Origin of the sequence: Poritiphilus flavus, assembly GCF_009901585.1 — a bacterium.
GTDB classification, from domain to species: Bacteria; Bacteroidota; Bacteroidia; order Flavobacteriales; family Flavobacteriaceae; genus Poritiphilus; species Poritiphilus flavus.
This window is the reverse complement of sequence record NZ_WXYO01000003.1, coordinates 1-461,373: the sequence shown is the minus strand read 5'-3', so window position 1 is coordinate 461,373 and position 461,373 is coordinate 1. Positions and strand designations below refer to the sequence as shown.

Annotated in this window: 413 protein-coding genes, 7 tRNA genes and 1 other RNA gene (1 of these 421 only partly in view); 197 read left to right on the top strand and 224 right to left on the bottom strand. The window is 44.4% G+C overall.

Features of this window, described 5'->3' with window-relative positions:
- The 4 genes from GTQ38_RS09060 to GTQ38_RS09045 all read right to left on the bottom strand — a co-directional run.
- Window positions 1-683 carry the start of a hypothetical protein gene (locus GTQ38_RS09060; RefSeq protein WP_161435174.1) on the bottom strand. 742 nt of this gene lie to the left of the window's left edge, so the window shows 683 of its 1,425 coding nt (coding positions 1-683); its start codon is at window positions 681-683; its stop codon lies beyond the left edge, outside the window.
- Window positions 684-687: 4 nt separating this feature from the next.
- Window positions 688-1,287, bottom strand: coding sequence for an outer membrane beta-barrel protein (locus GTQ38_RS09055; protein WP_161435173.1), 600 nt, complete (start codon window positions 1,285-1,287; stop codon window positions 688-690).
- A 635-nt stretch (window positions 1,288-1,922) separates the two neighbouring features.
- Window positions 1,923-2,402: a hypothetical protein gene (locus GTQ38_RS09050; protein WP_161435172.1), complete on the bottom strand. Its 480-nt coding sequence runs from the start codon at window positions 2,400-2,402 to the stop codon at window positions 1,923-1,925.
- A 1-nt stretch (window position 2,403) separates the two neighbouring features.
- Complete coding sequence (locus GTQ38_RS09045) at window positions 2,404-2,976, bottom strand: RNA polymerase sigma factor (protein WP_161435171.1); 573 nt, start codon at window positions 2,974-2,976, stop codon at window positions 2,404-2,406.
- 133 nt (window positions 2,977-3,109) lie between these two features.
- On the opposite strand from GTQ38_RS09045, the gene GTQ38_RS09040 reads away from it, so the two are divergent.
- Window positions 3,110-3,448, top strand: a complete 339-nt coding sequence (locus tag GTQ38_RS09040) for a DUF6249 domain-containing protein (protein ID WP_161435170.1) — start codon at window positions 3,110-3,112, stop codon at window positions 3,446-3,448.
- A 157-nt stretch (window positions 3,449-3,605) separates the two neighbouring features.
- Window positions 3,606-5,321, top strand: coding sequence for a serine hydrolase domain-containing protein (locus GTQ38_RS09035; RefSeq protein ID WP_161435169.1), 1,716 nt, complete (start codon window positions 3,606-3,608; stop codon window positions 5,319-5,321).
- Window positions 5,322-5,613: 292 nt separating this feature from the next.
- Here the strand turns inward: GTQ38_RS09035 and GTQ38_RS09030 are convergent, their stop codons facing one another.
- The 4 genes from GTQ38_RS09030 to GTQ38_RS09015 all read right to left on the bottom strand — a co-directional run bounded on the left by GTQ38_RS09030 (window position 5,614) and on the right by GTQ38_RS09015 (window position 9,366).
- Entirely contained in the window at window positions 5,614-6,336 is a 723-nt protein-coding gene (locus GTQ38_RS09030; RefSeq protein WP_161435168.1) for a DNA alkylation repair protein, read from the bottom strand.
- Window positions 6,333-7,259: an alpha/beta hydrolase gene (locus GTQ38_RS09025; RefSeq protein ID WP_161435167.1), complete on the bottom strand. Its 927-nt coding sequence runs from the start codon at window positions 7,257-7,259 to the stop codon at window positions 6,333-6,335. Before GTQ38_RS09025 ends, GTQ38_RS09030 begins: the two co-directional genes overlap by 4 nt.
- Window positions 7,260-7,714: 455 nt before the next feature.
- Window positions 7,715-8,266 (bottom strand): DinB family protein, encoded by a 552-nt coding sequence (locus GTQ38_RS09020; protein ID WP_161435166.1) that lies wholly within the window; start codon window positions 8,264-8,266, stop codon window positions 7,715-7,717.
- Between the two features lie 680 nt (window positions 8,267-8,946).
- On the bottom strand, window positions 8,947-9,366 hold the full coding sequence (locus GTQ38_RS09015) for a winged helix-turn-helix transcriptional regulator (protein ID WP_161435165.1): 420 nt from the start codon (window positions 9,364-9,366) through the stop codon (window positions 8,947-8,949).
- 90 nt (window positions 9,367-9,456) lie between these two features.
- Here GTQ38_RS09015 and GTQ38_RS09010 point away from each other — a divergent pair, with 90 nt between their 5' ends.
- Window positions 9,457-9,900, top strand: a complete 444-nt coding sequence (locus GTQ38_RS09010; RefSeq protein WP_161435164.1) for an SRPBCC family protein — start codon at window positions 9,457-9,459, stop codon at window positions 9,898-9,900.
- Window positions 9,901-10,146: 246 nt separating this feature from the next.
- Here the strand turns inward: GTQ38_RS09010 and GTQ38_RS09005 are convergent, their stop codons facing one another.
- Window positions 10,147-10,806 (bottom strand): hypothetical protein, encoded by a 660-nt coding sequence (locus GTQ38_RS09005; protein ID WP_161435163.1) that lies wholly within the window; start codon window positions 10,804-10,806, stop codon window positions 10,147-10,149.
- Window positions 10,807-11,526: 720 nt separating this feature from the next.
- On the opposite strand from GTQ38_RS09005, the gene GTQ38_RS09000 reads away from it, so the two are divergent.
- The gene (locus GTQ38_RS09000; RefSeq protein ID WP_161435162.1) at window positions 11,527-11,949 is read left to right on the top strand and encodes a nuclear transport factor 2 family protein; all 423 of its coding nucleotides are present in this window, start codon (window positions 11,527-11,529) and stop codon (window positions 11,947-11,949) included.
- Window positions 11,950-11,985: 36 nt separating this feature from the next.
- Here the strand turns inward: GTQ38_RS09000 and GTQ38_RS08995 are convergent, their stop codons facing one another.
- From GTQ38_RS08995 to GTQ38_RS08935, 13 genes are all read right to left on the bottom strand, one after another.
- A complete protein-coding gene (locus tag GTQ38_RS08995; protein ID WP_161435161.1) occupies window positions 11,986-13,566 on the bottom strand; it encodes a PQQ-dependent sugar dehydrogenase in 1,581 nt (526 codons plus the stop codon).
- Between the two features lie 104 nt (window positions 13,567-13,670).
- Window positions 13,671-14,711 (bottom strand): AraC family transcriptional regulator, encoded by a 1,041-nt coding sequence (locus GTQ38_RS08990; RefSeq protein WP_161435160.1) that lies wholly within the window; start codon window positions 14,709-14,711, stop codon window positions 13,671-13,673.
- Window positions 14,712-14,727: 16 nt separating this feature from the next.
- Window positions 14,728-15,801 carry an adenylate/guanylate cyclase domain-containing protein gene (locus tag GTQ38_RS08985; protein WP_161435159.1) on the bottom strand — a complete coding sequence of 358 codons (1,074 nt, stop codon included), beginning with the start codon at window positions 15,799-15,801 and terminating at the stop codon, window positions 14,728-14,730.
- A gap of 485 nt (window positions 15,802-16,286) precedes the next feature.
- Complete coding sequence (folE, locus tag GTQ38_RS08980; protein ID WP_161435158.1) at window positions 16,287-16,991, bottom strand: GTP cyclohydrolase I FolE; 705 nt, start codon at window positions 16,989-16,991, stop codon at window positions 16,287-16,289.
- Between the two features lie 147 nt (window positions 16,992-17,138).
- Window positions 17,139-17,567, bottom strand: coding sequence for a hypothetical protein (locus tag GTQ38_RS08975; RefSeq protein ID WP_161435157.1), 429 nt, complete (start codon window positions 17,565-17,567; stop codon window positions 17,139-17,141).
- A gap of 18 nt (window positions 17,568-17,585) precedes the next feature.
- On the bottom strand, window positions 17,586-19,070 hold the full coding sequence (locus tag GTQ38_RS08970; protein WP_161435156.1) for a cryptochrome/photolyase family protein: 1,485 nt from the start codon (window positions 19,068-19,070) through the stop codon (window positions 17,586-17,588).
- A complete protein-coding gene (locus GTQ38_RS08965; RefSeq protein WP_161435155.1) occupies window positions 19,067-19,207 on the bottom strand; it encodes a DUF2256 domain-containing protein in 141 nt (46 codons plus the stop codon). The genes GTQ38_RS08970 and GTQ38_RS08965 overlap by 4 nt, the downstream gene beginning before the upstream one ends.
- Window positions 19,204-20,328: an FAD-binding domain-containing protein gene (locus tag GTQ38_RS08960; RefSeq protein ID WP_161435154.1), complete on the bottom strand. Its 1,125-nt coding sequence runs from the start codon at window positions 20,326-20,328 to the stop codon at window positions 19,204-19,206. The genes GTQ38_RS08965 and GTQ38_RS08960 overlap by 4 nt, the downstream gene beginning before the upstream one ends.
- On the bottom strand, window positions 20,325-20,606 hold the full coding sequence (locus GTQ38_RS08955; RefSeq protein ID WP_161435153.1) for a TIGR03643 family protein: 282 nt from the start codon (window positions 20,604-20,606) through the stop codon (window positions 20,325-20,327). Before GTQ38_RS08955 ends, GTQ38_RS08960 begins: the two co-directional genes overlap by 4 nt.
- Complete coding sequence (locus GTQ38_RS08950) at window positions 20,603-21,226, bottom strand: DUF6434 domain-containing protein (protein WP_161435152.1); 624 nt, start codon at window positions 21,224-21,226, stop codon at window positions 20,603-20,605. The genes GTQ38_RS08955 and GTQ38_RS08950 overlap by 4 nt, the downstream gene beginning before the upstream one ends.
- 47 nt (window positions 21,227-21,273) lie before the next feature.
- Window positions 21,274-21,495, bottom strand: coding sequence for a hypothetical protein (locus tag GTQ38_RS08945; protein ID WP_161435151.1), 222 nt, complete (start codon window positions 21,493-21,495; stop codon window positions 21,274-21,276).
- 35 nt (window positions 21,496-21,530) lie between these two features.
- The gene (locus GTQ38_RS08940) at window positions 21,531-21,695 is read right to left on the bottom strand and encodes a Lacal_2735 family protein (RefSeq protein WP_161435150.1); all 165 of its coding nucleotides are present in this window, start codon (window positions 21,693-21,695) and stop codon (window positions 21,531-21,533) included.
- A 179-nt stretch (window positions 21,696-21,874) separates the two neighbouring features.
- Entirely contained in the window at window positions 21,875-23,923 is a 2,049-nt protein-coding gene (locus tag GTQ38_RS08935; RefSeq protein WP_161435149.1) for an HD family phosphohydrolase, read from the bottom strand.
- 114 nt (window positions 23,924-24,037) lie between these two features.
- Between GTQ38_RS08935 and GTQ38_RS08930 the strand changes: the two genes are divergently transcribed.
- On the top strand, window positions 24,038-25,222 hold the full coding sequence (locus GTQ38_RS08930; protein ID WP_161435148.1) for an acetyl-CoA C-acyltransferase: 1,185 nt from the start codon (window positions 24,038-24,040) through the stop codon (window positions 25,220-25,222).
- Window positions 25,223-25,231: 9 nt separating this feature from the next.
- Window positions 25,232-25,984 (top strand): C40 family peptidase, encoded by a 753-nt coding sequence (locus tag GTQ38_RS08925; RefSeq protein WP_161435147.1) that lies wholly within the window; start codon window positions 25,232-25,234, stop codon window positions 25,982-25,984.
- 59 nt (window positions 25,985-26,043) lie between these two features.
- On the opposite strand, the gene GTQ38_RS08920 is transcribed toward GTQ38_RS08925, so the two are convergent.
- A complete protein-coding gene (locus GTQ38_RS08920; protein ID WP_161435146.1) occupies window positions 26,044-27,306 on the bottom strand; it encodes a tetratricopeptide repeat protein in 1,263 nt (420 codons plus the stop codon).
- Window positions 27,307-27,345: 39 nt separating this feature from the next.
- The gene (gyrA, locus tag GTQ38_RS08915) at window positions 27,346-29,877 is read right to left on the bottom strand and encodes a DNA gyrase subunit A (protein ID WP_161435145.1); all 2,532 of its coding nucleotides are present in this window, start codon (window positions 29,875-29,877) and stop codon (window positions 27,346-27,348) included.
- Window positions 29,878-30,137: 260 nt separating this feature from the next.
- On the opposite strand from gyrA, the gene GTQ38_RS08910 reads away from it, so the two are divergent.
- Together GTQ38_RS08910 and GTQ38_RS08905 are read left to right on the top strand one after the other, a co-directional pair.
- On the top strand, window positions 30,138-32,687 hold the full coding sequence (locus tag GTQ38_RS08910; protein ID WP_161435144.1) for an ATP-dependent Clp protease ATP-binding subunit: 2,550 nt from the start codon (window positions 30,138-30,140) through the stop codon (window positions 32,685-32,687).
- 201 nt (window positions 32,688-32,888) lie between these two features.
- Complete coding sequence (locus GTQ38_RS08905) at window positions 32,889-33,284, top strand: STAS/SEC14 domain-containing protein (RefSeq protein WP_161435143.1); 396 nt, start codon at window positions 32,889-32,891, stop codon at window positions 33,282-33,284.
- A 55-nt stretch (window positions 33,285-33,339) separates the two neighbouring features.
- On the opposite strand, the gene GTQ38_RS08900 is transcribed toward GTQ38_RS08905, so the two are convergent.
- Complete coding sequence (locus GTQ38_RS08900) at window positions 33,340-34,887, bottom strand: NAD(P)H-hydrate dehydratase (RefSeq protein WP_161435142.1); 1,548 nt, start codon at window positions 34,885-34,887, stop codon at window positions 33,340-33,342.
- A 408-nt stretch (window positions 34,888-35,295) separates the two neighbouring features.
- Here GTQ38_RS08900 and thrA point away from each other — a divergent pair, with 408 nt between their 5' ends.
- The 3 genes from thrA (at window position 35,296) to thrC (ending at window position 40,037) form a co-directional block, all read left to right on the top strand.
- Entirely contained in the window at window positions 35,296-37,740 is a 2,445-nt protein-coding gene (gene thrA, locus GTQ38_RS08895) for a bifunctional aspartate kinase/homoserine dehydrogenase I (protein ID WP_161435141.1), read from the top strand.
- A gap of 4 nt (window positions 37,741-37,744) precedes the next feature.
- Entirely contained in the window at window positions 37,745-38,677 is a 933-nt protein-coding gene (locus GTQ38_RS08890; RefSeq protein ID WP_161435140.1) for a homoserine kinase, read from the top strand.
- A gap of 64 nt (window positions 38,678-38,741) precedes the next feature.
- Window positions 38,742-40,037, top strand: a complete 1,296-nt coding sequence (thrC, locus tag GTQ38_RS08885; RefSeq protein WP_161435139.1) for a threonine synthase — start codon at window positions 38,742-38,744, stop codon at window positions 40,035-40,037.
- A 20-nt stretch (window positions 40,038-40,057) separates the two neighbouring features.
- Here thrC and GTQ38_RS08880 read toward each other — a convergent pair whose 3' ends face one another.
- On the bottom strand, window positions 40,058-41,671 hold the full coding sequence (locus GTQ38_RS08880; protein WP_161435138.1) for an aminopeptidase P N-terminal domain-containing protein: 1,614 nt from the start codon (window positions 41,669-41,671) through the stop codon (window positions 40,058-40,060).
- A 151-nt stretch (window positions 41,672-41,822) separates the two neighbouring features.
- Here GTQ38_RS08880 and gcvT point away from each other — a divergent pair, with 151 nt between their 5' ends.
- The 5 genes from gcvT (at window position 41,823) to GTQ38_RS08855 (ending at window position 45,687) form a co-directional block, all read left to right on the top strand.
- Window positions 41,823-42,905, top strand: coding sequence for a glycine cleavage system aminomethyltransferase GcvT (gene gcvT, locus GTQ38_RS08875; RefSeq protein ID WP_161435137.1), 1,083 nt, complete (start codon window positions 41,823-41,825; stop codon window positions 42,903-42,905).
- A gap of 10 nt (window positions 42,906-42,915) precedes the next feature.
- Entirely contained in the window at window positions 42,916-43,764 is an 849-nt protein-coding gene (locus GTQ38_RS08870) for a sugar nucleotide-binding protein (protein ID WP_238857861.1), read from the top strand.
- A 68-nt stretch (window positions 43,765-43,832) separates the two neighbouring features.
- A complete protein-coding gene (locus GTQ38_RS08865; protein WP_161435136.1) occupies window positions 43,833-44,132 on the top strand; it encodes a 4a-hydroxytetrahydrobiopterin dehydratase in 300 nt (99 codons plus the stop codon).
- Between the two features lie 105 nt (window positions 44,133-44,237).
- Window positions 44,238-44,948 (top strand): YebC/PmpR family DNA-binding transcriptional regulator, encoded by a 711-nt coding sequence (locus GTQ38_RS08860; RefSeq protein WP_161435135.1) that lies wholly within the window; start codon window positions 44,238-44,240, stop codon window positions 44,946-44,948.
- A gap of 241 nt (window positions 44,949-45,189) precedes the next feature.
- Window positions 45,190-45,687 carry a hypothetical protein gene (locus tag GTQ38_RS08855; RefSeq protein ID WP_238857860.1) on the top strand — a complete coding sequence of 166 codons (498 nt, stop codon included), beginning with the start codon at window positions 45,190-45,192 and terminating at the stop codon, window positions 45,685-45,687.
- Between the two features lie 347 nt (window positions 45,688-46,034).
- On the opposite strand, the gene GTQ38_RS08850 is transcribed toward GTQ38_RS08855, so the two are convergent.
- The 6 genes from GTQ38_RS08850 to GTQ38_RS08825 are packed head-to-tail and all read right to left on the bottom strand — an operon-like array spanning window position 46,035 to window position 51,206.
- On the bottom strand, window positions 46,035-46,586 hold the full coding sequence (locus tag GTQ38_RS08850) for a 1-acyl-sn-glycerol-3-phosphate acyltransferase (protein ID WP_161435134.1): 552 nt from the start codon (window positions 46,584-46,586) through the stop codon (window positions 46,035-46,037).
- A 7-nt stretch (window positions 46,587-46,593) separates the two neighbouring features.
- A complete protein-coding gene (locus GTQ38_RS08845; protein ID WP_161435133.1) occupies window positions 46,594-47,721 on the bottom strand; it encodes an iron-containing alcohol dehydrogenase family protein in 1,128 nt (375 codons plus the stop codon).
- A gap of 4 nt (window positions 47,722-47,725) precedes the next feature.
- A complete protein-coding gene (locus GTQ38_RS08840) occupies window positions 47,726-48,427 on the bottom strand; it encodes an HAD family hydrolase (protein WP_161435132.1) in 702 nt (233 codons plus the stop codon).
- Window positions 48,418-49,146: a 3-deoxy-manno-octulosonate cytidylyltransferase gene (gene kdsB, locus GTQ38_RS08835; RefSeq protein ID WP_161435131.1), complete on the bottom strand. Its 729-nt coding sequence runs from the start codon at window positions 49,144-49,146 to the stop codon at window positions 48,418-48,420. Before kdsB ends, GTQ38_RS08840 begins: the two co-directional genes overlap by 10 nt.
- 23 nt (window positions 49,147-49,169) lie before the next feature.
- A complete protein-coding gene (locus GTQ38_RS08830) occupies window positions 49,170-49,739 on the bottom strand; it encodes a DUF4126 domain-containing protein (RefSeq protein ID WP_161435130.1) in 570 nt (189 codons plus the stop codon).
- Between the two features lie 27 nt (window positions 49,740-49,766).
- On the bottom strand, window positions 49,767-51,206 hold the full coding sequence (locus GTQ38_RS08825; protein ID WP_161435129.1) for an ATP-dependent DNA helicase: 1,440 nt from the start codon (window positions 51,204-51,206) through the stop codon (window positions 49,767-49,769).
- 263 nt (window positions 51,207-51,469) lie between these two features.
- On the opposite strand from GTQ38_RS08825, the gene GTQ38_RS08820 reads away from it, so the two are divergent.
- Genes GTQ38_RS08820 through rsmD form a run of 3 tightly spaced genes read left to right on the top strand, consistent with a single transcriptional unit; the run spans window position 51,470 to window position 53,465 of the window.
- Entirely contained in the window at window positions 51,470-52,120 is a 651-nt protein-coding gene (locus tag GTQ38_RS08820) for a hypothetical protein (RefSeq protein WP_161435128.1), read from the top strand.
- Window positions 52,098-52,928, top strand: coding sequence for a DUF3822 family protein (locus GTQ38_RS08815; protein WP_161435127.1), 831 nt, complete (start codon window positions 52,098-52,100; stop codon window positions 52,926-52,928). Before GTQ38_RS08820 ends, GTQ38_RS08815 begins: the two co-directional genes overlap by 23 nt.
- Window positions 52,929-53,465, top strand: a complete 537-nt coding sequence (gene rsmD / locus GTQ38_RS08810; protein ID WP_161435126.1) for a 16S rRNA (guanine(966)-N(2))-methyltransferase RsmD — start codon at window positions 52,929-52,931, stop codon at window positions 53,463-53,465.
- A gap of 9 nt (window positions 53,466-53,474) precedes the next feature.
- On the opposite strand, the gene rnpB is transcribed toward rsmD, so the two are convergent.
- Window positions 53,475-53,807, bottom strand: an RNA gene (gene rnpB, locus GTQ38_RS08805) — RNase P RNA component class A.
- A 145-nt stretch (window positions 53,808-53,952) separates the two neighbouring features.
- Here rnpB and GTQ38_RS08800 point away from each other — a divergent pair.
- Window positions 53,953-55,749: a DNA polymerase III subunit gamma/tau gene (locus GTQ38_RS08800; protein ID WP_161435125.1), complete on the top strand. Its 1,797-nt coding sequence runs from the start codon at window positions 53,953-53,955 to the stop codon at window positions 55,747-55,749.
- On the opposite strand, the gene GTQ38_RS08795 is transcribed toward GTQ38_RS08800, so the two are convergent.
- From GTQ38_RS08795 to GTQ38_RS08765, 7 genes are read right to left on the bottom strand one after another with little or no spacing between them, the layout of a single operon-like run.
- Window positions 55,744-56,097 carry a transmembrane 220 family protein gene (locus GTQ38_RS08795; RefSeq protein ID WP_161435124.1) on the bottom strand — a complete coding sequence of 118 codons (354 nt, stop codon included), beginning with the start codon at window positions 56,095-56,097 and terminating at the stop codon, window positions 55,744-55,746. The genes GTQ38_RS08800 and GTQ38_RS08795 overlap by 6 nt on opposite strands.
- A 10-nt stretch (window positions 56,098-56,107) precedes the next feature.
- Window positions 56,108-57,481: an alkaline phosphatase family protein gene (locus tag GTQ38_RS08790; RefSeq protein ID WP_161435123.1), complete on the bottom strand. Its 1,374-nt coding sequence runs from the start codon at window positions 57,479-57,481 to the stop codon at window positions 56,108-56,110.
- Between the two features lie 3 nt (window positions 57,482-57,484).
- The gene (gene eboE / locus GTQ38_RS08785; protein WP_161435122.1) at window positions 57,485-58,678 is read right to left on the bottom strand and encodes a metabolite traffic protein EboE; all 1,194 of its coding nucleotides are present in this window, start codon (window positions 58,676-58,678) and stop codon (window positions 57,485-57,487) included.
- 3 nt (window positions 58,679-58,681) lie between these two features.
- Window positions 58,682-59,848 (bottom strand): 3-dehydroquinate synthase, encoded by a 1,167-nt coding sequence (locus GTQ38_RS08780; RefSeq protein ID WP_161435121.1) that lies wholly within the window; start codon window positions 59,846-59,848, stop codon window positions 58,682-58,684.
- A 9-nt stretch (window positions 59,849-59,857) separates the two neighbouring features.
- Complete coding sequence (gene eboC, locus GTQ38_RS08775) at window positions 59,858-60,757, bottom strand: UbiA-like protein EboC (protein WP_161435120.1); 900 nt, start codon at window positions 60,755-60,757, stop codon at window positions 59,858-59,860.
- Window position 60,758: 1 nt separating this feature from the next.
- On the bottom strand, window positions 60,759-61,667 hold the full coding sequence (locus GTQ38_RS08770; RefSeq protein WP_161435119.1) for a TatD family hydrolase: 909 nt from the start codon (window positions 61,665-61,667) through the stop codon (window positions 60,759-60,761).
- Complete coding sequence (locus GTQ38_RS08765) at window positions 61,660-62,532, bottom strand: EboA domain-containing protein (protein ID WP_161435118.1); 873 nt, start codon at window positions 62,530-62,532, stop codon at window positions 61,660-61,662. Before GTQ38_RS08765 ends, GTQ38_RS08770 begins: the two co-directional genes overlap by 8 nt.
- Window positions 62,533-62,695: 163 nt before the next feature.
- Between GTQ38_RS08765 and miaE the strand changes: the two genes are divergently transcribed.
- The gene (gene miaE / locus GTQ38_RS08760) at window positions 62,696-63,277 is read left to right on the top strand and encodes a tRNA-(ms[2]io[6]A)-hydroxylase (RefSeq protein ID WP_161435117.1); all 582 of its coding nucleotides are present in this window, start codon (window positions 62,696-62,698) and stop codon (window positions 63,275-63,277) included.
- A gap of 639 nt (window positions 63,278-63,916) precedes the next feature.
- Here miaE and ppk1 read toward each other — a convergent pair.
- The 9 genes from ppk1 to rpsA all read right to left on the bottom strand — a co-directional run bounded on the left by ppk1 (window position 63,917) and on the right by rpsA (window position 72,504).
- Window positions 63,917-65,998, bottom strand: a complete 2,082-nt coding sequence (gene ppk1 / locus GTQ38_RS08755) for a polyphosphate kinase 1 (protein WP_161435116.1) — start codon at window positions 65,996-65,998, stop codon at window positions 63,917-63,919.
- On the bottom strand, window positions 65,995-66,483 hold the full coding sequence (locus GTQ38_RS08750; protein WP_161435115.1) for a SixA phosphatase family protein: 489 nt from the start codon (window positions 66,481-66,483) through the stop codon (window positions 65,995-65,997). Before GTQ38_RS08750 ends, ppk1 begins: the two co-directional genes overlap by 4 nt.
- A gap of 44 nt (window positions 66,484-66,527) precedes the next feature.
- The gene (gene pdxH / locus GTQ38_RS08745) at window positions 66,528-67,175 is read right to left on the bottom strand and encodes a pyridoxamine 5'-phosphate oxidase (RefSeq protein WP_161435114.1); all 648 of its coding nucleotides are present in this window, start codon (window positions 67,173-67,175) and stop codon (window positions 66,528-66,530) included.
- 88 nt (window positions 67,176-67,263) lie between these two features.
- Window positions 67,264-68,169, bottom strand: coding sequence for a ribonuclease Z (locus GTQ38_RS08740; protein ID WP_161435113.1), 906 nt, complete (start codon window positions 68,167-68,169; stop codon window positions 67,264-67,266).
- A 99-nt stretch (window positions 68,170-68,268) separates the two neighbouring features.
- Entirely contained in the window at window positions 68,269-68,742 is a 474-nt protein-coding gene (locus tag GTQ38_RS08735; RefSeq protein WP_161435112.1) for a DUF3291 domain-containing protein, read from the bottom strand.
- Complete coding sequence (locus GTQ38_RS08730; RefSeq protein WP_161435111.1) at window positions 68,739-69,077, bottom strand: ribonuclease Z; 339 nt, start codon at window positions 69,075-69,077, stop codon at window positions 68,739-68,741. Before GTQ38_RS08730 ends, GTQ38_RS08735 begins: the two co-directional genes overlap by 4 nt.
- Window positions 69,078-69,085: 8 nt before the next feature.
- Window positions 69,086-70,012, bottom strand: coding sequence for an aspartate carbamoyltransferase catalytic subunit (locus GTQ38_RS08725; protein ID WP_161435110.1), 927 nt, complete (start codon window positions 70,010-70,012; stop codon window positions 69,086-69,088).
- A gap of 3 nt (window positions 70,013-70,015) precedes the next feature.
- Window positions 70,016-70,555 (bottom strand): bifunctional pyr operon transcriptional regulator/uracil phosphoribosyltransferase PyrR, encoded by a 540-nt coding sequence (gene pyrR, locus GTQ38_RS08720; RefSeq protein WP_161435109.1) that lies wholly within the window; start codon window positions 70,553-70,555, stop codon window positions 70,016-70,018.
- Window positions 70,556-70,665: 110 nt separating this feature from the next.
- On the bottom strand, window positions 70,666-72,504 hold the full coding sequence (rpsA, locus tag GTQ38_RS08715; protein ID WP_161435108.1) for a 30S ribosomal protein S1: 1,839 nt from the start codon (window positions 72,502-72,504) through the stop codon (window positions 70,666-70,668).
- A 279-nt stretch (window positions 72,505-72,783) separates the two neighbouring features.
- On the opposite strand from rpsA, the gene GTQ38_RS08710 reads away from it, so the two are divergent.
- The gene (locus GTQ38_RS08710; protein WP_161435107.1) at window positions 72,784-73,164 is read left to right on the top strand and encodes a LysM peptidoglycan-binding domain-containing protein; all 381 of its coding nucleotides are present in this window, start codon (window positions 72,784-72,786) and stop codon (window positions 73,162-73,164) included.
- A 34-nt stretch (window positions 73,165-73,198) separates the two neighbouring features.
- On the opposite strand, the gene cmk is transcribed toward GTQ38_RS08710, so the two are convergent.
- The gene (gene cmk, locus GTQ38_RS08705) at window positions 73,199-73,906 is read right to left on the bottom strand and encodes a (d)CMP kinase (protein WP_161435106.1); all 708 of its coding nucleotides are present in this window, start codon (window positions 73,904-73,906) and stop codon (window positions 73,199-73,201) included.
- 91 nt (window positions 73,907-73,997) lie between these two features.
- A complete protein-coding gene (gene lon / locus GTQ38_RS08700; protein ID WP_161435105.1) occupies window positions 73,998-76,448 on the bottom strand; it encodes an endopeptidase La in 2,451 nt (816 codons plus the stop codon).
- A 220-nt stretch (window positions 76,449-76,668) separates the two neighbouring features.
- Between lon and GTQ38_RS08695 the strand changes: the two genes are divergently transcribed.
- The 5 genes from GTQ38_RS08695 to GTQ38_RS08675 are packed head-to-tail and all read left to right on the top strand — an operon-like array spanning window position 76,669 to window position 80,333.
- A complete protein-coding gene (locus GTQ38_RS08695; RefSeq protein WP_161435104.1) occupies window positions 76,669-77,220 on the top strand; it encodes an RNA polymerase sigma factor in 552 nt (183 codons plus the stop codon).
- A 3-nt stretch (window positions 77,221-77,223) separates the two neighbouring features.
- A complete protein-coding gene (locus GTQ38_RS08690) occupies window positions 77,224-77,784 on the top strand; it encodes a DUF3379 domain-containing protein (RefSeq protein ID WP_161435103.1) in 561 nt (186 codons plus the stop codon).
- Complete coding sequence (locus GTQ38_RS08685; protein WP_161435204.1) at window positions 77,765-78,853, top strand: DUF4097 family beta strand repeat-containing protein; 1,089 nt, start codon at window positions 77,765-77,767, stop codon at window positions 78,851-78,853. The genes GTQ38_RS08690 and GTQ38_RS08685 overlap by 20 nt, the downstream gene beginning before the upstream one ends.
- A 17-nt stretch (window positions 78,854-78,870) precedes the next feature.
- Window positions 78,871-79,575 (top strand): head GIN domain-containing protein, encoded by a 705-nt coding sequence (locus GTQ38_RS08680; protein ID WP_161435102.1) that lies wholly within the window; start codon window positions 78,871-78,873, stop codon window positions 79,573-79,575.
- Window positions 79,576-79,601: 26 nt separating this feature from the next.
- Window positions 79,602-80,333, top strand: coding sequence for a head GIN domain-containing protein (locus GTQ38_RS08675; RefSeq protein WP_161435101.1), 732 nt, complete (start codon window positions 79,602-79,604; stop codon window positions 80,331-80,333).
- Between the two features lie 30 nt (window positions 80,334-80,363).
- Here GTQ38_RS08675 and GTQ38_RS08670 read toward each other — a convergent pair whose 3' ends face one another.
- The 3 genes from GTQ38_RS08670 to GTQ38_RS08660 all read right to left on the bottom strand — a co-directional run bounded on the left by GTQ38_RS08670 (window position 80,364) and on the right by GTQ38_RS08660 (window position 85,030).
- Window positions 80,364-81,701, bottom strand: a complete 1,338-nt coding sequence (locus GTQ38_RS08670; RefSeq protein WP_161435100.1) for an MFS transporter — start codon at window positions 81,699-81,701, stop codon at window positions 80,364-80,366.
- A gap of 71 nt (window positions 81,702-81,772) precedes the next feature.
- Window positions 81,773-82,588 carry a M48 family metallopeptidase gene (locus tag GTQ38_RS08665; RefSeq protein WP_161435099.1) on the bottom strand — a complete coding sequence of 272 codons (816 nt, stop codon included), beginning with the start codon at window positions 82,586-82,588 and terminating at the stop codon, window positions 81,773-81,775.
- Window positions 82,589-82,630: 42 nt separating this feature from the next.
- The gene (locus GTQ38_RS08660; protein ID WP_161435098.1) at window positions 82,631-85,030 is read right to left on the bottom strand and encodes a glycoside hydrolase family 31 protein; all 2,400 of its coding nucleotides are present in this window, start codon (window positions 85,028-85,030) and stop codon (window positions 82,631-82,633) included.
- Between the two features lie 1,329 nt (window positions 85,031-86,359).
- Between GTQ38_RS08660 and GTQ38_RS08655 the strand changes: the two genes are divergently transcribed.
- Entirely contained in the window at window positions 86,360-86,827 is a 468-nt protein-coding gene (locus tag GTQ38_RS08655; RefSeq protein ID WP_161435097.1) for a (2Fe-2S)-binding protein, read from the top strand.
- A gap of 13 nt (window positions 86,828-86,840) precedes the next feature.
- The gene (locus GTQ38_RS08650; protein WP_161435096.1) at window positions 86,841-89,030 is read left to right on the top strand and encodes a xanthine dehydrogenase family protein molybdopterin-binding subunit; all 2,190 of its coding nucleotides are present in this window, start codon (window positions 86,841-86,843) and stop codon (window positions 89,028-89,030) included.
- A 316-nt stretch (window positions 89,031-89,346) separates the two neighbouring features.
- Here GTQ38_RS08650 and GTQ38_RS08645 read toward each other — a convergent pair whose 3' ends face one another.
- A complete protein-coding gene (locus tag GTQ38_RS08645; protein ID WP_161435095.1) occupies window positions 89,347-90,060 on the bottom strand; it encodes a peptidylprolyl isomerase in 714 nt (237 codons plus the stop codon).
- Here GTQ38_RS08645 and GTQ38_RS08640 point away from each other — a divergent pair.
- Window positions 90,059-90,700, top strand: a complete 642-nt coding sequence (locus GTQ38_RS08640) for an NUDIX hydrolase (RefSeq protein WP_161435094.1) — start codon at window positions 90,059-90,061, stop codon at window positions 90,698-90,700. The two genes, GTQ38_RS08645 and GTQ38_RS08640, sit on opposite strands and share 2 nt — an antisense overlap.
- Before the next feature lie 25 nt (window positions 90,701-90,725).
- A complete protein-coding gene (locus GTQ38_RS08635; protein ID WP_161435093.1) occupies window positions 90,726-91,529 on the top strand; it encodes a lysophospholipid acyltransferase family protein in 804 nt (267 codons plus the stop codon).
- On the opposite strand, the gene GTQ38_RS08630 is transcribed toward GTQ38_RS08635, so the two are convergent.
- From GTQ38_RS08630 to GTQ38_RS08615, 4 genes are all read right to left on the bottom strand, one after another.
- Entirely contained in the window at window positions 91,526-92,170 is a 645-nt protein-coding gene (locus tag GTQ38_RS08630) for a hypothetical protein (RefSeq protein ID WP_161435092.1), read from the bottom strand. The two genes, GTQ38_RS08635 and GTQ38_RS08630, sit on opposite strands and share 4 nt — an antisense overlap.
- Before the next feature lie 5 nt (window positions 92,171-92,175).
- Entirely contained in the window at window positions 92,176-92,670 is a 495-nt protein-coding gene (locus GTQ38_RS08625; protein WP_161435091.1) for an RNA polymerase sigma factor, read from the bottom strand.
- A 155-nt stretch (window positions 92,671-92,825) separates the two neighbouring features.
- Window positions 92,826-94,253, bottom strand: coding sequence for an amidohydrolase (locus tag GTQ38_RS08620; RefSeq protein ID WP_161435090.1), 1,428 nt, complete (start codon window positions 94,251-94,253; stop codon window positions 92,826-92,828).
- Window positions 94,254-94,311: 58 nt separating this feature from the next.
- On the bottom strand, window positions 94,312-96,012 hold the full coding sequence (locus GTQ38_RS08615) for a glycoside hydrolase family 13 protein (protein WP_161435089.1): 1,701 nt from the start codon (window positions 96,010-96,012) through the stop codon (window positions 94,312-94,314).
- A gap of 227 nt (window positions 96,013-96,239) precedes the next feature.
- On the opposite strand from GTQ38_RS08615, the gene GTQ38_RS08610 reads away from it, so the two are divergent.
- Entirely contained in the window at window positions 96,240-96,746 is a 507-nt protein-coding gene (locus GTQ38_RS08610) for a hypothetical protein (protein ID WP_161435088.1), read from the top strand.
- A gap of 25 nt (window positions 96,747-96,771) precedes the next feature.
- On the opposite strand, the gene xerD is transcribed toward GTQ38_RS08610, so the two are convergent.
- Complete coding sequence (gene xerD / locus GTQ38_RS08605) at window positions 96,772-97,668, bottom strand: site-specific tyrosine recombinase XerD (RefSeq protein WP_161435087.1); 897 nt, start codon at window positions 97,666-97,668, stop codon at window positions 96,772-96,774.
- A gap of 179 nt (window positions 97,669-97,847) precedes the next feature.
- On the opposite strand from xerD, the gene GTQ38_RS08600 reads away from it, so the two are divergent.
- The 5 genes from GTQ38_RS08600 (at window position 97,848) to aroQ (ending at window position 100,894) form a co-directional block, all read left to right on the top strand.
- On the top strand, window positions 97,848-98,390 hold the full coding sequence (locus GTQ38_RS08600) for an outer membrane beta-barrel protein (RefSeq protein WP_161435086.1): 543 nt from the start codon (window positions 97,848-97,850) through the stop codon (window positions 98,388-98,390).
- Window positions 98,391-98,531: 141 nt separating this feature from the next.
- Window positions 98,532-99,125 carry a porin family protein gene (locus GTQ38_RS08595; RefSeq protein WP_161435085.1) on the top strand — a complete coding sequence of 198 codons (594 nt, stop codon included), beginning with the start codon at window positions 98,532-98,534 and terminating at the stop codon, window positions 99,123-99,125.
- Window positions 99,126-99,221: 96 nt separating this feature from the next.
- Complete coding sequence (locus GTQ38_RS08590) at window positions 99,222-99,677, top strand: hypothetical protein (protein ID WP_161435084.1); 456 nt, start codon at window positions 99,222-99,224, stop codon at window positions 99,675-99,677.
- A 182-nt stretch (window positions 99,678-99,859) separates the two neighbouring features.
- Window positions 99,860-100,372 carry a hypothetical protein gene (locus GTQ38_RS08585; RefSeq protein WP_161435083.1) on the top strand — a complete coding sequence of 171 codons (513 nt, stop codon included), beginning with the start codon at window positions 99,860-99,862 and terminating at the stop codon, window positions 100,370-100,372.
- A 99-nt stretch (window positions 100,373-100,471) separates the two neighbouring features.
- Window positions 100,472-100,894: a type II 3-dehydroquinate dehydratase gene (aroQ, locus tag GTQ38_RS08580; protein ID WP_161435082.1), complete on the top strand. Its 423-nt coding sequence runs from the start codon at window positions 100,472-100,474 to the stop codon at window positions 100,892-100,894.
- Here aroQ and GTQ38_RS08575 read toward each other — a convergent pair.
- From GTQ38_RS08575 to GTQ38_RS08555, 5 genes are all read right to left on the bottom strand, one after another.
- Window positions 100,880-101,167, bottom strand: coding sequence for a DUF3817 domain-containing protein (locus tag GTQ38_RS08575; RefSeq protein WP_161435081.1), 288 nt, complete (start codon window positions 101,165-101,167; stop codon window positions 100,880-100,882). The genes aroQ and GTQ38_RS08575 overlap by 15 nt on opposite strands.
- Before the next feature lie 139 nt (window positions 101,168-101,306).
- On the bottom strand, window positions 101,307-102,698 hold the full coding sequence (gene lpdA / locus GTQ38_RS08570; protein WP_161435080.1) for a dihydrolipoyl dehydrogenase: 1,392 nt from the start codon (window positions 102,696-102,698) through the stop codon (window positions 101,307-101,309).
- 643 nt (window positions 102,699-103,341) lie between these two features.
- Window positions 103,342-103,872, bottom strand: coding sequence for a DUF1572 family protein (locus tag GTQ38_RS08565; protein ID WP_161435079.1), 531 nt, complete (start codon window positions 103,870-103,872; stop codon window positions 103,342-103,344).
- Window positions 103,873-104,215: 343 nt separating this feature from the next.
- The gene (gene msrB, locus GTQ38_RS08560; protein WP_161435078.1) at window positions 104,216-104,743 is read right to left on the bottom strand and encodes a peptide-methionine (R)-S-oxide reductase MsrB; all 528 of its coding nucleotides are present in this window, start codon (window positions 104,741-104,743) and stop codon (window positions 104,216-104,218) included.
- Between the two features lie 136 nt (window positions 104,744-104,879).
- A complete protein-coding gene (locus GTQ38_RS08555; protein WP_161435077.1) occupies window positions 104,880-105,446 on the bottom strand; it encodes a collagen-like protein in 567 nt (188 codons plus the stop codon).
- 200 nt (window positions 105,447-105,646) lie between these two features.
- Here GTQ38_RS08555 and GTQ38_RS08550 point away from each other — a divergent pair, with 200 nt between their 5' ends.
- From GTQ38_RS08550 to glgB, 3 genes are read left to right on the top strand one after another with little or no spacing between them, the layout of a single operon-like run.
- Window positions 105,647-107,584 (top strand): alpha-1,4-glucan--maltose-1-phosphate maltosyltransferase, encoded by a 1,938-nt coding sequence (locus GTQ38_RS08550; protein ID WP_161435076.1) that lies wholly within the window; start codon window positions 105,647-105,649, stop codon window positions 107,582-107,584.
- A 2-nt stretch (window positions 107,585-107,586) separates the two neighbouring features.
- Window positions 107,587-109,221: a maltokinase N-terminal cap-like domain-containing protein gene (locus GTQ38_RS08545; RefSeq protein WP_161435075.1), complete on the top strand. Its 1,635-nt coding sequence runs from the start codon at window positions 107,587-107,589 to the stop codon at window positions 109,219-109,221.
- 17 nt (window positions 109,222-109,238) lie between these two features.
- A complete protein-coding gene (gene glgB, locus GTQ38_RS08540) occupies window positions 109,239-111,134 on the top strand; it encodes a 1,4-alpha-glucan branching protein GlgB (RefSeq protein WP_161435074.1) in 1,896 nt (631 codons plus the stop codon).
- An 817-nt stretch (window positions 111,135-111,951) separates the two neighbouring features.
- Here glgB and GTQ38_RS08535 read toward each other — a convergent pair.
- A complete protein-coding gene (locus GTQ38_RS08535) occupies window positions 111,952-112,551 on the bottom strand; it encodes a nitroreductase family protein (RefSeq protein WP_161435073.1) in 600 nt (199 codons plus the stop codon).
- An 810-nt stretch (window positions 112,552-113,361) separates the two neighbouring features.
- On the opposite strand from GTQ38_RS08535, the gene GTQ38_RS08530 reads away from it, so the two are divergent.
- Complete coding sequence (locus GTQ38_RS08530; RefSeq protein WP_161435072.1) at window positions 113,362-114,039, top strand: hypothetical protein; 678 nt, start codon at window positions 113,362-113,364, stop codon at window positions 114,037-114,039.
- Window positions 114,040-114,134: 95 nt separating this feature from the next.
- Here GTQ38_RS08530 and GTQ38_RS08525 read toward each other — a convergent pair whose 3' ends face one another.
- Together GTQ38_RS08525 and GTQ38_RS08520 are read right to left on the bottom strand one after the other, a co-directional pair.
- Window positions 114,135-114,737 carry a trimeric intracellular cation channel family protein gene (locus GTQ38_RS08525; protein ID WP_161435071.1) on the bottom strand — a complete coding sequence of 201 codons (603 nt, stop codon included), beginning with the start codon at window positions 114,735-114,737 and terminating at the stop codon, window positions 114,135-114,137.
- Between the two features lie 3 nt (window positions 114,738-114,740).
- Complete coding sequence (locus GTQ38_RS08520) at window positions 114,741-115,457, bottom strand: RDD family protein (RefSeq protein ID WP_161435070.1); 717 nt, start codon at window positions 115,455-115,457, stop codon at window positions 114,741-114,743.
- Window positions 115,458-115,489: 32 nt separating this feature from the next.
- On the opposite strand from GTQ38_RS08520, the gene GTQ38_RS08515 reads away from it, so the two are divergent.
- The 16 genes from GTQ38_RS08515 (at window position 115,490) to GTQ38_RS08440 (ending at window position 134,018) form a co-directional block, all read left to right on the top strand.
- Complete coding sequence (locus GTQ38_RS08515) at window positions 115,490-116,449, top strand: stage II sporulation protein M (RefSeq protein ID WP_161435069.1); 960 nt, start codon at window positions 115,490-115,492, stop codon at window positions 116,447-116,449.
- Window positions 116,446-117,330: a hypothetical protein gene (locus tag GTQ38_RS08510; RefSeq protein ID WP_161435068.1), complete on the top strand. Its 885-nt coding sequence runs from the start codon at window positions 116,446-116,448 to the stop codon at window positions 117,328-117,330. The genes GTQ38_RS08515 and GTQ38_RS08510 overlap by 4 nt, the downstream gene beginning before the upstream one ends.
- A 2-nt stretch (window positions 117,331-117,332) precedes the next feature.
- Complete coding sequence (locus GTQ38_RS08505; RefSeq protein ID WP_161435067.1) at window positions 117,333-118,073, top strand: DUF4129 domain-containing protein; 741 nt, start codon at window positions 117,333-117,335, stop codon at window positions 118,071-118,073.
- Complete coding sequence (locus GTQ38_RS08500; protein ID WP_161435066.1) at window positions 118,066-119,283, top strand: DUF4350 domain-containing protein; 1,218 nt, start codon at window positions 118,066-118,068, stop codon at window positions 119,281-119,283. The genes GTQ38_RS08505 and GTQ38_RS08500 overlap by 8 nt, the downstream gene beginning before the upstream one ends.
- Complete coding sequence (locus tag GTQ38_RS08495) at window positions 119,273-120,274, top strand: AAA family ATPase (RefSeq protein WP_161435065.1); 1,002 nt, start codon at window positions 119,273-119,275, stop codon at window positions 120,272-120,274. Before GTQ38_RS08500 ends, GTQ38_RS08495 begins: the two co-directional genes overlap by 11 nt.
- A gap of 10 nt (window positions 120,275-120,284) precedes the next feature.
- Window positions 120,285-121,616: a DUF58 domain-containing protein gene (locus GTQ38_RS08490; RefSeq protein WP_161435064.1), complete on the top strand. Its 1,332-nt coding sequence runs from the start codon at window positions 120,285-120,287 to the stop codon at window positions 121,614-121,616.
- Between the two features lie 185 nt (window positions 121,617-121,801).
- Window positions 121,802-122,167: a TspO/MBR family protein gene (locus GTQ38_RS08485; RefSeq protein ID WP_161435063.1), complete on the top strand. Its 366-nt coding sequence runs from the start codon at window positions 121,802-121,804 to the stop codon at window positions 122,165-122,167.
- Window positions 122,168-122,238: 71 nt separating this feature from the next.
- Window positions 122,239-123,183: an NAD-dependent epimerase/dehydratase family protein gene (locus tag GTQ38_RS08480; protein WP_161435062.1), complete on the top strand. Its 945-nt coding sequence runs from the start codon at window positions 122,239-122,241 to the stop codon at window positions 123,181-123,183.
- A gap of 143 nt (window positions 123,184-123,326) precedes the next feature.
- Complete coding sequence (locus GTQ38_RS08475) at window positions 123,327-124,127, top strand: YybH family protein (protein WP_161435061.1); 801 nt, start codon at window positions 123,327-123,329, stop codon at window positions 124,125-124,127.
- Between the two features lie 198 nt (window positions 124,128-124,325).
- On the top strand, window positions 124,326-125,708 hold the full coding sequence (locus GTQ38_RS08470; RefSeq protein ID WP_161435060.1) for a glycoside hydrolase family 140 protein: 1,383 nt from the start codon (window positions 124,326-124,328) through the stop codon (window positions 125,706-125,708).
- 201 nt (window positions 125,709-125,909) lie between these two features.
- Window positions 125,910-126,128, top strand: a complete 219-nt coding sequence (locus GTQ38_RS08465) for a hypothetical protein (protein WP_161435059.1) — start codon at window positions 125,910-125,912, stop codon at window positions 126,126-126,128.
- Window positions 126,125-129,535, top strand: a complete 3,411-nt coding sequence (locus tag GTQ38_RS08460) for a HEAT repeat domain-containing protein (protein WP_161435058.1) — start codon at window positions 126,125-126,127, stop codon at window positions 129,533-129,535. Before GTQ38_RS08465 ends, GTQ38_RS08460 begins: the two co-directional genes overlap by 4 nt.
- 51 nt (window positions 129,536-129,586) lie before the next feature.
- Entirely contained in the window at window positions 129,587-130,600 is a 1,014-nt protein-coding gene (locus GTQ38_RS08455; protein WP_161435057.1) for a DUF3500 domain-containing protein, read from the top strand.
- 38 nt (window positions 130,601-130,638) lie between these two features.
- Window positions 130,639-131,394, top strand: a complete 756-nt coding sequence (locus tag GTQ38_RS08450) for an alpha/beta fold hydrolase (RefSeq protein ID WP_161435056.1) — start codon at window positions 130,639-130,641, stop codon at window positions 131,392-131,394.
- Window positions 131,395-131,595: 201 nt separating this feature from the next.
- Window positions 131,596-133,326: a tetratricopeptide repeat protein gene (locus GTQ38_RS08445; protein ID WP_161435055.1), complete on the top strand. Its 1,731-nt coding sequence runs from the start codon at window positions 131,596-131,598 to the stop codon at window positions 133,324-133,326.
- A gap of 11 nt (window positions 133,327-133,337) precedes the next feature.
- On the top strand, window positions 133,338-134,018 hold the full coding sequence (locus GTQ38_RS08440; protein ID WP_161435054.1) for an SCO family protein: 681 nt from the start codon (window positions 133,338-133,340) through the stop codon (window positions 134,016-134,018).
- Window positions 134,019-134,033: 15 nt separating this feature from the next.
- Here the strand turns inward: GTQ38_RS08440 and GTQ38_RS08435 are convergent, their stop codons facing one another.
- A complete protein-coding gene (locus tag GTQ38_RS08435) occupies window positions 134,034-134,987 on the bottom strand; it encodes an NAD(P)H-dependent flavin oxidoreductase (RefSeq protein ID WP_161435053.1) in 954 nt (317 codons plus the stop codon).
- A 254-nt stretch (window positions 134,988-135,241) separates the two neighbouring features.
- A complete protein-coding gene (mnmA, locus tag GTQ38_RS08430) occupies window positions 135,242-136,432 on the bottom strand; it encodes a tRNA 2-thiouridine(34) synthase MnmA (protein ID WP_161435052.1) in 1,191 nt (396 codons plus the stop codon).
- Between the two features lie 291 nt (window positions 136,433-136,723).
- Between mnmA and GTQ38_RS08425 the strand changes: the two genes are divergently transcribed.
- Entirely contained in the window at window positions 136,724-138,127 is a 1,404-nt protein-coding gene (locus GTQ38_RS08425; RefSeq protein ID WP_161435051.1) for a fasciclin domain-containing protein, read from the top strand.
- A 260-nt stretch (window positions 138,128-138,387) separates the two neighbouring features.
- Here GTQ38_RS08425 and GTQ38_RS08420 read toward each other — a convergent pair whose 3' ends face one another.
- The 4 genes from GTQ38_RS08420 to GTQ38_RS08405 all read right to left on the bottom strand — a co-directional run bounded on the left by GTQ38_RS08420 (window position 138,388) and on the right by GTQ38_RS08405 (window position 142,895).
- The gene (locus GTQ38_RS08420; protein ID WP_161435050.1) at window positions 138,388-138,948 is read right to left on the bottom strand and encodes a DUF6515 family protein; all 561 of its coding nucleotides are present in this window, start codon (window positions 138,946-138,948) and stop codon (window positions 138,388-138,390) included.
- Between the two features lie 81 nt (window positions 138,949-139,029).
- The gene (yidC, locus tag GTQ38_RS08415) at window positions 139,030-140,886 is read right to left on the bottom strand and encodes a membrane protein insertase YidC (RefSeq protein ID WP_161435049.1); all 1,857 of its coding nucleotides are present in this window, start codon (window positions 140,884-140,886) and stop codon (window positions 139,030-139,032) included.
- Window positions 140,887-140,971: 85 nt separating this feature from the next.
- Window positions 140,972-142,609 carry a CTP synthase gene (locus GTQ38_RS08410; RefSeq protein ID WP_161435048.1) on the bottom strand — a complete coding sequence of 546 codons (1,638 nt, stop codon included), beginning with the start codon at window positions 142,607-142,609 and terminating at the stop codon, window positions 140,972-140,974.
- 49 nt (window positions 142,610-142,658) lie between these two features.
- Entirely contained in the window at window positions 142,659-142,895 is a 237-nt protein-coding gene (locus tag GTQ38_RS08405; RefSeq protein WP_161435047.1) for a DUF3820 family protein, read from the bottom strand.
- Window positions 142,896-142,948: 53 nt separating this feature from the next.
- Between GTQ38_RS08405 and GTQ38_RS08400 the strand changes: the two genes are divergently transcribed.
- The gene (locus GTQ38_RS08400; protein ID WP_161435046.1) at window positions 142,949-143,815 is read left to right on the top strand and encodes a hydroxypyruvate isomerase family protein; all 867 of its coding nucleotides are present in this window, start codon (window positions 142,949-142,951) and stop codon (window positions 143,813-143,815) included.
- A gap of 31 nt (window positions 143,816-143,846) precedes the next feature.
- Here the strand turns inward: GTQ38_RS08400 and GTQ38_RS08395 are convergent, their stop codons facing one another.
- Genes GTQ38_RS08395 through guaA form a run of 4 tightly spaced genes read right to left on the bottom strand, consistent with a single transcriptional unit; the run spans window position 143,847 to window position 148,480 of the window.
- Window positions 143,847-144,383: a DUF922 domain-containing protein gene (locus tag GTQ38_RS08395; protein WP_317169057.1), complete on the bottom strand. Its 537-nt coding sequence runs from the start codon at window positions 144,381-144,383 to the stop codon at window positions 143,847-143,849.
- Window positions 144,371-144,775 carry an OsmC family protein gene (locus tag GTQ38_RS08390; RefSeq protein ID WP_161435045.1) on the bottom strand — a complete coding sequence of 135 codons (405 nt, stop codon included), beginning with the start codon at window positions 144,773-144,775 and terminating at the stop codon, window positions 144,371-144,373. The genes GTQ38_RS08395 and GTQ38_RS08390 overlap by 13 nt, the downstream gene beginning before the upstream one ends.
- Window positions 144,772-146,931 (bottom strand): LysM peptidoglycan-binding domain-containing protein, encoded by a 2,160-nt coding sequence (locus GTQ38_RS08385; RefSeq protein ID WP_161435044.1) that lies wholly within the window; start codon window positions 146,929-146,931, stop codon window positions 144,772-144,774. Before GTQ38_RS08385 ends, GTQ38_RS08390 begins: the two co-directional genes overlap by 4 nt.
- Before the next feature lie 16 nt (window positions 146,932-146,947).
- Window positions 146,948-148,480, bottom strand: coding sequence for a glutamine-hydrolyzing GMP synthase (guaA, locus tag GTQ38_RS08380; RefSeq protein WP_161435043.1), 1,533 nt, complete (start codon window positions 148,478-148,480; stop codon window positions 146,948-146,950).
- A gap of 78 nt (window positions 148,481-148,558) precedes the next feature.
- On the opposite strand from guaA, the gene GTQ38_RS08375 reads away from it, so the two are divergent.
- The 7 genes from GTQ38_RS08375 to GTQ38_RS08345 all read left to right on the top strand — a co-directional run bounded on the left by GTQ38_RS08375 (window position 148,559) and on the right by GTQ38_RS08345 (window position 161,216).
- Window positions 148,559-150,586 (top strand): glycosyl hydrolase family 95 catalytic domain-containing protein, encoded by a 2,028-nt coding sequence (locus GTQ38_RS08375; protein ID WP_161435042.1) that lies wholly within the window; start codon window positions 148,559-148,561, stop codon window positions 150,584-150,586.
- 200 nt (window positions 150,587-150,786) lie between these two features.
- A complete protein-coding gene (locus GTQ38_RS08370) occupies window positions 150,787-152,661 on the top strand; it encodes a tetratricopeptide repeat protein (RefSeq protein WP_161435041.1) in 1,875 nt (624 codons plus the stop codon).
- Window positions 152,662-152,897: 236 nt separating this feature from the next.
- Window positions 152,898-154,841 carry a thiol-activated cytolysin family protein gene (locus tag GTQ38_RS08365; protein ID WP_161435040.1) on the top strand — a complete coding sequence of 648 codons (1,944 nt, stop codon included), beginning with the start codon at window positions 152,898-152,900 and terminating at the stop codon, window positions 154,839-154,841.
- A gap of 106 nt (window positions 154,842-154,947) precedes the next feature.
- Window positions 154,948-156,825: a tetratricopeptide repeat protein gene (locus tag GTQ38_RS08360; protein WP_161435039.1), complete on the top strand. Its 1,878-nt coding sequence runs from the start codon at window positions 154,948-154,950 to the stop codon at window positions 156,823-156,825.
- A 236-nt stretch (window positions 156,826-157,061) separates the two neighbouring features.
- Window positions 157,062-158,060, top strand: coding sequence for a hypothetical protein (locus tag GTQ38_RS08355; RefSeq protein WP_161435038.1), 999 nt, complete (start codon window positions 157,062-157,064; stop codon window positions 158,058-158,060).
- A gap of 38 nt (window positions 158,061-158,098) precedes the next feature.
- On the top strand, window positions 158,099-160,405 hold the full coding sequence (locus GTQ38_RS08350; protein ID WP_161435037.1) for a hypothetical protein: 2,307 nt from the start codon (window positions 158,099-158,101) through the stop codon (window positions 160,403-160,405).
- A 265-nt stretch (window positions 160,406-160,670) separates the two neighbouring features.
- Complete coding sequence (locus tag GTQ38_RS08345; RefSeq protein ID WP_161435036.1) at window positions 160,671-161,216, top strand: pyridoxamine 5'-phosphate oxidase family protein; 546 nt, start codon at window positions 160,671-160,673, stop codon at window positions 161,214-161,216.
- Here GTQ38_RS08345 and GTQ38_RS08340 read toward each other — a convergent pair.
- Entirely contained in the window at window positions 161,213-162,583 is a 1,371-nt protein-coding gene (locus GTQ38_RS08340) for a pyridoxal phosphate-dependent decarboxylase family protein (RefSeq protein WP_161435035.1), read from the bottom strand. The genes GTQ38_RS08345 and GTQ38_RS08340 overlap by 4 nt on opposite strands.
- 59 nt (window positions 162,584-162,642) lie before the next feature.
- The gene (gene bshC / locus GTQ38_RS08335; protein WP_161435034.1) at window positions 162,643-164,244 is read right to left on the bottom strand and encodes a bacillithiol biosynthesis cysteine-adding enzyme BshC; all 1,602 of its coding nucleotides are present in this window, start codon (window positions 164,242-164,244) and stop codon (window positions 162,643-162,645) included.
- Window positions 164,245-164,409: 165 nt separating this feature from the next.
- On the opposite strand from bshC, the gene GTQ38_RS08330 reads away from it, so the two are divergent.
- From GTQ38_RS08330 to GTQ38_RS08265, 14 genes are all read left to right on the top strand, one after another.
- Window positions 164,410-166,863 carry a M14 family zinc carboxypeptidase gene (locus GTQ38_RS08330; RefSeq protein WP_161435033.1) on the top strand — a complete coding sequence of 818 codons (2,454 nt, stop codon included), beginning with the start codon at window positions 164,410-164,412 and terminating at the stop codon, window positions 166,861-166,863.
- 250 nt (window positions 166,864-167,113) lie between these two features.
- Window positions 167,114-167,815: a DUF4386 domain-containing protein gene (locus GTQ38_RS08325; RefSeq protein ID WP_161435032.1), complete on the top strand. Its 702-nt coding sequence runs from the start codon at window positions 167,114-167,116 to the stop codon at window positions 167,813-167,815.
- Window positions 167,816-167,882: 67 nt separating this feature from the next.
- Window positions 167,883-168,956, top strand: coding sequence for a DUF3500 domain-containing protein (locus GTQ38_RS08320; RefSeq protein WP_161435031.1), 1,074 nt, complete (start codon window positions 167,883-167,885; stop codon window positions 168,954-168,956).
- A gap of 205 nt (window positions 168,957-169,161) precedes the next feature.
- On the top strand, window positions 169,162-170,328 hold the full coding sequence (locus tag GTQ38_RS08315; protein WP_161435030.1) for an acyl-CoA dehydrogenase family protein: 1,167 nt from the start codon (window positions 169,162-169,164) through the stop codon (window positions 170,326-170,328).
- A 188-nt stretch (window positions 170,329-170,516) separates the two neighbouring features.
- On the top strand, window positions 170,517-171,461 hold the full coding sequence (locus GTQ38_RS08310) for a spondin domain-containing protein (RefSeq protein ID WP_161435029.1): 945 nt from the start codon (window positions 170,517-170,519) through the stop codon (window positions 171,459-171,461).
- Window positions 171,462-171,475: 14 nt separating this feature from the next.
- Window positions 171,476-172,069, top strand: coding sequence for a DinB family protein (locus GTQ38_RS08305; protein WP_161435028.1), 594 nt, complete (start codon window positions 171,476-171,478; stop codon window positions 172,067-172,069).
- A 135-nt stretch (window positions 172,070-172,204) separates the two neighbouring features.
- Complete coding sequence (locus GTQ38_RS08300) at window positions 172,205-172,810, top strand: DinB family protein (protein WP_161435027.1); 606 nt, start codon at window positions 172,205-172,207, stop codon at window positions 172,808-172,810.
- A 72-nt stretch (window positions 172,811-172,882) separates the two neighbouring features.
- Window positions 172,883-174,481 carry a solute:sodium symporter family transporter gene (locus tag GTQ38_RS08295; protein WP_161435026.1) on the top strand — a complete coding sequence of 533 codons (1,599 nt, stop codon included), beginning with the start codon at window positions 172,883-172,885 and terminating at the stop codon, window positions 174,479-174,481.
- Window position 174,482: 1 nt separating this feature from the next.
- The gene (locus GTQ38_RS08290; RefSeq protein ID WP_238857859.1) at window positions 174,483-175,292 is read left to right on the top strand and encodes an inositol oxygenase; all 810 of its coding nucleotides are present in this window, start codon (window positions 174,483-174,485) and stop codon (window positions 175,290-175,292) included.
- Between the two features lie 55 nt (window positions 175,293-175,347).
- Window positions 175,348-176,754: a sulfatase family protein gene (locus GTQ38_RS08285; RefSeq protein WP_161435024.1), complete on the top strand. Its 1,407-nt coding sequence runs from the start codon at window positions 175,348-175,350 to the stop codon at window positions 176,752-176,754.
- A gap of 122 nt (window positions 176,755-176,876) precedes the next feature.
- Window positions 176,877-178,211 (top strand): carboxypeptidase-like regulatory domain-containing protein, encoded by a 1,335-nt coding sequence (locus GTQ38_RS08280; protein WP_161435023.1) that lies wholly within the window; start codon window positions 176,877-176,879, stop codon window positions 178,209-178,211.
- 716 nt (window positions 178,212-178,927) lie between these two features.
- Window positions 178,928-181,147 carry an NADP-dependent isocitrate dehydrogenase gene (locus tag GTQ38_RS08275; RefSeq protein ID WP_161435022.1) on the top strand — a complete coding sequence of 740 codons (2,220 nt, stop codon included), beginning with the start codon at window positions 178,928-178,930 and terminating at the stop codon, window positions 181,145-181,147.
- Between the two features lie 113 nt (window positions 181,148-181,260).
- The gene (locus GTQ38_RS08270) at window positions 181,261-183,663 is read left to right on the top strand and encodes a TonB-dependent receptor (protein ID WP_161435021.1); all 2,403 of its coding nucleotides are present in this window, start codon (window positions 181,261-181,263) and stop codon (window positions 183,661-183,663) included.
- A 19-nt stretch (window positions 183,664-183,682) separates the two neighbouring features.
- Window positions 183,683-184,621 (top strand): DUF4249 family protein, encoded by a 939-nt coding sequence (locus GTQ38_RS08265; protein WP_161435020.1) that lies wholly within the window; start codon window positions 183,683-183,685, stop codon window positions 184,619-184,621.
- Between the two features lies 1 nt (window position 184,622).
- On the opposite strand, the gene GTQ38_RS08260 is transcribed toward GTQ38_RS08265, so the two are convergent.
- Genes GTQ38_RS08260 through GTQ38_RS08250 form a run of 3 tightly spaced genes read right to left on the bottom strand, consistent with a single transcriptional unit; the run spans window position 184,623 to window position 189,039 of the window.
- Window positions 184,623-185,747 (bottom strand): glycerate kinase, encoded by a 1,125-nt coding sequence (locus tag GTQ38_RS08260; protein ID WP_161435019.1) that lies wholly within the window; start codon window positions 185,745-185,747, stop codon window positions 184,623-184,625.
- A gap of 3 nt (window positions 185,748-185,750) precedes the next feature.
- Window positions 185,751-187,415 carry an alpha-amylase family glycosyl hydrolase gene (locus GTQ38_RS08255; protein ID WP_161435018.1) on the bottom strand — a complete coding sequence of 555 codons (1,665 nt, stop codon included), beginning with the start codon at window positions 187,413-187,415 and terminating at the stop codon, window positions 185,751-185,753.
- 19 nt (window positions 187,416-187,434) lie between these two features.
- A complete protein-coding gene (locus tag GTQ38_RS08250; RefSeq protein WP_161435017.1) occupies window positions 187,435-189,039 on the bottom strand; it encodes a sodium:solute symporter in 1,605 nt (534 codons plus the stop codon).
- 233 nt (window positions 189,040-189,272) lie between these two features.
- On the opposite strand from GTQ38_RS08250, the gene GTQ38_RS08245 reads away from it, so the two are divergent.
- The 5 genes from GTQ38_RS08245 to rplT all read left to right on the top strand — a co-directional run bounded on the left by GTQ38_RS08245 (window position 189,273) and on the right by rplT (window position 192,826).
- The gene (locus tag GTQ38_RS08245; RefSeq protein ID WP_238857858.1) at window positions 189,273-189,497 is read left to right on the top strand and encodes a DUF6095 family protein; all 225 of its coding nucleotides are present in this window, start codon (window positions 189,273-189,275) and stop codon (window positions 189,495-189,497) included.
- Window positions 189,498-189,635: 138 nt separating this feature from the next.
- Complete coding sequence (gene thrS, locus GTQ38_RS08240; RefSeq protein ID WP_161435016.1) at window positions 189,636-191,576, top strand: threonine--tRNA ligase; 1,941 nt, start codon at window positions 189,636-189,638, stop codon at window positions 191,574-191,576.
- A gap of 29 nt (window positions 191,577-191,605) precedes the next feature.
- Window positions 191,606-192,160 (top strand): translation initiation factor IF-3, encoded by a 555-nt coding sequence (infC, locus tag GTQ38_RS08235; protein WP_161435201.1) that lies wholly within the window; start codon window positions 191,606-191,608, stop codon window positions 192,158-192,160.
- Between the two features lie 31 nt (window positions 192,161-192,191).
- Window positions 192,192-192,389, top strand: a complete 198-nt coding sequence (rpmI, locus tag GTQ38_RS08230; RefSeq protein ID WP_108115928.1) for a 50S ribosomal protein L35 — start codon at window positions 192,192-192,194, stop codon at window positions 192,387-192,389.
- Window positions 192,390-192,481: 92 nt separating this feature from the next.
- Window positions 192,482-192,826: a 50S ribosomal protein L20 gene (gene rplT, locus GTQ38_RS08225; protein WP_161435015.1), complete on the top strand. Its 345-nt coding sequence runs from the start codon at window positions 192,482-192,484 to the stop codon at window positions 192,824-192,826.
- Between the two features lie 46 nt (window positions 192,827-192,872).
- Here rplT and GTQ38_RS08220 read toward each other — a convergent pair whose 3' ends face one another.
- Window positions 192,873-193,949: an adenylate/guanylate cyclase domain-containing protein gene (locus GTQ38_RS08220; RefSeq protein ID WP_161435014.1), complete on the bottom strand. Its 1,077-nt coding sequence runs from the start codon at window positions 193,947-193,949 to the stop codon at window positions 192,873-192,875.
- A 15-nt stretch (window positions 193,950-193,964) separates the two neighbouring features.
- Window positions 193,965-194,387, bottom strand: a complete 423-nt coding sequence (locus GTQ38_RS08215; protein ID WP_161435013.1) for a secondary thiamine-phosphate synthase enzyme YjbQ — start codon at window positions 194,385-194,387, stop codon at window positions 193,965-193,967.
- Between the two features lie 87 nt (window positions 194,388-194,474).
- On the opposite strand from GTQ38_RS08215, the gene GTQ38_RS08210 reads away from it, so the two are divergent.
- Complete coding sequence (locus GTQ38_RS08210; RefSeq protein ID WP_161435012.1) at window positions 194,475-195,278, top strand: HAD family hydrolase; 804 nt, start codon at window positions 194,475-194,477, stop codon at window positions 195,276-195,278.
- 10 nt (window positions 195,279-195,288) lie between these two features.
- On the opposite strand, the gene GTQ38_RS08205 is transcribed toward GTQ38_RS08210, so the two are convergent.
- The 5 genes from GTQ38_RS08205 to tgt form a co-directional block, all read right to left on the bottom strand.
- The gene (locus GTQ38_RS08205; RefSeq protein ID WP_394350964.1) at window positions 195,289-196,476 is read right to left on the bottom strand and encodes an asparagine synthetase B; all 1,188 of its coding nucleotides are present in this window, start codon (window positions 196,474-196,476) and stop codon (window positions 195,289-195,291) included.
- Window positions 196,477-196,579: 103 nt separating this feature from the next.
- On the bottom strand, window positions 196,580-198,133 hold the full coding sequence (dnaB, locus tag GTQ38_RS08200; protein ID WP_161435010.1) for a replicative DNA helicase: 1,554 nt from the start codon (window positions 198,131-198,133) through the stop codon (window positions 196,580-196,582).
- A gap of 167 nt (window positions 198,134-198,300) precedes the next feature.
- On the bottom strand, window positions 198,301-199,254 hold the full coding sequence (locus GTQ38_RS08195) for an acetyl-CoA carboxylase carboxyltransferase subunit alpha (RefSeq protein ID WP_161435009.1): 954 nt from the start codon (window positions 199,252-199,254) through the stop codon (window positions 198,301-198,303).
- A 148-nt stretch (window positions 199,255-199,402) separates the two neighbouring features.
- Window positions 199,403-200,482, bottom strand: a complete 1,080-nt coding sequence (locus tag GTQ38_RS08190) for an LptF/LptG family permease (RefSeq protein ID WP_161435008.1) — start codon at window positions 200,480-200,482, stop codon at window positions 199,403-199,405.
- On the bottom strand, window positions 200,483-201,613 hold the full coding sequence (tgt, locus tag GTQ38_RS08185) for a tRNA guanosine(34) transglycosylase Tgt (RefSeq protein WP_161435007.1): 1,131 nt from the start codon (window positions 201,611-201,613) through the stop codon (window positions 200,483-200,485).
- A 728-nt stretch (window positions 201,614-202,341) separates the two neighbouring features.
- Between tgt and GTQ38_RS08180 the strand changes: the two genes are divergently transcribed.
- The 3 genes from GTQ38_RS08180 to GTQ38_RS08170 are packed head-to-tail and all read left to right on the top strand — an operon-like array spanning window position 202,342 to window position 204,815.
- On the top strand, window positions 202,342-203,187 hold the full coding sequence (locus GTQ38_RS08180) for a transketolase (protein WP_161435006.1): 846 nt from the start codon (window positions 202,342-202,344) through the stop codon (window positions 203,185-203,187).
- An 18-nt stretch (window positions 203,188-203,205) separates the two neighbouring features.
- Window positions 203,206-204,162, top strand: a complete 957-nt coding sequence (locus GTQ38_RS08175; RefSeq protein ID WP_161435005.1) for a transketolase family protein — start codon at window positions 203,206-203,208, stop codon at window positions 204,160-204,162.
- Window positions 204,163-204,215: 53 nt separating this feature from the next.
- Window positions 204,216-204,815, top strand: coding sequence for a porin family protein (locus tag GTQ38_RS08170; protein ID WP_161435004.1), 600 nt, complete (start codon window positions 204,216-204,218; stop codon window positions 204,813-204,815).
- A gap of 52 nt (window positions 204,816-204,867) precedes the next feature.
- On the opposite strand, the gene GTQ38_RS08165 is transcribed toward GTQ38_RS08170, so the two are convergent.
- A complete protein-coding gene (locus GTQ38_RS08165) occupies window positions 204,868-205,836 on the bottom strand; it encodes an FKBP-type peptidyl-prolyl cis-trans isomerase (protein WP_161435003.1) in 969 nt (322 codons plus the stop codon).
- A 73-nt stretch (window positions 205,837-205,909) separates the two neighbouring features.
- Here GTQ38_RS08165 and GTQ38_RS08160 point away from each other — a divergent pair, with 73 nt between their 5' ends.
- The 3 genes from GTQ38_RS08160 to GTQ38_RS08150 all read left to right on the top strand — a co-directional run bounded on the left by GTQ38_RS08160 (window position 205,910) and on the right by GTQ38_RS08150 (window position 207,747).
- On the top strand, window positions 205,910-206,293 hold the full coding sequence (locus GTQ38_RS08160; RefSeq protein WP_161435002.1) for an RNA-binding S4 domain-containing protein: 384 nt from the start codon (window positions 205,910-205,912) through the stop codon (window positions 206,291-206,293).
- Window positions 206,294-206,655: 362 nt separating this feature from the next.
- Window positions 206,656-207,237 carry a methyltransferase domain-containing protein gene (locus GTQ38_RS08155; RefSeq protein ID WP_161435001.1) on the top strand — a complete coding sequence of 194 codons (582 nt, stop codon included), beginning with the start codon at window positions 206,656-206,658 and terminating at the stop codon, window positions 207,235-207,237.
- Between the two features lie 12 nt (window positions 207,238-207,249).
- Window positions 207,250-207,747: a phosphoribosyltransferase domain-containing protein gene (locus tag GTQ38_RS08150; RefSeq protein ID WP_161435000.1), complete on the top strand. Its 498-nt coding sequence runs from the start codon at window positions 207,250-207,252 to the stop codon at window positions 207,745-207,747.
- On the opposite strand, the gene GTQ38_RS08145 is transcribed toward GTQ38_RS08150, so the two are convergent.
- Window positions 207,739-208,254 (bottom strand): shikimate kinase, encoded by a 516-nt coding sequence (locus GTQ38_RS08145; RefSeq protein WP_161434999.1) that lies wholly within the window; start codon window positions 208,252-208,254, stop codon window positions 207,739-207,741. The two genes, GTQ38_RS08150 and GTQ38_RS08145, sit on opposite strands and share 9 nt — an antisense overlap.
- Window positions 208,255-208,413: 159 nt before the next feature.
- On the opposite strand from GTQ38_RS08145, the gene GTQ38_RS08140 reads away from it, so the two are divergent.
- Window positions 208,414-208,486, top strand: a tRNA-Lys gene (locus GTQ38_RS08140).
- 497 nt (window positions 208,487-208,983) lie between these two features.
- Here GTQ38_RS08140 and GTQ38_RS08135 read toward each other — a convergent pair.
- The 4 genes from GTQ38_RS08135 to GTQ38_RS08120 form a co-directional block, all read right to left on the bottom strand.
- A complete protein-coding gene (locus GTQ38_RS08135; RefSeq protein WP_161434998.1) occupies window positions 208,984-209,313 on the bottom strand; it encodes an alpha/beta fold hydrolase in 330 nt (109 codons plus the stop codon).
- A gap of 38 nt (window positions 209,314-209,351) precedes the next feature.
- On the bottom strand, window positions 209,352-210,389 hold the full coding sequence (locus GTQ38_RS08130; protein WP_161434997.1) for a methyltransferase: 1,038 nt from the start codon (window positions 210,387-210,389) through the stop codon (window positions 209,352-209,354).
- A 97-nt stretch (window positions 210,390-210,486) separates the two neighbouring features.
- Window positions 210,487-210,969 (bottom strand): acyl-CoA thioesterase, encoded by a 483-nt coding sequence (locus GTQ38_RS08125; protein WP_317169055.1) that lies wholly within the window; start codon window positions 210,967-210,969, stop codon window positions 210,487-210,489.
- A gap of 239 nt (window positions 210,970-211,208) precedes the next feature.
- On the bottom strand, window positions 211,209-211,709 hold the full coding sequence (locus tag GTQ38_RS08120; protein WP_238857857.1) for a nuclear transport factor 2 family protein: 501 nt from the start codon (window positions 211,707-211,709) through the stop codon (window positions 211,209-211,211).
- Between the two features lie 169 nt (window positions 211,710-211,878).
- Here GTQ38_RS08120 and GTQ38_RS08115 point away from each other — a divergent pair, with 169 nt between their 5' ends.
- Window positions 211,879-213,846 (top strand): tetratricopeptide repeat-containing sensor histidine kinase, encoded by a 1,968-nt coding sequence (locus tag GTQ38_RS08115; protein ID WP_238857856.1) that lies wholly within the window; start codon window positions 211,879-211,881, stop codon window positions 213,844-213,846.
- On the opposite strand, the gene GTQ38_RS08110 is transcribed toward GTQ38_RS08115, so the two are convergent.
- Window positions 213,843-214,580, bottom strand: coding sequence for a LytR/AlgR family response regulator transcription factor (locus tag GTQ38_RS08110; RefSeq protein ID WP_161434995.1), 738 nt, complete (start codon window positions 214,578-214,580; stop codon window positions 213,843-213,845). The genes GTQ38_RS08115 and GTQ38_RS08110 overlap by 4 nt on opposite strands.
- Window positions 214,581-215,607: 1,027 nt before the next feature.
- Here GTQ38_RS08110 and GTQ38_RS08105 point away from each other — a divergent pair.
- From GTQ38_RS08105 to GTQ38_RS08075, 7 genes are all read left to right on the top strand, one after another.
- The gene (locus tag GTQ38_RS08105; protein WP_161434994.1) at window positions 215,608-217,569 is read left to right on the top strand and encodes a DUF3857 domain-containing protein; all 1,962 of its coding nucleotides are present in this window, start codon (window positions 215,608-215,610) and stop codon (window positions 217,567-217,569) included.
- 338 nt (window positions 217,570-217,907) lie between these two features.
- Complete coding sequence (locus GTQ38_RS08100; protein WP_161434993.1) at window positions 217,908-218,315, top strand: DUF6326 family protein; 408 nt, start codon at window positions 217,908-217,910, stop codon at window positions 218,313-218,315.
- Between the two features lie 177 nt (window positions 218,316-218,492).
- Window positions 218,493-219,044, top strand: coding sequence for a hypothetical protein (locus tag GTQ38_RS08095; RefSeq protein ID WP_161434992.1), 552 nt, complete (start codon window positions 218,493-218,495; stop codon window positions 219,042-219,044).
- 165 nt (window positions 219,045-219,209) lie between these two features.
- A complete protein-coding gene (locus GTQ38_RS08090; protein WP_161434991.1) occupies window positions 219,210-219,830 on the top strand; it encodes a hypothetical protein in 621 nt (206 codons plus the stop codon).
- A gap of 191 nt (window positions 219,831-220,021) precedes the next feature.
- The gene (locus GTQ38_RS08085; RefSeq protein WP_161434990.1) at window positions 220,022-220,600 is read left to right on the top strand and encodes a hypothetical protein; all 579 of its coding nucleotides are present in this window, start codon (window positions 220,022-220,024) and stop codon (window positions 220,598-220,600) included.
- Entirely contained in the window at window positions 220,587-221,768 is a 1,182-nt protein-coding gene (locus GTQ38_RS08080) for a flavin monoamine oxidase family protein (protein ID WP_161434989.1), read from the top strand. Before GTQ38_RS08085 ends, GTQ38_RS08080 begins: the two co-directional genes overlap by 14 nt.
- Complete coding sequence (locus tag GTQ38_RS08075) at window positions 221,752-223,014, top strand: DUF1028 domain-containing protein (protein ID WP_161434988.1); 1,263 nt, start codon at window positions 221,752-221,754, stop codon at window positions 223,012-223,014. The genes GTQ38_RS08080 and GTQ38_RS08075 overlap by 17 nt, the downstream gene beginning before the upstream one ends.
- 79 nt (window positions 223,015-223,093) lie before the next feature.
- Here GTQ38_RS08075 and GTQ38_RS08070 read toward each other — a convergent pair whose 3' ends face one another.
- A complete protein-coding gene (locus GTQ38_RS08070; RefSeq protein ID WP_161434987.1) occupies window positions 223,094-224,347 on the bottom strand; it encodes a mechanosensitive ion channel family protein in 1,254 nt (417 codons plus the stop codon).
- Window positions 224,348-224,898: 551 nt separating this feature from the next.
- Between GTQ38_RS08070 and GTQ38_RS08065 the strand changes: the two genes are divergently transcribed.
- The 5 genes from GTQ38_RS08065 (at window position 224,899) to cydB (ending at window position 230,222) form a co-directional block, all read left to right on the top strand.
- The gene (locus GTQ38_RS08065) at window positions 224,899-225,756 is read left to right on the top strand and encodes a LytTR family DNA-binding domain-containing protein (RefSeq protein WP_161434986.1); all 858 of its coding nucleotides are present in this window, start codon (window positions 224,899-224,901) and stop codon (window positions 225,754-225,756) included.
- 12 nt (window positions 225,757-225,768) lie between these two features.
- Window positions 225,769-226,635: a LytTR family DNA-binding domain-containing protein gene (locus tag GTQ38_RS08060; protein ID WP_161434985.1), complete on the top strand. Its 867-nt coding sequence runs from the start codon at window positions 225,769-225,771 to the stop codon at window positions 226,633-226,635.
- 151 nt (window positions 226,636-226,786) lie between these two features.
- On the top strand, window positions 226,787-227,644 hold the full coding sequence (locus GTQ38_RS08055) for a DUF2911 domain-containing protein (protein ID WP_161434984.1): 858 nt from the start codon (window positions 226,787-226,789) through the stop codon (window positions 227,642-227,644).
- A 153-nt stretch (window positions 227,645-227,797) separates the two neighbouring features.
- A complete protein-coding gene (locus GTQ38_RS08050) occupies window positions 227,798-229,177 on the top strand; it encodes a cytochrome ubiquinol oxidase subunit I (protein WP_161434983.1) in 1,380 nt (459 codons plus the stop codon).
- 7 nt (window positions 229,178-229,184) lie between these two features.
- On the top strand, window positions 229,185-230,222 hold the full coding sequence (cydB, locus tag GTQ38_RS08045) for a cytochrome d ubiquinol oxidase subunit II (protein ID WP_161434982.1): 1,038 nt from the start codon (window positions 229,185-229,187) through the stop codon (window positions 230,220-230,222).
- Between the two features lie 40 nt (window positions 230,223-230,262).
- Here cydB and GTQ38_RS08040 read toward each other — a convergent pair whose 3' ends face one another.
- The 3 genes from GTQ38_RS08040 to GTQ38_RS08030 are packed head-to-tail and all read right to left on the bottom strand — an operon-like array spanning window position 230,263 to window position 233,223.
- On the bottom strand, window positions 230,263-230,625 hold the full coding sequence (locus GTQ38_RS08040; RefSeq protein ID WP_161434981.1) for a hypothetical protein: 363 nt from the start codon (window positions 230,623-230,625) through the stop codon (window positions 230,263-230,265).
- A gap of 14 nt (window positions 230,626-230,639) precedes the next feature.
- The gene (locus GTQ38_RS08035; RefSeq protein WP_161434980.1) at window positions 230,640-231,899 is read right to left on the bottom strand and encodes an OmpP1/FadL family transporter; all 1,260 of its coding nucleotides are present in this window, start codon (window positions 231,897-231,899) and stop codon (window positions 230,640-230,642) included.
- Window positions 231,889-233,223, bottom strand: coding sequence for a DUF4270 family protein (locus GTQ38_RS08030; protein ID WP_161434979.1), 1,335 nt, complete (start codon window positions 233,221-233,223; stop codon window positions 231,889-231,891). Before GTQ38_RS08030 ends, GTQ38_RS08035 begins: the two co-directional genes overlap by 11 nt.
- Before the next feature lie 219 nt (window positions 233,224-233,442).
- Here GTQ38_RS08030 and GTQ38_RS08025 point away from each other — a divergent pair, with 219 nt between their 5' ends.
- The 5 genes from GTQ38_RS08025 (at window position 233,443) to GTQ38_RS08005 (ending at window position 237,585) form a co-directional block, all read left to right on the top strand.
- Window positions 233,443-234,390: a DUF6268 family outer membrane beta-barrel protein gene (locus tag GTQ38_RS08025; protein ID WP_161434978.1), complete on the top strand. Its 948-nt coding sequence runs from the start codon at window positions 233,443-233,445 to the stop codon at window positions 234,388-234,390.
- On the top strand, window positions 234,335-235,351 hold the full coding sequence (locus GTQ38_RS08020; protein WP_161434977.1) for a Kelch repeat-containing protein: 1,017 nt from the start codon (window positions 234,335-234,337) through the stop codon (window positions 235,349-235,351). Before GTQ38_RS08025 ends, GTQ38_RS08020 begins: the two co-directional genes overlap by 56 nt.
- A gap of 95 nt (window positions 235,352-235,446) precedes the next feature.
- Complete coding sequence (locus GTQ38_RS08015; RefSeq protein ID WP_161434976.1) at window positions 235,447-235,797, top strand: DUF4907 domain-containing protein; 351 nt, start codon at window positions 235,447-235,449, stop codon at window positions 235,795-235,797.
- A gap of 31 nt (window positions 235,798-235,828) precedes the next feature.
- Window positions 235,829-236,857, top strand: a complete 1,029-nt coding sequence (locus tag GTQ38_RS08010) for a sensor histidine kinase (RefSeq protein WP_161434975.1) — start codon at window positions 235,829-235,831, stop codon at window positions 236,855-236,857.
- Window positions 236,857-237,585 (top strand): LytR/AlgR family response regulator transcription factor, encoded by a 729-nt coding sequence (locus GTQ38_RS08005; protein WP_161434974.1) that lies wholly within the window; start codon window positions 236,857-236,859, stop codon window positions 237,583-237,585. The genes GTQ38_RS08010 and GTQ38_RS08005 overlap by 1 nt, the downstream gene beginning before the upstream one ends.
- A gap of 33 nt (window positions 237,586-237,618) precedes the next feature.
- Here GTQ38_RS08005 and GTQ38_RS08000 read toward each other — a convergent pair whose 3' ends face one another.
- Window positions 237,619-238,371, bottom strand: a complete 753-nt coding sequence (locus tag GTQ38_RS08000) for a slipin family protein (protein ID WP_161434973.1) — start codon at window positions 238,369-238,371, stop codon at window positions 237,619-237,621.
- A gap of 101 nt (window positions 238,372-238,472) precedes the next feature.
- Window positions 238,473-238,640 carry a zinc ribbon domain-containing protein gene (locus tag GTQ38_RS07995; protein ID WP_161434972.1) on the bottom strand — a complete coding sequence of 56 codons (168 nt, stop codon included), beginning with the start codon at window positions 238,638-238,640 and terminating at the stop codon, window positions 238,473-238,475.
- Window positions 238,641-238,831: 191 nt separating this feature from the next.
- Between GTQ38_RS07995 and cls the strand changes: the two genes are divergently transcribed.
- Window positions 238,832-240,238 (top strand): cardiolipin synthase, encoded by a 1,407-nt coding sequence (gene cls, locus GTQ38_RS07990; RefSeq protein ID WP_161434971.1) that lies wholly within the window; start codon window positions 238,832-238,834, stop codon window positions 240,236-240,238.
- Here the strand turns inward: cls and GTQ38_RS07985 are convergent.
- The 8 genes from GTQ38_RS07985 to GTQ38_RS07950 all read right to left on the bottom strand — a co-directional run bounded on the left by GTQ38_RS07985 (window position 240,233) and on the right by GTQ38_RS07950 (window position 245,625).
- A complete protein-coding gene (locus GTQ38_RS07985; RefSeq protein ID WP_161434970.1) occupies window positions 240,233-241,240 on the bottom strand; it encodes a 2-hydroxyacid dehydrogenase in 1,008 nt (335 codons plus the stop codon). The two genes, cls and GTQ38_RS07985, sit on opposite strands and share 6 nt — an antisense overlap.
- On the bottom strand, window positions 241,221-241,880 hold the full coding sequence (locus GTQ38_RS07980) for a hypothetical protein (protein WP_161434969.1): 660 nt from the start codon (window positions 241,878-241,880) through the stop codon (window positions 241,221-241,223). Before GTQ38_RS07980 ends, GTQ38_RS07985 begins: the two co-directional genes overlap by 20 nt.
- 46 nt (window positions 241,881-241,926) lie before the next feature.
- On the bottom strand, window positions 241,927-242,367 hold the full coding sequence (locus tag GTQ38_RS07975; RefSeq protein ID WP_161434968.1) for a hypothetical protein: 441 nt from the start codon (window positions 242,365-242,367) through the stop codon (window positions 241,927-241,929).
- Between the two features lie 56 nt (window positions 242,368-242,423).
- Window positions 242,424-242,864: an Hsp20/alpha crystallin family protein gene (locus GTQ38_RS07970; RefSeq protein WP_161434967.1), complete on the bottom strand. Its 441-nt coding sequence runs from the start codon at window positions 242,862-242,864 to the stop codon at window positions 242,424-242,426.
- 97 nt (window positions 242,865-242,961) lie between these two features.
- Window positions 242,962-243,387, bottom strand: coding sequence for a DUF342 domain-containing protein (locus tag GTQ38_RS07965; RefSeq protein WP_161434966.1), 426 nt, complete (start codon window positions 243,385-243,387; stop codon window positions 242,962-242,964).
- A gap of 92 nt (window positions 243,388-243,479) precedes the next feature.
- The gene (locus GTQ38_RS07960) at window positions 243,480-243,881 is read right to left on the bottom strand and encodes a hypothetical protein (protein WP_161434965.1); all 402 of its coding nucleotides are present in this window, start codon (window positions 243,879-243,881) and stop codon (window positions 243,480-243,482) included.
- A gap of 2 nt (window positions 243,882-243,883) precedes the next feature.
- Entirely contained in the window at window positions 243,884-244,732 is an 849-nt protein-coding gene (locus GTQ38_RS07955) for a universal stress protein (protein ID WP_161434964.1), read from the bottom strand.
- A 44-nt stretch (window positions 244,733-244,776) separates the two neighbouring features.
- Window positions 244,777-245,625 (bottom strand): universal stress protein, encoded by an 849-nt coding sequence (locus GTQ38_RS07950; protein ID WP_161434963.1) that lies wholly within the window; start codon window positions 245,623-245,625, stop codon window positions 244,777-244,779.
- A 122-nt stretch (window positions 245,626-245,747) separates the two neighbouring features.
- On the opposite strand from GTQ38_RS07950, the gene trxA reads away from it, so the two are divergent.
- Window positions 245,748-246,047, top strand: a complete 300-nt coding sequence (gene trxA / locus GTQ38_RS07945) for a thioredoxin (protein WP_161434962.1) — start codon at window positions 245,748-245,750, stop codon at window positions 246,045-246,047.
- Window positions 246,048-246,178: 131 nt separating this feature from the next.
- On the top strand, window positions 246,179-246,415 hold the full coding sequence (locus GTQ38_RS07940) for a hypothetical protein (protein ID WP_161434961.1): 237 nt from the start codon (window positions 246,179-246,181) through the stop codon (window positions 246,413-246,415).
- Window positions 246,416-246,447: 32 nt separating this feature from the next.
- On the opposite strand, the gene GTQ38_RS07935 is transcribed toward GTQ38_RS07940, so the two are convergent.
- The 6 genes from GTQ38_RS07935 to GTQ38_RS07910 form a co-directional block, all read right to left on the bottom strand.
- The gene (locus GTQ38_RS07935) at window positions 246,448-247,302 is read right to left on the bottom strand and encodes a universal stress protein (RefSeq protein WP_161434960.1); all 855 of its coding nucleotides are present in this window, start codon (window positions 247,300-247,302) and stop codon (window positions 246,448-246,450) included.
- 23 nt (window positions 247,303-247,325) lie between these two features.
- Window positions 247,326-248,171, bottom strand: a complete 846-nt coding sequence (locus GTQ38_RS07930; protein WP_161434959.1) for a universal stress protein — start codon at window positions 248,169-248,171, stop codon at window positions 247,326-247,328.
- Between the two features lie 16 nt (window positions 248,172-248,187).
- Entirely contained in the window at window positions 248,188-249,036 is an 849-nt protein-coding gene (locus GTQ38_RS07925) for a universal stress protein (RefSeq protein ID WP_161434958.1), read from the bottom strand.
- Window positions 249,037-249,121: 85 nt separating this feature from the next.
- On the bottom strand, window positions 249,122-249,970 hold the full coding sequence (locus GTQ38_RS07920) for a universal stress protein (protein ID WP_161434957.1): 849 nt from the start codon (window positions 249,968-249,970) through the stop codon (window positions 249,122-249,124).
- Window positions 249,971-250,076: 106 nt separating this feature from the next.
- The gene (locus GTQ38_RS07915; protein ID WP_161434956.1) at window positions 250,077-251,129 is read right to left on the bottom strand and encodes a response regulator; all 1,053 of its coding nucleotides are present in this window, start codon (window positions 251,127-251,129) and stop codon (window positions 250,077-250,079) included.
- Between the two features lie 39 nt (window positions 251,130-251,168).
- Window positions 251,169-252,422: a PAS domain-containing sensor histidine kinase gene (locus GTQ38_RS07910; protein WP_161434955.1), complete on the bottom strand. Its 1,254-nt coding sequence runs from the start codon at window positions 252,420-252,422 to the stop codon at window positions 251,169-251,171.
- A 47-nt stretch (window positions 252,423-252,469) separates the two neighbouring features.
- Here GTQ38_RS07910 and GTQ38_RS07905 point away from each other — a divergent pair, with 47 nt between their 5' ends.
- A complete protein-coding gene (locus GTQ38_RS07905) occupies window positions 252,470-252,895 on the top strand; it encodes a hypothetical protein (RefSeq protein WP_161434954.1) in 426 nt (141 codons plus the stop codon).
- 6 nt (window positions 252,896-252,901) lie between these two features.
- Here GTQ38_RS07905 and GTQ38_RS07900 read toward each other — a convergent pair whose 3' ends face one another.
- Together GTQ38_RS07900 and hpf (GTQ38_RS07895) are read right to left on the bottom strand one after the other, a co-directional pair.
- The gene (locus GTQ38_RS07900) at window positions 252,902-253,747 is read right to left on the bottom strand and encodes a universal stress protein (RefSeq protein WP_161434953.1); all 846 of its coding nucleotides are present in this window, start codon (window positions 253,745-253,747) and stop codon (window positions 252,902-252,904) included.
- Window positions 253,734-254,036: a ribosome hibernation-promoting factor, HPF/YfiA family gene (gene hpf, locus GTQ38_RS07895; protein ID WP_161434952.1), complete on the bottom strand. Its 303-nt coding sequence runs from the start codon at window positions 254,034-254,036 to the stop codon at window positions 253,734-253,736. Before hpf (GTQ38_RS07895) ends, GTQ38_RS07900 begins: the two co-directional genes overlap by 14 nt.
- 120 nt (window positions 254,037-254,156) lie before the next feature.
- On the opposite strand from hpf (GTQ38_RS07895), the gene GTQ38_RS07890 reads away from it, so the two are divergent.
- On the top strand, window positions 254,157-254,606 hold the full coding sequence (locus GTQ38_RS07890; protein WP_161434951.1) for a DUF2267 domain-containing protein: 450 nt from the start codon (window positions 254,157-254,159) through the stop codon (window positions 254,604-254,606).
- A 25-nt stretch (window positions 254,607-254,631) separates the two neighbouring features.
- Complete coding sequence (locus GTQ38_RS07885; RefSeq protein ID WP_161434950.1) at window positions 254,632-255,264, top strand: WG repeat-containing protein; 633 nt, start codon at window positions 254,632-254,634, stop codon at window positions 255,262-255,264.
- A 50-nt stretch (window positions 255,265-255,314) separates the two neighbouring features.
- Here GTQ38_RS07885 and GTQ38_RS07880 read toward each other — a convergent pair whose 3' ends face one another.
- Window positions 255,315-255,746, bottom strand: a complete 432-nt coding sequence (locus GTQ38_RS07880) for a doxx family protein (RefSeq protein WP_161434949.1) — start codon at window positions 255,744-255,746, stop codon at window positions 255,315-255,317.
- A 197-nt stretch (window positions 255,747-255,943) separates the two neighbouring features.
- Between GTQ38_RS07880 and GTQ38_RS07875 the strand changes: the two genes are divergently transcribed.
- The 3 genes from GTQ38_RS07875 to GTQ38_RS07865 are packed head-to-tail and all read left to right on the top strand — an operon-like array spanning window position 255,944 to window position 259,062.
- Window positions 255,944-257,116: an efflux RND transporter periplasmic adaptor subunit gene (locus GTQ38_RS07875; protein ID WP_238857855.1), complete on the top strand. Its 1,173-nt coding sequence runs from the start codon at window positions 255,944-255,946 to the stop codon at window positions 257,114-257,116.
- The gene (locus GTQ38_RS07870; protein WP_161434948.1) at window positions 257,113-258,375 is read left to right on the top strand and encodes an ABC transporter permease; all 1,263 of its coding nucleotides are present in this window, start codon (window positions 257,113-257,115) and stop codon (window positions 258,373-258,375) included. Before GTQ38_RS07875 ends, GTQ38_RS07870 begins: the two co-directional genes overlap by 4 nt.
- Window positions 258,376-258,384: 9 nt before the next feature.
- Entirely contained in the window at window positions 258,385-259,062 is a 678-nt protein-coding gene (locus tag GTQ38_RS07865; protein WP_161434947.1) for an ABC transporter ATP-binding protein, read from the top strand.
- Window positions 259,063-259,066: 4 nt separating this feature from the next.
- Here GTQ38_RS07865 and GTQ38_RS07860 read toward each other — a convergent pair whose 3' ends face one another.
- Window positions 259,067-259,918 carry a universal stress protein gene (locus GTQ38_RS07860; protein ID WP_161434946.1) on the bottom strand — a complete coding sequence of 284 codons (852 nt, stop codon included), beginning with the start codon at window positions 259,916-259,918 and terminating at the stop codon, window positions 259,067-259,069.
- Window positions 259,919-260,074: 156 nt separating this feature from the next.
- On the opposite strand from GTQ38_RS07860, the gene GTQ38_RS07855 reads away from it, so the two are divergent.
- Window positions 260,075-260,500 (top strand): hypothetical protein, encoded by a 426-nt coding sequence (locus tag GTQ38_RS07855; RefSeq protein ID WP_161434945.1) that lies wholly within the window; start codon window positions 260,075-260,077, stop codon window positions 260,498-260,500.
- Between the two features lie 8 nt (window positions 260,501-260,508).
- Complete coding sequence (locus GTQ38_RS07850; RefSeq protein ID WP_161434944.1) at window positions 260,509-260,778, top strand: heavy-metal-associated domain-containing protein; 270 nt, start codon at window positions 260,509-260,511, stop codon at window positions 260,776-260,778.
- 3 nt (window positions 260,779-260,781) lie between these two features.
- Here the strand turns inward: GTQ38_RS07850 and GTQ38_RS07845 are convergent, their stop codons facing one another.
- The gene (locus tag GTQ38_RS07845; RefSeq protein WP_161434943.1) at window positions 260,782-261,582 is read right to left on the bottom strand and encodes a DUF6544 family protein; all 801 of its coding nucleotides are present in this window, start codon (window positions 261,580-261,582) and stop codon (window positions 260,782-260,784) included.
- Between the two features lie 13 nt (window positions 261,583-261,595).
- Entirely contained in the window at window positions 261,596-262,378 is a 783-nt protein-coding gene (locus GTQ38_RS07840) for a patatin-like phospholipase family protein (protein ID WP_161434942.1), read from the bottom strand.
- A gap of 383 nt (window positions 262,379-262,761) precedes the next feature.
- Between GTQ38_RS07840 and GTQ38_RS07835 the strand changes: the two genes are divergently transcribed.
- Both GTQ38_RS07835 and GTQ38_RS07830 read left to right on the top strand, forming a co-directional pair.
- Window positions 262,762-262,845 (top strand) — tRNA-Leu (locus GTQ38_RS07835).
- 251 nt (window positions 262,846-263,096) lie between these two features.
- On the top strand, window positions 263,097-264,347 hold the full coding sequence (locus GTQ38_RS07830) for an NAD(P)/FAD-dependent oxidoreductase (protein ID WP_161434941.1): 1,251 nt from the start codon (window positions 263,097-263,099) through the stop codon (window positions 264,345-264,347).
- A gap of 5 nt (window positions 264,348-264,352) precedes the next feature.
- Here GTQ38_RS07830 and GTQ38_RS07825 read toward each other — a convergent pair whose 3' ends face one another.
- A complete protein-coding gene (locus GTQ38_RS07825) occupies window positions 264,353-265,057 on the bottom strand; it encodes a 3-keto-disaccharide hydrolase (RefSeq protein ID WP_161434940.1) in 705 nt (234 codons plus the stop codon).
- Window positions 265,058-265,068: 11 nt separating this feature from the next.
- Window positions 265,069-265,347, bottom strand: coding sequence for a hypothetical protein (locus GTQ38_RS20970; RefSeq protein ID WP_238857854.1), 279 nt, complete (start codon window positions 265,345-265,347; stop codon window positions 265,069-265,071).
- A gap of 177 nt (window positions 265,348-265,524) precedes the next feature.
- Between GTQ38_RS20970 and GTQ38_RS07820 the strand changes: the two genes are divergently transcribed.
- Genes GTQ38_RS07820 through GTQ38_RS07805 form a run of 4 tightly spaced genes read left to right on the top strand, consistent with a single transcriptional unit; the run spans window position 265,525 to window position 269,241 of the window.
- A complete protein-coding gene (locus tag GTQ38_RS07820; RefSeq protein ID WP_161434939.1) occupies window positions 265,525-266,424 on the top strand; it encodes a MerR family transcriptional regulator in 900 nt (299 codons plus the stop codon).
- Between the two features lie 18 nt (window positions 266,425-266,442).
- Complete coding sequence (locus GTQ38_RS07815; RefSeq protein ID WP_161434938.1) at window positions 266,443-267,900, top strand: phytoene desaturase family protein; 1,458 nt, start codon at window positions 266,443-266,445, stop codon at window positions 267,898-267,900.
- Window positions 267,901-267,914: 14 nt separating this feature from the next.
- Entirely contained in the window at window positions 267,915-268,754 is an 840-nt protein-coding gene (locus GTQ38_RS07810; RefSeq protein WP_161434937.1) for a phytoene/squalene synthase family protein, read from the top strand.
- Between the two features lies 1 nt (window position 268,755).
- Window positions 268,756-269,241: a sterol desaturase family protein gene (locus GTQ38_RS07805; protein WP_161434936.1), complete on the top strand. Its 486-nt coding sequence runs from the start codon at window positions 268,756-268,758 to the stop codon at window positions 269,239-269,241.
- On the opposite strand, the gene GTQ38_RS07800 is transcribed toward GTQ38_RS07805, so the two are convergent.
- From GTQ38_RS07800 to GTQ38_RS07780, 5 genes are all read right to left on the bottom strand, one after another.
- Window positions 269,208-269,768, bottom strand: a complete 561-nt coding sequence (locus GTQ38_RS07800; protein WP_238857853.1) for a TlpA family protein disulfide reductase — start codon at window positions 269,766-269,768, stop codon at window positions 269,208-269,210. The genes GTQ38_RS07805 and GTQ38_RS07800 overlap by 34 nt on opposite strands.
- Before the next feature lie 75 nt (window positions 269,769-269,843).
- Window positions 269,844-272,120: an aconitate hydratase gene (locus tag GTQ38_RS07795; protein WP_161434935.1), complete on the bottom strand. Its 2,277-nt coding sequence runs from the start codon at window positions 272,118-272,120 to the stop codon at window positions 269,844-269,846.
- A 187-nt stretch (window positions 272,121-272,307) separates the two neighbouring features.
- Window positions 272,308-273,261 (bottom strand): AAA family ATPase, encoded by a 954-nt coding sequence (locus tag GTQ38_RS07790; RefSeq protein ID WP_161434934.1) that lies wholly within the window; start codon window positions 273,259-273,261, stop codon window positions 272,308-272,310.
- Between the two features lie 4 nt (window positions 273,262-273,265).
- Complete coding sequence (locus GTQ38_RS07785; RefSeq protein ID WP_161434933.1) at window positions 273,266-274,714, bottom strand: peptidylprolyl isomerase; 1,449 nt, start codon at window positions 274,712-274,714, stop codon at window positions 273,266-273,268.
- Window positions 274,701-275,552, bottom strand: a complete 852-nt coding sequence (locus tag GTQ38_RS07780) for a peptidyl-prolyl cis-trans isomerase (protein WP_238857852.1) — start codon at window positions 275,550-275,552, stop codon at window positions 274,701-274,703. Before GTQ38_RS07780 ends, GTQ38_RS07785 begins: the two co-directional genes overlap by 14 nt.
- A 318-nt stretch (window positions 275,553-275,870) precedes the next feature.
- On the opposite strand from GTQ38_RS07780, the gene GTQ38_RS07775 reads away from it, so the two are divergent.
- The 4 genes from GTQ38_RS07775 (at window position 275,871) to GTQ38_RS07760 (ending at window position 278,466) form a co-directional block, all read left to right on the top strand.
- Window positions 275,871-276,326: an SRPBCC family protein gene (locus tag GTQ38_RS07775; RefSeq protein ID WP_161434931.1), complete on the top strand. Its 456-nt coding sequence runs from the start codon at window positions 275,871-275,873 to the stop codon at window positions 276,324-276,326.
- Window positions 276,327-276,329: 3 nt separating this feature from the next.
- Window positions 276,330-276,587, top strand: coding sequence for a hypothetical protein (locus tag GTQ38_RS07770; protein ID WP_161434930.1), 258 nt, complete (start codon window positions 276,330-276,332; stop codon window positions 276,585-276,587).
- Between the two features lie 154 nt (window positions 276,588-276,741).
- A complete protein-coding gene (locus tag GTQ38_RS07765) occupies window positions 276,742-277,758 on the top strand; it encodes a serine hydrolase (protein ID WP_317169052.1) in 1,017 nt (338 codons plus the stop codon).
- Between the two features lie 192 nt (window positions 277,759-277,950).
- Window positions 277,951-278,466 carry an SRPBCC family protein gene (locus GTQ38_RS07760; protein ID WP_161434928.1) on the top strand — a complete coding sequence of 172 codons (516 nt, stop codon included), beginning with the start codon at window positions 277,951-277,953 and terminating at the stop codon, window positions 278,464-278,466.
- A 53-nt stretch (window positions 278,467-278,519) separates the two neighbouring features.
- On the opposite strand, the gene GTQ38_RS07755 is transcribed toward GTQ38_RS07760, so the two are convergent.
- Complete coding sequence (locus tag GTQ38_RS07755; protein WP_161434927.1) at window positions 278,520-279,041, bottom strand: fasciclin domain-containing protein; 522 nt, start codon at window positions 279,039-279,041, stop codon at window positions 278,520-278,522.
- Window positions 279,042-279,164: 123 nt separating this feature from the next.
- Between GTQ38_RS07755 and GTQ38_RS07750 the strand changes: the two genes are divergently transcribed.
- Window positions 279,165-279,734, top strand: a complete 570-nt coding sequence (locus GTQ38_RS07750) for an RNA polymerase sigma factor (protein ID WP_161434926.1) — start codon at window positions 279,165-279,167, stop codon at window positions 279,732-279,734.
- The gene (locus GTQ38_RS07745; protein ID WP_161434925.1) at window positions 279,727-280,518 is read left to right on the top strand and encodes an anti-sigma factor; all 792 of its coding nucleotides are present in this window, start codon (window positions 279,727-279,729) and stop codon (window positions 280,516-280,518) included. Before GTQ38_RS07750 ends, GTQ38_RS07745 begins: the two co-directional genes overlap by 8 nt.
- A gap of 14 nt (window positions 280,519-280,532) precedes the next feature.
- Here GTQ38_RS07745 and rimO read toward each other — a convergent pair whose 3' ends face one another.
- The 14 genes from rimO to recR all read right to left on the bottom strand — a co-directional run bounded on the left by rimO (window position 280,533) and on the right by recR (window position 292,824).
- On the bottom strand, window positions 280,533-281,897 hold the full coding sequence (gene rimO / locus GTQ38_RS07740; protein ID WP_161434924.1) for a 30S ribosomal protein S12 methylthiotransferase RimO: 1,365 nt from the start codon (window positions 281,895-281,897) through the stop codon (window positions 280,533-280,535).
- A gap of 601 nt (window positions 281,898-282,498) precedes the next feature.
- Complete coding sequence (locus GTQ38_RS07735) at window positions 282,499-284,181, bottom strand: amidase family protein (RefSeq protein ID WP_161434923.1); 1,683 nt, start codon at window positions 284,179-284,181, stop codon at window positions 282,499-282,501.
- Entirely contained in the window at window positions 284,174-285,040 is an 867-nt protein-coding gene (locus tag GTQ38_RS07730) for a DUF2911 domain-containing protein (RefSeq protein WP_161434922.1), read from the bottom strand. Before GTQ38_RS07730 ends, GTQ38_RS07735 begins: the two co-directional genes overlap by 8 nt.
- Entirely contained in the window at window positions 285,037-285,999 is a 963-nt protein-coding gene (ftsY, locus tag GTQ38_RS07725) for a signal recognition particle-docking protein FtsY (RefSeq protein ID WP_161434921.1), read from the bottom strand. The genes GTQ38_RS07730 and ftsY overlap by 4 nt, the downstream gene beginning before the upstream one ends.
- A gap of 160 nt (window positions 286,000-286,159) precedes the next feature.
- Window positions 286,160-286,312 carry a DUF4295 domain-containing protein gene (locus GTQ38_RS07720; protein ID WP_161434920.1) on the bottom strand — a complete coding sequence of 51 codons (153 nt, stop codon included), beginning with the start codon at window positions 286,310-286,312 and terminating at the stop codon, window positions 286,160-286,162.
- 6 nt (window positions 286,313-286,318) lie between these two features.
- Complete coding sequence (gene rpmG / locus GTQ38_RS07715) at window positions 286,319-286,501, bottom strand: 50S ribosomal protein L33 (protein ID WP_161434919.1); 183 nt, start codon at window positions 286,499-286,501, stop codon at window positions 286,319-286,321.
- A 20-nt stretch (window positions 286,502-286,521) separates the two neighbouring features.
- Window positions 286,522-286,758 (bottom strand): 50S ribosomal protein L28, encoded by a 237-nt coding sequence (gene rpmB / locus GTQ38_RS07710; RefSeq protein WP_161434918.1) that lies wholly within the window; start codon window positions 286,756-286,758, stop codon window positions 286,522-286,524.
- Window positions 286,759-286,831: 73 nt separating this feature from the next.
- The gene (locus GTQ38_RS07705; RefSeq protein WP_161434917.1) at window positions 286,832-288,079 is read right to left on the bottom strand and encodes a competence/damage-inducible protein A; all 1,248 of its coding nucleotides are present in this window, start codon (window positions 288,077-288,079) and stop codon (window positions 286,832-286,834) included.
- Window positions 288,079-288,417 carry an Hpt domain-containing protein gene (locus tag GTQ38_RS07700; RefSeq protein WP_161434916.1) on the bottom strand — a complete coding sequence of 113 codons (339 nt, stop codon included), beginning with the start codon at window positions 288,415-288,417 and terminating at the stop codon, window positions 288,079-288,081. Before GTQ38_RS07700 ends, GTQ38_RS07705 begins: the two co-directional genes overlap by 1 nt.
- The gene (locus tag GTQ38_RS07695) at window positions 288,418-289,029 is read right to left on the bottom strand and encodes a fumarylacetoacetate hydrolase family protein (RefSeq protein ID WP_161434915.1); all 612 of its coding nucleotides are present in this window, start codon (window positions 289,027-289,029) and stop codon (window positions 288,418-288,420) included. It abuts the gene before it with no gap.
- Window positions 289,030-289,047: 18 nt separating this feature from the next.
- Window positions 289,048-289,824 (bottom strand): 3'-5' exonuclease, encoded by a 777-nt coding sequence (locus GTQ38_RS07690; protein WP_161434914.1) that lies wholly within the window; start codon window positions 289,822-289,824, stop codon window positions 289,048-289,050.
- A 57-nt stretch (window positions 289,825-289,881) separates the two neighbouring features.
- Window positions 289,882-290,667, bottom strand: a complete 786-nt coding sequence (locus tag GTQ38_RS07685; RefSeq protein WP_238857851.1) for a carboxylesterase family protein — start codon at window positions 290,665-290,667, stop codon at window positions 289,882-289,884.
- An 81-nt stretch (window positions 290,668-290,748) separates the two neighbouring features.
- A complete protein-coding gene (locus GTQ38_RS07680) occupies window positions 290,749-292,113 on the bottom strand; it encodes a dihydrolipoamide acetyltransferase family protein (protein WP_161434913.1) in 1,365 nt (454 codons plus the stop codon).
- Between the two features lie 90 nt (window positions 292,114-292,203).
- Window positions 292,204-292,824 (bottom strand): recombination mediator RecR, encoded by a 621-nt coding sequence (recR, locus tag GTQ38_RS07675; protein WP_161434912.1) that lies wholly within the window; start codon window positions 292,822-292,824, stop codon window positions 292,204-292,206.
- A 58-nt stretch (window positions 292,825-292,882) separates the two neighbouring features.
- Here recR and GTQ38_RS07670 point away from each other — a divergent pair, with 58 nt between their 5' ends.
- On the top strand, window positions 292,883-294,337 hold the full coding sequence (locus GTQ38_RS07670; RefSeq protein WP_161434911.1) for a sodium:solute symporter: 1,455 nt from the start codon (window positions 292,883-292,885) through the stop codon (window positions 294,335-294,337).
- A 1-nt stretch (window position 294,338) separates the two neighbouring features.
- On the opposite strand, the gene GTQ38_RS07665 is transcribed toward GTQ38_RS07670, so the two are convergent.
- Window positions 294,339-294,698 carry a CoA-binding protein gene (locus tag GTQ38_RS07665; RefSeq protein ID WP_161434910.1) on the bottom strand — a complete coding sequence of 120 codons (360 nt, stop codon included), beginning with the start codon at window positions 294,696-294,698 and terminating at the stop codon, window positions 294,339-294,341.
- Window positions 294,699-295,067: 369 nt separating this feature from the next.
- Between GTQ38_RS07665 and GTQ38_RS07660 the strand changes: the two genes are divergently transcribed.
- The 7 genes from GTQ38_RS07660 to GTQ38_RS07630 all read left to right on the top strand — a co-directional run bounded on the left by GTQ38_RS07660 (window position 295,068) and on the right by GTQ38_RS07630 (window position 306,668).
- Window positions 295,068-297,518, top strand: coding sequence for an outer membrane beta-barrel family protein (locus GTQ38_RS07660; RefSeq protein WP_161434909.1), 2,451 nt, complete (start codon window positions 295,068-295,070; stop codon window positions 297,516-297,518).
- Between the two features lie 579 nt (window positions 297,519-298,097).
- Window positions 298,098-301,922, top strand: coding sequence for a hybrid sensor histidine kinase/response regulator transcription factor (locus tag GTQ38_RS07655; protein WP_161434908.1), 3,825 nt, complete (start codon window positions 298,098-298,100; stop codon window positions 301,920-301,922).
- Between the two features lie 104 nt (window positions 301,923-302,026).
- Window positions 302,027-302,647 carry a collagen-like triple helix repeat-containing protein gene (locus GTQ38_RS21115; protein WP_161434907.1) on the top strand — a complete coding sequence of 207 codons (621 nt, stop codon included), beginning with the start codon at window positions 302,027-302,029 and terminating at the stop codon, window positions 302,645-302,647.
- Window positions 302,648-302,887: 240 nt separating this feature from the next.
- Window positions 302,888-303,538, top strand: a complete 651-nt coding sequence (locus GTQ38_RS07645) for a hypothetical protein (protein WP_161434906.1) — start codon at window positions 302,888-302,890, stop codon at window positions 303,536-303,538.
- Window positions 303,539-303,559: 21 nt separating this feature from the next.
- On the top strand, window positions 303,560-304,201 hold the full coding sequence (locus GTQ38_RS07640) for a hypothetical protein (protein WP_161434905.1): 642 nt from the start codon (window positions 303,560-303,562) through the stop codon (window positions 304,199-304,201).
- A gap of 222 nt (window positions 304,202-304,423) precedes the next feature.
- A complete protein-coding gene (locus tag GTQ38_RS07635) occupies window positions 304,424-305,731 on the top strand; it encodes a lactonase family protein (protein WP_238857850.1) in 1,308 nt (435 codons plus the stop codon).
- Window positions 305,732-305,807: 76 nt separating this feature from the next.
- On the top strand, window positions 305,808-306,668 hold the full coding sequence (locus tag GTQ38_RS07630; RefSeq protein WP_161434904.1) for an AraC family transcriptional regulator: 861 nt from the start codon (window positions 305,808-305,810) through the stop codon (window positions 306,666-306,668).
- Window positions 306,669-306,767: 99 nt separating this feature from the next.
- On the opposite strand, the gene GTQ38_RS07625 is transcribed toward GTQ38_RS07630, so the two are convergent.
- The 12 genes from GTQ38_RS07625 to GTQ38_RS07570 all read right to left on the bottom strand — a co-directional run bounded on the left by GTQ38_RS07625 (window position 306,768) and on the right by GTQ38_RS07570 (window position 319,404).
- Window positions 306,768-307,295 carry an SRPBCC family protein gene (locus GTQ38_RS07625; protein WP_161434903.1) on the bottom strand — a complete coding sequence of 176 codons (528 nt, stop codon included), beginning with the start codon at window positions 307,293-307,295 and terminating at the stop codon, window positions 306,768-306,770.
- Window positions 307,296-307,348: 53 nt separating this feature from the next.
- A complete protein-coding gene (locus tag GTQ38_RS07620; protein ID WP_161434902.1) occupies window positions 307,349-307,789 on the bottom strand; it encodes an SRPBCC family protein in 441 nt (146 codons plus the stop codon).
- Window positions 307,790-307,801: 12 nt separating this feature from the next.
- On the bottom strand, window positions 307,802-308,131 hold the full coding sequence (locus GTQ38_RS07615; RefSeq protein ID WP_161434901.1) for an ArsR/SmtB family transcription factor: 330 nt from the start codon (window positions 308,129-308,131) through the stop codon (window positions 307,802-307,804).
- A 148-nt stretch (window positions 308,132-308,279) separates the two neighbouring features.
- On the bottom strand, window positions 308,280-309,965 hold the full coding sequence (locus tag GTQ38_RS07610) for an ABC transporter transmembrane domain-containing protein (protein WP_161434900.1): 1,686 nt from the start codon (window positions 309,963-309,965) through the stop codon (window positions 308,280-308,282).
- 53 nt (window positions 309,966-310,018) lie between these two features.
- Window positions 310,019-311,353, bottom strand: coding sequence for a DCC1-like thiol-disulfide oxidoreductase family protein (locus tag GTQ38_RS20960; protein WP_238857849.1), 1,335 nt, complete (start codon window positions 311,351-311,353; stop codon window positions 310,019-310,021).
- Window positions 311,328-311,810 (bottom strand): hypothetical protein, encoded by a 483-nt coding sequence (locus tag GTQ38_RS07600; protein WP_161434899.1) that lies wholly within the window; start codon window positions 311,808-311,810, stop codon window positions 311,328-311,330. The genes GTQ38_RS20960 and GTQ38_RS07600 overlap by 26 nt, the downstream gene beginning before the upstream one ends.
- Before the next feature lie 26 nt (window positions 311,811-311,836).
- Window positions 311,837-312,880 carry a P-loop NTPase family protein gene (locus tag GTQ38_RS07595; RefSeq protein WP_161434898.1) on the bottom strand — a complete coding sequence of 348 codons (1,044 nt, stop codon included), beginning with the start codon at window positions 312,878-312,880 and terminating at the stop codon, window positions 311,837-311,839.
- A gap of 39 nt (window positions 312,881-312,919) precedes the next feature.
- Window positions 312,920-313,687: a DUF2490 domain-containing protein gene (locus tag GTQ38_RS07590; protein WP_161434897.1), complete on the bottom strand. Its 768-nt coding sequence runs from the start codon at window positions 313,685-313,687 to the stop codon at window positions 312,920-312,922.
- 70 nt (window positions 313,688-313,757) lie between these two features.
- Window positions 313,758-316,676 carry a CHAT domain-containing protein gene (locus GTQ38_RS07585; protein WP_161434896.1) on the bottom strand — a complete coding sequence of 973 codons (2,919 nt, stop codon included), beginning with the start codon at window positions 316,674-316,676 and terminating at the stop codon, window positions 313,758-313,760.
- 130 nt (window positions 316,677-316,806) lie between these two features.
- Window positions 316,807-318,144, bottom strand: a complete 1,338-nt coding sequence (locus GTQ38_RS07580) for a S8 family serine peptidase (RefSeq protein WP_161434895.1) — start codon at window positions 318,142-318,144, stop codon at window positions 316,807-316,809.
- A gap of 32 nt (window positions 318,145-318,176) precedes the next feature.
- Window positions 318,177-318,854: a tetratricopeptide repeat protein gene (locus GTQ38_RS07575; protein WP_161434894.1), complete on the bottom strand. Its 678-nt coding sequence runs from the start codon at window positions 318,852-318,854 to the stop codon at window positions 318,177-318,179.
- A 1-nt stretch (window position 318,855) separates the two neighbouring features.
- Window positions 318,856-319,404: an RNA polymerase sigma factor gene (locus tag GTQ38_RS07570; RefSeq protein ID WP_161434893.1), complete on the bottom strand. Its 549-nt coding sequence runs from the start codon at window positions 319,402-319,404 to the stop codon at window positions 318,856-318,858.
- Window positions 319,405-320,058: 654 nt separating this feature from the next.
- On the opposite strand from GTQ38_RS07570, the gene GTQ38_RS07565 reads away from it, so the two are divergent.
- The 3 genes from GTQ38_RS07565 (at window position 320,059) to GTQ38_RS07555 (ending at window position 321,404) form a co-directional block, all read left to right on the top strand.
- Complete coding sequence (locus GTQ38_RS07565) at window positions 320,059-320,457, top strand: response regulator transcription factor (RefSeq protein ID WP_161434892.1); 399 nt, start codon at window positions 320,059-320,061, stop codon at window positions 320,455-320,457.
- A gap of 79 nt (window positions 320,458-320,536) precedes the next feature.
- The gene (locus tag GTQ38_RS07560) at window positions 320,537-321,076 is read left to right on the top strand and encodes a DUF4199 domain-containing protein (protein ID WP_161434891.1); all 540 of its coding nucleotides are present in this window, start codon (window positions 320,537-320,539) and stop codon (window positions 321,074-321,076) included.
- A complete protein-coding gene (locus GTQ38_RS07555) occupies window positions 321,066-321,404 on the top strand; it encodes a DUF1801 domain-containing protein (RefSeq protein ID WP_161434890.1) in 339 nt (112 codons plus the stop codon). The genes GTQ38_RS07560 and GTQ38_RS07555 overlap by 11 nt, the downstream gene beginning before the upstream one ends.
- A gap of 103 nt (window positions 321,405-321,507) precedes the next feature.
- Here the strand turns inward: GTQ38_RS07555 and GTQ38_RS07550 are convergent, their stop codons facing one another.
- The 4 genes from GTQ38_RS07550 to GTQ38_RS07535 all read right to left on the bottom strand — a co-directional run bounded on the left by GTQ38_RS07550 (window position 321,508) and on the right by GTQ38_RS07535 (window position 325,190).
- Window positions 321,508-322,053, bottom strand: a complete 546-nt coding sequence (locus GTQ38_RS07550) for a pyridoxamine 5'-phosphate oxidase family protein (RefSeq protein WP_161434889.1) — start codon at window positions 322,051-322,053, stop codon at window positions 321,508-321,510.
- Between the two features lie 20 nt (window positions 322,054-322,073).
- Window positions 322,074-323,081 (bottom strand): 3-oxoacyl-ACP synthase III family protein, encoded by a 1,008-nt coding sequence (locus GTQ38_RS07545; protein WP_161434888.1) that lies wholly within the window; start codon window positions 323,079-323,081, stop codon window positions 322,074-322,076.
- Between the two features lie 93 nt (window positions 323,082-323,174).
- On the bottom strand, window positions 323,175-324,512 hold the full coding sequence (locus GTQ38_RS07540) for an ABC1 kinase family protein (RefSeq protein WP_161434887.1): 1,338 nt from the start codon (window positions 324,510-324,512) through the stop codon (window positions 323,175-323,177).
- A gap of 18 nt (window positions 324,513-324,530) precedes the next feature.
- On the bottom strand, window positions 324,531-325,190 hold the full coding sequence (locus GTQ38_RS07535) for a TetR family transcriptional regulator C-terminal domain-containing protein (protein WP_161434886.1): 660 nt from the start codon (window positions 325,188-325,190) through the stop codon (window positions 324,531-324,533).
- Window positions 325,191-325,552: 362 nt separating this feature from the next.
- On the opposite strand from GTQ38_RS07535, the gene htpG reads away from it, so the two are divergent.
- Both htpG and GTQ38_RS07525 read left to right on the top strand, forming a co-directional pair.
- Window positions 325,553-327,439 (top strand): molecular chaperone HtpG, encoded by a 1,887-nt coding sequence (gene htpG, locus GTQ38_RS07530; RefSeq protein ID WP_161434885.1) that lies wholly within the window; start codon window positions 325,553-325,555, stop codon window positions 327,437-327,439.
- A 79-nt stretch (window positions 327,440-327,518) separates the two neighbouring features.
- Window positions 327,519-327,875 carry a DoxX family protein gene (locus GTQ38_RS07525; protein WP_161434884.1) on the top strand — a complete coding sequence of 119 codons (357 nt, stop codon included), beginning with the start codon at window positions 327,519-327,521 and terminating at the stop codon, window positions 327,873-327,875.
- Window positions 327,876-327,902: 27 nt separating this feature from the next.
- Here GTQ38_RS07525 and GTQ38_RS07520 read toward each other — a convergent pair whose 3' ends face one another.
- Together GTQ38_RS07520 and GTQ38_RS07515 are read right to left on the bottom strand one after the other, a co-directional pair.
- Window positions 327,903-328,316, bottom strand: a complete 414-nt coding sequence (locus tag GTQ38_RS07520; protein ID WP_161434883.1) for a hypothetical protein — start codon at window positions 328,314-328,316, stop codon at window positions 327,903-327,905.
- Window positions 328,303-328,887, bottom strand: coding sequence for an RNA polymerase sigma factor (locus tag GTQ38_RS07515; RefSeq protein WP_161434882.1), 585 nt, complete (start codon window positions 328,885-328,887; stop codon window positions 328,303-328,305). Before GTQ38_RS07515 ends, GTQ38_RS07520 begins: the two co-directional genes overlap by 14 nt.
- A gap of 130 nt (window positions 328,888-329,017) precedes the next feature.
- Here GTQ38_RS07515 and GTQ38_RS07510 point away from each other — a divergent pair, with 130 nt between their 5' ends.
- A complete protein-coding gene (locus tag GTQ38_RS07510; protein ID WP_161434881.1) occupies window positions 329,018-329,374 on the top strand; it encodes a DUF6249 domain-containing protein in 357 nt (118 codons plus the stop codon).
- A gap of 68 nt (window positions 329,375-329,442) precedes the next feature.
- Entirely contained in the window at window positions 329,443-330,090 is a 648-nt protein-coding gene (locus GTQ38_RS07505) for an MOSC domain-containing protein (protein ID WP_161434880.1), read from the top strand.
- A 34-nt stretch (window positions 330,091-330,124) separates the two neighbouring features.
- Here the strand turns inward: GTQ38_RS07505 and GTQ38_RS07500 are convergent, their stop codons facing one another.
- Window positions 330,125-330,712: a hypothetical protein gene (locus GTQ38_RS07500; RefSeq protein ID WP_161434879.1), complete on the bottom strand. Its 588-nt coding sequence runs from the start codon at window positions 330,710-330,712 to the stop codon at window positions 330,125-330,127.
- A 217-nt stretch (window positions 330,713-330,929) separates the two neighbouring features.
- Here GTQ38_RS07500 and GTQ38_RS07495 point away from each other — a divergent pair, with 217 nt between their 5' ends.
- Window positions 330,930-331,802: an AraC family transcriptional regulator gene (locus GTQ38_RS07495; protein ID WP_161434878.1), complete on the top strand. Its 873-nt coding sequence runs from the start codon at window positions 330,930-330,932 to the stop codon at window positions 331,800-331,802.
- Window positions 331,803-331,805: 3 nt separating this feature from the next.
- Window positions 331,806-332,399, top strand: coding sequence for an alpha-ketoglutarate-dependent dioxygenase AlkB family protein (locus GTQ38_RS07490; RefSeq protein ID WP_161434877.1), 594 nt, complete (start codon window positions 331,806-331,808; stop codon window positions 332,397-332,399).
- 199 nt (window positions 332,400-332,598) lie between these two features.
- On the opposite strand, the gene GTQ38_RS07485 is transcribed toward GTQ38_RS07490, so the two are convergent.
- Complete coding sequence (locus GTQ38_RS07485) at window positions 332,599-333,369, bottom strand: S1/P1 nuclease (RefSeq protein WP_161434876.1); 771 nt, start codon at window positions 333,367-333,369, stop codon at window positions 332,599-332,601.
- A gap of 103 nt (window positions 333,370-333,472) precedes the next feature.
- Between GTQ38_RS07485 and GTQ38_RS07480 the strand changes: the two genes are divergently transcribed.
- From GTQ38_RS07480 to GTQ38_RS07465, 4 genes are all read left to right on the top strand, one after another.
- Window positions 333,473-335,716 carry a transglycosylase domain-containing protein gene (locus GTQ38_RS07480; protein WP_161434875.1) on the top strand — a complete coding sequence of 748 codons (2,244 nt, stop codon included), beginning with the start codon at window positions 333,473-333,475 and terminating at the stop codon, window positions 335,714-335,716.
- Between the two features lie 98 nt (window positions 335,717-335,814).
- Window positions 335,815-338,013 carry a DUF5916 domain-containing protein gene (locus GTQ38_RS07475; RefSeq protein WP_161434874.1) on the top strand — a complete coding sequence of 733 codons (2,199 nt, stop codon included), beginning with the start codon at window positions 335,815-335,817 and terminating at the stop codon, window positions 338,011-338,013.
- 59 nt (window positions 338,014-338,072) lie between these two features.
- Entirely contained in the window at window positions 338,073-339,389 is a 1,317-nt protein-coding gene (locus GTQ38_RS07470) for a DUF819 family protein (RefSeq protein WP_161434873.1), read from the top strand.
- Between the two features lie 45 nt (window positions 339,390-339,434).
- Window positions 339,435-340,145: a DUF4369 domain-containing protein gene (locus GTQ38_RS07465; protein ID WP_161434872.1), complete on the top strand. Its 711-nt coding sequence runs from the start codon at window positions 339,435-339,437 to the stop codon at window positions 340,143-340,145.
- Window positions 340,146-340,158: 13 nt separating this feature from the next.
- Here the strand turns inward: GTQ38_RS07465 and GTQ38_RS07460 are convergent, their stop codons facing one another.
- From GTQ38_RS07460 to GTQ38_RS07400, 13 genes are all read right to left on the bottom strand, one after another.
- Window positions 340,159-340,428 (bottom strand): hypothetical protein, encoded by a 270-nt coding sequence (locus tag GTQ38_RS07460; protein ID WP_161434871.1) that lies wholly within the window; start codon window positions 340,426-340,428, stop codon window positions 340,159-340,161.
- 56 nt (window positions 340,429-340,484) lie between these two features.
- On the bottom strand, window positions 340,485-341,447 hold the full coding sequence (locus GTQ38_RS07455; RefSeq protein ID WP_161435193.1) for a type I phosphomannose isomerase catalytic subunit: 963 nt from the start codon (window positions 341,445-341,447) through the stop codon (window positions 340,485-340,487).
- 2 nt (window positions 341,448-341,449) lie between these two features.
- The gene (locus tag GTQ38_RS07450) at window positions 341,450-341,911 is read right to left on the bottom strand and encodes a peroxiredoxin (RefSeq protein WP_161434870.1); all 462 of its coding nucleotides are present in this window, start codon (window positions 341,909-341,911) and stop codon (window positions 341,450-341,452) included.
- 2 nt (window positions 341,912-341,913) lie between these two features.
- The gene (locus GTQ38_RS07445) at window positions 341,914-342,321 is read right to left on the bottom strand and encodes a 6-pyruvoyl trahydropterin synthase family protein (protein WP_161434869.1); all 408 of its coding nucleotides are present in this window, start codon (window positions 342,319-342,321) and stop codon (window positions 341,914-341,916) included.
- Window positions 342,318-342,851: an isopentenyl-diphosphate Delta-isomerase gene (gene idi / locus GTQ38_RS07440; RefSeq protein ID WP_161434868.1), complete on the bottom strand. Its 534-nt coding sequence runs from the start codon at window positions 342,849-342,851 to the stop codon at window positions 342,318-342,320. Before idi ends, GTQ38_RS07445 begins: the two co-directional genes overlap by 4 nt.
- A gap of 74 nt (window positions 342,852-342,925) precedes the next feature.
- Window positions 342,926-343,894 (bottom strand): PorP/SprF family type IX secretion system membrane protein, encoded by a 969-nt coding sequence (locus tag GTQ38_RS07435; protein ID WP_161434867.1) that lies wholly within the window; start codon window positions 343,892-343,894, stop codon window positions 342,926-342,928.
- A gap of 7 nt (window positions 343,895-343,901) precedes the next feature.
- Window positions 343,902-345,917 carry a T9SS type B sorting domain-containing protein gene (locus tag GTQ38_RS07430; RefSeq protein ID WP_238857847.1) on the bottom strand — a complete coding sequence of 672 codons (2,016 nt, stop codon included), beginning with the start codon at window positions 345,915-345,917 and terminating at the stop codon, window positions 343,902-343,904.
- A gap of 22 nt (window positions 345,918-345,939) precedes the next feature.
- Window positions 345,940-358,656 (bottom strand): beta strand repeat-containing protein, encoded by a 12,717-nt coding sequence (locus GTQ38_RS07425; protein WP_161434866.1) that lies wholly within the window; start codon window positions 358,654-358,656, stop codon window positions 345,940-345,942.
- A 517-nt stretch (window positions 358,657-359,173) separates the two neighbouring features.
- Complete coding sequence (locus GTQ38_RS07420; protein ID WP_161434865.1) at window positions 359,174-362,656, bottom strand: FG-GAP-like repeat-containing protein; 3,483 nt, start codon at window positions 362,654-362,656, stop codon at window positions 359,174-359,176.
- Window positions 362,657-362,867: 211 nt separating this feature from the next.
- A complete protein-coding gene (locus GTQ38_RS07415; RefSeq protein ID WP_161434864.1) occupies window positions 362,868-367,310 on the bottom strand; it encodes a beta strand repeat-containing protein in 4,443 nt (1,480 codons plus the stop codon).
- Between the two features lie 240 nt (window positions 367,311-367,550).
- Entirely contained in the window at window positions 367,551-369,485 is a 1,935-nt protein-coding gene (locus GTQ38_RS07410) for an OmpA family protein (RefSeq protein WP_161434863.1), read from the bottom strand.
- A gap of 12 nt (window positions 369,486-369,497) precedes the next feature.
- Window positions 369,498-370,430, bottom strand: a complete 933-nt coding sequence (locus GTQ38_RS07405; RefSeq protein WP_394350963.1) for a PorP/SprF family type IX secretion system membrane protein — start codon at window positions 370,428-370,430, stop codon at window positions 369,498-369,500.
- A 36-nt stretch (window positions 370,431-370,466) separates the two neighbouring features.
- Window positions 370,467-373,556, bottom strand: coding sequence for a gliding motility-associated C-terminal domain-containing protein (locus tag GTQ38_RS07400; RefSeq protein ID WP_238857846.1), 3,090 nt, complete (start codon window positions 373,554-373,556; stop codon window positions 370,467-370,469).
- A 423-nt stretch (window positions 373,557-373,979) separates the two neighbouring features.
- Here GTQ38_RS07400 and GTQ38_RS07395 point away from each other — a divergent pair, with 423 nt between their 5' ends.
- On the top strand, window positions 373,980-375,569 hold the full coding sequence (locus tag GTQ38_RS07395) for a peptide chain release factor 3 (protein ID WP_161434861.1): 1,590 nt from the start codon (window positions 373,980-373,982) through the stop codon (window positions 375,567-375,569).
- A 1,015-nt stretch (window positions 375,570-376,584) separates the two neighbouring features.
- Here the strand turns inward: GTQ38_RS07395 and GTQ38_RS07390 are convergent.
- The 27 genes from GTQ38_RS07390 to GTQ38_RS07260 form a co-directional block, all read right to left on the bottom strand.
- A complete protein-coding gene (locus GTQ38_RS07390) occupies window positions 376,585-376,896 on the bottom strand; it encodes a DUF3467 domain-containing protein (RefSeq protein ID WP_161434860.1) in 312 nt (103 codons plus the stop codon).
- 60 nt (window positions 376,897-376,956) lie between these two features.
- Window positions 376,957-381,255 carry a DNA-directed RNA polymerase subunit beta' gene (gene rpoC, locus GTQ38_RS07385; protein ID WP_161434859.1) on the bottom strand — a complete coding sequence of 1,433 codons (4,299 nt, stop codon included), beginning with the start codon at window positions 381,253-381,255 and terminating at the stop codon, window positions 376,957-376,959.
- Window positions 381,256-381,300: 45 nt separating this feature from the next.
- Window positions 381,301-385,110, bottom strand: a complete 3,810-nt coding sequence (rpoB, locus tag GTQ38_RS07380) for a DNA-directed RNA polymerase subunit beta (protein WP_161434858.1) — start codon at window positions 385,108-385,110, stop codon at window positions 381,301-381,303.
- 131 nt (window positions 385,111-385,241) lie between these two features.
- Entirely contained in the window at window positions 385,242-385,628 is a 387-nt protein-coding gene (rplL, locus tag GTQ38_RS07375; protein WP_161434857.1) for a 50S ribosomal protein L7/L12, read from the bottom strand.
- Between the two features lie 51 nt (window positions 385,629-385,679).
- On the bottom strand, window positions 385,680-386,195 hold the full coding sequence (rplJ, locus tag GTQ38_RS07370; protein ID WP_161434856.1) for a 50S ribosomal protein L10: 516 nt from the start codon (window positions 386,193-386,195) through the stop codon (window positions 385,680-385,682).
- Between the two features lie 19 nt (window positions 386,196-386,214).
- On the bottom strand, window positions 386,215-386,904 hold the full coding sequence (gene rplA, locus GTQ38_RS07365) for a 50S ribosomal protein L1 (RefSeq protein ID WP_161434855.1): 690 nt from the start codon (window positions 386,902-386,904) through the stop codon (window positions 386,215-386,217).
- Between the two features lie 20 nt (window positions 386,905-386,924).
- Window positions 386,925-387,362 (bottom strand): 50S ribosomal protein L11, encoded by a 438-nt coding sequence (gene rplK, locus GTQ38_RS07360; protein ID WP_161434854.1) that lies wholly within the window; start codon window positions 387,360-387,362, stop codon window positions 386,925-386,927.
- Between the two features lie 74 nt (window positions 387,363-387,436).
- A complete protein-coding gene (gene nusG / locus GTQ38_RS07355) occupies window positions 387,437-387,988 on the bottom strand; it encodes a transcription termination/antitermination protein NusG (RefSeq protein ID WP_161434853.1) in 552 nt (183 codons plus the stop codon).
- 10 nt (window positions 387,989-387,998) lie between these two features.
- Complete coding sequence (gene secE / locus GTQ38_RS07350) at window positions 387,999-388,187, bottom strand: preprotein translocase subunit SecE (protein WP_161434852.1); 189 nt, start codon at window positions 388,185-388,187, stop codon at window positions 387,999-388,001.
- A 144-nt stretch (window positions 388,188-388,331) separates the two neighbouring features.
- Window positions 388,332-388,404, bottom strand: a tRNA-Trp gene (locus GTQ38_RS07345).
- A 116-nt stretch (window positions 388,405-388,520) separates the two neighbouring features.
- Window positions 388,521-389,708 carry an elongation factor Tu gene (tuf, locus tag GTQ38_RS07340; protein WP_161434851.1) on the bottom strand — a complete coding sequence of 396 codons (1,188 nt, stop codon included), beginning with the start codon at window positions 389,706-389,708 and terminating at the stop codon, window positions 388,521-388,523.
- A gap of 136 nt (window positions 389,709-389,844) precedes the next feature.
- A tRNA-Thr gene (locus GTQ38_RS07335) sits at window positions 389,845-389,916 on the bottom strand.
- A 238-nt stretch (window positions 389,917-390,154) separates the two neighbouring features.
- Window positions 390,155-390,230 (bottom strand) — tRNA-Gly (locus GTQ38_RS07330).
- 570 nt (window positions 390,231-390,800) lie between these two features.
- Window positions 390,801-390,883: transfer RNA gene (locus tag GTQ38_RS07325), tRNA-Tyr, on the bottom strand.
- A gap of 22 nt (window positions 390,884-390,905) precedes the next feature.
- Window positions 390,906-390,979: transfer RNA gene (locus tag GTQ38_RS07320), tRNA-Thr, on the bottom strand.
- Between the two features lie 86 nt (window positions 390,980-391,065).
- Complete coding sequence (gene hpf, locus GTQ38_RS07315) at window positions 391,066-391,383, bottom strand: ribosome hibernation-promoting factor, HPF/YfiA family (RefSeq protein ID WP_161434850.1); 318 nt, start codon at window positions 391,381-391,383, stop codon at window positions 391,066-391,068.
- 64 nt (window positions 391,384-391,447) lie between these two features.
- Window positions 391,448-392,338, bottom strand: coding sequence for a tyrosine-type recombinase/integrase (locus GTQ38_RS07310; protein ID WP_161434849.1), 891 nt, complete (start codon window positions 392,336-392,338; stop codon window positions 391,448-391,450).
- A 100-nt stretch (window positions 392,339-392,438) separates the two neighbouring features.
- Window positions 392,439-392,633 (bottom strand): 30S ribosomal protein S21, encoded by a 195-nt coding sequence (rpsU, locus tag GTQ38_RS07305; RefSeq protein WP_161434848.1) that lies wholly within the window; start codon window positions 392,631-392,633, stop codon window positions 392,439-392,441.
- Between the two features lie 69 nt (window positions 392,634-392,702).
- Window positions 392,703-393,866, bottom strand: a complete 1,164-nt coding sequence (locus GTQ38_RS07300) for an acyl-CoA dehydrogenase family protein (protein WP_161434847.1) — start codon at window positions 393,864-393,866, stop codon at window positions 392,703-392,705.
- A gap of 10 nt (window positions 393,867-393,876) precedes the next feature.
- Entirely contained in the window at window positions 393,877-394,620 is a 744-nt protein-coding gene (locus tag GTQ38_RS07295; RefSeq protein WP_238857845.1) for a ComEA family DNA-binding protein, read from the bottom strand.
- 152 nt (window positions 394,621-394,772) lie between these two features.
- A complete protein-coding gene (locus GTQ38_RS07290; protein ID WP_161434846.1) occupies window positions 394,773-396,386 on the bottom strand; it encodes an alanine/glycine:cation symporter family protein in 1,614 nt (537 codons plus the stop codon).
- A 101-nt stretch (window positions 396,387-396,487) separates the two neighbouring features.
- Complete coding sequence (locus GTQ38_RS07285; RefSeq protein WP_161434845.1) at window positions 396,488-397,495, bottom strand: potassium channel family protein; 1,008 nt, start codon at window positions 397,493-397,495, stop codon at window positions 396,488-396,490.
- 2 nt (window positions 397,496-397,497) lie between these two features.
- A complete protein-coding gene (locus GTQ38_RS07280) occupies window positions 397,498-397,725 on the bottom strand; it encodes a PspC domain-containing protein (RefSeq protein ID WP_161434844.1) in 228 nt (75 codons plus the stop codon).
- 12 nt (window positions 397,726-397,737) lie between these two features.
- Window positions 397,738-399,015, bottom strand: a complete 1,278-nt coding sequence (locus GTQ38_RS07275) for a DUF2851 family protein (RefSeq protein WP_161434843.1) — start codon at window positions 399,013-399,015, stop codon at window positions 397,738-397,740.
- 106 nt (window positions 399,016-399,121) lie between these two features.
- Window positions 399,122-399,436, bottom strand: coding sequence for a rhodanese-like domain-containing protein (locus GTQ38_RS07270; protein WP_161434842.1), 315 nt, complete (start codon window positions 399,434-399,436; stop codon window positions 399,122-399,124).
- A gap of 68 nt (window positions 399,437-399,504) precedes the next feature.
- Window positions 399,505-400,122, bottom strand: a complete 618-nt coding sequence (locus GTQ38_RS07265; RefSeq protein WP_161434841.1) for a thioredoxin family protein — start codon at window positions 400,120-400,122, stop codon at window positions 399,505-399,507.
- 7 nt (window positions 400,123-400,129) lie between these two features.
- Window positions 400,130-400,672 carry a TlpA family protein disulfide reductase gene (locus tag GTQ38_RS07260; protein ID WP_161434840.1) on the bottom strand — a complete coding sequence of 181 codons (543 nt, stop codon included), beginning with the start codon at window positions 400,670-400,672 and terminating at the stop codon, window positions 400,130-400,132.
- 131 nt (window positions 400,673-400,803) lie between these two features.
- On the opposite strand from GTQ38_RS07260, the gene GTQ38_RS07255 reads away from it, so the two are divergent.
- The 11 genes from GTQ38_RS07255 to GTQ38_RS07205 all read left to right on the top strand — a co-directional run bounded on the left by GTQ38_RS07255 (window position 400,804) and on the right by GTQ38_RS07205 (window position 411,672).
- A complete protein-coding gene (locus tag GTQ38_RS07255) occupies window positions 400,804-401,250 on the top strand; it encodes a MarR family winged helix-turn-helix transcriptional regulator (protein WP_161434839.1) in 447 nt (148 codons plus the stop codon).
- A gap of 37 nt (window positions 401,251-401,287) precedes the next feature.
- Entirely contained in the window at window positions 401,288-401,866 is a 579-nt protein-coding gene (locus GTQ38_RS07250) for a YceI family protein (RefSeq protein ID WP_161434838.1), read from the top strand.
- Between the two features lie 243 nt (window positions 401,867-402,109).
- Window positions 402,110-403,510, top strand: a complete 1,401-nt coding sequence (locus GTQ38_RS07245) for an anthranilate synthase component I family protein (RefSeq protein WP_161434837.1) — start codon at window positions 402,110-402,112, stop codon at window positions 403,508-403,510.
- A 2-nt stretch (window positions 403,511-403,512) separates the two neighbouring features.
- Complete coding sequence (locus GTQ38_RS07240) at window positions 403,513-404,076, top strand: anthranilate synthase component II (RefSeq protein WP_161434836.1); 564 nt, start codon at window positions 403,513-403,515, stop codon at window positions 404,074-404,076.
- Window positions 404,077-404,097: 21 nt separating this feature from the next.
- The gene (gene trpD / locus GTQ38_RS07235) at window positions 404,098-405,093 is read left to right on the top strand and encodes an anthranilate phosphoribosyltransferase (protein ID WP_161434835.1); all 996 of its coding nucleotides are present in this window, start codon (window positions 404,098-404,100) and stop codon (window positions 405,091-405,093) included.
- Entirely contained in the window at window positions 405,090-405,878 is a 789-nt protein-coding gene (gene trpC, locus GTQ38_RS07230) for an indole-3-glycerol phosphate synthase TrpC (protein WP_161434834.1), read from the top strand. Before trpD ends, trpC begins: the two co-directional genes overlap by 4 nt.
- Complete coding sequence (locus tag GTQ38_RS07225; RefSeq protein ID WP_161434833.1) at window positions 405,875-406,516, top strand: phosphoribosylanthranilate isomerase; 642 nt, start codon at window positions 405,875-405,877, stop codon at window positions 406,514-406,516. Before trpC ends, GTQ38_RS07225 begins: the two co-directional genes overlap by 4 nt.
- 138 nt (window positions 406,517-406,654) lie before the next feature.
- Window positions 406,655-407,836 carry a tryptophan synthase subunit beta gene (trpB, locus tag GTQ38_RS07220; RefSeq protein WP_161434832.1) on the top strand — a complete coding sequence of 394 codons (1,182 nt, stop codon included), beginning with the start codon at window positions 406,655-406,657 and terminating at the stop codon, window positions 407,834-407,836.
- A gap of 1 nt (window position 407,837) precedes the next feature.
- The gene (gene trpA, locus GTQ38_RS07215) at window positions 407,838-408,599 is read left to right on the top strand and encodes a tryptophan synthase subunit alpha (RefSeq protein WP_161434831.1); all 762 of its coding nucleotides are present in this window, start codon (window positions 407,838-407,840) and stop codon (window positions 408,597-408,599) included.
- A 300-nt stretch (window positions 408,600-408,899) separates the two neighbouring features.
- The gene (locus GTQ38_RS07210) at window positions 408,900-410,399 is read left to right on the top strand and encodes a M20/M25/M40 family metallo-hydrolase (RefSeq protein ID WP_161434830.1); all 1,500 of its coding nucleotides are present in this window, start codon (window positions 408,900-408,902) and stop codon (window positions 410,397-410,399) included.
- Between the two features lie 73 nt (window positions 410,400-410,472).
- On the top strand, window positions 410,473-411,672 hold the full coding sequence (locus tag GTQ38_RS07205; RefSeq protein ID WP_317169050.1) for a glucuronyl esterase domain-containing protein: 1,200 nt from the start codon (window positions 410,473-410,475) through the stop codon (window positions 411,670-411,672).
- 7 nt (window positions 411,673-411,679) lie between these two features.
- Here the strand turns inward: GTQ38_RS07205 and GTQ38_RS07200 are convergent, their stop codons facing one another.
- Window positions 411,680-414,226, bottom strand: a complete 2,547-nt coding sequence (locus GTQ38_RS07200) for a phosphoenolpyruvate carboxylase (protein WP_161434829.1) — start codon at window positions 414,224-414,226, stop codon at window positions 411,680-411,682.
- Between the two features lie 219 nt (window positions 414,227-414,445).
- Entirely contained in the window at window positions 414,446-415,114 is a 669-nt protein-coding gene (locus GTQ38_RS07195; RefSeq protein ID WP_161434828.1) for a uracil-DNA glycosylase family protein, read from the bottom strand.
- A gap of 123 nt (window positions 415,115-415,237) precedes the next feature.
- Here GTQ38_RS07195 and GTQ38_RS07190 point away from each other — a divergent pair, with 123 nt between their 5' ends.
- Complete coding sequence (locus tag GTQ38_RS07190) at window positions 415,238-415,363, top strand: 30S ribosomal protein THX (protein ID WP_161434827.1); 126 nt, start codon at window positions 415,238-415,240, stop codon at window positions 415,361-415,363.
- Here the strand turns inward: GTQ38_RS07190 and GTQ38_RS07185 are convergent.
- The 4 genes from GTQ38_RS07185 to GTQ38_RS07170 all read right to left on the bottom strand — a co-directional run bounded on the left by GTQ38_RS07185 (window position 415,360) and on the right by GTQ38_RS07170 (window position 418,253).
- Window positions 415,360-415,725 carry a hypothetical protein gene (locus GTQ38_RS07185; RefSeq protein ID WP_161434826.1) on the bottom strand — a complete coding sequence of 122 codons (366 nt, stop codon included), beginning with the start codon at window positions 415,723-415,725 and terminating at the stop codon, window positions 415,360-415,362. The two genes, GTQ38_RS07190 and GTQ38_RS07185, sit on opposite strands and share 4 nt — an antisense overlap.
- Before the next feature lie 56 nt (window positions 415,726-415,781).
- The gene (yaaA, locus tag GTQ38_RS07180) at window positions 415,782-416,540 is read right to left on the bottom strand and encodes a peroxide stress protein YaaA (RefSeq protein WP_161434825.1); all 759 of its coding nucleotides are present in this window, start codon (window positions 416,538-416,540) and stop codon (window positions 415,782-415,784) included.
- A gap of 90 nt (window positions 416,541-416,630) precedes the next feature.
- Window positions 416,631-417,662 (bottom strand): RluA family pseudouridine synthase, encoded by a 1,032-nt coding sequence (locus GTQ38_RS07175; protein WP_161434824.1) that lies wholly within the window; start codon window positions 417,660-417,662, stop codon window positions 416,631-416,633.
- Window positions 417,663-417,665: 3 nt separating this feature from the next.
- On the bottom strand, window positions 417,666-418,253 hold the full coding sequence (locus tag GTQ38_RS07170; protein ID WP_161434823.1) for a PASTA domain-containing protein: 588 nt from the start codon (window positions 418,251-418,253) through the stop codon (window positions 417,666-417,668).
- A gap of 193 nt (window positions 418,254-418,446) precedes the next feature.
- Here GTQ38_RS07170 and GTQ38_RS07165 point away from each other — a divergent pair, with 193 nt between their 5' ends.
- From GTQ38_RS07165 to GTQ38_RS07145, 5 genes are all read left to right on the top strand, one after another.
- Window positions 418,447-419,421, top strand: coding sequence for a D-alanine--D-alanine ligase (locus GTQ38_RS07165; protein ID WP_161434822.1), 975 nt, complete (start codon window positions 418,447-418,449; stop codon window positions 419,419-419,421).
- Window positions 419,422-419,456: 35 nt separating this feature from the next.
- On the top strand, window positions 419,457-419,912 hold the full coding sequence (gene coaD / locus GTQ38_RS07160) for a pantetheine-phosphate adenylyltransferase (RefSeq protein WP_161434821.1): 456 nt from the start codon (window positions 419,457-419,459) through the stop codon (window positions 419,910-419,912).
- A 228-nt stretch (window positions 419,913-420,140) separates the two neighbouring features.
- On the top strand, window positions 420,141-421,988 hold the full coding sequence (locus tag GTQ38_RS07155; RefSeq protein ID WP_161434820.1) for a PAS domain-containing sensor histidine kinase: 1,848 nt from the start codon (window positions 420,141-420,143) through the stop codon (window positions 421,986-421,988).
- A complete protein-coding gene (locus GTQ38_RS07150; protein WP_161434819.1) occupies window positions 421,975-422,379 on the top strand; it encodes a response regulator in 405 nt (134 codons plus the stop codon). The genes GTQ38_RS07155 and GTQ38_RS07150 overlap by 14 nt, the downstream gene beginning before the upstream one ends.
- A gap of 50 nt (window positions 422,380-422,429) precedes the next feature.
- On the top strand, window positions 422,430-424,172 hold the full coding sequence (locus GTQ38_RS07145; protein WP_161434818.1) for a M14 family metallopeptidase: 1,743 nt from the start codon (window positions 422,430-422,432) through the stop codon (window positions 424,170-424,172).
- A 9-nt stretch (window positions 424,173-424,181) separates the two neighbouring features.
- On the opposite strand, the gene GTQ38_RS07140 is transcribed toward GTQ38_RS07145, so the two are convergent.
- On the bottom strand, window positions 424,182-424,769 hold the full coding sequence (locus GTQ38_RS07140) for an NUDIX hydrolase (protein ID WP_161434817.1): 588 nt from the start codon (window positions 424,767-424,769) through the stop codon (window positions 424,182-424,184).
- A 7-nt stretch (window positions 424,770-424,776) separates the two neighbouring features.
- On the opposite strand from GTQ38_RS07140, the gene pyrE reads away from it, so the two are divergent.
- Both pyrE and GTQ38_RS07130 read left to right on the top strand, forming a co-directional pair.
- Entirely contained in the window at window positions 424,777-425,418 is a 642-nt protein-coding gene (gene pyrE, locus GTQ38_RS07135) for an orotate phosphoribosyltransferase (RefSeq protein WP_161434816.1), read from the top strand.
- Window positions 425,419-425,422: 4 nt separating this feature from the next.
- The gene (locus GTQ38_RS07130) at window positions 425,423-425,818 is read left to right on the top strand and encodes an SRPBCC family protein (RefSeq protein WP_161434815.1); all 396 of its coding nucleotides are present in this window, start codon (window positions 425,423-425,425) and stop codon (window positions 425,816-425,818) included.
- Between the two features lie 23 nt (window positions 425,819-425,841).
- Here GTQ38_RS07130 and GTQ38_RS07125 read toward each other — a convergent pair whose 3' ends face one another.
- Window positions 425,842-426,573 (bottom strand): biotin--[acetyl-CoA-carboxylase] ligase, encoded by a 732-nt coding sequence (locus GTQ38_RS07125; protein WP_161434814.1) that lies wholly within the window; start codon window positions 426,571-426,573, stop codon window positions 425,842-425,844.
- 94 nt (window positions 426,574-426,667) lie between these two features.
- On the opposite strand from GTQ38_RS07125, the gene rsfS reads away from it, so the two are divergent.
- Genes rsfS through GTQ38_RS07095 form a run of 6 tightly spaced genes read left to right on the top strand, consistent with a single transcriptional unit; the run spans window position 426,668 to window position 431,434 of the window.
- Window positions 426,668-427,045, top strand: a complete 378-nt coding sequence (gene rsfS, locus GTQ38_RS07120; RefSeq protein ID WP_161434813.1) for a ribosome silencing factor — start codon at window positions 426,668-426,670, stop codon at window positions 427,043-427,045.
- Between the two features lie 9 nt (window positions 427,046-427,054).
- Window positions 427,055-429,046: an ATP-dependent zinc metalloprotease FtsH gene (ftsH, locus tag GTQ38_RS07115; RefSeq protein WP_161434812.1), complete on the top strand. Its 1,992-nt coding sequence runs from the start codon at window positions 427,055-427,057 to the stop codon at window positions 429,044-429,046.
- Window positions 429,047-429,100: 54 nt separating this feature from the next.
- On the top strand, window positions 429,101-429,712 hold the full coding sequence (locus tag GTQ38_RS07110; protein WP_161435188.1) for an LUD domain-containing protein: 612 nt from the start codon (window positions 429,101-429,103) through the stop codon (window positions 429,710-429,712).
- A 1-nt stretch (window position 429,713) separates the two neighbouring features.
- Entirely contained in the window at window positions 429,714-430,517 is an 804-nt protein-coding gene (locus GTQ38_RS07105; protein WP_161434811.1) for a phosphatidate cytidylyltransferase, read from the top strand.
- On the top strand, window positions 430,507-431,175 hold the full coding sequence (locus GTQ38_RS07100) for a phosphatidylserine decarboxylase family protein (RefSeq protein ID WP_161434810.1): 669 nt from the start codon (window positions 430,507-430,509) through the stop codon (window positions 431,173-431,175). The genes GTQ38_RS07105 and GTQ38_RS07100 overlap by 11 nt, the downstream gene beginning before the upstream one ends.
- Window positions 431,165-431,434, top strand: a complete 270-nt coding sequence (locus GTQ38_RS07095; protein ID WP_161434809.1) for an acyl-CoA-binding protein — start codon at window positions 431,165-431,167, stop codon at window positions 431,432-431,434. Before GTQ38_RS07100 ends, GTQ38_RS07095 begins: the two co-directional genes overlap by 11 nt.
- Before the next feature lie 4 nt (window positions 431,435-431,438).
- Here GTQ38_RS07095 and GTQ38_RS07090 read toward each other — a convergent pair whose 3' ends face one another.
- From GTQ38_RS07090 to GTQ38_RS07055, 8 genes are all read right to left on the bottom strand, one after another.
- Window positions 431,439-432,206, bottom strand: coding sequence for a creatininase family protein (locus GTQ38_RS07090; protein WP_238857844.1), 768 nt, complete (start codon window positions 432,204-432,206; stop codon window positions 431,439-431,441).
- 6 nt (window positions 432,207-432,212) lie between these two features.
- Window positions 432,213-433,484 carry a sterol desaturase family protein gene (locus GTQ38_RS07085; protein WP_161434808.1) on the bottom strand — a complete coding sequence of 424 codons (1,272 nt, stop codon included), beginning with the start codon at window positions 433,482-433,484 and terminating at the stop codon, window positions 432,213-432,215.
- Window positions 433,485-433,523: 39 nt separating this feature from the next.
- Window positions 433,524-434,114: a hypothetical protein gene (locus GTQ38_RS07080; protein ID WP_161434807.1), complete on the bottom strand. Its 591-nt coding sequence runs from the start codon at window positions 434,112-434,114 to the stop codon at window positions 433,524-433,526.
- A gap of 251 nt (window positions 434,115-434,365) precedes the next feature.
- Window positions 434,366-435,220 carry a hypothetical protein gene (locus GTQ38_RS07075; protein WP_161434806.1) on the bottom strand — a complete coding sequence of 285 codons (855 nt, stop codon included), beginning with the start codon at window positions 435,218-435,220 and terminating at the stop codon, window positions 434,366-434,368.
- 118 nt (window positions 435,221-435,338) lie between these two features.
- Complete coding sequence (locus GTQ38_RS07070; protein ID WP_161434805.1) at window positions 435,339-435,908, bottom strand: TetR/AcrR family transcriptional regulator; 570 nt, start codon at window positions 435,906-435,908, stop codon at window positions 435,339-435,341.
- 472 nt (window positions 435,909-436,380) lie between these two features.
- On the bottom strand, window positions 436,381-438,303 hold the full coding sequence (locus tag GTQ38_RS07065) for a spondin domain-containing protein (protein WP_161434804.1): 1,923 nt from the start codon (window positions 438,301-438,303) through the stop codon (window positions 436,381-436,383).
- 122 nt (window positions 438,304-438,425) lie between these two features.
- The gene (locus GTQ38_RS07060; protein WP_161434803.1) at window positions 438,426-439,064 is read right to left on the bottom strand and encodes a Crp/Fnr family transcriptional regulator; all 639 of its coding nucleotides are present in this window, start codon (window positions 439,062-439,064) and stop codon (window positions 438,426-438,428) included.
- 185 nt (window positions 439,065-439,249) lie between these two features.
- Window positions 439,250-441,892 (bottom strand): valine--tRNA ligase, encoded by a 2,643-nt coding sequence (locus GTQ38_RS07055; RefSeq protein WP_161434802.1) that lies wholly within the window; start codon window positions 441,890-441,892, stop codon window positions 439,250-439,252.
- 197 nt (window positions 441,893-442,089) lie between these two features.
- On the opposite strand from GTQ38_RS07055, the gene GTQ38_RS07050 reads away from it, so the two are divergent.
- Window positions 442,090-442,479: a DUF1573 domain-containing protein gene (locus GTQ38_RS07050; RefSeq protein ID WP_394350962.1), complete on the top strand. Its 390-nt coding sequence runs from the start codon at window positions 442,090-442,092 to the stop codon at window positions 442,477-442,479.
- Window positions 442,480-442,529: 50 nt separating this feature from the next.
- On the opposite strand, the gene GTQ38_RS07045 is transcribed toward GTQ38_RS07050, so the two are convergent.
- On the bottom strand, window positions 442,530-443,864 hold the full coding sequence (locus GTQ38_RS07045) for an aspartyl protease family protein (RefSeq protein WP_238857843.1): 1,335 nt from the start codon (window positions 443,862-443,864) through the stop codon (window positions 442,530-442,532).
- A gap of 151 nt (window positions 443,865-444,015) precedes the next feature.
- Between GTQ38_RS07045 and GTQ38_RS07040 the strand changes: the two genes are divergently transcribed.
- The 9 genes from GTQ38_RS07040 (at window position 444,016) to GTQ38_RS07000 (ending at window position 453,533) form a co-directional block, all read left to right on the top strand.
- On the top strand, window positions 444,016-445,209 hold the full coding sequence (locus GTQ38_RS07040; RefSeq protein ID WP_161434801.1) for a pyridoxal phosphate-dependent aminotransferase: 1,194 nt from the start codon (window positions 444,016-444,018) through the stop codon (window positions 445,207-445,209).
- Window positions 445,206-446,231: a UDP-N-acetylmuramate dehydrogenase gene (gene murB / locus GTQ38_RS07035; RefSeq protein ID WP_161434800.1), complete on the top strand. Its 1,026-nt coding sequence runs from the start codon at window positions 445,206-445,208 to the stop codon at window positions 446,229-446,231. Before GTQ38_RS07040 ends, murB begins: the two co-directional genes overlap by 4 nt.
- A gap of 258 nt (window positions 446,232-446,489) precedes the next feature.
- A complete protein-coding gene (locus GTQ38_RS07030; protein ID WP_161434799.1) occupies window positions 446,490-447,056 on the top strand; it encodes an RNA polymerase sigma factor in 567 nt (188 codons plus the stop codon).
- Window positions 447,053-447,811 carry an anti-sigma factor gene (locus GTQ38_RS07025; protein WP_161434798.1) on the top strand — a complete coding sequence of 253 codons (759 nt, stop codon included), beginning with the start codon at window positions 447,053-447,055 and terminating at the stop codon, window positions 447,809-447,811. Before GTQ38_RS07030 ends, GTQ38_RS07025 begins: the two co-directional genes overlap by 4 nt.
- A 75-nt stretch (window positions 447,812-447,886) precedes the next feature.
- Window positions 447,887-448,096: a membrane or secreted protein gene (locus GTQ38_RS07020; RefSeq protein ID WP_161434797.1), complete on the top strand. Its 210-nt coding sequence runs from the start codon at window positions 447,887-447,889 to the stop codon at window positions 448,094-448,096.
- A 32-nt stretch (window positions 448,097-448,128) separates the two neighbouring features.
- The gene (locus GTQ38_RS07015) at window positions 448,129-448,698 is read left to right on the top strand and encodes an RNA polymerase sigma factor (RefSeq protein ID WP_161434796.1); all 570 of its coding nucleotides are present in this window, start codon (window positions 448,129-448,131) and stop codon (window positions 448,696-448,698) included.
- Window positions 448,699-449,301: 603 nt separating this feature from the next.
- Window positions 449,302-450,177 carry a lipoyl synthase gene (lipA, locus tag GTQ38_RS07010; RefSeq protein WP_161434795.1) on the top strand — a complete coding sequence of 292 codons (876 nt, stop codon included), beginning with the start codon at window positions 449,302-449,304 and terminating at the stop codon, window positions 450,175-450,177.
- A gap of 129 nt (window positions 450,178-450,306) precedes the next feature.
- Window positions 450,307-451,317 (top strand): type I glyceraldehyde-3-phosphate dehydrogenase, encoded by a 1,011-nt coding sequence (gene gap, locus GTQ38_RS07005; protein WP_161434794.1) that lies wholly within the window; start codon window positions 450,307-450,309, stop codon window positions 451,315-451,317.
- Window positions 451,314-453,533 carry a tetratricopeptide repeat-containing hybrid sensor histidine kinase/response regulator gene (locus GTQ38_RS07000; RefSeq protein WP_238857842.1) on the top strand — a complete coding sequence of 740 codons (2,220 nt, stop codon included), beginning with the start codon at window positions 451,314-451,316 and terminating at the stop codon, window positions 453,531-453,533. Before gap ends, GTQ38_RS07000 begins: the two co-directional genes overlap by 4 nt.
- Here GTQ38_RS07000 and lpxK read toward each other — a convergent pair.
- On the bottom strand, window positions 453,528-454,520 hold the full coding sequence (lpxK, locus tag GTQ38_RS06995; RefSeq protein ID WP_161434793.1) for a tetraacyldisaccharide 4'-kinase: 993 nt from the start codon (window positions 454,518-454,520) through the stop codon (window positions 453,528-453,530). The two genes, GTQ38_RS07000 and lpxK, sit on opposite strands and share 6 nt — an antisense overlap.
- Window positions 454,521-454,569: 49 nt before the next feature.
- On the opposite strand from lpxK, the gene GTQ38_RS06990 reads away from it, so the two are divergent.
- The 6 genes from GTQ38_RS06990 to GTQ38_RS06965 all read left to right on the top strand — a co-directional run.
- On the top strand, window positions 454,570-455,664 hold the full coding sequence (locus tag GTQ38_RS06990) for a Nif3-like dinuclear metal center hexameric protein (RefSeq protein ID WP_161434792.1): 1,095 nt from the start codon (window positions 454,570-454,572) through the stop codon (window positions 455,662-455,664).
- Window positions 455,665-455,667: 3 nt separating this feature from the next.
- Window positions 455,668-456,447 (top strand): zinc ribbon domain-containing protein, encoded by a 780-nt coding sequence (locus GTQ38_RS06985; protein WP_161434791.1) that lies wholly within the window; start codon window positions 455,668-455,670, stop codon window positions 456,445-456,447.
- A gap of 277 nt (window positions 456,448-456,724) precedes the next feature.
- Window positions 456,725-457,063 carry a PadR family transcriptional regulator gene (locus GTQ38_RS06980; protein WP_161434790.1) on the top strand — a complete coding sequence of 113 codons (339 nt, stop codon included), beginning with the start codon at window positions 456,725-456,727 and terminating at the stop codon, window positions 457,061-457,063.
- A gap of 49 nt (window positions 457,064-457,112) precedes the next feature.
- Window positions 457,113-458,201 carry an ABC transporter permease gene (locus GTQ38_RS06975; protein WP_161434789.1) on the top strand — a complete coding sequence of 363 codons (1,089 nt, stop codon included), beginning with the start codon at window positions 457,113-457,115 and terminating at the stop codon, window positions 458,199-458,201.
- Between the two features lie 27 nt (window positions 458,202-458,228).
- On the top strand, window positions 458,229-459,839 hold the full coding sequence (locus tag GTQ38_RS06970; RefSeq protein WP_317169059.1) for an FtsX-like permease family protein: 1,611 nt from the start codon (window positions 458,229-458,231) through the stop codon (window positions 459,837-459,839).
- A 1,008-nt stretch (window positions 459,840-460,847) separates the two neighbouring features.
- Window positions 460,848-461,373 (top strand): hypothetical protein (locus GTQ38_RS06965; protein WP_161434787.1); only part of this gene is annotated, 526 nt, incomplete at its 3' end.

Sequence of the window (461,373 nt, the reverse complement as noted above, 5' to 3'; positions counted from 1 at the left end):
TCCATTTTGATCACCGTACCCAGGGTAGCGTACAAATGAGTAATTTTAGTATCCAATTTGGCACTGTGACGGTCCACCAACACCTTGGCAAAGGACTCCACCAGCTTATCAACCTTGTCATTTTCAAGAAATTTCCACGCGGGGACTATGGATTCCCCCGCATCGGCGTAATCGGATTTATAGGTTCGTACATAACGTTTAACATCCTCTGCGTTATCGATTCGCAAGGCCATGACCTTGTCGGACTCCCTGTTTTCCCTGATCAGGTAAATCAACCCGCCATTGGTCACCTGACCAGATTTTATGGTGAACTTACCATCCATTGGGATCTTCAAATACTTGTTGTATCCAATTTCAGGACCCATCAATCGAACGGCCATCAACTCATACTCCCCATCGCTCAGTTCAAGGGTTATGAACTGGTTTTTGATGGCATGGAAGGCTGTTTGCCCACTGACCTTGGTCTTCTTCAAGAATCCTTCTTTTCTGTATTCAACCTCCACGGTAACCTTACGGGAGTAGGAATCGCTGTTCCAGGAAAATTGTACGGCAAAAAGCCCTTTGTTTCCATCGAGCTTATCGTTAATTGCGTGGGCCATCGTTAGTTGGGTACAACCCAGGATGACCAAGGCAAGTACAAATTGGCGAAACTCTTTTTGAAGTAATTTGATATAGGTTGTCATAGCTTTATTTCCTAAATAAAAAGTTCAGCGAAAAGGCGAGATAGCGGTTCTTCCACTTATCGGCACCTTCTGTGTTAATAAGATTTGTGAGGCCTGTATAATAGCTGACCCGGAATTTTAGTAGTCGTGCAAATTGCAGGCCCGTACCAAGATTAAGTCCGGTGGACAAGGATTTTAGTTCCCCTTCACCATTACCGATTTCCAGTTCAACGGTTTCCCCATCTATTTTGGTTATGGCCCTTGCGTTGTATTCCGTACTGATACCGCCATCAAGGAACCATTGCAAACGGTCCCTGGCGAGGTCAAAAGAACTCCCAAAGTTGATGGGAATATCGAAACTGCTTAACGCCCAGGTTTCGTCGGCAAATTTGAAGCCCTTCTGCATAAAAAGCAAAGCGCCCCGGAGATAAAGGTTTTGGGTCAGATGGAATTCCCCTACATAACCTGCCCTGGGACCCACGGCATTCTTGGTGTCTATAACTTCATCATCTATGGTAAAATCAGCGTTCATAAGATTGGCACCAATCTCAAAGCCATGTGCCATTTGACCATGTGCCATGGTTGTGATGAAGAAAAAGAGAAAAACGGAAATAAGGCTTTTCATGGTCGTGGTTCAGGCCTTAAAACGGGTTCTTTTTGTGCTATATACACTACAACCCGCTGATGGCCAATTCATTGATTTGGGTACTTAAGTAACGATTGGATGGTTGGATTTAGTATCTGTTCAAAAATAACCTCGACACTATGGGTTAGCCTCCGCTACCGCCAGAATTAGTCTGGTGGGTTATTCTGAAAATGTGGCAATGAAACAATTTGAAAATTGGACTATTTGTAGATTTGAAAATTAGTAGAATTGTAAAACTGAGGAATCGTGAAACTGTGAAATCAGACTGTTGGATTGTTAGACGGTTAGACGGTTAGACGGTTAGACGGTTAGACGGTTAGACGGTTAGACGGTTAGACGGTTAGACGGTTAGACGGTTAGACGAATAAACGAATTCTTAAGTAATTACAGAATACCTTTAAGGCTTATATCGCATATCTAATATCGTAAATCTGCTGTACGCTAATCGCGATACGCCATGCGCTGTCCATCAACAAACTACCATCAACTATCAACTATTGTCCTTCGAAGCTTTAACGAAGGAGGGCTTTACACTGTACGCTGTACGATTCTGTTTTGGTATGTAATCTGGAAAAGCAACTCGGTAGATACGGATTATTTAGAATTATACATTTCTAAAATGGCGATTTATCTTTTTTAATAAAGTAATCCAACCAGAGTAACATTGCCAGGGCGACCGTACACATCCAAAAGATGGGAGGAATAGAAAACATACCCTGGAACAACACCTTAGTAGATAGTGACCTCCCGGAATAATGGAATATATTCAAAAATAGGTCGTCTATCCATAGGAAAAGGTAGAAGATTGAAAAAAAGCTTATAAGAACACTGCCGTTCCTTTTAGATAGTAAGGGTTTAAAAACAATTTTTTTCTCTTTACCTCTCAGCATATGCATTGTCTTAGTGGAAAAATCATCTGGTAGGGAAGGAAGAATATCTTTGTTTAAATTATACCCGAAAAGCGTGTTCTTCTCTTCGATAAAACTATTTTCCGTCCTGAGACAGTCCATCACATCTTCTGTAAAACCCGGACTTGGTTTATCCAATTCCACAGTTCTGATAAGTTGTATAAGAAGCTTGTCCTTTTTTTTCATATCATAGTATTGAATTTGACTCACCCTTCAGTAGCACCGAAAGTGCTTTCCTCAGTTTTTTTCTAGCCCTGAATAGTTTCACTTTGATGTTGGTCTTGGATAGATTGGTAATTGAGCTAATTTCTTCTATAGAGTTTTCGTCAATGTAAAATAGCGTTATTAAAAGCCCTTCAATAGGAGGCAAAGCTGCAATGGCCTTTTTGATGAATTCCTGTTGTTCCCCAAGCTTTAAATCTTCTACCTGGGTGTTTGTGGTTGCCAACAATTCTTCCTTGTCCCTTACGTCTATTGTCCGGGTAGGAATTCTATTCTTTCTTAGATAGTAAAGAGCAGATCTATAAGTTATAGTATAGAGCCAGGTAGAAAACTTGGATCGCTTATTAAAATCCGCAATGCTCTGATAGGCTTTTATGAAACTTTCCTGGGCAATATCCTCGGCATCAAAGGTGTTCCCCAAAATCTTTAGGGTCACTGCATACACCATTTCCTTATATTTTTCAACAAGATGTGAAAATGCCATAAGGTCTCCCGCCTTTGCTCTATCAATGTATTCTTCTTCGTTTTCAAAACTCATTCTATTCCTTGGATGCAAGTTTTCGCCACCGCGTTACAGTTTTAATAAGATAAGTGAAATAAGCTTTTGCTTCATTCCTGTAACCTCAATTTAAAATCTTGCATCACATAGGCAAGAACAAAAAACAATTGTAATGAATGGAGACATTATCGTGCCCATAACATTTGTAGCTGCTATCTTTGGGATTTTATTTCTCTACTTAAGGTCCAGGCATAGGGAGCGAATCGCCATGATTGAAAGAGGTGTGACGGCGGATTCAATTGAAAACAAGGCCAAAAGAGCTTCGGCAACACTAAAAGTAGGTATGCTTTGTGTTGGTATAGGAGTTGGAATTTTGATGGGTTATCTGGTAGATCGAATTTTTAATCCTGAAGATAGCTCGGTATTTTATTTTGCCTTTATTTTTCTTTTCGGAGGGCTAGGCCTTATTCTAAACTATAAAATCGAGCCTAAAAAAAAGAATGGGTTTTAAAACACCTTTATTCCAATTAAGATATAGTGACTATAAAATAATCACTAAGGTTACCATCATCTTTGCCTACAGGGGTCATGGATATAGGTAAATAAAACGGTAATGACAAAATTATATCATGTCAACGAAGGTGTAATCGATAGAACTCACTAATAAAATGAAAAACGATCCACTTACCAGATTCTTTTGCACTTTGGTGTTTGTAGCACTTTCCACTCTTATAAATGCCCAGGAAATTAAAGGCTCGGTCCCTATTAGTGATGCCACCAAACAGAAAATAGACAATCTATTTAAGGCTTGGGATGGTGATAAAACCCCTGGTGCAAGCGTAGCCATTATAAAGGATAAGGAAATCGTCCTTAAAACAGCCTATGGCCTGGCCAATCTTGAATTCAAAATAAAGAATACACCGGCGACCCTTTTTAATATCGCCTCCAATTCAAAACAATTCACGGCATACGCCATATTACATTTGGCCAAAGAGGGAAAATTGGGTCTGGAGGATGATATTAGAAAATACATTCCGGAATTACCGGATTTTGGAGCGACCATCAAAGTAAAAAATCTGGCACAGCATACGCACGGCATAAGAGGTATCACCTACCTTTTAGGGATGGCCGGTTGGGACATAGAGGATTTGATATCCAGGAATGACGTTTTAAAACTATTGACCCAACAACAAGAATTGAATTTTTTACCGGAAACTGATTTCTCTTACAATAATTCCGGCTATATGCTCCTGGCGGAAATTATTGAGCGCACATCTGGAAAACCCTTTCATGAATATCTGGATGAAATTGTTTTTTCACCACTGGAAATGACGAATACGGTACTGTTCGAGGACTATAGTAAAATTATTCCCAACCTCTCCAGCCCCTATTTTTACGATGGCAACGTTTATAAAAAGGGCATCCGGAATTCAAAAGACATTGTTGGCAACACTGGAATACGAACGAATATAGAGGATTTGGGCAAGTGGATCATAAACTTTGAAAATACTGAAATAGGCGATAAAGAGGTTTTTGACAAACTGGTACAACCTACCGTTCTGAAAACCGGGGATACTCTAGACTATGCCTTTGGCCAAATTGTATCTAAATACAAAGGCAGACATGTTGTTGGTCACGGGGGAAGCGACGCAGGGTACAGAAGTCAGATTCTTAGGTTTCCAGACGAAAAGGTTTCAATAATTGTCCTATCAAATGACGGGTCGTTAAACGCCGATGAAAAGGCACATGCTATAGCCGATATCTATTTAGATGATAAAAATGTAAGTCAATCTGTAAAAAACGGTACCAATATTTCAAAGCCAACAAAGGCCATTCCCAAAGAGACCTTAAAAAAGTATGAAGGGAAATTTGAACTTAGACCAGGGTTTATAATGGAGTTCAATGAAAAAGAAGAGAAACTGTACGTTACTGCAACCGGACAAGGAACCTTTGCCCTGGAAACTCTTGGCGAGGCACAATTTCAAATAAGAAGGATCAGTGCCGTGATTAGTTTTACTGAAGGTGAGGATGGTGGTTTTGATTCCTTGACTTTTGATCATAATGGTCAGGAAACTGTCGGTACAAGAATAAAGTACCGTATGGATGTCCCTGAGTTGGAAAGATATAAAGGCATATACTACAGTCCGGAATTAAGGACATTCTACGAACTGGTAATTGAAAATGGTGTACTGCTTGCCAGACACCAGCGCCAGGAAACTACAAGCTTATCACCCTTGAGTGACCGTGAATTTTCCGGGAACACCTGGTTTTTTGGTACACTGAGATTTGAATTGATCGAAAATACGGTCGAAGGCTTTAGAGTAAGCTCCGATAGGGTTCAGAATCTATGGTTCAAAAAGGTAAAGGAGCCATTTGAATACTGAGATCGTTAATGTAATAATTTGAAAATGTAGCAATAGACCAATTGGAGGAATCGAGGAACCGTGAAACTGTGAAATTGGACGGTTGGATGGTTAGACTTTTGGAGAGTTAGACTGTTGGATTATTCGACGCTGGCACGGAAAGCATTTCCGCGCAAGCGGGGGGAATGTATGTTGCCGTAAGGGATTGCGTAGCTAAAACCTATCAAGTTACCAACCAAATTTGATGTGGGTGATGCTGCTCAAAAACCTATGAAACCCTTATGCACTATACACATTGTTGTGCCGTCGTGCTTTATTTACTTTTCCTAAATTTCTTTCTGTGTTCCTTATCCATTTTCTCCGTAGAATACTGAATGATCAATCTTCCGCACTTGTCTTTCCACTTCACTAAAAAATCTTCAATTTGAGATGGATGCTTTTTCCACAAACCACGTAATAAAGTACCTATCCCTTTTTGAACATATTCAGAATCATCAAGCATTAACGGTGCAACTAATTCTATTGCTTCTTTGGGGTTTAAATCCTTCGTTAATTTATCAAGTTCGACAAGAGCAACAGGAATAGCTCTACGCTTCCATTCTGACTCAGAATCAATCCATGATTTTAAATCATTAAAGTCAATAACCTTGTCAAATAATAGGCTTGACAAAACAAGCATGCATAGTACATCTGTAGTTGCCCAATTATTAATTCCATAATCAAACCAATCGCCAACCCGGTTGAATGTATCCTTTGAAAAATCCTTTCTGCTTGATTTTAAAAAGCTTATAGCAACATGCTTTTCATCAAATCTTCCGTTTTTCATTAACTCATCGCCTAAAGTAAGGTAACTCTCAATGGTCATTTCGTCTTTCCATTGCTCAACCCAAATTTCAATTTGGCGTTTAAACACTTTATCATCAATTCCATACCCATCGTACCCCTCTTTGAAATATCGCTGGTATTTCTTAATAATTTCAGGGTCAGAGTTTGCTTCACAGAAATCCCTTACTTCTGCAACTTTAAAGTCTATCATTGCATATATTTTTTTAAGAATCTTATCATTTTGTCAATTGCCTGTGGATTTTGTTTAATCAACTCATTGCTATGCCCATTATCAACCAGATATAATTCTGCCCTGACCTTTTTCCCAATTAAAAAACTATGAAAATCCTTGACCTCACCTGAAGCTACCAAATGGTCGTTTTCAGCTTGGATTAACAAAGTTGGCGGATAGTTAGAGTTTATATTATCTGTTAATTTGAATTTTTCAAGTCTTTTTTCATCGTTTGATGGGTCAAAACCAAAGATTTCATATAACGCTAATCCATTTCTTCCCAAGAACCTCCATAGATGCATACGGCTTTCATAGTTACCATAAGAAACTATCGAGTCTTTTACAATATCGTAAGGTCCAGGCTGGTTTAGGATGGCCAAATCGCCCATTTGGATATTGGAAGTTGAAAATCCGGTGGGTGGTGAAATGGCAACAATGGCATTTGGTGCTTGATCTTGATCAAATCCAGTTGATAGTGCCAAGTAGCCGCCCGCAGAACCGCCAATAGAAGCAATTTTAGCAGTATCAATATTAAATTCTTGAGAACCATTTTTACGCAACCATTTTATTACATCCAGTACATCGGCTAGTATGCCTTCAAGCTTGGTTTCAGGAGCCAATCTGTAATCAGCAGAAACAACAGCATAACCGGACTTTAATAGACCATTTTTAATTTCAATATTTAAGCCTTGGTCTCTATTCCCAAAAATAAACCCGCCTCCATGAAAATAAACTACAACAGGATGTAAACCACTTGTCCCTGGCAAGAAAATATTAGCCCTTATTTCATGACCTTCGACTTCTTTATATACGAACTCAACTTTTTTAGGTGAATAATCCTGGGAAAACAGTTGGATTGAAATTGCCATTAACAATCCGTGAAGAAAGAAACTGGTTCTCATTTATTCAATTTGGAATTTTATGAAAATGAATCTGGTATAGAATTTATGGATACCTACACCCAAGAAATATCATTTTAAAAGGCAATTTAGTCAGAAGGACTTTTTTTGTCTATGATACTGGTCAGTTTCATAATAGGGCAAAATAAAGGAACAAATGGGGAAGAAAAGTGGAGTTCCCTCAGCTACCGCCAGACTTAGTCCGATGGGTTATTCTGAAAATGTGGCAATGAAACAATTTGAAAATTGGACTATTTGCAGATTTGAAAATTAGTAGAATTGTAAAACTGAGGAATCGTGAAATTGAGGAATCGGAGAGTTAGATTGTTAGACAGCTAGACGAGCAGATTATGGGATGGTTAGATACGGAACTGTTTACTGTTCACTGATTACTGTTTACTGAATTCATCCGCCGTAGCTTTAGCGAAGGTGGGATTTACTTTTTAGCAATTAAATTGTTATACGCTGTCTTCATTCTTCATTAATTCATATACTTCTTTTGATTGCGCCAGGTGTCGCTTTTCGTGGGTTACAATGATATCAAACGCTGTTCCCAATTTGTATACTATGTTTTTGTTGGCGGGCGAAGAAATTATGGTTCCTTTTTCAACCAGATCTTTGGAATTTTCAAACAGGATTTTCAATTCGGCTTGGTGTGCTTTAAATCTATCAAGAATCCCCGGTGGGATTTCACTTTTTGCCGGTTCCCAGATCGGAAACGTTCTCATTTTCTTTTTCCTGTCCGCCTGAACTGCTTTCAGAATTGTTTTCTCAAAGAACGAAACCATAAATCCAAACTTTGCCAAAAATGACGTTTTATACGTTCCTTTTCGTATGGAATCGATTACCGGAAAATAGCTTTTGTTGACTACGATCAGATGTTCAATATTTTGGGCAATACTCCATGTTTCCGGGTTGGGTTTCCAGTTCAACTGCTCGATAGATAATCCACCGAAATTTTCCATAAAGCCTTGCGTATTTTTGTCGATTTGTTCGCCCCGGTTTTCCATGTGGATGTCTTTTTCTTTTTTGATTGTGGCTAATGTTTTCGGCTATTACTCCATCGCTCTACTACTGCCAGTCTACGTATGGCGGGTTATTTGATAACCTAAAATTATAGATAATGGTGAAATTGTGAAACTTAGGAATCGTGAAATTGTAAAATCGTACTTCGTATATCGAATATCGTATATAGTATATCGCCTTACGCTATGCGTTAAGCACCGAATATCAGCAAATGTAAAACAGAGGAATTGTGAAATTGAGGAATTGGAGGGTTAGAGGGTTGGATTGTTAGACGGTTGGATTGTTAGACAGCTGGAAGGTTTCTTGAATTGTTTTCTAATTGCTTTAAGAGCTGATATCGTATATCGTACATCATATATCCGCTATACGCTTTACGCTATGCGCCATCCGCCACCTATCAACGATCAACTATCAACCCTTGTCCGCCGTAGCTTTAGCGAAGGTGGGATCAACTATTTAGCAATTGGATGGTTAGACGTTACACGGAAAGCATTTCCGAGCCAGCGGGGTAATATAAATTCAAACATTAATTGGTTTTGGTAAATGTACTATAACGGTCTAGTGTAGGAGTAGTAGCGGATTTATATTCACAAACCTTTCGGTTTTGCATTGATCTTGGTTTTATGTTTATAGTTTTATTGTATGACTTGAACCGCAATTACTTTTAGACAATGCTGTGGGTAGTTATTAATCTATTTTTTATTTCTTCAACCGTTTTGTCGTATTCAAAATCTATCTTCTTTTTGAAATCTTTTTCTGCATTATTCTTTTCGGTATAATTAGCACCCCAACGATATATATCCATTACAATAGGAACAAGATCAAGACCTTTTCTTGTCAACGAATATAAATAGGCAGACCTATTATTTGGATCAACTTCCTTTTTAATAATTCTGTTTGCTAAAAGCCTATTAAGTCTATCTGTAAGAATATTGGTTGATATACTTTCTATAGTCACCAAATGGTTGAAATGGCGATTGTCAAAAAAAATGAAATCTCGAAGAATTAAGAGGGTCCATTTATCCCCGAAAATGTCGAGAGATAATGTTATCGGGCAATCTGACCTTCTTTTTAGTTCTTCCATTTTTCAAAGTTACAAAATGCACTTGCATAATACAAGTGCTTTTATATCTTTGTACTTGCAAAACGCAAGCACAACTTAAAAGTAAAATTTATGTCTTATACAACAAGTGTTTCAATTAAAGCAAATTCAAAAGCTATATTTAATGCAATAACCCAGTCAGTTCAAGAATGGTGGGGCAATACCAATTCTGCTGTTTCAAAACTAGATGATGAGTTTACCACAAGTTTTGGTAAAACATTTTGGAAATTTAAAATCTCAGAATTTGAGCCGAATTCGAAAATTGTTTGGCAATGTATTGATGCAAAGCATATTCATACTGGTTATGATGGGATTGAAAAGGAATGGATTGGAACCACCGTTGAATGGAATTTGGAAGAGAAAAGTCAAAACGAGACTATTTTAAATTTTATGCATAACGGTCTTGTTTCAGAATTAAATTGTTACGAAATATGTTGGCCTGCTTGGGAAAGGTTTGTTACTCAAAGTCTCAAAAGCTTTGTTGAAACTGGAAAAGGAATGCCGTATTTGTCCTAATTACACACAACAAAGGAATATAATCATTAATTAATATAGGCATTTATGGTCATTGATTATATCCTACTTATACAAATCACTATTTAGCCGGTTAGACGGTTAGATGGTTAGACGACTAGATTATTGGTTGGTTAGATACACAACTGTTTACCTCGTCCGCCGTAGCCTGGGCGTAGGAGGACTGCCTATTAATCCTCCGTAGCCTTAGCGAAGGAGGGCTGCCAACTGCCAACTGCGTACTGAAACTCAGAGTCTCCCAAAATCAAAACCATAACTGAGGAATGGTACCATAAAGAAATTTCCCCAAATTAGATATGGTGAATTTCTGGAGAGGTACATGCCACACATTAGTTTGGATCTACCATTTCCGTAACCAACCGTGATTTTCGTAGCACTGTAATTGAAATTTTCCAGGGAGGAGCTGCTACCTACAGCATTGCCATTCTCATCAAAAAAGGATTCTACTGCGGTGTATTCACTGTTTCGGTTCAACAAAGAATGGCCCAACCCTAAAAGTAAATCCCCTTTTTTGAAGAGGTCAATATGATAGGTCAATCTAAAATGAGACCCGATCAATAATCCTTTATTAGCTACTTCAACACCTTCATTACTAGAGCTTTGGTTGGTGATCAGATCATTTCGGAACGAGTTATTGAAACCTAGGGCAAACTTTTCGGTTAGGTAATAATCAACACCAACATTAAGGGCTACACCTGAATTTTGGAGATCCATATTGGTGTCAAAAGCTTGTGCGGATATTCCGGATATCTCAGCGTTATAAATTGGAGTAATCCTGAACTCCGGGCCTATATTGAAGAAAAATTTACCCCGTCGCTCCTGTTGTTGAGCGTAAGAAACGGTAGATAGCGTGATAAGTACTAGAATAAACTGCGCTCTATAATTCATGTTCCGTATCATTGGATCTGTTAGACTGCGGCTGAATGTGGAAGCATTGTCAAATGTTCCTTTCTCCTTGGGTTTGGAATTCAATAGCGCCTAAAACTGAAGCTAAATTCTTTGGGAAGAAAAACCGATGTAATTAGTGGTGTTATCGGAGGATAAATGGGAAGGGCGAGAATTTGAAGATTGGTAAAAATGTAAAACTGAGGAATCGTGAAATTGAGGAATTGGAGGGTTAGATGGTTGGATTGTTAGACGGTCAGACTGTTAGACGGTTGGACGATTTGGTAGATGTAAAATCGTATATCCCATATCGTATATCGTACTTTGGCTTTACGTTGCATCCTCCGAAGCTTTAGCGAAGGAGGACCGGACTGATCCAAACATTAAATAGTTCTCGACTCCGCTCGAACTGACAAATAATCATACTACCAACTAACATCGGTCAATTATCAACCCTTGTCCGCCGTAGCCTTGGCGAAGGAGGACTGTTTACTGCCTGGATAGGTCTCGACTCCATCTTCACTAAAGTTACGATGGACACGTGCGCTCGAACTGACAAATAATCATACTACCAACTAACATCGGTCAATTATCAACCCTCGTCCGCCGAAGCCTTGGCGAAGGCGGATCAAAATCCTTTTTTATAAATCCGAACGGATTGCCCTACTTTTTTTGCCTTATTTTTATATACATCCTTTATCATTGTAAAAAAACGAACAAATCATGAAACACATCTTTCTTACTTTGGCAGTTGTACTGCTAACAGCAAACCTGGCAACAGCCCAGGACACAGACCGCGAACAAATTGAGACTACACTTAATTACTATTTGGAGGGTGGGACCAATAACGATTTTGAGACCCTTAAAAAGGCCTTTCACGAAACGGCTACCATGAAGTTTATGGCCAAAGACGGTTACAAAGAGGTAAATGCCCTGGAATTCTTCGGCTCCCGCATGAAACCCGGACCTGCTCAAGACCGCACCACCAAAATAGAAAGCATAGACCTTATGGGGAATGCGGCCCATGCCAAACTGGTGATAGACTACCCGAGCTTTTCCTTTATAGACTATATGAACCTCCTAAAGGTAGATGGCGAATGGAAAATTGTAGGTAAGATCTTTTACCGCAAGCAAAAAGCGCTCTAATAGTTAAGAGTTAGGAGTTCAGAGTTATGAGTTTAGCTAGTGGTTGGCGTTCTTAATGCGGATAATTTTGCCGTCTTCTTCGTCTGTAAGCAGGTAGAGCCTGCCCCTGGGCGAAACAACGGCCTTGCGTAGCCTTACCCGATCGTTTACAAATAGCTCTTCTACATGGGTTACGGTTTGGCCCTCCAAGACTATGCGCCACAGGTTACCTTTGCTCAATCCAGGAAGGATGATGTCTCCCTCCCATTGGGCAAATTCGTTTCCGCTGTAAATGGCCAGGCCGGTTGGTGCAATCGTCTGGTCCCAGAAATGTACAGGGTCTGTATATTCGGCCCCTGCTACCTCTTTAGGCTCGTAATCTTTGGTACGGTACTTACCGCTGGTCCTGTTCGGCCAGCCGTAGTTGGCCCCGGCCTGTAGCAGGTTCAGTTCATCCCCTTGTATGGTACCGTGCTCGCTAAACCAGATCTGCCCGCTGTCTTCGTCCAGTATCATGCCCTGGGTGGCGCGAATGCCGGTAGCATATAAGCCTTTAACGGCCCCGGGACCAAAATCTGGGTTGTCTTTTGGTATGCTGCCATCCCTGTTGATACGGATAATCTTGCCGCGCTTATCCGCTACATCCTGGGCCAAAGGAATCTCGGGGTTCAGGTGTTCGTAGAAATTGCGTTCGCCTGTAGCGATGTATAACTTCTTGTCCTGCCCAAAGACCATCCCACCTCCAAAATGAAACAGCCCATGAGAATAAGGCCCGGCAAAGAACAGGGTTTCTACCTCTTCTAACCTGTCCCCTACCAGCTTGCCTCTAATCACCTTTAAGGCTGCCGCCTCTTCCGCATTCATACTGGAATACGAAAGGTAGACGTATTGGTTCTCCTCAAAATCCGGGTCTAAAAGTACCTGGAACCAGCCGGCATTAAAAGCCAAAGTCTTGCCATGGGCCCCACCCGGATATATCCCATTCCGGTGTACGGTGGTATCTATGGCAATGGCCCTTCCCACATCCGTTGGTAGTCCGCTTATCTCCTTCCGGCTCTTGGCCTCCAGGTCTATGCGTAATAAGGTACCGTCTTTCTCTGCCAGCAAGACTTCGTTCTCACTCAAAAAGGCCATACTCCAGGGTTTCTTGAGTCCGCTTATCACTACTTCTTTTTCTGGCTTTGCTTGGGCTTCTGCAGGGGTCTTGGGGATGGGCTCTGCCGAGGTAACCTTACCTACAATCTTCCACTGCTCTTCCAGTCGCTTCAATAGCAACAGATCATAATAGCGGTAACCAAAAGATGGAATATTTACCTGTAGCTTGGCGTAGGCCACATCCAACACTATTTCCAGGGCGGTAACCGAAGTATACCGCTTATTCCGCGTCCCGGGCTTGCGGCGCGTATACAAGTTAGCGTATTGAGCCGGGGAGAAACGCAGCAGGGTATCTGCAGCGTTGTGCAAGAACATCTGGGCCTCCGGATAAAAAGCCCTCTCTATACGGTCTGGGTAGTTGTATTCCGTGCCTACGATGAAATCCTCCAGAACAGCTTCTATTTGTTCCTTGTCACTCTGTGAGTATAAGTTGAAGTTTAAGATTAAGCTTAAGATCAAAAGCGAGTGGCGTATCTGTTGCATGGTTTAAGTTTTGGTGTCAAAGATATCCGCAACAAAAACCCAAAAGGCATCTTTGGACCGCAATGAAGTGCAGCATTATAATTTCGGACTGCTTTTAAGACATTTTAAGAAAGATGCAGGCTGTTCTTGTACTCTGCAGGGGTACAACCGCTTATCTTCTTAAAGGCGGCGTAAAAGGAAGATTTAGAGTTAAAGCCGGCTTCGTACCCAATGCCTTCCAGGCTGAGCTTGGAATCTTCCAGTAACATCCTCTGGGCTTCGTTAACCCGTTTCTCATTCACATAGGTGGCAAAACCATGAGGGTATACCTCGTTCAATACCCGGGAAAGCAAGTGCGCCTTAATCCCGGTTGCCTTTTCCAGATCCGTTAGTTTCAGCGCGGGATCTCTGTACAACTTCTGAGCTTTCATGGCCTGTTCCACTTTTTCAAGAATCGCCTTGCCATCTTCTGGCTGTAGGGCATTTTTTCCGCTTTTACGCTGCCGTTGGCGTAGTAGTCCAGCTAGCTCAATATAGATCAGGTAATAAAAGGCCGAGGTAAAAATGAGGCTGCCCCATAGATAGGTAAAACCACTGATCCAGAGCGCAAATTGGTAGGTAAAGGTGATGAAGAGATAGCCCAGCAGAATGGCCAGGAGTCGTTTGTCCTGCCGCTCTAGTTTCACGCGTTCTTTCACCGCCTTGGTGAACAAGCCCCTAAGCTCGTACAGGCTTAATGCGGTAAACAGTAACCATACTCCATAGATGGTGCGTATGCCCCAACTGTTCCAGACTTCGGGGAATTCGCGGTAGGGATAAATCACGCCCACTCCTAGCACCCAAAGGCCGCAAAGCAATAGGATAGCCGCATCGGCTTTGGAAAGGGTATTCGTTTTCCGCCGTGCCGACTTAAAGTATATATAGGCCAGGGGACCGATAAAAATGCAAGCGGAGAGACCTATCTGTAAAATAAGCTTGTCTGCCTCCCCCACCTGGAAAAAATAGATGCTCTTCCCTATACGGATACAGCTAGCCAGGATAAGGGCACCAAGCAGCCGGTTCTGCAGCTTATGGGCTTTGGAAGCAAACAGTACCACGGAAAGCACTATACCGTTAATCACTCCAATGGCGCCGAATAAATACAAAAAGGTCTTCCAGAATTCCATCTTTCAAATTTAGGAACTAGACCGCAATCTGGTCCTGTGGATCACTGCCCGTCCGTACCGCATAAACCGGGACATCTTTTTGCTTGCCTTTTAAATGCACCTTACCCAGTGACTCGTATTGGAAGTCACCTTCCGGCAGGGCTATTTTTAAAGGTTCTGAGATCAGCAGGGCTTCGTTAAAGGCATTGCATTGGGCCTGTATACGGGCGGCGGTGTTTATGGTGTCTCCGTGATAGGCGATCTCTTTTTTGTACTTCCCAACTTCGGTAACTGTAACCCGCCCAAGGTGCAGGCCGGCCTTAAAAAAAGGAACACAATCATACTGTTCCAGGTAGTATTTCTCCCGTTTCCGGATACGCTCCCTAAAGCGAAAGTAAGCCTCCAGGCAATTCTGCCTTAAAAGCCCCTTGGGCGCGTTCCAGGTAAGCACAGCCTCGTCTCCTACATACTGATAGATCTCAGCCTCGTTCTCCACCACCACACTAATGTCATTAAAACAATCCTGTAGCAGTCTGCTGTACTTTATATGTCCAAGGCGCTCGGCAATGGTGGTGGAAGACCTCAGGTCCAGGAACATAAACAGCCGGTCTTCCTCTTTAGGGGTATAGAATTTTCCCCAGACCAACCTCCAGAGATTGCCTTCGCCCAGCATCAGGTTTACCTGCCGCAACAAGCTAAAAAAAAGATCCACCGTAATCACATAGAAATAAATGGCCCCGCTCCCACGGTCTACCGCGAAATCCCAGATGCTGACATCTGTCCCGTAATAAAAGTCGTAAGTGGCATAGGCGATCAACACCATGAGTAATACGAAGACCAACATATAGATCAGCCGGAAGAACAGAAATTTTACTATAGTTACCCGTTTGTAGATGCGCTCCTCCATCAGCAGTTCGCTATAACCTGAGATCAGGCCTATCAGCGGGCCCATGGTAAAGGAGATAGTGAGGCTGGATAGAAAGTCGAACTTAAGCTGCCCCATTTCCATGGTACCCACACCGCGGACAATGGACAGAAATACGAAGGCCAACGTCCACCCTATGCAGTAGCTCAGTATAACCCGCCAGCGATACTTGGTCTTAAGCTTCATCACTCAAAGATAATGAGAAAACCTGGCGGTTTGAGGGGAAGTCGTTTAGGCAACGAAATTATAATGTTGTCAGTTCGAGGGCTAATGTCATATCGAGCGTCCGCCCGCCCGCCCGCTCCGGTACGGATGAGGCCAAGGCATTTGGACGGGGAGTCGAGATATGACCCGGATTGGGTTTAAATAGTTCTCGACTCCGCTCGAACTGACAGGTTTATGCTATGTCACTGAAAATTAAGAAGATACAGCTGCGATCAATATGACCACATTGAGGTCAAACTAGTTCTCGACCGTCTCTTCACGAAAACGTGCCTGACTCAGCGGACTCCTTGTTAGTCACATCGAGCGTCCGCCCGGCCAAGGCATTCGGACGGGCAGTCGAGATGAGACAGGGATTGAACCCGAATTAGTTCTCGACTCCGCTCGAACTGACAAGTTTATGCTAACTGGCCAGTTCCTTCGCACTAACAAAATAAAGCTTAATAATACTATCGATAAATATGATTGTGCAACTGATTGATCTTTTCCTGATCTTTAAAAGCGCCTTCGTAGAATGTGGTTACTGTAGATGATGCCGTGTCCTTTACGCCTCGAATAGATACGCACATATGCTTGGCATCAATGATTACCGCAACGTCCTTGGTGTTTAGTACCTTTTGAAGTTCCATCCCTATTTGTTGGGTAAGGCGCTCCTGCACCTGAGGTCTGGCGGCGTAGTATTGCACAATTCGATTCAACTTAGACAGCCCAATCACCTTTCCTGAAGAAATGTAAGCAACGTGGGCGTTTCCAATAATAGGAACAAAGTGGTGTTCGCAATGCGAATGCAGCGTAATGTCCTTCTCAACAAGCATCTGGTTGTATTGATAGGAATTATCAAATAATGCAGTAACGGGCTTATTTGCAGGGTCCAGGCCGGCGAAGATCTCATCAATGTACATCTTGGCCACCCTTTTTGGAGTTCCCCTAAGAGAGTCGTCATTGAGGTCCAACCCCATAACGTCCATGATTTGTGCAAAAAGTTCGGCGATCATCTCTTTCTTTTCAGTATTGCTCAAGGCAAATGCATCTGGCTTAAGCGGAGTCTCAATGCCGGTAGAAAGGTGGTTCTCGCCAATTTCTTCGTGAGTTAATTCTTTGATCAGTCTAAACGCCTTTTGTGGTGGCGCCAGTAAGGCTTCTGATGTGTTCATATAGTATCGGTTTCTGTTTTAGTATGTTCTAAATTGCTGTACTTTACAACGACTTCCCAGGTTTCAAAACAAAACCTTTTTGAAATCAGATAAAACTACACATTTTGTTTAATACTAAATGTTAAAGATTAAACAAAATTTAGAATATCAGAAGTTTGTCAGGGATAAGTACTGAAATAAGCTATATAGGAATAACAGACTCCATAGAAAGGTGCGCATCCAGTTGTAGTTCACAAGTTTTTCCAGCAAATGATCTTCTACATACCTGCTCCCAATTTTCCGATGCAGCGGTACAAAAACCATAAAGGTAAGTCCCCAAAGAAGTGTCAACAGCAGCAGGCTCACCCATTCATAGATAGCGGTATTCAGATATAACTGCCATAGCGTAACAATCAGCTGTGCTGTCATCAAAGGCAAGACCACAGGGGTAATGGCCCTGGTATATTTGTGATGTTCCCGTTTCAGATCTGCCCTTGGGTAGTACTGCAACCTGGGGTAAAAGGAAAGCTGCACCAGCCAAATGAGCACCAACATTCCGAAATCCAAAAACAAGCGTGTAGTTTGTAAACTAATCATAGCAACTCTAGTTAATGATTAAGTATCTAATGAGGTCAGGTAGGCTTCCGCCCTTTCCAGGTGCTGCCTCTTTTTATCTTCAGACATTTTGTCGAAGGTGCGCACCAGCATCCCCAACCTTGGATTGGATAAGAAAAAGTCCCTGTTCACGTGCATAAATCGCCAAAACAATGCGTCCCAGATCTCCTGCCATTCCCTTTTGTCAAAGTCACTCATCTTAAGGATGTAATTGCTACTGCTGATATAAGGTTTTGTGGCCATCAAACCACCATCCGCAAACTGACTCATACCATATACATTTGGTACCATCACCCAATCATAAGCATCTATGAACAACTCCATAAACCAGCGATACACCTCATCCGGATCAAACTCACATAGCAGCATAAAATTGCCAAGAACCATGAGGCGCTCAATATGATGGCAATAGCCAGTTCGTAAAACCCTGCGGATAATTTCGTCCAAAGGTCCTATGCCTGTGTTACCCGTATAGAAAGCAGGGGTTATCTTCCTGTTAAAACCCCAAAAATTTAAACTGCGTTCATAGGAACCCTTGCATTCATACATTCCCCGTATAAACTCCCTCCAACCCATGATCTGCCGGACAAATCCTTCGGTAGAGTTCAGAGGGACGTCATTCTCTTCCGCAAAGGCAATTGCCTTATCCAGCACCTCCTGAGGGGTCAGCAGACCAACGTTAAGCATGGGTGTCAGTACGCTGTGGTGTAAGATATCATGAGACTTTACCATGGCATCTTCATAAGGCCCGAATTCCGCAAAACGAAAATCCAAAAACTGATGAAACCAGTTCATGGATTGTTCATGCGTATGAGGGTAATGGGGAAAAGAATCCAACTGGCCAGGATTGTCAGCAAAGTTCCTGGCCACGTATTCCAGAGCCTCTTCAAAGTAAGGGGTTGCTTCCGGGTATTGTACGGAAGGTGGTTGCTTTTTGGCTGGATACTTCTTCCTGTTGTCGACGTCGTAGGTCCACTTGCCTCCCGCAGGTACTCCTCCAGCCTCCATAAGTATCCCTCTTTTTTCGCGTTCCGACTTGTAGAAGGAAGTTTGAAAGAACTTTTTCTTGTCTTTTTTGAAAAACTTGCTGAGATCTTCCCTGCTATTCAGGAACAAAGGAGAGCCCAAGGACTCCAACTGTATGCCGGAACTGTCACTGCCTTGGAGCAAGCGTTTCTCCAGCCAGTTATCTGTGGGATCTATATAAAAGACCTTTTCTACCCCATTTTCTTTTAAAAAGGGAATGAGCTTGCGAACATCCGAGATCTCCTCCCGGGCTTCTACATATTGTACGCTGGCACCCGTTTCTTTCAGGTACTCCGCATAGTAACGCATACTCATCCTGTGAAAGGCTAACTTCTGCTTGTGAAAAGCGTATTGCCTGAAGAATAACCATTCTTCTACAAGGTAGAACTGATGGCCGTTAGCCAGCAGCGGGTTATCCTTAAATAACTGATGCGGAAAAATTAGATTAACGGCCTTCATCTGTTTTTGTTTCCACGGCAGCGCGCACTGCAATACAAAACCTCATCCCAGCAACCGGCCCATTTTTTACGCCAGCTGAACGGCCTCTGGCATACCGGGCAGATTTTTTGTTCCAAGGTTCGCTTACCATATTTCATTTAGGGTATTTCAGCTCTTTCCGGCACTTTTTCCAATAAGCAAAGAACGACTGGAAGTGTCCCTGAACGGAAAACATCCAGTCTCTCGTATGCTCAGTGCCACTGTAATGTAGGTTAAGCGGATGCTCTTTAAAATGAATGTCTTCGGAACCGTAAAGCTCTTTCAGTTGGGTAAAAGAGCCTGTAAACACCTGGATATCCCTGATATTTTCGGCCAGTGAAAGCGTAAAGTCCAGGGTCTTATCAGAAATCGGATATTGCTGAAAGTGTTTGGGTTCTAATAATAACACCCGATTCGCCGCTGTCCCGGTGCCCCATTCAGGATCCAGATTGTAAAAATTGTACACGCACAACGGAAGATCCGGGTCAAGTTCCGGAACTGGAGTCTCGGGTAGATTCGTGCGCATTTCCGGGATTTCCGTTCGTTTTAACACCTCCGGCACGGGCAGTTCTTCAAAGTCCGCATATGGGATATTAAGAAAAGTGTCCTTTTGATCGGTATAGCAATACTTGTTGATATTTTCCTGATTGGCCACATATTTCCTCCTGCTGTTAGTACCTGCTACCCATTGCCAGCTCAAAGCATTGCTCGCCCAGTCCGCGTCTAACAAATGATAGTACATCCATTTAGCCGGGATACGCCAATGACTGCGCCCCACATTACAGCAGATCGCGGCGAAGTACATTCTCAGGTGATTGTGCAGATAGCCGGTTTCATAGAACTCTGCAATAGCCTTGTCTATGGCTTCTATTCCAGTTTTGGCCAGGATCACCGCCGAGGGTATTCCAAAATTCTCTACATTCTGTTGTTGTGATCTCAGGTCGTCATTGATCTGGATTCCCTTGGCTATCCAAATCTGCTGCCAATAGTCACGCCAGGCCAGTTCCTGGATAAATTTTTCAATCTTGTCCGGAGAATAGCCTCTATCCAGCACATGTTCTAGTACCTGCCTGGTAGAAATTACGCCTCTTGAGATATAGGGAGAGAGATGGGTTACAGCCCCATCTATGAAATTCCTCGTCCTTCCGTACTTAAGCGGATCTATGCTGCGGATCCTTTGATGTATTGAAGAAAGATCCGTAGGAAATAACTCAATATCCTGGAAAAGCTGCTCACTCATCGCTTACTTATTTTATTTCCTGTGATACTTCGCTGTCTACTGCATTTGAAACGAGAGATATCCGGGTTACGTTTTTTCAGGTGTTTCTGACTCACTCCGGAATTCACTCGTTTCCGCCACAATTTGAAACTGCTGGCCTTCAGTTCTGATCTCATAAGCCGGATAACCTCTTTCTCCTGGAGTCCGAACTGATATTGAATGGCCTCAAAAGGAGTGCGGTCTTCCCAGGCCATTTCAATGATCCGGTCTATGGCCTTTTCGCCAAGTTCATTATTCATGTTATCTCGGGTCTCAATTCAATATCCTTGGGGCTAAATACTACCCTTCCTCCGGGCGCAGGCAGCTCTTTTTTCATCTTCCAGCAAGCAACGGCATCTTTAAAGGCCTTCTCTGGATAATGATCCAGAAAGTCCCTCATATACTGGTTGTAATTGTTATGCCTGGCTATATCACGTCTAAAATCGGGGTCTTCCTTACGGGCCTCGAGCTCATGCCATTGGAAAACAGCATCCGCAAGAGATTTGCCGGGATGCTGCTTTACCCAATTCATAAAGTCTGAGTGGCAACTGAATTGTGGACCAATTTGGGATTTCATAAAGTTCCGGAAATTGGGCCCAAAACTTACACTGTCCGTAATTATCGTATCTAAATGAAGTTCTTCCCTGGCCCAGTTAAATGTGGAAGTGGGCCTTTTCTTTTTGGTTAGCGGGGCTTCTTTACCGGGATTGTCCAGGGCGAACAATATGCGGTCTCTTAATTCAAACTTACTGCCTCCATAAGGGAGTCCTGCCTGAATACAGATATCGACCAGGTCCGACTTTTTCCAATACCAGTTATTAAATTCGGAGGAATTCCTGATCTGTTCAAAAGTTGGTCTCTGGCCGATATTTTCTATCATAAATGACTGGATACGAATTGATATGCTTCAGATAAAGCATGAAGAAGCTAAACGCTCAGGTTTCCTCTTAACCTTTTCTCGATCTTTCTTTTAAGCACGGTCAACCGCTTCATTATGGCCATGATCTTTTCATCCTTTTTGATCTTGTAGATCTCATTGAGTTCAAGAATAAGGCTTTTGGCCTCTCTGGAAGCCTTAATCCTGTCACTGGTGGTCATTCCTGACTTTTTCATCTGCTCAAAGGCAGTCACTCTTTGCATTAATTCCATAGTAATCTACTTTTAAGATAAACGAAGTCTTTTTTTTAATCCATTGCAACTATTCGCTTCATGAGCTCCTCAGCTTCAAAGATCTTACCGTCGCTAAGTTTTCTATTAGTCGTAGATAATTGATGTGCCTCACTCATGAGCTTGTTATACTTTTGCTGTAACTTTTCTTTCTCGGATTTCTTTTTAAATAAGCCAAACATTTGATGAAAATTTAGGTTCGATTAGCAATGATTTTCCCATCGCTTGTGAAATTACAAAACGTTTAATCATTTAAAAATATTATTAAACAAAATAACATGGATTTAACAATATCCCCAATACCCCATTATTACTTGATGTAGATGGAGAAAAAAAAGTCTGTTATGCTAAATAAAAAGCCCTATTCCGGGTACTCCACCCTTAGGTGATAAATATTGGTGAGTTTTTGTTTCAGGACCTTCTTTACGGTCTCGATCTCTTTAAAGGTAATATTCGCGTTTAAGAACTGATTAGCCTTCATCTGGCCCGCCACGATCTTGTCCACAAACTCGTCTATAATGGTATATGTAGGATTGGTAAGGCTCTTGGAAGCGGCTTCCACGGCGTCCGCCATCATCAATATGGCGGTTTCTTTAGAAAATGGGATGGGTCCTGGATAACGGAAGTCTGCTTCCTTTACGGTTTCCTCCAATTCCTGTGCTTTTTTGTAGAAGTAATACACCAGGGTGGTGCCGTGATGCGCACGGATAAAATCGATTACCCTGTCCGGAAGATTATTTTTTCGGGCGATCTCTATGCCCTCAATAACATGGTTTATAATAATCCTGGCACTATCTCCGGGAGCCAGATCGTTGTGCGGGTTCACATTGGTAACCTGGTTCTCCGTAAAATAGGCGGGGTTATTCATCTTACCGATATCGTGATACAGCGCTCCTACCCTGACCAACATGGCATTGGCGCCTATTTCATTGGCCGCTGCCTCAGCAAGATTGGCCACCTGAAGTGAGTGGTGAAAAGTTCCCGGGGCTTTGTTAGACAGTTCCTTCAACAGCTTGGAATTGGTATCTGAAAGTTCCAAAAGGGAAACATCCGAGACCATTCCGAACATCTTTTCGTAAATGTAGATCAGCGGCTGCGCAAAGAGGGTGATCATTCCGTTAAGAAGGAAAAATCCAAATGTAAACCAGTGTACATTGTCCAGATTGCCTTCGTGAATAATGTGGAATGCAAAATATCCCACGATGTAGATAAGGGTGATCTGCCCAACGGAAACAAAGAGATTGGCACGTTTGTACAGTTCCGAAACCGTGAGAATTGTTACTATACCGGCTATGATCTGTAAAAAGATATATTCAAAGCTATTAGGGACCACAAAGCCCAATATCAATACCGTTAAGACATGAACGAATAACCCCAGTCTTGCATCGAAAAAGGTCTTCAAAATAAGTGGTAGAATACACAAGGGTACCACAAAAACATAGATCTCATTGTACTTTACCACCAGGGTGGTAATAAATACCATGAGCAGAATATTGAAGAAAATGAAGGTAACCCTCACATTATTCCCATAGATATGCGGGCGATACTTTTTTAGGAAGAGCAACAGCATCATGAGTACCAGGGCGACCAGGATGGTATATCCAAAGAGTATGAAGTAGTAATTGCTCTCCGTCCACAATTCCGATTCGTATTCTGCTTTCAGGGAGTCCAGAATTTTCAGGTTCTCCGCCTCTACCACTTCCCCCTTGGCAATAATTAACTTGCCTTCATCCACATTGCCTCTTGTAAGCGATATTTTGGAAAGGTTATCTTCCAGCTCCTTTTGCGAAAGATCGGCGTCAAAACTTACATTTGGCCGCAAAATGTCGAAGAACAATTGGTTGTATTGCTGACGAAGTGATCTCAGGCCTCTTGTGCGGAGAATGTCATCTTTTAAAGCGTTGGCATCGTTCAGTCGCTTAAGTTGCCCCTGCTCAATGCGCCTTGCCTCACTGTCTTTTATGAGATAAAGGTTGACCGCCCCGGCTTCCGGGTTCTGCCTTTGCAGTATGCCATTTTTATAAATGGTATCCAGTATTTCCGTTCCAACAGCCTTTAGCCTCCGCCTTTGGATAATGGTATAGGAATCTGTAGGGAAGATCTCCTCAAAACGACTGTCAAAGGCCTGGTAGACCTCATCAGCGATCTGTTGGTCGTACACGTAGTAGTCCGAGCGGTCCTGGGCGACGACCTGCCTTTCCTCTTCCAATTCTTCAGCTGTTTTGCGGATGGAAAAGTCGAAAGGGGCGTACAGATTGTTGTACTGCCATGGTTTGCCTTTTTGAAATTCGTACTTGAACTGCCCGCCTTTTGGGAAGAAAAACACAATGCAGGCAACCGAAGTCAGGTAAAGGATGTACTTGTATATTACCGATTGACTTTTATAGAAGGTATCCAAAGGTTTTGCCATGTGCCCGGGTTGTATTTCCAAAAATAGAAAATAATACGCTTTCCCTCTCTTTTGAAGTTTTAGACGGGCCGTTGCACTTTAATTTATTATTTTCGCGGTACAAATTGAACAGCGATGAAAGAGGTTGTAATTGTTTCCGTGGCCCGCACCCCGATCGGCAGTTTTATGGGGGCTTTGTCCAGCATTCCTGCTCCAAAATTAGGTGCTGTGGCTATCAAAGGCGCGTTAGATAAAATCGGTCTAAAACCGGATCTCGTAGAGGAAGTTCTTATGGGAAATGTTGTGCAGGCCGGAACAGGCCAGGCACCGGCGAGGCAGGCTGCCATTTACGCGGGTATCCCGGATTCCGTCCCCTGTACAACGGTAAATAAGGTATGTGCTTCGGGAATGAAGGCCATTATGCAGGCCGCTCAATCCATCGCACTCGGGGATACTTCCATAGTGGTTGCCGGAGGTATGGAAAGCATGAGCCTCATACCCCATTACGTACATCTGAGAAACGGTCATAAATTTGGCCCTTCCACCCTAACGGATGGGATGCAGAAAGACGGGCTCGTAGATGTCTACGATCAGAACGCCATGGGAGTATGTGCTGACGCGTGTGCGGCAGAGTACGACTTTAGCCGGGAAGACCAGGACAATTTCGCCATACAATCCTATCAGCGCTCAGCGGACGCCTGGGCAGCCGGAAAATTTAGTGATGAAGTAGTATCTGTAGAAGTTCCTCAAAGGAGAGGTGAACCTGTGGTGGTAAGCGAGGACGAGGAATATAAGAACGTAAAAATGGAAAAAATACCGGCACTCAGACCGGCCTTTACCAAAGACGGAACAGTTACCGCGGCCAATGCCTCCACCATCAACGACGGAGCAGCGGCGGTAGTGCTAATGAGTGCGGATAAAGCAAAAGAATTAGGACTCACACCGCTGGCCAGTATCAAGAGTTATGCTGATGCCGCCCAGGAACCCAAATGGTTTACAACTGCTCCTGCCAAAGCCCTGCCAAAGGCACTTGCCAAGGCTGGCATATCCATAGATCAGGTGGATTATTTTGAGTTTAACGAGGCGTTTTCAGTAGTTGGCCTTGCTAATATGAAGCTCTTGGGCCTTAATGATAGCAATGTCAATGTGAATGGTGGTGCCGTTTCTCTGGGACATCCGCTGGGTTGTTCCGGAGCGAGAATAGTGATTACCCTGCTCAGTGTTCTGCAACAAAATGACGGTCAGATCGGAGCCGCGGCCATCTGTAATGGCGGTGGTGGCGCTTCTGCCCTGATCCTAGAACGCAAAGCCGCCTCCTAAAAGTTCCCTATGCAATTCGGAATTTGCGCCCTGAGTATTGTTCCTGTTAAACTAAATGCCGATGATACCGCCGAAGTAGTTACCCAACTGCTCTATGGCGAGCATTTTAAGATCTTAGAGGCAAGAAAAAGCTGGAGCAGGATCAGAAGCGCTTTCGACAAAACCGAAGGATGGGTACTCAATAGTCAGATCTCAGAGATCAGCAAGGAGGCTTATGAAGGAATTGGGAAAACTGGCGCTGTAGAGCACTCTTCGGACCTGGTATCTTTTGTAAGTGGGGAGAAGGGCCTGCTTATTCCCATAGTAATGGGCAGTAGTGTGTCTAACTCACAACTCGCCAAGCATTGCTATGAAGGTGATACCGGTAAGCCTGGTGCCCATAAGGATCAACTCATCAACTTCGCTTTGAACTATTTGCACGCGCCTTACCTGCGAGGTGGACGGACCCCTTTTGGCATAGATGCCCCGGGGCTTACGCAAATGGTATATAAACTATACGGTGTTTCCCTGGCAAGAACGGCTTTGGATCAGTCCGGGCAGGGAGAGGCCCTGAGCTTTATTGAAGAAAGTGAAGCGGGAGACCTGGCTTTTTTTGACAATAAGGAAGGAGTCATCGATCATGTAGGCCTGATCATGCAGGACAATTATATCATTCATGTCAATGGGCGGGTTCGGATTGATCGTTTGGATCATACCGGAATATTCAATACCGAGGTCCGGAATTATACTCACAAACTGAGGGTTATCAAGAAAATAATATGACCCTCCATCGCCAAAGCCACAGAGGGTCATAAACTATTTGTCTTAAAAGTATATCAGTACTATTCGCCTAACAACTTCTTGATTCTCATAAAGTTCTCATTGTCACCCAAAGCCCCGTAAATGTTTTTCAACTGGCTTAGGATACCCTGGTTGTCCGGGTTGGTCTTCAAGGCTTCTTCAAGAATTCCGGCTCCTTCCAAAAAGAGATCGTCTTTCTTTTGCTTAAGCTCATCGTATCTGGCGATATCCGCTCTGGAGTTGCCAAGGTTATTCATTTCATCGATCAGCCCGTTCCCTTCATTTACATAAGTGGTAGAAAGGTTTAATTGAGCATTTACATAGCCTGGATCTACTTCCAATGCCTTTTTGTAAGAAGCTCTGGCCTCTTCCATATTTCCTTGCTCCATATTAATAACACCGATGTTGTAATGCAGATCAGGGTTATCCGGTGCCATTGAAGCAGCTTCGGCCATTAGCTCTTTAAATTTGTCTTTGTCTCCGGTCTGGTAGTACAAATTGGCTTCGCTCAATACCAGGTTTACATCATCAGGGTTGCTGGCCCTTGCTTCTTTAAAAGCTTCGAAAGCCTTGTCATTCTGGCCTGTCTGAGTGTAGATCAGGGCCATATTCTTAACGATCTCCGCGGTTTTAGACGGTAATTTTTCGTCAACAGGATCTGAATAACTTCCTGATTTAACATAGAGGTCGCGCTGGGTCTTATCCATAGTTTCCACTTCACCGGTCGCCACGTTGGTAGCCTTGTACGCTATACCGCCACCGTCATATCCAACAGCCTTAAGTTCGTCGTAATAACCCAAAGCCATATCGTAGTGTCCACCGTTTACGGCACTACTGGCCGCATAATAAAGATAAGAGGTGTCTTTAGGACTGATCTTGTAACTCATATAGAGTTTTTCAGCCGCTTCTTTGAACTTCTTGTTGTTATTGTCATCAACAGCCGCGTTTACCAGGTCTGCTGATATAGCCGCCAGACGCTGCTCAGTTTCATTAGTATATTTAGCCTTCCCTGATTTCTCTTCCAGGCTGATGACCTCTCTAAAGGACTTAACCGCCTCGTCAAAAGCGGTTGCATCACCTTTATTGGCGAGATCCGCATAGGCCTTACCTCTTAGGAAATGGTATTGCGCCTTTACTTTGTCATCTGCTCCGGAAATGGTTCCGGCGGCACCTTCAAGGGCCGCTTTGGCAGCTGCGGCATCTCCGCCCTTGAGCGCTTTGTCCGCCGCTTTGATCTCCGCCTTCTGGGCAAAAGCAACCATCGTAAAGACTGTAGCTACTACTGTTAAAATCTTAGTTCTCATCGTGATATTAAATTTAGTATTAGTGTTTATTGATTATGTTTATTCCTTTGTTTCCGGGCTATCTTTATCAAGAGCCGTGCCATCTTCCGTATCTACCTCAATGTTCATGATGTCAGCATCGTCCAGATCGTCCTCATCTTTACGCACCTTTGCGACGGCCGCTATGGAATCATCATCCTTCAAATTGATCAGTTTCACTCCCTGAGTAGCCCTGCCCATTGTTCTCAGATCTTCCACGCTCATTCTTATGGCAATACCTGATTTGTTGATGATCATCAGATCATCTGTATCCGAAACATTCTTAATAGCGACCAAAGGACCGGTTTTATCCGTGATGGAAATGGTCTTAACACCTTTTCCACCCCTATTCGTAACCCGGTAATCATCTATGCTGGATCTCTTACCAAAGCCGTTCTCCGAAACCACCAGTATCTCATCGTCAAAATTGTGAACAGATACCATACCTATAACGGCATCGTCTTCACCGGCCAGGGTAATACCGCGAACCCCGGAAGCATTTCTTCCCATTGGACGCGTCTTGCTCTCTTCAAACCGGATAGCTTTCCCGGACCGCAGACCTAAGAATATCTGGCTGGCACCTGTTGTCAGTTTGGCTTCCAAAAGCTCGTCATCCTCGCGGATGTTGATCGCAATGATCCCGTTTTGCCTTGGCCTGGAGTATTGCTCCAGGGAGGTTTTTTTCACCGTACCTTTTCGGGTGGCCATAATCACGTAATGACTATTGACGTACTCTTCGTCCTTGAGGTCCTGAGTACAAATAAAGGCTTTTACCTTATCTTCCTTTTCTATATTGATCAGGTTTTGAATGGCCCTTCCTTTAGATGTTCTGCTGCCTTCTGGTATCTCATAGACCCTCATCCAGAAACACTTTCCTTTTTGGGTAAAGAAGAGCATGTACTGGTGATTGGTACCGACGAACAAATGTTCCAGGAAATCTTCGTTCCGCGTAGATGAAGCCTTCTGTCCGACCCCGCCTCTGTGTTGAGTTTTATATTCGGTAAGCGGCGTCCTCTTAATGTATCCTGCGTGCGAAATGGTGATAACCACCTGCTCATCAGGGATCATATCCTCAATGCTAAGATCACCTCCCGCAAAATTGATCTCGGAACGTCTTACATCTCCGTACTTCTCTTTAACTTCTGTCAGCTCATCTTTGATGATCTGCATCCTTCTTTCCTTATTGGCAAGGATGTCTTTGAGATCTGCAATCGTTTTGATGATCTCCTCGTATTCTGATCGGAGCTTGTCCTGTTCCAGACCGGTAAGCTGTCGAAGACGCATCTCTACAATGGCCCTGGCCTGAATTTCGGTAAGCTCAAAACGCTTCATCAGGTTGGTCCTGGCCTCATCTGCATTTGCTGATCCTCTGATAATGGAGATCACCTCGTCAATATTGTCCGAAGCGATGATCAGTCCTTCCAGGATATGCGCCCGATCTTCGGCTTTCTTAAGCTCGAATTTGGTCCTGCGCACCACCACCTCATGACGGTGATCTACAAAATGGTGGATGATCTCCTTAAGATTCAGAAGTTTTGGCCTTCCGTTTACTAAGGCAATATTGTTCACGCTGAACGAAGACTGCAGGGCAGTGTATTTATAGAGGGTATTCAGAACAATGTTCGGAATGGCGTCTCGCTTCAGAATGTAAACGACGCGCATTCCCTTTCGGTCAGACTCATCCCTGATGTTCGCTATCCCATCTATCTTCTTGTCGTTGATCAGGTCCGCGGTTTTCTTGATCATATCCGCCTTATTGACCTGATAAGGGATTTCTGTGACGATAATGCACTCCCTGCCATCGATTTCTTCGAAGGAAGCCTTGCCGCGCATGACAATTCGTCCTCTTCCGGTATGAAATGCCTCTTTGACACCATCATAGCCGTAGATGGTTCCTCCTGTCGGAAAATCTGGCGCTTTTATGTGGGTGATCAGCTCATCGATCTCAATATCATTGTTATCGATAAAGGCCACGGTACCATCCACCACTTCGGAAAGGTTGTGAGGAGGCATATTGGTGGCCATACCCACGGCAATACCTGAAGCCCCGTTTATCAAAAGATTCGGGATCCGGGTTGGCAGTACGGTAGGCTCTTCCAGGGAATCGTCAAAATTCAGCTGGTGGTCTACGGTATCCTTGTCGATATCCGAAAGCATCTCATCGGCGATCTTGCGCATACGCGCCTCGGTATATCGCATTGCTGCAGGGCTGTCCCCGTCTATGGAACCAAAGTTACCCTGACCGTCTATGAGCATATACCTCAGGCTCCATTCCTGAGCCATACGCACCATGGTATCATATACTGAAGTATCACCATGCGGGTGGTACTTACCTAAAACTTCCCCGACAATACGGGCTGATTTTTTATGTGAACTTGTTGATCTTACACCCAATTCGTGCATCCCGAACAACACCCTCCGGTGTACAGGCTTTAAGCCATCCCTGACATCGGGTAGCGCACGTGACACAATGACCGACATTGAATAATCAATGTAGGCAGATTTCATCTCATCTTCAATGTTGATAGGAATAAGTTTTTCTCCTTCCGCCATACTAAAATCTTATTGCTTTTTAGTGGTTAAAATATCATGCCAATATACACAAAATCACAGGATACAAAGCAATTCCACAGTACTTTATTAAAGAATTTATCAACACCAAATAACCTCGTTTTCGTTAATAATTCCGGTGTTAATTTTTTTGTAAATCGAGGTTTTTTTCGTCATTTAGACCAAGTTTATCGAATATAGGTACGGTATTTGACGTTCTTATGAATAGATTTACTAATTTTAAACCTATATAAGGGTAGTTTATGGACGATAATTTTTCACCAAGAGTAAAAGATGTTATCGCGTACAGTAAAGAAGAGGCCTTAAGATTGGGGCATGACTTTATTGGTACGGAGCATCTGATGCTGGGATTGCTGCGTGACGGTAATGGGAAAGCCATAAGCATCCTCGATGCTTTGGATGTGGATTTGGATCACCTACGCCGTAAGGTAGAAATATTGAGTCCCGCAAATCCGAACTCTGGTAACGCACAAAAAGACAAAAAAAACCTTCATCTTACGAGACAGGCTGAACGCGCATTGAAAACAACTTTCCTGGAAGCTAAACTCTTCCAAAGTTCTTCTATCAATACCGCGCACCTACTGCTTTGCATACTGAGAAATGAAAATGATCCTACCACAAAGCTTTTGCACAAGCTCAAGGTAGACTATGACGGGGTCAAAGATCAATTCAAATCTATGATCACCAGTGATGACGATTATTCCGATTCTCCTAGCTCAGAATCCTTTCCAAGTGATTCTGACGAACCTATGGAAGGCAAAGAAGGTTCCTTTGGATCCACAACAGGTCAGAAAGGAAGTAAGAAATCCAAGACTCCGGTATTGGACAACTTTGGTCGTGACCTTACGAGGCTGGCCGAAGAAAACAAGTTGGATCCGGTAGTTGGAAGGGAAAAAGAAATTGAAAGGGTCTCTCAGATATTGAGTCGCCGCAAGAAAAACAACCCACTGCTTATCGGGGAACCCGGAGTGGGAAAAAGTGCCATAGCCGAAGGCCTGGCACTGCGGATAATCAATAAGAAGGTCTCGCGCATCCTTTACAACAAAAGAGTGGTTACCCTGGATCTGGCCTCACTGGTTGCAGGAACGAAGTATCGCGGACAGTTTGAGGAGCGTATGAAGGCCGTGATGAACGAGCTGGAAAAGAATGATGACGTCATCCTCTTCATCGATGAGATCCATACCATAGTGGGTGCCGGTGGTGCAACCGGTAGCCTGGATGCCTCCAATATGTTCAAACCGGCTTTGGCCAGGGGAGAAATTCAATGTATCGGGGCCACCACACTGGACGAGTACAGACAGTATATAGAAAAAGACGGAGCTCTGGAGCGAAGGTTCCAGAAAGTTATGGTTGAGCCTACTTCTGTAGAAGAGACCATTGAGATCCTTAAGAATATCAAGGAAAAATACGAGGATCACCACAACGTCAATTATACGGACGATGCCCTTGTGGCCTGTGTTAAGCTCACAAACCGATATATGACAGATCGCTTCCTGCCGGACAAGGCTATCGATGCCCTGGATGAAGCAGGATCCCGTGTCCATATCGTAAATATGGATGTTCCTAAGCAGATCCTGGAATTGGAGAAGCAACTGGAAGACGTTAGGGAACTCAAAAACAGCGTGGTTAAAAAGCAACGCTATGAAGAGGCGGCAAAGCTAAGGGACGACGAAAAAAGGTTGGAGAAAGAACTTGCATTGGCACAGGAGAAATGGGAAGAGGATAGCAAACTCCATCGTGAAACAGTTAGCGAGGAGAATGTGGCCGATGTGGTTTCCATGATGAGTGGGATACCGGTGAATAAGATCGCCCAGACGGAGAGCAATAAGCTGGCGGAATTGCCAGAGCTGATCAAAGGAAATGTTATCGGGCAGGACGAGGCTGTTGCCAAAGTGGCCAAGGCCATACAGCGTAACAGGGCTGGTCTGAAAGACCCGAACAAACCCATAGGTTCTTTCATATTCCTGGGACAAACAGGGGTTGGTAAAACCCAGTTGGCCAAGATCCTGGCCAAGGAACTCTTTGATTCCGAGGACGCGCTTATCCGTATCGATATGAGCGAATACATGGAAAAATTCGCCATTTCACGATTGGTAGGAGCGCCTCCGGGCTATGTAGGATATGAAGAAGGAGGACAACTGACCGAAAAAGTAAGGCGTAAGCCCTATTCCGTAATATTGCTGGATGAAGTTGAAAAAGCCCATCCGGATGTGTTCAATATGCTGTTACAGGTGCTGGACGACGGTTTCCTGACAGACAGCCTGGGCCGTAAGATCGATTTCAGAAATACGATCATCATTATGACCTCCAATATCGGAGCACGGCAGTTGAAAGATTTCGGACAGGGTGTCGGCTTTGGCACTTCGGCAAAGAAGTCTCAGGCAGACGGCCACCAGAAGAGCGTCATAGAAAACGCCTTAAAGAAGGCCTTTGCTCCTGAATTCCTTAACAGGATAGACGATGTGATCGTTTTCAATCCGCTGGAAAGAGAACATATTCACAAGATTATCGACATCGAACTGTTCAAGCTGTACGCGAGGATAAAAGATATCGGTTATGACCTCAACCTTTCAGATGCTGCCAAGGATTATATCGCTGAAAAAGGATTTGATAAGCAATATGGTGCCAGGCCATTGAAAAGGGCTATCCAGAAATATATTGAGGATACTCTGGCCGAGGAAATCGTCAATTCCAAATTAGAAGAAGGAGATAGCATCTTTATGGATCTGGATGAGAAAAAGAATGAGTTATCCCTTAAAATAAAAAAGGCCAAAAAATCCTCTAAGGCGTAAGAACCTCACAGGAATTATAAAACATAAGGAGTCCGTAAAAACGGGCTCCTTTTTTTATGCCCGAACAGGGAAAGTAAGAAACTAAATACAGCAAATAAACCGCTCAGGCCGTATAAACGATATTTAGGTCTTTTATCTAATATTTTTCACCAAATTATTGCTTAATTCTATTTTCGTTCCGGACACTTTAAACTATATGGAATGAAAGTCAGACCCACCAAAAAAACGGTGGTTGTCAGAGAATACCAGCTGGATATTGGAAAGATCCAGGTGTTCCAGAACCACATGGTCGCCATTTTTGACGAAGGTGCTACGCTCACCTTAGAAAGAGCTTATCAAATCATCGGAATTTCAGAAATTCACTTTCGGGACAGGAATTTTGGTTATATCAGTCTGCGAAAGCATTCATATGCCATAGATCCTACGATTTACAGTTATCTGAGACAACTAAAGAACCTGAAAGCCTTTGCTATAGTGTCCGTCAAGGAAGTAGATATGCACAACTTCAAAATTGAAAAGCTCTTCTACAAAAAACCGATGAAGTTCTTCATTGATTACAAGAATGCCCTGGCATGGGTTAAGCGCAGAGTACGCTAATCCTAAACACCACAATACTTAGTTAATCTGGTTTTAAGGATTGATCCGAAAAGAATTAGGCTTCGGTTTCTTCGGTTTGCTGCTCTTGTGTTTGCGGTGGTCTTAAGAGTTCTATATAGGCTTTGCCGATGAAATCAATTATGCTATTGGCGGTTAAGGCTTCAAAACCCTGTTCTGTGGCCGCGAGGTCCCCGGCCATACCGTGAAGAAAGACACCAAAAATTGCAGCTGCCAGCGGTTCATATCCCTGGGAAAGCAGGCCGGTTATAAACCCGGTTAGCACATCCCCGCTTCCAGCAGTGGCCATCCCCGGATTCCCATTGTTATTGATATAGCATTTTTCTCCTGCACAGATTGTGGTATGTGCACCTTTTATCACAATAATACAGCGGTGATTTACTGAAAACTCCCTGGTCTTCTGGAGCTTTTCAAAATCGTCTTTCCAAGAGCCAAGCAGCCGTTCCAGCTCTTTAGGATGCGGGGTAAGTATGCTTCCTTCCGGTATTTTGTCCAGTAACTTCCGGTTTTGCGATAGAATATTGAGGGCGTCCGCATCCAGCACCATAGCGCTCTTTTGTGCATCGAGGAAAGCGGAAAGCGCAGATACGGTCTCTTTTTCCGTGCCCAGACCAATTCCTGCTCCAACGGCAGAAGGTTCCAGGTCAAACTCAATCTGGGAGATGTATTTCTCCCCTTTATCTGTAAGCACCATGGCTTCTGGGCAGGCAATTTGCAGGGGTAAGAGTCCACATTGAGGCACGTATGCCGTAACCAGCCCGGCGCCAACCCGCAAGCAGGCGGAAGTACTCAGGATAACAGCTCCTATCTTACCATAACTTCCTCCCAGAATAAGCGCATGCCCGTAATGGCCCTTGTGCGAGAATTTTTGTCTGGGCCGGTACAAGGGCAGAACTTCCGCTTTACCCATAAGTTTGTAGGTGGTCTCAGTCTTTTCAAGAAATTCCGGGTCCAACCCTATATCCAGCACATCCCATTGTTTGATATATCGAGCTGTCTCCGGAAGGAAAAAGACCAGTTTGGGCGCCTGAAAGCTCAATACAAAATCTGCTTCCACCGCAAACTCAGGATCTTCAATCCCCCTATCCATAAACAGGCCGGATGGCACATCAACAGAAAGTATAAAAGCGCCTGTAGCCTTCAGATTTTTCATTAGATCCACTACCCAGGGAGCCGGACTTCTGTTCAGGCCTATTCCAAAAATGGCATCCACTATAATATCATCAACCCCGATACTGGGAAAAGCGCTGTCTCCGTTCAATATATTAGGCCAGATCTTTCGTGCTTTCAACCTGTCCAGATTGGTCAAAAAATCAGGAGAACGTTTCTCGCTGTAGTTCACGATATTCACTTCAATATGATAGCCGTGTTCCTGAAGATGTCTGGCCAGCGCTAAACCGTCTCCTCCATTATTCCCTATTCCACAGAAGAGATGGATCTTTACAGGCGCTCCCTGCATACGCTGGTGCAACCAGTGAAAGAGCTGTAAAGAGGCCCGTTCCATAAGTTCATCGCTGGTTATTTGTTGCTTTTGGATGGTGAAGCTATCCGCAGCATAAATCTGTTTAGCGTCGAAGATTTTCATAATTGAAGGTACATGTTTGCCTCAATTGCCCCGGGCCGAGGATAAAAAAGCTGAAATTATCTTTTCCGACATTAGGTCAAACTACTGTACTACAGCTCCAAACCTCATTGAAAAATTGAAGGTTATTTCCGTATTGTTAAATTATTTGGTAAAAATATCGGAAAAACAATGTCAACATTGCAAAAATTGGATAAATCTTTGCTAAGGTATTCAAATGTGCTACTTTTGAGCCTTTAACAGAAGTTAATGCCTGAGAAAACGGACATAGCAACTTATTCTTTCAGCCTTACCCATGCGGCCACTATCAGCTCTAATGGTACCACCACCCCATTGGGGTAAGCTATTAGTAATATCTCCGTTTTTACATCTCCTATTTGTTTCATAAACTATTCATAATCCGATAGACGAATGAAAATTCTAAAGTTTGGTGGTACTTCGGTAGCCAATGCTCAAAACATACAAAAAGTACAGCGTATTGTCAGTCAGATCGACTCAGATAAAGCGGTAATTGTGGTGTCCGCCCTGGGCGGGATAACTGACCTGCTGCTTACAGCCCAAAATCAGGCTGCAGAGCAGGATGACACCTATAAAACCACCCTTGCAGAGATCGAGAACAGACACATCCAAACCATAAAGGAATTGCTGCCCATCGAACGCCAAAGCAGTGTTCTCAGTGCGGTTAAGAGCGATCTAAATACGCTCGAAACTCTTCTGGAGGGTGCATTTCTTATAGGAGAATCCACCCCACAGCTATCGGACAAAATTGTAAGCTATGGGGAACTTCTCTCTTCTTTTATTATTAGTGAATATTTTATTTCGGCTGGGTTGGATACCTCATTTAAGGACAGTCGTGAATTGATACTCACCGATGAAACCTACGGCAAAGCCGCAGTAAATTTTAAAAAGACCAATGCTCAGTGCCAGGCCTATTTTGATGGAAACTCAAAAAGAATTACACTGCTACCAGGTTTTGTGGCATCTTCAGCATCAGGCAATACCACAACCCTCGGCAGGGGCGGATCCGATTATACCGCCGCCGTTATTGCTGCAGCTATAAACGCGGAGGAACTACAGATCTGGACGGATGTCAGCGGAATGTACACCGCCAATCCGAAACTTGTAAAGCAATCAAGGGCGATAACCCGCATTTCTTATGAAGAGGCCATGGAATTGTCGCACTTCGGCGCCAAGGTATTATACCCTCCGACCATTCAGCCGGTATTGGCCAAAGCTATCCCCATCAGGATAAAAAATACTTTCGACCCTGATGCAGAGGGAACCCTGATCACCAGTATGAAAAATGGCGGTGACAAGACAGTAAGAGGCATAAGTTATATCGAGCACATTGCCCTGCTCTCTCTTGAAGGACCTGGCATGATCGGAATCCCGGGAGTATCCAAGCGATTTTTTGAAGTCCTTTCCCAGGCGGGAATAAGTATTGTATTAATTACCCAGGCTTCTTCTGAGCATTCCATTTGCATCGGGATCTCGGAAGCGGAGGCCAAGGTGGCCCGGGAACTGGTGAACAAGGAATTCGATCATGAGATCTCCACCGGGAAATTACAACCAGTGGTGGTGGAAGAAGATCTGGCCATAATTGCATTGGTTGGGGACAATATGAAAAGTCACCAGGGATTGAGCGGTAAAATGTTCAGTGCTCTGGGGAAGAACAACGTAAACATCCGCGCTATTGCCCAGGGGGCGTCCGAAAGGAATATTTCTGCTGTCATAAACGCAGCAGACGCCAAGAAAGCGCTGAATACCCTCCATGAGGAATTCTTTGAAGCGCGCGTAAAGCAGCTCAACCTATTTGTGATGGGTGTAGGAAACGTGGGTTCAAGGTTTTTAAGGCAACTGTATCAGCAACGTTCCTTCCTGAAGGAAAACCTAAAACTGAATGTCCGGGTGATCGGGATCTCTAATTCCCGTAAGATGTATTTTGATCCCGAAGGCATTGAGCTTGGAAATTGGGAGGAGGCCCTTTCCAAAGGAGAAAAAGCAGACAAGGAGTTGTTTTTCGATCGGGTTCGGGAACTGAACTACCGGAACAGCATATTTGTGGATAATACGGCCAGTGAAGAGGTATCAGACGCTTATGCCACTTACCTACGGGAGAGCATTGCCATAGTGACTTGCAACAAGATCGCCTGTTCTTCGGACTATTCCAATTACAAGGAACTTAAGGCACTTAGCCGTACTTATAATGCGCCCTTTCTTTTTGAGACCAATGTAGGAGCAGGACTCCCCATTATTGATACGCTTAAGAACCTGGTCGCCTCCGGTGATAAAGTGCTAAAGATCCAGGCCGTGCTTTCCGGAAGCCTGAATTTTGTTTTCAATAATTTCAATGCAGACAATACTTTTAAAGATATCGTAAAGCAGGCCCAGGAAGAGGGCTATACCGAACCTGATCCCAAAATAGACCTCAGCGGTATTGACGTAATGCGCAAAATATTGATCCTGGCCCGGGAAAGCGGATATGAATTGAATCTTGAAGATATTGAGAACCAGTCTTTCCTGCCGGATGCCAGTCTGAAGACTACCAACAATGAAGAATTTTTTAAAACTTTGGAAGAAAGTGAAGAGGAATTCCAGGCGCTTTATAAGGAGGCAGCGAAACATCAAAGTAGGCTTAAATACGTCGCCAGGTTTGAGAATGGCGAGGCATCTGTTGGTCTCCAGCATATCCCTGAGGGACATGATTTTTACAATCTTGAAGGAAGCGACAATATCGTGCTGTTCTATACGGAAAGGTATCCGGATCAACCCATGATCATAAAAGGTGCCGGCGCCGGGGCAGATGTTACTGCTTCGGGTATCTTTGCAGATATTATAAGAATCGGAAACTTTTAGTCTCATGGATATCATCAAAGTTTTTTGTCCGGCTACCATTGCCAATATTTCCTGCGGATTTGATATTCTGGGGCTGGCCTTGAATGAGGTTGGTGACGAAATGACCGTAAAAAAGGTAGCAGAACCAGGGATCCGCATCACTTCTATAATTGGGCAAGACCTGCCTCTTGAGGCCACAAAAAATGTAGCCGGAGTAGCTGGTTTGGCCTTGTTACAAGATGTTGATTGCGATTTTGGTTTTGATATCGCTATTGACAAACGAATAAAAGCGGGCAGCGGCATTGGTAGTAGTGCTGCCAGTGCCGCGGGAGCTGTTTGGGCCATCAACGAGTTACTGGGGCGTCCGCTTTCCGTAGATCAACTCGTACCTTACGCCATGGCCGGAGAGAAACTGGCAAGCGGTGTTCCGCATGCAGATAATGTTGCACCCGTGCTGTTCGGCGGGTTTACGCTGGTGAGGAGCTATGATCCCCTGGACGTTATTCGCATTCATACCCCCAAAGAACTATATGCCACCATAATCCATCCACAGATTGAGGTCAAGACAGCGGATTCCAGAAGGATACTCAAAACGAAGATCTCCCTGGGAGACGGGGTAAAGCAATGGGGCAATGTAGGTGGTCTTATCGCAGGCTTGTATACTGAAGACTATGATCTTATTGGAAGGTCTTTGGTGGATCATATTGTAGAACCCATACGCTCCATGCTTATTCCCGGCTTTGAAGCCATTAAAAAAGCGTCTATGGAAGTAGGAGCCCTGGGCTGCGGAATTTCCGGTTCGGGTCCTTCGGTTTTTGCCTTTTCCAAAGGGCTGGAAACCGCTAACAGCGTTAAACAAGCCATGGAAGCCGTTTACGATCCGCTGGAACTACCCTATGAAACGCATGTATCCGGAGTGAATCTGGATGGAGTTAGAGCAGTGGGCGGTGTACAGTAAGCAGTGAACAGTGAACAATTAATGAGTATGCTTTAATCTTAAACTTAAGCTTGTACTTACAGAAATGAAATTTTACAGTTTAAATAAGCAGGCTCCGGAAGTATCTTTCAAAGAGGCCGTGATTCGGGGTATAGCTCCGGACAAAGGGCTGTATTTTCCAGAGTACATCCCACAGTTGCCGGAAGCTTTCTTTGAGACTATCGATCAAAAAGACAGCTTAACGATAGCATATGAGGCAATGAAGCCTTTTGTACAGCCGGATATCCCGGATGAGGCATTGAAAGATATCCTCCGAGGCGTATTGGATTTTGATTTTCCGCTGGTAGAGATCGAAGAAAAAGTGTCTGCCCTGGAACTTTTTCACGGACCAACTATGGCCTTCAAAGATGTTGGCGCCCGTTTTATGGCGAGATGCCTCGGCTATTTCTTCAAGGATTCAGAAGCATCGGTTACGGTATTGGTGGCTACATCCGGAGATACCGGAGGCGCTGTAGCCAATGGTTTCTTAGGCGTAAAGGGTGTCAATGTAGTTATTTTATACCCGGACGGAAAGGTCAGTGATATCCAGGAAAGACAGTTGACCACCCTGGGTCAGAACATCTCGGCTCTTAGGGTAGACGGGACTTTTGACGACTGTCAGGACATGGTCAAAAGGGCTTTTCTCGACGAGGATCTAAGGAAAAACCTTCAATTGACCTCGGCCAATTCCATCAATGTAGCACGATGGCTTCCTCAACTGTTATACTATCTGTTCGCCTATAAAAATGCAAAGACCAAATCGTCTAAACTGGTCTTTTCCGTACCCAGTGGCAATTTTGGGAATATCTGTGCGGGAATGGTGGCCCGCCGAATGGGCATGCCTTGTGATCAGTTCATTGCAGCCACAAATATCAACGATACGGTCCCGGAATTTATGAGGACGAAAGCCTATCGTCCCAAACCCTCTTCCCAAACTATTTCAAACGCCATGGATGTTGGGGACCCCAGTAATTTCGTTCGTATCAGACATCTGTATAATGATTCCTTTGATGCCCTTGAAAAAGAACTATCTTCCTACGCGTTCACGGACGACATGACAAGAAATGCCATTGCTGAGATCCATGCCAACTCAGCTTATATCGCCGATCCGCATGGTGCTGTAGGTTATCTGGGCCTCAAAGCTTACCAAAAAGAGCATCCAGACAGCTACGGGATTTTCCTGGAAACCGCTCATCCCGTAAAGTTTATCGATGTGGTTGAAAATACCCTTGGGGTAAAATTAGAGATCCCCGTGCAGATAAAGCAAGTTATGGGCAAGGAAAAGCACTCGGAACCCATAAGTTCTTATGATCAGCTCAAGACCTATCTCCTAAGGCGATAAACTAATTTTTTGAAATAGTTTTAATCGAGTCCGGGAAGTACAAAATCGTCCAGGGGGCTCTTTTCCGCCATTAGGGATTCGATATCTTCAGCAGTTCTGGGCGCCATTACTGAGAGATTGACAGGGCCGTCCTCGGTGATCAGGATATCGTCTTCTATGCGCACGGCAATCCCCCACCATTTTTTATCGCAATCGCTACCTTCCGGGATATATATGCCCGGTTCTACTGTGATCACTGTATTTTCTTTAAAAGACTCGTAGGTACCGCGGTCATGAACATCCAGGCCCAGGTAATGAGAGGTGCCATGTGGGAAATAGGTACGGGCCTGCCCGGAGTCTGAGATGATCCCCAGTTTCAAAAGCCCCTTTGTAATCACTTCTCTGGCAGCTTCCCCGGGAGCCTTGAAGGGTGCTCCTACAACGCTGGCTTTAATGCCCGCCTCCTGTGCTTTATAGACAATGTCGTAGATCTGTTTTTGTTCCGGAGAAAACCGGCCGTTGGCAGGAATAGTACGGGTAACATCACCGGTATAGCCGCGATACTCCGCGCCAAGATCCATCAAAACCAGCTCGTCTCCTACCTTAGGCTTGTTATTCTCTATGTAGTGTAGAATACAGCCGTTATGCCCACCACCAACAATGGAAGGATAGCCCTCATATTCAGCACCGTATTTTTTGTAGACAAATTCATGAACCCCCTGAATTTCACTTTCGGACATATTGGGATGCATGGCTTTCATTACCTCTATCTGCCCTACGGCCGATATCTCTATGGCCTTTTTTAGCAGCTTTATTTCCTCATTGGTCTTCACCTCCCTCAGCCTGTTCATAATGGTCTCAAGCATAAAGGAATTGAGGTTATTCGATCTTAATTCCAAAGAAACCTTCTCTTTGATCTCCTGTCTCAGGTTTTGATCTTTGGCATTGGCAAAATCGCTGAGCAGCCTGTCCTTTCGCAAATCTTTATAATAATTCAGGTAACGACCAAGGGTCAGTACAACCTGCTCGCTATTGGTTTCGTCCGAGGAATTGATCATTGTGTAAAGCTGCTGCCTTGTAGGGTTAAAATCCGCAGGATAGTTCGCTTTCTCCTTAAAGGCCCTAATCAGGTCAAAAAGGTCTGCTGTTCCTTTAAGGTCGCGGTAGTCATTCTTGAAATTAAAAAAGAGCACACTATCGAATCCCTTAAAATCAGTCCTGGAGTTGATAAACTCCCGGCCGTTAAAAGCCATTTCAAAACCCAATTTTTGTTTTGCCCCCTTAACTCCCAGTCTTTTGCCATCCCATTGCTCTGCCTGAAGGTCCCTTTCCTGAACATAGATGATCTCATCGTATGCCTGTCCATCCTGTCCTTGCTGTTCTTCCGAAAATATCAAGAGAACGGCATTGGGTTCCCTATAGCCTGTCAGATAGTAAAAATCAGGATCCTGATGATAGACATAGTCCACATCATTGGCCCTATTGCGTTGTGGATTTGCGAAGAACACAGCCACACTGTTTAGAGGCATCATTGCCCGGACAGCGGCCCTTCGCTCCTTGTGAAAACTGGCTGGTAAATAGTCTGTAGGAAGATCTTGTGCTATTAGCTTAAAAAACGACACAAAAAGTGCTAGCAACAATAAATTCTGTCTCATTTAATGTAGGGTTAATTCGCCCAAAATAGGGAATTTTAACGGAACAAAGCGTTAAAATTAAGGTTCATTTCAATAGTAAAAACATAAGCCTGGAAACCCTTAAGGTGACAAAATATTTCGATACATTTGCGCAATCAAAATACGATGACTAATGAAAACTACTGCCTTATCCCAGGTTCATGAGGCCTTAGGTGCAAAAATGGTGCCATTTGCCGGCTACCTGATGCCAGTGTCCTACGAAGGAGTCAATATTGAGCATAAGACGGTACGGAATGCAGTGGGTGTCTTTGACGTCTCTCATATGGGTGAATTTTTGATCGAAGGGCCAAAGGCATTGGATCTGATCCAAATGGTTTCCTCCAATGACGCCTCTAAACTAACCGTCGGGAAGGCTCAGTACAGTTGTTTGCCAAATGAAACAGGCGGTATTGTGGATGATCTCATCATATACCGGGTAAAGGAAGATACCTACTTGCTGGTGGTCAACGCCTCTAATATTGAGAAGGACTGGGATCATATCTCCAGGTATAATGAGGAAATCGGCGCCACTATGCGTGATCTCTCGGAGTCCTATTCCTTACTCGCCATCCAGGGGCCAAAGGCCGTAGAAGCAATGCAATCCCTAAGTTCCGTGGACCTGAGTGCCATAAAGTTTTACAATTTTGTTGTAGGGGATTTCGCGGGGATCCCTCATGTGATCATTTCCGCTACGGGGTATACCGGATCAGGCGGTTTTGAGATCTATTGTAAAAATGATGAAGTGCATCAGGTGTGGGAAAGGGTTCTGCAAGCCGGAGCGGATTACGGCATAAAGCCTATAGGCCTGGCGGCCAGAGATACGCTAAGACTGGAAATGGGGTATTGCCTGTACGGCAACGATATTGACGATACTACCTCCCCTTTTGAGGCAGGACTGGGATGGATCACTAAATTCAGTAAGGATTTTGTCAATTCCGAAAGCCTGGCTAAGGCGAAGGAAGAAGGTCCATCGAACAAACTCATCGGTTTTGAAATGGACGAAAGGGGAATACCCCGACAGGGGTACGATATTGCAGATATGGAAGGTAATAGGATAGGCAGGGTTACCTCTGGCACTATGTCTCCTTCGCTTGAAAAAGGCATCGGTTTAGGTTATGTAAAAACTTCGGCCGCCGATCCGGGTAACAAGATCTACATTCAAATCAGAAATAAGGCGGTACAGGCCACAGTCGTAAAACCACCTTTTTACAAGTGAACGAAACCAAATGAGTAAAGGCAGGGGAAAGTTGGAGAAAAAAGGAAAGAAAATACTCATACTCGGGGCCAGTGGATTTATAGGTAATGCCATCTACAAGGAGCTATGCAATTATTATGACACCTACGGAACCTACTGCAATGCAAGAAGAACCTTTGAACACAATGGCCAATTCTTTCGGTATGACATGGAAGAGGACGACATCGTCCGTATCCTGGAAAGCGTTCAACCACAGATTATTATATCTGCGGTAAGAGGTAATTTTGCAGCTCAGATCCAGGCGCACCAGCACATGTTGGAGTACCTGGTAAAAAATCCGTGCAGGCTCTATTTCCTTTCTTCGGCGAACGTTTTTGACGCCTACAGTAAATACCCCTCTTACGAATATGATAAAACCCTTTCCGAAAGCGTTTACGGACGGTTGAAGATAAAGATCGAGAATATGTTACTCAGACTGCCAAAGTCTAAAATGGCTATTCTACGGGTGCCCATGGTCTTTGGTAATACCTCACCAAGGGTCAAGGAGATAAAACGCGCTATCTGGAATAACGAGCCGGTTGAAGTATTTCCGAATTTGGTGATGAACGTTACCAATGATGACAAACTCACCCAGCAGATACATTATCTCATCAACAGGGATAAGGGCGGAGTTTACCATTTGGGGAGCAATGATCTGGTGCATCACGAGGATTTTATCAAAGAGGTCGTGGAGCGGATCGGGCATTTCACCCCAATTTATAAAAGGGTATTTACTACTAATGAGGAACGTTACCTGGCCGTTTTGCCAAGGGACAATCAACTGCCCAAGAACCTTCAGATGGGTTACCAGGAAATTATCGATCATCATGTGATGGGGTAGCGATATTTGAAGTTTTCTTTACAAAACATCCCATTGCTATTTAATAACTTTAGGGAAAACTATTGACCATGGAAAAATTAAGCGAAAGAACCATACAGGAACGCCTTGATAAGCTGGAGGGATGGGAATATGTAGACGGAGCTATAGAGACTACCTACCAGTTCGGAAATTTCCGAGAGGCCTTTTCGGCCATGACCTTGTTGTCCTTTGAATGTGAAATTCAGGGGCATCATCCGGATTGGACCAACGTTTACAACAGGCTAACTATTAGGCTGAACACTCACGATGTCGGCGGAGTGACCGAAAAGGATTTTACCCTGGCCCATAGCATAGAGGAATTGGTCCAGGAGGCGGGGCGCCCGGTATAGGGCCGTCATGAAAGGCCGGTCTTGGCCAAACTACCGGGTATTTTGAGCTCTTGTACGACTATCAAAAATTGCTAAATTTGCTTCCTATCAAACAACAGCAGTACTATGGGAAGAGCGTTTGAGTTCAGAAAGGCGCGAAAAATGAAGCGGTGGGCGGCCATGTCCAAGGCTTTTACGAGGATAGGCAAGGATATTGTCATGGCTGTAAAAGAAGGTGGGCCGGACCCTGATACCAATGCAAGGCTTAGGGCAGTCATTCAGAACGCCAAGTCTGTTAACATGCCCAAGGACAATATTGAAAGGGCCATAAAAAGAGCTTCAGACAAGTCTCAGGGCGATTTTAAGGAAATCCTCTTTGAAGGTTATGCTCCTCACGGTATCGCAATTCTTATAGAAACAGCCACAGATAACAACACCAGGACGGTTGCCAACATACGCAGTTACTTCAACAAATGCGATGGAAGCCTGGGCACTTCGGGTTCCGTGGAATTTATGTTTGACCACACCTGTAACTTCCGAATAAACGGAGAGGGTATGGATGCTGAGGAACTGGAACTGGATATGATCGACTTTGGGGCCGAAGAGGTTTTTGTAGACGAAGACGGCATACTGATCTACGCTCCCTTTGAATGCTTTGGTGCAATCCAAAAGGAATTGGAATCCAGGGAGATCGAGATCCTTTCCTCAGGTTTTGAACGTATCCCCCAGGTTACCAAAGAACTGAGCCCGGAACAAATAGAGGATGTGGAAAAGCTATTGGAAAAGATCGAAGAGGACGACGATGTGCAGAACGTGTATCACACGATGAAAGAGTAAATTGAATTGCTGCACATAGTCCATTATACCCTTATAACCTACTCCATTCAAAATTATTCTTCAAACCTACTTTATAAGGTAAAACACGCTTATTAAGGTCTGGGAAGTGTGGTTTTATGTCAGACACGGTCTAAATTAGATCAAGCTCCCGATATTTTCGTCGAAATACTCCACGCTTTCCCTGAAAAATCACCAACTTGAAAGATGTAATGAATTTCGGCTGGAGTCGACCAAAATTAATATGATGAGATATCTCCTGACCTTATTCGCAATACTCACTGTCTGTTCCTCCAGGGGGCAACAAATGGACCCGGCTCAGCTGGAAAACCTGATCACAAGTGTTTCCGACACCTTACAAACCAATGGTAACGCCCTTCAATTTCTTTACAAGGAGAGGATGCTCATCTGTATTTACGATGAAAATGCCAACCGCATGCGCATCATCTCCCCGATTGTGGAAAGGGAGCAACTGGAGGAAGACCAATTACTGAACGCACTAGTGGCTAACTTCCATTCTGCCCTGGACGTAAAATACGCCCTTAGTGATGAGATTATCTGGTCCGTATTCACCCATCCTCTTAGGGAACTTTCGGACCACCAGGTGCTGGACGCCATAGAGCAGGTTTATCTGGCAGCGTTTACCTTTGGCACTTCTTATTCCAGTACTAACCTTGTATTCCCGGGGAATTCGGGTAAAAAGGAAAAACCCAGGCCTAAAAAAATCTTGAATAAGACCTAGGACCCAATACAATATGGGGTAGACGGGTAAATGGTTGGATGGATAGATTATTAGATGGTTGGACCGTTAGACGGCTAGACTGGTGGATGGTTGGACGGGTAGATGGTTGGATGGTTAGACGGGTAGATGGTTGGATAGTTAGATGGTTCGACGATTAGATGGCTGGAAGGATGGACGGGTAGATGGTTAGACGGATAGACGGATGGATAGTTAGATGGTTGGACGGGTAGACGGGTAGATTGTTGGATTGTTAGACTGATAGACGGGTAGACGAGTAGATAGTTACAGTTTTACAATTTTACAACTTCACAGTTTTACAATTTTACAGTTTTACACCTTATCAACATTCAGACTGGCGCATCAAAGCTGTACTCCGGCACTTTGCCAAGCACTCCCTTGAAGAAAGCATAGTAGCTTTGGAAATCCGCTTTTTGGTCTGTAGTGGTCCAATGAGGTTCTGAAAATTTCACTTCTTTTTTCCCAAAATCAAAAGCTACCATTACGATGGGTACATTGGCCTCTTTGGCGATATGATAGAAGCCCGTTTTCCATTTTGATACTTTTTTTCGGGTGCCTTCAGGGGCAAGTGCCAATCGGAATACCTTCCGCTGATCAAACAGAGCCGCAACAGACTTAACTGTATCGCTGCTCTTGCTTCTATCGATAGGAGCACCGCCTGTCCACCTGAAATACCAGCCAAAAGGCCATTTAAACAGACTCTTTTTTGCTATATAATTGATCTCCCTGTCCATGATCTTCCGAACCAGAACGCCGAGGAAAAAGTCTACCCAGCTAGTATGTGGTACCACGATCACCACGCATTTTTCCACCTCCGGAAAGCTTCCGGTCATTCGCCAACCGAATAGTTTAAAATAGATGAATTTTGCCAGGCTTCGCATAGAGGGGCTAGATCTTCTCGTAGATAGACCTCAATTTCTCCCGATCTATTTTTTCCAACCAGTTTTTACCAAGGGCGTTTTCCCACAGGGGTTCCATACTCAGTGATATGCTGATCATGGTATCGAATTCCGCTTCCGTCAGCTTGCTGCATACCTTTTGAGGTAAGTTAATATCATTTTTTGCGAGCATTTCTCTAAAAAGGGTTACCCCTTCCGGATAGAATTCCTCCAGATGGGCAAATACCAGGCAGTTTCCAATACCGTGCTTTACTCCCAGGACGTAAGACAGACCATAGCTCATGGCATGCGCCACACCTACCTGAGAATAAGCAATGCTCATACCGCCATGCCAGGAAGCCATCATAAGCTTTTCCCTCGCGGTTTCCTCATTGAGATCGCCCAGGAAAACCTCTTTACAAAGTTCCAGGGCCTTTTCGCCATAGCTTTGACTAAACGCGTTTAAATAAGTGCCGTTCAGGGATTCCACACAATGAATAAAACAGTCCATCCCGGTATAGAACCATTGCACCTTAGGTACGCCTACCAACAGATCGGGATCCAGGACCACCTGATCAAATGTGGTATAATCCGAATTGATCCCCAATTTCCTTTCCGGGCCCATGAGCACCGTTGTTCGGGAAACTTCGGCACCTGTGCCGCTTAGCGTAGGAACGCCCAGGTGATAGATCGCCGGTTTTTCAACCAGGTCCCAACCCTGTAGTTGGGCTGAACTGCCTTTATTGGTTAGCATAATAGAAACGGCTTTGGCCAGATCCAATAGCGTTCCACCTCCTATCCCTACAATACCGGATGGCACTTCACTGAAGTCACTTTTTATTTTCCTGACAAGGGCATCAACCTGATCGGTCTTGGGCTCTTCTTCCGCTGAAATAAAAATGATTTGGTCATTAAAGATCAAGGGGATCCTTGGGATCAGTCCGGTTCCTTCAAAGACATCATCAACCAAAAAAACTACAGGGGCATCCGCATTTTTTCGTACGGGTAACAGTATTTCTCCAAGCTGGTCAAAACTCCCTTTTCCAAAAACCACTTTCTGAACCATCGGGAAGTTCCGATAATTCGTTCTTAATTTATGGGGAGCGCTTGTGAGACCTAATTCCTTTTTTATTTCCATAGCATCAATTCAGGTACTTCAAAACATCAGATAGTTTACCAACGGTTAAATGGTTATTTGTTTGTTCTTCCACAGGAACCTCTTCATGGGCCCAGGTTGTGTGAAACGGCACATGGATGGCCTGAGCACCCAATTCAACTATGGGAAGAACATCCGATTTTAAAGAGTTTCCGATCATCAAAAACTCATTTACCGGAATTTCAAGATGATCCAACAGATTCTGGTAATTTTCAGGTTGCTTGTCACTAAGAACTTCAACGTGATGAAAGTACTTGGAGAGTCCGGATTTCTCTAGTTTGCGTTCCTGATCCAAAAGATCTCCTTTGGTCAGCACGATCAATCTATACTGTTTTTCGAGCTTTCCCAATACCTCCACTACCCCGTCCAAAAGTTCCACTGGCCGAGAGATCATCTCTTTTCCTAGATTCAAAATCTTCGTAATGGTTGTCTGATTGATGTTATTGTTTGAGAGTTCAAGGGCAGATTCTATCATGGAAAGTACAAAACCTTTTATGCCATAGCCATAAAGTTCCAGGTTCTTCATTTCCATCCTAAACAGCTCCTGGTCTACCTTATTTTTGGTCTCATAATGCTCCAGTAAATCCGCGAATTTCTCTTCTGCCTCTCTAAAATAGGTTTCATTGACCCAAAGGGTATCATCTGCATCAAAACCTATGACTTTTATTCCACTGTAATCTATATCCATGCGTCTTTTGCTCTTTCGAGATCTTCCGGGGTATCTATTTCTATTCCACTTACCTGGGTTTCAACCATTTTTATACGCTTGCCATACTCCAGGTAGCGTATGGCCTCGATTTTCTCGGATGCTTCCAATGGCAGCATGGGTAAACGCCTGAAATCCAACAGGGCCTGCTTTCTGAACGCGTAAATGCCTTTGTGTTTATAATGTTTTGTCTGCACTTCCTCAGCCCTGGGATATGGAATTACCGCTCTGGAAAAATACAGAGCAAAATTCCTGTGGTCTACAATGACCTTTACCGTATTCGGATTGTTAATTTCCGCGGGATCTGTGATCTCCGTCATCAAAGATGCCAGGTCTATCTCCTCATTCACATCGTCCTTGAATACCTCCAAAACCCCTGCCAAACTTTTTCGGTCAGCAAAAGGTTCATCGCCCTGGACATTAACCACAATATCTGCCGGGATGGATTCTACAGCTTCCGCGATCCTGTCGCTGCCTGTTTGGTGTTCCTCCCTGCTCATAAGGGCAAGGCCTCCGGCCTGGGTGATGGTATTGTAAATAAGATCACTATCAGTTACCACGTAAACCTGATCGAATAATCCCGTATTGACTGCGGCCTCGTAAGTCCTCAGAATGACAGGTTTTCCGGCCAGGTCCTGCATCAGCTTTCCCGGGAATCTGGAAGCCGCGTAACGCGCGGGTATCATTGCTATTATTTGCATAGGCGAGGATAATGCTTATTACTCTAGGTCTTCGCCCTTGGACGTAGTTTCCTATAAATTGCAAAGATGATAATCAAAATTATGATAACCAAAACAGCAGCAATAACCGGTGCCAATACAGAGGCTGTTGAGACTACGGTTGCCGTTCCTGTCTCTACCAGGGATATGGCCGGATTACCCAAGCCGCCGGTAGTCGCGGTAGATGTAAGCCTGCTGGTTGCTGAAGCACCCTTGATGGCCGTAGCTGTTCCACCACCGGCTATGATAGCCAAAGACCAGGTCACCAGAGGGTCCAGGCCCGCAACCGTCGAAACCATTACGGCTGTTCCGGCAATCGCGGCTAGCGGAATGGCGATACTATCCAGGAGATTATCTACCCAGGGAATAAAATAGGCAAATATTTCAACCACCATTGCAACCCCTAAAGTGATCACTGCAGCAAGGCTTCCTATCCACTCCCAGTTCTCATTGAGTTCCCACATTCCGAAATACGAAGCCAGGCTCAGGGCGAATAAAGGAAGAAAAACCCTGAATCCTACGGAGGCAGCCAACCCCACCCCCAAAAAGATGCTCAATATGGTTTCTGAAGTCATTCCAGGTATACTTTTTACGAATTTAGACTATTCCTCATTGACAAAAAAATCCCTTTTGAATCCGATCAGGTATACCTTTTCACGGGCTCTGGTAATTGCGGTATAAAGCCATCTCAGAAATTCCTTGTCGATTCCCTCGGGAAGATAAGGCTGCTCTACGAAAACCGTTTTCCACTGCCCGCCCTGGGATTTATGACAGGTGATCGCATAAGAGAACTTTACCTGCAATGCGTTGAAGTACCTGTTATTCTTAACGGCGAGGAACTTTTTGTACTTCGACTTCTCGTGAGCATAGTCCTGCTGTACCTCCTGGTAAAGCCTGTTACCGTCCTCATAGGAGAGTGAGGGTGTTTCTGCACGAATGGTATCTAACAACAGTACGGTTTCAAAAGGGCGTTGTTTGGGATAATCCACCATTTGCACCTTGACATCCGCAAATTTGAAGCCGTATAGTTCCTTGATACTGTAGATCTCCAACACCTCTATGATGTCTCCATTGGCGATAAATCCCGCCTCCGAATTTGGGCGCAACCAGAAATAATTATTCTTGACCACCATCAGATAATCACCGGTGGCGATCTCGTTTTCCAGATAAAGTATCCTTTCCCGTATGTTGGCATTGTAAAGGTTTGCCCTTTTATTGGATCTAACTATGAAAACGGTCTCCTCCCTCCCGTTTTCGCGATAGGAATCCTCTATCTTTTCCTGAATGTCATAGCCTTCTGTAAGTCGTACTATATCGTTGAAGTTTGCCAGGTGAAACTTAAAATCATCGTAGAACTGCGTGCGCAACTGCTCTCTCAGATGAGTTGCGTTGCTCAGAATTCCTGAATCTTCGGCCTGCCTTACTACCTCATCCAGTTCCATTTTCTTCACCTGCTTATCATAGTGCCGCTCCAACTTGTTAGCGTCAAGGGCCGGGCTGATATCCAGGCGTACCGGTGGTAATTGAGCAGTATCCCCTATGAGGATGAGTTTGCAACCGTGACCGGAATAAACATATTGCAACAAGTCGTCAAGCAGGGAGCCATTCTCAAAAAGCTTGCTGTCTGTTGGCATATCGGGGATCATGGAAGCCTCATCCACGATAAAGACCGTATTTCTGTGCTTATTCGGTGCAAGTACGAAACGGATACCTCCACCCCGTTCTTTCTTGGGAACATAGATCTTTCTGTGAATGGTGAAGGCTTGTGTTCCCGAATAGCCGGACATTACCTTCGCCGCCCGTCCGGTGGGCGCCATGAGAACAGCTTTCATCCTTGTTTTCCACAAATTAGTAACGATATCGCCAATTATGGTGGTTTTCCCGGTTCCGGCATATCCTTTCAGTAAAAAAAGGGTGTTTTTTTCCTCCGACAGTAAAAAGTTGGCAATTCGCTGCAAAGCCACGGATTGTTTGGCGGTGGGTTCATGCGGAAATTTTTCTTTGAGAAGCTTGAAAAATGAAGTTGGTGTAAGCGTGGTCATAGGATTTCAAATATACAGAGGTTTTTCCGGTAAAGGCCTTAAATCATCCCCAAAAAACCACAAGAACAGGCCGCTGATATTTTGTTGGATAGCTGTGCTCAACCCGAGGCTGATACGCTGTGAAATTTCTCCTGGAAAAAGCCCGGAACAGTACTAAAATTGTGGTGTTAAGCAAGATTAAAAAGCAATTATAAAATATTAGGCAGTTTCCAAAAAAATTGTAGATTTGTGATAACCACTAAATTTAATTAACACTAGGAAAAATGAAAACCATACTACAAATTGTACTTTGGATACTCTGTGTTGTACTTGGATACCTTATCTACAGATCAGTTACAGGTCCTATTGAGTTTAAAAAGGTAAAACAAGAGCGATTTAGCCAGGTCATTGCAAAACTCAAGGACATCCGCAACGCCCAGGAAGCGCATAAAACGGTGACTGGGAAATATGCAAATGATTTTGATAAACTGGTCGCCTTTGTAGATACCGCTCAATACACCATTACACAACAGAGAGATTCTTCGTATATGGAGTATGACGAGGTGTATCAGATCGACCTTTTAAAAGAGGTTAAGATCATAGATACCCTTGGTTTTGTTCCTGTAAAAGATTCCTTATTTGCAAATGACGATCGTTATAAGACCATGATGAACGTTCCTTTCGCGCAGGGTGGTGAGAAGTTCACTATGAAAGCCGATGTTGTTGACAAAGGAGGATACCGGACTTCTGTTTTTGAGGCTATGGTAAATAAAGACGTCGTCCTATACGATCAACCCAAAGATCTTCTTGCGCGCGAGAATGCTCAGATAAGTGTTGAAGAGGTCAACGGAAGCACCATCAAAGTAGGATCACTGACAGAGGTAAGTACCAGCGGTAACTGGCCACCTATTTATGACAAAAAAGGAGATCAATAGCAAAACAGACCTTTCTGAGGAAAGTTATCATAAATTGTCCATTCAGGTTAGCTTGAATGGACTTTCTTTTTGCATCCTTGACACTATCGCGAACACCATAGCATCGAGTAATCGACTGAGCTTCGGAAAGGAGCTGTCTCCCTACGAAGTACAGAAAGAACTCAAGGACTTCCTTCGTGAGAACAGGGTCTCCGATTACAACTTTTCAGAAGTGGTTGCCATTCACAGGAATAACCTGTTCAGCCTGGTGCCAAAATCCCTTTTTGATAAGGATGAACTGGCCAACTATTTGAAGTTCAATGCCAAAATTCTGGCCAACGATCACCTGGAATACGATGAAATTGAGGGTTTTGACATGGTCAATGTATACGTTCCATTCGTCAACATCAACAACTATATCTATGACCTTTATGGGGAGTTTGACTTTATGCACAACGGAACTGTGATGGTACAGTCACTGCTGAATACCCACAAGAACGGCAAAGACCCTGTGGCTTATGTGCACATCGCGGAGCAGCAAATGGATCTGGCGGTGCTGACCAACAAAAGCCTGTTGTTTTACAATAGTTTCAATTTCAAGACCAAGGAAGATTTTATGTATTACCTGCTCTTCACCCTGGAGCAGCTAAAACTGGATACCCAAAACGTTAAGGTAAGATTGTTTGGGGCGGTAGAAGAGGGTGATGAGATCTATTCCCTTTGTTACGAATACATTCAGCACCTTGCGATATTCATACCCTCCAATCCGGCGCTTCCTCTGGCACAAGCCGAAGAGACCATAGATTTTACCGTGCTCAATGCCCTTTAAATGAGGATTATCTCAGGAAAATACAAGGGTAAGCGTATTCTCGCTCCCAGGGAACTACCCGTCCGCCCTACTACGGATATGGCCAAAGAGGCCCTCTTTAATATTCTCAATAACTCCTATTACTTTGAAGATCTGAAAGTGCTGGATCTGTTTTCAGGGACTGGTAACATTGCTTATGAATTCGCTTCAAGAGGATGCAGGCAGATCTACAGTGTGGACCAGGACTATCGTTGCATTAAATTCATATCCAAAACCTCAAAAACCCTTGATCTTAACATTCAGACGATTAAAAGTGATGTTTTTAAGTATCTCAAAAAAACGGATCTAAAGTTCGACATCATATTTGCGGACCCTCCTTACAGATTTGAGCTCAATGATTTTGCTAATATCCCGGAACTGGTCTTTTCCAGGGACCTCCTACTCCCGGACGGTACACTGATCATTGAGCACTCCAAGCACACCGAACTGTCGGAACTGCAGCACTTTAAAACAGCCCGTAAATATGGGGGAAGTGTCTTTAGTTTTTTTGAAACTTAAAAAGGTATAGTAAAAAGCAGGCCATAAGCCGGATTCTGTAAGCTGTATCGCAAAATACAGTCCCTTATCATTTATCTGGGCCCCTGGTTACCCAAAGGCTCTATCCGCCTACCCTTCGGCTTGGGCGTGCTACCCTTAATCGCCGGTATACATGACGTTTCACCGTATAGAGTTTACCTGATTTCACTACAGCATTACCTGTACTTGCTTTCTGTTGCACTTGTCCTACCTTAAAGTATGAGAACTTCAGGGTGACGGGTGTTACCCGCTATACTGCACTGTGGTGTCCGGACTTTCCTCCCTGTGGTAATAAAACAACAGAGCGATAAGGCGACCTGCTGAGTGCAAAGGTACGTCAATCCTGGCTTGCATCCATACGATATTGTTAATAAAAAAATATTAAAACCAGCGAAATCGAACTATTAATAACGGGTGATTTCTATATTTGTAGGTGACCCCCAGGGGTCTGATTAAAGCTACTTTGGCCTTGGAACCTTTTATCGTATCGGCAAGAAAATATCGCCCTCAGACCTTTAAGGACGTGGTGGGTCAGGAAGCCATTACGAATACCCTTCAGAATGCCATAGAAAACAATCACCTAGCGCAGGCGCTCTTATTTTGTGGCCCCAGAGGTGTTGGAAAGACTACTTGCGCGAGAATCCTCGCGAAGCAGATAAACCAGGACGGATCAGAAAGGGACGATGAGGATTTTGCCTTCAATATCTTTGAACTCGATGCAGCTTCGAACAATTCTGTTGATGACATCCGGAGCCTCATTGACCAGGTTCGGATCCCGCCTCAGGTAGGTAAATACAAGGTGTATATCATTGACGAGGTTCATATGTTGTCTCAATCCGCCTTTAACGCCTTTCTCAAGACCCTTGAGGAACCCCCGAGACATGCGATATTCATCCTGGCAACAACGGAAAAACACAAAATAATCCCAACCATACTTTCAAGGTGCCAAATCTTTGATTTTAAGAGGATTACTGTAAAGGACGCCGCCGGATACCTAAAATACATTGCGGAACAGCAGGGAGTGGTGGCAGAAGACGATGCCCTGCACATTATTGCCCAGAAGGCAGATGGGGCCATGAGGGATGCCTTATCCATCTTTGACCGGGTAGTGAGCTTCTCCGGAAAAGAACTCACCCGCAAGGCAGTTACTGAAAATTTGAACGTACTCGATTACGACACCTATTTCACCACAACCGATCTGATCCTTCAGAATAACATCCCTGAGCTGCTGTTGTTGTTTAATGACACTCTGGCCAAGGGCTTTGAGGGACACCATTTTATCAATGGCCTTGCGTCTCATTTCCGGGACCTGATGTTATGTCGGAATCAGGAGACCATTGCCCTTCTGGAGGTAGGTGAAAGAGCCCAGGAACTCTACCTGGAACAGTCCGGAAAAACACCGGAGTCTTTCTTGCTCAAAGCCATGGATATTGCCAACGAATGTGACCTGAACTACAAGGCAAGTAAGAACCATAGACTGCTGGTAGAGCTGTGCCTTATGAAACTGGCATCCATACTTCCTGCCGGTGAAAAAAAAAATCTGATTGATTCCAAAGCGGAGGAGATCGATCTGATCCCGGCTTCTCATTTTACTTCAAGGGATGCGGTTATCAAGCCCGGAAGCCAGGTTTTACAGTCAAATCCCGTTACTATACCATCTACTTCTAGCCTGCAAAATGAAAAAGCGGAACCCGCGGAGGTTGAGCCGGCTGAGACAGTCTCGGAATCAGCAACTGCCATAGCTACAGATCCGGGTATAGCGGTGAGTGAACCTATAGCTAAACCTAAGATCAAGGAGCGGGAAAAAAGGGTTTCCGGCCTCTCCATATCCAGCTTAAAGGCGAAAAAAGCCCATCAGGAAAACAAGCGGGAAGAAGTGCTTGATCCTGAACAGCTGCCCAGGGAATCCTTTACCGAAGAGGAAATGCAGAAGCATTGGACCCATTTTGTAAGAAAACTTGAAAAAGAAGGAAAAAAGATCCTGGCCTCAAGCCTCAGTACAGATGTCCCAAAACTAACAGAAGATGAGGTCCTTGCGATAGAATTGCCCAATGGCACCATGAAAAAGGAGATCGAAAGGGAAAAGGCGGACCTGCTTCAATATCTGAAGGAAAATCTCCAAAATCACTTCATTCGCTTAAAGATCACTGTCAACGAGGAAAGCGCGAAGAAATTTGCCTACACTCCTGAAGAGAAATACGAAAAACTTCGGGAAAAGAACCCTGCAATAGATATACTGAGAAAGGAATTCGACCTGGATCTATGATCGGCTGCGCATACGTGCGCCAATGGCATAAACCAGCATCACCACGGCAACAATAAGCAATCCAAGGGCTTCTCTGGCCCTTTCGATATTTACAATATCACCCTGGCCTATCTCTACTCCTTCAAACTTTTCCGGCCATAACATAAAGGTCCCTCCAAGGTATAATACAGCCAGAATAACAGCAGTTAAAAAACTTAGTCTTTTTACAAGAAAAAGAATGGAAGCCAATATGGCCAGCCCGTAGATCGCGAACCATAAATAGGCATCCGGGTCGTTGAACTGTACAATTGCCGCGTAGGCAAAAAGGATCGAAAAAAGAATGGCAATTCCATTGAATAGCGTTTTCATGGGAACGGTTTTAGTTTATTAAATGGTCTTCGAGCAGATGGAAAACCTCCGTAGCACTCAGGGTATCCGGGAGGCTCAGTCGTGCTTTATTTGATATAAAAATAGGATAATCTTCCTCATTTTCAGGTATTCTGCCATGGGATCCTTTAACCAATTCCGCTTTAAGTGGAATAACATTCATTACCGTTCGAAACCCAAGTTTCTTTTTCAACAGCTTCCCCGCGATCTTTGGAACCACCAGTTTATCCTTAGGATCCGTAAACAATTCCACAGGGTCGTAACCCGGTTTTTTATGAATATCCACCATACGTGCAAAGTCCGGGGCTTTTTTATCGTCCTCCCAGAAATAATAGGTAAACCAGGAATCCTTATCAGCAACTGCAACCAGATCACCACTGCGTTCGTGATCCAGGTGATGTTCTTTAAGGCTGTCTCCATAAAGTACTTTCTCAACCCCAGCTGTATTTCTGAGGAGATTAGCTACTTCCTCCATAAGGGAGCTGTCGTTCAGGTAAATATGAGCCAGCTGGTGATCAGCGACGGCAAAGGCGCGACTGGCACCTGCATCCAATAGCTCCAGCCCTCGTTCCACCCTGATACCGAGATATCCTTTTTTCCTTAGAGCGCGATTCAAATGCACTGGATTTTTAACATCTGTAATACCGTATTCCGAGAGTAGAACTACCTGAGTGTTTCTAGACTCATAATAGGTTACCAATTGTTCAACAACCTTATCGATCTCCTGCAGATCTTTTCCAATCTTATCAAAATCAATTCCGTATTTCTGCAGCCCGTAATCCAGGTGTGGCAGGTATACCAGACTCAGGGTGGGATCGTACAGTTTATCCGTTTTTACAGCCGCGTCTGCAATCCACTGACTGGCTTTGACGGTGGTCCTTGGACCCCAAAAGTGAAACAAGGGAAACATGCCTAACTCTTGCTGCAGGGTGTCTCTAAGTTCAGGAGGATGGGAATAACAATCCGGGATTTTCCGACCGTCCGCCAGGTAGTTTGGTCTTGGAGTTACGCTGTAATCTACCGTGGAATACATATTATACCACCAGAACAGATTGGCACAGCTAAAATCCGGATCCAGAGCTTTTAGTTTCTCCCAGATCTTTTCGCTGCGGACCAATTTGTTGCTTTGCCTCCAGAATTTTACTTCGCATTCCTCCTTAAAATACCAGCCGTTGCCCACAATACCGTGCTGGTCTGGCCATTTACCAGTGAGATAGGTGGATTGGGCTGAACAGGTAACCGCTGGAAGTACAGGTTTAATTGAAGAAGCCTCAGCCTGTTCCATAAATTTTCTGATAAAGGGAGTATAGTCTCCGATTAGTCTTCGGGACAATCCCACAATGTTTAGAACAGCTGTATTATTCATGGTTTATAACTTCTCCTTTAACCAATGGATCTCGCGAACAATAGAAGTGGATATATCTTTTTTTAATTCCGCCGGAAGTACATCCCAGGTGTATGTTTCAACTTCCAGGTGCTCCGATACCGGATTTTCACTAAGATATGCTATCACATCCAGAATCTGGTCTTGTGTTGAATAGAGCGGAGGGAATTTTTCCAGAAAGATGGGAACATGAAAATGTGCCCGCAATTCAGTAAAGGCTTTTGAACTGTAGAGCACTTCTGGAAGGTCCGAATAGGTATGCACTCCATCTGGCTGTTTTTCCGTAACCTGGTGCAGATAAACCGGTTCGTTGAATTGGGAGAGGGATTCCCAGATCGCGTCGCGTTCAAACCCCTCAAACAGTATTTTTAAGGCCGCACTCACCTGAATTTTCCCAATTTTTATCCCTTCTTCCTCAAAGCGTTTAAAGGTTTCCGCTGCATCCTCGTAAGCCAGTGAAAAATGGCACACATCATAGCAGACATTGATATATTTCAGGGTCATTTCCCTTGACTCCTGCTCATTTAAACCAAGAGGTCCTTTTAGTTCTTCAAGGGCTATAGGAAGCAAATAATCCTGAAAGAAAGCCACTACTTCGTCGCTATTCTCAAGTAAGCCATCCGGTTCCGGTTCTATATCCAGATGCATGTATTTTCCTGTGTTTTGCTCAAGCTTGTATAAATTGATGATCAGCTCCACAAGATTTTTAGCACCTTTTGTAAAGGCGTCCTTTTTCTGTCCTTCACCAGGATACCAGTATTTGTAACTTATAGGGGAGGTAGATATCCCACCGTTTATGCCTTCCGGTAACAGAACCGCCAATTGGTCGAACAATCTCTTGGTATAGGTAAGCCTTTCTGTTGTGGTCCAGTCCGGACTGTGAACCTGTTCTTTTACAACTTCATTGTGAAAATTGCCGTAGGGAAAGCCATTCATCGTGAACACATAAATGCCTTCATCGTCTAACCACTTTTTGAATTCCAGTAATTCCTGGCCAGTACCCAGTTCTTCGCTAGCCCGGTTAGATAGCCTTAAACCAAGTCCAAAAGGTTGGTCTTTACTAAGTTGTGCCTTGATCCCTGGCACATAAGTCTTAAGTCCGTGCAATGTGGTATTCCAGTCCTGACCCGGATGAATGTTAGTACAATAGGTAAGATGAAATTTCTGGTTCAGGTGCATTTTTCAGGCCACATTTAATTTGGATCGCCTGTTCAATAACTGCAAAGCCTTTCTCATAACCTTCAGGTCTATCTCGTGGACATCGTACTTTTTCCCGATTCCGGAGATCAGGGTTATGGTCAGTTGCCCTCCCAGATGTTCCCGAAACTCTTCCAAACCACCCAGAAGTTCTTCTGTTTCGCTTTTGTTTTTAATGGGAATAAAGAGGTCAAAACCAAGGTCCTGCAATACATTGATCGCTTTATCAAGGGTGGTGTCATCGATGAATTCCATCAGGCAGGCATAGGTCAGGTCTAATGCGATCCCTTTGGCTACTGCCTCACCATGACGCAATTTGTGATTGGTCATTTGCTCCAGCTTATGGGCAGCCCAATGCCCAAAATCCAGCGGCCTGGAAGAACCGCTTTCAAAAGGATCACCTCCTTTTGCAATATGTTGCATATGCAGTTCTGCGCATCTATAGATGACATATTGCATGGCATCCATATCCCGCTTTTTCAGTTTAATGGCATGATCACTGAGATATTTGAAAAAGGCTTTATCCTTTATCAGGGCCACTTTTACGGCTTCGGCGACCCCGGAGATCCAATCTCTTTGCCTGAGGGTAGTTAGAAACTCGCTATCATTAATAATTGCAAAAGGCGTAGCGAAGGTACCCACGAAATTCTTCTTGTTAAAAAGGTTTACCCCATTTTTCACCCCTACCGCGGCATCGTTCTGAGAAAGTACCGTAGTGGGAATGCGAATGAGTTTAACCCCTCTATGAGCGATAGACGCGGCATATCCGGCCATGTCTATAACAGCCCCACCTCCGATAACTACCACAAATGAATGCCTGCAAACCCCTTTTTCGTCAATGGCTTCAAGTAGTTTAGTAGTTGAATTACCCTTATTTTTTACGTTTTCTCCTCCTTTTACAATTAGGGTATCCAAATGAAGTAAGTTGTCTTTATGGGTCTTACAATAAGACTTAATGGAAGCTGCCAGGTAAGGGTGGTTCTGATGCACTCCACTATCCAATACAAAAAGCAACTTAACTTGTTCTTCCGGCTTGTAGGAGGCAATAATATCCCTGAACAGCAGATTGTCAGGGGCAAAGATATTTTGGGTAAAATACAACTGATAGTCATATGTTACGGTAAAAGTCTGCGATATGGGCTTAAACTGCATATATTCAAATTAGGTAACAGCAAACAATTTTGACAGGGCCATGGAAAGGGGTAACAAAAGTAGCACCAACAATCCATACCACCAAACACCAAAACCTGCCGCCCATGAAGCATCCAGAATTACGAGCCCCAGAACTCCTGAGATTACCGCTTTCCTGATCAATTCCGCGGAATTGTTCCTGTAGGCTCTGAACAAGGGCAAATACACCGAAAAAGCAAAAAGGCCAAGGAACGGTAACACTTGCCAAGCGTCGGTCAGCTGGTTTGGAACATTAATCAGAACGCCAAAAACCACTATTGCGTATAATATTCCGGCCCAAATTAAATGTTTCCGGTTATTCCCGTGTACTTCACCCCTGCTGATCAGGGTTATGGCAAAAATGTAAATCAATGGAATTATGGCTAATTTCCATTGGGCTATGCTTCCCATTACGGAGATGCCAAGGATAAGATTCAGGCCCCTGCAGATACCCATATTCAAGGGGCCAAAAAATACGTTCTTATTGGATACTGCATCGTACAGCACTATGCTACACGCCAATACCAGTGCTATCACCCCGCTTAATGTACCTACAAGAAATGCGAAGACCACACCCAAAAACAATAAGGAAAAACCGAAAAAAGCTGCCGAGCCCGGTTTTATCAAACCGGAAGGGATCGGTCTTTCGGGTCGTTCAAGCCTGTCGATTTCCGCATCAAAATAGTCATTAAGCACCACTCCACCTGCATAGAGCAAAACTGAGGCGCAAATAAGAAAAAGACAATCCAACAATAAATTGGATGCAGACGGCTCCTGTCCTAAACTGGAGACAAGGCCGGCAATTGCCAAGCCAGCGAGTATATCAGCGGCCGCGGTAGGAAGGTTTGCTGGTCTGGTAAGCTGTAGATAGCCTTTGAGGACCGGACCCATTCTAGCTGATTTGATCCGAGTCTATACGGGGTTCCTGACCCCTTAAGACACTGTTGTCATTATATAATTGCGTCTGGTTGATCCCGGCAGGTTTAAGCCAATGGGATTCCTTCATCTTGCCATTTTTGCTAAATGCCTGCAGGGCGTTACTATAGCAGGTTTTAACCACGTCTTCCCTCACTATACCCCTTTTAAGCATCAAAGAAGCGGTTTTAGGTACCGCAAGTGGGTCACTAACCCCCCAGTCTGCAGAACTATCCACAATGATATCGGTACTGCCAAACCGCCTTACTACCTCAACCATACGCTCATTTCCCATTTTGGTCTTTGGATAGATAGTAAATGCCGCGATAAATCCACGATCCAGAACTTCCTGTACCGTCTCTTCATTATTGTGATCAATTATTACGTTAGACGGGTCAAGGCCGTGTTCAAGGCAAACTTCCATACTTCGTATAGTACCGGCTTTTTTATCCCTGTGCGGGGTGTGTACCTGGACGGTCATATCAAGCTCTTTGGCAAGTTCAAGCTGTGCCCTGAAGTACTTGTCTTCCGCGGGAGTCTGATCATCATAACCTATCTCCCCAACGGCCACTACGTTTTCCTTGTGTAAATACAGGGGTAGTAATTCCATAACCTGTTCCGCAAGAGCCTCGTTATTGGCTTCCTTGGAATTCAATCCAATGGTGCAATAGTGCTTAATCCCGAACTGACTCGCCCGGAAAGGCTCCCATCCAACCAGGCTACTGAAATAGTCCTGAAAAGAACCTACCTGAGTTCTGGGCTGGCCCAACCAAAAGGAGGGTTCAATAACTGCCACTACACCTGAAGCGGCCATGGCTTCGTAATCATCCGTTGTGCGTGAGGTCATATGCACATGCGGGTCGATATAGATCATCTTATCACTCATAACTTATCTGGTCTTTTATATTAGCCCAGGTAATTTTACCTGAATTTATTTCTTCTTTTAGGTCGGGATACCCTTCCAGCAGGGATTGCGCTTCAGTCTTGTCTGAGTTGAAACAGCATAGTGCGGCGGCACGGTTTTCAGCGACATTTTCACTCGCGAACAGTCGTTTCATATCGTCGAGCAGGCCCTCTTCAATAAAATTGCTGACCGGTCTCCAAAATGAAGGGTCAACGTCCCTGGAGGCCGCCCATCTTTCATGAGCATAATCCGAAATGATCCTGGCGAGGTCCGCATTCGCCCTTTTATCTGCATCCAGAATGGTATTGAGATCCCTCTGCATAAAGGCAGCTTTAAGATACATCTGGTTCCATTGCTGGTCGTTGAAATATTCGGCCGGATAAGGGTTTCTACTGGAAATAGCGTCAAATACCGTCGCGATATTCGTTCGTAGTGACTCCACCGCGGCGTTCTTAAAGTCTTCAGCGTTTGGCAGAAGCGCCAGATACCTCAGAAAGGTTTCCAACTCGCTGGTATCCGCAATCTGAATTAAATTGGCCACCTTAGGTGAAAAATAACTTCTATCTTCCTCTAAAACGGCACACAGAAGGTAAATTCTGGCTAGCTCCAGTACCCGGGTGTTATGTTGTTTGAAATAGTTTGTCAGATCAGGATCCCCATCGGATAGCTCCAGATATGTATCCTTATCTATCTTATTGGCAAGGAGGCTATAAGTAAGATACAATTCTCTGGCCGAGGGCTCAGAGAGGATCTTTTGAAGTTTTTCCGATATCCAATCCCTGGTATCTTCGGAAATATTCGTAGTCAGTATCGTAAGAAGTTGATCTGCACTGATCGTCGATTGCATGAATTCAGTCGTTTTACCCGGATTAGCCCCGAAACTCCTGTAAAGTTCCTTAGTTTCAAAGATATTAAGATAACTAGAAACAATTGAATTTATTATCCCTAATTCCTTTGATTAATGGTGTTTTAGTTCGTCCAATCTTCATAATTTTACAAAAACTTCAAAGATGCTGGGACTTCAGTTACCTACAGACCCTCGTTGGGTGAATATTGTTGAAAAGAATATCGATGAGATCCTTACGGATCACGCCTTTTGCGAACAGAAAGCGGCAAGTACGGCGATTTCTCTGATCGTTTCCTATCCGGAGTATCCGGAACTGGTACAGGAAATGATCTCGCTTTCCAGGGAGGAGATGGGTCATTTCAAAATGGTGCACGATCGCATATTGGCGCGAGGAAAAACCCTGGGTCGGTACCGCAAGGACGACTATGTTATCGCCCTGATGAAGTTCTTCCCCAAAGGAGGAGACCGGGTAACACAATTGGTCCACCGGTTATTGTACGCAGCTTTGATAGAAGCCCGGAGTTGCGAAAGATTCCGCTTGCTTTCCGAAAAGCTGGAAGACCGGGAACTGGCAGAATTCTATCACAAGTTAATGATCAGTGAAGCAGGGCATTATACTATGTTCTTAAAGTTCGCCCGGAAGTATGGAGACCGCAAGGAAGTAGATGAGAAGTGGCAAAAACTCCTGGAGTACGAGGCAGAGATTATGAAAGACCTGGGGAAGAAGGAGACGATACACGGGTAGTTCAGTGGGCAGTAAACAGTAATCAGTAATCAGTGAACAGTGAACAGTAATCAGTGATTTTCTGATATCAACTTCACAATTTCACAGTTTTACAGTTTTACATTCGTACATTTTCAAATCTCCCAGTCCTCAAATTGCTACATGGCTACATTTCCACATATTTTAATTAGTTCCTTTTCTGCTTTTAAACTGCAGTGTCCGGGGTTAATTTAATTTTGGGGTGGGGTTTAGTACCCCTGGTTCAGTAAACAGTAATCAGTGAACAGTGAACAGTGAGCAGTTCTCCCCGGTATAGTTGATGGTTGATAGTTGATAGTCTGTGTACAGTGTAAGATGGATATACGATGTACGATGTACGATATTAAATACACGATATAGGCTCTTCAACGTATTTTGCAAATAATTCAAGAATTCGTCTAAACATCCAAACCTCCAACAATCCAACAGTCTAACTATCCAGCCATCCAATAGTCTCACCAGTCTAGCCATTCAAACATCTAACCATCTAACAAGTCTAGCAATCCAACCATCTAACAGTCTAGCCGTCTACCCCGTCGAACCATCTTACCGTCCAAGCATCCAACAAATCCAACCATCTAACTATCTAACCCTCCATCCATCTAATCATCTAACAATCCCCTACTCCTTAGCCTTTTCCAAATAGTAATCGTACATGGCAAATTGGGAACGCACTTTTTTCTTGTCGTTCTTTCTGTAAGCGTTGTCCTGATCTTTGTTGAAGACCCTGGCCTTTACGTTGTCTTTCCAGGAAATCTCAAAGGTATCCAGTAGCTCCTTCTTAATACCTTTATCGTAAATTGGGCAGCCTACCTCCACGCGATTATCCAGGTTCCTTGTCATCCAATCCGCTGAGGAGATATAGACTTTCGGATCTTCCTCATTGCAGAAAATGAATACTCTTGGATGTTCCAGAAACTTGTCCACCACGCTAATAGCTTCAATATTCTCACTCATCCCATTCACCCCGGGGATCAGGCAGCAGATTCCCCTGATGATCAGTTGGATCTTTACCCCTGCTCTACTGGCTTCATACAATTTATCCACCATCTCGTAAGAGGTAAAACTGTTCATCTTGATCTTGATATAAGCTGGCTTTCCTACAATGGCGTTGGCTATCTCATTGTCTATGAGTTTCTTGAATTTGGACTTGGTGTAGTGCGGTGAAACTATCAAGTGTTTGTATTTGTTGATCTTGTAGGTGGTCTCAAAAAAGTTAAATACTTTATTGAGTTCTTTTAGAATAGCATCATGGGAGGTAAAAAGCGTATAGTCCGTGTAGATCCGCGCTGTTGATTCGTTAAAATTCCCGGTACTGACAAAACCGTAACGCTTAACCTCATTATCTTCTTCCCGCTCTATGACACAGATCTTACTGTGTACCTTAAGCCCTGGAACTCCAAAGATGAGCTTCACACCTTCAGCCTGAAGCTGTTCCGCATATTGGATATTGGCACGTTCATCAAAACGGGCCTGTAACTCAATCTGAACTGTGACCTGCTTTCCATTCTTAACCGCATTGATCAGAGAAGCCGCTACCTGCGAGTCATTAGCGAGGCGGTATACCGTGATCTTTATACTGCGGACCTTTGGGTCCAGAGCCGCTTCTCTCAGAAACTTAATGATGTACGCGAAGGTGTGATATGGGGTATACATCAGATAATCCTTCCTGGAAATGGCTTCGAGTATACTTCCTTCAAGGCTCAGGCCCTTAATGGGCAGCGGGGTGATCTTGTCGTAGAGCAGATCTGTTCTACCCAGGCTTGGAAAGCCCATATAATCCCTTCTGTTGTGATATCGCCCTCCTGGAATAACGCTGTCCGTTTCCTCTATGTTCATTTTTTCTTTTAGAAACTTCAAGGTGTCCTGTTCTATGCTCTGGTCATAAACAAATCGAACAGGATCGCTGATCTTTCGGTGTTCCACGCTGGAGGAGATCTTTTCTATAAAACTCTTACTGAGATCGTTATCCATATCCAATTCCGCATCCCTGGTGATCTTGATCATATGGGCGGTAATGGATTCGTAGGTAAACATATTAAATATGCTTCGTAACGAATAACGGATGAGGTCGTCCAGGATCATGATATAGTTGCGGTCTCCTTCCTTGGGTAGCACAATAAAGCGATCAATCTCTTTGGGGATCTCAATAAGCGCGTAACGCACCTCTTTGTCCTTCCCTTTACGGCTGCCATCAGAGTCGATGAGTACCATTTTAATGGCCAGGTAAGCGGCGGTATCCTTTAGCATTGGAAATTCCGTGAGATCATTAAGAATGATGGTCATCAGTACCGGGCTTACATTTTGTATGAAATACCGCTTTACAAACTCCTCCTGAGACTCCTTAATGCCCGTTTCATCTACTATAAAGATATTCTGGGCCTCCAGTTCCTCTTCAATATTGTCCAGGATGGCCTGACTTTTCGCCTGCTGTTTGATCACCACGGCCGTAATCTCTTCAAGCAGATCCTTTGCCTTTTCGCCACCGAGAACGCTCTTACCGGTCTTTCCGGCTTCCACAATACGTTTTACCGTGGCATATCTCACCTTGAAGAATTCATCCAGGTTGTTTGAAAAAATCCCCAAAAACCGGAGCCTCTCGATCAGCGGGACATTTTTGGCGGTACTCTCCTGCAATACGCGTTCATTAAAACTAAGCCAGCTGATCTCGCGGTTTATATATTGGTTTTTGGTTTTATTCATTGATTTAGTTGTTTTGGAAATAGCATTTTTTTTGTGGTTCCGCCAGAGACCTGATCCCAGGAATCTATATCGAATTCCAGATGCACCAAACCGGATGTAGGAACATTTCCCACGGCTTCGCTACCCCATTGATTGGCAACATTGGTAAAAGCGTAATTATGACCAAAGATCATCACGGTATCCAGGGAGTTATCCAAACCCTGGACAAAAGTCATTACAGATTCCCCTGAAAAATCGTATAGGTTGTTTTCTAGCCTGAAATTTTCAAAAGGAAAATCCAACGTCCGTAAAAAAATAAGGCAGGTGTGCAGAGCTCTGTTTGCCGGACTCGAAAATACCGCATTAATTTCAGGCATACTGAATTGAAAGGCTTTGGCAACCTTACGGGCATCATTTATCCCTCGTTCTTTCAGTGGCCTGTCCTTATCTCCTACCTCATATTCCCAGGAGGATTTGCCGTGTCTTACCAATATTAATGTTTTCATTTTCTTTTAATTCTTTGTGTTATCCAGGCTTTCTATAATGGCCATTATGGCGCGAGCCGTTCTACTTTCCAGTGAAAGTCCTGCTGCAACTCAAACCGTATTCTGTCGTGCAATCTATTCGGCCTGCCCTGCCAGAATTCCATGGAAACAGGTCTTACCAGGTATCCTCCCCAATCCTCAGGTCGGGGGATCTCTTTCCCGGCATATTCCACTTCAAGCGCTTTCAATTGTTCTTCCAAATACTCCCTTGAGGGAATTACACTACTCTGCCTGGATACCAGGGCACCCAGCTTGCTTCCTTCGGGCCGTGATTCAAAATAGCCATCAGACAAATTAGCGGCAACCTTTTCTGCAGTACCCTTGATAATAACCTGCCTTTCCAGACCAGGCCAGAAAAATGAAAGGCATACATTGGGATGCTGCGCAATTGCTTTGCCCTTTTCGCTCTCGTAATTCGTGTAAAAAATGAAGCCCTCGTAGGTATATTTTTTTAGTAATACCACCCGGGATTTTGGGTAACCATCCAGGCCAATGGTTGAAAGCGTCATTGCATTGGGTTCATCTGCAGTGCCCGCTGCCTCTGCTTCGTAAAACCACTTCTGAAACAACTCCATGGGATTGTCAGAAACGGTTGCCTCTGACAGGGAGCTTTTTTCATAAGATTTCCGGTAATTTCCAAGATCTTTTTGCATGGAATGAAATTCTTATCCAAGATAAACAAAGTTGGGAAAAAGGGAACTATCCAAGGCGGGTAAATGCGGTAAACTTTAAGGACTATTTTCAGAATTCAAAAAGCTTGCCATCTGCGGCCAGCAGGGTATTTGGAAAGATCCTTTGAGCTTCTTCCAAAAAACTATCAGGATTGCGATACCTGGTAGAAAAATGACCCAGGATCAATTGCCCTACCTCAGCGTCCCGGGCTATGGTCGCGGCCTCGCCGGCCGTGGAATGTTTCGTTTTCTTTGCAAGACCGGCCTCAGATTCAAGGAAGGTCGCTTCGTGATAAAGCACATCGACCCCTCTAATCAACGGGATGATATCCGGGTAGTAAGCCGTATCACTGCAATAGGCATAATGCTTGGGCTCAGGCGGATCCAGGGTAAGTTCCTGGTTTGGGATAACACGACCGTCTTCCAGGGTAACGGATCCTCCATTTTTGATCTTTTGAAAGTATTCTTTTCCAATGCCGAATTCCCTAACAGCATCAATATTTAGTTTTCGTTCCGAGTAAAAGGAAGTAAAACGGAACCCGTTAGTATAGATCCTGTGCGCCAGCGGAATTGTGCTTACCTCAACTCCGGCGTCCTGAAAAAGTAGCAGGGGTTCTTTTGAATCCAGCTCGTGAAAGATCAGGGGGTAACTGGTCCAGGAATCCGCAAGCTTAAACAGCAGCGTAATGGCTTCTTTTATTCCTTTGGGCCCGTAAATATGCAACTCTTTTTCGCGCCCCAGCAGTCGGAAGGTGGAAATAAGCCCTGGAAGGCCAAAAAAATGATCTCCGTGCAGATGCGAAATAAAAATGTGGTTGATCCTGGAGAACTTCACCTTATTACGCCTGAGTTCCACCTGTGTTCCTTCCCCGCAGTCTATGAGAAACAGATGGTTCCTGATCTCGAGGATCTGGGCAGTTGGGTTACTAAGTGTTCTAGGCGTGGCAGCGTAACAACCAAGGATGTGAAGTTTCATTAAAACTGAAGATTTACCGTTCGCGAAAATTGAACATCCTTAATCCGGAATATGGGTCTCCAAAGATTTGGAGCTTGCTTAAACCTATCTGGTGCCATTTTAACTGCTGTGGTCTTCATAGGAAACTGCATCTTCAGGTTTGAAGGAACTTTTAAATGTGAAGGCCCATGGCGTTTCTCCCATTTCGTTTAGGTATGCCAATCGTTGCTTGGCCTCTTCTACCGTTGGCCTGTACCCGGAAGGCACATACCAACAGCACATATGCATTTCCTTCATTTTGGAGAACCATTCCTTTCTCCTTTTAAATATCTCAACATGAGCGGATTGATAGGTAAACTGAAATAAAGATTCCACAGATTCCCAAACCGACATATTAACGATCATATATTCGTCCTCAAAAACTGCCATGGAAGTGGCATTGTTGGATTCGTCCTTAAGTCTCCATATAAATCCGTCGCTGCTTTCGGCCAAAGCATTTATCCTATCCAGGTTTGCCACGAAATCAGCCATAACAGGACTATCTATAGGTCCAAGAATACGGCCAATATTGATCTGAGCCAGCTCGTACTTCATAATTCCAGATCCAGATCGCGTTCGATTTCCTCCATTTCAATGATATCCCTGGCCTCCTGCAAGCTGGGTACAACACACATTTCATCAGGTACATCCTCGTAAGACAGCTTATCGGTGACCAGTACAAATGACTTGCGCGCACCTCTATGAACGTTGGAAAGTTGGAGGAATTCCAGAATATCATCGGCCTTGAGCGCTGAAAAGGAGAATAGATTCACAACAATATTGTCATTTTTTAGTCTGGGATATGCTTTGGTAAGGTTTTTCAGGAAAGCTTGCAGAGATATATCTTCCTGAAATACTGTTACCGTATTGCCTTTTTTGTCAAAGATCATAATTCTTTCTATTTGATTTTTGAGGCTAGCAGGTAGATCACAGCCATTCGTATGGCCACCCCGTTCTCCACCTGGTCCAAGATAATGGACTGACCGGAATCCGCCACATCACTGGTAATTTCAACTCCCCGGTTTATAGGACCGGGGTGCATGATCACTATCTCTTTTTCCAGGCTTTCCAGCAGGTTTTTATTTATTCCGAATTGCTGGGTATATTCCCTGGTTGTCGGAAAATAACTGATGTCCATCCTTTCATTTTGTATTCGAAGCATATTGGCAACGTCGCACCAATTGAGTGCCTTCACCAGATCCGTCTCTACGCCAACACCAAGGGATTCGACATGCTTGGGAAGCAGGGTTCTCGGTCCGCAAACCTTAACATTGGCACCCTGTAGTTGCAGTGCGAATATATTGGAAAGTGCTACTCTTGAATGCAATATATCCCCAACGATCACCACATTTTTACCTGCCACATCACCCAACTTCTCCCTGATGGAATAGGAATCCAGTAAGGCCTGAGTAGGGTGTTCATGGGCTCCGTCACCGGCGTTAACTATAGAGGCATTTACGTGTTTCGCCAGAAAGATCCCGGCGCCTGGATTGGGATGCCTCATAACCACCATGTCTACTTTCATAGACAGGATGTTGTTAACCGTATCAATAAGCGTCTCCCCTTTTTTAACGGATGATTGGGCAGCGGAAAAATTGATCACATCGGCTGAAAGCCGTTTTTCCGCAAGTTCGAAGGAAAGTCTGGTACGGGTGCTGTTCTCAAAAAAGATGTTCGCAATAGTAATGTCCCTTAGGGATGGTACCTTCTTGATTGCCCGGTTAATTACTTCCTTAAAATGATCGGCAGTTTCAAAAATGAGCTGTATATCCTTTTCGTTCAGATATTTAATGCCTAACAAGTGCTTTACACTTAATTCGCTCATAGTCTATTTATTAATCAAATAAATCACGTCTTTGCCGTCATTTTCTTCCCACATTACTTTAACCTTTTCCTCATTGATCGCGTCAACCTGCCTGCCTCTATAATTCGGTTGTATTGGCAAGTGCCTGCTGAACCTCCGGTCTATCAGGGTAAGTAATTCTATTTCACTGGGCCTGCCGAAAGACTGTATAGCTGTAAGCGCGGCCCTTATGCTACGGCCGGTATAAAGCACATCATCAATAAAAACAACCTTTTTTCCCTCTACCAGGAAGTTAATTTCCGTACTGCTCGCTTCAAGGGTTTTATCTCCTCTTCTGAAATCATCCCTATAAAAGGTAATGTCCAGAAAACCTAGATCAATACGTTTTACTCCGTACTCTTCTTTGAGAATCTTTGTAAGTCTTTGGGCCAGAAATGTGCCTCTCGGCTGAATCCCAACCAGCACGGTGTGCTTAAAATCCAAATGATTTTCTAATAGTTGACAGGCCAATCGGTGAAGTATGATGTGTATTTCTTTAGAGGAAAGCAGTACTTTTTGACTCATGGGCTCCTTGACCAACTCTTTAGTGACGCAAAAATAGGGATTTCTATGCAAAAGGGAACAAAAAAAGCCCCGACACAAGGTCAGGGCTTCCTAATTCTGAAAACAGAAACTTATTTTTTCTTCTTATCAGCTTCCATTTTATCTTTCAAAGCCTGAAGTTGCTCATTCGCATCTCCAAGTGTGGGCTTCGCTTCTTCGGCAGCAGCAGCGGCCTTTTTCTTGGCTGCACGTACATTGCGCTGCTCCTCCTCACGGAAGATCGCAGTGTGGCTAGCCACCACCCGCTTGAATTCTTTGTTGAATTCAATGATCTTGAACTGCGCCTCTTCGCCTCTGGTCAGCTTCTTCCCGTCTTCCTTCTCCATATGACGTTGTGGTACAAAAGCGGTGATATCATCGTTAAAGCTGATGATGGCCCCTTTGTCCACGATCTCTGTGATGGAAGCGTCGTGAATGCTGTCCAGTGCGAACTGCTTCTCGTACTTATCCCAGGGATTCTCTGTGGTCTGCTTGTGTCCAAGGCTAAGTTTACGTCCTTCTACATCTAACTCCAGAACCTCAACCTCTAGCGTATCACCAACAGTTACGAACTCTGATGGATGTTTGATCTTCTTGGTCCAGGAAAGGTCTGAAATGTAGATCAGGCCGTCTATCCCTTCTTCCAGTTCTACAAAGACACCAAAGTTGGTAAAGTTTCTGACAATACCTTTGTGTCTTGAGCCCACAGGGTACTTAGTGGTAATATCTGTCCATGGGTCTGGCGTAAGCTGCTTGATACCCAGAGACATTTTTCGGTCTTCCCTGTCCAGGGTAAGTACTACCGCTTCCAGTTCGTCTCCTACTTTTACGAAGTCCTGTGCAGACCTCAAATGTGTAGACCATGACATCTCTGAAACGTGGATAAGTCCTTCCACACCTTCGGCAACTTCAAGAAAGGCACCGTAGTCTGCAATAACGACAACTTTTCCTTTAACCTTATCACCGATTTTGATCTCATCCCCAAGGGCATCCCATGGGTGTTTTTCCAATTGTTTAAGACCCAATTGAATTCGGGACTTGTTATCGTCAAAATCCAGGATCACAACATTTAGTTTCTGATCCAGCTCTACCACTTCGTTAGGGTGGTTGATCCTGCTCCAGGAAAGATCAGTAATGTGAACCAGTCCGTCTACACCTCCAAGATCAATAAAGACACCGTAAGAGGTAATGTTTTTAACCACACCTTCCAGTACCTGACCTTTTTCAAGTTGACCGATGATCTCTTTCTTCTGCTCTTCAATATCCGCTTCGATAAGCGCCTTGTGAGAAACAACTACGTTTTTGAACTCATGGTTGATCTTAACCACCTTGAATTCCATATTCTTTCCTACGTACTGATCGTAATCCCTGATAGGCTTAACATCGATCTGTGAACCGGGAAGGAAGGCCTCGATCCCGAAAACATCTACGATCATACCTCCTTTGGTCCTGCACTTTACGAAACCGGTTACGATCTCTTCCTTGTCGTGAGCCGCGTTAACACGGTCCCAGGCCATAATTGTTCTGGCCTTTCTATGGGAAAGCACCAGCTGACCACTCTTATCCTCGCGGATATCGATCAGCACTTCTACTTTGTCACCTACTTTGAGGTCAGGGTTGTACCTGAATTCATTCAGGGAGATAACCCCTTCTGATTTTGCGTTGATATCGATAATGGCCTCGCGATCTGTCAGGTGAGTTACGGTTCCTTCTACCACTTCCTCGTCTGCCGTATCCACAAAATTCTCGGCCACTAATTTTTCAAACTCCTCTAATTTTGAATCCTCTACTTTCTCTATGCCTTCCTCGTACTTGTTCCAGTCGAAGTTCTTGAGAAATTCCTGGGGATCCTGTTTGGGAGCCGCTTCTTTTACTTCTTGTTCTACCTTGGCAGTTTCTTCTGCCGCAGCTGTTGCTTTTTCTTCAGCCATATGCTGAGTTAAAATTTGTATTCCGCAGTGTTACAAGAGTTAAACAATAACTACAGAAGATATTATTAGACTAAATTTTTCCGTTCCTTTTCCTCTTGACTGTTTGTTAAAAAAGGAGTGCAAAAATACAACTAAATACTGGTTTTAACAACCCCTGGATCAGAAGCTTTATACCTCCGGTAGTATTTTACCGATTTTAGGACGTAATTTTCTGAGAATTTGTATATTACTTCCATCAATTTTTTACTAAATATTAACCGTTAAAAAAGTAAACTAAACATGAGTGTAAAAGCAAAATACCAAGCTGTTCTGGATCTGGGAGCTCAACTGGGCATTAAGGATGGCGATGTAAGGGAAGAAGAAGGAGTCCTTAAAGTTAAAGGAGAAGCCGGAACCCCTTATGAGAAAGATCTACTTTGGGACAAAATCAAGGAGATCGGTGGCGAAAGCCCTTCAGATATCAAGGCTAATATAACCGTTGGGGACGATTCCATCTACCACAGACATGTAGTAAAAAGTGGGGAGTCCCTAAGCAAAATAGCAAAACACTATTACGGTGATGCGATGAAATACCAGCAGATCTTTTCTGCCAATACCAATATCCTGAACAACCCGGATCTCATTCACCCGGATCAGGTACTCGTAATTCCTAATTTATAGGTTCTTAAGATCTTGAGAAGTTGCAAGGGCGTTTTTAACGCCCTTTTTCTTTGCTGGCGGCTATCACACGTAAACTGTAGTCATGGATACGTTCAAACTGCTCTTCCAACCCCATATCCCCATTGTCGAACTCCACGGCGTCCTCCGCTTTTTTTAGTGGGGATATCTCCCGGTGGGAATCCAGGTAATCCCTTTCCCGAACATTGGCCAGAACGTCTTCAAAACGCACTTCCTCTCCCCGTTCCAGTAATTCCTTATATCGTCTTTGAGCCCTGATCTCCGGGCTGGCTGTCATAAACAATTTGAGTTCAGCATTCGGAAAGACGACGGTGCCTATATCCCTGCCATCCATTACCACCCCTTTATTTTCACCCATCTTTTGCTGTATGGCAACCAGTTTGTGCCGTACTTCCGGAATTGCAGAGACCGGGCTTACATAGCCGGACACTTCCAATGTCCTGATCTGTTTTTCCACATTCTCACCGTTGAGAAAAATTTCGGAGAACCCAAGGGAATCATTATACCTGAATTCCAGTTCAACCTCAGGAAGCGCCTGGATAAGGGCCGGGATATCTTCCTCCACATTCCCAAACCAACCATTTCTAAGAGCGAACAGGGTTACTGCTCTATACATGGCTCCGCTATCCACATAAACATAGCCCAATGCTTTTGCCAATTGTTTGGCCAGGGTACTTTTACCGGTTGAAGAGTACCCGTCTATGGCTATGGTTATTTTTTCCATGCGTCAAAAATAGGGAGAAATGAAGATTTTACGATGAGCCAAGGTTTTTAATCCCAAAACAACCTGAATCTGAAAACTCCAAACTCCTGAATCAGAGCTTTTTTGCATTCTTTACCTTTTGATTTGTTATGGCCAGATCTATAACCTCACTCATGTCCGTAACGTAGTGGAATGTCAATCCCTTGAGGTATTCCTCCTTGATCTCCGTAACGTCCTTACGGTTGTCTTCACAAAGGATGATCTCTTTGATCCTGGCCCTTTTGGCCGCAAGGATCTTCTCCTTAATACCTCCAACCGGAAGTACTTTGCCCCTCAGGGTGATCTCTCCTGTCATTGCAAGGCTCTTTTTGACCTTCTTCTGGGCAAAAAGGGACACCAAAGAAGTTAGCATGGTAATCCCGGCACTAGGGCCGTCCTTGGGTGTGGCTCCTTCCGGAACGTGAATATGCACGTTGTATTTATCAAAGACTTCAGGATCTATGCCAAAGCTTTCCGCGTTGGATTTGATGTATTCCATGGCGATGGTGGCAGACTCTTTCATTACTTTACCGAGGTTCCCGGTAATATTCAGGTTGCCCTTACCTCTGGATAGTATGGATTCTATAAATAGTATATCGCCCCCAACACTTGTCCAGGCCAGGCCGGTAACTACTCCTGCCACGTCGTTGTTTTCGTATTTATCCCGCTCTAACCGGGCAGGACCCAGCACTTTTTCTATATCTTCATTGGAAACCGAAATATTATAGGCCTCCTCTATAGCGATGGACTTCGCCGCATAGCGTACCATTTTGGCGATCTGTTTCTCCAATCCCCGGACCCCGGATTCTCTGGTATAACCTTCCACGATCTTTTCCATTTGTCGTTTCCCGATCTTCAGGTCCTTTGAGGTTAAGCCGTGCTCTTTCAATTGCTTTGGCAGTAAATGTCTTTTCGCGATCTCTACCTTTTCTTCAATAGTATAGCCGGTAACGTTGATGATCTCCATCCGGTCTCGCAATGCGGGTTGAATGCTTCCAAGGTTATTGGCCGTAGCAATGAACATGACCTTGGAAAGGTCGTAACCCATCTCCAGGAAATTATCGTAGAACTCACTGTTCTGTTCCGGGTCGAGCACCTCCAGCATGGCCGAGGAAGGATCTCCCTGATGGCTATGGGAAAGCTTATCTATCTCATCCAGAATAAACACCGGATTAGAGGTGCCAGCTTTTTTAATACTTTGAACGATCCTACCGGGCATGGCTCCAATATAGGTCTTACGGTGCCCGCGTATTTCGGCTTCATCCCGAAGTCCACCCAGCGACATCCGAACGTATTCCCTGCCCAAAGCTTCAGCAACAGATTTACCAAGGGAAGTCTTCCCCACTCCTGGAGGGCCGTAAAGGCAGAGTATGGGAGATTTCATATCGTTCCTCAGCTTTAAAACAGCCAGGTATTCAATGATCCTTCTTTTGACATCCTCCAGACCGTAATGGTCACGGTCCAGGATGCGCTGCGCTCTTTTCAGATCGAATTTATCTTTAGAAAAATGATTCCATGGCAATTCCACGAATAAGTCAAGATAATTTCGTTGTATGGAGTATTCCGCCACCTGCGGATTCATACGTTGCATCTTGGCCAGTTCTTTTTCAAAGTGATCTTTTACTTTGGCGTCCCATTTCTTCTTTTTGGCCTTGATCCGCATTTCCTGGATCTCTTCGTCATAGGAAACACCACCTAATTCTTCCTGAATGGTCTTCATCTGCTGATGCAGGAAATACTCGCGTTGCTGCTGGTCCATATCACTGCGGACTTTAGACTGGATGACGTTTTTCAGTTCCAGTTTTTGCAGCTCTACATTCATGTGTTTCAGAGTAGCCAGAGCCCTGTCTTTGAGACTTGTGATCTCCAGTAGGGTCTGTTTTTCAGTAACACTTAGATTGAGGTTAGAACAGACAAAGTTTATCAGGAAGGAATTACTTTGAATATTCTTAATGGCAAAAGAAGCCTCACTGGGAATGTTAGGATTATCCTTGATGATCCTCAATGCCAGTTCCTTGAGTGAATCAATGATCGCACGGAATTCTTCGGTCTCCTGATCGGTATGATCCCTTCCTGCCTCACGCACCGTAGCGTTCAGATAGGGTTTTTCGGTGAGTATTTCAGTGATCTCGAATCGCTTCTTACCCTGTATAATGACCGTGGTATTACCATCCGGCATCTGCAGCACCCTCAGGATACGGGCTACAGTACCCAGGGCGTTAATATCTTTAATTCCGGGGTTTTCCACCTCCTCATCCTTCTGCGAGACCACTCCAATTACCTTGGAACCATTATTGGCATCCCTGATCAGGTTGATGGATTTATCCCTTCCGGCGGTAATGGGAATGACCACTCCCGGGAACAATACCGTATTGCGTAAAGGCAAAATTGGTAGTGTTTCGGGAAGGTTCTCCCTATTCATTTCTTCTTCGTCCTCAGGCGTGAGTAAGGGTATTAATTCCGAATCCTCATCTATACTCTGAAGCGACATATTGTCAAAACTTATAAACTTTGAATCTCCCATATCCTCATTAATCGGTCATAATGTCATTTAACGACCGCATTCTGCAATAAATAATTCAACTAATACTAATTCAAGTGCCTGATTAACAGCTAATAAGTACATTCTATGTTTCAGGCTTCATCCTTTTAAGCACAATTGTTATGCCAAGAGCTTCAATAATTTTCTTCAAAACTGTAACAATCGTTAAATTCCCTCATCTCTAAGACAAACCATTCACTTTTTGAGCCAACATATTGAACATACAGATGCCTTGTTGCAATCTTGTTTAGAAGGTAAGCAGAGCGCACAACTGGAGATTTACAACCGTTACTACAAAGCGATGTACAACACCGCAGTAAGAATTGTAAAGGACAGTGCGGAAGCTGAAGATGTCATGCAGGAATCGTTTTTGAATGCGTTTACGAAACTGCACACTTTTAAGGGAGATGTAACATTCGGGGCATGGTTGAAGCGCATAGTGATAAACAACAGCATTTATCACTACCGAAAGCAACAAAAGAAGAACGAAGTTGCTTTGGATGACATAATGTACAAGGTCGAAGATAATGATGGAGTTGATCCAGATCATGGAGTGACAGAACTAAAGGCTCAAAAAGTACTGGAAGCCATGAAGCTGTTAAAAGACAATTACAGAGTTTCTTTGACCTTACATTTAATCGAAGGATACGATTACGAAGAGATCAGTCAGATAATGGATATCAGTTATGCGAATTGCAGAACAACGATTTCCAGAGCTAAAGAAAGCTTGCGTAAAAAATTGATTAACGCTTAAGTTATGAAGGAAGAACAATTAGACGAATTATTCAAAAAGCTGCAGGGAAGCTTTGATGTGGAGGAACCCGCCAGCGGGCACAGGGATCGGTTCCTTGATAAACTGAGTTCCAGCCAGGGGGTGGTAAGCCTACAGAAAAAGAAGACATCCTGGTGGAGACCACTATCAATCGCAGCCTCATTCGCTTTATTATGTGTCCTGGGTATTACTTATTTCAACAGTAGTCCCAGTCTAGAGGAGCAGTTGGCAGAGATCTCGCCTGAGGTTTCGCAAACCCAGTTCTATTTTGCCAGTCTTATCGAAGAGCAGGTGAAGGTCCTGGAAAGCGAAAGCAGCCCGGAAACCAAAAAGCTGATTGACGATACCATGATACAGCTCCAGAAGCTTGAAGAAGATTACAAAGTTTTGGAGCAGGAGATCCTCAACGGAGGTAATAGTAAGCTTATCCTGAGTGCCATGATCACCAATTTCCAAACCAGAATAGACCTGCTACAAGAGGTCATGAACAAAATAGATACCATAAAGAATTTAAAACTCGACGATGATGAGAACTATACTATTTAAATATACCCTAATCGCCTTTTTCCTGTGCCCTGCACTGTTGCTGGCCAATCACGGGAAGTTAAAGGGACGATATACCAAGGAGAAGACCATTAAGAAGGAATACGATGTGAATTCCGACGCGCTGTTGAAAATCAACAACAGCTACGGAAACCTGAACCTGACTTCCTGGAATGAAAACAAGGTAGTCATAGAGGTGCACATCAAAACCAATGGTAATAACGAGGAAAAGGTGCAGCGGAAGCTAGATCAGATCGATGTGGATTTTGATGCCAGTAGTAGTATGGTATCCGCCAAAACCGTTTTTAACAAAGACAATAGCCGCTGGGGCTGGTGGAGCAAGAACAGCAATGTAAATATGCAGATCAACTACACCGTGAAACTTCCTGTAAAGAACAGCGTTCATCTCAGCAACGATTACGGCAACATCAATCTCGATCGCGTAGACGGGCATGCAAAGATCAGCTGTGACTACGGCAGGTTGGATATTGGCGAACTGCGGGGCAGGAATAACCAACTGAGTTTTGATTACACCTCAAAGTCTACTATAGGATATATCAACAGCGGAAAGATCTCCGCGGACTACTCAGGATTTACCATTGAAAAGGCCGGAAATCTGGTTGTAAGTGCAGACTACACCAATTCTACCATTGAACAGATGGAAGACCTCCAATATTCCGCAGACTACGGAAATATGGAAATAGGAGAAGTAAACAATGTATCGGGTAGCGGAGACTATATCAATGTTAAATTGGGTACAGTACACGGCAATGTGGATGTCAGTGCCGACTACGGAGGCCTTCGTATACGAAACATGGCCCAGGACGCGGGAAACATCAATGTGAGGACAGATTATACCGGCATTAAAATAGGCTATCATCCGGAATACCATTTCAATTTTGAGATCACTACAGAATACGCCGGTGTAAGCGGGAAAGAGGATTTCGAGATCAATATCAGTAAAGAACGTTCTAATGAGCGCTATTACAAAGGATATTACGGACGGGATAATAGCGGTAAAACGGTTTACATCACCAGCGATTACGGAAGTGTATCATTTACTAAAAACTAAACAGCAAACCAGCCAAAATGAAAAAATTACTACTCTTCATATTATTAGTTACCTTTTTAGGCAGTGCGCTAGCCCAAAACGTGGAACGCAGAAACGTGGGCGAATACGATGAAGTCTCAGTATCCGGGTGGTTCGATGTAACCCTGGTTGATGGTTCCGAAGGCGAGATCACGCTGGAAGGTAAAGCGAGTCAGCTGAAGTATATAGATACTGAGGTGAGGGACGGGCGTTTGAAAATAGAATGGTCCAAGCGATACAATATCAATCCTTTTTATTCCTTCTCGAAGATCAATATCACGGTGCCTGTTGAAGACATCAGTGCGGTGTATCTCTCGGGTTCAGGATCTGTTATCGGTGAAGAAGAACTGAATGCCAATCGATTCTCCACCAAGCTTTCGGGTTCCGGGAAAATAGAACTGGATGTAGTAGCCGAAAAAGTGAATACAGGGATCTCAGGTTCCGGAGATATTGTCCTTAGGGGTAAAACCAAAGATCTTGACATAGAGGTTTCCGGTTCCGGAGATGTTAAGGCATTTGGACTGGAAGCGGATTACGTAGCAGCCTCCATCAGCGGGTCTGCCGATGTAAACGTAAAGGCAAACGAGAAAATATGGGCACGGATATCCGGCTCAGGAGATGTGAACTATATCGGGTCACCAGACAAAATAGACAGCAAGATATCCGGTTCCGGTTCAGTTTCCAAGGGGAAAGTTAATATGTAATACAATAACTAATAAAATCAGCTATCATGAAAAAAATTATGACACTAACCCTGGTATTTGGCATGATCGCCGCTACCAATGCCCAATGGGGCAAAAGAGTAAAAGGAAATGGGAACATGACCACCATTGAACGTTCCGTAGGCGATTACGACGCTGTGGCGGTAGCCGGATGGTTCGATGTGGACCTGGTTGAAGGCAAAGAGGGAGAACTCACCCTTCGCGGAGAAGAAAATCTCCTGGAATATATCAAAACCGAAGTACAAAATGGCAAACTGGTCATCAAAACCAGAAAAGGGGTAAACCTTCAGCCATCTTCATGGAAAAAAGACGGTGGGATATATATTACTGTTCCTGTTGAAGATATCAATGCGGTATCGCTTTCAGGTTCCGGGGATATTGTGGGAAAAACCACTTTAAAGGCAGATGATTTCAAGACCAGCATGTCTGGTTCGGGAGATATCACCCTTCAGATTGAGGCCAACACCCTTGAAGCTTCGATGTCCGGTTCCGGAGATATCAACCTCAGCGGACAGACCGGTAACTTTGAAGTGTCCATTTCAGGTTCCGGGGATATCCGTGCCTACGAATTGGAAGCAGATGTAGTAGATGCAACCGTTTCAGGTTCAGCGGATATCAAGGTTACGGCCAAGGAAATGCTCAAAGCCCGGGTATCAGGTTCCGGAGATATTCACTATCGCGGGAATCCTGCCAAGGTAGATACCAAGACATCAGGATCCGGAGATATCAGCAAGGGATAACATCAAAATCAATCAAAAAACGAATAGTAATTAGGCCTCTGATCCAGGGGCCTTTTCTTTTACCCTAAGCAAGAGCAACATCCCAATGAGGAAGAACAGCCCCAGAAAGATAGTGGCATTACGCATACTTCCGGTAAACTGGGCTACAAAGCCGTATAAAAAAGTACCTATGATAATCCCGATCTTCTCCGCCACATCGTAAAAGCTAAAAAAGGAGGTAGTATCAGTGGTCTCCGGAAGGAATTTGGAATAGGTAGATCTGGACAAGGCCTGTATTCCACCCATTACCAGGCCGACACAGCCTGCAGCGACATAGAAATCCATTGGACTGATCAGGAAATAGGCATAGATACAAATAAACAACCAGAGCAGATTTATGATTACCAATGTGCGGATATTTCCAAATGCCTTGGAGGCCATGGCAGTGATAGTGGCCCCTAAGATAGCGACGATCTGGATGACCAATATGCTTACGATTAGTCCTGTAGTCCGCTCACTGTCCGATCCCCAATTGATCTCTTCTTCACCAAAATAGGTGGCGATCAGCATTACGGTTTGTACAGCCATGCTGTAAACAAAGAAGGCTACCAGGTATCGCTTCAGTCTTTTTTCATTACCTAATTGCTTCCATACGGCCTGTAGTTCCCTGAAGCCATTAAGGATGATGTTCTTTCGCTCTCCTTCTTTCTTAAATCCTTTAGGCAAGTAGTAAAAGGTATACTGGCTGAAAAGTATCCACCAGACTCCCACGGAGATAAAGGAGTACTTCATAGCCTTGATCTCCGCAGCCTCACCTCCGTCCGAGGTTATACCAAACAGATCAGGTTTCATGACCATGGCGAGGTTCACGAGTAACAAGATCACGCTGCCGAGGTAACCCAAAGAAAATCCTTTCGCGCTTACCCGGTCTTGCTGTTCAGGAAAGGCGATGTCCGGCAGGTATGAATTGTTCACAGCGAAACTCATCCAAAAGCCTACCAGGCCAAAGAAATAACACAGCAAACCAAAATAGATATTATCCAGGGAGAACCAGTAAAGGCCGATGCAGGAAAGTCCTCCCAGATAGCAGAAGAACTTCATAAACATCCGTTTGTTGCCAATGAAATCCGCAATCCCTGAAATCAATGGCATTACCAATGCTATAAACACAAAAGCTGCGGACGTAACATAACTTATCAGTGGCGCCCTGGCGATTTCGCCTCCGAAAACCGTTACTTTTTCGATACCGGCCACCCTAAAAAGCGCTCCGTAGAAAATGGGAAAGATGGCGGATGAGATCACCAGGCTGTAAACTGAGTTTGCCCAGTCATAGAAGGCCCAGGCATTCAATAGTTTCTTACTTCCCTTAACCGCTAGTGTTCTGCTCATTTATAAAAAAGCCATCCCTTAAAGGAATGACTTTGTTAAGTGTTTTTGGTTTGCCTTGTTCAAAGCAGTGTCTATTGAAATGAGGAAACCCCAAATTTCCTGGCTTCTGCTTCCGCCAAAGGAGCCCAATTCGTTAAATTCGCGATCCTGGTGTCATTAGATGGGTGCGTACTTAGGAATTCCGGTGGCGCCTGTCCTCCTGCCTTGGCTTTCATCCGCTTCCACAATTCCGCGGCTTCGTAGGGGTTATAACCTGCAATGGCCATAATCTGCAGCCCTATTCTGTCTGCCTCAGTCTCATGGCTTCGGCTAAAAGGCAACATCCCTCCTACCGTAGTCCCGATACCATAGGCTTGATTAAACATATTTCGTTTCTCAGGATCCTGTATGGCTACATTTCCCGCCACAGCACCCAATTGTTGTAAGGTGCCGGCACTCATTCGTTGTGCGCCGTGATCTGCCAGGGCATGGGCTACCTCGTGCCCCATAACCACAGCTACTCCGGTCTCTCCCTGGCAAATGGGAAGAATACCGGTGTAGAATACGATCTTGCCACCGGGCATACACCAAGCGTTGACCGTCTTGTCTTCAACCAGATTGTATTCCCATCTGTAATCCTTCAGATAACCCGGATATCCATTGGCCGTTAGCCAGCGTTCCGCGGCAGAGGCAATACGTTGCCCGACTTTTTCGATCATTTTGGCCTCCGTAGTTCCCTCAACCACCTTATTTTCGCCCAGGAACTGATCGTACTGAGCAAAAGCCGTCGGGAAAATCTGGCTGTTGGGGTAAAAGTTAAGCGTACTTTTCCCCGTAAACGGATTTGTTTTACAGGCAGCGACGGCCAGGAAGACCACCACTGTCAGTATGATTTTCTGTTTATTCATTTTATTTATGTTAGTGTTTTCTACTTAGAAAAGTACAAAAAATCACTTTCCGGTAATGTGCAATTCGGTAAAATTTTTGCTGATCTCAATGGAATTATTCCCGTTTAATCGCACTTCTTTTAAGGAAACCGGTTCATTGTCAACTTCGATGGAAGCTATTTTAAACGGTAGTCCAATGAGGTTGATCTTAAAGGTCTCATACGAGGTAATATAGGTCCCGTCTTTGAATTGCTGAACGATCAGCTCCTTGTCTTTTCCGTTCAGTTTGAAATTCCTTACGCTGTACCTTCCTTTGGTATAATCATAACCCTCCTCGGCATCCTCATAGACTGTCGAATTTTCCACTCCACTTTTGTAATACACATCCAGTGTAAGTTGGTCTATTTGCTTTTCTCCCACATATTGCTGTACCGGATACTTAGGTATAATGGCACCTTCTTTGATGAAGAGTGGGATCTTGTCAATATCCGCTACCACCCATTTCTCCATACCTCCTTCTACGACCTCACCAGTCCAAAAGTTATGCCATTTTCCACGTGGGATGTACATCCTTCTTCCCTTGGCGTTAGGTTCCTGAATTGGACACACCAGTATGTGCTCCCCGAATATGAACTCATCCGTCCGGAAATGCGTCTGCTGGTCTTCCTGGTCAAAATATACCAGAGATTTAAGCATTGGCATCCTCTCTTTCACATACTTCCAGAACATGGTGTAGAGGTAAGGAAGCAACTGGTATCGGATCTCGATGAATTTGCGGACGATGTTGGTTACTTCCGTATCAAAGGACCAGGGTTCCTGGTCGCCGTGGTCTCCACTGGAATGCACTCGGCAGAAAGGGTGGAAAACCCCAAGTTGTATCCAACGTGCAAAAAGCTCACCGCTTGGTTGCTCTGCAAATCCTCCAATATCGGATCCTACAAAGGACATTCCGCTCATACACATGCGCTGTACCTGTACATTGGCGATCCAGAGGTGTTCCCAGGTAGCCACATTGTCCCCCGTCCAGGTAGAGGAAAAGCGCTGGGCTCCGGCATAGGCCGCTCTGGTAATAACAAATGGCCTCTTGGGGTAAACATATTTCTTTACTCCTTCGTAAGTGGCCCGAACCATTTGCATTCCGTAAACATTGTGAGCTTTTCTGTGGCTGCAGGGATGTCCGTCATAATCATGCCTTACATCCAGGGGGGCTGTTTTAGTAGGAACCTCCATTACCGCGGGTTCATTCATATCGTTCCAAACCGCATGTACGCCATCCTCAACGATCAATCCCTTGTACAGTTCTGCCCACCATTCCCGTACTTCAGGGTTGGTGAAATCAGGGAAATTACAGTCGCCCGGCCATACCTTACCCCTCAGGTAGGGTCCATCCGCTCTTTTGCAGAAATAGTCCTTGTCCCGGGCTTCCTGATACACCCAGTAGTCCTTGTCCACCTTAATCCCCGGATCTATCATGACAACGGTTTTGAAACCGTCCTCGTAAAGCTCATCTATCATAGCTTTGGGATCCGGAAACCTGGTCTTATCCCATGTAAAACATCGGAAACCATCCATATAGTCGATGTCCAGGTAAATCGCATCGCAGGGGATATTGAGTTTTCTGAACTTAGCCGCCAGATCTTTTACTCTTTTTTCGGGGTAGTAACTCCATTTGGACTGATGATAACCCAGCGCCCACAAAGGTGGAAGTTCCGGGGTTCCGGTAAGGTCGGTATAGGAGCGCACTACCCTGGCGATATCCGGACCGTAAAAGAAATAGTAATTCATCTCCCCTCCATCGGCCCAAAAGCTGGTGGTATTGCGGCGTTCGTGGGAGAAGTCGAAATAAGATCGGAAAGTATTATCGAAAAAGATCCCATAAGCCTTGTTATGATGCAGGCCTATATAAAACGGTATTGCTTTGTAAAGCGGGTCCTGATCTTTTCCGTAGGCGTACTGATCTGTAACCCAATTATTAACCCGTTTCCCTTTAAGGTTGGTATGGGTAGCTTTGTCGCCCATACCGTAGAAACTCTCGCCGGTTTGGGTGATCTTACTCATTTTGACGGTATTTCCTCCGTAGGTATAGTTTTCTTCCCAATGGAAGCCCAGCTCGTCTTCGTTAATGATATTACCGTCCCTATCAGAAATCTGTATCCTCATGGTCTTCTTGTCAACAAGGACCTTCAGCTTGGAGGTTTCGACCAGATATTCTGTTTTGGTCTCTTCCACTTCGAGTTTGTCATAGCCACGACTCGCATTCTTATCGATGGCATAGGAGAAATCGGGTTCAAAGACATGTTCTGTGGCATATCTAAAGCGCAGAGCACTGTTCCTTAGGACAGTTAGTTCCAGGATCACCCCGTTCTGTGTTGTGAAGTAAAATTTATCGGTATCTTTTTTGAAATCTATTATTTGATTGGGATATAAATTCCCTTTGTATTCCAGTTCTGTGTTGGTAATCATAGTGGTTTTTTTGAAAGATTCGGCTGCAACCCCCGACCTCACAGCGAAAGGGTAAAGATACATCCGAACCGGCAAAAAAAAGACTTTAGGAAATAAAATGAAAGTTATCTTTTCCCCAATTTGTGAACTACAACGTTGTAGTTGAGCGTAAATTGGCTGATTAAGGGTTTAGAGGGTTGGATTGATAGATGTTTGGATGGCTGGACTTGTTAGACTTGGTTAGACTGTTGGATTGTTAGATAGTTAGACGGTTGGATCGTTAGATGGTTAGACTGTTGGATTGTTAGATAGTTAGACGGTTGGATCGTTAGATGGTTAGACTGTTGGATTGTTAGATAGTTAGACGGTTGGATCGTTAGATGGTTAGACTGTTGGATTATTTGATAGTTAGACTGTTGGATGGTTAGATAGTTAGACGGTTGGATCGTTAGATGATTGGACTTTTGGACGATTAGATGGATGGAGGGTTAGATGGTTAGATGGTTGGACAGTTGGATTATTAGATAGTTAGACTGATGGATGGTTAGACTGTTGGATTGTTAGATAGTTAGAATGTTGGATTATTGTAGGGTTGGATGATTAGACGGACGGAGGGTTAGATTATTAGATAGATAGACGGTTGGACGGTTGGATCGTTAGATGGTTGGACTTTTGGACGATTAGATTGATGGACAGTTAGAGGGTTGGATGTTTAGACGAATTCTTGAATTATTTGCAAAATACGTTGAAGAGCCTATATTGCGTATTTAATATCGTACATCGTATATCCATCTTACACTGTACACAGACTATCAACAATCAACTATCAACCATCAACTATACCGGGGAGAACTGTTCACTGCTCACTGATTACTGTTTACTGAAACAGGGGTGCTAAACCCCACCCCAATCTTAAATTAACCCCGGACACTGCAATTTAAAAGCAGAAAAGGCGATTTGTTGATTTGATGGTTTGTCAATTTGAAGATTTGAAAATGAGGGAATGTGAAATTGTAAAATTGAGGAATTGTGAAATTAACTGCTCACTGATTACTGATTACTGTTTACTGAAACAGGGATGCTAAACCCCACCCCAATTTTAAATTAGCTGTTTTCACTGCATTTTAAAAGCGGAAAAGGGACTAATTAAAAAATGTGGAAATGTAGCAATTTGAAGATTTGAAGATCACTGATTACTGCCCACTGTTCACTGCTTACTGCTTACTGTTTACTGCCCACTCCCGATAGCTATCGAGACTGACTACTGATCAATAGATCCACTAATATTTCAAATTCCTGTAGCCTTCAATCTTCTTTTTCTGTAACTTAACGGAAACAATTCTTTAGGGTATGGCAACATTCAGGTTGAATATCAATAACACCGCTCAGGAGGTTGAAGTTGCAGAGGGAACTTCACTTCTTTGGGTACTAAGGGAACACTTAGGGCTAACGGGAACCAAATACGGCTGTGGTATCGCGCAATGCGGCGCATGCACCATCCATGTAGACAACAGACCTATGAGAGCCTGTATGCTCCAGGTAGATAACGTTAGTGACGGTCAAAAGATCCGGACAATTGAAGGATTATCCGTGAACGGAACCCATACTGTTCAAAAAGCCTGGATTGAAGCGCAGGCACCGCAGTGCGGGTACTGCCAATCCGGTCAGATCATGCAGGCAGTGGCCTTGTTGGAGGAAAATCCAAATCCAAGTACAGAAGAAATAAAGACCTATATGAACGGTATTCTTTGTCGTTGCGGCACTTACATGCGCGTGATTAAGGCTATTGAACTTGCAGCAAATACACAATCCACCTAGCTCATAGATTCCAATGAAAAATAAAGCCCAAACAGATCCGGTAGAAGGCATGAGCCGAAGGAAATTTCTAAAATCTTCCGGCGGAGTGGCATTGTTTATTGGCGCTTCCGGAATGTTACCTCATCTAATTTCCTGTAAAGACAGCAATGCCCTTAAAAAACAGCTCCAAAAACACCCAATAACAGCCTGGGTTCAGATTACGGAGGATGGGGAAATCACCATTTATAACCCTGCCGCCGAAATGGGCCAAGGTTCCATGACTTCCCTACCGCTTGTCTTTGCCGAAGAAATGGACGCGGATTGGTCTAAGGTTAAGGTAGAATTTTCACCCCAGGAGACAGACATCTACGGTTCGGAAGGTTGGGCACCTGGTAGCAAATTAATGTTTACCGTAGGTAGCCGAACTACCAAAAGTTACTATCCTGTAATGCGGAAGGCTGGCGCCCAGGCACGCTATGTTTTACTAAGCTCTGCGGCGGCTCATTGGAATACCCCAATCGAAGAGCTAAGGACAGAGGATAGCTTTGTGATACACGAAAACAGCAATCGAAAAATAAGTTATGGGGACCTGGTACCCTATCTAAGTATGCCTGAAACCCTGCCTGATCTCAGCGAATCGGATTTTAAAGATCAAAAAGATTTCCGATTGGTTGGCCGGGAAATACCTCGTACAGAGATTCCATCCAAAGTAGACGGAAGTGCCCAATTTGCCATAGACCTCCGCCTTCCCCAAATGGTTTATGGGGTTTTGGAAAGAGGCAAGCTCAACGCAGCCACTCCAACGCTTACCAACGAGGACGAAATCCTCGCAATGGAAGGGGTGCTCAAACTGGTTCCCTTTGACTATGCTATAGGCGTAGTGGCTAAAACTCTTGAAGAGGCTTTGGCTGCCAAAAAAAGTTTGCAAATAGATTGGAGCGAAGCCCAGGCTTCCGGATTTAATTCCCAGGATATTTATCCAGAATACAAACAGATCGCAGACAGCAGAAAAAAGGGCGATGCCATTGTTGAATTGGGCGATGTAGGCCAAGCCATGAAAAAAGCGGCTAAAGTCTATGAAGTTGACTTTAAGAATGATTATGTCTACCACGCTCAAATGGAACCTTTAAACGCAGTCATACAGGTGGCCGAAGATAAGAAAAGTGCTGACGTATGGGTAGGTAGTCAGCAAGGACCGGATACCAAATTAGGCGTGCCGGATCTGGTCGGTGTACCACCTGAACAGGTAAACGTTCATCTGCAGTACCTTGGTGGAGGTTTCGGGCGAAGGAGTATGAACGATTTTGTCAATGAATGCGCCATTCTGGCTAAGGAGATGGCACCGCTACCCGTAAAATTGATATGGACCAGGGAAGATGATGTTTCTTACGGAACATTCAGACCTCTTTCACTGCAAAGGCTAAAAGCCTGTACGGATGCTCAGGGAAATATCAGCGGTTTTTCTCATTGCGTAGTTGGCGATGGGGGTAGACTGGTAACCAGCGGTGCAAGGAATGACCATTACGATATTCCCAATCAATTGGTGGAATGGCGGGAGACATCGCATGGGATCAGGTTGAAACATTGGAGGTCTGTAGGACATGGCCCTAACAAATTCGCCATTGAGTCCATGTTGGATGAAATAGCCCTGGACCAGAGTATTGACCCGGTTGATTTGAGAAGAAAACTAATGGCAAAATCGCCAAGGGCATTGGCAACGCTTGAAAAAGCTGCCGAAATCTCCGGCTGGGGCTCCCCGGTTGCTGAAGGCAGAGCAAAGGGCGTGGCTTTTGTGGAACACGGCTCTATGGGTACCGGGATCTGTGAGATCTCCGTAGACCGAAATACCGGCAACATCAAGGTGCATAAATTCTGGATAGCTCTGGACGCTGGTGTTGTGGTGCAGCCAGATAATGTTAAGGCTCAGATGGAAGGTGGAATAATCATGGGTATGAGTAGTGTACTCAAAGAACAGATTACCATTGTTGACGGAAGAGTACAACAGTCCAATTTTCACGATTATAACCTGCTCCGATTCCAGGATGTTCCGGAAAGCATAGAGACTGCGATTATCCCATCCACTGAGATTCCAGAGGGTGTTGGTGAAACGGCCACACCTATGGTAGCCGGAGCAATAGCCAACGCCTTTTTAAAACTTACCGGCAAACGGTTAAGGCACCTGCCTTTCACCCCTGAACGGGTGCTGGAGGTTTTGAATGCTTAAGGAGTGGAAGTGTAAACTTAAGTTTAAGTACATGTTTAAGTTTATAAGTTTTGAGTTTTAAATGTCACTGGTTGAATTAAGACAACTGTTTACTGCGCACCGCTTACTGCAGAATGTCTGCTGATCTCATCCTGCGTAGCCATGGCGAAGGAGGACTGTTCACTATTCAATTCCTTAGTTAGTTCTCGACTGCGCTCGAACTGACAATTCCAATACCTGCAAACTTATTATTCATCCTACAAGGCTTTAGCGCATGATTAATGTTTACTGCTTACTGTTCACTGCTTACTGCTTACTGTATACTGAACATCCCCAACTATCGTAAGACTTCAGCTTTGAGGATATAGACATTTTGAGAAGGCCAGTCGCCATCATCAACGGGTACCGCATTGATCGCGTCTACTACATCCATGCCCTCTATAACTCTTCCGAAGGGGGTATAATTGCCATCGAGATGATAAGAACCGGGTTTCTTTACAACAATAAAGAATTCATAAGGCGAAGCCAGCATGTGTGGATTATCTATTTCACTACTCGGCATAGAAATCGTTCCCCGATGATGCTTATAGCCCTTGCGGGTATCCGGAGGTAACAGATAACGTCCAATCTCCCGGCGTTTGCGGGCAGTTTCTTTATTGTCTGCATTTCCTCCCTGGATAATAAAATCCTTGACAACCCGATGGAACATCGTATTGTCAAAATAGCCCTTTTTGGCAAGGTAAATGAAATTGGCCTTGTGGTAAGGTACGTTGGAATACAGTTCCAAAGTAAAGCTACCCATACTTGTAGTGAGCTTTACCTTATTTTCCTTCAGGCCTTTTTGATAATCGAAAAAGAAATCAATGGCGTTATCTTCAGTTAGAACAAAAACGTCTTCCTCTTCCTTTACAACCACGCTGTCTTTGGCGATTTCTTCAACTTCATCCTGGGTCCTGGCTACCTCCGTTTTTTTATCAATCGGTTTTTCTTTACAAGCCGCTAATAAAATTAGTGCTAATATTGCAAGGCGATCAAGGATATTGAATGTCATGGATTTTGAAGATTTTTCGCTACAGGTTCCAAAAATAAAAAATCTGCCACTTCCAGGTACCGCTTCTCATTACAAAATGGCACCTGAGATCCGTATTAAGGAGTTGAAAAAAGGACTGCTTAACGGTCGGGAGCCCTATAAGGCAGGGGTAATGGCCCTATTTTATCCGGATGCCCTGAGTAAGACACACCTTATTCTTATCCTAAGAAATACGTATCCCGGGGTCCACTCCAATCAGATTGGCTTCCCTGGTGGAAAGCAGGAGAGCGAGGATAGGGATCTTCTGGAAACAGCCCTGAGAGAAACGCATGAGGAAATCGGTGTGCCGCCCTCTATGGTCCAAGTTATTCGGCCTATTACCGAAGTGTATATCCCGCCAAGTAATTTTCAGGTCCAACCCTTTGTAGGGATCTACCACAAAAAAGTTCCATTTGTACCTGAACAGTCCGAAGTGGCCGCCCTGGTAGAGGTTTCTTTGGATGATTTTATGGACGATAACAAACTCATCACCCAAAACCTGTCTACATCCTATGCCAAAAACATCGCCGTACCTGCCTTTGAATTTAACGGATATACGGTTTGGGGGGCCACAGCCATGATGCTAAGTGAGATCAAAGAACTTTTCAGGCAAGTGTTATAAGGCATATTTTGTAGATTTGTCACCTATGGGGTTATTCAAGGAAAATCCTTTTGGACACATTTTATTCCTTAAGAAGTGGTTGATCCGTATTATGGGAATGATCACACATTCGAGGTACAAAGGTTTTAACACCCTGGAGATTGAGGGTTCGGAGGTCATTCGCAATCTGCCGGATACCAATGTGCTCTTTGTAAGCAATCATCAGACTTACTTTGCCGATGTGGTGGCCATGTTCCACGTATTTAACGCCAGCCTAAGCGGGCGCGAAGATTCCATTAAGAATATCGGCTACCTCTGGCGTCCCAAACTCAATGTGTATTACGTAGCCGCGGCAGAGACCATGAAGAAGAGTCTGCTGACCAAGGTGCTGGCCTACGCTGGTTCCATAAGCATTGAACGTACCTGGAGGTCTGAAGGAAAGGACGTAAACCGGCAGGTAAAAATGAGTGATATCACCAATATCGGTATTGCATTGGAGGATGGCTGGGTGATCACTTTTCCTCAGGGCACTACCACTCCCTGGAAGCCATTGCGAAAGGGAACCGCCCATATCATCAAAAGATACAAACCGGTAGTGGTACCCGTGGTTATCGATGGTTTTAGGAGATCATTCGATAAAAAGGGCCTTAGGGTAAAGAAAAAGGGTATATTACAATCTATGGTGATCAAGGAACCTCTGGACATTGATTACGACAATGAATCCATTGACCAGATCATAGAAAAACTGGAATATGCCATAGAACAACATCCTTCTTTTCTCAAAGTAATCCCAAAAGAGGAACTACTGGCCTACGAAGAAGCACACAAACAACGCAGATGGCGTACTTAGACCTCTAATTTTTTAAGCTCGTTGTAATTCCTCCTGAGCCTGTTGAGCAGAATTCCATATAAAAGCTTGTAGAAAAGCCAGATAAGGGTCAGGACCATTGCTACGGCAAGTAAAAATATTCCTGTAAGCATTAGCCAGAACAATACCTCATTCCCGGCTTTGGAAGCGGCTTCCATGATCTTTTCGCTATTTGGTCCGTATTTCAGGCTGCCGTAAAGTGTAATAATAAGGAAGGCCACAAAGATCCCGATATTGAACCATACATATTGGGTGACTGTTCGTTTGACATCCAAAATCGCCTTCATTAGTTTCTTGGACGATTCAGTATAGGAGATACGTTTGTAGTTGCGATAGAACTTATAAATGAAATAGATCAAAACCACATAATTCACAACAGTAAGCACGGTGCTGATACCGTAGGTATTCCAGGTTTTCTCCAGCTCCGCCGATTCAGAATTATAGGGGATGAGATTGATAAGCGCCCAGAAAACAAATTCTATAATACTGATGTAAAAGATCCATTTGACAATGGAAGAAGACTTTTTCCAGATCATATTGTAAATATCATCGTAGGAAAGTTTAGGCAGATGTCCTTCCTTCTTCTGCCAGTCCTGTTTTAACAATTCTAATTCGTCCATCATAATCTTTACGGATTGAGTATGGTTCTCAATTTATTTTTAACCCGATTCATTTTCACTCTTGCATTCACTTCCGTGATCCCCAAGGTCTCTGCAATTTCACTGTAATCCTTATCCTCCAGGTACAGGAAAACAAGTGCCTTATCAATATCTCCCAATTGTTTTACGGCATTGTACATAAGTTTTAATTGCTGTTCCTGGGTTTCATCATATTCGTCGGCCTTTATTTTGAAAATTACAGAGTCGTAATCCTGGGTTTTTATTCTCTTTTTTGATTTTCTGTAGAGTGTGATAGCCGTGTTCAGAGAAACCCGGTACATCCATGTACTGAATTTTGATTCTCCCCTGAATTTGGGGTAGGCCTTCCAAAGTTGAATGGTAATTTCCTGAAATAGATCATTGTGAGCCTCTCTGTTATTCGTATATAAACTGCAGATCTTATGAACAACATTTTGGTTGTTCTGCAACTCGGTCACAAATTTGTGTTCAAGTTCCTTGTTCACGTTTCAGGTTAGTGGGTTGATATGAAGTTAGTATGATTTTTCCCGGATTTGTTACAGGAATAAGGGTTTAAAGTTTAGATTTTACTTTTAAAGCTTAAGGTTTTGGGTAGAAATCAGGATTCCCGACATTAGCCCCCAAAGCCAAACTGAATGGGCTATTTTCGATAATCCAGGGCCGGTGGCCTGTCTCCTAATAAGGGGATATATTCAAAATCCGCACCTCTTCTTTCTTGAAATTCTGCCTTGGCTTTTTCAATAAGGGATCCGTCTTTCAGTAATTCTACAGCAGTCAGGCTTAGGGTTTTCGCCGCGACCATCATCCCTTTATTACCAATGCTCATACCCCCAGCTGCAACAGCTTGCCAACTATGGGCAGGAGTCCCGGGAACCCATGTGGCCGCTCTCATACCTACGGTAGGAACAGCAAAGCTAACATCCCCAACATCCGTAGATCCATAGGCCTTGGCCTCCGTCTGATAAGGTTGCACATCCCGGGCAATCTCAGCACTGGCGCTGGCATATCCAAGGCTCCTGGCGATCTTGTTCGCAAATACCGTTTCCTCCGGGCTGTAATCAATCCCGCCTACCTGCACCAGTTTATCGTACATCACCTTTTGCAAAGTCAGGTTAGGCAAAAGTTCATGGGTACCCCCTATCATTTCATAGTCCATAGTGGTTCCTGTACCCAAAGCTGCGCCTTCAGCGGCTTTGACGATCCTATCAAAAATATCGATCACAACATCTCTGCGGTTATGCCTGGAATAGTAATAGACCTCGGCAAAATCCGGAACAACATTAGGTGCTTTTCCACCGTCAGTGATCACATAGTGAATACGTGCGCGTTCCGGAATGTGCTCCCTCAACATATTAACCATAGCATTCATGGCTTCTACCCCATCAAGCGCGGAGCGTCCCTTTTCCGGAGATCCTGCCGCGTGGGCGGAAACACCGTAAAACCTGAATTTCGCGGATTTATTTGCAAGTGCGGCCCCCGCATTTGCCGCATTCTGAGCTCCTGGATGCCAATGTAAGGCAACATCCACATCCTTAAATAATCCTTCTCGAACCATATAGACCTTTCCGGATCCCCCTTCTTCAGCCGGGCAACCGTAGAATCTGATGGTTCCGGTCGAATTATTGGCCTTCATCCAGTCTTTTACCGCAATTGCAGCGGCAGCTGAGGCCGTACCAAACAAGTGATGTCCACAGGCATGTCCCGCGGCTTTTCCAGCCGATTTTTTCTCCGGTACCGCAGCCTGCGAAAGACCGGGAAGCGCGTCGTACTCCCCCAAAATTGCTATTACCGGCGATCCACTGCCGTATTCAGCAATAAATGCCGTGGGTATTCCGGCTACTCCTTGTGCTATACTGAACCCTTCATCGGCAAGGGTTTTTTGAAGTAAGGCGGCACTTTTCTCTTCCAGATATCCCATTTCTGCCAGATCCCAGATCTCCTGGGCTACTGCTGAATAAGATTCCGACTTAGAATCGAGGTCTTTAAGTAAGGCCTCCTCATTTTTTTGAGCCGACAGAAAGTTGCAAAAAACTATCAGGAGGAGCAATGCGATATTAGTGGTTCTCATAATGTTGGTTTATTCCTGCCTAAAATTAACCAAAAACCGCAAGCTATGGTAATACTGATCAATCCAGTTTATAGACGACTGCCTGGTAAGGTTTCAACTGCAATTCCATATTATTTTCTATCCTGGACAGCGCTGAATGATCATTGGAGATGAGGAGTTTACCCGAGGAGGAAATTTCTTCAGAAAGCAAAACCCTCTGCGGTTCTGCTGAAAAACTCAGGATCACAAGGTAGGCCTCCTCTTCCAGTTTTCGGGTGTAGGCGTAAACATGTTCATGGTCTTCCCATATCAGATCGTAAAGGCCATAGATCAGGCCTAAATTGGATTTTCTTATGGCAACCATTTTTCTAAAATAGTGCAATACGGATTCTTTGTGTAATTCCTGGGCTGCTACATTAAGACCATATTTATAGTTCTTGTTGACCGCAATCCAGGGCTCACCATTGGTAAATCCGGCATGTTCCGTCTCATCCCATTGCATTGGTGTACGCGCGTTGTCCCTTGCCGTATGTTTTTCGTTCTCTATAAAACTGCGGATATTTTCAGGACTTTGTTCCATAGTCTGGAAACGATTAATAGTATTGATATCGCGATAGTCTTCAATATTGTCGAACTTAACATTGGTCATACCGATCTCTTCACCGTAATAGAAGTAGGGAGTCCCTCTCATGGTCAGTATAAAGGTCTGCAGCATGGTTGCAGAAGCGTACCAATGCTCCGGAGAGTCGTTCCCCCACCTGCTTACCGCCCTTGGAAAATCGTGATTATCCAGGAACAGGCTTCCCCAACCTTTTTTAGCAAAAACCGCATCCCATTCGGAAAAAAGCGTTTTAAACTCTTTCAGTTTCCAGGAGTTTTTACGCCGTTTAAAGAATTCTTCTTCATCCCGGTCTAAGGACATGAGATCGAAATGGAAAAACATGTTCAGTTCTTTTCGGTCTTCATCAACAAAATTCAGTGCCTGCTCCTTGCTAACTCCGGGCGCTTCACCTACCGTCATTACTTCGTAGTGCTGTAAGACTTCCTCATTCATCTCTTTCAGGAATTCATGCAACCTGGGTCCGTTTGCATAAAAAGGAACAAAATCTCCATGGTATTCTTCCGGAAGTTCGGGGTAGGTAATATCCTTTGAAATGAAGGAGATCACATCCATCCGAAAACCGTCAACGCCCTTTTCAAACCAATATCGGATGATATCATAGATCTCCTGCCTTACCTTCTTATTTTCCCATTTCAGGTCGGGTTGTTTTACCGAAAAACAGTGCAGGTAATAGGCATCCGTCTGTTCATCGTACTTCCAGGCATTGCTTTCCAAATCAAAATAACTCCACCTTTTTGGTGGTACACCATTTTCTGCTGGCCACCAGTGATAATAATCGCGATACGGATTGTCCCTGGATTTCCTGGATTCCTGGAACCAAAAGTGTTCATCACTACTGTGATTAGCCACCAGATCCATAATAAGCTTCATACCTCTTTGCTTTACCCCCGCCAGCAGACGGTCAAAATCGTCCATAGTACCGAAGTCGGACAGGATATTCCGGTAATCGCTTATGTCATATCCATTATCGTCGTTTGGAGAAGGATAGACCGGGTTCAACCAGATCACATCTATTCCGAGGCTTTGAATGTAGTCCAGCCTCTGCGTAATACCATTAAGATCTCCAATTCCGTCTGCGTCTGAATCCTGAAAACTCCTTGGGTAGACCTGATAGACCACTGCCTCTTTCCACCATTGCCGCTTTAAATCTGTTGTCATTTAGCTCATAAAAGACTTAAATATATCGCTTTCCCTAAAGAAACTACGGCCTGAAAAAGGAATAAATCAACTATAACGTTTGAGTATGGAAACTTTAAGAATTGAAGAATCAGCATGGCTAATTAACCATATCTGTTCGCTGTTAAATTCATGCTAATCCGAACCCTGAAGAAAGTGCGATCAGTCTAAATTCAATATCTTTAAGAAACTCACTAAGCTTGGTTATCATGCGATTAATCCATGTCCTTGTTGCTTGCTTCTTGTTTAGTTTCACAGGTCTGGCACAGCAACCAACGGAAACCCCGCCCCAGGACATTAATTCCATTGGAGCGTACAGTTTTAGTGGCCTGAAGTATCCCTTAGGGGTCAATGGGGAAAGAAGGGAGTACTACCAGATCCAATATGAGCTCTCTGATAATTTAAGAGTACAATTAGACGCTTTCTACAACAAGTTCGGAACCAGAAACAGGTTGAGAACGGCCCTCTTAACCAAGGTAAATCTGTCTAAAAAATGGTACGTTTTTGCCGGGCCTGAGATAGAATATGATATGAATAGGGAGCTAGGGGGCGATGGTGTTAGGTTAGGGCTGGATCTTGGTATGGGGTATGAAGTAAATGAGCAGCTCTTTTTAGAAGCCGGCTTTAACCAGAATCTGAACGGATCAAGGGTCGGGCCCTATGGTACTATGGGAGATTCCGATTTCTTTACCGTCCGATCCCGCTTTAAATTCTAACGATCCAATTTTATTTTGATGCCGCTTACTTTCTGGGGTGATACTGATTGACAATTTCCGCCAGATGCTGCCGGTCTACATGTACATAGACTTCTGTAGTGGTGATGCTTTCATGGCCAAGCATCTGTTGTATTGCCCGAAGGTCCGCGCCTTTTTGAAGTAAATGGGTGGCAAAGGAATGTCTAAAGGTATGCGGGCTGATATTCTTTTTCTGGCCGGTTTTGAGAGCCAGTTGTTTAATTATGGCGAAAACCATGGCACGACTAAGGCGAGCTCCTCTCCGGTTAAGAAACAAAATGTCTTCATTTCCCTTTTGGATCTTTTGATGAATTCTTACTTCGGTACGATAGATCTCAATGTATTTTTTGGTAATTGGCGCAATGGGTACAAATCGCTGTTTGTCTCCTTTTCCTGTTACATTGATGAAGTCTTCCTCAAAAAAAAGGTCGGATATTTTGAGTCCGGTAAGTTCTGAAACCCTCAGGCCGCAGCCATATAGGGTTTCCAACATGGCCCTGTTCCGCTCCCCCTCCGGTTTAGAGAGGTCTATTGCCTGAATTAACGCATCTATTTCATCTGTGGATAAGGTATCCGGTAGTTTTCGGCCAATTTTGGGCGATTCGACAAGATCCATGGGGTTGTCTTCCCTGTAGTTCTCAAAGACCAGGTAGTTGAAAAAGCTTTTAAGGCCGGAAATTGTGCGTGCCTGCGATCTCGGATTTACTGTTTTCGCCAGATGATGAATAAATAACTGCACCGTTTCCTGATCAATCTTTAGCGGATCCTTCTCTAAACCGGAATCTGAACTAAAAACTTTTAGCTTTACTACATCCCGCTTATAGTTTTGAATGGAGTTCTCAGACAAGCCACGTTCTATGCTCAGGTAATTTCTATAGTCTTCTAATGCCTGGTACCAGTTCATGTTTCAAATGTAATACAAAAGTTGTCAGACTTGGTTTTTAAGGGTGAAACAGCCACCGTAAACGGAGCTACATCGAATAGGAATGTTCTTACAACAAAAATACTCATTTTCACAACTATTTTGACGGCATGTCCCAAGTAACGCTTAGGTTTGAGGCCTTAATCAAAAACAACAAAAAAATGAAAAAACTGATTGTATTAGGAGTATTGGGAATTTTAGGTCTTAGTGTGAAAGCACAGGACTCAACAAGCACGGCAAAAGACAGCTGGCTCATTGAGGCAAACACCGGATTTGGTGCTGGAACAGGGGCTCACGCTTCCAATACGGGCTTTGGCTTTTACTCCTCAGATGGGACTACCATTTGGGCCATAGGTGTTGAAGGAGGATATTTTATGGCGGACAATCTGGCGCTAAAACTTGGACTGGGTTATTCCAGCCAGGAATTTGATAATGATTTTTTTGATACTTCCGCTTTCACTTACAAAGTTGGTCTCAAGTATTATATTGTTGGCACGGTGCCTATCCAGCTCGATGTTACTGGTGGTTCCATCAAAGATCTTGATGAAAACCCACTTTGGCTAGGGATTCAGGGTGCTTATGCCATATTCCTGGCTGACAACCTAAGCCTGGAACCGGGATTGCGTTATAACCTCAGCATGAATGAGGATTTTACGGATCAGGGTATATTCGAATTCAGGATCGGATTTGCCATTCATCTTTAACATTTACCACACGAATAGATTTTGTTTCGCGGGGGTCTAAATGGCTCCCGCTTTTGCTTTATATAGGAATAATCAATATTTAGACTGTTCTAATCAAAGTTTTCTATATTTGAGCATACACGAACCAAACACTATACGATTATGAAAAAAGTACTTATCATTCTGGGGCTTACTCTTCTTGCCTTTAACAGTGCAAAAGCCCAGGGAGTAGATATTGGAGTTACCGGCGGGCTTATGCATACCAACGCGGATATCAGCGTATCAGCCATAGGCATTAGCATTTTTGATATTGATGCAGTCAATCAGACTGGTTTTTATATTGGTTTGATTTTGGACATTGAGGCCACGGAGAAATTCCATGTGCAGCCGGAATTGACGTACGGAAGCGCCGGCGACCTGTCTTTTATTTACCTTCCCCTGATGGCTAAGTACTACGTGGCGGACAAATTTCACGTTATGGCCGGTCCGCAGCTTACATTTTCTTCGAATCTGGGAGATATCAAGGATGTTTTGGAAACTCTTGATGATATAACCGGGGCCAATGCAGACCTTGATGATCTGCTCAAATCCACGGCCATAGACCTCGGATTTGGTGCCGGATATGATATTACGGATAAAATTCGCGTCCATGCGCGCTATGCTGTACCTTTAACCGATATTTATGATGGTCCGCTGGGAGGTTCTTTGGATATAAAAAATTCCACTTTCCAGATCGGTGCGGCCTATATGTTCTGAGAATTTTTAACGATTCACCATCTTTGTTCCCAAATATTACGTATTTGTTTTAGACTGAGTTTCGAAAACACTTAATAATCATTTAAAACAACAAACATGAAAAAACTGTGGACTTTTGTAATCGCTTTTGCCTTATTCGGGATCTTGCAATCTAACGCCCAGGTTTACACCGGAGCAATCGGCCTTGGGCTGGATTTCGGAGACGGGGAAACACTTGTAGGACCTTCAGGAAAATACTTCTTCTCCGCTGAACATGCGGGACAGGCGGAAGTGTTATTTGGAGATGGTGTAACCGGGATCAGTATTCTCTATGAATATCATGGAGGATTCTCCGGTGCAGAAAACCTCCAATGGTATGCAGGTGCCGGTCCGACCATTCTTTTGGGGGACGGTAATTCGGATGTCGGGATCCGACCCATAATAGGTCTGGATTTTAAGATTCCTGATGTACCCCTTGCCTTTTCTTTTGATTGGCGCCCTTACATAAGTTTTGAAGAAAACGGTACTGAAGCAGCACGCTTTGCTCTGGGATTCAGATATGCCTTCGATTAAAAAATAATTCCTTTTCAGGAGTGCTAAAAGCGGAAGATAACCTTCCGCTTTTTTTATTTTCAAAGCACAAGAAGTTCATAAATCGCTCATCTGCAACCTTTTTCGGGGGTTTTACAACAAAAATATCGCGAATTTTCGCGAAGATTCTAGATTTGTTTTAACCAAACCAGAAATAGATACCAATGAGAAATCTGATACTAACCGCCATAGTTCTCCTTACTGCCATAACTACATATGCACAAGAGGGTGTTAAGTTTGGCGTACAGGGAGGTATACCCTTTGGAGATTTTAATAACAGGGTCAGTGTTGTACTGGGAGCCAACGTGGGCTATGCCTATGCCCTGGGCGAAACCATAGACCTTGGCCTTAGTATTGGGTATATTCACGGTCTGGAAGAGACTTTCCAGGAAAATCTAGCCGCTGGTGCTTCGGACGTTCAGTTTCTGCCATTGGCGGGATCCTTCCGCATCTGGCCTTCCAATTCCTTCTCTTTTGGAGGCGAAGTAGGTCAGGCCATAGGCATTAACGATGGCAATGACGGGGGCTTGTATTACCGTCCTCAATTGGGTTATATGATGGGTCCCAGGACGGAGGTAAATCTGTCCTATACCGGTATAGAACTGGATGAAAGTTCCTGGGCCACAGTTACCTTCGGTATTCGATATACCCTACCCGTATTCAAAGAAGGTTTCTAGGATTAGCCTGGGCTTTTACCTACCATTTGATCAGATTGCTTCCTAAACCATAGCCGGGCCAGCTTTTTTCATGGATCACATTTTACTACATTTACGACCATGAAGCTTATCATCATCAACGGACCAAACCTAAATCTACTGGGAAAACGCGAACCGGAAGTATACGGCGACAAGACATTTGAGGACTATTTTGAGGAATTACAGACCCGTTTTGATACCATTTCGCTGGACTACTTCCAATCCAATATAGAAGGAGAACTCATAGACAAACTTCAGGAGGTAGGTTTTAGTTATGATGGTATCGTGCTCAATGCCGCTTCTTATACCCACACATCTATTGGTTTGGGCGATGCTGTCAAAGCTATAGAAACACCGGTTGTGGAAGTTCATATCTCCAATACGCATAAAAGAGAGGATTTCAGGCACGTCTCCTATATCTCCTCCGGGGCCAAAGGCGTGATCCTGGGCTTCGGACTACAAAGCTATGATCTGGCCATACAGAGCTTTCTAGGAAGTCGTTAAGGGTTTCAGGTATTTCTTATCCGCATAGAAGGTTCCAAAGGGCAAAAGGCTGGCGATAAAGAGGATCATAAATCGCCTCAATCCCCACTTGCGCTCCATTGTAAGCACAACCGCCAATACTACAAAAGCGATAAACAAGAAACCATGGGCGTAGCCAACGTAGATGTTGGGCTCGGGTATCTTCGCCCAATGTTTAAGCGGCATGCTGAATCCAAAAAGCATGAGGTAGGAGATTCCCTCCAATATGGCTGTTATGCGAAAAGCTTTTAGCATTGTAATCTATTAGAAAGTGTATGGGTTTATTAAGTTTAGGGGTTTAGCAGCCGATCGGTTAGAATATTTTACTAATCACACCTTTCCAAACTTATTAACTCCCAGCCTCTTTAACTTAAACTTGTACTTAAACTTAAACTTACAAATGAATCACCTCATCATATGCATCGGCAACGGCTTCCATAACCGCTTCACTCATAGTAGGATGTGGGTGAACTGCTTTCAGCACTTCATGCCCGGTTGTCTCTAACTTACGTGCAACCACTGCTTCAGCGATCATATCCGTTACTCCTACCCCGATCATATGGCAACCTAACCACTCCCCGTACTTCGCGTCAAAAATAACCTTGACGAAACCATCCGGAGTACCGGCAGCTTTTGCTTTACCATTGGCTGAAAAAGGAAATTTACCCACCTTGATATCGTAGCCTTCCTCTTTTGCTTTTTGCTCGGTTAAACCTACTGATGCCACCTCAGGGATACAATAAGTACAGCCAGGAATATTGCCGTAATCCAGGGACTCTACATGCATACCGGCGATTTTCTCCACACATATAATGCCTTCGGCACTGGCTACGTGCGCGAGGGCCGGGCCTGGAGTAACATCACCTATGGCGTAGTAACCGGGAATATTCGTTTGATAAAAATCGTTTACCATGATCTTGTCCCGGTCTGTGGCGATGCCAACTTCTTCCAGACCAATGTTTTCAATATTACTCTTGATTCCTACTGCGGACAACACCAGGTCTGCTTCCAGCTCCTTATCGCCTTTTGCGGTCTTTACCGTAGCTTTTACTCCGTCTCCAGAGGTATCTACTGAAGTAACTTCGGAAGAAGTCATAATTTTCACACCTGATTTTTTAAAACTGCGTTCCAATTGCTTGGATACTTCCTCGTCCTCAACAGGTACCACATTCGGGAGGAATTCCACAACAGTTACTTCTGTTCCCAGAGCGTTGTAGAAATAGGCAAACTCCATTCCTATGGCTCCGCTTCCTACAACGATCATTTTATTAGGCTGTTTGTCTAAGGACATCGCCTTTCTGTAACCAATGATCTTTTCCCCATCCTGAGGAAGGCTGGGCAACTCCCGGCTTCTTGCGCCGGTCGCAATGATAATATGTTCAGCGTTATATGTGGTTTCCTTGCCGGCTTCATCAGTTACTGCGATCTTTTTGCCAGGCTGAAGTTTTCCAAAACCACTAAGTACCTCAATCTTGTTTTTCTTCATGAGGAATTGAACACCCTTGCTCATACTGTCAGCCACATTCCGGCTTCTTTTGACCACCGCGCCGAAATCTTTGTCAACCTCCTTTGCATTCAAGCCGTAGTCTTCGGCATGTTGCAGGTAGTTGAATACCTGTGCGGACTTTATCAGTGCCTTGGTGGGGATACAACCCCAGTTCAGACAGACGCCTCCGAGGCTTTCTTTTTCGACAATTGCAGTTTTAAATCCCAGTTGTGAAGCCCGAATGGCTGCTACATATCCGCCGGGGCCACTACCCAAAACGATTACATCAAAAGTGCTCATGAATGTTTTATTTTAAGTCTGAAAATTGAATTGCCAAAGGTACGAAACCAAAAGGAAAAGACGAGGGCGAAAATGAGATTTAGCAATATGATGGCAATGGCGCGAATTTGAACTGCAGGTATACCCTCATAAGTGATGGATGTTTAAGGAAGGCTATTCGTGAATTTGAAGATTTGAAGATTTGAAAATGCCGGGATGTGGAAGTAAACTGTTGGATGGTTGGAAAATTGGATAGTTAGACTGTTAGATGGTTGGATGACTAGACGATTAGATAGTTGGACGGCAATGATGGTTAGATGGTTGGATAGTTGGATGACCAGACATTTAGATATTTAATCAATCTACTATTCACTAATTACTGTTCACTGATAACTGTTTACTGCTTACTGAAAATGGGGTTCCTAACCCCGCCCCAGACTCAAGTTAGCAATTGGCACTGCATTAATAAAGCAGAAAGAGGATAACTCAATTTTATAATGAAATAGTGTAGCAATGTAACAATTTGAAGGTCTGAAAATTTGAAGATTTGAAAATGAAACAATGGCCGTTTAGGGGGTCTGTGAAAAGGTAAAACTGTAAAATCGAGGAATTGTGAAATGGGCTGGCAACTGCCAACTATCAACTATCAACTATCAAAGGTCAACTACTTTTTACCGAACATCCGCTTATTAAATGCCTCCGAGCCACCTTTGGGGATCGATAAGGAAACCCATTCACTGCCTTTGATCATCTTACCCAAAAATACGATTTGTCCGATGTGATAAGCGTAATGACCCAACTGCCGGTGAAAGGCCTGTGGGATACTGTGGGCCTCTCCTCGTATATATACTTTAGTGTCAAAATTTTCATTGTTTACACTTTTAAGCGCTTCAAAAAGGCAATCCCAACCGCGTTCCCAGGCACTGATCATATCTGACTTGGATTGAAAGCTATCCTCAAACTCCGTTTCCCTATTCCGCCAGGTTTTTTCACCATCTTCAGTGAGAAAATTGGTCCATCTACTAAGCATATTCCCGGAAATATGTTTGACAATTACCGCTATGCTGTTGTCTTCCTCCCCCTGACGCAAACGAATGTCCTCCTCACTGAGTTGTGCAAAGGTTTTATCACCGAGCGCCTTATATCGCTTAAATTCAGAAAGCAAGCTGCTTAGGAAGTCAGAAGTGTAATTCATGTGGTAAGTTCAAGTTTAAGTTCAAGCGTAAGGATAAGCTCAAAAGCTTTCAGTGTTCAGTAAAGGGAACTGTTTACTGTTCACTGATTACTGAAATTGGGGTTCCAAAACCCACCCCAGTTTCAAGTTAGTAACATTCACTGAATTTAAAAAGCAGGATAAACAAAGTACAAGTGTAAGTGTAAGTGTAAGTTCAAACGCTTACATTGTTGAATAAAGGAAACTGTTCACTGATTACTGTTTACTTTCCCATCAGGTCTCGACTGCCCGTCCGTACCGGCGCGGGCGGACGCTCGACCTGACATATCATATTGCACACTGCCCACCGCCCACTGTTTACTGTTCACTTCCTACTGCCAACCGGCTTACTAGCGTCGTCCGGGATGAAATCAAGCGCAGCTCCGTTTATGCAATGTCTTTTGCCCGTTGTAGCCCTTGGCCCATCGTCAAAAACATGCCCCAGATGCCCCCCGCATACTGCACAGTGCTCCTCCGTACGGGCATATCCTATCTTATAATCCACATCATAAGCCACGTTACCTTCTATGGTTCGGTCAAAACTTGGCCATCCGGTTCCGGAGTCGAATTTATGTTCACTCCTAAACAGCGGAGTTGCACAGCCAGCACAGACGTAAGTCCCTTTTTCCTTGTTATTCAGCAATTCACTGGACCCAGGGTTTTCGGTACCGGCCTTTCTAAGGATATAGAACTCCATATCGGTCAGTTCTTTCCGCCACTCAGCCTCCGTTTTGGTCACCGCAAAAGTCTCCTGGGGTTCTTTACTACTGTCTTCGGCCATTTCCTTTTTCTGTGAAACTCCCTTACATCCTGCAAATGCAATGCAGATGGCCATTAAAATGTTTCGTATCATAGCAATCTAATCGTATTTAATATAAACTGTCTCTTATTCTTTCGATACAAATTTACGGATAACATATCACTAAGGTATCACAAAAAAATCCTCCACCATAAAACAGCAGGGGAAGTATTTTTAAGACAAAATTTATTTAATCCAGCTGTACTCTCCTGATGTCTTTTTCCTCGATCGTCATGGCGCTCATTACTGAGGAAATATTGGAAGTATCCATTTTTGCGCTTTGTGCAAAAGCAGCAGGTAACACTGCAATCCTAAATACCTGGTTGTCCGTGTCTCCCGGCAACAGGGTAGCGAGATCAAAATCCGATTCCAGGAAGATATTTACGTCCAGGAACGTATGATCATAATTGTATTGTAGTAGTCCCTGGTCCAGAATCCTCGTTTGAGGAAGCAGTCTCCATATATCTACAGCCTCTCCATTGGAGTCTTCCGTTTGGTCCCACAAGAGGTATACCAGTACCACATCCGATTCAAATACTTCGACAGTCTGGGGAAATTCATAGAACAAAGCGTAATCATTCCCCACATTAAAATCACCTTCAATTTCCAGTATCGTTCCGAGAATATTGACCCCATCTTGTCCGTCAAGTCCGTCAAGACCATCAAAACCAGGAGGCCCGGGAGGTCCTGCCGGTCCTTCACAAGAAATCATAAAAAGCGCTATAAACGCGCCTAAAAAGAGTGCTGTATTTTTCATAATTCAGATTTTACACGCTTAGCAGTACCTCCTGAAGAAGGCCTGTAAACAAATTTTGAAGTACACTTTACAAAAAGCGTTCCAAAAAAATTAAAAAGCGCTAAATACCAGCAAAACAAGGCTTTAGAATTGACTAGAAATCCTACTTTGGTTTTACAAAGAATTTGCTACTTTTAAGGAAAACCAAAGGAACCACTGCTATGTTAAGACAAGAACGCGTTATCATAGAGAATATCACACCGCAAATTGAATGCGGTGCTTTTTTTGTTAAAAGAGTTGTAGGGGAAACCGTCGTGGTAACTGCCGATGTCTTACCAGACGGACACGATCTCATACAGGCAGAGGTACTTTACAAACATGAAAAGGAGCGCAAATACCGGGAAGAGCGGATGCAGCATCTGGGAAACGACTATTTTTCCGCTTCTTTTGTCTGTAACAAACAGGGGTTTTACCAGTATCAGATCCGGGCCTGGGTTGATTATGCACTTAACTGGCAACACGGGATAGAGGCCAAACTTAAAGACAATCAACGGGTGATAAGCGAGTTGCTGGATGGTGTTCAATACCTGAAATTCCTGCTCAAAAAGGTTCCCGACCCGGAGAAAGCCTATCTAAAGACCCTGGTGGAGCAATTCAATAATGAGGCTCATTATGACGAAGCTATACAGGCGGCTACCTCAGAACAGCTTCATCAGCTGTTTTTAAATTATCCACAGCGGATCCTGGCCAATAAAAGCAAAACACTGGAGGTCTATGTAGACCGGAAAAAAGCCAGTTTCAGCACCTGGTATGAATTCTTCCCGCGATCCTCGGCCGAGGAACCGGGTAAACACGGGACCTTTAAAGATTGCGAGCGACTGATCCCGCGCATCGCAGCCATGGGATTCGATACCCTTTACTTTCCTCCCATACACCCTATTGGGGAGGTGAACCGTAAGGGTAAAAACAATACTGTGGAGGCCAAGGAGGGAGATTCCGGAGTACCCTGGGGTATAGGATCCAAACACGGCGGGCATAAGGCCATTCATCCTGAATTGGGGACCGAAAAAGACTTCAAGGCACTTATCAAGGTGGCCAATAAGCACGATATTGAGGTTGCCATGGACCTGGCTTTCCAGGCGGCACCGGACCACCCATATGTAACTGAACACCCGGAATGGTTTCGCAAAAGGCCGGATGGTACTATTCAGTATGCTGAAAATCCACCTAAAAAATATCAGGATATTGTTAACTTTTATTTTGAAACCACTGATTATAAGGCTCTATGGGAAGAATTATTAAGTGTTACCCTCCACTGGGTGAATATGGGCATTAGCATTTTCCGGGTAGATAACCCGCACACCAAACCCTATTATTTCTGGCATTGGCTTATTGCGCAGGTAAAGAAGGATCATCCGGATGTACTCTTCCTGGCTGAGGCATTTTCGCGCCCAAAAGTGATGCAACAACTCGCAAAACAGGGTTTTTCTCAGTCTTATACTTATTTTACATGGCGGGTTCAGAAGTACGAACTGATCGAATATCTGGTAGAACTCACACAAAGCGAAATGAAAGAGTATTACCGTCCTAATTTCTGGCCAAACACACCTGATATCAACCCATATCATCTGCAGGGAGCTAATGAAGCTATGCACCTAATACGATATGCACTGGCCGCTACACTTAGCGGAAATATCGGAATTTACGGGCCGGTCTTTGAATATATGGTGACTGAAGCCCTGCCGGGCAAAGAAGAATACCTGGACTGCGAAAAATACGAAGTAAGGCACTGGGATTGGTCCATTGAAAATAAGCTAACCCATGTGATCAGTAAGATCAACGGTATTCGCAAGGCCCACGAAGCGTTGCAACAAACAAATAACATTCGTTTTTGTGGGGTTGAAAACGACAACCTGATCGCGTTTTACAAGTGGAATGACAGCAAAACGGATGAAATGCTCATCGTGATCAGTCTGGATTCCTATTACACTCAAAGAGGTGAGGTGCAATTACCTTTGGATTCCCTGGGAATTCATCACGGGCATGCGGTACAGGTTCACGATGTTCTGACGGATAATAGTTACATTTGGGACAAGGAATGGAACTATGTAGAATTGCACCCCGCTTTACCCTTTCATCTGTTGCACCTTAAGAAATAGCCATGGCTAAAGCAAAAAAAGATTCGGTATTGCAACCTCCCTTCAAATTTGATGTAGCCTGGGAGGACCTGATGGAGGACGAGAAGTTCGTAAAGGTATTTCTCTCCGATGTGCTGGAGAACTATGTCGTACAACAGCGTTGGTACGGCGGTAAATCCAGCAAAATGAAATATATCGAATTGCAGGAGTACTTTCGCATCCAACAACGGGAAGAAGTGTATTACGGACTGTTGCTGGAAGTTAATTTTGAAGAAGCCTTTTACCAGCATTATTTCCTGCCCATAGCTTTTGTGTCGGATGAGAGTTTTGCTGAAAAAGACCGCATACTGCCGCTTTCTATCAAAGGACAGGAAGGGTTTATCATAGATGCGCTGAACCTGGAGGCCTTTAGGAAACTGGTTTTTGAAAGAATTGTCAACGCAGAGCAGGACGACCGTACCCGGGTACAGTATCACAAGAGCCTGAATTTTACGGAGACCGAGTACAAATCGTCCCGTTTTATGGGGCTGGAGCAGAGTAATACCTCTATTATTATCAACGATACTCTAGTGATTAAATTCTTTAGGCGGATCTATGCCGATAAGAACCCGGATTACGAGATGAGCCGTTTCCTTTCTGAACGCAAGGGATATAAGAATACCCCGGCTTACCAGGGCAGCCTGAGTATTATGGATACGGACGGGGTTAACATTACCATAGCCCTGATGCAGGAATTGGTTCCTAACCAGGGTGATGCCTGGGATTTTATGTTGAAAGAACTACATAAGATCTTCAGCAACCTGGAATACAAGGGGATCAGTGTATCCAAACTTCCCCGGGTACCCCTTTTCCAACGTACTCAGATACGGGATGTGCCTCCGGAGATCATTGATTGGGCCGGGTTGAATATCTTCCTTAAAATTCAGGTACTGGCCCGGAGAACAGCTGAAATGCATGTAGCGCTGGGGTCTGAATTTGAAGATACCGCCTTTACCCCAACTCACTTTAACGGGGATTACGAAGTTTGGCTCAAAAACCGCTTGCTGTATCAATTTCAAAATCGATTGAATACGGTTGAGAACAACCTGCACAGGCTCGAGGGACTTAGCCTGGAACTCGCCAAGGAATTCCTGGAACGCAAGAATGAGATCAGGAAAAGATTTGTGAACTTTGACTGGACACGCCTAAAAGGAGAACGCATACGTGTACATGGAGATTATCACCTTGGACAGATCTTAGTACAGGATGACGATTTCTATTTACTCGATTTTGAAGGAGAGCCCGAGAGTACCATCAGGGACCGTAAAGTAAAGCAACCCCCGCTTAAGGATATTGCCGGGATCTTCCGTTCCTTTCATTACGCCATATACGCCACAATATTCAACAATGGAGACGCCTACCCCTATCAGTTGGAAGAGTTATACCAGGCCGGAGAAACCCTTTACCGCTACTTTATTGGGGTATTTATGGAAACCTATGTCACCATTATCCAGGAACACAACCTGAATATTGGCTATAAACAGGAGCGGGTATTCATTTTAAAATATTGCATGTTAGAAAAAGCAGTCTACGAACTGGGTTACGAAATGAATTCAAGACCCAGATGGGCTGTGATCCCTCTGGAAGGGATCATGGGAATCATTAATGAAACTAACTAAACTAAAACCAAAATTATATGAGCAGAGTTGTGCCACATAGTTTGTTTTCCGACTTCGATATCAATTTATTCAAGGCCGGGAAGCATTACCGCCTTTATGAAAAACTTGGGTCCCATCCTATTGAGGTCAACGGGGAGAAAGGCACTTACTTTGCGGTTTGGGCCCCTTCGGCCAAGTCCGTGGCAGTCGTTGGTGATTTTAATTATTGGCTGGAAGGAGATCACAAGCTGAATGTTCGCTGGGATGAAAGCGGTATTTGGGAAGGTTTTATCCCGGGGGTGGATGTCGGAACCAAATACAAGTATAAGATCCATTCGCACAACAACGACATCATGACCGAAAAGGCGGATCCCTTTGCGCGCCTCTGTGAAACCCCACCCAATACGGCCTCCGTAGTTTGGAAGGCCGATTACAAGTGGAAAGACAAGAAATGGATGGGCTATCGGGCTGACAAGAACGGCCTGGACCGTCCTTATTCGGTCTACGAAGTACACCTGGGCTCCTGGAGACGCAGGGAAGGGAATGGCTTTATGAGCTATACGGAATTGGCGGACGAACTGGTAACTTACCTGAAAGAAATGAATTTTACGCATGTGGAGTTCATGCCGATAATGGAATACCCTTTTGATCCTTCCTGGGGTTACCAGCTTACAGGCTATTTTGCTCCTACCTCCCGTTTCGGGAAACCTGAGGAATTTAAATTACTGGTAGACAAACTACACCAGAATGATATCGGGGTGATCCTGGATTGGGTACCCTCCCATTTTCCTGAAGACGCTCACGGACTCGGATTTTTTGATGGCTCTCACCTCTACGAACACCCGGACCGTAGAAGAGGTTACCACCCGGACTGGAAAAGTCTGATCTTTAACTACGGCCGTAATGAGGTGCGCGCTTTCCTGATAAGTAACGCGTTGTTTTGGTTGGATCAATTTCACGTAGACGGCTTGAGGGTAGACGCCGTGGCTTCTATGCTTTACCTGGACTACTCTCGTGAAGAAGGTGAGTGGGAACCTAATATGTACGGAAATAATGAAAACCTGGAAGCCATCTCTTTTATCCGGGAGCTAAACGAGGAGATCTATCAGAGCTTTAAGGGCGTTCAGACCATAGCAGAGGAATCTACCGCTTTCTCAGGGGTATCCAGACCTGTTTACCTGGGTGGACTGGGATTTGGGATGAAATGGATGATGGGATGGATGCACGACACCCTGGAATACTTTAAGAAAGAACCTATATACCGAAAACACCATCAGAATGATATTACCTTCAGTATGACCTATGCGTTTACGGAGAATTTTATGTTGCCTTTCTCTCATGACGAAGTGGTCTATGGAAAACAATCTTTGCTATATCGTATGCCTGGTGATGAGTGGCAGCGCTTTGCCAACCTCAGATTACTATTCGGCTATATGTTTACCCACCCGGGTACCAACCTGATCTTTATGGGAGGAGAATTCGGGCAATCTTCGGAATGGAATTACCAACACAGCCTGGACTGGCATTTGGTACAGTACGACCTCCATTCGGGCGTGCAGCAAATGGTAAAAGATCTCAATGCCCTTTACCAGGGTTACCCGGCTCTATATGAAAAACAATTCAGTACAGAAGGCTTCCAGTGGATCGATTATGGAGATGCGGAAAATTCTGTTCTTACCTATATCAGAAAGGGCCATGATGAGAAGAACGATCTGTTCATTGCCTGTAACTTTACTCCGGTACCCCGGGAGAATTATCGCATGGGTATCCCAAAAAGCGGAACGCTTACCGAAGTCTTTAATAGCGATCTTAAGAAATATGGCGGCAGCGGCATGAAGAATGGGAAGGTAAAAACGAGCGCAACTCCCTGGCACGGTCGGGATCAATCTGTTGAGATCACTATTCCCCCATTGGCTGTTGTGGTGTTCCAGTAGAATTATTTCAGTAAGCAGTTAGCGGTCGGCAGTAGGCAGTGAACAGTGGGCAGTGAACAGTAATCAGTGAACAGTTCCCTTTACTGAACATTGTAAGCGTTTGAACTTAGACTTAAACTTACACTTGTAGTTTGTTTATCCTGCTTTCAAAATGCAGTGAATGTCACTAACTTAGAACTGGGGCGGGGTTTGGAACCCCTGTTTCAGTATGCAGTAAGCAGTGGACAGTAAGCAGTCCCGATAGCTATCGGGAGTAATCAGTGAACAGTAATCAGTGAACAGTGAACAGTCTTGCTTCATTAAGGCCTCGGAAGATTAAATTTAGTAGTGTCCTTTTTTAAAATTCAAAACTTACAACTTAAAACCATTAACTTAAGCTTATACTTTTAAAAGTGAACAGTCCCTTTGATAAAAATCCAACCGTCCAAGCATCCAACCATCTAACAGTCCAACCATCTAACAGTCCAACCATCTAACAGTCCAACCATCCAATAGTCTAACTATCCAACAATCCAATAGTCTAACAATCCAACAATCCAACCGTCCAAGCATCCAACAATCTAACAATCCAATAGTCTAACAAGTCTGGCCAACCACCAATCCAAAGGTCTAACCGTCTAAAAGTCTGACTATTCCAACCGTCTAACAATCCAATACTCCATTTTCAAATCTTCATGCTGGCCAAGTCGCAAACTCACGATTTCACAATTCCTCGATTTTACAGTTTTACATTTTTACAACTTATCAAGTACTCTTCATTTAAAACCTAACACTTACAACCTGCCCTTGTACTTAAACTTCTGCAGCAAAAAGCATCTCAAACAGTCTCTATTACTTTTTCCAGATCTCTCCTGGATTTTGGCCTTTTGGATGGTTGGTTAAAGTCGTCTTCATCCCGGTAGCCAATGGCCACTGCCACAACGGCGGCATAGTCCAATTGATTCAGGATTCTGTCGTACTGCTCTGGTTCTATACCCTCCATGGGCGTTGCATCAATGCCCATTGCAGCGCAGGCGCTTAAGAATACCCCAAGGGACAAATACAGTTGCCGGTTAAACCAGGATTTGATCTGATCTTCTGGCATTGGTTTGATAAACTCTTTGTAATAATCAACAGCACGTCCGGGTAGCTCTGCTTCAATTTGCTGTTCAAAAAGGTCCAGACTGTTAATTCTACTGAATACCACCACGGTGTCACTATCCAGGACTTTTTCTGTATTCAGCCAGGAAACTTTGGACAATTGCTGTTTGGTTTCGGCATCTGAGACAAAGGTAAATTTCCAGGGCTGACTATTTATGGAGGAGGGGCTCAGGCGTAGCACCTCCATTAAATCCTGAATTTTGTTTTGCTCAATCTTCCTGGACGGATTATACATTTTGGTAGTATAACGCTGTTGCATGTATTCCTTAAAGCTCATCCTGTTTTTTCTGAATATTACTATAAAAATTAATGTTACAATATTATGTATAGAATTCTGTGTTTACAATAATCATCCAAAGAGTGTGGTTAGCAATAAATTTCACAATTCCTCAATTTTACAGTTTTACTGGATTTCAAATCCTCAATTTGCTACATTGGGTCATTTCCAAATTTCCAAATTAACACATTGTCTTTCTGCTTTCAAATTGCAGTGAATGTTACTAACTTAAAACTGGGGTGGGGTTCAGAACCCCTGTTTCAGTAGGCAGCCCTCCTTCGCTAAAGCTTCGGAGGAGGAACTCAGTGAACAGTCCCGATAGCTATCGGGAGTAATAAGTGAACAGTAATCAGTGAACAGTGAACAGTCTTGCTTCATTAAGGCCTCGGAAGATTAAATTTAGTAGTGTCCTTTTTTAAAATTCAAAACTTACAACTTAAAACCATTTACTTAAGCTTATACTTTTAAAAGTGAACAGTCCCCTTGATAAAAATCCAACCGTCCAATAGTCCAACCATCTAACAGTCCAACCATCCAATAGTCTAACAATGCAACAATCCAACCGTCCAAGCATCCAACAATCTAACAATCCAACCATCCAATACTCCATTTTCACCCTTTCACATTAGCCAAATCGCAATTTTACAATTTCACAGTTTTACAGTTTTACACTTTCACAATTTACCCAACCACCTCCCTACCTAAAACTAGTCAATCGGCTCAACTTTTGATTTAGTTTTATGGATTTGATACAAAATACTTCTTACTTTAGAATAAGAAAAATCTGTAATTCGGATTCAATTGTCAATTATGAAGAAAACAATATTAGTAATAGTGTTTCTATGCTTTTTGAGCTATTCATCGGCTCAGCAAATACTCAGAACAGAACTCGGTAACGTTTTTTATGGAACTAATAAGTATAAAACTGAGTATAATTCTCCGGAAGGAACTCCCTATCTGAATGAGAGTTTTACTCCGGCCAAAATAAATGATATTAGCAAAACTCATTTCGTTCGCTTTAATGGCTATAGCGGAGAGGTTGAAGTTAAAGTAAGTGAGGGACGGGTCGTAGTTTTGAATGAGGGAGATTTCTTTGCGATCAAACTACTGGACGGGAGTAATACCGAATACCAAACTCTCAGCTATCTGGACGAAAAAGGTAAGAGAAAACACTCCTTTTTTCAGCTCCTTTCTAATTCAGAGGGCTACAAACTTTATTTGAAACAAAAGGTCAATTACTATAAGGAAGTAAAAGCTGAGGCCTACAAAGAGGCGCAACCCCCAAGATTTAAACCCGGCAAGCCGGAATTTTATTTCAGTACCGCCAATGATCCTAAAGAACTTACCCTGATCCCTCAAAAGACCAACGGCTTTCTCAAACTATTTCCGGAAAAATCACAGGAATTAAAGAAATTCATCAAATCCAAAAAACTCAAACTAAACCGGAAAGAAGACTTAATGAGCATTTTCGAATATTTGAAAACTTAAACAGCTAAAATCGTATCACCCCAACTCATACTTGAGCTTGAACTTAAACTTACACTTAGCAATTTGCACAGCCCTCTTTCATTAGACGTTCGCTCCTATGAATAAATATTCGGCAAGGCGATCTTAAACCTTACCGCCAGAAGTCTTATGCTAATTACCAAAACGATGGCCGCCAGGAAGGCGTACTGATCTTTAACTGTCAGATAGGTCAACAGGAAATAAAAGCTGCCTCCCAGAATACAGGCTGTAGCATAGATCTCCTTTCGGAAGATCACAGGGATCTCATTACAAAGGATATCACGCAGTACCCCGCCAAAACTGGCTGTTATCGTACCCAAAGCAACACACATCACAGGAAGCAATTCTGCCTGAACGCCTTTTTCTATTCCTACCATGGTATAGAGGCCTATGCCTATAGTATCGAACAGGAAGAGGGAAGTACGGAGATATCGGAGTTTTTTGCGGAACAGGATGGCAAAGACCACCGTTCCGGAAATGGTAATCACGTATACGGAATCACGCATCCAAACCACCGGTGTATCCCCTATCAGAAGGTCTCGGAGTGTACCGCCGCCTATGGCTGTAACGAATGCGATAATGATCACCCCGAAAAGATCGAGCTTTTTCTCCATAGCAACCAGTACCCCGGAAATGGCAAAAGCGATAGTACCCAGAATGTCAATAACAAAGTAAAACAAGACCTAAAGGTTTTGAGTGTAGAAATTGTAATCCTTGATCACAATATCCACAAATTGTATGGGTTTGAGGTCCGTACTGATCCCCATAACTTTTTTTATCCGCTCACTGAGTGAGATCACCACATGATGATCACCGTGTAATTTGGCGGAATCGTAAAGTTCTTTGATGGTCTGCATCTCCCTGTCCTTAAATACCACAACCTGCGGAAATTGAGGTTTATAATCTTCTGGCAATTCCCTCAGTAATGTATCCTTGAGCCCAACTTTCCTTTTTTCACTGATCACAGTGGTTCCTGCTGCAATATCCCCAATACGCTGCCCTTTGCCCCGGATTAGAATGGTTAATACCGCTAACCCGCCGGTTGTGAGTGATACGTCAATGATCCTCAATATCCAACGCACAAAATAGTTGGCAAAACTCGGTTTGCTGCCATCTAATTTAACCACCCGAATACGCATCAGGCTTTTGCCTACGGTTTTACCGTTGGTAAAAGTTTCCAACAGCACATAATATAGAAAAGCAGGAAGACTAAGTACCATAACCAGCACCCACATATCCTCAATATCCACGTCAAGAGCGCCCATTACCAGAAACATCAAAACAATGTAAGTAATAATGATAAAACTGTCTATAAGGTAAGCAAGCATGCGGTCTCCGAGGTGCGCAGTGTTCTGGCTGATACTGATATTTTGGGCCGTTTCTATTTGAAATTGTTCCATACTTTCGTTTCTTTGGGATAAACCAAAAGTTAATGCGCGAGGCCGCCTTCGTAAAGCAAAATAAAGACAAATGGGCTACTTTTGAAAGCGCACTGTCTAACAAAACGAAGATTTCTCCAGATGTATTGTCCGACCTTTATGTAGAAATTACTGACCATCTGAGCTATGCCAAAACCTTCTATCCGGGCAGTAATACGGAGTTTTATCTCAATACCCTGGCTTCAGAAGCGCATCGCAAAATTTACAAGACCAAAAAAGAATCCAGGAACAGAATTGTACAATTCTGGAAAACAGAGTTCCCCAGCATGTTTTATCATCACCAAAGGGAATTGTTGATCGCCTTTTTGGTCTTCCTGTTTTTTAGCCTGGTTGGGGCTTTTTCGGCCGCGAATGACGGGGATTTTGTCCGGGCCATACTCGGCGATAACTATGTGAATATGACCCTGGAAAATATAGAAAAAGGAGATCCTATGGCAGTGTACAAACAAATGGGGGAATTCAATATGTTCCTGGGGATCACCATAAATAATATACGCGTAGCCTTAATTGCTTTCGCCCTCGGCATCACTTTGGGTATCGGTACTTTGATGGTAATGCTTCGCAATGGTATTATGCTCGGCAGTTTCCAGTATTTCTTTTACGAAAAAGGTCTCTTATGGGAATCTGCGAGAACCATCTGGATCCATGGGACCATAGAGATTTCCGTCATTATCATTGCCGGTTGTGCCGGACTGGTAATGGCCAATGGCATGCTCTTCCCGGGAACTTACACCCGGATGGAGTCTTTTAAGCGCGGGATAAAGAACAGTCTCAAGATCATGATAAGCACCCTGCCATTCTTCGTTATAGCGGGATTCCTGGAGGGTTTTGTGACCAGGCATACCGAAATGCCCGATGCTCTTGCAATCCTAATAATTGCCTCCTCCCTGGCAATAATATTGTATTACTACGTTATATATCCCCGCCAACTTCACAGTAAATCCAAATTATGAACGAAACCAATTACATAGAATTCAAAAAGAAACGCGAACTCGGCAGTATTTTAAGTGATACCTTCGCGTTTTTGCGCAATCAGTTCAAACCGTTTTTCAGCATATTCTTCAGGATTGTCGGGCCTTACCTCTTGGTCATGCTTCTTAGTTATGGCTTCTATATGTACACTGTAGGAGACTTTGTCAACTTTAATATCGAACGTTCGGATAGTGTAGCCAATACTTTCCTGATCTTACTCGTGGCCGTGCTGCTGATATTTTCGGTGATTGCGGTTTATGTCATTTCTCAGGCTACTACACTTTTCTACATACGGTCTTACGCCAACAATAAGGGAAAGGCAGATTATGCCGAGATCCGCAAAGAGGTATACCAGTCCTTCTGGAATTTCATTGGGTTGGGAATTCTGGTAGGCCTTTCGGTTGGCATTGGCTTTATGTTCTGTTTCATTCCGGGGATTTACTTATATGTGCCCTTAATGCTCTCTTTCAGCGTAATGGTCTTCAATCAAAAAGGGGTAACAGACGCCTATTCTTACAGTTTTACCCTGGTGAAGGATCATTGGTGGATGACATTCGCATCACTATTCGTGGTAGGTATTATCGTTACCGTAGCCAGCTACGCCTTCGCCTTACCCTCTACCCTTTACACCTGGATGAAGATGGGTATTATATCGGGAGAAGTAGACCCGGTCAGCCTGGATGGTAATTTCTTCGACCCCATCTCCATACTCCTGGGAATGCTCAGCACCCTGGCGCAATTTTTATTGAACATTATTTCGGTAGTCGCCGGTGTATTGATTTATTTTGATCTCAACGAAAAGAAAAACTTTACAGGTACCTACGAGCGCATCCAAAACCTGGGAGAGTCTGCGGAAAATTAGAAATGCTAAGAAAACTTGTCGTCTTTTGCTTTTGTTGCCTTGCTGCCAACCTGCTATTGGCAAAGCAAGACTCCACGGAGGTGAAATACGATGAGGGCCCGATTGAGCGGTTACAAATAAGTGAGGAGGAACTCCGGGCCTACAAGGAAAATCCGGCCTTCAACTACGAAATTGAAAAGCAGGAAAACGGCTGGTGGGATGCCTTAATGGCCTGGATAGGAAACCTGTTCCTTCGGTTCTTTGAAGCATTGTTCGGCGTTGAAAAAGCCACTGGCTTTCTGGCTTTCTTTCTTCGCATACTCCCCTATCTGCTGCTCCTCTTTTTCATCTTTCTCTTGATTAAATTTTTCCTGAGGGTAAGTGCCAACAGTATGTTACACACACAAAAAAACAAGCCCTTGGCGGCGCTTTCAGAGGAAGAGCACATCATTCAGAACGAAGACATCCAGGCCTTGATCCGTAAAGCCCTGGAAGAAAGGAATTATCGATTGGCCATACGATATTACTACCTGTTTCTATTACAATTGATGAGCGAAAAAGACATGATAAAATGGGAACTGCAAAAAACAAATGACGACTACCTGCATGAGATCCAAAAGCCGGAAATACAGGCTCCGTTCAGGACCATTACCAGGCTTTATGATTATATCTGGTATGGAAGTTTTGACATAGAGGAAACCGAATACAAAACAGCTGCCAGGGCATTTACCCAGCTGCAAAAAATGGTCGATAAAAGTGCGTAAAAAAGGAACGATATATGTCGTGATTGCCGTCCTTACCCTGGGTTTGCTCCTGCTATTGGAGTACAACAAACCCAAGGAGGTCAATTGGTTCCCTTCCTTTGTGGCACAGCATAAATTGCCCTATGGCACCTATGTATTGCGGGATATTCTGGAGCAGGATTTCGAAGATGATCTGAGACCAGTCCGCATCCCCCCATTCGAATTTCTGGCAAATAACAGCGATCTTGAGGGAACCTATTTCTTTGTGAACGATGCCCTTGAATTCGGTGAAAGCGAACTGGATGCCTTGTTACAGTGGGCCGCCAGAGGGAATACGCTCTTCATGGCTGCAGAGGCTTTCGAAAAACGATTGAAAGATACGCTGGGACTGGAAACATCCAGTCTGTTCAGTGGGCTGGACCGTGAGCATCCGCCAAGATTTCGACTGGTAAATCCTAGGTTGGACGCCAGGAAAGACTATACTTTTACCAAGGACCTTTATGCCACTTACTTTAGCGCTGTGGACACCCTGAAAACCACAGTGATCGGTACGGTTTTCAATGAAAGCGATGAAGAAGATCCTGAGGATCCGCATATCAATGTCATAAGTCAGCCTTATGGAGAAGGGACCATACTCATTAGCAGTTTCCCCAAAGCTTTTACCAACTACTTTATTTTGAGAGGAAACAACAAGGACTATGTAGCCGGTATCCTCTCCTATATAGATACTTCCAGGCCGTTGTTGCTTGATAGTTATTACAAAACCGGAAAGCCATACTACACCTCTCCTATGTATATTTTTCTGAATACCAAAGAATTAAAATGGGCGTACTACATCGTATTAATCGGGGTGCTGGTATATATTATCTTTGAAGGGAAGCGCAAACAACGGGCCATCCCAGTAGTAAAACCCTTGCGAAATCAGACTCTCGACTTTACCCGTACCATTGCCGATATGTATTATGAGAAGGGGGAACGCGCTCAAATTGCCAAACACAAGATCGAATACTTTATGGATTACATTCGATCTCATTTTTATTTGGATACCCAAAAACAAGACCAGGAGTTTTACCAGAATCTTGCGTCAAGAAGCGGACACAGTCCGGAAGAGGTAAAGGCGCTTTTTAAATACTTTGATACCATCTCAAAGAGCACTCAGCTTACTGATGAAGCATTGAGAAAATTAAACACCCGAATAGAAAAATTTAAAGCCAAAGCAAATGCAAAATAGCGAAGAGCAGGAAAAAGAAGAACTCAATTTTGACAACAGGATTCCTTTGGAAGACCTCAAGAATGCCGTAACGGCTATCAGGGCAGAGTTGGGTAAGGTTATTGTCGGACAGGAAAATTTCATTGAACTGCTGATCGTTTCCTTGCTCGTAGATGGTCATGTACTGATTGAAGGAGTTCCAGGGATCGCGAAGACGGTCACAGCCAAACTATTTGCCAAAACCCTCAAGACCGGCTTCAGCAGGATACAATTCACTCCGGATCTTATGCCTAGTGACATCCTGGGAACTTCGGTCTTCAACGTAAAAACTTCAGAGTTCGAATTCAAACAAGGACCGATCTTTTCCAATATCGTATTAATAGACGAAATAAACCGGGCTCCGGCCAAAACCCAGGCCGCCATGTTCGAGACCATGGAAGAACGGCAGGTGACCATGGACGGAACCACCTACCCTATGGACATGCCTTTTATGGTTCTGGCCACTCAGAACCCTATTGAACAAGAAGGCACCTACGCTTTACCTGAGGCGCAGCTAGACCGATTTCTGTTTAAGATCAAGGTTGGGTATCCTTCGGTTGAAGAGGAGGTAAAGATCATCCAGACCCACCATGAACGCAAAGGAGAGCAGCCCCAAGCTCTGGTTAAAGATGTATTGAACCCAACACAACTGGAAGACTATCGCAAAAAGATCCAGGATGTGATCGTGGAGGAAAAAATCGTAAAGTATATCGCGGAGATGGTTACCCGGACCCGAAATCATCCGCATCTGTACCTGGGTGGGTCTCCGAGGGCATCCATAGCGGTTTTAAATTCCGCAAAGGCCTTTGCCGCAATACAGGGAAGAGATTTTGTAATTCCTGAGGATGTTAAGAAGGCCCTGGTCCCCGTCCTGAACCACCGGGTGATCCTCACCCCTGAACGCGAAATGGAGGGCATGACCTCGGAGAGCGTTATCAGTATGATTGCAGAATCTGTAGAGGTTCCAAGATAATGAGTATGGGATGACTTTTCTGAGATCGTTATATATACACAACACATTTTTCAGATATCTCGCGGTATTGGCCGCATCCTTTGTGCTGTCTTATTGGTTCTCCTGGCTGTATCCGATAAGCTGGATCCTAACCCTGGTGCTTTTGGGGCTTTTTTTATTTGACATCGCCCTGCTTTACGGTTCAGCAAGCGGGCTTGAAGCTGGCAGACAGGCTCCGAATAAACTTTCGAACAGTGACACCAACCCCATTGAAGTTCATTTTGAATCCAAATATCCTTTCAAAGTTTCTGTATCGATTATTGACGAACTCCCTGTACAATTTCAAAAGCGGGATTTTGAATATAAATCAAGTGTAATTAAAGGCGAAAAACGCAGCTTTGAATATGTAGTTCGACCGGTGGACCGCGGGGAATACGTCTTTGGCAACCTCAACGTATTTGTTTCCTCCCCCCTTCAGATCGCCAGGAGGCGTTTTGTATTCCAAAAGGGACTAATGGTACCGGTGTACCCAAGCATTATTCAGATGCAGAAGTACGATTTTCTGGCGATCAACAATCGCCTTACGGAATACGGACTTAAGAAAATAAGGCGGATCGGGCATACCCAGGAGTTTGAGCAGATCAAGGAATACGTAAAAGGAGATGATATCCGTACCATAAACTGGAAGGCTACAGCCAAGCAGAGCCAGCTAATGGTTAACCAGTATCAGGACGAAAGATCACAACCGATCTTTTCGATCATAGATACCGGACGTGTCATGAAAATGCCTTTTAACGGCCTGAAGCTCCTGGATTACGCGATCAACGCTACGCTTGCGTTTTCCAACGTTGCCTTAAAAAGGAATGATAAGACCGGGATGCTGACCTTTTCCAAAAAGGTGGACAATTATGTTCAGGCGAGCCAGAAACTGACCCACCTGAATACCCTGCTCGAAAAGCTATATAATATCAACACGGATTTTTCAGATTCGGACTTTGGTTTGCTGTACGCCCATGTAAAACGGAAAATCACACACAGAAGCCTGCTGTTACTTTATACTAACTTTGAGCATATTTCAGCCTTAAAAAGACAACTTCCCTATCTGCTTGCACTTTCAAAAAAACATGTTTTGGTGGTCATTTTCTTTGAAAATACGGAGCTTGAAAAGCTCATAGCTGAGGATGCCGAAGATCTGCAGGCCATCTACCATAAAACCATAGCGGAAAAGTTTTCCCTGGAAAAACGCCTGATGCAAAAAGAACTGCAGCAATACGGAATTCAGACCATACTGACCAAGCCGGAGAACCTTACCATCAATACCATCAACAAATACCTGGAAATCAAGGCGCGAGGCCTTATTTAGACAATATTCGATCAGAATATTCAAAGCAAAATCCGTATACATTCCGAGCTCCCGGTAAGGGATTTCGCAAAGCAATTTTTAGACAAGCCATTTTAACTCTGGCACAGCTCAAGTTATTAACATTTTATCAACAAAAAATGAGAAAACTTTAGTATATTGAAGTGCTAACTGAATACTCACTGAAAATGAAGAGCTTTCTCTCATATTTATCCTGGATAGATGGGGTGGCTGGTGCTGTTTGGGTCTTATTATCCCTGATCATGGTAGGGGTGTTATTCCAGATTTACAGAAAAAAAGGTAGTTCTAATCCCTCTTTTATACTAGGGCTGTTCTTGCTTGTCCTTGTAAGCTTATACCCTCTATATACTTCCTTTTTTACGAATCCGGAAGTTGGAATTATCGGGAATATTGTAACCTTGCTGATAACCGTGGCCTATATGACCAGGTTAAAATCTATCTCACAGCAGCTCTCCCGCTTCATGATCCCTCAGGTGGTCTGGTTGTTCATCGCCACGATTTATGTTGGGGTAATGCTCATAGATCAGCCTTGAAACTCCTTGTCCCCTAAGACAGTTTTGGACTTGCGCTAAACGCAATCCACATTAACCCTTGAAAATTATTTATGCAGACTATTCTGGGTTCTGGAGGAATTATTGCCACAGAGCTTGCCAAAGCCCTGAAAGCTTATACGGATGCCATTCGGTTGGTAAGTCGCAATCCTGAGAAAGTGAACCCAACCGATCAACTACACCTCGCTGATCTTACGAAAACAGACGAAGTCCAAAAGGCGGTCGAGGGTTCTGAGGTAGTTTACGTCACCATAGGATTCCCTTATAATGCCAAGGTATGGAAGGCCCTTTGGCCACCGTTTATAGATGATGTTATCTCCGCCTGTGAAGATCATAATTCCAGGCTGGTCTTTTTTGACAATATCTATATGTACGATCCTGCCTATCTCAACGATATGACTGAGGAAACACCCATCCATCCTTCCAGTAAAAAAGGAAAGGTCAGGGCAATTGTCGCCAATAAGATCCTGAATGCAGCAGCAGAAGGGCGCATCAAAGCACTGATTGCCAGATGTGCCGATTACTACGGCCCTGGCGTTGGTAAAAACGGCATTCTAAGAGAAACCGTATTCAAAAATCTGCATCAGGGAAAAAAAGCGAACTGGTTGGGCTCGCTTCAGTTCAAACACTCCTTTACCTACACCCCGGACGCCGGAAAGGCAACGGCTCTATTGGGGAATACGGAGGATGCCTATAACCAGGTCTGGCATTTACCTACTGCTTCCGACCCCCCAACCGGTAAAGAGTGGATAGAAAGGATCGCTCAGGCTTTAGGTGTAAGTCCACGCTACCAGTTGGCATCCAGGTTCACCGTTCGCGTTTTGGGATTGTTTGTACCCATTATGAAAGAACTTGTTGAGATGATTTATCAGTATGACCGGGATTATATATTCCAAAGTGGCAAATTCGAAAGTCGGTTTGACTTCAGGCCGACACCTTACGAGCAAGGCATTCGGGAAATTGTGGAGGCCGACTTTAAAAAAGTTGACTATCTTTAAAGGTATTCATCAATCAGGCTTTCAACATGAACATGCAAGTGGCCCTTCCCGGGCAGTTTAAGCGCGGCTTGCGGAATCTTATATCTCCTCCGCACAATTATCATGACATTCCAGTTATTTTTTCGGTACAAAACAATGGATCAATGAGATATGTTTCACTACTTATGGGTTTGCTGATCCTTTTCTGCATGTCTTCCTGCCGGGAAAAGAAACCTCAATCAACCGAAGACCTGACCGTAGAACCAGTAGTTGAGCAACAAGCGGAAAAGAATACGCGCAACGCCCGCTGGGTGGAGTTGCTAAACAAGCTACCGGACTCTCTTTTTACAGCCTATATGGAAGAAGCGGTGGCAGTAAATCGCTCCGGAGAAGTATTTAATGGCCATATGGTCATTGCAAAAAAACATAAGATGCAGCGGCTACAAGTTGATTCTCTGAGCAGTTTGGGAGTTCTGCCAACTCAGCGGGACTCAACCATCAATTACGAGATCGCCCAATTTTGGACATCGGATGGGCAACTGTTTAAGTCGCTGGTGATATGGAACAGTTCTGGCGGGAGCCCGCTGCGAGAATTGGAATTCATTGCTAAAGCGGATGAATCGCAATCCTTTCCGGCCGTGATTGAAACACGCAGGGAGGATTGGATGAAACTCTGCAATGCGCATAAGGCTGAGGAACTGGTAAAGGAGTTGTATACGGAAAACGCTATCTACTACAATCACAAGCCTGTAGTGATCGGACATTTGGACATTGCCCGCGAATATGCCTATATGAACCAAGAAAACTATAGCCTGAAACTAACTCCTTTGATCCGCGGGCCCGTTGATGAGAATTTAGCCTTTGAAATTGGGCAATGCTCCGGATCTTACGGCGGCAAATACGTGTTGATATGGCAAAAGGGACCAGAAGGCGAATGGCGTATCTTAATGGACTCGAATCTATAGATGATCCGGTTGAAAGCAGGGGCTTCTTCCCCATGGAATCAACTAAGCTTATGATTGTCCAATACTCCTAATTACAAGTTCTGTCTTAACCTTTACCAGAAAATAAGCAGTTGACAATAACACATCCTGTAATTTACTTCCTTCAAGCGCTGCAAAATCAACTATTATCCCTATTTTTTACCTTCAAAAGATCTGTCCATGTTTCGCATTCTATTTACGCTTTGTCTATGTCTTTTAATGACTACCGTTGCCGCCCAAAAACTCAGGGTCAGTGACAATCAAAGGTATTTGGTCACGGAAGATGGGGAACCGTTTTTCTGGATGGCAGACACTGCATGGGAGTTGTTCCACCGATGCGATATGAAAGAGGCCAAAATGTATCTTAATAAGCGATCGGAACAGGGTTTCAATGTGATTCAGGCAGTAGCTCTTGCAGAGCTGGACGGTTTGCATAGCCCGAACCCTTACGGGCAAACCCCACTAAACAACGACGATCCCGCTTCTCCTAATCCAAAGTATTTTGAACATGTGGATAAGGTTATAAAAATGGCAGATTCACTGGGCATGTATATTGCTTTACTTCCGACCTGGGGAGATAAACTATTTAAAAACAGTTGGGGCGTTGGCCCTGAGGTTTTCAACGTGGAGAATGCCAGAGAGTTTGGAAAATGGATAGGCAAGCGCTACAAGGAGCAGGACAATATCATTTGGATCATAGGAGGAGACAGAAACCCCAGGGAAGGAACTGATGATGTGGCTGTTTGGAACGCCATGGCCGAAGGAATTGCCGAAGTAGCCGGTGGATACGAAAACACCCTTATGAGTTATCATCCACAGCCCAGGAAACTGGGAGGCTCCTCCACCTGGTTTCACGAGCAGCCATGGTTGGATTTCAATATGCATCAAACCGGGCACTGCGCCAATCAGGGAACATATAAGCACATCCGGCACGACTATGAATTGAGCCCTGCCAAACCCGTCCTGGACGGGGAACCGCTTTATGAAGAACACCCAAACTGTTTTAACGCTAAAGAGTTGGGATACAGTGATCCGGCAGACATTCGCCGTATTATGTACTGGAACGTATTCGCAGGAGGTTTTGGGCAATCTTATGGTTGCCACAACGTCTGGCAGATGTACAGTCTTGAAAGGGAAGGGATCAATGGTCCGCTTAGGCCCTGGCCAGTAGCACTGGATCTGCCGATGGCAAATCAGGTAAAACACCTTAAAAACCTGATGCTTTCAAGACCATTTTTAAGTCGTATCCCGCTACAGGGAATCGTCCAGGAGCAGCAAGAGGAAAACGACGACTACGTTATTGCAACAGGAGATCGTTCCGGCTCCTATATGATGATCTATTTCCCGACAGGTAAAACCACAGCTGTTGATCTGAGTTCCTTAAGAGGCAACGCACTGGAAAGTAACTGGTACGATCCGCGGACCGGGGTACATTTCCCTGGACCGGACCTTAGCAAAAAAATACTCAACATCAGTCCGCCATCTTCTGGCAAAGGCCAGGATTGGGTACTTGTAATTGATGATCAGGGGATGAATTTCTCCCCGCCAGGTAGCAGCGAGTGAATTTAACGGCTTGGCTATAAGCGAACCAAGTGCCGCCCTGTCCCAAAAAAATATCCGGGATACAACTTCTTCCGCCGATACCTTGATAGTTACCGGGTTCACAGTAAGGACCTCATTAGTTAAGCCGCTCACAAAATGTTACTACAACGATTTCACTGTCCTTCGAATTCACTATCTTCAAAGAGCAAAACCTGGCCGATTATGATTCACTTTCTTTCGTTGCCGCTGTTACTTGGATCCGTTCAAGGCAACAGGGCAAAAATAATGCCCGGATCTTCTGAAATAGCTCCCCAGGAACAGTTAGGACTGACACTGAGATCTCAGGCATTACTTTATCTGAAAAATCTGGATACCGGGGGACAGATCATATCAAGCGAACCGGCAAAAAAAGACAACAGCATATACTTAATGACCAAATGACAAGAACAAAAAGTTACTCCATACTGACAGCATTTCTTAGTGGGATGATGCTTGTAAACTCCTGCAAGCAAGGGCCTGAGATACCGAAAGAGATCCCCTTAACCGTTAGCCAGGATTCAACCACGGCACTAAGCCTGGCCGAAACAAGTCGCGCCTCAATTGCTCCCAAGATCGCCGAAGGTCTCACCCTGAGCTTATGGGCTTCTGATTCCCTGGCGCCGGATCCTATCACCATAGATATGGATAATGAGGGCAATGTATATCTTACCAGTACTAATAGACAAAAGAATTCCGAATTTGACATTCGGGGACACAGAGACTGGATGACTCCTTCAATCTCCTTTCAAACGGTCGAAGACAGGCGTGCCTTTTTAAGGGAAACCTTTGCCCCGGAACGCAGCGAAGAAAACAACTGGTTTCCCGATCTCAACAACGATAGCATCCACGACTGGCGGGACCTGAAAGTAGAAAAGGACGAGGTTTGGAAACTGGTAGATACTGATAAAGACGGCCTGGCCGACCTCTCTACCCGGATCCTTGAAGATTTCAACGAGGAAATAACGGATGTTGCCGGGGCTTTGTTGGTGAGGGATGAAGATGTTTTTGTAGGAATAGGGCCGGATATGTGGCGATTGAAAGATACCAATGAGGATGGAGTTCTCGATACCAAAACCTCTATTGCCCATGGTTTTGCCGTGCATATAGGATTTGGAGCTCATGGTATGTCCGGAGCTGTTGAAGGTCCGGATGGAAAGATCTATTGGGGCATAGGAGATATTGGGGCCAGCATTACCACCGTTTCAGGAGAAAAACATCATCTCCCCAATCAGGGTATGATCGTTCGTTGCAATCCCGATGGCAGTAATTTTGAGGTCTTCGCGCGAGGGTTGAGGAATACCCATGAATTTGTTTTTGATGCTTACGGTAACATCATATCTTCTGATAATGATGGTGACCACCGAGGGGAAAGCGAGAGGCTGGTCCATATTGTGGAAGGTTCTGATGCTGGCTGGCGTTCCAATTGGCAGTACGGAAAATACACGGACCCGAATAACAACGGTTATAATGTGTGGATGGACGAGAAGCTTTACGTCCCGCGCTGGGAAGGTCAGGCGGCATATATCATCCCCCCAATTCAGAATTATCACAATGGTCCAACAGGTATGGTCTACAATCCGGGTACAGCTCTCGGTAAAGACTGGCTAAACAAGTTCTTTTTGGTGGAATTCGTTGGGGATCCCGCCCTCTCGCATATCTGGTCGTTCGATCTCAAACCCAAAGGGGCTTCATTTGAGCTTGATTCGGAAATTGATGTGCTCAGTGGAGTTTTACCCACCGGGTTACAATTCGGACCGGACGGAGCTTTATACCTGGCCGACTGGATAAATGGCTGGGGTACAAAAAATTATGGAAGGATCTGGAAACTGGATGTTGAAGCAGACAAAAACGATTTGGACGCACAACGTGCGGAAACCGAACGCTTAATGACCTTTAATTACAAGGATGCAGGAACTGATGAACTAAGTTCGCTACTAAGTTTCCCGGACTTGAGGATCCGGAGAAAGGCTCAATTTGAACTTGCAAATCGTACTTTCTGGGGATACCGGGCATTTAAAAGGGTGCTTGAAGAGAATACAGACCAATTTGCACGGATCCACGCCATTTGGGGTATTGGACAAATCGCGGCAGAAAAGACCCGCAAGGCGGAGCCTTTGCTCGCCATGCTACAAGATCCTGATCCGGAAATCGTCGCACAGGCAGCCAAAGTAATTGGAGACCTGAAATATGCTCCAGCCGCTGAAGGACTGATTCCCCTTTTAAAATCAGAGCACCCCAGGGTGCAGTTCTTCGCCGCCCAGGCATTGGGCAGGATAGAACACCAGGCAGCCACCGACCCTCTTCTGGAACTTGTAGTAACAAATAATGATGAAGATGTTTACATACGTCATGCAGCAGTTCTGGCCCTATCGCGAATCAATGCTGCGGATGAGGTATTAAAGCTTGTAAATAGCGAAAACAGGAGTCTGAGGATTGCCGCAGTCCTTGTTCTTAGAAGGTTACAGCATCCTGGTGTAGCGGAATTTTTGAACGACGCTGATGAATATATCGTTACTGAAGCAGCAAGGGCTATCAATGACGATTGGTCCATAGAAAAAGCCCTGCCGGCATTGGCCTCGTTATTGGCAGATGAACGTTTCAGTTCGGAACCCCTGTTGCGTCGCAGTATCAATGCCGCACTTCGGGTGGGTGGAGAAAGAGAACTGGAATTGCTGATCGCTTTTGCAAAGCGGGCGGAGGTCCCGGGTAACCTTCGGGGGGAAGCCCTTGCAGCCATTGGGACCTGGTCCAGTCCTTCGGTACTGGACCGGGTAGACGGACGCTATCGCGGCGAGATCCAAAGGGATCCGGAGATCGTGAAGCAGAAGATTGAAGCTGATCTTCCCGTTTTTCTTGGTGATCAGGATGAGAATATGCTTATCGGAGCGGCTAAGGTCATAAGTTCATTGAAAATAACGAGTCTCAACCCGGAACTTAAAAGGCTTTTCAACCGGCATAAATCTCCAGCGGTCAGGGCAGCCATGCTCAACTGCCTGGGCGAACTGGACGATGACGGCATTGCAGCCTTAATGAAATCCGGTATGCGCGATCGGGAAGAAAATGTACGAGCAGCCGCGGTTGGATTGATTCCTAAGTTGCAATTGACCCGGGAAGACTTACCGGCTATTGTAGATCCAATATTTAGCACTGGTTCCTTAAGGGAACAACAAAGAATGATCGGGGTTTTAGGGGAACTATCCCTTTCACAAAGCGAAGATGCCTTGAGAAGCCTGATAAGACTGGGTGCCCGCAATAAGCTGGACCCTGGAGTGATACTGGATCTCATAGAAGCTATTGAGGTCACCGGATCGGAATCGCTGATTGCTGATCTAGAGGTTCTGAAAGGCGGGGGTTATACAGTGGATTCGTTCAAAGAAACCTTATACGGAGGAAGTTGGTGGCCGGGGTCTTCGGTATTTAAGAATCATCCCGGAGCGCAATGTGTGAGGTGTCACGCCCTGGATGGAGCAGGAGGTAAAGTTGGTCCTCCCCTGGATAATATTGCGAGTTTGTTAACCCGGGAAGAATTGCTTCAGTCTCTGATAGAGCCCGGCGCCCGCCTGGCTCCTGGTTACGGTTCTGTGGTCCTGACCTTAAGGGACGGACAAGTGGTTTCCGGAGTGCTGGCCGAAGAAAATGAGCAGGAGATCATACTTCGCACCTCAGATGCAGAACCTATGGAAATAGCCATTTCACGAATAGCTAAAAGAGAGAACATGCCATCAGCTATGCCAGCCATGGGACAAGTGTTATCTAAAAGAGAGATCAGGGACCTTATGGAATTCCTGGGGAGCCTGAAGGGTAGCTAGGCAACGGAAAGCCTGGCAGATTTTGTAAAAGGACAAAAAAAGGATTTAGGAATGAAAAGCGTCATATTTTTTTTAGTTTGCTGCTGGTCTCTTTCGCAGGCTGTTGCACAGGGTTTAGATGTACTGGCCACGGAGTTCGCCGGTACGCTAACCGATGATTTGAGAGAACAAACTTTTTTTGAGCTCAACGACGAGGAGCGTATGAATTTCAACTTCGTACCTGTTTTCCGAAAGGGTCCAAGTTTTCACGACTTTAATGAGGAGCAGAAACAGGCAGCGCTAAAACTACTCAGGGCTTCTTTAAGTGAAAAGGGCTATTGGAAAGCGACAGAGATCATGTCATTGGAAGCTATACTAAAGGTTTTGGAAAACGACCGTTTAAAAATGTCCGATGGCTCACCGATGCGTGATGAGTTAAATTATCACTTTACAATTTTCGGCAATCCTGAAGAAGGCAAGTTCTGGGGCTGGCGATTTGAAGGTCATCATTTATCGCTGAACTTTGTTGCCACTAAATCGGATATTCAATCTGCGACCCCCTCATTCATGGGAGCAAACCCCGCTATTGTGCCTTCTGGAAAATCCAAGGGGAAAGAAGTACTAAAAGCGGAGACTGCCCTGGGGTTTAAGTTGGTTAACGCCCTGTCCGATACTCAACTTACTAAAGCGCGTTTCTCCGAAAGACCGCCCCGTGAGATAATCACCAGCAACAAAAGAGAAGCTGCTGAACTGGATCCGAAGGGGATCTCCTATGCTGATCTTACTGAAGATCAGCAAAGTGTTTTTATGGATCTTTTACAGACATATACCGGAAATTACGAGCATCGATTCGCTGTAAACCTTCTAAATAAGGTCAAAGAGTCTGGTTTGGAAAATCTACATTTCGCCTGGGCGGGTAGTTTAAGCCCGGGAGCGGGACACTACTACCGCATTCAGGGCCCGAGCCTGTTGATAGAGTACGCCAATACTCAGAACGATGCGAACCATGTACATACTGTGGTTCGGGATCTGACCAACGACTTTGGTGCCGACTTGCTCAAGGAACACTATAAAAAAAGCCATTGAAACACCCGTTTATCTATATCCTATTATTATGGGGAAGTATGAATACACTGGCCCAGGAACACCCTGAAAAAGAATATCTTGAAATTAATGGTGTGCGTTTGTATTGTGAGATCTACGGGGAAGGTGAACCCCTGATGATGCTACACGGTTGGACGCAAAGCTCCTTGTTCTGGAAAGACTATGTCAAAAGCTTTGCTGATAAATTCAAGGTTATCCTGGTGGATCTAAGGGGGCATGGACGCAGTTCTCCGCTGACCGACGATTTTTCTCTGGAACTGGTTAAGAAAGATATTATTGGCCTGATGGATACCCTGAATCTTAAGACAATCCAGGGAATAGGACTCAGCTATGGAAGTCTGGCTCTCTTAAAACTGGCCAAAGATCATCCTGAACGTATCAGATCCATGATACTTATCAGTGCGATCCACAACTACAGCGGGAAAGACAATTTTGAAGAAAACGAGACTTTTGATTTTGAGAACCTGCCACCTGAGTTCCTTGAAGACCTACGCAAAAACCATCATCATGGAGAAGCGCAGATACGCTCCCTTTTTGATCCCGACCTCAATTATGAGATCCGAATGAGTCCGGAAGACCTCAGGAACATCCCGACCAAAACCCTGCTGATAAACGGAGAAGAAGATGCGGTTTTACCAACGGAAGTGGTGAAGCAGATGCATGAAAATCTTGGAAAAGCTGAGAGTTGGATTGTGCCTGGTCAGGGACATATTCCAATTAAGGGCAAATACGAGGCAGAATTTTTAAAGCGTTCTTTGGCTTTTTTGAATAAATAGAACGTATTAAGATCTGATTTTTTGTCTGAGGTCCCGCCACGCCTGACCTCAGAAGTATTCGTTCCGGGCCCTTCGTTTAGTTTATAAAAAACTCTCACAAAATCGTTATCTTTAGTCGCCTGAAGTTCATTGCATATTATTTGCCAGCCCTAATCTTCAAAATTCCCCCTTTAGAGTTTAAACAACCTTAATTTCAATAGCATGAAAACAAAACTGAGTTTGGTTTTATGTGCTGCTGTGATAGTACTTGCAGTATACTTAGAAACCAGTAGCAAACCGGAGAGCTCCTATGAAGCATCACAAAAAGCTTCATTTTACGGTATTAAATGCACCGTTGCGAAATATTTACTGAAAGACGTAGACACCACCAAACAGATCGCTCCACTCTTTGAGAATCTGGGTAATCATCAATTTGAGATCAGTACAGCTCATAAACCAGCCCAGGATTTTTTTAATCAGGGCATAAGATTGACCTACGCCTTTAATCATGCGGAAGCCCATAGGGCCTTTATGGAAGCTTCGCGTCTGGATCCGAATTCCGCCATGACCTACTGGGGGCAGGCTTATGCACTCGGACCCAATATTAACGATGCCTTGCCGGATGACGAAAGAAAGCAAAAATGCGTTGAAGCGCTGGAAAAGGCCAGTAAAATGACCGGGAATGTTAGCAAAAAAGAGCAGGCATTAATTGGTGCATTGGCGTCCAGGTACAGTGCGGATCTTACTAAAGACATTCAGGAATTGAATAAGGCCTATATGGTTGCCATGGAAAAAGTAGCTGGCGATTATCCGGATGACGCGGATATCCAGACATTATACGCTGCCTCGGTGATGAACACCATGCCTTGGAACTACTGGGATAACGATGGTAATCCTGCACCCAATACCCTAAAGGCAAAGGCTGCCCTGGAGAAAGCCATGGAGCTAAATCCGGACCATCCGGGGGCACACCATTATTACATTCATATGGTAGAACTTCCCAAGCCGGATCTGGCCGTGCCAAGTGCAGATCGTTTAGGCGGGCTGATGCCTGCTGCCGGACACCTGGTACATATGCCATCCCATATTTATATACGGGTAGGGCGTTACGAGGATGCGGTCAAAGCGAATCAGAATGCCATTCTGGCTGATGAGGATTATATTTCTCAGTGTTTTACTCAAGGTATGTATCCTTTGGGCTACTATCCTCATAACCTGCACTTTCTCTGGTCTGCAGCGAGCTTACTGGGCAATAGTGAGACAGCTATTGATGCTGCCAAAAAAACAGCGGAAAAAGTACCTATTGGTGAATTGGCCAATCTGCATTTTCTACAGGATTTTGCCTCTACTCCCCTTCTGGCCTATACACGGTTTGGGGACTGGAACCAGATTCTTACGGTACCCTATCCCGGAGATCAGTACAAACATCTCAAGCTTATCTGGCACTATTCCCGTGGTATTGCATTTTTACGCAAAGAGAACCTAAAGGAAGCTACTGAGGAACTGGAGGCCCTTAAAACTATGAAAGCGGATCCCGACTTAGAGCAGATCATCGCCAACTACACCAATCCGTCCTCAACGATTGCCGCAGTCGCATATCATGTAGTCGCGGGAGAGGTAGCGGCTGCCGAAGGCGACCTGGACGCTGCTATCGGTCATTTAAAGGAGGCTGTTACGCTGGAGGACCAGCTGGTTTACAGCGAACCTGCCGCATGGCATATTCCGACCAGACAGACCCTTGGCGCATTGTTTATGAAGGCGGAAAAGTACGCTGAGGCCGAAAAGGTTTACCTGGAGGATTTGGAAAAACTTCGTGAAAATGGCTGGTCCCTGATGGGATTATACCAAAGCCTGAAAGCTCAGGGGAAAGATTCGGAGGCCGACAAGGTAAAAGCCCGGTTTGACAAGGCCTGGCAGCACGCAGACATTGAAATTGACAACTCTGTCTTGTAGCCATCCTAAAAATGGGCATCAAAAGAAGATCAATCTCAGCACTGGTCCCGGTAGCTGTGGCTGCCGCCATTGCCATATGGCTTTATCTGGGGAAGGATAAACCTGAGAGCAGTCTGCCTGTTTATCAACCAAATGGCCTTAATCCGGAATATGTACATCCGGACCTGAGGCATATAAGGGCCAACCACAGGATAGGGGATTTTTCTCTGATAGACCAGGACGGAGATACCATAGGCCCGGAGAATTTCCAGGGAAAGCTATTCGTGGCTGACTTTTTCTTTACCCGCTGCCCCAGCATTTGTCCGGTGATGAGCCGAAACATGGAGAAACTACAGGCGTATTTTCGTGAGGAGCCTATGCTAAAACTGCTTTCGATATCAGTTACCCCGGAATATGACAGCATCGCGGTGCTCAAAGCTTACGCCAACGAATATCAGGCAATCCAGGGAAAATGGCATCTCTGTACCGGGGATAAAGAACACATTTATGATCTGGCAAGAAAGCAGTTCTTCGCGGTTACCGATGAAGGTGATGGCCTGCTACAGGATTTTATTCACTCCCCAAATTTTATACTGGTGGATCCGGATAAAAGAATACGAGGGGTCTACGATGGGACAAAGGACGAAGAGTTAGAACGCATAATCTCGGATATTGAAAAACTATTGGAATCTGAGTATGCCGATCCCGGTTAGCATGCTGCAACCTTTTCAGACTTTAAATTTAGCGGTCTGAATCGATTCTTTGCTCAATCTGAATTCGCGCATCAGTTCTTCAACGATCTCTGCGGCAGGCCTGATATCGTGGATAAGGGCTGAAACCTGGCCTATCTCCAATTCCCCCTCTTCCAAATCACCCTCGAACATGCCGCGTTTCGCCCTGGCCCTTCCCAGCAGTTCCCGGAGCTGGTCCGCGTCAGCACCATTGGCATAGGCCTGTTGTATGTCATTGTAAAACTTGTTCTTAATAAGCCTTACCGGGGCCAATTCCTTAAGTGTCAGGTGGGTATCACCCTCGCCGGCTTCAACGACCTTTTCCTTAAATAGTTGATGGGAAGAGGCTTCATTGCTTGCCACAAATCTGCTTCCCAGTTGTACTCCATCCGCACCTAGTACCATCGCGGCCAACATGGCCTGCCCCGTAGCAATACCTCCGGCAGCTATCAGGGGGATGCTAATTTTCTCACTAACCGCGGGAATAAGGGTTAAGGTAGTGGTCTCATCCCTGCCGTTATGTCCACCTGCCTCAAAGCCTTCCGCTACTATGGCATCCACTCCGGCTTCTTGGGCCTTCAGCGCGAACCTTACACTGCTTACCACATGAACCACCGTAATTCCGTTTTCCTTAAGGTATTTCGTCCAGGTCTTTGGGTTGCCTGCCGAGGTGAAAACTATTTTTACACCTAACTCCAGGATAATCTCCATCAACTTTTCAATATCCGGGTAAAGCATAGGCACATTAACCCCAAACGGCTTGCCCGTTGCCTGCTTACACTTCTGAATGTGCTCGCGCAACACCTCCGGATACATGCTTCCTGCCCCTATCAAACCCAAACCTCCCGCATTGGAGACGGCCGAAGCCAGTCGCCAGCCACTAGCCCAGATCATCCCAGCCTGGATTATTGGGTATTGAATATTGAAGAGTTCAGTGATGCGGTTTTTCATGGTTTAAGGATAAGTGTAAGTGAAAATACAAGTATAAGTTTAAGTTCAATTAGAGGTTTTAAGTTTTAGGCAAAAGATAGACAATTTATCCTCCGAAGCTTCAGCGAAGGAGGACTGTTAACTGATTTCATCCTCCGTAGCTTCAGCGAAGGAGGACTGTTCACTGATTTCATCCTCCGTAGCTTCAGCGAAGAAGGACTGCCAACTGATTTCATCCTCCGTAGCTTCAGCGAAGGAGGACTGCCAACTGAATACTACCCAATCACCCCCGAGCCTATCAATTCGTCTTCCAGGTACCAGGCGACAAATTGCCCTTCAGTGATGGCAGATTGAGGCTCTTCAAAGTCTACGTAAAGACCACCATCTATTTTGTGCAATTCTGCGGACTGCAGCGGTTGACGATATCGAATACGTGCCCTCACCCTCATGGATTCATCGGATGCAAGAGCCAGATCAGTTCTGACCCAGTGCAGTTCTTCATCGGAAACGAAAAGTGTTCTGCGGTACAAACCCGGATGTTGTTTGCCCTGACCGGTGTAGATCACATTCTCTTCAACATCTGTGTCTATTACAAACAGCGGTTCTTTGGTTCCGCCTACATCAAGACCTTTACGCTGCCCTATGGTAAAGTAATGAGCTCCCTGGTGTTCTCCCACCACCATGCCATCCGCTACGGAATAGGCAGGTTTTTCTGCATGATACGCCAGTTCCTCTTCCTTGGAATTGAAGTCAGGGGTTACCTTATCGTATTGCGCGATACTAGCCGGCACTTCAACGATGATTCCTTTTTTTGGTTTAAGCTTTTGTTGAAGAAAATCAGGCAAGCGTACTTTTCCGATAAAGCACAATCCCTGAGAATCCTTTTTTTCGGCGGTAACCAGATCGTTTTGCGCGGCTATCTTCCGGACTTCCGGCTTGGTCAGTTCCCCTATAGGAAAGAGAGTTTTGGCCAGTTGGTCCTGAGAAAGCTGACACAGGAAATAAGACTGATCTTTGTTTCCATCCAGTCCAGCCAATAACTGGTAAGTTTCAGATCCATCCGCATTGACAAGAGTACCTTTACGGCAATAATGGCCGGTTGCCACGTAATCCGCCCCCAGCTGTAAAGCGATTTTCAGAAAAACATCAAACTTGATCTCCCTGTTACAAAGGACATCAGGGTTAGGAGTTCTGCCCATTTCGTATTCCCGGAACATATAATCCACAATTCGTTCCTTGTATTCAGCACTCAGATCGACCGTTTGAAAGGGGACACCAAGTTTTTCCGCTACAATTAGCGCGTCGTTACTATCCTCAAGCCACGGACATTCATTGGAAATGGTCACACTATCATCATGCCAGTTCTTCATGAACAGCCCGATAACCTCATATCCCTGTTCCTTAAGAAGAAAGGCAGCTACACTGGAATCAACTCCTCCGGAAAGTCCGACTACAACTTTTTTCATCACTCAAATTGAGCTGCAAAAGTACAAAAAAGTAGGCTTTAAGAGCTAATTCCCGCTGGTTTCACCCTTTAGGAGCGGGAATACGGTTAAATTCATTTTGTTAAACTTTTTATAAAATATATTAAACAAACGCAACCTGACGTTTAATATTCATCTTGGGGATGTAGCCGCTATTATTTAAGATATAATGGCTTTTACAAACAACGACATTGAAACAGGATTTCTAATTTGTAATTCTGTTTAATCAACAAGTATATATCTTTAAACATTTTAACATCTAAAAACCCTCAAATGAAATCATTCACTAAATTATTTCAGTATGCCTCGATGGCATTGTTTTTAACCTTTTCCCTTTCTTGTTCGGATGATGATGACGGCACTGTAGTTATCCTACCTCCACAACCGGATATCGTGGATACTGCAATTGACAATAACCTCGTGAATCTTTTGGCCGCCCTGGAACGCGCCAACCTAACAAGTACTTTAAGGGGAGACGGACCTTTTACAGTTTTTGCTCCTACCGACCAGGCATTTCTGGACTTCCTGGCAGACAACAACTTCTCTTCTCTGGAAGCAATTCCTGAAGATGTGCTGACGCAGGTGCTTCTTAACCATGTTGTAAGCGGAGAGAGTTTCGAGGCAGATCTTGCAACAGGTTATATTTCATCTTCTTCAACTGCAGGGCCTGATGGACAGAACCTCAGTCTTTTTGTAGATAAGTCTTCCGGAGTTGTTATCAACGGAGTCTCTACTGTCGCTATTGCAGACGTAGACGCCTCTAATGGTGTAGTACACGTGGTAGATAAGGTAATAGGGCTGCCTACTATTGTGGATCACGCTGTAGCCAATCCAGACCTTACTGAATTGGTAGGCGCACTAACCGCCGGAGGAAATACTACTTTTACAGATTTGCTATCCGGCGACACTGCGGACTACACTGTATTTGCACCGGTGAACGCGGCCTTTACCGCTTTTACAAATCCAAATTCAAATGAATTGGCAGACATTTTGTCTAACCATGTTATCGCCGGGACCGCTGCACTTTCTACTGGATTGTCCAATTCTTATGTGAATACAGTAGCGGCCAATGCTGATGGAGATAACCTGAGCTTGTACATCAATACTGATGACGGTGTTACTTTGAACGGCGTTTCTTCTGTGGTAGCTGCAGATGTTATAGCTACTAATGGAGTGATTCACGCCGTAGATGCTGTAATTGATTTACCTACTGTAGTAACTTTTGCAGTAGCAGACCCAACATTTGCACCGCTGGTTACAGCACTAACGGATGCTACGCCAGCCACAGATTTCGTTTCTGTACTTAGTGGAGATGGGCCATTCACCGTATTCGCCCCTACTGATATGGCTTTCCAAAACCTGCTGGACAGCAATTCTGATTGGGATGCTGTAGGAGATATAGAAGAGGGACTATTGACAGCGGTGCTGCAGCATCATGTGATCTCCCCTGCGAATATTCGCTCCGGAGACCTTACGCCAAACGGAACCACAGTTACTCCTGCAACCCTGGAAGGTGATACCTTTTCAATTGATCTTCCCGGAACTGATGGAAACATCGCAGACGTAACAGACGGCGCTGGAAATACCGGTATCGGAATTATCGCTGTAGACGTTCAGGCGAACAATGGAGTGATCCATGTTTTAAATACCGTTCTTTTACCAGATACTACAAACTAAAGCTCAGTTTTTAGAATCGGTTTGAAAAACGTTCCCGTGTATGCGGGAGCGTTTTTTCTGCTATCTGTTTTCCTCAGCTAAAAATCAGACATCAGAATAGAACGGGTTAGCATACAAAAAACGAAGCTTGACAACTTATCTTTTTTTTAGTAGAAAGATTGACGCATTTTAGAAGTCCCAAATCTTACCAAACTTAACCTACTTAATGCCAAAGCCCCGACTAATGTCAGGGCTTTTTTTGTTTCCTACTTTAAACTTATTTACTCTTCGGGTTCCTCAAGCAGATCTATTACTTCGTAACCGTCATCAATGGCCTGATAAAGCACTTCGTTCAGTTCGTAGGTAGAGATCCCGTCAAAATTCATCTTTTCAGCATCCTCAGGTAATTCCTCCACCACAGCGCCAAGTGGCGCATCAACCACTTCGTACGCCCCTTTGTCTTCCTGGTAAAAAACGCCCTCGGAATACAAGTAAGGACTACCCTTAACGCTTATCCGAACCACATTGCCCGGCACGGTCGCTACCCTAAAGCCACGGGGAGGAAAAGCCCGGACATAAACGCCTTGCCTGGGTATAAAATACATACCGCCTACAGGGTAATAATTCACATTCCTATACCTGATCGCAACGGTATTGGCCGGTAAACGTCTGAGGGTTCTTCTTCGGATCCTTCTTTTTTTCCTTCGTATTTTTCTTTTGGTTCTGCGGTCTACTTTGACCACAGTTACACCCCTGCGCCTAACTACCTGGGCCTCTGCCTGCTCCGCAGGAAAAAGGATAAGTATAGCTGCAAGGGTCAACAGATATTTCCAAGGGCTCATAATAGGTTTTTTAGATTTACCTACTTAAGACCCCTGAAGTTGAAAAAGGTTTAATGGAATCCCGGAATTTGAAAGTGAAATTTATCTGCGTCCGGTTTTCTTCTGCTCTTCGGCCTGTTCCATCATCTCGCGCATACGTTTCTGGAAGCGGTTCTCTTTCTTGGGTTTCTTTTTATTCTCTTGTATCTGGGCGTGTATCTTGTCTTCGTCCAGAATAAATCGTTTTATGACCAGCATTATACCGATGGTAATCAGGTTGGAAACAAAGTAATACAAACTCAGACCACTGGCGTAATTGTTGAAAAAGATCAACATGATCAGTGGAGAAAGATACATGATGAATTTCATATTAGGCATCCCAGGCTGGGTTTGCATATTCTGCCCAGTGGTCATCATCATATAAAAGAAGATAGCAACAGACGCCAGTATAGGAAATAGACTCACGTGATCCCCGTAAAAAGGAATAGTAAATGGCAATTGTGCTATAGTATCGTAAGACGACAGGTCTTCGGCCCACAAGAATGACTTTTGCCTCAACTCGAAAGAGGTCGGGAAAAACATAAAAAGGGCGTAGAATATCGGTAATTGCAATAAGGCCGGGATACATCCGCTCATAGGGCTAACGCCGGCTTTATTGTAGAGCTTCATGGTTTCCTGCTGCCTTTTCATTGAGTTGTCCTTGTACTTTTCCGTGATCTCGGAGATCTCTGGTTTAAGTACCTTCATCTTAGCCTGGGACAGGTAAGACTTATAAGTTACCGGAGACATGGCCAGACGCACCAAGATCGTCATTACCACAATGGCCAGGCCATAAGGAAGCATAGAACTCAGGAAGCCGTAAAATGGTGTAAATATATAGCGGTTTATCCAGCCAAAGATCCCCCACCCATAGGGAATGGAGTCTGCCAGACCAAGGTCTTTATATTGGGAAAGCACTTTTATATCCGTTGGCCCATAATACCAGTGCATATTATAATTCAACTCACCGGCCTGTAATTCCAGGGGTGCAATAGTAAGATACTCTTTGGTAAACCGGGTTTCTTTGCTTTCCTCCTCAACAAGGTTCTTGGAGCTGAGTTCGGCGGTTTCAAAAGGTGTGTCGGTTGCCAAAATGGAGCTAAAGAAATGCTGTCGGTAAGACAACCATTTTACATCCTCTTCAGTCTCCTCGTCATCACTTCCCTCAGAGAGCTTGCTCACCTTGCCGTCTTCGTAATTATAGGTCAAACGCGTATAACGGTTTTCGTAAACCACACTTTTATTATGTCTTATTCCCCTAAGCTGCCATTGCAATTTAGGTGTCTGACTACTGTTAATGACCGCTGAAAGGCCCCGGCTACGAACCGTGAAATCCAACATATAGTCATCGGGTTTCATTTCATAGCGGTATTCCAAAAACTGGTTCTCGGATACCTTAGCCTTCATGGAAAGCACCTGATTCTCACCACTATTGGTCAGACTGGGTTCAAAGTAAAGGTTTTTGGTGTCCAGTACCCGGTTATCGGTTGTGGAGAAGTTTAGACCGAAGGCTGCATTACCGTCCTGTACCAGATAAACCGGAACAGAATCATTGGTAACAAAATTCTTCATTTTGGCGAGGACTATCTGTCCTCCCTTATTACTGACTTCCAGCAGTAGCACCTCATTTTCCAAAAGCGTGGTTCCATCAGCTGCCCTCGTAAATCCGAAGTCTCCCACTGATTTTTTGTAATCAGCTACGGCAGTTGAGTCTTCAGTGTTTATTGTAGTTTGATCAAGGATAGGCTGGGCAGGCTTAGACTCTTCCTCAGCAGCCTGTGCTTCTATTTTTTCCTGTTCCGCTTTTTGGGCTTCTAACTCTTCTGGTGTGGGCTGGTTTTGGTACATCCAGAATATGAGTATTCCAAAAATCAGGATGAAACCAATTATAGAGTTAATGTCCAGTTTCTTTTCTTCCATGTAGTTCTATTATGAGAACGGCCGCGTCCAATCCAGTCCTCCTTATTTTCTTTCAGGTCTGCAAATATATGCCCAAATGTGCAGTTTATGCCAAACTGGCATTAGTTTGTTGTTTTTTGTGCTGAAGTACTGCTTTTACGAAGCCAACGAAAAGCGGATGAGGGTTGGCCACGGTACTTTTGTATTCCGGGTGATACTGTACCCCGACGAACCAGGGATGCGATGGCAATTCTATGGTCTCCACCAGACCGGTTTCCTCATTGATCCCCGAGGACACCATTCCGGCATTTTCCAGTGCCTCCCTATAATCATTATTGTATTCGTACCGATGCCTGTGCCTTTCGGATATGGCCGTTTCGCCCCCGTATATTTGATGCACCAGGGTGTTTTCCCGGATCTTACAGTCCCAGGCCCCCAGACGCATAGTACCCCCCATATTGGTAATGGTCTTTTGCTCTTCCATGAGATCAATTACCGGATCAGGTGTTTGTTCGTCCATTTCGGTTGAATTTGCCTCCTTTAGGCCCAAAATATTCCTGGCGTATTCAATTACCGCCATTTGCATGCCAAGGCAGATACCCAAAAACGGTATTCCATTCTCCCTCGCATATTGTACGGCATTGATCTTACCTTCAATACCTCTTTCGCCAAATCCGGGTGCTACCAAAACCCCATCCAGGCCTTTCATTTTTTCTTCGAAGTTCTTCTCTGTAATGTGTTCTGAATGAATAGTCCTTACCTTAACCTTAACTTCGTTCGCGGCCCCGGCATGAATGAAGGATTCCAGGATGGACTTGTAGGAATCCTGTAATTCCACGTACTTACCGATCAGCCCTATGGTTACTTTGCTCTTAGGGTTTTTGTGTCTTTTAAGAAATTCATTCCACTGGGTAAGGTCCGGTTTATTGGAGTCCGGAAGCGCCAGCTTTTGCAGCACGACAGTATCCAGTCCCTCTTGCTGCATCATGATGGGCACATCGTAAATGGTGGCAACATCTATGGATTGGATTACGGCCTCCTTTTTAACATTGCAAAAGAGTGCCAGCTTTTGTTTGATCTCATCCGATATCTCATGCTCGGTCCGGCAAACCAACACATCCGCCTTGATCCCGCTTTCCATGAGCGTCTTAACAGAGTGCTGCGTTGGCTTTGTCTTTAGTTCCCCGGCAGCTGACAGGAAGGGCACCAGAGTAAGGTGAATGACAATGCCATTGCCATCCCCCAGTTCCCAGAGCAGTTGTCTTACCGCTTCAATATAGGGTAAGGACTCAATATCACCCACAGTACCGCCAATTTCAGTGATCACAATATCGTATTCACCGCTATTACCCAGGATCTGTATGCGTTCCTTTATCTCATTGGTGATATGGGGTACTACCTGTACGGTTTTACCCAAAAACTCTCCGCGCCTTTCTTTTTCAATCACACTTTGATAGATCCTCCCGGTAGTTACATTGTTAGCCTGGGAAGTCTTTACGTTAAGAAATCGCTCGTAATGTCCAAGATCCAGGTCGGTTTCAGCCCCATCATCCGTAACATAACATTCCCCGTGTTCATAAGGGTTCAAAGTTCCGGGATCTACATTGATATAGGGGTCTAATTTCTGGATGGTAGTCTTATATCCCCTTGCCTGCAGTAATTTGGCCAGGGAAGCCGCAATTATTCCTTTTCCCAGGGATGAAGTTACCCCTCCCGTAACGAAAATGTATTTGGTATCTGGCATGATAGGCATCTGTGTTACGGGATTCAAAGATACGAATTCCGACGGCAATTTATGAGGTATCCGAAGGAAATTCTTTTTGAAGTGTTCGGATCATAGGTTCCAGGCCGTTCGATTTAATATCCAGCATAGTTTGCAGGTATTCTCCCAGTTTTCCTGCAGGGTAACCACGCTGCTGAAACCATAGCAGATACGGTATAGGAAGATCTACCAGGTACCGTCCCTTGTATTTCCCAAAAGGCATTTTATAGTGTACCAGCTTCAAAAGCGCAACTTTGTCCGGCTTCATTTCCACACTTAAATCTAAATAAATTATCTTTAAAAGGCGGTAAAACATATCTCATGAAACGTAGAACATTTTTAGGCACCTCAGCGGCAGCTTCTCTGGGAGTAATCGCTACTGGAACGGCCCAGACTCCAACAAATGCAAATTCTGATGTAAAACTCAAAGGAAATATCAATCACAGTGCTTGCTACTGGTGCTATAACAGCATTCCCCTGGATACTTTTCTTCAAAATCTCAATGAGCTGGGCGTCAAAGCCATTGATCTGGTAGGTCCGGAAGATTTTCCCCTTTTAAAGAAACACGGGATACACGCGTCTATGTGCTGGGGAGCTGGCAAAGGAATTGTAGAGGGCTGGAACAATCCGGCGCTTCACGACGAACTGGTCGCGGATTACAAAGAAAAGATCCCGCTGATTGCAGAAGGAGGCTATACCAACCTGATCTGTTTTAGCGGTAACCGCAACGGAATGGACGATGATAAGGGCCTTGAGAATTGTGTTAAAGGTTTGGAACAGATCCTGCCACTGGCAGAAAAGCACGGCATTGTTATTCAGATGGAACTGCTAAACTCCAAAGTAGACCATAAAGACTATATGTGCGACCATGTGGATTGGGGTGTTGAACTTTGCAAACAATTAAAATCCGACAGTTTTAAGCTGTTATACGATATCTATCACATGCAGATCATGGAGGGCGATGTGATCCGTACCATCAGGGACTACCATGAATACATAGGGCACTACCACACCGGAGGAAATCCCGGAAGGCATGAGATTGACGAAACCCAGGAGCTATACTATCCGGCTATTATGAAGGCCATACTGGAAACAGGTTATCAAGGACATGTGGCCCAGGAATTCATCCCCAGTTGGGAGGATAAAATAGCAGCCTTAAAGCAAGGGGTAACTATTTGTGATGTTTGAAATTAGTTAGCGGCTTGCTAAAGTGGTGGTTTTAATATTCCGGTTGCAAAGCCTTTGCGATCTTCTTATTCCATTCGGCCTGCTTTTCGCGATTCCGGGAAAAGTTGGTCTCCCTGTCGTACATCTGCTGAAATGCCGCAAGTTCCCGGTTGATTCTGTAATAGATCTCCTTCACCTCGCTCTTGACGTTTTCCGTAAAGCTGGTCTCGTTCATTAGTCTGCGCATCTTTCGCGCGAACAACTCCGAAATGTCAAAATGCAATTGTTCGTGGCTTAAGATAACCTCATCGCAAATCTTGGGTTGATACCAGGACTTGTTGGGGTAGAAAAAGGTACTTACGGTATAATCTAATTCGTATTTTCCCTTGTTGGAAACAGACGAAAACTCGTAACTTATACCACTTGCAGTTGTTGCCGCGGCCCTTGGGGAGTCAGGAACTTCTCCTTTAAAATCATTCCAACTCAAGCGATGGTCAGGCGACCACAGAATGGTCTCATATTCTTGTCCATATAGGAAAGATCCAAGGCAAAGAAAAAGCGTCAGGGATATTTTAGTTACAGCACCCACTGGAATTCAATTTCTTTTTCGATATCCGGATGAATGCTCTGGATAACCGGGCAGGTATTGGCCGTATGCTCCAGTATGGTCTTGCTTTTGTCCGATATGCCGGAGGGCAATCGAAGCAGTATCTCTATGCCTGAGATCCTTCTGGGATCGGATGCCATGTGTTTTGTGATCTCAGCATGGGAGCCTGTAAGATCTACATCCAGCCCCCGGGCCTTAATGCCCATTACGGTTAGCATACAACTCGCCAGCGCTGTGGCTACGGTATCCGTAGGTGAAAAGGCCTGCCCCAGCCCATTGTTATCAAGCGGAGCATCAGTTATGAATTCGTTTCCCGAACGAACATGTGTACACTTTGTTCTAAGCTCACCGGTATATTCTACTTTAGAAGTCATTTGGATTGCTGTGGTTTTACTTCTTTGATGAACATGTCCTCATACATCATAATGTAGGATGCTGTATTGAAATAACCCGAGCTAAGATCCTTGGCGTAATTGAACTTATTGCCTGTATACTCTGTTACCCCTATAGTCTCAGAGGCCTGGAAAAGGTTCATTCTATAAGCCAGCTTCAGCAGCAGATCAAAGGTCAGATCAAAGCCCCTTACGGCGTAACGGTCTGGAGTGCTTCCAAACTTCCTGCGGTACCTGCGGACAAAGGCATCGCTGCCGACTTCCCGATAAACCGAAGGATAGGTGAATTTGAGGTTGGATAAGTGTGAACTGGAGATCACGTCATTATCAAAGGCCTTGTTCTTACTGGTGGTAAACATACGAACACTAATATCCTCAGTAATCGTAGAATTCAGAATAGAACTCACACTTGAAACCAGTTTAAAATTATCCGTTTCTACAAAGACCCAGTTTTCCTGATCTTCAGAAAGCTGTAGTTGAAATTGTTCCAGGTCAATAGAGATATTCTCTTCTTCTTCTTTGACTTCCACCAGTTTGGCCAGAGGGAACTTTTCCTTTATCTGAGCTGCAACATTCTGCCTTTTTTCATCGGCAATCACTATGATGTTTTGCTCAGTTACCTTAGTGCTAATATAGTTTAGCATCTTCTGCCTCAGTAGACTGTCCGCAGGGATGGAAAAGAATACATTGGCAAGACTGATCTCGCTCTGCGCCGCAAGAGGGGCGATCACGGGTACGTCATAATTGGCGGCCTGTACAGCAACTTCCTTTAGGGCGTTTGGTTGCAAAGGCCCAACAACCGCGTTGTAGTTGTTTATGTTTTCGCGAATAAGGATTTCCCGTGTTTTGTCCAGGCTCAATTGGGTATCAAAAGTCTTAATGTCTACAGAGATCCCAAGATCTGCAATGGAATCCAAGGCTATCATGGCTCCGGTATAAAGGCCAAGGCTGTATTTGATGTCATTTCTGCCGGAAATCGTCTTTTTTGCGTTTTCCCTGTCTTTAAAATCGACCTTATCCAGACGAAACGGCAATAAATAGATCAGCTTTAAATGATTATCTGTGTTAATGCTATCCAGAAGGTTGATCTTATCCAGAATAAGGGCATTCTTTACCTCAAGGTCTACCGCCCTTTCACTGGGTAGCTTCAGTACCATTCCGGCTTGTAAGCCGCGTGAGAGGTCTGGATTGAGCTCCAGTAGTTCATCGTATCTAACGGAAAGGTCCCGCGTCAGTGAAAAGATGGTTTGTTTTGGTTTTACCTCGTAGAAAATGTAGTTATCCGTATTAACTTCTTCGGTTTTCAACGTTTTTTTGGGAAGTCGGATCACCATGCCTTCCTTTAAACCTCCCTGTTCTACAATTTCCGGATTCAGTTTTACGATATCCGAAGAGGGTATACCGTATTCCCTGCCAAGGCTATACAAAGTCTTTTTGGGAGGTACTGTATAGGATTCATACAACTGTACAGTAAGTGAATCAACGGAAGTGCCGGCGATTTTAGGGAGCATGAGTTCCTGACCTACCGCAAGGTGATTGGTGGTCCTCGGCAGATCCGGATTCAGGTTGATCAGGCTATCTACCGTAATGCCATATTTATGGGCGATACTCCATCTGGTTTCCTTTGGGAGGACAGTATAGGTTTCAAAGTCTTCCAGGTTAATGGAATCCTCGGCAACTTCTACCACAGGGAATTCAGGTATCTTCAACCGCATACCCTTTTTTAGGGGGGAAGCGTAAAGATCCGTATTGTAACGCTTAATATCCTCTTCAGTGATATCGTATCGTTTCGCGATCCCAAAAAGGGTTTCCTTTCGTCGGACCCGGTGGTTCTTAAAACCGAGGGGCTGTCTTTGAACCAACTCCTCCGCTTCTTTTTCCGCTTCTTCCCGGGTATCGCTCGTCTTGATATCTGAAGCAGCGGCATCCAGCGGGATGATAAGTACGGTATTCGGCTTTAGGATATCTTCCTGCTTAAGGCCCTTATTGGCCTTTAAAATATTAAAAGGTGTTACCCGGTACTTCCTGGCAATACTGTAAATGGTTTCGCCTTCCTGTACCGCATGGGTCACAGTTTCCTGCGCAGCTAACTGCAAAGTGAACATCAAAAAAGCCGATAAGACTATAAAAAATCGCATGTGTTTTCGGTTTACCTTATTCCCATTCTATAGTGGCGGGAGGTTTTGAACTAATGTCATATACTACTCTATTAACGCCAGGAACCTTATTTATGATATCATTGGATGTTTTTTGTAAAAATTCATAAGGCAAATTGACCCAATCTGCCGTCATCCCATCGGTACTTTCCACGGCTCTCAGCGCTACACACTTTTCATAAGTGCGTTCATCTCCCATGACCCCTACACTATTTACGGGTAAAAGCATGGCTCCGGCCTGCCAGACCTTGTGATAAAGTCCCCATTCCCTTAGTCCATTGATAAAAATATGGTCCACTTCCTGGAGTATGGCTACCTTTTCCGCGGTAATATCCCCCAGGATCCGGATAGCCAGACCTGGTCCCGGAAAGGGATGTCTACCCAGTCGTTCATCCGCAATATGCATACTTGCACCTACACGCCTTACCTCATCCTTAAACAACATCTTTAGCGGTTCCACAACCTTTAATTTCATAAAATCCGGCAGGCCACCTACATTGTGGTGACTCTTAATCGTTGCCGAGGGCCCTCCGGTAGCTGAAACGGATTCAATGACATCCGGGTAGATGGTTCCCTGTGCCAGCCATTTCGCATCCTCAACCTGGTGGGCTTCATCGTCAAAAACTTCAATAAAGACCCTGCCGATGATCTTCCGTTTCTTCTCCGGATCACTTTCTCCCTCCAGGGCTTCCAAAAAGCGTGCCGAAGCATCTACACCCTTGACATTCAGGCCCATATGCTTATATTGATCCAGCACATCCTCAAATTCATTCTTCCGCAAAAGGCCGTTATTGACAAAAATGCAATGCAAATGGTCCCCAATAGCCTTGTGCAGCAGTACCGCGGCAACCGTAGAATCCACCCCGCCGGAAAGCCCGAGGATCACCTTGTCGTCTCCTATCTTTTCCTTCAATTCACTAACGGTAGTTTCAACAAAGGCATCTGGTGTCCAGGTCTGCTGTAATCCGGAAATATGTACGAGAAAGTTTTCCAGGATCTGTTTTCCCTGAGAGGTATGATAGACTTCCGGGTGAAATTGTATCCCAAAAGTTTGCTCTCCTTCAATCCTGAAAGCAGCGTTCGTCACATCTTCAGTACTTGCCATAAGTACAGCTCCTTCCGGTAATTCTTTAATGGTATCGCTATGACTCATCCATACCTGTGAGCCTGTAGAGACCTCGTAAAAGAAAGGTTCATCGTTTTTAATGGATCCCAGCCGGGCCCGGCCGTACTCCCTTGTGTTGGAAGGTGCTACATTCCCACCGTGAAAATGGGCGAGATACTGTGCCCCGTAGCAGATAGCCAGCAGCGGTTTTTTACCCTTTATCCCCGATAGGTCCGGATGTGGAGCATCGTCCGCTCGTACGGAATAAGGAGAACCCGAAAGGATAACGGCCTGGTATTCATCCAGGTCTTCAGGTAAATGATTATAAGGTTTGATTTCGCAGAAAATATTCAGCTCCCTAACCCGTCTTGCTATGAGTTGTGTGTACTGGGAACCAAAGTCAAGAATAAGGACGTTGTTTTGCATGGGCAAAAATAGTAAAATGGAAAATTTCAGAAAGCTTCTTTTATTTATATTTATACATACCATCAAAAAAGTTATCCAATGAAAAAAATAACCACCGCGCTTTTTACAATATTGACCGTTTCCGTTTTTGCCCAGGAAGGATGGACACTCTCCTCCGGAAAAGTAGAAAAGTACACTGGCATAGTAACCGCCAATGGACGGATCGGGATACTTCCTGAAGACAAACCATTTGCAACGCGTTCCGTAATCCTAAACAATGTTTACGATAAGGAGGCACCGCTCGGTGTAAGCAAAATTTTACTGGGAATGAATTTTGCCAATCTGGATATGACCATAGATGGTGAACTAATAACCGAAGAAAATATCAGCGATTTTCAGCAAACCCTGAACATGAAAACCGCAGGTTTTACCACTTCATTCAAGTTTAAGGACAAAGCAGAAATTACTTATACTGTTTATGCACTTAGAAACATTCAATACACTGGTTATATAGATGTTAAGGTGATTCCTACAAAATCCATTTCACTCAAAATGACCGGGAAGATAAGTACTCCTGAAGAGTATCAGGAACCGGTGAGCACATTCAGGGTATTAAGGGATCTTGAAACCACTATGCCTATACTTCAGACGGTAGCTAAAAGTCGTTTTGGAAGACATATCGTCGGAACCTCAGCGACCTTTATCTGGCATGCCATAAATTCAACAAGGGAACATCAGCGACCGGAATTGATACATGAAAAAGTTTCGGATTACGAGAATTACCTCTCCTTCGAAAAAGAGTTAAAGAAGGGTGAGGTATATGAATTTGCCTGGACAGGGGCCGAGTGTTCAACCCAGGATTTTGAAGACCCGCAATCGGAGTCGGAACGCTTTGTGATCTTCAATCTGCTCACTCCTCGTGATGCGTTGCTCAAACAACACAAAGAGCTTTGGGAAGATCTATGGCAGGGCGATATTGAAATTGAAGGTAATCTTGAAGACCAATTGGATATTCGCCTGGCCCTATACCACCTTTACGCTTTTTCACGTGGGGATTCCGATCTGAGCATCGCCCCTATGGGTCTTTCCAGCCAGAATTACAACGGACATATCTTTTGGGATACAGAGCTTTGGATGTTTCCTCCCCTGCTCCTTTTAAATCAGGATATCTCCAGATCCCTGGTCAACTACCGCTCTGACCGATTGGGCAAAGCCAGGGAGAAAGCCATCAATTTTGGTTATAAGGGAGCTATGTTTCCCTGGGAAAGTGACGATACCGGCGAAGAATCCACTCCTGCCTGGGCGCTTACCGGCACTTTTGAACACCATATTACCGCGGATGTGGCCATTGCCTTTTGGAATTACTACAGGGTTACGAAAAATATGGATTGGCTCAGGGAACGAGGATATCCGCTTATCAAAGCCGTCGCGGATTACTGGGTGAGCCGTGCCGTAAAAAATGACGACGGCAGTTACAGCATTAAAAACGTAGTGGGCGCCAACGAGTTTGCCCCTAATGTGGACGATAATGCCTTTACCAATGGATCTGCCATTACCGCGCTGCAGTTTGCCGTAAAAGCGGCTGAAACCGTTGGAGAAACCGCGGACCCTTCCTGGGCTGATGTGGCATCCAAAATCAAACTCTACAAATTCCCGGACGGAACAACCATGGAACACAGTACCTATGACGGCGATATCATCAAGCAGGCAGATGTTAACCTCTTATCCTATCCCCTGCATGTTATTGATGATGAGGAAACCATCAGAAAAGACCTGAAATACTATGAGCCAAAACTATCACCCGAAGGCCCGGCCATGGGCCAGTCAGTATTCGCGGTGCTCTACGCCCGATTAGGAGATGCCAAGGAGGCCTATCGTCTTTTCAAGCGTTCCTACGAACCTAACAAAAGACCTCCTTTTGGAGCTTTATCGGAGACGGCTACCGGTGAGTACCCTTATTTTGCAACCGGTGCGGGTGGGATGTTGCAGGTAGTGCTTTTTGGATTTGGAGGGCTGGATATTACCGATGATGGGATAGTTCAGAAGGATCCTATTCTGCCCAGAGAGTGGAAGTCACTGACTATTAAGGGCGTTGGGCCTGATAATAAGACCTATCGTATAGACTAGCAAAAAAAAGGATCAAGTGAGTACCTGCGCAGCAGGGGTTGGTTTTTGGGCTTGGATCCTTATTCTGATTTTGAATTAAAAGTCTTATTTTTAAAGGGCCTAAGTAACTTTTTACCTCGCTGACCAAGATTTCCGTGTTCCCTTGTATCAAGCGTGGTCCTCAAATTGTTTTTTAGGTCCAGGCTTGATTTGATTTGAAGGTGCAAAACATAAGACTCTTACTGGCCCTATTTTTCCTTTGCCCGGGAAGTTCACTTTTCTCGCAGTGGACGGAGCAGGTAGACAGCCTGGCCAGGGCAGCCGCTGAGATGCCTGACAGCAAGAAACGCGTTGCGGCCTACGGCACGCTTTTCGAAAAGCTCATGTTCACCGACTCAGACCAGGCCCTGAAATACGCACGCCTGGAAAACGAACTGGCCACCCGCCTGGATTTCAAAAAGGGCATTAGCGCCAGCATACTTCACATGGGTACCTATCACGAGAATGTAGGCCAGATGGATTCCGCCCGATATTATTATCAGCTTTCCAAACGAAAGTTTGAGGAGATGGGTAGTCTTAGAGGTAAATTGTTTATCAATCACGCCCTGGCAAGCCTGGAAAAAAAACTTGGAAACTACGACCAGGCGCTGAATTACTACGAGGAAAATATCGGTATTTACCAGCATCCGGATATTGAAAACTCGGATCTTGAAGGTTTCAATAAGATAGGCGCGGAATATCAGGGTAAGGCCGAAATTTACAAGGAAAAGGGAAACTACAGACTTGCCGTGGAACAGGCCCTGGAAGCACTGCGATTTTTTGAGGAGATAGGGCATACCAGGCGCATAGGAAATGCACTTCAGGAATTGGGGGTTATCGAGTACAGGAGAAAGCATTATAAAGAAGCTATCGACTACTCAAAACGGGCCTACGATATTTTTGCTGATCACGATTACCACGAATACAGGGGGCAGACAGCCATAGACCTGGGTACCGCTTATATGGCAATAGAAAATTATGATCTCGCTCTTGAGCAGTTTGAAGATGCATTGCAAATAGGAAGGGAACATAAATTCATCGATGTAGAAGCTGCTGCACTGGCCAAATTGGGTATTGCAAACCGCTACATCGGGAATTATCGCGCCTCGGAAAACTTTCTGAACCAGGCCCTTAAGCTACACGATGGTTCCGGCTTCAGGAAAGAAAAAGCGGAGGACCTCAATGAACTGGCCAGCTTAGCGCTGGAAATGGGGAATAGTCAGTCTGCAGTAACCCGAACTACCGAGGCCATAGCGTTGTCCGAGCAGCTTGGATCACTTCCGGAACTCAGTAATTCTTATCTAATAAGGTCTATTGCACGTGAGGCACAGGGAAATAAGGACCTTTCCCTAAGGGATTACAAACAGCACTCCCTCTTAAAAGATTCTATTTTCAATACTACCAAGTCTCAGCAAATTGAGGAGTTAAGGACCATATACGACACTGAAAAAAAGGAGCAGCAAATCGTACTACAGGAAAAAGAGATCGACCTGCTGGAGCAAAAGGCTGAAATAACCCGCCTGCAGCAGATACTCTTGGGGGGCGCCTTACTGCTATCATTACTAGGTTTCTACGGTATCCGTCAGAAGTTAAAGAGAAACAAGGCCGAAAAGGAAAAAGTGGATGCGGAACTGGCCTTCAAAAAGAAAGAGCTCACCACCCACGCTTTGCATTTGGCTCGGAAAAATGAAACCCTGGAAAGCCTGAAACAGAAGGCTAAAGAGCTCAAAGCCAATGAGAATTCCAACGGAGGTTATCAACAATTGATCCGCACGATTAATTTTGATCTGCAGGACGATAACAACTGGGAAAATTTTGCCCGCTACTTTGAAGAGGTACACAAGGATTTTAACAGTAATGTGAAATCTAAATTCCCTCAGGTTACTTCAAATGAGCTCCGCCTAATGGCTTTATTGAAGATGAATCTGTCTTCCAAACAAATCGCAAATATCCTTAATATCTCCCAGGAGGGCATTAAAAAAGCCCGTTACCGGCTGCGTAAAAAGCTGGATATCTCCTCCGAGGAATCCCTTCAGGATATGGTCTTATCCCTTTAGTTACGGGGCATCCGGAACCTGTCCCCTTTTTGTCCCTCTAAAAGTTTTGGGGTGTCCACCCTTTGTCCACCTTCGATTTTTTTTAGCCTGAAATCAGCAGCCTAGGTTTGTGATGTCTTTTGGCAATCATGCCTTTTAAGACAACCGTTTTGTGGTCTTGCTCGGCTAAGGGCTGCAGACCGTTACCGGGCAAGTCGCACAAAATAACAAGAAGTATAACCACAAAACAAAGTATCATGAAATCACAAAACGAGTTGATCAGAAAATGGTTGATCATGCCATTACTTGTACTGGCCCTGGCCTGTAGTAGTTCGGACGACGGAGGTGAAGAACCCGGTCCGGATGGTAACCCTGACCCACAACCAACTCCGACGAGTTTCGACGAAGTTGTAGCCCTGGGAGCGGATGTAGCCTCCTTCCCACAGTCTCGAACCGAAGAGGTACTGCAGGAATTTCCACCTGAAAATGAGGATTATGAGGAGAAGGATGACGAAGATGAGACGGTTGAGCGAAGATTCGTTTGCACCAGGAAAACGCTCAGTGTTCTGGATGGCAACGGACAATTTCCGCTGTTCAATACCACAGCGGATGTTATCTATCCGGGAGCCCTTCTGCAAGGAAAAACCCTATCGGATGCCACCCCTTCACCCATTGTTGTAAAAAGGGCCGGAGGATCCATTTCATACAATTTAAACAACGGGAATCTGAACTCCAATTTCGATGTGGATGAAGTAACCAAGAGCAGTGTTCAAAACGCGATGAACAATATTATCGCCGGAGCCGGAGAAGTAACCGCTGCCAATTTCCAACTGGATATCGTTCAGATTGAAAGTGAAAGCCAGCTTGCGGTTGAGCTTGGCCTGGACGTAAAAACTTTTACTACCAAGGTTTCTTCAGACATGTCTTTTAGCACCGAAAAGCAATTCAATCGTACCCTGGTAAAACTCAACCAGTCTTATTACACTATGAGTTTTGATCTGCCTACCAGCCTGGAAGAGATCTTTGATTCAAGCGTAACACCGGAGGATCTGGCTACCTATGTTCAGGCAGACAATCCTGCTACCTTTATTTCTTCCGTGACTTACGGCAGGATCTTCTATATGTTGATTGAGTCTACTTCAAGCAGACAAGAAATGTCTGCCAAACTCAATGTAGCTTATGGCGCATTTAGAAATCAGGTTGAAGGTGAAGTGAAGGTAAACGCATTCCAGGAACTCAAAGACCTAAAGATCAAGGTTATCGCTTACGGCGGTGATGCAAAAGGTACTTTTCAGCTGGCCGGAGAGTCCACTATAGCGGATATTGCAGACAAACTGGCGGAAGATACCGATATCAGAGCTGGTTTACCGCTCTCCTACGTTGTTCGAAGTGTAAAAAGGCCCGACCGAATCGTAGGCACCAGCATTGCCACAGAATACGACGTGGTGGAATGCGAGTTAAAAGGTATTTTACCTCCCGGACTATACAAGGACCTTGTAGACTTGTTTGACGACGGGATAGGAGCAGTAGCGAATCTATTTGGCAGTGACGTTCTCGTATTCAACAAGGCGGGAGATAAATATGCCTGGTTTAATGGCAACACCCCTGGAATTCTGAGTGATGGGAACAGAAGGATCTTTGATATTGCAGACCCTGATGGTCCCTTGGGCGGTTTAGAACTAGAAAATGTAGGCTCCGCAGCCCGCTTTCCCGATGATGCAGACCCGAGGCTTTATATCACCGATGTTGACGGGTTCAAGCTTCAAATCTTCAGATTTGATCCATATACTGCAAACACATTACCCCCTGGCCCGATCGGTTCAGCTGGTAGCGTCCTGCTGGTGAACGAGGTTTTTGGGGATAGCGGAAACTTTGTAATAGGAACCGACGGCTTTGAGGCCGGATTGCGAATAGGTGCCGTAAAGATGGCCTACTTCGGTAAGCCCGGAGAACGATACCAGATCTATACGCGCACCGGCGCTGGAAGTTGGTCAAATCCAGTAAGCTCAAAGGATTGGTTTGAGAATGGTCCTGAGGTCGGAGGTGATCAGTTTGAAAAAGTAGGCGCAGCCACAAACTTTTCCCTTGGAGGCAGCAGCGTGAGATACCTCTTTGTAAATGAAGCAGGAGACGAAATTCAGGAGTGGTTTTCTTTTGCCACTGATCCGGACCGATGGGACGGACCCTGGGTAATCAATTAGTGTCCTTTTTTGAGTTAGTTTAAAGATACCCCGGCTACAAAAGTCGGGGTTTCCAACATCGCCTAACTAACTGGTATTCATTACATTTAATACAAACGTATCCGCTATGAAATCTACAGTAATACTGTTCCTGACAATGGTGTGGATATTTACAATCTCCTCAAGCGCACAGGAATATAAAAATATAGACAGTTTATTGGCCGTATATCATAATCGGCCGAACGATACCACCAAGATTCGGATAGGTACTTTGGTACTGCAAAACCTGACCTATACAAACCCTGAAAAGGCTTACAAATACGCCCACCAAATGGTTCGTATATCCAAAGAGATCAACTACGAACACGGGGTTGGACTAGGCTACAACCAACTGGGCTCATATTTTCTAAATAAGGACGAACTGGATTCTGCCCAATATTACCATCAAGCTACCCTGGATGTAGTGACCAGATCACAGAACATAGGAGGCATACTGACGGCAAACAACCGATTTGCTGTGCTGCTGGCACGTAAAAATGAGTTTAAGGAGGCCGAGGAATATTTAAAAAAGAGTATTGAGCTATTTGAAAATCGAGATACAATTGCTGTAGCCAGGGAAATAGATTTTAAATATATCGGATCTACCTTTTATGAGCTTTCGGAAATGAATTTGCGGCGGGGCCGCTATAACCTGGCGCTAAAACACGGTTTGCGCAGCCTGGAACTGTATCAGGAAAGGGCTGGAGATCCTCTTTTTGAGGCAGACGCCTACACCTTGCTCGGCCAAATCGAAATGAAAATGACAAATTATGAACAGAGTATAATCCATTTCAACCAGGCTTATAAGGTCTATGAGGAATTCAAGGACCTGCTTTGGGCATGCGACGCATTGAGGCACATCGGGGAAAACATGCTGCTTCTGCACCGGGCAGATGAGGCCGTAGAATACCTTAAGAATTCGATAAAGATCGCGGACGAAAACAGATTCCAGCTGAAGGAGGCTGCCGCCCATGATCTATTGGGCAACGCCTATATTACATTGAACAAGTTCCCGGAAGCCCGGGAAAGCCTTAATCGTTCACTTGAGGTATACAGCGAAATGGACAACCCTACAGAGATCAACAAAACCTATTCCAGTCTCGGGCTTTTATACAACAAAATGAATCAGCCGGAAGCGGCAATATCTCATCTGGAAAAGGCCATTGTGATCTCGGACAGCCTGCGGTCTCTTGCGGATGCGGCTGAATCTTATCTCAGGCGTTCAGAATCCTTCATTCAACTAAGGGACTACCAGGCCGCATATCAGGATTTTTCCAAATACAACGAACTAAATGACAGCATCTTCAACATCAGAAAATCAGAACAAATTGAGGAAATGCGCGCCATTTTTGACATAGAGACCAAGGAACAGCAAATAGCCTTGCAAAACCAGGAAATCAGTTTGTTGGAGCAAAAAGCTGAAATAGGGAATCTTCAGCGGCTAGTCATGGGGATTGGCCTGCTCTTATCCATAATCGGATTTTACGCCATCCGCCAAAAAATGAAGCGGAACAGAGCAGAGAAACAAAGGGTAGATGCGGAACTGGCTTTTAAGAAAAAAGAACTCACCACGCATGCCTTGCACCTGGCTAAGAAAAACGAAGTCCTGGAAAGAGTGATACAGAAAGCCAGGGAATTGAAGCTAAGCCAAAATCAGGGCGGTTATGAACAACTGATCCGCACTATCAATTTTGACAAGCAGGATGACAAAAACTGGGAGAACTTCACACAGTATTTTGAGCAGGTCCATAAGGACTTCAGTAAAAACGTAAAATCGCTCTACCCGGAGGTAACCAAAAATGAGCTTCGCTTTATGGCTTTGCTTAAAATGAATATGTCTTCCAAGGAAATCGCTATCATTTTGAACGTCTCCGCGGATGGAATTAAAAAAGCCCGTCAGAGGCTGCGTAAAAAGATGGGGCTCAACCCTAAGGAGTCCCTTGAAAACACCGTAATGCAGATATAGCGTGAACAGCTGATCCCCGGAAAAGACCTGATTTTATTGATACTTTGAGGTGTACCCCCTTTGTACCCCCTGGAAATTTTTAGACCGGATTATTACATTATATGTTTGAGTTGTTATCTAATTACGAGGAATAAGATAACAATCCGTTTTTGTGGTCTTGCCTGGCGATGGGCTGCAGACCAGGCCCGGCGAGATACACAAAAACCCAGAATGTTGAACCACAAAAACAGCTAAGGATGAAAACACAAAAAACACTTTGCAAAAGATGGCTCATTTTCCCCTTTCTGATCCTTGCATTAGCCTGCAGCAGCGATGATTCAGAAGACGAGCAAGACCCTGACGGTAATCCAGATCCAGAATACACTATAAGTGACCTCGAGGCCACTATAGTAGAAAACCCGGAGGCAGGTTTTATACTCGGCTCCTTAACTACAGACCTTCCGGGAAGCCTTACCCACACATTGAGTAGCGATGCCTTTGCCTTTGACCCTGCCACTTTAGAGGTTTCTGTAGCAGATGAATCCGTTTTTGATTACGAGCTGAACACTGTTGTAAGCGGAACAATCACGGTTTCAAACGGCAGCGAATCGCTAACAGCCACCATTACCATAACCCTTACGGATTTTGTTGACGTTATTGAAGGCCTGCTTACAACCTCCAGGGATGCTTATCTGGCAGCCGAGCAAGGGGATTGGATAGAAATTACCGCCGAGGAATTCGAAAGCCTGGAAGAGGAAATGGAAGATGTCTCCTATAGCGGGACCTCAAAAGAAGATTATTCATTTCCGGTCCTTATAGGAACCAGTCTCGGCAATTCCGATACCCTCGGTTTCTCTATAACCAATGTCACAGATGCGACTATGCCGGAAGGGAGCTACCTGTTTGCTATTCGCTTTTTCTCTGGATCAGGGGTTTTTGAAGTAACCGAAGGTAATAAGGTGAGAATTTCTGAGACTGGTTTTAGAGAAGGCTATACCGCGATCGGCAATCCTTTACCTGAAAAAACCAGTGAAGACAGAGAAGCCTTCTTTGTACTTAAATACAATTACTCCCCGGTGAATACTACCGGCTATTTGTCCATGTACTATGCTCCACGTAACGGTGCATCCAGAAAGGACTCCTCAGAAGCCTTTCATTTTCAATCAGGTGAAGTGGAGGAATATGTGAACGATCCCAGTAGCGGATCAACCTATGCCTATCAGGGATTGAGCACCACAACGATCCAATGGGATTAGGTCCTAAAGAATTATTGTTTAACCACAAAAACGCCATTATGAAACCACAGATCAGAATTTCCAGAATACTTCTTCTCTTGCTTTCCATTGCAGTTACACTTAACTGCAGCAAGGACGAGTCGAATTTTGAACCCATTGGGAGCGATCCCTGTAAATCAGACCCGTGCAGCAATCCTGAACTCTGTGCGGATAGCTGCAATGACAATGCAGGAGGGATCACCGGAGAGCTTAACAGGGAAGATTTGAAGCCCGAGGGCAATGTTACCGAAACTGAGAACGGCTATATGGTGGAAGGAAAGCTCAGTATGGAAACCGAATCAGGCGAAACAGTGGTCTTTAATGAAGCAGACCTTGATGTGGAATTCAATGAGGACGGTAGTTTGATGAGCATCAGCGGTACGGCAGAGGTACCTTCTCCTTCTAACTACTTTGAAATTGCGGATCCGGTCTCCGCGGACGTGGGCTTCTTTAGCGGGAAATTCCTGAACGAAAACCGCAATTTTGAAATCAAGCTGAAAGACGACCGCCATTATTTTGTATTCGCCATTGCGGTAGCGCTTGAAGTAAGCGTTGGGGCCAATGACGATCCTGATGCCACTAAACCCATTACTATTGCCGTTCCGGTTGGCGGCCATATTACTCTGATACAGGACTTTACCGACCCTATGTTCTTCTATTCCCTGGGTGGTAGTGCTTTAGGAAATAACAGCGGGGATGGAAATAACAATGGTGACGGAAACAACGGAGATGGGAACAACGATGGTAATGGAAACAATGAAGATGATGGGGAAGTAATGGGCGTTAGCTTTGGCGCTTCATACGGGGCAAATTTGGTCTATGAACCCAGCCTGCCTGTTGAAAACATTGTTTCTTTTGATGCAAAATCGGTTACCGGTGGTACCTTTTCTTTTTGGAAAGTGCTTGAAGCCAGCGGCCTGTACTACCAAAACAAAGGTTTCAGCGTAGATTTCAACCTAAAGGAGCCTATGAATTCTGAAATCGGATATGGTTACAGGGCCGGGATCAATGGTAATATCAACTTTTCAGCGGATATTAAGGGCATCATTTCCTTTGGTTTCCCTATTGGCAAGGGCAGTACAGCTATTGTAGCGGAAGCCAGCTCAAAGGAGGGCATTAAAGCACAGGCTTTTGTGAACGGCCTGGTAGAGCCAGACCTTTCCTGGTGGCCAGACTTTATTCCTGTAAAACCCAATGGAAACCTAAACGCTTATGGTTATGTAGAAGAAACAGGAGCATTTGATCTGGGGCTGTCCGGCTCACTGGGATTGGAAATGCCTACTGGAAATCAAGGTGTACAGGGCTCTTTAAGGCTTACTCAGAACGAATTTACTATGACGGGAGAAGTAGTTTCCGGCGATGATGTCTGGGGTGCCACAGCTATAATCACTAAGGACGAGACTCGCTGTATTGCCACAGCGCCGAATAACTTTACTGATGGTATTTCAGAGACGGTTACGGCCCAGATCGATCAAGCTATTGAAACCACGGAAAAAGCCCTGGAAGACCTGGAAAAAGCCAATGAGAACTACGAATTTGAGCTCAGCCTGAGAGGATTAAGAACTGCCCTACCGGGGATCATTGACCGGGCCCTGGCTGAAATAAATACTGCAGAAGACAATGGCATTAAAAGTGGAAGAAGTCAGGCTAACAAAATATTGAATGACAACAATCGCAAACTCTGTAGTGACAATATTGCCGCAGTAGTAAAAAGCGCGGTCAAACCGTACAAGGACGCGCTTACCCGACTGAAAAACGCCGTAAACAATTCCAATGACAACGCCCAGACCAGAACAGAGTTGGAAGCTGCTCTCCGGAATCTGGCCGGGCTGAACAAAATAAACAAGAGTGTTACCGTATCCATTACCCATGGTCATAAAACCTTCGGATGCGGCAATTTGTGGAAACAAACCAACAAGAGAACGATAAAAATAAACCGCACTATTCTCAACTCAACTCAAGTTTCACAACTCAATGAAGCGGCTGATAATGTAAAATACATTCAGGAGGCGGACGGTATCCGTTTTGACGCCCAGCTTATTGTTGATGAACTCCCTACCATGGAGGAATTGGAAGGCCTGAAAAAGAACGTGGAGGCCTGTGTTTCTGAACTTACAGAGCAGTTGGGGGATGTAGGGTTTGTGTACAATCACGAAACCAAAGAATACACCCATTTTATGGTCATTAACGGGGAAGAAAAAGAGGTTGGCACTTTTGATATCTTCAATAATTCTGAGATCGTGGCAAGTGCCCGGCTCGAGCTTGGAAGTTGTAATACCTCTGAGGAATTAAAGGCATTACAGCAAAGAGCTAAAGCCAGACGTTAAATACCGCTTGCTTTTAATAGATCTCAAAGAAAAAGCCCTGACCGTTAACGTCAGGGCTTTTCAAATCAAAAACCAACCTAAACACATGAACTTATTATGACACAAATAATATTATCTTTCTTAAAACTTCACCCTCTTGATTGGGGCTTCAAAAGGATGAAGTTTAGTACTCCTTTTTCGCAGCATTTGATTATAAAACAACTAACATTAAAAATACCCTACCTATTTTTTCATTTTTTTTTAATTTTATTTGAAAAGCCCTGTAATGACAAGTGTTTTCTGGAGCGAAATAAAAGAAGAATTGTTGTCGGGAGCTACCAAAAAGGGGCATCCTTTCCGCTATTTTACCCTTGGTACGGTAGGTTTAGACCATATGGCAAGGCTACGAACCGTTGTTCTGCGAGAACTTACCGAAGAAATGGATCTTCTCTTTTATACAGATCAACGGTCTAAAAAGATCATTCACATCAAAGAAAACAGCAAAGTGGGGATGTTGTTCTATCATCCTGAAAAGCTGTTGCAACTAAAGGTGGAAGGCCTCGCCACTGTTCACACCGGATCTGAGACCTATCTCCGCCACCGGGAGGGAATAGACCCCAGAGGAAAGAGGGACTACACAACCAGTAAGGCCCCGGGCAGTGCCCTTGAAGGACAAGGGCCCTTAGATTACCTCAAGGAAGATGATTATTTCTGTGTAGTAGAGGTGACTCCCTTTAAGATCGAGTACCTGAGACTGTCTGACCCGGATCATATTCGCGTTCGATTCTCCAAAGATCAGGGCCTGTGGACCGGAGAATTCCTGGTACCTTAGCTCATAGTATCCAGGATTATCCTTATATCTTCTTCAGTGGTATCCGGATTGATAAAGCAAAATCTGGCCACAGTCTCCACCGCATCCCTGGTTTTCCATTTAGTGGGGGCTACAAGTGCCAGTCCGTCGCGGTGATTCTTAAATGTCCAATCTTTGTATTGCGCTTCCTGCCAGCCCTTACGCCTGAAAAGCACACAAGACAGGCTCGGAGGTCTTACGAGTTCCAGCTTGGGGTCTTCCGTTATCATTTTCCCGGCCAGATTGGCCAGCTCAATCCCCCGTTCAACCGCCCATTTATAGCGGTCAGTTCCATGGGTTGCCAGGGAAAACCACAGCGGTAGGCCGCGCAGCCTTCGGGTTAGTTGTATCTGATAGTCTGCCGGATTAAAACCCCGGGCTCCCTCGTCCTTAAATATCTCCAGATAAGATCCTTCCTGTTCATGCGCTTCTCTTGCTAATTCCGGATCCCGGTAAATCACGGTACCGCAATCGTAAGGCGAAAACAGCCATTTATGAGGGTCTATGGTAATACTATCCGCCTGTTCAATTCCTTTAAACAGGGATCTCACCGAGTCTGCCACCAGCGCTCCCCCGCCGTACGCGGCATCCACGTGAAACCAAAGTTTTTGTTCGCGGCAGATCCCGGCAATGCTTTCCAGGTCATCTACTATCCCTGCATTGGTAGTGCCACCTGTGGCGACCACCGCAAAAAGTCTCTGGCGTTGTTCCGATGAAAGTGATGCTATCTTTGCCTTTAAATGCCCGGCCGTCATCAGATCTTCCACTTCCACGAGCAAAACATCCGCATCAATGACCTTTGCCATAGCTTTTATAGAAGAGTGAGCTCCCACTGAAGTGATGATCAGCCCTTTTCTATTCCGGTTTTCGGCCCGGCGCCTCCAGTACTCCCTGGCTGTGACCATGGCAGATAAATTCGCAGCCGTACCCCCGCTGGTAAATACTCCAAATGCGCCTTCGGGCATTCCGGTAAGGGAAACCAGCCAGTTCATCGCCTCGTTCTCACAAAAGATCCCTCCTGCTCCTTCCATCCAGTAAGCTCCGTGAATACTGGAAGCGGAAGTAACCAGGTCAAACATCACGGCAGCCCGTGTTGGCGCGGCAGGCACAAAAGCCAAATGCCTGGGATGATCTATGGGAACGGTGGCCTTTACCAGTACATCCCGGAATAACTGAAAGGCCTTCTCCCCTCCTATCCCTTCCGGAGTTACGGTATCTCCCACCTTTTCCTTTAAGGTTTCCGCTTTTTCAGGTTTTCCCAGTTCGGGAGAAGTATTGGTGATACGGTTGATAGCGTATTTCATGACATCCAATGTCATTTCCACCAAGGCAATATCGATATTGTGCATCAGGATAATTTTTGACAAAAGTAGGGTAGAAAAGGGAAATAGATCCCTGCTCGCAGCTCTCAGTATTTGGCGATCAAAAACTCAAGTTGAAGCGGGTCCAGCGCTTTCATTAGGAAAGGGATCAGATCATCTCCCAACTGCAGGTACAATTCAGAAAAATTCTGGTTTCGCTCCTGAAGACTCTGATTCGGAAAGAGGTCGTTTTGCAGATCTGTCATACGGATCACCTGGTCTTTTAGCTTTCTTTTCTGGGCCTTTAAAAGACGTTTTTCCAGATGGTCCAGACCTTTTTTCTGTTTGACTTCCTGTGCCTTGACTGCACCCAAAAAAGAAGGGTCCGTTTGCTCTGCAAGCTCGTATAGGCTTTCAAAATGCTCTTCCAACAACTGCTTCTGTGGGCTAAAATCGATCTCAATATTGGAGATCTCCCTGATCTTCTTGTTTATAAAGCTGCTTTGTTTTAGGAACAGATCGCTGGCTTTTAATCCCAGTTTCTCCATTTTTCTCCCTTGTTTTTCGGAGAGCAGCACCGCCGAATTACGCAAAAGCAGGATTGGGAAGGGAATTTCCAAAGCCTCAAAGGAAGATTTAAGTTCCAGCCAATAGGCCAGTTCTCCTCCACCGCCAATATAGCAGAGATTCGGTAAGATCACCTCCTGATACAAAGGTCTGGTGATCACATTGGGAGAAAACCGTTCAGGTCGCGAATCTATGGTTTCTACCAATTGCTCCCTGCTAAATTCAAGCTCCGTATTCAGCACCTGATATTTTCCGTCTTTCTCCACAATACGCTCCCTCAATCCATCTTGCAGGTAGAAATAATTGATCTCCCTGGGGTTTACCTGGATATTGTACTGACCGTCCAGTTCCCTGAGTTCGGCAATCGCTTCGGTAACTTTTGTAAAGGAGGAATTCTCAAGAATATCCTTTTTGATATAAGGTGTAAGCAAGGTTTTCAAACGGTGATCGTCTGCATCCAGGATCACCAGGCCGTAGGGTTTAAAAAGTTCATTAGCCAGATATCGGGTAGCGGAGCTCAGATCGTTATTCTCTAAGTAGGCCTGTTCAAAAAGTGCTTTCAGGCTATCTGAGTTTTTTCCAGGTTCCAGTATCTGAGTAAAAGCCTCTAACACCTGGTCCAGCCCTTCCGTGTCCAGTTTTCCAACTGCGCCGGAGGCATCCTTACTCCATTGAAGCTTTTTACCCCGAAAATTGAAGTAATTGATCTCTTCAAAATCGTGATCCTCGGTAGCCATCCAATAGACCGGAACAAAGTGATATTGAGGATAAGCTTTTTTGAGGGCTTCCGTAAGCTTTATCGTAGATACGATTTTGTATAAAAAGTAAAGCGGCCCGGTAAAGAGGTTCAACTGATGTCCTGTGACCACCGTAAAGGTAAGTTCATCCCTCAGGAGGGCTATATTACTTTTGGTCTTTTTGGAGATGTCCATTCCGGCATACTGCTCCTCTAAAACCCTGGCAAGCACGCTGCGATTTTCCAGGGGAAACGTTTGCTGTTTCTCCTGTATTTGTTTTTGGAAAGCTTCCAGATTGGGAAATCTGTGATAAAAAGGTTTCAGGTTTTCTTTTTCGGAGAGATAATCACAAATCAAATTTGAAAAGTATCCGGTTTGCCTAAAAGAAATACAATCAACTTCCATCTGAAGAAATAAAATCCGACCAAAGATAAAATTCCTGGGTTTTTCTTCTCCTAAAAATACGTTAATTACCCAAACTCACCGGACCATCGGATTCAAACTGCCGCGAAAAGCGAAAACTCGTCATTATTCCTTAGATTTGGCGAATCACCAGACAAATCAAAGTATATGAGACAGACCCTCTCTGTAATAGCACTTGTTTTTACGATCTTTTTGAATGCCCAGGAGCTCAAGTCCCCATCTGAATTTCTCGGATACGAACTCGGTTCGCGCTTTACCCGGCATCACCAGGTGGTAGACTATTATGAGTACCTCTCCCAGGCCGCTGCAGACCGGGTAAAGCTTGAAGAATACGGCAAGAGCAATGAGGGTAGGAGGTTGATGATCGCTTATGTATCAACCTCCCAAAATATCAATGATCTGGAATCTATTCGCGAGGAACATCTTAAAAGTACCTCTGGTGAAAGTAATTCCACAAAGGCTATTGTCTGGCTAAGCTATAATGTACACGGTAATGAAAGTGTAAGTACAGAAGCATCTATGCAGACCATTTACGAGCTGTTGACCAATAAGAGTTCCTACCTTGAAAATACAGTGGTTATCATAGACCCCTGTATCAATCCAGACGGAAGAGACCGCTATGTAAACTGGTACAATCAATACAAAAACAGTCCGTATAATGTAGACCCGAACAGCAAGGAACACCACGAGGGGTGGTGGAGCGGCAGAAGCAATCACTATATGTTCGACCTCAACCGTGACTGGGCCTGGCTCACACAACTTGAAAGCAGGCAGCGTTTGAAGAAATTCAACAAGTGGCTACCTCATGTACACGTTGATTTTCACGAACAAGGCGTGGACAATCCTTATTATTTCGCCCCTGCTGCGGAGCCCTTTCACGAGGTGATAACAGATTTCCAGCGGGATTTCCAGGAAACCATTGGAAAAAACCATGCGAGATACTTCGATGCCAATGGATGGTTCTATTTTACCAAGGAGGTTTTTGACCTTTTCTACCCCAGTTATGGGGACACTTACCCTACCTATAATGGATCCATAGGTATGACCTATGAGCAGGGAGGCAGCGGCAGGGCCGGACTTGGTATAAAAATGAAGATCGGCGATACCTTAACTCTAAATGACAGGATAGCCCATCATCATACCACCGGGCTTTCTACGGTAGAGGTAGCCGCCAATAATGTCGAAAAGCTTAACGAAGAGTTCAAAAAATTCTATAGAAACAAGAACTACAAATACAAAAGTTACGTGCTTAACGGAGAGGCAGACAATATGCTGGCGCTTACATCGCTTCTGGACAAGCACCAGATAAAATACAGTTCAGGTACAGGTGGCACCGTTAAAGGCTATAATTACCAGACGGGTAGAAACGGAAGTGCCCGGACCGGAGATAACAGCCTTATAGTTTCCACTAACCAAACCAAAGGAACCCTGGTAAAAGTACTTTTTGAACCTAATGCCAAGCTCAGCGACTCGCTGACCTACGATATAACGGCCTGGTCACTCCCATTTGCATATGGACTTAATGCCATTGCCTCTGAGAGCCTTGTGAGCGGCGGCGAATTCCAAAAGACCACTTCCGGCCAGAGCAACCTGGACCCTAATGCCTATGCCTACCTCGGAGACTGGAATAGTATGACGGATGCCAGATTTCTGGCAGATTTGCTGCAAAAAGGGATCCGGGTGCGATTTGCAAAGAAACCATTCACCCTGGACGGAAAGAAATACGCCCGGGGTAGTTTGATCATTACAAAGGGAGATAATCAAAACATTACGGATTTCGTTCAACAGTTAATGACAACATCCAGGGAGCACGGCAAGCCTCTTACCGCTGCCGCGACCGGTTTTGTAGAGAGCGGAAAAGATTTCGGATCCTCCTGGGTTCAAATGATCCCCAAAGCCAAAATAGCGGTCTTATCAGGTGATCCTACCTCTACCCTTCGCTTCGGAGAAATCTGGCACTTTTTTGAACGGCAATTGCGCTACCCCATCAGCGTACTGGATGCGAGCTATATCAAAGAGGTGGACCTTTCTGCTTATGACATCCTGGTATTGCCGGGAGGTTGGGGATATAGCGAACTACTGGATGAAGACTATCTTGAACAGCTAAAGGACTGGGTGGCTAATGGCGGAAAACTCATCGCCATGGGAAGAGCGATCAAAAGTATAGACGGTGAAAAGGGGTTTGGCATTACGGAAAAGGAATCTGCCAAGGACAGTAGCGAAACCAAGGTTAAGCAGTACGACAAGACTCCCCGAGAACAGATCAAGGACGCGATAACCGGGGCCATTTTTAAAACAAAGGTAGATTCCACACATCCGCTCGCCTACGGATATGGCAATAATTATTACAGCTTAAAACTCGGGAACCAAAGCTTTGATTACCTCAAAGACGGCACAGTGGCCTATATTGAGAATGACACTTCACCAGTGGCCGGTTTTGCTGGTAGTGAAGCCCAGAAGAAAATGGAGAAGACCCTGGTTTTTGGGGTTGAAGAATACGGGCAAGGGCAGGTGGTTTACATGGTAGACAACCCTCTTTTCAGAGGTTTTTGGGAGAATGGGAAACTCTTTTTTGCCAATGCCCTCTTTATGGTGAATTAGGTGGGAGAGAGATAGTCCTTGTTGGCGTACTTTTAGCCTTAGCCTAGTACGTAGCCATGGATAAACGTATAGTTGAAAAAAAGCAATGACCAATTGGTTGCGAAAAGGTCCCGGGCTTTCCCGGGATTTTTTTGTTGTGATTCCAGGCACAGCCAAACTGCGTGAAAAAATGTGATACCGATACGGCAAAGTAATATCCGTATTTCAGTTACATTTTCGCGTGCGGATCGTCAGTTGAAAAAAGTACAGGATGATCTCAGATAAACAAAGAGCAAGATTAGCCGGTCTAAGCTTTCTTGCCGTTATAGGATTCGGGGTATTTGCAGAATTCTATGTTCGCCAGCAGATTTACGTTTTTAATGACCCCGCGGCCACAGCAAATAACATTGCTGAGTATAGCAGCCTCTATACTTTGGGTATAGTCAGTGACCTGATGATGGCCCTGGCTTATTTCCTCTTCCCACTGATATTGCACCCACTTTTTTTGTCCGTAAATAAAAACCTTCTTCGATTAATGATCCTCAGCGTGTCCGTTGCAGTAACTATACTCTGCCTGAATTCGATCAATCAGATCGCGGCCCTGGAGATGGTAAACGGAAGTGATTATCTGGGGGCGCTTTCGGCGGACCAACGGGATGGCTGGTCCACTTTCTTTTTGAAATTACACGGCAAGGGCTATAAGATCGCCCAGATCTTCTACGGGCTGTATCTACTGCCCTTGGGATATCTCATATACAAATCCGGGCGTATTCCTAAGATTATTGGCGTCTTTTTAATGCTGGGGTTTGTCGGGGATTTTATTGATTACTTTTGGTATTTTCTTTTTCCCGATTTTGATTCAATATTACTTGCAAACATCACCCTGCCCGCGGATCTGGGAGAATTCTCCCTTTGTCTCTGGCTTTTGGTCATGGGGATCAGGCCACCAAAAACCGTTGAAGCAGTATCCTGATTATTTACTAAATTACAGTGCTATACTAATCGGGTAGTCTATCTTCCCGTTTCTCGTACGAGAATTTATGAGACAGAAGTATTTGTTTTTTTTGATTTCCCTTTGGTTATTGGGTTATCAGCTGAGTTATGGGCAATATACAGAGGAAATTGTATCTGCCACAGAAGAGTTTTTGAATACCCTCAACGCCGAACAACAGGTGTTGGTCCAATATCAACTGCAGGATTCCACCCGAACCAAATGGACCAATTTTCCCGTTGGGATGGTGTCCAGGCCTGGATTGCAATTTGGAAGTCTCTCCGAAGAGAGCAAGATCAAATTTCATCAACTACTACTTACTTTTCTCAGCTCCCAGGGATATCTGAAAACCACCAGTATCATGAAACTGGATGATATTTTGAACGAGGGTACTGCCCTGGCACTGGAACGCAAGCAGATTAGCCAGAGGACCTACAAAGAGATCATGAGCCTGGAATGGGACTATGACAATTTTTATATTTCCCTCTGGAACGTCCCGGATATGATAGACCCATGGGGACTAAAATTCGAAGGGCACCACCTGTCCATCAACCTTACCATGGCCAGTACTGAGATCTCAATGACTCCCCTGTTTATGGGAGCAGACCCGGCCGAGGTGACATCTACCAAGTTTGCCGGACTCCGGGTGTTAAGTAAAGAAGAAGACTACGGCATAGCCCTTATTAATTCCATGGACAGCCATCAGAAAGAAATTGCCACCCTTAGCCAGGAAGTACCGGCAGACATCATCACTAATCCGCAGGACAACAAAAGAATTACAGAATACTATGGAATCAGCGCGGACCAGCTTACAGAAGTGCAACAGAAGCTTCTTGTACGCCTGATAAAAGAATATATCAACAACCTGGAAGAAAACAAGGCCACGGAAGCACTCAGGAAACTGAATAGATCGGGTCCGGAGAACATTTTTTTCGCCTGGATAGGGAGCTACGAACGGAAACAACCCCATTACTATCTTATACATTCTCCGGACTATATCATAGAATATGACAATGTGGGGTTCCAAAATGACGGAAACCACATTCATACCATATGGCGGGAAAAAAAGAACGATTTCGGAGAAGACATCCTCAGGCAACACTATAAAAGGCACAAACACTAATCCTCGTCCTCCTCGTTTTTCGGACTTCGGATCCTTTATCCCATTCTTGTTCAGGCCTTAGTAGGATATCCCCATACTGCACACAAGGCTTCAACCACTCCCAAGCTGTTTATAAAATGTTAAAGTCCGGAATATTTGGAAACAAAATAAGGGCTCATACGTCACATTAACTGAGATAGCACAAGAAGTCTTAAAAAACAGCGACATGAGCACTAACCTCCTGGATCGAACACACGTATTCGAAAACTCCGCGACAGATAACATACTGCAGGCTTTAAAGACCGCAGAAAAAGACAAGAACTATTACGCTTTTTACGACCAGATCAAAGCGAGCAGGCTCCCTTTCATACCCTGTTATGAAAAAGACACTAAACTGGTTCACGAACAATGCTTTGATTTCCTTCAGATGCTGGGCGAGATCTCCATACCGGTTTCCGTAGCGCTCTCCATGCATTACTATATTTTAGCCGCGGTGGCTTCCTACCCCTTTTCCAAAACCAGTAAGGAATACTGGAAAAGAGAAATACTGCTGAAAAAGATCAAAAAAGAGCGCCTGCTCATCGCTAATACGGGATCTGTGCGCACTTTTAAGTCTGTGGATGGAAACCAGGCCATAGTGGCAGACAAAAGTGGGGATAGCTATGTGATAAGCGGCGAAGCTCCCTTTATGTCGCTTTCCGGGATCGCGGATTACGCGGTTTTCACCGCTGAGATGAAGACCGGGGAAAAGGCTGTTTTCTTTATTCCTTTGGATCAGGAAGGCATTGTATTCAAGGACACCGCTTTCGGTGAAACCATGGAGGGTTCCTTTACCAAATCAGTAGAATTCAGAAACGTCCGGGTAGACAGTTCCGGGGTGATTCGACTCGATGCCGATGAAGATGAGCGTTGTGACCTGTTGATATACCAAAGATCCTGGTTCCAGGCCCTGATACCTGCGCCCTACCTTGGTGCAGCGCAGGCAGTGCTGAAAAACCTAAAGGCATTTGCTTCAAAAAGAATAAAAAAAGGCAAATTACTCGCGGAATCCGAAAGCTTTCTAGACGCCATGGGAGAACTGAGAATCCGATACCAGGCTGCAGCTCAGCTCAGCAATGAAGCAGGAAGCGCCCTGGCAGATTTCAGAAAGGACAACAAAAGAAAACTGAAAAGGATTTTCGAGAGTTCTGTTGTCGCCAAATATTTTTCCACCCACTTCGCGGAGGAGATCGTCTCCAAAGCCCGCCATCTGATGGGAACCCGTTTCCTCACCCCTGGCAGCCTGACCGAGAAAGTCTATAAAGAGATCGTTTTCGGCCCACTTCAGCCCATGACGGATGTGGATATCAGGGAATATTTTGGTGAACAGGCTATGGAAGATGGAACCATTTAAAATATTGCATTTCGCATTTCAGACCATTAACCGATAATTTACCTTTGAAAATTACTGCTTATTTTTACGGAGCCTAATGGCTCCCGCGGATTTGATTTATCCCAGTCCCTATCATTTTTTTGGGTTAAATTAAACGGCTGATTTTTGTAAGTTTTTAAGAACTCACGCTACACAATAAAGAAAGCGAAATGAAAAAAATAGTAGTTTTTGGTTTAGGTCTGATATTGATGGCGGCCTGCAATACAGACAATGATTCCAGTGATACCCCGGCAGACCAGTTTCCGGTAGCGAGTTTTACCGTTCAATCCACCACGGTGACAACCGGTACCCAGGTGACCTTTACGAATACCTCTCAGAATTCAACCGCCTACACATGGGTCTTTAGCGGAGGAAGCCCTTCACAGAGTAACGAAGAGAACCCTACGGTTACCTATAACAGTGCCGGTGTCTTTGATGTAACCCTTACCGCATTCAATAATGTGGGGGATAACAGTTCAGTGATCGAAGAAGATTTTATTACGGTAGAAGAGGAAGCCATTGAAACCATGGCTACTTACAATGTTACCTTTGTAGGTAACTGGAACGCTACCAACCATCCCACGGATTTCCCCAGCGGCGATCATTTTTCCCGGGCCGTAGGTATGGTACACCAAGCGGGAGCCAGCTTTTTTGAAGAAGGAGCACTGGCAACAGATGGTGTAGAAGAAATGGCGGAAAGCGGGGTCAACGGCACACTTCAGGCAGAGATTGACGATATTGTAGACGGCGGTACGGCCCTGAGCTATATTAACGGCGAAGGTCTGTTAACCGGCTTTTCTGAAGCTTCTTTCCAGATCACCGTGACCCAGGAGCACTCTCTGGTAACCCTGGTCAGCATGATTGCCCCCAGCCCTGATTGGTTTGTGGCTATAGAAGATGTAGACCTTTTGTCCAACGGAACGTTTGTGGAAGACCTCACTGTTGATGCAATAACCTACGATGCGGGAACGGATAGCGGAGCCAGCTTTACATCTGCCAATGATGATACCGATCCAGCAGAAAACATTTCACTGATCACTACGCCACCATTGGGTAATGGAACCACAGTTAGCCCACCTATGGCCATGTTCATCTTTACTAAAGTAGACCAATAACGCCTTAATAAACTATGCAAAAACCTTTTCTTTCGTTTATTTTTCTTTTAGGAACATTAATGTATGCCCAGGACCAAAAAGACCTAGATTACTACGCTCAGATCCCCGACTACCCGGAAAACTACACCCCCGGGACAGTGGTGTCCAGAATGATAGATGGCCTTGGATTTCGATATTACTGGGCTACCGCGGAACTACGCCCCGAAGATCTGGCCTACAAGCCTTCGGAAACTAACCGGACTATAGAAGAGACCATAGACCACATTTACGGTCTTTCCAGGGTGATATACAATTCCGCGATAAAGGAAGTAAACCAGAGAAGTAATCCGAAAGCCGATACGTTAGATTTTGCACAAAAAAGGGCTAAAACACTGGCTAACTTCCAAAAAGCGGCAAAGATATTTCTCACTGCCGAAGACCTTACAGAACACAGGGTCCAATTCCAGAATGCAGAAGGGGTGTCGGATTACCCGTTTTGGAATCAGATCAACGGTCCGTTGGAGGATGCTGTCTGGCATTGCGGCCAGATAGTTGCCTTGAGAAGGGCCTCTGGAAACCCCTTCCCGGCTGGGGTTAGCGTATTTCGTGGGGTCAAAAGGGACAATTAAAAGGGTCAATAGAGACGAATCGGCCTTTATCCATGTCTTTTGATGTAATTTGATGTTGCTGTTGTCCAATTTCTCGTGACAATAAGCGTCACAGATGTAAAAACATCATTCATTAACCCTTTTAATCCAATTACAATGAAACGATTGATATTGCCGGTTGTGCTACTTGCTTTGGCAAGTTTTAGCACCCTAGACATGAAGCTATCCGATGCCGAAAGGCAAATGGCCATAGCGGAACTCCAAAAATCTCAAAACATGCTCTTAAGCGCTATTGAAGGCCTGAGTGAAGCTCAACTGAATTATGTTATAGGCGAAGAAGCATGGTCCATTGCCCACTGTGTGGAGCATGTGGCCGATTCTGAAGCTTCATTTGGTCAAATGCTCAATGGAGCCCTGGCAAGCCCGCCAAATCCTGACAAACGTTCCGAGGTAGTTATGACAGATGCCGAAATACTCGCCAATATCGCCAGCCGTGAGAATAAGGTAAAAACCTCTGCGGAATTTGAGCCTTCCGGTAAGCACGGATCGTTTAGCGCCTCGCTAAAGGCGTTTCAGGATAAAAGGGCAGGACACATTGCCTACCTCAAAAATACCGAGGACGACCTTAGGAATCACTACGGTCAGCTTCCGTATGGCACTATTGATGGCTTGCAGATCTTTTTATCCATGTCCAGTCATACAGAAAGACATGTAAAACAAATAGAGGAGATCAAATCCCATCCGCTTTTTCCAAAAAAATGATCGGATCTCATAACCAGAAGCTCCCGGCCTTAATTGGACCGGGAGTTTTTTTGTTATGCGTATATTTAAGCGATGACCTTGATCACATTTCTGGTTTTTACAGCCTTTGTGGCCTTGTACAGCACCTGGAAACTACGCCGCGATAAACTAAACACCAATGACGGTTATTTTTTAGGTGGCCGCTCATTAACCGGTATAGTTATTGCCGGGTCCCTGCTGCTTACCAATATCTCTACCGAACACCTCGTGGGGATGAATGGTTCCGCCTATAAAAACGGAGCGATAATCATTGCCTGGGAGGTCACCTCTGCTTTGGCCCTGGTGGTAGCCGCACTATACTTCGCCCCCAGATACCTGAAAATGGGCTTGACAACCATCCCGGAATTCCTGGAAAAGCGTTTTGATGGGCTTACTAGGACATTGGTGGCCCTACTGCTTATCATCTCCTTTGTATTCACCTTATTACCCATTGTTCTCTATACCGGGGCCCTGAATATTGAAGCCATATTCGATATCTCAGGCATGCTGCACACCAGTAGGGAAAACGGAATTTGGATTACCATAATCGCCGTTGGTGGATTAGGTGCCATATACGCAATCTTCGGAGGCCTGAAAATGGTAGCCTATACCGATACGATCAATGGCTTTGGGCTTTTGGTCGCGGGTTTATTGGTTCCTATTATGGCTCTGATAAGCATTGGGGCAGGAAACCCACTGGAAGGGATTACCACGGTATTTGAAAACAGCCCTGAAAAATTCAATGTGGTCAGCAAAGAATCAGGTATAGGGCCAGGGGCCCGTTCCGCTATACTTCCCTTTGAAGTCCTTTTTACCGGACTGATCATTAATCAGTTGTATTTCTGGACCATGCACCAGTCCATCATCCAAAGGGTATTGGGAGCTGTAAACCTCAAAGAGGCTCAAAAAGGCCTGCTGTTTACGGGTCTGCTTAAAATACTGGTTCCCCTGATCATCGTTCTGCCAGGACTTATTGGATTCTTCTATTTCGGAGACAGTTTTTATACCGATCCCGACCGCGTATACCCCGAGCTCGTCAAAAAAGTACTTCCGCCATGGCTAACCGGCTTTTTTGTGGCCGTGATGATGGGCGCTATACTGACCACTTTTAACAGTGCACTCAACAGCGCGGCAACCGTTTTTAGCCTGGGTATATACAAAAGATACGTCAACAAGGAAGCCACGGAAAAAAGACAGGTGCGGATCGGTAAATGGACCTCCGCCGTCCTTGCAATTTTTGCTATTGTCATTGCGCCTTTCGTTGCCAATGCACCGGAAGGGCTGTACCAGTTGCTACAGCAGCTAAACGGGATCTTTTTCATCCCTATGGCCAGTGTGATCATTGCCGGTTTCCTGTTCCCGAAAGTAAATGCCTTCGGGGCCAAGGTCGGGCTGACGTTTGGCTTGTTGTTCTATGTGCTTTGCTATTACGTTTTTACCCTGGAACTGCATTTTGTGCACATTTGGGGTATTGAATTTGTACTGAACATCCTGGTAATGCATCTGGCTTCTACAGCCAAAGGAAAGCCGTCCGTTTTTGTTATCAGGGACATGGGAGCGGTAGATCTGAAACCCTGGAAATTTACCCGGCCGTTTAGCCTGTTTCTGGTGGCATTCACCATTATTTTGTACCTTTTACTTGGAAATGTCTGAGATGGAAAAAGTATTCAGGAATTACGATCAGTCCGATGTTACGGCGGCGGTTCGCGAGCACTATCGCAAAATGCGGCAAAATCAAACCGTGGATTACGTAGAGCGCATGCACTCCAAGTATCTGAAGTTTGACAGGCCGATGGGACTCTGGGAAGCCATGTTACATCTGAACGATCTTATTGATGTCAGCGATCCGGACCTTGATCTCCCGAACGTGCAACACCTCATACAAAGCGCCGAAGCGATCCGGGAAGACCAAAGACCGGATTGGATGCAACTGGTAGGGCTCATACACGATCTGGGCAAGGTAATGTTCCTCTGGGGCAGCGATGAAGACGGAACCAGCCAGGATGAACAATGGGGCATGGTAGGTGATGTTTTTGCAGTGGGCTGTGCACTTCCCGATAGCTGCGTATATCCTGAATTCAATCAGCTCAATCCCGATATGCAGAACCCGATGTATAACACGGATTTGGGAATCTATGATAAGGGATGTGGATTGGATTCGCTTACCCTGGCCTGGGGACATGATGAGTATTTGTACCGTGTTTTGGAAAATCACGAAGAAAACCGGATCCCCGAAGAAGGGATGGTAATGATCCGATACCACTCTTTTTATCCCTGGCATAGCGGGGGCAGTTATTCCCAGCTATTGTCCGAAAAGGATAAGCAATATCTGGAATGGATCAAGGATTTTAATAAGTACGACCTGTATACCAAGAGCAATACGATTTACGATCTGGAGGAGATCAAAGACCATTACCTCCCTATTGCGGAAAAGTATTTGGGAACAGGACCTATCTTTTGGTGATCCCTTAAATAAAGACACATCCAACATATCTAACTTTTGTAATACCTGACCAACTATGTCCAGATGGAGCATCTATCTTATGTCCCTGCTAATTCTTTCATTCAGCTGTTCGGATAAACAACAAAGCCAGGCTACAACAGATCCGTCCCTACCCAATATCGTCTATATTTTTGCTGACGACCTGGGCTATGGAGATCTTGGCTGTTTTGGAGCTACGGACATCAAAACCCCTTATTTGGATCAACTGGCGGAAGGAGGAATAAAATTCACAGAGTTCTACTCCGCATCGCCGGTGTGCAGCCCCTCCAGGGCCGGATTACTGACCGGGAGAATTCCTCAGAGAATGGGCATTAATTCGGTGTTCTTTCCGGAAAGTTTTACAGGAATGTCACCTGAGGAGATTACCATAGCGGAACTTCTTAAGGAGCGCGGATACGCCACAGGGATAGTCGGGAAATGGCATTTGGGTCATCGGGAGGTCTTTTTGCCACTACAACAGGGTTTCGACAGTTATTTTGGGATCCCGTACAGCAACGATATGCGAAGTGTGGTCTATATGCGGGACAACGAAGTGGTAGAAGATTCTGTGGATCAGCGGTATACCGTTAAAAAATACGCGGAAGAATCCCTGAAATTTATTGAAGCCAACCAAAAGCGGCCTTTTTTCCTGTATCTGGCCCATAACATGCCACACGTTCCCTTATATGTTTCGGAAGATTTTGACGGCAGTTCTGAAAGAGGGCTCTACGGCGATGTCATTCAGGAAATTGACTGGAGTGTAGGACAGGTATTTCAAAAACTCCGGGAACTTCAGCTACTGGAAAACACCCTGATCGTTTTCTCCAGTGATAATGGCCCATGGCTGGTCATGGAAGACCACGGAGGATCGGCAGGGATCCTTAGGGAAGGTAAGCAATTCACCTTTGAGGGAGGTGTACGGGTGCCAACCCTGGCCTATTGGGAAGGAAAGATCCCAGAGGGTACCGTCTCTTCAGCCCCCGCTGCCCAGGTAGACTGGTTCCCGACCATAGCGGCAATCACAGCCTCTTCTTTACCCACAGACCGGGAGATAGACGGGAAAGACCTCAGTTCCGTACTCCTGGGTACTGGCTCGAGGGAAGGGGACGATTTCCTGTTTTTTGACGGGGAAGAACTTCAGGGGTATCGCAAAGGAAATTACAAACTAAAACTACCCTATCCGGGTTTTGAAGGCACGCGCTGGAAGAAAGCAGTAGCCGCTCATGATACCTTGCTGATCAACCTGAAGCAAGATCCGGGAGAACAAAACAATCTCTACGGAGAACAAAAAGAAAAGGCCAAAGAATTGTTTGCTGAAATGGAACGGGCCTACGAGGCTCTTGGTGAACTTCCACCCTCCTTAAAGGTTGGCTCCCCTCAGGATGGCAGCCATTTTGACTATCTCAACACCAAAAAGGAAGGGTTAAAAACCGAAAGTCCTTAATTAACAAAGGGTTAACTCATAGCACTTTAAGGCTGATTCGCAAGTTTATGTCGCTAAAAATCACTATTTTAGAGGTAGTAAATTAATGATGAAGTGTGATTATTACCCTAAAGAATTATGTCATGAGAATTATACAATTAATACGAACTGGAAAAGGCCTGACAGGCCTGGCTTTCGGGCTTATATTGGCGATTTTTGTCGCTATTCCGTCAAATTCCTGGGCATTTCAGGAAGATCAGGATCAACAAGAGGTGTCCTTCAATCAGTACAAAGGAGAAGTTGTTGATGCATCCAATAAGAAACCGTTGATCTTCGCAAGCCTGACACTGGAAGGCACCAACATCAGTACGGTTACGAATACGGAAGGAGAGTTTTTACTAAAAGTACCCAAGAGTACTACGGAAGGCAATATTGCCGTATCCTTTCTGGGGTACAAGACAAGATTGCTGCCATTATCTCAATTGAAGGATAACAACAACAGGATAGCCCTGGAAGTTTCCATCACCGAATTGACGGAGGTGGACGTTACCGTGCCAAGAGACGCGGTGACCCTGGTTAAGGAAACCCTTAGAAAAAAAGGAGAGAATTACTTTGACGATCCCACATTGATGACTGCTTTCTACCGGGAGACCATCAAAAAAAGACGGCGCAATGTATCCCTTTCCGAGGCGGTTGTAAACATTTACAAAACGCCTTATACTTCTAAAAAGCGTGATGCTGTACAACTGTTTAAAGCACGTAAAAGCACAGATTACAACAAACTGGATACCCTGGCTTTAAAATTACAGGGCGGGCCATTTAACGCTCTTTTTGTGGATATTATGAAGTATCCCGAGTTTATTTTTACTCCTGAGACCCTGGATTACTACGACTTTAATTTTGACCGTTCTACGCGAATAAATGATCAGTTGATCTTTGTGATCAACTTTAAGCAAAGGCCAAACATTCTGGAGCCGCTTTACGAAGGAAAACTGTATATCGACGCGCAAAAGAAGATCCTGACCAGCGCTATTTATTCCCTGAACATTGTGGATAAGGTTAAAGCGAGCAGGATGTTCGTCCGCAAAAAACCTAAGAATGCGAGAGTTTATCCTACCGAAGTGGCCTACAGGGTGGATTACAGGGAAAAAGATGGTAAATGGTATTACGGATACAGTAATGTGCTTCTTGAGTTTAAAGTGAACTGGGACAGGCGTTTGTTTAACTCGGTTTACAGTATGACCTGTGAAATGGCGATTACAGACTGGGAAAAGAACCTGGCAGGAGAATTTCCTAAATCAAAAGAAAGAATAAAGTCTTCCATTATTCTCAGCGAAGAGGCCATCGGTTTTTCTGATCCGGATTTCTGGGGAGAGTACAATATCATTGAACCTGAAAAATCTATAGAGTCTGCTATTAGGAAGATCCAACGACAGCTACGCAGAAGCAAAACCTCAGGTGGAGAATCTGCACCCTGATCATTGGCAGGAACAAGAACATTATTAAAAATCGGCCTAAAAGGCCGATTTTTTTGTGTTATCCGGCAATATTATACAAGAAGATATTGCTCTAAGAAGTTATGAACAATTGTTGATAACCACGGTTCATAGCTTGTTGATTTTTAATGGCTTACAAAATTTGGAAATTTGAACAAAAAGGCTACTTTTATTTCATGGTTCAAGGGAAATACCTGTCTAGGGTAAATCAGGAGAGCCATTATAGAGTTGACGTTCTTATATTGTTGGATAACCGGACTAGGATAATCAGTTAACTTGTTAGCCGAAAAGAATAGAAAGGTGAGCATAAGATAGGATGGCTGTCGCTGTCAGATCGACATGTGGGTGCTCTTGTGTTAAATGTAGAACTTCGGTTTTAGACTTAATAGGAAGGTACTAAACGACAAGAAGAAGCATCGAAAGTCACTTGGTTTAATAATTGAGGACAGGAGATGTTTCAAACGTCGAAATAGCTTCGCAAATGCAATCAATGGTTGCGGTTCTGTGCTCCGGCACAAAACAAAAGTTTGCAGGCTATTTCTAGAAAGCCATATCAGTGTACGCGTTGCAATGATATGGCTTTTGTCTTTTTAATAGCTGGTATTCAGCTAATTTGAACTCCCTCAAAGTTTCGCGATTTCAGGCTGCTTTCAGCTCGTTTAAAGTTGTATATTTGCTCCGCTTTAAAGTAAATCGCTATGCCAAAAATTGTCTATACCAAAACGGATGAAGCTCCAGCCCTGGCCACCCAATCATTTTTACCTATCGTACAGGCCTTTACCCGAACCGCTGGGATCTCCATCGAAACCAAAGACATTTCATTAGCAGGAAGAATTATCGCAGTCTTTCCGGACTTCCTTGAAGAGCAACAACGAATTTCTAACGATTTGGAAGTCCTTGGGGAAATGGCAAAAACCCCGGAGGCGAATATTATCAAACTACCCAATATCAGCGCCTCAATACCGCAGTTGAAGGAAGCCATTGAAGAGCTGCAAGGCAAAGGATATGCCCTTCCCGATTATCCGGACGAACCGGCAAATGAGAAGGAAAAAGAAATAAAATCCCGATACGATAAAATTAAAGGGAGTGCAGTAAATCCGGTACTGAGAGAAGGGAATTCAGACCGAAGAGCGCCTAAGCCCATCAAGAATTACGCTAAAAAAAATCCACATAGCATGGGTGCATGGAGCAGTGACTCCAAAACGCACGTAGCCACTATGGGAGAAGGGGATTTCAGCTCAAATGAAAAATCCCTGACCATTTCGGAAGATACCGCAGTTCGCATAGACCTGGTTACTAAAAGTGGAAAAACCATAAACCTGAAAGAATCCGTCAGCCTGTTGGCCGGTGAGATCATCGATGCCACTGTAATGAGCAAAAATGCCCTGATCAGTTTTCTAAAAGAACAACTGGCCGATGCCAAGCAGCAAGGGGTACTCTATTCTGTACACCTGAAAGCTACCATGATGAAGGTTTCAGACCCTATCATCTTCGGGCATGTTCTGGAAGTATTCTTTGCCGATGTCTTTAATAAACATCAGGAGACTTTTGATCAATTGGGAATTAGCGCCAATGACGGCCTGGAGAATCTTTTGGATAAGTTGCAGGAACTTCCGGAAGCAAAGCGAAAAGAGATTGAGACTGACATCCAAAAAGCGCTTGAAGAAGGTCCGGATCTCGCCATGGTAAACTCAGACAAGGGCATTACCAATTTACACGTGCCCAGTGACGTTATTATCGATGCGTCAATGCCGGCAATGATCCGCAATTCAGGTCAGATGTGGAATGCCGATGGTAAATCACAGGATACCAAGGCAGTTATTCCGGATAGCAGCTATGCCGGAATATATCAGGCTACCATTGATTTTTGTAAAGAAAACGGGGCTTTTGATCCCCGAACCATGGGTACCGTCCCCAATGTTGGACTTATGGCCAAGAAAGCGGAGGAGTACGGATCTCACGATAAGACTTTTGAGATAAGCGACGAAGGAAAAGTTCAGGTGGTAGATGTGAATTCTAATGAGGTTCTGATCACTCACCAGGTAGAACCCGGAGATATCTGGCGTATGTGCCAGGTAAAAGATGCGCCTATACAGGATTGGGTAAAACTGGCGGTCACCAGGGCCCGGGAATCCGACACCCCGGCAGTCTTTTGGCTCAATGAAGACCGCGCTCATGACGCTGAGCTGATCAAAAAAGTAAATACTTACCTCCCCCAGCACGACATTCAGGGATTGGATATACGTATTCTTTCACCTGTAGAAGCTACCTTATATACCCTAAAAAGGATCAAGGCCGGGTTGGATACCATTTCGGTCTCAGGTAATGTTTTACGTGACTACCTTACCGATCTTTTTCCCATCCTGGAAGTAGGTACCAGCGCCAAAATGCTTTCTATTGTGCCACTGATGAACGGCGGAGGTCTGTTTGAAACAGGAGCGGGAGGTTCAGCACCCAAGCATGTAGAACAGTTTTTGGAGGAAGGCCATTTGAGATGGGATTCCCTGGGAGAGTTTCTTGCACTTGGAGTCTCCCTCGATTTTTACGGCGCTAAAAATAACAATCAAAAAGCCAGGGTCCTGGGAGAAGCCCTGGATGCGGCAACGGAAGAGTTTTTAGACAAAGACAGATCTCCTTCCCGAAAGGTAGGGGAACTGGACACACGTGGCAGCCATTTTTATTTGGCCTATTATTGGGCAGAAGCCCTTGCCAAACAGCAGGAAGATGAGGAACTAAGAGACTCCTTTGGTGCGATCTATGAGGAAATGACCCGTGAGGTGGATCAAATCCTGGGAGAATTGCTTGATGCCCAGGGAAAATCACAGGACATTGGAGGTTACTATTTACCAGATCCTGAACAAATTGCCCGGGCAATGAGACCAAGCCAAACCTTAAACAAAATCCTCGAAAAGCTCTGATTTTAAAGGTATTTTAAGAATTAGCCCGGTAATTGCCGGGCTTTTTTATTTAATGCTGTTAGATTTTCCAGCTTTTTGAAATTTCTTTTTTACTTTTAGAAAAAATTGCTGGAATGCACCCAACTTTCAGGAGACTGCTGCCTGTCTTAGGCCTACTTTTTTCAGTTCAAATTTATGCTCAGCAAAAGTACACTTTAAGCGGTACCATTACCGAAGCTTCAAGTAACGAAACCCTCATAGGGGTGTCTATTATTGTCCCTGAATTGTGTACCGGAGTGACCACCAATGAATACGGTTTTTACTCCCTTACATTACCTGAAGGCGAATACAGGGTGCAGGTCAGTTATTTAGGGTTCCAGGATATTGTACAGACCATCTCGTTTACCCAGAACCAAAAGATAAACTTCCAGCTGGCTGAAGAAGCGGAACAGTTGGAAGAAGTGGTGGTGACCGAAAATGTAGAACGTATGGATATCCGCAAACCCCAGATGAGTGTTAGTACCATGGCGGTGCAGACCATCAAAAAGATCCCTGTACTACTGGGGGAGGCCGATGTGATCAAATCCATATTGCTGCTACCCGGGGTTACCAGTGCCGGGGAAGGTGCTTCCGGATTTAACGTACGGGGTGGTGCAGCAGATCAAAACCTGATCTTATTGGACGAGGCTACCATTTTCAATTCGTCTCACCTCTTTGGACTTTTCTCAGTCTTTAACCCCGACGCTATCAAGGATGTAAAGCTTTTTAAGGGAGGTATCCCGTCCAGGTACGGCGGACGTGTATCTTCCGTACTTGAGATCTTCCAGAAAGAAGGTAATAGCAAGGAATTTAAAATGAACGGCGGAATAGGGGCTGTAGCCAGCAGACTGCTGGCGGAAGGACCTATCGTAAAAGACAGGGCTGCTTTCCTGGTGGGTGGCAGGGCCTCTTATGCGCATTTTTTTCTTCCGTTGTTCGATATTAACAACAAGGCTTATTTCTACGATCTGAACACCAAATTGAACTACCGCATCAATGAGAACAACAACATCTTTCTCTCGGGATATTTTGGACGCGACCTCTTTAGTGTAAACGACAGTTTTGTTAATGTTTACGGTAATGCCGTACTGAATTTCAGATGGAACCATCTGTTTTCGGACAAGCTGTTTTCCAACCTATCGCTAATCTACTCCGACTATTTCTACGGCCTGGAGCTGGACTTTGTCGGATTTGAGTGGAACTCGGGGATTCAGAATTTCAATCTTAAGTACGATCTGAAACATTACCTCAATGACGACTTGCAGATCAACTACGGAGTTAACAATATCTACTATAGTTTCAACCCTGGTAAGATTGAACCGAACAGCCCGGAATCCGGGATACTTGAAGAGCAACTAATCAAAAAATACGCCAATGAGGCTGCGGCTTACATTGATGTAGAACACCAGATTACGGATAAGCTCAGCGTGCAATACGGACTGCGCTTCAGCCATTTTAATCGCTTTGGCCAGGATGAATTGTTTCTTTATGAAAATGACCGGGCCGTAGATTTCGATCCCTTTCAATTGGTTTACGAAGAAGCCACTCCCATAGATACCCTGGAATCCTCAAGAAGAGAAACGCTCAAAAGCTTTTCCAACCTGGAACCGAGGATCTCAATGGCATATACACTGAACGAAAAAAGTTCCATCAAAGCAAGTTATACCCGTATTGCCCAATATTTGCATCTGCTTTCTAATACCAGCTCCCCTACTCCCCTGGATGTTTGGACACCCAGTGGCCCCTATATAGAACCCCAACTACTGGATCAGTACGCTATTGGATATTTTCGGGATATCAAGGGAGGGGAATACAGCTTTGAAACCGAAGCTTTTTACAAAGACATTCAAAACCGTATCGATTATATAGACGGGGCCAACCTAATCGCGAATAATGCTATAGAACAGGTTATTCTCAATGGAGTGGCACGGGCTTATGGCCTGGAAATTCTACTGAGAAAAAATGAGGGCAGATTCCAGGGATGGCTGGCTTATACCCTATCGCGCTCCGAGCAACGCACAGAGGGACGGGAGGCCGTAATAGATAACGGGAGAAGCAATTTGGAAACCGGAATAAATTTTGGGGAATGGTATAGTACCCCTTTCGATAAGACCCATGATCTTTCCTTCTACGGAAATTTTGAATTAAACGACAAATGGAGTTTTAATTCTAATTTTATTTTTCAAACCGGGCAGCCGACTAATTATCCGGTAGGTCAGTTTGAATTTGAAGGACTGGTAGTCCCTTATTTTGGCTTGAGAAATACAGAACGACTTCCTGACTTCCACAGGCTGGATATTGCTGCCACTCTTAAGAATAAACAGAAACCAGGTAGTAAATGGAGATCCGAATGGGTGTTCAGTATTTACAATGTATATAACAGACGAAATGCCGCATCTATAAATTTCAGACGAAATCAGGATACAGGCGTAAACGAAGCCGTCAGAACCTCCATATTTGGGATTGTGCCGGCAGTAACTTATAATTTCAGCTTTTAACTATAAGGATCACATCGCCATGATAAGATCTAAAAATAACGACAATCGCAGATTATTCTCCAAAGGGTTCTTGTTCGCTTCGGTCTTTGCAGTTTTAGGCAGTTTGTCCTGTGAAGACGTGATCGATGTGGAAACACCATCTGAACCACCCAGGCTAATTGTCAATGCCCTTATGCGCGTGGATACTGAAGCCCCTTTTGTTCCGGTGGAAGTAAGATTGAGCCTGACCAGTAACTTCTTCGGAGACATCCCCACGACCAGTGCGGATGATAACCTGCTCATCATTCAGGAGTTCTTTGACGAAGAAGGTGAGTTGCTATTCGCCAGAACTTCCAGCCTGTGGGAAAACCCGGCAGGAAGCGGTATTTACGAACCGGATCCCAATTTTACCGTGGACCAGCGCATACCCACTACGCAGACACAATCCGATGTTCTATACACTTTGATCATCGATCATCAGGGCAAACGCTACGCGGCCCAAACCAGATACGCCCCTTCCGTACCTATCGATAACCTCGCCATAGGAGACGGTACACTGTTTGACGAGGAGGAAACAGAGCTCATTATTACCTATACCGACGATCCGGACCGCGATAATTTTTACGTTATAGATTTTGGGTTCAACGAATTTCTGGTATCCGAAGATGAGTTTTACAAAGGACAGCAGTTTTCATTTTCCTATTTCTACGACATGGAATTTGAATCAGGTACTGAGCTGGAAGTCAGTATACTTGGTGCAGACCGTAACTTTCACAACTATATGAACCAATTGATCGTTCAAAGCGAGGACGATCAGGGTCCTTTTCAGGTGCCCGTTGCTACTGTACGGGGGAATGTATTTGATATCACCGGACTGGACAATATAGATATAGTGGATAATGTGGGCAGGCCCAACGATTTCCCCTTAGGATATTTTGCGATCGTACAGGAATTTAAAGCTTCGATTACGGTACCCTGAGTTACTGCCTAAAAAAGTCTGAAAATGCCTTTTTAATGAGCATAAAGGCGTTTTCCATGTTATAGGACAAGGGTTTTTCCGGATCCCTAACCTCAAGGATCTCCTTTAAACCCTGCTTCTTAAGTATGGCGGAATCCGTATCCAACATTCCACAAACGGCCATGACCGGAACCTCATATCGTTGTCCTAATGTCAACACTCCGCTGATAAGTTTTCCATGTAGCGTTTGATCGTCTATACGACCTTCCCCGGTAATAATAAAATCGATCTTTTCTTCTTCCAATAAGCGGTCTGCCCCGGCCAGGTTGAGGATAAAGTCAATCCCACTGATGTATTCCGCTCCAAAGAAGGCTTTTAGTCCAAATGCAGAGCCTCCTGCCGCCCCACTCCCGGGCACATCAGCAACCTCTTTTTCCAGTATCCTGGCAACCGTCTTGTGCAGTTGCTTTAATCCGTCATCAAGCAGCCCTATCTCCTTCTGATCTGCCCCTTTCTGCTCCGCATATACATAGGCAGCACCTTCAGGGCCATATAAAGGGTTGTTGACATCGTTTATCGCAAAGAAAGAAATTTCACCCAAGTTGGGAGAAACCTCAGACTCATCAATGTGCTGTACTAAACGGAGATTGGCTCCGGTAGGTTCCAATGCATTTCCATATTGATCCAGGAACTTATAGCCCAGCGTACTGGCCATACCCATGCCACCGTCGTTGGTCGCGCTACCTCCTAATCCCAGATAGACTCTTCTGGCTCCTTTGGAAATTGCGTGTTGGATCTGAATACCGGAACCTATGGTGGAGGTTTGCATCGCATCACGCTCTTCCTCCTTAAGCAAAACCAGCCCTGATGCGGCCGCGAGTTCCAGGTACGCAGTCTGATTTTGCGAGTCGTATAAGTAAGGTGCCTGTACTGGTCTGCCAAGCGGATCCAGGGTATCCACAATGATCCTTTCCACTTCCAGATAATTCCTTACCGCATCCAGAAAACCATCACCTCCGTCTGAAGCAAGAATGTGATGAAATTGTGCCGATGGCCGGGCCTCAACTATGCCTTCAGAAATGGCCTGAATAACGTCCCTGGCACTCAGGGAGCCTTTAAATTTATCCGGTATCAATAGAAATCGCATAAGCTAAAGTTTCTTTAACCAAAGAAAACCAAAAGGTTCTAAATTCCAATCGTTCTCGGAAATATCCACCTCATTAAGCAGATCACGCACTGCAGCAGCCTTATTTTGTAGCGCTACAGCCTGATCCGAAAAGTTGTGAAGGCCGTAAAGCACATTGTCTCCATCAGTGCGTTCAATACATAAGACGTTTCCTGACTGACTGTAATTCGCCCCGGCTGCCGGGTGAAATAGCGGTTCTTCAGTCCTTTTTTCCAGCATTTTGGAGTATTGCTCAAAGACTTTAACCCGAACCGTGTCGTTTCCCTGCAACTCCTGCTCCAGCTCATCAAATTGCAGTTTGGCCCTGTTGATCCTTCTGTTGATCCTGGAATCCAGGGCAGCATCCCTGTCGTTTTCGGAACCGAGCAAGGAATGATAATATACCCCGGGAACCCCCGGCATACATAGCATTACTGATTGACTTAGCAGAAAGCGCCTAACCCTTAAATCGAGTGGCTCAGTTGCATGGGTCAGCAGGTCCATATAGTTGCAATTCAATTCATATGGAGACCTGGTGCCATCTCCGTTGTCCTTATACGACACAAAACCGCCATGCGCAATGGCCTTCTCCGCCAGAAAATTGATTTCCTCCTGAGGCACGATACCCTGAAGCGGCCTTACCCCTACCCCGTCATGACTGGCGGTAAAATTAAAAAAGCAAACCTTGTCTCCCGGAAGGTCAAGGCTGCCGGCCCAGTTAATCAGGTCTGCGGGATCTTGTTTATGGATAGCCAGAGCCAAAAGCGGCGGCAAGGTAAAATTATATACCATATGAGCCTCATTCGTACCATTCCCGAAATAGGAAATATTCTCCTTATGGGGCACATTGGTCTCCGTTATCAAAAAGGTTTCTCCTTCAATACTGTCCAAAACCTCTCTATAGGCCTGGATGACCAAATGGGTCTCCTCCAGATGAATACAACTGGTCCCCGCTTTCTTCCATAGAAAAGCGATCGCATCAAGACGAATAAAGCGCGCTCCCTGAGATACGTAGAAAAGCAATACATCCAGCACATGAAGAAAAACCTTGTAATTGGCGTAGTTCAGGTCTACCTGGTCCCGGCTAAAGGTGGTCCAGATATGTACGGCCTCACCTTGCTTGTCAAATTCATGCAATAAGGGAAGCGCCCTGGGCCTTACTACCTGGCTGTGATCTTCGTCAGGATCGGCTTCGATAAAATAGTCCCGGTAGGCCTCTTCCCCTTTCAAAAATCCTTGAAACCAGTCAGATCCCTGGGAAATGTGGTTGACAACGGCATCGAACATAAGGTCAAAATGCCTTTTTAAGGCTTCGATATCTTTCCAATTCCCCAGACCGGGGTCTATCTGGTAATAGTCGGTAACACTGAATCCGTCATCCGAGGTATACGGAAAGCAGGGTAAGAGATGTACGGTGTTGATCCTCCCCTTTAAATAGCGGGATGAAAATCGCTTTAAGGTATACAAGGGATTCTCCCCCTCTTGCTGTATCGCATCTCCATAAGTAATGAGTATGGCATCTTTGTGGGTCAAACCCCGATATCGCCCATCCTCGGCAGCCCGAAAGCCGTACTTATCCAGTAGCCGGGAGATCCCTTCCAATACGCTGTCAAGCTGGTCAGGGTATAGTCGTTCAATCAATTCCTTCATTGTGATTTGGGGTGTATATTTAGCTAAGTATATCTTTCAAACCAATAGAGACCAGGACGATCAACAAAAAAAAGCCAAGCAATATACCCACCTCTTTTTTGGCAAAAAAGTACGAGATCTCTATGCCCTTTTTGGTCTCACGCGGAATGAGAATACTTATCAGGTAGGCCACAATTATGGTGATGATGCAGCCTATAGCATTCCACCAGAACCAGAATACCTGCGGAACGAAAAGCCAGAGATACATATTGAAAAGCACCCCGGTCACTATGCCAATATTGGCCCCCAGGGCATGGGTCTTTTTGGTGAGCAATCCCAGTACAAACCCGGCCAGTATTGGGCCGAAGAAGATGGAACTCACCTTGTTGATCACTTCAATGACCGTTCCCTCGATATTGCCTGCAAAAAAAGCGAAGAACAGGCAAACCAGCCCCCAGAAAATGGAGAGGAACCTTGAATATCTCACATATTGCTTATCCGAAAGATCTCCTTTAAATCGTTTTATAAAGTCTTCCAGGGTAACCGCGGAAAGGGAATTCACCGAAGAACTTAAGGTAGACATTGCCGCAGACATAATGGCCACCAACAGTATGCCGATAATACCATTGGGAAGGTACTTAATGATAAAAACAGGAACCATAAGATCCTCTTTTTTGCCTTCCAGGCTATCTATATTTGCCGCATATACCTCGGCTATCTGTTCCTGAAAACTAAGGTCTGTCATCAGCAATGTACCCAGCACCAGACCCATAATACAGTAAGTCAGCGTAACCGGAAATCGGAATAGTCCATTGGCCATCAACAGGTTTCGGATGGTAGGCATACCTTTAGCCGATAGCAGCCGCTGGGTCTGGGTTTGATCCGTTCCATAGTAGGAGGCGTAAAGAAAGAAACCACCGATCACCATGGGCCAAAAACCGAATTCGTCATTCTTATCCGCATTGTTAAAGCCCCACTTGCTAAAGTCCACTGCCGTAAGCCTGTCGGAGTCTACCCTGGCAAGGAAATTGTCTATTCCGCCCAGTTCGCTCAGACCGTAGCTTAGACAGATCACTATACCGAGGAAAAGAATCAACATCTGAACGACATCGCCCCAAATCACCGCCTTCATTCCACCCTGAAAGGAGTAGATCATGGTAATGACACCAATCAGCAGTACGGATATCCAAAAGTTGATCCCTGTGGTCGCCTGAAGGATCAAAGCCATGGTGTAGACCATGACTCCAGTTGCCACGGACCGACTTATTTGAAAAACAAAACTGATCAATAAGCGGGAAGAGGCATCAAAGCGCCTTTCCAGGTATTCATATACACTGATTATACCGGCTTTGTAAAGAGACGGGATAAGCGCTACTAACAAAAATGCCATGGCCAGGGGTACACCGAACTCGTATGTAAGCCATTGCAAGCCTCCCCCCTGCTTCACTCCTACGAAGGCGGGAGCAGATATAAAGCTTACAGCGGATAGTTGGGTGGCCATGGTAGAAAGACTTAGAGGAAGCCAACCCATACTTCGTCCACCCAGAAAATAGTCTCCGGAGTTCTTATTTTCTTTGAACAGATATCCTATTCCCAGAAAGCCCAAAAGGTAAACGACAATTATAGTGTAGTCTAAAAAATTCATATCAGTTGATCCGTTTAAGTTTGGTGGTATAATTGGTGATCGCACAAGTTAATGCATTTTAATGTTTTTGCCGTTTCACAGCCGATAGTTTCTTTACACCCTATCGCCTTTTAGTAATTCGATCGATTTACTTCCGGGCAGTCCTTTGGACAATTGACTAAAATTGGAAAATGCCCATGTATATCCTAATTTTGAATTTGGAAAGGCTTTCCATTGTTTTAAAATTTTACAAATTGGCTAATAAAGCTTTATTGTTTAAGGGTCTTAGATCCTTTTTGATCACACTTGGTTTGATGTTCCTGGCCCCATTTGTTATCTATCAGGCCTTTAAAAATGAGGAACACCCCTGGTATATTCCGGTCCTGGTCATCGGTCTTATACTGGCAGTTGCGGCTATAGTAATGGGTTTCCGAAGTGTAAAGACCGTCGTGGATGGTTTCTTCTCCAAAGAGGATTAAATAGCTGTTGCTAAAGACTTTAGACCCTCTTAAACCCGGCAATCCCACTGCTGCAAGCATACTTAAAATCTCACCGGTATTTATTGCGCTCCTTATAACAAGATGTTATCTTTGCGCACTTAAAGAGTAGCTACAGGAATGATAAAAATTACATTACCCGATGGTTCTGTCAAAGAATTTGAACAGGGAAGCAGTCCTATGGATGTTGCCAGGAGCATCAGCGAAGGGCTGGCGCGCAACGTGATCTCCGCGAGTTTCAACGATACTGTTGTGGAGACGGTGACCCCCTTGATGGAAGACGGAAACCTGGTACTTTACACCTGGAATGACGCCGCGGGTAAAAAAGCATTCTGGCACTCTACCTCTCACGTGGTAGCCCAGGCTCTGGAAGAATTGTATCCGGGGATTAAGCTTACCATAGGCCCGGCCATAGAGAACGGCTTCTACTACGACGTAGATTTCGGCGAACATACGGTATCGGAAAAGGATTTCCCGGCAATAGAAAAGAAAGCCCTGGAGATTGCCAGAGGGAAGCACGATTACAAAATGCGAGAAGTGTCTAAGGCAGATGCCCTGGCATACTACAACAACCAGGGAAATGAATACAAAGTAGAGCTGATAGAAAACCTGGAAGACGGAGAGATCACTTTCTGTGATCACGATACCTTTACGGATCTTTGTCGTGGCGGGCATATCCCCAATACCGGGATCATCAAGGCCATCAAGATCCTGAACGTTGCCGGTGCTTACTGGCGTGGAGACGAGAATAATCCCCAGCTCACCCGGGTTTACGGGATCTCCTTTCCCAAGCAAAAGGAACTGACCGAATATCTGCAATTACTGGAGGAGGCAAAGAAAAGGGACCACCGAAAACTGGGCAAGGAGCTGGAACTGTTTACCTTTTCCCAAAGGGTAGGTCAGGGACTGCCGTTGTGGCTTCCTAAGGGCGCAGAACTGCGGGAACGTCTTGAACAGTTCCTGAAAAAGGCCCAAAAGAAAGCGGGTTACGAAATGGTGGTAACACCCCATGTCGGGCAGAAAGAATTGTATATCACCTCCGGGCATTACGAAAAATACGGGGAGGATAGCTTTCAACCTATCCGGACGCCAAAGGCAGATGAAGAATTTTTGCTTAAGCCGATGAACTGCCCGCACCACATAGAGATATTTGACAGCAGGCCCTATAGTTACAAGGATCTTCCAAAGCGTTACGCCGAGTTTGGGACCGTTTACCGGTATGAGCAAAGCGGTGAATTACACGGCCTGACAAGGGTACGCGGATTTACACAGGACGACGCCCATATATTTTGTACTCCTGATCAGCTAAACGAAGAGTTTAAAAATGTTATCGACCTCTCACTATACGTTTTAGGTTCTCTTGGCTTTGAGAATTTTACAGCCCAGGTTTCCGTAAGAGATCCGGAGAAGCCGGAGAAGTATATAGGGGATCCGGATAACTGGGATAAGGCGGAGCAGGCAATCATCGATGCGGCAACGGAAAAAGGTCTGGATTTTGTGGTGGAAAAAGGGGAGGCAGCCTTCTATGGACCTAAGCTGGATTTTATGGTGAAAGACGCCCTGGGGCGCAGCTGGCAATTGGGTACCATACAGGTGGATTACAACCTGCCGGAACGCTTTGGGCTTACTTATAAGGGCAGCGACAACGAGCTTCATCAGCCCGTGATGATCCACCGCGCTCCCTTTGGCAGTATGGAGCGTTTTGTAGCACTGCTGCTTGAGCATACCGGTGGTAATTTCCCGCTTTGGCTGATTCCTGACCAGGCTATCATCTTGCCAGTGAGTGAGAAACACGAAAAATATGCCGAAAAAGTTTTAAAATCCCTGGAAAATCACGAAATTCGCGCCCTCGTTGATAAAAGGAACGAGACGGTTGGAAAAAAAATACGTGAGGCAGAATTGAAGAAAATCCCATTCATGCTGATCGTAGGTGAAGAAGAGGAAGAAAAAGGAACTATTGCGGTCAGAAGACATGGTGGAGAAGACTTAGGGAAAATTTCGATAGAAGAATTCGCCGGCTTGGTCGAAAACGAAATAAATAGTACCTTAAAGTCCTTTTGAAACAGTTGTTTAATTAAAAAGCAGTAGTCATAGCAATACGAAGAAGATTTAGGCCCCAACCTAGGAGGGAAAACAAAAACCCTCACAAAATTAACGATAAGATCACCGCACAAAAAGTACGTTTAGTGGGTGATAATGTAGAGATGGGGATTTACCCTATCAGTGAAGCCCTATCCAAGGCTCAAGGCTTAGGCCTTGATCTGGTTGAGATCTCGCCGAATGCGGATCCACCGGTATGTAAGATAATAGATTATAAAAAGTTCCTTTACGAGCAAAAGAAGCGCGAAAAGGCCCTGAAGGCAAAGGCTTCCAAGGTAGTAGTAAAGGAAATAAGATTTGGTCCGAATACGGACGATCACGATTACGAGTTCAAAAAGAAACACGCGGAGAAGTTTCTTAAAGACGGAGCCAAGTTAAAGGCTTACGTCTTTTTTAAAGGAAGGTCCATAGTGTACAAAGACAAAGGTGAAATACTTTTGTTGAGACTTGCGCAGGAATTGGAGGATTACGGCAAGGTAGAGCAAATGCCGAAATTAGAAGGAAAGAGGATGACCATGTTCCTTGCACCCAAGACGAAGAAGTAAGAGTTGCGAGATAATAACAAATAGGAAGAAAATGCCTAAGATGAAGACCAAATCCAGTGCCAAGAAGCGTTTTAAGCTGACTGGTACGGGTAAAATCAAAAGAAAGCACGCTTTTAAGAGTCATATTCTTACGAAGAAGTCTAAGAAGCGTAAGCTGAAATTAACGCATTCTACATTGGTACATGATTCCGATGTGAATAGCATAAAAGAACAATTGCGTTTAAAGTAAACGTTCTTTGAGGTAGAATTAGTAACCCTGGAGTCAGGCTCAAACGAACCAAGTGCCACTAGCTGGCCGCCTGCTACAAAAAATCAAAAAAAATGCCAAGATCAGTAAACTCAGTCGCTTCAAGAGCCCGAAGAAAAAAGGTGATGAAGCAAGCAAAAGGTTACTTCGGAAGACGTAAAAACGTCTGGACAGTAGCCAAAAATGCGGTAGAAAAGGCAATGCAATATGCCTACCGCGACAGAAGAAATAAGAAAAGAAGTTTTCGCGCTTTATGGATCACCCGTATCAATGCTGGTGCCCGCCTTCACGGAATGTCTTACTCCCAATTCATGGGTAAAGTAAAAGCCAATAATATAGAACTCAACAGAAAAGTTCTTGCAGACCTGGCTATGAATCATCCGGAGGCCTTTAAAGCCATTGTGGAGAAAGTAAAATAAAGACAAATATCTCGCACTTTAAAACCCGCTCAATGAGCGGGTTTTTTTATGCCTTTTGTATAGCGAATATGGGTATTTTCTCTTTTTTGCCTTTCAAATCGATCTCCCCCATCGCCTTGGCGACATAGTCCGAACTGAGATCCAGCCGTTCTAAAAGGGATCCCGAAATGAGAAGTTTCTCTCCGTACTTGTTGCATTCTTTCTGAATACGGGCCGCAGTATTGATCACATCTCCGTGGTAAGCCAGTTCCTTTTTTACATTTCCTACCTCCACCACTACGAGTTCCCCACCGTGCAATCCTGCCTTGAATTCAGGAACTACGGAATACTTTTCCAGGTAATGCTCTGTACGCTTCTCTAATCGGTCCTGAAATGCAAAAAATAGTTTTATACAATTATTTCGCCTTATCCCAACATCAAATTGCCAGCTTATGACAGCTTCATCACCAACGTACTGGTAGACTTCAGCCCTGTGGCCACTGAGAAAGTCGTTAAGGTCCAAAAAGCATTCCTGAATCAGGCCACTATAGGACAAATGCCCAAGGGTTTCGGCTATAGTCGTGGACGACTTCAGGTCCAGGAACATAAATATCCGTTGTTCCTCCGTGGGTTTTCTGTATTTCCCCAACAGCAGCTTTACGAAGTTCTCCCTTCCAAACCGTTCCTTCGCGATCTTCAAAAAGGAGAAGCCCAGTGAAAATATTCCAAAATAGATCACAAATACCCAGAACATCCTGTTGGTTTGCCACCAACCTCTTTCATTATCGAAATCAAATCCCCATTCGGCCTCGGCCAGCTCCATGATCAGGGTGGTAGAGGAAATCAGAAGTAGCAGGTAGACCCAGGTCCGGATCAGGATCGAAAGACCCAGATAGAGCCTTTTCATCAAAAACCGATCAAATAGGAATTCAACAATAGCGTAAAAAAGCCCGATAAAGATTCCAAGGAACATCCCGAAACGAGTCAGTTCCCATATAGAAGCTTCATAGGAAAAGGCCACTTCTATACCGGGTTCCCCGCTGAGGTCGTAGTAGCGAATAAGGATAAAAAAACACATTACCAGGCACCAGTAGATAAGGGTGGCGATCAATAATCTCAGGAAGTAAATCAGTTGCTGCCTCATCTTCCGCCTATACTGTTAATTTCCAAAGCAACTGAGAACCAGGGTCCTTCCACTTGCCCGATCCCGATGTTCGCATAAATAGATCCCCTGCCAGATCCCCAGGTTCAATTGACCCGCTGTGATGGGTACCTGTACTGAACTCCCCATAAGCGAGGCTTTGATATGTGCCGGCATATCGTCCGGCCCTTCATAAGTATGAATGTAGTAAGGAGCGTCTTCCGGAACCATTTTATTCATATGGCTTTCAAAGTCCACCCGTACCGTGGGATCCGCATTCTCATTGATGGTGAGGCTTGCTGAGGTATGCTTGATAAAGACTTGTAACATACCGCTGCGGATCTGACCTACTTCCGGAATATTGTTTAGTATTTGGGACGTAATCAAATGGAAACCCCTGGGGTAAGACTTCAACCTGATCTCTTTCTGAAAGAATTTCATTGGACTGTGACTAAATTGTAAAATTTCTACAAAGACCCCTGTAATTTACACATAAAAAATACCTTTGTCACTCTTTCAAGTTCTACTATGGATTTGTCTAGCGTAAAGATGGTCGTAACTGACATGGACGGCACCCTGTTAAATTCCAGGCATGAGGTCAGTCCCAGATTCTTTGAGTTGTTTGATGTCTTACGGCAAAAAGGTATTCTATTTGCCGCTGCCAGCGGAAGGCAATACAACAGTATCATTGACAAGCTCTACCCTATCAAAGATGAACTCATTGTAATTGCTGAAAATGGTGGATTTGCCATGCAAAATTCTCATGAGATCGTTTCTACCCCTCTGGACTTTGGGATACGAGGAGAAATACTTGACCTTCTGGAACCTCTGGAGAATACCCATCCGGTGCTTTGCGCAAAGGACAACGCCTATCTGAAGAATTCTTCTGTGGACTTTCTCGAAAAGTTAAAAGAGTACTATACCGAATACCAAATGTTGGAGGATCTTAAGGAATTTGAGGGGGAAGTAATGAAGATCGCCGTATATCACGGAGAGAGTTCCGAACGCTATATATACCCGGCGGTAAGGCATCTGGAGGGAGATCTGAAGGTAAAGGTCTCAGGCGCTAACTGGGTAGACCTTTCACATAAAAACGCCCATAAAGGCTTTGCCCTGGAAAAAATCCAGAAACAGTATGGAATAAGCTCCAAAGAAACCATGGTCTTCGGGGATTATAACAACGACCTGGAAATGCTTGCCCTTGCGGATTACAGCTTTGCCATGGCCAATGCACACCCAAACGTATTAAAGGCAGCAAGGTACCGCACTCACAGTAATGACGATTTTGGTGTGGAAAGAATATTGGAACAGTTGATTGAAGACCTGGGATAATACGCGGCAATCAGGTCTTTTGTTTTTTCTTTCGAGCAGCCGGAAACAGCACATTATTTAGAATCAGCCGATAACCAGGTGATGTTGGATGCAGCTCCAATTCGGTCTTTGGGTCTCCAACCCTGTGCTGATAGTCTTCGGGGTCATGCCCACCATAAAAGGTAAAAAATCCTTTTCCTTTGATCCCATGTATGTAACGAGCTTCTCCGTTTATCTTATTCTCTCCAAGTATCATTACGGTTGGCTTTACCTCTGCCCTGGCAAATGCCGTGGTCTGGCCCATAAAGCCCTTAACAAGGCTGGTATGGTTCTGGCAGAGCATGGTAGGGATGGGATCCCATTTTGCCGAGAAATCCATCAGGGAAAAATAATCGGACTCTTTTGGAACATTGTTACGCCTGGAGGTCATGTCTATGGAGGAAAACTCATATCGCAGCGGATTTCGCTCTAGCGTAAAATTCGTAAAGGCAAAGGTATTTTTGAAATCCAACTTACTCTGGTAGCTGGCTTCCGAAGGATCACCGTCAAACATGGGTTCACAAATGTCCACCCCATCCGCGGCCAGGGCAATATCAAAGCTATCGGTCGCAGAGCACATGGCAAACATAAATCCGCCCCCGATCACATAATTTCTGATCTTTCCGACTACAGCCCGTTTTTGTTCTGAGACCTTGTCATACCCCAATTTTGCCGCCAATGCTTCAGCGTTTTTCTTTCCTTCAATATACCAGGGAGCCGCCCTGTATGCACCGTAAAACTTACCGTATTGCCCGGTAAAATCCTCGTGATGCAGGTGGAGCCAATCAAACAGGGCCAGTTTATCCTGCAACACCTCTTCGTCATAGACCGTAACATAGGGAATTTCGGCATAAGTGAGCACCATGGTCACCGCATCATCCCAGGGTTGATTATCCTTGGGGGAATAAACGGCAATTTTTGGTGCTTTTTCCAGAATAACCGCCTCCTGGTTTTGAGAGGGACTGCTGATGCCATCCAAAATAGCCTGTGTTTCTCCGTCTGAGAGGATCTCGAAGGACACGCCTCTGATCTGACATTCCTTCCGTATGCTTTCGCCATCCGGTAGCAGAAACGAACCTCCGCGGTAGTTGAGTAACCACTGTACTTTCTGCTGCTTGGTAAGTACCCAATAAGTAATACCGTAGGCCTTCAGGTGGTTTTCCTGACTTTCCGCATCCATAGGAATAAGAATGGATGAGGAGTAGGCATTCAGGGAGAAAATTAAGAAAAGAATCAGGGAAATACCGCCAGACCAATGTCTGGGATATAGCTTTGGGAAGTTTTTAAAAAGGTACTTCATTATCGTCCGGGTCTAGATCGGCATCATCATTCATTGCACTTCCAAAAGCCTCGTCCGCATCCGGAAGGTTTTTGGTGAGAAATGGGTTGTCCTCGTTCGCATTCATCTTTGATTGGAACTCGAATGGGGAATCAAAGTCATCCAAGTTATCAAATTTACCTAGTTGACCAATGAACTTTAACCTAATATTATCTAAACCACCGTTACGGTGTTTGGCTACTATAAACTCTGCCTGGCCTTGAGTAGGCGTACGTTCTTCGTCGTCCCACTCGTCTATTTTGTAGTATTCCGGACGGTAAATGAAGGATACGATATCCGCGTCCTGTTCAATAGCTCCGGACTCCCTGAGGTCTGAAAGAATAGGCCGCTTACTGCCTCCTCTTGTCTCCACCGCCCGCGATAGCTGGGAAAGCGCGATCACCGGTACGTTGAGTTCTTTTGCCAGGGCTTTCAGGTTCCTGGAGATGGTGGAAATCTCCTGTTCACGGTTCCCGCCTTTCTGACTGGTACCAGCGGTCATTAATTGCAGGTAATCCAGGATGATCAGCTTTATCTTATGTTGTGAAGCCAATCGCCTCGCCTTGGCACGGAGGTCAAAAATGGACAAGGAAGGGGTATCATCGATAAAGAGAGGTGCCTTTTCCAGGGTTTTCACCTTTACGTTCAGCTGCTCCCACTCGTGTTTTTCCAGGCGTCCGGTACGTAGTTTTTCTGAAGACAAGCCGGTTTCCGAGGATATTAGCCTGGTTATCAATTGTACTGACGACATTTCCAGGGAGAAAAAGGCCACGGGAATATTTGAGTTTACCGCTATATTCCGGGCCATGGAAAGTGTTAAGGCGGTTTTACCCATACCAGGTCTTGCCGCAATGATCACCAGATCACTGGGTTGCCATCCTGAAGTGAGTTTATCTACCTTGTCAAAACCTGAAGGAATACCACTTAATCCTTCTTTATTTGAGATTTCCTCAATTTTCTTTTTAGCCTGGATCACCAGGTTTTGGGCAGTCTCTGCCGAGCGTTTCAGATTACCCTGGGTAACATCGTACAATTTCGCTTCAGCATTGTCCAGCAGATCGAATACATCAGTACCGTCATCATATGCCTCTTCAATGATCTCATTCGAAATTTTGATCAGGCTACGTTGTATATATTTTTGGAGGATGATCCTGGCGTGGAACTCAATATGGGCCGAAGAAGCCACTTTTTGGGTCAGTTTTATGAGGTAAAAATCCCCACCTACGAATTCCAGGCGCTCATCCCGCTTTAATTGGGCAGAAACGGTTAATAAATCCACTGGTTCGGAGGATTCGAACAATTTGAAGATGGCTTCGTAGATAAATCGGTGTGCGTCCTTGTAAAATACGTCAGGATGTAGGATATCTATTACTTCATCTACTCCTTTCTTGTCAATCATCATAGCACCAAGCACAACTTCCTCTAAATCAACAGCTTGAGGAGGTATTTTACCTTTTTCAAGATTGATCAGGCCGGATTTTCCGATTTTATGACCTAGTACAGGGCTTGGTTTTTCCATAGCTGTAAAAGTAGCAATTAACCTTTAGTTAACTTTAGTTTCAACTTTCCCGATATCAACCGGAAATTAACATTTTGGGTGTTGATAAGTTACGAAATTGTGTTCATAACCAAAAAAATCCGGAATTTATACCTCCCGGATTTTTTTGAACTTGCTGAAACCTAAGCTTAATCGTTGAAGACGCCCATTGAAGCATATTTATCCATGCGCGTTTCTACCAATTCTTTTGGTGATAACTTTTTTAATTCCTCAAAGTGTTTGGAAATCTTGTTTTTTATTGTATCGAAAGTTTTCTCCCGATTGCTATGAGCGCCACCCGCCGGTTCTCTGACGATCTCGTCGATTAGTTTGAGTTTTTTCATATCTGTGGCGGTAAGTTTCAGCGCTTCGGCGGCCTGTTCCTTGTATTCCCAGCTGCGCCAGAGGATGGAAGAGCAGGATTCCGGAGATATCACGGAATACCAGGTATTTTCCAACATCAGCACTCTATCTCCCACGCCTATTCCCAGGGCTCCGCCGGATGCTCCTTCTCCTATGATCACTACGATAATAGGAACTTTAAGCCTTGTCATTTCCAGGATATTTCGCGCTATCGCTTCTCCCTGGCCGCGTTCTTCGGCCTCAATGCCCGGATAAGCTCCCGGAGTATCTATAAAGGCCACTACCGGGATACCGAACTTTTCGGCAGACTTCATCAACCTCAAAGCCTTACGGTACCCTTCCGGGTTTGCCATACCGAAGTTTCTGTATTGCCTGGTTTTGGTATTGTATCCTTTTTGCTGTCCGATGAACATATAGCTTTGATCTCCGATCTTACCCAAGCCACCGATCATGGCCTTGTCGTCCTTGACGTTTCTGTCTCCGTGAAGTTCCAGGAAGGTGTCGCCACAAATGGCGCGGATATAGTCCAGGGTATACGGTCTGTTCGGGTGACGTGAAAGTTGCACTCTCTGCCAGGCTGTAAGGTTTTTGTAGATCTCCTTACGGGTTTCGGCTAGTTTCTTTTCGATCTGTTTGCAGGTCTCGGAAACGTCAACATCGCTCTCCTCCCCTATGACCTGGCATTTTTCCAATTGTTCTTCCAATTCCTTTATAGGAAGTTCAAAATCCAAATACTCCATAAAAATTCTTCGGTTACTCTTGATTTAGCAGACAAATATAAACTTTTAAAGCGAACACTTTTTACTTTTTAACGCCCTGCTTTCCTTCAAAACCAGCTATATAAAGAGTATCTAAGGAGAAGGAATGAGCTCAAACTAAAAACAGTGCCTAGCGCTTGGCATTCTTAAGCAGGTAGAGTCCAAGCACGCCGAACGCCAGGTTAGGAATAGTAACAGCCAGTAAGGGTGAGAATCCGGATTGCTCTGCCAGGGTACCGAAAACCTTGTCAAAAAAGATGTAGATGAAGGCCACCCCGATCCCAAATGCCAGGTTTACCCCCATACCGCCTCTTCTCTTTACCGCTGATACGGCTACCCCTATGATGGTCAGGATAAATGCCGTCACCGGAAGTGCCCATCGCTTGTATTTGGTGAGAATATAAGTGTTGATATTAGAGGCTCCCTTGCGTTGCTGGTCCGCGATGAACTTGTTGAGCTCAAACAGGTTTTTGGTTTCTGCAATATAAGATACCGGGGTGAGGTCTTCAATATTAAAGGTAAAAAGCGTATCCAGACGGCGTTTGGTCTCCAGCAATTCGGTCTCATTCACTAGTTTTCGCTTGGAATAGCTCGTAAGCCGGTACAGACTGTCTTTGGGGATCCAGCGGATATTTGCCGCTGAGATCTTATACTCCAATTGGTTTTCCTGGTCAAAGTGCTCAAAGGTAAAATTGTACCCTATTTTACGGGCCGGGTCAAAACTACTTACATAGATAAAATCATTTTCATTCAGTTGGTTGAAAATGTTGCTGGTAACACGGTCTTGTTTCCCTTTTTTGAGGTATTTATATTTGAACTCATTGTAGCCTTTGCTGGCATTGGGAACAATGAACATCCCCATAAAAAACATCAAAACCGCAATGATGGATGCCCCGATCCAGTAAGGCCTTAAAAACCTCCCGAAAGATACTCCTGAACTCAGAATGGCCACAATTTCTGTATTGTTGGCCAGTTTGGAAGTAAAAAAGATGATCGATAAGAAAAGAAAGATCGGGAACAACAAGCTACCGATATAGATGGTGAAATTCAGGTAATAGATCAGGATCTCGTTCAATGGGGCCTCGTTGTCTATCATCTTCCCGATCTGTTCGGCCAAATTTAGCATAATGCCGATAGGAACAAAAAGCAAGATCATCATCCCGAAAGTAACCAGGTATCTTTTCAATATGTACCAGTCTACAATCTTCATTTACAAGCGCTTATCCATTTGTTTTACCATCTTGTCCTTCCATTCCCTGAAATCACCCGCCAGTATTCGCCTTCGTGCCTCCCTAACCAGCCAAAGGTAAAAGCCCAGGTTGTGGATTGTAGCGATCTGTTTACCCAAATATTCATTTGCCGCAAACAAATGTCGCAAATAAGCTTTAGAATACTCCTTATCCACAAAAGTAAAGCCCATTTCATCAATGGGAGAATAATCCGCTTCCCATTTCTTATTCTTTATGTTGATGGTCCCATGGGCTGTAAAGAGCATGCCATTTCTGGCATTGCGGGTGGGCATAACACAATCGAACATATCAATGCCCAGGGCTATATTTTCCAAAATATTGATTGGTGTTCCTACCCCCATAAGATATCTGGGCTTATCTTCAGGAAGGATGTCGCAAACCACTTCCGTCATGGCATACATTTCTTCCGCGGGTTCCCCAACAGACAGGCCACCGATGGCATTGCCCTCAGCTCCGCTACTGGCTATATATTCCGCGGATTGCTGTCTAAGATCCTTGTAGGTAGATCCCTGAACTATGGGAAAAAGGGTTTGGGGATAATCGTATTTATAGGGAAGTTTGTCCAAATGAGCTATGCAACGGTCTAACCAGCGGTGGGTCATATGCATGGAACGTTTTGCATAATTGTAATCGCAGGGATATGGTGTGCACTCGTCAAAGGCCATGATGATATCCGCTCCAATGGTTCGCTGGATCTCCATGACATTTTCCGGGGTGAAAACGTGGGTAGACCCGTCTATATGTGATTTAAACTTTACCCCTTCTTCCTTTATCTTGCGATTGGCCGAAAGCGAATACACCTGATACCCTCCGCTGTCGGTAAGTATATTGCGGTCCCAACCCATAAACTTATGTAGTCCTCCAGCCTCCTCCAGAATGTTTGTTTTCGGCCTGAGATAGAGATGATAGGTGTTGCCGAGAATAATATCCGGATCTATTTCCTCACGCAGTTCGCGTTGATGCACCCCTTTAACGGAAGCGGCGGTTCCTACAGGCATAAATATCGGGGTTGCTATGCTGCCATGGGCGGTACGGATCTCCCCGGCACGGGCACGGGATTGAGGATCAGTATGTTCTAGGGTAAATTCCAAATTTGCATGTTCAGTTGGCAAATATAGCTAAGAAGGCCACAATAGTTCCTTAAGGAAAAAATAAAGTTGTTTGTTCAGTGGGCAGTTTGGCAGTGAACAGTCCTCCTTCGCTAAAGCTACGGAGGATGAATCGTCAATTTGTCTCCCCGAGCGCAGTCGAGGGGTCATAAGATGGTGAGTTCTCCTTCCCTTGGATACGGAGAATAAATTGACAGTTTTACTTTTTTAAAACCCCACACTTACAATTCAAAACCCTTTTCTTTTACTTGAACTTAAACTTGAGCTTATACTTATACTTAATCCCGAACCCTGTCTTCCTGCTTTTTTATTACAGTGTTAAAGACTAACTTAATTTTGGGGAGGGGTTTAGGACCCCTGGTTCAGTGGGCAGTCCTCCTTCGCTAAAGCTACGGAGGATGAATGCAGTGAACAGTGTACAGTAATCAGTAAACAGTTCAATATGAAATAATCCAACAGTCCAACTATCTTACGATCTATCAATCCAATAATCCGACAACCCAAAACTTAACACTTACAATTTATAACTTTTCACTTGTACTTAAACTTAATCTTGAGCTTATACTTATACTTTGGAACTCCCAATTTCACAGTTTTACCAAAGCCAATTTAACCGATATCCAGGGAATCTCCATTTCGTTAATAAAAGTTGATAAATACAGTTGTGCAAGCAAAAGTTTGCGACTACTTTTGGCGGAAACCTTAAAAAAATGCCGCAACTGAAAGAACTACAGGATCTGGCCACTCAGGTCCGCAGAGACATCGTTCGCATGGTACATAAAGTGAATTCCGGTCACCCCGGTGGTTCCCTTGGTTGTACCGAATTCTTTGTCGCCCTCTACAACGAGATCATGGAACTCAAAGAGGGCTTTGATATGAATGGAATTGGAGAAGACCTCTTTTTTCTTTCCAACGGACATATCTCACCGGTGTACTATAGCGTACTTGCCAGAAGGGGCTACTTCCCCCTGGAAGAGCTGAACACCTTTCGCCTTATCGATTCCCGCTTACAGGGACACCCGACAACCCACGAAGGCCTGCCAGGAGTACGCATTGCCTCGGGCTCACTGGGTCAGGGTATGTCTGTGGCCATAGGGGCAGCCCTCGCAAAAAAACTTAACAATGACCCCCATATTATTTACAGCCTTCACGGTGATGGTGAATTACAGGAAGGTCAGAATTGGGAGGCGATTATGTTTGCAGCCGGTAAAAAGGTGGACAATCTTATCGCCACAGTAGACCGGAACGGGCAGCAAATTGACGGAGCCACAGAAGATGTGATGCCTTTGGGCGATGTAAGAACAAAATTTGAGGCTTTTGGCTGGGATGTTATGGAAATTGAAAATGGCAACGATCTGGAGGCCGTCATCGCTGGTTTGAAGGAAGCGAAATCAAGAACGGGCAAAGGCAAACCGGTTTGTATTATCATGACCACCGTTATGGGGCATGGTGTGGATTTTATGATGCACACCCACGCATGGCACGGCAAAGCTCCGAATGATGAACAATTGGAAGTTGCACTTGCACAAAATCCGGAAACCCTGGGTGATTACTAATCCTATTTCAGACAAGTAATGAAAAAATATATAGATCAAGGCAAAAACGATACCCGAAGCGGATATGGCGCCGGAATGACGGAACTTGGAAGAACCAACCCCAAAGTGGTCGCATTGTGCGCGGACCTTGTTGGATCTTTGAAAATTCAGGAATTCATAGACGAAAACCCGGAACGTTTTTTTCAGGTTGGGATAGCGGAGGCCAATATGATGGGTATCGCGGCCGGGCTAACCATTGGTGGCTACATCCCCTTTACCGGTACTTTTGCAAATTTCTCTACAGGAAGGGTTTACGATCAGATCCGCCAGTCTATTGCCTATTCGGGTAAAAATGTAAAGATCTGTGCCTCCCACGCCGGAGTTACCCTTGGAGAGGACGGTGCTACTCATCAGATCCTGGAAGATATCGGGTTGATGAAAATGCTACCGGGAATGACAGTGATCAATCCTTGTGATTTTAACCAGACCAAGGCGGCTACTATCGCCATTGCAGAGCATCAGGGACCGGTCTATCTTAGATTTGGCAGGCCCAAAGTCGCCAATTTTACCCCAGCAGATCAGAAGTTTGAAATTGGAAAGGCATTGATGCTGAACGAAGGTACTGATGTGACCATAGTTGCAACCGGACATTTGGTCTGGGAGTCACTGATTGCAGCGGAAAACCTGGAAAACCAGGGTATTTCGGCAGAAGTGATCAACATTCATACGATAAAACCGCTGGATGAAGAGGCGATCATAAAGTCTGTCAAGAAAACCGGCTGTGTTGTATCTGCTGAAGAACACAACTTTTTGGGCGGATTGGGTGAAAGTGTCGCCAGGACCCTTGCCATACATCATCCTACGCCTCAGGCCTTTGTAGCTACCCAGGATACTTTTGGGGAAAGCGGTACGCCGGCTCAGCTTATGGAGAAGTACGGATTAAACAATAAAGCCATTGAGAAAGCCGTTTTAGAGGTGTTAGAAAAGAAGGCATAACAACTGTGGTATCGTTTTTGATATCGCTATGCCATAACAAAAACGAGCACATTATGAAACAAACACTTCTTACCGTGGCCTTTGTTATTTTCAGCATGGCCGCATTTGCACAGAGCGACCCAGGTTTTGGCGTAAAAGCCGGACTAAACTACAACGCGAACGGAGACTATTTCGAGTCTGCCGGAGATGCCGCAAGAGATCCAGACCGAAATATCGGCTACCATCTTGGAGTTTTTACCAAATTGGGAAACAAGATCTACGTTAGACCAGAACTTATTTATACCAAAACAAAATCAGACTACGAAGGGGGCGATTTTGATATGAGTAAGCTGGACCTCCCTGTTTTGGTAGGAACAAAGGTTATTGGGCCCTTACACGTCTTTGCCGGACCTGCATTTCAGTATATACTGAATACCGAGTTCGACGGTATTTCCATAGACAATGTGGAAAATGATTTTACTGTTGGCCTGCATATAGGAGCAGGAGTAAACCTGGGAAGATTAGGTGTAGACCTGAGGTATGAGCGAGGCTTTAGCGAAAATGAAGCCAATTTTATCAACAACAATATTACTACCGTTGGGGAAAGTAGAATAGACACCAGGCCGGATCAACTGATCCTGAGCCTGTCCCTCAAGTTGGGAGGAGCAAAATAAAGACAAAAAGCCCGGATCTCTCCGGGCTTTTCTATTTTAAATATTTTTGGATCTAGGGAGTATCGTCGTCTAAATGGTCCGGAATACCGTCCCCGTCCGTATCCGGATAGGGAAAAATGATATTACCCTCATCATCCGTAATTTCATCCCGTGTTGAAGTGCCATCCTGATCGTCGTCCACATCCAGGAAATTCACAAAAATAAAGCTGTTTATTGCTTGTTCTGCCTCTTCATCCGTATTATCATCGTATAAGAAACCATTTCCATTGAGATCCTCATCAACAGACGGGATACCATCGCCGTCGTGATCCGTAGGATTGATAGTAAAAAGGTCAATAGTAAAGATCAGGGGGCTGTATATCGGAATACTGGCCTGCCCTATATTAAAAAAACCCAGGCCGGATGGCATGATGATCAAGCCAAGACCATAATCCTGTGCACTAACTGTTCCGTCCGGATTGGGAATAATGTTGGCGGCAGATTTGAAAGGTGTTAAACCATGAGAAAAACCCCGGGCTCCTTGCAGTGGCCCTTGAATACTTGCCAGATCAAACCAGACCGGTTGATTATCCGAGCCGTCAAAGACTGTTCCGTCAAGCAACTGGCCACGGTATCGCACAAAGACCGAATCCGCAAAGGTGGGCTGTGCCCCCATTCCTTCGGCCTCGAGCAGGTAATACATTCTATGACTAACGGTTTCGTCCTCCTCCAGGTTAAATTCATCAGAAGTAACCGTAATAAGCGTGTCTCGTACTTGTTGAGATAAAGGAGTTTTATCCGCATTGGCACCGGCAATGGTGTCTATGACTATCTTAAAATCAAAATCTGCAGGGGGATTGTCAAACTCTTCGTAATTGTAAAAGTGTGTATCCAAGAATTCCTGTATGGCCGCATCATCCTCTACTGCCACTTCACTAAGTAGTCGTGGAGGAACAATCATAATATCTACATCGTCATCATTCCTACAGGCCGAAAAAAGAAGTATCGTCAAAAGTATGGAAACCAGTCCACCTATCCTCATAGCTTTCATTTAAGGCGGCAAGATACAATTTTCCCCTATTTTTGCGGAAATCCTTAACAAAGTTTTTGCGCCGATGCGAATTGACAAATACTTATGGGCCGTGCGGTATTTCAAGACGCGAAATCAGGCCACAGAGGCCTGTAAAAAAGGGCATGTATCCGTAAACGGGCAGCAGGTAAAACCGTCCAGAGAGGTATACCCCACGGACCGTATCAAGATCCGGAAAAACCAGATCAACTACGAGCTAACCGTACTGGATATCCCGGCTAGTCGGGTTGGTGCCAAGCTGGTGGATATATACAGGAAAGATACCACCCCGGCAGAGGCTTTTGAACAAAGTGAATTGTTGAAATTTTCCAAGGATTATTATCGCAAGAAAGGTACCGGACGCCCTACCAAAAAGGACAGACGGGAATTGGACGATTATATGGAAGAAGGGGAGGTCAGTGAACAGTAATCAGTAAACAGTAATCAGTAAACAGTGAACAGTAATCAGTAAACAGTGAACAGTTCTCCTTCGCTAAAGCTACGGAGGATAAATTCTTGAAAGTGTCTCCCCGAGCGCAGTCGAGGGGTTTAGTACGATTAATCAACCTTCGCTAAAGCTTCGGAGGATGATTTCAGTACGCAGTTGGCAGTGAACAGTAAACAGTGGGCAGTGGGCAGTGGGCGGTACTCATTCGGCTTCGGAGGATGATTTCAGTACGCAGTTGACAGTGAACAGTAATCAGTGAACAGTTCTCATTTTTAAAACTTAACACTTATAATTCAAAACTTTTCACTTACGCTTAAACTTAATCTTAAACTTAGACCTTAAACATGACCTTAAATCAGGAATACTGGGAGAATCGATATAGCGAAAACAATCTTGGGTGGGATATTGGGGAGGTTTCCAGACCGTTGAAGGAGTATATCGATCAGCTCTCGCGGAAAGACCTTAAAATCCTGGTTCCAGGTGCCGGATTTGGGTATGAGGTGATCTATTTGTGGGAAAGCGGGTTTAAGAATGTCTTTGTGATCGACCTGGCACGGCAGCCCCTTGGGCGCATAAAACAGCAAATACCGGAATTTCCGGATAAACAATTGATACAGGGGGATTTTTTTGAGTTAAAAGAGAGCGGTTTTGACCTCATCCTGGAGCAAACTTTCTTTTGCGCTCTAAATCCGGAATTAAGAGTGGATTATGTGCTCAAAATGCATGAGTTACTGAAAGATAACGGGAAGTTAAGTGGTTTGTTTTTCGACTTCCCCCTTACGGAAAAGGGCCCTCCTTTTGGTGGATCTCTTGAAGCCTATAAGAAGTTATTCGGCAAACATTTCAAAATAAAAACCCTCGAAAGGGCCTATAACTCTATTCCACCCAGGCGGGGTAACGAACTGTTTTTTATCTTTGAACGTTAATTCCTGTAACTTATGGCAAATCGCATCCTCACGCATCAGCAAATCCAGCACAAGATAAGACGGATCGCCTACCAGATCTACGAAACCAATGTGGAGGAAAAGCAATTGGTCATAGCCGGAATTGAGGGTGGTGGCTTGAGTTTTGCACGGAAGATCAGCAATGTGCTAAAGAAGATCACTACAGCCGAAATTGTTTTGTGTAAGGTAATGATGGACAAGTCTGATCCGCTCAAAAGCGGGGTATCCACTTCTATTCCGGAAGCGTCCTATGCGAACCGTTCCGTGGTGTTAGTAGACGATGTCTTAAACTCCGGAACCACATTGATCTATGGGGTTCACCACTTTTTAAGAACTCCCCTGAAACAGCTTAAAACGGCCGTTCTGGTTAACCGCAACCACAAAAAATACCCTGTAAAAGCTGATTTTAAGGGAATTTCACTCTCAACTTCGCTGCAAGAGCATATTAATGTGGAGTTTAAAGCAAAGAATGACGGGGTGTACCTAGACTAACTTTTCCAGTATCTCATTTGCAATCTCATCAGCTGTCCTGGCACCTGCAACAATGGTATGTTTAGATATGGCGTAAAATGGGCTTCGTTCAAAGAGGTGCTTGCCTATGAACTCCGGCAGGTCTTCATCTGCCAGGTGTTTTATCAGCGGGCGGTGTTCCTTTTCTTTATAAAGGCGTTCTATAAGACCGGGGATGGAAAGCTTCAGATAGAACACGTTTTCCGTTTTGGAATTGATCAGGTCCATGTTTCCACTATAGCAGGGAGTGCCTCCTCCGGTTGCCAAAACAAGAGCGTCTTGTTTTTCAAGTACTTCCTGGAGGTATTGATGTTCCGCTTTTCTAAAAAAGATCTCTCCTTTTTCTTTAAAAATGTCCGGGATCTTTGTGTTTAGCTGAGTTTCAATATAGTCGTCCAGGTCCAGGAAATCCATGTTCAACTTCTCCGCAAGCAGCTGTCCCACGGTTGTTTTTCCACTGCCCATATAGCCTACAAGAACGATCTTCATTTTTGAATTTTAGGCAAAAATCAACCAAATAAAGGGGATTTCAAAGAAATGAAAAATTAATGCCCCTTTGAGCTTGAAAAGTTAATTATTGATAGTATATTTGCACCCGCCTGCGCGATACCACTGGCATCGTTAACGGCATAAGCCCTTTGTTTTAATGACCTGATAGCTCAGTTGGTAGAGCATCTCCCTTTTAAGGAGAGGGTCCTGGGTTCGAGCCCCAGTCAGGTCACGATCAAGCGCAAAACCTCTGCAAAATTGCAGAGGTTTTTTGTTTTGGAGAAGTACCGTGCTTGCACGAGGATTTCGACAAAACAAAAAACCTGGCAACCTTTGGTTGCCAGGTTTTGCATTTGCAGTACAGGACGGCTGGGTCAGGCGAACGCAGTGAGCCAACCCCAGTACCAACGAGTGAGGACATCCTAGTAGATAGACCCTGACTCTCAGGTCGGGATTTTTTTATGTAATAAAACTGGGGCGAGAAGCCTGCCCTGAGCGCAGCCGAAGGGAGCCCCCCGTCCGACCGGAGGTCATCCGGGCGGGCAGTCAGGTCACTTTTAAGAGTCCATAATCATTCAAAAAGTCTGTAAATCGTTGATTTACAGACTTTTTTATTTTTCCTGATTTCATTTGATATCAAATAATGCCACTTTTCGCGGTGCGCAATTCGGTGCGCACTTTTTTGAATTCCTAAAGTGCGCACCGCGAAGCTGTTAAAATTTGTGATTGTCAAGGGCTATAACTGCGCCCATTGAATATCCAATCAATATGTTTTTGATAAGAATAATCTTGTTGGTTAACTAATTTATCTGATTTCCCAAATCCAATTAAATCAGGAGCAATAACTCGAAAATTATTAGAAAGAACAGGAATCATTTTGCGATACAAATACGACCAGCTTGGTTCTCCGTGAAGTAATAAAACAGTTGCATTAGTATTATCTCCTTCATCAAGGTAATGCAATCGCAAACCATCTTCAACATTTAAATAATTGCTTTGAAAATTATAATCTTCTAAATTTTTAAATCTATTTTCAGGTGTTCTTATGATTTCTTTCATGCTTATCTATATGTCCTGTCCTGAAATATGGCAAAAGTCTATTTTATAGCAATGACAGCACTGGACGGACCTGATAAAGGCATTACCGAGGTTTGCGTAAAACCACATTCCTTTGCCCATTCGTCAAAATCTGCGGCAGAAAAGTCAAAACCTTCGGGCGTCTCTATATTCATATTTAAGGACATCATTAAGCCAAAAGCATTTTTACTGCGATTGTCATCAATGATGTTTTCAATGACTACTAATGCCCCTCCTTGTGGCAGGGCGTCATATGCTTTTTTTATAAGCATTTTCTTGTCTTGTATTCCCCAATCGTGAAGAATGTTCCCCATTGTAATTACGTCAGCTTTGGGAAGGTCTTCGTTTAAAAAGTTGCCTGATTGAGCAGATACCCTATCACTTAGACCCATCATTTCGATATTTTCTGAAGCTATTGGTTCTACCGGAGGAAGGTCATAGGTAACACAACTCATATGCTCATTATTTAAAGCTACTTGCGTTGCAAGATGTCCTCCTGAGCCCCCAATATCACACAGGGTACTATAGTGCGTAAAATCAAACACTTTAGACAACATGATGAAGTTACCCATTTGTATACCACCCATGGCCTTTATAAACTCTCTTAGTTTTTGCCGATCCGCATATATTGCTTCAAAAATGGAAGCTCCACCTGATTTTGTTTCATTTTGTGGTTTACCGGTTTTCAATCCTTCTTCTAGATCATTCCAAAATGGATATAATCGGTTATTTGACATTTCAAGGATTCCTCCTATGTAGCTAGGTTTGTTTTTATCGAGAAACAGATCCGTATCTTCCGAATTACTATATAAAGAAGTTTGCTTTAGGCCGCTTCTTTTCAAAAAACCCAATGCAACCAAAGTGTCCAAGAAATCATAAAGCCCTCTATCATGCAGTCCTAACTTAGCCTTAATGTCTTGTCCTGACAATTCTTCTTTTGCCAGATAGGTGAATAATCCCATATTAACCGCTGTAAGAAGCGTTTTTGATGCCCAAAAACCCATTCCTATTTGCATTATTTTAGAAGGTGTAATTTGTTTTTCCTCAGTCGTATCCATTGTTTCTGGTTAAGTATGTTTTTAATTTTTGATAACGGTCTCGGCTATGAAGCGAAGGAACGGTTTGGTTGGTTAGGCCTGTGCTTTATAGCCATTGTTAGCTATAGTTTTTTTGATTTGCAATTTGTATAATTTCTTTATCCTCTTTAAACAAGGATAAAACCCATGAGGGTGGAACTTTTTTTTCAGTTGCGCCGACTTCTTTCATAATATCAGTTAGAGCAGTGGGGATATCTCTTTTCCAAATAAGGGCTCTTGTAATTCCGACAGCTTTGACTTCATCTTCTTGTTCAAAATAATGAATATGATAAACCCACTTGTCGTCCATTCCAACGCTTTCCAATACCACATCAAATTTCGACCATATTTTTAAAGGTCTCCTATATATGATTTTTTGAGAACCTAAGGTTGGGGCGAGTCCTCTTTTTACGATAGCTTTAAATAGTTTAGACCGAGCAATTAATTCCCATCGTAGAAAGTCCATATATATAGGATATTTTGCTGCCGTCATTACTCGCAAGCCATCACAATCAAAAGGACCAACCCTAAAAGTTCTCCGTATTGTCTGGTCGTATTTCACTTTGTTTTGCCAGTTTCTAAGAACTAATATTTTAATGATGGTGTACCAATAATAAATCACAACCTTTCTTAAATTATAGCTACCAATAGTGTATGCTGAAGTCTTAAGAAATTCAAAGGTGTCTTCTAACCTATCGACTAATTTTTACCCTTGCAGGGCATTTCATTAACACGGTTGCTGGTTCTGGTTTGAAACCCAGTATTTTTATACCGTTTGTATTTCTTCAGAGGTTATTACTATTATTTTGAAGGGGGTTGAATGGTAAACCCTTGGTTTTTCAGAATATTCAGCATATCGTAGAAATAGTATAATCTTTTGATCTTGCCATTCTCTATCATCGCAGCAGTATGAAATGGCACGGATATTTGAGCACCCTCCTTTTTAGAAGTAACGACATTGGTGCCCCAGGATAAAACCCATTCACCTTCATTCCAGTAGTCGGTAACCTTTACAGGTAAATAAAAATCCCTTGCGAATTTATGATTATAGGTATTGGTGCTTCTGGTGTAATATTCACCATGGCCTGCTACACTGGTAGAATCTACCGCGCCGCCCAAATTATAGATTACCGCATCTGAGGCAAATTGGGCGTTCATGGTAGCCACATCGCCATTTTGCAATGCCTTGACATATTTTTGTACAGTAGCTAAGGCGGTTTTTGAATTTTTAAATTCGAGTGTCGAAGTCTGGGCAAAGAATACCGTTGGACACAAAATCAAGGATAAAAGTAATTTTTTCATTTTTAGTTGTATTTATAGTTGTGTTTGCAAGAAAGTGACTATCACAACCCTTGTCAATGACATTAGGACGAAAGGCTCTGTTTTGTTACCCAACAGTCAAAATATTTTCCCGAATGACACGGAGGGCATTATTTTGTACATTTAATTCCGTAACCAACACCAATTGAACATGATGGATCAAGCCTCCGGAAAATTAGTACTATGCTGTTGGGTATGGCTATTGATCTTATCTGAAGTAAATTCTCAGATTGTTGACTCCAAACAGTTCCCACCCTATCAAAAAGTATTTGTGGCTACCGATGCTTTTGACGATACCTATTTAGATATACTCAAAACCCAACTTGATCGTAGTGAGGTAGATTCTGTGAGATTTTCGATATTGAATGACCTAGCCTATTATTGGCATACTCGAAATCTCAAGACAGCCGCTGAGTTTAATGATCAAGGCCTAAACGAAACGCATATCGCAAAGGATAGCCTATGGCATGGACGGTTTTTAATTACCCAAGGTAGTATTCTGCTCAGGCAAGAAGAATTGGATGATGCGGAAACCGTCCTAAAAAAAGCTGTGGATTTGGTGACAAAAGAGGACTTGGCCTTTTTATATACCCAAATGGGTTATGTCTATGAAAGAAGGGGGAAACTGGACATTGCGGCAGATTATGCCAAAAAATCATTGGAATTGGGAGTCGAATTGCATGATTTGAAAGCGCAAGCCTTAGCCTATAGTGATTTAAGTAATCTTTTTTGGAAACAATCAAAGTTTGAAAAAGGACTTGAATTAGGCTTAAAATCTTTGGACCTCTTTGAAGAACGAGGGATAGATGATCTTGACTACGACTTTACACTCTACGTAGTTGGCAACAATTATTTGGGCTTAAAAAAATTCACTAATGCCCTATCGTATTTCAAAAAATCAATCGAGATAGGAGAACGATATGGTTTTTATAACAATTTGAGTGATATCTATATCTCCTTAACCGATCTGTATACAGATATGGGACATTATGCCCAAGCCGAAGAAGCCGGTCAAAATGCTATCAAATATGCTGAATTGTTAAACAATAATTTTATGTTGATGCGTTCCCATTTAGCTATGGGAAAGCTTCAAAATAGTCAGTTAAAGTATACTGAGGCCATAGAAAGCATTGAAAAATCCATTGAAATCGCCACGGCAGATTTTGGCGATGGTTTCTTTCTTAGTCAAGCGTACGAGGCCCTTGTAGTATCGCATTCCCAAAAGGGAGACTATAAAAAAGCCCTGACTGCCCATCAACGGTTTACGAAACTAAAGGATTCTGTTTTCACCTTGCAGGCCGATCAGCGAATATCAGAATTACAGACCGAATATGATGTAGCACTAAAAGAAGACACTATAAAACTGCAAGAGGCCCGTATTGCTCAGCAAAAATCAAGACAGATGCTCATCATGGTGGTTGCCGGATCATTATTTTTGTTGCTCGCGGCCCTATTCATTGCATTTAAAAATAATCGCAGAAAGAATATCTTACTGAAAAAGCAAAATGAGGAAAAGGGATTTCTGCTCAAAGAAATTCACCATCGGGTAAAGAACAACCTCGAGATCGTATCCAGCCTGTTGTTGTTGCAATCGGCAAAGTTAGATGACGAAGCGGCCATTGGTGCCATGCAAGAAAGCCAGAACAGAGTGCAATCTATGAGCATGATCCATCAACGGCTCTACCAAGGCGAAAATTTAGCGACTATAGAAATGAAGGACTATTTTATCAACTTGGGCAATCATGTATTGGATGCATTTGGGGTTCAAAAACGAGTCATTTTAAAATGCGCCATGGACCGTTTAAACCTTGATGTAGACACTGCTGTACCATTGGGTTTAATCGTGAATGAATTACTGACCAATACGATGAAATACGCATTTCCGGATGAACAAAAAGGAAAAATCAACATCAGTCTCACCACGAAAGATGCTGAGATCATGGAGTTACGGGTTACGGACAACGGAGTGGGAAAAAACAATGAAGTGATCCAAGGCAGTGGTTTTGGCACACAACTTATCAATCTGTTGGTAAAACAATTGGATGGCACGTTGGAATACCATACGGGCAAGGGAACCGAAGTGGCCATTCAATTCAAATTTGGGAAAAAGGCTGCCTAAAACGTTTGCAGTCTTTTTAAAAGGTCTTCTTTGTATGATTTGCTCACGGGCAGAATCTTTTTCTCAATGGTCAGGTGCGTATTGCCCACTTTCTCAATATGTGAAAGGTTGACCACATACGAACGGTGAATACGAATGAAATTCTGGTGTGTCAATTTTTCATCCATCTCTTTTAAGGTCATGACAATGGTGTATGCTTTACCCCTTGTATTAATTTTACAATAATTTCTGTCTGCTTCGACAAATAGGATGTCCTGTAGATAAACTTTCACCAACTCATCCCGCTGACGAACAAAAATACTATCGTCAAGTACAGTTGCTCTATGGGTTTCTCTATTCCCAAGGGTATCGTTTGAAGCGCGCAATTTATTGGAAATCAAGGCTACTGCCCGTTCAAGGTCCAATTTTTTAAAAGGTTTTGAGATAAAGGCTTCAGGTTGGGTGGCTTTTGCCCTTTCAAAATGTTCCTCATCAGAATTCGCGGTCAGAAAAATTATGGGGATATCATATTCTTTTTTGATGACATGGGCGGTTTCTATTCCATCAACATCCCCTTTCAGGTTAATATCCAATAACACCATATCCGGTCGTTCATGTGCAATATGTTGTATTGCTTCCTTGCCACGTGCAACAATTCCGGTAACCTCATAACCAAGATTGGAAAGTTGGAGGGAGATTTTTGCCCCAATGAGCATCTCGTCTTCAACAATTAAAATTTTGATAGCTTCTTCCATAGTTTTGGCTGGCGGTCGATACTAAAGCAAACCATTAAATATAGCAGAATATTTCTTTGCGCGTAATCGATAACGACCCATTTCCATAAAAGCACTATACTACGGAAACATCATTACGAGTAATTTTTACCCTTTCAAATTAAACGAGGGTAATTTTTAAACTATTTACCCTTGTTCAAATCACACCAGGTTGGGTTGGAAAAATTGTACCTCAATGTTCAATTGATGGAACTATTGGAAAAGTGGGAAAGTAAAGCCTATATTTGTGGCATCAATTTTATTTGATAGTATATACAAATAAATAAGTTCTTTTGATATATCATTATAAGCAGGTGCGCAATTCGGTGCGCAGGTTTAAAATTAAAATTTTAACTTTTTGAAAATCAAATGATTGGGTTTTAAGTTCAAGCCCCAGTCAGGTCACAAAGTGATGTGAAATCCCGACCAAAGTGTCGGGATTTTTTATGTAATAAAACTGGGGCGAGAAGCCTGCCCTGAGCGCAGCCGAAGGGAGCCCCCCGTCCGACCGGAGGTCATCCGGGCGGGCAGTCAGGTCACGATCAAGCGCAAAACCTCTGCAAAATTGCAGAGGTTTTTGTTTTGGAGAAGTGCCGTGCTTGCACGAGGATTTCGACAAAACAAAAAGCCAGGCAACCAGAGGTTGCCGGGTTTTGCATCTGCAGTACGTGACGGCTGGGTCAGACGAGCGAAGCGAGTCAACCCCAGATAGTCCCAGTGACAACCAGATTTTGCATTCGCAGTGTGGGATCGCTGGATTAGATGAGCAAAGCGAATCCCCGACCGAACGCAGTTGATCGGGCGGGCCAGCAAATGATATGTAATAAAACCAAAACCGGCTACGTTCTCTGTACTGATCTAAAGTTCATTGTGCCTTTATTAAGATGGAATTGACTTTCTTTGTGAAGCTGTTATTTAGGATCAGACTTCCTTACGGTCAATTCAAAAGTAAATCGAGTTGTTGAAACCTCAATGCAAATAATTTTGACTCTCAATTCCCTAATTACTTATGCTTTACAAATCACCTCTTCTGATTGTTTTTGTCTTAATCCATTGTGTTATTCAGGCTCAAGGAATTGAAAAATTTGGTACCCTCACCGAAAATGACAAGAGTTTTGAAGTCTTTGAAGAAGATCCAGATTCTCCGGCCGTAGTGCTATACGAAAGGGGAGAATTCTTCTTTATTACCAAGGATAACAGGCAGTTTCTTGTAAAAGAGTACCACACGAAAATTAAGATTCTTAAAGAGAATGGTTTTCCCTATGGGAACATTTCAATTCCATTACTTGGAACTCAGGATATCCATGAAGATATTATTGAACTAAAAGCCACTACACACAATAACGGGTTAAAAACCGAACTCAAAGAGGACAAAATATACCCATCTAATAGTCAAGCCGGTGTCGTAGAGATCAAATTCACTTTCCCCAATATCCAGGTGGGAAGTATTCTAGAATACAAATATGTATTGATAAGCCCCTTTTTCTCAAATCTTGAGGGATGGCTATTTCAAAGCACTATCCCCAAATTATATAGCGAATTCAACGCTAGTATTCCTTATAATTTTGACTACAACAGAACATTGATAGGGGACCTGGAATTGTGTTCGAACGAAATAAAAATGGAGGAATGCTTTCATGCAATGGGCAACACATATATTTTCTTATGTGAAAATCTTCAATATGCGATGGAGAACATTCCAGCGTTCGACACCAGCAATGAATATATGCTTGGTGCTGCAAATTATATTTCAAGGTTAGAGTTTGAGCTTTCCCGAGTAAAGGGCAAAAGCAAAAAATATAAATACTCTACCAGTTGGGAGGACGTAGATTATCAATTCAAAACGGACAAAAGCCTTGGTAAACAATTACGTTATAAGGGATTCTTTGGGCGTAAGATTCCTAATCACCTGTTAAAAGAGAAGAACCAGCTTATCAAGGCAAAGAACATTTATAACTTCGTAAGAGATCACTACACCTGGAATGGAGGTTATGGAATATATGGGCAATCTAAATTAAAGGAAGCCTTTGATGATCAAAAAGGCAATGTTGCAGAAATTAATATGTCACTTATCAATCTCCTGAATGCTGCCGATATCAAGGTAAATTTAATGCTGACGTCAACCAGAAATATGGGACTTCCTAAAAAAACCTATCCTACCATGTCTGATTTTAACTATGTACTTGCTAAAGTCGAAATTGATGGTCAGGAGTATCTTTTAGACGCGACAAATAAACATCACCCATTTGGTATTCTCCCTTTCAGAGCGCTTAATCATTACGGCAGAGTAATGGACTTTAAAAAAGGGAGTTACTGGCAAGAGATTGTACCCCATTCAGAAAACAAATATCATGTCAGAGGACTGCTTGAAATTGACCTGGAGACCGCAAGCAGCAATTGTCTTATGGAAATTACGAAAAGTGGTCATCATGCCGTCGACCATTTTGAATTAAAGGAGAAAATAGAGGATGAAGAATACTTGAATTACCTTTCCCAAACGATGCTTCAAGGCGTTGAAGTTCTAAGTTATACCGAACAGGAGAAAAAGACTACTGAAAAAAGCGTTACTGAGCGCATTAATGTTCAAAGGGATATACAATCAACGCGAGATCTGATATACCTAAATCCATTCGCATTCCAGTTTTTTAAGGGGAATCCTTTTTTGGAGGAGAACAGAGAATATCCAATAGATTTTGGGTATCCGCAAAATTTCAAGTACCAGATAAATATTAAAATTCCTGATGGATTTAAGGTACTTGAATTGCCTCAAAAGAACTTTATCAAGTTAGGTGAAGATCTGGCCAATTTAAGGTTTTATACGGCGGATGATAATAAACAAATTACCTTAAACTTTGAGTTGAGCTTCGCAAAATCGTACTTTGAAAAAGAAGATTATGGGGTCCTAAGAGAACTTTTCAAAAAGGCCGTCGAAGCCCAGAATAATTCGTTGATTGTACTCAAAAAGGCATAATAAAAACATTCCCCGATTTCTGGAATATATAATCATATAAAATGGTCCAAAACGATATGGTTTGGACATTTCATCCTAATGTCAAAATATAACACCTGACGTTACCAGATTGGGCATTTGCAGTACGTAAGGACTGGGTCAAACGAGCGAAGCGAGCCCCCAGATAAAAAAGTTGATCGGGTTGGACCTAATCCGATGAGTGTTGGCAGAAACAATTTCGAAACTTTCCATATGGCCAATACCCGGTGATCGCCACCACTTCAAATTTCCCAGGCAACGATTGCGCTTTGTTTAACGTCTATAAGACTACATGCAATTGCCAAACAACCGAATTTAAAATGTCTGAAAATCCGAAAATAAACATCCGAATTAAACTTGCTGCTTTGTGGACTTCATTGATGTTCCTGTACATATATGGCGACTATTTTGAGCTTTATGTACCGGATAAAGTAAGTAATCTATCCAATGGCATTCAAATACTTGATTCTCCTGCCAAACTGTTTTTGGCGTCGGTTTCATTAGCAATACCCGCGATAATGATTTCCGCAAATGTCTTTCTAAAACCAAAAATTTGCAGATGGTTAAACATAGTCTTTGGTATTTTGTTGACTATAACCGTTGTACTGGTTGGAAGTTCTTCGATTACTGCATGGTATAGCTTCTATGTGTTTTATGCTGCCCTAGAGGCCATAATTTCTTTGACAATTGTAAAGCTGGCATGGGGCTGGCCAATAGAAATTAATTAGGTTTGAACTCATAAAAAGCAACTAACAAACGCTATAACTCAGCGTGCACAATTACCAACCTCAAAATTTCTTCTTAGATTTAAAACAATTCGAATACGATTTGGCTAAATGGCTCACTGTTTTGCCAAAACCACAACCAGAACCGTAGTGCTGCATTCGAAAAACTGAGATGGAAGTATGAAAAAAATAAGTGCTGATAGAATTGTAAGCGTAAGTGCCATCATTGTAAGTATTTTTACCTTATTGATGATATTCTATCAAACAAGTCTTACCCGTAGGCACCAAAGGGCATCAGTCATGCCAAGTTTGGAAATTGGATATAGTACCAAGAAGAAAAATGATAGGCTCAACGAATCAATTTGGGTGTCAAATAAAGGTTTAGGCCCTGCATTTCTTGAGAAGATAAGCATCATTGAAGACGGACAGACTCTAAATATGGACCCCTACGAGTTTCTTTCAAAAACGCCGGCCAGGACAGAAGTAACTTATTTTGACAAATTGTACCCTGGTAGGATAATACCGGCAAACGAAGGGATTACGACTTTTGAAAAGGTCACCGATTCCACTTCACAGATCATAATCGGCAATATTTTTAAATTTTCGTTCAAAACCGGTCAAACCACAAATGACGGTTCAGAGAGAGCTCTTATTGAAATCATCTATAAAAGCGTTTACGGTGAAAAATGGAAAATACGTTCCGACCAATCAACACCTGCCAAAATAGATTGAAAAAATGGATTGAAGACGCTGCAAGACAACGGCTAGAATTTAGAAATCTGCATTAACATCTTCAAAATTGTTCTTAGATTTAAAACAAAAAGGCCTTAAGCGTGAAATACCCGCAATCAGCTAAATCAAAGTCAGGGCCGTCAATAGTAATTATAAAACCATCCTATGAGCAAAGTCCCAATATCCCTTCTGATGCTATCAATAATCCTCGCATGCAATGTTAAACAAAGTAAAGGCTTAGAAGAAAACAACAAATATGCTACCTATGGTTTACTTACTGAAGAATTAGAAGCCTACAATTCATTCCTAAGACAGCAAATAAATAAACGATTACAAAATGACTCTACTTACATTAATAAATCTCATAAGATTTACGATAGTCTCACTATTGATTATCAAAATTTTCTAAGTCAGACAATCGATGAGCTCATGAACGGGATAGATTTTGAGAAGCGCCTGGAATATGCTGGAGAATTATCCCGCAAAGATCTAATCAATAACTACTTCTTTGAAGAAACAGAATATAGTTCAATTGGTTTCGAATTCATAGATAAAACTGAAAACTACCGAAATCAAATATTAAATCTAGTGACTGATGATCTCTTGGCGGATAAATTAACTTTTATTCTATCGACGCGGAATTTACAGAATCGCAAAGGAGAAATGATCAAGTATCTCGATTATTTTTACAAAGACATGCCTCTTATTGCTACAATTATGTATCTCCAGCATAAACAAACAACTTTGTCGGAATTGGAGTTGGATTTTATTTGCCGTAGTAACTAAGCCAAAACACGCTGCGACCACATCTAAAACCGGGCCTAAGGCTGTTCGACGGGTGAGCAACCAGATCATCAGGAATCCTGTCCATCCAAATATCCAAAAGCGTAGCGCGTCACCCTGTCTGCTTTCTTCGCATAATCCCTTCCATCGCATCCCTCTTTTTCCGTATTTTAGGCCTCTCAGACACAATCTAAATGAAAAAGAAAATTTTCTTCCTCACCCTGTTGCTTTTAACGGGATTCATATCCTGCAAAGACACAAAAAAAGGAACAGACCATATTGAAATTGTAAAAAACTACTACCAGGCCCTGGACGAATCCAACTTCAATAAGCTATCCCCTCTTATCGCGGATAGCTTTTCTAGCAGGGAACTGGAATATGTAAAAGTGTTTTCAAAGCGGGAATACCGGGAATTTATTCGTTGGGATTCCGTATTTCATCCGGAATATCAAATTCTGGAAATAGCAGAGAATGATGGGCTGATCAAGCTAAAGGTCTCTAAAGCCGGGATCCGTTCCCTATTCCTCAATGAAGAACCCATCATTACCAGGGAGGAAGTGCGAATCCAGGAGGGAAAGATAGAAAGTGTCGCAATTACCGAATATGTGGTGTTCAACGAAGCCAGGTGGACTAAAAACCGGGTGGATCTTCTCAGTTTTATTGAGGAAAACCACCCAGAATTGAACGGCTTCCTTACGGACCAGACCATGCAAGGAGCCATGAATTATTTAAAGGCGATAGCACTGTTCAAATCGAGCAATGGAGATGACTAGAGAAGAGTTCATCAAAATGTGTGGTATTATGGGTTTAAGTTTACCCTTACAGGCCTCCTTCAGCACCGACGGAAAAAGTAAACCAAACAACAACTTTAGAACTGATTTTTCCGGGAAAGTGATCATTATTGGAGCAGGTGCGGGAGGACTTGCCACCGCGTATTTTCTAGGTCAGTACGGTATTGATTTTGAAATACTGGAGGCCAGCGAGACTTATGGGGGAAGAATGAAAACCGTCAATGATTTTGCCGACTTTCCCATTCCACTAGGCGCTGAGTGGCTGCATACCAACCCTAAAGTCTTTAAAAAAATCGTAAATAATAGCTCCGTTCCGGTAGATGTGGAAACCGTAGGTTACGACAGGACTAAAGATACCGTCGGTGTTTGGGAAAATGGCAGGCTTGAAGTATCCAAATTGGTGGATAGCGATCGAAAGTTCGTCAATTCCGGCTGGTTAGATTTTTTTGAGAAATATATCATCCCTTCCGTATCAGACAAGATCTCATACAAAACCATTGTCAGGTCTGTCGATTATTCCGGAGATCAGGTGATCCTCAATACCTCAGCGGGCGACTATCAGGCTGATAAGGTGGTAATTTCGGTTCCGCTGAAAGTCCTTCAGGACGGGGATATCAAATTCCAACCTGAATTACCATCAGACAAGTCGGAAGCTATTACAAAAGCCGTCATTTGGGACGGTTTTAAGGCTTTTATGGAATTCTCTGAGAAGTTTTATCACACTACCACCTCCTTTGTGATCAATCCGGAAACCGAGGGTCAAAAACTCTATTATGACGCTTCTTACGGTCAGGATACCGAAAAAAATATACTTGGATTGTTTGTCGTTGGCAAGCCGGCACAAGACTACATATCACTTTCCGGTGATGCACTTAGGGAATTTATGCTCAATGAGCTGGATGAAATATACGACAGCAAAGCCAGCAGCAGCTACCTGAAACATATCGTCCAAAACTGGAATGAGGAACCTTTTATTAAAGCCGCTTATTTAACGGACCACGAGAATTGGAGAAGGGTTAGGACCCTGGGTAAATCCGTGGCCGATAAGGTCTATTTTGCAGGAGGCCCCTATACCGATGGAGAGGATTGGGTTGCTGTGCATGCTGCGGCACAATCCGCCAAAACCGCTGCTGATGAAATTGTTAAATGAAAACTTCCGGATGAAGGACCTTTGTATTGCAATTAAGCTTTTGTTTTTATCAGCCACATTTTCCAGTCTTGGACAGAATTTGCCAAGCCTTGTGTCAGATAAAAATATCAATGCCACCTTTGCTGTCCTGGCTTACGATGAAAACGCCAGAGAATGGGGAGTTGCCGTGGCCACTAACAATATCTACGTTGGGAATTCTACCGTGTATATTGAACCCGGCCTGGGGGCATTCTCCGTAATCGCTGAAACGGAACCCAGATACGCTCTTGAAGGTTTCAGAATGCTCAGAGAAGGTAAGTCCATAGAGGAGGCTATACTGGAAGTAAAAAACAAGGATGAAGAGGCCAACTATCGCCAGGTCGCGGGAATAGATGCAAATGGCAATGTTTTCGCCTTTACCGGAAAATCCCTCAAATACTGGAATGGTATGGCTGGTGAGCTTGTGGGTTCCCAATATGTTGTCCTCGGAAATCAATTGGCGGACAGTGTGCTTGACAACATGGCCACTACCTTTGAAACCGCTCGGGGAACCCTGGCCCAACGACTACTGAAAAGTCTCCTGTCCGGTCAAAAAGCAGGTGGACAGCTTTCAGGTAAACAGTCTGCCGCCCTGGTCGTAAAAGGATTGGATAACGAATGGTTTAACCAGATAGACCTGAGAGTAGATAACTCCAAAAAGCCATTCGAAGAGTTAAAAACCCTGGTGGACTATCACTACGGCAGGATCCGATTGAATCAGGCCAACTACGCCTGGAGAGCAGGAAACCCAAAAAGGGCAAAGCAAAAGCTGGAAGAAGCGGAAAGCATGTTACAGGGTTGGACAGGGATGTATCCGAGAATTGCCAGAGTCCATATGCTCATGGGAAATGAGTATTCGGCCGTACAATGGATTAAACGTGGACTTAAGGAAAACCGGGATTTTACGGTATATCTCCCCTCCTTCTACCTTTTAAAGGGCCATTCCGAGCTAAAATCCCTCATAGATCCGGAAACTTTCAGTATAAAAGACTGGGAGAGTGCTCTGGGCATGTTGAGCAATTTAGGGCGGGAAACGGAACTGATAACCCTTGCAAAGGAGCTTATCGCTAAGCAAAAAGAATCCTCTTATTTGTATTTCCTACTCGGCAGGAGCTATTATTACGAAAAGGAGGAATCCAATGCTATCAAATACCTGGAAATCGCCTTGAAAATGGATGCAGAAAACATTGAGGCCCGGAACTTGTTAGATAAAATACAGTCTGAATAGGTACAAGCTTGACTTCCTGGTTTTTTAAATAAGAAGTGCGATATCTAAGTGGAATTTCTTTCTGGACCTAAACATTGAACTAGGATTCCCTGCCCGTCCCAAGGTTTGACGGCAATTCAAAAAGTTCCAACCCAAAATAGGGTACGGCTGCCAGCAGGTGGTCAAAAATATCCGCCATGATGTATTCGTAGTTCTGCCATCTTTTGTCTGCACTAAAAGCATAGATCTCCAGTGGGATACCCTGAGAGGTTGGGTTTAACTGCCTACTCATCATGATCATATCCTTATTCAAAGCGGAATGGTTTTTCAGGTAATTCTCTACATACTTTCTGAATACGCCAATATTGGTAAGGTTTCGGCCGTTTACAGGCAGCGTCTTGTCTATCTCATTCTCCTGATTATAAGCATCAATTTTAGTACTTCGGTCGTCCAGGTAATTACGGATCAGCTGGATCTTTTTTAAGCTTTCAACATCCTCAGGAGTAAAAAAACGAATACTGTTTTGCCTAATGATCAGCGCCCTTTTAATTCGCCTGCCTCCGGACTCCTGCATCCCTCTCCAGTTTTTAAAGGAATCAGAAATCAGCGCATAGGTCGGGATGGTAGTAATGGTCTTATCGAAATTCTGCACTTTTACCGTAGCCAGATTGATCTCAATAACATCACCGTCTGCCCCGTATTTATCAAAGGTGATCCAATCCCCTATTCGAACCATATCATTGATACTCACCTGTATACTCGCGACAAAACCAAGAATGGTATCCCTGAAGATCAGAAGGATTATGGCTGAGGCAGCACCCAGGGCTGTAAAGAACTTCCAGATAGTGGTCTCCGTGATCACGGCAAATACAGTAAGTATACCGATAACCCAGGCGAAGATCATAAAGACCTGTATATAGCTGTCAATGGGTTTATCCCTGAAACGAGGAAGCGTTTTCAGGTAATCATTAAGGCTTCGCAGGGAATTCTTGACGATCTGCAGTATCAATACTATGGAAATGATCTGCACTACTTTGATCGCAATATTCTGGAGATACTCGTAATCTATAAAGATCACCGGCAAAAACTCCCATACCAGTAGTAAAGGAATGATATGAGCCAGGTATCTGGGAACCTTGTTGGTCACCAGAAAATTGTCAAAATTGGTCTTTGTCCTTCGGGCCAGGCCAACGGACAGGCCTCTGAGTATCTTCCAGCTAATAAAATCGAGCAGAATGGCCAACACCACTACCAGCACAAGCAAGGCCGCCATATTCAGAGCTCTTGCCCACTCCTCTACCATGCCGTGCTTTATGAAGTAATCGTATAACAGATGCCCCAACCACTGTTCCATAAGCCTTTTTGAAGTCTAAGTATTGAAGGCGCAAGGTACGAAAAGTGACTATCTTTTTAGGGAGTTCGGATCCTTTTTGGGTTAGCTGTGAAAGCTCCTGGACTTCAGAATTTGGTTGAGCGAATCGGAATCACCTAAGCCCGGAGAAGTGGAAAGCGCTGTGGAACAACGTCAAACCTCAACCCCGGGATTCAGCAACTAAATACGGAGAGAATTCTCCACTCATGAATAATTGTATCTTTTACTTCTTAGCCTCTGTCTGCTTCAGTAAAGCATGCTTCCGTTACCTGTCTCGCAGAACCTTGGCAACACGGATAATTTTACGATAAGCATGTTATTTTCCGCTATCAATTCGTAGAAATTTCAATGAGAGGTACCATAAAAAGCAATGAATGGATTGACCTGATCCTTATGGGTTTTGGCTGAAATACAGCCCTTAAAACCGCTAATTGACCGACATGTTAAATCTTTTACAATTCTTATAGGGCTCGCTTTGATTTTTTGATGAAAAAGGGCAAATTCATATTTGTAAAGTAGTTAAGGAAGCACTCATGAGGACACTTGGATCTAAAATGAAATCTATTGTTTTTATCCGCTATTTCAGCATGATAAGCCTGGCTTTCTTTATTACCCATTATTTAAGTTATCGAAAACTACCCTTTTCTGATGGGTACGAGTTTCCATTGCAATCTTTTGCGATCGTACTGATCTTTGGATTGTTTATCTGTGAGTTGAACGCTTTTATTTATCGCAGGCTTAAAGACTCCTATCTGGGCAGCATGAGTTTAAGGCAAATCATTTTGCGACAGTTCGCCCTCAGTGCTGCCGGTACCGCGATTATGTTTTCAGTGCTTTTTATCGGCATCAATGTATTGCTGATCGGAAGGACTTTCCATCCACCTTCTTTTTTCTTGTATATACTGATGTGCATAGGTATTGCCTTGTTCGAGGATGTACTGATCACCGCCAAAGATTTCTACAGTATGTATCAAAAAAGTAGGGAAAAGAACTTTAAACACAAGGGAGAAGTCAATAAGATTTTGGTAGAACACGGGGAGAAAACACTGGAATTTGAGGCTGGAGAACTGGCTTATTTGCGCTCTAAAAACGGGGTAGTCACCATATTGGATCAAAACCTCAAAGAATACACCACCAACTTTGGTTCTCTCAGTGAAATTGAAGAGCAACTGCCCTCTACTGAGTTTTTTAAGATCAACAGACAGTACTATATCAACAGAAAGGTAATTAAGTCCATTAAAAAGGATAACAATAGAAAGTTGAAAGTGTTGCTTGAAAAGCCTTATCAGGGCAATGAAAGCTCCGAAGGATTGAATGTAAGCCGTTACAAAAGCGTACTTTTCAAGAGATGGTATCTCAGCCCTGAACTCCCTCCGAAAGCTCATAAATAAAGAATCCGCTTTATGTTCATAGCTACTGCAGTTTCGGTCAAAAATGCCAGAACCCTGGGATTCCGGGTTTCTTCCGTACTGCTTTTATCCCTTATTGCGGCACACTACCTCAACCTTTTCGGTATGGTTTTTCTGGAATCCGGGTACCGATTTCCGATAGAAGCGTTTTTGATCCTTAGTACCTCCGGATTGTTTATTTTGATGAGCAATTCCTTTATTTACAGGAAACTGGAAGCTTCTTATCCTTTCAGTACAAAGCTTCGCGAAAGGGTCATTTTACAAATCTGTGGTGTGGCCGCTTCCTCGGGACTGGTTTGTACTTTGGTTTATCTTTTCGCGACAACGGTCTTCACGGAATACCACTCATTTCAGAGTTTTACTTTCTTTCTTATTATCTGTTTCTTCCTGTCCTGTTCCGAAGCCCTTTTAATGATACTGGCAAGGATTTATTACCTGCAAAAAGCACAGCAGCCCGGGCCACAGACCATCAATTCACCCGGAGCTATTCAGGAACCGGAACTCTTTATAAAATCCAAAAAAGATATCCTCAGGCTTTCCCAGGATCAGGTGGCACTCATATATTCAAGCCAGGGCGTTGTGGTTGTTATGGATAGCGAAGCAACTAAATATATAACGCAATACACTTCACTGAACGAGATAAGAGAATTTCTTACAGCCACGGACTTTTTTCGGGTCAGCAGGCAGGTCACCGTCAATCGAAATACCATTGCACATCTCGAAAATGAAGCCAACGGCCGGGTAAGGATCCTGCTAAAAAGCAAGTTCCGGGAATTTGGTCGGCCTATTTATACCAGCCGTCACAAAAGCAAAGAACTATGGAAATGGTTTGCTGCTGAAGAATTACATCAAGCAGGATAACCTTTACCGAGGTCTTCCGGAAAGCTCCGTAGGTTTAATGGACTGCCATTCATGCTTTTTTTCGATACCCTTTATGGTCTCCGCCCATTTATGATCCCTTCCTACCTAGGGAAAATCCTAAGTTTGGTCAAATCAAAAAAATGAACAGATCATGAAAAAAATCTTCCTTTTATTCTGCACCCTAATCTTTAATCCGATGTACGGTCAGGATGCCGCAGCCTTTAGATCTTCTTTCGATGCCCTGAGTCATATCAGCGCTTCCGCCAATCTACAGCAGACCATCGGTGTTACAAAGATCACGATTGAGTATTACCGCCCGAACGCCAGGGACCGTGAAATATGGGGCACGGTGGTACCTTATGATAAAGTATGGCGGGCCGGGGCTAACATTGCCACCACCATCGAGGTCTCGGACAATGTGCTCATCAATGGAAAACCTCTGAAAGCCGGGAAGTATGCCCTTTTCGTCCTGCCCGGGAAAAAGGAGTGGACCTTTATTTTTGACGAGAACAGCTTTCAGTTCGGTGCTTTCTTCTATCAGGGCAGTACTGATGCCCTCAGGGTATCCGTACCCACAGTTAAAAGGAATAACAAGACAGAATCCCTGCTCTACTACTTTGATCATGTTTCCTATAACAAAGGAGAACTTAACCTGGCCTGGGGAGATCGTTCGGCAACCCTCTCGATAGAGACCAGCGAAGACGCTATTATAGCAGCTGTAACGGACAAAATTAAAGATGCCGAGGAGAACAATAACCATCGGGCCTACATCGACGCGTCTGCCTGGGCACTGGATCACAAAAAGATGGTAGATAAGATCCCTGCCTGGCTAAAAGCCTCACGGGATATCAAAGATACCTTTGGCAATAATTTTCTTGAAGCCCGCCTACACGCGCTTAATGGTGATTATGACCTCGCCATAAAAGCGGCAAATACTACGGCGGAGAAATTTCCGCAATTCACCGTGGTAACGGAGTCTTTTATTGCGCGATGGCAAAAGGAATTATAGGCAATTGGCACTTTCTTTAATTACAGTCCGTAACGGTTATCAAATCGGGTGGATAAATATGAGGATTTTAACATAGAGACTCAGGGTTAAAGTAAGCTTAATTAGGGTTAAAAAAGTCCTCCGTGTCGTAAATTTGTGGAAAATCCGCGATCTATGGATGCTGAGATCCTCGCCCGAGTTCAATTCGCCTTCACCATTGCCTTTCACTATATCTATCCGCCTTTGAGTATTGGTCTGGGGCTGGTAATGGTAGTCTTTGAAAGTCTTTATATACGGACCAGGAACAAAGAGTACCACATCCTGGCCAAATTCTGGACGAAGATCTTCGCGCTCACTTTCGGAATAGGTGTTGTTACCGGCATTGTTATGGAGTTTGAGTTCGGCACGAATTGGGCGGTATACTCCCGATATGTGGGTGATATCTTCGGCAGTGCACTGGCAGCTGAGGGTATCTTTGCCTTCGCCCTGGAAAGCGGTTTCCTTGGAGTACTGCTATTTGGATGGAACCGGGTAAAACCCTGGGTTCATCTGGTTTCCACCATAGGGGTGTTCCTGGGTTCCATGTTTTCGGCGATCTGGATCGTTGTGGCCAATAGCTGGCAACAAACCCCTGCAGGTTACCATATCGTTGGCGAGGGTTTAAGGGCCAGAGCGGAGATCACAGACTTCTGGGCCATGGTCTTCAATCCATCCAGTGTTGATCGTATACTGCACGTATGGCTGGGGGCATTCTTGGCTGGGGCCTTCCTGATCCTGAGTGTTCACGCTTATTATATCCTAAAAGGCCGCTTTGTAGACATCTCGAAAAAAGCCTTTAAGATCACCCTGGTGGTTGCCACAGTCTTTTCGTTGGGACAATTGGTTACCGGACACAGCTCTGCCGAAGGAGTTGCTGAGAACCAACCGGCTAAGCTGGCGGCCCTTGAAGGGCATTTTGACGCCTCTGCTCCGGCAGATATGTATCTTTTGGGGTGGGTGGATAAGGAAAAGCAAGAGGTAAGCGGGATTAAAATTCCCGGAGGGCTGTCCTTTCTGCTGGACTATGATTTTGACAGCCCGGTAACCGGCCTCAACGCCTTTCCGGAAGAAGACCGGCCCAGCCAACTCAATGCGATCTTTCAGTTTTATCATATCATGATCAGCATAGGTATGTTCCTGATCCTGCTTACGCTCTACAGTTGCTATCTGTGGTTCAGGGGTAAGCTCTTTGACCGGCGCTGGCTATTGTGGATCTTTGTCTTTACCGCCATATTGCCCCAAATCGCCAACCAGGTCGGCTGGTTTGCAGCGGAAATGGGTCGGCAGCCATGGGTGGTATATGGGCTACTGAGGACATCAGATGCACTTTCGCAAGCCGTAAGTGCCAATCAGATATTGTTCTCCCTTATCTTGTTTATGGTGATCTATGCCATACTATTCCTACTCTTTGTGTATTTGCTGAATAAAAAGATCAAACAAGGTCCGTATGATGATAGTGAAGCTGATCAGAGGCCATTAACCCAGGAGATCACAAGAGTGGTCACCGGAAATTGAACGCGATATGGAAACATTATTAGGTCTGGACTATCCCAGCTGGTGGTTTTTGGTAGTTGGCGCCTTATTTTCCGGCTACGCCATATTAGACGGATTTGATTTTGGTGCAGGAGCCTGGCACCTCTTTTTTAAGAAGGAATTGAGCCGGCGCATTGCTTTAAACGCCGTGGGTCCGGTATGGGACGGCAACGAGGTCTGGTTGGTTATAGGTGGCGGAGCGCTTTTCGCGGGATTCCCTGTAATGTATGCCACACTTTTTTCCTCCATGTATATCCCCTTCATGCTTTTCCTAATGTTCATAATTTTCCGGGCGATTTCCATAGAATTCCGAGGTAAAGAACCCATGAAATGGTGGAAAAACATGTGGGATATCAGCTATAGTATTTCCAGCATTATGCTTGCCTTTCTACTGGGAGTGGTTCTTGGAAACGTACTGCAAGGGATAGCCATAGGACCCGAATACATGTACCAGGGAGCTGGTTTTTTTGAGTTTCTGAATCCGTATTCCCTGATGACCGGATTAACCACTTTATCACTTTTTATGGTACATGGAGCCATCTATTTATTGCTAAAAACGGAAGGTCGCCTCTTTGCCAAACTCACCCGCCTGTTGAAGCGAGGCATGATTTTCTTTATGGTGAGTTTCGGAATTACAACGCTGTATACCCTTTTATACATTCCTCATTTATCGGACGACTTTAAGAGCAACCCTTCGCTTTTTATAGTTCCCCTACTCACTTTTCTAAGTATTGCCAATGTTCCGCGTTTAGCGAATAAAAAGAGATTTAAATGGGCCTTCTTTTTTTCAGCATTAACCATAAGCCTGCTGTTAGTCCTTGTGGCCATCGAGCTTTACCCTGTACTCTTGTTTTCCACCGTGGATCCCACCTATAGCATTGATATTTACCACGCCGCTTCGTCCACGAAATCGCTACGGATCATGATGATTATGGTGGCCATAGGAGGGCCACTGGTATTAGGATATACCTATTTCGTGTATCGTACGTTTAAAGGCAAAGTAACGCTGGACGAAACCAGTTATTGATCCAAAACAGGATCAGCAAAGCTGTTGCTCTTCCCCCTTCCTACTGCTTCATCTTTTCTCTCATCTGCTGCTTGAGCTTTGGTGCCACCTCGTCCTCAAAAAGTTCAAATTGCTCAGGGCTAAGAACCTTTTCCAACTCCTTAGCTTTGGCTTTTTGTGTATCCCTGATATCGCCGATCTTCCCGAACTTACCCCCGGGCCTGTTTCTAATGGCTACGATTTTTTCCGCGTACTTCAGGTTGATCACCGAAACTTTCTCCTGCTGATCCTGGTCTAAATTCAAATCCTCAGTCATCACCTTGTCCTGGTATTCTGCAATAGCCTCCGGATTCGGATTTTCCTGGGCGAAACCAAAGCTAAAAGTCATCAAAAAAATCAGTGAAATTCGTTTTACACTTCTCATAGTATCAATCATTTTTATTCAATTTTTCGTTTAAAGAACCAGAAATCCCTCAGGCTCAGGTTTACATTTATGGTGTTAAATCGTTCTTCGACCAATATTCCTCCGGTATCTCCCCTAAAACTACGGGCAAATGAAAGATTTAAGCGCGAAAGAGAGCTAAAACCCAGTGGGATCCCCAGGCCAGCCGTGAATGTAGTTGTATTAATGGCAGTTTCGTTAACAGACAAATAACCGCTGTCGTAATTATAACCAGCCCTGAAACCTATACGCTCCCAGAATTTGAACCCTTTAGGATTGGCTATGTATTCCGCTCCCAGACTGTAGACGTACTGATCCCTGAACTCCCCTACATTGTCCTGTTGCTCAGTTGCTCCCCATAATTTTAAAGCATAATCCGCATTGATAAAGAGACTTGGTATTGGACTATACACCAATCCGGTATTGAGTTCCAGGGGTAACTTAAAATCGTCCAGGTCCAGGTCGGTCTCCGTACTCACTTCAAAGGGAACAAAGTCAAGGGTCTTTGCCACGCTCCTATCCCTGGACCCAGCCAGGTTTGTCGGCAGGTTAACACCCCAGGCAAGCGTAAATTTGGGATTGAGATCATATTGTACTCCAATTCCCAGCCTAATACCACTATACCTGTTCTCATCTGTTACGTTCAGGGTACTGGGTGAGATAAAAGAGCTACCTGCCTGTACTGATTCCCTTTCCTCAATAGTCCCAAAAAGATAAGACAGGGCGGCACCTACCCTTAGTTGAGGTACGACGGCATATCCATAGGCCAGCCTGAGATCATTCAGGGCCCCTGAACCAAAAACGTTGGCCGTAAAAACGTCAAAAGAGCCCTCCGCGTTACTTTCCAGGCCAATCAGGGAGTACCCCACATCCGTAAACGGGGTTATGGACAATCCAATTGAACTCTTGGCATCCAGGCTTGTCGCCAGCGCTATATTGGAGAAACTCCCAGCGACCCGTTGTTCTTCGCGGTTTCCATTGGATAGTGTGCTGATCTCTGTCAGAAAACCGACATCGAACAAAAAACTTTTTTCGGGAATACCGGCATACGATGCCGGATTCAAGGGATTGATAAACTCTTCACCGCTGAGTGCATAACCACCTCGCCCCAGAGCACTATTCTTGCCAATATTGGCGTTAGTACTCACCCCAAGGCCAAATAAGGAATAAGGAGAACCTGTTAAATTATTTGTCTGTCCCAAAACAAAAAGAGGCAGGCAGCACATAAAAGCCAATAGAGATTGTCTATTCATCATAAATGGCATAGGTTATTCTCAATTCGGCCTGAAAATCCGGATGGCTGCCTGCCTGCAGCAGCGCCCTGTTTACCGTTTGATTGTAGTCCTGGGTGAACAATACAAGGGAGGTGTCTTCATTCCTGATTTCCTTTAACTTCCCATCCACATAGATTCCCACAGGAACTTCGTAAACCACCTCGGCAAACTCCTCTTCTTCGCCTGTTATTCGTCCGTATACCAAGCCGTCCCCATTACGGATCTCCTGGATGATGATATTGTTCTGGTTCAGAACATTGATATTCAGCGAATCGCGAAGTGGCATGCTGTCATCAAAGCTATTGTCCAGAGGTTTAAGGGTTAGAATGGCGCTTAGTGTTGTACCAGTACCTTCGAGCTGATATATTTCTTTCAAACTGGGAAATTCTACTTTGACCGCATAGCCCGTACCTGACTGTATGTAACCCAAATCATTGGCGGCTTCTGCCAGAAGTTCCGTTTCCTGATCGTCCAGACTGTCTAAAAAGGTGGAAGAGGTATTATTCTGAATGCGATTGAAGGCCACAGGGTTCGCGGGAAAGGGATTGATCACCAGGTCCAGTACCTCTTCTTCATCTTCGAACTCATCCTTTACTGAATAGAATATTCGCAAATAAGTTTCAGCCTGATCCCTGGAAAAGCCAAGAATCGCACCATCGTCTGCCTCCCCCGGCTGCAGGCTAAATCCTTTTAGAAAATCCCTTAACTCGTCATCATCATTGATCTCATTCTCCAGGATCAGATCAAACAATTGCTGTCCGAATTCCAATGGCAGGGTGATGTGTACCGAATCTTCCTTAAAAGGTCTTGGAAAATAATCGTGTATGGCTATCGGTATACTATCGAATTCCAGGGTACTGGTGTTGTAGAAATCGTTTTCTTCCGGAATGACTTCCTCTTTAAGTTCATGTACCCGGATGCGGGAAGCCTGCAGTGTATCGCTATAAAAATACCTGTCGTATCCCAGGATAAGCGCAATGCTGTCAAAACTCACATCTTCCGGCAGGTTGTACCTCGCACTGCCATCTTCCGGAGTGGCGGCAACCAGTTCAAAAAAGGCTGAAGAGGTGACCGTACCGAAGTATTCGTCTTCGTACTGACCCAGCAGCAGGCGGTCACTACTGGAGGTATTGATACTGTCAAATTTAAATGTGCTCACCTTTACGCTAAAGGTATCGAGCACCAACAGCCTTACATCCGAATCCGCAAAATCCTGCCCCACTTCAAGGGTAGGTATGTCCCCGCGATCAATGGAGCAGGCCATGATCCCAATCAAAATAAATAGTCCGAGAAAAATCCGTTTCATAATCAAAATCAAACAGCAAATTACGTTGTGCCTGCGGGCACCTGGAAGTATTTTATACACAAGCCCTGAAACCGTCTACCAACTCCTGAAATCTCCCGACGAATTAAGCTCTACCGCCTAGGTCGATAAAAAAAGGAGATTGGTCTATAAAAATGCGGGAACGGTATAATTAATTTCCTGGCTCCCCGGGCCTCTCATAGTTTTGGACAAACTAAAAACTTGAGATCAACATTTTATCTCGTCGGACTAATGGCACTTTCCCATAGCATACTTACCGCCCAGTTTTTTCCACCCGGAGAACTAGGCCGTTTTGAGTATAGTGTTATCCCGGATATGAAAGACTTGGATTTAAAGGCCTATTCCATTACCCTTAGAGGTGGTAAGAGGTTTAAAAATACCTTTGTGGGTCTTGGTCTTAATTACTCCAAATACGATATAAGTTTCTTCAACACCCCGCTTTCTTCGGACTTCAGTTCCTATGAGCAAACGCACAACCTGAATTTCAACATTTCTGTTAGAAAAGTTTTGAAAAATTCCTGGGCATTGAACCTTATAGCTTCTCCAACACTTTCCTCAAATTTTGCCGAGGGGATCGGATCAGAAGATTTTCTTTTTAACAGCTTTTTGCTCGCGTCAAAAAGCTGGAAACCCAAAAAGGGTACAACTACATTCAGTTTCGGTCTGGCCTATTGGACCTTCCTAGGAGAACCCGCCCTGATTCCCGCCTTGTCTTTCACCAGAAAGTTCAACTCCTCCTGGAGCTTTTCCCTGGGAATTCCGAGAACAGGGCTGGATTATCAATTGAACGAACGCCATGGGCTGAGTGCCCGGGCCAGCTTTCGCGGTTTCTATGCCAACAATTCGGACAGTGTCTCATTTGAAGGGCTAGGATTCCTTGAAAACACCAAATTGCGTTACAACACCCTGGACCTTGGGTTGGAACACAGATATAAGATACAGCCAAACTTTACCACTATTACAAGGATTGGCTATTTACCAAATAACCGGCTTGAGATCATGGATGATGATCACAACCTTATCTATGACTTCGAGGCCGGATCCGCCCTGTATTTTACCATGGGGCTTACGTTTAATTTAAACTTCAATACGAATGATAAAACAAAAAAAAGCGCTCATCAATCCCTTATTAAAACTAGCCTTCCTTAGTGTTCTGGCAATGTTATGGAATTCCTGTTCAAGTGATGATGATGGTGATGATGAGATAGGAAACTGGGTAGACCGCTCTATTTTTGACGGTACTCCAAGAAGCGGGGCTTTTGCCTTCACCATTGGAAATAAGGGTTATATGGGAACAGGTTATGACGGCGATGACAGACTTACTGATGTTTGGAGCTATGATATGGAAGGTAATTTCTGGAGCCAGCTTGCCAGCTTCCCTGGTACGCCGCGAAGCAGTGCCGTTGCATTTACGATTAACGGAAATGGCTATGTTGGTCTTGGGTATGACGGGGATGACGAGTTGGGAGACTTCTATCGTTTCAATGTTGGATCGAACAGCTGGGATTCCATCGCACCATTTGGCGGTTCAGCCAGAAGAGGAAGTGTGGCCTTCAATTCGGACACCAATGGATATGTAGGTACAGGTTTTGACGGTGATAATGACCGAAAGGATTTTTGGCGATACAACCCTTCTACAGACTCATGGACCGAATTGGTTGGCTTCGGTGGGAATAAAAGGCGAGATGCCACCACCTTTACCATTGGCAACATCGTGTATCTCGGAACCGGAGAGACTAACGGTCAGAACCAAACGGATTTCTGGGCTTTTGATCTGGATAGCGAAAGCTGGACCCCGCTGCTGGATCTGGACGATGATGATGACTATAATATTATCCGTAGCAATGCGGTTGGATTCAGCATGGAGGGCAAAGGGTATTTTGCCACCGGGGATACCGGTTTTGGCGGTACTTCCGTAGATGTCTGGGAATACGATCCATCCACGGATCTGTGGGACCAGAAAACTTCCTATGAAGGGACATCCAGGGAAGGCGCGGTAGCTTTTTACACCAGTTCCAGGGCCTTTATCGCCCTGGGCCGGAGCGGGACCCTGTATCTTGACGACAACCATGAATTCTTTCCAAATGAAGAAGAGGATGAAGACGATTAAAAGTTTTTAAACGATTTGCTACTAGTATCGTAGTGATTTTTGATTGAGTGCGGCCAGCCCTGAAAACCCATCAAATCCAGGGCTGGTTTTCTACTATGGAAAAAAGGTTTAAACATATCAGGGCATTTGTGATCATCGGGCTGATCGTTATAGGAGGTGGTCTGGTCCTTAATTATACAGAACAACAGAAAAGTCTTAAAAAACAAGGGTATCAGCTGATCACCAGGCAATCTGATTCCGGGGACTGGTATTACGAGATCTATTTCGGAGAAAGCCTGAAAATTAGACAGCGGACTATCCCGGGAATAAGTGGGAATCAGCCATTCGCTTCCGAAAAGCAGGCCCGGGGGATAGGGAATCTTGTCCTGGAAAAACTGCAGGAGGGACAAGCTCCGATCATAACATCTGAAGATCTTAAAAAATATGGATTTGCTCATCAAAAATAGGTACCTTCTCTCCTTTATAAAGAAAGATCGGTTGAAAACCTCATTTCAAATCAGGGAATTTTGGATCCACATTATCGTATGGGCCTGCCTTTTCTCATTTCCCGTAGCCATAACCCTCTCGGAATTTGGGAGGTTTGAACCGAAACTTCCGCTACGCATCCTTATGAACCTCTCCCTGGTATACATCAATTACCTCATCCTGGTACCGCGATTGCTCCTGAAAAAAAAGATCTTTACTTACATTCTGTATTCAGTTGCTGTACTCGTGCTTATCAACGTTTCCGCGCAATATATGTTCCCGAAACCACCTATTCCATTTGGGCGCATGCCGGATATGGATCTTTCGGAGATGGGACCAGTTCGCTTTATGCCCAGGGCCATAATGGGTGCCACTTCCCTCGCCTTTTTTCTATTGGGAGGCGTTCTCGGGCTTACCAAAGACTTTTACAAAAGGGATCGCATCAGCAAAGAAAAAGAGGCATGGAGAAACGAAACGGAATTGCAATTTTTACGCGCACAATTAAATCCACACTTTTTATTCAATTCTTTGAACAGTATCTATTCCCTGGTTAGGAATAAGGATATTGAAGCCCCGGAGGCTATTATTACGTTAGCCGAGTTGATGCGATATATGTTGTACGATGCCCGGCAGGAACTCGTACCCCTGGAAAAGGAGATCCAGTATATCAAGAATTTTGTTTCCCTGCAGTTGTTAAGGCTTTCAAATAGCGAAAAGGTAAAGCTCAGGATCACCGGAGACTATAATGACAAGAAGATCTCACCGCTGCTTCTGATACCTTTTGTGGAGAATGCCTTTAAATATGGGACTGATTTTAAGGGGGTAACCGATGTGGATATGCAACTGGAAATCCAGGAAGATCAATTTTCCTTCTACGTGAAGAACAAGATCGGTGTATACCGTAAAGACGAGTCGAACTCCGGTATTGGCCTGGAAAATATCAAAAGCAGGTTACAATTGCTCTATCCGGAGGAACACCGGTTGGAGATCACTAAAGAGAACGGATTTTATAAAGTACAATTAGAATTAAACTTATCTTGATGAAATGTGTAATTATAGACGATGAGCCTCTTGCTCTTGGTATCATAAAATCGTATTGTGAGGAATTGGGTAACCTGGAGGTTATGGGCCTTTTTACCAACCCCCTGGAAAGTATAGAGGTATTGCAAAAAGAGCAGGTAGATCTCGTATTCCTGGACATTGAAATGCCACAGATCAGTGGGATCGAATTCGTAAAGTCTCTGGAACAAAGGCCGATGTTCATTTTTACAACGGCATATCCTGAATATGCCATAGAGGGGTTTGAACTAAACGCCATCGATTACCTGGTAAAACCTATTCCCTTTGCCCGTTTCGTCAAATCCATCAATCGGGCTAAGGAGATCTATGAATTGCGGAATACCACCAAAGCGTCAAACAATTACGTAACACCGGCCGGCGGTGAGGCTGTGCAGGTACAGGAATTCATTTTTGTAAAGTCTGATTACGACAATGTAAAGATCCGATTGGATTCGATCAAATACATACAGGGGCTTAAAGATTACCTGAAGATTCATACTTATACAAACCGGCCTATACTGACCCTGATGAGTTTCAAGGACCTGGAAGACAAACTTCCTGCAAACCATTTTATGCGGGTACACCGGTCGTTTGTAGTGAATGTGAATAATATCGATGCGGTCCAAAAAAGCAAGATCCTTATAGACGATATGAGGATACCCATTGGTGAGAGTTACCGCAAAACCTTTTTAAAGCGCATAGGCCTCTAGAACTGCTTCAGCCGGCTGTTGGAGTTCACATCCTTATTTAGAGTTTTTCGATTTGACTTTTGGCCTGGGCAATACCTCTTCCGGGAAAGGGAACAGAATAGTGGAATTCTTTTCCGCGGCGATATTGGAAAGGGTTTGATATAGCCGCAACTTGATGGCCGATGGAGATTTATCAATCATCTTTCCAGCTTCAAGTAACATTCCGGCAGCCTGTTCTTCGGCCGTGGCCAGTATAATACGGGCCCTCCTGGAACGCTCCGCCTCGGCCTGGTTTGCCATCATTCGCTTCATATTTTCCGGAAGCTGTATGTCTTTGATCTTGACGTCTATGATCTCAATACCCCACTCCTGGGTCTCTTTTTCAACAATATATTTGATATTCTTGCCCATTTCCTCCCTTTTAGACAATATGGTATCCAGTTCTACTTTTCCGCAAACATCGCGTAAAGCGGCCTGGGACAGCTGGGTGATCGCAAAGGCGTATTCCTCAACCTCCAGTACTGCTCTTTCGGGATCATTTATCTTAAAAAATACTACTCCATCAATACTACAGGGTACATTGTCTTCCGTCATTACCTCCTGGGAAACCACATTGATGGTAATTACCCGTATGTCTACCACCTGGATGGTCTCCACAATAGGAATGATCCATCTGAAACCTGGATTCAGGGTTTTGATATATTTCCCGAATCGAAACTTAAGCGCTCGTTTGTATTCAAAAATAATTCGGATCCCGGCCAATAGGATCAGGCCAAGGATAATGGCCAAAAGTAATAGCGGATTCATGCTGGTAAATTTTGAATTAGATATAAAAATAAGTACGCCTAAAGCCAGTTAACTAATGGCTTTAGTGGACCTGAATAGGTTATTGTTCCGTAATTCTGTGCCTAACCGTGTAGTACTGCTCTGGATTTATAGGTTTTTAGGTCCTTCATCTGCCCCCGGTGAAGGCAGTGCCTGCAATAGTCCGTATTGACACTCAAGTCTCTGTTGGTACCGAAATCCAACAATCTCAGAATAACACGGCCGCAGTTCAGGCATCGATTTCTTTTCATGATTGCTAGTTACAATATATTGATATTAAACTCACCAATCAATATAAGACCTTCCTTTAAGGAAAAGTATGATCAAGATCAGCTCAACCAGGTGCCGGATGTGATATTTATCATGGCGAAGGGCAAAGGCATTCTCTAAATTTTCAAAATGTTATATTAGGAAACCTGCAATTTCATAGGAAAATTAGTTTATGTGGTGGACCATTGCCGTAGTACTCTATATTCTCATCGCCCTTTCACTGGTGGTCAGTTTATTGTTCAACGGGGTCAGGCCCGCAAAAACCCTGGGCTGGCTCCTGGCTATATTTACCTTGCCTGTGGCCGGAATACTATTCTACCTGGTGCTCGGGAGAAACCGGCGAAAGCAGAAGCTGCAACGCATGGTAGACAACGGCATCTTTGCGGACAGCAAAACGGACACGAGTAAGCTTCCTGATCTTTTCCACAAAAACGCAAAACTTATTCGCCTGATCCATTCTCTGGGTTATTACCCCTTATCTACCGATAACCATCTTACGCTCTTAAAAGATGGAAAGGAGACTTTCGATCATATTTTTACCGCTCTTCAGAAGGCCTCACGGACAATTCATCTGCAGTACTACATTTTTGAAGAGGGAGAACTTGCCGACCGCCTTTTGGAACTGTTTGCCTCAAAGGTCAACTCAGGTGTGCAGGTCCGCCTGATCTACGACGGGATCGGGAGTTTTTCCCTTAGCCGTGCCTATCTTAAAAAACTCAAGGATATCGGAGTGGAGGTTTACCCTTTTCTGCCCTTTAGATTTGGCCGCTTCCTCAGTTCTCTGAACTACAGGAATCACCGAAAGATCATTGTGGTGGATGGCAGTATAGGCTTTACCGGTGGTATTAATATTTCCGATAAATATCTCAAGGGAGATCCTATGCTGGGCACATGGCACGATATGCATCTGGAGATCGAAGGGGCCGCGGCAAGTTATTTGGACGATATTTTCCTGAAAGACTGGTTCCTGGTTTCCGGCGAGCAAATAAAGCAGCCTGTTATGGCAGAAAATACCGTAAAAGCCTATGGTGAGCAGGCCGTTCATGTTATTCCAAGTGGCCCAAATGACGGTTTTTCCACCATAGAGAAAATTTATTTCACCATGATCACTGAGGCCAGGAAGTACGTTTATATCACGAACCCCTATATCATTCCCAGTCAGACCATTCTTCAGGCCTTACAGACGGCTGCACTTAGCGGGGTGGATGTACGTCTGCTCGTATCCACCACTTCGGACAGTAAGATCGTGGGCTGGAGCGTAAGTTCTTATTTTGAATCTTTTTTAAAGGCGGGAGTCCGGATCTTCCAGTATCCTGATGGCTTTCTTCACAGTAAGGTCATCGTATCTGACGACCATCTGTCTACTGTAGGTACCGCCAACCTGGACGACCGTAGTTTTCATCAGAACTACGAAGTGAATGCCGTAGTCTATGATAAAGGTTTTGCCAATTTTTTGCGCGAAGACTTTTTGAAAGATAGTGCGAAGAGCCAGGAACTCATATATTCAAGATTCACCGAAAGACCCTGGCATCATCGGCTTAGAGAGGGTTTTGCCCGTTTGTTCAGCCCAGTCCTATGAGATCAGGGTCTCGAACCCCAACTCATTACTGCAAACCTCGTCGTTCTCCCAACTACTGATATTCCCCAGGGTAATCTCCGAAATACGTTTTAAGGCCTCATGAGTGACAAAAGCCTGATGCGGGGTGATCAGCACGTTGGGTAGGTCTATGAGCTTCTTGAATAGCTCGTCTGAAATTCCTTTGGTGGAATGGTCCTTGAAAAATAGCCTGCGTTCATGTTCGTAAACGTCTGCCGCATAACCGCCGATCCCACGATTTATAAGCGCTTCGATAAGTGCCCTGGTATCCACCACCGCTCCCCTGGCCGTATTAAGCAGAATCGATGATGATTTCATCATTCCCAGCCTGGCTTTATTTATGAAATAGTAGTTCTCATAGGTAAGCGGAATATGCAAACTCACAATATCTGAGGATCGCAGAAGGGTTTCCAGGTCCGTGTATCTCACCTGGCAAAGCTCTGTTAGAGAACTGTCCGGGTTAAGATCATTAGCCAGTATCTTGCATCCGAAACCGTGGAAGATCTTTGCCATAACCCTGCCGATATTACCTGTGCCGATTATACCAACTGTCTTGTTGTGAAGGTTAAAGCCATCAAGACCGTCCAAAAGAAAATTTCCACTGCGAATCCGCTTGTCTGCCTGAATGATCTTTCTGTTAAGCGACAGCAAGAGTGCCATAGTATGTTCTGCAATGGCGTGAGGGGAATAGTCCGGGGCATTGGCTACCTTAAAACCAAAGCGTTTGGCCGCCTTGATATGAATGTTGTTATAACCGGAAGATCGAATGGAAATATAGCGCACTCCAAAGTCCCACAACTTCTGCAAGACCAGCATGGAAGCATCGTCTCCCGAAAAAATTGAGATTGCGCGGAATCCCACAGCCTGCATGGCGGTATGGGAATCCAGGCTGACACTGGTAAATGAAAGCTGATGCCTTCCCTGGTTTGCTTCTTCGAGATAGGGAATTTCAAAATCCTTGGCGCTATAAACTAGTAGTTTCATCAGTGCTTTCCTCCTTTCTGAAAATAATGTCCTGTTCTTCAAGGGCTATGGTGACCAGTTTTACATAATCCTTAGTAGCCTTATCCACATCATCCGGATCAGTAATATCTATGGAACCGCGCCATATCAGCTGTCGTTCCTTGCCTACACAGATGCAATAGAGGGAAGTTTCGGCGTGATAAACGGTAAATGTGTCGTAGTAATCCGCATCGTAATATATGTCCTGATGACTTAAATAATCTTCGCTGAATTTGTTGTGATAGCTATTCCAATCGGCTATTTTTTTCCTAAAGGTCTGCCGGTTTTCAGAACCTATTACTTTGGTAAAGAGAATCGCGTCGAAATCCCTGTCTAACAAGGTTTGTTCCACTTCATCCAATTCTTCATCTGTTCTCTCGGAATCCGTAAAGTGCACATCAAAAACATCTATACTACGTACAGCTTCCACATCCCTTTTGGTGAATTCGCGTTTCATCCTGGTCTCAAAATTGGTCCTGGCATCCATATTAGGGGTCATACCCACGATCAACACCTTATAGGCATCAAAGATCACTATATCAGGATTCTTCCAATTATTGACCAGGTGGGTGGAAGAACAACTGCTCAGGGCAAGCAGAAAGAGTATCAGTCGTTTTTTCATGATTAGGTTTTAATAGTTCATTTTGTTCTCAGGGTCCCTGCAGGGCTTATTCGTTCAACAGGCGATTTTGTTTTCCTTTTTTCAGTACGGAGGACAAGAGTCTGAAAATACCTGCCTTGACCGCCCTATATTCCAGGATGTAATGGCCTATTACCACAGACAGGTTCTGATGTGTCTTGCGGTAGGCTTTTTCCATTTCGATCTGATCTACATCATCCACGATGATCTCCAGCTGATTTTTGTGTTTTTCCACCTTTTTTACCAGGTCTCCGAGTTTAAACTCCAGATCCAGCAAATTATCAACAAGTTCTTTGCTGGATTCAAACTCCTCAAATTCCAGTAATTCCAGGGTATGAGATTTGATAAGCTCGTTCAGGAAATGTTGTTCATCCCCCACAAAAGCCAATTCCGAGACCCACCCCTTGGTATGCTCGTGCATTTCCGGCCCGCTCATCCATTCTACATATTGGTATCCTTTTGTTTTCATGATTTTCATTTTTGAAGAGCAGCAAGCAGGGAAACCTGCTTGCCGCTCAAAACGAGTTACACCACTTCAATAACCCGTTTAGTTTTTTCTTCGGCCATTTCGCTCTTCATAAGTTTCAATTTCAGAATCCCGTTTTTGTAGGTGGCCTTTACCTCCTTGTCTTCATCTACAGTACCTGGTAGCTGCATATTCCTTTGAAAGGCGCTATAGTTAAACTCTTTACGGGTATATCCCTCCTCTTCTTCCCCCGATTCTTTGCTCTTTTTGGCGGAAACACGTAATACATTGTCTTCCAAGACGATCTCAAAATCAGATCGGTCGAATCCCGGAGCAGCCAATTCTATCTCAAAATCTGAATCGTGTTCTTTGACATTCATTGCCGGAACAGATTTCCCCATGTTAAAGAATTCGTCATTGAAGAACTCATCCCCATTGAAAAAGTCAAACAGGCTATCGTCCCATGGAAATCGATTCTTTTTAAACTTAATTAGTGACATAGCTTATACTTTTTAGTTAACAAAAATGTTGGTTAAACCTGAACTTCAAGTAGTGGTCGGTCAGTATGGCGCGTTGCCTTAGCGGTTGATTTAAGTACTAAGAAATTGGTTTGCGCTTTTTTAGAATGCCTCCTGCATAGTTGAAAATCTCTGATTTCAGGGCCTGGAAGTTGGTATTACATTCCCGCATACGATCCTTTAGAACCTTGTGTTTCCGGAAGTACTCCTTATTACCAGTCTCATCCTTACATTCCATCATACCACCCAGGTCACTTTCGTGTTTGGAGATCCGTTTCCTCAGGGTGGCCTTTTCTTCTTTTACTTTGGCCAGGCGTTGCAAAAAGTCCTGAAGACGTTCAAACAGATTAGGGGTGTTGGGTTGAAAGACGTAAGAATTCAGTAAGCGATCTATAAAAGTGATCTCATCTTCTATAAAGCAGAGATCAGACTTCCATTGTTGAGATTCCCAGTGTAGTTTTTCCTGAGTTTCCCGGGGACTACCATCTAAAAGCGGGCTTTCCATGTTTTAATAGTTTGGGGGAATATAAGCGACAAGTCTCACAAATAAAATGACCAAAATCAGCCAGCCGTCTTTCTTGCTTCCAGGTCATGGATCTATGAATAATAGTCCCGAACCCAGGCCCTGACCTGGTTGTCAGTCATGCTATCCTGCTTAAAAACACCCTTTAGTTTGGGCGCCAGTTGAGGGTAATCTTCCTTGAGGAACCTGCCCAGCTTTTCGCAAGTATCCGCAGGGCCGAAAAGGACTATAGCCTCTGCATCCTGTAATAGTGCAACAAGCTTTTCAAAATACTTTTTCATCTGCTGCTTCTCCCTTTCCAGATAAGTGCGTTCCGCGATGACTTCCTGCGGACCCCAACGCGTTTTGGACCGCGATCCGCCCTTGGGGTTATAAAATTCCATTTCGGAAGGAACTGTAATGAAATCTTCCTTCTTTTCATTTATAACAATTACATGAGCCTTCTCCTTGTCCAGCCAAATACCAATCTTTTTCATAATTAAGCATTATCGTTTAATACCAGCACAGGTACGCTTGGGTAATAGCCTATCTCCTTTACAAGTGGATTGGACAAAATACTACCGAAGAACAGGTGCTTTTTGTTTAAAAATGCGATCATATCGCAGAGATTATCCGTTACAAAATCCGTGATCCCTTTGCTGACATTCTTTCCTTCTATCATATGCAAACTGTAGTCCGCAGGCTCCAGGATCTCCATAAGCAGTTTCATACCTTCTTCCTGTTTCTTGCTTAGGCTTACTTTTTTCACAATGTGCAGAATGTGCAGGCTGGAGGCAAACATTTCGGCTATCTCCAGTAAGCAACTCATCTCCTTGCGCTTAAAATTCGCCTTGTAATCCGTTGGGAATAGTATGCTCTTCGGAGGTTGAAAAGAAAAATCGTCCGGAACGGCCAGCACCGGGCATTGGGTGATCTTTTCCATGACGTTTACCGTCTGTGTGCCAAAGATGGCTTTGGACGAACCGGTGATACCCTTGGTCCCCATCACGATAATATCAATATCCCGTCGTCCAACTTCGGCCTTTATTGCCGTTAAGACCGCATTGAATACAGAGAGGGTTTGAAAACTATGCCTGGGGTTGTCTCCGTGAAGCCGGATCATTTCCATTAACCGGAGCATTCCGTCATCAGAATCCCTTTTGGCATCGTCAAAACGGGGTTCTCCCGGTTCAGGGACCATCATACTTTCCAGGGTATATCCCGGCACCTGAAAGGCATTGAGCAGGTAAAACTCACAAGGCACCCCTGCGAACAGGTCTATAGCGTACCGAATAGCATTGAGAGAGTTCTTGGAAAAGTCCGTGGGTAACAGGATTCGTTTTTTCATTTGATAGGTTTTCTTTTCAATAGTAATTATTTGATAGCTCCAGATCAGCTGTTCTGCCGAAAGGGCAAGACCAGAAATGGTATGGTGACATGAAAACCAATTTTCTTGATCACCGGTTCAATAAAAAGTCGCTCAACAAAAGTGTGCTTGTTTCGGATCATTACTAAAAAGTCACTTTTGTTCTTGTCCTGGAAACTATTTATTCCCTGGATCACGGTTTGATTTGGCAAATCGTGAAACCGATGCGGAACCACCTGCAACATGGATCCCAGTTTTTCCTGATTGGCCATTTGTGCCTCAGACAGGTCGTAGCCATAAGAAATGTAGAGTACGTCCAGCATAGATTCGTGAAGCCTGGCAATGTTCAACAAGGGTTCCAGTTGATCAGTTCCATAATCAATTTCAAAATCGGTGGGAAACAGAATTTTCCTTGGAGGAACGAAGCTGCAGCCAGGTGGAATTGCCAGTACCGGGACATTGGATCTCTTAATCACATGTACCGTATGGGTTCCCAAAAAGATCTCTTTAGCTCCGGATGCGCCCTGAGTACCCATGATAATCAGGTCTATTTGTTCATTTTCCGAGATCTCCCTGACCTCGTCCAATAGCGTATTAAAGGCTGTGAGGCATACAAAGCTATGGATCGGATTTCTGAACTCTTCAGTAAGCCGCTGCTGTACCCCTTCCAACTGGGTCATGGAATCGGTCTGATAAATGTCTCCCAATCCTATCTGTCCGGGACTGTGCAAGACATATTCCGTTCGATAGATAGCAGGAGTATAAGTATGAAGCAAGAAAAATGTACAGGTTTGGTCTTTTAATAATTGCAAACCATATCGGATAGCATCCAGAGAGTTATCCGAAAAATCCGTTGGAAGTAATACACGTAGCATCGCTTGGGTTTTTAGTTCATTGTAAAACTAGTTCCGGAACAAACGGAAAACCATGATTTCTGTCAGTTTGAAAAGACCTCATATCCCTATCTTCGTCATATCTTTGATCCTAAATTTTGCAAATGAAAGCCAGTTTCAATTCCATCATCCGCTCCGAAAACCCAGTTTTGGTTGATTTTTATGCGGATTGGTGCGGACCCTGCAAGGTTCTTGCCCCTATTCTCAGTGATGTAAAAAAAGAACTGGGGGAAAAGGTCAGGATCGTCAAAATAGACGTGGACAAAAATCAAAGACTTGCATCAAAGTTCCAGGTACGGGGCGTACCGACCCTTGTACTATTCAAAGAAGGAGAGCAGGTCTGGCGACAATCCGGAGTACTTCAGAAAAATGAATTGATACAGTTGGTGAACAAACACCTGTGATCACCTCCCGACAGCGTGGCCAATACAGGACCACAAAAGCTTTTTTAATTAAAAAAATAAGGAAACTGACCTACGTCATTGGCATGTTACACACAAGCCATTACCTTGGTGGTTTACCAATACTAAAGGTCATGAAAATAAAAGCCACTTTAAGGAATTTTGATTCTTCCGAATACAAAAACATCATTGTTAGAAATTTAAACCGTATTCTGGATATCCGCATTCTGGATTTGAATCCGGATAAAGGTACGATCACGGTTTTGTACCAAACTGAGGATGCTTTGCGTAAACTAAAACGGGAATTGCAGTGTATCGGTTTTCCTATACGCATGCAGAAGATCAGCAGTAACAACCTTGCAACTGCCTGATGGCTTTGGCGCGGAAATCGATTGGCTAATGCCTAATCGATGAGATGCATAACCAAAAACGGGACTTTCGTTTTAAAAGCTATCTTTTTAACTACCGGTTCCCTGGTAAGTTTTTCAAGGAAACTATGCCAATAATCTATAATGGCTACCATACCGATTTCCGGATTTTCGGCAGTCAGATCCCGTATCGCTTCATTGATCTTGGAACCATTGGCCAGGTCCACTAATTCATACTTTTGACCCTTTAGTCTTTTTCCAAGAACCTCTCTGGCTTTTTCTTTAGCCGGAACAAGCTCCTTTTCCTTATTCACATGTACCACCTGTATTCTGGAATTCCACAGGCGTGCCAGCTGGAGCATGGGCTGTAACTCGTACTTTTCATACAAATGTTCGTAACCGGTGGCAAACAATATCTCAGAAAGCCCCTGGAATTCATATCCAGCAGGTACGGCGACGATAGGACAAAAATCGATTTCCCGAATTACCCTAACCGCATTACTTCCCAGAAAAACCCCTTTCAGCCCTGAGGCTCCCTGGGTTCCCATAAATACAAAGTCAATATCCTTGTCAATTACCGTTTTTCCTATGGCTTGTAAAAGGGGGTCGGACAAAAGCAAGAACTCAAACTGGTGATGATCCTTAGCTTTACCACTGGAATAGATCCTGTCTTCCAGGTCAGACAATGCAATTTGTGAAGAATCTTTGGTTGCCTGGTATAAACGGGTTTCCCTACCCTTGTTCATCATACCTGTAAGGCTGGAGGGTCCGGTCTGAAAGGCATTCATGACGTAAAACCTGCATTCCTCCTTAGAGAATAAGGCTAAGGCATAGGCGATAGCGTTCCAGGCATTCTCGGAGAAATCCGTGGGTAACAATATCTTTTTCATTTTTCTTGGTTTTAAATGGAACATCAGGCACCCTGTAGCACCAGTATCGGAATACTGGTATTCAGGCTAACCTTTTTGATCACCGGCTCTTCGATAAAACTTTCTAAAAGGGTATGCCGGTGCTTGACCATGGTAATCATCTGGGCCTCTTTTTCCTCCGCAAACTTTAATATTGCCCGGGCCACGGTACTCTTGACCGCAACCTTGAAAAACCCGTAATCCAGTTTTTCCAGGCGTTGTTTCAAAGCGCTGCGATTCATCTTCTGCTTTTCGGTAAGTGTGAATTCCTGAGCCACATGAAAGAGCAGGATCTCAGCCGGCCAGAGACTCAGCAGTTTTTTCAATGGCTGAAGGGTGTTTTCCGAATAATTATGGGCATATTCGGTAGGGAATATGACAGATTTCAACGATTGAAATTCAGTGTTTTCCGGAACGGCCAGAATGGGAACTTTTGATATCTTCCTCAGAATTCTTACCGCAGTACTTCCCATAAAAATGTTTTTAGCCCCGGTTGCACCCTTGGTGCCCATGGCGATAAGATCTATATCCTTTTCCACAGCAATCTCTTCCAGAGCTTCAATAATATCGCCCTGCCTGGACAATATATCAAAACTGTGGTTGGCATTTTTATGAACTTTTTCAATGTCTGCCAAGGTTTCCTTCAGCCTGGCCTGTGCGACTTCCTTAAGGGATCCCACAATAACGCCGGCCCTTGCCGTGCTCCTGGACCCTACATAATTCCTAAGCTCAGGCTCATAGCAATGAAAGAGGTAAAACCTGCACTTGGTCCCGGCATACAGCTTCAGGCTGGTGATGATCATATCCCATGAATTCATCGAAAAGTCCGTTGCCAATACTATATTCATCATTTTAGTTCATTTAGGTTTATCGGGGTAAATTTTGCATTACCAGAAAAGGGATCTGTAAAGACAGACCCAATTCATCCACAGTAGAGCGGTATAACATATCCTCTACAAACGAATGCCGGGAATTGACCATTACCAGCATATTTATCTTCTTATCCGCCACAGCATCCAGAATAGCATTGGCCTTGTTGCGGACAGGTGTGGTCTCAAAATTGAGATAGGCCGCAGTAAGGCTGCCCTCCAGGAATTTCTTATTGTCTTCCTGTCTGTGACTTAGTTCCTCAAAGTCGGAAATATAAAGACAGTGGATCCTGGCCTTAAATTCCCTTCCTATATCGTTCAATAGCTTTAGTTCCCTTCTCTTATAGGGAAGCGCATAATCTGTAGGGAAGAGGATCCGCTTTGGCTGCTCATATTCAAAACTTTCCGGAATAGCCAGAACGGGACAGGAGACATATTTAAAAACCTGAACCGTATGGCTTCCAAACGTAATTTTCTTATCTGCAGTCTGGCCCCTGGTTCCCATAATCACCAGATCCACATTGTACTGGTTCACAAAATCGTTTACAGCATCGACCAAAGATTCAAATGACGCTTTGGTTTCAATGGTATGCAAAGGATTTGGCGGTACACCTATTACCTCTTCCTTAAGCTCCTTAAGTTGCTTTTCAGCCTTGCGTCTGACTTCCTTTAACCTGGATTCAAAGACTTCTTCTTCCTCCTTCTTCTGAAAAGGCCCATACACTTCATCGGCATAGGCATGGAGCAGATAAAAACGCGTCCTTAGGCATTTGTATAATTGTTGCGCGTATTTGAGCGCGTGGAGCGCATTTTCGGAGAAGTCCGTAGGGATCAAAACTGTTCGCATAGTCGAAAAGGGTTTTCCTCAAATGTACCCTGCATTGGCTCTCAAAACTATGATTTTGGTCATTCACCCCTGGCAGGCAACTGCCTCATTCGTGAATTACCAGGAAGGGTACCTTAGTGTGAAAACTGATCTTTTCAACCAGCGAATCGAAGAGTATCTGCTGTATAAAGTTCAGGTTTTTAGCTACCATAACGATCATATCAATGTCCCGGCTTTCCACAAAACACTGAATGGCAGATTTCACGCTTTTATTGGTGATGGTATGGAAAGTGTTTCGCGAAGGAAAGGTGGCATTTAGATAATCGGAGAGGTACTCCTGGTTTCTCTCCTGAACCTCGTTAAGGTGACTGTCTGCTTTGGCGACATTCATCACCCTCATATTGGCCTGCCCCAATTCCATTACCTCATCTATGGCCTTAAGTATTCTGGGTGAATAAAAGATGTTGTAATCCGTGGGAAAAGCCACCTCCTCGGGTTGAACAAAACCCACACCCTTTGGAATGATCATCGCATTACATGGCACTTTGGTGATCACATCCCCGGCATTGCTGCCGATGATACGCTGCCGCATCCCGGTTGCACCCTTAGTGCCCATAACGATCAGATCTATTTTCTTTTCAGCGATATGCCGTTTTACGGATTCGATAAAGAAACCGTGATCATGGATCCCGTAATAGCTATGCCTGGAATTTGAAAAGGTGACTTCTACTAGTTTTAACAACTCATTCAGTTGCCTCTTCGTAGGAATGACTTCCTTTTGCGATAAGGGACTTTCCGTGTCTTCCTTATAAACTGATGCAGCCGGGTAGTCTATAAAATCACTTACGTGCAGGAGGTAAAAATTACAGTTTACTTTGGCGTACAATTCCTGGATATATTTAAGCGCATTCCAGGCGTTTTCCGAAAAATCAGTTGGGATAAGGATGTTCTTCATTGCAAAAAGGCGATATCAACTCAAAAGTAGTAGGGTCTGTCGGCCAAAAAAATGACAAATATCATCCTCTAGCATCGTCTCCAGAGCTGTTTTCGCGTTTTTACCATTAGAGCATATGCTCCAGATCGTTCAATTTCAGGATCTTTATGTTCCGGCCTTCAATTTCTATTAGGCCTTCTTTCTTGAAAGTGGAAAGGGTACGGATAAGGCTTTCGGTGGCAATGCCGGCAACACTGGCCAGATCGCTTCGGGCAATCCGTATGGGTTTGTCCGGACCCTGGTTTAGGACCTCGGCAAATTGCAATAGGGTTTGAGCCGTCTTTCGGCGGACGGAACTGTAAGCCATTTGGAGTAACTGATCTTTAATTTCGGCAATATTTTCAGTGAATAGCTCCATTAACTCCAGAGAGACCTCGTGATTTTCCTGCAAGAGGTTTTTCAGATTGTGCTTGGATATAGCAGCCATTTCTACCGCCTCAACGGCGGTAGCTGACTCCTGATAGGGTACATTGTCTACGAAGGAAGTAAAACCAAGAAAGTCGTCAGCAGCGTGAAGTGAAGTGATCAGCTCTTTACCATCCTCATCCATTTTGTGGGATTTTACGGTCCCCTTAAGTATGAGATAAATAAAGTTTGAAGGCCCTCCTTCTGCGTAAATGCTACCGGCCTTGGGAATACTGATGACCTCTCCGTTGTCATAGAAAAAGTTCTTCAGTTCATTGAGCGTCCGCATATGCCCTTCTGAAGGAGGTGTGGTATTTTGTCCTTTTGCGATCAAGGCCTGATGCACCTTAGACTTGGCCAGTCTGCTCTCAATGGCACTTACCAGTTCTTCCTCTTCGAAAGGTTTGGTAATATAATCGTCGGCCCCCAGATCCATACCCATGCGCACCTCTTTGCGCTCGGTTTTGGCCGATAGAAATATAAAAGGGATATGTTTGGTACTTTCGTGGGAAGAAAGTTCCTCCAAAACGCCGTAACCATCCAATTCCGGCATCATGATATCGCAAACCACAATATCCGGGTTTGAGGAAGTCGCAATTTCAACACCAACCCGGCCATTTGAGGCTGAGATCACGTCATAACCGGCTAATTCAAGTAGTTCTGCGGTATTTTCTCTTAAAGAAGGATCATCTTCAATAAATAGTACCTTTTTCATATAAGTGGTCTTAAGTAACTATTAAGTGGTTTGAAGTAACTATCGGGGGATATGCACTACAAACTCAGTGCCTTTATTCTCCTTACTCTCAAAGGTAATGGTTCCTCCCAAATTTTCCATATGCCTTTTGGCGATATTGAGCCCTATTCCTGTACCCTGGGTCAGCAGGGCATTCGCTGCACGGAAATAGCGGTCAAAGATGAATTTTTGATCTTCTTCCGGGATACCCATACCATGGTCGGTAACTTTGATCAAAAGCTTTTTCTTTTTCTCAGAGATCTCAATTTCAATACTGGTATTTTCCGGAGAATATTTAATGGCGTTATGCAGCAGATTGGCTATTACCAATTCTAGGATCTTCTCATCGAATTGAAGCTCAATTCCGTCAATGTTGTCGGGGTATCGGATATGCTGTCCTTTTTTGAGGAGCATATTGGCATCGTAAACCACCTGGTTGACCAACTTGCTCAATGGAAAATCCGTGAGATTGTATTTGACCTTGCCGGATTCCAATCGCTCCACGGAGAGAAAGTCGTTGAGAATCCCGTCCAGATACTTCACTTTGTTTCGAATGGTATTGAGGTGTTTGTCCCGTTTGGGCTGCTGTTCAGTTTCTTTGTATTTGGAAAGAAGTGTAGTAGATGTGAGAATGGTACTTAAGGGGGTCTTGAATTCGTGAGATACAAGGGAAAGGAATTTTGTTTTCAGTTCGTTCAATTCCTTTTCCCTTTCCAGCGCTTCCTTGGCCCTTTCCTCAGCCTCTTTTCGCAGTTTTATTTCTGCCCTGAGCTCCGAAACCGATTCTTCCAGCTCTTTGGTCCTGAGTTTTATCTTGGATTCCAGTTCTTCATTCATCGCCTTGATCTTCTCCTCGTGCTGTCTGCGTTCTGTAATATCAATGATCAATGCCATGATATAGGTATTTCCGTAAAGTTCAAAGGGGTTGAGGCCAACTTCCAGCGGAAAGGACTCCCCGCACTTTTTCAGACCTCGCAAGTTCAGGCCGTTGCCCATTCTTCGTTTGGAGCTCTTCGCCAAAAATTGTTTTACGTGCCCATCATGAGCCTTGCGGTATTCAGTAGGGATGAGCAGATTTAGATTTTTTCCGATCAGGGATGTCTTTTCGTAACCAAACATTTCATGTGCTGAGCCATTGGCAGCCACTATGACCTTATCCTTATTCACCACCAAAATCCCCTCTGAAACCCCTTCCGAGAGCAAACGGAATATATTGCTGTTCTTTTCAAAAACTTTCACAAAATAAAGATACGGCGAATAACTGATTTTCGTCATTTATCCCCATTTTTTGACAGCCTATTTTTATGAAAAACATCGGAGAGATGAAAACTGCATATTCAGAACAGACCGGAAAGGAAATGTATCAGAATCTAGGTAAGCTATTCTATGCGGTAGCTATGGCGGATCGTGCCGTGCATATCTCCGAACTGGAAAAGCTAAAATCCGCTGTGAGGGAAAATTGGCTGGAGGTTGATGATATCGAGGACGATTATGGTACCGATGCCGCTTTTCAGATAGAGATCGTCTTTGACTGGCTACTGGAGTACGAGAAGAGCAGCAAAGAAAGTTATGAGGAGTTCAAGACCTTCTACAAAGATCATCAAAGGGCCTTTTCTCCTAAAATGAAGCAACTCATCACACGCACTGCTCATTCCATCGCCGCATCTTTTGCAGGTAAGAACAAATCAGAACTGATCATACTGGCTAAACTGGATCTTCTTCTAAAATCCGACGAGCAAGACCTGTAATCTTTGTTAACATTTGAAGGTCATTACCGGAAGTTCGGCATGATTGACGAGCTCCTTGCCTATACTTCCCTGGAAGAAATGCACCAGTCCCTTTCGGCCATGAGTGGCAACAACTATAAGGTCTGCATCAATCTCGGAAGCATAAGTGTATAATCCTTCTTCAATGGAGAAATCAGACAAGTGGATCTGTTTGCTATTTGGAGGCATATCACCGTGATGCGCCACGCTAAAAAACAGCTCCGCCTGCTGCCTGACCTCTTTGGTACTCCGAAACTTCAAATGGGGAAGGGTAACATGGGTAAGGTGTATTTCCGGCTGCCAGGGAGCAAGGAATTGCATGGCCCTTTTGTAAGCACTCGCGGTTTCCACGGAATAGTCGATGCCGTATACCACCTTTTCCAATTTGAAGTCAGGGTCCCTTTTCTTGATCACCAAAACAGGGACCTCCGAGCTTCGCACTACCTTTTCGGTATTGGAACCTACGAACAGGCCGCGCATAGCGCCCAGGCCATGGGATCCCATCACCACCAGATCTATTTTTTGCTCTTTGGCCAGGTCATTGATCTCCGTAAAGATCTTGTAGTTCTGGATGGTTTTTGCAATTGGAATGCCCTTGAGGTAGGGTTTGTCGAGAAACGTTCTGAACCTGTCATTAGCCAGCCTCATATAGTATTGCGCTTCCTCGTACTCCTGGGATTCATCCTTAGCGAGCACAGCTTCGGAAAGCCCGAGCATATGAAACACGTTCAGGGAAGCCCCGGTTCTTCCTGCGATCTGTGCAGCTACCTCAAGGGCATTTTCGGAAAGGTCCGAAAAATCTATAGGAACCAATATGTTTTTAACGTCCGACACTAAATTGCGCTTTGCGCTTCCGCAACTGGGTCTCCAACTCCTTGATCACCTCAGCGGTAACTTTCTCAAAATCATCTGACTTGGATTTTGCGAAAATTCTCGGCCCGGGCAGACTAAGGCGGATCTCACATGACTTATTGTGCTTGGAACGATCCTGTTCTACTTTGAGGGTAACCTCTGCCTGTATGATCCACGGGAATTTTTTGGCCAGTTTTTCCAGTTTTTTCTCCACCATATCTGTAAAGGAATCACTTGTGGGCATCTGAATGTACTGTACGGAAACTTTCATATAAGATTTTGTTTTGATATTACTCAAAATTACACGTACCACCTCAGCTTAAACATGATCTATGTCATTTTAATTACGCGTTGAATTATACATATTGAGAGGCACCAAAAAAATCAAATCATGGCATTTAATTTCAATCAATACGCAAGCGAAGGAAATCACTTTCTTAAGACTTATGCGTCGGAAATGGATATGGGGGAAAACCGTGAAAAAGCCGGCAGGATACTGGTGGCCATACTTCATGCCTTAAGAGATGTGATCAGTACAGAGGAGTCTCTGCAATTCATCGCACAACTGCCTATGTTCCTAAAGGCCTCCTATGTAAACGGATGGTCTTTAAAAAAGAAAAAAAAGATCAAGCGCAAAGCGGACTTTGTGGAAAGGGTCAAGAAATACGATGGCCCGGCCGCTGTTAACGATTTTGAATACAGCGATGAGTTGGTGGAGAACTATGTATCCGCTACTTTCATTTTCCTACAGAAATACGTCTCAGCAGGAGAATTCTCCGATATAAGGGACGGACTTCCCAAGGACCTGAAACCACTTATTTTTTCAAACATTGTCACTTAATCTTCATCCTTTTAAATAACAGATCATGAAACTAAAACTCACGATTACACTATTTTTTATTGCATTTTCGCTTGTTACCCATTCGCAGACCGTGAAAAACATTGATCAGGTGGCGCCCTTTAGCGAGGATCTTGCCGCTATCAGAAAAGGCGATCAGTGGGGATTTATCAATAAAGAAGGTACATTGGTGATCGATTTCCGCGACGATTTGGTATGGGATAAAAACGTTGATGATTCAAAATTCGGGCAGCTCAGCAGGCCTCATCCCCTATTCGAAAACGGTATGTGCCTGATCTACTCAACCGGAGAAGAAGGTATTCCCATGTATGGATTTATTGATACCACTGGAAAAATTGCCATCGAACCGGAATATCTGAACATTACTTCTTTTGACAACGGCCTTGCCCTTGGCATCCTTTGTACTAAAACCTTTAAAGGGCAGAATGAATTCAAGCTGAATATTTTTGAATACAAGTTCAGTGAGGTGCTGATCGATACCAAAGGCGAGATCATGGAGTTTATCGGTAGAAGAGACAATATTCTTATGACACCACGCAGATACGAACAACCCAATCTCCGTTCTAAAATGCTTTCCGGCGATCTGTTGGCCGTCTGGAGTAAAGAAAAGAAATGGGAGGTCCGAAAACTGGAGTTATAGTAATACGACTTCCATACCGTGTTTGAGTATTGTATCCTCATGAATTGTGCCTACGCTTCCTTTTGCTGATTAAGGAGTAAGAGGAGCACGCTGAATATGATCACATTCTTTACGATATACTGACCTAGCAAGGTAAGTCCGAAGGGTACTTCTGAAAAAACCAGTTCCGGACTGAACAGCATTGGCGTAAACGTCAGTAGAATATGACCTACGGCGATTTGAAGTGCCCGCCTTCTGAACCAACCCGTAATCAGCAATAAGCCAATGGTCACTTCGAGTAATGCGAGCAATAAAAGGGAAAAACCTTCAGACAGGAAACCCAGAGTGAGGTAAGTAAGTGTCTCTTTGGCCAGGCTTTCCGCAGGACTGACCCCCGGAAAAAATTTTAAAGCGCCAAACCACAGATATACAATACCAACAGCTATTGCGCTGGCATTTCTACTCTTAAGGCTCCTGGTTAGTCTGGCGGTTAGTTCTTTCATAACAAAGTCTGGGCCTAAGCTAAACACAGCTCAGAACTTAAAAGATGACATTTGTCATATTTTATTTTTCGCGTTTTGTTATTTAGCCTTTACCGGGATCGGCTTATACCTCCTTAGCCATTCCATAATTTCTTTTTAACTTCATGCTTGTCATCTCCGATGCAAACGATTAGTCCAGGGATTTTAGTTGCAAAAATATGATCTCCATCATAGGCTTTACCGCTGTTTGGAAATACTTTCGTTTCTCAGGTACAACTTTAAACAGGATGTCATCTTTTAAGAGAATTGCAGGACCCATCGTCCTGATTTTATTTGTTTTAACCGCAACTTGCTGTAATTCGGAAGAAGAGAAGATCTTTCCGGTTGAAAGATCCATTACAGAATCCGTTTATTCTTCTGTCACCGTACAACCAGACAGCCTGTATCAGGCGCATGCTGCGGTGGCAGGCATACTTGAGCAGAATTTACTCGAAGAAGGGGATTCGGTGGCAAAAGGGACCCCAATCCTGCAAATCATTAACAGTGCCCCTGAGTTAAACTCCAGGAATGCGAGGTTAAACCTGGAACTTGCAATGGAGAACTTCAGCGGGAACAACGCGGTACTTACCTCTTTGAGGGATGAGATACTTGCGGCGGAACTGCAGTTTAAGAATGATTCCATAAATTATTTCAGGCAAAAGAACCTATGGGAGCAGCAGATAGGATCTAAATTGGAATACGATAATCGTAAACTGGCCTTTGAACTTTCTGCCAGCAGGCTTTCTGTTCTCAAAAGCAGTTACGAGAGGACAAGGCACGAACTTGAAACCAAGGTTAGACAGGCAGAGAACAACTACCAGACCTCCCTGATCTCAACGGAAGATTTTACAGTTAGTAGTAAAATAAACGGTACCGTTTATGCGCTGTACAAAAATCCAGGCGAACTGGTCAGCACATTGGAACCGGTGGCCGCCGTAGGCAGTTCGGATAAATTCGTGATTGAAATGCTCGTAGATGAGGTGGATATCGTAAAACTGCAGCTGGGGGATCAGGCATTGATCACTCTGGACGCCTATGAAAATACGGTTTTTGAAGCCGTTGTAAGCAAGATTTATCCCCGGAAGGACGAGCGTTCTCAGACCTTTAAGGTAGAGGCTGTTTTCAAAAAGCCACCGGAAGTCTTATATCCCGGCCTTGCCGGTGAGGGGAATATCGTGGTTGCCAGAAAAGAGAAGGCCCTGATCATACCCAAGGCCTATCTTACGGCTAATGGTCAGGTTCGCACAGAGGAAGGTCTGAAGGACATTAGAACGGGTCTCCAAAGCCTGGACAGCATCGAAATCGTTTCAGGCATAGATGCCGGTACATCCATCCTAAAACCGGAAGAATGATCAACTGGAAGGTAATATTTGGCATTGCGAAAACCCATCTTCTGACCAAGATGAAATCTACAGTGACCGCCTCCCTGGGAGTGACCTTTGGAATTGGTGCCTATATTACCCTGGTAAGCTTTATGACTGGTCTTAACGGGATGTTAGACGATCTGATACTCAATCAGACACCTCACGTACATTTGTACAATGAGATTGAACCTTCTGAGGAACAACCCATAGAAAAATTTACCCCGTTTGAAGATGCCTGGAATATTGTGCATTCCGTAAAACCCAAACAGAGTCAACGTAAGATCCACAATGCCGTACCCATTCTGAACTATCTCCGGGAGGATGAAAAAGTAAAAGGAGCGGCTCCCCAATTGAACGCGCAGATCTTCTACATTTCCGGCTCTATTGAACTCGGAGGTAACCTCATCGGGGTGAATATCATGGAGGAGGTACGTTTATCTAACATACAGGACTACATTGTGGAAGGTAGTCCTCAGGCGTTAAACAATAATGAGAATGGTATTCTTCTCGGCGCCGGGCTCGCCAAAAAAATGTCGCTTAGTCCTGGAGATCGCGTGCAGATCAGTACGGTTCAGGGAGATATCTTTCCGCTTAAAATCGTTGGTATATACCAAAGCGGGCTCGCCGATGTAGACAATGCGCGCAGTTTCGCTAATCTAAAGACGGTACAGCGCATATTAGGAGAGGCTGAAAATTATATTACAGACATCAATGTAAAGCTGCACAACCTTTCCGAAGCTATCCTTATGGCCAGGCAGTTGGAAAAGCAATTTCAGATCAAAGCCCGGGACATTAAAGAAGCCAATGCGCAGTTTGAGACCGGAAGCAACATCCGAAATCTGATCACTTATGCCGTTTCGGTGACCCTTCTTATTGTGGCCGGATTCGGAATTTATAACATCCTCAATATGCTCATCTACGAAAAAATGAAGGATATCGCCATTTTAAAGGCTACCGGTTTTTCCGGTTTTGATGTACAGATGATCTTTATGAGTCAGGCGATTATTATTGGGGTGATTGGCGGTCTATTGGGTCTTATTATAGGCTTTGGACTTTCCAGCCTTATAGATGGCATTGCCTTTGAGACAGAAGCCTTGCCTACCATCACCACTTATCCGATCAACTACAATCCGGGCTATTACGTGATTGGTATCACCTTTGCACTGATTTCCACTTTTATAGCGGGATATCTGCCTTCAAAAAAAGCCAAACGCATTGATCCGGTCCGTATCATAAGAGGAACATAAGGCTGGGGTATGAATACTGTTCTGGAGGCCAAAAATATCAACAAACACTTTAGGAAACCGGTAGATTTCCATGTACTTAAGGACATTTCTTTTAATGTCAAAAAGGGAGAATTCGCTTCCATTATGGGAAAATCAGGCTGCGGTAAGTCTACCCTTTTATACATCCTTTCCACCATGGATACGGACTACGAGGGTAATCTCTACCTCAACGAAGAGCTTGTAACCGGAAAAGACCATAAGGAACTCTCCAGGATCCGGAATGAACACATCGGATTCGTTTTTCAGTTCCATTATTTATTATCCGAATTCAGTGTCATTGAAAACGTGATGCTTCCTGCCAAAAAATTAGGACTTAAAAGTGAGGAAGAGATTATCCACGACGCCCAACAAAAACTGGATATGCTGAATATAGGGAATCTGGCCAAAAAAAGGGCTTCAAGGATCTCCGGCGGGGAAAAGCAAAGGGTGGCCATTGCCCGTGCACTTATCAATAATCCCTCTATTTTAATGGGCGATGAACCTACGGGTAACCTGGACAGCTACAATGCGGAAAACGTATTCCAGATCTTTAAGAAACTAAAGGAAGAAGAAGGACTTTCATTACTGGTAGTTACGCACGATATAGACTTTGCAAAAAGAACAGATCGGATCATTGTAATGGAAGACGGCAGGATATTGCCGGATTAATCGCTCATGACGACTTTCTGCAGTTAAAGCTGAGTAACGGAATGCGAATTTTTGATTCCATTTTTTTTACGGTGTCCCCCTCAAATAGCTTTTTGAACAATCCTTTCTCGCTGCGTTCCAGCATGGCAAGTATATCTGCATTACTGCTTTCCATAAACGATTTCAAACCAAGTGGCACAGAGGTAGCCACAGGAAGCTGAAAACTAATCTTAGGATAGTTCACTTCCTGCCTGAGCAGCTCTTCAAACCACTGCATCTGATCCTTTCCTGAGTACTCATCCTCAACAGGAACATGAACAACGGTAATATCCGCTTCAAAGACTTCTGCTATCCCAACCAGTTTCTTTAGCACAAAAATATCTTCCATTTCAAAGTCTGAGGCGTAGACAATATGTTGAAGGCTGGAAAAACTATGGTCGGGTGGTACAATCAACAGCGGAACCATGCTCTTGCTCAAAAGTTGATTGGCTATGTTTCCTGAAAAAAAGCCACGGAGGGTATGCTTTTCCTTCATCCCAACCACAATAAGATCCGCCATAACCTCTTCTGATTTGGCTAAAATGGCCTCGGAAACCGAATAGTGATCCACCGCATCGAGATGCATTTCAACTCCTTCGCGGTTTTCAGGCAGACCCAGATGTTCCTCGCAGTAGTGCTTAAGTACCCCCAGTTGTTCTTTACGGAAGCTTTTTAGCAACTGATCGCGATCCTTGATCACTTCATGCTGGATAGGCGGAAGTTCAAAAACATGCAACACGCTAAGCGTACTTTTTAAAGCCTTACTCAAAGAAAAGGCGTATTGGAGCACGGCGGTGGTATATGTATTACAATCTGTAGCAACAAGTACATGCTTCATTTCAGTTCTCTAAAAGATTCGTTCCAACGAAACTATTTCGTTTTTAAATCAAAAAAAATGACACCGCTCAGCTTCAATAAGAAGATCCATGATTATTGTCATTCCCATTTGGAAGATTGAGGCTTAAATTTACTTTCAGTATTAAAAATTACAATTATGACCCCTACAAAACCCGGAATAGATTGGGCAGAACGCTACGTCTTACTTGAGCATTGGAAATCTGACCTTGATTTCTATACAGACGACCTGCGCTTTCTACATCATCTTATAGACAAGTATTTTATCTGGATCACCAAAAGAGAGAATCTGGATATGGTAAAGGAACTCAGAATTCAAATTGCCCAGCTTAAGGAAAAATGCAATGAACTGCTGGAAGCTGTAAAATCGGAAATGCATCATATCGCATCAATGATGGAGACCCCTGAAGACAAAAAGCCGGAGCTGAGCCGCGAAGAGTGTGAAGAACTGGAAAAGGAATTCACCGGATTTGTAAAATCCTTTAGGGCAAACCGGAAGGAGGTCTTCAAAATAACGGAATACATCATGGACAGTGAAGAGCTTCCCAGTCTACTCAAATCTTGATCAATCCCATGAAAGCAAGTCTAGAAATACAGAATTTGAAGTGCGGAGGCTGTGCTGAAAGCATTCGGCGTAAGTTGGCCAAAATAGGAAGCCTGGAAAACCTGGTCATTGACGAAACCCGGTCTTTGGTATCCTTTGATTATGCTGAGGATAGCGGTTTATCCTGTGCGAAAGAGGCTCTCTCAAGTCTGGGGTACCCGACGGTAGATGATCAGAACAGCTTTGGGCAGAAAGCCCGCTCCTATCTGAGCTGTGCCACCGGGAGGTTTTTAAAGTAGCCCTTATTCAATTCGGTAGTCGCTGATAGTACAATTAAAGTATTCGAAATCTCCTTCTGGCAAATTCCAAATTGCCCGCATCCTTGTAGGCACGTAATAGCCCTGGATAAGTTTGTATTCTTCGGCAAGTCCTGTAAAATCGGTCAGGGTTTTTTCCCTATACCTTTGTGTCCGGAATCGCTCCAACAAGCCATCGTCATCAAATTGGAATACCCCTTCAACAGCGGTATTTTTATAGGTCATTTTAGCCTTCAGCTGACGCGCATCCATCACTTCCCAGCTAATCTCCTTGTTTAAAAATCCCACCGGATAGAAAAGGTATTCGCCCAGACATCGGGCCAGGGCACTTTGGTCTGTCTCAGGATCAGAAGAAATCGCCAGGTTCTTCAGCCCCATAAAACTGACTTTTACCTCTCCTTTACCTTCAATACTTTTATCCCGGATAAATATGGGAAATGCCTGGGCACTCCACAGGAATCCTGCGGGTTCTGCCGTCATATATTGCGTTGCGTTAAAGTGGGTCCATCTTTGATTCGGTTTTGATCTTATGCGCCCGATCTGCTTGAAAACGATATGACAATCCCTGCATTTACCGAGCACTCCAACCTTTTTAAGGTATTCCTGCATCAGATGGGGAAGGTGGTCCAGATCTTTGATGGTAATTTTCATTTCCTTCTTTCCCTGGCTGTTGAGAAAGGCTTCTTTTTCCTTTTCAACGGTATGGTTGAAACGCCAATACCCATAAAAGGAGGTAAGTATCAATATGAGAACAAGTCCTATTAACAGCCAGATCATTTTGCGCATCTTTTATATCGAGTTAGTATTCCTCCATATAGTGTTGTTCAGAGGCTTTTTTTTGAAGTTCCATAAAAGTACTCCTGTAACCAATCTCGAAAAGTTCGTCTATGTGATTAGAGTTGAATATGCGGTAGTCTCCCAACTCCGGCGGATTAATCACCATGTCACACAGTCTGAATTTCAGACGTGAAGACTGGTGCATCCTCAATTGGAAAGCGCGGTTTACCACGTCATAAGAGTGTTTAAAGTCTGCTATCTGCATTGGCTTAACAGGGCTCACATAGATTCCGTATATCTTATTGCAATAGCTCACCGGCTGAATTGGAAAATTATCCAGAATGCCGCCGTCTGCATATAGGTCTCCCGCGATATTGACCGGAGTAAAGATGCCCGGGAAAGCCGCGGAGGCCAGAATGGTACGAATTAATTCTCCATCCCTGAATACTTTTGCTCTACCTGATAATAGGTCCGTAGCTGTAACGAAGAGTTTTTTTGAAAGCGAATCGAAAGAATTGTCCGGAAAATAATCGTGTAAAAAGCCTTCAAAAGAAGAGGAGTCTACAAATCCAGGTTGCTTGCGCGCGTAGCGAGAGAATCCAAAAAGCTTGATGCTCTTAAATGCGGCCAACATCTCTTCCGGGTTGTAATTGGCTGCATATAAAGCTCCTACCAGTGCTCCGGCACTGGTTCCTGAAATTACATTGGGGACAATCCCGAACTCCTCAAGGGCCTTAATCGCCCCTATATGAGCAACTCCCCTGTATCCGCCTCCGGAGAGCACAAGTCCAATTGTTGAATTCATAATCGGATAATTTTAAGAAGGTAAAACAGTGTTCAAGGCCTGTAGACCGTTATCAAAACCCTGGAAATCCAGGTTAAGCGTCAAATAAGGTAAAGGGTAATAGGTGCCCCTAACTCGAGTGAGAATACCGACCGATAAAGAAGTTAATTCTCAAAAAAGACCGGTGTATCTCAGTTCGCAACGCAGCGTGTTAAAACTAGTCCATCGGTGTAAAAATTGAAATGATAATTATCACGTCGTCAGGTATAAACGAGCCCTCTTTGAATTGGCTTTAAGGATGATTGGAAGCCGGCATTGTCTGGCGAAGAATTAAATCCATCTAAAGTTTTTTAGTGAAAAGCATGTTCTTATATTTGCAAACCCAATTTGCACTCTTAAAGTATACCCGGGTGCTGGAACTGGTAGACAGGCATGGTTGAGGGCCATGTGTCCATTAGGGCGTGTGGGTTCGATTCCCATCCCGGGTACAATGTGGTTTAGGTCCGTATGCTGACCTCACGTCAGCATTCGATTCCCATCCCGGGTACAATGTGGTTTGGGTCCGTATGCTGACTTCGCGTCAGTATTCGATTCCCATGCCGGGTACAATGTGGTTTGGATCCCTATGCTGACCTCGCGTCAGTATTCGATTCCCATCCCGGGTACAAAGCCTCTTATTTTGGACAAATAAGGGGTTTTTTTAGTCCTGAAATTCTACATTTACACTTTTCAAATGCCAATGGGAAAAAGGGTTATAGTCATAGGTGGCGGTATCGTAGGGCTAAGTTGCGCCTATTACCTTCAAAAACAAGGCCATCAGCCTATTGTTATTGACAAATCGGAAATGAATGCCGGGGCCTCTTACGTCAATGCGGGTTACCTGACCCCCAGCCATATTATTCCTTTGGCTTCTCCCGGAATGATGGCCAAGGGCATCAAATGGATGTTCAACAGCAGTAGTCCCTTTTATATGAAACCTCGTCTGGATATGGACTTTATCCGCTGGGCATGGTATTTTAATACTTCCTCCACCAGGGCCCATGTAGAAAAAGCCATCCCACTGATAAAAGACATTAACCTATTGAGCAAAGAACTGTATACCGAGATGCACGACTCTGGGGAAATGGGCGATTTTCACCTGGAAAAACGCGGACTGCTAATGCTTTTTAAAACCCCTGGAGAAGGAAACCACGAGCGGGAGGTAATGAACCGCGCCATCGATCAGGGTCTTGAGGCCCGTGAGCTTACGGCGGATGAACTCGGAAAACTGCAGCCGGGTCTAAGCCCGGAAATCCGGGGCGCCATCCACTACGAATGCGACGCCCACAGCTCTCCTGATGAGATCATGGAAAGACTAAAGGCATACCTGCTTAAAGCAGGTGTTCTATTCCACAAGGGAGAAGCAGTTGAACGTTTCATAACAGATGGTGAGGTAGTTAAGGCAGCGGTTACCGAAAAAGGAAGTTATGAGGCAGACGAGATCGTTCTGGCATCGGGATCCTGGAGTCAGCAACTGGCCAAAAAATTAAACATAAAACTGGAAGTGCAGCCTGGCAAAGGTTACCGCATCAATGTGAGCAGGCCCACTCCAGTCACCATTCCGGCAATCCTTATGGAAGCCAAAGTAGCGGTTACACCCATGCGTGGGTTCACTCGTTTTGCAGGCACGATGGAACTCTCGGGTATCAATCACAAAATTCGCCCGGAAAGGGTGAGAGCAATCGCCAAGGCAGCTTCCGATTATTATGTAGATTTTGAAGTAAAACCTGAAGAAATGGACCAGGCGCAATGTGGCCTGAGACCGGTATCGCCTGATGGTTTGCCATATATCGGGAGGACCTCAAAGTACCGCAACCTGGCCATCGCCACAGGCCATGCGATGATGGGCTGGAGCCTTGGTCCGGCCACAGGCAAACTGATCGCCGAACTCATCGATGGTCAGAAAACCTCAATGGCTTTGGATGGTTTTCACCCGGAACGTCGATTCTAGCATCGCTAAAGTCGCCTTACCTTAATTTTGCGGAACCATACCCCGGCCCCATGGTCCTGTAGTGCAAAATGGCCGTCATTGGTTTTGCCGTATGCAGGGTAGTCTTTCCATTTACCGGCTTCACGTCGCTCATCCCAATCCGCTGAATTCTTATCGAACTCCACGATCTTTTCCCCATTGAGCCAATGTTCCACCTTGCCTCGGTCAAAAATGATTCTGCTGGAGTTCCACTCCCCTACTGCTTTGAGTTTTTTCTTAGCATTGGCCGTATGCATGGCATAATTTGCTCCGGTCTTTTGCCAGTCTTCAATAGGTTCCGGAAACCCTACATCGTCCAGGATCTGGTACTCCGGACCAGTGGAAGCAGCAGAACCATAAAGAGTATCTTCAACCACGTGATAGAAGATACCGCTGTTTCCGGCCTCGCTGATCTTCCATTCCAGGCTCAATTCAAAATTGTCATAAGTTTCTTTGCTTATGATATCCCCACCCTCTGCTTCGGCGTCGCCAAAGCAGGTGATCAGGCTGTCTTTAACAACCCATTTCTCAGGAAGCGAATCCATATTATATCCCCGCCATTGAGAAGCATCCATCAGTGATATCCACTGCGGTTCTTTTTCTTCGGGATCGGGGGATACTTTGTCCTTTTGTTGTTCTTTGCATCCCAAAAGGATCAGGGCCAGGCCAAAAAAGATCAATTTTCCATTCATAATGATGGTTGTTAGAGCAGCTTGATGTTAACAGGGTCCCATTTAATCGCTTTGTCCTGATAGTAGCTATCATTACAGCCTAAAGCCGGGGCTGCAGCCCTGTAACCAGACATGACGTCCTCCACGGCAAATACGGTTTCTTCCTGAGGTAGCATCTGCTTTCGTCTAAGGCTGATATGATTTTTTGTATCCGTTGCCTGAAGCATGGCGGGCATACCTGCCATAGCCAGTGATCCGGCTCCAGGCCTTTTTAGGAATTGTTTCCTAGTTTGCCCTGTTTTTTTAGTCATTTTTGTTATTGGATAATCGCCTAAAGATATCCATTTTAGCAGATTTAACCTCCACATTTTCAAAAAACAAAGCAGGGATGGAGCCTTGGCCAAAAAAGGATTAAAAAAATTTTAACGTGTGGTTGATACAATCCAAATATAAAAGTTGTAGATTTGTTTAATCTTTATGATCAAAAGATGAACAATGTAAAGAAACATTTCAGTATTAGAGACCTGGAAAATCTTTCAGGCATTAAAGCGCATACTATAAGGATCTGGGAAAAACGTTACGATCTTCTGGCTCCTGAACGTACCACCACCAATATCAGGACCTATAGCCTTGCGAGCCTGCAGAAGTTGTTAAACATAACACTGCTCTACAACCACGGACATAAGATATCTAAGATCGCAAAAATACCGGAAGGAGAGATCCCGCTCGCGGTCAGGGAAATCGTTGCTCAGAATAGCATAAAGAACCACGCGATCAACGCTTTTAAGCTGGCGATGATCAATTTTGATCAATCCCTCTTTCAACAGACCTACAACAGCTTGCTGGAAGATCGTTCATTCCGTGAGATCTTCTGGGAGTTTTTCATGCCACTTTTACAGGAATTGGGATTGTTATGGCAGACGGATACCATAAGTCCTGCGCATGAGCACTTCATCACCAACCTTATCAAACAAAAAATATACAGCAGTACTGAAAAACTGCAAGCCATAGAACCTACTAAAAAAGACAAGGTATTTGTACTATTTCTGCCAGAGAATGAGATCCACGAGATCGGGTTGCTTTTCGCCAATTACGAGATCCTAATCCGTGGATACAAGACTATTTATCTCGGGCAGACTATGCCTATAGAAAGCCTTGTAGATCTCCACAAATATTACGATAATCTTTATTTTTTATCCTATTTCACCGTAGTACCCACCAAGGACAGATTGGATAAATATATTGAAGATTTTACCCGAAAACTTCAGAAACAAGGAGACTCCCAGCTTTGGATCCTGGGAAGGCAGACCCAGTTCCTGGACAAGGACAAAATGCCCTCATTTATACGAACCTTTGGATCTATAGATGAATTGGGACTCGCATTGTAGGAACTTTTTTAGATAATTATGAATAAAAAAGTTGCCATTATCGGGTCCGGATTTTCCGCACTATCTGCTTCCTGTTACCTGGCTAAATACGGCTATAATGTTGAGGTTTACGAAAAAAACAGCAGTGTAGGCGGCAGGGCAGGACAATTGATCCGGGAGGGATTCACTTTTGATATTGGTCCTAGTTGGTATTGGATGCCTGATATTTTTGAGCGTTTCTTTAACGACTTCGATAAAAAGACGGAGGATTACTACATTCTTGACAAACTGGATCCGGCTTACAAAATATTCTTCGCCGACGATGAGATCACCATAGGAGAGGGCCTGGACTCCATAAGCGAGGAGTTTGAGCGTATTGAAAAAGGCAGCTCCACGCCCTTAAAGAAATTCATCAACAAGGCCCGGGAGAACTACAGGATCGCCATTGACGAAATAGTTTACCGGCCAGGTATTTCTCCATTAGAACTGGTTACCAAAGATACCGTAGTGCGGTTGGATCAGTTTTTTAAGACCATCAGCGGAGAGGTCCGAAAGGGCTTTAAAAACCCCAAATTGATTGCGACGCTGGAGTTCCCGGTACTATTCTTAGGTGCCAAACCGAGCAAAACACCGGCATTTTACAGTTTTATGAACTATGCTGATTTTGGTTTGGGTACCTGGCACCCCAGGGGCGGTATGTACCAGATCGTATTGGGAATGAAAAAACTGGCTACAGAACTGGGGGTAAAATTTCATACCAATAGCCCGGTTGAGAAAATTGTGGTGGAAGGGGGAATTACAAAAGGAATAGAGGTTGCCGGCAGTTTTATCCCGGCAGATGTTGTGCTGAGTGGTGCGGACTACCATCATACGGAAACCCTTATGGATAAGATGAACCGGCAGTATTCCGAGGAGTATTGGGAGCGGAAGACCTTTGCACCATCTTCTCTGTTGTTTTATGTCGGTTTTGATAAAAAGCTTAAAAATATTGAGCATCACAACCTCTTTTTTGACACTGACTTTCAAAAACATGCATCGGAGATCTACGATGATCCCAAATGGCCTTCAAACCCGCTTTTTTACGTCAATTTCCCTTCGGTTACAGACCCCGCAATGGCTCCCGAAGGCTGTGAAACCGGCTTCTTCCTGGTTCCTCTTGCCCCCGGGCTGGAAGACAGCCAGGAGCTGCGTCAGCAATATTTTGAACTTATTTTGAATCGGTTCCAGGATCGTACCGGGCAAAACGTTAAAAATAACATTATCTTTAGGGAGTCCTTTTGCGTGAACGATTTTGTAGAGCAGTATAATTCTTACAAGGGAAATGCCTATGGTATGGCAAATACGTTGTCTCAAACAGCATTTCTCCGGCCCGGTTTACGCAGCAAAAAAGTAAAAAATCTGTATTTTACAGGACAGTTAACCGTGCCCGGGCCTGGTGTACCCCCTTCATTGATTTCCGGTAAATTGGTATCGGATCTGATGATGAAAACCAAATGATAGCTAATTAGAGGATGAAGACTGTTTTTGACAAAGTATCTTATAATTGCAGTAAGCTGGTGACAGAGTCTTACAGCACATCTTTTGCACTTGCGACAAGGATGCTTGACACTTCCATACGAAGAGACATTTATAACATCTATGGGTTCGTAAGATTTGCTGATGAGATCGTAGATACTTTCCACGATTATGACAAGGTCCTGCTTTTCCAAAATTTTGAGGCAGACCTGGAGGATGCTTTGGCACAGAAGATCAGTCTAAACCCAATCCTGAATTCTTTCCAGGACACCTATCACAAGTATGAAATTCCGCATGAACTTGTTGAGGCTTTTCTAAAGAGTATGCGAATGGATCTCAACAAGACGGAATACCGTACGGTAGAGGAATTCAAGGCCTATATTTACGGATCAGCAGATGTGGTAGGCCTGATGTGCCTGAGAGTATTTGTACAGGGTGACAATGAATTATACGAATCCCTGAAGGATTCTGCCATGGCTTTGGGTTCCGGATTCCAAAAAGTCAATTTTCTAAGAGACCTGAAAGCAGATTTTGAAGACCTGAACCGTTCCTATTTCCCGAATACCAACCTGAAAGAACTGGACGAGGCTTCAAAAGCTTCCATAGTCCGTGAAATAGAGGCCGATTTTAAAAAGGGTTACGAGGGTATCGTAAAACTACCAAATGAGGCCCGTTTCGGGGTGTATACCGCCTATAAGTATTACTATAAGCTGTTGCAGAAGTTAAGAAAGACCCCTTCGGCAGAAATCAAGAATACCCGTATTCGCGTCCCGAACTATCAAAAATTCGGGCTATTGGCAAGATCATATGTAAATTACAAACTGAATTTGGTATAATATGAATACAGCGCTTTGGATATTGATCTTTCTGGCCACCTTTTGCTGGATGGAATTTATGGCATGGTTCACTCATAAGTATATCATGCACGGATTTCTTTGGAGTCTTCACCAGGATCATCACAAAAAAGATCACGATTCCTGGTTTGAACGAAATGACGCCTTTTTTATATTCTATGCAGTTGTCAGTATGACCTGCTTCTACTTTGCGGCCAATACAGCATTCTGGTATGGCTGGCCTCTGGGCTTTGGGATCCTTGCCTACGGGATCGCCTATTTCCTGGTGCACGACATATTTATACATCAGAGATTTAAGCTTTTCCGCAATGCGAATAACTGGTACGCCCGGGGCGTGCGCAGAGCGCATAAGATCCACCACAAGCATTTGGGTAAAGAGGACGGCGAATGTTTCGGGATGCTTATCGTACCTTTTAAGTACTTCCGGAATACCTCCTATTCCCCTAAAAGTTCATCAAAGAGAGCATAGACCTTAGAATTGTCCCAATCGGCAATACCGTCTTTAGACACTACCACATAACCATCCTTATCAATAATATAAGACCTTGGTGGCTCTTCAGTGACTACAGGAGCCCTTTCTCCTATGATCAGGTAAGTTACGGGAAAGGTAAAACCGTTTTTGGCCAGGAACTCTTCAACCGGCGGGCGCTCTTCATCCGTAATAATATAGAAATCTACTTTATCCCCATAGCGGTCATACAAAGCCTGAACACTTTTCAGTTCGGCTTCGCTCGGTAGGCGCCAGGAGGCCCAAAAATTCATAAAAACGACTTTCCCACGGGAACGCTCAAAGTTAAAAAAGTTCCATTCCGGATCCTTCAATGTCCAATTGTAGTCCGTAATCTGTTCACGCTCGGCTTGCGCTATTACTGGTGGGCTGAAGGAAAATAGCCGGTTTAAGAAAAGCTTGCCCTGATGGCCTAAGGGAGTTACGAAGAAAGAAAGAACAAAAGCAATAAGCAGGATATTGAGAAGCGTCTTTTTCTTGATGCGCATGCGAATTAGGGATTTGTTCAAAACTAAAAAACTCCCGCTGATTTCCGGGAGTTTTCTAATATTATTTGCCGCCGCTTATTGTGCAGCGCTTTCTTTCTTAATCAAATTCAAGGCGGATCCTTCACGGAACCATTCAATCTGAGAAGCGTTGTAGCTGTGATTCGCTATGATATTGACTTTGCTTCCATCCGCATGCACCACCTCAATAGTTAACGGTTTGCCCGGGGCAAAGTCAGTGATATCCACAAAATTGAAAGTATCATCTTCCCGGATCAGGTCGTAATCGCTTTCATTGGCAAATGTAAGGGCCAGCATACCCTGCTTTTTCAGGTTGGTCTCGTGGATCCTCGCGAAAGACTTAACCAGCACTGCCGCAACCCCAAGATGCCTCGGCTGCATGGCCGCATGCTCCCTGGAGGAACCCTCTCCGTAGTTGTGGTCTCCCACCACTATGGTCTTTATCCCTTCATTCTTATAAGCTCTCTGAGCGTCCGGAACGCCGCCGTACTCTCCATTAAGCTGACTCTTAACGAAATTGGTTTTCATATTGTAGGCGTTCACCGCACCGATAAGCGTATTATTCGCTATGTTATCCAGATGCCCTCTGTAACGAAGCCATGGTCCTGCCATAGAAATGTGATCCGTGGTACATTTTCCATAGGCTTTTATCAGGAGTTTCATGCCCTGCAGACTTTCCGTACTAATGGGTACAAAAGGTTCTAATAGCTGCAAGCGTTCTGAAGCCGGATCAACCTTTACTTCTACCCCGCTTCCATCCTCTTCCGGAGCGATATAACCGGCGTCCTCAACGTCAAATCCTTCCGGTGGAAGCTCGTAACCCCTGGGTTCGTCCAGCATAACCTCCTGCCCGTCTTCGTTGATCAGGGTGTCCGTAGAGGGATCAAAATCCAAACGACCTGCAATAGCTATGGCCGTAACCAGTTCCGGAGAACCTACAAAAGCCAGTGTATTGGGATTCCCGTCTGCTCTTTTGGCAAAATTCCGGTTAAAGGAATGCACGATAGTATTTCTTGGGCCGTCCGCGGCTTTATCTCCATAACGGTCCCACATCCCTATGCAAGGACCACAGGCATTGGCAAAGACTGTAGCCCCGATATTGTTGAAAGTATCTATGAAACCATCGCGTTCTATGGTGTATCGCACCTGCTCCGATCCCGGAGTGATGGTGAACTTGGATTTTGTTTTAAGATTCTTGTCTGCCACCTGTTTGGCCAGTGAGGCTGCTCTTGAAATATCCTCATAAGAGGAATTCGTACAGGAGCCAATTAAGCCGACCTCAACATTAAGAGGCCAATCATTCTCCTTAGCCGCTTCGCTCATCTTGGAAATCGGGGTAGCCAGGTCCGGAGTAAAAGGTCCGTTAAGATGTGGTTCAAGCTCGGATAAATTAATCTCGATCAACTGATCAAAATAGCTTTCAGGATCAGCATACACCTCAGGGTCAGCGGTAAGGTACTCCTTAACCTCGTTCGCGGCATCCGCGACATCTTCACGATCGGTGGCCCTCAAATAGCGGTCCATAGAATCATCATAGCCAAAGGTAGAGGTTGTGGCACCTACCTCGGCTCCCATATTACAAATGGTACCCTTACCTGTACAGGACATGGAGGTGGCTCCCTCTCCGAAATATTCGATGATGGCGCCTGTTCCTCCTTTCACGGTAAGAATATCCGCTACTTTCAATATGACATCTTTGGGTGCTGTCCATCCGGACAGTTTTCCGGTAAGTTTAACTCCGATAAGTTTAGGGAACTTTAATTCCCAGGCCATTCCAGCCATAACATCCACCGCATCAGCCCCACCAACACCTATGGCTACCATGCCCAGGCCTCCTGCATTTACGGTGTGAGAATCCGTACCTATCATCATTCCCCCGGGAAAGGCGTAATTTTCCAGAACTACCTGGTGAATGATGCCCGCACCCGGTTTCCAGAAACCAATGCCGTATTTATTCGATACAGACTCCAGAAAGTTAAATACCTCATTACTTGTTTGGTTTGCCCGCATCAAATCCGCTTCTGCTCCAACTTTTGCCTGAATAAGGTGATCGCAATGTACTGTTGTAGGTACAGCCACTTTGGGTTTTCCGGCGTGCATAAACTGCAACAAGGCCATCTGGGCCGTAGCATCCTGGCAAGCCACCCTGTCCGGTGCAAAATCAACATAATCCTTACCCCTTTCAAAGGCTTTTGAAGGCATCCCATCCCAGAGGTGGGAATACAAAATTTTCTCAGAAAGCGTAAGCGGTTTACCAACGATCTCACGTGCCTTATCCACACGTTCAGAAATCCCGGAATAAACCTTTTTGATCATGTCAATATCGAAAGCCATATACTATAAATTTTCTATTAATGCAGTTCTCCAAAAATACTAAAAAACGGAAGGTAATAAAACTTTTGAGCCTTGCAAAGCGGTAATTTTCCGGAATTGTAAAAAGGGGTAAGTCTTCCCTGAGAAGATGGTGTTTAACTAACCCAACTTTTTATCAAAATGCTATCAAAATTCAAAAAAAATTGAGCTATAAGAGCTTGCGGATCAGGTCTTCTTCGGTAATACCTTCTGCTTCTGCCTTGTAGTTCTTGATAATCCTGTGCCTGAGTATCCCCATAGCCACTGCTTTGACATCCTCGATATCCGGAGAGAATTTGCCGTGGATGGCCGCATGCGCCTTGGCCCCGAGGATCAGGTTTTGTGAGGCCCTTGGCCCTGCTCCCCAATCAAGGTACTGCTTAACCAGGTCCGGAGAACTGCTTAGGGTGGGCCTGGTCCTGTTTACAAGATTTACCGCGTATTCCACCACATTGTCCGGAACCGGGATCCTACGGATCAAATGTTGTAAGGCCAGGATCTCTTCACCTGAGAAAAGCGCTTGTACTTCAGGGAATTCATCGTTGGTGGTAGACTTTACAATCTCCATTTCTTCGGCCACCGATGGGTACTTTAGTTCAATGGCAAACATGAATCGGTCTAACTGGGCCTCAGGCAAGGGGTAAGTCCCTTCCTGTTCGATGGGATTCTGGGTGGCCAGAACAAAATACGGGAGCTCCAGCTTATACTGTTTCCCGGTAATGGTCACTGCCCTTTCCTGCATGGCTTCGAGCAAAGCCGACTGGGTTTTTGGAGGTGTACGGTTAATCTCATCCGCCAGGATAATATTAGCGAAAACCGGACCTTTGATAAACTTAAAGTTTCTGTCTTTATCCAGTACTTCGCTGCCCAAAATGTCGCTGGGCATGAGGTCCGGAGTGAATTGAATGCGCTTAAAATCCAACCCCAGTGTCTGAGCGATGGTATTGACCATAAGCGTTTTAGCCAGTCCGGGTACTCCAATAAGCAAGGAGTGACCCCCGGTATAGATAGACAAAAGGATTTGGTCTATGACCACTTCCTGGCCAACGATGATCTTGGCAATCTCCTTTTTTAATTCCTGGTGTTTTTCTACTAAACTTTGGATCGCTGCGACGTCGGACATGCACTTATTCCTTTACCCAGTTGTTTGCAAAATCGCAGCCCTTGTTATCTCCATTTACACTCACATAGGTGTCTTCAATATGCTCATCCATCCATTTTTTAATGGCCTTGAACTGCTTCTCCCTTAGTGCCAGCTCCTGGATCTTAAGATAGTCTCTGGCAAAGTCCGCTACGTGTTCATCGTATCGGTTGGTAACCTTAAGGATCTTGTATTTTGGAGGGCCTCCCCTGGGGTCTGCCTCAAGGAGGGGATACGATATTTCGTTGTCTTTCAGGTTCCGCACCTGGTTGTACAGTGTTGGGTCCATCTTGGTCAGCTCAAAACGGGAATCGAAATTGGTCGGATTCCGGAGCAGGCCACCATCGAATTTGGTCTCTTTTTCATCCGAAAAATTAAGCGCTGCCTCGGCAAAAGTGTACTTCCCTTCAATGATGTGCTTGCGAATGGAGTCCAGTTCTGTCTTGGCTTCTTCTATGGCCTTTTGAGGAACCTCAGGTTGAATAAGGATATGCCTCAGATCCCGTTCCTGTCCTCTTACTTTTTCTATATAAATAATATGATAGCCGAAAGCGGTTTCGAAAGGTTCTGAGATCTCACCCTCCCTCAGGCTAAAAGCGACATCCTTAAACTCCTTTACAAAGGGGGTCTGGCGTGTCATGCTGTAAAAACCACCTTTAGGTTTGGATCCGGGATCCTGAGAATAGAGGATGGCTTTAACGCTGAACTTAGCGTCATTATCCTCCACATCCGCCTTAATTTCGTTCAATTTGTCTATCACCCGCTGTTTCTCCACTTCCGGAATTTCCGGTTGTTTGACAATCTGGGAGATCTCCAGTTCCGCACCAAAGACCGGGCGCTCATCTTCCGGTATTCTATTAAAAAACTGTCTTACTTCTTCCGGGGTAACCTCAATATCTCCGACGATCTTCTGCTGCATTCGCTCGGAGAGCATGCGCAGCTTGTTGATGTTGTACAACTCTTCCCTGAAATCTTCTACGGTTTCTTTCTTATAGAAATCCAGGACTTTTTCCATAGATCCTACCTGCTGTACCAATTGTTGGAGTTGGCGGTCACTGGTAGCGTTAACTTCATCATCGGACACCAGAATACTGTCTTGTACCGCCTGGTGCGCATACAAACGGTCCTCCATCAGTTTTCCAAGCAGGCTGCAGTGCGTAATATCTTCGGTGGAGGCTCCCTGGTTGCGCAGGTCAATGAGGGCTTTTTCCACATCGGAATCCAGAATTACGTAATCTCCTACCACTGCTGAAATTCCGTCAAGTTTTACCTTTTTTAGGGTTTCGCTGGAATCCTTCTTAACTTCCGCGCTGGCCTCCATAGGAGCTGCCGGGGGCTCAACCTGGATATCTGCAATAGAATCGCGCACCTGTGAAAATCCGGTGACTATGGAAAGTAAAAAGGACCAAAAAAGCAGTGCTCTAGTCCTGTTCATAATAAACCTCAAATTCTTCTTCTCTCGTAGCCTCATCAATAATATCAGTTTCTAATTTTCTTATGTATTCTAACTTCCTCCTGTTCAAAAGTACTTGCCTAAGAGTGGGTTCAATGTAGGACAAAGGGGCGATGTCATTGACCCTCAGGACACCCGTTACCTTTGCCAAATATACTCCCGATGCATCCTCCAATTCAAAAAATTGTGATTTTTTTAAGTATCGGTCCTGATTCTCCAGGTTCAGTGGTGGTACTTCCTCTATCACCCTTGAAGCCCGGATCCAGAGTGAATCATTAAAATTTAACTTTTTGAATTGCACTCCGATGGAATCCAGATACATCAGATCTTCCGAATTAAAACGTTTCAGTCTTTCTATAACCTCGTCTTTGTTCAAAAACTGGTTTGGAAGTTCTACAAATCGGAGCTTAACCAGTTTTTCCTTCAGTTTAAAGTTTTCCTTTTGTTTGTCGTAGAAATCCCGCAATTGTGCAGTACTGATCGTGGTATCTTCGGACTGCTGTACCAACGCCTCCTTGTAAGCCCTGGTATAAAGATCCGTACGGTAATTAGCTACCAGACGTTCAAATTCAGCCAGCTTTTCTTCAGACAAATTGATCTTCGCTTTAGACAGTAAAAGTTGTTTAGTAGCCCAGGTATTGATGTAGTTGGATACGAATGAGGCGCTGTCTTCTTTGGAGATATTATCACGCAACAGAGCCTGCACCTCTTCCCTGTAAAGATAGGTATCTCCTACCCTGGCCAGTGGGGTGTTATCTGTGTCTTTTTTCCATATGCCTTCGCATGAGAGTGCAAAAAATAGGGCGACAACTCCAGACAAAAAAGCTGTAATTTTTATGGAATGCTTCAAAAAATGCATTGGGCAAAAATAAGCATTACAAAATCGTACACAAGGATTTGACTTAGGTATTAACACTTTGAGAATGTTGTAAAACAGCGCAAGTCTTATCATCCTTAAGGTCGCGGTAAACTTTAAGGTCGTTATTCCTTCTCGTTAACACATTCGTTAGCATAAAACTTTGGACCTACCAATACCCGCTATGCTATTTGTAACTGTCCAGAGCGAAGACATGGCTGTTACGGCTGTAGATTTAATTGCGCTTTTAATTTCTTAAATTAGTGGAAACTAACTAATCCGATGAAATATACGACTGAAATTACTATTGATCTTCCCAGGACGGAATTCATAAAAAAGCTGGATAATCCTGAAAACATGAGGCATTGGCAGCGTGGTTTGACGGAGTACAAACAGATTTCCGGCAATCCCGGGGAAGAAGGGGCCAAAATGGAGTTACATTACAAGATGGGTAAACGGGAAATGGTGCTGGTTGAGACCATCATCAAACGCAATTTACCTTATGAATTCCATACCACGTATGACACCAAAGGAGTACATAACATCCAAAAAAATTACTTCAACGATCTCGATGATCATACGACCAAATGGATCTCTGAATCAGAATTTCAATTCTCAGGGTTTATGATGAAAGTTATGGGTTTCCTCATGCCGGGAGCATTTAAAAAGCAATCGCTCAAGTACCTGCAGGACTTTAAGGCATTCGCAGAAAAAGGAGTTTCCGTTTCAGAATCTTAGGCCATGGAAAAACAGGACACTAAAGCAAAAAAAATCAAGTTGATCTGGGATTTCCGGGGACCCACTGCCAGGAATACTGCCCAGCATTATAAAAAGCATCTGCTGGAATATGCCGTATTGGAGGGTCTGGATCTTCAGATAAGCGGGTCTACGGACCTCAGCGATGCACATAGCATTGCCTACCTGGTGGTAAATGAATCCCAGATGCGGCAGGTAAGAGATGATTTAAAACCTAATCGCGGAGAAATTTACGATGGTTAACGTTCACTACATTTTCAATTTTATATTAAGGTACATCCGGCTCTTTTTGTTTTTGTCAGGGACCTTGTTAATCCTCAATTGCGCTGCCGGAGTTTCGCAAAAAAATCCGCTAGAGGTTGCCTTGTCCTCAGACAATCCAAAGATCAGGAAGGTGATGGACAGTGTAGAGAACTATGAAGTACAAATTCGCTATACCCAAATAGACCGCAGGAATGACAGCATATTGTTCAGTGATTTCGACTTCCAGGTAGACAAGGATAGGTATTTCTACCCCGCGAGTACAGTTAAATTTCCCATTGCCGTACTTGCATTGGAAAAACTGAATCATATTGACAGCCTCTCCCGGGATGTAAAATTCTACATTGAAGGAGATTCCGTAGAAAACACCTTTGCCGAAGACGTTATAAAGATCTTTGCGGTAAGTGATAATCATGCCAACAACAGATTGCTGGAATTTCTTGGGCAAGACACCATAAATCACAATCTAAGCGAAAAAGGCGTTTCCCCGGTACGCATTTCGCACAGGTTGGGATTTCACTCCGATGTGCTTACTACTAAACCGCTTATCCTTTACATGAATGACAGTACCCTGGCCACCACTTCCTCCCTAATGAATACGGAGCCGAAGGCACTTGAACTTGAAGGGGTCATGAAGGGCAGGGGCTACTATGCTGAGGATTCGCTTTATATGGAACCTTTTGATTTTAGTTTAAAGAACTATTATCCCATAGCCACACAGCACGGGGTTTTGAAACGGGTTGTTTTTCCTCAAAACTTCAGCGACGAAGAGCAGTTTCGCTTAAGTGAGGATCAGCGTGAGTTTCTGCTGGATGCCATGCAGATCCTTCCGAGAGAAGCGGATTACGATCCTAAGACCTATTACGACGGTTACTGCAAGTTTTTCCTATACGGAGATACAGATGACGTCATCCCGGACCATATCCAGATATACAATAAAGTAGGATTTGCTTACGGGGCGCTAACGGATTGCGCTTATATTGTTGATACCCGTAACGGGATTGAATTTATGCTCACCGCGACCATACTCGTAAACAAGGACGGGATCTTCAATGACGATGCCTACGAATACGACGAAACGGGCATTCCCTTTCTGGCAGAATTGGGAAGACAGCTCTACCAGATAGAATTGGAACGTAAGGGGAGTGAATAAACCTCCCTCGCTGAAACTACGAAGGGTGAAATCAGTTGGCATTTAGCAGTCCTCCTTAGCCAAAGCTTCGGAGGATAAATTAGCCAGTGGACAGATGCTATTATTTAGTTGCATTTACGCGCTAAAACCGGTTTTATCCCTACATAATTCATTGGCTAATCGCATAAACAATCATCAATTAATACATCAATCATGGAAAAATTAAGCTTCGATTCCTTTACAAAGAAGATCTACATTAAGACATCAATGGAGAAAATGTACTGGTGCTGGGGCACCTCCGAAGGGATTTGCTCCTGGTTCCTCAGGAAGGCGGATTATCTTACCTCCGAGGGCAAACTTCGCGACTCAAAAGAGTTTATAAAGGCTGGCGATACTTATATCTGGGAATGGCACAATTGGGATGGACAGGAAAAAGGCCAGGTCATCCAGGCAAATGGTAAGAATTATATTGAGATCTCTTTCGCGGAAGTAAGTAAGGTAGCCATAAGCCTGGAAGATCATGGCAAGGCTGTTTTGCTTAGTTTAAGACAATATGAGATCCCGACTGATGAAGAGAGCAAGTTAAATATTCACTACGGTTGCAGTAACGGCTGGAGCTTCTGGATGGCAAACCTCAAGGCCTATCTGGAACATGGGATTTTGCTTAACGAAACAGAATTTGATCTCACTAAGATCCCATTGGCGGGCTTTGAGTTTGTAAATATGTAAAAAAGCACCGCCTTAGGAAGCGGTGCTTTTGGAAACAACAACATAACCCTCCCTTAGTTGGGCATCACCACATCTTCGATAATATGAATCACTCCGTTAGAAGCCATTACATCAGTCTTTGCAATTTTGCTGTAATTTCCTTTGGTATCTTTTAGGTAGATCCCATCATCTTTCTTAACCGCCATCACTTTGGCTCCATTTAAAGTGGTTAACTCCGCTTTACCGTTGCCGCTTTCCAGGGCTTTAACCACGTCGGCTGCTGCCAGTTTTCCGGCTACCACATGATAGGTGAGAATCGCAGCCAGCTTTTCCTTGTTCTCAGGTTGCAACAATGAATTCAGGGCGTTTGAATCTATTTTGGCGAAACCGGAATTTACCGGGGCGAAAACCGTAAACGGCCCGTCTCCTTTTAGGGCATTAACAAGATCTGCCGCCTGTAATGCGGAAACCAGGGTTGAGAAATCGTCTACGGATACAGCGATATCTACTATATCCTTGGATTTATTCTGAGCTGATACGGTCTGAACGAATAAAAACAAGGCCGCTGTCGAAATAATAAAGAGTACTTTTTTCATGATTTGTTTTTTAGATTTAATTTTAAAAGGTGATTGAATTCGTGCACTTTTCTCTCTTAATTACACAGGGTATTGGCCGAGGGATGAGCAAGGGGGCTTTTTTATCATATCTTTAACACAAATATGAGCACAAAGGCTGGAGACATTTTGGCACTAGAGAGGCTGCGTAATGGTGAAAAGGACGCTCTGTACTCCTTGTACGACAAGTACTCGGGAGCCTTGTATGGCGTTATTCTCAGGATGTGTAAACGGGAAGACCTTGCCAACGACATACTACAAGATACCTTTGTGAAGATCTGGCAAAAAATCGGGACTTATGACTCACAAAAGGGTAAGTTTTATACCTGGGCTTACCGAATCGCCAAAAATACCACCTTAAATGCACTAAGAAAGACGGACAACCTCATCCAAACGGAAGATTTAAATGTATATGATAATAAAAGTGCGGAACTAACAAAACCAGATTACACCGCCCTGAACGGTATACTAAAAAAGTTGGAACCACATCACCGCAGGGCTCTGGAGTTGGTTTATTTCCAGGGATTAACCCATCGCGAAGCGCATGAGGAGATGGGGGTTCCACTTGGGACCTTCAAATCTTATGTAAGACAAGCGTTGAAACAGCTTCGGCAGCGTTATCAGAATGAGGCATTGTTAGTGTTATGGTTTATCGAAGCGTTGGCATATGGATAAGAAAAAGATCATAGACGAAGGACTTTTGGAATTATATCTTCTGGGGGAACTGGGAGATAAGGAAGTAGTCGCTGTTGAAAAGGCTCTTAATGAAGACATGGAACTCAGAGAGCAATACCGGATTATGGAAGAAGACTTTGAGCGCATGGCCTTTGAAAATGCCGTAGACCCACCTGAAAAGGTGAAGCAGTCCTTAAAAAGTTCGCTGGAGTCTGAAAATAAGGAAGTAGGTGTCCGACAATTGAATTCAGCTTCCGAATCCCCTACTTTTCAGCGAAGCCGCTTATTAGTGGCCGCAAGTCTGGCAGCTCTTTTTGCCCTGGGCTCGTTCTGGCTATACCTGAGATGGCAAACGGCCGAAGAGAACCTGCAGTTGTTACAACAACAGACGGCCGAAATGCAATCGAGAATAAACGATCTGGAACAAAACTACCAGGAAACCAATATGCGGTATCAGCAGATCAATAATCCGAATGTGGTTCCCCTGGTACTTGTTGGAAACCAATTACTTCCGGAATCTAAAGTGATAGCTTATTTAAACCATGCGACCAAGGAGGTAGTGGTGAATTCACAGGGGCTACCCACCCTGGATGCCGAGAAGGTTTATCAAATGTGGGCGGATGTTGAAGGTGAGATGATCAATATGGGTCTGGTACCAACGAATCAGCAATGGATAAGCCTGAAATATATAGACCATGCGGAATCGCTGAATATTACCATTGAGCCGCCCGGAGGAAACGATCATCCAACCGTAGAAAATCTGATCTCCAATGTGATTTTATAGGAGAAAATCAACTCCTAATTTATCTCAGAGCCGTTTTTTGATCCTACCTCTGAAAAGGTTTCCAATTCAGAAGATACTGAAACCGGTTCACCGTAGAGGTCAAAGTCTGCCGCATCGGTAATGCGGATTGTAGCGAAATCACCTTGCTTTAAATAGAAACGGGATGCGTCTACAAGCACTTCATTGTCCACATCAGGGGAGTCGAATTCTGTCCTTCCGACAAAGTAATTTCCCTCTTTGCGATCGATCAGGCATCGAAAGACCTTCCCTACCTTCTCCTGGTTCAGTTCCCAGGAGATCTGTGACTGTAATTCCATGATCTCATTAGCGCGTTGCTGCTTTAGGATTTCGGGAACATCGTCATTGAGTTGGAAGGCGTGGGTATTTTCTTCATGACTGTAGGTGAAGCATCCCAAGCGTTCAAAGCGCATTTTCCTGACCCATTCTTTGAGTAACTGAAAATCCTCTTTGGTCTCCCCGGGATATCCCACGATCAATGTTGTTCTGATCGCCATATCCGGAACGGCCTTCCTGAAGTTCTGCAAGAGCGCGGTGGTCTTCTCTTCCGTCGTACCCCTGCGCATACTTTTTAAGATCTTATCGGAGATATGCTGTAGCGGAATGTCTATATAATTGCAGATCTTAGGCTCTTTCCGCATAACCTCTAGCACATCCATTGGAAATCCAGTGGGGAAGGCGTAGTGCAAACGGATCCATTCAATACCTTCTACCTGGACCAAGGCCCCGAGCAAGTCTGCCAGTTGACGCTTTTTGTAGAGGTCGAGCCCGTAGTAAGTAAGGTCCTGGGCGATCAAAATAAGCTCTTTCACCCCTTTTGCAGCTAATTTTTCAGCTTCAAGTACCAGTTCCTCAATCGGTTTGCTCCGGTGTTTTCCTCTCATCAAAGGTATGGCGCAAAAAGAACAGGGCCTGTCACAACCTTCTGCTATCTTAAGATAGGCGTAGTTTTTGGGTGTAGTGGTAAGTCTGTCGCCTATTAATTCGTGTTTATAGTCCGCGCCCAGGGCCTTAAGCAGGTTTGGCAGGTCGCTGGTTCCAAAGTAGGCATCTACATCAGGGATCTCCTTTTCCAGGTCCGGCTTGTAGCGCTCGCTAAGGCATCCGGTAACAAAGACCTTGTCTACTTCTCCTGACTCCTTCTTGCGAACGAAATCTAAAATGGTATTTACGCTCTCTTCTTTGGCATTAGCAATAAAACCGCAGGTATTGATCACCACTACATTGCCTTCCTCCTCGTGAACCACCTCTTTCTGATTCGCCTTAAGCTGACCCATTAATACCTCAGAATCGTAAAGGTTTTTGGAACAGCCCAGAGTAACTACATTGATCTTATTCTTTTTCAGGGATTTGGTACGCATGAATTTCTTTCTGGACTGCAAAAATACGATTTCTTTCCACTTTCATCCTCCGAAGCTTTGCCGAAGGAGGATTGCAATTTGAGAATATGAAAATTTAGACGGTAGGATAGTTGGACGGTTAGATTTTTAGACGGTTAGACGTTTGGATAGTTGGACGGTTAGATTTTTAGACGGTTAGACGTTTGGATATTTAGACGGTTAGATTTTTAGACTTTTGGATGGCTGGATTTTTAGACTTTTGGATAGTTAGACGGTTAGATTCTTAGATTCCTGGAAGCCTAGCTGAAGGACTGTTAACTGCCCACTGCAAACTGCCCACTGAAAATGGGGTTCTAAGCCCCACCCCAAGTTTAAGTTAAGCTTTGGCACTGCATTTTTAAAGCAGGAAGGCGATTTGTCAATTTGAGAATTTGGAAATTTAGACTGTTGGATAGTTGGAAGGTTAGATTTTTAGACTTTTGGATGGCTGGATTTTTAGACTTTTGGATAGTTAGACGGTTAGATTCTTAGACGTTTGGATATTTAGACGGTTAGATTGTTGAACTCTCGGAACGCAAGCTCAAGGACTGTTCACTGATTACTGTTCACTGACTACTACTAATCAGTCCTCATACCCCTGAGGCATATTGCGTGCCTGAATTGCATCTTCGAAAGCCTTTCCTAATTTCAGTAGTCTCCCTTCTTCGTATTGTTTTCCGATAAAGGTCAGACTAATAGGCTCTCCGGACTCTTTGTACCCCATGGGTACAGTTAGAGCCGGGTATTTGGCGACAGCGGCATATCCGGCGTGGTAGTTGTTTATGGACAAGACCGCATCCAGCCTGAATTCATTCATGGCAGTATTAAAGTAGGTCCTGCCGTTTTTCTGGAGACGGGCTTTAATTTCTGCCAATTCCTCCGCCGTTGTCGAATCCGCCAGTATGCCTTCAAACAAGGCATGTCCATAAGGAATTCGGAGCAGGGAATCGCTTTCATTGAATGCTACAGCATCAGCGATAGAGTTGATAGTCACTTCCGAATTGTTCTTAGTAAAACGTTCAAGGTAAGCCGGCAGATCGTGCTTCATATCCATATTCAAGATATTGATGAAGCCACTCATATCTACTTCAGGTGGACTAAACTCAAAGATCCGAGCTCCTAAATCGCGTAGTTTTGCGACGGTAGTCCTGTAAATTGAATCACTTTCCATTAAACTTTTAAACACCCCAAGTTTTTTCCCTTTAAGGCCGCTGTCATCTTCGGCCGGTTTGTACCATACACCTTCCCAATTTGTCTGTACCGAGGCCTCATCCGTCTCGTCAAAACCCCTCATAGCATCCAGGAATATTCCATTGTCCGTCACATTTTTGGTCATCGGACCGGGGGTATCCAGGGTTCCTGAGATAGGAACGATACCCGATCTGCTCAAAAGGCCTACGGTAGGTTTCAGGCCTACCACGGAATTCTGGCTGGAGGGGGACAAGATGGAGCCGGAGGTTTCCGTGCCCACAGCGGCAACGGCGTAATTAGCAGCAACAGAAGTACCGCTTCCCGAACTGGATCCTCCGGATTCAAACTGTCTGGGACCGTAAGGGTTAAGGGTCTGTCCGCCAATCGCGCTGTATCCCACCGGGCAACCACTACACATGAAGTACGCCCATTCGCTGAGATTTACTTTACCCAATATAAGGGCTCCTTTATCCTTTAATTGCCGTACGATGAAGGCATCTTCCGGATCGTTGTAAGCAAGAGCAATGGATCCGGCCGTAGTGCGCATACCACTGGAATTGATATTGTCTTTAAGTAATATGGGCATACCGTAAATGGCATGTTTATCCCCGGTATCCCCCGCTTTTAATTCCGAATCCCGCTGTCTCGCCTCATCAACCACATTGGGATTCAATGCGATTACCGTATTCAGAGTAGTAACATTATCCAGTTCGTATTTGTAAATGCGGTAGAGGTAGAACAAGACCAACTCTTCGTAAGTTAACTTACCGGACCGGACAGCAGCTTGAATTGTGGGAATATCCTGTTCCAGGACCAGCGGTTTGAGCTTTTGGTAGGATGTTTCGGAAAAGGCGGAAACTTCAGCATAAAGTGGCCGGAAGACCTCGTTCTTATCAATTACTTTAGACTGTATAAGTTTGTAACGCATTCGTTCTACTTCATGATCCTGATTAGCCGCCACCTGGGCCGAATCGTTATATGGTTCCCAGAGTACAACCTCCGCTTCCGTTTTTTTCACTTCCTGCTTGCACGACAAAAGCGTGGCAAATAGCAATAGCCATATAATTCTATTCATTCTTATTTGCTTTTAAGACCGATTTCCAGTCATCGATGTTTTTTTGGTTCATCCGGACAAATTCATCCTTACCTTCGGCAGATGCGAGTTCCAGGGATTTCTGAGCGGAAACTATCGCGGAGGGAAAATCACCCAGAGCAGCTTCTACCAGGGATTTTACCCGGTGAAAGTAGTAAGTATCCCCTCCTTGCTCCAGGGCTTTATTCAAATAGTCCAGGGCAAGCTCAAAATCCTTTCCCTGCTCCTGGAGATACCTGCCGGCCTCATAATAGGTTTGGGCCGTGGGCTTATCTGTTATTTTTCTGCTGATCTCCCGTTGCATTGCAGCATGTGTATCTACGGAGATAGGGATGGTGATCCTCGTACGATCCCATAGCCAAAGCATTTTCATGCTATTGTGATCGATTTCGTCAAAGGTGATCAGGAAGTTTTCCTGTTTATCGCTAATCTTTTCAGGGGTCAGCCTAATTCTAAAGGCATCCTCTTTCGGATTGTAGGCTTTTCTGCCGTCTCCCCAATGACCAGTGTTTGTATGAAAAACAATCTGCCAGGACTGCTCTTCCGGGAAAGCGTACAAGGCATAGGTCCCGGCAGGAAGTCGGCTCCCGCCTATAGTTAGATCCGTATCTGTGGTAAACTTCGTGGAAGCATTTGCACCTACCCGCCAAATTCGGCCATATGGGACCAGATCCCCAAAAATTTCCCGACCGCGAACGGCCGGTCTGGAATACTCAACCGTGATTTTAGAAAGTCCTATCTGCTGTTCTATCCGGGAAAAGGGGCTGGCTTTGGGATGCTCTATCTGACCCCAGGCAAAAGGGCATAACAACAAGAGTCCGATGCTCAGTAATAATTTCAAGTTCCGGTATTAAAGAAAGAGTCTACAAATTCGTATTTATTAAAAACCTGGAGATCGTCAATACCCTCGCCTACACCAATGTATTTAACCGGTATCTGAAACTGATCTGAGATTCCGATCACGACACCCCCTTTGGCGGTACCATCCAGTTTGGTTACAGCCAGGGAAGTCACTTCGGTGGCTTTGGTAAACTGCTTCGCCTGTTCGAAGGCGTTTTGTCCTGTAGAACCATCCAGCACCAACAATACATCATGGGGAGCGTCTGGGATAACCTTTTGCATAACCCGTTTCACTTTGCCCAGTTCGTTCATCAGATTCACCTTGTTGTGGAGGCGGCCCGCAGTATCGATCAAAACCACATCGGCATCCTGGTTTACAGCAGAACTCAGGGTATCGAAAGCGACTGAAGCCGGGTCGCTGCCCATTTTCTGTTTGATTATGGGAACATCTACCCTATCTGCCCATACCTGTAATTGATCTATGGCCGCGGCCCTAAAGGTATCCCCTGCGCCCAAGATTACTTTTAGACCCTGCTGCCTGAACTGATGGGCCAGTTTACCAATGGTAGTGGTCTTTCCTACTCCGTTTACACCAACCACCATAACTACAAAAGGTTTGGCCCCTTCCGGGATTACAAAGTCGGTGGCCTCTCCCTGGTGGGTTTCCGACAATAATCCGGCAATTTCCTCTCTGAGTATGCCGTGCAATTCTTCCGTACCCATGTATTTATCACGGGCTACGCGCTCTTCTATTCTTTCTATGATCTTAAGCGTGGTATCAACCCCCACATCGGAAGTGACCAGTACTTCTTCCAGGTCGTCCAGAACCTCATCATCCACCTTGGATTTCCCTGCAACGGCCTTGCTGAGTTTTGAAAAAAAACTGGTTTTGGATTTTTCCAGACCCTTGTCCAGCGTCTCCTTTTTCTGAGACGAAAATATCTTTTTAAATAAGCTCATGCTGCTAATTGAATCGGTTTACCAAAGATAGGAAATGCACTTTAACATTGTGTGGATAACCGCTGAAATGTTCTGGCACTTACGATCTTAAAGTATCCGAATTAATGCCAATAAAAAAGCCGCTTTATAAAGCGGCTTGAGAATATCTTAGATCGATGGGTTATTTCTTAGCTAACCAATCGTTAACCAATTCCGGAGGCATAACACCTTCAACAAAAGTGTAAGCACCGCTTTTTGGAGATTTTACCATTTTAATGGCTTTGGTAAGTCTTTTTGAACTCGATTGTAAGGTTGCTACCGTCTTCTTTGCCATGGTTTCTTATTTTATCTCTTTGTGAATGGTCATACGCTTAAGGATTGGATTAAATTTCTTGATCTCCAATCTGTCTGGCGAATTCTTTTTGTTCTTCGTCGTGATATATCTGGAAGTCCCTGGCATACCGGATTTCTTATGCTCGGTACACTCTAAAATTACCTGGACTCTGTTTCCCTTTTTTGCCATCTTAAACTATCGTATTTGGATTATTTTACCAATCCTTGTTCTCTTGCTTCCTTTAAAACTGCGGAAATTCCCTTTTTATTGATGGTCTTAAGTGCCCTGGTAGACACTTTTAGAGTGATCCATCTGTCTTCCTCAGGAATATAAAAACGCTTTTTAGATAGATTTACGTTAAATCTTCTCTTGGTCTTATTGATCGAAAAAGAAACGTTGTTTCCGAACATTGCCCTCTTCCCAGTAATCTCGCAGACTTTTGACATTGCGTTACTTTTTACTTGATTTTAAACAGGGTGCAAATTTAGCTCATTTTTGCGGGACCCACAACAATCTTTTCTAGAAATTTAAAATTTCAGCCTTAAGCATCTCAAATGCCTTGTGGACAGACTTTTGCACGATTCTGGTACGGTGATTTCCCATAGTAAACTTTTGCGCTTTTACACCCGAAGGGGAGGCAATGGCGATGTAAACGGTTCCGACATCTGCGTCGGAATCACCCTTGGTTGGTCCGGCGTTACCGGTTGTGGCGATTGCAAAATCAGATTGAAGCTGGCTTTTAGCCTGTTCAGCCATGGCCCCGGCCACTTCCGGGCTAACCACGGAGTACTTTTCCACCAGCTCTTTGGGAATCCCCAAAACCTGGATCTTGGCAGCAGTAGCATAACTGACAATGCTCCCCATGAAATAGGCGGAAGCACCTGGTATTGCAGTAAGTTTGGCTGCAATATTTCCACCGGTAAAGCTTTCGGCAACCGCGAGGGTAAGATTCCGTTTTGTCAATAAAGAGGCAACAACCGCCTCTATGGCCCCATTCTCTTCTTCTCCCGAAATGATATCACCTATTAGCCCGTATAGTTTTTTTATTTCAACTTCCATGGACGTTTTAAGATGCTCTTTGTCCGTGCCTTTCGCGGTAAGCCTGAGCCTAACCTTGCCCAGGTTTGGCAGATAGGCCAGCTTTATGTAGGCCGGCAGTTCGTCTTCCCAGGTTTCAATACGTTGAGCGATCGCACTTTCCCCAAGTCCATAAGTCATAATGGTACGATGAAGAATGTAAGGCCGCTCAAATTCCACCGTGATTTTGGGAATGATATGGTGGGTCATCAGGTTTTTCATTTCGAAGGGTACACCGGGCATGGAAATGAATACCTTATTTCCCTTTCTGATCCACATGCCGGGAGCGGTACCATAGGCATTGTGCAAAACCTCTGCCCTGGAAGGGATCAGAGCCTGTTGTCGGTTGAGATCGGAAATTGGGGTTGAAATGTACTTTTTGAATAATTCTTCGATATGTTCCAGTACTTCGGGCCTGGGAACCAGGGTATCCTCAAAATACTCTGCCAGGGTGTGTTTGGTGATATCGTCCTTAGTTGGCCCTAATCCTCCCGTAATAAAAACCACATCCGCCCTGGATTCTGCATCCTTCAAGGCCTTTAGAATGTGAGACCTATCGTCCTGTACCGAAGTAATCTGATAAACAGAAACTCCAATTCTATTCAGTTCTGAAGCAATAAAGGCAGAATTAGTATCTGTGATCTGACCGATAAGGATCTCATCTCCTATCGTAATGATCTCGGCTAACATCAGAGGTCGAAGTCTTTTTTAAGCTCAGAAATTACCTGTAAGACATCTTTTTTGAGGAGTGGAAACTTTTCCGCGATCTCGGCACTATTCGCAGAACTCTTTCCAAGGGTCTCGATCTCCAGGGCTGTAGCACGGGTTTGTTCCATACCCAAGAGATCCACATTAGGTTTAATCTTATGTGCCAGTTTATAGACGTTTTCGTAATCCATAGAAGCAATAGCGCTCTCAAGATCTTCCAGATCCTGGGGCACTTCTTCGAGAAAAACCGAAATGACAGAATTTACAAAATCCTGATCTCCATCCGCCATTTCATTTATTTTGTCCAGACTGTATATCATTTACTTCACTTTTATACCAAACAGTTCTTTGTCTTCTAGCGTACCGGAAAGGTAATCATTTACGCTAATTTTACCAACACCCGCTGGTGTTCCGGTAAAAATCACATCCCCTTTTTTCAAGGTAAAATAGGTAGAAACGAAAGAAATGATCTCGTCAATCTTCCAGATCATCTGCCCGCTATTCCCCTTTTGTACTACTTCACCGTTCTTCTTCAGGACAAAGTTCAGGTTGTTTACATCCTTAAAATCAGATTTTGGAAGCCATTCCCCTATTACTGCAGCACCATCAAAACCCTTGGCCTTTTCCCAGGGTAAGCCCTTCTTTTTTAAGGTTGCCTGAAGGTCCCTTGCCGTAAAATCTATCCCCAGGCCTATCTCATCGTAGTAGGTGTGCGCAAATCTTTGATCAATATGCTTTCCTACTTTCTTTATTTTCACCAGGATTTCGACTTCGTAGTGTACATCATTGGAAAATTCCGGGATATAGAAGTCCTGTTCCCTGGGCAATACAGCGGAATCCGGTTTAATGAAAACCACCGGTTCCTCCGGACGTTCATTATGCAATTCATTGATGTGTTCCGTATAGTTACGGCCTATGCAAATGATCTTCATAATATGGACTATTCCGCTTTACCCTAATTTGTTGTTCAGGGAACGAAGTTTAATTTGGGTAAGTATTTTTTTGGTGTACAAGGGGAAGTCTGCATTTTGTATCCATCCGAAATACCCCGGCTCCTTTTCCAGAACTTCCAGTACCTTTTTTCCCTTGTGTTTGCCAAAAGAGAATATTTCATCTTCATCCTCATCCAGTAAAATGAATCCGGCAAAGTCCACAGATTGTTTTCTCCTTGAAAACTCAGCCAGCTTCTTTACATTGTTTTCCAGCTCCGGGTAACGATCCAGTTGTGCCAACAGCACTTCGTAGGTGGCCTGGGTATCGGCCTCCGCACTATGGGCATCGGATAATTCTTTATCACAATAGAACTTGTAAGCCGCTGCCAGGGTTCGCTTTTCCATTTTATGGAATATGGTCTGTACATCCACAGACACCATGTTTTTCATATCAAAATCCACCTCAGCCCTAAGCATTTCCTCTGCGAGTAAGGGGATATCAAATCGATCCGAATTAAACCCGGCCAGATCGCTGTCCCTTATCATATTGTAAATCTGCCTGGACAACTCCTTAAAAGTAGGCTCTCCGGATACCTTTTCATTGGAAATCCCGTGGACAGCCACTGCTACATCCGGAATGGTCATTTCCGGATTAACCAGCCAGGTCTTGCTTTCCTTATTTCCGTTAGGATAGATCTTAAAAATAGAGATCTCAACGATCCTGTCCTTAGCCACATTGGTCCCGGTAGTTTCCAGGTCGAAAAAGCAAATGGGTTTGCTAAGCTTTAGCTCCATTAATACAGATTTTGGACAAAGATACGCTTTCAGCTATGACGTGAAAGTGTCTGTTGATCATTTCAGCTGATTCGAGAAGAGCCAGGGCAATAAGTCCGGTTCTGCAAAGGCATTTTCCCAGCTGTTGTGATTCACCCCTTCGTAAGTGGTAAACTGTACCTCCGCTCCCTGTTCTTTGAGCGCATTTACGATTTCCACAGAGTGTTCGTAATCTACCACCATATCCGCATCCCCGTGAAAGACCCACCATTTGGTGTCAGTGAGATTGGCTGCAGTGTCCGGATGGGCCCCTCCACAAATGGCGAAGGCCGCAGCGATGGTACCCGGGTTCCTGCGAACGAATTCAAAAGTACCCATTCCACCCATGGAAAGTCCTCCTACGTAAATCCGACTCCGGTCTATCTTATGATTTTGGAGAAGCTCGTCAAACAAAGCCTGTAAACTTTTCATTGCCGGCGTAGCCTCACCAGCTGGTTGAAAGGTGAAATTAAAGGTCATTAATTTTCGTTGCCTGTCCACATTTGCCCAATAGCTCTCTTCCGGGCACTGCGGAAAGACCACAATTGCTGGGAATTTTTCCCTGTTCTCCGGTTCCAGAAAAACTGAACTGCCATGGGTTAGCTGTGCCTCATTATCCAAACCGCGTTCTCCGGCTCCGTGCAAAACCAGCACCAGGGGATAGCTTTTCTGAGGATCGAATTCCTTAGGTAACAGAATACGATAAGGTAAGGAGATATCCCCTCGTTCGAAGACCTTTGCCTGGTAGGCCTCTATACTTTCTTTTGAAGGTTTTGATCCGCAGGAAACCAGGACCATGCAAATACATAAAACAAGGAACCTCATAGCGCTAAACGTTTAGATCATTAAATATAAAAAAGCCCTGAGATGAAACCCAGGGCTTAATACCATACAATGCTTTTATGCTTAAATCTCCCTGTTCGTATCCCAGGCCTCCAGATAATCGGCAACAGCTTTTACGAACATCCCGCCAAGGGCGCCGTTTACCACTCTGTGGTCGTAGCTGTGAGACAGGAACATTTTACTCCGTATTCCAATAAAGTCTCCTTCTTCAGTTTCAATGACAGATGGTACTTTTCTTATAGCTCCCAGAGCCAGTATAGCTACCTGAGGCTGATTGATGATCGGTGTCCCGAAAACACTTCCGAAGGAACCCACATTGGTAACCGTGTAGGTTCCATCCTGAACCTCATCCGGTTTTAATGCGTTGTTTTTGGCCCTGAAGGCCAGATCGTTAACCACCTTTGCCATTCCAACCAAATTCAACTGGTCTGCATTCTTGATCACCGGGACGATCAGGTTGCCATCAGGTAAAGCCGCCGCCATCCCGATATTGATGTTCTTTTTCCGGATCACCGTATCCCCACTTACGGAAATATTGATCATCGGGAAATTTTTCAAGGCTTTAGCCACGGCTTCCATGAAAATCGGTGTAAAGGTGAGCTTCTCTCCCTCCCGCTTTTCAAATTCGGCCTTTACTTTATTTCTCCAGTTGACAATGTTTGTCACATCAGCTTCGATAAAACTCTGTACATGGGCAGAAGTAGCCACACTTTCACGCATATGATGCGCAATTAGCTTGCCCATACGGCTCATGGGGATTACCTCATCCTCTGCTCCCGGCTGGACCTTGCTAACGGGAGGTTCCGGCAGCTTGTTTGTGGCTTGTGGTTGTACGGGTTCGGGCTGCGCAGGCTGCTCCGGCTGCTGTACTTCTTCAACTGCGGATTTACCAGAGGTACGAGCTTCTATATACTGTAGTATGTCATTTTTAGTTACTCTGCCTTCCTTGCCGGTTCCCTGAATACCGTCTAACTCAGCCATCGAGATACCTTCCTCCTTGGCGATATTCTTTACCAGGGGCGAGTAGAACCTTTCCAGGCTGGGTGCGGAAACCGTTTCACTTTCAGAGCCGCTAATTTGTTTTACGACCTGGGTAACCTCGGTCTCCAGCTGCTGAGCCGCTACCTCAGGCTCCTCTACAGCTTCAACCACTGCTGTAGCCTCCGCTTCTGAAGTTGTGGCTGATCCATTCACCTGGATTACCGCTACGGTTTGCCCTACCTGTATAATATCGTCAACTCCAAAAAGTTTTTCAATCAAAACACCTTCAACCTCGCTGGGTACTTCGGAGTCTACCTTGTCCGTTGCTATCTCAAAAACCGCCTCATCCATCTCAATGGTGTCGCCAACTTCCTTCAACCAGGAAGTCAGGGTAGCCTCAGCTACACTCTCACCCATTTGCGGCAATTTTAGTTCAAACTTTGACATATTGTTATTTTAGACGCAGTTTCTGATTACTATTTTGCAAAAATAGTAAAAAAACGGCCGTATTTTTAGATTTATTGTATAAAACTATCCTTAAGATAATTTCAAGGAACCTTCAAAAGGAATCCTGTTCAGGATGCTTCTTCCAAGGGTTACTTCATCGGCATATTCAAGTTCATCTCCAACCGCAATTCCACGTGCTATGGTGGAGGTCTTTATGTCTATACCTTCCAGTTGTTTATAGATGTAGAAATTGGTGGTATCTCCCTCCATTGTTGAACTTAGCGCAAAGATCATTTCTTTGATTTTTCCCTCTTTGGCCTTAGCGATAAGGGAGGCTATGGTCAGGTCTTGCGGCCCAATACCTTCTACGGGAGAGATCTTTCCTCCCAATACATGGTATAAGCCCCGGTATTGCCCGGTATTCTCTATGGCCATGACATCCCTGATATCCTCTACCACGCAAACGGTGCCAGGATCCCTTTTTGGATTACTGCATATTTCACAAATCTCCTGATCTGAGATGTTATGGCAATTGCTACAGAACTTTATCTCTTCTTTCAGGGTCAGCAGGGCAGACGACAGGCGCGCTGTCTTATCCAGCGGCTGCTTCAGCAGATGCATCACCAGTCGCAAAGCCGTACGTTTCCCTATTCCCGGAAGTTGCGACATTTCGTCCACCGCGTTCTCTAAAAGTTTGGATGAAAATTCCATAACAGCAAAATTACGCACTATTTTTACTTTTTGTACTTTGCATCTGAAATTTATTTCTATGACGGCTTCGCATATTCTCCTTCTGGTAGGCGGTTATTTTCTCTTGCTTTTATTGATTTCATACTTTACCGGGAAAAACGATTCCAATACGGACTTTTTCAAGGCTGGAAAGCAGTCTCCCTGGTATTTGGTCGCCTTTGGCATGATAGGGGCTTCACTGTCTGGTGTGACCTTTATTTCGGTTCCCGGCTGGGTTGCCGATTCGCAGTTTAGCTATATGCAGGTGGTCATGGGTTATGTTGTAGGTTATTTTGTGGTGGCCTATGTCTTGCTCCCGGTCTACTACAAATGGAACCTAACCTCCATATACGAGTACCTAAACCGCCGATTTGGAACGGTCAGTCATAAGGTTGGGGCGGTTTCCTTCTTTATTTCCAGGGTTCTGGGAGCCGCTTTCAGGTTATTCCTCGTAGCTATTGTACTACAACAATTTGTTTTTGACGCCTGGAATGTACCTTTTGAGCTCACGGTAACCCTTTCCATAATCCTTATCTGGGTTTACACCTTTAGGGGCGGGATTAAAACGATTGTATGGACGGACACGCTCCAAACACTCTTTATGATACTCTCGGTTATCTTATCCATCCATTTTATTCTTAAGGGATTGGACTGGAGCCTGGGGGATTTCATCGCGTCAAACGAATTCAAACAATACAACAAGACCTTCTTTTTTGAGGATTTTTTCGCCAGAAACCATTTTGTGAAATCCTTTCTGGGTGGGATGTTCATTACTATTTGTATGACGGGGCTGGATCAGGATATGATGCAAAAAAACCTTACTTGCAGGAACCTTAAGGACGCCAAAAAAAATATGATCACTTTCAGTATATCGCTGGGAGTGGTAACCTTTATATTCATGTTGCTGGGTGCCTTGTTGTTCATCTACGCGGCAAAATTCCAGATCGGGATACCGCTGATGGACGGATCGCCAAAAACAGACCTTTTGTTCCCGGAAATCGCGTTAAACGGTGATCTTGGGATACTTGTCGGGGCAACTTTTATGCTAGGGCTGATCGCGGCGGCATACAGTAGCGCGGATAGCGCCCTAACCTCGCTTACTACCTCATTTTGTGTTGATTTTCTGAGCATTGAGAGTAAACCGGAAAAGGATCAGAAAAGGCTGCGAAAAAGAACCCATGTCTGGATGAGCCTGCTACTGATTTTGGTGGTCATCGCCTTTAAATATGTTTTAGACCGCAATGTCATTGACGGTTTACTTACGGTAGCCACCTACACCTACGGACCCTTACTAGGCTTATTCGCTTTCGGTATTTTCACTAAATACGACATTAAGGACCGCTACAGTTGGTTGGTGGCGGTAGTGGTAGTCGGTCTGATTATTGGTATTGCGAATATGCCTTCAGCCTGGCTGGGGGGTTATACTGTGGGTTATGAATTGCTACCTATCAACGGAATGCTGACTTTTATCGGTTTATACCTGATCCGAAAATAAATCAGTACTGTCCCGTAGCCAGCATGACCAGGGTACAGCCTACTTCAACCTCAATATCCTTTTCGCGAAGTAATTCATAAAAATGGAAGTTTTCCGTACCCGGATTAAAAATAACGCGTTTAGGAGCGAGATCAAGGATGGCGTCGTAAAAGGTTCGTTGATTGTACGGATTCATATACAAAGTTAGGGTGTGAATATTTTGAAAATCCTCCAAATTAGTTTTTATTTGTACATTCAATACCTCCCCTGCCATCCTGCCGAATGCTACGGTCTCGATACCTTTGGCCACAAGCCTGTGAATGGCCAAATTACTATAGCGATTAGGTTGCGTTGATGCTCCGAATACGAGTGTCTTTTTCATAGTGCGTTGCGGCGTGTTAAAGTGTGTTAATAACTGTAACTATTCGTAAAAAAGTTCGTCTATTGGTAGAACAAAAAATTAGTCATTGATATCGCTATATTTTTTATAGTTAATGGTTAGTGTTTAGTATAGCTTATCAATGAAGAAACCCCGGCGGCTTCGTCGGGGTTTTGCTTTTCTTGTGCACGTACCCACTCCTTGCCCTCAAAGATATCGCTTCTTAATGTACAAAATGCTAATCCGCTCTTCTCCAATTCCATACTGTTCTTCAGCTTGTTAAAATTTGTTAAAAAAACCGGGATATGGTAACATATATGGCCCTTTGTCGTCCAGTAGTTAACATCAATCAATCAATCAAAAACGAACGACATGAGCAAAGCTCTTTTACTTTGCGCCCTTCTGCTGAGCGGCGCATTGAAGGCCACACCCTTAACAGACCCCTCCGACTTACGTATTGGCAGCGTCACGGGAAAGGTCATTGATAAGACGTTAAAACAACCCGTAGCTTACGCCGCCATCGTCATTAAGTCCACTGAGGATAACAGCACCATTACCGGAGGAATAACCACGGAGGACGGTAGTTTTGAGGTAAAGAAGATACCTGAAGGAGATTTCACCTTTGAGGTGCAGTTTATTGGGTTTAAGACCTATTCCACACAAATACGGATCACCAAGAGCAACAGGAAATTAGACCTCGGGGTAATATCCCTTGAAGAAGAGGCCGAAGAACTCAGCGGGGTGGATGTGGTAGCTGAAAGAACCACTATTGAACAGAAAATAGACCGTAAGGTGATCAACGTGGGCAAAGACCTGACAACAGCCGGGGCCACGGCATCGGATATCATGAACAATATTCCCTCTGTCAATGTGGACTCCCAGACCGGAGAACTTACCCTCCGTGGAAATTCCAACGTAAGGGTGATGGTAGATGGAAAGCTCTCCAACGTACCCGTAGCTCAATTACTCAGACAGATTCCTTCTACCTCTATCAAGTCCATAGAGTTGATTACCAACCCCTCCGCTAAATACAATCCGGAAGGGATGAGCGGTATCATCAATATTGTACTTCACAAAAATGCGAATATCGGGTTCAACGGTAATATCAGTACAGGGCTGACCGTCGATATTGAAGCGAAATTCAACAGTACCATAGACCTGAATTACCGGAACGGAAAGGTAAACCTATACGGCAACTACGGGAATAATGTCGGGAAATATGTAAACAACGGAAACATATTCAGAGCGGATGAGAACTCGCTTCAGGACTTTGGATTCCTGGACAACAACCAATCCCATCTATTTAAAGTTGGTATCGATTTTTATCTCAACGAAAAGAACACCATTTCCTTCTTTACCAACCAGAATTTATATAACGGTACAACACTTGGTGAGACCAGGGTGACCTATAACAACGATATGGCCCGAAATACAAACCAGCTCTTCAGGAGCGATCAGGACAATTCCAGCCAGCAGTATAATTTTGATTATAAACTGGAATTCAAAAAAGAAGGGCACAATATTGAGCTGGAAATTGATCACAATCGTTTTGAGAACGACGAAGACGCGGACTTTCAGTCTACAGGCGCCACACTGTTCCCGGATTACAAGGATTTTGTGGATACACGAAGGGATCAGACCTTTATCAACCTGGATTATGTAAACCCCTTGGATTCCATCTCAAAGCTGGAAGCCGGCCTGGAATCCAGAACCTTTGAAACCGAAGTGGATTACACCTCAACGGGGCTGTCTTTTAATTCCAGTGGGGATCTCATCCCTACGCCCAGTACGGATTTTATCTATGGAATGGATATTTATTCCGCCTACGCCACCTTTGGACAGAACTATGAAAAATGGTCGTACCAGTTAGGTGTAAGGGTAGAAGACGTAACTGTAAAAGCAGATACGAACCAGGTAAGGGCCTTTACCGACGAATATACCCAAATATATCCTTCAGGTTTTATCACTTACAGACCGAGTGAAAAGAATCAGTTTCAGCTCAGTGTGAGCCGAAGGGTAGACAGGCCTGGATTGTCCCAGGTAAACCCGATCAGGGAATGGGCCACTCCGCTTATTTCTTCCTTTGGAAATCCAAGTCTGGTACCCCAGTTTACCAATTCCGTAGAGGCCAATTATACCAGAAGGCTTAAAAATGGGAGTATCACAGCAGGAGTGTTCTACAGAAGGATCAAGGATGAGATCAACAGGGCTGTTTATATTGATCGATTAGACCTGAACAAGATCATTCTGACCTTTGATAATTTTGATAATACCTCAGCCTACGGATTTGAGTTCTCTACCAACTACAGGCCCACCAAATGGTGGAGTATTAACGGAAGTTTTGATCTCTTTTCACAAACGCAAAGAGGGGTTACTGAAACCTTGCAGGGGGTAGTTGGTACGGCAACAGAAGACGACATCATAACCGAAAGGGTCAATGTAGATAACACAGCATGGAACCTGAGAATGAACAACAGTTTTAAGGCTACCAAAAAGCTGACCATCCAATTGTTCGGATTCTACAGGGGGCGAAACCAAAACCTGCAGTTTGAAGTTGACCCCATGTATTTTGTGAACCTGGGGGCACGATACAGCTTTGCACAGGGCAAGGGGACCTTTAGCGTGAATTACAACGATATTTTCAATACGATGCAATTTGGTTTCGACGGAGATCGTCCCTATGTACAATCAGGGGTATTCAACTGGGAAAGCCAGACGGTTTATACCGGACTTTCTTACCGCTTTGGAAGTGGCAAGAACAGGAAGGCGCAACGGAAAAGAAGAGACAGCAACACCAAGCAAGGTAGTGGTGGAATATTATAAGGGTGAATTGATAGGGTAATTTGGAAGGATTGGTTGGTTGACTTCCATTTCGCCCGTCAATCCAAGGAACCCTGACGATTCTGTCAGGGTTCTTTTATTTTATATCACCAAATACAAGAAATATAAGTTTCCTCTTGCAATTTTGGATGTACCAAAACGCCAAAGCTATCATTGATAGGCTAATATGAAAGAAATTGCTGATGAATATCCATTTCATCTGGCAATCCAGGCAACCCTGACGATTCTGTCAGGGTTCTTTTATTTGAATCTGTTCCAGATAGTATAAAGTATGAGAAAGATCAAGCGACAGTGCATTTAGAGACAAATACACAAAAAACTTATCCGTTAACACATATTGTCTTGATTTACAGTCTATCAAACGCTTTATTGGTAACAGAAACAGTGGTAAACCTCCGGACATTTTAAGTTTTTTTAAGCTTAAACAGGCCGTGGATTTACCCAATTGGCCCCGTGGTGTTCAGAATAGCCATTTTAAATACAAACCTTCTAAAAGTTTTTTTGTTTTTTCAGGTCTTGTTGCACTATTGCCCAACGCTTCACGGGCAAAAGAGCCCAAAAATGTCGTTTGCGAAGATCGAAAATGGCATGAATAACAGCTGGATATCCTGCATTACTCAAGACGCTAAAGGATTTATTTGGGTAGGCACCCAAGACGGTTTGCACCGATATGACGGCTACAGCTTTGAGATTCTCCGAAATTCTCCCAGGGAAACTGAATCCCTTATGGCTAATTGGGTCCGTACAATAGTTGCTGATCCTGATAATAGTCTTTGGATTGGAACGCATGGGGGCGGCTTAACAAAGTTTTCACCCCACAAAATGAGCTTTGCCAACTTTGCTCTTGAAGAGCCCGATGTTTCTTCAGGAAATATTGTTTTTAAGGCAATTTCCGTAAATGATAAATACTTACTATCCGCTACAGAGGAAGGCTTCCAGGTTTACAACTTCTTTACGGGCTCGAGGAGAAACCTGGGATATGGAACTTTTAAATCGAACATCGCTGCCTCAGAAGATTTCCTTTGGCTAACGGATAATCAACATCTATATCGCCAAAGTCTTGGATCCGAAACTAAAATTCTGGTCCATACCTTCGATTCAACTATTCAGCTGCTGGAATACATTCCATCTGTGGGCCTTGTAGTAGGGCTGAAAGACAATCTTATTCTGTATAAGGAGAATAAAATAGACAGACAGATTGCCATAGACGAAACAGTCGTGAGTATTGCTGCGGATACCAAAGGGGGCTATTTCCTGGCCTCAGGCACTTCCCTTTTTAAACTGAATACTACCCGGTTTGAACTAACAAAAGTAAGCACGGACATAGATACCACCAACAGGCAGATCAAGACCGTTTTTGCCGATTCACAGGGAAACCTCTGGGTAGGAACGGACAAGGGTCTATATAAAGAGCGAAAACAAGAGAAAGCTTTTCTGCAGAATCCAATTGAACTTCATGCAAGGAGAATTATAAAACACAAAGGTTCTATTTATCTGGGTGGCGCCAAGGGCCTTTTTAAGGTAGAGGATAATAGTGTTCTACATATCATACAAGATAGGGGTATCACCGCCTTATTTGATGAAGGAGAAAGCATCATGGCCAGTTCGGCCATGGAAGAGATCTACAAAGTGGTGGATGACAGTCCAAATGTCACCATTCCTATATCCACAATGTTTGATAAAAAGTTGGTGGTCTATGGACTTGCTAAAGATAGAAAAGGCCGTTTATGGGTAGGTTCCTGGATGGGGCTTCACCTGCTGGACGAGCAGGGAAAATTGCTCAAATTCATCCCACTAAACACAGGGTCCAAGAACGGTGAGGCCAAAATAATTGATATCCTAATCGATTCCAGGGACCGGCTTTGGGTCATTACCGCAGGTTATGGTTTGTATTCAATCAAAGATATTTCAGCCATAGACAAGAACACGGTAAGTCCGGAAATTACCGGCTTTAGAAACTCAAAGAAAGCGCTGAATTCCATCAGTTCCGATATTATTCTGAGTACAGTAGAGGACGAAAAAGGCCAAATGTGGTTTGGTACTGAATTTGGAGTGGTACGATACCTTGAGGATAGCAACGGATTTGCCAAATTAGAATATCAGGGTAAGGTATTCGACAAGAAAGTGATGGACTTGCAGATAGACTCGGATCAGAACCTTTGGATCACCACCATTAGTGATGGTATCTATGTCTTTAACGAAGTTACTAAGACCATGAGGCATTTTACCACAAACGATGGCCTGATCTCCAACGCTTTTCTTTTTGGTTCGGGGTTCTATGACCAAGTCGAGGATCTGATGTATTTTGGGACAAACGAAGGGATCCAAAAAATAGATCTTTCACAGACTTTTTCGGTTAAAAGCAATCCGCGTCCCCTTATATCCAAAATCCAGATCAACAATGCCGAAGACAAAAGCCATATAGCGCCCCTTACTGCCCCTTTTATAAAGGAGCTTTATCTCGCTTCTAATCAGAACGATTTTTCAGTTCGTTTCTCCGCATTAGACTTTAGCTCTCCTGAAAATATTCGCTATCTCTACGCATTGGACGATGATGAGTGGAGAACCACCGATCTACAGACCGCTTATTTCACCAATGTTCCCTATGGAAATCACACTTTAAAAGTAAAAGCTGTGCCATATGGTATGACAAGCAATCAGGAAAGTACTACTCTAAGGATCTATATTAAACCTCCTTGGTACCTAAGTACCATTGCCAAAATACTGTACGTGCTGTTGCTCTGCTCTGTCGTATTTGGCTTGCATGTTTACGCGAAATGGAGATGGAATATGAAACTCAATTTGAAAATAAGCCAGGAGAATGCACGGCGACTAAAAAAGCTTCATGACATGAAGTCCAGGCTTTACACTGAAATTGCCCATGAATTCAAAACTCCGCTTACCTTGATCTCCGGCCCAATAGACAGTTCTTTACTAGAGGGTAATTTATCGGAATTTGATCGATCAAACTTTTCGCTGGTCCAGCGAAACGCCAATCGCCTAAGTTGCCTGGTCGATCAGCTTTTGGAGCTTGCCAAATTAGAGGATGGCAAACTCAATATGAAGATCAGTGAAGGTAATTTAGGTCTTCTTTTACAGACTATTTCCAGCTCTTTTCAATTCAGCGCCCAAACCAAAAATTTGCGATACGAAGCGGAGATTACCGGTATTGGACTGGCCTGGTATGATGAAGATGTAATTGAAAAGATTATAACCAATCTTCTTTCCAATGCCTTCAAGTATACCTCCCCGAATGGGTTGTGTTGTTTTTCAGCCTGGAAAAAGGCGGACCGTGTCTATTTCAGCGTCAGGAACACCGCCAGGGATGCTTCAGAATTACCCCTGGAAAAACTGTTTGATCGTTTTTATCAACACAACGACTACTCGGAAGGAATGGGCATAGGTCTATCCCTGGTAAGAGAACTAGTTAAAGTTTACGGCGGTAAAATAGCGTTGAGGCGCGAGCAGGACGATATCCTGGAATTTCGCATAGAAATGCCGGTTAACAAGAGCGCTTTTAAGCAAGAATGGATAGTGGAAACCTCTGAGCTTAACACTGAAAAGGGTCGTGTTTCCAGGATTTACACAGAAAATGAAGGCCATCTTAATGGTCTTAATGCAGAGCTTCCAATACTGCTGATCATTGAGGATCACGATGAGATACGAAGTTTTATCAAATCAGCCCTAGAGAAGGAATATAGAATTCTGGAAGCCCAAAACGGAAAAACCGGAATGGAGCTTGCTACTTCCCGCATACCTGATATCATATTATCTGATATAAGAATGCCCTTACTAAACGGAATAGATCTATGTGATGTGCTTAAAAAAGATCAGCGTACCAGTCACATTCCAATTATCCTGTTAACGGCCAGTATGGGCGAAGAATTTGAACTCAAAGGCCTGACTTCGGGTGCTGATGACTATATCACCAAGCCATTCAAAATAAAGGTCCTAAGGCAGCGGATTGCCAATCTGGTCACTGTTCGAAAGAAACTCCGGGACAGGTACAGAAAGGAGTTTGTATTAAAACCAAAAGATATTGCCATAACCCCGGGTGATGAAGCCTTCCTAAATAGGGTACAGCAAATTCTTGATGAATATCTTACCGATCCTGAATTCAACGCTGAATCCTTTAGCCAGAAAGCAGGCATGAGCAGAATGCAACTGCACAGAAAGTTATTGGCCTATACAGGTTTGTCCACCTCAGCCTTTATACGTTCTCAACGTTTAAATCAGGCCATCAACCTTCTTAAGTCATCCGATCTGACCATTAGCGAAGTGGCCTATACCGTAGGGTTCAACACTCCTCGTTATTTTATGAAGTGCTTTAAGGAAACCTTCAAAAAAACACCCTCGGAATATCTTCAATCTATTGTATATCAATAATTTACAACCTGGGTTACATATTGTGACCACTTTGTTACATACCATCACCCACCTCATCTGCTAGCACGATACATTTGAGATATTAATTCTTAAAATGATGTATTATGAAAGCATTAGAAAAAAAGGTAGCGACTATATTATTTTTCTCCTTTACACTTATTTTCCCGGGAAGCTGCGCTAAGGATGGAGAAGATGGCGCTATCGGGCCACAGGGACCTCAGGGAGAACAGGGGCCTACCGGAGCAGCCGGTGAACCAGGAGCACAAGGTGAACAAGGAGAGCAGGGGGAGCCCGGCACGGCGAATGTTATGTATTCCGGATGGATAGATTCTGAATTCGCTGACGATATCATAACAACTTCAGCAACATTTACGATAAACGCTCCGGAAATGACCGATGAGATTATACAACAAGGAGTAGTTATGGTATTCGGGCGTTCAAATCCCAACGCCATTACCGGAGATACGGATGTTTATCCCCTGCCAATTGTATTTGGTGTAGCGCGCCAGCAGTCTTATTATTTCCGGGCTGAACAAGCCGGTGAACTGGATATTATTGTGGCCGCAAACGAAGAGGGACAAGCCGCCGGAAGCCCTTTTTTCGAAGCATTCAGATATGTATTGATTCCGGGGGGTACAACTGCAACTTCTAAGTCTTCCAATTCCCAGGACTACGGGGAAATGTCCTATGAAGAGATAAAAACGCTTTTTGAGCTTGAGGATTAAGCCAAAAAAAGTCTGCTAACTCCTCCTAAGCCGAGTTCGTTAAAATCAGCAATTGCTACCCAATTTGATTTTCCTTATGGGGCCGCTCTAAAATCGAAAGCCAACCTTTACGTGGCCGATGGTGGAAACGAGAAGATCAGAAAAATTACACAGGAATAAGGGGCTTACTCCTGATGTGGAAAGCTATTAATACACAGTTCATTGTTAAATATCATTTCGAGTCATATAAGTATAAATCCAATGAAATCTTCAAATATCTTTTACACCGGCCTGCTTCTTTGGATGTCTCTGGCATGTTCTAAATCTGATGATGAGATTTCCCCACCAGAGCTTAGATTTTCCGAAGAGGTTATCACACCCTTCTATACCGCCGGGAGCAGTGCCCCACCAATGGTCAACTGGAATGGCAACAAAGGGCGGTTTGGAATTAAAAATGCAGTCAAAGGCATCTCCATAGACAGCAATTCCGGAATTGTTTCATGGAAAAAAACCCTGCCTACAGGTCTGAATGTCATTGAAGTCCTGGCTTTTAACAATGCCGGATCCACTTCAGCATTTCTGGAGATAGAGCATTTGTTTCACGGAGAGTTTAAGGGGCTCTTTGACACTTTCATCCTCGTGGAAGGAGAACCGATCTTTATAAACCTGAAATTTAATCCGGAAGGAAGTTGCTCTTATGAACACTTCAGTACTTCTGTAGAAGGTTTCTGGGAAATTAGTAAAGACAGTATAAACGCCCTCTTTTTCTTTGAGGGAGAGGAGGTTGACCAAAGGTTCCTCAAAGGGATCGTCGTTCATACCAATGAAGAGGCCTATATAGAAGGAGTAATGGGTTTCGAGCTTGGTGAGTTGCTGCCAACAGAGAATTTCAGGGCAGATCTAATAGAATAACCTTTAAAAATGAATGTCATAATGCGAAACTTATTGTCAGGCTTACTGTTATTAGTGATCTTTTGTTCCTGCTCTAAATCGGATGACAGCAATGTTAGTCCCCCCCAATTCGATTATGAAAACCTAAGCGCCATTTTCTATGTTGAGGGCAACAGCGCCCCACCCGTAGTAGATTGGCACGGTGATATTGGTCAGTTTGGCCTTCAGGGTTCTAACCAGGGCGTAGACATAAACCCGCAAACCGGTGTTATTTCCTGGGATAAGACCTTACCATTGGGTGTTTCCGAGATCCAGGTAATAGCATTTAATAACGGAGGTATTAGCTCTAAAATGATTTCCATTGAAAACATGTTTGAGGGAAATTTTAGCGGAAGCTCCACTTTGGAGCTAACAACCAGAGATCTCGATCTGAATTTTTCTCAAAACGGCTCGGGCTTGCTGATCAGCTACGGGTTGGTAACCAGAGAAGTACCGGGCACATGGAATATGGAAGAGAATCAAGTTAGCGGAGAATATCCCAACCCTGACGAGATGCTTACGTATTGGATAGAAGGTGAATTAATTGATTCAAAGGTAGGGCCTAAGATTGAGGGTAAATTCTCAGTAGGCAACCAATTTGCCGGCTCTGTTGGCACATTTGCGGTAACGCTAAAAGCGCAGTAATCAAAAATATGGCTACAATATGAAGTATTCTTCCACGAAAAAACAGTCCAGATATTGCATAGTGAATTACTTATTATTGTTACGGAAAAGATTCCTCCCTTAAAAACGCAATTAAGGTCTGTGCGCTTTGGGCTCCACAGACCTTTTTTTGGTCTTCAGTGACCAGTAAATCCAGGCCCACTCCACTACATTTGGACCCATATCTATAAAACATTTTGAATAATGAGAATACTTGTATTAATTATGGTTTTAGGGCAGGTGGCCTTTGCCCAGGATAGGATGGCTCCTTTGGATTTTAAAGGTAAGGCCCTGGTTTCCGTTTCGGATGCCGACATGGTTTCATCTGCTTATGTAGATGGAAAGTTGGGAGAAGCGGATGGAAAGGATGCGATTAGTTTGATTCCGTTGAACGGAAACTATAAAGAATGGAAGTCTTATGAAACCTTCGCCACCAATTCAGTAGCTGGTCCGCCATGTTCAGTAGCGGTTTCTCCAGATGGCAAATATGCCTTTGTGGTTGAAACCTTTACACCACCCTCCGAGGGTGGCACCACTTTTAATGACTTTAGCATTGGCAGACTGTTGTCCGTTTTTGATGTCAGCGACCTTAAGAATCCTAAGTTATTGGAAACAAAAGACATTGGAGAGCGACCTGTAGGGGTTTCCGTAAGCCCCAATGGAGAATGGCTGGCTATCGGTTATTACAGCAATGGTAACCAGAATCTGGGGCTAATTCCTTTCGAGAATGGAAAACTGGGCAAGGTATTCACCTACAGCATTCCCAATGTGGATCCGGAAACTGCCGCAAACGAAATTGATTGGCACCCATCAGGTAAATTTCTGGCCGCGGTCATGCAAAATGCCAACCAAATTGCCTTTATAAGGGTAGACTTTTCCTCCGAAGAACCTGCTGTTGAGGCTCATGGAAATGTTGTCGGAACCGGGAAATTCCCCATGAAAGGAGATTTCACCCCGGATGGAAGTCATTATATTACAACTTGTCTTTACTGGGGACCGGATGTGGACGGCACCTGGATAGAAGCTCCCAGAGGGCAGCTGAATAGCATCCGTTTTGATAACCAACCCCAGGATGGGAAAGTATTGCATTCCAATATATCGACGGCAGAAGCCGGCATAAGTCCAGAGGGTTTTTCAATAAGCCATGATGGCTCATTGTTGGTTACCACTAATTTGGAAAGGAGTTACCTGCCATATGGGATCAATGATGCAGAACCACGTATCACCTGGTACAGTTCCCTCTCCCTGCTTTCGATTGACAAAGAGACCGGAAAACTCAACCATCTTGCTGATCATTATTTTCAGGGAATACTGCCCGAAGCAGTTGTCTTTGATGCCTCGGACAATTATCTGGCCGTTGCCGTATTCGACAGTTTTGACGATGCCGAAAAGGGAGGTAGAATCGATTTTTGGCGGGTTGTTAAACAAGCCGGGGAGATACCTTTTTTGGTAAATACTAACCACAGCGTTCCGGTGGCAAGAGGCGCTCACTCTATGGTACTCATCAGATAATAGAGACTAATTTGCTCCACTATGGAAAGTACCCCGGACATCTTGATTATTTTTGAAATATATCTGGAATAGGACTATGGAAGTTTTGGATACTTTTGTCATGCCTCAGCAGTTCAAGAACCATCTCGAGAACCATGAAATAGTGGAGCTTGATGATCTGACCATACTTGAGAGTTGTCATGACGGCCAGCACGAAGTAAGAGGCGTGGGTTATACAACCCAACACGAAATCCTACATGTATCTTCCGGTTCTTGTAAGCTGATCATAGAAGGAAGAAGTCTTGAATTGCTACCGGGGCAATCCATTCTGATCCCTAAACATACGATACTGAAATATCAAAAAGTGGGTTCTCCCTACCAAAGTATATTGTTTTTCCTCAAGGATGAGTTTCTACTGGAGTTCCTTCAAAATCACAGCTTCAGTAAACCTTGGCAGAAGTTAGCGAGGCCTTACGTGATATTTCAGGCCGAGGATCTTCTAAATGCAGCCTTTCAATCCATGAGACCCTACATCAGGAATGCAGCCAAAACCAGTAAGGAGCTTTTCAGGGTAAAAACGTTCGAAATACTATTGAACCTTTCCAACAACACCAAAACCTTACCTGAGTTTTTGTTCCACATGGCCATTCCAGCTAAAGTTGACTTAAAGCTTTTCATGGAAAACATGTACATCAAAAAAATCGGTCTTCAGGAACTGGCTCAATTATCCGGGCGAAGTCTTTCAGGCTTTAAAAGGGAATTCCAGGAAGTTTTTGGAACCTCACCCTTTAAATGGATAAAGGAAAAAAGGCTGCAAACCGCGAGGGAACTCATCGTGCATACGGCAAAAAGACCTACGGAAATCTATTTGGATGTCGGTTTTGAAGACTACTCCCATTTCAGTAAGTCATACAAATCCTATTTTGGATATCTCCCGTCCCATACCTTGCAGTTGTAATTGCACTGAGGGGCAATGATCTGCCAACGAAAGTTAGCGAACCCTGACGATACTGTCAGGGTTCTTTTATTTTATGGCTTAAGGTATAAGAAGGTTATATTAATAATTCTTTGTGTTTTGCTCAATCGTTTTTTTGAGCTTGGTAAGATTTGTTTCCTCCTGCGATTTGAAGGTACCGCCAATAAAAGCCATCATGGACCTGGAAAACACTCCATTTCCTGCGGCAGTAGTGCTCGATGAGATCTTTGTTTTTCCATCTACGGAAGTCATGGCCATTTTGTAATCCATATTCATAAAGTCGGACTCATAAGACATCGATATGGACTCGTTCGGCACTATTTCCGTAATGGTTTCCCGGATAGTCATTTGTTTTCCGTCATTTTCAAAATATACATCAGACACGGCCCCTACAGTTCCCGGGCTGCCACTGATATGCTCAATCTTCTGAAATCCCGGCAACCAGGCGGACAATTTCTCTTCATCCTGGGTGACCGCCCAGGACTCGGCCACTGGCTTATTGACCATTATTTCACAGTTGTAAGACACTTTGGATTTGATGAATCCTGCCAGTAAAAATGCGATAAACAGGATGGCAATTATTGCTAAGATGTAAACTAAGTATTTCATAATGGTGGTATTTATTCTCTGTTTTGGTTTTTTAGAACTTATTGAAGCATTAATTACCAGTACCTTAGCGCTTTGCCTTCTTCCAGGTATGCCTTTAAGGATTCGTGAATCAGGTAATTCCAACCCCCAACAAAGTTGTCTCGGATAAAATCCGGGTTTGTAAATGTTTCAATACCTTCATGGATCAGCTTCACTTTGGTTTTCTCTCCATCGGAAAACAATTCAAAGGTTACAAAAGAAATCCCTTCGTACCCTTCGTAGCGCCAGGAATACTTGAGTTTCTTAAGGGGTATTACTTCAAGTACCTCACACAAATGCACATAACATTTGTCTTCCTGACCTCCTTCAAAATGAAACTTGCAGCCTACCTGCGGTTTAAAATCAGAGATATCGAAATACCATTTTTTCATTAACTCCTTTTCGGTAATTGCACGCCAAACCAATTCTATTGGCGCATTGAATTCTCGTTCTAAGATCAGTGGTTTTTCTTCCATTTAATTTGGCTTTTAGGGTTCCTTACGAGGTTTGGATTGCAATTCGTCCAGTAAATCCTCCAGTTGATTGAATTTTCCGGTCCACATTTTCCTGAATGGCTCTAACCAATCAGCCACTTCCGATAGTTTTTGGGCCTCCAGCTTACAATAGCGTTCGCGACCTTCCTTTTTTACAGTTATTACACCGCACTGCTGAAGGTATTTGATATGAAGGGATACCGCTTGCCTGGTGATATCAAACCTGTCGGCCAGGGCATTTACATTCTGGGACTCCTTGGTCAGGGACATCAGTATACTCCTCCTTGTTGGGTCGGCTATAGCATTAAATACATCTCTTCTCATAAACAATTGGCCTAAATTTATGCAAGTGTTTGCTTGCAAATATAAACGCAAGTTTTTACTTGCGCAAATTTTGAAGTGAGTTTCTTAAAAAAAGCCTTTTAAATGAGTCAATAGAGAAGGCTTTAAAAATCCCGGAAATTTTTGGGTTTTATTGGACCTGGGCAGCCAAATTGATTGTTTGATCTGTTTTCAGTTGAGTTTTTTGGGAGTGGCTTATCAAAATGATTGTTTTTTCGTTTTGCAGATCTTTCAATTTATCCAAAACACGACTCCTGGTTCTGCAGCTTAAAGACTTGAAAGGTTCCTCGATAATGAGGATAGGTTTGTCCGTAAGGAAGGCACGGCAATATTGCAGTAACTTGGACTGACCCGAGTTTAGGTTGCTGCCAAGATCTCCGATACGGTCATGTAGTTGCAGATGATCTTTGGGGTTCTCAAAATACTGCATGTATGCCAACAATTTCGACGCCCGAATCTTACGCTCCTTGCTACGACTATAGACAATGGCTTCGTATACATCCCTTCCATACAAAGGATAATCATTAGAAACCACAGCGATCCGTTTTCTGATCGCTTTTTCCGAAAGTACAGTATAGGGAATCTCACCAATCTTCAATCGTCCTTTTCCGGGAGAAACTGTTTTGAGTAAGAGTTTTATGATTGTAGATTTACCACATCCTGAAGGCCCAAATAAGAGCGTTGTATTTCCCGGTTGGATAACAAGATTCAGATTCCTGAATACAGACTTAGGTGCATTATTATATGAAAATTGAACGTTTTCAAATATAATCGGGTCTTTCTCACGGGATAATTCTTGAAACGGTAACTCATTTTCTTTTGGCAATTCGAATACCTGAATCAGTTTATCAAACGAGATATTACCCAGTTTCCAAACTATACTTACTCTAAGTACACGTCTTAATACCGGAAGAATAGAAAGTATAAGCAATATTACCACTAAAAGCGTGGAACCCCCATGATTCTTTTGATAGGTTGGAGAGTTAAGTACATAAACCATAATTACCCCCAGAAGGGTATAGGTGATAGCGGGAACACTCGCCTGCATCAGGGCAAGGGTATTGGCATATTTTCTACCAATTTGATACAAACTCGTTGAGCGTTTGTGATACCGTTTGTTTTCCGGAGTATTTTTATTGAAGGCCTTAAGACTTATCATTGCCCTTAATCTGGTATTCACGAAAGAGAGCATTCCAGACCTCAGGTTGCGACGTTCAAGAGATTGTTTATAGATCACTTTATTAATCAGCCATAGTATAAAGGAAGCCAGTACCAAGACTCCCAGAATTAGTAAGGCCATTAACGCATCGATTGCAGTAATAACCATGAATACTATACTGAGGAGCGTGACATCCTGAACAAAGCGCATCAGGCCTTGTTTCAAATAGTTCTGGATACTTTTTAAATCTCCGCTAAAGCGCAGCAAATACTTCCCAATACCCTTCTCGCTATATACCGGTAACGCAATTTGCATTTGACAATCAAACAGACGTTCTCTTAAAGACTTGACAAAACGTTCCCCTACTAATGACATACCATAGCGATTACCGTATTCAAAGCCAAAGCGGAAGATCACAAGGGTGAAAAACACTACCAGGAACGAGATATGATCTTCCGTATCCATAAAGGGTATAAACCCAAAGGCCTTAAGCCTGTGAGAAGAGAACCCAAAGGCAAATTCATAAAATTTACCAATACTGATCGGGATAAGTATTGTAAACAAGTTATAGGTAAAACCAAGCAACAGTGTTATGGTAAGAAGCGCTTTCTGCCCCTTTGCAAATCCTTTGATCAAACGCCATTTCGTTGTTCGCATCTGCTTAGTAGTTCTAGGATTTTTAGCAGCTCAATTTCATTGCTGGTTAAAAACTATTCTATGAATCTGAGCTTTTGTGCCTGCGGGAACAGATCGCACCGATCTCGCTTTCCAAACCAGGTGTATCGATATCGTGCCACAAAGGAATATGCCGTATTCCTTAAAGGTCTTGGGATAAAGGTGAAAAAGATCATAAGGGACCACGGGAGCCTAAGCTTTTCTATGATTTTTAGTATGGCGTCACTTTTTTGAAAGAGATTCTGATCTTCAACGAGGACGATGGAACTCAAATCCTGTCGCAGTCCATATGATTCCAACAATTGCCTTGCGGGCTCCGATTGTAGCGAAGCAAAACTAATTTCGGCCTCCCTTTCATATCTTAGGATGAACTGTACCCAACCATTGCACAAATTACAGGCCCCGTCAAAAAGTACAATAGGACTGGTTTCACTAAGTTTTTGCAATGAACTTTTGGCATTGTTTAGTACGGGTTTCTTTTTTTGATTGCTAAAGAGTTTTTCCGGTTCAAAAAAAGATAGAAAAATCAGTCCGCTCATCTGATACCTGAACGTAATACCCATTATAAAAAAGATACCCCAGTGCATACCAAATGTAAGTACGGCCCAAAGTTTACCCAATCTCTTATGAAGAAGCGCCAGAGGGGCGCCCAACTCCACAAGAAATGTAAATACACCCATCACTAAAAACAACCATGTATGCTTATAAATCACGTTAAACAATGGAGCAGTTTCCGCACCCAAAACAGATTTTCTGATGGCATCCACCGCGACTTGTGACCTCATGGCACTTCCATTAGCCCATTCTAACGCCAGGTCGCCTGCAAGCTTAGCCACACCTGACAAGAAATAAGATCCCACAGTAACCGCACAGATCAGCATAACAGGCCAACCGTATTTCCAGTTTTCCTGCTTTTTTCTAAGTCCCTTTCGCCTCTTATTCCACGAGTCCAAAGACCAGGCATCGGCAGATGCCACAAGACCCAAGATCACCATATGCAATACCAGGGCGTTACGATTGTGGTAAATCATTGACCATGAATTGCGATAGGTGAAAAACAACAGGGCGAGCAGTGCAAAAGCAGGTCCTGTTATCCTGAATTTCCAACCGAAGATAAAGCAGAGATTAAGGCCTATGAGCACCAAACTAATCCACCAAAACGTATTTGGTTCTAAAGGTTGCTTCATCCAGGACAGCATTCCTACAGGCTCAAAGGCATCCGCATTCCGAATCATTCGCTGAAGCATATCGTATCTGGAAAAAAGATACCACAGGCAAAAAAGTCCGGTCGCGATCCGTAATAAGGCCAGGCGTTCGGGGGCAACGGGGATAAACCACCTTTTCTTAAGGGAGGTCCAGAAGTTCTTCATGATCTTTTAGTTTATATTTTGATATTGTTCTCTCCAGTACCGGAATGGTATCCTTATGCAAAAAATAATTCTCCAAATGGTAATACCCTTTAACGAGTTCCAAATGAACCAGCTTTTTGTAAAGCTTGACGTCTTTGTGTGCTAAGGTTTGAGAAACCTTTTTAAGAAAAGGAATTCCCCTTTCTTTTTTAGGCCCCCTGTTGATCTGTCTCCGCACCTGGTTAAATCCACCGGTTCCTACCAGTCTATAGGGGATCCTATTTTTATTCCCCAGGGTATCATGTCCTACCACATAATAAAGCCCATAGTTTTCGGACCTCTTTTTGGCGAACATGGGATAGTAAGACAATGGGAAGCTATCCTTTGGCTTCCTTGCACAATTTTGTGCAATTGGGGAGATCACTATACCTAGAAAAACAGCACTGAATAAAATAGCCTGGGGCTTGGAAAAATTCATTGTCCTAAATTTTTAGCAAGACGATTTTACATCGCTATTTTTACTTTCTTGGAGGTCAAAAGATCACGGAGAAGCGTCCCATCAACCAGCTTTTCAAGATCCAGTACCGGTAAAGTTTCCCGTTGTTCAACTTCCTGGACCAGTAAGGGGCTTCCTGTGAACAATCCGCCAAGGGCAAATAATCTATTGCCAAATATCGGAGACAGCAAACGTAGACCGGTATTCACAGCCAGACTGTCACTACAGGATAAGATAACGTGGTCTATTGTATTAGTAAAAGGTAGGTGGTGTATCAACTGATTGGTTTCTCTTTGATAAAGACCGTCGGCAATCTCTATAACAACATAGTCGGGGTTCGCTGCGCCCACTTCCTTTAGCAGGGATTCATATATGTCTAATATCGTGTCCCGGGAACATAGATAAGTTGACGGGAAACCCAATTCTGAAAAGTCACTGACATAATCGGCTCCGCAATCGAAACAAAGCATTTTATCCTTGTTGAATATAGTGCCTGTCAGCTTGATGTAAGCTACACGGTTTCCGGCATTCTTAAGACCTCGAGAAAGAAAGGCAGCCGTTGTGGTCTTTCCACTGTCCATGCTGGATCCCAGGGAAAGTATGGTCTTGAACTTCCTTTCAACCAAAGGTTGGAATGCTACCTTCTCCTTATGGCGATAGATGGTATTGATAACGCCCTGCTCATCTGATGCATATCCGATGAGCCTGATTTTAGTAGGTCCAATCTCCTGTAACTTGTAGAACATAGAAGTTACCGCTCCTGCCACACCTCCCTTTCCTACGAGATCGTATTCGGATTGATATGTGGGAGGAACATAGGCCTCAAATTGATTCGTAGCATACCGGTTGCCGAAAGCCAACATGATCTGGTCTCCTTCGAAAATGTAGCAATTGCGACCTTCAAAGTCCTGTATCGCATTAAGAGAACCAATCTCCAATACCTCGAAGACCGCCACATCGCCTGCTTCGGGTTTATGACTCTTGATGATCGAAGTGTCCAATTTAAAATCTGAAACACATTTACAGCTGTTTGCTTTTTTTATAGTACTCATGATAAATATTTTTTAGGGTTATGTTTATTAGAGATTCTGCTATATTTTCAAGCGATAAGAAAAATTGAAGGCCAGAACCGAGAAATTGTTGAAATCCCTTTTCACTTCACCGTTCCTGGGGTCAGTGACGTTGATCCTTCTATATTTGTTTCCCAGATTGAATTCCGTCTGTCTCATAAAATAAATGCTGGCATTTGCGCGCTTGAACGGTTTAAAACGCAGACCCAGCATAATTCGGTGAGCATGTAGTCCGTCGGGAGATTGTTTCACAACTGCCTCTCCCTGAGGGTCCCTGTATTGAAAGGGTCTCCCGTCCAGGTAATAATGGAGTTCATTGGTAATGTATGGAGTCATATTAAGGGGTAATCCCCAATCTCCACGATGCAAACGAAGGGCATAACGAATGCGATATTCAAACTTGCTTCGTTCGGGGAAATGCCACTCCGTCCGCAAAGTATTTGCAACTCTCAGCTTCCCGAGCCTGAAATTATATCGTATTCTGGGGTCTAAACGGTTACGAGCCTCCTGGTCCGGGTCTGAGGGGTCTGAAGAGCGTACATAACCCAGCCCGATCCTGAATTTGCTATTAAACCGGTATTCAATTCTGGCACTGTTCTGCAAGGAGCTCAGGTCCATGACCTCATCGAAAAGGTAAAGCTGTCCGACTCTTATACGCCACTGCTCAGTTAGCTTAGTTCCCAACGAGTGCCCGGCCCAAAATTTTACTCCGTCCTGAGCAACAATTTCTGAGTGGAATGAAAACAATAAGAAAATTAATACGGGTAATGCACACTTTAGGGTTCTCATATCTTTTGGAACTATAGATAGATTTAAAACAATCCTTTATAGCTATAAGAGAGCGAAAGCTAAAACGTGACTATTTAAGGGAGCTTTTTTTGTTTTCAGGCAATAGAGCGGTGCCTGGTGGGGAAAGTGAAAACCCCTTCAAAAATTTTCTAGAGAAAAACACAACAATAAGGATGACCACCACACTAACCAACATCAAAAGTGGAACTGGGAAGGATTCAGATTTTAAGGCCTGATCCACCTGACCGAGAAGAATAAAATTGGCCCAATAGTAAGGGTGCTGTTGGCTAGGAGGCGCCTGCTGTAGGTATTTTAGTTTGGACTCGCGTAAGGCGTTGTCAAAAGGAAGCCCTTTATCAATGTTTTTCAATAGATTTTGGGTCATCTCCATAGAACTTGCCTCACTTGCATTCCAAAGACTGGAAAGCACATTTTGTGCTCCGGCTAGTAAAAAAGCCTTGCTCATTCCCTGAACACCCTCACCCTTGTAGATTCTTCCACTAGCCGAATGGCAGGCACTTAGCAATACCAGGTCTGCGGTGATGCGCATTTTATAAAGACCTGTAGGGGAAAGCAGGAAGTTCTGATGAGAATCGTCAAAGATGACACATGAACGATTGGGGTCGTCTACATCCACCAATCCATGAAGAGAAAGATGGATGATACGCGCCTCTTCCGCGTGCGTATAAAAATTCTCAAGTGTTGCTTTCTGATCTTGAAAAGTTTTACCCTTGAAAATTTGAGCGGCTTGCTCCACTTCCTTTCCCGCAAGGGTTAGCTTTGACAGGGTTTCCTTTCCAAAAAACCTTTTTTTTGAGCGTAGTAAGGGGTTCAATTGATCGCTATATGTAGTGCCAAAGCCAAGGTAATCATAAGAGGGCTCGTAAGAATCTTCGGGATCCTTACTTATTAATGCCGGTGCATAGGCATAGGAAAAAGCAAATCTCCGGATAAGGTAGTCCTGACCATCATTTAAAGCCTCAAATGATACGGTATGAAGGACCCCATCGGGGATAATGCAAAGGCGTTCTACACTTTTCAGCTGGTTGACTCCTTCCTTTAGCAGCTTGTCATAAATGTACTGCGAGTCTTTTGTTGAAATGGTTAATTCGGGGTTACGGCATTGTTCGGTAAAACGTGCAATGCTTCCTTTTAGCTGATCATCCAAATGGGCGGCTGTATTCAGAAAAGCTTCCCCTCCAATCCAGAAGGCATGAACCGTATCCTGTGCCACAAAGAATTCAACCATGGCCATGTCTTCAGGAAGTTCTTCCTGAAGTACTTTAACAACTGGTGCTTTTAAGAATTTGTATCGTTCTTGAAAGTATTGTGGTTCGTTTTTTTCAATTTCTACCTGAAAGGCTTCCAAAGCATTCTGAGACTTTATAAAGGTCTGGGACAGGGAATCTCTAAGTTCATCAGATGCCTCCAGAAGTAAGTCTTGCTGTTCGTTCATTCGTTGTCGCAATTCCTGTTCTCTAACCAAGACATCATTTGAAACTGTAGATCTGAGCGCATTTACACGATTGAGTTCTTGTTGCAGAATGGAGGCTTTGGTTTTTGTAGAGAATTTGAAGGCTTCCTCTAAATAAAATTGGTCATTAGTGATGTCGTACAATTGCAAGGCGTTCTGCAGGCCTTTTCCGTAATGCTCAAATCGGGTATTCAGAAAATCTAGCTTTGATTGTTCAAACTGAAAGGAAAGAAGTCCTCGATTGATAACGGAATCAATCTTGTGCTGTACATTAAGCGAACGTTGCATGTAGATAAAATCACCTGACTGCTCAAATCTTTTTTCAAATATTCGGGTTTTTAACTCCAACAGGCGTATCAGTGCCCTTTCGTCAATTGTACTGAAGTTTTTTATAATGGGTGTTTCATATTTATCTAAGCTGGCTCCGGGCATAGCAATAGCAAAACCCTTTTTAAGTTGTTCGTTGGCCTTATACAGGTCGCCCTTACGGAGGTATAGCTCGGCAAAGTTTTCATGGGTCAACGCCATAAGGCTTAATCCACCATCTTCTTTGTAAAACTGCTTCCTTTTGTACAAGACCCTATGCATTAATTCCTCTGCGGCCTTAAACTGCCCTTTCTCCATGTGCAGGAATGCCAGGATTTCCAGCCCTATGGCATGGAACTGGGGGGTCCCTTCCTTATCCATAATCTGTAATGCCTTTTCAGCGCGTTCACGAGAAGCTTCGAATTTTTCCTGCTCATAATAAATGGTCGCGGCGTTTAGATAGACCGGAGCCAGGTCCTGAAAAGGGATTTCTCCACTGTGGGTTTGGGCAAGAGCAAAGGCTTTATCCGCATAGTCCGATGCCTGATCATAGTCCTTAAAATCCATTTGAAGGGTAACCGCATCGTTCAGGGCATCGAATTGTTCAAGGACCGCGTTTTCTTTTTCGAACAGATCTATAGCGCTTGAAAGATAAAGCTGTGACCTGAAATAATCACTGTTTTCTTCATAAAACAAAGCAATACCATGGTATTTCAGCGCCAATTGATAGGCAGGGTATTGAGGATCTTTCTCAAAAATATCCAAAGCTTCATCCAGGTAGACTTTGGCCTCTTCATTATTTCCTAAATACTGATAACAGATCCCCAGATTGTAGACGGTATTGGCCTTTTCAGTGGTTGGCACGGTCTTGCAACCCTCCCATAGCGGAAGTACTTTCTCTTTAAAATAATAGACTGCTTTTTTTTCCTGATAAGCAAGGTAATGCGACAGTCCTATTTTATGGTAAATCCTGCCTTTGGCATAACAGTCCAATAGCTTAAACTGGCTATCTTTTTCCCATTCCTCGATCAGGCGAAAGTTCGCTTCGAAATTCTCTACGTCTATATTGGCATTAAGTTGCTGATAGAGTTCTTCAAAATAGTCGTTGCTAAAGACGGTGAATGAAGCAAAAAAAAGGCATAGCAATAATACCGCCTTTTTGTTTGTGATGCAGATCAAGAGCTGAAAAGGGTGGGGTCTTATTTTCATTTCATAGGGTTGAAGCTAAGATAATGAATGTAGGTTCGACCCACCTACCTTTTAGAACCGAAATACAAGAAGTCTTTTCCTATTGGGATTAATAACAGGAAAAGACTTACAGACTATTGCTTACAACCAACTACTGGCAGGATCCCATTTGCTCAAGTGCAGACGAAAAGTTGATAATACCCTGAGATAAGATCAGGTCTTTCAACTCGTCGGAATAAACAGAAGTTTCAATCAGAGAGCATTTAATCGCAGCTGCACTAATGTTCTCGTTATGAGAGGCCATAATGGCAGCCATTGCCGTAACATAGGCGGTGGTATAGGAGGTCCCTGATTTGTCTAATTGGGCACCATTTAAGCCTGTGGTTGGGATATGTTCTCCCAAATAAGCAACATCAACAGTGTTCCGACCGTAACTGCTAAACCCGCTAAGTTTGTCTTCACAGCTCAGGGATGCTACTGAAAGGATATGGTTACTGGGATAGGAAGCAGGAAAAGAAATAATATCATCCGCATCGTTGTTTTTGTTAGTGTTACCGGCTGAAGCAACCATCAGAACACCATTTTGCGCTGCGTAATCGATAGCCAGTCTCAATGGGCGATTTGATGTATCTGTATTCTCATCCTGATAGCTAAAACTGAAATTCAGGATCTTCGCTCCCTCGTCTACGGAATCGAGAATGGCCGGAATCAGATGCGAAAGATATCCTATTCCCTGGGCATCATGGGTTTTACGTATATCAAATGTGATATCCGGAGCTTCCTGCTCCTTATTGATCAGATGATAAATCAGGCTGGTTATCTGAGTTCCATGACCATTCTGATCCTCTGGAACCTCATCATCGTTTACATAATCGTAACCGGAGTATTCATCCAAAAGATTAGGGGCAATACCCATAAGAGCATTCTCATCAATCCCAGAATCGAAAATGGCAATTTTCACAGAGGCATCACTTGCTGGAGCCAAAACACTGGAGCTTTCAAAACAAAATAGGTCCTGGGAGGACGTGGGATCCCTTAGGACAGACCCAAAATTAAATTCGACATCGTTAAGTTTAGCTCTTTTTTTGGCTCTGGCGATTTGGCCGTCTATATTAGTTATCTGCTCCCCAGCCATACTGGTATAGGGAAAAACGTTGGTATTCCATAATCTCAAATTGATTTCTTCCCGGAACCATACTTCCACAGAATTTAAGTCAGTCAACAAATCTTCGATTTCATCTTCTGAAATGCTGGGATCCAGTCTTACGAAAAAAAGCGTAGGATGTTTAATTAATTCATCTTCATCGTCGTCGTCATCGTCGTCATCATCTTCGTCGTCATCTTCATCGTCATCCTCGTTAGCATCATCCGAAACCCTGGAAGCTTCCACTTCTACTGGAACTTCTACCTCTTCAGGGCTACATGAGGTCGTGGAAGAAACCAGAAATATCAGGATCAAAAAAACGATTAGGTGTTTTAGCAGTTTCATAGCAATGGGTTTATTGTTCAAAATAATCATTTTCATTTATTAATATGGTGAAGTAATTTCTGGGCATCGTCATATTTCCAATCCCCATTTTGAATGTTCTTTATTGATTCTGTGGCCTTTGGTGTATTTCCGTTGAGGAGATGGGATAAAGCTAAAAACCAGTTTATTTCCTGTCTGAAGCGTACGTCATTCCTCTCACCAACCTCTTCGAATGTATCAATGGCCTGTTGAATCTGTCCGCTTTTCATGTAGGCCAATCCGAGATAGTATTTGTCTTCTTCACTGGTTGTTTTAATTTGATTGAAGTGGACAATCGCTAAATTAAAATCAGTATTGTTAAAGGCAACAATGGCCCGGGTTCTGTTCGTATCCAATTCGGTTACTCCTTTGGAATTTCCCGGATGAGTCAGACTTTCAGTATCCACATATTGGGCTGCAAGCTCTGTTGCACTGAAATCGTCGCGATTGATAAAAAACATCGAAAACAGCAGTGCCAAACTTGCCGCGACCAACAAGGGTCTTAAATATTTTAATTTGCCACCTTTTTTAGGATTCCTGCCAAGGCCGTAATCTTTTTGAAGGATTGAGCTGGCTTCTGTGCGTAATTCGGCATCTTTGGTTTTAGTTATCCACACTTCCAGAAGTGCATCGGCCTCCTCATCAGAGGTTTTATCGTCAATAAATCGCTGTAGGTTTTTGTCAATGTCCATATTATATAATTTCAACCATTAGATCTTTTAATTTTTTAACACAACGCTCTTTCTGTTTACGAACCGCAGTAGGGTTTTTTGAAGTGATTTTTGCAATTTCAATTAGCTTCATTTTTCCGTAATAGTGCTGTGTAAGCAGTTCTTTGCAGTTTTTACCCAGGCTATTCCAGGCCCGGCTAAAACCTTCGGGGACCGCAGCGTCCGAACGTTCTTCTTCCCGCTCTGGAATCCCTGTAATATCGTTCGTTAGGGGTTGATTGTTTTTTTTGTTTCTCAGATACATTTGAGTGGTCATTTTGGTGAATAAAAATCTCAGATTCCCATAGCGTAATTTTCCATTTACAAATCGCAACCGGAACTCCAGAAGCGTATCCATGGTTGCATCATAGGCATCTTCATGACTTGCTCCACATTCGCGTTTTACATACAATATGGTTTCCTCAAACTGTTTGAGAAATACCTGAAGGAAAAAACGGGTATCGTTTGCCTTAAGGTCATTGATCATTTCCGCAAAAGATGCTTCTGTAAGACCAAAATTCTTATTCTCCATGAATAGGGTTTTCAAATGCATTCAAAGTTAGTATTCTAAGGTACAAATCTGGTTTGCTAGTGAAATTCATTCTGTGATTCACATTCGCATCTTTTACCCTATAAGCACCGAATTCCTAAAACGTGACATTTTTTTTAATCTTCCGTAAATTCCTTCAACGAAATTTTTACCAAAGTGCGCCTTGGAGCCGCTAAAATGAGGGTTTCAATTCACTCTAAGTTATATACGAAGAAGTGAAAATTTTACAAATAATGTAATGGGAATTAACCTTTGGTAAGCTTCCGGAGGGCCGAATTATGAGTAGAGTATATGCCGATCATTAAGACTAAAAAATCTTCGTTAGGATTAGAAATTAGCCAAAGTGGATTTACAATCAAGTCAAGCTGGGATTCTATACATCAAACTAAAAACATTTAAAAAAGTGGCGCTTGAATCTTCTGTATATTATTTTAATCCCTAAGCTGGCCATTAAATCCAATGTCAGAATCAATTAGTCTATACCCTTAAAGCTGTTTGAGGGATGTTTTCTGTTGGTTTAATTTCTTATTTTTATTCCCTAACGAAAGCCCGGGGATTGACCTACCCGTACCTTAGGGTCCATTGTAACCCAGGAATTCACTGAGTATGGTAAACACTATCAAAAAAAATAAACTTTTGGTTTTCTTAACGGTACTCATAAGCTTAGGAGTACTGATCTTTGATATATTCCATTATTCCAATAGCTACGGCATTGTAGAGATCAATAATGTGAATGCCTTACTGTTGGTGCCTTTTATACTGTTGGTCTGTGGACTTGGGATGGCTTTGGGGAATAATAAGAACACCGAGGCAGTTGAAATTGCCTATAAAGAACGACTTTCGGACCGGGAACGGGAGGTTATTGAGCTTATTTGTTCGGGTAAGAAGAACCAGGAAATCGCGGATGAACTCTTTGTTGATATCAGCACGGTAAAGAGCCATATCAACAGAATATACAAAAAGACGGGATTGAAAAACCGAAAGGAACTCAGGTTTTATGGCGACAGGGTTCTACAAAAGAGTGGAAACCATTAAATCCACCCTTTTTTCCAACCTCATTTAGTTGAATTTTGCCAATTTGAATTTGAATTTTACCTCAGCTAAAAACGAGAAAATGGCAAAACTAAAGACAGCCCTAATTTACGGATTTGTAGTAGCACTGGCAGGCACCGCCCTATTGCTGACCCTTATTGCATTCAAATTGATCGGTCCCGAAGCCATTGCTTTGGAAACTGAAATGACTGGCGGAACCATACTCTTTCTAATGCTCTACCTTTTTCTGCTCTTCGCGATCTATTTTGCCATTAAGAAACGGAAAGAAACACTTGGAAGAGGTATAAAATATAGAGAGGCCTTTGTACAGGGGTTAATAGTTAGCGCCGCAACCGCGATATTCAGTGTGGTTTTTACGGTTATTTTTTATGAAATATTATACCCGTCTTATGTAATTGAAACCCTTGAGGCACTGAGATTGAAAATGGAAACCGCCGGTGTAAAGGCGGATATGTTAAATGCAAAACTTGAAGAAAAAGCAGCTTATTTGAGTACTTCTACCCAAAGTTTTTACGCCTTTGTAGGAAACCTTATAACAGGGCTTGCCTTCACCTTACTGCTGAGTTTCTTTCTAAAATCAAATACAAAAAATGAACTATAACAGCCAGATTAGCGATTATATAGCCGGAGCCACAGAGGAGCAGGTCATTGTACTGGAGGAGCTAAGAGAACTTGTACATAGGTCGGTGAGTGAGGTGCGCGAAGAAATAAAATGGAAAATGCCTGTTTTCAACAACGGAAAGGACTTTGCTTATATGCGATTTGCTAAGAAACACATCACTCTGGGATTTTACAATATCGAAAGGTTAAAAGATCCGGCTGGCCTATTGGAAGGACAAGGCAATACCTTAAAGCATATCAAGATCACTTCCCTGGACAGCGGTCTTAAGAAACAAATCGCTAAATGGTTGGTGGAAATCACTGAGTAAATCCCCTTTCCTGGCATATATGCACCTCAAGGTAGTTCAGATTCGATATTGGGCTTAACTCGCCCTGGAGCCGGAGACACTTTCACGAAAACTATGGATTTAACTAAGTCTCAAAAATACCCGTAGGATGCCCGTCCAGGCTGGTGGTATTCTTTTGCTTTCGGTATTCCAGCAGGCCTTCTTCTCCCTTTTCCTGCGCCCAGGTATCCAGCAGATGCCGTTCCCCCATGTAATCCATTAGGGGTACGCCAAAGCCACAGGAAGACTGTACCAGCTCTATTTGCATATCGATAAGTTGCCTGGCTCCTGGGATCTCAGGAAATAATCCGATGTGCTCCTTCCATTCCGCGTCCCTTTGGTGATGGACTTTGGCCGTTCCGTAAAGCCTGAGGATGAGTGGTTTTTTGTCGAATGCGCAAAACATTAACGTCATTCTGCTATTGTTTTTAAGGTGTGTGGCAGTTTCGTTCCCACTGCCGGTAAGATTAAGCCATATTACCCGATTCTGGTCAATAACCCTTAGGGAATCCATACCCTTGGGTGATATGTTTATGGTTCCTTCCTCCATGGCTGTGCCCACAAAGAAGAGTTTTTGCTCCGAGATAAAATTAATAAGCCTGCTGCTCAGCTTCGCCTGCCGCTTTCCCATACGTTTTAATTTCCTTTAGATCACCATCTGATAATCGCACTACCCCAGGTAAAGCCACTACCAAAAGCAGCGAGCACCACCAGGTCTCCTTCTTTGACCTTCCCTTGCTCCCAGGCTTCCGTTAGGGCAATGGGTATAGAGGCAGCTGTGGTATTCCCATAACTCATGATATTGTTAAATACCTGGTCGTCCCTCAACCCGAATTTCTTCTGTACAAATTGAGAGATCCTCAGGTTGGCCTGATGCGGTATGAGCATGTCAATCTGTGAGGGCTGTAAATTATTGGCAGCGAGACCTTCCATAATAACTTCGCTAAATCGAACAACCGCATTCTTAAAAACGAACTGCCCGTTCATGTATGGAAAATAAGACTCATCTTCAGGATCGTTGTCTGCCAGAATATCATTTACCCATCGCTTACCCATTCCCGGGGCTATCAGCGAGAGCTCCTCAGCATGCTGGCCTTCCGAGTGCAGGTGCGTAGATAGTATACCCTTTTCGGTATCTTCTTCCCTGCTGAGTACCGCCGCTCCGGCACCATCGCCAAAGATCACAGAGACAGCTCTTCCACGTGTGGTCATATCCAGGCCGTGGGAGTGCAATTCCGAACCGATCACCAGTACGTTTTTATACATCCCACTCTTGATATACTGATCTGCCAGAGAAACGCCGTAAACAAAACCGGAACATTGATTTCTGATATCCACAGCCCCAACGGTTTTGATTCCCAGATCTCGCTGTACCAACACTCCCGGGCCCGGGAAGTAGTAATCAGGACTTAAGGTCGCGAATACAATGAAATCAATATCGTCCTTATCAATTCCGGCCCTTTCAATGGCAATCCTGGCGGCCTTGACTCCCATAGAAGTTGTAGTGTCCTCTCCTTTGATCACATGCCTTCGTTCTTTGATACCTGTTCTTTCCTGGATCCATTCGTCATTGGTATCCATCAGTTTGGAAAGGTCGTCATTGGTCACGACGTTATCGGGCACAAAATAACCCAGGCCTATTATTTTGGAGTTGTACATGTTGTGGTTTGTTTCGTTCTTTTGAAAAGTCTGATCGGTTCCTTAAGTTGTAAAGCTTAACGCAAAATCTAAGATAACCAAAAAATAATTGATTTATGCGCTGGCCTTTCTGACAGGAAACCCGGTAAGGTACTTTTCAAAGTTCTTTACCGTCACTTTGGCTTTAAGGTCATGGAGCAGGTTATAAAGCCCAAAGAATGTTCGATTTATATACAGGAAATGTTTTGAGCCTCTGTTCCCGTTCATACGCCTGATGCGCTCGTCCTTGGAATAGCGCTCGCTCAGGTCGGCGATACGGCCCCAGAATACCTCATCTCCAAAATCAAATTCGGCTTCGTTAAACGGAGAGGTAAACAAGCTCAGCATTTCCTTGAACAGAGCTTTGAAAAAACGATGTTCCTCCGGGGTATCTTGACTGGACAGTATCTCCAGGTCTACCAATTTTTGAGTCAGGTACTCGTCATCATTGATATTATCCCTTTGTGCCAGCTCAAAATAAGGATTGTAAAACTCATCCGGCAATTCCTTGATACATCCGAAATCTATAGCGATCAAAGTGTCTCTTTCGCTGACCAGGAAATTCCCGGGATGCGGATCCGCATGTACTTTTCTAAGTCCATGCATCTGCAACATATAGAAATCCCAAAGGGTTTGCCCCAGCTTATTTCCCAGATCCGCATCGAAGGCGGTTTTGGTAAATTCGCCCAAATGCTGACCGTGCATCCAGTCCATGGTGAGTATACGTTCACTGGATAATTCTTTGTAGTATCTCGGAAACTCAAGATTTGGGATATGCTGGCAAGCTGTGGTGATCTCAACACTTTGGCTCAGCTCGAGTTCATAATTTGTTTCCTCAATGAGTTTGTGCTCTACCTCTTTAAAATATTTATCGGAATCCTTGGCCTGGAGGTTGAACATGCGCAGGGCTACAGGCTTTACAAGGGCAAGGTCACTGCTTATGCTTTCCGCTACACCGGGATATTGAATTTTTACGGCCAATTCCGTACCTTTTTTTGAGGCCTTATGTACCTGGCCTATGCTGGCAGCATTGATAGAGTTCTCGTTAAAAGTGTCAAAAACCTCTTCCGGATATTTACCGAAATATTTTCTGAAGGTTTTCCTCACCAAAGGCGCTGAGAGTGGGGGAACTGAAAACTGAGCAAGGGAAAACCTCTCCACATAGGCACGTGGCAGAAGATTCTTCTCCATACTTAGCATTTGAGCAACTTTCAGCGCACTTCCCTTTAGATTTTTAAGACCGTCGTAAATATCCGAGGCATTATTCTCGTTCAATTCTTCCTTATCCAGTCCCGGGGTCACCAGTTTCTTGCCGTAGTACTTAACATAATTTCCTCCGACTTTGATGCCGGTTTTTACGAGTTGTCCGGCTCTTTCTATTTTTCCAGTAGGTATCCTGTCTAAGGTCTTCATTAAATTCAGGGATATATGTTAGGCGAATCTTTCTTTAAAAAGGAATTTTCCGAGATCTACTATGCGTTCCAGGGGAGTATTGTCAAATACATCAAAAATGGTATTGACCGATTTCTCTATGGCCAGATCTGTTTTTTCAAATCCGGCGGAAGAATCGTCTATCCAGAATTTGAGCAAAAACAAAAACTGTAACCAGGCCGCTTCGGAAAGCAACTTTGGGTTGTATTTCGTTATCTTCAGGTTCTTCTCAGCATTATCTTCTGAAATAAGCAGATTGACGAAATCCTTGTACGAACGCCTTAATACAGATAACTGCTCCAGGCTGCTCAGGGTATTCTTATGCGATCCAAGTGCAAAAAGGGCATAACTTCTGTTAAGGGTCAGCAATTCAAAGAATGTAAAGAAAAAGCTGAGCATTTTATCCCTGCTGGAATAGCTTTCATAAGCTTCATTCTTCTCCAATAGCGAAGAAGTCTGGTGATAGAACTGCTGCCATACCTCTTTTTCAAGTCCTTCAATGGAACCAAAATGTTTATAAAAATCCTCTTCTTTTATATTGTTCAATTTGCAGAATTTGAATACGGATCTTGGCCTAGTTTCGTTTTCCAGCACGAACTCCATATATGCGGAAATGATGTTTTTCCTGAGGTCCTTTTTCGCCGCCGCTTTTGTTGCCATTTTTAGAATTTTTGTTTAAGCAAATTTAAAAAATATTATACAATATAGATGTTAATTATTTGGGAATATTGCATAAAAAAGCGCGCTTTCGGGGAAAGCACGCTTTTCAAACAACCTAACCAATTAATAAACAAACTGATTACAAAACATTAGCGACTCCTTCATAGCAACTAAGTCATTGATAATCATGTCAAATATATATAACGTTTAATATTTAAACAAATATATTAAACAAAAAAATATGTTAAACTTTTACTTCCCCTTGTTTTTATGGCCCTGAGGGGTGTCAGTTTGTCACTGTTTTTAACAATGGTACTTTTTTTGCCTTTCGGCAGTAGTAATTGACTAAAAAATATTTAGACATGGCCACAGGCAAAATCAATGTTTCAGTAGAAAACATATTTCCATTAATTAAGAAATTCTTATACAGCGATCACGAGATCTTCCTCAGGGAACTGATCTCCAATGCTACAGACGCTACTTTAAAGCTCAGACATCTTACCTCCATAGGGGAAGCCAAAATAGAATACGGCGATCCTCAGATAGAAGTAAAGGTGGATAAGGAGAACAAAAAGCTTCACGTACTGGACCAGGGAATCGGGATGACTTCCACAGAGGTAAAGAAATACATCAATGAAGTTGCCTTCTCCGGAGCAGAGGAGTTTTTAGATAAGTACAAGGACAGCGGTAAGGATGCGGGTATCATAGGTCATTTTGGACTTGGCTTCTACTCCGCCTTCATGGTTGCAGATAAAGTAGAGATCATCACCAAGAGTTACAAAGACGAGCCTGCGGCGCACTGGTCTTGCGACGGCTCTCCGGAATTTACACTAAAAAAGGGAAACAAAGAATCTCACGGTACGGAGATCATACTTCATATAGCGGAAGACTCCACCGAATTTCTCGAAGAATCCCGGATCAGGGAATTGCTAAGGAAGTACAACAAGTTCATGCCAATCCCGATCAAGTTTGGGACACGTACGGAAACCCTTCCAAAACCAGAGGGAGCCAAAGAAGAAGATCCGGCCCCAACTCAGGAAGTAGACGATATCATCAACAATCCCAATCCGGCCTGGACTAAAAAACCTGCCAGCCTGAAAGAGGAAGACTATAAAGGTTTCTACCGGGAGTTATACCCTATGCAATTTGAGGAACCCCTGTTCCACATCCACCTGAATGTAGATTACCCTTTTAACCTTACCGGAATACTATATTTTCCGAAACTGACAACCGATCTCAATATCCAGAAAGACCGGATTCAGCTATATCAGAACCAGGTATTTGTTACGGATAATGTAGAAGGGATAGTACCGGAATTCCTTACCATGCTAAGAGGAGTTATAGATTCTCCGGACATTCCGTTAAATGTGTCGCGGTCTTACCTGCAGGCAGATGGGGCGGTAAAAAAGATCTCCTCATATATCACAAGAAAGGTTGCGGATAAGCTTAGTTCTATCTTCAAAAAAGACCGGGAGGATTTTGAAAAGAAATGGAATGACATTAAGATCGTCATTGAGTACGGAATGTTGTCCGAAGAAAAATTCTTTGAAAAGGCTGACAAATTTGCACTTTACCCTACGGTTGATGGTAATTACTTTACGTTTGAAGAACTGCAGGAGAAGATAAAAGATCTGCAAACGGATAAGGACGACAAGCTGGTAGTGCTTTACGCCTCAGACAAAGAAGCGCAACACAGCTATATTGAGGCCGCAAAGGCCAAGGGCTACGAAGTGCTGTTGATGGACTCCCCTATCGTATCTCATTTGATGCAGAAACTGGAAACTTCCAAAGAGAAATTGTCCTTCGCAAGAGTGGATGCGGACAACCTGGATAACCTCATCAAAAAGGAGGATACGCAGATCTCCAAACTTTCTGATGAGGAGAAGGAAAAGCTCAAAGGCAATCTCGAAGAGGTGATAGACGACAAGAGCTATACCGTACAACTGGAGGCCATGGACAGTGATGCGGCTCCGTTTATGATCACGGAACCGGAATTCATGCGCAGGATGAAGGAAATGCAACAAACCGGAGGCGGTGGGATGTTCGGCATGGGTAATATGCCGGAAATGTACAATCTTATTGTCAATACCAACCACGAGTTGGTCAGTGAGATCCTCAACACCAAAACCGCTAAGAAAAGAGAGCGCCTCATCAATCAATCAATTGATCTGGCAAGATTATCCAAAGGTTTGTTGAAAGGGGAAGAGCTAACCCGCTTCATCAAGCGGAGTTACGAAATGGTGAAATAAATTAAGAAAGGCCAGGGATACCGTTTATAGCCTGAATTGGTTTGCTCAAGCTAAGCTTTTTGTATTAATTTAGGCCATCATGCAGTATCCCTGGCACCTTTATCTTATGGCCGGCATTTATGTTTTTGCTGGCTTGTTTCACTTTATCCGCCCACGCATATATCTGCGCATTATGCCTGCCTACCTCCCGAAACCAGAGCTGTTGGTCTGGCTTAGCGGGATTGCTGAGATCTTATTGGGCCTGGGCCTGTGTTTTTCAGGTACCAGAAATATAAGCGTCTACGGTATTGTCCTGATGCTGGTGGTTTTCCTGCTTGTACATATTCATATGTTACGGGATAAAAAAGCGAGTATGGGGCTACCCGTATGGCTACTCATAGCACGTATTCCTTTGCAATTCGGACTGATGTACTGGGCTTTAAACTACCTGATCTGATTCCGGCATCCCTGGATCTGGACCCGTTCAACCCGGAAGAAAACGTTTATCCCAGCGTGCCTTTAGTAGAATTGCCTGAAGTAAGGCAAAGAGTGCCATAATTACAATAGCATACATGGCAATATCCGGTAGTTCAATATTAACCGGCCTGTCCATATATGTGCTAATTGCAGAGGTATCCAGGCCCAAACCCTTAAGCCATCTGAACTCAAATTCTGCCTTACCAAACAAAACCCAGATCCCGGTAGCAGAGAGGATCGCGATCAGTATAGCCCAGGTACGGGAAGAGATCAAGGGTTTGTAAGCTGTAATCGTACTCTTTTGGGATTCCAGCTTTGAAAGTACTACCGAGGTGAAATCCATAGATGGAGAATCCAGACCGGCTTCCTTAACGGTCTTCTCGATAAACTGATCCAGTATCTTTTCCTTATTTTCCTCCATAACTATTTAAAATTTCCGGTTCTACAGTACTTTTTAACAAATCTGCCAGTTTTTTCCTCGCCCGGTGCAATCTTACCTTTAAGGCGTTGGGACTGTTTCCCATAATTTCTGAAATCTCTTTCAGCGATAGCTCTTCGTAATAATGCAATGTGATCAAAACCCCGTCATCTTCCGGAAGTTGTTGTATGGCTTTTTTTACCATTTGCTGTCTTTCCTGTACTTCCATGTCATCCATTTCACTATCCAGAGCAGAAATACTGTATTCCCGTGAAACGTCTATTGTGGTCGTACTTATTCTTCTTTGCTTTTTCTTCAGATAATCCAGGCTTCGATAATATGCAATTTTATATAGCCATGTAGAGAACTTGGCGTCCCCCTTATAGCTGTTTAAGGCCTTGAAGGCTTTTAAAAAAACATCCTGAGCAACTTCTTCCGCATCCTCATTATTTTTGACTATCTGGGCGGCCATAGTATAGACCATATGCTTATATCTGTCTATTAGCACCGCATAGGCTCTGGTATCCCCATTTAAAGCCCGCTCAATATAGTGTTGGTCTAGGTTTTGGCTCATTTAGCTCATAAGACGTCATAAAAAGGGTTCAGGTTACATATTTAAAAAAAAATCCAATTGAATGTAACCTTTTTCAAAAACTATCCGTCCTACGGGCAAACCAAATGTTTAATCATCAAAAAACAATTACATGGGAGGAGAAATAATCATAACAGCAGTCATATTCGGGGCAATCTTTGGGGTATTCTATTTATACTTTTCCACAAGGAATAAAGAGCGTTTGGCCCTTATAGAAAAAGGAGCTGACGCCAGTATTTTTGTAAAAGGTAAACGCAGCGGTACCGCACCATTCTGGAAGATACTGATACTGAACCTGGCACTTTTGCTTATGGGTATAGGAATTGCCATCTTTCTTGCATCTTTTTTCTCTTACAATTTAGGAATGCGTGAAGAAGTGGCCTTTCCGGGCACCATCTTCCTCATGGCCGGGGCCGGGCTTTTTGCAGGCTTTACCTTAACGAGGAAATTGGAAAAGGAAGAGGACTAGAAACGAATTTATCAAAAAAATAAGCGGACCACTCTGCAGCAGCAGGGTGGTTTTTTTATCTTTATGCAATGAAGATAATTGCTACGAATATCGGGAAACCCACAACCATTTTCTGGAATGGGAAAGAAGAAAAAACCGGCATTTACAAGTACCCTACCTCATCTCCCATAGCGCTAGAAAAAGAGGTAGTTGCCAATGATACTATCGCCAATCGCAAGGTGCACGGGGGGCCGGACAAGGCCTGTTATCTCTATTCTGCCAATCATTATCCTTACTGGAAGGACCGCTATCCCGGCTTGAGCTGGGATTGGGGTATGTTCGGAGAAAATCTCAGTGTTGGGGATATGGACGATTCCCAGATCCGGATCGGGGATGTTTTCCGGCTGGGTACGGCCCTGGTACAGGTATCGCAACCCAGGGAACCCTGCTATAAATTAGGTGTCCGCTTCGGAGACCAGGAGATCCTCAGGCAGTTTATTGAATATGGAAATCCCGGAACCTACGTGAGAGTCTTGGAAGAGGGTAAGGTTGCTGCAGGAGATACGCTCGAGCTGGTTGAAGCTTCAAAAAACCCACTGACAATTACACAGTTCTTTAGTTTACTATACGCCAAAGAGAAAGATCAGGAAATACTTCAACTCGCACTCAGCAACACCTCCCTTCCACAGGGAAAAAGAGACAAGCTAAAACGCTTTATAAAAAAAGGGGCCATTTAATGACCCCTTTTCCTTGGAATTAAAATTAACTAAACTAATTGACCACAATGGTTTCGTAATAGGTGTTTTGATCGTCCTTTACAACCAGGGTGTAACTGTCATCAAAGGCTTTCTCAAAGTTAAAGGCCTTCTCGATCAGCAGATCCCCCTTAAACACCTCTTTGTAAAGCATTCTTCCGTTACCATCGATCACCTTTACAGAAACACTGTTCCCTTCAAGGTTCAGAAGGTTCAAAAAGACCTTGTCTTCCGTTTTTCTGAATACCGGTTTGGTCCGCTCCTTCTTAGCAAGGATCTCTACTGATGGTTCATCTATATCTATGGAATAAGTGATCTCTCTCAAAGTGTTTTCCACTTTCATGGAGTAGACCCCTTCTTCCAGCAGATCCAGGTCGAACCGCTTTGCATAAAATTCCTGATCCTCAACGGCATCAGAGAAAATAATACGTCCTTCGGGATCAAATAAGCTGATTTTTGTTTCTGCCGACTGTGCCGGAAGTTTAAAAATGAGGCTTTTTCCTTCTGTCCCGATTTCAAGCAGATGCTTCGCTTCTTTAGCCAAACCTGTCATGGAAATGAACAGGGCGGCTACAACTGTCGTGATTTTCCAATTTACTTTCATAACTTCTTGTTTTTTAGATTCATGAATAAATTTGACAGTACAAACCTACTGCTGAAATCTAGCCGGAACTACATCATAATTTTCCACTTTATGTGTTATTTTAACCTGCAAATAGGTTAAAAAATAGTTAAGAGGTAATATAGAACATATTTTGGGTAATTTTGCAAAGTTGCACGTTTGAGGGCCTTGTTAATTTTGTATGTGTAAGACTCAAATAATGATAAAGCAAAAACCTACTTTTGAAGCCATTGCTCCCAATTTCGGTAACTCCTATACGTACCAGAAATTTGATCAGGACAGGCTTAATAAGAACAACAGCTGGCACTATCACCCGGAAATAGAACTGGTATATGTGAACGGAGGATCCGGAAAACGCCAAATAGGCAGTCATATGTCCTATTATACTGATGGCGACCTCATCCTGATAGGCAGCGATCTTCCGCATTGCGGACTTACGGATTACCTGACCGGAAATAAAAGTGAGATCGTGGTTCAGATGCGTTTGGATTTTCTGGGAAATGATTTTTTCGATATCCCGGAGATGAAAAGGATACAGGAATTGTTCCAGGTAGCCAGAGGTGGTGTCGCCTTTTACGGGGAAACCAAGGATCTCATTGGGGAGCAAATGGAAACCCTGGAAACACAATCCGACTTCAGCAGGCTTTTGGCCATATTGAACATCCTGAACGAGTTGGGTAAGTCCAAGGAGTTTAAAGTCCTCAATGCCGAAGGTTTTTCTCTGGAAACCGAGGTTAAGGACAACAACCGTATCAATATTGTATTTAACTATGTCAAAGCGCATTTCCGGGAAGAGATCACCTTATTGGAAATGGCGGAGAAGGTGAGTATGACCGTACCATCCTTCTGCAGGTACTTTAAAAAGATCACTAATAAGACCTTTGTGCAATTCCTTAACGAATACCGTTTGGTCCACGCTTCCAAATTGCTGGCGGAACAGCCAATGAGCATTACCGAAGTGTGTTTTGAATGCGGATTCAACAATTTCTCGCATTTCAATAAGTCGTTCAAGTCATTTACCGGACAGACGCCATCTGCTTACCGAAAGCAGCTCAAAAATGTCTTAAATTAGCGAATGCACAAACTCATCGTTCAAAATCTGGATCTTCCTGATGCGGATATCAGCTATATTCCCAACTTTCTCGACCCGGCCCAGGCCGGTGACATATTCCGGGAACTCAGGGATTCGGTAAGCTGGAGACAGGATCCGATTACGGTATTTGGCAAGACCTATCCCCAACCTAGGCTCACAGCCCTGTATGGCAATAACGGAAAGCCCTACGCCTATTCCAACATTACCATGCACCCGGAGCCGTTTACCCCTGAAATCCGGATACTTAAAGAAGGTATTGAAGCACTTTGCGCGGTTAGCTTTACTACCTGCCTTCTAAATCTTTACCGGGATGGGCGCGATAGCAATGGCTGGCATGCAGACAACGAAAAAGAACTGGGCAGAAATCCGGTTATTGCCTCCATAAGCCTTGGGCAAGAGCGTTTCTTTCATCTAAAACATCGAAATCGCACTGAATTGAGACATAAATTGTTACTGGAAAACGGAAGTTTGTTGCTAATGCAGGGCCCAACACAGCACCACTGGCTGCATCAGATCCCAAAAACGGCCAGAACCATTGGAGAGCGGATAAATCTGACCTTCAGGGTAATTAAATAAAAAATCGATCCGATTGAACCGATTTTTTAACACCCTTTTCTTTACAAGTTCCCTACTATCTTTAGCGGGCGGGTAATAACACTAATTTCCTCGCAGAAAACTCTACTTATATAACTTCAAAACCCGTGCCAGGGTATATCAATTCGATGACTGGTTAAATATTAAGGCAAAAGGAATAAAATTGGGATTCAGAAGGGATTCAAAATAGATCATTTAGCACTTTGGCTAACCTTACTCCACCTTTAAGTAGCTGATTTTCAACGGTGCCCCACCAGACGTAACGATATCTATAGTAAAGTTTCTCACCTACTTCTACGGACTCGTAGACTTTATCGGCAATGTCCCGGCTCTCATCCACCCAATCAAGCACATCACCCTTTTGAATGGCCTTGATTTGCTTTTTTGAGATTTTGGGCAGCTTATCAGCCAGTTCGGTATAACTCATCCCGTAATCGTCTATCATATTCGCATCCCAGAGCCGGTGAAGATTCGTTCCACGATCAAACCACTGGATCTGAATATCATTCCCTCCCCTATCCTCTAGTTTTCCAACATGCATGGGCTGATGCAGGTCTCCGATAAGATGTATTAGCATTTTGAGATAAAACACCCGGTCTTCAGCTCGGGATTCCTTATCCTGTGCTACAGCGATGCATTTTTCAATACCCACAATGAGGTCGCCGTAGCGACTTGGAGGTTCCTCCCCGTATTTCTGGCCTGGTGGTATATTTACATAGTGCCAGGCGCTGAATTTTCGAAATGTACTGTCTGCCTTGATCTCATCCGCAAAGGTAGAGACCGCCGCCAAGCTCTGCCCATTCAGCAATTTCTTTAAGGCCCTTTTTGTCTTAGCCTTCAGGTGTTGCTCTGCTACCAATCCAATGGTCCTGTGACCGGTTTTTGACCAGACGGGAGGTTTGCTGTATAAAAAATTGCACCCCAGGAAAAGCAGTACAGCCAGTTTTTTCATGCTTTTGGTTTTGGCCAAATGTATTAAATAGAAATTTAAGCAATTGTTAAGGTTGGTGCCATTTTAATTTTTTAATTTCATCTTGCACCCAAATTAGCGAACCTTGAATTCAAAAAAGAAAAGATCTTTAATCCTCAGATACCTCTTATATATACTAGGAGCAGTTTTGTTCTTCTGTTCCTTATTCGTGATAAGTGTGAATTTAGGGCTTTGGGGTAAGATCCCTTCGACAGACGAGTTGGCGAACCTTAAATACCAGGAGGCGTCCGAGATCTATTCCCGTGATAGCGTGCTTATTGGCAAGTATTTTCTCTATGACAGACAGCCGATAACAAAGGAAGAAGTTCCTCAGCACCTGGCCGATGCCTTGGTGGCTATTGAAGACGAAAGGTTTTATGAGCATTCAGGAGTAGACTATAGAAGCCTTTTTCGCGTGGCTTTCAAAACTGTACTACTCCGTGACAAGTCTGCCGGAGGAGGTAGTACCATAAGTCAACAATTGGCAAAGAACCTATATCCTAGAGAGGCTTCCGGCAAACTAAGACTCGTGGCAACCAAACTCAAGGAAATGATCATTGCCAGGCGACTGGAGTCTGTGTATCCCAAAGGGGATTTGCTCTTGCACTATCTGAATACGGTTTCTTTTGGTGATAATACTTTTGGAATTGAAAGTGCTTCACAGAAATTCTTTGGCAAAAATGCCAAAGACCTCAGGATTGAAGAGAGCGCGGTTTTGGTTGGAATGCTCAAAGCGACCTATTCTTACAATCCCAGGGTATTTCCCGAAAAAAGCAAAGCCCGGAGAGACCTGGTTCTAAGGTCTATGGTGCGCAACGAGTACCTGGCGGAAGCGGAAGCGGACAGTATCATCGAGAAGTCGCTGGTCTTAAACTACAAAGACTACGATCACAGTACAGGCATTGCGCCTTACTTTAGAGAAGAACTGCGAAAAAGGCTGCTGCGGCTAAAGGAAATAAAGAATGATGACGACGGACTGAGCATTTACACTTCAGGCCTCAAGATCTATACTACACTGGACTATAAAATGCAGCTCCTGGCGGAAAAGACCATGGCCGCGCATATGAGCAAGCTGCAACGGCAATTTGAAAAAAGCCATGGCAATAGTGCACCCTGGATACGGGATAAAGGACTGATAAACCGTGCTGTAAAAAACTCCGGTCCCTTTAAAAAATTGATCAGTCAAGGTCTTAGTGAGAGCGAAGCGATAGACTCCCTTTCTACAAAAAAGTCTATGGTTTTAAGCAGTTGGGAGGGAGACCTGAGTATTCAGGCCAGTACCATTGACAGCCTACGGCATTATATGAAATTCCTCAATACCGGATCCTTGTCTTTAGATCCGGCTACCGGAGCCGTGCTGACATGGATAGGTGGCATTGATCACAAGCATTTCAAATACGACCATATTTCACAAAGCAAAAGACAGGTGGGATCTACTTTTAAACCCATTGTATATGCGGCTGCCCTGGAAAGTGGTATAAGTCCCTGTACCTATTTTTCCGCTCAGGAAATAGAGTACAAAAATCTGGAAGGCTGGTCGCCCGGTAATTCCAGTGATGAGGATGAAACCTACCTGAATTACTCTATGGAACAGGCCCTGAGCCGATCGGTGAACACGGTTGCCGTAAAAGTATTGGAGAAGACAGGAATTCCTACTGTAATAAGCCAGGCGGCCAATATGGGGATTACCGCTGAGCTTCCTGAACAACCTTCACTTGCACTGGGAACCGGTGAGATAGGACTGGATGAATTAGCCGGTGCTTATGCCAGCTTCGCGAATGACGGCAGGGCAGTTCGTCCCTATTTGATCACTAAAGTTACCCGGGCCAATGGAGAGCCGCTTTTTGAACACCAGGAGGCAGATCCTGAAGAACAGGCGCTTTCAGATGCTACCCGCAAGCTAATGGTAGAAATGATGAAAACCACGGTCAATGAAGGTACAGCCGCGAGGATCCGTACTACTTATGGCCTGAGGAACGACATCGCCGGAAAAACCGGTACTACACAAAACAATAAGGATGCCTGGTTTGCCGCGATTACGCCGAAGCTGGTGCATGTAAGCTGGGTAGGACTGGATCAGCACGAGATAGGGTTTAAAAGTACCAGCCTCGGACAAGGCGCCAGTGCCGCCCTTCCTCTTTTTGCCACTTTTATGAAAGAATTGAACCGTGATCCTTCCTTCAACCATATTACCCGGGTGCGCTTCGAGAAACCCGATCAGGAAATTTTGGCCAGCCTGAATTGTAAACCGGTGAAAAGGGATGGATTTTTTAAACGCCTCTTTAAAAACCCCAAGAAAAAACGGAAGAAAAAGTTTAAGAAATCCTAGGCGAAGTCGTTAAATCTTTATCAATTCCGGGCTAAAATTTGGCATTTTTTTAACGGATTATTGGCTTAAATTTGGGCCTGCTGACTAATTCAAAACTAATGGCCAAACCGATTTGCTTTACAGCATTTCTAATCTTCTCCCTCCTAAGTTTCGGACAAACTCCCCAAAAATCCTTTACTGTAAAGCATACCGTTGAGACCATAGAACCAGATGGCATATTAGATGAAGCTGCCTGGAAAACTGCCGAAACCGCAGGTCCTTTTCAGCAATATTTTCCCTCAGATTCCATTCCCGCTGAATATCAGACGGACATTCGTATGCTGGTTAGCGAAACCACTCTGTACATCGGTATTACCCAATATACTCCCGGAGATGATTATACGATTACCTCTCTGCAACGGGATTTTCGGGCCGGGGGTAGTGACAATATAAGTCTGTTGTTCGATACCTTTAACGATGGGACCAATGCCTTTCTTTTTGGAATAAACCCCCTGGGAGTACGGAGGGAAGCGCTGATATCCGGAGGAGGTTCCAGTCTGCGAGGGTTTACCACGTCCTGGGATGTTAAGTGGAAGGGAGACTCGAAGATCTATGATGGTTATTACACCGCTGAGCTGGCTATACCTCTGACTTCCTTCAAATTCAGGGAAGGTGAGACCAAATGGAGGTTTCAAAGTTATCGTTTTGACTTTCAAAATAACGAGAGAAGTGTATGGTACAAGGTTCCGCAGAACCAGTCACTCATAAACCTCGCATTTATGGGCGATATGCTGTTTGAAAAGCCCTTAGGCAGATCCCGGACTCCGTTGGCCATCATCCCATATGTAAACGCTATCAGCGATAAGGATTTTGAGACAGACGTAGGTGAAAACAACATCAAGGTAGGAGGTGACGCCAAGGTTGCCATTGGAAATGGGATGAATCTTGATATCACCCTGAATCCGGATTTCAGTAATGTGGAAGTTGATGATATTTTCACCAACCTCACACGTTTTGAGATCTCGCTTCCCGAGCGCAGGCAATTCTTTATAGACAATAACGACCTCTTCGGGAGTTTTGGTGGTGGACGAGATGCCAACCCCTTTTTCTCACGCCGGATAGGTATCGCTACAGACAGTGCAGATAATAGTATCCAAAACCGTATCATTGGAGGTATAAGGCTCAGTGGGAAACTCAATGAGAACCTTCGTTTGGGATTATTGAATATACAAACTGACGAGGACCTTGAGAATGAAATAGCATCCAATAACAATATGATGCTCGCGCTGCAGCAAAAGGTGTTTGCCAGGTCGAACATCGGCCTCTTTTTTATCAATCGACAGTCTTTTAAGGATTACGACTTTGTTGAACGGGAAGAGGAGTATAACAGGGTGATCGGGATCGATTACAATCTGGCCTCCGAAGACAATGTCTGGATTGGCAAATTCTACGGACACAAATCCTTTCAGCCTGATGATTCAGAAGGCAATTATTCTCTGGGCGCTTTTCTGGGAAGGAATTCAAGGTTTTTCAATGTTTTTACGGACTGGGTATTTGTCGATGAAGAATTCTCATCGGACCTGGGGTTCATTCGCAGAAAAGACATTGTGAAATCCGCTACTTCGGTAGAAGCCGTATTCTGGCCCAAAAGGGGTCCGGTTAACAGCCATTCCATTGAGTTTTTCCCGATCATCACCTGGAGGCCGGGTCTGGATTTCCAAAAAACGGATCACGATATCCGCGCCAGTTGGGGATTCAGTATGCGGGATCAGTCGGAGTTCGGATTGGAGTTTTCCAACCGTTTCGTCTTCCTCACAGATACTTTTGACCCCACGGGCACTGACGGGGCCACTCCCCTGCCTGCAGACCAGGGTTATCATTTTAATGCCTTGCGCTTTGCCTATGAAAGTAACAGGGCCCAGGTGTTTTCCTATGAGCTGGAGACTTCCGTAGGTAGATTCTTCAACGGGAACCGATTTTCCATTGAAGGAGGGCTCTCTCTGAGGCTACAGCCCAAGGCGATACTCAGCCTGGATATCAATTACGACCACATAGAACTACCGGCTCCCTTTGCCACTGCCGATCTCTGGCTTTTAAGCCCCAGGATAAACCTGACGTTTACCAAGTCCATTTTCTGGTCTACCCTGGTGCAATACAGCAATCAAAGGGATAATCTGGGGATCAATTCGCGCTTGCAATGGCGTTTTGCCCCTCTGTCTGACCTCTTCCTGGTGTACAATGACAACTACTTTGTGGATCGGTTTTCGCCTCGCTTCAGGTCCATCAACCTAAAACTCACCTATTGGCTTAACATATAATCTGTTTTTCCCCGAAGGCGTCCCAATTTGATTATATTTGGAAGCAATAACCCGCTTTTATGGAAAAAACCGAACTAGCCGTGCCGTTAATTACCGATGATACGGTGGTTTTTGGCCTTCTGGCGCTTTGCCTTGGTTTCGTTTTTTACACCTCTTCCTTAAAAACCAACTTCTGGAAAAGATTCTACTCTTTTATTCCCGGAGTACTGATGTGTTATTTATTACCCGGTATCCTTACTTCCGTTGGTATTATCGCACCGGAATGGCAAAGCCTTAACGAAAACGGTGAGCTGGTTGAACATGAGTCGCGCTTATATTTTATGGCCAGTAGATACTTGTTGCCCGCCGCGCTTGTCCTGATGACTTTAAGCATAGACCTTAAGGCCATCGCAAACCTGGGTTCCAAGGCCCTCATCATGTTCCTGACGGGTACCACAGGGATTATTATAGGCGGACCTATTGCCATACTCATCATGTCGATATTTTCCCCTGAAACGGTGGGTGGTAATGATTTTGACGCTACATGGCGTGGTCTTTCCACCATAGCGGGAAGTTGGATCGGCGGAGGGGCCAATCAGGCTGCCATGTTTGAGATCTTTCAATACAATCCGAAGAAATTCAGCCAGATGGTCCTGGTAGATGTGATCGGGGCAAATATCTGGATGGCCGTGCTGTTATGGGGTGTCGGCAGAACAAAAAGAATAGATCGCTGGCTAAAAGCAGATGTTTCTGCCATTGAGGAGTTGAAGATTACGGTTTCTGAGTTTGCAGAGCGCATTACCCGGGTACCCAGTATAAGGGACTACATTATGATGACTTTCTTTGCTTTTACCGCAGTAGGTATCGCCCATTTCTTTAGTGGCTATCTCAGTACGCTACTGGTCCAAGGTTCAGAGGTGATCAGCAATCCCAAAAGCTTTTTGTCCTTCCTTGGAGGGAATTTCTTCTGGATGGTTGTCATTGCTACCGCAATTGGTATAATCCTATCATTTACCAAAGCCAAAAACTACGAAGGTGCAGGAGCCAGTAAGATTGGAGGCGTCTTTATTTATATTCTCGTCGCCACTATTGGAATGAAAATGGACTTAAGCCGTATCCTCGAAAATCCGGGCCTGCTGGCTCTCGGACTGATCTGGATCTCCATACATGCCGGACTCCTTATTCTGGTAGCCAAACTCATAAAAGCTCCCTATTTTTTCCTGGCGGTTGGCAGCCAGGCCAATGTGGGTGGAGCCGCATCAGCACCGGTGGTAGCTGCCGAATTCCATCCATCACTGACCTCTGTAGGAGTGCTTCTGGCCGTATTCGGATATGTAGTCGGGACTGGTGGAGCTCTGTTATGCGCTTACCTTATGGAAATCGCATCAAAAGTTTAGTATTCCGCAAAGTTTGTTGATATTTGCCGCACAAATTTGGATAAGATGAAGAAGATCGGCTTTTTTTTAATGCTCATTGTAGTACTATATTCCTGTGGCTCAAATAGTTCAGAGAGCAGTATGATAGTTACTGGAAATGTCAAAGGCCTAAAAAAAGGTACACTCTATCTTCAGCATATCCCTGATTCCGTATTAGTGACCATAGACTCGTTAAAGATTGCCGGTGACGGGAATTTCAATTTCGAGATCCCCCTGGATCATGCGGAGATATTCTATCTCTATCTGGACAAAACGGATAATAATGACATTAATGACAGGATCACTTTTTTTGGCGAGCCAGGTACCATAACCATAAATACTGCCTGGAATACTTTTGATACCAAAGCCAGAATATCAGGTTCTGAAACCCATAAGAAACTGGAAGAGTACCGGGAGGTCATGTCTCGTTTCAATTCCAAAAACCTGGAGTATCTACAGGCTGCATTCGATCCTGAGGTTCAGCAGGACTCCCTCGCGATGGATTCTATTCAACGAGCCAGTGATCGCAATCTTGTGCGTGGCTATTTATACGCTATCAATTTTGCGCTGAACAACAAAGACTCTGAGATCGCCCCTTATATAGCTGTAAAGGAAGTTCCGGACGCCAATGCCAAATACCTGGATTCGGTCTATACCGTATTGAGCCCGGAGGTAGCTGATTCCAAATACGGAAAGGAACTCCGTTCTTACCTGGATAAGATCAAAACTGCAGAATAGATTCAGGATTGGCTCAATTAAGTTTATTGAGCTTGGCAATCAGGGCATTCGCTTTTTCTTCAAGTTCTTTTCTGACCTCTTTGAGATGTGCTTTGCGGTTCTCCACTTTCTGGTCATTTACTTTTGCGATCAGATCGTCAAAAGTATTGATGGCGCCATCAATTATTTCGGTGCCTTCCTTAGACCCTTCCTTATCCGAAGAAGATTCAAGAAGGTACACGGCTTCAATAATATCGCCTAATACATAATTGATGTCTTTCTTCAAATCCCTTATACTTGCCATTTGTAGTTTTTTTCAAAATTAAACAAAAAGAAGATCAGTTTTTCACTGTTGCACAATCAGACTGTGACTTCCAAAAGTTTGGATGCCTTAGTACGGATACTGATCTGTTCGCTATTGGCTGGCATTAATACAGTTTCGCCCCTTGCAATGCTAACAGAGCCTGAATCATTGGCAATTACCGCTTCACCGTCTACGCACATATATATCGTAAAGGAGTCCCGATTGCTGGTGTCCTGCTCAAGGTCCGAAGACAAATGCAAAAAGTTAGTCTTGAAATAAGGGCAGGATACCATATCATTGACGTTGTCCTTCTCTTTTGGATAGTTTACCTTAAAATCATCCTTTTTCTTATAATCCAGAGCATCTAAGGCCAACTCCGTGTGCAGTTCCCTCAGATTTCCATCCTTGTCTCTACGGTTAAAGTCGAAAATGCGATAAGTAATATCCGAGGTTTGCTGTATTTCAGCCAACAGCACCCCGGCACCTATGGCGTGTACTTTTCCCGTATTAATAAAAAAAGTGTCCCCTTCAGAAACCGGTTCGTAATTCAGCAGTTCAAGAAGGGTGTCGTTTTCCAGGCTTTGGGCGTACTCTTCACGGGTAACGTCCCTGTTAAACCCAACAATAAGCTCGGCGCCAGGATCTGCATCCATAATGTACCACATTTCCGTTTTTCCGAAGGAGTTGTGCCTTTCTTTGGCCAGATCATCATGTGGGTGCAATTGAATGGAGAGATCCAGTTTGGCGTCAATAAATTTGATCAGGATTGGAAACTCATGGCCAAAACGTTCCACTACGGAGCTTCCCAAAAGCTCCTTAGGAAATTTTTCGATCAGTGTCGTCAGCGAAGTTCCCTTATGGTCTCCGTTAGCCACAACGGAAACATCTCCGGCCACTCCGGAAAGTTCCCAGCTCTCCCCTATTCCATCAGCTTGCACGGATTTACCCAATACTTCTCCCAGTTTGGTCCCTCCCCAGAGGCGTGGTTTTAAGATGGGAACAAATTTTAAGGGATGTATACTCATTTTTTGGAGGTTTTTTGGATGGCCTTCAGAGCCATTGGCATATGGTTGGTGGCATTTATGCTGTTAAAGACCAGGATTAATTTGCCGCTTTTATCGACGACAAAGGTTTCCCGGCCTGGAAGTAAATTAAAGAATTTGCTTTCTACCTTAAATAGTTTTCGCACTTTACCTCCCTTGTCTGATAACAGGGTAAAAGGTAGTTTATAGGATTGGGCGAAACGCTGGTGCATTTTTTCAGAATCAGAACTTATCCCCACTACTTCGGCTCCGAGTTCCTGAAAGTCTTCATAACGATCTCTAAAATCACATACTTCTTTGGTACAGCCGGGTGTATAGTCTTTAGGGTAAAAAAAGATCACCAGTGGCTTGTTCCCGATCAATTCCTTCAGGTGAAACCAATTGCCGTTTTGATCCTTCAGGGAAAAGTCCGGAATACTATCTCCAAGTTTTAAACCCATAATCAGCCGGTGTAGGTTACAAAATTTCGCGGAGTCTCATACAACTTCACCTCCAGGGCTTTGTCTTCCGGGATATGCGGACGCAGCTTGTTCCAGATCACCACCGCGATGTTTTCCGCGGTTGGGTTCAGCTCACGGAATTCCGGGACTTGCAGGTTAAGGTTCTTGTGATCGAGGGCATCTTCCACCTCGGAGCGTATCAGGTCTTTTAAGACTTTCATATCCATTACAAATCCGGTCTCCTGGTCTATTTCACCGGTAACACTAACGATTAATTCGTAGTTGTGTCCGTGGTAATTCGGATTGTTACATTTTCCGAAAACCCTGTTGTTCTTATCATCCGCCCAATCCGGCCGGAATAGCCTGTGAGCCGCATTGAAGTGTGCTCTTCTGCTTACTTTAACTTTCATTGTTCAAAACCATTTTTGAGCAGATGCCCATAAAACCGTTCGAAGATAATCTTAAACCAGGCTGTATAATTGTCCGGGTTAATGGCGATATCCTCCTTTACGGTCCTGGGTTTTATCCACTTCCAGTCCGCCACTTCCTCAGGATTGATCTCAGGGGCATCGTTGTAATAACCCAACATTACATGATCCAATTCGTGTTCCGTCAGGCCGTTGTCAAAAGGGGCTTTATAGATGAATGAAAAGAGCTCCTTTAGTTCTGTCTGGAAACCCATTTCTTCCATTAATCTGCGCTTTCCGGCATCGATATTGGATTCTCCCTCTCGCTGGTGACTACAGCAGGTATTAGTCCATAAGAGTGGAGAATGATACTTATGGGCTGCTCGTTGCTGAAGTAATAATTCGCCCTTGTCATTCAAAATAAATACTGAGAACGCCCTATGTAAAACTGCCTTCTCGTGTGCCTCCATTTTCGGCATCGTGCCAATCTGTTCATCAAACTGATTGACCAGGATTACTCTTTCCTCTTTCACACTTCAAAAATACGACCTTTAGTCCATTTTCGTGCAATTCGGGTGGGAAAAGTGTTAAAGAAAAGCAGGGGTATCTAGAAGAATCTGGGAGACTTAAGGTTGTCCAGAACCTTGATAAAATCATAACGGAGAATAACCTCGAAAGAGCCATCATTGAAAACAGCCTGACCAAGTTCTGTTATCTCCCTGTCGTATGCAAGACCTATCAGAAATTCCGGCGAAATCTGGAAACCAGCCATACCGCTTACAGCAGCGTCCCATCGATATGCAGCCCCTATAATAAATTTGTCGTTGTACATAAAGCTGGCAGAGAAGTCCAATTGCAAAGGTGCTCCAAAGACCACTTTACTTAAAATAGCCGGTTTGAATTTCCAGAAGGCGTCAAGGTCAAAAACATAACCTGTGATCAGGTAGTAATTCATCTGCTCCTTGGCGGTGGAAAGGGAAGATTCGTCAAAATGAGAGGTCTCCAAAATCCTGGGGACAGATACTCCGGCATAAAAGCGATCGGTATGGTAGTAAACTCCGGCACCTACGTTAGGTGAAAAACGGTTACTGATGTCCTGTTGCAAAGTAGGATCCGGGCCATTAGGGTTTAGAACATCCTGGTTCAGTTCCGAAAAGCGAACATCCAATAAATGACCACTGGCCTTTAGGCCAAAACTTAATCTCGCATCCTTTGAGGTTTGAAGCGTATACGAAAAATCCACGTCAAGATAGGTTTCCGAGGTGGGTCCGATCTGCTCGTTGACAATAGACAAGCCAATACCCGCTCCGCGATATCCCAGGGGAGTATGCAAATTAAGTGTTTGGGTAACAGGTGCGCCTTCCAGGCCTACCCATTGCGACCTGTGTAGTGCCGCGATACTAAAATGACCCCGGGAACCGGCGTATCCTGGGTTCACACTTACCGTATTATACATGTACTGGGTGTACTGCGCGTCTTGTTGGCCGAAAAGTGATTCGGCCGCGAAAAAGCTGCTGAGGAAAGCCAATATGGCGATCTTCAGGACTGTTTTTGTATTTCGACTGGACTGCAGCATTAGTAGGTTATCGGTTTATGTATATATAGCCAGACAGCGATCTCGTTTCGCCGGATTCGGGAATAATGTAATCCAGTATATAGAAATACGTTCCAACAGGCAATTTATTGTCCTGATCCACAGTAACTCTACCCTGTGAAGTGCCATCAAAGACATTACCCTGGGTGTTGTAAGACCTGGTGGTGTATACGAGAACACCCCATCTGTTATAGATCCTTATGGTATTGTCAGGATAGTTCTCCAGGCCGTCTATGGTAAGAACATCGTGTATTCCATCGCTGTTAGGTGTAACCACATTAAAGACCTCTACATCATCACCGTCGAAGTTCGGCTCCAGGTAATCCGGAATACCATCTGCATCAACATCGTCATTTGTAAAGTCTCCATCTCCGTCTACGTCCTCATCTATGGTCATCAACAAATCACCATCATCGTCAGTATCCCTGTAGTCTGATTCAGCATCGCGATCCGTATTCGGAAGGTCGTTGAAAGGATCGTTGATCTCATCGTTCACATCAATATCGATCACTGTTGCTCCTTCGTATCCGTCGTCCAGGCCGTCATTGTCCTTATCAGAACCGATCAGGGTAACATCAGGAATACCGTCCTGATCGTAATCATGGGCTTCTGTGGCATCCGGTACATTGTCATTATCGCTATCACTATCCAGGTAATCCGGAAGGGCATCACCATCTGTGTCTATAGGGATAATACCAAGACCGCCACCGTTCTCGTACGCGTCATCCAGGCCATTGCCATCCGCATCAACTCCACTCGGTGGGATGTAGCCCGCTGTGGTCTGAGATTCTACGTTGTCAGGAATACCGTCGTCATCACTGTCAATATCCAGATAATCCGGTATGCCATCGCCATCGGAATCCGTTGGATCTGTAGATGGATCATTATCACCATCCAGATTAAGATCTTCAAAGCTGTCCACAATACCATCATCGTCCCTGTCTATATCTGCACCTATCGGGTTAACAACCACGGTTACTGTCGCGGTACTACAGTTTCCGACCGAATCACAAATGGTATATGTGAAAGTATCAGTTCCGATAAATCCGAGGTCCGGAACGTAGGTTATAAAGTCGTCCGAAGGATCTCCAGGGGTACCACCGTCATTGATCGTCACATTACCATTAGATGGGTTAGTACTTGTTAGAGTACCTGAATTAGGCAGATCATTGTCATTTGCCAGGATATCGATATCCACGAATTGATTTTCTATGGTAGCTATGGCATCGTCAATAGCATCTACGATCGGGAGCACATCAACCGTTACCGTCGCCGTACTACAATCTCCTATGGAATTACATACTGTATAATCAAAGGAATCCGGTCCGTTGTAGTCCGGGTCCGGAATATAGGTTACAATATCGTCCGTTGGGTCATTGGGTGTTCCGTTATCGTTGATATTCACTGTACCATTAGGTGGATCAGTGGCCACCAGGCTACCTGTAGTTGGCAGGTTACTGTCGTTCGCATAGATATCTACAACCACAGAGTCGTCTTCATCCACTGTTACGAAATCGTCTACAAGTGTAGCTGCCTGTGCCATACATACTACCGTAAATGCAGGCAGGTCTGAGTTATTTCCTGCCTTAGTGATGGTAGCTGTATATCTGACCACGGTAGTGGTGGATGTCACTACGGGTCTCAACTGATCGCCTGAAACCGCAGGGTTCCAGCTTACGGTTGCCGAACCGTTCACATTGGCCGAAATATCAAGGGTTACCTGATTATCCGGGTTATTACAATCTGTCAGGATAAAATATCCCGTCGCATTGGAACCACAAAGAGTGCCATCATACGTAGCAAAATAAACCCCTGGTGTACTCGTCTCATAGAAAAAATCCGTGCTCAATACGGTGCTTGTATCCGAAGCCTCATACCAGCGGTAATTGCTTTGTCCTCCCCCATTAGGAGCCTGAAGCAGGAACTGGGCATTAGATGCAGTAATCCCCAGTAAAGTAAAAACAATACTGAGGAAAAGTAGCTTGTATTGATGGTTGGTTCTCAAACCTATATGGTCATTTACTTAATTATTTAACTACGAAGACTACATTGATCAGGGAGTTATAATCCGCAGGTTGACCTATGATGGTATAAGTAAGTACACCATTAGCATCGATACTCATTGTCGCGGTATTGAATACTGCCGGATCAGCGTAGGTTACGTAGTAATACAGCTCGGTTGCCGTATATGTGGGTACGGCGGCAGGAGCCCCTGCACTTGCCACGGTAGGTGAACCGTACTGTGCAGTGTATTGTGCGTAAAGATCAATATTGAAGGTTCCATTGGTTGAAGCGTCCACCGCGATAGAAGGCGGATAAAAGATCCTGGCGGCTTTTGCCGTAATCGGCGCGATATCCTGAATCACATCTTCTACGGTGGCCTCAGTATTGCCATCTCCATCCACATCTACAGGAGTGTCTGAATTAACTTCAGAGGCGTTCTGATCGTCCGTACCAACAAGGCTGGACAGGTCTACAGTCTCTGAAGTACCGTTTTCTATTCCAATGGTTAAGTCAGTACCGGATAATCCTGATCCGCTGATGTTCTGATCGTCTGTACCTGCATCGTCCAAATGTGAAAGGTCTACCGTTTGACCGCTTCCATTTTCAATACCTACGGTCAGTACATTTGTAGTAGTATTTACAGCAAGCGCCTGGATATTTTGATCATCTGTACCTACAAGGCTGGAAAGATCCACAGTCTCTGAAGTACCATTTTCTATGCCGATAGTAAGATCAGTACCAGAAAGTCCGGATCCACTGATATTCTGATCATCCGTACCGGCATCGTCTAAATGCGAGAGGTCTACGGTCTGACTGGTACCATCCTCGATACCAACGGTAAGTACATTTGTGGTCGTATTTACGGCAAGGCTCTCGATATTCTGATCGTCTGTTCCAACAAGGCTGGACAGGTCTACAGTCTCTGAAGTACCATTTTCTATTCCAATGGTAAGATCCGTTCCTGAAAGGCCAGATCCGCTGATATTCTGATCATCCGAACCAACAAGGCTGGAAAGATCTACAGTCTCTGAAGTACCGTTCTCAATTCCAATGGTAAGATCGGTTCCTGAAAGTCCGGATCCGCTGATATTCTGATCGTCTGTTCCAACAAGGCTGGAAAGATCCACAGTCTCTGAAGTACCGTTTTCAATTCCAATCGTTAAATCCGTACCCGAAAGCCCCGATCCACTGATATTCTGATCATCTGTACCTGCATCGTCTAAATGCGAGAGGTCTACAGTCTGACTGGTACCATCCTCGATACCTACAGTAAGTACATTTGTGGTCGTATTGACAGCCAGGCTCTCGATATTCTGATCGTCTGTTCCAACAAGGCTGGACAGGTCTACGGTTTCCGAAGTACCGTTTTCGATGCCAATGGTCAGATCAGTTCCTGAAAGTCCGGAACCGCTGATGTTCTGATCATCCGAACCGACAAGACTTGATAGGTCTACAGTTTCCGAAGTACCGTTTTCGATGCCAATGGTCAGATCAGTTCCTGAAAGTCCGGAACCGCTGATGTTCTGGTCATCACTACCCACCAGGCTGGAAAGATCTACAGTCTCTGAAGTACCGTTCTCTATTCCTATAGTAAGATCGGTTCCTGAAAGTCCGGATCCGCTAATATTCTGATCATCCGTACCGGCATCATCCAGGTGTGACAGGTCTACAGTCTGACTGGTACCATCCTCGATACCTACAGTAAGTACGTTTGTGGTCGTATTGACGGCAAGACTCTCGATGTTCTGATCGTCTGTTCCAACAAGGCTGGACAGGTCTACAGTCTCTGAAGTACCGTTCTCAATTCCAATCGTTAAATCCGTACCCGAAAGCCCAGATCCACTGATGTTCTGATCATCCGAACCAACAAGGCTGGAAAGGTCTACAGTCTCTGAAGTACCATTCTCAATTCCTATGGTAAGATCCGTTCCTGAAAGCCCAGATCCACTGATATTCTGATCATCTGTACCTGCATCGTCTAAATGCGAGAGGTCTACAGTCTGACTGGTACCATCCTCGATACCTACAGTAAGTACATTTGTGGTCGTATTGACGGCAAGACTCTCGATGTTCTGATCATCAGTGCCAACAAGGCTCGAAAGATCCACAGTTTCTGAAGTACCGTTCTCAATGCCAATGGTAAGATCAGTACCTGAAAGTCCGGATCCACTGATATTCTGGTCATCCGTACCGGCATCGTCTAAATGCGAGAGGTCTACCGTTTGACTGGTACCATCCTCGATACCTACAGTAAGTACATTTGTGGTCGTATTTACGGCAAGGCTCTCGATATTCTGATCGTCAGTTCCAACAAGGCTGGATAGATCGACAGTTTCCGAAGTACCGTTCTCTATTCCTATAGTAAGATCAGTACCTGAAAGGCCGGAACCGCTGATATTCTGATCGTCCGTCCCGGCATCATCCAGATGAGACAGGTCTACAGTCTGACTGGTACCGTCCTCGATACCTACAGTAAGTACATTTGTGGTCGTATTGACAGCAAGGCTCTCGATGTTCTGATCGTCAGTTCCAACAAGGCTGGACAGGTCGACAGTTTCCGAGGTACCATTCTCAATTCCTATGGTAAGATCAGTTCCTGAAAGTCCGGAACCGCTGATGTTCTGGTCATCACTACCCACCAGGCTGGAAAGATCTACAGTCTCTGAAGTACCGTTCTCTATTCCTATAGTAAGATCGGTTCCTGAAAGTCCGGATCCGCTAATATTCTGATCATCAGTGCTATTCGTATTTAATTCATCAATAGCGGCCTGTACATTGGCAGCTGTCAATCCTGATGTTGTATTATCATAAGTAACCTCTGCAGCAGTTTGATCGTCAGTACCCACAAGGCTGGAAAGGTCTACAGTTTCCGAAGTACCATTTTCTATACCTATGGTAAGATCGGTACCTGAAAGTCCGGATCCACTAATATTTTGATCATCCGTACCGGCATCGTCCAGGTGTGAAAGGTCTACAGTCTGACTGGTACCATCCTCAATACCTACAGTAAGTACATTTGTGGTCGTATTTACGGCAAGGCTCTCGATATTCTGATCGTCAGTTCCAACAAGGCTGGATAGATCGACAGTTTCCGAAGTACCGTTCTCTATTCCTATAGTAAGATCAGTACCTGAAAGGCCGGATCCGCTGATATTCTGATCATCAGTGCTATTCGTATTTAATTCATCAATAGCAGCCTGTACATTGGCAGCTGTCAATCCTGATGTTGTATTATCATAAGTAACCTCTGCAGCAGTTTGATCGTCAGTACCCACAAGGCTAGACAGGTCTACAGTTTCCGAGGTGCCATTCTCAATTCCTATGGTAAGATCGGTTCCAGAAAGGCCGGATCCACTGATGTTCTGGTCATCCGTACCGGCATTGTCTAAATGCGAGAGGTCTACCGTTTGACTGGTACCATCCTCGATACCTACAGTAAGTACATTTGTGGTCGTATTTACGGCAAGGCTCTCGATATTCTGATCGTCAGTTCCGACAAGGCTGGAAAGGTCTACAGTTTCCGAAGTACCATTTTCTATACCTATGGTAAGATCGGTACCAGAAAGTCCGGATCCACTGATGTTCTGATCGTCCGAACCAACAAGGCTGGAAAGGTCTACAGTCTCTGAAGTACCATTCTCAATTCCTATGGTAAGATCGGTACCTGAAAGTCCGGATCCGCTGATATTCTGGTCGTCCGTACCCGCATCATCCAGGTGTGAAAGGTCTACAGTCTGACTGGTACCATCCTCAATACCCACGGTCAAGACGTTAGTTGTAGTGTTAACAGCCAGGTTTTCGATATTCTGATCGTCAGTACCCACAAGGCTAGACAGGTCTACAGTCTCTGAAGTACCGTTCTCAATTCCTATGGTAAGATCGGTTCCTGAAAGTCCGGATCCGCTGATATTCTGATCGTCCGTACCGGCATCGTCTAAATGCGAGAGGTCTACGGTCTGACTGGTACCATCCTCGATACCTACAGTAAGTACATTTGTGGTCGTATTGACGGCAAGGCTCTCGATATTCTGATCGTCTGTTCCAACAAGGCTAGACAGGTCTACAGTCTCTGAAGTACCGTTCTCAATTCCTATAGTAAGATCAGTACCAGAAAGGCCAGATCCACTGATATTCTGATCATCAGTGCTATTCGTATTTAATTCATCAATAGCGGCCTGTACATTGGCAGCTGTCAATCCTGATGTAGTATTATCATAAGTAACCTCTGCAGCAGTTTGATCGTCAGTACCTACAAGGCTGGAAAGATCTACAGTCTCTGAAGTACCATTTTCAATTCCAATGGTAAGATCAGTTCCTGAAAGTCCGGATCCACTGATATTCTGATCGTCGCTACCTACAAGGCTGGAAAGGTCAACTGTCTCTGAAGTACCGTTCTCGATTCCAATAGTAAGATCAGTACCTGACAGGCCAGATCCACTGATGTTCTGATCGTCTGTGCTTCCGGAAGCCACTTCGTCAATTGCAGCCTGAACATTGGTTGCCGTAAGACCAGAAGTGGTGTTATCATAGGGGTTACTGGAAGCCCTTGTATCCAGAGTCACATCTGAACCATCATTGTTCGTAAAGGTATAAGTACCATTTGCATTGTCCGTAATGTCTGCCTTGCTAACTGTCTGTGGCACCCCATTTTCATTGGTATAGGTAAAGGTCCCATCACCGTTATCCACCAGATTTGTAATGGTCTCAGATATAGTGACGGAGGCCACATTAAGGTACAGGGCACCGTCAGAACCTGAGGCAATATCATTATTCGCGTCTGTACTGATAAGGCTTTCGGAAAGCGTTCCACCTCCATCTGTAACCTCAATACTGCCGGCATTCATGGCCAGGCCCGTATTGTATTCGTTCCCGATTACGGCATCGGCATCGTCAACAAGTGAAGAAAGATCAACAGTTTCACTGGTTCCATTCTCAATGCCAATGGTAAGATCTGTACCTGAAAGGCCAGATCCACTGATGTTCTGATCGTCCGTACCCGCATCATCCAGGTGGGACAGGTCTACAGTCTGACTTGTACCATTCTCGATACCCACGGTCAATACATTGGTTGTAGTGTTAACAGCCAGGCTCTCAATATTCTGATCGTCAGTTCCAACAAGGCTGGAAAGATCTACGGTCTCTGAAGTACCGTTTTCAATTCCAATCGTTAAATCCGTACCCGAAAGCCCCGATCCGCTGATATTCTGATCGTCAGTACCCACAAGGCTGGACAGGTCTACAGTCTCCGAAGTACCGTTTTCAATTCCAATCGTTAAATCCGTACCCGAAAGCCCCGATCCGCTGATATTCTGATCGTCCGAACCAACAAGGCTAGACAGGTCTACGGTCTCTGAAGTACCATTTTCTATGCCGATGGTAAGATCAGTTCCTGAAAGTCCGGAACCGCTGATATTCTGATCATCAGTGCTATTCGTATTTAATTCATCAATAGCGGCCTGTACATTGGCAGCTGTCAGTCCTGATGTTGTATTATCATAAGTGACCTCTGCGGCAGTTTGATCGTCAGTACCCACAAGACTGGACAGGTCAACAGTTTCCGAAGTACCGTTCTCAATTCCAATGGTAAGATCAGTTCCTGAAAGTCCGGATCCGCTGATATTCTGATCGTCCGTACCGGCATCGTCTAAATGCGAGAGGTCTACCGTTTGACTGGTACCATCCTCGATACCTACAGTCAACACATTAGTGGTCGTATTGACAGCCAGGTTTTCGATATTCTGATCGTCAGTACCAACAAGGCTGGAAAGATCTACTGTCTCCGAAGTACCATTCTCAATTCCTATGGTAAGATCGGTGCCTGAAAGCCCTGATCCGCTGATATTCTGATCATCCGAACCAACAAGGCTCGACAGGTCTACCGTCTCCGAAGTTCCGTTCTCTATTCCTATAGTAAGATCGGTTCCTGAAAGGCCAGATCCGCTGATGTTCTGATCATCCGTACCAGCATCGTCTAAATGCGAGAGGTCTACGGTCTGGCTTGTACCATCTTCAATACCTACTGTGAGCACATTTGTAGTGGTATTGACAGCCAGGTTTTCGATATTCTGATCGTCCGTGCCAACAAGGCTAGACAGGTCTACTGTCTCTGAAGTACCATTCTCAATTCCTATGGTAAGATCAGTTCCTGAAAGTCCGGATCCACTGATATTCTGATCATCGGTACTATTCGTATTCAATTCGTCAATAGCGGCCTGCACATTGGCAGCTGTCAATCCTGATGTTGTATTATCATAAGTGACCTCTGCAGCAGTCTGATCGTCAGTACCCACAAGGCTGGACAGGTCAACAGTTTCTGAAGTTCCGTTCTCGATTCCAATGGTAAGATCGGTTCCAGAAAGGCCTGATCCGCTGATGTTCTGATCGTCCGTACCGGCATCGTCCAGGTGGGACAGGTCTACAGTCTGGCTTGTACCATCCTCAATACCCACGGTCAAGACGTTAGTTGTAGTGTTAACAGCCAGATTTTCGATATTCTGATCGTCAGTTCCTACAAGGCTGGACAGGTCGACAGTTTCCGAGGTACCATTCTCAATTCCTATAGTAAGATCAGTACCTGAAAGCCCTGATCCGCTGATGTTCTGATCGTCCGTACCCGCATCATCCAGGTGAGACAGGTCCACGGTCTGACTGGTACCATCTTCGATACCGACAGTAAGTACGTTTGTGGTCGTATTGACAGCAAGGCTCTCGATGTTCTGATCGTCAGTTCCAACAAGGCTGGAAAGATCTACTGTCTCCGAAGTTCCGTTCTCTATTCCTATAGTAAGATCGGTTCCTGAAAGACCAGATCCACTGATGTTCTGATCGTCAGTGCTTCCGGAAGCTACTTCGTCAATTGCAGCCTGTACATTGGTAGCCGTAAGACCGGAAGTAGTATTGTCATAAGGATTGCTGGAAGCCCTGGTATCCAAAGTTACATCTGTACCATCATTATTGGTAAAGGTATAAGTACCATCAGCATTGTCCGTAATGTCTGCCTTGCTGACCGTCTGCGGCACCCCATTTTCATTGGTATAGGTAAAGGTTCCGTCACCGTTATCCACAAGGTTGGTTATGGTCTCAGATATAGTAACAGAAGCCACATTGAGATATAATGCCCCATCAGAACCAGCACTTATGTCGTTGTTAGCGTCCGTACTGATTAAATTGTCGGACAGTGTACCGCCTCCATCAGTAACCTCCAAACTACCGGCGTTCATGGTTACGGCGGTATTATATTCGTTTCCGATCACGGCATCCGCATCATCTACAAGAGATGAAAGGTCTATGGTTTCATTGGTACCATTCTCAATTCCTATGGTAAGATCAGTACCTGAAAGTCCGGATCCGCTGATATTCTGGTCATCTGTTCCAACAAGGCTGGAAAGATCTACGGTTTCGGAAGTACCGTTTTCAATCCCTATGGTCAGATCTGTACCGGCAAGGCCTGATCCACTGATGTTCTGATCATCGGTGCTATTCGTATTTAATTCATCAAAAGCGGCCTGTACGTTGGCAGCTGTCAATCCTGATGTAGTATTATCATAAGTGACCTCTGCGGCAGTTTGATCATCAGTGCCGACAAGACTGGAAAGGTCTACTGTCTCTGAAGTACCATTTTCTATACCTATGGTAAGATCGGTACCTGAAAGTCCTGATCCACTGATATTCTGATCGTCCGTACCGGCATCATCCAGGTGTGACAGGTCTACAGTCTGACTGGTACCATCCTCGATACCTACAGTCAACACATTAGTGGTCGTATTGACAGCCAGGTTTTCGATATTCTGATCGTCAGTACCCACAAGGCTGGAAAGATCTACTATCTCCGAAGTACCATTCTCAATTCCTATAGTAAGATCAGTACCTGAAAGCCCTGATCCGCTGATGTTCTGGTCATCCGTACCCGCATCATCCAGGTGTGAAAGGTCTACAGTCTGACTTGTACCGTCCTCAATACCTACGGTCAAGACGTTGGTTGTAGTGTTAACAGCCAGGTTTTCAATATTCTGATCATCTGTACCCACCAGGCTGGAAAGGTCTACTGTCTCTGAAGTACCATTTTCTATGCCGATGGTAAGATCAGTTCCTGAAAGTCCGGATCCGCTGATGTTCTGATCGTCTGTTCCCACAAGGCTGGAAAGGTCAACAGTCTCAGAAGTACCATTTTCAATCCCTATGGTCAGATCTGTACCGGCAAGGCCTGATCCACTGATGTTCTGATCATCGGTGCTATTCGTATTTAATTCATCAATAGCGGCCTGTACATTGGCAGCTGTTAATCCTGATGTAGTATTATCATAAGTGACCTCTGCGGCAGTTTGATCATCAGTGCCGACAAGACTGGAAAGGTCTACAGTCTCGGAAGTACCGTTTTCTATTCCAATGGTAAGATCGGTACCCGAAAGTCCGGATCCACTGATGTTCTGATCGTCTGTACTCCCGGCAGATACCTCATCAATCGCCGCCTGGACATTTGTTGCAGTCAATCCTGAAGTCGTATTATCATATGGGTTGCTGGAAGCCCTGGTGTCAAGAGTCACATCAGAACCGTCATTATTGGTAAAAGTATAGGTACCGTCCCCATTATCTGTTACATCAGATTTGTTGATCGTCTGGGGTACCCCATTTTCATTGGTATAAGTAAAGGTTCCATCGGCATTATCCACAATATTAGTCACGGTCTCTGCGATAGTCACTGATGCCACATTCAAATAGAGCGAACCGTCCGAACCGGCAATAATATCATTATTCGCATCGGTACTTATGAGGCTTTCAGACAGGGTGCCTCCTCCATCGATAACCTCCAGGCTACCGGCATTCATTGCCACGCCCGTGTTATATTCGTTTCCGATCACTGCATCCGCATCATCAACCAGAGAGGACAGGTCAACAGTTTCATTAGTTCCATTCTCAATGCCTATAGTCAAGTCGGTTCCACTAAGTCCGGAACCACTAATATTCTGATCGTCTGTGCTATTTGTATTCAACTCATCAATCGCAGCCTGTACGTTCGTCGCTGTCAGGCCTGATGTGGTGTTGTCATACGGGTTGGTTCCCGCATTGGTGTCGATGGTCTGGGTAGCTCCCGTCTCATCCGTATAGGTATAGGTGCCATCACCGTTATTAGCGATGGTGGAAATCGAGGTATCCGTAATGGTGGTGGTGTTTCCACCGGCATCCGTAAAGTCGTAAGTACCGTCGCCATTATCCACTAAAGCCACCGTTCCGGCAGCCGCGTTGATCTCATCGATGGCAGCCTGAACATTCGTCGCTGTCAGGCCTGATGTGGTGTTGTCATACGGGTTGGTTCCCGCATTGGTGTCGATGGTCTGGGTAGCTCCCGTCTCATCCGTATAGGTATAGGTGCCATCGCCGTTATTAGCGATGGTAGAAATCGACGTATCCGTAATGGTGGTGGTGTTTCCACCGGCATCCGTAAAGTCGTAAGTACCGTCGCCATTATCCACTAAAGCCACCGTTCCGGCAGCCGCGTTGATCTCGTCAATGGCAGCCTGAACATTGGTTGCCGTAAGGCCCGATGTGGTATTGTCATACGGGTTGGTACCGGCATTGGTGTCGATGGTCTGGGTAGCTCCCGTCTCATCCGTATAGGTATAGGTGCCATCGCCGTTATTAGCGATGGTAGAAATCGACGTATCCGTAATGGTAGTGGTGTTTCCGCCGGCATCGGTAAAGTCGTAAGTACCGTCTCCATTATCCACCAAAGCTACCGTTCCGGCAGCCGCGTTGATCTCGTCAATGGCATCCTGAACATTGGTCGCTGTCAGGCCCGATGTGGTGTTGTCATACGGGTTGGTACCAGCATTGGTGTCGATGGTTTGGGTTGCCCCGGTTTCATCCGTATAGGTATAGGTGCCATCCCCATTATCGGTAATGGTGGAAATCGATGTATCCGTAATGGTGGTGGTGTTTCCGCCAGCATCGGTAAAGTCGTAAGTACCGTCGCCATTATCCACTAAAGCCACCGTTCCGGCAGCCGCGTTGATCTCATCAATAGCATCCTGAACATTGGTCGCTGTCAGGCCCGATGTGGTATTGTCATACGGGTTGGTTCCCGCATTGGTGTCGATGGTCTGGGTAGCCCCGGTTTCATCGGTATAGGTATAGGTGCCATCGCCGTTATTAGCGATGGTAGAAATCGAGGTATCCGTAATGGTAGTGGTGTTTCCACCGGCATCGGTAAAGTCGTAAGTACCGTCGCCATTATCCACTAAAGCCACCGTTCCGGCAGCCGCGTTGATCTCGTCAATGGCATCCTGAACATTGGTTGCCGTAAGGCCCGATGTGGTGTTGTCATACGGGTTGGTTCCCGCATTGGTATCGATGGTTTGGGTAGCCCCCGTCTCGTCGGTATAGGTATAAGTTCCATCGCCGTTATTAGCGATGGTAGAAATCGACGTATCCGTAATGGTAGTGGTGTTTCCGCCAGCATCGGTAAAGTCGTAAGTACCGTCTCCATTATCCACTAAAGCCACCGTTCCGGCAGCCGCGTTGATCTCATCAATAGCATCCTGAACATTCGTCGCTGTCAGGCCCGATGTGGTATTGTCATACGGGTTGGTTCCCGCATTGGTATCGATGGTTTGGGTGGCCCCGGTCTCATCCGTATAGGTATAGGTACCATCCCCATTATTTGCGATGGTGGAAATCGAGGTATCGGTAATGGTGGTGGTATTTCCGCCGGCATCGGTAAAGTCGTAAGTACCGTCGCCATTATCCACTAAAGCCACCGTTCCGGCAGCCGCGTTGATCTCGTCAATAGCATCCTGAACATTGGTCGCTGTCAGGCCCGATGTGGTATTGTCATACGGGTTGGTTCCCGCATTGGTATCGATAGTTTGGGTGGCCCCGGTTTCATCGGTATAGGTATAAGTGCCATCCCCATTGTCGGTGATGGTCGAGATTGAGGTATCGGTAATGGTGGTGGTGTTTCCGCCGGCATCGGTAAAGTCGTAAGTTCCGTCGCCATTATCCACTAAAGCCACCGTTCCGGCAGCCGCGTTGATCTCATCGATAGCATCCTGAACATTGGTTGCCGTAAGACCCGATGTGGTATTGTCATACGGGTTGGTTCCCGCATTGGTGTCGATGGTTTGGGTAGCCCCGGTCTCATCCGTATAGGTATAGGTACCATCGCCGTTGTCTGTGATGGTCGAGATTGAGGTATCGGTAATGGTAGTGGTGTTGCCACCGGCATCGGTAAAGTCGTAAGTACCGTCGCCATTATCCACTAAAGCCACCGTTCCGGCAGCCGCGTTGATCTCATCAATAGCATCCTGAACATTGGTCGCTGTCAGGCCCGATGTGGTATTGTCATACGGGTTGGTTCCCGCATTGGTATCGATAGTTTGGGTGGCCCCGGTTTCATCCGTATAGGTATAAGTACCATCCCCGTTATCTGCGATGGTGGAAATCGAGGTATCCGTAATGGTAGTGGTGTTTCCGCCAGCATCGGTAAAGTCGTAAGTACCGTCGCCATTATCCACTAAAGCCACCGTTCCGGCAGCCGCGTTGATCTCATCAATAGCATCCTGAACATTGGTTGCCGTAAGACCCGATGTGGTGTTGTCATACGGGTTGGTTCCCGCATTGGTATCGATAGTTTGGGTGGCCCCGGTTTCATCGGTATAGGTATAAGTACCATCCCCGTTATCTGTGATGGTGGAAATCGAGGTATCGGTAATGGTGGTGGTGTTTCCGCCGGCATCGGTAAAGTCGTAAGTACCGTCGCCATTATCCACTAAAGCCACCGTTCCGGCAGCCGCGTTGATCTCATCAATAGCATCCTGAACATTGGTTGCCGTAAGGCCCGATGTGGTATTGTCATACGGGTTGGTTCCGGCATTGGTGTCGATGGTTTGGGTGGCCCCGGTTTCATCCGTATAGGTATAAGTGCCATCGCCGTTGTCTGTGATGGTTGAGATCGAGGTATCGGTAATGGTGGTGGTATTTCCGCCGGCATCCGTAAAGTCGTAGGTACCGTCTCCATTGTCCACCAAAGCCACCGTTCCGGCAGCCGCGTTGATCTCATCGATAGCGTCCTGAACATTGGTTGCCGTAAGACCCGATGTGGTGTTGTCATACGGGTTGGTTCCCGCATTGGTATCAAGGGTCACGTCAGTACCGTCGTTGTTTGTAAAAGTATAAGTGCCGTCCCCGTTATCCGTAATATCCGCTTTAGCTACTGTCTGTGTCGCTCCAGCCTCATTGGTATAGGTAATAAAACCATCCCCATTATCCACCATATTCGTGACGGTCTCCGTAATCGCTGCCAGATCCTCTATGGCTTGCTGAACAGTCAGTTCATTATTCCCATCCCCATCAACATCAACGGGTCCGTTCAGGTTAACCTCAGTGGCATCCTGATTGTCCGTTCCGCTGTTATCCAGTACTGATAAATCTACGCTCAATGTACCTCCGTTCTCCAATACGAGGGTAAGTTGGTTAGTTCCAGCGTTAAAGCTAAAATTCTGAAGCTGCTGGTCATCGGAAGAGGTCAGCTCCCAGGAAGTGCCGTCCCAGTAAAAGATGGTCCCGGTAGTGGTATTTACATAGATATCACCCGTATCTGCACCCGTTGGAGAGGTGGCTCCAGGAGCCGTGACCGCCGTACCGCTTAGTACCTCACAGTTACATTGATCCTGTAACGTTACGGTAGTCTGCGAATAGGCAAATCCGGATATCAGGAAAATGAGTAATAGAATTCTTTTATCCATGACTGTAGCTTTACGTATCGTCTTTTTCGTTCTTTTAGATTTGGGTAACCAACCCATATGCTGTCTCATTCATATAGCGTTCTTAGAAACAAGACGTTTAAAACAAACGACAAAAACAACTCGTCCAATAATGGATGATGATTTCCGAAATGAAAAAATTAGGAAAAGCTAACCTGAAGTAGGTTTTAGGGTTACCATGGTTTTTTCTGGATTTAAACTCCATTAAGTTTGGTCAAGTTATTCAAATTTGGGGGTAACAAACCGATTGTATCTATCTATAAATCAAATGGTTTAATTACACCATACAAATTTAATCCTATACCTACCACTGGAAAATAAATGTTGTAAAAGTGGATATTCTTACTGTATAGGGGTCAAAAGTTGAGGTTTTGGAATGTATTTCATCGATTTTCTAAGGTTTCGTTGGTCGATCAACCCAATTATAGCAACGTTTAGCGAGTGCCCCGGGAGGTAAGAAAAATCCTAACTTCTGTGGTTCTTTTCTGTGGTAATTACGCTAGTTCGGATCCACTCTATATGTTATCCGTCTATTGGTAATAACCGAGTTTGCCGCAACGGTTAAAGTAGCTGTATTTGAGGTGATTACGTCGCAGACATAGGTTGTACTGGAGACAACTACCCTGTACTGATTCCCATTTTCCGCGGTAGTGACATTGGTCAAGGTTAAAGTAGCCGTAGCGGTTCCACTGTAAATACCACCATCAGCCAGGTCTACCCAGCTACTTCCATTAAAACGCTGCCATTGATAAGTATCTGCATTTGTGGCTGTTACCGAAAAAGATCCAGTACATCCCGGACAAATGGTGGTATCTGCGGGTTGGACGCTTATGGCCGGAGGGGATGCCGCTTCACGATAGTCAAAAGTGCTGTTGGTATTCGCATCCGCCGGTACCGGATATGATGCTGCGGTTACGCTTCCGTTCGCGTCTACTGCCGGGCTGCCCGTACCGTACATTCCGTTGTCATCCACATCCGTGTTGGAGTCGCCATAAGCCTCATCAGCATCATTACAACCATCGTTATCACTGTCTCCCTCCCTAAAGTCGTAGTTAGAATCGCCATCCGAATCGAGTAGGGTATAAATCACAGTTCCGCTGTCTTCCTGTCCTGAAGCCTGTACACTATCTGCAACCCCGTCCAGGCCAACTGCTGCTGTTAGCTTTCCTGCCGTGTGAGCAATGTCATGCCCGGCTTCCACTACATCGTAAATGCCATCGTTATCACTGTCCAGATCCAGATGATCATCTATTCCGTCCAAATCAGTATCTGAACTGGCTGTCCAAATAATGGCCTGTACCAGGAGATCTTCACCTGCAGCATTGAAAGCCCCATTTCCATTGGTTTGAGGGACTATGGCCCTTCTACCGGGCGCTGTGCCGGTTTCCATGGCGTCTCCCTGTTCCCAGGCTGCCACAGAGGCCTGCCCATTGGGATGCCTCCCCAGAACTGTTCCGGTAGTTAAGCTATTTCCGTAATATTCGGCATCATTAATATCCAAATTGCCCAGGGACAAGCCAGATGTAATAGGATGGGTATTATCTATAATATTGATCAAGTTGTTTACACTGGCGCCACCACTCGCGGCTCCGAGAATTTCGTCGTGTAGGGCGGGTTCACTGGTGATAACCCCTTTTGTGGTTGTTGCGAGGTTAGCTACATTGGCAAAAGCGGTTCCACTAAAAACGTCCTCAAAAACAAAAGTAACGTCAAAATTATCTGCATTTCCTCCCACATTGTCGTCTACGACGGTAACAGAATACCCTAAAGCAACGAGTTTGTCTATGGTATTTTGCTCTTCGGAACCCGGAGTACCATTGGTGACCCACAAAACAGACCTGGGACTCTCCACCTGGTCCAGTATACCGTCGTTATCATCGTCTTCATCACATACATCGTTTATACCGTCTCCGTCAGAATCTGTTCCACCCGGATCAGCACAGGGTTCGTAGAGGGTAACAGTTGCCGTATCGCTTAAGCCTAATGCGGGACAAATAGAGACTGTAGAATCCGTAATGGTATAGTCAAAGGTAGTGCCGGGGAATGGCGTTCCCGCGCTGTAGGTAAAGGTCACCAGGCCAGCATCCGCATCATCAATTACCACTGAGCCTATTGCAGGTTGTACCACGCTGTCAATAAAGAAATTCTCTCCGTCCGGTTCTGAATCATTATCGAACAGGCTCAGTTGAATAGAAATGGTTGTACCGGCCGAAAGAGTAAAGAAGTCGTCCACGGCATCCGGGGGATTGACGTTTTCCACGATTTCCGCATCCGTAGTTGAAAGATCGTAATGGTTAGTACCGGGTATGGTGCTGGGCTGAGCGACGATGGTGGCTATAAGCCGCGAAAACCCGCTAGGGTCCGAGGGGTCGTAGAAATTGGGGTAACGAACTTCAATGATATAGGTTTCACTTTCTCCAAGGGGCAAACCAAAATGCACCTCTTCAGGGGACTGGGTACCATGCCCGTATACCCCGTTTACCTGCCTTAAGCCACTGACAATATTCCCTGCACAATCCCGGATGAGAACGTTTGTACCTATGGCCACACGTTCCGGTGTTCCCCCGGTGGAGCCGTTGGCGCCCCGATCTTCAGAAACGTCAATAAGCAGGTGATTATTTCGGTTCGCCGCGGGAAGATTATTAATGAACAACTGATTCCCGGAACTGTGATTGATATTCATATAAATGTCCAGATCTCCGTCATCATCGATATCGACCATGGTAGCACCTTCCCCGTTTCGGGTATTGAAGGTAGCCGCATCTAAGGTAAAGGTCATGGCAGTACCACTTCCGACAACTCCCGGAGCGGGCGTCGGGCTGTTTAATTGGTTTATGAAGAGATAACTTCGACTATCTCCTACTAAGAGTATGTCTATGTCTCCGTCGTTGTCCACATCACCTCCTGCAAGGGCATCAATATCGTTTGATGAGCTGCCATTGTCTGTATCGCTGGGTTGAGGAAGACCGGGAAAGGTGCCGGCACCCAAAGCCGTCCAAATGCCGGGTCCATCATTTCTAAAGATCTGGGTCAGGTCGTTCTCAGTCCATACGGCATCCAGATCCCCATCATTATCAAGATCCCAAAGCCCTACACCTCCTTTGTTTCCGTTAGCTGCCTGGGCCACATCGGAGCCGTTGGTAAATGTTCCTCCCTGGTTCAGGAAAAAGTCGTTCTCATCTCGCTTCCGCATAAAAAGGTCAACCCAGCCATCGTCATTGACATCGGCCGCGGCCCCGTAATCCCCATCGGTAGCAAACTGGTTCAGTCCAAAGTTGACTACACCGCTACCATTACCAGTAGTTATATGCGTAAAAAGGGCGGAGGGAGCGGGATTTACAACCGTATTGGTGGTATGATCAATATAATTGTTCCGCAATAACTCTATTCCATAATTATGGCTGTCAAAAAAGATATCCAGGTCACCATCTCCTTCAAAATCGAAAAACCCTGCACCTTCTGTATTTAAAGGATTAATGGTAATCGTAGCGCTGCTGGCTTCCCCGACGGTAATAGGTGTTGTCCCTCCTATCCCATCACCAAAAGTACCATCAGCGTTCTGAATAAAGAGTTGAATAGCCACCTGCGAACTGGAGGTTCCGGAGGAATTCATCATAAAGTCGGGCCTGCCATCGCTATTGACATCTCCCCAGGCTGCCTGCCTTTCGGCCCGGTCCCCGGCGATCATGCCCGGTGCAAGAGTCGTCTGTACATTGGTAAAGGTTCCGTTGCCGTTATTGCGCATCAGGAAGTTTCGTATTGAAGTACTATTGATCAGCACCAGTACATCCAGATCCCCATCGTTGTCATAATCCGCCCAGGCGTGACCGCCATCCTTACCATTTCCGATATTAAGATTGTATGAAGCAGCGCTTTCCGTATAGGTAGTCTGACTTTGAAGCAGGGCCGTAAACATAAGGCAACTGAGCCATAACAGACAAGTATAGCCTTTTTTGGGAAGAAAGCGGAATTGTAGTGTCATTGGTGTCTGCTACCATAGATGCGGGGGTACAAGGCATGGTAATTAGTTGTGACCCAAAAAAAACAATAAAACAGTAGTCACTGAAATAATTGTTGTGAAGTCTGGCGTTCTCACTATCTAATCAAAGAAAAATGTGGTCTTATAAAACCTTAAATCACTTACTTACAAATAGTTACGACTAAATCTTGTAGGAAATTTATGATAGTGTGGATTAGTTTGGATTTACCCTGTAGGTAATACGTCTGTTAGTAATAATGGTTCTGATCTTTATGATGCTAAAAGGCGAAAACTCCGAAGTGCTGTTAGAAAGTGTGGCTGTGGCTGTAATGTGATTCCCCAGGGTAATTGGCGATGCCACCGGAATGCTAAATTCAAATTGGTTGGTGTTGTCGGTATTCCCGTCAGCATCAGTATAGACTGAAGTTCCTGAGTTGGTATCTGCTACACTACCCTCTACGCCGCTGGCCAAGTAGGTTTGTCCTTCTCCATAGTCGGTAGAAAGGCCCAGTTCGTTATCCCCTGCACTTGCTGTACCCTGCTGAATATCAGTTAAAAAGAATTCTATTGTGGCTCCAGGTCTGGCCCAACCGCTGATCACCAGATTACTACCAGACATATAGGCACCGGAGATAATCGGAAAGTTCAGGGAGCCGTTCGGACCGGTGTCTGAATCCCCGGAATCATTCAAGGTAACTCCGTCTCCAATCGCATCTGTATTGTCAAGGTCTATTCCCAAAGCATCTGAGGCCGTTCCGTTGGCATAGATGGAGTTTTGAGAGATAAGATTGCCTGAGCTGTTACCTCCCGCCAGGACGATCCCAGGACCTCCGTTGGACCGGATAATATTGTTTGAAATGGATGAATTGTTCCCATCCAGCAGTATACCCGCATTTTCAACGTTTCCGCTACAATTACCTCCATTTTGGCCTGAAGTGGCTATAGTATTTTCGGAAATGGTGACACTTCCCGCGATGCCGTCTCCATCAATAGCAAGCGAGGCGGCATTTTCAATGAGGTTGCGTTGGATTACCACTCCGGAACCACTTACAATAGTGATATTATCATCGCAAGCGCCGTTTCCGTTTGCAGTAATATGGTTATTTTGGATTATTGTGGAAGTTCCTCCATCCACGCGCACTCCGGTATCTATATTGGTACTGATGAAATTTCCATCAATAGTAGCTGCGCCACCAATAACCTCAACACCGTGCTCTATATTACCGGCATTCACACCCAGGGCGTTCACCCCAAGAAGATTATTAGAAATTGTTGCAGAACCGTTATCTACTCGTATACCGGCGTTGACTGCAGCATAAACCGCGATATTCCTGATAGTTACGGAACTGCCTTCGTTGATCAGCACATCACCATTATTGCGATACAACTGGATCTCAGGCCGATCGTAGTTAGGTAGGGTGTTGGCCGAAACCCCGACGGTGGTTCCTCCTGAACCTACGGAACCTGAATTGGTATCTCCTGAATAGGCTGTTTGTGTTCTTCCATCAATGACGGTATTGGAATCTGTAATATTGGTCAGCGGATTACCGTTAGTGATAGTGATATCAAAATAACCGCTTGCAAAATTCGCATCTGCGGTCCGCCCAAGTGTATCGCCAGTTGGTGGGATCATAAACACTGAGGTGTCCTCTCCCGAGGCCGGGTTAAAAATGCTGTTAGTTTCTATATCCAGGCCGGTTTCATCCAGATTATTACTATTTATAATAAACTGTTCAAGGGATCCCTGGCCATCCTCGTTGGTGTTCACTATGGTATTGAAGTTAAATCCGAAGTCAAATCCAGCTACCCCGTCAGCCGTAATGGTAACCGTAGATACGTTTTGGGCATTGGTCAGAACTCCGGCTCCGACATCGGTGGCAGTCGGATCTGCCCCTCCTACCTCGTTTGTGATATTGACAAAGCCACCAAGTGTGGTGTAATTCCTTCTATAGGTTAGAATAGGCAAACAAGTGGTACATGCTGCTCCTCCTCCTCTTGAAGAACGCACTGTATTGCTTACTACCCTAACGCTGTAATCCCCGTTGGCCATCCCACCGAAAGCGTAGGCCCCGGTCGCATCCGTTGTTGTAAACTCTTCAAAAGTACCCGTACTATCGTATAGTTCCACACGAGCGTTTTCCACACCCACTCCTGAGGATGTCGCCATATCCCTGCCGGCTCCTCCGCCGTAATTGACATCTTCAAACACGGAACCTACAATAATGTTACTGGGTACTTTCAGGATCACCGCATTGAGCATTACGTAATCCTGCCCTACCTGTACATTGGTTGTGGCACTGGATTCCCCTTGAGAGATCAGTGCGGAAATGTCATAGGTATCCAGATCCAGACCGTAGGTGGTGGTATTGTTTACGTTAGGTACTACCGTATTGTCAAAAATGGTGGAATTAAAGGGGTTATTCGTGCTTGATCCGTCATTATCCCCATCCCCGGATAAGGTAGTAGTACCTGAAGTGGTTGTCAGGGACAGTAATTCGTTATTCGCCAGGGTCTGATCTCCTTCCCAGGACAATACCGTGGTTTTGGCACCTGAGGCCCCAATGGCGTAGAATCCTGAGAGCGTAAAACTCTGGGTGTTGTTTTGTTCACCGTCAAAACCCTGATAGAGGTTAATACTCACCGCAGGCAGGCTGTCATCCGAATAAAAGACCATAAGGGTCCAACCCCCTACCACAACGGTACTGGAGCAATAGGGATCCGCATTATCGATAGTCAATCCGGTAAAATCAAAGGTATTGGTAGACAAATTCGTTACTCCGGAAACCAGGGTGGTAACGTCTCCGATCATCGCATAGAATACGTTGGAACCAAAACTGGTCTGATCGGCATAGGCAGCAGTCACGTTCTGACCTTCAAAGGTAACGTCCAGGTCTGGTGTAGCCCCTGAATGTACCCAGAACAGATAGGCGCGTTCAATGGTCGCCGTAGCTGGTACTGTGCTTGTAAGGGTGTTTGATGAGGAGGTTGTAATGGAGCAGGAATTCGTATTGTTGTCCTGATCCCTAAGGCTTCCCCCGGTAACCGCGTAATCGTAGTAACCGTTAAATTCATTAAACAGGGTGAGCGGGGTATCCACCCCAATATTGTTATTGATGGTTCCTGTGGCGGTGTCTGTAATATCCACAGAAGTATCCGAAACGGTATTGAAGGATATGGTAAAGGTTTCATCTCCTTCTACGATCATATCATCTGTAATCGGAACTACGATCTGCTCAGTATCCCCGACTGTTCCGTTGAAACTTAATGTACCAGATGTGAGCGTATAGTCCAGCCCGGCAGTAGCCGTGCCGTCCGCGGTGGTAAAGTTTACCGTAAAAGGCCCCGAGGTACTCACACCAGTGTGAGTTACTGTAAAGGTTGCCGTACCGGCATCTTCATCAACTGCTACATCGTCTATTGTCAATGCAGGAGCCGGGGTATAACAGGATACCGCTATTTCCCATCCGGGATCGGTTACACTTCCATCCGAAGTAAATCTAAAGGTCAGACATCCTGAGGCGTCTGAAGAAGTGATTGTCGATGGGGGTAAATTGCCGTTGTGATATTGCCCGATCAGTGTACCACCTGTAGTGGTTCCTTCGTATACATAAAGAAAATCGAAGCCATTTTCTACATCAAAACTTGTAAAATTGAGTCGTATTTGAGTACCGGGAGTAGCCGGACAAAAAGTATGTGTTCTGTCTTCACTATTGCCGTAATTGCCCCCACTTCCTCCGGAGTCAAAGAATACTGTTGAACAGGTTGTGGTAGTGGTTCCGTCCGTGATTATGGTGGAATCGTTATCCGTAATGGTGCCGGTCGCCGTATCCGTAATGGTTACAGAGCCGTCTGAAGTGCCCGTAAACTGTATGGTAAAGGTCTCTGAACTCTCTATATCAGTGTCATCCGTGATCGAAACAGTGATCTGTTCGGTGTCCCCTGATGTGCCGTTGAAATTCAGGGTACCGGTATTGGAAGTATAATCGCTACCGGCAGTAGCCGTCCCGTTCACGGTTTGAAAGTTTACCGTAAACGGCCCGGTAGTATTGGCCCCCGTGTGAGTCGCAGTAAAGGTAGCTGTTCCTGCTCCTTCATCCACGGTAACATCTGCTATGGTGATGGTGGCTCCGAAGGTGGCCGTAAAAAGTACATTATCGATGAATACGATTTCCCCGTTACTCCAGTTAGAATCAATACCACCAATGGCAATTCTGGAGTTGGCCGAAATATAATTTGTAGTGAGGTTGTAATTTACCGTACCTGTATTGGTTGAGTTTATGGTAGCGATCACGTCATAGTTGGAGGTTGAGTTATTCCAAAGGTAAATGTACAATCCTTCATTGCCTCTGGAAGTGGCATCATAGTCCAGTGAAAGGGTAACGCTGGTCGCTCCTGTAAGGTCCAGATCCCTGTAGATCCATCTACCATCCAGGTTGTTGAACCTCAATTGATTGGAAGTAATTCTAATCCGGCCTCCTGAAGGATCCGTCGTTTCATTATTTTCCGTCCAGTTAGAGGCGAAATTCGCGGTTCCGTTATTCTGGCTGTACGAAACCGAACTAAAGGTATCCAAATAGGTTTGTTGACCAAAGCAAACTGTGGTCAGAAGTAGGTATAGTATGACAGATCCAAACTTTTTAAGCATTATTTGGAGCATTCATTGGTGGATTTAGTCAGGATAAAGCTACCATACCAGTCCAAGAGCACCCAAAAATTGTTGTATATGGCCGAAAAGAGCACATGAAGTACCTGAAAGTTGCGGTTTGCCGATCAAAAACAGGCTGTAGTTGGTCTATGAGGGAGCTAATACAGGGCTATTGCCGGTTGTTCGATGTAGAAAAAAATGCAGCCTTTTACGGCTGCATTGAGTTTGGTTGGTTTGGTTTGGAATCAAGATTTATTCTATGATGATAAATTCCGATCTTCTGTTTAACTCATGATCTACCTTAGAGCATTTCACCCCATTGGCACATTCGTTGACCAGGCGGGTTTCGCCAAAGCCTTCACCTTCCAGCCGATCTGCGGCTATCCCTTTGGATATCATATAGTTAACTGTTGCTTCTGCCCTTTTCTGAGAAAGCCATAGATTGTAGGCATCTTCTCCTCGACTATCCGTATGCGAATTCGCCTTGATCTTTAGGCTTGGGTATTTCTCCATTGCGGCGATAACTTTCTGTATCTCGATCTCTGCATCTGGTCTTATATTAAACCTATCGAAGTCAAAATAGATTGTACTCAATTGCAACAATTTGGCGAGATCATCCCCAAAACCTGCGGTAACCTTTTCTCTTTCCAGGTAGAAGTCCATGATCCTGGGCTTTCCGTCTGACCTGGCCAGGTATTCCTCCGCCGGCACGTATCCCTGTGTCTGGGCCCTTACAAAATTACCCTGATTACAATCGCAGGTAAGGCTGTAATTCCCTTCGTCATCTGTTATGGCACTGAGAACCTCTTCATTATTCTCGTCAATTACCTTTACGGTAGCCCCAACGAGTACTTCATTCGAGATCTTATCGCGTACCGTCCCTGTAATGGGCTGTATACATTCAAAGACCAGTGGTCTTGATTCAACAAAACTATAGATATCGTCTGCCCCCATACCTCCTCTTCGATTGGAAGCGAAATAGCCCTTGCGGGACTCTTCTGTAAATACGAAGGTAAAATCATCCATCTTGCTGTTAACGGGTCGGCCAACATTAAGTACGGAACGCTGGTATTTGTTCTCTGCAATTTTGGTAGCGAAAACGTCAAGTCCTCCCAGACCGGGATGTCCGTCTGAGGAGAAATACAGTATTTCTTCTGAGGTCACGTATGGAAAGGTCTCCCTGGCCTCAGTATTCACCGTATCTCCCAGATTTACCGGTGTTCCGAAAGTGCCATCAGCATTGATCGGGATCTTAAAAATATCCGAAGCTCCCCGGGTTCCCGGCATGTCCGATGCTACATAAAGGGTTTTCCCATCCGGGCCGAGAGCAGGATGGGCCACGGAATATGAATCGCTGTTAAAAGGCAGGTCTTCCAGGTTACCCCATTCCCCATCTACCAGGGTCGCACGGAATATTTTAAGCCGGATTACGCCATTATCATCCTTAATATACTTACCGTCTTTGAAATTATTCCTGGTAAAGTAGATGGTATCTCCGTCTTTAGTACTCACTGAGGTAGATTCATGCAGCCGTGAGTTAACGTTCTTCAGTTTGATCACGGTATTGGAAGAAGCACTATCCACGTTGACCTTATACAAATCCAGGAAATCCTTGGAATTCCATGTATGCCGATATCTGGCAAGATTTCCGGTATCACGGTCAGAAGAAAACAGCAGACCGCTTTTGTAATAGGTAGGGGCAAATTCGGAATATTTGGAATTGAACTCAAAAGGTGCGATATCATATCGTCCTGAATTCCTCTCTATCTGATCCCTATAGTCTTTTTCCGTCATAAACTTGCCTGCCCTGCCGTCTTCGGAAGTCGCTTCTGCAAACTTATCCATGATCTCGTCTGCCTCTGTGTATTCCCCTAAGCTTCTCAATGACTGTCCGTAACGAAAGAGTACCTCAGGACCTACATCTTCCGGGTACTCATCAGTCAGGCGTTTGTATGCTTCCGCGGCCTTTTCGTAATCCGCGTTGAAATAGTATGAGTTTCCAAGCTTCTGTAAAATATCTGAGGAAGCAAAACCTTTTTCAAGTAATCGTTGATATATATCTATGGCGGGACTAAAGGAATATTCCTCATACCTTTCGTTTCCCTTGGTAACCAGCCGCTCCTGGGCATTGCCGCTCCAGCTAATAAGGATAATAAGGGCCAGTAATAATTGTAATCTTTTCATCATTTCCGTAAGCGATTAGAAGAAACGTGGTGATACCAGTCGCTGGAAGGATTTTACCAGTTCAAATCTTAGGAACACTTCAAATGTGCCGTCGTTAAATTGTGTTCCTCCGAGTTCTGTTGTTTCCCTGTCGTAAGCCAGTCCCAGCATAAACTGGTCTGAAATTTGGAAACCTGCCAAGGCACTTACAGCCGCATCCCAGCGATAGGCTGCCCCAAAGGAAAACTTTTCATTAAACAAAAAGCTGGCTGAAAGATCCAACTGCAATGGAGCTCCGCTTACAACCTTGGTTAAAAGTGCAGGTTTGAACTTCAAATTTCCGTTGAGATCAAAAACATAACCCGTGATAAGATAAAAGTTTATTCTGTCAGTTGAAAGAAACTGAACGGAATTCGCATCCTGCTGGGAATTGTCAAAATGCTCTGTTTCTACCAGATTAGGCGCAGAAAGGCCTGCATAGAATTTGCTGGTATGGTAATACACCCCAAGGCCAAAATTGGGCGAAAACCTGTTTTCTATATTGTCCTGGGGTACAGGTTCCTGGTTAAAGTTACGCAGCCCTTCAAAATCCAGATTCAACAGGTTGCCCCCGGCTTTCAATCCAAAGGATAATTTACCATCCAAAGAAACATCGATGGTATAGGAAATAACCGCATCAAAATAGGTCTCCTGGACCACACCATCACCAATATTATCGTTTACTATGGAGATCCCATAACCCAAGCGGCTATTTCTAATTGGAGAATGCAGGTTGAGCGTCTGGGTTTCCGGCCCACCGTCCAGCCCCACCCACTGGGCCCTGTACAATGCGGCAACACTCAATTGGCCTCTTGAACCGGCATAAGCCGGGTTGACGCTCATGGTGTTGAACATGTATTGGGTATACTGCGCATCCTGCTGCGCAAACAGGCCATGAACTACGACCCCAATTAGGAACAGGGCGGCCATCAAGCCTTTTTTATGTGTCATATTGTGCTGTACTATTTATTTACTAACGTATAAATAACCGCTGTCTGTTATATTTTCCGCGTCTTTTTGGTATTCAAAGATGTAGAAATATACTCCCGATGGCAAATAATCTTCCGCACTTACTGTAGATCTTCCCTTAGACCTGCCATCAAATACATTGTTTTGGTTGTTGTAATTGTTTCCTTCATAGACCAATACTCCCCATCTGTTAAAGATCCTTAAGGTATTGTTTCTTGCCAGGTCCACACCGTCTATCCATAGAAAATCGTTCTGACCATCGTTATTTGGAGTAACCAACTGGTAAACGATCACTTCTGCGGCGGGGATCTCAGGATCCAGGTAATCCGGTGTACCCTCACCATTTGAATCATCATTTGTAGGATCTCCGTCTTCGTTAACGTCTTCGTCCGGAGTGTCCAGGCCGTCTCCATCGTCATCAAAATCGCGATAATTTACATCTTCAGTGCCGTCTGTATCCGGTAAGTCATTAGCAGGATCATCAATCTCATCGTTTACATCAAAGCCGTCGTTTACATCGCTACCTTCGTAACCGTCATCAAGACCGTCACCATCCGTATCCACGCCGGTAAAGGTCTGATCGGGAACACCGTCAAAATTGAAGTCATTTCCTTCGTTATTATCCGGAACAAGGTCGTTATCACTATCTAAATCCAAATAGTCCAGCTCATCTTCCCCATCGGTATTTACGGGAGTTAATCCTCCTAAATACGCACTGTTTACACCGTCATTAGCCTCGTAGGTGGCCTCGTCGTCATCATTCGGAGGAATATAGCCTGCTGTGGTTTGAGCTTCCACATTATCAGGGATACCATCGTTATCAGAATCGATATCCAGGTGGTTCGGGAAGCCGTCCTGATCCGTATCTATCGGATTGGTAAGCGGGTCGTCATCCCCGTCCAGATTTGGATCTTCTTCAGTATCCAGGATACCGTCATTATCGTCATCCAAATCGGTAACATCAGGAACTCCGTCACCATCTGTATCTGGACCATTGTCCGGATCCAGGTAATCCGGGGTGCCATCATCGTCAGTATCATCATTGGTGGGGTCTCCATCCATATCAACATCTTCGTCCGGAGTGTCAATACCATCGCCATCATCATCAAAATCCCGATAGTTCACATCCTCAGTACCATCGGTATCCGGAAGATCGTTGGCAGGATCATCGATCTCGTCGTTTACATCAAAACCGTCGTTAACGTCGCTACCTTCGTAACCATCGTCCAGACCGTCACCATCTGTATCCATACCGGTATAGGTCTGATCCGGTTCTCCGTCAAAATTAAAGTCGTTCCCCTCATTATTATCAGGAACAAGGTCGTTATCACTATCGTCATCCAGATAGTCTACTTCGTCTTCTCCGTCAGTATTCACAGGAGTAAGACCTTGATTTCCCTCACCTTCTCCTTCGTAGGCATCATCCAATCCATCATTATCACTATCATTCCCGCTTGGTGGGATATAACCAGCTGTGGTCTGAGCCTCTACGTTGTCCGGAATCCCGTCATCGTCTGAATCAATATCCAGGTGATTCGGAATACCATCCATATCCGTATCCTCAGGATTCGTCAATGGGTCGTCATCATCGTCAAGGTTAGGATCTTCTTCAGTATCCAGAATACCGTCATCGTCGTCATCGATATCGGTCACATCTGGTACTCCGTCGCCGTCTGTATCCGGTCCGTTATCAGGATCCAGATAATCCGGGGTGCCATCATCATCGGTATCATCATTGGTAGGATCCCCATCCATATCTACATCTTCGTCCGGAGTATCCAGGCCATCACCATCGTCATCAAAATCGCGATAGTTCACATCTTCGGTACCATCGGTATCCGGAAGGTCGTTAGCCGGGTCGTCGATCTCATCGTTTACGTCAAAGCCATCATTTACATCGCTACCTTCATAGCCATCGTCCAGACCATCACCGTCCGTATCCACACCTGTAAAGGTTTGATCCGGTTCTCCATCAAAATTAAAATCGTTACCCTCATTATTATCGGGCACGGTATCGTTGTCACTATCATCATCCAGATAGTCCACCTCATCTGTTCCGTCAGTATTTATGGGTGTAAGTCCTTCATCACCAGCCCCTTCGTAGGCGTCGTCCAGACCATCATTATCGCTGTCATTTCCGCTTGGAGGGATATAACCGTCTGTAGTCTGGGCTTCCACGTTATCCGGAATACCGTCGTCATCTGAATCGATATCCAGGTGGTTTGGAATGCCATCCATATCAGAGTCTTCAGGATTGGTCAGAGGATCATCGTCCCCATCCAGGTTTGGATCTTCTTCAGTGTCGAGCAGTCCGTCATCGTCATCATCCAGATCGGTAATATCCGGAACACCATCCCCGTCCGTATCCGGGCAGACTATCGGCTGTATGCTAAAGCGAATACCGTTTTCAAGATAATCGGAAGTGGTATAGAACTGAATCTGGGTAACCGGGCCCCGGGATTGCCAGGAATGACCATCAGGGTCATCGATATCTGCAGCTGTAGTATTTTCAACATAGTAGTTATCCCCATCAATTACCTCGTTTAAACCGGGAGGAAGCGTAGTGAGCAGATCATAAGTCGCACCGTCCAGTGCCACAATTCCGTCTCTTCTCATGGCCTGAACCAGGGGAGAATGGCGTGCGAAAAACAGCACTGGTACCGTACCTGAGATCGTAAAAGTGGTTGGCAGACCGTCTGTTACTGTAAAAAACAGTCCGGAAAACTTAGTACTGGCTTGTTCCACACTAACCAGGACGCTCCCGGCAGGAAGTCCCCATTTGGCGCTAAGATCTACCTCGGTTGCTGAGAGGCTTCCATCGTGCACATTGGAAGGAAAGCCAAAATCATCTATAAAAATTTCCCTGAATTCCTTTGGAACACAATCCGAAGATTTGGAAGTCACAGAGGAAGATTTTGAGATACTCCTGGCATATACCAGGGGTTTGTTATCCTCATCTGCATTGAGAGCCTTTATTTCTTGCTGCGACCACGCCGGAGACAGAAAACAAAGTAGAAAAACGGTCAGTGCTAAGGTGCCATAAATAGCCTTTGTCCTGTTGTAATAGTAGGAAGTAGTAAGCTCCATAAATGATAGTTTTCGATTTAAACATATCACCATGGCTTTGTAGGAAAATATTTCTGTAAGAGATAGGGCTTCTCTAAATGGTATTGCAAGATATGGCTAAAATCTATACCGGCAAATGGTTTACAAAGCAGAAATTATCAAATATCTTTCAACAACACTATTATTCGACAAAAGACCTTTTGGGGGTACTTTTTCTCTGTTTTAAATACGATTAAAAATCGAAAAAAGATTTTTCCATTCTCCTGAAAACGATCAAATAGACCATTCGTCGAACAGGGTCATTAATGGCGTATTTCCTTCAAAACCAGCTCGTTTTACCCTGGAAATTTTGCCATTCATCGGGCTTTGGCCGATTTGAAAAATTATGCGAATGGCAATCGGGGAAACAATATTATTTCCCTTATTTTTGCGCAAATTTTTAAAGTGGACTTTAAGAAAGAAATCGATAAACGCAGAACCTTCGGGATCATTTCTCACCCTGATGCGGGCAAAACGACCCTTACGGAAAAGTTGTTGCTATTTGGGGGGGCCATACAGGAAGCCGGGGCCGTTAAAAGTAACAAAATAAAGAAGTCTGCCACCAGCGATTTTATGGAGATAGAAAGGCAAAGAGGAATTTCGGTTGCCACTTCCGTCCTGGCGTTCCTTTATCAGGATAAGAAAATAAATATACTGGATACTCCCGGGCACAAGGATTTCGCGGAGGACACCTTTAGGACCCTTACCGCGGTTGACAGTGTGATTGTGGTGATAGATGTGGCCAAGGGGGTTGAAGAGCAGACTGAAAAGCTGGTGGAAGTATGCCGGATGCGTAATATCCCGATGATCGTCTTCATCAATAAACTGGACCGGGAGGGGAAGGATGCTTTTGACCTGCTGGATGAGGTAGAGCAAAAACTGGGACTGCAGGTAACACCACTTAGCTTTCCGATCGGGATGGGGTATGATTTTAAGGGTATTTACAACATCTATGAAAAAAACATCAATCTTTTTAGTGGCGATAGTAAAAAGGACATTGAGGACACCATAGCCTTTGACGACCTGGAGAATCCGGAACTGGAAAACCTTATAGGGACAGAAACGGCCCTTAATCTCAGGGAGAACCTGGAGTTGGTATCCGGTGTTTATCCTGAATTTGACAAGGCAAAGTATTTGGAGGGCGAATTACAACCCGTATTCTTCGGATCTGCCTTGAACAATTTCGGGGTACGCGAAATGTTGGATTGTTTTATTGAGATCGCGCCGCCGCCCCGGGATAAAAGGGCTGAGGAACGTCTCGTAAAAGCGGAAGAAAAAAATCTGACCGGTTTTGTTTTTAAGATCCACGCGAATATGGACCCTAAACACCGGGATCGGCTGGCTTTTATCAAGATTGTTTCCGGAACTTTTGAGCGTAACAAACCCTACCTGCATGTAAGGCACAAAAAGAAATTGAAATTCTCCAGTCCGAACGCTTTTTTCGCGGAGAAAAAGGAGATTGTGGACGTTTCTTTTCCGGGAGACATTGTAGGCTTACACGATACTGGAAACTTCAAGATAGGAGATACGCTTACTGAAGGAGAAAACCTGCATTTTACAGGAATACCGAGCTTTTCTCCTGAGCATTTCCGCTATATCAACAATGCTGATCCCATGAAGGCCAAGCAGTTAAACAAAGGGATAGATCAGCTGATGGACGAGGGGGTTGCCCAGTTATTCACCCTTGAATTGAACGGTAGAAAGGTTATAGGGACTGTTGGTGCGCTCCAGTACGAAGTGATACAGTATCGCCTGGAGCATGAATATGGTGCTAAGTGTTCTTATGAGAACTTTCCTGCCTATAAGGCTTGCTGGGTTGAAGCGGAAGATGAGACGAATGAAGAGTTTAAGGAGTTCAAAAGGGTAAAGCAAAAGTTCCTGGCCAAGGACAAGCAGGGGCAGCTGGTATTTTTGGCGGATTCGCAATTTTCCTTGCAAATGACCCAGCAGAAGTATCCATCTGTGAAGCTACATTTTACTTCGGAGTTTCAATAGGGTCCTGCTTAGGGCTGTGTGTTATTTTGTTTTGATTGGGTAGGATCTGGCCTTTTTTTGGGGTTTTCTAAACCCTCCCCTAATTAAAGTTAGGGCGGTTTACTGTAATATTCCAACAGTCTGGGTGGAATTGTTCTTAGGTTGATTTACAAGGCTCCACCAGGTTTCGGTTCGGACTAAGAGAAGATATAGATCTACTGTAATTGCCTTCTAACGCCGGGCTTTCCCAAAATACTGTGATAAAAGAAAAGGGGCTTAAACCCCTCCCCACTAGTAATTTAGTATTCCAGACTGCAAGTTGCAAGCAGTAGCGGCTATCAAACAAAGCGTAACGGGAATTCCAGGTTCTTATATTTGAAAGCTTTGAGGATTCGGGAATTCCGGATTTCGGTTTTTAGGTTTTTGGAGATTGGTGAATGAACAGTCGAATAAGCTTATGGCTAAATCCGTGATTCCCAGCCAGTGATCTATGATCTGGCTTTTCTCTATATCACCCTGATCTCAAAACAAAGGCTTAGAAAAACCTGGGGTCCAGACCCCACCCCAACTTAAAGTTAGTTGTTACCACTGCAGTTTCATTGCGTGAAAGTCAATTATTAAGGATTGTAAAGTTGTGAAGTTGTGGAATTGTGAAGTTGTGGAATTGTGGAATTGTGGAATTGTGAAAATGTGGAATTGAAAATAAGGAATGGGATTATTGGAGGGTTAGATTATTGGATGACTAGACTATTGGATGGCCAGACTATTGGATGACTAGACTATTGGATGGTTAGACTATCGGATGACTAGACGGTAGGATTGTTGTCGAATTATGAAGTTTAAGTACAAGTCTAGGTTCTAATTCAATTAAGAGGTTTTGAATTAGAAGTGTTGAATTAAAGTTTAAATGCCCTTTTTACTGACTTAAATATCGATAACCATTCACTGTGCACCGTCAACTGCCAACTGATTTCATCCTCCGAAGCTTTAGCGAAGGAGAACTGCCAACTGCTTACTGATTACTGCTTACTGATAATTACGCTTCCCCGGTTGGACCGAAATTCAAGGGAATAGAAGGTTGCTCGTAGTCCTTGATAGTACCATGAGCCTTCTCAAACCGGCTTACATTGTCGTTCAGTGCTTTGAGAAATTTTTTGGCGTGTTGGGGCGTAAGGATGATCCGACTCTTAACCTTAGCCTTCGGCGCTCCCGGCATCATACTTATAAAATCCACCACAAACTCCGAAACCGAGTGATTGATAATAGCCAAATTGGAGTACACTCCTTCTGCGGTCTTTTCGTCCAGTTCTATATTGATCTGTTTCTGTTTCTGTTCTTTTTCTGACATTTTCCCAGATATCAAAAGGTTAAAAAAAACCCCTGATGTTGAAATCAGGGGTCTTGGATATTAGAATTTTAATTCTTCTTTTCGAGCCATGATCTCGTCGTACTCCTCTTTGGATCCGACAATGATATTCTCGTAATCTCTCATACCGGTTCCTGCCGGGATCTTATGCCCGACAATAACGTTCTCCTTAAGTCCCTCAAGGAAGTCAACTTTCCCGCTTACCGCAGCTTCATTGAGTACCTTGGTAGTTTCCTGGAAGGAAGCAGCAGAGATAAAGGACTTGGTCTGTAGCGATGCCCTGGTGATCCCCTGAAGGATTGGGGTGGCCGTAGCGGCAACCGCATCCCTCGCAGAAACCAGAGTCTTATCAGCACGCCTTAGGATGGAATTCTCATCCCGTAACTCCCTGGCGGTGATAATCTGACCTGCCTTAAGGTTTTCGGATTCTCCGGCATCTTCAACAACCTTCTTACCGAAAATCTCATCATTCTCAAGGATAAAGTCGTCCTTGTGAACCAATTGATTCTCCAGGAAGGTAGTATCACCGGAATCCTGAATTCTTACCTTACGCATCATCTGACGTACCACAACTTCAAAGTGCTTATCATTGATCTTTACACCCTGTAGTCGATAGACTTCCTGAACTTCATTTACCAGGTACTGCTGTACCGCTGAAGGTCCTTTGATAGCCAGAATATCTTCCGGAGTGATGGAACCATCGGACAACGGCATTCCAGCACGTACATAGTCATTTTCCTGAACCAGTATCTGATTCGAAAGTTTAACCAGGTACTTCTTAACCTCACCAAGTTTAGACTCAATGATGATCTCCCTGTTACCTCTTTTGATCTTACCAAAAGAAACAACCCCGTCAATTTCGGAAACCACTGCCGGGTTTGAAGGATTTCGCGCTTCAAACAACTCGGTAACCCTTGGAAGACCTCCTGTAATATCACCAGCTTTAGCCGATTTACGCGGAATCTTAACCAGGATCTTACCTTCCTTGATCTTCTCTCCATCATCTATCATCAGGTGCGATCCTACAGGTAAGTTATACGAACGCAACACATTGTCCTTGTTATCTTTGATCAACAGTGTTGGGATCAACTTCTTGTTCCTGGATTCCATGATCACTTTCTCCTGGAATCCGGTTTGCTCGTCGATCTCTACCTGATAAGTAACACCTTGCTCGATATTCTCATAGGCAATTTTTCCGGTAAACTCGGATACGATCACACCGTTATATGGATCCCACTGACAGATCACATCGCCTTTCTTAACCTTATTGCCGTTTTTAATAAACAATTGAGATCCGTAAGGAATGTTATTTGTGCTTAGGGTAATTCCAGTCTTAGCATCAACCACTTTGATCTCAGAAGTCCTGGAGATCACTATGTTAGCTGCTTCGCCTTCACTGTTCTCCCCTTTTACTGTTCTAAGGTCTTCGATCTCTGCCACGCCATCAAACTTGGCTTCGAGCTTGTTGTCTTCAGAAATGTTACCAGCAATACCTCCAACGTGGAACGTACGTAGTGTAAGCTGTGTTCCAGGTTCCCCAATAGACTGGGCAGCCACGACACCAACAGCTTCACCTCTCTGAACCATTTTGTTGGTAGACAGGTTTCTGCCGTAACACTTGGCACATATACCCTTCTGAGCCTCACAGGTCAACGCTGATCTCACTTCAATCTTCTCAATCGGAGAAGCTTCAATCTTCTTCACATCAGACTCCATGATCTCCTGCCCTGCTGTTAGCAGCAATTCCTCGGTCAAAGGATCAAAAACATCATGAAGCGATACCCTACCAAGGATACGTTCCCCAAGGGTCTCTACTACCTCTTCGTTCTTCTTAAGCGCCTCTACTTCAATACCCCTCAGCGTACCACAATCGTCAATATTGACAATCACATCCTGAGAAACATCAACCAATCGGCGTGTCAGGTAACCGGCATCCGCCGTTTTAAGGGCAGTATCCGCAAGTCCTTTTCGGGCACCGTGGGTTGAAATAAAGTATTCCAAAATAGACAGCCCTTCCTTAAAGTTAGATAGGATAGGGTTTTCAATAATCTCACCACCTCCGGCAGTCGACTTTTTCGGCTTTGCCATAAGTCCACGCATACCGGTAAGCTGACGGATCTGTTCTTTGGAACCCCTCGCGCCGGAATCCAGCATCATATACACGGAGTTAAATCCTTGTTGATCTTCCCGAATACGTTTCATGGCCAACTCTGTGAGCATGGCATTGGTAGAAGTCCAAACATCAATAACCTGGTTGTACCTTTCATTGTTGGTAATCAATCCCATGTTATAGTTCATCATAATACCGTCTACCTGCTGATTCGCATCGGAGATCATATCGTGTTTCTCCTGTGGAATAATTATATCCCCAAGGCTGAAAGACAATCCTCCTTTAAAGGCAAAGTCGTAACCCATGGTCTTGATCTTGTCCAGGAATTCCGAAGTAGTCGGAACATCCGTTACGGCAAGTATCTTACCAATAATATCCCGCAGGGACTTCTTATTCAATACTTCGTTCACAAAACCTGCGGCTTCAGGAACAACCATATTGAACAATACCCTTCCTACGGTAGTTTCAATGATCTGGTTAACCAGCTCTCCTTCTTCGTTAAAATCCTTCGCTCTTACCTTAATTCCCGCGTTCAACTCCACTCTTCCTTCATTAAAAGCGATCACCACCTCTTCTGAAGAATAAAAGGTAAGTCCTTCTCCTTTCACAGAAATCTCATCGGTAGACTTTTTCTCTTTGGTCATATAATAAAGACCAAGGACCATGTCCTGAGAAGGTACTGTAATCGGAGAACCATTTGCAGGGTTCAGGATATTATGAGACGCCAGCATCAATAACTGAGCTTCCAGAATTGCTTCAGGGCCCAAGGGCAGGTGAACCGCCATTTGATCCCCGTCAAAGTCCGCGTTAAAAGCGGTACAAACCAATGGGTGCAGGCGAATTGCCTTACCTTCGATCAATTTAGGCTGGAAAGCCTGGATACCCAAACGGTGTAGTGTGGGAGCCCTGTTAAGCAATACCGGGTGTCCTTTCAATACATTTTCCAGGATGTCCCATACAACAGGTTCTTTCTTATCGATGATCTTCTTGGCAGATTTTACCGTTTTCACGATACCTCTTTCTATAAGCTTTCGGATAACGAATGGCTTGTAGAGTTCAGCGGCCATGTCTTTTGGAAGACCACATTCGTAAAGCTTCATTTCCGGTCCGACAACGATTACCGAACGGGCGGAATAATCAACCCTCTTACCCAAGAGATTCTGACGGAAACGCCCTTGTTTTCCTTTAAGGGAGTCCGAAAGTGACTTAAGTGGTCGGTTAGATTCTGTTTTAACCGCAGAAGCTTTTCTTGTATTGTCAAAAAGTGAATCCACAGCCTCCTGCAGCATTCGCTTCTCATTTCTAAGGATCACCTCAGGTGCTTTGATCTCCATCAATCGCTTAAGACGATTGTTCCTGATGATCACCCTTCGGTAAAGGTCGTTAAGGTCTGATGTTGCGAATCGACCTCCATCCAAAGGTACCAATGGACGAAGTTCTGGCGGAATAACGGGGATTACCTTCATAATCATCCACTCCGGCTTGTTTTCCCGGTTATCCTGAGATTCCCTTAGTGCTTCAACTACCTGAAGACGTTTTAAAGCCTCCGTTTTACGTTGCTTGGAGGTTTCTGTATTGGCCTTATGCCTCAAATCGTATGAAAGCTCTTTGAGGTCAATACGGGAAAGCAGGTCTATAAGACACTCCGCTCCCATTTTCGCAATAAACTTGTCAGGATCGGAATCCTCCAGGTATTGATTCTCAACAGGAATGGATTCCAGAATATTGAGATACTCCTCCTCTGTCAGGAAATCCATTTTCTTGATCTCCTCACCTTCAGGGCCTTTCGCAATTCCGGGTTGGATCACTACATAACGTTCGTAGTAGATGATCATATCCAGTTTTTTGGAAGGCAATCCAAGCAGGTATCCTATCTTGTTCGGAAGTGAACGGAAATACCAGATATGGGCAACCGGCACTACCAAATTGATATGCCCTACCCTGTCCCGACGTACTTTTTTCTCCGTTACTTCTACACCACATCGGTCACAAACGATTCCGCGGTAACGAATTCTTTTGTACTTACCACAGGCACATTCGTAATCCTTTACAGGACCGAAGATACGCTCGCAAAACAAGCCGTCTCTCTCCGGTTTGTGCGTTCTGTAGTTGATAGTCTCCGGCTTGAGTACCTCTCCTCTGGACTCTGCCAGTATGGATTCCGGGGAGGCTAACCCAATGGAAATCTTGTCAAACCTTTTTACCGTGTTATTATCTTTAAGTCTAGCCATAATGCTATTGCTGATAGTAAATTATATTGTGTTCAAGAACTTCTGTTATTCCTCCAATCTGATATCCAAACCTAATCCCTTAAGTTCGTGCATCAATACGTTGAAGGATTCTGGTAAACCAGGTTCTGGCATCGTCTCACCTTTTACGATAGACTCATAGGTCTTGGCCCTTCCAATTACGTCATCCGACTTCACTGTAAGGATCTCCCTAAGCGTTGCTGAAGCTCCGTAGGCTTCAAGAGCCCAAACTTCCATCTCTCCAAAACGCTGTCCACCGAACTGGGCCTTTCCACCCAATGGCTGCTGTGTGATCAGGGAATACGGACCGATAGAACGCGCGTGCATCTTATCATCAACCATATGCCCAAGTTTCAGCATGTAGATAACACCTACGGTAGCCGGCTGATGGAAACGTTCCCCGGTACCACCATCGTACAGATAGGTATGCCCGAATCTCGGTATTTGTGCCTCATCCGTCAGTTCGTTGATCTCATCCAGAGTAGCTCCGTCAAAAATCGGGGTGGCAAACTTCTTATCTAGGTTCTGCCCTGCCCAACCCAATACGGTTTCGTATATCTGACCGATATTCATCCTTGAAGGTACCCCAAGCGGGTTCAATACGATATCAACCGGAGTTCCGTCCTCAAGGAAAGGCATGTCTTCCTGACGTACGATACGCGCAACAATACCTTTGTTACCGTGACGACCAGCCATTTTATCACCGACTTTCAACTTTCGTTTCTTGGCGATGTACACTTTGGCCAGTTTCATGATCCCTGCAGGAAGCTCATCCCCAACGGAGATGGTGAATTTATCCCTTCTCAGGTTCCCCTGAAGATCGTTCAACTTGATCTTGTAGTTGTGAAGCAGGTCTGCAACCAGGGTATTGGTATCCTTATCGGTTGTCCAGCTTCCTCCTACGAGGTGAGCGAAGTCATCCACCGCGTTAAGCATCTTCATGGTGTACTTCTTACCTTTTGGCAACACCTCTTCCCCAAGATCGTTAAGAACTCCCTGTGAGGTTTTCCCGTTGATGAGTTTAAAGAGCTTATCAACAAGAATATCCTTGAGTTCCTGGAATTTTACCTCGTATTCGAGTTCTAACTTAGAAATAGCTTCCTTATCCTCAGATCGCTTGCGCTTGTCCTTAATGGACCTGGAGAACAATTTCTTATCAATAACCACACCTCTCAATGAAGGAGAAGCCTTTAAGGAAGCATCCTTAACATCTCCTGCCTTGTCTCCAAATATGGCTCGTAATAATTTCTCTTCTGGAGTTGGGTCTGATTCCCCTTTTGGTGTGATCTTACCGATAAGGATGTCTCCCGGTTTAACCTCTGCACCTATGCGGATCATACCATACTCATCCAGATCCTTGGTTGCTTCCTCAGATACATTTGGAATATCGTTGGTAAGCTCCTCAGCACCCAGTTTGGTATCCCTTACTTCCAGGGCGTACTCATCGATGTGAATGGAAGTAAAAATATCCTCCCTTACCACTTTCTCAGAGATCACGATAGCATCCTCAAAGTTGTAACCCTTCCATGGCATAAAGGCCACTTTCAGGTTCCGTCCAAGTGCCAGTTCTCCTTTTTCCGTCGCGTACCCTTCACAAAGTACCTGACCTTTCTTAACCTTATCACCTTTTTGAACGATAGGTTTCAGATTGATACTCGTACCCTGGTTAGTCTTGCGGAATTTTACCAGATCGTATGTTTTGGAGTCCTCCTCAAAGCTGACGAGGCGATCATTTTCAGATCTCTGGTATTTGATGGTGATCTTGGTAGCATCTACATATTCGATAACCCCATCTCCTTCCGCATTGATCAATACACGGGAATCGGAGGCCACCTGCCTTTCCAGTCCGGTTCCTACGATAGGAGACTGTGGCTTAAGCAACGGAACGGCCTGCCGCATCATGTTAGATCCCATAAGGGCCCTGTTCGCATCGTCATGCTCCAGGAACGGAATCAGCGATGCTGAGATAGAGGCTATCTGGTTTGGTGCCACATCCGTATAATTCACTTCTTGTGGATCCACTACCGGGAAGTCTCCTTCTTCTCTGGCGATCACCTTTTCACGCTCGATCTGCCCATTGTCCTTTAAAGGAATATTAGCCTGGGCGATCTTCATACCTTCTTCCTCTTCTGCACTCAGGTATACGTAATCCGCAGTATCTACCTTACCTGATTCCACCCTGCGATAAGGGGTTTCCAGGAAGCCCATGTGATTTACCTTGGCAAATACCGAGAGGGAAGATATCAATCCGATATTCGGCCCTTCAGGGGTTTCTATCGGACAAAGTCTTCCGTAGTGCGTATAGTGAACGTCACGAACCTCAAAACCTGCTCTTTCTCTGGAAAGACCCCCAGGTCCGAGGGCTGATAATCTCCTTTTGTGAGTGATCTCCGCCAGTGGATTAGTCTGATCCATGAACTGAGACAACTGATTGGTCCCAAAGAACGAATTGATCACCGAGGAAAGTGTCTTTGCATTGATCAGGTCAATCGGGGTAAATACCTCGTTATCCCTAACATTCATACGCTCCCGTATAGTTCTTGCCATCCTGGCCAGACCTACACCGAATTGCGATGAAAGCTGCTCACCAACGGTTCTAACCCTCCTGTTGGAAAGGTGGTCAATATCATCGATCTCCGCTTTGGAGTTGATCAGTTCTATCAGATATTTAATGATGGTAATGATATCTTCTTTGGTAAGGACCTGCTTGTCCATACCGATATCTAATCCCAACTTCTTGTTCATCCGGTATCGCCCTACTTCTCCGAGGTTGTATCGTTGATCGGAAAAGAAAAGCTTGTCAATAATACCACGAGCCGTCTCTTCATCGGGTGGTTCCGCGTTACGCAGCTGACGATAAATATGCTCTACAGCTTCTTTTTCGGAATTCGTAGGGTCCTTCTGAAGTGTATTGTGGATGATGGCATAATCGCTTTGAGCGTTGTTTTCCTTGTGAAGAAGGATGGTCTTAACATCGGTCTCCATGATCTCGTCGATGTGCTCCTTCTCCAGAATAGTATCCCGATCCAGTACGATCTCGTTTCGCTCAATGGAAACCACTTCGCCTGTATCTTCATCCACAAAATCCTCATGCCAGGTATTCAGCACCCTGGCGGCCAGTTTACGACCCAGGACTTTCTTTAATCCGGCCTTGGAAACCTTGACTTCCTCAGAAAGGTCAAAAATCTCCAGAATATCCTTATCCCGCTCAAATCCAATAGCGCGGAAAAGAGTGGTAACCGGTAATTTTTTCTTTCGGTCAATATAAGCGTACATCACGCTGTTGATATCCGTGGCAAATTCTATCCAGGAACCTTTAAAAGGTATTACACGAGCGGAATACAACTTTGTCCCGTTCGCGTGGAAGGATTGTCCGAAGAATACCCCTGGAGAACGGTGCAGCTGGCTCACTACTACCCGCTCTGCTCCGTTGATCACAAAGGTCCCGCTGGGGGTCATATACGGGATGGTACCGAGGTACACATCCTGTACAATCGTCTCAAAATCCTCGTGCTCCGGATCGGTACAATACAGTTTTAGCCTTGCCTTCAAGGGAACACTGTAGGTAAGACCTCGTTCTATACATTCCTGGATGGAATATCTCGGCGGGTCTATAAAGTAATCCAGAAACTCTAGGACAAACTGGTTTCTGGTGTCTGTAATTGGAAAGTTTTCCATGAAGGTGTTGTATAACCCCTCATTGCCCCTTTCGTCAGATTTTGTTTCAAGCTGAAAAAAATCTTGAAATGACTTAATCTGAATGTCCAAGAAATCCGGGTATTCCGGTATGTTCTTAGCGGATGCGAAACTTATTCTTTCAGTCTGTTTTGTGAACATCTATGGACAAAATTTTGAACGTGAATACTAAAGTGGGTTGTATATAACTTTATATACTATATATAAAAGGGTTTAGGTCTAGCCACCAAAAAGGCGGAAAGACCTAAACCTAAACCATATGGTTAGCGCTATTATTTAAGCTCAACTTCTGCTCCTGCTTCTTCCAATGATTTTTTGATACCTTCGGCTTCGTCTTTAGCAACACCTTCCTTAACGGCTTTAGGTGCGCTATCTACGATTTCCTTCGCATCTTTCAATCCAAGACCGGTCAATTCCTTAACCAGTTTAACTACAGCAAGTTTAGAACCTCCTGGAGCTTTAAGGATCACATCGAATTCTGATTTTTCCTCGGCGGCATCACCACCTTCACCAGCTCCGGCAGCTGCGCCACCAGCAACTGCTACTGCAGCAGCTGCAGGCTCAATGCCATACTCTTCTTTTAATATATCGGCCAATTCATTTACCTCTTTTACGGTTAGGTTGACCAATTGTTCTGCGAAATCTTTTAAATCTGCCATTTTTCTATCGTTTAATAAAAATTTTTAGTTTATTCTAGTTTTTAGTGCGTACTATTTTTCAGATAAGGTTTTTAGGATTCCCGCTAGCTTACCTCCACCTGATTTCAGGCCGGAAATAACATTCTTGGCAGGACTCTGAAGCAATCCGATAATATCTCCGATCACTTCTTCCTTAGATTTGATACTTACAAGGGTATCCAGTTTATCGTCTCCGATAAAGATGGCCTCTTCAATAAAGGCACCTTTAAGCAGAGGTCTTTCCGATTTCTTCCTGAAGTTCTTGATAAGTTTCGCAGGAGCGTTACCCGCTTCTGCAAACATCAGGGAAGTATTCCCTTTTAAAACTTCCGGCAATTCACCGAATTCCTTGTCCGAAGCCTCCATAGCCTTGGCAAGGAGGGTGTTCTTAACTACTGATAACTTGATATTTGCCTTAAAACAAGCTCTTCTCAAGTTTGAGGTGGTTATTGCGTCAAGACCTGATATATCTGCCAGGTAAATTGTGGTGTTCTCCCCCAACTGAGCAGTCAAATCCTCAATAACCGTTGCTTTTTCTTCTCTTGTCATTTCAAAAATCGTTTATCAGTTAAACTGCTCTAGGATCTAGTTGAAGACTAGGACTCATGGTACTTGAAAGATATATGCTTTTCATGTAAACACCTTTGGCCGCAGCCGGTTTCATCTTGTTAAGCGTATCGATCAGTTCCTTGGCGTTACCGGCTATCTTTTCAGGCGAAAATGAAGCCTTTCCGATAGCGGCGTGCACTATACCAGCCTTATCTACTTTAAAGTCGATCTTACCTGCCTTAACATCAGATACCGCTTTGGCGATATCCATAGTTACGGTCCCGGTCTTTGGATTAGGCATCAAACCTCTCGGCCCTAAAATACGTCCTAAAGGTCCTAGTTTTCCCATAACACTGGGCATGGTGATGATGACATCCACGTCGGTCCATCCCCCTTTGATCTTATCCAAATACTCGTCTAACCCAACATAATCAGCACCCGCGTCCTTTGCGTCTGCTTCTTTATCCGGGGTCACCAAAGCCAGTACTTTGACGTCTTTACCGGTCCCGTGAGGCAGGGTCACTACCCCTCTTACCATCTGATTTGCTTTTCGAGGATCTACACCCAATCGAACTGCAATATCAACAGAAGCGTCAAATTTTGTATTGGTGATTTCTTTTATTAAAGCTGAAGCTTCTTCCAGGGAATAGAGTTTATCCTTCTCTATTTTGGCGTGGGCTTCCTTTTGCTTACGTGTTAACTTTGCCATGCTAAAATTACTTTAAGATGTTAGAAGGGTCGCTTTCCAGATACCTTGATACCCATAGACCTCGCGGTACCGGCTACCATGCTCATAGCAGACTCCACGGTAAAAGCATTGAGATCTACCATTTTGTCTTCGGCTATGGTTTTGATCTGATCCCAGCTAACATTACCAGATCTGGCACGGTTTGGCTCACCCGATCCTTTCTTAATTTTAGCCGCTTCCAAAAGCTGAACTGCCGCTGGTGGTGTTTTCACGACAAAGTCGAAAGACTTATCGCCATAAACGGTGATAACAACAGGCAATACTTTGCCCTGTTTGTCCTGTGTACGCGCATTAAATTGCTTACAGAACTCCATGATGTTAACGCCGGCAGCACCTAAAGCGGGTCCAACCGGTGGCGACGGGTTCGCAACACCTCCCCTAACTTGTAGTTTAACTACTTTACTTACTTCTTTTGCCATTGTTTTTAAATTAAACTGCGAAGTGCTTAATTTGGAAGCTCACACTTCAACTATATATAAATACGTAACAGTTCCTAAACTTTTTCAACCTGCATATAACTGAGTTCCAACGGTGTTTTCCTTCCGAAAATCTTAACCATTACCTCCAGTTTCCGCTTCTCCTCATTGATTTTTTCAACCGTACCATTGAAACCGTTGAAAGGACCATCAATAACCTTTACTGTTTCTCCAAGAACAAATGGAATGGCGACATTATCCGTATTCACTGCTAACTCATCTACCTTACCAAGCATACGATTAACCTCTGCCTTTCTCAATGGTACAGGATCTCCTCCTTTGGTTTCTCCCAAAAATCCGATAACATTGGTAATGGACCGGATAATATGCACCATCTCGCCACCTAAATTGGCTTTTATCATAATGTACCCCGGAAAATAAACCCTTTCCTTATTGATCTTCTTCCCGTTGCGGATCTGCACAACTTTCTCGGTTGGGACCAAAACTTCTTCTAAATAATCTCCAAAGCCATGACGTTCTACTTCGCTCTCAATATAGCCTTTGATCTTATTCTCCTGACCGCTTACGGCCCTTACCACATACCATTTTTTTTCCAGTACTTCCGACATAGCTCCCTCCTTAATTGCTTAGGGCATTAAAATATACAGTAACCAGCTCGCTGAAGATGGTATCCACTCCCCAGGTTGCCAGGGCAAACAAAATTGAAAACACGGCTACGACCACCATGAGATTGGAGGATTCCGCTCTGGATGGTAGTGTGACGCTATTTCTAAGTTCCTCTATGGACTCTTTGATATATGTTATCATGCCGTTTGAGTTTCAAGTTTCCCAGGCCTAAACCTGTTATGATGTCTTATTAACTGCACGGGAGGAGAGACTTCCCTAATTTCCAACGGAGTTGGAATTCGGGATAAACTTCTCGTCTCACGGACCGTTTTCATTTAAATTCAGCACGGGAGGAGAGACTCGAACTCCCGACACCTGGTTTTGGAGACCAGTGCTCTACCAACTGAGCTACACCCGTTTATCAGCTTTTTTGATCCCTTACAGAACAGGGCAAAAACAGCCGTTTATATTTACACTGAAAGGTATCCTGCTTCACGCAGGACACCCTCAATGCATTACAATATCGTTATACGATTAATCTAAAATCTTAGTTACCTGACCGGCACCAACAGTTCTACCACCTTCGCGGATCGCAAAACGAAGACCTTCGTTCAAGGCGATTGGCTGGATCAGATCTACTGTGATCGTAAGGTTATCTCCTGGCATAACCATTTCTACACCATCAGGCAGATTAATGGTACCAGTTACGTCTGTAGTTCTTACATAGAACTGAGGACGATAGTTATTGTGGAAAGGAGTGTGACGACCACCTTCTTCTTTCTTAAGGATATAAACCTCAGCTTCGAACTTGGCGTGAGGTTTAACAGAACCTGGCTTACAGATTACCATTCCCCTTTTTACGTCAGACTTTTCAATACCTCTCAAAAGGATACCAACGTTGTCACCAGCTTCACCGCGATCAAGGATCTTACGGAACATCTCAACCCCAGTGATAGTAGATGTCAATTTCTCAGCACCCATACCGATGATCTCAACTGGATCTCCAGTGTTTGCCACACCGGTTTCAATACGTCCGGTAGCAACAGTTCCACGTCCTGTAATGGTGAAAACGTCTTCAACTGGCATTAAGAAATCCTTGTCAACATCCCTTTTTGGTAGTTCGATCCACTCATCAACAGCAGCCATAAGCTCCATTACTGTATCTACCCACTTTTGCTCACCGTTAAGGGCACCTAAAGCGGATCCGGAAATAACAGGACCATTGTCACCATCGTACTCGTAGAAAGAAAGCAATTCACGAACTTCCATTTCAACCAGTTCAAGAAGCTCATCGTCGTCTACCATATCTACTTTGTTAAGGAAAACAACGATTCTTGGAATACCTACCTGACGTCCAAGAAGGATGTGCTCCCTGGTTTGTGGCATAGGACCATCAGTAGCCGCAACCACAAGAATGGCACCGTCCATCTGAGCAGCACCAGTAACCATGTTCTTTACGTAGTCAGCGTGACCAGGACAATCTACGTGAGCGTAGTGACGGTTCGCTGTTTGGTATTCTACGTGAGACGTATTAATAGTAATACCTCTTTCTTTTTCTTCCGGAGCGTTGTCAATTGAGTCAAAACTCCTAACTTCGGATAAGCCTGCATTCGCCAAAACGGTAGTAATGGCCGCAGTCAATGTGGTCTTACCGTGATCTACGTGTCCAATAGTACCAATATTTAAGTGCGGTTTGGAACGATCAAATGTTTCCTTTGCCATTTTTAAAAAATTTAAATCTTAGTTTATATTAGTGTACAAATTATGTCTCAAGCGGGCTGACGACAGGTACCTATAAAACTGTGAACTCTTACTGCTGTCACAGGCAACCCATTGCAAACCATTATTTATATCTTAGAGCCAACGACGGGATTTGAACCCGTGACCTCTTCCTTACCAAGGAAACGCTCTACCCCTGAGCTACGTCGGCTTATTGGGTTGAATATTTAATGTTATAAGGCTTCAAGGTTCACCTTCAACAACCTTAACAATAAACAACGATCGCTAACCCAAGGTTTTGGAGCGGGAGACCGGGTTTCCCTCGACTCCGCTCGGGATAAACTTCTCACCCTGATAGAGATTAAAGCATATCTTGGAGCGGGAGACCGGGTTTCCCTCGACTCCGCTCGGGATAAACTTCTCACCCTGATGGAGATTAAAGCATATCTTGGAGCGGGAGACCGGGTTCGAACCGGCGACATTCAGCTTGGAAGGCTGACGCTCTACCAACTGAGCTACTCCCGCGTATATAAATCAATATTTCAATGAATATGCAGGAATTAGTGGTACTCTGTGAGCGTCTGACGCTCCCCGCCCGAACGTGCCGTTCGGTACAGACGGGTACCAACTGAGCTACTCCCGCGTATAATACAATTCAACATGTCAAAATCCGAACTTCTTAAGACTCAAATCCTCATGGTCTGAAACCATTTCATCATAAGGATTACCTCTCTTCGTTCGGTGATCCTGTTCGGGGTGTACCCGAACAAGGCATTTTTCGTTCGCAGCTTTACAAAAGCGAGCTTTTGACACCTTAATTATTTCACCCTCAAAGAACGTAAACAAAGAGGAGGATTACCTCTCTTCGTTCGGTGATCCTGTTCGGGGTGAACCCGAACAAGGCATTTTTCGTTCGCAGCTTTACAAAAGCGAGCTTTTGACACCTTAATTATTTCACCTTCAAAGAACGTAAACAAAGAGAAGGATTACCTCTCTTCGTTCGGTGATCCTGTTCGGGGTGAACCCGAACAAGGCATTTTTCGTTCGCAGCTTTACAAAAGCGAGCTTTTGACACCTGCTCTCTTAAATGCCTTGTGGGGAGAGCAGGATTCGAACCTGCGAAGGTAAAAACCAACAGATTTACAGTCTGTCCTCGTTGGCCGCTTGAGTATCTCCCCTCCTTATTTTTATGAACATTCGAGCCGATGGAGGGACTCGAACCCACGACCTGCTGATTACAAATCAGCTGCTCTAGCCAGCTGAGCTACATCGGCTTTTTAAAGCCTTTTATCGCATAAAAAAGTCCGCTATTTCTAACGGACTGCAAATGTAGATAATTATTTTCTTAATCAAAATAAATTTACAAAAATTTTAGTGAGGTGTAAGCCCTTGGTTTTTTCTTCTTTTTCACCAATTTTCTCTCCAGAGAACTGCATGCAGAATCTACTGCTTCTTCAAAAGATTTACACTGTTTTTTAATGACAAATTTATCACGTGGCACATGCACTTTAATTTCCACAATCTTATTCTCCTTTGCACTGGTATTTTCGACTTTCAAATACACATCGGAACTGATCACCTTATCATAGAAAAGGTTTAACTTGTCCAACCGTTTTTGCACAAAATCTAATAACTTTTCATCAGCATTAAAATTAACGGATTGTGTGTTGACTTTCATAGGCTAACAATTTAATGGACCGCCAGGAGGCGGGCGAGTGAAACAATAGATAAAGAACGTATCACTATTCCTTACTTCTGGGATGCGAAGCGGAATGTATCTTTTTTAGTTCAGCAATGCTATTATGGGTGTATACCTGCGTGGATGCTAAACTTGAGTGTCCCAGCAATTCCTTTACAGCATTCAGATCTGCTCCCTGATTTAGCAAATGTGTAGCAAAGGTATGCCTTAATATATGAGGGCTCTTTTTTACTTTGGACGAGACCTTACTAAAATACCCATTTATAATTCTATAAACAAGGGTTTCATAAATTTTATGACCGGATTTTGTCAAAAAAACGCGCCCAGGATCTGCAATAAAATCCAGTCCTTTTCGCTCCTCCAGGTAGGCTTCAAAAAGCCCGATCAGGCTATCGAGCAAAGGGATGATCCGTTCCTTGTTCCGTTTGCCCAGCACCCGTATACGTCTGGCCGGCAGGTCTATGTCAACCATCTGTAACTGTATCAGTTCTGCTCTTCGCATCCCGGTGGCGTATAATAATTCAATGATCAGTTTGTCCCGACAACCTTCAAATCCCTCATCAAAGGGTATTTGCCTCAACACCTCTTCCATCTCCTTTTCGGAAAAAGGGATCTCTACTTTCTTTGGGGTTTTAAGTGCCTTATGACCTGCAAGTGGATTCTTTGAAATACTGCCGATCTGCTGCAGGAATTTGTAGTATGCCTTGAGTGAAGAGATTTTTCGGTTTATGGATCGATTGGCGATTTTATCATTGGCCAACCGCACTATCCAACTTCTGATGAGGCTGTAATCTACAGATTCTATGTCGTCCAGATCGAACTCCTGTACACAAAAGCCTGAAAAATCAGAAATATCTTTCTCATAAGACCGGATGGTATGAGGAGAGTAGTTTTTCTCAAGTCCTAAATAGGAAACAAAGGAAGTCAGAGACATATCACAAAGTTACAAAACCTCCACTTGCTTCGCTGAACAAAAAAACCCGCTCCTGCAATTAGCCGGAACGGGTGTATATTGTAGAACGATATCTCTACCGCTATATTTCTTCTTTATCTCTTAAACTCTGGATGTATTGCGCTTTCTGGATCTGTTGTCTGCGCTCTACGGAAGGTTTGGTAAATTGCTGTCGCTTCCTCAGCTGACGCATTGTACCTGTGCGGTCAAACTTGCGCTTGAACCTCTTTAGTGCCCTATCTATGTTTTCTCCTTCTTTAACTGGTATTATTAACATTGGCTACAACCTCCTTTCTTTTGGTTTTGAGAGTGCAAAGATAAAACGAATAAATGGAATTGTAATAACTTATTTCAAAATATTCTTGGCAATCACTACTTTTTGAATTTCGGTAGTGCCCTCTCCAATAGTACATAACTTCGCGTCCCTGTAAAACTTCTCCACTGGAAAGTCCTTCGTATAGCCATAACCTCCGTGTATTTGCACGGCCTCATTGGCTACTCTGACACAGACTTCCGAGGCGAACATTTTGGACATCGCGCTCATCTTGGTCATGGACCTACCCGCATTTTTAAGGAATGCCGCTTTGTGTACCATTAATTCGGCCGCCTCTATTTCTGTAGCCATGTCCGCAAGTTTGAAAGAAATTCCCTGAAACTTGCTAATTGGTTTCCCGAATTGCACACGCTCTTTAGAGTATTTGAGCGCAGCCTCATAAGCTCCTTTGGCCGTCCCCAGCGATAAGGCTCCTATAGATATGCGGCCGCCATCCAGTACTTTCATAGACTGAATAAATCCTTCGCCTATTTCGCCCAGCCTGTTAGCATCCGGCACAACACAGTTATCAAAAACCAATTCTGCGGTTTCACTAGCTCTCATGCCCAGCTTATCTTCTTTTTTACCACTGGAGAATCCCGGAGTGCCTTTTTCAATAACAAAAGCGGTCATGCCCCTGCTATCGCCTTTTTCGCCGGTTCTGGCAATAATTACGGCAATATCTCCACTCTTTCCGTGTGTAATAAAGTTCTTGGCTCCGTTTATGACCCAGTTATCTCCTTTTTGAACTGCGGTTGTAGCCATCCCTCCTGCATCCGAGCCTGTATTGTGCTCTGTCAGTCCCCAGGCCCCAAGCCATTCGGCGGTTGCCAGTTTAGGAAGCCAACGCTGCTTTTGTTCCTCATTTCCGAATTCAAGGATGTGATTCGTACAGAGCGAGTTATGCGCGGCTACCGAAAGACCTATAGACGGGTCTACTTTTGATATTTCCTCAATAATTGAGATGTATTCATGGTAGCCCAGACCGGAACCACCGTATTCAACGGGTACCAATACTCCCATAAATCCCATTTCCCCGGCTTTTTTGAATAGCTCGGCAGGGAAGGTTTGAGCTTCGTCCCATTCCATTACAAAAGGCCTGATATGTTGTTCGGCGAATTCCCTGGCCGACTCTGCAACCATCAGCTGGGTTTCAGAATAATCAAAACCCGGTCCTGTAATTGTTTCTGTTATCATTCCAGCAATTTTATAGGTGCAAATATAGTTTAATTCTGTCAATCTTGTCGATTGAAAGGCCCGTTATATCAGGCAATTCGTCAAAAGACCTTATAGCTCCGACCTCGGTCCTTTTGGCAACTATTCTTTCTGCCATCTCCCAGTTAAAATAGGTAAATGCTGCCAGTTCAGACGCTGTAGCTGTATTCAAATCGAGTTTCTCTATCTCAGGGGTTTCGTTAATCGCAAAAAGTTGAAATGCCTGATCAACCACATTTTTTTCCAGCCCGTAAACATCGTACAACTGCTCTTTTACCATGAATCCTCCAAGCTTATCCCTGAATTTTACGATCCGTTGAGAAAGCTTCGGTCCTATGCCCCTCACCAGGCGAAGCTGTTCAGCTGTAGCCTCATTAAGATCTAATTTTCTATTGACCTCAGATGGAAGAGCATTGGCCGGTTTGTCTGATACTTTGGTTTGATTGAGGGTAGGTCTATCCTGGAATTTTTGCTGTGGAAATCTAAAATAAGGGGTTAATATGTTTAACAGGGAATCAGAAACCCGTGTGACCTGCTGAAACTCCCTGGCATTGTTCACTTGCTTCCCATGCTCTCTGAAATTCCGTAGGCGGTCGAGCTCATCTGCTGATAGTCCCAAAATATAGGCCTTGTAATCACTTATGAAATTAGGGTTGAAGAGATAAATGGCAGACCGTTGTTGTAGTACCTTGGCCTTCCGTTGTTGGATCAACTCTTGATGCAGTTCCGTATCCAACGCGAATTTTGCGTCTCTTTTTGAAAAATAACCTTCATTTATACAAAAGTGCAGAAGCTGAAGGCTGAGGATGATAAGCAATAAAAAGAAAATCCCACTCCGTTCCTGTCTGTTGAACCAGAAGTGGAACCTGATATTTTTAAAAGAATTCTTTATTTTCCGATTTTTTTGATCGCTTCCAAATAATTACCCAATTCTTCCCTAACCTTGGGGAAAAGGAACATTAGTCCCAACATATTGGGAAATACGAGCGCAAGTATCATAGCATCCGAGAACGCGAATACTGCTCCCATTGAAGCAGATGCTCCAATTATGATAAAGGCGATAAACAGGATCTTGTAACACATATCCGCCGTTTTACCTCTACCAAAAAGGAACTTCCAGGATTGCAGGCCGTAATAAGACCAGGAGATCATGGTGGAAATTGCAAATAGTACAACAGCAAGTGTAAGTATGTATGGGAACCAGGGTATTACGGATTCGAAAGCCATAGAAGTAAGGTTTACCCCTCCTAAGGTAACACCGTCAACCACTACATTTCCTGCTCCGTCTCCTCCGTATTCGAAGGCTCCTCCACTGTTGAAAAATATGATCACTAGGGCTGTCATTGTACAGATCACTACGGTATCTATAAATGGCTCCAGTAGTGCCACAATACCTTCACTTGCCGGGTATTTGGTCTTTACTGCCGAGTGGGCGATGGCTGCGGAACCTGCTCCGGCTTCGTTAGAAAACACCGCTCTGCGGAAACCAATGATCAATACACCGAAGAGTCCGCCTAAACCAGCTTCAGGGGTAAACGCCCCTTTGAAGATCAGGCCGAAGGCATCGTCAATATAGGAGAAGTTCCCAAAAATTACGATCAGACATGCGATCATATATATCCCAGCCATAAAGGGCACAATTTTTTCTGTCACCGATGCGATCCTTTTGATCCCTCCAATGATCACAATTCCCACCACGACGGCCAATACCACTCCAATAATGAATCCTGTTGATCCGCCTTGCAGTCCCATCATTGCCGCCAATTGCTCGGCTGCCTGGTTAGACTGTACCGCGTTTCCACCACCGAATGACGCTCCTACACAAAGTACGGAGAAGAGAACTGCCAGGGCTTTGCCTAAACCTACGAATCCTCTTTCCTTAAGACCTCTTGACAAATAATACATAGGTCCTCCATATACTGTTCCGTTCTCATCTACATCCCGGTATTTAACCCCAAGGGTACATTCCACAAACTTGGTAGACATACTCAACAGTCCGCACAGTATCATCCAGAAGGTCGCGCCGGGCCCGCCTATAGCAATGGCAAGGGCAACCCCGGCTATATTTCCCAGCCCTACAGTCCCGGAAACGGCTGTCGCCAGCGCCTGAAAATGGCTTACCTCTCCTTCCTGACTTTCGTCCCGGATAGTGTCCGGCAAGTCTCCATCCACAATATTGACCTCAGCCTTTTCCACTCCATGACCTTCGGGTTCCTCTACGGCATCGTACTTTCCTCGTACAACATTAATGGCCAGGGGAAATTTCCGAATATTTACAAAACCAAAATACAAAGTAAAAAAGGTGGCTCCCAGAACCAATACGATCACTACAAGGGGTACCCCAGTACCTGGAACCTGCCAGAAAACTATTCCTTCCCAGACGGCTGTGATGGGCTCAAACCAGGCGTTGATCCGTTCGTCTAATCCGAGATCCTCGGATTCCTGAGCCATAGAAAATAAAGGGAATAATAGGGTTAATGCAGAAAGAAGTCTCAACCTCATAATTTAAGTTTTTGGTTTTTACAAAGTTTGTCCGGGCGGCAATATCCTAAAAATATTTAACCCAATCAAATCTGGAACAGAATACGCCATGCTCTAATTGCCTATCCTATTTGAAACATCTCGTTTAACTTCTTGATCTGTTCCGGTCTTCCCAGGACTATTACCTTGCTTTTTGGTTCAATTTGCAGGTCGGCTTCAGGATTAATAATGTATTTCCCATCTGGTTCAATATATCCGATGATGGTACAACCCGTTTTTTTGCGAAGGTCCAGATCTCTCAGCGAATTTCCCTCAACCTGGTCCACAAAATCTTCTATCGCTACCTCTTCAAGGTTGGTCGTGTGTTCGCCTTCCACGGACAAGCGGTCTATAAAAGTGATCAGGTCTGGAATGACCACCAAAGAAGCCATGTGATCTCCCCCAATTTTGTCGGGCATGATCACTTTATTTGCCCCTGCCAATTCCAGCTTCTTCTGTGAAGTTACCTGGGAAGCCCTGCTAATAATAAAAAGATCCTTATTTAGTTGCCTGGCGGATAGCACCACAAAAAGGTTGGCCGCATCATCCGGAAGTGCAGAGATCAGGTAACTGGCCTGGGATACCCCGGCGGCATCCAGGACCGCATCTTCGTTAGCATCTCCTTCTACGAACAACACCTCGTTTTCGTGCTTTTCAATAATCTCCTTGTCTCTTTCCACCACTACAAACGGCCTTTTATAAGCCCGTAGACGCATAGCAGCCTGCATACCATTGCGGCCGTAGCCACAGACGATTACATGCTCTGAAAGCTTGTTGATCCTTTTTTTCACTCTTTTCTTTTTTAACAGTTGAAGGGAGTTCCTGCTTAATATATATTCAGTCACAACCGAAATCGCGTAAGCAAAAATGAATACACTTGAAACAATGAGCAGCACGGTAAACACCTTTGCTGGCGCATCCAAAGGCCTTACCTCCATAAATCCTACAGTAGTAACCGTGATTATGGTCATGTAAAGCGCATCCAGCCAGTTGTAGTTGGAAAGGAACCGATAACCCAGCACACCAACCAACAATACCAGGACCATTAGTGATATCGCCAAATAGATTTTAGAACGGAATAGTCTTAGCATATTCAGAGATCAAAAACCGAAGTTCTTTTGGTATAAAGCAAGTCTTTTATTTTAAGCCAGAAGGCCAAAAACAGATAAAGTGCAAAACCAAAACCCAATGTCACAAAAGTCAGGTAAATGAAAGACGTACGGACTACCCTGGCACGTATTCCAAGCCTTTCAGCTATACGACGGCAAACTTCAAAACCCCTCTTTTGGAAATAATACAGTATTCGGTAAAATAAATCCATCGCCTAAAAATACTATTTTCCACTTAATAATTTCACTCCGACAGCACACTTCAGGCATCTGTTTTCTTTACAGTATTTGTGGTATAACTGTAGAATTGCCTGGCTTTCCATGGCATTTTCAAAGGACAGACCCAGTCTCTTGAAATGCTGTTGTATGTTATTATTCTCAGCTCGTATACTGCTGATCAAGGCAATGATCTCTTCGTGATTTTCAGCGTTATGACACCTTGCAAAGCAGAATTTCAGTGGGAGGACAGCATTTATAATGAGCAGGTCTATAAAGGCAGGGCTTAGTTTTTTGACAACTTTCCTGGATGGCTTGCCGAAGGTATAATGTTCCTCCCAGTAACTACTTGCACTACAACTTAACAGCAGGTGCAGCTCCTCATAAGTATCCGCTTTCATCAGGGCATTGAACAAAGCTCCGTTCCTGGAATACAGGTCGGCCAGTTGCGACAGGCGGATAGTTGGAAAGTTAGACGGTCTAAGTTTAAAAAATTCCGCCCTCGGGACGGATAGGGCGTTGAGCCCAAATTTCCTTTTGTGGTAAGCATATTGTTCCCTGAGCTTAGTGTGATATATATCCGGTAACTCCTCTTCTAACATACCCGTCATCCCAAAGAAAACACTTTCCAATTGTGTAGCATCTCCCTGCAACTTCCTTGCTACCGAGTAATCCAGGGCCTGTGCCATTTGAAAAAATGATTTTGAATTGATCGCCTGGCCAAAGCCTTTTGCCAACATAATAAAGCATACGGTTTCCCAATCGAATTTCAGTTTTTCCAAAAGATCAAAAATTATTTTGGTACGCTGCTCAAGACGTTCAAAGTAGAGTCGCTCCATCCAATGTCGCAATAGAAAATCATTCGTGGTCGCGATTTCCTTTTCGCAGTTGATAAACTTTATAGAAAAGTCTGAGAATAGTTTTTGGTAGCGCTCCAACAGATCCCCTTTTATGAGGCCTTTGAGCTCCAGGGCGGGTATAGGCGTACTATCCCGGCGATGTACGGCTATATCGTCTTCCCAAACCACATGAAGTATGACATTGTCATAGGCAGGATCAGTTTCGTGGTGATGGGCGTACCAATATGAGGATCTGATATGGAGTTCTACATTGCCAACCCACAATTGGCCGTTGATCTCTATCCTGGCATACAGGAAATCGGGGCCTGAAAGCAGGTTCAGTTTGCCGTAATCTTTAATGATCACGGTCTTCCCCTCTGTGGTTAGCAAGGGTGCCTGAGGAAGTTTTTTATGCTCCCATATATATTGCAAGAAATCTTCCTTCACTTTATGGCCATGCTTAGGCCTGTGAAGGTAATTTTGCAGACTGAAATTGTATTGCAGTAATATTTAAGAAGTACCTAAAGAAGTGCAAGCTCCTTTAGGTTGTGGATTAATCCTCTGTGATCTCCCCTTCCCACTCGGTTATTCCACCCATAAGATTATAGGCGTTCTCGAAGCCGATACTATTCATAAGGGCGCAAGCCTGTGCGCTTCGGTTCCCGGATCTGCAGTACACATAGAAATTTTTGCTCTTATCCAATTTCCCAACTTCATCCAGGAATTCCTGACCAAGGTAAAAGTCAATATGAACCGCTCCTGGGATGTAACCCTCTTCCACTTCTTCGGGTGTGCGCACATCGAGGATCACCGCGTTGCTATCCTCATTGAGTTGTTCTGTCCATTCTTCCTGGGTTAGATCTGCCATTTCCAATATTTTAGATAAAAAAATAAAAAATCCGAAGGGACAAACTTCGGATTTCCTGACCAATAATCCTAGACTTTTATAGAGCAGCCTATCGCCCGGGTCTTTTCCAGCGGAATGGATTCGCCGGCTAACATAGCATCAATGGCATCCTCTACATACTTTGTCTCTACGGCCTCAGCCCTGGCGTAATTGTCGTCTATGGTGCCTATATAACGAACCTTGTTTCCCTTCCCTGTCTTTTCCAGCAGAAAGACATGCGGGGTTCTTGTTGCGCCGTATTTCGGATATATTTTCTGGCCCTCGTCTAACAGATAGGGAAAAGTAAATCCCTTTTCCCTGGCCCTGCGCTGCATATGTGCAAAATCATCCTTTGGTTTTGCGGCCGGATTGTTGGGATTAATGGCAATTACAGGTACGCCCTGTTCCTTATATTTTTTATCAAGGGCAATTATACGGTCTTCATAGGCAACGGCATAAGGGCAGGTATTGCAGGTAAAAATAACCAGGAAGCCTTTGGCGTCCTCAAAATCCGCGAGGGAGACCATTTTTCCATCTACATTCTTTAATTTAAAATCGGTGGCATAATCCCCAATATCGTATCCTTCTACGGCCTCGGTAGTGCCGGAGGTGAATGAGCTTAACAATATTACAAAGAGTACTAATCCAAAAGTTTTGAGATTCTTCATCGTACGTTTAATTTAAGAAAGTGTCCAATTGTTCATTAAGGGTCTCATAAGTAAAAGGTTGTTCATAAAACTTCCTCTTCTTATTGTTATAGATCAGCGTAGCCGGAATTGCTCCGGACCAGTCAATATCAATTTTCGGGATCCAGTCGTTCTGTTTGGGATCGTCCAGTATCACCACCTCGGATTCCAGCTTTTTGCGTTCAATGAAGGGAATGAGGTGGGATTGCCACATGCTTGGCATATCCAGGCTTACCAGGATCACCTCTACGTCATTTTGAAGCTGTTCTTTCCGGACCTGTTCAAAATAAGGCAGCTCTTTAATACAGGGTGCGCACCAGGTTGCCCAAAAATTAATGATATAGGTTTTACCATCATCCCGATTCAACAACGGCTCCAGGCCCTGATAATCGTAAACCGCCAACGGCATGGAATCTTTTTGGGCCTCAGCACCTAATTCAGGTTCACTCAATGCGGTGTCCGGCTTTTTTTTCTCTGCCTCGCCGCAGCTAACCAAGATTAGTAAGAGTGTTAGAACTGAAAGTCTTAGCATACTTAAAGGTTTACCTTTTAAAATTAAGCAGCCTCAATTGGCCTTATAAATATTTAACAAAAATTTATCGCTTAAAGAATTGCAGATAATAAAATCACAATTACATTTGTATATACAATTGTTGTAAAGACATGAATGTAGAAGAAGTTATAAAAACTACTAAGCCGATTCCGCTTGAAAAGCGGACGCTTATCCATCTGATGCTGGTACACAACAAAGTCAACGAGGCCATAACAGCGGCCTTGAAACCCTATGAAATGTCTAGTCAACAATTTAATGTATTGCGTATTCTCCGAGGCCAGAAAGGATGCCCGGCAAACCTTTCCACCTTAAATGAAAGGATGGTAAGTAAAATGAGCAATACGACCAGGCTTGTAGACAAGTTGATTCACAAAGGCTATGTACGAAGGGAGATCTGCGAGACTAATCGGCGCAAAGTGGAAATAACCATCACCGACAGTGGAAAAAGGATGCTTGATGAAATGGATCGCGTTATGGATACCACAGAACAACAGATCGTTGAAGGCTTTAGCAGGGCACAATTAGAACAATTAAATTACTTATTAGATAAATTTTAATCCATAGTTAAATCGATAATCCGAAAATTCAGAAATCATGAAAAAGAACGTAATCAGCCTGGCATTGGCAGTTGTATTTGGAACCGCGCTTCAGGCAGGAAATCCTGTTGACGGCGAAAAAAAGACCGTAAAAACGGAAAGCAGCACGGTTACCTGGAAAGCTTACAAAGTAACAGGCTCCCATACCGGGACAGTAAACCTTAACTCAGGTTCCCTGGAATTCGAAGCCGGAAAGCTCATCGGAGGGGAATTTGAAGTAGACATGACCTCTTTGATCTCTACCGACCTTGAAGGGGAATACAAAGGAAAATTGGAAGGGCATTTGAAATCAGACGATTTCTTTGGTGTGGAGACCCACCCTACTTCCAAACTGGTATTTACCAACGTAACAGCCAGTGGCAAAAACTCTTATGAGGTTACCGGCGATCTTACTATCAAAGGAATCACAAAGCCGATAACTTTTGATGTTTCCATATACGGAAGCAAAGCCACCGCAACTTTAAAAGTAGACCGTGCAGAGTACAATGTACGCTACGGCTCCGGTAGCTTTTTTGAAAATCTTGGAGATAAAACCATTTACGATGAATTCGATCTGGTCGTAGACCTGGAATTCTAACAAACTTAACCTCACATGAAGACCCTGAAGGGAACCAATTCCTTCAGGGTTACTTTTTTTCCGCTCTTATTTGCAGATTTAAAATTCCTTTCTATATTTGGCCTAATGAAAGTATTAACGGTACATACTTGGTGGTGGAAGAACTTACGTCATAAATCGTGAGCTAAGCACCATTGTAGTATAACCGTACGAAAAGGCTTGTCTATCACGACAAGCCTTTTTGATTTAACACAGTAAGTGATTATGAAATCATACCCATTGACAACTGCCTACAATAAGATCCTGGCAGATACCATTACCCCGGTAAGCGTCTACCTCAAGATCCGGGACCGTTTCCCGAACAGCATACTGCTGGAGAGTAGTGATTACCGCGCTAATGACAATACCTTCTCATATATATGTTGCAACCCTATCGCCAGCATAAAAATTGAGAATGAAACCGTTTACCGAAGTTTTCCGGATGGCAGTTCAGATGAGCAGGCTATTGATGAAAGCCTGAATGTCCCTGAAATAATCCACCGGTTTGCAGGCAACTTTAAGGTAGAGCAAAATGGCTTCAAATTTATCAACAATGGACTCTTCGGCTATATGGCTTATGATGCTGTGCGATATTTCGAAGATATTTCCCTGTCCAAAAAAAATGGTAACCTGCAGATACCGGATATCTACTATGCCGTCTATCAAAACATTATAGCGATAAACCACTTTAAGAATGAGGCATATATCTTTGCCCATTGCTATAATTCTGAATCCAATATTGAGGAACTGGAGCAAATCCTCAATGTGCGTACCTTTGCTTCCTATAATTTTTCAAAAGATGGCGCTGCATCTTCCAACCTGGAAGATGAGGAATACATGGAACATGTCAGGCTGGCAAAAAAACACTGCCAGCGGGGAGATGTCTTTCAGTTGGTACTGTCAAGAAGGTTTTCCCAGGGATTTAAAGGAGATGAATTCAACGTTTATCGCGCGTTGCGATCTGTTAACCCCTCTCCCTATCTCTTTTATTTTGATTTCGGGGATTTCAAGATCTTTGGAAGCTCTCCGGAAGCACAATTGGTAGTAAAAAATGGAAAGGCTGAAATCCATCCTATAGCTGGCACCTTCAAGCGTACGGGTAACGACGAGGAAGATGCCTTACTGGCAAAAAAACTCACCGAAGACGATAAGGAAAACAGCGAACACGTAATGCTGGTAGATCTGGCCAGGAATGACCTCAGTAGGAACGGCAATATGGTGAGTGTTGAGAACTATCGCGAAGTACAGTACTTTTCGCATGTGATACACCTGGTTTCTAAGGTTACGGGGCAGAAAAAAGCCGATATCCCAACTATGAAAGTAGTCGCTGACACTTTCCCTGCCGGTACCCTGAGTGGAGCTCCTAAGCACATGGCGATGCAACTCATTGAAAGATATGAAAAGACAAACCGCGACTATTACGGAGGTGCTATTGGCTTCATGGCTTTTGACGGGGATTTCAATCACGCCATTATGATCCGGACTTTTTTAAGCAAGAACCACCGTTTGCATTATCAGGCCGGAGCCGGTCTGGTGGCGGCTTCGGATCCGGCTACGGAATTGCAGGAAACCTATAACAAACTTGGCGCTTTGACCAAAGCGCTGGAAATCGCAGAGAACTTATAAGCATGATGAAAGTACTGGTCATAGACAATTACGACAGCTTCACATACAACCTGGTGCACTACCTTGAGGATCTGGATTGTACGGTAACCGTTAAACGGAACGATCAGCTGTCCCTGGACGAAGTGGAGGAATTCCACAAGATTGTGCTTTCTCCCGGACCGGGAATACCGGATGAGGCAGGCTTGTTAAAACAGATCATTGCCCGTTACGCTCCGACAAAAAGCATTTTAGGGGTCTGCCTGGGGCAACAGGCCATTGGAGAGGTATTTGGTGGCACCCTGGTCAATCTTGAAGAGGTGTATCACGGTATCGCGACCAATGTGCGTATTACTGTGGAAGATGAGATATTCAAGGGACTCCCGGAAGAAATTATGGTAGGCAGGTATCACTCCTGGGTAGTGGACCCTCAGTTACCTGAGGAACTGGAAGTGACCTCCCTAGACGAGAACGGACAGATCATGTCCTTGAGACACCGCTCGCTCAATGTACGCGGAGTTCAATTTCACCCTGAATCCGTCCTTACCCCGGAAGGCAAAAAAATACTGGAAAACTGGCTTCAGCTCTAAGCCCCGAAATCTAAACAGAAGATGAAAGAAACGCTAAACAAGTTGATCAACCACGAAATCCTGTCAAAGGAAGATGCTAGGCGGATTTTGGTGAACATCGCCGGTGGCGAATACAACCCCGGACAAATTGCCGCTTTTTTAACGGTATATATGATGCGCAGTATTTCCATAGAGGAACTGGAAGGTTTTCGGGATGCATTGCTGGAGCTTTGCCTCGCCGTGGACCTTTCAGAATACGATCCAATAGACCTGTGCGGCACCGGTGGGGATGGCAAGGACACCTTTAATATTTCTACCCTGGCTTCCTTTGTTACGGCAGGAGCAGGGATAAAAGTAACCAAGCACGGAAATTACGGAGTTTCCTCCAAGTGTGGAAGTAGCAATGTAATGGAATTCCTCGGTATCCGTTTTAGCAATGATGCGGATTTCCTGAAGCGCTCTATTGACGAAGCGGGTATCTGTGTATTGCACGCCCCCCTCTTCCATCCTGCCATGAAAAATGTAGCGCCCATCAGAAGGGAACTGGGTGTAAAGACCTTTTTCAATATGCTGGGGCCTATGGTAAACCCCGCCTTTCCCAAAAATCAAATGGTAGGAGTCTTCAACCTGGAACTGGCCCGTATGTACGGATACCTCTATCAAAATACAGACAAAAGATTTACGGTCTTGCACGCCCTGGATGGTTACGATGAGATTTCACTGACCGGTAAAACCAAAACCATTACCAATTCCACTGAAGCCATATTAGAACCGGATGATTTTGGGGTATCGTCGATCAGTCCTGCCGAAATTGCCGGTGGAGATAGTATTGAAGAATCCGCACAGATCTTTCTGAATATTCTCCAGGGTAAAGGAACTGAGGCGCAAAACAATGTAGTCTGTGCCAATGCGGGGATAGCCATTGCAACTGCATTAGGTCTAAGCCCTAAAGCCGGCTTTGAAAAGGCTCAGGAGTCCCTGGAAGCTGGGAAAGGTTTAGAAGCCTTAAGAAAACTACAAGCATTGAGTGCAGCATGAATATTCTAGAGCGGATAGTAAGGGATAAACGCAAGGAGGTAGATCTGAAAAAGGAACTTACTCCGGTTTCACTACTCGAGCGTTTTCCACTGTTTGAAAGGAAGACAAACTCCCTGGCAGAGAAGCTAAAACAAGTTGGTAGTTCAGGTATTATAGCGGAACATAAAAGGAGATCACCGTCCAGGTCGGTGATCAATCAATCCCTTAGTGTCCAGGAAGTGGCTCTGGGTTATCAAAATGCCGGAGTAGCGGGGATGTCCGTACTGACAGACCTAAAATATTTTGGTGGTTCTCTGGAGGATGTTTTATCGGTAAGAGCAAGCGTGCAACTGCCCATTCTTAGAAAGGAATTTATCATAGACCCTTTTCAGATCCTGGAAGCTAAGGCCTATGGAGCCGATGTGATACTGCTGATCGCGGCCATACTAAGCAGATCCGAGATCAAATCCCTTTCTGAAACCGCCAAAGATCTTGGCCTTGATGTGCTGCTCGAAGTACATAATGAAGCGGAGCTTCAAAAGTCTTTGATGCCCAGCCTGGATATGCTAGGGGTAAATAACAGGGACCTGAAAACTTTTGAGGTCAGCCTGGACACGAGCAGGTCACTTTCTGAACAGATACCGGACGATTTTGTTAAAGTTTCCGAAAGCGGAATTAGCAATGTTGACGCCATTCAGGATCTCAGATCCTATGGATACAAAGGGTTTCTGGTTGGAGAACATTTTATGAAGACGGAAAACCCGGGTAAAAAGGCCTCGGAATTTATCAAAGCATTGAATTCATGAAGCTCAAAGTCTGCGGTAATAAAGTCAATATTGAAGAGGTGGCCACTTTGGAACCCGACTATCTGGGATTCATTTTTTGGGAGCCTTCAGCACGTTATTTCGATGGTGAATTAGCTGTACTCCCAAAGAAAATAAAAAAAGTTGGAGTTTTTGTAGATGCCGATTTCAGTAATATCACAGATAAAATCATCAAATACGATCTCGAACTGGTACAATTACACGGAACCGAAAGTCCGGACTACTGCAGCGAGCTTTTTGCTCAAATGAAGAAAACGACGGGTAGGGAAATCGGGATAATTAAAGTTTTTACTATCAAGGACACTTTCAATTTTGATAGGCTAAAGCCCTATGAGTCCGTTTGCGATTATTATCTGTTCGATACGAAGGGGCCTTTGCCCGGAGGAAATGGCTACGCTTTTGATTGGAGCATCCTAAAGGATTACCCCTCTTCAAAACCTTTTTTTTTAAGCGGGGGTATAGGAAATGAGAGTGTGGAAGAGATTAAGGCCTTTATGGGGACAATGGTTTCAGAATTGTGCGAGGTGATCGATGTAAACAGCAGGTTTGAAAGCGAACCAGGACATAAAATTATTGAAGAACTAAGACGGTTCAGGGATTTTCTGGATGGGGAATATTGAATTGCAGTAAACAGTAATCAGTAAACAGTAAGCAGTGAACAGTCCCTCATCGCGTTTTGGAAGAAAAAAGCGTATAGCGCAAAGCGAAAAACTCAAATAATTAGACTTGATCTTGAACTTAAAAAAAGAAGTTAAACTATGAAATATCAAGCGGATGAAAACGGATACTACGGCAATTTCGGCGGAGCTTTTATTCCGGAAATGCTCTATCCTAACACCGAGGAGCTTAGACTCAATTACCTCAACATCATGGAGGACCCAAGTTTTGAAAAAGAGTTCCATGCGCTGCTAAAAGATTACGTTGGCAGGCCAACTCCCTTGTACTTTGCAGAGCGGTTGTCCAAAAAATACAATACCCGGATCTACCTGAAGCGGGAAGATCTTTGCCATACCGGAGCTCATAAGGTGAACAATACCATTGGGCAGATCCTGATGGCCAAAAGACTCGGAAAAGATCGCATCATCGCTGAAACCGGCGCCGGGCAACACGGCGTGGCCACAGCTACGGTTTGTGCCCTTATGGGTATAGAATGCATTGTGTATATGGGTGAGATCGATATTGCCAGACAGGCACCGAATGTAGCGCGTATGAAGATGCTGGGGGCCGAGGTACGACCTGCGCTCTCGGGAAGCCGCACCTTAAAAGACGCGACAAATGAAGCCATTCGCGACTGGATCAACAACCCGGTAAATACCCATTATATCATCGGTTCAGTGGTGGGCCCACACCCCTATCCGGATATGGTGGCCAGATTTCAATCAGTTGTATCCAAAGAGATCAAATCACAATTGCTTGAAAAGGAAGGCCGGGAGAATCCGGATTATGTAGTGGCATGTGTAGGAGGTGGAAGCAATGCCGCCGGAGCCTATTACCATTATCTGGATGAGGAAGAGGTTGGTATAATCGCTGTGGAAGCCGCGGGAAAAGGTGTGCACTCAGGAGAAAGTGCAGCCACCTCAGCCCTGGGGAAAATCGGGATCATTCACGGTAGCAAGACACTTCTCATGCAAACCGAGGATGGCCAAATAACTGAACCTTACTCTATTTCAGCCGGCCTGGATTATCCAGGAGTAGGTCCTATGCACGCCCATCTGTATGAATCCGGTAGGGGGGAATTTATTTCGATCACGGATGATGAGGCCATGCAGGCAGGCCGAATGGTTGCTGAACTGGAAGGGATCATTCCCGCCATTGAGACCTCTCATGCCTTTGCAATCTTTAACCATAGAAATTTTAAACCCGAAGATCTGGTCGTTATCAACCTATCCGGAAGAGGTGACAAGGATCTTCAAACCTATATTGACTATTTTAAGCTTTAATATGAACAGAATTCAAAGCAAACTTCGCGAAGACAAAAAACTCTTATCGATCTACTTCACCGCAGGGCATCCTAACTTAAATGATACCGTTACCATCATTGAATCGCTACAGGCAAGTGGGATTGATATGATAGAAATCGGCCTTCCATTTAGCGACCCGCTAGCAGATGGTCCGACGATACAAAAAAGCAGTACTGCAGCGCTCGATAACGGTATGCACTCCAAATTACTGTTCCAGCAATTGAAGGACATTCGTAAAACGGTTTCCATACCCTTACTGATCATGGGTTACTTCAATCCTATATTACAGTTTGGAGTGGAGGACTTCTGTAAGCAGTGCCAGGAGATTGGGATTGACGGCTTAATTCTTCCGGACCTACCACTGGCAGAATACCAAAGGGATTACGAACAACTCTTTAAAAAATATGGTCTGATCAACGTCTTCTTGATCACTCCCCAAACTTCGGAAGCCAGGATCCGGCAGATAGACGCGGCTTCAGAAGGATTTATTTACATGGTTAGCTCTGCCAGTACTACCGGAGCCAAAAAAGGCTTTGGCCAGGTTCAGAAAGACTACTTTCAAAGAATAGCGGGAATGAAACTTTCCAATCCCCAAATTGTGGGCTTTGGAATAAGCAACAAAGAGACTTTTAGCCAGGCCACCTCATCTGCAAAGGGGGCAATTATCGGATCAGCTTTTATCAAACACCTGGAATCTGAAGGTGTGGAAGCTATCCCGGATTTTGTGCGATCTATTCGGTAGGGTTAACAGTGAACAGTAATCAGTAAGCAGTGAACAGTTCACGATCCAATCGTCCAACCGTCCAGCCAGCCATCAATCCGACATTCCAAAACTTAACAATTCCAACTTAAAACCCTGGCTTTGGACTTAAACTTAAGCTTAAACTTGAACTTCAAAAGAACAATAAGTATAACCTTGCACACACCTGTCAACCATCATCCATCAACTATCAACTATCATCCATTAACGATCAACTATCAATTCTAACTGCAGATCTCATAATATTTTTTTACTTTCAAACTTTCTTTTAATTCTATGAGAATGAAAAGCCGCTTGCTATTACTTTTCCTGATCTTTACAACGCTGGGCTATGCACAAGACCCGGCACTTTTAAAATCCAAAGTCCGGCATACCATTGACGAATTACGCGACTTTGTATCCATTCCTAACGACGCCCTGGATCATGCCGATATTAACCGGAATCTGAGCTGGCTAACTAAAAAATTCAATGAACGAGGATTTAATTCCTCAGTACTCCCCACCACTGGTGAACCGCTTTTTTTCGCGGCTTTACCTATGCAGGACGAAAAACCGACAGTACTTTTTTATATGCACTTTGACGGGCAATCAGTTGATCCTTCCAAATGGGATCAGCCCAATCCCTATGAAGTTGTCCTGAAAGCCCCAGACCAGTCAACCTGGAAAACGGTTTCTTTTGACGAGATTGAAGAGGACATCAATTATGACTGGCGCCTGTTCGGGCGTTCTACTTCCGATGATAAAGGGCCTATTGTGATGTTCCTAAACGCTATTGACTTGTTGCGGACTACCGAAACGAATATGCCATTTAACATCAAAGTGATATTGGATGGGGAAGAAGAAAAAAGCAGCAAACCACTTCCCGCTGCGGTAAGAGAATACCGGGAGCTTTTGGAAGCAGATTTCCTGGTCATTTCAGACGGCCCGGTGCATCCCTCAGAGAAACCCACGGTAGTTTACGGATGCAGGGGTATCACCACCCTATCCCTTACTACTTATGGGCCTCAAAAACCTCAACACAGTGGTCATTACGGCAACTATGCCCCTAATCCGGGCTTTCAGCTTGCACAACTTCTGGCCACGATGAAGGATGCTGATGGCAGGGTGACCATAAAGGGATATTACGATGGGATAAAGCTGGATGAAGGCACCACACAGATATTGAATTCAGTTCCTGATGATGCAGCAGCTATCAATACCACATTGGCGATTAAAACCCCTGAAAAAGTTGGAGCTACATACCAGGAGTCCCTGCAATACCCCTCTTTGAATATTCGCGGGTTGGCATCAGGTTGGGTGGGAAAGCAGGCACGTACCATTGTACCGGAAAGCGCTACTGCCGAAATAGATCTTCGACTGGTACCGGAAACCGACGGAACACGACTTAAAAAACTGGTTAAGGACCATATTCGTGAACAGGGATTTTATATCACCTCTGAGGACCCTACCGCCCAGGAGAGGCAGACTAAGGACAAGATCATTAAAGTGCAGGAAGGAAGTGTGACCGACGCCTTCCGAACAGATCTCAACAACCCTTACGGCAAATTCCTGGTCAACATTCTCAAAACGGCATTTAATGATGATGTGGTACAAATACGAACCATGGGCGGTACAGTTCCTATTGCTACCTTTGTAAATGAGCTTAAGATCCCTGCCTTCGTTGTTCCAATGGTGAACCCGGATAACAATCAACACAGTCCCAATGAAAACCTGAAGATCGGTCAGATCGCATACGGGATAAAGGCATTTTATACCATACTCAGCAGTGAATTCAAACCCTAAAATATGGAGGCGACTGTTGCTTATATGCGCATTTAGCGCAACAGCCTTTCCATGGCAATTATACAATCAGGAGGTGATACAAGAAGAAAACAAAGTACCGTCTTATACTCTGCCGGACCTTCTTATGAAATCCGATGGAAAACGGGTGGAGTCCGCTGCCGAATGGGAAAAATTACTGAGGTCGCAGACGCTTCAAACTTTTGAGACAGAGGTATACGGCCAAATCCCAAACCAGGAGGTTGCCGTTACCTATGAAGAAAACCTTCTGCATGCCAAAACGCTCAAGGACTTTGGAAGTATTCGCGAAATTCGATTTTCCATAGAAAAAGACGGCAATCGCATTCAGGCGGTTCTATTACTGATCCTACCTGATAGATCTTCACCCGTGCCGGTTTTCCTGGGATATAATTTCAATGGCAATCATACCATTCATCCGGATGAATCTATTAGCCTCCCTGAATCATGGGTGGCAAATAGTCCTGAAATGGGAGTGCGGGAGAACCGCCCCAGCCCGAATTCCAGAGGTAAGAAGTCTTCCCGTTGGGCAGTTCAGCAAATATTGGAGAGAGGATATGGCCTGGCTACTATGTATTACGGAGATATCGATCCGGATTTTGATGACGGATTTGAGAATGGGGTTCACAGCCTGTTTAGTAAGAACAAAACCAGGGAAAAGGACGATTGGGGTTCTATAGCGACATGGGCCTGGGGCCTGTCCAGGGTCATGGATTACTTTGAGACAAACCCTCTGATAGATAAAAATAAGGTATGTGTCCTTGGTCATTCCCGCCTTGGAAAAGCGGCCTTGTTTGCCGGGGCCAATGACAAAAGGTTTGCCTTGGTCATTTCAAACAATTCCGGTTGCGGAGGAGCAGCGTTATCCAAAAGGCGCTTTGGAGAGACGGTCGCCGCTATCAACGACCGATTCCCACACTGGTTTTGCGAAAATTTTAAAAAATACAACCACAATGAAGATCAGCTCCCTGTAGACCAGCATCAACTCCTTGCACTTATGGCACCGCGACCGGTATATGTGGCAAGCGCTGCAGAAGACCTATGGGCAGACCCTAAAGGTGAATTCCTGGCAGCGAAAAATGCTTCAGCGGTTTATAGGCTTTACGGATTAAAAGGCCTGCAACTTCAGGAAATGCCAGAAGTGAACAAACCGCATATTGACGGCTATATAGGGTACCATATACGCTCAGGTGTACATGACCTGACAGCTTATGACTGGGAACAATTCCTCAATTTTGCGGATGCCAGGCTGAAATAGTCTTTCCCTAAGCGGAGTTCCTACTGGCGTTAATATTTCCATACAGGGACCTGGTAACAATCTTCTCGTACAAGTCCTTGTGTTCAGCGCCACTCCCAATTTTTTGCAGGGCGTATTGCTGTATGACAAGAAGCGGTAATACAATACTTTCCCGGATCTTTATGGACTCCCGTGAAACAGCTTCGTTCTCCATCAGTATATTTGATCCGGACAGTTCCAGTAACATTTCTTTGGAGAGTTTATACTCGCTGTACAGGATATTCCAGAAATCCCGGTAATCCTTATCATCCTTCATATAGGAAGTCAGCTCAAAGTAACACTTGGTAAGGGACATCATACTATTGAGCATCAAGGCCTTAAAAAAGGGTACCTCCTCATAAAGCGTTTTGAGTTCTTCAAACCGACCTTGTTCCTTCAACTTTTTTAGCGAAGTCCCGATACCAAAATAACCGGGAACATTCTGTTTCAGCTGGCTCCAGGACCCTACAAATGAGATTGCGCGTAAGTCCGAGAGTTCCAGCTTTTTCTTATTACCTCTCTTGCCAGGCCTGCTGCCGATATTTGCTTTTTGGTAGAATTTCAATGTACTCCTGTTTTCCAGGTATGGAATGAACATTTCGTGGTTCTTGAGCGAATTGTACTTTTCAAAGCTCAATTCTGAAAGTTCTTCCAGCAACTGTCTGGACGATTCTGAGATCACATTTTCCTTGCCAAACAGATTATTAGACAATCCAGCGGTTAACAGCTGCTCGCTATTGTGCATAAATTGCTCCTTGGTACCGTAAGTGCTGGTAATGGTCTGCCCCTGAATGGTAAGTTGTATTTCGTTATTGGCTACATCCTTGGTTTGGGCTGCGTAGAACCGATGCGTTTTACCTCCTCCCCTGGCAGGAGGTCCTCCCCTACCGTCAAAAAAGACTACCTTAATACCGTTCTTTTTACAAACTTTGGAAAGCCGCTCCTTGGTTTTTAATATTGACCAGTTCGCCTTTACAAAACCACCGTCTTTGGTGCCGTCAGAGAAACCAAGCATAATGGTGTGATGGTTGTTCCGCAATTCCAAATGTTTGCGGTAAGCCGGTAATTTAAATAGTTCACGCATTACCTCTTCGGAATTGTCCATCCCGATCATGGTTTCAAATAAGGGTATGATATCAAAGGAGATCTTTTCATCTTCCCAACCACACCAACGGAATAGTCCATAAACAAAGAGTACTGCAAAAATATCTTCCGAATTACTTATGATGTACCTCTCGCATCCCTGCTTGCCGTTCTTTTCCTGTATACGTTTTAACTGGGAAATATTCCTAAGGGTATCCTGAACGATCTCGTCTTCAAAATCTGAAGGGTCCACCTTGAATCGCTTATTGATTAACAGGTCGATCAACGCTTCTTTTTCCAGCTCGTCCACAGAATTCTTGATCACACCTTCTTTCATCAATACCTGTTCAATGGTCTTTTTGTGTGCCCTATGGTCCTGGCGTATATCAAGTACCGCAAAGTGTGTCCTGAATAGCCTTACCTTATCTATAAAGTGATCCAGTTCTTTAAGATATAAACTGTGGTATCTGTCAATCAATAAGGTCCGTAGCGTATAGAGATGTCCCAACAGATCTTCGTAACCTATGACCTTTTCCGGATTGAACATGCTTACATAAAGCTTGTCCCGAAGGTCCTGCAATGGTTCCTGAAGTTCACGGAAGGTCAGTTTCTTTTGTAATACCTTGAGGTTGTTGTAGTAACATTTCATCAGCGTGGTCCGTAACTCATCGGCAACTGCCATAGTAATGGATGCGGTCACAAAGGGGTTTCCGTCCCTATCTCCCCCCGGCCAGAAACCGAGTTTTATAATATTGTGATTCTCAAATCCACCCGCTTTTACGTTACTTTTGATTTGGGCATATAAATCACCTACAGCATCGTAATAGACGTACCTTAGCATATGGATGATGTTCTTGGCCTCGTCTAAGGGAGTAGGTTTTTTAGCATTGATCAAAGAAGTAAGACCCAGTTGCTGCAATGTACGGTCTATCTCGTCTATTTTATCTTCCAGGATCAGGGATCGCATATCCGACATAATATCCAGCACTGCAGGAGTATAGAATTGGGTAGGGTGAGCCGTCAGTACAATTCGGGCACTGAAATCAGATAGCTTTTTGGAAACCTTGTCCCACTGTTTGCTTTTGTCTGCCAGTTGAAAATAATCGCGGATAGACATAGAGGCTGTATGCTTGTGCAATTTAGGAAAGGCGGCATCCTCCACACTGTCAAAAAGTACCACCTGCCTTTCCACATACTGGATGATGCGGAACATAAAATCAATACGTTCCTTTTCTGTTTCCATTTCCGCGTAGTTCTGAAAAAACGCGTCCAGTATCTCAGTAGGGTTCTTCCCGGATTGCAAACCTTTCTCGCACTGCTGTAACAGCAGAGGTACCAACATGCCTACATTCTCCATATTAGTGTAGGGCAGGCTCAAAAACAAGCTGTTATAAATATTGAATTTATTACTTACGGATCTCTTAAACTCCTTTAACCTTTCGGATTGATTCATAGCTTGGAATATATCATTAGACCTTTGGCCCTTTAGAACCGGCTTAAGCCGAATTTCGCGGCTAAAGATCGTGAATAATCGCTTATGGATTCACGATTTCCAGAGGGAATAACAAAATATTAAAAAGAAGGTTTAAAAATCAACAAACTTTCCAATTATTTTACGTTTTAGTGAGAACACCATAACAGGAATTTAGACCTCCGTGACCTTCGCTTTTCTTTAGAAAAACTGTTTGTACTGATCCACACGGAAATCAAAAGTGTTGTAGGACGGATCTTTAGTTTTTCGCTCCTGATAGGTCGCCATGCTACCCACAGCCCGGTTTGCGGAACCGGAGGGTGCCGTGAGTGAAACGGTTTTGATCAATCTGCTGTTCCCGGTACCGGATGTCAGAGTGAATTGATGGATTCGCGGGATATCGTTGGACAGTAACTCCAGTTTCAGGCCGTGGTCCCTTAAGTGTCGTCTAAAAAAATACTCCGGGCCATTTTTACTATTCCCTCCTGTAAACAATAGTGTATCCACGGCGGTGTACTCCCGCAGATAGCTTACGAGGTCCCGTAATACAATGTTTTTCATACCAAGATCCGAGGCATCTATCTTTTCTCGTTCCGCCGATGCCACAATATCGCATATCCCGATCTGTTGTTTTCTAAGAAAAGTCTTCCGTTGAAGTACGGCTTCGTCCGTAGTCTCAAAAAGGAGTTTCAAATCAAAGATCCGATCCAGAATTCGCCACAACTGACCATCCCGGCTCCCATAGCAAAAATCCACGTCACCTGGCTTAAATGCCCGAATGGTAAATCTCGGTGGAGGAAGTGTCCCCACGATCAGTTTTGTAGCCTCTTCAAAGAGATAAGGTTCGTAGGGGTGAGTATGAAGAAACACTTTATGCAGGGGTTGATTCAATAGATAAGACCTAAAGATAATACTAATGGTCAGACTTAAGGGTATTTTGAATTTTAATCCCGAATTGCTTAGCTTTAAAATGAACTAAACAGAATAAAACTTATGGGAAAAGGAGATATCAAGACCAGAAGAGGTAAGATTTCCAACAAATCTTATGGGGTAAGAAGGCCCAGGAAGGCGAAGGCAAAGCCGGTCGTAACTAAATCAAAAACAAAGAAAAAGGCTTAGTCAACTACAAAGTTCAGAAGCACCTCATCATCGGTTGAAATATTGAGCTCGTAGGTGTAAAATCCAACAGGAAGGACTTCTTCACCAACAAAATCTATAGGCTGTAAGGTGAAGGTCTGCCCTCCGGCGATAATGCGGATAAATGCATACTGATAGGCCGTTTCGTATTCAAAGTATTCGGAATAATCACCTGATGCTACATTCATATGGACTTCCTCGCTATCCCCAACGGTGACTTCTTCAAAGAGAAGATTGCTGTCGTTCTTGATACGGATATTAATGGTAGTCACATCGTCATCCCTGTCAGTACAGGAAATTGTAGCAGTAAAAAGGGCAACCAATACAATACAAAACCGTTTCATAGCCAACTTTTATAAAAGATACTTTAGCTATAAAACGGTTGCTTTCGAAAAATATTCTATCGGATAAAGACCAGCTCCTGCTCAGAGGAAAACTCTTCGCTATAGCCGTAACCCTCATAATTAAATCCTTTGAGTTCTTCCAGGGTATTGGCTCCGGTATCCAGCACATAGCGGGTCATAAAGCCTCGGGCAAGTTTCGCATAGGTCATGATGCTCTTGTATTGCCCATTCTTAAAGTCCTTGAAAACGGCAGTGATCACCGGAACTTTAAGCTTCTTAGGATCTACTGCCTTAAAGTATTCCGCACTGGCAAGGTTTAGGAAGATCTCCCCCTCTTCCAGTTCTTCATTAAGGGAGGCGGTAATCTTATCGCGCCAGAACTCGTACAAGTTTTTATGTTTCCCTACCGGGAATTTGGTTCCCATTTCCAAACGATATGGTTGCATAAGATCTAAAGGTCTCAGGATCCCGTACAGACCGGAGAGGATTCGCAAAGTATCCTGGAGGGTATCCAGCTTGGAAACCGGAAGGCTATAAATATCCAATCCCCTGTAGACATCACCACTAAAGGCATAGACCGCTGGTCTTGCATTGTCAGGGGTAAAAGGTAGGCTCCATTCCTGATTTCTCTCGTAGTTCAAGGCTCCCAGGCTAGGTGAAATGCTCATGAGTTTGGAAAGGCTTCTGGCCGATTTCTTTCGCAGCAATCTGTTAAGTCGTGCAGACTCGTCCGGAAATCTCGGCTGCGAACTGTGTTCCGTAGGCAAATCACTTTCGTAATTCAGCGATTTGGCCGGAGATATTACAATCTTCATTTTCGATTAATTTTGCCTAAAAATAACGAGGATTTTCGTGAAATGCACCCTTGGCATCAAAAGAGTTATCAATAGTTAAATTGGCAAAAGCTATCCATCCAGTTTGTGCTGTGCATACTGCCGCCATTTCTCCACACACTGTTGCATGTCTTCAGGGATCTCGGAATCAAAACGCATGAATTCTCCGCTCAGCGGATGCTTAAAACCCAGAGTTTTGGCATGCAGTGCCTGCCTGGGCAAAACTTTGAAAGCATTGTCAACGAACTGTTTGTACTTGGTGAAGCTGGTTCCCTTAAGAATCTTATCACCCCCATATCTTTCGTCGTTGAACAGGGTGTGACCGATGTGTTTCATATGGACGCGGATCTGGTGTGTACGGCCGGTTTCCAGGGTACATGAAACCAGAGTAACATAACCAAAACGTTCAAGAACCTTATAATGCGTTATCGCTTCTTTGCCCTGGTCCCCATCCGGAAAAACCTGCATTTGCAGGCGATTCCTGGGATTTCGCCCTATGGCCCCCTCTATGGTTCCCTGATCCTCTGAGACATTGCCCCAAACCAATGCGACATATTCCCTTTCGCTGGTCTTATCAAAAAACTGCTTGGCCAAATGGGTCATGGCCAATTCCGTTTTAGCGATCACCAAAAGACCTGAAGTATCCTTATCGATCCTGTGCACCAGGCCCGGTCTTTCATTGGAGTTGACCGGAAGGTTTTCTATATGGTAGAGCAGGGCGTTGATCAGTGTACCTGAATAATTACCATGTCCCGGATGCACCACCATGCCGGCGGGTTTGTTCACTACCAGTAAGGCTTCATCTTCGTAAACAATATCCAGGGGAATGTCTTCGGCTGTTAGCAGAAATTCGTAAGGAGGGTGCTCAAACAATACCTTTACCTCGTCTCCGGCCTTCACTTTGTAGTTCTGTTTGACAATGGTATCGTTTACCCAGATATGCCCGGACTTTGCCGCCTGCTGTATCTTATTCCGGGTGGCATTCTCAATAAAATTCATCAGGAATTTGTCTACGCGCAGTGGTTCCTGACCTTTAGCGGCTACAAATTTGTAGTGTTCAAATAGTTCCTCGTTCGAAGTTTCCGAGGCATTGCCCGTTTCCATAGCCTAATTGGATTCCGCCTTTACCTGTGCGCTATCGGGAATAGTACCATTACCGCAAACCAGTTCAATTTTGGAAGTCTTGGGTAATTTATCGCCCGGGTTGATCCTTTTGCCTTTGTGTTTGATGTAATAGACCATATCCTTACCCAGTTCGTCAATATAGGTAACCCGCTGTACATCGAGCCCTACGGCCCTGAGCATGGAAGCGGCATTGCGCTGGGTAACCTGTATGATCTGTGGTACCGTTACCTGTTTGTAACCCGATGGGTTTACCGTCACGTATATCTTTCTGTTCTCTTTAACCTTATTGCCTGCCGGAGGATTTTGTTCGATAATGGAAAAACGAGGATATTCCGGATTGAAATTGGCCGAATCCAAAACTTCATAACGAAGCTTGGAATCTTCTATCACTTTACGCATCTCGGTGACCGAAAGCTTGGAAAGATCAGGGACCTCCACAAATTCTCCGTGGTTCGTAGAGCGCTTCAACCATTGAAGGGTGAGCAGGGTAAGAACGATCACCGCTAGCAGGGCCAGGCCGATATTGATTAGGAAAACCTTGCTTCTCAAGAAGTTGAACAAATTTTTCATGCATGCGAAATTTACATCAGACAAATATAGGAAATGAACCAGAACTATTCCGGATCGGATCAAGCCAAAGCCGCTTGCCTATATAACCGTAAAAAAGAGTAATTAGTACTCCCAATACAAGGCATTTTTATTTATTTTGGAATGCGGAAGGATTTCGCACCACTGTGGGGCCTGATCCGAGAGCCGAAGTTTTATGAAAAAAAACATTGCCATCATTATGGGTGGGTATTCCAGTGAATACGCCATTTCGTTGAAAAGCGGGAATGTGGTATACCAATATCTGGACAAGGAGAAGTTTCAGGCCTATCGCATTCATATTGCCAGGGAAAAATGGGTCTATATAGATGATCAGGGCCAGGAATATCCTGTGAACAAACACGATTTCACCATAGCACCTGAAGGAAGTACAATTCAATTCGACTGTGTCTTTAATGCCATCCACGGTTCTCCCGGGGAGGATGGTTTTATGCAGGCGTATTTTGAACTGCTCCGAATCCCTCAAACCTCATGCGATCACTATCAGGCTGCGCTTACCTTTAATAAAAGGGATCTTTTGAGTGTCCTTAAGCCTTACGGGATAAAATGCGCGGATTCCTACTACCTCAACAAAGGAGAGGAAATTGATGCTGAGGCAATTATCGCGAAAGTGGGTTTACCCTGTTTTGTAAAGGCAAACCGGGCCGGAAGCAGTTTCGGGGTATCAAAGGTTTTTAAGCTGGAGGAGCTCAACGACGCTATTGAAACAGCCTATAAAGAAGATGACGAGGTGCTGATTGAATCCTTCCTGGACGGCATAGAGGTTTCGGTGGGAGTCATCCGTTACCAGGGAAAAACCAAGGTGCTCCCTATCACGGAAATCGTTTCTGAGAACGACTTCTTCGATTACGAGGCCAAATACGAGGGTAAGTCCCAGGAGATTACCCCGGCAAGGATCTCAAAAGTTCAGGAGGAAAAAGTAGGAAAAGTTGCCAAACAGGTCTATGAGATACTGAAAATGAAAGGATATTCCAGGAGTGAATTCATTTTTGTGGGGGACGAGCCGTTTATGCTGGAAATGAATACCACACCAGGTCTTACTGAAGAGAGCATACTGCCACAGCAAGCGGGAGTTGCCGGTATAAGCCTGGCCGAGCTGTTTGAAAGCGCTATCATTGATGCATTAGCTTAAAATAAGTAACTTTAGTTCACCAACAGACCGAATTTATGAGACGCGCTATCTTTCCCGGCTCTTTTGATCCTATTACTCTCGGGCATTACGACATCATTCAAAGAGGACTACCACTATTTGATGAATTAATTATCGCCATAGGTGAAAATGCTGAAAAGCGCTATATGTTTGATCTGGAGGAACGACAGCGTTTTATCACCGAAGCTTTTAAGGAAGAATCCAAGATCAGGGTGCTTCCTTATCAAGGGCTAACGATTGATTTCTGTAAAAAAATGGATGCGAATTTTATATTACGCGGGCTCAGAAATCCGGCCGATTTTGAATTTGAAAAGGCCATTGCCCATACCAACCGCATGCTTTCCGAAATTGAAACAGTGTTTTTGCTTACCTCTTCCGGAAAATCCTTCATAAGTTCTTCAATTGTTCGTGATGTCATACGAAATGGAGGAGATTACACCGTTCTTGTGCCTGATACAGTACGCCTGAAATAGGCCTGTTCAGGGAATTTATCAACAGTTTCCTGCTCAATTCACAGATGATTTCAAGGACAAAATTCAAGCTCATGTTCAAAAATTGTAGGAATTTACTTGCTTTTTAAGCCAGATTTGCTGAGTATTGCCTATACGAAACCATGTTCACACAACGAGTTTAGGGAAGTTCACAACATTGATTGATCTATGTTGAATAATCAGATTACCTTAGTAAGAAATTACGACAGTATGTTGCGCAGACAACTTACAACAGATGATTATCTCATAAAACAATTGCCCCAGGCTACCGCATTTGTGGACCGCAATCTGAACGTGGTACATGTTTCTGACAAATGGGTGGAATATTTCCGTTTTATGGACTCTGAAGTGGTTGGTAAATCGCTATATGAACTATTTGAGGACCTTAGCCCCAAATGGGAAAGGGTACTTAAAAACTGCCTGAGCGGTAATGGAAAGGAAGTAGGCGTAGAACGCTATATAGGCGAAGACAAGAAGGAGCACTGGTTCGAATGGGTCAATATTCCCTGGTATGACGAAAATGGCGAGGTGATCGGAGTGATCATTCAGACGGAAGATATTACTACCCGCGTCATGAATGAACTAAAACTTGAAAAGCTGCAGATACTACTGACTGAGAAATCGCAGATCGCCAGGATTGGCAGTTGGGAATACAATGCGGTCAAAGACGAATTGTATTGGTGTGATATGACCAAGCGGATCCACGAAGTCCCCGAAGACTACGAGCCTGACATAGACTGTGGCATTCATTTCTACAAGGAAGGATTCAGCAGAAATACCATTGCAATGGCCATAGACCGTGCCATGATACACGGCACACCCTGGAATGAAAAACTGCAATTGATCACCGCAAAAGGACGTGAGATCTGGGTGATTGCCGCGGGTAAACCGCTATTTAAAAATGGTAAGTACGTAGGATTGATCGGAACTTTTCAGGACGTTACGGAACAGGTGCTTTCCGAAAACAAGACCAAAGAAAGTGAGCAATTACTACGAACCGTGGTAGACAATCTGCCACTAAATGTATATATCAAGGACCTGGAATCTAGAAAAGTGCTGGTCAATAAATCTGAATGTGATTTCCTGGAAGTCAGCACTCCGGAGGAATTGCTCGGGAAGAACGATTTCGCATTCTACGACAAGGAAACCGCGGAGATGACTGTAGAGGAGGATCGCAGGGTGATGCAGTCACTGAAACCAGTGCTTGCACAGGAATCCATTTGTGTCCGAAAGAACGGGGAAAGCACTACTTTTTTAACCTCCAAGATCCCATTGATCGGGGATCATGGTACCGCCTATGGTTTGTTGGGAATCAGCCTGGATATTTCAGACCTGAAACAAAAAGAGGAAGAGCTCCGGGACCTTATCAACGTCACCTCTCTGCAGAACAAAAAGCTGATCAATTTTGCCCACATCGTATCTCATAATCTGCGATCACATACGGCTAATTTTTCGATGCTACTTGACTTCCTTGTGGTGGAAAAAAATGAAGAAGAAAAGAATAACATAATCAATATGCTGATAACAGCATCGGACAACTTGTTGGAAACCCTGGACAATTTAAATGAAGTAGTGGCCATCAGCACCAATGTCAACCAGGAAAAACAAGAGGTCTGCCTGAACGAAAAAATCGGGATTGTGAAGGATAATTTGGAAGCCTTCTTAAAGAACAACAATGCTAAAATCATCAATGAGGTCCCCGAAAATACCTGTATTAAAGCTGTACCTGCCTATATGGAAAGCATATTGATGAACTTCATTACCAATTCAGTCAAATACAAAGATCCACACCGGGACCCCGTAGTACGCCTTTCTTTTAGAAAAAGTGATCAATACAGCATTCTAAGCATTGAGGATAACGGGCTGGGTATTGATCTGAACAAGCACGGTGATAAGCTTTTTGGCATGTACAAGACATTTCATGACAAAAGTGATGCCAGGGGCATTGGCCTGTACATCACCAAGAATCAGATCGAGGCCATGAATGGAAAGATAATTACCTGCAGTGAAGTAGGTAAGGGAACTACATTTAATATCTATTTTAATGAAAAAAATTAACCGAATAAGTATTATTGATGATGACCCCATAACCATATTCGGAATCAAAAAGATGCTCGACCACCTGGACATCTGCGATTCTATCTCAACCTACCTGAATGGCAAAGAAGCCATTGACGCTATTAAAGATCTTATTGCTGATAAGCTGGAAGTTCCTGAGGTGATCTTTCTGGATATCAATATGCCCATCATGGATGGATGGCAATTCCTGGAGGAATTCATCTCGCTACCCATCAGGCAAAAGATCCGGATTAACATCGTTACCTCATCCATTGATATTTCGGACCGTGAACAGTGGGAATACTTTAAGACCAAAACACATCACCACCTGGATTACAAGAACAAACCCCTGCGAAGAAAGGAGATCGCTGAAATTACCAGGGCTGCATAAGGAAAAGGCCAATTTTGTTTAATTTTGTGCGATTAAACAAACAGCTCTCCATGAATCGGCTTTTTTTGTTGTTGTTCCTTTTTGGAATTACGGCTTGTGAAACGGCTACCGAAGATAAAGTAGCCAGTTTTAGCACACACTTTGAAACTACTGAGGGACAGGAGACCGCTACCTACCTCCAGACCATAGATTTCTACATCAGACTGGCCAAGGAATTTCCTGAGATCAATATTCAGACCATTGGAGAAACAGACAGCGGGTTTCCACTTCACATTGTCACCTACAATCCGGACGGGGATTTCAATTTTCAGAAGATTGCCGCGGAAAAGGCCATCATACTGATCAACAATGGTATTCATCCAGGGGAAAGCGACGGTATTGACGCTACCATGTTGCTTTATCGCGACCTGGCCACAGGAAATTTAAAAGCCCCGAAGAACACCGTTCTTACTACCATTCCGGTATACAATATTGGTGGCGCTTTAAACCGGAACTCTACAACAAGGGTCAACCAGAACGGGCCTCTTGCATACGGATTCAGGGGAAACGCCCAGAATTACGATCTGAACAGGGATTTTATTAAAAGTGATACCAAAAACGCACGGACCTTTGCCGGGATCTTTCACCTGGTCCAGCCGGATATCTTTATAGACAATCATGTGAGTAACGGGGCGGATTATCAGTACACCCTTACCCATCTTTTCACCCAGCACAATAAACTGGGAGGTGAATTGGGAGAATTCCTCCATCAGGAGCTTATGCCTGAATTGGAAAATTCCCTGGAAGCATCCGGCTGGGACATCACCCCATATGTTAATGTCTTTAACCGACCCCCGGAAAACGGTTTTTCACAATTTATGGATCATCCCAGGTATTCTACCGGCTACACCACACTCTGGAATACCTTTGGTTTGATGGTGGAAACACATATGTTGAAGCCTTATAAACAAAGGGTGGAAGGCACCTATGAGTTGATGTCTAAGCTCATTGAGATCGCAGAATCCAACACAGAAAAGATCAAAGAACTAAGGGAAAATGCCCTGCTTAGGCATCGCGGCTTAACGCACTACCCTATACGGTGGGAGTTGGACACCTTAAAACATTCCCGAATTGCATTCAAAGGTTTTGAGGTAGACACGCTGCTCAGTGAGGTTACCGGCTTTCCAAGACTCAAATACGACCGCGAAAGGCCCTTTACCAAAGAGGTTACCTATCAAAACTACTATAGGCCGAGGGATTCTGTACTTATTCCTGAAGCATATGTCGTAAGAAAGGGCTGGGAGAAAGTGATGAACCATCTGGTACTAAACAATATAGAGTTCAGGGTGCTGGAGAAAGACACTTCCATTGCCGTGGAAGTTTACAGGATAGCGGACTTTAAAACAGTTCGGGAACCCTATGAAGGACATTATCTGCACTACGATACCGAGGTTTCCGCAGAGAAGCGACGAATAAATTTTCAGGAGGGAGATTATATTGTCCCTACAGATCAACCAGGCTTTCGCTATGTCATGGAAACTCTGGAACCAGCGGCTATGGATTCCTTTTTTAACTGGAACTTTTTTGATACCGTATTGCAACAAAAGGAAGATTTTTCACCTTACGCTTTTGAAGATATGGCGGCCGAAATCCTCCGAAATAACCCGGATTTAAACGAAGCCTTTTTAGCACAAAAAGCCACCGATAGTGTTCTTAGCTCAAATTGGTACGCCCAGTTGCAGTGGATCTATCAACATTCTGAGCATTACGAAAAAGCCCACATGCAATACCCGGTTTACCGTATCCTGAAATAGTCCGGGTCCTTAGTCTCCGAAAAGACCTTTGATGTTGGTATAGGAATTCTCCAGGGCTTTCTGGATCTTTTTGGGTCCCTTCCACTTTACCTTTTGGATACCCTCGCTTTTTTGACCTACAAGTTCGCCGCTATAACTTGTCCTCATCGCATACCAATGTACTTCCTTAAGGTGAAATGCCCCGTTCTTTTTGAAGATGTGATAAGTGGTTTTGAGGAAATTCTCAATTTTAAGGCCTTTTACCCCGGTTTCTTCTTCTACCTCGCGTAAGGCACATTCTTCCAGGCTTTCACCTTTATCCAATTTTCCCTTAGGCAGGTCCCATTTATTATTCCGGTAAATGAAAAGTACCTTTCCCTTTTTATTCGTCACTACCCCACCGGCAGCCACTTCAAGCGGGATTTTTTTGGTGAATTTCTTTAAGATCTCCTCGTTATTCGGATGGTAAATATAGGCTTCAGGTAGCTTCTTACTCACCAGGGATTCAATTGCTTGCTGTATGGCCTGGCTGTTCAAAAGAAAATAGTTGCCGTTGACAGTTTCCGACAGTTTATTCGTTAAAACCAAAGGGGCGTCTTTAACAAAAACTTTATACATTTGCGACATGGTTTTAGACAAGGACACCGCTGCAAAAACGGCAGAACTGCTGTTGCAAATTAATGCAATTAAGTTGAGACCAGAAAATCCGTTTAGCTGGGCATCGGGGTGGAAATCTCCTATTTATTGCGATAATCGTATTATACTCTCCCATCCTACAATCAGGAATTTCGTTCGAGAAGAAATGGCCAAGCAGGTAGAAGCCCTGTACGGCAAACCGGATATCATTGCGGGTGTGGCGACCGGAGCTATAGGAATCGGGGTCTTGGTGGCCGAATATCTTGGACTTCCTTTTATTTATGTACGTCCCGAACCAAAATCGCACGGCAGACAAAATCAAATAGAAGGCCAATTAGAGGCAGACCAGACGGTTGTGGTGATAGAGGATCTCATCAGCACCGGTAAAAGCAGCCTGAACGCTGTAGAAGCCCTGAAACAAAGTGGCGCAAACGTCAAAGGCATGATAGCCATTTTCACCTATGGTTTTGAAGTAGCCAGGGCAAATTTTGAAAACAATAATGTGGCGCTGCATACCCTCAGCGATTACGAGAGTCTTATCGAATTAGCTTCTGCTACCAACTACATTCAGGAGTCTCAAATGAATACTCTGTTGGAATGGCGCAAGCAACCCGAATCCTGGCAATCCTAGATTTATGCACATAGAAACAACAGAAAAGTCAATACCCAAGAGCAATAAGGCCGTTTTTGAATTTCTGACGGACCTGAACAATTTTGAAAAATTAATGCCGGAAAGTATCGATAAGTTCCAGCTTATTGATGAAAACACCTTCTTATTCGCGCTTAAAGGTATGCCTGAAATTACTTTGGAGAGGAAAGAGCAGCAACCCTATGACCGAATCGTATTAGGGGCCGCAGGCGGCAAACTTCCTTTTACACTTAGCGCAAACATTCAGGCGGTCTCAGAAAATGAAAGTAAGGTAAGACTGAGTTTCGAAGGTGAATTCAATGCGATGATGGCCATGATGATAAAGTCGCCCATCACCAATTTCATGAATACGCTCTCCGATAATCTTTCGGTTATCCCCTAGTGTAAATCTCCGGAGTATCCCTATTAATACATTAATTGAACTTCTTTAAGGTCGAAGTCCTTAAGGATAAGATCTTCCAGTTCCACCCTTAGTTTACCTTCCGGGGACACACCCCGAATAAAGCCCATGAAGAGTTCCCCCTGAGCATCTTTGAAGGTAGATGGCTTGTCCTTCCTGAACAAAACCTCCTCATAAGCCGGAATGGACTGACAATTCCCCGCTATGTCCAGTTGTTGCAGGTTTGTCTGCAGCTGGTCTAAAATATCCTGTAATAGTTCATCCAAATGTCGGTTCTGCCCCGTAATCAGCTTAAGGGAAGAAACATGGGACAGACCCGGAAATTCCGTTTGATTGACATTAAGACCAACACCGATAATCGAGGCCTGTATTTGTTGTTTTTGTAGGATATTTTCTACTAAAATTCCACATATCTTCGAATTACCTGACAGAATGTCGTTAGGCCATTTAACAAAAAGGTCTGGTATGGGAATTTTTTTCAGGACGGAATATATCGCCAGGGATACGGCAATATTCAGGTGAAATTGATTTTGGACATCAAGATTGTGAAACCTCTTTAATAAACTAAAAGTCAGGTTCTTACCGGGCTCAGACTGCCAGGAAGAACCGCGTTGACCACGACCTTTTAGCTGTTTTTCCGCAACCACCACAACATCTTCTTCGGGGTGATCGTTGAGCCAGAGGTTTTTGAGATATAAATTCGTCGAATCCGTGGCATCAAGTTTGATCAACTGCATGGTATAGGTCTTGTTTTCGTACTACAATGTTATGTTAAAAACAATGGCTAAGAATACAAAAAAATAATAACTTTGTAGAAACTAAAAATTCTGAATGCAGAAAAGGAAAGCTAGTGCAGATGAGCTAATTGCCTTAATCTTACATGGAATAGAAGAAGTAAAAGGACTGGAGATTAATTTACTTGACCTTAGGGATATTGAAAATACCGTTTGTGACTACTTTATAATTTGTAATGGTACTTCCAACACACATGTAAACGCAATTGTAAACTCTATTCAAAAGACCGTAAGCAAAGCTATACAAGATAAACCCTGGCATATTGAAGGTTCCGATAATGCGGAATGGGTATTATTGGACTACGTAAACGTCGTGGTTCATGTTTTCCAGAAACACATAAGAGAATTTTATGATATTGAGGGACTTTGGGGAGATGCCAAAGTTACTCTCGTGGAGAGCAGCTTTAATTCGTAAAAATAAACCATGGCAAAAGATAACAAAACACCCCAGAAGAAACCCCGTTTTAGCGCATGGTGGATCTATGGCCTCATAGCCATCTTACTTATCGGGTTCCAGTTTTTTGGAAGTGGTAATCTGGCCTCTACCAAGAAAACTACAACTTCTGAGCTACAGGAATACCTCAGAAATGGTGATATCACCAAGATATTGATCATCACCAATACAAACCAGGCCAAGGTCTTTCTAAGTGAAGAGGCCTTGCAAAAGGACGTGCACAAAGACGTTTCGGACAAACCTCTGTTCCCTTCCACGGGAATGGTACCTCAGTATGTGCTCGATTACGGGGATCTGCAGATCTTCCAGAATGAGATCACGGAGATCAAAAAGGAGAATAATCTGGATACTATCGTTGAGTTCGACAAAGAATCCAAGTTGTTTACAGACATCATTTTCTCCATTCTTCCCTTTGTATTGATCATAGGGATATGGATCTATCTGATGAGGCGAATGTCCGGAGGAGCAGGTGGAGGCGCCGGAGGACAGATCTTTAACATAGGGAAGTCCAAGGCCAAACTCTTTGATGAGAAAACCGATACCCGAACTTCTTTTAAAGATGTTGCCGGACTCGAAGGTGCTAAGGAAGAAGTAGAAGAGATCGTGGAATTCCTGAAAAACCCGGATAAGTATACCTCTTTGGGTGGAAAAATTCCAAAAGGAGCACTGCTGGTTGGTCCTCCGGGAACAGGAAAGACCCTATTGGCCAAGGCCGTTGCCGGAGAAGCCAAAGTACCCTTCTTTTCGCTGTCCGGATCAGACTTTGTTGAAATGTTTGTCGGTGTGGGAGCATCCCGTGTGAGGGATCTCTTCAAACAAGCCAAAGACAAATCTCCTTCCATAATATTTATTGATGAAATAGACGCCATTGGTCGCGCCAGAGGCAAGAACAATTTCACCGGTTCTAACGATGAAAGAGAGAATACCCTGAACCAGTTGTTAACCGAAATGGACGGTTTTGGCACGAATACCAACGTGATCGTTTTGGCTGCCACTAACCGGGCCGATGTACTGGACAAGGCATTGATGCGGGCGGGACGATTTGACAGGCAGATCTACGTGGATCTACCGGATATCCGTGAACGTAAAGAGATATTTGAAGTACACCTCAGACCCATAAAAACAGCTGAAACTTTAGACCTGGATTTCCTGGCTCGGCAAACCCCTGGCTTCTCAGGAGCAGACATCGCCAATGTGTGTAACGAGGCTGCGCTAATCGCAGCGCGTAAGGAAAAAAAGGCGGTGACCAAACAGGATTTTCTGGATGCTGTAGACCGTATCGTAGGAGGTTTAGAGAAAAAGAACAAGATAATTACACCTGGTGAGAAGCGCACAATTGCGTACCATGAGGCAGGTCACGCCACGGTAAGCTGGATGCTGGAACACGCGGCTCCGTTGGTCAAGGTTACCATTGTTCCTCGAGGGCAATCCCTTGGAGCAGCCTGGTACCTTCCGGAAGAAAGACTTATTGTACGTCCTGAGCAGATGAAAGACGAAATGTGTGCTACCCTTGGAGGCAGGGCAGCTGAGAAAGTGATCTTCAATAAGATCTCTACCGGTGCCCTAAGTGATCTGGAAAAGGTAACCAAACAGGCCCGGGCCATGGTCACTATTTACGGCCTTAACGAGGAGATAGGCAATCTTACCTATTACGATTCTTCCGGACAGAATGAATTCGGTTTCTCCAAGCCTTATAGCGAAGAGACGGCGCAAACCATAGACAAGGAGATCTCCAAAATTGTAGAGGAGCAATATCAGCGTGCTATTAATGTCTTGGAAGAAAACAAAGATAAGCTTACCGAACTTGCGGAACGTCTGCTGGAAAGGGAGGTAATATTCAAAGAAGACCTGGAGAAGATATTTGGTAAAAGACCATTTGAAAAGGAAGAGGTAGAAACAGAGCAGAAAAGCGTAGCCAAAGAAGAGCCCGCGCCCGAAGAATCTGCAAAAGAAAATAAATAAGCACTAAAAACGTTGTTTTTAGTAACCAACATCATTTTAGGTGTAACCAATAGAATGGGGCTTTTTGACAAGTTATTTGGAGGTGGTAAAAAAAAGGTTTCCAAAGAAACTGTGGAAACCAGAGGGGCTCATATGCCCGACCTTCAGATTCCTGTTGATGAAAAATTCACCATTCATTTCAAAAAGAACGGAGGTAAGTTCCTTTACTGCGATTCTTTTTCGGAAGTTTCTCAGGCCTTGAAAAACATTATCCAGGAGAACCAATGGGAAAACCATCCATTTTTTATTCTCAATCCACAACTTGAAAAAAAGTTTTCCAAGGAGAACATTTCCTTTACTGAAAAGACCAAGGATAGCCAGGTTTTTCTTACCACCTGCGAACACCTGGTCGCCCAGAACGGGTCCATTTTGGTTTGTTCTAACCAACTCAAGGAGAAAAAGCTTAACGAAGTCCCCGATAATGTGATCGTTTTCGCCACTACCAGTCAACTTGTAGAGACTATAGGAGAGGGTTTGAAAACGATCAAGAAAAAGTACAAGAACGGAATCCCCGCAAACATTACTACCATAAAGCATTTCCAGGCGAGCAAGGAAAATGCCGATGATTTCCTTACCTACGGCAGCAGCTCAAAACATTTATACCTTTTACTTCTGGAAGACCTTTAACATGAGAGAACTTTTAAGGCGTTTGATAACCGGAGCAGTGTATGTTATCCTTCTCCTGTCTGCGGTCTATTTAAGTTCAGACGCTTTTGATTTTCTTTTTATGGTCTTCGGACTTGCCTGCCTTTACGAATACAAAAGGTTGGTACATCTCAGAGGATATTACATTTTTGTTGCCTATCTGACTTTGTGGTGGGCCTATATTTACTTAATTGGTGATAAAGTATTGATCAACATTTTGATGTTCCTTACGATTACCATTAATTTTGCATTGCTGTTCTATTTGTTCTCAAATAAAAAGCAGCTTTATTACAACTATCAGAAGTTTATTGTCGGGCTTTTTTACATTGGCGGAGGTTGCATTTTTTTAACCATGATCCCCTATAAGGACAATGCCTTCGCACAAAGTTTGATTATGGGTATTTTTATTCTCATTTGGGTTAATGATTCCTTTGCCTACCTCGTCGGAAAGAATCTGGGCAGAACCAAACTTTTCCCTCAAGTCTCTCCCAAAAAGACCTGGGAAGGTACTCTGGGTGGATTGGTCTTTACGCTGGGTGCCGCTTATTTAATGGCCCGCTATGAGCCTATTGTGAGCCCTACCCAATGGTTAATCCTGGCTGCGGTTATCGTAGTTATGGGTAACTTGGGAGACCTCATCGAATCCAAATTAAAAAGGATGGCCGGGGTAAAGGACAGTGGTGCTATCCTTCCCGGACATGGCGGAATGCTCGATAGACTGGACAGTTTGGTATTTGCAGCCCCTTTTGCTTACTTAACACTAACCATTTTTACCTATGTTTCATAAAGAAGGGCAACGCATTATTCTCACCACATTTTTCATCGTCTGTGCAGTAATCCTGATCGCACAATTTTACATCGATATTCCCTGGCTGAAGCTGGGCCTTCAGATCCTGTCATTGGTAGTTCTCATCCTGATACTGCAATTCTTCAGGAACCCTACCAGGGTGGTTGTCAGGGATTTTGATGAAATTCTCGCACCGGTTGATGGGAAGGTCGTGGTCATTGAAGAGGTAGAAGAAAAGGAGTTCTTTCAGGATAAGCGAATACAGGTATCCATTTTCATGTCGCCCATCAATGTACACGTGACCCGCTATCCGGCAAGCGGTGTGATATCCTATTCCAAATACCATCCCGGAAAATACCTCGTGGCCTGGCATCCAAAATCGAGCGAGGAAAACGAACGGACCACAGTAGTGGTCAGAACGCCAAAATTCGGAGATATCCTTTACCGGCAAATAGCAGGGGCAATGGCGCGGAGGATAATAAATTATGCCGAGATAGGAGATCATGTCCAGCAGGGAGAAGACGCGGGATTCATAAAATTTGGGTCACGGGTGGATTTGTTGTTACCTTTGGATTGTGCTATAACCGTGAAGCTAAATCAAAAGGTTGTGGGAGCGAAGACCTGCATAGCCGCATTGGTCTCTAAAGATGAAGAATGAGAAACTACATAAGGAATTTTTAAAGGCCGTAGATGCGGTAAACAATTATACAGACCCACTACCCGCAGACCTACTATTGAAATTATACGCCTACTACAAGATCGCCAACAAGAATCTGAACAACCCGAGAAGCAAAACACCTCTGATCAACGCATTTAAGGCAAACGCATTGATACAGGCTCAAAAGGTGAAACCCGAGGAAGCGATGAAATTGTATATCGATCTAGTCAAGAAAGAGATCCTTCCAAAATCAAAATAGTTCCCTACTCGTAGAGGTCGTCCAGGTCTGCCTTACAAAGCTCCAATAAGAATAGTCCCATTTTTTCCGTTACCGCCTTAAAGAAGCGCTCACCTTTTTCACGACTGGCGAATTCAGGGTTTCCTACCCCGGTATCTTCGCTGATCTCAGACCATTTTCTTTCTGCCCATGCCCATCCTTCGGAAAAAGCCTTTATCCGGTGTTGCTTGGAACGTCCTGTGCCCCAATCTGAACGATCTAAGACCAGCTCCGGTTTCAGATAGAGCACCAGGCTGGTTTCCATTTCGTCCGCATGGTCTCCGCCTTCCTGGAAATAGGCGCTTTTATCCACTACACTCGGCCAGTTGCTGAGACTGATGAACATCTCCGGAAACTTAAGGCCCAATTCTCTAAGTAAGGGCTTGAAATTATTCCCGCCGTGGCTGTTGAAAACCAGTAATTTTCGTATCCCCTGCCTGTTCAGAACCGTAGCGATATCAGACAAAATAGCCAGTTGGGTACTTGGGTTGAGATTGATATCGAGATAGATATCCGGCTGGCCGGTATTCACTCCAAAGGGAATAGTCGGCAGTACTACCACCTTGGCCCCCTGTTCCCAGGCGATCCTGGCTGATTCCGCCGCAAGGGCATCCCCTTCAATAATATCCGTAGCGTAAGGAAGGTGAAAATTGTGTGCCTCTGTAGCCGCCCAAGGCAGTACTGCCAGATCAAATCGCTCTTGTTGTAAGGCCTTCCAATTTGTCTCTGCTAAAATATAAGGTCTTATGCTCATTTTAGATCAATAGGTTGCGCTTTGTGATGTTTTTGGCTCTTTCTCGAAGTAAGTAAAATAAAAACCTCCGAATATGGTGACGAAGAAATAAGTAGCTACCAGTAGGCTACCGGCTGGAATATAGGCGTTGATCCCAAACCAGTCTCCGGTCAGACCGATGAAGCCGAGGCCTGCCAAAGCCCGGAAAAGTTCTAACCAAACCGCATATCTGTCCCGGTCCATCAGAGAGGTATAGCCATAAATCCCCAAAAACACGAAAGCCCCAAAAAGAAGTAGTCCCTGAAAACCTATGGCTCCGTAATTATAGAACATGAAAAGCAGTAGGGCCAGGGTGGTAAGCATCTGAAAAATAGCGTAGCCTTTGAATGCCTTTGAAGCAGGGGTCTCATATCTTTTAAAATCATACACATTTTCAATCTTGGACATGGGGTATTTTTCCCGGACGTCCCGGGGCCTCCAGCCCGTAGGCATAAACCAAATACGCAATTTGTCAGCAATACTATGGGTTCTCCAGGCATCCTTGATTAGCCTCCAGATATGTTGAAAGTTAATTAGTATAGGATTCCAGGTGGCTGCGGGCTTTAATACGCCGTATTGCGGAGGCACATCCTCCAATTCTTCCTGAAAAGTACCAAACCATCTATCCCAGACACAAAGTATCTGCCCCAGGTTCTTGTCTATGTATTCCGGGTTGATCGCATGGTGAACCCTGTGCTGAGAAGGTGTAACGATTAAATACTCCAGCCAGCCCATCTTGCCGATGTGCTGGGTATGGTACCAGAATTGAGCGAATAAATGAATAGGCGCCAAAATAGCGATGACCTGATGAGGGACTCCAAGCAAGGCTGCCGGAATAAGCAATAATGGGAAATAGCCTATCAGATTACTGATGGACTGCCGTAAGGCACAGGCAAGATTAAACTCCTCACTGCTGTGATGTATTACGTGCTGATTCCAGAAAAAGTTGATATGATGACTTAACCTGTGATTCCAGTATCCGGCGAAGTCTATCACTATAAAAGCTACCAGCCAAACCAACCAGCTGGCCTTAATCTCTGTTATTGCCAGATGCTCAAGTAAATAGGGATAGGTTACAATGATCACCCCCAGTCCGAGTGAATCTTTGACAATGTTGGTCAATCCGGAGCTAATACTACTGACGGTATCCAGTACTTTGTGCTTTTGGTTTTTCACAAAATATCCATAGAGGATCTCAACGGCCAGTAATACAATAAAAAAAGGTATGGCGTATAACAATGCTTTAGCGTAGCTCTCCATGGTCTGCTCTAACTTCTATACCAGATAAATGAAAATGCCTTAGTTAAATGGCCCGATCATGATATGTGCCCTGTGTGTTCCCGGATCCATTAACCAGGGCATACCCGGGGAATGTGGTTTGTCTGGCAAGCCCGTGGAACTAGTGGTTGCGAAAGGTGTGTATATAACATAGCGAAACTTCCCATCTTTAAGTTCGCCGGTGGCCCTGTCATAGTTTTCATCCTTTCCAAAAAAGACGTACATCATACTGGGTTCCTTTGGCATTTTCAGTTTCCCTGATTTGATCTCTTCTCCCCTGATCTTCCGTCTTTCTTCCATAGCTATCCCTTCGGCGGCCAGTTCGCGGCCACGCGCCATAAAGGGTTCCAGCTTTTTGGAATAGCAGGAAACGCTTACCCCCTCCTTAGAAGGGTTATCCGCTATACAAACCATATTATTAGTCCCATCTCTCAACACCACCAGGGCACCAAAAGCATCATAACCATAAACCATAGCTCCAGCCTTTTCTTCCTCCGAAAGCGGCAGGGTGGCCGTCTTTATCTGTATCTCCTTGGGGATTAGTTTCGAGGCGTCCTGCGCCGTCAACGCCAAGGGAAAAAGCATCAAAAAGAGTATGGATCTTGTTTTCATTACTATCAGTTTTCCTTAAAGATACACATCTATAAGAAAGCGTCAAAAAATGTCCAAGGGGAGTAAATGGATCCCTTTTATTGGTTCGGGCGGCTATGGTCTGGCAATTTGCCGTCCATAGACTTCGGGGGAACTAGCTATAGTGCTACAGATTTGGCGTTTACCGACCTGCTTTGCCGGTATATAAAATTCGCCCGAACCGTAAAAGGATATGCATAAATAGGATTATAGTCTATGTTGAATTATCGGTCCTATATAAGGACCTCATCTTTTTTCTTATTAACCTCAGAAATCCACTGTATCCGTGCAAAACGATCATTCGGATCATCCTGAACGATCCAGCGGTAACGGGTAACCGTTTTCAAGTGAAGGTCCCTGCTGGTAAGCCGCTGCCATACCAGGTCTACATAAACCTCATACTTGTTTTTTTGGATCGATTGTACGGAGAAATTTTCCGGGTAATGACAACTCATTTTCAGTTGTGTGTAGGTGCTGCTTATCCATGCCTGTAAATCTTCTACAGATGTGATAAAGTCACCATTACCCAGGTCCATCATAAAGCTTTCTGCCAGGATATCCCGAAATACTTTCTTGTCTTCTTCTGCCCTTTCAATCAGAAGCAACCAGTAATGTACCAGTGCTTTGGTCCTGTTGGAAGGGTATGCATCCTGAAATGGAAGCTGCTGTACCGCATCTTTAGCACTAAAGTCGAGCAGCGTAAACTTAGGGAGCAGATCTTTTTCCTGGGAGAGCTCAGTCTTGTATCGTACGGAATAAGACTTTTCCGCACCATCTGGCTGCAACCGCTGATAAGTCACTTCGGCATCCAAGGCCGCAGGTCCGTTTGTAACCCTCTGGAATTGAATATTTTGTACGTGATGAGCCCTTACCTCATTGGCGGATTGAACCAGTTCTTTCGGGAAGTTTTTCCGACCCCGGATTTCACCCCGAAATGATTTTATGATTACATCGTTATCGAGTATTTCCAGTTGATGGCTGTTCTCTACGTCATAATCCCTCTCAAAAAGCTGATACCACCGGTATAGCTGCACTTTTGCTGCATGCTCCAGACTGGTAGGTCTAAGAGACTGCTTTCTGTTCGTCATATTCTTTTCTCCTAAAGCAAATTGCCTGCTCGTAAGTTAAATCTGATAGGTTGCCCGCTGCAAACCTACCAGCACATATACGCGTTAAAATGAACGTTGGTTCATTTAAACCGTAAAATCACGCTTTTATGGCATCCCAACAGATCCCAAAAGATCTGGTAATCACTTCTTCAGTTAGTGCTACATTCCTGACAACCAAATACCTGGAAAGATCATTGGCATATCCGTAAAGCAAGGGGATCAAAAAGTGGTTATCCAACTCTTTAACGATCATTTCTTCTTTACCGGAGTCCAGCATTTTTTCCACATGGCTGATGAACTTTTCCGTCAGTTTACTATTCTCTTCAGAGATCATCGGAGAATATCTGAACTGATCCAGGAAGATCATCTCGTCATTTCTACCGTATCTGAAGCGGATCACACTCTCCCAAATCACATATAATTGCTTTTTGACAGGCAAATGTGTGATGTTCGGAAGTAACTGTATCGTGCCTTCCATCATGATCTTACTGTAAAGAGCATTCAGCAAATGCTCCTTACTTTCAAAATAAATATAAAGGGTTCCACTGGCCAGCTTTGCCTTTTCTGCGATAGCCGACATCCGGAGGCCCGCCAATCCTACTTCACCAATGAGTGCTACGGTCGCATCATATATGGCGGTAACCTTTTTCCCGTCTTTCGGTTTCACGGCGCGAATATAGTAAATGAATATTTATTCACCAATAAAAGCCTGATTTTTAACAAGTTATTGACGAATTTCTACGAAAACGTTTGAGTTGGTACCTGAAAGGTAAATTGTAAAAGTACCGATACTGTAATAAGCGTTTTAAGTTCCTGTCAGGGAAATTTTGTAATTCACTTCCGCTTGAACGGATTTTTCAATGATTTTAAATTGAGGAGTGATTTCCATTTCGCGAAACTCAAGGATTTCGTGGAGCCTATAATCCGATTCCTGCTCATGGGTGCTTGGTTCTTTAGGATACAAAAGGGAGGCCGTCTAAAAAGGCATGTTGTCTGTTCGAGCGCAGTCGAGAACTCAATAAAGTTTCGAATATCAAATACATCTCGACTGCGCTCGATGTGACCAATGCACATACGTTTTTTAGACGGCCTCCCCATTTTAAACCCCTAAGGGGGCTCCCACTCAAATGTTTTAAGCTCTATTGTGGCTTAATATCAATCTTTACCAAATTATATCCTCCTCTTGGATCTTCAAGGTACACCACACCCGGAGGATTATTATAGACCCCTTTACCAAATTGAACGTCCTCTAGTTCGCTAACCCTTCGAACCAAAGTATTGTCATCTTCCGGTCCAGAATCACCACCATTCTGTCGGGGGGCCTGGTAAATTCCAAATCCTACAGCTTCATCCACTTCCGTACCCGCATCAAAAAGATAGGATTCATCGCTTTCAGAAGTACCGGAGAAAGGCGTACCATTTTCATCAAAAAGGGCAACACCATCATTGTTGTAGCTAATGAACCAGTCGTTAGTCTGGACCAACATGGTCGCTATGCCCAACTTATATCCCTGACCCTGAGGGACTTCTATACTAAAAGTCAGACTTCCGCCAGGTCCTATCGGGGCGGTTTCATTACTGGCTGCAACAGGTAATCCCAGTCCGGAAAGGTACTCCACGGCTACGGCATTATTTCCGTCCTCTGCCAGTTCCTCCAGGCCGCTATCGGGCTTCTCGGCTTCACCCTGCGTAAAGAAGGGATCAGCGTCCGAATTAAATGCATAGACCAATCCTGGCGAAAAGACACTTAGAGAAGATGCCAGTCTTAAAGGAGAACCGTTAGACCCGGTTTCCGTGAACCAATCGTATAGCATACCCGGCATTCCATCTTCTGCAATGCGCTCCAAACCAACACCTCTGTCTTCCTCTCCCAAAGTAAAAAAGGGCTCTGGAAGCGCATGTAAAACAGCGATACCAGGAGTTACCACAAATCCATTTGTAGAACTAGGGTCCATTCCCGGGTCCGGTGTATTGATCGCCGTTATTGTAAAGGTAAAAGTACCCGCAGAATTGCCATCTGCTGAAGGGGCATAGTCTAATACGGCTGTAACATAGATCTCCCCGGTGCCTCTGCCAGGTACTAAACGAACACTGGTATCCGGGTCTGCAGGTCCTACATCTACACCTGCCGGTGGGAAGCTGGCCGGGTCGTTGTCCGCTTCAGTTCCAAGATCATACAGGGAAAGCTTATCGGCAATATCAACTCCATTGAGGGCCTGTCCACCGGGAAAAAGGTCTATTCCGGCCAGGTCTGTAGGCGCGAGGAACCAATCGTTGCTGTTCCCCATCATTGTAAGGGGTGAGAATTTAGTCCCTGGAACCGCTTTAAAGCTAAATTGATATTGCGCTCCATCCGCGGTAAGTGGACCCGGATCCGTGGCCCCTACAGGAGTGGTGAAGGTATGTACATTAAGATAGTTGATCACGTTGCTTATAGTAATGTTGAAAGTCGTCAATTGGGCCACGACGTCGTTAGCTTGCCCGAGCGAAGGAATAGACTCCTCCGTCCAATCGGAAGCGGCATCCCCTTCTCCGTCGTATTCAATACTCGACCCGGCTGTGGAGACGGTGGGCACAAAATCGTTTGCTGTCCAGATCCCTGCTTCAACGGCCACGTTCTCCCTGGGGCTGCCTCCGGCACCCCATTGTACAAAATCTACAAGGGCATCTGCACTGGTAAAGGCATCAGAACTATAAAGTCCTAAACCTCCCTCATCGTCCGGCATGGAGTAAGGCAATACCAGGAATTCCCCCGGGCTGAGGTTAATATCTCCGCTTTCCGGGCTAATATTTCCTATTTGTTCATATGTACCCGGGCCAAGGCAAAGCCAGTAGGAGCTCAGATCAGCTTCTAAATCTCCGTTATTATAGATCTCTATAAGGTCACGGCTACCATAGGCTACTTCGTTCAGCACGACGGAAAGTACGTCTTCCATCGGGTTTTCCACAGGGTCTTCAGTATCCGGCGGATCCACGGCCTCAACCGGGTCAATTGCGTCATCTTCGGAGCAGGCGGCCAATAAGGCTACCAGCGCCAAAGCTTTTAACAGATTCTTTTTCATAACTTAATTTTTAGATTAATAATTTTTTGTCAAAACTACTATCAACCTAAATCTGAAAACGGTGATAAACGTCACCAAAAACTGTTAAGCCTGTACTAAATGCTGTTACTTTTTCGTGAACTTTAAAGTTCAACCAGCTCAATATGACGCCGGTGTTGAAGCAGGAATCCGTCTTTTTCCAGTTTTTTTGTGATACGGGAAATGACCTCCCTGGAGGTCCCGAGATCCGTAGCGATGGTTTGGTGTGACAGATGGATATCCGCAGAATTGCGAAGCCTGGATTTGTGAAGTAAGTACTTGATCAAACGATCTTCAATCCCCAGACAGACAAATTCTTTAGCGGTTTGCAAAAGGTCCTCGAAATTGCGCTGAAAATCCTTGATAATGATACGGCTGAAAGAAGGGTACTTTATGAACCATTCCTTAACCTTTGCCAGGGGTAGGCAAAGCACACAGGTATCTTCTTCAGTGACCGCTGAGAATTGCAATGGTTTGCGATCAAAAAGATGGTTAAAACTAAGAATACAGCTGTCCCCGGATTGAACGTAATACAACAGGAACTCTACCCCGTCTTCTTCGGCATATAATTTAATGACGCCCTTGAGGATGATCGGCAAAAAATCGATATAAGCGCCTTGTTTGACCACATAGGCTCCGCTATCAAAACTAAGGTAGTTACCGTGTTCCAGAATTTCATTGTAAAGCATCTGTTCCAGCGAAGGGAAACATTGTTTCAAATACCTGAATTCTTTTGGTTCCATAAATTCATGAATGAGTAATTCCTAAAGGTGCAGGCTTAAGAGCCTCATCTGTTTGTTTTATGATGACTTGTAAAATGTGAAGATCAAATTGGTATTGGTGTCTAAATCTATAGACGTTCCAGAGACCAAAGCCTTACGGCCCAAGCTTCAGATTTACCTTCTACCTCAAAAATTTATGCTAAAAACTACTCCAGGCTGGACAAGCTTTTTTCCAGGGTTTCTATCTTGGCCTCGGCATCCGCGGCCTTCTTTTTCTCTATAGCCACCACTTTTTCCGGAGCGTTGTTTACGAAACGTTCGTTAGACAGTTTCTTTTGTACGGATTGCAGGAAACCACGAGTATAATCCAGTTCGTCCTTGATCTTTTTGATCTCTGCTTCCAGGTCCACGGCTCCTGAGATTGGCACAAAGTATTCATTGCTCTTTACCCGAAAAGCGAGGGCCCCATCTACGGCCTGATCTACTTCCGTGATCTCCGATATGTTCGTCAGTTTTTGGATCACAACATTCCAATCTGATGCTAGCTTCTCGGCATTCAAAACGGAAAGTTCCAAAGCCTCTTTCATCGGAATGTTCTTTTCTTTGCGAATGGTTCGGATACCGGAGATAACCTCTGCGGCAAATTCAAAGCCAGAGGTAAGCAGTGAATCTGTTTTTCCTACTTCAGGCCATTGAGCAACGATCAGAGCTTCCTCAGGGCTTCTTTTGGCAATATGCTGCCAGATCTCCTCAGACAAGAAAGGCATGAAAGGGTGCAAAAGCTTCAGATTCAGCTCGAACAGCTCGATCACTGAATCATAGGTCCTCTGGTCTATGGGTTGCTGATAGGCTGGTTTTACAATTTCCAGTAGCCAGGAACAGAAATCGTCCCATACCAATTTGTAAATAGCCATTAAGGCATCTGAAATACGGTACTTCTCAAAGTGATCTTCAATTTCCGCCAGGGTTTTGTTGAATTTTGCGGAGTACCAGTCTATTCCCTGCTTTGCAGCTTCTGGCTGTGGCAGTTCTTTTATGTCCCAACCTTTTACCAAACGGAAAGCGTTCCATATCTTATTGGCAAAATTCTTGCCCTGCTGACAAAGCGCTTCATCAAACAGCAGATCGTTTCCGGCAGCAGAACTCAATAAAAGTCCAACTCTTACCCCATCCGCACCATAATTGCCGATCAGTTCAAGAGCATCTGGGGAATTCCCAAGGGATTTAGACATTTTTCGTCTTTCTTTATCCCTTACAAGGCCTGTTAGATAGACGTTTTCATAAGGGCGTTCTCCCCGGAACTGATAGCCTGCGATGATCATTCGGGCTACCCAAAAGAAAAGTATATCCGGAGCGGTGACCAGGTCACTGGTCGGGTAGTAATAGTTTACTTCTTCGTTATCCGGATCAAGTATACCCCCAAAAACACTTATAGGCCATAACCAGGAAGAAAACCAGGTATCCAGTACATCCTCTTCCTGCCTTAGATCTTCAGCTTTTAGGGATTTCTCCATTCCTGCATCGGAAACGGCCATTTGAGCCTTTTCCAGGGCTTCCTCAGCCCTTTCTGCCACTACAAAGTCCTGTGGGCCGGGACCGTAATAATAGGCTGGTATTCTCTGGCCCCACCACAATTGCCGGGATATGTTCCAATCCCGGATATTCTCCATCCAGTGACGGTATATATTTTCAAACTTTTTGGGAAAAAGCTTTACCTCTCCCGTTTTAAACACCGAATCCAGGGCAGGTTTAGATAATTCCTTCATTTTAAGGAACCATTGTTCCGAAAGCCTGGGTTCTATTACGGCCTTGGTTCTCTCTGAAGTCCCCACTTTGTTTACATAAGGTTCTGTTTTGGTGAGATAGCCCTTTTCTTCCAGCTCTTTTACGATCTCTTTACGCGCCACAAACCTGTCTTTACCCTCGTAATGCAGTCCATAAGCGTTCAGGCTGGCATTGGCATTGAAGATATCGATGACTTCCAATTGGTGTTTATCGCCCAATTCCTTGTCATTCTCGTCGTGAGCAGGTGTTACTTTAAGGCAGCCGGTCCCGAAATCCATGGTTACATACTCATCCTCAATGATAGGAATTACCCTGTCACATATTGGAACAATCGCCTTCTTCCCCTTTAAATGCGTGTATCTTTCATCATTCGGGTTAATACAAACGGCGGTATCTCCCAGGATCGTCTCAGGACGGGTGGTAGCAATGGTTACTTTTTCATCTGTGCCCTCAATAGGGTATGATAAATAGTACAACAAGCCCTGTTTTTCTTCGTAGATCACCTCTTCGTCAGAAAGTGTGGTTTGGGCCTCGGGGTCCCAGTTTACCATTCTATACCCCTTGTAAATATGCCCCTTGTTGTAGAGGTCCACGAATACTTTTATGACAGATGCTGACATATCGTCATCCATAGTGAACTTAGTGCGGTCCCAATCGCAGGAGCAGCCCAGTTTTTTGAGTTGTTCCAGAATCACCCCTCCGTATTTATGGGTCCAGTCCCAGGCGTGTTCCAAAAACTCCTCCCTTGAGATATCTTGCTTGGATATCCCCTCTTCCTTGAGTTTAGCTACCACCTTGGCTTCTGTAGCGATAGAGGCATGGTCCATACCAGGTACCCAGCAGGCATTCCTGCCCATGAGGCGGGCGCGGCGGATGAGCACATCCTGAATAGTGTTGTTTAGCATATGTCCCATATGCAGAACTCCGGTAACGTTTGGAGGCGGAATTACGATGGTATATGGCTCTCGTTCATCCGGAACGGATTGAAAATAGCCGTGCTTCAACCAGTAGTCATACCAGCGATTTTCAACCTGTTTGGGGTCATATTTTGACGGAATATCCATGATTTCGGTACAGTTTTTGTTTAAGCTCTGCGGACATGAAAAACTGACTATCGCCCCAAAATGTTAAACTTGCGATAATCAGTATGAAATTGTCTGAGTGAAATACGAAACAAAAATAAGTAACGTTAGTAGATAACAAAAGAATTTTGGATGTTGAAGCTAAAACTTCTACATTTGAGATTCACCCAAAACCAAATATGATGAAAAAAGTAGTATTATTAGCATTTGTTGGCCTACTTGCGCTAAGTGTTAAAGCACAGGATCAAACTGCTAAAATTGAATTTAAAACGGAAACCATAGATTACGGTGAGATCGCCAAGGGAAGTGATGGCGTTCGATCTTTTCAGTTCACCAATACAGGAAATGCACCTTTGATCATTAGTAAGGTAAGTTCCAGTTGCGGATGTACTATCCCTAAAAAACCCGAAGATCCTATTTTACCAGGAAATACGGGAGAGATCCAGGTGAAGTACGATACGAAGAGAGTTGGACCTATTCGCAAGGCTATAACCGTAATATCTAACGCAGATACACCTACCAAAGTCCTAAAGATCAAAGGAGAGGTAAAGGCTGTTGACGGAAAATAAACAGTGTATTATAGCTGTAATCAAAACCCTGGTCGAAAGATCGGGGTTTTTTATTTGAAGACTTCCTTTAGAACAAAGGAAAAGAGCAGGTCTTTGTTGTAGCGTTCAATAAGCAGGCGGATCTTCTTTCCTTCCCGTTCGTTGATCATCTTCATGATCTCCTGCAATTTGTATTCGTGTATCCTCTTACCGTTCACGGCCAGGACCACATCGCCCTCCTTAAGGCCTGCCTCCGCGGCCGGACTTCCGGCACGAATACCCGAAACTACGATCTCCGGAACAAGGCTCAGGCGGGTTCGGTTCTCCAAAAGGATTTGTACATTTCCGAAGGCTTCCTCGTCGTTTTTCACCACACCGCGCGAATCCGCGATCCGCTCAGCGATATACCTCAGGCCGTTATGCTGCAGCTCAATACCGCTCATATTGTAGTGAAAGGGTTTGTTAAAGCCGCCGTTCTTTCTCAGCGTGATTTCGTTCTTGGGATAGTTGAAGACGATATTAAATCTTTTAAGGACTTCCCCACCCACACTGCCGTTTCGGTCGCCAAGGTCCTTTACCGCACTAAATGAGGCCATATTGGGAAAAGCTGCCTTGGCATCGTTCAGCACAAAGTCGCCGATAGTGATATTGTTCAATTTGGTGCGTTTTCCAAAAATATCGCCATTTAAACCCTTACCCAGAAAATCATCGTAATACTTTTCAGGGATCCCAATACCTCTGATGGAGTCTTTAAATAGCCAGACAGCATCACTGCTGCCCGTATCCACCAGCAGCTTTACCGGAATATCTTTTTTCCCGTTTAAAGCCACTTTCCCCTGTAGATAGGATTTGTTCTTGACGATAGAGATCGGCAGGGTCTGTGATTTCTTTGATGGCTTGGGTTTGTAGTACTGTGGGTCGTAAAATTTGATCACCTTGGTGTTGTAATTGATATCCACCACAAAATCCCGAAACAGGTCGTATCCAATAATACCGTGAATAGGAATTCCCAGGGTAGGTGAGAAATTCATACTCTTATCCAGCACCACGTAGAGTTGCTGATTAAAATTCCTGATATTCTTTAGCTCGAATACATTTCCTCTGGACCTCAGAGCTTTCAAAGGTTCACCTTCTCCCAGTCCCTTTATGGTGATTTCTGATACGTTGTTTAACTGAATAGAATCCTGATCGGAGAGGCTGAACAAAAGAGGTTTGTTTACTCCGGAGTCCAGAATAAAGCTCAGTTTCGCCCCATTTACCTCCATGGGAATGATCATCAGGTTGTTGATCAACTCAAATCTCACTTTTTGGACCTTCTGCCCTTTCGGAAGCGCAAAATGTTGCGCCAAGCCCACGGTAGGGAGGGCTAAACACAACACTAACAGGTATTTAAAAAATGTTTTCAAAGAGTAATCAATTAGGTGGTTCTATCCCTAAGATACGAAAAACCGGTGTTAAGTAACATGAATTTAACATTCCATTAGATGAAAGGAATAATTTGCCCTGCATATTGTTTTCTCAGTTTTGATTTCTCATTTTTGCTAAAAATTAGGAATTATGCCATCCATTTCCCGCAAGGGGCAACAGATGCCTGAATCACCCATAAGAAAGCTGGTGCCCTACGCTGAAAAGGCCAAGAAAAGTGGTATTAAGGTCATCCATCTGAACATTGGACAGCCGGATATCAAAACGCCGGAAATAGCACTGCAGGCTGTTAAAAACAATACGCTGGAGGTGCTGGAATACAGTCGAACCGAAGGAACAGACGAATACCGCACAAAACTTGCGGCCTACTACAAAAAAAGGGATATATCTGTTACGGCCTCGGATATTATTGTTACTACCGGGGGTTCAGAAGCACTTTCTTTCGCCATGGGTTCAATTGCCGACGCGGGAGACGAAATAATCATCCCTGAGCCATTTTATGCCAACTATAACGGATTTGCCACCGCATCCGGCCTGAAGGTGATACCCGTGGTCTCGAGCATAGAACAGAATTTTGGCTTACCTCCGGTCTCGGAGTTTGAGAAGTTGATCGGGCCTAAAACCAGGGCCATTCTTATTTGTAACCCGGGAAACCCTACAGGCTACCTCTACACTGTGGAAGAGATCCAAAAACTGGCGTCGCTGGCCAAAGAACACGATCTTTTCCTGGTTGCAGACGAGGTTTACAGGGAATTCGCCTATGATGGAAAGCAGCACTATTCCATCTTACAGGAACCCGGACTGGAAAAGCACGCGATAGTGGTAGATTCCGTATCCAAGCGTTACAGTATGTGTGGAGCAAGGATTGGCTGCCTGGTTAGCCGGAATCCTGAGATAGTACAAACCGCTTTGAAATTCGCTCAGGCACGGCTATCTCCCCCGACTTTCGCTCAAATTGCCAGTGAGGCCGCTTTGGATACACCCCAAAGTTACTTCGATGCCGTCATTACGGAATACGTTTCACGAAGAGACCTATTGATCGCAGAACTGGAAAAAATTGACCAGGTGGTAGTGGCCAGACCCCAGGGTGCCTTTTACTGTATGGCCGAATTGCCCATTGAAGACGCGGATCACTTTGCCCAATGGTTGTTGGAGCACTTCCAAAAAGACGGGGAGACCGTAATGGTAGCTCCGGCAGCGGGGTTTTACGCTACAGAAGGACTGGGTAAAAACCAGATCCGAATCGCATATGTACTCGAAAAACCCGTTTTAAAAAGGGCAGTAGCCATTTTGGGAGAAGCCTTAAAAACCTATCCCGGAGCGTGAACATCCAACAAAATATATCCCTGAAACCTTACAATACTTTCGGCATTGATGCCAGGGCGGCACATTTTGTGGAAATACGCAGCCTGGAAGAATTGCAGGAATTGCTTAAAACAGAAGGGTCCAGTAATAAACTTGTACTGAGCGGAGGCAGCAATATGCTGATCACGGAAGATCTGGAACAATTAGTCGTTTATCTGAACATTAAAGGGAAAAAGGTCATTGAAGAAACCCACAATTCCGTACTTGTTGAGGCCATGGCAGGTGAAAACTGGCATGAATTCGTTCTCTGGACCCTGGCCCAGGATTACGGGGGTATTGAGAATCTTTCCCTAATCCCCGGGAATTGCGGCACAGCCCCGATCCAGAATATCGGCGCATACGGAGTAGAGCTAAAAGACGTTTTTGACAGTTGCGAAGCAGTAGAAGTCCAAACGGGCAGGGTAAAAAGCTTTTCCAGGGAAGACTGCCAATTCGGTTACAGGGATTCTTTTTTCAAGAATGCCGGTAAGGATCGTTACATTATAACTTCCATCCGTCTAAACCTCACAAAGAACGAACACAAATTAAATACCTCTTACGGAGCCATTGAAAGTGAATTGCAAAAACAGCAGATAGAGAAGCCCACCATAAAAGATGTATCCGAAGCGGTCATCTCGATTCGGCAGAGTAAACTACCGGATCCCAAGCTCATCGGGAACAGCGGTAGCTTTTTTAAGAACCCGGTGCTCAGTGCAGAAGAGTTCCGGGAGTTCAATCAGGAACATCCCAGGGCGCCCCATTACCAGGTTGCAGAAGATGAATTTAAAGTCCCGGCGGGTTGGCTTATCGAGCAGTGTGGTCTTAAAGGAAGTAGATTCGGAGACGCGGGAGTGCATAAAAACCAGGCCCTGGTATTGGTGAACTACGGCAGTGCCAGTGGAAACGAGATCCTGGACCTGGCAGATATGATCCGCGAAACCGTTTTAAGGAAATTTGGGATCGAGATAGTCCCGGAAGTCAATATTATCAGTTCCATAAGATAAAATACCGTACTTTGGAGCCAGTTATGACCAGGGCAATTAAACTGCAAAAAATAACCCCCCGGAAAGATTCCAGAGGGTTATACCAAACCAAACTAACCAAAAACTAAATGTACAATAACCAGTTGTACATTTATCTAATTAAAATTGAGATAACGCTATTAAAACAATCAATTTTATAAATTAGCGTTTACCTATATACGGTTCAAAAAAGATATTGGATGCCCCTGGCAGGCAATTATTTAGTTTTTAACCCATGCAATGAGCGCACTTCTTGAAAATCATATCGTTGAGTTGCTCCAGGAGCGAAATGAAAAAGCCATTTCGCTTTTGTACGAGCACTACGGTGATACCCTGTTCGGGGTGGCCTTTAAAGTGGTCCGGGATGAGGATCTGGCCCAGGATGTGTTGCAGGAAAGCTTTGTAAAGATCTGGAAAAAGTCGGATTCTTACGATGCGACCAAGGCTAAACTATTCACCTGGCTCTTCAGGATCACCCGTAATACCGCCATAGACAAACTAAGAAGTGTCAATACCAAAACGGACAAGGAAATCCAAATTGACGTTTCAGACGTATATAATCTAGGCGTTGACAGCATTAAGCCTGATTTTTTAGATGTCAAAGAAAATCTTGAAAAGATTGAGGATAAGTATCAAATTGTACTTGATGCCCTCTTTTTTCAGGGTATGACACAACAGGAAGCCAGTGATGAACTGGATATCCCATTGGGTACCATCAAATCACGTTTGAAGATCGGACTAAGAGAATTAAAGAAGATCTATGGAAGTACGATGCTGCTCGCTGCCCTAATAAATTTTATACTATGAAAGAAAAAATACGCATATTTCTGGATACGGACCTGCTGGAGAAATATCTCCTGGGCACCACCTCGGAAGAGGAGTCTTTGCAGGTAGAGCGATACATTGCCATGTATCCCGAGGTTCGGAAAACCTACAACGAACTTCAGGAAAACCTTGAGGTATTCGCCAAAATGCACGCTATAAAGACCCCTGAAGGTCTTAGAGAGAAGATCCTGAGCAAGATAAGGGCTCAGAATGCGGGCAGAAGGCGTTTTAGAAGGTACGCCATTGCTGCGAGTATCGCGGCTTTTGTGTTTGCTGGCTCTTCGTACTTCTTCTACAACCAGAATCAGAGTTTACAAGAGGAAAATACCATTGTAAACAACAAGATCAAAAATTTGGAGGAAGACATGAAGGAGCAGCTGGAAGATGTCAGGAACCAGTTTATTGTCCTTAACAATCCACAGACCAAAAAGTACGTGGTGAATGGCAACAAGAAAGCCAAGGAACTGAAGGCTGTGGCTTATATCAATCCGGTAAAGAAACTGTCTTACATCAACGTGAGAAATCTACCGAACCTTCCTGAAGACCAATGTTACCAGATGTGGGCTGAGGTCAATGGCGAAATGGTTAATCTGGGGGTAATCAAGAATGTTGATGACAAGGATAAGCTCCGGGCACTACCTTACGCGGAAAACGCTGTGAGTTATATTACCATAGAACCCAAGGGGGGCAATGTAACACCCACTGTTCAAAATATTGTCGCTAATATTAACTATTAGTAACTAAAACTCTAAAGTCGTCTTAAAGCCCCTTTTCTGGGGCTTTATTTTTGTATCTTTGCCCAAAGCTGCCATATGAAGTTGATATTGTTGACAATAGGATTACTGGCCCTGGCCTTTGCGGGTATTGCCATTAAGATCTGGTCTAAAAGAGATGGGAAATTCGCGGGTACCTGCGCCAGTCAAAATCCGTATCTGAACAAAGACGGGGAAGCATGCGGGTATTGCGGTAAAATGCCCAGCGAGCAGGAATGCCGGAGGGAAACCACACCTAAACTTCCTTAATTCATACGGTTTTACTTCCAATACTCCACACCTTGGAAAAAAACAGCATTACACTTAAAGAAACTATTGCCAAGGCAAAAGAGGGCAACCAAATTGCCTTTAGTAACCTGTTGGATGCATTTTGGGGAGATGTCTATGGATTTCAGTTGAAGCGTACGAAGAACGAAAATGACGCCGAGGACATCAGCATTCAGACCTTTTCAAGGGCATTTGACAAGATCAACTCCTATGATGATTCTTTTGAGTTTAAGACATGGCTGATCACCATATCAAAAAATTTGCACGTGGACCTTTTACGCAAGCGAAAACGCAGTGTTTTGGAAAGTACGGACAGCGGTAGTGGCGATGCCATCAAAAAAGTCCTGGACGATGCGCCTACGGCCGAAGACCGATTGATCACCGAGCAGCATCTCGCCTCTTTACTTCGCGACATAAAAAAACTAAAGCCACACTACCAAAAGGTCATCAATCTAAGGTACTTTCACGAACTGAGCTATGCAGAAATCGCCAAAGAGCTCGGCGAACCCATTAACAATATTAAGGTTAAACTATTAAGAGCCAAGAAATTATTGGCGGAGATCATCAAGAACAGATCAAAATAACGCTGTGAAAGTTGTAGGTTTTGGGTTTTGAGTGGTACGTAAGTAAAGGGTAATTTGAAGATTTGAAAATGTGATAATATAGCAATGGAGCAATGTATTCAATGTATTAATGATCTAAAAGTCTAACTATCCAATAGTCTTACAGTCTAAACATCCAACCATCCAATGGAACAATGTACCAATGTAGCAATGTAACAATGTATTAATGGTCTAATGATCCAAAAGTCTAACTATCCATTAGTCTAACGGTCTAAACATCCAGCAAACCATCCAACAGTCTATCCGTCTAAACATCTAACAGTCTATCCATCCAATGTATCAATGGAACAATGTACCAATGTATTAATGGTCTAATAATCCAAATGTCTAACTATCCAATAGTCCAACAGTCCAATCATCTAACCGTCCAACCATCCAACAATCCAATAGTCTAACCGTCTAAACATCTAACCATCCAACCATCCAACAGTTTATCGGTCTAACCATCCATCCGTCTATCCGTCTAACCATCTAACCGTCCAACAGTCTAACCCTCTAAACATCTAACCCTCCAACCACTATTTCTTCTTCCGGTTTGTTCGTATATTTGTAGAAAATTTCACTATGAGCGTAGAGACCTTAGATCACGTACAGCCACCCAAGGCAAAACCAAAATGGTTACGTGTTAAACTTCCTACCGGGCGTAAGTATACTCAACTGAGGGGTCTGGTAGAGAAGTACGACCTTCACACTATCTGCACTTCCGGCAGTTGCCCGAATATGGGTGAATGCTGGGGCGAAGGAACGGCTACTTTCATGATACTGGGTAATATTTGTACCCGATCATGCGGTTTTTGTGGTGTTCGTACCGGAAGACCAGAGGATGTAGACTGGGCAGAACCGGAAAAGGTGGCTCGCTCTATCAAGATCATGGGCATAAAACATGCCGTGATCACTTCTGTTGACCGGGACGACCTCAAGGATATGGGATCTATTATCTGGTCGGAAACCGTAAAGGCCATACGCAGAATGAACCCGGAAACCACTCTGGAAACCCTTATACCGGACTTCCAGGGGATACACGCCCATCTGGACAGGATCGTAGAGGTTGCTCCCGAAGTGGTATCTCACAACATGGAAACCGTCAGGAGATTGACCCGGGAAGTTCGAATCCAGGCCAAATACGACCGAAGTCTGGGAGTATTAAAATATCTCAAACAACAGGGAGTTAATCGAACAAAATCGGGTATCATGCTCGGCCTTGGAGAAAAAGAGGAAGAGGTAATCCAAACCATGACCGATCTTCGCGAGGCAGAGGTGGATGTGCTTACTATCGGACAGTACCTGCAGCCTTCCAAGAAGCATTTGCCGGTTAAATCCTTCATCCTACCCGAACAATTCGAGAAATACGGAGAGATCGGCAAGGAAATGGGCTTCCGGCATGTTGAGAGTGGGGCATTGGTCAGATCTTCGTACAAGGCGCACAAACACATTCACTGATAGCACCATTAGCCTGAGAGGATCCCGGATCTTACGGATATCCATTCAACTTTGGCGGTCTTAAAAAAGTCTGGAATCCTCTGGGAAGTTCCCATAAGTCACCTTTTTCAAATAAACTGATCCTATACCATGGAAAAACTGGCAATCGGCATAAACGGATTTGGCAGAATTGGCCGAACCCTGTTCCGCCTGCTGCAAAAGAACCCGGATATACAGGTTACGCTGATCAATGACCCTGCCGATCATATTACCCTGGCTCATTTACTAAAATACGACAGCATTCACGGGGTGTATCCCGGTGAGGTTAAAGCGGTTAAAGGCGGAATTGAAATTGATGGTCGATTTGTTGCGGTAACAGCCCATAATCATCCAGAACAAATACCCTGGAGCCAGCATCAGGTCGCTGTTGTGGTGGAATCCAGCGGTAAATTCAAAACCAGAGATGAACTGGCTTTTCATCTGCAGAATGGAGCCAGTAAGGTGATACTTTCTGTTCCCCCGGCTGACGATACTATAAAAATGATCGTATATGGAGTCAATGAGGAGTCCCTTGCCCTGGACGACCATATCGTCTCCAATGCCTCCTGTACCACCAATAACGCGGCTCCCATGCTAAAAGTAATGCATGATAATTTTGAAGTTGAACAGGCGTATATCACCACAATCCATTCCTATACCACGGATCAGAGCCTTCATGACCAGCCACACAGGGACTTGCGCAGGGCCAGGGCGGCCTCACAGTCCATTGTACCCACCACTACCGGAGCGGCCAAAGCGCTTACCAAAATATTCCCTGATCTGGCCCATGTAATCGGTGGATGCGGGATCCGGGTGCCGGTTCCGAACGGTTCACTTACGGATATCACCCTGAATATCAAAAAAGAGACTAGCATTCAGGAAATTAATGATACCTTTAAGCGAATTTCTGAAAATGAACTAAAAAACATACTTTTTTATACGAAAGACCCTATAGTTTCAATTGATATAAACAATAGTTGCTACTCCTGTACGTTTGATTCTCAGATGACTTCGGTAATCGGCAAAATGGTCAAAATTATCGGCTGGTATGACAATGAAACAGGCTATAGCAGCAGGATAATAGACCTAATCACATTACTGATCAACAAAAAATACGTTTGATAGCCGTATTAAAACATAGCAAAAAGACCATCTGCATCCTACTGGCTCTATGGTCATGCCTTCACATCGTACGATCTCAGGATACTGATCTCCAGGAGAACGGCATAGCCTCGTATTTTGATCAAAGCCGCATTTTCAAGAACCAAAATAAAATAGACCAGGCTTTAGAAGCCCTGGATAAGGCCGCTGAAATAGCGGAAGCCAATGAAAATGAAAAAGCTCTGGTAGACAGCTATCACAAGTTTGCCTTGCTTTATATGGAACTGGATAAGCGAGAGACCACTATCTTCTATTGGGATAGGGCAACCGTAATGCTAAACGACCTCGCATACCCTTTCGGGCAAGCCGTTCATAAGTATATAGAAGCCCTTCTGCTATACGACAGCGGCAATAATTTTCAGGCAATTTACATGCTGAATGAGGCGAAGCAACTGACCAATGACAGAAACCTGCTCAATCATATGCTTTTGCTCGAGGCAAACATTTATATGAGCATAGAAAAATACGACAGCGCCAGTACTAATTTTAACTCCCTGGTGGTCAATTCGGATGTTTATGAAAAGGATTATCTGAGGACCAAGGCCTACCTGGGGCTGGCAAACCTCAACGTGGAACTGGAAGACTATGAGGCCAGTATAGAGAACGGACGTAATGCGTTGCAGGTTGCAGAGGAAAACGATTTTGCCAAGGAAGTTTTCCAGGCTAATGAATTGCTGGACCAGGTATATGAGATAGTTGGCCGATACAATCTTTCTCTGGTGCACAGCCGAAACCTGCTCAAGATCAAGGATTCCGTTTTTACCATAGATAAGATCAAGACAGAAGCGAAAACTGCTGATCGTATTCAGTTTGACATGATGCGGGAAGAGATCGGCAGACAAGACGAGCGTATAGAGGAATTGAATGAATCCAGAAACCGATCTGAGATCACCGCGATACTCACCTCAGCATTTTTGACCATAATTTCATTGCTTGCAGTTTCACTCTACCGAAACAACCAGATCAAGCTGAAGACCAATGATCTTCTGCAAACCAAGAACAAGGAACTGCAGACGGCCCGTGATGCGGCGGTACAGGCTATGGAAGCCAAAACCAATTTCCTTTCTACGGTTAGCCACGAATTGAGGACACCCTTGTACGCGGTAACAGGGCTCACCCATTTATTGCTGGAGGAAAATCCCGGGGCGCATCAGAAGGAACACTTGAAGTCATTAAAATTCTCCGGAGACTACCTGCTGAATTTTATCAATGATATCCTTCAGATCAATAAAATTGATGCTGATAAACTAGAGCCATTAAGCATCGAATTCAGCCTTAAGAAGATCCTTACAGATGTGATCAATTCGCTGCAGCAGAGCGCCAAGGAAAATGATACCCGAATCATTCTGGATTACGATGAGGACATACCTGCGCATTTAATGGGAGACCCCCTGAAGTTGTCCCAGGTGTTTATGAACCTGGTTGGAAACGCTTTGAAGTTCACGAAGAAAGGGGAAGTCACTGTAATTGCGAAAGTGATGAAGAAGCAGGATGAGGACGTCACCTTGTATTTCGAGGTAAGGGATACGGGAATAGGGATCTCCAAAGAACAACAGGAGCACATTTTTGACAGTTTTGAACAAGGATCCATTCAGATCAACAGGGAGTACGGTGGTACAGGCCTTGGGCTTACGATTGTAAAGAGCCTTCTGGGATTGTTTGGCAGTAATATCCAGCTTCAAAGTGAGTCAGGTAAAGGAAGTTCTTTTTTCTTTGAACTCAACCTCAAGAGCAAAGACAGTGTGGTGGACGATATTCCTTTCGAGATCACCCAGAAGGATTACGACCTAAAGGGGCTCTACCTGCTGGTAGTTGAAGACAACAAGATCAACCAGGTGATCACTAAAAAAATGCTCAACAAAAAGGATATCAGTTGCGATATTGCCAGCAACGGTACGGAGGCGGTGCGCCTGGCTCGTGAAAACGACTACGACGGTGTCCTGATGGATATTCATATGCCGGGGATCAGTGGAGTTGAAGCAACCATTCAGATCAGGGAGTTCGATAAGCAGACCCCAATTATAGCCCTTACCGCCATATCTCTGGACGACAGCCTTGAAAACTTCTATGCGGCCGGTTGTAATGATGTAGTAACCAAACCATTTAAGCCAGAGGTATTCTACCAGAAGATCGGTGAGAATATCCTGGAACACAAGCTTAAAAAGTCAGCTTCATAGTGCTGTCAGTCGCTTCAATAAGCTTTGCTCCCCATCCTTTAAGAATCGATGCCTGACCGAAAGGTATGAGGCATTATCTAACTGCCCTTCCAGGCGCATATAGTCCTTTTCCGTGGTAATTATATGTGATTTATCTGCCAGATTTTGTATTTCGGCAGCGGTGAAAAAATGGTGGTCCGGGTAGCCCAAATGCTCAAAATCCAGTCCTTTGCTTCTAAGAAACGTAACCAGTGGCTCAGGTCTTGCTATCCCAGTAACCAGGGAAAATTTTGTGCCGTTTAATTCTTCCAGTCTTACCCCTTCCTGATATCCTTTAAGCGAATCAGCATATGCCAGGCTGCAAAACAGCAGTTGTTGTTCCGGCTGCGGGTCTATCTCCTCTGCTATCTTCTTTAGCTGCTGTTCACTGAGGTTTTCAGGGCATTTAGTAACGATGATAAGGTCTGCGCGCTTCGCCTGGTTCTTGCTGTCTCGCAAATTCCCGGTTGGTAAATACCAATCACGAGTGTATAGCTCATCATAAGCAGTTAGTAAAATAGAGGAATCCGGCTGTACCTTTCTATGCTGAAAGGCATCGTCAAGGAGAATAACATCCGGACCAATTTGCCTTTCCAACTTACGTATCCCGCTTCGTCTGTCCGCATCTACAGCTACGTTTACATCCTGGAATTTCCTGGCCAATTGAAGGGGCTCATCCCCAATTTCTTCTGCGGTACTGTTCGGATTTGCCAGAACAAACCCTTTGGATTTTCTCCGGTAACCCCTGCTGAGGACCGCGATTTTGTACTTCGGACTAAGCAAGTCGATCAACAATTCGATCATTGGGGTTTTGCCTGTTCCTCCAACGCTAAGGTTGCCCACACAGATGGTCCTGGTATCAAAGGTGCTGGAAGGAAAGACTTTAATGTCGTACAAAAAGTTTCGGATTAGCACGATCAACGCATAAACCAGGGAAAAGGGAAATGCTATTTTTCTGAGGAGCTGCATCTGAACGAAAATATAATAATTTATCTTTGGTCAGCTTAAAACTTTCAAAATGATCGTAAAAGAGGTCACCGACCTTCTCGAAGAATTAGCCCCCCTGGAATACGCCGAAGAGTTTGACAATGTAGGATTGCTGGTAGGCGATGCCAACGCGGAGGTCACAGGTGTTCTGGTGACTCTGGATACCCTGGAAAATGTGGTTGAAGAGGCGATAGAAAAGTCCTGTAACCTTATTGTCAGCTTTCATCCCATCATCTTTAAAGGCCTTAAAAGACTTACGGGAAAAACCTATGTGGAACGGGTTGTCCTCAAGGCCATCCGTAACGACATCGCCATATATAGTATGCACACGGCACTTGATAATGTCGCTGAAGGTGTCAATCACAGGATCTGCCAGGAACTGTGCATCCAAGACCATCAACCACTCATCCCTCAGAAAGGTATACTAAAAAAACTGACCACCTATGTACCCACGGAAGATGCGGAAAAGCTCAGCAGAGCGCTTTTCGATGCCGGAGCGGGCAGCCTCGGAAAATACAGTGATTGTAGCTTCAGGGTTGAAGGAACAGGCAGTTTTACCCCTGGCAGTGGGAGCACTCCCGCCAAGGGTTCTGTAGGCAAAATTCACTACGAGGCGGAAACCCAGATCAACGTTACCTTTACCGTGGACAAGGAATCCGCAGTGCTCAGGGCCTTGTTCGAGAGCCATCCTTATGAAGAAGTGGCCTACGAGGTTTACGCCCTGGAGAATACTAACCAGCACAGCGGAATGGGCAGGATAGGAATGCTGGAAAAGCCCATGAGCGAAGAAGGATTCTTAAACCTCCTGAAAGATCGTATGCAGGCTGAGGTTGTAAGGCATTCCCAACTTTTGGGTAAAGAAGTTCAAAAGGTAGCCGTTCTGGGCGGAAGCGGTGCCTTTGCTATTAAGGCTGCCAGGGCCGCAGGGGCAGACGTTTTTGTCACTGCAGACATCAAATATCACCAATTCTACGAGGCCGAAGGAAAACTGCTGCTCACGGATATCGGACACTATGAAACAGAGCAGTTTACAAAAAATCTTTTGGTAGACTATCTTACAAAAAAAATTCCTAATTTTGCAGTCTGTTTATCCGAAAGTAGAACAAATCCTATCAAGTATTTTTAATATATGGCAGCAAAGACAGAAGCAACGGTCGAGGAAAAATTAAGGGCATTATACGATCTGCAACTAATAGATTCTCGAGTAGATGAGATACGAAGTGTTAGAGGAGAACTTCCGTTGGAAGTAGAGGATCTGGAAGACGAAGTGCTTGGTCTGAAAACCAGAATGGATAAATTAAAGACCGATGTGGAAACGGTCAACTACGAGATCAGCGCCAAAAAGAACCTCATTGAGGAGGCCAAAACCCTGATCAAGAAATACGCGGAGCAGCAAAAGAACGTAAGGAACAGCAGAGAATTCAATTCCCTGGCCAAAGAAGTGGAGTTTCAGGAACTGGAGATACAACTGGCAGAGAAGAACATTAAAGAATTCAAGGCCCAGATTGAGCAGAAGAAGGAAGTCATTGCTGAAACCAAAGAACGGCTCACCGAACGCGAGGCACACCTTAAGCACAAAAAGGGTGAGCTAGACGCTATTCTCGCAGAGACCGAAAAAGAGGAAAAAGCCCTTTTGGAGAAATCCGAAAAATTTGAGCAACAAATTGAAGATCGTCTGATCCAGGCTTACAAGAGAATCCGAAACAACGTAAAAAACGGCCTGGCAGTGGTACCTATTGAACGAGGTGCTTCAGGAGGTTCTTTCTTTACTATCCCGCCACAGGTGCAGGTAGAGATCGCATCGCGAAAAAAGATCATCACTGATGAACACAGCGGGCGAATTCTTGTAGACCCTGTACTTGCCGAGGAAGAACAGGAAAAAATGCAAAAAATGTTCGCCAAACTTTAGGCGATTAAAAACGTATAATATGAAGAAGCCACCCTGTAAGGTGGCTTTTCTTTTATCCGGGAATGGAACTTCCGCTTGCAGCACTGTTATTTCTGAAAAACCTTCAGTTTACTACTGATAAAAACCCTTAAATGACCTCTCCCCCATTCTCAATCCAAAATTGAAAATTAATTACATACTATTTTGTAGAACAAATATTTTTTATAGATTTGTTCTACAATGTAGAAATAATATGTTTTTGCTAACGGACTAAAGTAATTTTAAAGAATGTCAAAAAATGAAAGATGCACGTTTAGGAGAATTTGAAGAGATCATATTGTTGTTGGTGGGCATCCTCGAGGACAAGGCATATACCCTCAGAATAGCCGAGGAATTTGAAACACAAACCGGGAAGTCAGTCTCAATTGGTGCGACCCATTCCACCCTGGACCGGTTGTGCAAAAAAGGGCTCTTGAAATCTGAATTGAGCGAGCCAACGGCGGTTCGCGGAGGCCGTAGAAAAAGAATCTTCAGCATTTCCGCTTCCGGGGAAAGGGCCTTGCTCGCCTCCAGGGATCTTAGGACAAGTCTTTGGGATCAATATCCCGCATTTTCCAAACTCTCTTTGAATATTTAAGCATTAATATCCTCTCTTATGCCTTACAACTCCCAAAATAGAATATAAGATGTCTAAGACCAAAATCACTCCTCCAAAATCTGCCAATCGCCTGCTGCGCTGGTTCCTCAGGGCTGAATTGAGGGAAGAGGTTGAAGGAGACCTGGGGGAAAGATTTCAGGAGGTGGTCCGCGAAAAAAGCCTTATACGGGCCGAGTTGGATTATTGGTATCAGGTTCTGAATTATATCCGGCCATTTGCCATTACAAAGTCGGTGTTCCCTCTTGATCTCGGCATGCAGAAAAGTCACCTTAAAGTTGGTTGGCGGAATCTGTTTCGCCATAAGTGGAATTCCATTATTAATATAGGTGGACTTTCGGTGGGGATGGCAATATTTTTAGTGATCTGCCAGTATGTTCTTTTCGAGCTGGACTACGATCGCTTTCATCCCGATTATCAGCGCATCCATAGAGTAATTGTAGAGGAATCAAGAAATGGCATAGCATCAGGTACTGGGCCTTATACTACCTACAAATTGGCTGAGAGGGCCAAAGAAGTAATCCCGGAAATTGAACAATACGCAAGATTCTATCCATCGGAATACAGTGCGGTGGTCACAAATCCGGATACCGAGAGACACTTTAATGAAGAAGGCCATACACTGGCTTTTGCAGACAGCACCTTTTTTAAGATGTTCAATTTTCCGTTAACACGGGGAGACTCAGCCACAGCTCTGAATGGGATACAAAACATCCTGATCTCGGAAAAAATGGCTAGAAAATATTTTGGTACGCAAGATCCTATGGGAAGGACGCTGGAAATTAAAGGGGGCTCCTCTTACGGCAGTTGCACTGTGACAGGTGTATTTAAGGACCTGCCGATCAACAGCCATATACAGTTTGAGTTTCTAAGACCCATTGATAACCTATGGCAATATGGCAATGGAGGATCCGTTAAGCGGTATGGCGGATGGGCACGGGAATGGTTTGGCACCTACCTATTGCTAAAGGAATCGGCAGATATTAGTCTTGTACAAAACAAGCTGGACCAGCTTATTAAGGAAAATAAAGCGAAATGGAACGACCCCGAAAACGTCATTGAAAAAACGCGTCTGCAACCTATTGATGATATCCATCTAAAATCAGCTTCTTACAGCTAGCCAGACTATGCGGTTGACAAAGGAGATATACTGGATATCCGGATCTTCATAATAATCGCATTCTTTATCCTTTTTATCGGTTGGGTAAACTACATCAATCTTTCCACTGCCAGATCCATGACCCGCGCAAAGGAAGTAGGCATTCGGAAATCCATTGGAGCTTTCAAGAAACAGTTGGTAGGACAGTTTATTATTGAATCAGTATTGGTAAATCTAATTTCAGCAATACTGGCCATTGGCTTGGCTTTTTTGTTACTTCCGGTTTTAAACAATATCATAGGTAAGGAACTACAATTCGCTATTTTGGCCACAACCACCTTCTGGGGTTGGTTTTTTCTATTTATTATTGTAGGCTCTTTATTATCCGGACTCTACCCTGCATTTGTACTTTCCTCCTACCGCCCAATTTCTATGTTGAGCAGTAACAAGATGGTTCGTGCCGGCAGCATGCAATTGCGCAAAGGTTTGATCGTATTTCAGTTCCTGATCTCCATTATGCTGGTATCCGGCACCTATTTGGTGTACAAGCAGATCACCTTCATGAAAGCCAAGGAATTAGGGATGAGTATCGAGAATATTCTGGTTGTCAGAGGGCCTAAAGTGCTTATTAACGGTCCTAAAGTAACCGACGGTACGGATATGGTTCAGATCAGAGCGGCAAATGCCTATAGCAGGGCAAAGTTTCTTACGTTCCAGGAAGAGGTGACGGACCATCACTCGATTAGGGGTGTTACCGGTTCCAGGCTGGTACCAGGACAGGTCCAGGACATTAATAACGTCTACCTCAGAATATGGGGAAAGGCCGAAGATGAAGGCCATCAGCTATGGTTGGTGAATACCGGAATGAATTTTATTAAGACCTTCGGCTTGCAACTGATAGCCGGGAGTTCTTTCAACACGGATATGACAGACGATGAGTTTGTAATACTCAACGAGGAAGCCGTAAAAACCTTTGGATTTGGATCTGCTCAGGATGCCATCCAGCAAAAAATCACTTTTGGGAAAACTCCCATAACCATAGCAGGGGTGGTTAAAAATTTCAACTGGCAATCCCTGAAAAGCCCATATATGCCTATGGTACTGCGCTTTGATGGAGGGGCCAATAATTTCATATCATTTCGTTTAGGGATAACGGATCTGAACCAATCACTGGATCACATTAAAACGGTCTACAATACCATCTACCCTGAAAATGCCTTTGATCACTTTTTCCTGAACACCAACTTCAATGCCCAATACCGGTCCGATGTTCAGTTTGGGAAGCTTTTCATGGGCTTTTCTATTCTCGCTATATTCTTAGCCTGCATCGGTCTTTTCGCCTTGGTCTCTTACTCCGCTGTTTTACGAACCAAAGAAATTGGAATACGAAAAGTGCATGGAGCAAGTACAACAAAAATTACTATGCTTCTATCCAGGGAATATCTCTACCTTTTGTTGATCGCTATCTTGTTAACTATCCCTGTAATTATCGTTTGGGGTAACCTTTGGCTGGAAAATTTTGCCTTTCGGACTTACCTGGGCTTTGACCATTTTTTAATTCCGGTTTTAGTGATACTAAGCATTGCTTTATTCACCGTAGGCCATAAAACTCTTAGTGCCGCCAGATCAAATCCCGCGGATTCTTTAAGGACGGAATAGCTTTAATATTGTTCTTTCGTCTTGAAACAAATGCGAAGCGATTAAGTGCTAAGTTGTAAGTTTTAAGTGCTAAGTTTTCTTTCAAAATTTAACCCAACATCCGCTACCGTCAGTCTGTGACTGGTGGTTTTTCTTCTTATTAGTTTGGAAATACCACGAGATGCAATCTCGCGGTAGCGCGGGGCTACCCACAAAAATCACTTTTCATAACAAAACGGCGGAACGCACTTCCGCTTGCAGCACCGTTATTTCTGAAAAACCTTCGGTTGTCTTTATATTAAGTATGTCTTATCCTTTTTCCGTAGTGAAGCAGTCATTGGCGTTAAAATTGTTGAAACCCTGGAAACAATTTAGCCAATGAGTGCGGTTCTTAAAATGAAAGATTTTAAGAATCACATAGCGAAAAAGTGTCTTTTCTTTTGTTTCGTTTTCTTTGGACAAGCAAAGAAAATGAAAAGAATGACAATGTCATGGCTTCTGGTTTTTTGTAGGTTGAAAATACGACAAGATGCAATCTCGCGGTAGCGCTGGGATTCTTGAAGGACGGAATGATCTCTTCATATTGTTCATTTTGTCTTGATACAAATGCGAAGCGATTAAGTGTTAAATGGTGAGTTTTAAATGATAAGTTTTCTAGTAAAAACCAACCTGATAGCGCTGATTAGTAATCCGTGCTTTTTGCTTTACGTCTAGATCTCTATTCAATATGTCTCACTGCACAAAAACTGCAGGCTAAAAGATTAAAATTGAGGTCGATTTAACATAAAGCGAATAGGCAGAGCAGCGTATTGATGCTTGACCTTTTAGAGTAGAATGAGACAATCCTTCTTCTTACAAAAACTACCAATAATCCTGTTCTCAATGATTACCAGTACCATTACAAAGGCCAAATCCAGAATTAACCTAAAAACCGATAATACGATAAATGAATTCTTAGTGCACTAACCTAAACGAGCTAGTGCCAGGGCCGCCCTCCCAAATCATTCTTCCAAAAACCTAAGCTTACTTATGAAACAAAGAAATTCCTATTGGTCCAGGGCTCTTATTTGCTTGCTTTTCACCCTGATCAGCGCTCCGTGCCTTATGGCCCAGTCCTTTGGCGGGTATTACATCTATGGATCTTCCACGGTTAACGTCGGAGAAGCGAATTACTACAGTATCAGCGGATCGAATATCGCTTCGGTGAGCTGGAGTTGTAGTAGCAATGGCACGGTTTTGTCCAGTTCCAATTCCGGGGCATCGGTGCGGTTTAACGGTACCAGTAATGGAAGTGTATCGGCCTCTGTTCAGGACTCTTATGGGTCCTACCACTACGTAAGCGTATCGGTCGCTATCCAGGTACGCACACCAGGCAACCCCACGGTAAGCAGCAACAACTGTGGTCAGGCCACCATAAGCCGCAGCGGCACACCCCCCACCGGGGTCCGCTGGTACTGGCAGGGCAAGAATTCCAATGGTAGCAGTACAAGTTTGGGTTATGGCAGTTCCTTTACCGTAAATCAGGGTAGTGGTACCTATTACATTCGGGCCAGAA

Bases quoted from the DNA above. Each gene is read 5' to 3' on its own strand.
- gcvT (WP_161435137.1), top strand. From the start codon at position 41,823: ATGAAAACTACTGCCTTATCCCAGGTTCATGAGGCCTTAGGTGCAAAA.
- GTQ38_RS09035 (WP_161435169.1), top strand. From the start codon at position 3,606: ATGAAAAACGATCCACTTACCAGATTCTTTTGCACTTTGGTGTTTGTA.
- GTQ38_RS07960 (WP_161434965.1), bottom strand. From the start codon at position 243,881: ATGAAAAAGATTGGTATTTGGCTGGACAAGGAGAAGGCTCATGTAATT.
- kdsB (WP_161435131.1), bottom strand. From the start codon at position 49,146: ATGCAAATAATAGCAATGATACCCGCGCGTTACGCGGCTTCCAGATTC.
- GTQ38_RS07155 (WP_161434820.1), top strand. From the start codon at position 420,141: ATGTTGCGCAGACAACTTACAACAGATGATTATCTCATAAAACAATTG.
- GTQ38_RS08180 (WP_161435006.1), top strand. From the start codon at position 202,342: ATGCCGCAACTGAAAGAACTACAGGATCTGGCCACTCAGGTCCGCAGA.
- cls (WP_161434971.1), top strand. From the start codon at position 238,832: ATGTGGTGGACCATTGCCGTAGTACTCTATATTCTCATCGCCCTTTCA.
- GTQ38_RS08725 (WP_161435110.1), bottom strand. From the start codon at position 70,012: ATGAGCGAATTAAGTGTAAAGCACTTGTTAGGCATTAAATATCTGAAC.
- GTQ38_RS07720 (WP_161434920.1), bottom strand. From the start codon at position 286,312: ATGGCAAAGAAGACGGTAGCAACCTTACAATCGAGTTCAAAAAGACTT.
- GTQ38_RS07930 (WP_161434959.1), bottom strand. From the start codon at position 248,171: ATGATGAATATAGTATTGGCAACGGACTTTTCGATGAATTCATGGGAT.
- GTQ38_RS07130 (WP_161434815.1), top strand. From the start codon at position 425,423: ATGCACATAGAAACAACAGAAAAGTCAATACCCAAGAGCAATAAGGCC.
- GTQ38_RS09030 (WP_161435168.1), bottom strand. From the start codon at position 6,336: ATGATAGACTTTAAAGTTGCAGAAGTAAGGGATTTCTGTGAAGCAAAC.
- GTQ38_RS08035 (WP_161434980.1), bottom strand. From the start codon at position 231,899: ATGATGAATAGACAATCTCTATTGGCTTTTATGTGCTGCCTGCCTCTT.
- GTQ38_RS07610 (WP_161434900.1), bottom strand. From the start codon at position 309,965: ATGCGAACAACGAAATGGCGTTTGATCAAAGGATTTGCAAAGGGGCAG.
- yaaA (WP_161434825.1), bottom strand. From the start codon at position 416,540: ATGAAGATTGTAATATCTCCGGCCAAATCGCTGAATTACGAAAGTGAT.
- GTQ38_RS07645 (WP_161434906.1), top strand. From the start codon at position 302,888: ATGAAATCTTCAAATATCTTTTACACCGGCCTGCTTCTTTGGATGTCT.
- GTQ38_RS07515 (WP_161434882.1), bottom strand. From the start codon at position 328,887: ATGAGCCAAAACCTAGACCAACACTATATTGAGCGGGCTTTAAATGGG.
- GTQ38_RS08455 (WP_161435057.1), top strand. From the start codon at position 129,587: ATGAAAAGCGTCATATTTTTTTTAGTTTGCTGCTGGTCTCTTTCGCAG.
- GTQ38_RS07805 (WP_161434936.1), top strand. From the start codon at position 268,756: ATGAATACAGCGCTTTGGATATTGATCTTTCTGGCCACCTTTTGCTGG.
- GTQ38_RS07815 (WP_161434938.1), top strand. From the start codon at position 266,443: ATGAATAAAAAAGTTGCCATTATCGGGTCCGGATTTTCCGCACTATCT.
- GTQ38_RS07585 (WP_161434896.1), bottom strand. From the start codon at position 316,676: ATGAAAATAAGACCCCACCCTTTTCAGCTCTTGATCTGCATCACAAAC.
- GTQ38_RS08880 (WP_161435138.1), bottom strand. From the start codon at position 41,671: ATGAGACAGAATTTATTGTTGCTAGCACTTTTTGTGTCGTTTTTTAAG.
- GTQ38_RS08565 (WP_161435079.1), bottom strand. From the start codon at position 103,872: ATGAATTACACTTCTGACTTCCTAAGCAGCTTGCTTTCTGAATTTAAG.
- GTQ38_RS08750 (WP_161435115.1), bottom strand. From the start codon at position 66,483: ATGAAAACATTAATATTGGTAAGACACGGCAAATCCTCCTGGGAATAT.
- GTQ38_RS08075 (WP_161434988.1), top strand. From the start codon at position 221,752: ATGAAATTGTTAAATGAAAACTTCCGGATGAAGGACCTTTGTATTGCA.
- GTQ38_RS09055 (WP_161435173.1), bottom strand. From the start codon at position 1,287: ATGAAAAGCCTTATTTCCGTTTTTCTCTTTTTCTTCATCACAACCATG.
- GTQ38_RS07090 (WP_238857844.1), bottom strand. From the start codon at position 432,206: ATGAGCATAAGACCTTATATTTTAGCAGAGACAAATTGGAAGGCCTTA.
- GTQ38_RS07595 (WP_161434898.1), bottom strand. From the start codon at position 312,880: ATGAGTACTATAAAAAAAGCAAACAGCTGTAAATGTGTTTCAGATTTT.
- GTQ38_RS08945 (WP_161435151.1), bottom strand. From the start codon at position 21,495: ATGGAATTAATGCAAAGAGTGACTGCCTTTGAGCAGATGAAAAAGTCA.
- rplL (WP_161434857.1), bottom strand. From the start codon at position 385,628: ATGGCAGATTTAAAAGATTTCGCAGAACAATTGGTCAACCTAACCGTA.
- GTQ38_RS08420 (WP_161435050.1), bottom strand. From the start codon at position 138,948: ATGAGCCCTTGGAAATATCTGTTGACCCTTGCAGCTATACTTATCCTT.
- GTQ38_RS07790 (WP_161434934.1), bottom strand. From the start codon at position 273,261: ATGTCCGACGTCGCAGCGATCCAAAGTTTAGTAGAAAAACACCAGGAA.
- GTQ38_RS08255 (WP_161435018.1), bottom strand. From the start codon at position 187,415: ATGAAGGAATTGATTGAACGACTATACCCTGACCAGCTTGACAGCGTA.
- GTQ38_RS07975 (WP_161434968.1), bottom strand. From the start codon at position 242,367: ATGAAAACAAAAGGATACCAATATGTAGAATGGATGAGCGGGCCGGAA.
- secE (WP_161434852.1), bottom strand. From the start codon at position 388,187: ATGATAACATATATCAAAGAGTCCATAGAGGAACTTAGAAATAGCGTC.
- GTQ38_RS08665 (WP_161435099.1), bottom strand. From the start codon at position 82,588: ATGAATAAACAGAAAATCATACTGACAGTGGTGGTCTTCCTGGCCGTC.
- GTQ38_RS07080 (WP_161434807.1), bottom strand. From the start codon at position 434,114: ATGAAAACAAGATCCATACTCTTTTTGATGCTTTTTCCCTTGGCGTTG.
- GTQ38_RS07670 (WP_161434911.1), top strand. From the start codon at position 292,883: ATGACGGCTTCGCATATTCTCCTTCTGGTAGGCGGTTATTTTCTCTTG.
- GTQ38_RS07855 (WP_161434945.1), top strand. From the start codon at position 260,075: ATGACCCCTACAAAACCCGGAATAGATTGGGCAGAACGCTACGTCTTA.
- dnaB (WP_161435010.1), bottom strand. From the start codon at position 198,133: ATGGAAAAACCAAGCCCTGTACTAGGTCATAAAATCGGAAAATCCGGC.
- GTQ38_RS08090 (WP_161434991.1), top strand. From the start codon at position 219,210: ATGAGCAAAGTCCCAATATCCCTTCTGATGCTATCAATAATCCTCGCA.
- GTQ38_RS08865 (WP_161435136.1), top strand. From the start codon at position 43,833: ATGGAAAAATTAAGCGAAAGAACCATACAGGAACGCCTTGATAAGCTG.
- nusG (WP_161434853.1), bottom strand. From the start codon at position 387,988: ATGTCGGAAGTACTGGAAAAAAAATGGTATGTGGTAAGGGCCGTAAGC.
- GTQ38_RS08985 (WP_161435159.1), bottom strand. From the start codon at position 15,801: ATGAAGCTTAAGACCAAGTATCGCTGGCGGGTTATACTGAGCTACTGC.
- GTQ38_RS07175 (WP_161434824.1), bottom strand. From the start codon at position 417,662: ATGGAAACGGGCAATGCCTCGGAAACTTCGAACGAGGAACTATTTGAA.
- GTQ38_RS07665 (WP_161434910.1), bottom strand. From the start codon at position 294,698: ATGAAAAAGACACTCGTATTCGGAGCATCAACGCAACCTAATCGCTAT.
- GTQ38_RS08495 (WP_161435065.1), top strand. From the start codon at position 119,273: ATGCAAAATAGCGAAGAGCAGGAAAAAGAAGAACTCAATTTTGACAAC.
- coaD (WP_161434821.1), top strand. From the start codon at position 419,457: ATGAGACGCGCTATCTTTCCCGGCTCTTTTGATCCTATTACTCTCGGG.
- GTQ38_RS08280 (WP_161435023.1), top strand. From the start codon at position 176,877: ATGAGAATTATACAATTAATACGAACTGGAAAAGGCCTGACAGGCCTG.
- GTQ38_RS07870 (WP_161434948.1), top strand. From the start codon at position 257,113: ATGATCAACTGGAAGGTAATATTTGGCATTGCGAAAACCCATCTTCTG.
- GTQ38_RS08830 (WP_161435130.1), bottom strand. From the start codon at position 49,739: ATGACTTCAGAAACCATATTGAGCATCTTTTTGGGGGTGGGGTTGGCT.
- GTQ38_RS08390 (WP_161435045.1), bottom strand. From the start codon at position 144,775: ATGACTTCTAAAGTAGAATATACCGGTGAGCTTAGAACAAAGTGTACA.
- GTQ38_RS07635 (WP_238857850.1), top strand. From the start codon at position 304,424: ATGAGAATACTTGTATTAATTATGGTTTTAGGGCAGGTGGCCTTTGCC.
- GTQ38_RS08860 (WP_161435135.1), top strand. From the start codon at position 44,238: ATGGGAAGAGCGTTTGAGTTCAGAAAGGCGCGAAAAATGAAGCGGTGG.
- lpdA (WP_161435080.1), bottom strand. From the start codon at position 102,698: ATGAGCACTTTTGATGTAATCGTTTTGGGTAGTGGCCCCGGCGGATAT.
- GTQ38_RS08590 (WP_161435084.1), top strand. From the start codon at position 99,222: ATGAAAAAACTGTGGACTTTTGTAATCGCTTTTGCCTTATTCGGGATC.
- GTQ38_RS07560 (WP_161434891.1), top strand. From the start codon at position 320,537: ATGGCAAAACTAAAGACAGCCCTAATTTACGGATTTGTAGTAGCACTG.
- GTQ38_RS07680 (WP_161434913.1), bottom strand. From the start codon at position 292,113: ATGTCAAAGTTTGAACTAAAATTGCCGCAAATGGGTGAGAGTGTAGCT.
- GTQ38_RS07845 (WP_161434943.1), bottom strand. From the start codon at position 261,582: ATGCGCAAAATGATCTGGCTGTTAATAGGACTTGTTCTCATATTGATA.
- GTQ38_RS07840 (WP_161434942.1), bottom strand. From the start codon at position 262,378: ATGAATTCAACAATTGGACTTGTGCTCTCCGGAGGCGGATACAGGGGA.
- GTQ38_RS07040 (WP_161434801.1), top strand. From the start codon at position 444,016: ATGCCATCCATTTCCCGCAAGGGGCAACAGATGCCTGAATCACCCATA.
- GTQ38_RS07755 (WP_161434927.1), bottom strand. From the start codon at position 279,041: ATGAAAAAAGTACTCTTTATTATTTCGACAGCGGCCTTGTTTTTATTC.
- gyrA (WP_161435145.1), bottom strand. From the start codon at position 29,877: ATGGCGGAAGGAGAAAAACTTATTCCTATCAACATTGAAGATGAGATG.
- rpoC (WP_161434859.1), bottom strand. From the start codon at position 381,255: ATGGCTAGACTTAAAGATAATAACACGGTAAAAAGGTTTGACAAGATT.
- GTQ38_RS08640 (WP_161435094.1), top strand. From the start codon at position 90,059: ATGGATTTTGAAGATTTTTCGCTACAGGTTCCAAAAATAAAAAATCTG.
- GTQ38_RS07075 (WP_161434806.1), bottom strand. From the start codon at position 435,220: ATGACGAACAGAAAGCAGTCTCTTAGACCTACCAGTCTGGAGCATGCA.
- lon (WP_161435105.1), bottom strand. From the start codon at position 76,448: ATGGGAGATTCAAAGTTTATAAGTTTTGACAATATGTCGCTTCAGAGT.
- eboC (WP_161435120.1), bottom strand. From the start codon at position 60,757: ATGGGTCCGGTCCTCAAAGGCTATCTACAGCTTACCAGACCAGCAAAC.
- GTQ38_RS08080 (WP_161434989.1), top strand. From the start codon at position 220,587: ATGGAGATGACTAGAGAAGAGTTCATCAAAATGTGTGGTATTATGGGT.
- thrC (WP_161435139.1), top strand. From the start codon at position 38,742: ATGAAATTTTACAGTTTAAATAAGCAGGCTCCGGAAGTATCTTTCAAA.
- GTQ38_RS07200 (WP_161434829.1), bottom strand. From the start codon at position 414,226: ATGAATCAATCCGAAAGGTTAAAGGAGTTTAAGAGATCCGTAAGTAAT.
- GTQ38_RS07700 (WP_161434916.1), bottom strand. From the start codon at position 288,417: ATGATATACAGTCTGGACAAAATAAATGAAATGGCGGATGGAGATCAG.
- GTQ38_RS08445 (WP_161435055.1), top strand. From the start codon at position 131,596: ATGAAAACAAAACTGAGTTTGGTTTTATGTGCTGCTGTGATAGTACTT.
- GTQ38_RS07775 (WP_161434931.1), top strand. From the start codon at position 275,871: ATGAAATATACGACTGAAATTACTATTGATCTTCCCAGGACGGAATTC.
- GTQ38_RS09050 (WP_161435172.1), bottom strand. From the start codon at position 2,402: ATGAAAAAAAAGGACAAGCTTCTTATACAACTTATCAGAACTGTGGAA.
- GTQ38_RS08000 (WP_161434973.1), bottom strand. From the start codon at position 238,371: ATGAATCCGCTATTACTTTTGGCCATTATCCTTGGCCTGATCCTATTG.
- GTQ38_RS08620 (WP_161435090.1), bottom strand. From the start codon at position 94,253: ATGAGAACCACTAATATCGCATTGCTCCTCCTGATAGTTTTTTGCAAC.
- GTQ38_RS07795 (WP_161434935.1), bottom strand. From the start codon at position 272,120: ATGGCTTTCGATATTGACATGATCAAAAAGGTTTATTCCGGGATTTCT.
- GTQ38_RS08340 (WP_161435035.1), bottom strand. From the start codon at position 162,583: ATGCACAATATCGATATTGCCTTGGTGGAAATGACATTGGATGTCATG.
- GTQ38_RS08920 (WP_161435146.1), bottom strand. From the start codon at position 27,306: ATGAGAACTAAGATTTTAACAGTAGTAGCTACAGTCTTTACGATGGTT.
- GTQ38_RS08040 (WP_161434981.1), bottom strand. From the start codon at position 230,625: ATGAGAAGTGTAAAACGAATTTCACTGATTTTTTTGATGACTTTTAGC.
- GTQ38_RS06980 (WP_161434790.1), top strand. From the start codon at position 456,725: ATGAAAGATGCACGTTTAGGAGAATTTGAAGAGATCATATTGTTGTTG.
- GTQ38_RS09010 (WP_161435164.1), top strand. From the start codon at position 9,457: ATGTCTTATACAACAAGTGTTTCAATTAAAGCAAATTCAAAAGCTATA.
- GTQ38_RS07695 (WP_161434915.1), bottom strand. From the start codon at position 289,029: ATGAAGATCATTTGCATAGGCCGTAACTATACGGAACACATCAATGAA.
- GTQ38_RS08285 (WP_161435024.1), top strand. From the start codon at position 175,348: ATGTCCAGATGGAGCATCTATCTTATGTCCCTGCTAATTCTTTCATTC.
- GTQ38_RS08845 (WP_161435133.1), bottom strand. From the start codon at position 47,721: ATGGAAATAAAAAAGGAATTAGGTCTCACAAGCGCTCCCCATAAATTA.
- recR (WP_161434912.1), bottom strand. From the start codon at position 292,824: ATGGAATTTTCATCCAAACTTTTAGAGAACGCGGTGGACGAAATGTCG.
- GTQ38_RS08780 (WP_161435121.1), bottom strand. From the start codon at position 59,848: ATGCAGTTTAAGCCCATATCGCAGACTTTTACCGTAACATATGACTAT.
- trpA (WP_161434831.1), top strand. From the start codon at position 407,838: ATGAACAGAATTCAAAGCAAACTTCGCGAAGACAAAAAACTCTTATCG.
- GTQ38_RS07940 (WP_161434961.1), top strand. From the start codon at position 246,179: ATGAAAATAAAAGCCACTTTAAGGAATTTTGATTCTTCCGAATACAAA.
- GTQ38_RS07065 (WP_161434804.1), bottom strand. From the start codon at position 438,303: ATGAAAAAGAATCTGTTAAAAGCTTTGGCGCTGGTAGCCTTATTGGCC.
- GTQ38_RS07885 (WP_161434950.1), top strand. From the start codon at position 254,632: ATGAAACTAAAACTCACGATTACACTATTTTTTATTGCATTTTCGCTT.
- GTQ38_RS08555 (WP_161435077.1), bottom strand. From the start codon at position 105,446: ATGAAAAATACAGCACTCTTTTTAGGCGCGTTTATAGCGCTTTTTATG.
- GTQ38_RS06990 (WP_161434792.1), top strand. From the start codon at position 454,570: ATGATCGTAAAAGAGGTCACCGACCTTCTCGAAGAATTAGCCCCCCTG.
- GTQ38_RS07030 (WP_161434799.1), top strand. From the start codon at position 446,490: ATGAGCGCACTTCTTGAAAATCATATCGTTGAGTTGCTCCAGGAGCGA.
- GTQ38_RS07025 (WP_161434798.1), top strand. From the start codon at position 447,053: ATGAAAGAAAAAATACGCATATTTCTGGATACGGACCTGCTGGAGAAA.
- GTQ38_RS07705 (WP_161434917.1), bottom strand. From the start codon at position 288,079: ATGTTAGCCGAGATCATTACGATAGGAGATGAGATCCTTATCGGTCAG.
- GTQ38_RS07620 (WP_161434902.1), bottom strand. From the start codon at position 307,789: ATGGAAGAAAAACCACTGATCTTAGAACGAGAATTCAATGCGCCAATA.
- GTQ38_RS07270 (WP_161434842.1), bottom strand. From the start codon at position 399,436: ATGGCAGATCTAACCCAGGAAGAATGGACAGAACAACTCAATGAGGAT.
- GTQ38_RS07890 (WP_161434951.1), top strand. From the start codon at position 254,157: ATGGCATTTAATTTCAATCAATACGCAAGCGAAGGAAATCACTTTCTT.
- GTQ38_RS08055 (WP_161434984.1), top strand. From the start codon at position 226,787: ATGAAAAAAATCTTCCTTTTATTCTGCACCCTAATCTTTAATCCGATG.
- GTQ38_RS07525 (WP_161434884.1), top strand. From the start codon at position 327,519: ATGCAGTATCCCTGGCACCTTTATCTTATGGCCGGCATTTATGTTTTT.
- GTQ38_RS08300 (WP_161435027.1), top strand. From the start codon at position 172,205: ATGAAACGATTGATATTGCCGGTTGTGCTACTTGCTTTGGCAAGTTTT.
- GTQ38_RS08440 (WP_161435054.1), top strand. From the start codon at position 133,338: ATGGGCATCAAAAGAAGATCAATCTCAGCACTGGTCCCGGTAGCTGTG.
- GTQ38_RS07450 (WP_161434870.1), bottom strand. From the start codon at position 341,911: ATGGGTTTAAAACTTGGAGATAGTATTCCGGACTTTTCCCTGAAGGAT.
- GTQ38_RS08950 (WP_161435152.1), bottom strand. From the start codon at position 21,226: ATGATAGAAAATATCGGCCAGAGACCAACTTTTGAACAGATCAGGAAT.
- GTQ38_RS08465 (WP_161435059.1), top strand. From the start codon at position 125,910: ATGATTCACTTTCTTTCGTTGCCGCTGTTACTTGGATCCGTTCAAGGC.
- GTQ38_RS07640 (WP_161434905.1), top strand. From the start codon at position 303,560: ATGCGAAACTTATTGTCAGGCTTACTGTTATTAGTGATCTTTTGTTCC.
- GTQ38_RS07255 (WP_161434839.1), top strand. From the start codon at position 400,804: ATGAATGTAGAAGAAGTTATAAAAACTACTAAGCCGATTCCGCTTGAA.
- GTQ38_RS08365 (WP_161435040.1), top strand. From the start codon at position 152,898: ATGAAATCACAAAACGAGTTGATCAGAAAATGGTTGATCATGCCATTA.
- GTQ38_RS07490 (WP_161434877.1), top strand. From the start codon at position 331,806: ATGCACAAACTCATCGTTCAAAATCTGGATCTTCCTGATGCGGATATC.
- GTQ38_RS07500 (WP_161434879.1), bottom strand. From the start codon at position 330,712: ATGAAAGTAAATTGGAAAATCACGACAGTTGTAGCCGCCCTGTTCATT.
- GTQ38_RS07660 (WP_161434909.1), top strand. From the start codon at position 295,068: ATGAGCAAAGCTCTTTTACTTTGCGCCCTTCTGCTGAGCGGCGCATTG.
- guaA (WP_161435043.1), bottom strand. From the start codon at position 148,480: ATGCAAAACAACGTCCTTATTCTTGACTTTGGTTCCCAGTACACACAA.
- GTQ38_RS08955 (WP_161435153.1), bottom strand. From the start codon at position 20,606: ATGAATAATGAACTTGGCGAAAAGGCCATAGACCGGATCATTGAAATG.
- GTQ38_RS08320 (WP_161435031.1), top strand. From the start codon at position 167,883: ATGAGACAGAAGTATTTGTTTTTTTTGATTTCCCTTTGGTTATTGGGT.
- GTQ38_RS07225 (WP_161434833.1), top strand. From the start codon at position 405,875: ATGAAGCTCAAAGTCTGCGGTAATAAAGTCAATATTGAAGAGGTGGCC.
- gap (WP_161434794.1), top strand. From the start codon at position 450,307: ATGGAAAAACTGGCAATCGGCATAAACGGATTTGGCAGAATTGGCCGA.
- GTQ38_RS07470 (WP_161434873.1), top strand. From the start codon at position 338,073: ATGGAAAAAACCGAACTAGCCGTGCCGTTAATTACCGATGATACGGTG.
- rimO (WP_161434924.1), bottom strand. From the start codon at position 281,897: ATGCGTACCAAATCCCTGAAAAAGAATAAGATCAATGTAGTTACTCTG.
- GTQ38_RS08530 (WP_161435072.1), top strand. From the start codon at position 113,362: ATGAAGAAAACAATATTAGTAATAGTGTTTCTATGCTTTTTGAGCTAT.
- GTQ38_RS07105 (WP_161434811.1), top strand. From the start codon at position 429,714: ATGAGAGAACTTTTAAGGCGTTTGATAACCGGAGCAGTGTATGTTATC.
- GTQ38_RS08610 (WP_161435088.1), top strand. From the start codon at position 96,240: ATGCGATTAATCCATGTCCTTGTTGCTTGCTTCTTGTTTAGTTTCACA.
- GTQ38_RS07970 (WP_161434967.1), bottom strand. From the start codon at position 242,864: ATGTCACTAATTAAGTTTAAAAAGAATCGATTTCCATGGGACGATAGC.
- bshC (WP_161435034.1), bottom strand. From the start codon at position 164,244: ATGGAAGTTGATTGTATTTCTTTTAGGCAAACCGGATACTTTTCAAAT.
- GTQ38_RS07400 (WP_238857846.1), bottom strand. From the start codon at position 373,556: ATGGAGCTTACTACTTCCTACTATTACAACAGGACAAAGGCTATTTAT.
- GTQ38_RS07145 (WP_161434818.1), top strand. From the start codon at position 422,430: ATGAATCGGCTTTTTTTGTTGTTGTTCCTTTTTGGAATTACGGCTTGT.
- GTQ38_RS08825 (WP_161435129.1), bottom strand. From the start codon at position 51,206: ATGACCACGCTTACACCAACTTCATTTTTCAAGCTTCTCAAAGAAAAA.
- GTQ38_RS07785 (WP_161434933.1), bottom strand. From the start codon at position 274,714: ATGAACAGGACTAGAGCACTGCTTTTTTGGTCCTTTTTACTTTCCATA.
- GTQ38_RS07825 (WP_161434940.1), bottom strand. From the start codon at position 265,057: ATGAATGGAAAATTGATCTTTTTTGGCCTGGCCCTGATCCTTTTGGGA.
- GTQ38_RS08815 (WP_161435127.1), top strand. From the start codon at position 52,098: ATGACAAAAAAGGAGATCAATAGCAAAACAGACCTTTCTGAGGAAAGT.
- GTQ38_RS08660 (WP_161435098.1), bottom strand. From the start codon at position 85,030: ATGATTACCAACACAGAACTGGAATACAAAGGGAATTTATATCCCAAT.
- thrS (WP_161435016.1), top strand. From the start codon at position 189,636: ATGATAAAAATTACATTACCCGATGGTTCTGTCAAAGAATTTGAACAG.
- GTQ38_RS08575 (WP_161435081.1), bottom strand. From the start codon at position 101,167: ATGCTAAAAGCTTTTCGCATAACAGCCATATTGGAGGGAATCTCCTAC.
- GTQ38_RS08905 (WP_161435143.1), top strand. From the start codon at position 32,889: ATGAAAGTCAGACCCACCAAAAAAACGGTGGTTGTCAGAGAATACCAG.
- GTQ38_RS08115 (WP_238857856.1), top strand. From the start codon at position 211,879: ATGATGGATCAAGCCTCCGGAAAATTAGTACTATGCTGTTGGGTATGG.
- GTQ38_RS08205 (WP_394350964.1), bottom strand. From the start codon at position 196,476: ATGGATGCGGAAAGTCAGGAAAACCACCTGAAGGCCTACGGTATTACT.
- GTQ38_RS08975 (WP_161435157.1), bottom strand. From the start codon at position 17,567: ATGATTAGTTTACAAACTACACGCTTGTTTTTGGATTTCGGAATGTTG.
- GTQ38_RS08635 (WP_161435093.1), top strand. From the start codon at position 90,726: ATGGGGTTATTCAAGGAAAATCCTTTTGGACACATTTTATTCCTTAAG.
- GTQ38_RS08165 (WP_161435003.1), bottom strand. From the start codon at position 205,836: ATGAGGATAGGTGGACTGGTTTCCATACTTTTGACGATACTTCTTTTT.
- GTQ38_RS08450 (WP_161435056.1), top strand. From the start codon at position 130,639: ATGAATACACTGGCCCAGGAACACCCTGAAAAAGAATATCTTGAAATT.
- GTQ38_RS07745 (WP_161434925.1), top strand. From the start codon at position 279,727: ATGGATAAGAAAAAGATCATAGACGAAGGACTTTTGGAATTATATCTT.
- GTQ38_RS07150 (WP_161434819.1), top strand. From the start codon at position 421,975: ATGAAAAAAATTAACCGAATAAGTATTATTGATGATGACCCCATAACC.
- GTQ38_RS07290 (WP_161434846.1), bottom strand. From the start codon at position 396,386: ATGAGGTTGAGACTTCTTTCTGCATTAACCCTATTATTCCCTTTATTT.
- GTQ38_RS08460 (WP_161435058.1), top strand. From the start codon at position 126,125: ATGACAAGAACAAAAAGTTACTCCATACTGACAGCATTTCTTAGTGGG.
- GTQ38_RS07600 (WP_161434899.1), bottom strand. From the start codon at position 311,810: ATGAATTTTTCCAAGCCCCAGGCTATTTTATTCAGTGCTGTTTTTCTA.
- GTQ38_RS07280 (WP_161434844.1), bottom strand. From the start codon at position 397,725: ATGGATTTATTTTACCGAATACTGTATTATTTCCAAAAGAGGGGTTTT.
- GTQ38_RS07935 (WP_161434960.1), bottom strand. From the start codon at position 247,302: ATGAAAAAGATATTGTTACCCACGGATTTCTCCGAGAATGCCTGGAAC.
- GTQ38_RS08355 (WP_161435038.1), top strand. From the start codon at position 157,062: ATGAAAACACAAAAAACACTTTGCAAAAGATGGCTCATTTTCCCCTTT.
- GTQ38_RS21115 (WP_161434907.1), top strand. From the start codon at position 302,027: ATGAAAGCATTAGAAAAAAAGGTAGCGACTATATTATTTTTCTCCTTT.
- GTQ38_RS08585 (WP_161435083.1), top strand. From the start codon at position 99,860: ATGAGAAATCTGATACTAACCGCCATAGTTCTCCTTACTGCCATAACT.
- GTQ38_RS08065 (WP_161434986.1), top strand. From the start codon at position 224,899: ATGAGGACACTTGGATCTAAAATGAAATCTATTGTTTTTATCCGCTAT.
- GTQ38_RS08145 (WP_161434999.1), bottom strand. From the start codon at position 208,254: ATGAAGATCGTTCTTGTAGGCTATATGGGCAGTGGAAAAACAACCGTG.
- trxA (WP_161434962.1), top strand. From the start codon at position 245,748: ATGAAAGCCAGTTTCAATTCCATCATCCGCTCCGAAAACCCAGTTTTG.
- GTQ38_RS07125 (WP_161434814.1), bottom strand. From the start codon at position 426,573: ATGCAGTTGATCAAACTTGATGCCACGGATTCGACGAATTTATATCTC.
- GTQ38_RS08270 (WP_161435021.1), top strand. From the start codon at position 181,261: ATGCACCCAACTTTCAGGAGACTGCTGCCTGTCTTAGGCCTACTTTTT.
- GTQ38_RS07685 (WP_238857851.1), bottom strand. From the start codon at position 290,667: ATGAGGTTCCTTGTTTTATGTATTTGCATGGTCCTGGTTTCCTGCGGA.
- GTQ38_RS07055 (WP_161434802.1), bottom strand. From the start codon at position 441,892: ATGGATATTCCGTCAAAATATGACCCCAAACAGGTTGAAAATCGCTGG.
- GTQ38_RS08170 (WP_161435004.1), top strand. From the start codon at position 204,216: ATGAAACAAACACTTCTTACCGTGGCCTTTGTTATTTTCAGCATGGCC.
- GTQ38_RS07485 (WP_161434876.1), bottom strand. From the start codon at position 333,369: ATGAAAAAACTGGCTGTACTGCTTTTCCTGGGGTGCAATTTTTTATAC.
- GTQ38_RS08275 (WP_161435022.1), top strand. From the start codon at position 178,928: ATGCCAAAAATTGTCTATACCAAAACGGATGAAGCTCCAGCCCTGGCC.
- GTQ38_RS07390 (WP_161434860.1), bottom strand. From the start codon at position 376,896: ATGTCAGAAAAAGAACAGAAACAGAAACAGATCAATATAGAACTGGAC.
- pyrR (WP_161435109.1), bottom strand. From the start codon at position 70,555: ATGAGTCAAAAAGTACTGCTTTCCTCTAAAGAAATACACATCATACTT.
- GTQ38_RS08890 (WP_161435140.1), top strand. From the start codon at position 37,745: ATGGATATCATCAAAGTTTTTTGTCCGGCTACCATTGCCAATATTTCC.
- GTQ38_RS07410 (WP_161434863.1), bottom strand. From the start codon at position 369,485: ATGATGAAAAGATTACAATTATTACTGGCCCTTATTATCCTTATTAGC.
- GTQ38_RS07475 (WP_161434874.1), top strand. From the start codon at position 335,815: ATGGCCAAACCGATTTGCTTTACAGCATTTCTAATCTTCTCCCTCCTA.
- GTQ38_RS07865 (WP_161434947.1), top strand. From the start codon at position 258,385: ATGAATACTGTTCTGGAGGCCAAAAATATCAACAAACACTTTAGGAAA.
- GTQ38_RS07435 (WP_161434867.1), bottom strand. From the start codon at position 343,894: ATGCTGCAGTCCAGTCGAAATACAAAAACAGTCCTGAAGATCGCCATA.
- GTQ38_RS07630 (WP_161434904.1), top strand. From the start codon at position 305,808: ATGGAAGTTTTGGATACTTTTGTCATGCCTCAGCAGTTCAAGAACCAT.
- GTQ38_RS07545 (WP_161434888.1), bottom strand. From the start codon at position 323,081: ATGTACAACTCCAAAATAATAGGCCTGGGTTATTTTGTGCCCGATAAC.
- GTQ38_RS08670 (WP_161435100.1), bottom strand. From the start codon at position 81,701: ATGAGCAGAACACTAGCGGTTAAGGGAAGTAAGAAACTATTGAATGCC.
- cmk (WP_161435106.1), bottom strand. From the start codon at position 73,906: ATGGAAAAAATAACCATAGCCATAGACGGGTACTCTTCAACCGGTAAA.
- GTQ38_RS08520 (WP_161435070.1), bottom strand. From the start codon at position 115,457: ATGGAACAATTTCAAATAGAAACGGCCCAAAATATCAGTATCAGCCAG.
- GTQ38_RS07590 (WP_161434897.1), bottom strand. From the start codon at position 313,687: ATGAGAACCCTAAAGTGTGCATTACCCGTATTAATTTTCTTATTGTTT.
- GTQ38_RS07980 (WP_161434969.1), bottom strand. From the start codon at position 241,880: ATGAAAAAACGACTGATACTCTTTCTGCTTGCCCTGAGCAGTTGTTCT.
- GTQ38_RS08995 (WP_161435161.1), bottom strand. From the start codon at position 13,566: ATGCAACAGATACGCCACTCGCTTTTGATCTTAAGCTTAATCTTAAAC.
- GTQ38_RS07020 (WP_161434797.1), top strand. From the start codon at position 447,887: ATGAAGTTGATATTGTTGACAATAGGATTACTGGCCCTGGCCTTTGCG.
- ftsH (WP_161434812.1), top strand. From the start codon at position 427,055: ATGGCAAAAGATAACAAAACACCCCAGAAGAAACCCCGTTTTAGCGCA.
- GTQ38_RS07250 (WP_161434838.1), top strand. From the start codon at position 401,288: ATGAAAAAGAACGTAATCAGCCTGGCATTGGCAGTTGTATTTGGAACC.
- GTQ38_RS08470 (WP_161435060.1), top strand. From the start codon at position 124,326: ATGTTTCGCATTCTATTTACGCTTTGTCTATGTCTTTTAATGACTACC.
- GTQ38_RS07185 (WP_161434826.1), bottom strand. From the start codon at position 415,725: ATGAAACGGTTTTGTATTGTATTGGTTGCCCTTTTTACTGCTACAATT.
- GTQ38_RS08690 (WP_161435103.1), top strand. From the start codon at position 77,224: ATGAAGGAAGAACAATTAGACGAATTATTCAAAAAGCTGCAGGGAAGC.
- aroQ (WP_161435082.1), top strand. From the start codon at position 100,472: ATGAAGCTTATCATCATCAACGGACCAAACCTAAATCTACTGGGAAAA.
- GTQ38_RS08900 (WP_161435142.1), bottom strand. From the start codon at position 34,887: ATGAAAATCTTCGACGCTAAACAGATTTATGCTGCGGATAGCTTCACC.
- GTQ38_RS20970 (WP_238857854.1), bottom strand. From the start codon at position 265,347: ATGACTAAAAAAACAGGGCAAACTAGGAAACAATTCCTAAAAAGGCCT.
- GTQ38_RS07190 (WP_161434827.1), top strand. From the start codon at position 415,238: ATGGGAAAAGGAGATATCAAGACCAGAAGAGGTAAGATTTCCAACAAA.
- GTQ38_RS08190 (WP_161435008.1), bottom strand. From the start codon at position 200,482: ATGAAGATTGTAGACTGGTACATATTGAAAAGATACCTGGTTACTTTC.
- GTQ38_RS08015 (WP_161434976.1), top strand. From the start codon at position 235,447: ATGGAAAAAAGGTTTAAACATATCAGGGCATTTGTGATCATCGGGCTG.
- GTQ38_RS07245 (WP_161434837.1), top strand. From the start codon at position 402,110: ATGAAATCATACCCATTGACAACTGCCTACAATAAGATCCTGGCAGAT.
- GTQ38_RS07240 (WP_161434836.1), top strand. From the start codon at position 403,513: ATGATGAAAGTACTGGTCATAGACAATTACGACAGCTTCACATACAAC.
- GTQ38_RS08595 (WP_161435085.1), top strand. From the start codon at position 98,532: ATGAAAAAAGTACTTATCATTCTGGGGCTTACTCTTCTTGCCTTTAAC.
- eboE (WP_161435122.1), bottom strand. From the start codon at position 58,678: ATGCACCTGAACCAGAAATTTCATCTTACCTATTGTACTAACATTCAT.
- GTQ38_RS08400 (WP_161435046.1), top strand. From the start codon at position 142,949: ATGAAACGTAGAACATTTTTAGGCACCTCAGCGGCAGCTTCTCTGGGA.
- GTQ38_RS08330 (WP_161435033.1), top strand. From the start codon at position 164,410: ATGAGACAGACCCTCTCTGTAATAGCACTTGTTTTTACGATCTTTTTG.
- ppk1 (WP_161435116.1), bottom strand. From the start codon at position 65,998: ATGAATAAAACCAAAAACCAATATATAAACCGCGAGATCAGCTGGCTT.
- GTQ38_RS08925 (WP_161435147.1), top strand. From the start codon at position 25,232: ATGCAATTCGGAATTTGCGCCCTGAGTATTGTTCCTGTTAAACTAAAT.
- GTQ38_RS08425 (WP_161435051.1), top strand. From the start codon at position 136,724: ATGAAATCATTCACTAAATTATTTCAGTATGCCTCGATGGCATTGTTT.
- GTQ38_RS07460 (WP_161434871.1), bottom strand. From the start codon at position 340,428: ATGGCAAGTATAAGGGATTTGAAGAAAGACATCAATTATGTATTAGGC.
- GTQ38_RS07050 (WP_394350962.1), top strand. From the start codon at position 442,090: ATGATGAAAAAAGTAGTATTATTAGCATTTGTTGGCCTACTTGCGCTA.
- GTQ38_RS07770 (WP_161434930.1), top strand. From the start codon at position 276,330: ATGGAAAAACAGGACACTAAAGCAAAAAAAATCAAGTTGATCTGGGAT.
- GTQ38_RS09015 (WP_161435165.1), bottom strand. From the start codon at position 9,366: ATGGAAGAACTAAAAAGAAGGTCAGATTGCCCGATAACATTATCTCTC.
- GTQ38_RS08085 (WP_161434990.1), top strand. From the start codon at position 220,022: ATGAAAAAGAAAATTTTCTTCCTCACCCTGTTGCTTTTAACGGGATTC.
- GTQ38_RS08155 (WP_161435001.1), top strand. From the start codon at position 206,656: ATGACCTTAAATCAGGAATACTGGGAGAATCGATATAGCGAAAACAAT.
- GTQ38_RS07995 (WP_161434972.1), bottom strand. From the start codon at position 238,640: ATGAAAAGAAATCGATGCCTGAACTGCGGCCGTGTTATTCTGAGATTG.
- rplK (WP_161434854.1), bottom strand. From the start codon at position 387,362: ATGGCAAAAGAAGTAAGTAAAGTAGTTAAACTACAAGTTAGGGGAGGT.
- GTQ38_RS06975 (WP_161434789.1), top strand. From the start codon at position 457,113: ATGTCTAAGACCAAAATCACTCCTCCAAAATCTGCCAATCGCCTGCTG.
- GTQ38_RS08675 (WP_161435101.1), top strand. From the start codon at position 79,602: ATGAAAAAAATTATGACACTAACCCTGGTATTTGGCATGATCGCCGCT.
- GTQ38_RS07510 (WP_161434881.1), top strand. From the start codon at position 329,018: ATGGGAGGAGAAATAATCATAACAGCAGTCATATTCGGGGCAATCTTT.
- GTQ38_RS09005 (WP_161435163.1), bottom strand. From the start codon at position 10,806: ATGAATTATAGAGCGCAGTTTATTCTAGTACTTATCACGCTATCTACC.
- GTQ38_RS07735 (WP_161434923.1), bottom strand. From the start codon at position 284,181: ATGAATAGAATTATATGGCTATTGCTATTTGCCACGCTTTTGTCGTGC.
- GTQ38_RS08315 (WP_161435030.1), top strand. From the start codon at position 169,162: ATGAGCACTAACCTCCTGGATCGAACACACGTATTCGAAAACTCCGCG.
- GTQ38_RS07405 (WP_394350963.1), bottom strand. From the start codon at position 370,430: ATGGCCGCCCTGTTCCTAATTGGGGTCGTAGTTCATGGCCTGTTTGCG.
- GTQ38_RS07520 (WP_161434883.1), bottom strand. From the start codon at position 328,316: ATGGAGGAAAATAAGGAAAAGATACTGGATCAGTTTATCGAGAAGACC.
- rplT (WP_161435015.1), top strand. From the start codon at position 192,482: ATGCCAAGATCAGTAAACTCAGTCGCTTCAAGAGCCCGAAGAAAAAAG.
- GTQ38_RS06985 (WP_161434791.1), top strand. From the start codon at position 455,668: ATGGCAGCAAAGACAGAAGCAACGGTCGAGGAAAAATTAAGGGCATTA.
- GTQ38_RS08135 (WP_161434998.1), bottom strand. From the start codon at position 209,313: ATGAAAGAAATCATAAGAACACCTGAAAATAGATTTAAAAATTTAGAA.
- GTQ38_RS08990 (WP_161435160.1), bottom strand. From the start codon at position 14,711: ATGGAATTCTGGAAGACCTTTTTGTATTTATTCGGCGCCATTGGAGTG.
- GTQ38_RS07615 (WP_161434901.1), bottom strand. From the start codon at position 308,131: ATGAGAAGAGATGTATTTAATGCTATAGCCGACCCAACAAGGAGGAGT.
- GTQ38_RS07875 (WP_238857855.1), top strand. From the start codon at position 255,944: ATGATCTCCATCATAGGCTTTACCGCTGTTTGGAAATACTTTCGTTTC.
- lipA (WP_161434795.1), top strand. From the start codon at position 449,302: ATGAGCGTAGAGACCTTAGATCACGTACAGCCACCCAAGGCAAAACCA.
- GTQ38_RS08160 (WP_161435002.1), top strand. From the start codon at position 205,910: ATGCGAATTGACAAATACTTATGGGCCGTGCGGTATTTCAAGACGCGA.
- tuf (WP_161434851.1), bottom strand. From the start codon at position 389,708: ATGGCAAAGGAAACATTTGATCGTTCCAAACCGCACTTAAATATTGGT.
- yidC (WP_161435049.1), bottom strand. From the start codon at position 140,886: ATGGAAGAAAAGAAACTGGACATTAACTCTATAATTGGTTTCATCCTG.
- GTQ38_RS08630 (WP_161435092.1), bottom strand. From the start codon at position 92,170: ATGATGGACGAATTAGAATTGTTAAAACAGGACTGGCAGAAGAAGGAA.
- GTQ38_RS08650 (WP_161435096.1), top strand. From the start codon at position 86,841: ATGAAAAATAAAGCCCAAACAGATCCGGTAGAAGGCATGAGCCGAAGG.
- msrB (WP_161435078.1), bottom strand. From the start codon at position 104,743: ATGATACGAAACATTTTAATGGCCATCTGCATTGCATTTGCAGGATGT.
- rpoB (WP_161434858.1), bottom strand. From the start codon at position 385,110: ATGTTCACAAAACAGACTGAAAGAATAAGTTTCGCATCCGCTAAGAAC.
- GTQ38_RS08480 (WP_161435062.1), top strand. From the start codon at position 122,239: ATGCAGACTATTCTGGGTTCTGGAGGAATTATTGCCACAGAGCTTGCC.
- GTQ38_RS07830 (WP_161434941.1), top strand. From the start codon at position 263,097: ATGGGAAAAAGGGTTATAGTCATAGGTGGCGGTATCGTAGGGCTAAGT.
- GTQ38_RS09020 (WP_161435166.1), bottom strand. From the start codon at position 8,266: ATGGAAAACCGGGGCGAACAAATCGACAAAAATACGCAAGGCTTTATG.
- GTQ38_RS08960 (WP_161435154.1), bottom strand. From the start codon at position 20,328: ATGAGTGAGCAGCTTTTCCAGGATATTGAGTTATTTCCTACGGATCTT.
- GTQ38_RS07765 (WP_317169052.1), top strand. From the start codon at position 276,742: ATGGACAGTGTAGAGAACTATGAAGTACAAATTCGCTATACCCAAATA.
- GTQ38_RS08970 (WP_161435156.1), bottom strand. From the start codon at position 19,070: ATGAAGGCCGTTAATCTAATTTTTCCGCATCAGTTATTTAAGGATAAC.
- GTQ38_RS08505 (WP_161435067.1), top strand. From the start codon at position 117,333: ATGCTAAGAAAACTTGTCGTCTTTTGCTTTTGTTGCCTTGCTGCCAAC.
- GTQ38_RS07880 (WP_161434949.1), bottom strand. From the start codon at position 255,746: ATGAAAGAACTAACCGCCAGACTAACCAGGAGCCTTAAGAGTAGAAAT.
- GTQ38_RS07260 (WP_161434840.1), bottom strand. From the start codon at position 400,672: ATGCTAAGACTTTCAGTTCTAACACTCTTACTAATCTTGGTTAGCTGC.
- GTQ38_RS07810 (WP_161434937.1), top strand. From the start codon at position 267,915: ATGAAGACTGTTTTTGACAAAGTATCTTATAATTGCAGTAAGCTGGTG.
- GTQ38_RS08510 (WP_161435068.1), top strand. From the start codon at position 116,446: ATGAACGAAACCAATTACATAGAATTCAAAAAGAAACGCGAACTCGGC.
- GTQ38_RS07905 (WP_161434954.1), top strand. From the start codon at position 252,470: ATGAAAACTGCATATTCAGAACAGACCGGAAAGGAAATGTATCAGAAT.
- GTQ38_RS07540 (WP_161434887.1), bottom strand. From the start codon at position 324,512: ATGAAGACCTTAGACAGGATACCTACTGGAAAAATAGAAAGAGCCGGA.
- GTQ38_RS08070 (WP_161434987.1), bottom strand. From the start codon at position 224,347: ATGGAACAGTGGTTGGGGCATCTGTTATACGATTACTTCATAAAGCAC.
- folE (WP_161435158.1), bottom strand. From the start codon at position 16,991: ATGAACACATCAGAAGCCTTACTGGCGCCACCACAAAAGGCGTTTAGA.
- GTQ38_RS07625 (WP_161434903.1), bottom strand. From the start codon at position 307,295: ATGAAATACTTAGTTTACATCTTAGCAATAATTGCCATCCTGTTTATC.
- GTQ38_RS08940 (WP_161435150.1), bottom strand. From the start codon at position 21,695: ATGTTTGGCTTATTTAAAAAGAAATCCGAGAAAGAAAAGTTACAGCAA.
- cydB (WP_161434982.1), top strand. From the start codon at position 229,185: ATGGAAACATTATTAGGTCTGGACTATCCCAGCTGGTGGTTTTTGGTA.
- GTQ38_RS07860 (WP_161434946.1), bottom strand. From the start codon at position 259,918: ATGAAGCATGTACTTGTTGCTACAGATTGTAATACATATACCACCGCC.
- rpmI (WP_108115928.1), top strand. From the start codon at position 192,192: ATGCCTAAGATGAAGACCAAATCCAGTGCCAAGAAGCGTTTTAAGCTG.
- GTQ38_RS08935 (WP_161435149.1), bottom strand. From the start codon at position 23,923: ATGGCAAAACCTTTGGATACCTTCTATAAAAGTCAATCGGTAATATAC.
- GTQ38_RS07550 (WP_161434889.1), bottom strand. From the start codon at position 322,053: ATGGGAAAGCGGCAGGCGAAGCTGAGCAGCAGGCTTATTAATTTTATC.
- GTQ38_RS08405 (WP_161435047.1), bottom strand. From the start codon at position 142,895: ATGAAGCCGGACAAAGTTGCGCTTTTGAAGCTGGTACACTATAAAATG.
- rpmG (WP_161434919.1), bottom strand. From the start codon at position 286,501: ATGGCAAAAAAGGGAAACAGAGTCCAGGTAATTTTAGAGTGTACCGAG.
- GTQ38_RS07420 (WP_161434865.1), bottom strand. From the start codon at position 362,656: ATGACACTACAATTCCGCTTTCTTCCCAAAAAAGGCTATACTTGTCTG.
- GTQ38_RS20960 (WP_238857849.1), bottom strand. From the start codon at position 311,353: ATGAAGAACTTCTGGACCTCCCTTAAGAAAAGGTGGTTTATCCCCGTT.
- pdxH (WP_161435114.1), bottom strand. From the start codon at position 67,175: ATGCAAAAAGATCTTGGAAATTACCGGAAATCTTATGAAAAAAGCTCC.
- GTQ38_RS07165 (WP_161434822.1), top strand. From the start codon at position 418,447: ATGAAAAAAAACATTGCCATCATTATGGGTGGGTATTCCAGTGAATAC.
- GTQ38_RS07210 (WP_161434830.1), top strand. From the start codon at position 408,900: ATGAAAAGCCGCTTGCTATTACTTTTCCTGATCTTTACAACGCTGGGC.
- GTQ38_RS08345 (WP_161435036.1), top strand. From the start codon at position 160,671: ATGACAAGTGTTTTCTGGAGCGAAATAAAAGAAGAATTGTTGTCGGGA.
- GTQ38_RS08100 (WP_161434993.1), top strand. From the start codon at position 217,908: ATGTCTGAAAATCCGAAAATAAACATCCGAATTAAACTTGCTGCTTTG.
- rplA (WP_161434855.1), bottom strand. From the start codon at position 386,904: ATGGCAAAGTTAACACGTAAGCAAAAGGAAGCCCACGCCAAAATAGAG.
- rpsU (WP_161434848.1), bottom strand. From the start codon at position 392,633: ATGTTAATAATACCAGTTAAAGAAGGAGAAAACATAGATAGGGCACTA.
- GTQ38_RS07580 (WP_161434895.1), bottom strand. From the start codon at position 318,144: ATGAAACTGCTAAAACACCTAATCGTTTTTTTGATCCTGATATTTCTG.
- GTQ38_RS08250 (WP_161435017.1), bottom strand. From the start codon at position 189,039: ATGAATTTTTTAGACTACACTATAATTGTCGTTTACCTTTTGGGCTTT.
- GTQ38_RS08840 (WP_161435132.1), bottom strand. From the start codon at position 48,427: ATGGATATAGATTACAGTGGAATAAAAGTCATAGGTTTTGATGCAGAT.
- GTQ38_RS08870 (WP_238857861.1), top strand. From the start codon at position 42,916: ATGAGTAAAGGCAGGGGAAAGTTGGAGAAAAAAGGAAAGAAAATACTC.
- GTQ38_RS07310 (WP_161434849.1), bottom strand. From the start codon at position 392,338: ATGTCTCTGACTTCCTTTGTTTCCTATTTAGGACTTGAGAAAAACTAC.
- GTQ38_RS08965 (WP_161435155.1), bottom strand. From the start codon at position 19,207: ATGAAATATGGTAAGCGAACCTTGGAACAAAAAATCTGCCCGGTATGC.
- GTQ38_RS08410 (WP_161435048.1), bottom strand. From the start codon at position 142,609: ATGCCAGATACCAAATACATTTTCGTTACGGGAGGGGTAACTTCATCC.
- GTQ38_RS08765 (WP_161435118.1), bottom strand. From the start codon at position 62,532: ATGCAATCGACGATCAGTGCAGATCAACTTCTTACGATACTGACTACG.
- GTQ38_RS08375 (WP_161435042.1), top strand. From the start codon at position 148,559: ATGAAAAAAATAACCACCGCGCTTTTTACAATATTGACCGTTTCCGTT.
- GTQ38_RS08220 (WP_161435014.1), bottom strand. From the start codon at position 193,949: ATGAGGCAGCAACTGATTTACTTCCTGAGATTATTGATCGCCACCCTT.
- trpB (WP_161434832.1), top strand. From the start codon at position 406,655: ATGAAATATCAAGCGGATGAAAACGGATACTACGGCAATTTCGGCGGA.
- GTQ38_RS07170 (WP_161434823.1), bottom strand. From the start codon at position 418,253: ATGAAAAATTTGTTCAACTTCTTGAGAAGCAAGGTTTTCCTAATCAAT.
- GTQ38_RS08535 (WP_161435073.1), bottom strand. From the start codon at position 112,551: ATGAGCTTTAAGGAATACATGCAACAGCGTTATACTACCAAAATGTAT.
- GTQ38_RS08210 (WP_161435012.1), top strand. From the start codon at position 194,475: ATGGATTTGTCTAGCGTAAAGATGGTCGTAACTGACATGGACGGCACC.
- pyrE (WP_161434816.1), top strand. From the start codon at position 424,777: ATGGTTTTAGACAAGGACACCGCTGCAAAAACGGCAGAACTGCTGTTG.
- GTQ38_RS07950 (WP_161434963.1), bottom strand. From the start codon at position 245,625: ATGCTACGTGTATTACTTCCAACGGATTTTTCGGATAACTCTCTGGAT.
- GTQ38_RS07465 (WP_161434872.1), top strand. From the start codon at position 339,435: ATGAAGAAGATCGGCTTTTTTTTAATGCTCATTGTAGTACTATATTCC.
- GTQ38_RS07925 (WP_161434958.1), bottom strand. From the start codon at position 249,036: ATGCGAACAGTTTTGATCCCTACGGACTTCTCCGAAAATGCGCTCCAC.
- GTQ38_RS07555 (WP_161434890.1), top strand. From the start codon at position 321,066: ATGAACTATAACAGCCAGATTAGCGATTATATAGCCGGAGCCACAGAG.
- GTQ38_RS08930 (WP_161435148.1), top strand. From the start codon at position 24,038: ATGAAAGAGGTTGTAATTGTTTCCGTGGCCCGCACCCCGATCGGCAGT.
- GTQ38_RS08490 (WP_161435064.1), top strand. From the start codon at position 120,285: ATGACTTTTCTGAGATCGTTATATATACACAACACATTTTTCAGATAT.
- GTQ38_RS07850 (WP_161434944.1), top strand. From the start codon at position 260,509: ATGAAAGCAAGTCTAGAAATACAGAATTTGAAGTGCGGAGGCTGTGCT.
- GTQ38_RS07985 (WP_161434970.1), bottom strand. From the start codon at position 241,240: ATGAAACTACTAGTTTATAGCGCCAAGGATTTTGAAATTCCCTATCTC.
- GTQ38_RS08265 (WP_161435020.1), top strand. From the start codon at position 183,683: ATGATAAGATCTAAAAATAACGACAATCGCAGATTATTCTCCAAAGGG.
- ftsY (WP_161434921.1), bottom strand. From the start codon at position 285,999: ATGAGCTTATTTAAAAAGATATTTTCGTCTCAGAAAAAGGAGACGCTG.
- GTQ38_RS07690 (WP_161434914.1), bottom strand. From the start codon at position 289,824: ATGGAGCTAAAGCTTAGCAAACCCATTTGCTTTTTCGACCTGGAAACT.
- GTQ38_RS08515 (WP_161435069.1), top strand. From the start codon at position 115,490: ATGCGCGAGGCCGCCTTCGTAAAGCAAAATAAAGACAAATGGGCTACT.
- GTQ38_RS08740 (WP_161435113.1), bottom strand. From the start codon at position 68,169: ATGAAACTTCACATCCTTGGTTGTTACGCTGCCACGCCTAGAACACTT.
- GTQ38_RS08005 (WP_161434974.1), top strand. From the start codon at position 236,857: ATGAAATGTGTAATTATAGACGATGAGCCTCTTGCTCTTGGTATCATA.
- GTQ38_RS08795 (WP_161435124.1), bottom strand. From the start codon at position 56,097: ATGAAAACGCTATTCAATGGAATTGCCATTCTTTTTTCGATCCTTTTT.
- GTQ38_RS07820 (WP_161434939.1), top strand. From the start codon at position 265,525: ATGAACAATGTAAAGAAACATTTCAGTATTAGAGACCTGGAAAATCTT.
- miaE (WP_161435117.1), top strand. From the start codon at position 62,696: ATGCTGGGACTTCAGTTACCTACAGACCCTCGTTGGGTGAATATTGTT.
- GTQ38_RS08850 (WP_161435134.1), bottom strand. From the start codon at position 46,586: ATGCGAAGCCTGGCAAAATTCATCTATTTTAAACTATTCGGTTGGCGA.
- GTQ38_RS08150 (WP_161435000.1), top strand. From the start codon at position 207,250: ATGGCAAATCGCATCCTCACGCATCAGCAAATCCAGCACAAGATAAGA.
- GTQ38_RS08295 (WP_161435026.1), top strand. From the start codon at position 172,883: ATGACCTTGATCACATTTCTGGTTTTTACAGCCTTTGTGGCCTTGTAC.
- GTQ38_RS08710 (WP_161435107.1), top strand. From the start codon at position 72,784: ATGAGTGTAAAAGCAAAATACCAAGCTGTTCTGGATCTGGGAGCTCAA.
- rplJ (WP_161434856.1), bottom strand. From the start codon at position 386,195: ATGACAAGAGAAGAAAAAGCAACGGTTATTGAGGATTTGACTGCTCAG.
- GTQ38_RS08195 (WP_161435009.1), bottom strand. From the start codon at position 199,254: ATGGAGTATTTGGATTTTGAACTTCCTATAAAGGAATTGGAAGAACAA.
- GTQ38_RS08130 (WP_161434997.1), bottom strand. From the start codon at position 210,389: ATGGATACGACTGAGGAAAAACAAATTACACCTTCTAAAATAATGCAA.
- GTQ38_RS07425 (WP_161434866.1), bottom strand. From the start codon at position 358,656: ATGGATAAAAGAATTCTATTACTCATTTTCCTGATATCCGGATTTGCC.
- GTQ38_RS07965 (WP_161434966.1), bottom strand. From the start codon at position 243,387: ATGGAAAGCCCGCTTTTAGATGGTAGTCCCCGGGAAACTCAGGAAAAA.
- GTQ38_RS08350 (WP_161435037.1), top strand. From the start codon at position 158,099: ATGAAACCACAGATCAGAATTTCCAGAATACTTCTTCTCTTGCTTTCC.
- GTQ38_RS08105 (WP_161434994.1), top strand. From the start codon at position 215,608: ATGCTTTACAAATCACCTCTTCTGATTGTTTTTGTCTTAATCCATTGT.
- GTQ38_RS07915 (WP_161434956.1), bottom strand. From the start codon at position 251,129: ATGAAAAAGGTACTATTTATTGAAGATGATCCTTCTTTAAGAGAAAAT.
- rpmB (WP_161434918.1), bottom strand. From the start codon at position 286,758: ATGTCAAAAGTCTGCGAGATTACTGGGAAGAGGGCAATGTTCGGAAAC.
- GTQ38_RS08820 (WP_161435128.1), top strand. From the start codon at position 51,470: ATGAAAACCATACTACAAATTGTACTTTGGATACTCTGTGTTGTACTT.
- GTQ38_RS08385 (WP_161435044.1), bottom strand. From the start codon at position 146,931: ATGCGATTTTTTATAGTCTTATCGGCTTTTTTGATGTTCACTTTGCAG.
- mnmA (WP_161435052.1), bottom strand. From the start codon at position 136,432: ATGAAAAAAGTTGTAGTCGGACTTTCCGGAGGAGTTGATTCCAGTGTA.
- GTQ38_RS07085 (WP_161434808.1), bottom strand. From the start codon at position 433,484: ATGGAGAGCTACGCTAAAGCATTGTTATACGCCATACCTTTTTTTATT.
- GTQ38_RS08360 (WP_161435039.1), top strand. From the start codon at position 154,948: ATGAAATCTACAGTAATACTGTTCCTGACAATGGTGTGGATATTTACA.
- GTQ38_RS08685 (WP_161435204.1), top strand. From the start codon at position 77,765: ATGAGAACTATACTATTTAAATATACCCTAATCGCCTTTTTCCTGTGC.
- GTQ38_RS07535 (WP_161434886.1), bottom strand. From the start codon at position 325,190: ATGGCAACAAAAGCGGCGGCGAAAAAGGACCTCAGGAAAAACATCATT.
- htpG (WP_161434885.1), top strand. From the start codon at position 325,553: ATGGCCACAGGCAAAATCAATGTTTCAGTAGAAAACATATTTCCATTA.
- GTQ38_RS08615 (WP_161435089.1), bottom strand. From the start codon at position 96,012: ATGACAACAGATTTAAAGCGGCAATGGTGGAAAGAGGCAGTGGTCTAT.
- rsfS (WP_161434813.1), top strand. From the start codon at position 426,668: ATGCAGAAAAGGAAAGCTAGTGCAGATGAGCTAATTGCCTTAATCTTA.
- GTQ38_RS08730 (WP_161435111.1), bottom strand. From the start codon at position 69,077: ATGATCTTTGACAAAAAAGGCAATACGGTAACAGTATTTCAGGAAGAT.
- GTQ38_RS08310 (WP_161435029.1), top strand. From the start codon at position 170,517: ATGAAAAAAATAGTAGTTTTTGGTTTAGGTCTGATATTGATGGCGGCC.
- GTQ38_RS07265 (WP_161434841.1), bottom strand. From the start codon at position 400,122: ATGAAGAATCTCAAAACTTTTGGATTAGTACTCTTTGTAATATTGTTA.
- GTQ38_RS08110 (WP_161434995.1), bottom strand. From the start codon at position 214,580: ATGGAAGAAGCTATCAAAATTTTAATTGTTGAAGACGAGATGCTCATT.
- GTQ38_RS07140 (WP_161434817.1), bottom strand. From the start codon at position 424,769: ATGTATAAAGTTTTTGTTAAAGACGCCCCTTTGGTTTTAACGAATAAA.
- GTQ38_RS08060 (WP_161434985.1), top strand. From the start codon at position 225,769: ATGTTCATAGCTACTGCAGTTTCGGTCAAAAATGCCAGAACCCTGGGA.
- GTQ38_RS08435 (WP_161435053.1), bottom strand. From the start codon at position 134,987: ATGAAAAACCGCATCACTGAACTCTTCAATATTCAATACCCAATAATC.
- GTQ38_RS08645 (WP_161435095.1), bottom strand. From the start codon at position 90,060: ATGACATTCAATATCCTTGATCGCCTTGCAATATTAGCACTAATTTTA.
- GTQ38_RS08735 (WP_161435112.1), bottom strand. From the start codon at position 68,742: ATGAAGTACGAGCTGGCTCAGATCAATATTGGCCGTATTCTTGGACCT.
- GTQ38_RS08120 (WP_238857857.1), bottom strand. From the start codon at position 211,709: ATGAAAAAATTACTTTTATCCTTGATTTTGTGTCCAACGGTATTCTTT.
- GTQ38_RS09040 (WP_161435170.1), top strand. From the start codon at position 3,110: ATGAATGGAGACATTATCGTGCCCATAACATTTGTAGCTGCTATCTTT.
- hpf (WP_161434952.1), bottom strand. From the start codon at position 254,036: ATGAAAGTTTCCGTACAGTACATTCAGATGCCCACAAGTGATTCCTTT.
- GTQ38_RS07570 (WP_161434893.1), bottom strand. From the start codon at position 319,404: ATGGAGAATAAGAATTTTGGTCTTACAGAAGCATCTTTTGCGGAAATG.
- GTQ38_RS07495 (WP_161434878.1), top strand. From the start codon at position 330,930: ATGATAAAGCAAAAACCTACTTTTGAAGCCATTGCTCCCAATTTCGGT.
- GTQ38_RS08020 (WP_161434977.1), top strand. From the start codon at position 234,335: ATGATAAAACAAAAAAAAGCGCTCATCAATCCCTTATTAAAACTAGCC.
- GTQ38_RS07505 (WP_161434880.1), top strand. From the start codon at position 329,443: ATGAAGATAATTGCTACGAATATCGGGAAACCCACAACCATTTTCTGG.
- trpC (WP_161434834.1), top strand. From the start codon at position 405,090: ATGAATATTCTAGAGCGGATAGTAAGGGATAAACGCAAGGAGGTAGAT.
- GTQ38_RS08475 (WP_161435061.1), top strand. From the start codon at position 123,327: ATGAGATATGTTTCACTACTTATGGGTTTGCTGATCCTTTTCTGCATG.
- GTQ38_RS08290 (WP_238857859.1), top strand. From the start codon at position 174,483: ATGGAAAAAGTATTCAGGAATTACGATCAGTCCGATGTTACGGCGGCG.
- GTQ38_RS08050 (WP_161434983.1), top strand. From the start codon at position 227,798: ATGGATGCTGAGATCCTCGCCCGAGTTCAATTCGCCTTCACCATTGCC.
- GTQ38_RS08215 (WP_161435013.1), bottom strand. From the start codon at position 194,387: ATGAAATTCTTTCAGAAAGAGATCAGGTTGAAGTCTTACCCCAGGGGT.
- trpD (WP_161434835.1), top strand. From the start codon at position 404,098: ATGAAAGAAACGCTAAACAAGTTGATCAACCACGAAATCCTGTCAAAG.
- GTQ38_RS08680 (WP_161435102.1), top strand. From the start codon at position 78,871: ATGAAAAAATTACTACTCTTCATATTATTAGTTACCTTTTTAGGCAGT.
- GTQ38_RS07110 (WP_161435188.1), top strand. From the start codon at position 429,101: ATGGGGCTTTTTGACAAGTTATTTGGAGGTGGTAAAAAAAAGGTTTCC.
- GTQ38_RS08790 (WP_161435123.1), bottom strand. From the start codon at position 57,481: ATGAATAATACAGCTGTTCTAAACATTGTGGGATTGTCCCGAAGACTA.
- xerD (WP_161435087.1), bottom strand. From the start codon at position 97,668: ATGAACTGGTACCAGGCATTAGAAGACTATAGAAATTACCTGAGCATA.
- GTQ38_RS08910 (WP_161435144.1), top strand. From the start codon at position 30,138: ATGGACGATAATTTTTCACCAAGAGTAAAAGATGTTATCGCGTACAGT.
- GTQ38_RS07095 (WP_161434809.1), top strand. From the start codon at position 431,165: ATGAAGAATGAGAAACTACATAAGGAATTTTTAAAGGCCGTAGATGCG.
- lpxK (WP_161434793.1), bottom strand. From the start codon at position 454,520: ATGCAGCTCCTCAGAAAAATAGCATTTCCCTTTTCCCTGGTTTATGCG.
- GTQ38_RS08260 (WP_161435019.1), bottom strand. From the start codon at position 185,747: ATGCGATTTCTATTGATACCGGATAAATTTAAAGGCTCCCTGAGTGCC.
- GTQ38_RS07920 (WP_161434957.1), bottom strand. From the start codon at position 249,970: ATGAAGAACATCCTTATCCCAACTGATTTTTCGGAAAACGCCTGGAAT.
- GTQ38_RS08655 (WP_161435097.1), top strand. From the start codon at position 86,360: ATGGCAACATTCAGGTTGAATATCAATAACACCGCTCAGGAGGTTGAA.
- GTQ38_RS08485 (WP_161435063.1), top strand. From the start codon at position 121,802: ATGAAGAGCTTTCTCTCATATTTATCCTGGATAGATGGGGTGGCTGGT.
- hpf (WP_161434850.1), bottom strand. From the start codon at position 391,383: ATGAAAGTCAACACACAATCCGTTAATTTTAATGCTGATGAAAAGTTA.
- GTQ38_RS08305 (WP_161435028.1), top strand. From the start codon at position 171,476: ATGCAAAAACCTTTTCTTTCGTTTATTTTTCTTTTAGGAACATTAATG.
- GTQ38_RS07100 (WP_161434810.1), top strand. From the start codon at position 430,507: ATGTTTCATAAAGAAGGGCAACGCATTATTCTCACCACATTTTTCATC.
- GTQ38_RS08175 (WP_161435005.1), top strand. From the start codon at position 203,206: ATGAAAAAATATATAGATCAAGGCAAAAACGATACCCGAAGCGGATAT.
- GTQ38_RS07285 (WP_161434845.1), bottom strand. From the start codon at position 397,495: ATGCTAAGACTATTCCGTTCTAAAATCTATTTGGCGATATCACTAATG.
- GTQ38_RS07415 (WP_161434864.1), bottom strand. From the start codon at position 367,310: ATGCTCCAAATAATGCTTAAAAAGTTTGGATCTGTCATACTATACCTA.
- GTQ38_RS07800 (WP_238857853.1), bottom strand. From the start codon at position 269,768: ATGCGCATCAAGAAAAAGACGCTTCTCAATATCCTGCTTATTGCTTTT.
- GTQ38_RS08600 (WP_161435086.1), top strand. From the start codon at position 97,848: ATGAAAAAACTGATTGTATTAGGAGTATTGGGAATTTTAGGTCTTAGT.
- GTQ38_RS08325 (WP_161435032.1), top strand. From the start codon at position 167,114: ATGATCTCAGATAAACAAAGAGCAAGATTAGCCGGTCTAAGCTTTCTT.
- GTQ38_RS07575 (WP_161434894.1), bottom strand. From the start codon at position 318,854: ATGGACATTGACAAAAACCTACAGCGATTTATTGACGATAAAACCTCT.
- rsmD (WP_161435126.1), top strand. From the start codon at position 52,929: ATGAGGATTATCTCAGGAAAATACAAGGGTAAGCGTATTCTCGCTCCC.
- rpsA (WP_161435108.1), bottom strand. From the start codon at position 72,504: ATGGCTGAAGAAAAAGCAACAGCTGCGGCAGAAGAAACTGCCAAGGTA.
- glgB (WP_161435074.1), top strand. From the start codon at position 109,239: ATGAGCAGAGTTGTGCCACATAGTTTGTTTTCCGACTTCGATATCAAT.
- thrA (WP_161435141.1), top strand. From the start codon at position 35,296: ATGAAAATTCTAAAGTTTGGTGGTACTTCGGTAGCCAATGCTCAAAAC.
- GTQ38_RS07300 (WP_161434847.1), bottom strand. From the start codon at position 393,866: ATGATAACAGAAACAATTACAGGACCGGGTTTTGATTATTCTGAAACC.
- GTQ38_RS09025 (WP_161435167.1), bottom strand. From the start codon at position 7,259: ATGAGAACCAGTTTCTTTCTTCACGGATTGTTAATGGCAATTTCAATC.
- GTQ38_RS09045 (WP_161435171.1), bottom strand. From the start codon at position 2,976: ATGAGTTTTGAAAACGAAGAAGAATACATTGATAGAGCAAAGGCGGGA.
- GTQ38_RS07750 (WP_161434926.1), top strand. From the start codon at position 279,165: ATGAGCACAAAGGCTGGAGACATTTTGGCACTAGAGAGGCTGCGTAAT.
- GTQ38_RS08030 (WP_161434979.1), bottom strand. From the start codon at position 233,223: ATGAAACGGATTTTTCTCGGACTATTTATTTTGATTGGGATCATGGCC.
- GTQ38_RS08855 (WP_238857860.1), top strand. From the start codon at position 45,190: ATGATGAGATATCTCCTGACCTTATTCGCAATACTCACTGTCTGTTCC.
- GTQ38_RS09000 (WP_161435162.1), top strand. From the start codon at position 11,527: ATGAAACACATCTTTCTTACTTTGGCAGTTGTACTGCTAACAGCAAAC.
- GTQ38_RS08550 (WP_161435076.1), top strand. From the start codon at position 105,647: ATGTTAAGACAAGAACGCGTTATCATAGAGAATATCACACCGCAAATT.
- GTQ38_RS07910 (WP_161434955.1), bottom strand. From the start codon at position 252,422: ATGACGAAAATCAGTTATTCGCCGTATCTTTATTTTGTGAAAGTTTTT.
- GTQ38_RS08545 (WP_161435075.1), top strand. From the start codon at position 107,587: ATGGCTAAAGCAAAAAAAGATTCGGTATTGCAACCTCCCTTCAAATTT.
- GTQ38_RS07060 (WP_161434803.1), bottom strand. From the start codon at position 439,064: ATGGAACCAAAAGAATTCAGGTATTTGAAACAATGTTTCCCTTCGCTG.
- GTQ38_RS08770 (WP_161435119.1), bottom strand. From the start codon at position 61,667: ATGAGTGATAAGATGATCTATATCGACCCGCATGTGCATATGACCTCA.
- GTQ38_RS07445 (WP_161434869.1), bottom strand. From the start codon at position 342,321: ATGAAAGTTAAAGTAAGCAGAAGAGCACACTTCAATGCGGCTCACAGG.
- GTQ38_RS07655 (WP_161434908.1), top strand. From the start codon at position 298,098: ATGTCGTTTGCGAAGATCGAAAATGGCATGAATAACAGCTGGATATCC.
- GTQ38_RS07760 (WP_161434928.1), top strand. From the start codon at position 277,951: ATGGAAAAATTAAGCTTCGATTCCTTTACAAAGAAGATCTACATTAAG.
- GTQ38_RS07955 (WP_161434964.1), bottom strand. From the start codon at position 244,732: ATGAAAAAACGAATCCTGTTACCCACGGACTTTTCCAAGAACTCTCTC.
- GTQ38_RS08095 (WP_161434992.1), top strand. From the start codon at position 218,493: ATGAAAAAAATAAGTGCTGATAGAATTGTAAGCGTAAGTGCCATCATT.